The organism is Lignipirellula cremea (assembly GCF_056501455.1).
The window spans coordinates 2,944,874-3,406,246 of the sequence record NZ_CM151415.1; the positions used below are offsets into that span (position 1 = coordinate 2,944,874).

Here is a 461,373-nt window from a genome sequence, read left to right on the forward strand (position 1 = left end):
CGCAGCGCCGCGGAACGTCCTGCCTCGGGATCGCCCCAGATCGGCTGGGCGTCGAGCAGCAGTTGAATCCGCTTGCCGAATCGGGCAGGCGAATCCGAGAGGGCGCCGCGATATGCCGGATCGGCCAGTTCGCTGGCGGCGATCGGCGTCGCGAAGATCCCGCCCGGTTCGGGTCGCAGGGGACCGACCGGGTCGAGCCTCTCCCAGAGCGAGCGACCGATTTCCTTCAGCCCCTCGACGCGAGACTCGCCCTCGCGACCGATCTCCGCACCCTCCCGGAGAAGGAAGATCAGGTCCCAGTCGGAATCCTCCCGCCCTTCCATCCGTCCCAGCGAACCTGAGATCGCGACGGCAGCGAGAGCCGATTCATAAATCCCGTCGATCCGCGACCGGATCGTCTCGATCGCCGCGGTTGATCGCTCCCACGCCTTGCTCGCGGGCGAAGCGAGGTCCGGGAACCACTTCGCCAAGGGAAACGGACGGCGGAAGGGCAGGTCGAGGGGAAAGGAATGCATCGGAGGCAGAAACGCACCTTACGGTTTGCGATCAGCGTCGAAGTTCGCGCCCAGCACGGAGTCGCTTCACGACGCCTCACCCAGTTTCAGCGAACCGCATGCTCTGGGTGGCCCGGATTGCTCGTCAATCCGGGCGGCGCAGCCGCAAGAGGCCGTCAGCGGCGATCGGAATCAAGCTCCGCGGCCTGCCTTGGATCCTCTTGTCGAACTTCGTTCGACCCGGATTGCAAGCAATCCGGGCCACCCAGGCTCGCTCGCGCAAACCCTGAGTTTCGTCTCGTCGAAGGCTGGCGGGCGAATCGCTCTGGACGCTCGAAAGGCGCCCAGCATACCATCCGGACGAATCTTCTCCGCCGCGACCGTCGCCCGGCGGGCCCGCGTCTTTCGCTGGTTACGCGATGCTGCTGAACGCCGCTTACGCAGCGATGCTGCCGATCGCGCTGAACGTCGCCTACGCCGCGACGCTCGTTCTCGCCCTGCCGTGGCTGCTCTATGCGCGGCTGGCGAAGAAGAAGTACCGCGACGGCTACGGCCAAAAGTTCCTCGGTCGCCTGCGTCGCCGCGAGGGCGATCGCCCCTGCGTCTGGCTGCATGCGGTCAGCGTCGGCGAGGTGAATCTGCTGGCCGGGCTGATCGAGCGCCTGCACCGCGAGCGGCCCGACTGCGACGTCTACGTCACCGTCGGCACCGCGACGGGTCTGGAAGTCGCGAAGAAGAAGTACGCGACCTGCCTGGTCGATTACGCCCCTCTCGATTTCTCCTGGGCAGTGCGCGAGGCGTTCGATCGCATCCGCCCCGACGCGCTGCTGCTGGCCGAACTGGAACTCTGGCCCAACCTGATCCTGGAGGCCGACCGGCGCGGGACGCGGCTGATCCTGTTCAACGCCCGCGTGAGCGAGAAGAGCTTCCGCGGCTACCGTCGCATTCGGCCCCTGCTCGCCTCGCTGCTGCAACGCTTCGACCGGATCCTGGTTCAGAACGACACGTACGCCGAACGATTGCTCGCCCTCGGCGCTCCGGCGGAACGGACGGTCGTCACCGGGTCGCTGAAGTTCGATAACGCACGTCCCGAGAAGCACGCCCGGCAGATCGCCGAGTTCCGCCGACTCTTCGCGACGCCGGAAGGGACGCCGGTCTTCGTCGCCGGCAGCACGCAGGAACCGGAAGAGGCTTTAGCGATCGAAACCTTCGCGTCGCTCGCCCTGTCGCATCCTGATCTGCGGCTGATCCTCGCTCCCCGACATCCCGACCGGGCGGACGCGGTCGCCGCGCTGCTCGACCGGCAGCCTTACGCCTGGGCCCGAAGATCGACCGTGAAGGAGCCGGTCGCCGAGGGGACGCGGATCCTGCTCATCGACGGCGTGGGCGAACTGGCCGCATGGTGGGGCCTGGCGACGGTCGCCTTCGTCGGCGGCAGCATGGGCGCCCGCGGGGGGCAGAACATGCTCGAACCGGCCTCGTACGGCGCCGCCGTCTGCTTCGGCCCGAAAACGCGGAACTTCCGCGACGTGGTGGAGGTTCTACTGGAAGCGGACGCGGCCGAGGTCGTCAGCGACGGCGAAGCTCTAGCGAACTTCGTCCGGCGTTCGCTGGAAGATGTCTCCTTTCGCGAGGCGATCGGAGGGAGTGCCGCCGAGACCGTCAGGTGCCATCAGGGCGCCCTCGCCCGGACGTGGGAGATCGTCGCCGCGATCCTGCCGCATTTCGAGTCAAGCGGACGAAAGGCTGCCTGACTTCGTTCGTAAGGAAAGCGATGGAGAAGCCGCACCCTGCCGAGGGGAAGGATTCGGCGCCGATAGCCATCGAACCGCGTCAGCGCCGCTGGCTGGGACGCCTCGCCCTGTTCATCGCGATCTTGGCGATCTGCGGAATGCTTGCCTGCCCGGCGCTGATCGGGGCGTGGGTTTGGTTCTCGCCCGTGAAGAGCGGCGAGAGCCGCACGTCCCCTGACGATCGATACGAGGCGAGCGTCTACAACGTGCACAGCCACGCAGATCACTACGTCGAGATTGAAGTCGTAGAGATCGCGTCCGGCAGGCAGATCTGGTACGTCGTTCAGCGTTACGCGCCCGACGTCAAAACGATCTCCTATGAGGCACGGGACCTTAAGTTCGCAGATTGGGCTGCCGACTCGAAGTCTGTCAGCATTCCCGTCGCAGGCGGACGGATGATGACCTTCGACGTTCCGTAGCGTCCCGCCCTACTCCCGCCCCTTCGACTTCATCGCTCGGTCGATATCCCGGCGGGCTTCGTTCTTTTTGAGCGTTTCGCGTCGATCGTGGGTCTGCTTGCCCTTGCCCAGGCCGAGCAGGACCTTGGCGATGCCGCGCTCGTTGAAGTAGATCTTCATGGGGGAGAGGGTGAAGCCCTTTTCGAGGGACTTCTCGCCGAACTTGCGGAGCTCCTGTTTCTTGAGGAGCAGCTTCCGCGGACGCTTGGGCTCGTGGTTCCAGAGCGTCGCCTGCTTGTACTCCGGGATGTCGACCTGGAAGAGCCAGAGCTCGCTGCCCCGCAGGCCGGCGTAGCCTTCGGCGAGGGAGACCTTCCCCTCGCGGAGGCTCTTCACCTCGCTGCCCATCAGCATGATGCCGCATTCGAGCGTGTCGAGGATCTCGTACTCGTGGCGAGCCTTGCGGTTCTCCGCGACGAGCTTCTCGTTCGACTTCTCGGTTTTCTTGTTGGCCATCGTCGTTCGAGTCTTGTAGGGCAGGGGCCCCGCCTGCCATCGATCTTTCGGTTGATTCGGACGGCAGGCGGGGCGCCTGCCCTACAAGAGCGGCAAGTCGGGCCGCGGTTCGCGGAGGGAGGGTCGCCGACGGTGGCGATCGCCACCGTCGATCTCTATACTGTCGGGCCTGCCGCCCCTCCCGCCTCTACGAAAAGGGTCTCCGATGTCCGCCGGAACCATCTTATCCCGCTATCGCTACTTTGCGCATGCCGCGATCGCGGTTTCGGCCCTCGCTCTCGGCGGCTGGAAGGTCGCCTCGGTCGACGATCCGGCCGCGAGGATGCAGGGCTCGGCGAACGCCTTCCTCGCCAGTCTCGACGACGACCAGACGAAGGTCGCCCACTACGCCTTCGATTCGACTGAACGGACGACTTGGGCCTTCGTGCCGCTGGACACCCGGAAGGGCCTGCAACTGCGGGACATGAACGAGGAGCAGAAGAAGCTCGCGTTCGACCTGCTGGAGGCCTCGGTCTCCAACGCTGGCCACACGAAGGCGGTCCAGATCATGAAGCTGGAAACGCTGCTCAAGCAGATGCAGAAGGGCGACAGTCCGGTCCGCGATCCGCTGCGGTACTACTTCGCGGTTTACGGCGATCCCGAAAAGGACGCCAGGTGGGGCCTCTCGATCGAGGGCCATCATCTGTCGCTGAACTTCGTCGTGGAAGAGGGCAAGCTGACCGCGACGACGCCGACGTTCTACGCCGCGAATCCCGCGGTCGTGCCCGACGATCTGCCTAAGTCGGTCGAATCGCCCCTTCCGCCGAACACCCGCGTGCTGGGACCGGAGGAACTGCTGGCGATCGAGCTTCGCAAGTCGTTCACCGACGAACAGACGAAGGCCGCGGCGCTGGCGGGCGAGTTCCTGAAGGAACTCCGCGGGCCGAACGATATGCAGCCGCCGCAGGAAGCCCCGGCGGGGATCGCCGTCGACAAGCTGAGCGACGAGCAGGTCGGCACGCTGAAGCAACTCATCGAGGTCTACGCCAAAAACGTGCCCGAGGCGGCGGCGAAGGCCCGTCTGGCGGCGATCGAAGAAGCGGGCTGGGACAAGGTCCGCTTCGCCTGGTCCGGCTCGGTCGAGCAGGGCCAGCCGCGGTACTATCGCGTGCAGGGACCGACCTTCCTGATCGAGTTCGTCAACAGCCAGCCCGACGCCGCCGGCAATCCCGCCAACCACATTCACGCCGTCTGGCGCGACATGCGCGGCGACTTCGGCCTGCCGATCGCGGCGAAGTAGGACGAAATTCGCAATTGCGTCTCGTAGGGTGGGTCATTGACCCACCTTTTTTCGTAACTCGAACGCACTCGTCTGGTTCAGGCCGACCGTCGAGGCCGGTGGGTCAATGACCCACCCTACGGCAACGCATGTTCGTCGGTAGTGGGCTAGTTTGAATGTCGCGTTAGGTCACGCTGACCGATCGCAACTTTTCTTGGGGCGAGACCAGCTTTCCGCCCCGCTCTTGTGTCTTACCTGCGGGCAAGAGCGAGACCCCTTGCCGCTCGCTGCGGTCGGGTGTGGATAACTGAACGCCAGTCAGCGGTTAACCACTGCAAGCCACGTACGTGTAGTCAAATACTACGCGAACGAGACTAGGCGTAAGCTTCGAAGGCCAAATGACTTGCGTTGACGTAAGCCATTCGAAAAAAGTGTGCCAGAGGGCCACTTATGCCTTGAACGCAGACGTGCGCGGCGCTCCAATGCCCCTAGACCAATACGAAGAAAGGCCACAAGCGCTTGCGACGCTTGCAGCCTTTGTCGTTTTGGGCCGGTGGTGTGGCGCCATCGTGGATTCTAAATCCATCGATTCCGGGTTCGAAACCCGGCCGGTCCAGTCTGCGCGCCCGAAAGGGTTTTTCGTGCGCGCTCCTGATACTAGCGCGCGGTCGTCGCGTCTGCAAGAGCACGCCGGGAGAAACCATGAAAAAGGCCACGATCCGCTTCAATGGCGTTCCGGTGAAGTTGGAAGCGTCCAGCATCGCCGAACTTGTCGAACTCGTTGCCGCATTCACCGCGAGCGCAGCCGCCAAGCCGTCGGTAGCGGTCATCGAGCATCCCGGTCTTACTTCGCGATTCAAGCGTTCGGCCAAGTCCGCTGCCGCCGCGGCGCTTGATCCAGCTCGGCTCCCCTTGGTCATCGACGGCGTACTGACCCCGACCGGCGCGTGCCATCTGTCGGAGCAGCTTCGCGGACAAATGGCGGGATCGTTCCTTCGGGCTATCGCCGAATCCGAGGATGAGTGGGTTAGCGATACGGAAATTCGCCAGAAGGCTCCCGAAATCACAAACCTTGGAGCGCCTGTCGCCCACGTGTCTCGCCTCTGCCAAAAGCTCGGCGTGGATTTCTCGGACGTTCTTCAAAAGACGGAACAAAGGGCGGGCGACGGCAAGATTCACTATCACTACCGGCTAAAGCAGTCGATCGCCAATGCGATCCGGCATGAAGTTGAGGCGCCGGAAGCAGGGATTCAAATGGAACGCCCGATTCGCCGATCTGATTTGAAAGAGGAGCAACGACAGGCCGCTGTCGATGCCGACAGGGGCGACTTTACCTTTTGAAGGAGCAGGCTCAATGCAGCACGCATTGATGTAGCGTCGCGAAAGAGGCTTTCGACGCCCGAGGGACGACCCAATAGCGAAGCCGCCCCGGCGTGACCGCGTCAACGGTACACGCCAGGGCGGGGATCGTCGCCAAGTGGGATGTGACCACCCACCCGGCTTAGCCGAGCATTTGCCCGACAGGTAGCATCGTTAGGCGACGCTCGGCGAACGAAGTTGGTTAAATCTCCAACCCCGTTTCGCGAGCAGTGCACCATGCATCAGCTTGAGTTCGATTGGGTCGACGTGTGCGAACACGTTCGACGCCCGCCGTATTCGTACGGTAAGGGACCGAAAACGGTTCCGGTGGTGAAGCACCAACGGCGCTGGCCGTCGTCGCGTCACCGCTGATCGTCTGTCTTGATTCTAGTTCGGCGTAGCAAACGACGCTGCGCCAATCACGAGTCGCGGGTAGCGATTCTGCGCCCGCGACTCCCTTTTTTCAAGTGGCCGGCTTCTGCTTCCGAACTGCTGCTTTCAACAGGACGCCTCGCGCCCATGCAGAGAAGTTGCCGTCCGACGCTTCGTCGAGCACTGCCTTCTCTGCCGCGGTAATACGAATCACGGCGCTCACGGTCTTTCGCTCGTCCTCCGCAACGCTGGGGCGCCCGCGTCCGCGCTTCTCGGCTGCTTTCTTCGCCACGATTCGACCCTGGATTGGGAACGGTCAGCCTGCGAGAAGTATTTTTACTGTTATGCGTAAATTGGTCAAGAGTCTCTTGATACCGGCGAATATCTGCATAACAATAAATGCAGTCGGGAATCGCTCGCCGGAGTCGGGAACGTGGCCAATCGCCTGTCGAATGAGAAGCGCCAACTAGTCCTTCGTCTGCTCTGCGAAGGCAACTCCATCCGCGGCACGAGCCGCGTCACTGGTGCCCACAAGAATACGGTCGGCAGCCTGATACTGGAATTCGGCAACGCTTGCCGCGCGATGCTGGACGACACCCTGCGCGACCTGAAGTTCGCGCACGTCGAAGTCGACGAAATGTGGACGTACGTGGGAAAGAAGCAGGCCCGGCTGACCGTCGAAGAAAAGCAGACGCGGCACGACATCGGCGACGTTTACCTTTGGACCGCGATCGATCAGGACTCCAAGCTGATCGCGTCGCACGTCGTCGGGAAGCGCTCCGCCGACAACGCCCGTCGCTTGATGGTCGATCTGGCTTCGCGGCTCGTCTTTCCGGCTGCCGGCTCTGCGGACGATCGCGACTTCATGAAGCGATCGTATCAGCCCATCGTCCAGATCAGCACGGACGGCTTCGCGGCCTATCCCGAGGCGGTCGATCTGGCGTTCGGGCCGTTCGCGGCGTTCGGCACGATCATAAAGGAGTACCGGAACGGACGAATGCTCTACGACCCGTCGGAAATGATCGGGACGAAGCGGCACAACATCCGCGGGATAATGAACACGCGCTCGATCTGCACTTCGCATATCGAGCGGCACAATCTGACCGTGCGGACGTTCATGAAGCGGTTCAACCGCCTCACGCTCGGCTTCTCCAAGTCGCTCCCGCATCTAGAAGCGGCGGTCGGGATGTTTCTCGCCTACTACAACTTCGTCTGGCGTACGCGGAACACCGACAAGAGCGGATCGCCCGGGAAGCTACGCCCGACGGCTGCGATGATGGCCGGGGTTACAGATCGTCTCTGGAAGTTCGACGACCTGTATTCCGAGGCGATAAACTACGGCTGAAGCATTGACGCGGACGTGGGGGCCTTCGAAGATTTATCGAAGGCCCTTTTCGCATGGAGGACGTGATGACCGCAACGACCACGGAACCGACGGAGGCGAGCGCCCCCGCCACAAGGCGCCAACCCGAGCCCCGCCCCTGCGTGGCGCGAGAGATTCGCCTGGAGCTATCTCGCGTCAATACCGCAGTAGACGAGTGCGTCGAACGCGAAGCGGCGGCGTTCGTCACTTGGTGGAACGAAAGGCAGGAGGCGCGCGAGCGGGGTCGCCGCAGCGCAGGGCTAGTCGACTAGCGTCGCGTTCTTGGACTTGATGTCAGCGACCGCAGCAAGTCGCGTATCCCTGTCGCTCCCAGCCTTCATGAAGAGGAGATGCACGCCCGGTCCCCAGTGGCATCGAATGTCGTCCGGCAGGCTCGTTGCCGACACGAGGCCGCTAAGCCCGTCCGATTCGCCAAACCAGATCGGGGACCAGTCGCCAAACTCGTATCTCGCAACCGTAAAGAGAAACGGCAGCGACTCCTTCGCGTCTGATTTCGGCAAAATCGACGTGAACACGTATCGATCGCCGGACGCCCCGAACCAATCCGCTTCAAGGTTCGCCATTCCCCGCTCCCTACCAAAAGAAAGGACGCCGCTGATTGCGGCGCCCCGATGGTAGCGAGCGCTGATCCCCATTCGAATCGGACGATCGGTCAGCGTGACCTAACGCGACATTCAAACTAGCCCACTACCTGTTCGTCGGATTACGGGACGCGGCCCCGCTTTGGCGATACAATCACCCGATTAGTCGTTTCCGCCTGTCGCGTGCCTTTCGCCTGCGCCTCAGTCTGTCGCTGATCCGATCGCTCCATGTCGCGTCTCCCCCGCATCGTCATCGTCGGCCGTCCGAACGTCGGCAAGTCGAGTCTTCTGAACTGGATCGCCGGCAAGCGCCTGGCGATCGTGGACGACTTCGAGGGGGTGACCCGCGACCGGGTCTCGTTCGTCCTGCCGATCCGCGACCGGTACGTCGAGGTCTACGACACGGGCGGGGTCGGCATCGTCGATTCCGATCAGCTTTCCGACCACGTCGAAGAGCAGATCCGCCTGGCCATGGAGCAGGCCGACGTGCTGCTCTTCGCGCTCGACGCCCGCGTCGGCATGCTGCCGCTGGACGAAGAGGTCGCCCGGCGGCTGCATACGCTGAACAAGCCGACGATCCTGGTGGCGACCAAGGTCGACGATCGGAAGTTCGATTCGCAGGCCGAAGAGTTCCGGCGTCTTATGACGGCGCCGGTCGTCGCGACCAGCGCCCATCAGAACCGGGGCAAGGACGATCTGTTCGGAGAGATCGAAAAGCTGCTGCCGCCCCGCGACGCGATCGAGGACGCGACCGCCGCCACGCTGGCCGAGCCGGAGATGAAGCTCGCCATCGTCGGGCGCCGGAACGTCGGCAAGAGCACGTTCGTTAACACGCTGCTCGACGAGAAGCGGATGATCGTCAGCGAAGTCCCGGGCACCACCCGCGACAGCGTCGACGTTCGCTTCCTGTTCGACGGCAAGCCCATCCTGGCGATCGACACGCCGGGCGTGAAGAAGAAGAAATCGGTCTCGAACGACCTGGAGTTCTACAGCGCCCATCGAGCGGAACGGAGCGTTCGGCGATGCGACGTGGCGCTGATGTTCTTCGACGCCGAGCAGACGATCAGCAAGGTCGACAAGCAGTTCTGTTCGTACATCGAGGAGAACTTCAAGCCCTGCATCCTGGTCGTCAACAAGTGGGACCTGCTCTACGGCAAGGTTTCGACGCAGGAGTGGGCCGACTACCTGCGCGAGACATTCCCTTCGCTGGCGTACATGCCGATCGCGTTCATCACCGGCATGACCGGGAAGAACGTGAAGACCCTGCTCGCCCATGCGAGGATGCTGTTCAAGCAGTCGCGAACGCGAGTCACGACCGGCGAACTCAACCGGGCGATCAAGGCGGCGCTGGAGCGCAATCCGCCCCCGCTGTACGGCGTGAAGACGCCCAAGGTGTTCTACGCGACGCAGATCTCGGAGGCTCCGCCGACGATCGTGCTGATGTGCAACGACGACGAGGGCTTCGCGCCGTCGTATCGGCGCTACCTGCTCAACCAGCTTCGCGACGTCCTCCCTTACGGCGAAGTGCCGATCCGGCTCTTCTTCGAGAAGCGAAACTCCCGCTCGAAGTCCTCGGTCGCCGAGGCTGCCGAAGCCGAAATGGCGAAGGAAGCGGCGAAGGCGGAAGCAGCGCTCGACGACGCTCCGGACCTGATCGACGAGGACGAGGAGTTCGTCGAAGAAGCGTTCGTCGACGATCCGGAAGGCGAGCGGGGGACGTAAGTCCCCCGAGTCTTCCGTAGTGATTTGTCTATCGCTGAATCTCATCCTCTCCTCCGGGTGCCACTGGCTCCGCCAGTGCTTTTCCGGAGGCCGGATCGCTCGTGTTGGACGACCATTCAAGCTTCAGCACTGGCGGAGCCAGTGGCACCCGAAGCTCTTCGCTCAGCCTGACAGAAAACGATCTACGGACCACTAGGAAAAGCTCGACCGACAGACTCGGGGGATTTACATCCTCCGTTCGCCGAAGTTCCTACGGCGACGCGGTCAGCGCGTAGGCGATGACGACCGCGACGATCGCCGCGCCCAGCAGCAGCCCCACGCTGATCGATAGCAGGACCGAATAGCTCGGAAACGCGGGGCCCGCATGCGCGTCGCGCGCGGGCACATGCTGGGGAGCGGCCTTCGCCGCGATCGGCTTCGCAGGCGCGGCCTGCCTCGCGGTCGAAGTCTTCGCCGTAGCGGGTCGGGCGGGCGACACTTTCGCGGCGGGACCGGTTCCGCCCGTGAACTTCGGCGCGGGCATCGCGACCGACTGCGACGTCGCCGCCAGAATGGCCGCCCAGTTCTCTCCCGACGCCCCGCCGATCACGCCGTCGACCGTCGCGCCGGAGCCGCTCGTTTCGACGGACGCGAGATCCAGACCCAGCCGCTCTTCGCCGTCGGCCGACGGTCCGTCGGCTATTTGTCCTTCGGCGAGTCGGGCCGCGGTCGCCGCGTCCAACTTTCGGGCGGCACGCTCGGCGTCGGTCTCGATCGACTCGTCGGCCCTGGTTCGATCCGTCGGCACCGGCCGACGCTTTTTGTCGAGGGACCCGCCGCGGATCCGTTCGACCGGCGTCGGCGCTTCGTCGGGATCGCCGGGGAAGACCAGGCGTTCCGGCGGGAACTGCGACAGGTACTTCGCGCAGTCCTCGGCGATCAGGTCCGCGGAGGCGTAGCGATCCTGCGGCTTCTTCCGCGTCATCTTCTTCCAGAGGCTGTAGACCTCCGGCGGGATGTCGGGGCGGAGCTTCTTCAGGCTCGTCGGCTCCTCGAGCTTGTGCTTGAGCAGCCGCTCCATCGGCGTCCCCTCGCGGAAGGGGGCGTGACCGACGAGCAGAAAGTAGAACGTGCAGCCCAGGCCGTAGATATCGGCGCGGCCGTCGACCTTCGAACTGTCGATCGCCTGCTCCGGCGCGACGTAGTCGACCGTGCCGAGCAGCTTCGTGTCGTCGTGGATGGTGAGCGAGCTGTCGTCGTCCTCGATGCGGGCCAGGCCGAAGTCGAGGACCTTGATCACGCCCAGGTGATCCTTCATCAGGTTCGACGGCTTCACGTCGCGATGGATGCAGCCATGCTCGTGGGCGTAGGCGAGGCCGAGCGCCGCCTGCCGCAGGTATTCGACCGCTTCGGGAAAGTCGAGTGGTCCCTTCCGCTGCACCACCCGTTCGAGGGATTCCCCCTTCATCAGCTCCATGACGAGGTAGGCCGCCTCGTCGAGTCCGTCGTAGTCGAACGTCCTCACGATGTTGGGATGCTGCAACTGCGAGGCCACGCGGGCCTCCCGATCGAAGCGGGCCAGCGCGTTCGCCCGCTTCAGCGCCCGCCGGGCGACGACCTTCAGCGCGACGTCGTTTCCGAGGCGGGTATGCCGCGCCTTGTAGACGCTCCCCATGCCGCCCGTGCCGAGCGGTTCGAGGATGAGGTACTTCCCGAGCACGAACCCGCGGACGCGACCTTCGCCGAGCTTCCGGGCCTGCCACGCGGTGAGCAGGCCGGCGTCGATCAGGGCGTCGCGCAGGTCGTCCCCTCGCAGTCCGTCGTGCTCGAGAAGGAACGCTTCGAGCGTCTCTTCGGGCACGATCCGGCTGATTCGCAGACGGTCGAGAAAGCGATCCGCGCTCGTCGTGGTCATAACGCGGCGGTCAGCGCTCCTTTGCGAACGGGCGGAGCCCCCCGAGGGCTTCAGGTCGGTCCCCCCAGGGCTTCGGGGCGAAGCCCCAATCTGCAAAAGAGCACAGCCCTCATGGTGACGGGCCGAGCCAGATGAGCGACCGGAGCCCCGCGGCGATGGCGAACGGAGCGAGGTCCGAAGGTCAGGCCTCGCCCTGCAATATAGTTACGTATCGGTCGACGGCGTACAAGTTCCGCAACCTCTCCTCAGGGCCGGCGAACGGACGTTCACATCGGGGATCGCGAGGGTTCGAGTTCGTCGCTAACGGAGCGCTTCGCGCAGCCGCCGAAGGACTCTTCGCGAGCGTACGCCGCCCGCTGTCGCATCGGCGCGCCGCGATGACTCTCCCATTACGCTGATCGTCAGGTTCAGCCGATCTTTCGGCAGCAGATCGCCGAAACGCTCGCCCCACTCGACGCAGACGACGTCGTCGCCGGCACACATTTCCTCGATCCCAAGTTCGAGGAAGGCGTCGTCGTCCTCCACGCGATAAGCGTCCAGGTGCTGCAACTCGAGCGGAGCGCCGTCGTTCGGCGAGCGACCCGCATGCTGACGGCAAAGGACGAAGGTGGGCGAGACGATTTCCTCTCGCGGAATGCCGAGCGCTTCGCCGAGCGCCTGCATCAGCCGGGTTTTTCCGGCGCCGAGCGACCCGGTCAAACAGATCGTCGTCCCCGGTTCGACCGCAGCGGCGAGCGCCTGACCCAGCGCATCGGTCGCGGCCAGATCCGGAAGTTCGAGCGACAGCGCGTCATCGTCCGCATCGCTCATCGATCGGCTCCTTCGCCCGAACCGCCATGCTCCCAACCGCGTGGCAGGAGCGGAACGAGCATCGGAGCGTCGTGCGAGACGCTCCAGAGCCCCGGCGCGACGACGAACTCTCCGATCTTGCGAATCGGCGTACCGAGGAGGTCGGAGCGCTCTTTCAGGAAGGCTGCTGCCTCTTGCGGCGCGACCGCGAGCAGCAGTTCGAAATCTTCGCCGTCGCTGAGCGCCCGATCGAGGGGCGAGCGTCCGGTCGAATCGCCGGCTGCCGCGCGCTCGGCGTCGGGAGAGATCGGAATGCGGTCGAGATCGAGCACTACGCCGCAGCCGCTTGCGTCCGCCAGTCGAGCGGCGTCGAGCGACAGACCGTCCGACACGTCGATCGCTGCGCGGACGATCGACGCCTCCCGCAGCGCGAGCGCCTCGCGGACTCGCGGCTGAACGTCGAGATGCCGACCGAGCAGACTGCCGCCGAACGCGCCGGTAGCGAGCAGCCAGTCGCCCGGCTTCGCGCCGCTGCGCTTCCACGCCGAACCTGCCGGCACGACGCCGATCGCGGTGACGCTGATCGCCAGCCTGCCTGGCCAGGTGTTGGTATCGCCTCCGGCGATCTGGCAGTCGAAGCGCTCCGCCAGGGGAAGCATGCCCGCATACAGACCTTCGGCCAGTTCGCGGGCGTCGGCTTGCGGCAGGCAGAGCGACACGAACGCGGCGACAGGCTTCGCGCCCATCGCGGCGAGATCGCTCAGGTTCACCGCGAGCGCCTTGTGGCCGATCCGCTCAGGCGAGACTTCGCCGACGACGAAGTCGACCCCGTCCGAGAGCAGGTCAGTCGTGACGATCAGTACTTCGTTCGCACGACACTGAATCGCCGCGGCGTCATCGCCGACGCCGATCGTGACGGGCGGCCTGGCGATCAGTCGACCGCGCAGCGCTTCGAGCCATTCGCGTTCCATGCCGCGGAACCTGCCTGTTTCGCGGAAGGATGTCAGCCCTGAATGAACGACAGCAGGATGCCGATGAACAGGACCAGCAGAAACGAGCAGACGCCGAAGGCGATGGCGTTGGACAGCGTCCGCCGGCGCTCTTTCTGCTCGGGCGTCCATTCGCGCAGGGCGACGCGATCCTCCCCCTCGCCGACGTAGCGCCGGGGCTTGATCAACTCGACCCGTGTTCCGTCCGGCGCGAGGATCTCGAACCGTTCCGGTTCCTCCTGCTCTTCCAGGCTTTCGACGTCCTGCGGGAGCGCCTTTTGTTCCGGCTCCGTCTCCGCAGCGGTTCCGGCGCCGGGCGCAGCTTCCTTGTCGGCGCCAGGCGGAAGATCGACCGGCGACCTGGCGGGAGCGGTCTCCGCGCCGGGCGGAAGTTCGACGCCCGGGGGCAACTCCACGCCAGGCCTCGACGGCGCCGCCGCGCCGGGAGGCAGCAGGTCGGCGCCCGGCGGCAGGAGATCGAGCTCCGCCTTTCCCGACGTCAGCTTCGAGGCAGCGGCGCCCGGAGGAAGCAGATCGTCGGACGCTCCGTCCGCGGCAGCTTTCGCCGGGGGGGCGTTGGCCTTCTTATCTCGGGCGACCGGAGACGCTGCCGGCGGAAGCAGATCCTCGGCTCCGGGAGGCAGCAGATCGTCCAGAGCCGCGGCCTGCTTCGGAGGCTCCGACGTACGAGGAGGCTCCGCCTTCGCAGGCTTCTTCGACGGCGGCGCCGCGGCAGGTTTCGCCGTTGAAGGCGCTGTCGCAGGCGAGGAGGGCGATTCGGTCTTCGCCGGCTGCACCTTCTCCAACGCCTTCGGCGGAGCGGCGCCGGGCGGGAGAAGATCGTCAGGCGCAGCGGTCGCGACCGGTCTCGCCGGCGGGGCCGACTTCGCGGGCGGTTTGGCGGCGCCCGATGGGGATCCTGCCGATGCTCCTGGCGCCGGACCAACCCTCTTCGGCGGCGGCGCCGGCTTCGAAACAGGCGGTTCCGGCTTTCCGGGCGCCGGCGGCGCGGGCGAGCCAGCGCCAGGCGGCAGAAAGTCATCGATCGCGATCGCCGGCGCGGACCGTTGCGGCGGAGCAGCGGGCTTCGACGGAGGAACGGCGCTCTGCGGGGGACGCTTCGCAGGCGGCGCAGCGGTCGGGTCGAGCTTCCGCGGCGGAGCGGTCGCGGAGGACGGCCCGGCTTTGCGAGGCGGAACGGGAGGATCCTCTTTCCCCGCGGTCTTCGCCGGCGGTTTCGATGCGGAGAGCGTGACCGGCTTGCCGCACTTCGGACAGGCGACCGACCCAGCTTCCGTCAGGTTCGCGGCGAACGGCGCCCGACAGTGCGGACACGTGACGGAGGAGGCCATGCGGTCGGAATCGGCGAAGCGTGATGAGGAGACGAGATCGACCGGGATGCCGCGGTCGCGTCAGGAAGGCGGAAGCGGGCCGAGCGCGAACCGAGGGACGGCAAGCGCCGGGGCCGGACGTCTTCGTCGAGGCCAAGTTATGGTAACAAGAACTTTTGCACGCGCCGACTCGCTCCCGCCGATGCCGGGCGCCGGGGCGGCTTCGATCCGCTTCCGCACTCGCTCTATGACGAACGATCCCGATCTTCCGCCGCGACAACGACTTGCCGCCGCAGGAAAGTGGCCCGTCGTCGGGGAAACGGACTGCCTCCCGTACGACGAACCGTGGCGGCTGAGCCTGGCGGTCGAAGGGCAGTTGGTCGGAAACTGGACGCTCGACGAACTTCGGGAGCTGTCCGCGGAGACCCGTACGCTGGATTTTCACTGCGTCACCCGATGGTCGCGAAAGGAAGTCCGCGTTACCGGGATCGCGCTCGAAAGCCTGATCGCGAAGGCCGGAATCGCGAGCGGGACTGGCTACGTCTCCTGGGTCGCGCGAACCGCTCGGCAGCATTCGAGTTCGCTCCCCCTGGCGGAGGCGCTGCGGCTGGGGGCGATGCTGGTCTGGAACGTCGACGGTCAGCCGTTGACGGGCGAACACGGCGGGCCGCTGCGAAGCGTCGTTCCGGGCAAGTACTTCTACAAGAGCGTGAAGTGGGTCGAGCGCATCGACCTGCTTGCGACCGATCGCCTGGGATACTGGGAGGCCGAGGCGGGGTACCACAACGGCGCCGACCCCAGGCGCGAAGAGCGCTACATCGCCGGCGGCCTCACGCGAGAGGATCTTCGGAACCTCCTGTCGACGCGCGACTGGAGCGGACGCGAGGCGCTGAGCCTGATCGCTGACGGTCGCGACCTGGCCGGACTGATCGCGAGAGGGGCCTTGCTGCGAAACGCCGACTTCAGCCGCGCGATTCTTGCCGGCGCAGCTTTTCGCGAAGCCAATCTCTCCAATGCGTCGTTCGCGGGGGCGAACCTCGCGGGCGCCGATTTCCGAAACGCCGACGTCGAAGGGGCGGAGTTCGACGGCGCCGATCTGTCGGGCGCCGATTTCCGCGGTGCGTCGCTGTTCGGGGCCACGTTCACGGGCGCGACCGTCGATGGGGGAACCCGCTTCGAATCGCGGCAACTCGAGGCGCTGGCCGAGGTGGAGCGGCTATTTCTGGCGGAAGCCCTTCAGCGGGCGGGCGTCGCGGACGATGAAGCGAAGAAGGACCGTCCTTCCGCCTGAGTCGCCCGAAGATGCACGCCAGCCCTTTTCGACGTCGACTGCTCAGGAGCGTAACGCTCGCGCTCGCGACGACGCTGACGGTCGGCATCGTCAGCAGCGCCTCGGCGTCGGATCCGTTTCGCGGATGGGCGCCGCTGAAGACGCGTCCGCTGAAACCGAAGTACGCGGTCCGGCCGTCGACGGCGACGTTTCCGCAGCCGCTCGTGACGATCCCGCCGAATCCGACGCCCTATCCCTACGGCTACTTCGGCGCCGTCGGCCCGCACTCGAGCGTCGAGGCAGGACCGGGAAGTTCGCCCGGCACGCGCGCCTGGTCGTACAGCTTTCGCCGCTGAATCGACGAATCGGCCAAGAGCGAGGCTACGATCGCATGACCAGCGGCAGCCAGTCGGCGCCGGGTTCGACGCGTTCGTCGTACGGCTGCCAGCCGTTGGCGAGGTAGAACCCGATCGCGTTCTCGTTCCGCCGATCGCACTTCAGCCAGGCGGGTCTGGCCACCTGGGCCAGCGCGGCGCGGAGCAACTGCCCGCCGATGCCGGACCGCAGACGATCGGGCGCCACGAACAGGTTGTGGACGAAGCTCTCGGGCGGCCACCACGAGACGAATCCGACGACCTGCTCCTCGATCGTCGCGACCAGCACCGGTTCGCCCTCGGTCGCCCGATCGAAATCTTCCAGCGTCCAGTCGTGCTGCGGACGCCACGGAAACGTCGCCCGGCGCGCGTCCAGAAACAGCGTCCGCAGAGCGGCGAGGTCGGCAGGCGTCGATTCCCGAATCGCGATCGGAGCGAGCGTCGAGGCGGCGATGGCGGTTTCTCGCACGAAGCGGACGGCGAAGTGACGGCACGCAGATCAGAGGGCCGCTCGCCCCCCAAGGTTCGCTTGGCCCTGCGGCAGCGCTAAGTCACGATTCGTCGACCGTCTCGGCGAGATGCACGACCTGGGTGGCCCCGATTGCAAAGCAATCGCGGCCACCCGGAAAAGGTTCGCTTGGCCCTGCGGCAGCGCCTTGACCCGGAAGCCGCCCCTTATCCTCGCAGCAGCGACTGCGCTCCGTCGATCCAGATCGGCGTGCCGGTGATGTGCTTGGCGGCGTCGCTGGCGAGAAACAGCACGAGCTCCGCCGTGTCTTCGATCGAGCCGGGCTCTCCGTGCGTCAGCGGAATCTCGCCTTCGGGGAAGTTGGCCGGTACCTGCGCCTCTTCCAGATCGATTCGCTCCGTCTTGTCATGGATCGGCGTTTCGATGGCGCCGGGACAGATCACGTTGACGCGGATCTTGTGCCTCGCCAGTTCGAGCGCGAGCATCTGTGTCAGCGCCACCTGGCCTGCCTTGGAGCTGGCGTAGGCGGTGGCGCCGCTGTTGGAGAACATCCGCGTCCCGTTCACCGAGGAGGTGACGATGACGGAGCCTCCTCCCTGCTTCTTGAGGTGGGGCACCGCATACTTGATCGTATAGAACGTGCCGGTGAGGTTGATGGCGATCGTCGATTCCCAGTCCTTCGGATCGAGTTCGTCGATCGGCGCCCAGGTTCCGTTGATCCCGGCGTTCGCGAAGACGACGTCGATCCGCCCGAAGCGCTTCGCCGCTTCGTCGATGGCGCGATGGATCTCGTCGGCGTTCGAAATGTCAGCGGTGAAGGCCTCCGCTTCGACGCCTTCGTTGCGGACTTCGGCGACCGCCTTGCGGAGTTCCTCGTCGTCGAGTCCGATCGCCGCGATGCTGGCGCCCGCCCTGGCCAGGCGGATGGCGGCGCCCTTGCCGATGCCGGAGTTGGCGCCGGTGATCAATGCAACGCGATCCTTCAGTTCATACATCTCGAGGGCATTCCTAAGACGGACCATTCGCATCCGGGTGAAGCCGGCGGCACGACCGACCGGGCTTCAGCAGTATGGGGAGCTGGCCGGAGTCGCAAAGGGCCGCGCAGGGGAGTGGTCGTTCGGACGGCGCGTCGTAATCAAAGTGATAGCGTCGCTCGCGGGAAGAAGATCCTGCTCGCACGCATCGGAATGACGGGACGATACGATGCAAAACGTTAAATATCTTGGGCTTATGATTTAGGAACTCCTGTCGAAGGAACTCCGTCGTAGCGATACGGCATGGCAATCGCGAAATGATTGAGGCGTGAACCCGGTCGAGTCGCCGCGAACGCAGATCGTTTGCTGCGTCGGCGTTCTGACCGGTCTGGTTCGCGTTCTCAAGGAGTTTCAGCCATGCGCAAGGTTTTGTTGGGTCTCGTCGCCGCCGTCACCTTGGGCGCGGCGTGCTTCGCACCGCTGTCGCAGGCGAGCGCCCAGTGGGGCATCTACATCGGCAACGGCGGCTACTACGGCGGAGGCCCGAGTTACCGCTCGTTCTACGGCGGTCACACCCGCGGCCATTACGACTATCACCCCGGATCGTACGTGCGGCACGGCTACCACTACGACTACGTGCCGGGTCACTACGATTACCACCGCGGCAGCCACGGTCATGGCCATGGCCACGGACTCGGACACGGCGGCTGGTGATCGCCGTTCCCGCCATCGTCGAATGCGGCCGCTGAATCGCAAGGTTTCGGCGGCTGTTTTCGTTTCCGAGGGGGTAGAGTGCGTTTCGCGAAACTGTAGCGGCCTGTGCGCCGATTACACGGCGAGTCAGATCGCCGGGAACGCTACTTGTGAGTGCGACACGCACTATCCGTCCAGGTGCGGTTCGATCGCGTCAGCTCGCGCGTGCGGCAGCAAATGACGCCGCCCGTATTCGCGAACGGCTTCGATGAGCGCCTCGTTCACCAGACGCTGGTGCGTCGGAACGGCATCGTAGGAGGCGACTTCGATCTGGCGTCTCGCCACGTTGCGATCTACTCCGCAAGCGACAAGGTAAAGCCAGACGATCACCGCGGAGCGGTTCCATCCCGCCATGCAGTGTACGTAGACGTTGCCGCGACATACGAAGCGGTGCAGCGTCGCGAGACATTCGATCGCCTGATCGACCGGCACGATCGTGAGATCGGCGATCGGCACATGGGCCATCGACTCGAACGGCCCTTCATCGCGGCGGAGCTGGCTTTCGACGTCGCTCACGTTGAGCACGCAGGCGATTTCAGCCTGACGCAGGCGTTCGAGCAGTTCGCGGGAGGCGAACCCTCCCTGCCAGATGCAGCGGGCGACGCGGAACAAGCGGGGCTCCTTCGAAGGCCTTCCGACCCTGTGCGGAAGAGCCTTCTCCCAGCTTACAGCTTTCCGATGCCGATGTAGAAGCTGAAGATCTGCGTGTCGTCGTAGTCGGCCTTCGCGACGGGGAAGGCGAAGTCGAACGCCAGCGGCGCGGCGCCGAGCGCCGGGACGTTCAGCCGGAAGCCGAAGCCGGGCGCCACGCGAACTTCGTCCCAGTCGATGCCGGGCTTCTCTTCGACCGTACCGGCGTCGCAGAACACGACGCCCTTGATCATGTCGTCCGCCGTGAGCGGGAAGAAGTATTCCACGCTGGTCAGGACTCGCATCTCGCCGCCGACGGTGACGCCGTTGTTGACCGGCGAGGCGCCGCGGAAGTCGAAGCCGCGAAGCGTCGAGAAACCGCCGGCGAAGTAGTTGTCGTAGAGCGGCGTGTCGGGACCCGTGAAGCCGACGCGGGCGCCCGCGGCGATGGTGTGACGACCCGATCCGTCGGCCCGTTCGTGCAGCAGGAAGTAGCGGCGATAGTCGGCCTCGATCCGCGGATACTCGAAGTCGCCGAAGACCTGCTCGTAGGAGAGTTCCAGGAACTGACCTTCCGTCGGGAAGAACGGGATGTCGCGGGTGTCGTAGGTGATGCTCGCCTGGCCGCTGTAGAGGTCGTTCGAACCGATGACCTCGTCCAGTTCCTGCACGCCGGCGACGCGCGGATTGTCGATCGTGATGTTCTCGATCCGGCTGCCGACGCTGAACGAAAGGTCCTGCGTCAGGCGATACCCGAGCGAGAGTCGACCGCCGACGCGTTCTTCGTCGTAGTCGAAGTAATTCCGCGTGAAGTAGAAGGCGCTGAGGTTCGACGTGACGAGCGTCTCGAACAGGTACGGGTCGGACAAGCTCACCATGTAGCGCTGCACGTTCGTGCCCGGGATCGCTTCCAGGCGGAAGCCCTGACCGCGACCGCGGAACGCGCGACCTTCCGCGAAGTCGGTGAAACTCGTCGGGAAGGCCCAGATGTCGAAGTTCCGTTCGTCGACGATGACCTGACCGGTGACGCCCGCTTCGGAGTTGACGCCGGCGCCGATGATCAGGCGGCCAGTGCGGGCCTCCTCGACGAAGGCGTCGATGTCCGCGAAGTTCGGCGGCATGAACGGCTCCTGGCCGACGATCGTCTGATCGGGCGAAGGAAGACCCGCCGGCGGAATCGTCGTGCCGGGCGGAAACGTCTGACCGGGAGCCTGCACGAAGCCGTTCTGGGCGAGCACCGTCGGCCCCGCGCCCGCTCCGGGCGCGGAAGCGTAAGGATCGATGCCGGACCCTGCCGCCGGGGCAGGGGACCCGTCGTTCAGAAAGCCGGCAGGCGTCGACCAGTTGAGCTGGCCTGGGCCGGAAGCCTGGCCGGGAGCCGACGAGTTGAATCCCTGCCCGCCTGCGACAGGCGTCGCCGGAGCGTCATAGATCGCTCGCGAAGCGGGCGCCGGGGCGTAGCCGCCTGACGGAGCGTAGCTGGGAGCGGGAGCGTAGCCCGGAGTCGGCGCGTACGATCCCGATCCGGCAGCGCTTTGCGAGTTACCCGATCCTGGCGGCAGGCCTTGGCCAGCCGGAGGACCGTAATAGGTCGGCGACTGACCCCGAACGGTGACGCCCTTCTTCTCGGCGACTTTCGGAGAGGACTCTTCGCTTTCGCGCGACGGGGGCGCTTCCTTGACGTTCGGCTTCGATCTCGCCTGGGAGAGCCAGTCTTCGGAGGGCGGCGTCGTCGGCGCCGTCGCGCGGGGCGAGAACCCGGGCAGCGAACATCCGCACGTGCCGGCCGTCGCCAGGGCGAACGCGACGGTCGCGACCGGAAGGATTAGGCTGGCGGGCGTTCGACTCACCGGGGCGATATCCTGCGCGAAGGCGTCTCTCAAGGGGCGAAGCGATTCGTCTCTTCGGTCAGTCGTTACCAGTTCGCGGGCATAGTCGTCTGCGTGGGCATCGTCCGCGGCGGCGCCTGCGTCGGAAGAGCCGGCGCCTGGTCGGTCCCTGCGGGCGGCGTCAGTTCAGGTCGCAGTTCGCCGGAGACGCTCACGTCCGCGTAAACCGTTCCCGTCGAATGCATCGGGGCGGGGGACGACTCGAACGCGACCGGCGGCTTGCGAAGCGCCGTCCCGCTGACGTCCTCCGGAAGCTTCACCGTCACTTGCGGACCGACGCCGCGGGCCGGCTCGTCCACGAAGAGCTGGCTGCTGCGGAGGCGCCGCTCGCTTTCGCGAACCTTGCGGATGTCGATCACGTCGCCGGGCTGAAGGTCGATGCGGTTCCGCACCACGTTCAAACGCGTCGCGCTGTTTCCGTCGATGTGGACGTTGACCCGACCGACGCGGTACTGGGCCCCTTCCTGGATCGTGATGACCAGGTCCAGCAGGCCGTACTCTTCCAGGAAGCGGAACTGCGGCTGAATGTCGGCGGCGATGTAGCCCTGGCTGCCGTAGAGATCGCGGAGCTTGTTGGCGTCCAGTTCGAGCTGGTTCTGATTGACGTAGTCGCCCTGCTTCAGTTCCAGCAGCGATTCGAGCTGGTCCACGGTATAGAGCTGGTTCCCCACGATCTCGACGTTGCGAAGCTTGTACCGCGGACCCTCGTCGATGATGAACTTGACGTAACGCCAGTATTCCGAAGAGCCCGCGGTGACTTCGCGACCGACGCGGGCGCGGAAGTAACCCAAGCCGCGGTAATAGTCGACCAGCTTCTGCACGTCCTGATCGAGCTTGTCCTCGTCGACGATGCCGTAGGCGAGGTACATGAAGTACCCCGGCTTCGATTCGATCAGCGTCTGCAGCCGGGCGTCGCTGGCGATCTCGTTCCCTTCGAACGACGTCTCCCAGATTCGCTGCACGGGACCTTCGGTGATCGTGAAGACGATCCCGGCGTCGTCCGGCGAATCGCCTTCGAGCAGGTCGACCTCGGCGTTGGGAAAGCCCTTGCGCTGGTAGAAGTCGGCGATCGTGTTGAGGTCTTCCCGCAGACGGAAGCGGTCGATCGGATCGCCGGCCTTCGACTGCACTTCCTTCGAGAGCGCGCGGTCGGTGACCCAGCGGTTGCCGACGAACTTCACGTAGTCGGCGGAGGGTTGTTCGGCGACTTCGAACGTCACCACGACGCCGTTGGGCGTTTCGCGGAAGTACGTTTTCACCGTTCGGAAGCGTTCGGACCGCATCAGCGTCCGCACGTCGGCTTCGACCTGATCGGGGTCGAAGTGACGGTCTTTGCGCGTCTTGACGAAGCTCAGCACCTTGTCCGCCGAGAGCTTCTTGTTGCCCACGATCAGGACGTCCGCGATGAGCGGGGCGTCGGTCACTTCGATCTGCGGCGTCAGGTCGCGAGCGGGCTTGGCGAACGGATCGCCTCCGCCGCCGCCCGTCGGAACGTCGAACTGCGCAGAAGCGGACGCGGCGAACGCGGAACCCGCGAGCGCGACGAGGGCGAGTGTCCCGCGGAATGCGCGACGCGGCGAGACGAGAGAAAGCTCGACCAGCGGCATGACGTCCCTGTCATTCGTCGGGCGTTCCGCACGTTCCTGCGATCGCTCGAGGAGCGGACGAAGGAGGCGAAACGCCGGAGTACTGCGTACCGAATCAGAGCGCCGGGAAGGAGATCCGTCTCCTGAAGGCGGCTTGCGGCTAGGAATAGCCGAGCGCCCTTCGCCGCGACAAGGCCGATTCCTCCCTGACGTTCAGGGAAGGAACCGCTGCGGCGGGCGAAGGCTCGATTCTGCGGGCGAAAGCCCGGAGCGTGTACGCTCGTTCGGGCCTGAGGGTTCGGCGAAAAAAGCGAAACGCCGAATCGCTTAGGGCGCCGGCGAGGCGATCTCTTCGCTGCCCGGGTCGACGGACCCCCCGGCTTCCGCGACGTTTACCTCATCCGGCCTCTCCGATGCGGGAGCCGTGCCCGCGACCTCGACGACGAAGCGGTCGAGCGCGGTCAGGAACTGATCGTGCGATTCCCAGTGGCCGAGATGACCGCCCGGCTTCAGCAGGACCAGATCGGCCCGGGGCGCCGCCGCGGCGATGCGCTCGCTCGCTTCGGGCTTGGTAACTCGATCGTTCGCTCCTCCGACCGTCAGGACGGGGACGGAAATCGTGGGCAGCGTTCGCTCCTCGTCGAGCTTCAGCATCGCCAGATTCCCGCGGGCCAGCACGCCCGGCCAGGAGAGCGTCGCCAGGCGGGAGGAATAGTCGACCTGAAAGCCCGTCTGTCGGCCCGCGAAACTGGTAAGGCGACTCGTCAGGTGCATCGACCCGTTGAGATAGCTCTGCCAGTTGGCGAGGTAAGCGAGCGGCGCAATGCCGATCATCAGGTAATTCAGCGGCTCGATCAGCGGCTTCTGCAGAGCGGTCAACAAAGGCGCCGCCAGCATCGTCGTCAGCGGGTTTCGATAGGTCGTGTGAACCAGCGCGACTCCGTGGACCCGCTTGCCCAGCATCTCCGGGTGCAGACGGCAGTACGTCTGGATGATCATGCCGCCGATGCTGTGCCCGACGAGAATCGTAGCCCCTTCGCCCGCGGAGCCGATCAGCGCGTGCAGGTCCTCGGCATACTTCTCGAGCGTGCAGTCGCGGTTCGTTGCGACCTTCGACTTTCCGAGTCCCGGCAGATCCCAGACGACGATGCGGTACCGACTGCCGAAGCGGTCGATCAGGTACATCCAGTCCGTCCGGTCGAGGCTCCAGCCATGCGTGCAGATCAGCGTCGGTCCGGTCGCCGGACCGAAGATCTCCGCATGGATCTCCGAGCCGTCCGGCCGCGTGAGCGAAAGCGGACGTCCCGTCTGTTTATTCGGGTCAGGATCATGCGGACCCCGGCGGCTAAGCAAGCGGATCAGCGGATAGGGCCCGACCGTGCTGAGCAGGATCAGGGCGATGCCGCCCACGAGGGCAGGCCATCCACCGATCCGATCGTCGCCCGCGCTCGCCGGGAGGACCGTCGTCCGTTCGATGTCCCGGTCGCCGTCGACGCCGTTCGGGACCTCGGTCGTCACGACCACGGGTCCGCGCGGCTTGTCGACGCCGTTCGCCCATTCGTAGATCAGGTAGATCCCGAGGCCGAGAACGGCCCAGCCGAGTAGCCCGAGAAAGAATGTGCGTAGTACGCTCGTCGGCATCATGGAACCGCCTCCTGCTAGACCGGCTCCTGACGAATCAATCCAGATCGCGGACGCCCGGGGCATCTTAGGCGCCGAATGCATTCCGGTAATCCGCTACGGGCATCGGCTCTTCGTTCGCGGCGTACCGGCGGAAGAAGGGACCGAACGCCGGGGCCGATTGCCGGGGCGCGGGAGATGGGTAAACTGGCGGGCGAATACGGCTCGGGGCTTCCGGTCCTCGAACTCCGACGAACGCAGCGAAGGAACGGCATGGCGAAGAAAACGATCGAAGACGTCGACGTCCAGGGCAAGATCGTCCTCATGCGGGTCGACTTCAACGTCCCGCTCGACGACGAGAGGAAGATCACCGACGACCTCCGTATCCGGATGGCGCTCCCCTCGATTCAGTCGGTCCTGAATCGAGGTGGCAAGGTGATCCTGATGAGCCACCTCGGTCGTCCCGAATCGGGGCAGGACAACTCCGCCTACAGCCTCGCCCCGGTCGCGACGCGGCTCAGCGAACTGCTGGGCAAGCCCGTCGCTTTCGCGATGGACGTCGTCGGAGCGGATGCGCAGACCAAGGCGGAGGAAGTCCGCTCGGCCAAGCGGCCCGAGGAGATCCTGCTGCTCGAGAACGTCCGCTTCGAAAAGGGCGAGAAGAAGGGCGATGCCGACTTCGCCGCCAAGCTGGCCGCGATGGCCGATATCTACTGCAACGACGCGTTCGGGACCTGCCATCGGACCGACGCCTCGATGTACGCGGTGCCCCAGGCGATGGGCGATCGTCCCAAGGTCGCCGGGCTGCTGGTGATCAAGGAGATCCAGTTCCTCCGCGACGCGATCGAGAAGCCGGAGCGTCCCTTCGTCGCCGTGATGGGGGGCAAGAAGGTCTCCGACAAGATTAAGGTGATCGAGCGGATCCTCGGCATCTGCGATCACGTCCTGATCGGCGGCGCCATGGCCTTCGCCTTCTCCAAGGCCAAGGGGGGCAAAATCGGCAAGTCCTACTGCAAGGACGAAGACATTCCGCTCGCGAAGGACCTGATCGCCAAGGGGGGCTCGAAGCTGCTCCTTCCGACCGACACGCACTGCGGCGACGACTTCTCGTCCGACTGCAACAAGGTCGTCGTCCCGGCGGGCGAGATCCCGGACGAGTTCGAAGGTCTCGACATCGGTCCGGAGACGGCGAAGCGCTACGCGGACATCGTCCGGAACGCCAAGACCGTCGTCTGGAACGGACCGATGGGCGTCTTCGAGATGCCCCCGTTCGATCACGGCACCCGGGCGGTGGCCGAGGCGATGGCGGCCAGTTCGGGAACGACCATCATCGGCGGCGGCGACAGCGCGGCGGCGATCGCGGCCTTCGACCTGCAGGACGAGGTCTCCCATGTCAGCACGGGCGGCGGCGCCAGCCTGACCATGCTGGAAGGCGAACCCTTCCCCGCGGTCGATATCCTCGACGAGAAGTGATGCCCGGCCGCGCTGTCGGACGACGAATTCGAAAGGCTCCCGTTCGATGCGGGAGCCTTTTTTCGTTCCGTCACAAGATCAGGGAGCGACCGGCGAATCTGGCGTAGGGCGTGCCGTTCGTCGTACCTGAAATTCCGAGTCTCCGCATGTCCTACGCCGTCAAGCCAGTTCCGGACGCAAAAGGCCAGGCCGTCGAGGGGAACAACCCGCTCGCCATGATCAGCCTGATTCTGGGTCTGGTCGGGATCGTCACGGGCGGGTGTCCGTTCTCGATCGGCGCGACGATCACCGGCTGGATGGGCATGCAGCGGGAGCCCGTCGGAACGGCGAAGCTCGGCTTCTGGCTCGGCGTCTCCGGCATGATCTTCCAGATGTTTCTCGGGATGTTCATTCTCGTGTCGTTCGGGTTGGGTCTCGGGCTCGGCCTGACGTCGGTGGAGACGACTCCCGGTCCGCTTACTGCTCCCATGGTCGTCGAAGGCGCCCCGGCGGTCGCGGAACCTGCCCCGGCTCTCGAGGCGGAGTCGATTCCGCCTTCGCCCGGCGAAGTTCCTGCGACGGCGCCGTAGACTGAATCGCTGCGAACTGCGGACATCTCGTCGAGGATCGTCATGTCTTACGCCGGCAAACCGTATCAACCCCCTGGTCCGCTCGCTCCTCCGCAGGAAGCGACGAATCCGCTGGGCGTCGTGGCGCTCGTGCTCGGCATCCTGAGCGTCTTCATGGGCTGCCCCCTGGCGATCGGGGCGCTCATCACCGGCTGGGTCGGCATGAAGAAGGAGCCGAGCGGCATGGCCCGCGCCGGCTTCTACATCGGCCTGATCATGACGATCTTCCACGTCGTCGCGGGAGTCGCCGTGCTGATGTTCTTCGTGTTCGTCATCGGGATCGCTGCGATCGCCGAATCGCAGGACCGCGCGACGGCGAACTCCTCCAGCTATCCCGGCTCCAGCTACTCGGAATCGAGCTCGTTCGATAGCTCCTACGGCTCGCCCGACATCGCTCCCTTCCCGGTGTCGATGCCCGAGCCGATGGAAATGCCGAAGATGCCGGACCCCTACGTGCCGCCGTCCATGCCGTCCGGCATCGATCCGGCGTCGTTTCCGCGATCGCCTGATTTCGGCGTTCCGCCCAACTTCGGCCCGGGCGGAATGGGCCCGGGCGGCATCGGCCCGCCGAGCGGCATGGGCCCCGGAGGCCCCGGAGCGGGCTTCCCGCCGGGAGCGTTTCCGCCTGGCGCTTTCCCGTCCGGTCCGGGAGCCTACCCCGGCGCGTTTCCGCCGGGACTTGGGCCGCCGACGACGATGGAAACGCTCACGCCGACGCCGGAAGAACCGGAGTCGGGCTTCGACCCGTAGCGATCGCTGATCAGGCCGCGTTGGCCGTCAGCGTGCGGGGCTTTCGGGCGCTCTCGATCCAGCCGCGAACTTCCGCGAGGTCGGGCTTCGATCCCGATCGAAGCGCGCGTTCGCCCTCAGGCGTTTCGAGATACTCGAGCACATCGGCGAGCAGTTCCTCGGCCTTGGAGGCCGCGATTTCGTCCGGCTCCGTATAGCCGGCGCCGACGAGGAACTGGGCGTCGTGACCGCGCAGGCCGGCGATCCGCAGGACCAGCTTCGTCTGCAGTTGGTACTCCCGCAGCCGCGCCGCGGGCAGATGCTCGGCGTCGATCTTCTTCGCCAGTTGATCGGCGTTCGCGCGCAGAAACTCCGCCACCGTTCGCACGCCTGCCTGCTCCATTCGCTTCGCGGTCTTCGGCCCGATCGAGGGGGCGTCCACGATCGGCGCGTCCAACTCCAGGTAGTACCGCCGCTCGGTCGACGCTGACGATCCTTGTGGACGCGCTCCGCCGGAAGCGACCGTCTTCGGGCTTTCGGCGGCCGCCTTGCGATCGGGAGGGCTCATCGCCCGCAGCGGCATGACCCGCGGTTCTTCCTTCGCGGGCGACTTCTCTTCGGTCTTCGCTGACGCGACCGCCGGCTTCGCGGCGCCCGCGTCGTCCCGGCGGGCCTCCGACCGTTGCGAAAGCGACGGTTCCGCCTTGGTCGCGACGTTCGCGACGGGCGCTGCCTGCGTCCGGGAGGCTGCTTCCGCGGACTTGGACGCGAACGGATTCGCTGCCGCGAGCTTGGCCATCAGTCCGCTCGCGACGCTAGGGGCCTTCTCCGCGGCGACCTTGGTCTCTTCTCGAGAGGCGGCGGCCACGGGCGCAGGGGCGGGCGGCGGTTCGACCCGCGGTTTCGTCTCCGCGATCGGTCGCGGAGGGGCGGGCGCCTCGACGCGACGTTCCGCGACCGGCGCTTCCTTCGCCGCCGGTTCGACGCGCGGAGCCGTTCGCTCGAAAGGCGTCGCTGCCGGCTCGACCTGAACTGGCGCGTACCTGCGCTCGGGCTGAGTCTGCGGCGGAATCGGCTGCGGCTGCGGCGTTTTCGGCGCAGCCGGGTGAGCTTGCGCAGGCCTGGGCGCAACGGTCGCCTTCTTCGCGGGCTCGTCCTTCGACTTCTGCAAACGACGTTCGGCGAAGCGGGAGAGCGGCATCGACGCCAGGCGTTCCTGGGCATGCACCATGTCGATCGCGTGGCATTCCTCCGGCAGGTACCGCGTCAGCGTGCCGGTTCGCTGGATCTCGTCATAGATTGCCATGACGGTCCGCTGTTCTTCGGTCTCGACCAGCTTCTTGACGACCCACGCGATCGGCATCTTGAGCGACGCGACGAGCGCCGGCACGGAGAGATTCACGTCCGGAGGGATCGCCCGGGACTCTTCCCACGCCCGGTCGAGAATGGCGGCGAACGTCGCCGTCGCCTGCGCGATGAGCGTCGCGAACGACTTGGAAAGCGTTTCGTCGAGACCCTCTTCCGGAGTCGCCGATCCCCGTTTCAGGTCGAAGCGCTCGAACGGCAGGGAGTAATCCTGATGCGCCCGTTGCGCCCCGGCGAGGATCGTTTCCTCCAGCCAGTCGCGGCCGTGCGAAAGGTCGATCTTCGGATAGCCGCCCGACGTCGCGATGCGATCGCGAAGCGCGGGAAACGACTTCGCGACCGACCATTCCACGGCCCGGTGATAGTGCGTTTCCTTATCCGAGCTGCCCGTGTGGAAGGGCTGGAACGGGTCGGTGACGTAATGGCTCAAGACCCCGGCGGAGAACGCCGCCTGGTCCCAGTTCTCCCGCTTCAGATCCTCGACCGTCCGGTCGAACCACTCGCGGGCCGCCTGCGGAGCTCCGCCCCAGCAGTTCTCATCCACATGCAGAACGTGATTGCGGAAGTCCTTGAATTCATTGTCCGGCGCCTTGGAGCCCTTCAGGTAGGCTTCGTGCCAGAAGTAGCAGACGTTCCGGCGCAGAAAGGCCTCCGGGCCCGCCATCAACGGCAGCGCATCGAGCGCCATCCGATGGTGGGAACTCGTGCAGTAGGCGGCGTCGAGGACGCGATGCAGCAGGTTCATTCAACGGTCTCGCGAAACAGGTTCGGCGGTCGATCCGATGCGAAGTTCGGTTCGACCGGTTCCGCCGGAGGTCATACGAAATCCGGGGATGTCGAGGGAAGGGGAATCGAGAGCCGGGAAGGCCAGGCGAACGCACCTTGCGATTTGCGATCGGCACGAGAGTTCGCGGAACGGATACGGGAATCGCCGGAGGGTGGGTGGCGCTGGTTGACTCAACCAGCGTCCGCACAGCGGATCGGAGGCCTCAAGGGCGCGGCGGAATCCTCGCAGCTGGGTTCCGTCGAAGCATTTTCTTGAAGCAGGGCGGCGACCTTGCGCCGAATGCGCTTCGAGGCCTCCGACGGGCTGCGCCCGCGCCGGTTGAGCAACCGGCGCCACCCTGGAGCGGGCGCAGTCCGCAAACCGCGAGGTGCGCTCAAGGCAGGCGAACTCTGGGAAGAACGGGACGCGAATCGCGACGAATCTCGTCCTTCCAGGCATCGACTACATTGGAAGCTCCCCCTCTCCCTGTCCGGTTTTGCGGTATGCCCCTCGAAGACGATCGCATCCTGGGGCTCCACCGATTGACGTGGCTCGCCGTCGCCATTCAGGGGGGGCTCGCTCTCGTCGCGCTCGGGTGGGCCGTCTTTCTCGGCCTGGACGTGCAGCGCTGGTTCCGGCTCGAAGCCTGGAGCGGCTCGCAGGCGCTGCTCACGCTCGCGACGACGCTCGCCGCCGCGGCTCCCCCCGTCGCGGCGTTCTTCTGGATGCGAAACTCGCGAGCGGAGTCGGTCGTCCGCTTCCGCGAAGACGTGCGGCAACGCCTGATTCCCCTGTTCGGCGAAACGCGTTTCGTCGACTGGGTCGTGATTTCGTTGACCGCGGGGCTGACGGAGGAACTCGCGTTCCGCGGCGCTCTGCTGGATACGTTCCGCGTCGCGCTCCCGCAGCCCTGGAACCTCGTCGCGGCGATCGTCTTGCCGTCGCTGATCTTCGGGGCCCTGCATGCGCTCAATCGGGTCTACTTTCTGGCCACGACGGCGGCGGGAATCTACTTCTCGATCCTCGTGCTCTGGTCGGGCGACCTCTGGGCCGCGGCGCTCGCGCACTTCCTGTACGATCTGATCGTCTTCGTGGCCGAGGGGCCGTCCGCCGGGCGGGACCTCGCGAACGCCTCTGCGATCGAAGCTCCCGGCGACGGGATCGATCCGATCGAACCGGCTCTCGTACGGAAAGAGCCGACCGTCGACTTCCCCGAAGGAGATTCGCCATGAATTCGCGATCCCTCGTCTTCGTCCTCAGTTTGGCGGCGTCGCTCTCGTCGCTCGCGTTCGGTAGAAACCTGCCTGCCCAGGAACCCCTGCGGATCAAGGTCCTGACCTGGAACATCCGTCATAGCGAAGGGCTCGACAAGACGATCGATCTCGACCGGGTCGCGAAGGCGATCGTCGATGCGCAGCCCGACCTCGTCGCGCTGCAGGAGATCGACGTCGGCGTCCAACGCACTGGCAAGGTCGATCAGGCGGCGCTGCTCGCGAAGGCGACGAAGATGAACTTCGTCTTCGGAAAGGCGATCGACTTCGGCGGAGGGCAGTTCGGCAACGCCGTGCTGTCCCGCTGGCCCATCGCCTTTTCGAAGGTCCGACCGATCCCCGGCCCCGACCGCGGAGAGAAGCGGTCGCTGCTCGTGACGGATATCGATCTTCCCGATCGCGACGAAAACCTGACCCTGATCACGACTCAGTTCGATCACGGCGCCCGCGATAAAGTCCGCATCCTCGCGGCGGAGGACGTCGCCGAGTTCACGTCCTTGCTGGCCGAGGATCCGGCCCTGTTCTGCGTCGATCTGCAATCCCAACTCGATAGCGAGCCGGGCGCCAGACTGGAGAATCTCTGGAGCCCGGCCAACGCCGAGTACGTGCCGACCACGCCGGCGAACGAACCGACGAAGCAGTGGCACTTCGTCATGTACCGACCCGCGGAACGCTTCCGCGTCGTCGAGGTCAAGGTCCTCGAAGTCAAGGACGCCTCGCATCATCGTCCGGTCCTGGCCACGCTGGAACTTCTTCCGCCTGCCCCGTAGGACATCGCACATGCGTTCGATTCTGATCCCGGTCCTGCTGGCGACGACGTTCGCGGCGTGGGCCGCTTCGTCCGTTCATGCGGACGAACCGTCGACCGTCCGGGTCCTCAGCTACAACATTCATCACGGCGAAGGGACCGACGGCGTTCTCGATCTGGAGCGCATCGCGCGCGTCATCGAACAGGCGAAGCCCGACCTCGTCGCGCTTCAGGAAGTCGACGTTCTGGCCGAGCGATCGGGCAAGGTCGATCAGGCGAAAGAACTCGCCCGGCTGACGAAGCTGCACGTCGCGTTCGGGTCTTCGATGGACTTTCAGGGGGGGCAGTACGGCAACGCGGTCCTTTCGCGCTGGCCGATCGCTTCGTCGAAGGTCCACCCGCTGCCCCGCTTCGGCGACGGCGAGCCGCGGTCGGTCTTCGTCTGCGAGATCGACCTGCCCGATCGGAAGGAAGGCCTCAGCTTCTTCGCGACGCACTTAGGCTTCTTCGCCGGAACGGAGGAACGCCTCGCCTCGGTCGCGACGATCGAAGAGATCGCGAAGACGGCGCCGTCGCGACTGGCGATCCTCGCCGGCGACCTGAACGACCTGCCGGAGAGCGAGCCGCTCGAAAAGCTGACGGCGACCTGGAAGCTGACGAGCGAGAAGCCTCTGGCGACGGTTCCCGTGGTTCAGCCGAGCAAGCAGATCGACTTCGTCCTCTCTCGACCGGCCGATCGCTGGCGTGTCGTCGAGACCAAGGTCCTCGACGAATCCGTCGCCTCCGACCACCGCCCGATCCTCGCGGAACTGGAACTGATTCCGGCGAAGTAGGTTCGCATCGCTCCTGTAGGGTGGGGCATCGACCCACCATGAGTTGCAAGTCGAGCCAGACTATAAGTGGGTCAATGACCCACCCTGCGAAGAAGGCCCGTCGCCTACGCGATCAGGTCTTCGAGCACGTGGCCGTGCACGTCGGTCAGGCGCCGGTCGATGCCGTTGCGCAGGACGGTCAGCTTCTCGTGATCGATCCCCAGCAGATGGAGGATCGTCGCGTGAATGTCGTAGACCTGCGTCGGGTTCGCCCGGTCGAGCGGCTTGTAGCCCCATTCGTCGCTCTGGCCATGCGTGGCGCCTCCCTGGATGCCGCCGCCGCAGAGCCAGTTGGTGAAGACGAACGGATTGTGGTCGCGGCCCTTGCCCCCCTGCGTGCTGGGCATGCGACCGAACTCCGTCGTCCAGAGGACGATCGTGTCGTCGAGCAGCCCCGTGGAACGCAGGTCCTCGATCAGCGCCGCGGCGCCGATCGCCATGCCGGTCGCCAGCGGACCGTGATCGCGCTCGACGTCTTCGTGCGAGTCCCAGTTGCGACGCGGAAAGCCGTTGTCGTTGCCCGACCAGACCTGCACGAACCGCACGCCCCGCTCCAGCATCCGCCGCGCGACCAGGCAGCGGCGCCCGAACCGGTCGGCCTCTTCGCGCGCGTTGATCTCGTCCGGCCAGGCCGTCCCCGCCGGCGCGATGCCGTAGCGATCGAGCACGTGCTGCGGCTCTCCTGACAGATCGAGCGCCTCAGGCGCCGAAAGCTGCATCCGCGCCGCTAGTTCATAACTGCGGATGCGGGCCTCCAGCCTCGCGTCGTCTTCTCGCGAGTCCGCGTGCCGCGCGTCGAGCTTCGCCAGGAGCGACCGCGTCGCCGCTTCGCTCTCCGCGCTGACGAAGTCCGCCGCGTCGTGCGGATAGAGGTTCTCGATCGGGTTCTTCGCGCCCGGTTTGATCGCCGTCCCGGAGTGCTGCCCCGGCAGGAACGCCGCGTCCCAGTTCTTGGCCCCGTTCGAGGCGAGCCCCCGCTCGTCAGGCAGAACGACGAACGCCGGCAGATCGTCGTTCAAACTCCCCAGTCCGTAGATCACCCACGAACCCGCGCTGGGATAGCCCGGCGTCTGAAAGCCGGTCGTCTGCAGCAGCGTCGCGGCGCTATGAACGCCCGTCTTGCCGACGACGTCATGTACGAATGCCATCTCGTCCGCGACCCGCCCCAGAGCCGCGACGGGCTCCGCGAGCAGGCGACCCGAGTCGCCGTAGGGGCGAAAGTCCCAGATCGGTTTCTTCCACGGACCGAGGCCGTTCTGAAACGCTTCGACCGGCTCGCCGAAGTCGCTCGGCTGACCGTCCCGCTTCGCCAGTTCGGGCTTGGGATCCCACAGGTCGATATGGCTCGCGGCGCCCGCCATGAAAAGCTGCACCACCCGCTTCGCCCGCGGCGGATCGCCGTTCGACCACTTCGCGTCGAGGGGAAGCGTTCGAGCGCCGGCCGTCTCGTTTCCGAGGGCCCCTTCCGCCTGAAGGAGCGCCAGGAGCGCGAGGGCACCGAAGCCGCTGCCCGACATGCGCAGGAAGTCGCGACGCGTCGTGGGGCGAGGCGCCTGGATTGAATGAAAGGGCGAACGAGAGCTAATCATCGGTTCATTCGAGCACGAGGATCGACCTGTGCTCCAATCTTACGGTCGATGACGTTAGCGTTGCGATCGAAACCGAAGATCGGACTACGGTACAGGTATTGAATTATTCTGTTGACGGGCGTGCTGACTACCTTTATCGTGCTGGTTCGATCAGGCGAAGGTTACCTTCTTCGCCTTCAGTAGATCGGCGCGAGCCCGCGTAGCCATTCCCTCTCCGGCTCCGGGCGGCGATGTTCGAGTTCTCGCGAACCACAGGAGAGGGATATGCTCCGTTCGATCGTATCTTGCGATCGTCGCGGTTTCACGCTGGTGGAACTGCTGGTCGTGATCGCCATTATCGGCGTTCTGGTCGCGCTCCTGCTGCCGGCTGTACAGGCCGCTCGCGAAGCCTCCAATCGATCGTCGTGCCAGAACAACCTTAAGCAGGTCGGTCTGGGACTCCATCTCCACCACGATGCCCAGAAGCAATTTCCGATCGGGCATCGCAATAGCGTGGCGACCGGGAACTGGCGGGTGATGCTGTTCCCGTACATGGAGCAAGGACCGCTCTACGACCAGCTTCCGACCAACGCGTCGGACGTCTACAACGCCGCGGCCCTGAATGGGCTCGTTATCCCGACGTGGCGTTGCCCCTCCAGCGCACAGTCGGAGACGCAACCGCAATCGTGGGTCACCTGGTGGACGAACATGAATCACCAGGTTCCCAGTTATCAGGGGATCATGGGCGCCTATGCCGATCCGGGCGGCGGCACGTCGCACTCCGCTTCCAACTACGGCGGCTGGTGGTGCAACAACGGAATGCTGCTCTGGAATCAGAAGACCCGGTTCGCGAGCTGCACGGACGGGACTTCGAACACGATCATCGTCGCGGAACAGTCAGGTCGGGTGAAGAACGTAACCACGCACGCAGGCGATCTGCGAAACGGCTACTACACGCCGTGGGGAGGCGTCACCAACGGCTCGGCGAGCGGGGTCGCGTCCTGCGGTACGGGTGGATGCGGAGACCTTTGGGGTTCCGGACTGACGTGCAACGCGTATGTCATGAATTCGAAAACCGCCGGGGCAGGAGCCAACGTCGTTTACGGCGGCAACACGATTCTCAACTCAGATCATCCGGGAGGTATCGACGTTCTCCTGACTGACGGCTCGGTTCGCTACTTAGGCGACACGATCGACTTCAACACCTTTCAACGAGCATGCGCACGCAACGACGGCGGATCGATCACGCTCCCCTGACGTTCGCGAAGAGCGCCGTTCATGGGGCGGCGACGCACGATCGATGGTTTCGCCAAGACCGAAGCGAACAGGAGAAAGTCATGCCGACGCTTACCTTTGCGATCCTTCGCCCCGCGCTTCGGGGCTGCTCGATCGCTGTGTGCATGGTCTTCGCAGGATGCGAAAGCGAGACCGAAGGCATCGTGTCCGGTCGCGTGACCTATCGTCAGCAGCCGGTCGGCGGGGGTGTCGTGAATTTCTACGCCGAAGAGAAGGGCGCCGCCGCTCAGGCGTCTCTCGACGAGGCAGGAATGTTTACGATCACCGGTCCCGTGCCGGTCGGCGCTTATAAAGTCTCTGTGCTGCCCCCCATTCCAGAGCAGCTTCCCCCAGGGACTCCGATTCCTTCGACGAAGCCGTTTGCCGTGCCTGCGAAATATCAGGATCCTGCCCGCACTCCTATGACGCGCGAAGTGAAAGCGGGCAAGAACGAGTTCGCCATCGACCTGACGGATTGAAGGCGGGCTCCGCCGACAAGCTTCGCGTAAGCGAGAGCGTTCGACGCTTCGATTCGTTCGTCTTAGTCCGCGAACGCGAACTCGTTGAGGTTGAACAGCAGCCTCGCGAGGTTCGGCAGGCCATGCGCCCGGGCGTAATCGATCAGCGCCGCACGCTCTTCGGCCGTCGGTTCGCGTCCGAGAGCCTCGAGCGCGGCGCGATCGACCTGCGACGAAAGATCGCCGCCCGCCGCAGCGAGTCGTGCCGCGAACGCTTCGGCGGCGACCGCCGTCGTGCCGTCGTTCAAAAGCGCGAGCGCCTGCAGGGGCGTGACGCTCTCGTTCCGCGTCGCCGTCTGGATCGACGGATCGGCGCAGTCGAGCGCGGCCATGAAGGGTTCCGGCTGCGACCGGGCGAGGAAGCGATAGATCGACCGCCGACGCCGTTCGGGCGCCGCCGGGTCGGCCAGATCGTACCGATAATGGGGCGAGTGCTCCGGCTTCTCGACGACGAACTCCTCGAACGGCGGACCGCCTCTACGAAGATCGAGCGTTCCCGCGACCGCCAGCATCGCGTCGCGCAGCGCCTCGGCCTCCAGCTTGCGGCGGTTCATCCGCCAGAGGTAACGGTTCTCCGCGTCGATCGCGCCGGCCGCATCGGCGAGCGAAGGCGAAGACTCCTGCAGATAGGTTTCGCTGAGCGCGATCTGCCGCTGGAGATCCTTGATCGACTGGTTCTCGCGAAGCTCGCACGCGAGCCAGTCGAGCAGTTCCGGATGCGTCGGCTGCGATCCGCCATGACCGAAGTCGCTGGGCGTGTCGACCAGCCCGCGACCGAAGCGATAGCCCCAGATGCGGTTCGCCGCGCTCCGCCAGGCGAGACCCTGCTGCGGATCGGAGAGCCACTGCGCGAGCGCGGCGCGGCGAAGCCCTTCGTCGGCGTCGGCCGGTATTTCGAAGCGCGAGGGGAGCGACGATACGGCCTCGACCGCGCCCGGTCCGACAGCTTCGGCAGGCTGACGAACGTCGCCCCGACGCAGGACGTGAATCGGTCGCGGCTTGCCGCCGTCAGGTCCCGTGCCGCGGAAGGCGCCCGATCCATGATGAACGGTCCCGGCGTAAACCGCCCGCTGCGGCGGAAGCGAACTCAGTTCCCGCTCGATCCTGGTCAGTTCAGTCTCGACGGCGGTCGAGCGACGAAGCAGCTCTTCGTTCGAGGCCAGCGCTTCGGCGAGCAGGCTGTCTCGCTTCGCGATCAGGTCCGCCTCGTTCGCTTTCGCGGCCTCGATCGGCTTGATTCCGTCGGTCAGGTTGGCCCTGCTCCAGCGGGGCGGCGCCTCGATCGAATCGAGCGACGTGACGATCGCGCCTGCCGCGACGTTCCTGCCCGACGCGTCCAGCGCCTCGAACTCCGCGAGCGAGAAGATGAAGTCGTTCTGCCGGGGAGCGAGCTTCGTCGCCGTGACGCGAACGTAGCGCGCGGCGACGCCTGCTGCGTCGAAGCGATGAGGTTTCGTGCCTTGGGCCGCAATGTCGGCGGTCGTGCGATCGGCGACGGTCACGACGCCGGCGGCGAAGGTCGGATCGTCGCTCGCTTCGACCTTGAACCGCACCGGGAAGCCGAACCCGGCGCCGATGCCGGCGAAGTCATCGTAGCAGGGGAAAAGGCTGACGCCGGCGAGTTCGACCGGGGCGCCGAGATCGATCTGCACCCACTTCGCGACGTCGTCCCGAGCGGCGATCTGACTGTGCCAGCCGAACTCCGCTCTCGCATTGCCTCCCGTCTGGCCGTTCTTCGCCGCAGCGATCTGCGCGTCGAGATCCTCCAGTCGCGCGGGGCCAGCGATCTGTCGCACCGCGGCAGCGATCTCCTGCCGCTGAGCTACGTGCGTCGACTGCTGCGCGAGAAGGCCCTTCCGTTTCGCCGCCGTTTCGGGAAGCAGGTCATAGCGCTTGTCCGTCCGGTCGATCGCCGCGAAGACGGCCTGCAGGGAGTAGTAATCCTCCTGCGTGATCGGATCGAGCTTGTGATCGTGACACTGGGCGCACTGCACCGTCAGGCTCGCGAAGGACTGCACCGCCGTCGCCACCATGTCGTCGCGATCGAGGTGACGGGCGATCTTTCCGTCGATCTTGTCTTCGGAAACCTCGGCATGGCTGATGAAGTCCCAGGGCCCGGCCGAGAGAAATCCGAGCGCCTCGATGCCGTCCGGCGTGCCGGGATAGAGGACGTCGCCGGCGAGCTGCTCTTCTACGAAGCGCCGCCAGGGCTTGTCCTCGTCGAAGGCGCGCACCACCCAGTCGCGATAGGGCCAGGCGTTCGGGCGGGGCTTGTCCTTGTCGTAGCCGTGCGAGTCGCCGTAGTGCACGACGTCGAGCCAATGCCGCCCCCAGCGTTCGCCGTAGCGCGGCGAAGCCAGCGTTCGATCGACCAGCCGGGTCCACGCTGCGTCTCCGACGCTCTCGCGAGAGCCCGCTTCCGCTTCGCATTCGCGGAGGAAGCGTTCGATCTCCGCCGGCGTCGGGGGAAGACCGAGCAGGTCGAAGCTCAGGCGGCGGATGAGGGTCCGCGGCGTCGCGCGGGGCGACTGCGGCAGGCCCTGCTCCATCAGCTTCGCCGCGACGAACGCGTCGATCGGTCCGGCGATCCGATAGGCCGCCGCGTCGACCATGGGGACCTGAGGACGTTCGAGCGGACGGAAGGCCCACCAGTTCCGCGGGTCTTCCTCCTGAACGCCGACTTGATCGGGCCATTCGGCGCCTTCATCGATCCAGCGCCGGATCAGGGCGATCTCATCCGCCGAGAGGGGATCTCCCTCGGGCGGCATCTCCAGCCCCGGCTCGTCGCCGGCGATGTACGCGATCAGCGGGCTTTCCGCAGCATTGCCCGGGAGGATCGGACGACCGATTTCTCCTTCGCCCAGCGCGGCGATCTTCGAGTCCAGTCGATAGCCGCTGGTCTTCTTCTTCGCGTCGTGGCAGGCGTGGCACGACTTCGCGAAGAGCGGATAGATCTGCTTCTCGAAGTCGACCTTCGCCGGTTCGTCCGCAGCGGCGATCGGCCCGGCGAATGACGCGAGCGCGAAGCAGGCGAGCGCGACGAGGGGAAGGAAAACTCGTCGGGACATGGCGCATCGGATTCGCCGGGAATCGGACGAGCCTGCTCGATGCGAGGACTTCGCCCGACGCCGAACGGCGAACCCGCCGGAGGGGCAGGGCGTTCAGGGGGAGGCCCCATTATCCCTGCGAGGCGCCGACGCCTGCAAGGAAATTCGCCACGCCCGATCTCCCTGCCCGTTCGCCATGCACCTCTCACGCGGTCAGCTCGCGAGCGATCCCACGCGAGCGCCGGAGGTCGCACGCGCCCGGTCGGGACGGCTGCGCGTCCAGATGTGCAACTCGCGAAGCGCGTCGGCGTCGCAGAGCAGGGACCGACGGCGTTCGACCGACAGGCCGGGCGAGCCGAACTCCTTGAACGCCTGCTCGATCAGCGCCAGTTCCTGCGGATCGATCGAGCGATGCGACTCGGTCGCATGCAGGATGCTGACATGCAGGGCGTGAAACACGGGATCTTCCAGCGCGGCGTCGAACAGTTCCGACCGCTCCATCCGGTCCGCGGCGGCCCGTTCGGCGTCGAGCGCCTTCCGTTGATCGAGCAGCAGTTGGGGCGTCGCCGTTTCTTCCGGGATCAGCAGCAGGCCCGCCTTCGCGAGCTTCCTGCCGACCCACGCGCTGTCCAGCGCCAGCGACAGGGGAATCGACAGCGCCAGGCCGGCGATCAGCGGCGTGAACCAGATCAGCGTCGCCGGCGCGAAGTAGTAGACCGCCGCAGCAAGAGCGATCCCGAGCAGCGTGTGCGGCCAATAAACCGCGACCGCATCGGAGAGCGTGCTGCCGCTTTCGTCGCGGTTCTGCGCGTTCCAGGAGACCTTGCGTCCCAGGAAGGTCGCGACGACGAACTGCGTGTGGAAGAGCATCATCAGCGGGGCGACGGCGATCGAGATCAGGATCTCCAGCAGCACGCTGCCGATCGCGCGTCCCCAGCCGCCGAACGACTGCACCAGCGCTTCGTCGCGAACGAGCGCGATGAGGGCATAGAACTTCGGCAGCAGCAGCATCGTCATCGTCACGCCGAAGATGGCGAGCGCGCTTCCGCCCCACTGCGAACTATCGGTTCCGAAGACCGCGTCGACGCCCATCGCGAGGGCGCTGAGAATCATGAACGAAAGCCACAGCGGACTCGACAGATAAGAGAAGACGCCCATCGCCAGGTGCAGCCGGCTCATGGGGCGAAAGTTTTCGCTGAAGACCAGGCGGATGTGCTGCATGTTCCCCTGGCACCACCGCTGATCGCGCTTGGCGTAATCGAGCAGCGTGGTGGGGCACTCTTCGTAGCTGCCCCCCAGGTCCTGGGCGAGCGCGACCTTCCAGCCGGCGCGGGCCATCAGCGCCGCCTCGACGAAGTCGTGGCTCAGAATCTCTCCGCCCAGGGGAGCGGCGCCGGGAAGGACGGGCAAGCTGCAGCAGCTCGTGAAGGGCTCGACGCGGATGATCGCGTTATGCCCCCAGTAGTTGCCGTCGAAGCGGGCCCAACTGGCGAAGCCCTGGATGAAGACCGGACCGTACAGCCGGCTGGCGAACTGCTGCAGCCGGGCGAACAGCGAGACGCGATTGACCGGCGTGGGGGGAACCTGCAGGATGCCGAGTTGCGGGTCGGCCTCCATCCGGCGGACCATCTCCACGATCGTGTTCCCCGACATGACGCTGTCGGCGTCGAGGACGACCATGTACTTGTAGTGCGAGCCCCAGCGCGTGCAGAAGTCGGCGATGTTGCCGGCCTTGCGGCTGGAGTTCTTCGGTCGCCGGCGATAGAAGACCTGGCAAGCCGGTCCGCGCTCGGCGACGAGGCGGGCCCAGGCGCGTTCTTCCTCCAGCCAGACGTCCGGGTTCGTCGTGTCGCTGAGGATGTAGATCTCGAACGCGTTCGCGCGGCCCGTCTCGGCGAGCGACTTCATCATGGCGCGCACGCCCGCGAAGACGCTGGTCGGCGACTCGTTATAGATCGGCATCAGGATGGCCGTCTGCGGCAGCGGCGGCGCATCGTCCGGGATGCGATCCGCTCCTGCCAGGCCCTCCTGAGGACGTGACAGCACCTCGATCAGACCGAGCGTGGCGGTCCAGAACGAGAAGGCGATCCAGCCGAACAGCAGGCCGAAGATCGGAACGAGCAGCGCCTCGACGACGTTCAGACCCCCCGCGGCGATGGTTCGGATGAAGAACCAGACGCCGACGGTCGTCGTCACGACGGTCAGGATGAACAGAATCGTACGAGCGCCGCGAGCGACCGAAGACACGGTCTTGATCCTTCGAAAAAGCGGCGCCGGTCGTGCCCCTTGGCTTAGTAACCGGGAGCTCGAGGCGCCGCGTGAAACGCGAAGTCAGCGAAATCGTTCGCGCCCGGAACGCATGGCGTTCGAACGCGAAGGCAGTCGGTCCGTCTTACAGACGGGACGAAGGAATCAAGGTCTCTCGACGCCGCATCTGCAGACCGCGGAAAACGGCCTTCCAGTAAACGGCGCGGAAGATCCTCGCGGGACGGGTACGAACCGCGGCGCCCATCTCGCGAACATGCGGCTTGGGGACGACCGGCAGGATGGCCTGCTCCAGATCGGCCAGAGCTCGCGCGGTCGGATGATCCCGCCGCACGACCGCTTCCGGGAACGCGTCGAGCAGTTCCGACAGGCCGGGGGAGAGCGTTCCGCCCAGGGCGAACCGACCCGCCGCGCGGGGCGTGATGCCGCGTGCGATGGTGGCCGACCAGGACTCGATCTCCGCGACGGTGCGCCGAATCGCGGCCTGGCAGAAGGCGTCGCGCTCCGCGTCGGTCATGTCGTCGTAGAGCGGGAACTCGTCGAGGGTGGCCTCGACGATTCGCTTCGACTCCGCGGCGACGAGTTCCGGATCCCGGAGTCCCCAGTCGCGCAGATAGTCCGCGACGAGACGCTTGGCGGTCGCCTGCGGCGAGTGACGCATCGCGCGAAACGAACGTTCGTCCCGATGCGACGGATGGGGCTTCAGCACTTCCAGTACGGCGCTCATAACTACTTCCCGTCCTTCCGGACGACCGGTTCTTCGGACGCAGGCTCGGCGGAAACCGATCCGTCCTTCGCTTCGGGGGCGGCCGCCGCCTCCCCGTCAAGTTCCTTCTGGCGCCACGGCGGAAGCGACGTCGGCGGCGTCTCCACCGCACACAGATAACTCCACGTTTCGGAAATCGTCCGGTCGCCGACGCGCAGCGTCGCTTCCAGGCCGATCGCCGGAACGTCCTCAGGTTGAATCTTGAGGGAGAGCGTTCGCTTACCCTCTTCGCGAACGGAGATCGACGACTCGATCAGGCTGGAAGAGATGGTCAGCAGGTCGGCCCGCAGCTCTTCCCCCTCTTTGATCTGGTCCAGTTCGCCGCCCGCGAAGTCGATTTCCACGACGATCGGTTCGCCCTTCTTGCCGCGCAGGATGCGCGTCTCGGTCGCCTTCGCGACGGTCTGGCTCGGCAGGTCGCCGTCGAAGAACGTGACGCGATACTTCAGCTTCAGCGGCTCGCCCGGGACGACGGGCTTCGAGGGGATCCAGTACGCGACGATGTTGTCGATCCCTTCATGAGGGCTCGCCAGTTCGAAGAGTTCGATCGACCCGCCGTCGAAGCCGGAGATCGGCTGCACCCAGACGCTGGGGCGCTGGTGGTAAAGCGCCTCGTCGTCCTTGAAATGGTCGTAATCGGTATCCCGCTGGATCAGGCCGAAGCCGCGAACGCCGGCGGGGTGATCCCAGCGGACGGACGACGGATAGCTCTGACGGCTCAGGGCGCGCCAGAACCACGATCCGTCGGCCTTCTCCACGAGCAGTCCGTCGGAGTCATGCACGCTCGGGCGATGATCGCCGGCAGGAGCCGCGATGCCGTCGCCCCACATCCACATGCTGGTCATCGGAGCCAGGCCGACCTTGTCCGGCGTGCGTCGGAAGTGGAGCGTCGCCTCGACGTCCATCACGCTACGGTCGGCCAGAGGCGTGAACTCGAAGCGGTAGGCGCCCGTGACGGAGGGGCCGTCCATCTCCGCGAGGGTGACGAACTTCTCGTCGCCCGGCTTGGGTTCCACGATCCAGAATTCGCGGAAGAGCGGGAACTCCTCCGGCTTGTTCATCGCGGCGTCGAGGGCGATGCCCCGGACGGACGTGCCGTACGGGCGATCCTTCACGCGAGCGCGGTAGTAGCTCGCCCCGACGAAGACGAGCATCTCGTTCATCTCGTCTTTGCCGGGATACTTCCCGACCACTCGCATGCCCGCGAAGCCCAGGTCCGCCGGCGGACGCATCCCCTTCAGCGGTCCGCGGAATTGAAACATCTCCGGACGGTAGGGAATCGAAACGGTCGCGTCGCCCGCGATCGCGTTGAATTCGACCTTGTCCGTATGGACGTAACCGCGATGGAACGCTTCCAGCCAGAACGGCTTGTCGGTGGCGTGCCAGACCGATCGGTCGTGCTCGAACGCGATCATCCGGTACTGGTCGTATTCCAGCTTCGCAAGATCTTCCGGCAGCGGCGGCGTCGGCTGAAACGGTTCCGCCGCGACCTTGGCGACTCGCGCCTCGAGATCGGCGAAGGTGCATACCTGCGGGTCGGAATTCTGTGCGCTCGCGGCGCCGCATGCTGCGAGGCAGCCGGTGAACAGGGCGGATCGAATCGACGCTGCCAACTTCACTTCATCATTCCTTCGAGAGATCGCGCCTGCTCGCTGAACAGACTCAGGGCGCAGTTCGCGTCGCGGCCCTTGGGGGCTGCGGGTGAATCTGCAAACGCCGTTCCAAGCCTGGAAAGCGTTAGGGCGCCGAATCGCACTTTCCTACGAACGCGTGACCAGGGCGGTTCGCAAGCTTTATGGTCCGGTCAGCCGGTTCCGTTTCCGGAAACCTCGCGATCAGCTTAATCGCGTGAAAAGGAAAATCGACTAGCGTTCGCCAAAGATTCATTCTACCGATGCGCCGCAAAATAAACCCGTTAAACGGTTTAAAGCCCTCTGCCATCGTTCGGGGAAGGCGCGTGGCGATCTTCAGCGGACTCCATGTCGCTGTCGCCTCGACCACCTGGACGGATCGTTAAGATTCGATCACGACCTTAGTAGATTCTCCGGTGGTCAGCGGCTGTCGTGGCCTTGCGTGAATCAACGCCCCCTAGTCGGTCATTGGCGGACCCTTCTGTGTCGCCGACGTTCCGCAAATTTCATGTTCGGTGAATTCGCATACATCGGTCGGGATGGCACGGAAGAAAAGTCGAGGTGGGAGTCCGTCTTGTCGCAGCAGATCCTTACAGGAGCTCACGGATAATTTCCGGGCCCGCTTCCGAACCGATCGGACACGCTACGAAAAAACCCGCCGACAGCAGGGTGGCTGTTCAGCGGGTTTCGGATCGATCGGACCGGTCGCTCAGCGAGCGCTCGGTCCGCTTTTCAATTTGCAGGCAGCGTCGCGGCTACTTGTTCTGCGCCTCGAGGTACGCGGTCAGGTCGAGCAACTCGCTCGGCGAGATCGAGAAGCCGAGGCCTTCCGGCATCGAGCTGACCGTATCGAGGATGCGTTGCTCGATCTCGTCCTTCGGAAGCTCGCGGACCTTTCCGCCCGCTTCGCGGACCGTGAGGACGTCGTCGGTCTCCTTCTCGATGAACCCGGTCACGACGCGACCGTCCGAGGTAATGATCTTGACAGTGCGATACTTCTCCTGAATCTCGGCGTTGGGCTCGATGATCGAGTGCAGGACGAAGCGACGCAGCTCGGCGCCCCGCTTCTTCCGGTCGATCTGGTCGAGCGCGGGGCCGAAGTTCACCCCCTGCGTCCCCATCGTGTGGCAGACCGAACAGACCCGCTGGTAGACGAGGCCGCCGTTGCGAGCGTCCCCTTCCATGCTGACCAGCGATTGAAGCGCCTTCTCGCGGTTCTCCGCGGGGGCGTCAGGGTTGGCCAGGGTCTGCAGGAACGGAATGGCCTTCACGCTGGGGCCGAGCTTTTCGAGGAACTCCGCGAAGCGCTTCGTCTCCGCGTCCGTTGCGCCCGTCAGGAACTCGCCCTTCACGTGGCTCGGCTCCCAGACGGGACGCATCGCAAGCAGCGTGTGGTGGAGCGTGTAGCCGAGCCAGTCGTCCATCGGCATCGAAACGACCGAGAGCGCGATCCGCGCCGCCTCGGGCGTCTTGAAGAAGCTGATGCCGCGGAGAGCTTCCAGCCGCACGCGGGGATGCTCGTCGCGCAGCGACTGTTCCAGCAGCACGAGCGATCCGTCGATCCGCTCCCACTCGTTCGCCACGACATGCGTCGCCGCGGTCCTGGCATGGAAGTCGGGCGACTTCAGAAGTCGCGCCAGCAGGGCCGGGTCGACCTGTCGGAAGCTCTCCTGAATCCAGAGAGCTTCGCACAGGGCGCGCTGGTGATCGTCGGCCTGCGGATCGAGCTTCGCGACCCAGGCGTCGACCGCGGAGAGAACCTCCGCCATGTCGCGATCGCGCAGCTCCCGTCGGGCGCGGTAGCGCGTCCGCGGTTCGTACTCGCGAAGCTGGTCGAGCAGTTCCGGAATCGACTTCTCCGCCTGCGTCGGCAGATCGAGCAGCGGCTTGTTCTCGTTCGTCAACCGATAGATGCGACCGCGGGTTTTGTCGCGGGCGGGATCGCGCTGCGAGTACTGCATGTGCCCGATCAGCGCGTTGCACCAGTCGCCGAACCAGATCGCTCCGTCGGGTCCGATTTTCGGATCGACGGGACGGAAGACCTTGTCCGTCGACGCGAGCAGATCGGCGACCCGCTTGCCGGTCAGGCCCGCGCTCTTCGGATCGTCGCCGACCGTGAAACGGGGCATGCCGTTCATGTTGATCACGCAGGCGTAGATGAACTGCCCCTGCATCTCGTCGGGCAGGTGCCGCGACGTCAGGAAGTCGCTCCCCACCGCGGGCCGCATCCCCTCGTTGTCGAAGATCGGCTCGGTCGTGGCGCGGGTGATCGGATCGGCGCCGGAGAGAGGGCTCCCCCAATGCTGCTTGGCGTTGGTGCCGTCGCCGACGATCTCCTGACCCCATTCATCGAAGACCATGCACCAGGGGTTGCCGTAGCCCGGCGTCTGGAAGCGACGGACCTTCAGCGTGATCGGATCCCAGACGTAGACGCCCGCGGTGTTGCGGTTGCGGAACGGTCCCCAGGGGGTTTCGACCGTCGTGGAGAGCGATACGCCTTCCAGCATGTAAAGCTGTCCGCCGTGCGACCATTCCCAAGCGCCGACGGTGTGGTGCGTGTCGTCGGTCGCGAAGCCGTCGATGACGTGCGTCACCTCGTCCGCGACGTCGTCGCCGTCGGTGTCCTTCAGGAACAGGATGTGCGGCTCGTCGACGACGAGGACGCCGCCGTTCCAGAATTCGAAACCGGTCGGGCAGATGAGCTTGTCGTAGAAGACCTTCACCTCGTCCGCTTTGCCGTCCTTGTCTGTATCCTCGAAGATCAGCAGCCGGTCGTCCGGCCGGGGATCGCCGGGACGCCACTGCGGATAGTTCGGCATGCAGGCCGCCCACAGGCGTCCCTTCGAGTCGAACTCGATCTGGCACGGCTTGGCCAGTTCCGGGAACTCCAGTTCCGACGCGAAGCAGGTGACCTTCATCCCCTCCGGGACGGTCATCATCGCGATCGCCTCTTCGGGCGTCGGATAGTACAGCTCCTTCGGTTCGGCCCGCGGGAAGTGGCGACCGACGCCCGTCTCCGGAACGATCAGCTCGCCCGTGTTCGAGTCGTCCGGAACCTCGGGCACGGTCTTGCCCTGCGCGATGTCCCAGGTGTAGCGATCGCGAACCGCGGCCATCGCGCGGATCTTTTTGTATTCAAGGGGGAACGTCTCCGTGTCGTACGTCCGGCGACCGCCGTAGACGTACCAGCCGTTGAGCATGCGGTAATCGTTCTCGTGGACCCACGACTTTTCGTTGACTGCGGCGCGAAGCTTCTCGTACGCGTCGCTCCCGATCTCGGCGGGGTTCTCTCCCGCGAACAGCGACGAATCGAGAAGCTGCGCGACGAGCAGATCGCCCGCTTCGTTCAGGTGACAGCCGTCGATCGTGAACTGGGCGCCCGCCTCTTCGGCGAAGAGTTGCAGCGTGGGGTTGTAGAGGTCGACGAAGGGCAGGTTCCGTTCGGCAGCGAACTCCGCGATCGCTTCCGTATAGAGGGCCAGGTTCGCGTTCTCCTGCTCGCCGGTCGGCTGCAGACGGTTGCCCGTCGGCTCGAACGCGATCGGCGAGACGAGCACGAACTGCGGCGCTTTCCCCTCACGCTGAAATCGCTTCGACAGGTCGTCGAGGTAGGCGGCGTATCGCTGCGTGAACAGCGGCACGCCCGCTTCGCCCGCGAACGATTCGTTGAAACCGAAGAAGCAAAGGAACGTCTCCGGCCCGTACACGACCAGCGGATCGTCGATCGTGGTGTAGCTGTTCGGACGCTGTTGATTGCCGACCTCGTCCGCGGGCCAGCCGAAGTTGCGGAAGACGATCTCCTGCTCCGGCATCCGCGAATGGAGCAGCGTTTCGAAGTTGCCGAACAGGCTCATCCGCTGCGCCAGCGCGTTGCCGGTCAGCGCGATCCGTTCGTGCTTCTTCACTTGCAGGGCAGGCGCGGCGGAACTCTCGCCGGCCTCTTGCTCGCCCCCGGCTGCCGTCGCGGGAGTCGCGGCCGGCTCGTCGGCGTGAACGGGATTCGTCGCGGGACGGAGAGCGAACGCGGCGACGGTCAGACCGGCCAGGGCCAGGGCGAAACCGGCGGCGCTCAGCGGATACGCTCGGCGCATCGATTACCTCAGGGAAACGGACAGGCGGGGAGGGGCGGGACGTGATCGCTGCCGCGGCAGCGGTCCTGCACGAGAAGCGCCGGCGTGTGCGGAGAAGATCCTTCCCGCAACCGGCGACCGTGGGCGGCTTCCGTCGCCCAGACGCCGCAATTGTACCACGCGACCGCACGAAAAACCCTTTTCGCGCGAGCCGTTTCCCGGACGGGATCCTCGGCCAACCTCGATCGGTCGGGCGAACTACCGCAGCGTTTCGCCGTCGATCGCGATCGTTCCGAGCGTCGCGCGACGGCCATAGCGGTCGAGATCGGAATCCAGCCCGTCGATTGTCAGGTTCAGCGTGCAGCCAGCGGGCTCGAGCCAAAACAGCCCGATCGGTTCCCAGCGACCCTGTTCGGAATCGTAGATCTCGCCCGCCAGACGGATCTTCAGACCTTTGATCGTCACATTGCGCACGCCCGACTTTCCCCCCTGCCAACTGAAGGGGGCCAAGTTGTATCGCCCCTCCGGATCGACTCCCTCGATGGTCAGGTTTTCGATCGACGCGGTAGCCGTATCGTTCTCGCCGCCCCAGCCGAATTGAATCGGGGCGCCGTTGCGTCGATGACGAATCACGACGTTCGCGATCGTCATAGCGTGATAGATCTTGATCCCGTCGTCGGACGTGCTGATCAAGCTGTCGCGAATGGACGATCCGGCCGACCCGATGAAGCCGTCGCTGTTGTTGTTGTCGCCCGGTCGATCGTCGATCAGGTCGCACTCGCTGACGTGCAGGATCGACTTGTTCGCATAGCCGGAGACATTGTACGCCCGCGGATTGAGCGACGTTAGGTTCGACAGATGGACCGTTGCGTCCTGCATTACGCAGACGGCGCCGTACTTCCACTTCTCGTTATCTCCGATCCCTTGTTTCGCGGACCACGCCTGCTCGTCGGTGCCGTAGATCACGGACGTGCGTCGATCCTCGCCCTCGATCCTGAGCAGATTCGTCGGCTCGCGATACGCGATCCGGAAGGCGCCCGTCATGCGCACCTCCTTCGCGACGACGATCTTCTTCACGTCCGCCGGCACGTTCCAGTAGAACCCCTCCTTCGTCTCCGGCATGGACCCCGACGAAACAAAGGTCAGCGTCCCCGACTCCGGTACCCACTTCGTCTCGCCCGAATACGTCAGCCCCGCCTGCGCGTCCGCCGTCGCGACCGCGACGAGGAAGAGAGACGGCACGCCGACCGCGATCCATCGAAAGTTCATCAAAACAGCCTATCCAGCGCGGTATGCAGACGATGCAGGTCGAGTCGATGAACGGCCCTCAGGACCGGCGGGGAGAGGCGGGACGAAATCGCCGCGGCGGCAGCGATCGTGCACGAGAAGCGCCGGCGTGTGCGGAGAGGTTCCTTCCCGCAACCGGCGACCACGGGCGGCTTCCGTCGCCCAGACGCCGCAATTGTACCGCGGGAACCCCCCGGGGAATGACCTTCGCAGTTCGCGTTAACCCGACGCCCGCGAACCGGTTCTGTCGCGGGGTAACTGCCGGAACTTGCGATGAGCCTGAACAGGCGGCGCCTAATCGCCGATCCAGACGATCTCGCAGTCGCTGTTCTCCAGCCGCGAAAGCTTGCTTCGCAGTTCCTCCGCCAGCCCCTCCAACGTCGGGCGGGAGAGGGCTCCTTCGACGGTCAGGCTCACGTCGGACATTCCCTGCACGAAACGGACCACGACTCCGTCGACGACGATTCGCGTCGTGTCGTAGTCGGCGGCCTCCTCGTCGTTCGGTAGCGGTTCGAACGGAATCGCCGGCTCGTACAGGCGTTCGAACAGTTCCAGATCGGGCGGCATCCCGAACTGTTCCTCCAGCGTCGGCAGCTTCCCGAGGAGGTCGAGCGCCGCCTGCAATTCGGGCATCTGCGCCTCGGGCGGCAGCGCGTCGAGGTAGGAGCACCCCGGGCTCATCCGCATCCGCCAGTAGTCGAACAGATGGAGCATTTCTCCGTCGCGGCGGCGGATTCGCGCGCGGGGCCAGCGTCGCTCCGTCAGTCGCGTCCAGCGCCAGTCGTGGAGGTCGAGCTTCCACTCGTCGATGTTCTCGACGAGGCCCTCCTCCCGATCGACCAGTCCGCCGGCGATCGTCAGGCTATGCCCGTCGGAGGAGAGCGTCGCCTCGTGCCGGTCGATCCAGCCGGGGCCGTCGCCGGTCGCGTCGATCCGCTCGATCGCCAGCGTCCGGGTATCGAGCCGCAGGACCTGCGTCTCGCCGCGACGACGGTCGTCGGGATAGCCCAGGTTTCCGACGATCACGATCGCCCGGTCGTCGTCGACGGCGGTCGCGGTATGGAAGTCGGTCGGCGGAAAGTCCGCCTCGGGCCAGCCGAAGATTTCCACGCGATCGTCGGGATGCCGGATCACGACGTCGTTGTAGATGTAGAAGTCGGGGTCGTAGTAGTCCTCGTGCTCGCCGGCGATCCAGAACTCCCGCCCGTCGGAGAGCCCGGTCGTCGTCTGCCCCATGCGGTTGCCCGCCCAGCGAGGCCGCTCGGGGAACGTCGGCCCGGTTCCGAAGCGCTCGTTCGCCTGGTACGGATCGATCTGACCGCGAAAGAGCCAGACCCAGACCGGATTGGTCAGGTTCTCCGCCGGCCTGGTGCCCCGCTTCGCGTCCTGCCAGCGGGCGAAGAGCTCCTTCGTGATCGCAGGATCGGGCGGCAAGTCCCCCGACGCTTCGTCCGTCATGTCTCTGCCCCTTCTCGAAGGATCCTGCTCGCGCGAATCGACTCGCTACTACCAGTGAGTCGACCGTCCGCGACGTTCAGGGTTCGCTTGCAGGACAGATCCTCGACCGACGGGCGTCCCCACGACGCCCCGCTATTTGAAGATCACTTCCGCGTCCGGCGCCGGTTTGTAGCTGATGGAATGGCCCGGCTTCCACTCGCCGTCGATCAGGTACTGGGCCTCGGTCCGCATCTCCCCGGATTCCAGAACCGTCGCGACGGACTTCACCTTCGTGACGCCGTTCGCGCTGCCGGTCACTTCTTCGACGCTCGTCCAGGTATCGCCGTCGATCTCCAGCGTCCCCTTAGTGAAAAACCCGGCAGTGGTGAAGTACCAGCAGACGAGCCGCTCTTCCTTGGCGTCCCACATGATGATCGATTCGCCGCCGTACTGGCCGTCGTTGACCGAGTGGAGCGTGCGGACCGCCTGACCGTTCAGCGCCCGCTCCCATTTGGAGACGTCGAACACCGGCTTCTCGGGCGTCGAGTTCGCGAACTCGCCCTTATACGTCTTGCCCAGCAGCGGCTCGAAGACCTTCAGCTTCTCGTGCAGCGGCGGAGCGCCTTCCTCGCCCCAGGCGAAGGCCTGAACGGAAAGAGCCATGGCGAAGCCGATCGCCAGCGACAGACGGTTCATGCAGGTTCCTCTCAACGACTCACGCCTTCCGAAACGAAACCGCGGCGGAGAGGACCCGCACGCCGTTCGCCCGCCGCCGGCGCCCCGCTCGGCGAACGTCAGGCAGGCGAACTCGATTCTTTTAGTCGGTCGGGAGGCGGTTGTCGAATTTGCTGCGTTCGCGGCGAGTCGGTTCGTCGGTCGATTGCGAAACGGAGGACGCCCGAGCCTGGCGTCGCAGGCGACGAACGTAGAGGGCGGTTAGCGACATGCCGATGACGGGTGGGCCGACCCAAGGCATCAGGGCCAACGCGCCGGGCAACTGATACTCGAATAGCCGATTCACGCCGAACACCAGAAACGCAGTATGAAAGGCGACGCCCGTGCCGCACAGGTTCCCGACGTGCTGGTAGAGCCATTCGCCGCGCCCCGGCGGCGGGCCGAAGACATAGCGGCGCTGGCCTATTGCGACCGCGACGCCGATTCCGCCGACGGCGATCGGCACGAAGTACGCCGCCCAGGGCATGCCGCCGGTCGAGTCCTTCGTCGCCAGCATCCACGCCCCGAACGCCGCGAGCCCCGCCGCACAGATGCCGGTCAGCGCAATCCAGATCGGAAGGGACGTCCTCCGCAGGGCTTCGTGCCGCGCCCGTTCGCGGACCATCTTCGTCCCGAACAGAGCGCCCGTCATGGTCGCCAGCGCCAGGTAGAGCAGAATGGCGAAGATGAACCGATAGATCTCTCGCAGCGTCGCGCCGTTCGCGGCGTCGGGCGCGATCCGCGCGAAGCTGTCGGGATGAGCGAGCGCCCACGCGCAGCTGACGACCGCCGAACTTCCGACGATCCAGACGATTACCGCGAACGCCTTCCCGCATCGGACATGCGTCCGCGATCCCTTCGGCAGCGCGATGATCACCCAAAAGAGCGCGAGCCCCGCCGATCCGCCGACGATGTGGAGAGTTCGGAGGATGGCGTGGAGGGCGGGAAGGAGGTCGGTCATGGCCGAGATTCTAACTTCGCACGCCGTCGATCAGCCCGGCCAATCTGCGACTGCCGCCGGACGGAGACTTCTACGAGGCGACCGCGCCATCGTCCCGCGGAGGATCCTTCAATCCGTTCTGCGAGTCGGGCCGTACGTTCGGCTTCCACCGCCGTCGACCGACGAGATAGAGACCGAGAACGCATGTCACGGCGAACGTGACGCGATACCACCGCAGCCAGGGAAGCTCTCGGGGCGCCGGCCAGGGATCTGGATCGAGCGAGAGCGGATCGAAGATATGCTCCGCATAGACAGGGTCGCTCTCGCGGGCATAGAGGTAGTGCATTCGCCCGCTCTCCGCGAAACCGGCAGGCGTTTCGACGCCGTCCAGAGCGTGACGTTCCGTCAACAGGGGCGAGCCCCCCTCGACGACGTAGCGCTGGACGACGCGGCGAACGTACTTCGTCGGCGTCGTCGCCGGTGCGTACTGCAATGCCTGGACGATCCTCGACTCCTCGGGCGCCCAACCGAGATCCGATCGCAGCACGCAGGTCCACGCTTCGACCCGTGGATCGGCAGTGAAGTAGCGGTCCCAGCCCTCTTCCTTGCCCAGCGGAGCGACGAAGGGCTCGAAGTCGACCCGGTAACGCACGTCGTCGATTCGAGCGACCCGTTTCAGCTTCAACTCCGGCATCGCCGCGATCGCCTGCGTGACGAGCCGAAACGCGTTGAAATCCACCGCCAGATACGGAAAGTCCTCTTCCGGATAGCGACGCATGGTCTCGTCGAGGTGACGGACGGTCATGCCCGTCTCGCGACTCTGTTTCTGCCAGCTTGGAGCGATGTTATCGACGTCGTAACAGACTCCGTCGGAAAGGACGATCGCGCGCTCGGGATTGTATCGCCGTTCGTCGGCGAACGTGAAATGGAATCGGCGATCGGGCTCGACGACGTGGACGTGCGTGCCTGCCGAAAATCCGAACGGCCTACCGCTGACGTCGCGGCCTCGGCAGAAGAGCAGATAACGAGGGGGCGCCGGATCCCGACTCCACGCTTCGCGAATCGCGGACGCGACGCGATCGGCTTCTGCCGCATCGACCGGTTCGCCTTCCGAAAACGGCGCGTCGACCGCGTCGTGTTCGAGCGTCTCCGGCGGCAACTCCGGCAGGGGACGTCCGAGGTAGGCCTCGAAATCGAAGACGACCGGGGAGACGACTATCGGGGAGACGACTGTATTGGAGTTAAGTCGCGAGAACGACGTCAGACGCGGAAGGGCCAGCACGACGTCGCGAGCTTCTCGCGGAACGTCGCTTTCGACGTAGATCCGGTCGATCGGCGGAAGCAGCGGCGCATTCCACGGAATCGCGTCGGGCTCCTCGTCGACAGCGGTCCAGGGAAGGGTGGACACGCTACGACGTACGGTGACCTTTCCGCCGGCCTCGTTCAGCCTCCGGACTGCGTCGCGCTCTTCGACGTACAGGTCGCGGTGAAACTTCCACCAGCCCGCCGCGCTGATGAACAGCAGCATCCCGACCGCCATCCACAGCATGCCGAACCGAGGCACGAACCACCGCGATTTACGAAGCCAGCGAAGCATATGCGTCCAAGGCAAGAGATCCCATCCAATGAGAACGCGGGGGCGAGCGCCGATCCTACGAAGCTGAACCTGGATCGCCGATGCGGCTCCGACGAGACGCTGGGACGGCGTCGTCCTGCGAAATAACGCACCACCGAGAGAAGCTGTTTCCGCGTTCCGTACTTCGTCGGCCTGAGCCTTTCGGATACAAGCCTGCGGGGACATCGCTTCGCCCGACGGTCGCGTTGAACTGCGTGTAGCCTATCGCCGCGATCGCCGACACTGCGTCATGCGATGCGTAACCGCCGACCGCGATCCAGAGAAGCGCCGCCCGCTCAGTCGGCGAGACGCTACCGGCAAAGTCGCCCAAAATGGATAGATGAGTCGAAGGACTGCCGGTCGCCAGCGAGCCCGTGAAGTCGCCGTCGATCCAGATCTTCGACGATCCGGAAGCGACGATCGTCCCGTGAACCGAACCGCCGACGTAGACATGATGAAAGCCGGATGCCTCGATGGTCGAGGACTTCGGAACATCGCCGCAGATGATCGCTTCGTGATGGCCTCCGATCTTTAGGCCAGCATTCAGGTCGCCGTTAACGTGAACGATCCCTCCCTCGGGTGCGGAGATCGTGGCGTCGCTGTCGGCGTCTATCGACAACGCGTCGCCGCCGCCGATCAGAACCGGTTCAGCCTGCGACCGCCGCTCGATCCATCGGAACCGCGAATCACCGTCGTGCCAATACGAAACCGACATTGGAAAGACCATGCCGCCGACGACGTCCAGATGGGCGACTCGGCGCTGAACGCCTGGTGGAATCATTCTGAGTAGGCTCGTTGAGACGTAAGCTCGAATCGCCATCTCCGCTGCATCGCAGATATAGCAAGCTCGTCGAGTCGTGCGAGTATCTCACGAACTCAGAGATCGATACACGAAAAAAGCCGCCCTCTCATCGAGGACGGCTTTCATGGTTTCAGGTTCGACTTCGCGTCGTGGCAGGCGGGGCGCCTGCCCTACGGGAGGAAGAGCTACTTGCTCTTCTTCGCCTTGATCGCGGCCTGGGCGGCGGCGAGGCGGGCGGTGGGGACGCGGAAGGGGGAGCACGAGACGTAGTCGAGGCCGACCGACTCGCAGAAGGCGACCGAGGCGGGATCGCCGCCGTGCTCGCCGCAGATGCCGACCTTGAGGTCCTTCTTGGTTTTGCGACCCTTCTGGACGCCCATCGCGACGAGCTGGCCCACGCCGCTCTGGTCGAGCGAGGCGAACGGATCCTCGTGCAGCAGATCGAGCTTGCGGTAGCTCGGCAGGAAGCTGTTGATGTCGTCGCGGCTGAAGCCGAACGTCATCTGCGTCAGGTCGTTCGTGCCGAAGCTGAAGAAGTCGGCGTCCTTGGCGATCTCGTCGGCGGTGAGGGCCGCGCGGGGCACCTCGATCATCGTGCCGATCTTGATGTCCAGCTTGCCGTCGTACTTCTTCGCCGCCTTGACGGCGTCGATCGTCTCCTGCGTCTTGCCGCGCAGCAGCGTCAGCTCGGCCCGCGTGCCGACGAGCGGGATCATGATCTCGGGCAGCACTTCGATGCCCTTCTTCTGCATGTTGATCGCCGCCTCGACGATCGCCGTGACCTGCATCACGAGGATCTCGGGATAGCTGACCGACAGGCGGCAACCGCGATGACCGAGCATCGGGTTGGACTCGTGCAGTTGCTTGACGCGAGCCGCGATCTGCTGGGCCTTCACGCCGAGCGTCTCGGCCAGTTCTTTCTGGGCCTTGGCGTCGTGCGGGAGGAATTCGTGGAGGGGCGGATCCAGCAGGCGGATGGTGACGGGCTTGCCGGCCATCGCCTTGAAGATGCCTTCGAAGTCCTTTCGCTGATGGGGCAGCAGCTTGGTCAGCGCCTTCTGACGGTCTTCCAGGTTCTCCGCGAGGATCATCTCCCGCATCGAGCTGATGCGGTCTTCCTCGAAGAACATGTGCTCGGTCCGGCAGAGGCCGATGCCCTCGGCGCCGAACTCGACGGCACGCTTGGCGTCTTCCGGCGTGTCGGCGTTGGTGCGAACGCCCAGGCGGCGGTACTCGTTCGACCAGTCCATGATCTGCTTGAAGTCGCCCGACAGCTTCGGCTCCTTGCGGGGAACCTCGCCGAGCATGACTTCGCCCGTGGCGCCGTCGATGCTGATGACGTCCTTGCCGGTGTAGGACTTGCCGCCGACGGTGAACTTGCCGGCCTTCTCGTCGATGGAGATGTCGCCGGCGCCCGCGACGCAGCAGCGACCCCAACCGCGGGCGACGACCGCCGCGTGGCTGGTCATGCCGCCCGTGCTGGTGAGGATGCCTTCGGCGACGTGCATGCCGTCGATATCTTCAGGGCTCGTTTCGGTGCGGACCAGGATGCACTTGCGGGCCTTGTACTTGGTGCCGCCCTGCGCCGCCTCGTCGACCTTCTTCTGTTCGCCGTCGACGAACTTGACCGCTTCGGCCGCGCTGAAGACGGGGAAGCCGACCGCCGCGCCGGGCGAAGCGGGCAGACCCTTGGCGATGGTCGTCGCCTTCTTCTTGTCGGAGGGTTCGAAGCTGGGGAGCATGCACTGGATCAGGTCGCCCGCGGGAACGCGTAGCAGGGCCGTCTCCTTGTCGATCAGCTTCTCGTTGACCATGTCGACGGCGATCTTCACCGCGGCGATGCCGTTCCGCTTGCCGGAACGGGTCTGCAGCATGAAGAGGACGCCCTTCTCGACGGTGAACTCGATGTCCTGCACGTCCTTGTAGTGGGCTTCCAGCTTGTGCTTGATGTCGATCAGCTCGGCATGGCTCTTCTTGTTCCACTTCGCCATCTGGGCGACGGGGATGCCGGTGCGGATGCCCGCGACGACGTCTTCGCCCTGGGCGTTGACCAGGTACTCGCCCCAGAACTCGTTCTTGCCGGTCGACGGATCGCGGGTGAAGGCGACGCCCGTGGCGCTGTCGTCGCCCATGTTGCCGTAGACCATCGACTGGACGTTGACGGCGGTGCCGAGCAGGCCGCGGATCCCTTCGATCTCGCGATAGCGGACGGCCCGGTTCTGCATCCAGCTCTTGAAGACGGCCTCGATGGCCCGTTCGAGCTGAACCATCGGATCCTGCGGGAAGTCTTCGCCCGTGGCGTGCTTGTAGACCTTCTTATAGGCCTCGCAGAGTTCCTTCATCCCTTCGGTCGGGACGTCGGTATCGACTTCGACCTTGTACTTCTTCTTGATCTTGGCGAACTCGGCCTCGTAGTGATGGTGACCGACTTCCATTACGACGTCGCCGAACATGTTGATCAGGCGGCGATACGAGTCGTAGGCGAAGCGCTCGCCCGCTTCGAACAGACCCTTGACCGACTCGTCCGTCAGGCCGAGGTTCAGGATCGTGTTCATCATGCCCGGCATCGAGACGGCGGCGCCGGAGCGGACCGAAACGAGCAGCGGGCTCTTGGAATCGCCGAACTTCTTGCCCAGTTCCTTTTCGAGGGTCGCGATCTGTTCGGCGACCCCTTCCATCATGCCGGCGGGGAGCTTCTTGCCGTTCTTGTAGTAGGCGTCGCAGACCGTCGTCGGGATCGTGAAGCCCGGAGGCACCGGCAGCCCGATCGACGTCATCTCGGCCAGGTTGAGTCCCTTGCCGCCGAGGATGTCCTTGCCGACGGGCTTGCCGTCGGGTCCGTTGCGATCGGTGCGGGTTTTGCCGAAGTAGTAGAGTTCGACCGAGCTTTTCTTCGCCATGAATGAGCCTTCGAGTGCGGTTCGACCGGTCTGCGAGCGAGGGAGCGGGAGCTTCCTCGAAACGTCCGGAACGAGCATCCGGGCGGAAAAAGGGAGCTGCGGGCGCAGACTTTGCGCGACCGGCTCGCCCGGATGAAACCGCGAAGTCTAAAGCGACCCCCCCGTTGCGTCAACCGATCGACGCGGAGGGCGTCGCGACGCCCTGACGTGCGATGGGAAGGCGGGGAATTCGACCAAGGAATTCCCGCAAAGAGCGAAAACTCACGGAGCTTCGCCCAATCTTCCCGACAGGGCCTCTCGCCGAAGCGAAACGAGGTCGAATTCGTGCGGCACGGCAATGCTCCACTCGTCGACGGTAGAATCGGCGATTCTCGTTAACCTGTCGCCGCCACTGATTCTTTGTGCGGAGCGCTTCCGTGAACGGCATCGTCATGGCGAATTCGTCCCTCCTTCTATGCGTCGTCGCGGCGACGTCGATCGCACCGATTCTCGCGTTCGGCGACGATCTGGAGGTAGGCGACGCGGCTTATCGCGAGTCGGACTGGGACGGCGCGATCGCCGCGTATACGAAATATCTTCAGGGACACCCTAACGACGCGAAGACGTTGGCTTCGCGGGCCATAACGTATTCTTATCGTGCAGGCGATGGCGACCTAGAACGAGCGGAAACCGATGCTGAAAAGGCGAAGCTGCTTGATCCGGAGTCTGCTTGGGTCCGGTCTGTCCGAGGAGACGTGCATCGCGCGAAGAAAGAGTACGACGACGCCGTCGGCGAATTTACGGAGTCGATTCGACTGGACCCTCAGAATGCGATGACTTACGGCAATCGAGGCGGAGCCCGACTCGAAAAAGGCGAGTACGACCTGGCCATCGCGGATTTTGAAGAAGCCGTCCGACTGGCTCCTGGAAATCCGGTCGCTTACTCGGGTCGAGCGATGGCGTTTATCCGCAGGGCTACCAAACCCGGAAGCGAAATCGACGGAAAAGCCGAATCCGCCATTCTCGCCGATTGCGACAAGATGCTCGAACTGGATCCGGAATTCCCGCGCGTACCGTTTTTCCGAGCGTACGCGAAGATGCTCCCGTTCTTGCGACTGGATCAGATCGCGAGAGAGAACGGCGTCAGCGGTCCGGCGCTGGTCGAATATGCGATGGGCGATGACGCCGATCGGCGGATCGCCGAAGTTCTCGCCGAACTGGATGCCGCGATTCGTATCGAGGCGGAGAATTCCGACGCGTATTTTCTGCGAGGAATTCTTCGTGCCCTGAACGACGAAGAGGACGCCGCGATCCGTGATCTAACAGCCCGTTGATTTTCGCCCTGCCTGCGCTATCCTCGCGTGATCTCGACGCGGGGGAGGAATCGCGATGGGCTTGGGCAAGCGGAAGCGGGAGACGCAGGGGACGTTCTGGGTTCCGACGGACAAGCTGGGGAGCGGTCCGCGAAACGTCTTCTACGACCGTCTGAACGGGCTGCTGGCCGAGATCGAATTCGACGGACGGCTCGAAGAGGCGGCCGCTCCGTACTACGAAACGACGGGGCGAAAGAGCCTGGCGCCGGGCGTCTACTTCCGGATGCTGTTCATCGGTTACTTCGAGGGGATCGACAGCCAGCGCGGCATCGCCTGGCGCTGCGACGACAGTCGCTCGCTGGCCCGTTTCCTGGGCTTCGGTCCCGGCGAGGAGACGCCGGACCATTCGACGCTCACGCTGACGCGAAACCGGCTGCCGCTGGAGATCCATCAGCTCGCGTTCGACCTGGTTCTCGGCCTCTGCCACGAGAAGGGTCTGCTCAAGGGCAAAACGCTCGGCGTCGACGCCAGCGATCTCGAAGCGAACGCTTCGATGAAGTCGATCGTCCGCCGGGAGAACGGCGACGACTGGCAGGAGTACGTTCGCAAGCTCTACGAAGCCGAAACGGGCGTAAGCGACCCGGACGACGAGGAGCTGCGCCGCTTCGACAGGAAGCGGAAGGACAAGAAGGTCTCCAACGACGAGTGGGTCAATCCGCACGATCCCGACGCTCGGATCGGGAAGATGAAGGACGGTCGCACGCATCTCAAGTACAAGGTCGAACACGCCGTCGATCTGGAGACGGACGTGATCGTCGCGGCGGAAGTCTACGAAGGGACCGCCGGCGACTGCCGGACGATCGAAGATACCGTGAACGCCGCGCGAACGAACCTGCGCGAGGCGGGCACGGGCTGCGACGTGGAAGAGGTCGCGGCGGACAAGGGCTATCACAGCGAAGAGTCGCTCGACCGGCTGCAGCACGAGACGCACGTGCGGACGTATATTCCGCAGCCGAAGCGAGCGAAGTCTCGGAAGCGAAAACGCAAGCCGCCGAGTCGTCAGGCGGCCTATCGTCGCAATCGCCGGAACGCGCGCGGACGTCGCGGTCGCAGGCTGCAGCGTCTACGAAGCGAGAAGGTCGAGCGGACGTTCGCGCACGTGCTCGAAACGGGCGGCGGCAGGAGAACCTGGCTTCGCGGGCTGGCCAAGATCCGCAAGCGCTACCTCGTCGCCGCCGTCGCTTACAACTTGGGACGGATCCTGCGCCAACTCCTCGGCGCCGGTAAGCCGAAACAGTTCGGAGAACTGGGAGCAGCGCTTTCCGCCGCGTTTGGGCTCTCCAGCTTCGCTGATTTCGCCGTCGGATCGCATCGAGCGATCTTAAGCATCTCGGTCGCCGTCCGGCTCCCGCTCCTGATGCCTCGACGCTCAGCGACCTTTTGAACGCTCAGGCTCTCGCGAACAGGGAAATCAACGGACTGCTAACGGAGGCGGTACGACTCGATCCAACGTCGTATCGCGTTCACGAGCGTCTGGCGAAATTGTATGAATCGAAGCGGCGCTATTACGACGCGTTGGGGTGCTATTCCGCGCTCGTCGCCAAATATCCTGAATCGCAGAAGGCGAAGTCGGATCTAGAGCGTTTATCGAAGCTCGTGCGGGAAACTTGGGACGAGCCTGCGATCGAAGTGGTGGACGTAGCCCTCGATACGGAGATGAAGTCCGTCATCGTGAAAAAGAGCCCGTCCATTTTGATGACGCCGGGGACGGAAAAGGTGGTCGAGGACACCGTTCGCGTACGTCACACGACGTCCGTATCCGACGGATGGACGGCCGGCGTCGAGGTCAAAGGAAAGGTGCACGCGTGGTTCGCGGAAATAGGCGCGGCTGTGCAGGCCGGCATCGAGAAGAAGACGGAACGCACGTTCGGAACCGAGACTGAGACGAAACGCAGCGTAACTCTGAAAGCGAGTTCAGGCGGTCCGAAAGTCCGCGTCGTCTGGGTCGATTACTATCGAACTGGCAAGGCGAAGGTCGATATCGACGGCCAGACCTTCGAGCTTCCGTTCGAGTTCAAAGAGGACTTCGACCTGCTAACTGAGGCCGCCGACTGACGCGGACTCTCGCGCGTCGCGGCGGAGCAATCGTCATTCTTCGAGGAGACGAGCAGGGCAGCCCAGTCGCTCGTCAACCTGAGCTGCCCAGTTTTCCAGGTTTCGTATTGCTTGGCCATCGCCTCTGAAATCCATTGTTCTCGAAGCAGATCTCATCAATTCTTCGCGAAGAACTGCTCGACCGTCGGTTCGCCTTCGAGCCAGCCGAGGGAGGCGAGGAACCGATCGGCGGAGGCGAGCGTCGCCAGGAAGTCCTTGCCGCCCGCGTTTCCGTAGTTGAAGAAGCCGTGCTCGCGACCCTCGTAGAGATCGAGTTCGCACCGCACGCCCGCCGCCTTCATCCGCTGGGCGAACTGGCGGTTTCCCTCGATGAGGAAGTCCTTCGTTCCGATCAGGACGATCGTGGGAGGATCCTTCGCGTCGACGTGATTCGCCGGCGAGAGAGCCGTCGGTTCGACGCCCAGGCGCTTCGCGAGACCGGCCGCCCGTTCGCGGTCCGCCTTGGGAAGGCTCGGGTCGAACGAGACCGCAGGGTTGAACAGGACGAGCGCTTCGGGGCGCGAACTGATGGACGCGTCCTCCTCTGCTTCGTCGAAGCCGTCGATCGTGCCCGTGCAGGCCGCGAGGTGCCCGCCTGCCGATCCGCCGCCGGCGGCGATGCGAGTCGGATCGACGCCCAGTTCGGCGGCGTGAGCGCGGACCCATCGCACCGCCGACTTGGCGTCGCGGACGCAGTCGACGGCCTTGACCTTGTGGCGACTGCCGACGCGATAGTCCGCGGTGATCGCCACCATGCCGCGCGAGGCGAGGTAGCGGCACTGCTGTTCGAACTGTTCCGGCGAGCCGCTCGTCCAGCCGCCGCCGAAGAAGAAGACGATCGCTGGTTTCGCGTCGGTCGGCCGATGGCCTTCCGGCGAGTAGATCCAGAGCTTCAGCTTGACGTCGCCGACGGTCTTATAGACGCGTTCCTGCGCACCCTCCAGCTTCGGCGGATACGCCCGCTGTCCGAACGCCGTGCCGACGAAGCTCAGAAAGAGGAGCGTCGCGACGAGTCGCGCAGCAGAATTCTTCGACGATGCGGCGGACATAGTTTCGAACCTTATAAGACTGCGGATGCGAAGACGTGACATGCGATCCGCGGAGAAGCCGTTCGAGGACAGGACCCCGCCTACGCCAGTTTGCCGCCTGCGTCCGAGCTTCTCAGCGACAGGACGGGGCACTCGGCGTTGCGAACGACGTACTCCGCGGTGCTCCCCATGAGCAGACGGGTCCACCCGCTGCGACCATGCGTCGAAATGACGATCAGGTCGGCCCGCTCGTCGCGCGCGACGTCGATGATCGCCGCGCCCGGATCTCCCTCGACGACGAGCCTCCGGACGCGGGGCCTCGGTTCAGGAATCGGGAATTGCTCGAGGCGTCGTTCGAGTAACTGAAGAGCTTCGTGCTCCTCGATCGCGGGATCTCGATCGTTGCCGATCGCCATCGGGACGTCTGCCGCGTGCAGCAGGATCAACTCGGCTTCGCTTTCGCGAGCGAGCGCCGTCGCCATCTCGACCGCGGCGCGGCTGAAATCGGAGAAGTCGGTGGGGCAGAGGATCTTCGTGAACTTCATGATGGGGGCTTCCGGGAGAAAAGCCTTCGGGGCGGTGGGGGGTCGATCCTGCAAGCGTCGCGCGCGGCGCTTCGCTTCGACAGTCCGCGACAGCCTCTTTTCTACTTCAGCGTGAACGTCTGGTGCGGCGTGGCGTAGAAGCCGTCCATTCGTTTGCCGGCGAACATAGCCTCGACTTCGAGAACCTTCTTCGAGCCGATGAGGCCGATGCCCGGCAGAACGGCCTTCAGTTTGCGATGTCCTTTCAAGCAGGCGAACGCCTCGGGCGGAAGCTTGTAACATTCCATCACGATCAGGTCTTCCAGCGCCGGCGCTTTGTCCAGTCCCTCCAGCGTTTCGAGCCCGTTCATCGTCTCCAGATGAACCCGGCGCAGCTTCTTAAGCATTCCGAGACCGGGCAGTCGCGTGACCTGTTTCAGCCCGTCCAGCAACAGGTACTGCAGCGTCGCGATCGAGGCGACCGGACCGAGGTCGGCCAGCCCGCGGACACGCATCAGACTGAGCGCCTTCAGTTTGGGCAGGTCCGCGACGGGCGAGATGTCCGTCGCGCTGCCGAACTGCAGATGAAATCGCTCCAGCTTCTTCATGCCTGCGAGGATCGACAGATCTGGCGACGACTGGCTGCCGAGCCAGAGTCGCTGGAGTCCGACGAGCTTTCCGATCGTCTCGAAGTTCTTTAGATTCCCGATCAGGCCGAGTTCGCGCAGCTCCGTGAACGATTCGAGGAAGGCGAGCGATGCTTTCTTCGATTTCGTCTCGCCCAGACTGAGCCAATTCAGCGACGAGGCGAAGCGCTCGATCGGGTCGTAAGATAAGACGCCCGGAAGCGAAATCGAAAGGCGCTCGATGTCGCGATAGTGCTTCAGAAAATCGAGATCGTAGACGCCCTCCTGCGACCAGGGCTTCGGCCCCAGGTACGACGCCTCGATCCCGCCAACGCCTTCCCGGTGGAGCTTTTGTCCGAGCGCGCGATGCTGCGCATCGTAGAGTCCCGGCGGAAGTCGATAGAGTTCGACTTCCGAATCGCTGAGTAGATTCATCCGATGAACGCCCCGACGGAAGAGCGCGACGCGAGACGTTCGGATCAGACCGCCCAGGTCCGCGCGGGCCGCGTGCGGAGCAAGTTCGCTTCGTCGTCGTTGACGAACTCTTCTTTGACCGGATCGAGCTCTACCTTCCGACGGAGGATCCAGGCGATCGCGGCGGCGTGCGACGCGATGTGGGATCGGCGCATGACGTCCTGATTGGCGTTCGCCATGCTGCGCGAGCGGATGCAGTCGATCCAGTTCCGCGCGTGGGCGCCGACGTCGAGACCGCGGACCTTCGTCGCCGCGTCGGGGATCTCCTTCTGCAACGCCGGCGTCGACGCGAGAACCTCCCCGCTGTCGCCCGTTTCGACCGAGCCCTCGTCGCCGATGAATCGCACGGGGCAGGTGCCCAGCCGCGTGACGTAATGCGGATCGCGGTTGCCGAAGGGCTCGGGCAGGAAGTCGATGATCAGCTTCACGTCGTTCGCGTAAGTGCAGACGATCTTGTCGCTCTGCGGTTCGTACGCGATCGGCATGGTGTCGTCGGCCTGGTTCGCCCACTGGCACAGATCGAGCGTATGGGCCGTCCAGTCGAGCAGCCGGGCGCCCGAGTCGAAGTCCCAGTGACCGCGCCAGCCGCCGTCGACGTACTTCTGATTGAAGGGTCGCCACGCGGCCGGCCCGAGCCAGAGGTTCCAGTCGCAGGCTTCCTTCGCCGGCTGCGGCTGGGCGGGCAGCCACGTGTTATCGAGCACGGGCATGTAAGCCGAAGCGTGCAGCGTATGGAGCTTGCCGAGCTTTCCGCTCTGGGCGAGCTTCACCGCGGTCTCGAAGTTGGGCACGCTGCGTCGCTGGGTACCGGCCTGGAAGACCCGCTTCTCGCGATGCATCGTGTCGGCGAGCGTCTGGCAGTCGCCGATGGTGATGCCGCAGGGCTTCTCGCTGTAGACGTCCTTGCCGACCTCCGCCGCGAGGATCGACGCCGCCGCGTGCCAGCGATCGCCCGTTGCGATCAGCACGGCGTCGATATCCTTCCGGTCGAGGACCTCGCGAAAGTCGCGATAGAGCTTGCAGTCGCTGTCGCCGTATTTCCCGTCGACCAGCTTCTTCCCCGCGTCGCGGCGGCTGGCCTGCACGTCGGCGATCGCGACGCACCGCAGGTCGGCCATCTCCAGCATCGACGTCAGGTCGTACGTGCAGCGCGGCCCGATGCCGATCACGCCCAGGTTGATCCGCTCGCTCGGCGCCGTGGCTCCGTCTTTGCCCAGAGCGCTGGCCGGGATGATGGTGGGCAGAGCGGCGGCCGCGGCAGCGGCGGTCGCCGTCAGAACGAAGTCGCGACGCGACGGGTTGGAACGCAGATTCATGGCGGGATCCTTTGCGCGGCGGAGAGAGGAGAGTTCGCAGCGAACGCCCACGCAGGCGGGTTCATCGAAATAGTCTAACCGAAGCGAAGCCCGGCGCCGAAAACCCCGCCTTCGCGCATCCGACGACGGGCCGAGCGCGTAGACTTGCGATATGACCGACGAAGCGGAAAAACAGGATGGGGACTCGGAAATCGAGAAGGCGACGGCCTATCACGAGGCAGGGCATGCGGTCCTCGCGCTCTACCTGGGGCGTCCCGTCCATCGCGTGAGCGTCCTCCCAAATCAGCTTCGCCTGGGAGCGGTCGAACTGACTCGCGGCATGGCCCGACCGTCGAAGGACTTCGTCGAGGACGAATCGATCTTTCTGCTCGCCGGGATGGTCGCCGAGGCCCGGCACACCGGCGCCTATTCGCATGGCCACGCAGGCGCCGATCTGCGGGCGGTGCGCGAACTGATCGCGACGCGGGCGGCGACCGAACGGCAGGCCGAAAAGCTGGAACGCCGCTTCCTCGACAAGACCGAGTACCTGCTCGACGACCCCGCGCTCTGGATGGCGGTCGAGCTTCTCGTCGCCGAACTGCTGGCTAAGAAGACGGTAAGCGGCCGGGCCGTGAAGCACTTCTACGAACTGGCCGAGCGGAAGGCCGAGAAGCAGGCTTAAGCGGCGTCTTTTCGATTCGGAACTCCATGGCCTTCGATTCGAGCGACCCCGATCCGGAACGACGCGAACTTCGCGAGTCGATCCGCGAGTATGGCCGCGGCACGGCGGGCGGCCTGCTCTTCAGCATGCCGCTGCTCTATACGGAAGAACTCTGGCATACCGGCTTCCTCGCCGACTCGCCGCGGTTGATCGCCTACGTGGCCGTCAGCTTCTGCCTGTTGCTGGGCTACAACCGCTTCGCGGGCATGCGGCGGGACGCCCGATGGTGGGAGGTCGCGGTCGATTCGATCGAGGAGATGGGGATCGGGCTGGTGATCTCGGCGCTCGTGCTGTTTCTGCTGGCGCAGATCGAGTTCGACATGCCGCTGTCCGAGATCGTAGGCAAGATCGTGATCGCCTCGATGACCGTCGCCGTCGGCGTCTCGGTCGGCACGGCCCAACTCGGCGGAGCGAGCGGGGAGGGCGATGACGGCGGCATGAAGGACGATCCTGCCTCCGAATTGAAATCCGATCCGGACCGGCCCGTCTCCGCGTTCGATCGGCTGGGCCACCTGACGCTCGCCTTCTGCGGCGCCGTGCTGTTCGCGTCGAACATCGGAGCGACGCTGGAGATTCCGCGGCTCGGCATGGAGGCGTCGTCTCCCCGGCTGCTCGGCCTGGTCGCGCTGTCGCTGACGATCGGGACGGTGATCCTGTTCTTCAGCGACTTTCGCGGGTCGGGCCGGCTACTGCCGAAGAAAAGCGTCGCAGGAATCGCCGTCGGTCTCGCCGGCAGTTACGGGGCCGCGCTGGCCGCGTCGGCGATGATGCTCTGGTTCTTCGAACGGCTGGAGGGGAACGCTCCCTTCGAAGCCGTTTCGCAGATCGTCGTGCTGGCCTTCCCCTCTACCCTCGGCGCCTGCGCGGGCCGGCTGCTCATTCAGTCGCAGTGAGCAGTCGCACTCAGGAGCGACACAGTAATAGTGTGCGGCGAAGACGAAACAGGCGCATCGATGAAGAGCGACAAGAACTGGCTTGAATGGCTCGTCTTCGGCGTCGGGGCGCTGCTCGTATCGACGACCGTCGGCTACCTCGCGTACGATGCGATCGCGGTGACGCCGAGCCCTCCGTCGCTCGAAGCGCGGCTCGGCGAACCGGCCCCGGCGCCGGGCGGATTCTCCGTCCCCGTCGTCGTGCATAACCGCGGCACGCAAGCCGCGGCGTCGGTCGTCGTGCGGGTGGAAAAGCGTTCGAGCGACGGCGAAACCGAGTCTGCCGAACTGACGATCGACATGCTTCCGGGCGAAGCGTCGCGCGAGGGCACGGTGGTCTTCTCCGGCGATCCCGGCTCCGCTGAGTTGAGCGCGCTGCCCATCAGCTTTCAGCGACCTTAGCGGGCCGTCGATCAGTACTCGTCAGGATGGATTCTGTCTGGTGTGCCATGCCCACATCGCGAAGCAGGGTGGGCATGCAGGGAGCGGTCGGAGAGCTTTCCTGACGTTGAGCGATGGACGCTCACGGATCGGCCTACCTGGAGCAGCGCCGCATATTTCCTGCTCTCCAGAATCGACGAGCGGTTCCGCTCGCGCGTCCTTAAAGGCGAGGCTTCGCCGACGTCGGACCTCTCAGTCCTGCGCCCGCTTCGCGGCGGCCTTGCGGGTCGCGGCTTTCCGCGTCGGACCTTCGAGGCCTGAATCGACGATTCGGGAGAGCGTGTCGCGTCGCTTGGTGATCCGCTCGGCTTCGACGACGCCGCGGACCTCTTCCTGCGCGATCCAGGCGACCTCGTGGTTCTTCGGTCCTTCGGGCGTCTCGTCGATGTCGAAGAAGCGAAACGCTTTCGCCTTCTCGTCATGACGCCAGTCGTCGCTTTCGACGTTGAACGACGAGCCGTCGCGCATCAGCACGACGAACTGCCCTTTTTCGTACTCGGGCACGATCAGATCCTGGAAGCGTGGGAGATCAGCGAACGACTACGTCGATCGTAGCTTCCCGTGCGTCCCTGCGATCTTCAAGTAGGCCTGCCGCGGCACGATGCGACCGAATGCGAAGCGTCCGCTCCCTCCCCATCGCTACAATCGTCGCGACGGGAATGCTGCCTGCGTGCGAAGTCCGGACCTGCTGTGCGTGGACGGAACGTCCGCGATCAGTGACCCTCGAACCGCGAATCGTCGGGTGCCACTGGCTCCGCCAGTGCCCCGACGGAACCCGGCAACCAGTCTTCCACTTCGATTGACGAAATGGAACCTCGAAAGAAGCTCCGTCGTTACCACGAGCCAGGCCACCTGCACGAGCTGACTTTCTCGTGCTTCCGACGTCTGCCGCTGCTCGACTCCGACGATCGTCGAAGAAAGCTCGCCCGTTGCATCGATGCCGCAGGCGAGGAGACGAACGTCCGATTGCTGGCCTTCGTCTTCATGCCGGAGCACGTTCATCTGCTCGTTCAGCCAGACGATGCGAACCCGCGGCTCGACCTCTACCTCGCCCGGATCAAGCAGCCGTTCTCCGAGCAGATGCACAAAGCTCTCTCTACCGAGAACCCGGAACTGCTCGAACGACTGACCGTGCAGGAACGTCCCGGCAAGAAGACCTTCCGCTTCTGGATGCCTGGCGGCGGCTACGACCGCAACCTATTCACCCCGGAGGCCATCGCCGCCAGCCTCGACTACCTGCACGGCAACCCGGTGAAGCGGGGCCTCTGCGAGCGGGCCATCGAATGGAAGTGGTCGTCGGTTCGCTTCTACTTGGATGCCTTAGCCACCCCCGACTTCGACCTGCCCCGACTTACGCCTTTGCCGATGGGCAGTCTTCACTGACGCCGGGGCACTGGCGGAGCCAGTGGCACCCGGCTCTGCGATCCGATTCTTCCAATCGCCTGAGCAATGGCGAGAGGCTCACTTACTTGAACTCACGCAGGATTAGCTTCGCAGTCACAGCCGCGATTGGATTGTCGTATCCGTCAGCCGCCATACGAATGATGCTTTCACGCAGCCACTCGGCGTCATACAGTTCCCATCCCATTAGTTGAAAGTATGACCTGACCGTCTCACGACTCGAAGGCGCGATCCGTCCGGCTGCGAGGCAAAGCTGCACTTTAGGCGCTTTCCTCACAGACTTCGTTGCCGCCAGTTGAGCGATGAGTCGGTTAAACACGACCCTCCTCGTGACGGGCTCATTGAAGAGTTTGAATCGCTTCGCAAAGCGACTGCTATGATCGAATGCCGCGCGGTTGACGCCGCTGGAGTCCAGATATGACTTGCACTCGACCACACGCAATAGGTTATCGCCGGGCCGATATCCGACGACATCGAGTTCCCAACGAGGCGACGTCGCGCGACCTATGTCTCGCTTTTCCTGCGGCGTCAGGCTCACCTTGAGCGACGTCCGAACCCAAAAGCCGTCGCGTTCCAGAATTGCGGCCACGACGGCTTCGAACGCATCCATTGAATAATCAGACAAGTAGGTTCACGTTGAGTCATCACAGGTCGACTTCAATTCGAACCTACTTCGCCTGCTTGCCGTTCTTGATGCTTTCGAGGGCCTGGGCGGCGACGTTGGCGGGGGTGATCTTGAACTGCTCGTAGAGAGCTTTCATCGGGCCGGAGGCGCCGAAGGTTTCCATGCCGACGAAGCGGCCGCGCTCGCCGAGGAGTTGCTCCCAGCCCTGCATCAGGCCGGCTTCGACCGCGACGCGGGCCTGCACGTTCGGGGGCAGGACGGAGTGACGGTAAGCCTCGTCCTGCTTCTTGAAGAGTTCCATGCAGGGCATGCTCACCATGCGGGCCTTCACGCCCTTCTCGGTCAGCAGCTTATAGCCGTCGAGGGCGATCGCGACCTCGCTGCCGGTCGCCATCAGGATCACCTCGGGCGTCCCTTCGCAGTCGGCCAGGATGTAGCCCCCCTTGGCGGACCCCACGGCGGCGCCGTACTTCGTCCGGTCGAGCGTCGGCAGGTTCTGGCGGGAGAGAACCATGCTGACCGGGTGGTCGTTCATCAGCATGGCCGCCTTGTAGCACTCGGCCGTTTCGTTGGCGTCGCCCGGACGCATCACGAACATGCCGGGGATCGCCCGCATCGCGGCGAGATGCTCGATCGGCTGATGCGTCGGGCCGTCTTCGCCCAGGCCGATCGAATCATGCGTCAGGACGAACAGCGTCGGCTGGTGCATGATGCTGGCCAGCCGCATCGACGGACGCATGTAGTCCGTGAAGACGAAGAACGTCGCCCCGTACGCGCGAATGCCGCAGAGCGACATGCCGTTGCAGGCCGCGGCCATGCCGTGCTCGCGGATGCCCCAGTGAAAGTTGCGGCCCGAGTAGTCGTGCGACGAGAAGCTCTTCTCCCCGTCGAGCAGCGTCATCGTCGAACCGGCGAGATCCGCCGAACCGCCGATCAGCCAGGGGATGTTCTTGGCCAGGCCGTTCAGCACCTTGCCCGAGGAGACGCGGCTGGCGAGGCCCTTCTCGTCGGCCGGGAAGTTCGGCACGTCCTTGTCCCAGCCCTGCGGCAGCTCCCGCTTCCAGATCGACTGGAGTTGCTTGGCTTCGGCCGGAAACTTCTTGGCGTAGTCGTCGAACTTGGCGTACCAGGTCTCGGTCGCTTCGCGGCCCCGGGCGCCGACCGTGCGGTCGAAGTGCTCGCGGACGCCGTCCGGCACGAAGAACTTCTCGTTCTCGGGCCAGCCGTAGGCCTTCTTCGTGAGCTTGATCTCGTCGTCGCCGAGCGGGGCGCCGTGCGCGCCGTGGGTGTTCGCCTTATTGGGCGAGCCCCAGCCGATGACCGACTTCAGGACGATCAGCGTCGGCTTGTCCTGGTTTTCCTGGAAGGACTCGAACGCGCCGTGGATCGCTTCCAGATCGTTGGCGTCGTCGACGTGCAGCACGCGCCAGCCGAGGCCTTCGAAGCGCTTGCCGACGTTCTCGCTGAAGGCGAGTTCGGTTTCGCCTTCGATGGTGATGCCGTTGTCGTCGTAGATCCAGCAGAGGTTGCCGAGTTTCAGATGACCGGCGATCGACGCGGCTTCGGCGCAGATGCCTTCCATGATGTCGCCGTCGCTGCACAGGGCGTAGACGTCGAAGCCGAACAGGTCGTAGCCCGGCTTGTCGTACGTCGCGCTCATCCACTTGGCGGCGATCGCCATACCGACGCTGTTGCCGACGCCCTGACCGAGCGGGCCGGTCGTCGTCTCGATGCCGGCGGCGTAGCTGTACTCGGGGTGTCCCGCGCAGGGACTGTCGAGCTGGCGGAACTTCTTGATGTCGTCCAGCGTGATGGAGGGCCGATCCTCGACGGTTCCGTCCTTCGACAGGCCCTTCACCCCGGCCAGATGGAGCGTCGAGTAGAGCAGCATCGACGCGTGGCCGCACGATAGAATGAATCGATCGCGGGCGGGCCAGTTCGGCAGCGCCGGGTCGTACTTCAGCGTGTCCGACCAGAGCGAGTAGGTGACCGGAGCGAGCGCCATCGGCGTACCCGGATGACCGCTGTTGGCCGCCTGCACGGCGTCCATCGACAGCGTCCGGATGGTGTTGATGGCGAGTTGCTCGATGCTCTGGCTCGAAACGGACATGCGAAGACTCGAAATCGGGGAAGACGGTCGGTCGAAAGGTAGCGGCGACTCGAACGCGGAAAGCGCGAGATGCCGCCGTAATCGCAGGGAACGCAGCCCTGCGGGCAATCTGTCGGAGTTCGTCGATCGCTGGCGATCGTAAAGTCTATCGATCGTGCGCGAAAGGCGTCAATCAGCCGTCGGACGGGCCTTCGCCCGGGACGAATCGCAGGTAGCGCGAAGGACGGACAAGCACGTGTCGCCGCGGGACGAGGACGAGGAGATTCTCTTCATTCGGATCGACCGAATGGAGGAGATCGTCGCCCATATGCAGGAACAGTTCGATCGGCTCGAAGAGGCGCAGCGGGAAATGACCCAGGCGCAACTTACCGGCGAGCGCAGGCTCCAGGCCCTGGAGGCTCGCCTGCAACGTCTGGAGCGGCGGCTGAACGACGGCGGCGAAGCGGACGCGTTCGACGGGGTTTGAATCAGGCGGGAAAGGTCGAATCGGGGACAGATGGGCGAAGAACAGATCCTGGAACCTTTCTCTTACGGATCGCCGGCAGCGATCGCGCTGCTCGCGGCGGTTTCCGCGGCCATGCTGTTCATCGTGGTCGGTACGCACCTGGTCAGCAGCTACCTGCGGATCCAGGCCGAGCGGACCTCGCACTATGTCCCCTGCCTGCGCTGCCGGCGACAGATCCCGCCCGAGAGCGAGGCCTGCCCCCTCTGCGGAAGGCTCAAGCCGACCACCCCGCTGCCGAAACCGCCGCAAGCGGTGACGTGAGGTCTTCGTCGTCGGTAGGTCAGGCATTGCCTGACGGCTATCGATTGACGCCTCCCTCAAAAGGGTTTTCGTCCAGCGAAGCTCACGACGGAACGAACCGAAGTAGTCGTCAGGCGATGCCTGACCTACAAAAGAACATGTCCCTCACGCAGGGGCCGGAGCGCCGGCTCGTCTCTCTTCTTCCGGAATCGGCGGAGAGCTGGCGTACAGGCCGACCCAGTAGAGCAGGGCGACGACGAGCATCGCCAAGCTGACGAGCTGCGAGATCGTCAGCGACGTCCCGAAGTAGCCGCCGACGTCATCGCGAATCGATTCCTCGATGAATCGCGTGATCGGATACAGGATCAGCAGCAGGCCGAAGATCTGCCCCTCGCGTCGGCGGAAGGGATACGCGAACCAGAGCAGCGCGCAGAGCAGGGCAGCGTCGATGGTCGCGAAGATCTGCGTCGGATAAAGGGGCAGACTGGCGCGCGGCAGATCGCTCGCGAGCACTTCGACCGTTCCGCGATCAGGCGTGTCGAACTCCAGCACGGTCGTCTCCTTCGCCACGTCCGGATCGACGAAGGCATCGTTCAATCGGCTGCCGAGACTGGCCATCGCCAGTCGATCCCCCTCGCGAACGCCCGCGCGATCGGCGACTCCGCCGGAGACGACCTGGGCCGCCTGAAAACTCTCGTCGTCGCCGGTTCGCTCCAGCGTCAGGCCGACGAGCTCTCCGCGGTGCAACTGTTCCATATAAGGAACGGAGCCCGCGGGAAACTGGAGCGCCATCCAGGGCTTGTCGCAGACGCCGCCGTAGCAGCATCCGTTGAGCAGGCACCCGATCCGTCCGATCGCCAGGCCGATCATCAGGCTGGGGGCGACGATGTCTCCCGTGCGATAGACGGGCAGGTTATTCCACAACAGGTATCCCAGGATGCCGAGCCCGCCGCCGATGAAGCCGCCGTAAACGACGAGTCCCCCCTGAGTGACGTTGGCGATCGACAGCAGCGTCGCCCAGAGGTCGCCGCCGCGATCGAACTGTTCGTTCCAGAACTGAACGACGTAAAAGAGGCGCGCGCCTCCGATGCCGAAGACGAAGGCGAAGAACGTCATCGTGACGATCGCCTCGGTCGGATAGCCGACCTGCCGCGCGCGATGAACGGCGATGAAGACCGCGGCGACCATCGCGAGCAGCAGCATCACGCCGTAGCCGCGAATGGGTAGCCCGGCGCCGTCGCCCGGGATCTTTTCGACCATCCCCGGCAGGATCTTCCAGACGATCCCCCCCGCGATAGCCATGATCGGCAGCGTCCCCAGCCAGTCGACCGGACGCTTCTTGACGACCAGCGTCCAGACCAAGAAGGCCGCGCAGCCGAGAACCCACAGCGCGAGGGCGATGCCGACGCCGAAAACAGGAACTCCCCCGATCGTGTCGGGGATGTAGAAGAGCGTCTGGCGCATCGCGAACCGGGCGGAGAGTCGAGCAACGACGCCCGCGGCGCCGACGGCTCATTTTACGGGACCGCTTGCGAACGAACTATGCCGACGGGGCATGTAGGGCTGGCGTCCTCGCCTGCCACGACGCTGGTAGCCGCTGCAATGGCAGGCGAGGGCGCCAGCCCTACAAAGAGTCGCCAGCTCTACAGGACGGTTCCGAGGCGACTACCGATACGGCTTCCACTCGGGAGGCTTGAGGTTCGCCCTGGGAGGCGCGGCGGGTTCGATCGGCGTTTCGGCGCCGGCAGGCGCGACGCGACTCTTCGGCGCGGTCCAGATCGAATCCGATTCGTCTCGCCGCAGATCGGCGACCGTGGGGACGGACGACGCCGGCGGAAGATCCGCAGCGGACAGGTGGGGCGGCACGGCATGCCGAGGATCGGCTTTCGCGCCCGCCGCATCGGGCGATCGGGGCGTCCAGCGGGTAGAGCTTTTGCCGGAGACCGCCAGCGTGAGCGCCGCCTGGGCTTCGACCTGTCGTCCGTCGGCGGTCTCGTATCGCACGAACAGGAGCAGATCCTCGTGAGACGGAGGGAGCGCGTTCCAGGGCAACTTCAGATGAATGCCCGGCGCGGTCGGTTCGTCGGTCTTGATGCGACGTCGCACTTCGTCCGCAGGAAGATCCCACCGGGCCACGCGAGCGGCGTCCCCTTCCTGCCGCGGATCGAGCAGAACGAGCGACATGTTTCCGGCCAGCGGGACGAAGACGTCGTCCTGGTTCCGCGGCTCGACCACGACGCTCAGGCCGTCGTCGCCCGGCGCGCCGTTGAAGTCGAGCCCGCCGGTCAGTCGCGGGTTGAGCACGATGTGCGTCACGCGAGCCTCGGTCTGCACGTCGAAGGACTCTTCGTACGACTGCTGTTCGATCTCGCCGAACGAGGGGTCGAATTCGCCCATGTCGATGTTCGGCGCCTCCAGCATCATCGGCTGATCCAGCGATCCGCCCACGCTCGATCGCGAGCCCGACGGAGCGGGGCGGGACAGCGTTCCGTTCGACGAGGAACCGGACGAGAGGGGCACGCCCGCGTCGATCGCGGGGGGAAGCAACTCGGCCTCGACCGGCTCGCGGCTCGATCGTTTCGGTTCGAGAATCGACGGCAGGCTGCGCAGCGGATTGGAACTGCTGCCGCGAACGGTCGATCGCTCGCTGACGACGGCGTCGCGGTTCTCGCAGGCTTGCAGCAGGGCGAGATTCTTTTCGTATTCGGACTCGATCGCGAAGATCTCGTCCTCCAGCATCCGGATCTCGGAGTGGAGCGTCTGGACGTAGGCCTGGTCGACCGGATTGCTGCGGCAGCCGAACGAACCGATCGCCAGCAGCGCCGCGAGGAGCGTAACGGTCGCCGTGCCCGCAAGTCGCAATGCCAGCGCAGCCCCGTGACCGGAGGCGACGTGATTTCGCGGCTGGCGCAGCGGGTCGTCCATGAACGCGCGCGATCGGAATCGGAAACTGGCCCCTGCGCCGAATTGCGCAGCCCGAGCCGGCAGATTTCCTAAAGATTCCGCCTCGCACGCGTCAAGGGAAGTTCTGGCGTCGACGGTTATCAGCCGTCGTCGGCGCGGCTCGAATCTTGTGTGCCATGGCTGGCTTGCCCAGCCGTGCTGCCGGCGAAGGTCCGATCCTGCGATTCAAGACAACTGCAACCGCCGACCCGCGCGAGCCCGTCGATTCCGACTCCGAGTCGACACCGGCGCTCGGCACGGCTGGGCAAGCCAGCCATGGCACACGGACAGGAAGCATGTTTCCGTGTCCGCTTCCAAGGTGCGGCGGGCGATTCATTCGAGTTTCGCTGAATTGCGTCTCGTTCGGTGTGTACGAAAAAGGCCGACGTCGGCTGGCGGGGGCGCGCGGTCGTCGTGGGCCTGTCACGAGTCGAGGAGCCTAGGATTTCGACTGCGACGCCTGGGCCGGCGCTGATCCCCGCCAAGTGAACGATAGGGGGTGTCCACCTGAGAAGGCGACACTTTTCTTTACGCCGTCCGCTTCGCGCGTTTGAGGCGAGCGGGGGATGGCAATCCCCCGAGTCCGACGAACGAGCGCAGCGAGATTCGTATCGGGCAACTCGGCGGAATTAACCATTGCCGTATCGAGACGGCTCTGCGTTCTGCGTTCTGCGACTGCGTCGCGAACCGGACTCGGGGGACTCCCGTCCCCCGCTAGCCAAGACGGCAATCGCGCAGTGCCCCTACGAGCGAAGGTTCGCTCACCCGAACGGGTTCTCGTCGCCCGAGGGTCCGTAGAGCGCCGGCACGGGGGCGTCGTTCATCCGCAGGTAGACCGTCAGGATCGCGCGGTGATGGATCATGTGACTCATCACGAAACCGCGCAGAACGTCTCGCTTCGGTTCGGTGAAGATCACGTTTCCCTGGAACAGGAGCGACCAGGGTTCGGCGAAGGTTTCGTCCTGCGCGGACGCCAGCGCCTGACGGGAGGCGGCGACGTTCCTGTCGAACGCGTCGAGAATCTGCTGCGTCGACCCGGGCGGCGGCGCCGGTTCGCTCGGCGGAGCGCCGGGCGGGTGCAGATGCAGCGAAGGCATCGTCAGCGTCGGGACGACCCAGCCGGCGATGTCGGCGAGATGCGCGCCGACCCAGCCCATCGTGTTCGACTTCGGATGGGCCCGCCAGTCGAGCTTGTCGTCGGGGATCCGCTCCAGCGTGCGGCGCGTCCCCTGCATCTCCTGATCGAACTCCGGCAGCCAGCTTTCCGCGATCGACATAAGCTTCTCGAAGCGACGTGTCGGTTAGAGACGATCGGACGGATTGGCGGGTCCGCCCCCTGTCGACGATCGTAACAACCCTGCAATGCCGACAAAGACCCGTCGCGGCGGAATCGCCGCTCCCGCGAGCGCTCCGACGAGAAGCCAGCCGACCGTGATAATCACGAAGAGACGGAAGTCGACCCGGTATAGCCCGGAGTGGATATCCAGGAACCCCGGCGGAGGCGGGATCCGCAGCGCTTCGACCCAGTGCAACATCAGGGCATCAGGATAAGGAAAAGTCTGCGGCGGGTCCGTCCAATCGCCAGCGCGCCACAGTCGGTGCCGGGCCCAGCCGAACCACCCAGCGATCGCAGCTACCGCGATCGCGCCGGCGAACGAGAAGGCGCGTATTGCCAGGAGATATCGAGCGCGTCGTAGAACGAGGTCGAGGATCGCTCCGCAGACGAGCCAGCCGGCCAGGAATGCGACGACCGCAGTCCCGGGCGACGTGATGATCGTCGTCGCGATTTGGTCAAGCGTCTTCCACAACGCCGGCTCTCCGCCGTTCCGCGCCGCGCGGAACGGGTTGCATTCTCGTCGTCAGCTCTCGTCCCCGTTCGACACGTAGACGCACAGCGTATGGTGCGGCAGCGTCAGGCGGAGCGTCGAGGGGGGCTTCGGTCCGTCGTAATCCGGGAAGACGTCGGACGGCGATGCGGCGGACGTATCCAGGAACAGCCGCCAGGGCTGGCCCTTGGCGATCGGCGGGAAGACGAACTCCCGTCCGACCGGCATGGCGTTGACCATGATCAGGACGTGACGACCCTTCGTCTTGCCCGTCGCTTCGTCGCGCGGAGCGGAGAAGATGCAACTCAGGCTCAGTTCGTCGCTGTTCCAGTCGATCGCCGTGCCGAGGTTCGAGTACCAGCCGACGTCCGGCATCTTCTCGCCTTCGAGCGGCGCGCCGGTCAGGAAGAACTCCTGACGGATGGCCTGGTTCTCGCTGCGGAATTTCGTCAGCGCCTGGACGTAGCGGACGACGTCGGCATGCTTGTCGACGAAGTCCCAGTTCATCCAGGAGATGTCGTTGTCCTGGCAATAGGCGTTGTTATTGCCCTTCTGCGTGCGGCGACATTCGTCGCCCATGACGACCATCGGGACGCCCTGCGACAAAAGGAGCGTGCCCAGCATGTTCTTGATCTGCCGGACGCGGAGCTCCTCGATCATCTTGCGACGCGTCGGCCCTTCGACGCCGTAGTTGTCGCTGTGATTGTTGTTGTCGCCGTCGCGATTGCTCTCGCCGTTGGCGAGATTGTGCTTCTCCCGATAGCTGACCAGGTCGTTCATCGTGAAGCCGTCGTGCGACGTCACGAAGTTGATGCTGCAGTAGGGATGGCGCCCGCCGTACTGGTACAGGTCGCTCGACCCGGCGAGCCGCGTCGCGAACGCGCCGCGCAGTCCCCGGTCGCCCTTCCAGAACCGGCGAACGTCGTCGCGATAACGACCGTTCCACTCGGCCCAGCGGAGATCGCCGAAGCAGCCGACCTGATACGCGCCGGCGGCGTCCCACGCTTCCGCGATGATCTTGGTATCCGCGAGGAGCGGGTCTTCGCCGATGCTTTCCAGCAGCGGGGGGCTCGCGACGAGGTTGCCGTTCCGATCGCGGCTCAGGATCGAAGCCAGGTCGAACCGGAAGCCGTCGATGTGGAAGTTGTGAACCCAGTAGCGCAGGCAGTGGAAGATCATCTCCCGGACGATGGGATGATTTCCGTTGACCGTATTTCCGCAGCCAGAATAGTTGCGGTAATACTTGCCCCCGTCCTGGAGCATGTAATAGACCTGGTTCTCCAGGCCCTTGAAGCTCAGCGTGGGGCCGTGCTCGTTCCCTTCGCAGGTGTGGTTGAAGACGACGTCGAGGATCACCTCCAGCCCCGCCTGGTGCAGGGCCTTCACCATCTCCTTGAACTCATTGACCTGCGCGCCGACTTCCTTGCTCCACGCGTAGCCGCGATGGGGCGAGAAGAAGGCCATCGTGTCGTAGCCCCAGTAGTTGGGCCGTTCCTGCTTGTTCCCCCAGAGGTCCATGATCGGGAATTCATGGACCGGCATTAGCTCGACCGCGGTGACGCCGAGCGACTTGAGATAGGGGATCTTCTCGATCAGGCCCAGGTACGTCCCGGGTCGGGAGACGCCGGAGCTGGCATGCTTCGTGAAGCCCCGGACGTGCATCTCGTAGATGATCGTCTCGGACATCGGACGGCGGAGATGCCGATCGCCGGCCCAGTCGAACGCGTCGTCCACGACCACGCACTTCGGCGGGCGGGGGATGCCGTCCGGCGACTTGAGGTAGGTCCCGGCCAGCGCCTTGGCATAGGGATCGATCAGCCGCGCGCGACCGTCGAAGCGCATGCCGTGATCGGGATCCCAGGGGCCGTCGACCTGATAATGGTAGAGTTGCCCCTGACCGATGCCGGGGACGAAGCGGCTCCAGACGTAGCCCCAGCGATCCGTTTCGAGATCGAGCTCGATCGTCTCCGACGGTTCGAGATCGCCGACTTCGTCATAAAGGAGCAGACGCACGGCGGTCGCGGACCTGCTGAACAGTACGAACTGCACGCCGTGATCGTGCAGCAAGGCCCCGTAGGGCATGCTGTAGTTGAGCTGTAAGACCGGATGTTGGGCGGCAGTCACGGAAGCGGGATCGATTTCCTGAGTGGCGCCGCCAGCGGCGGCGGAGGAGGCCTTGATACCCATCGGAAAGCGAATCATGCGTAGCTCCGTCCAGAATCGATCGCGGTCCGTCAGCGTTCGGCCGGAACGGGCTTTCGAGGAGCCCGTCGCCTCCCTGGTCGCACGGCCGTCGCGCTGATTCCTCTATTATCGGTAGCTCCGGCGCCCTTCGCTTCCTATCCCTGCGAGAGGACGGTCTGCGCCGAACGCGCCGGTCGTGGCCCGATTCGCCGCGAATTCGCCCCGACGGAAGGGCGCTTGTGCCGGCTCGCCGGGACAGGAAACGGATTCGCGGACCACGATGACGCCGCTAGAGCGTAACAGATAGGGGGCGGAGGGTGGAGAAGTAGACCTTGCCGCTTTTGCTGGAAGCGCCGGTTGGGCCTCGCTCAGGCAATCGACCGCGATCCGTGCAGCAGATTTCTCCGATTCGAGCGAACTAATTTCGTGCCGGTGCGCACCGACCGGCATGCCGCGAAAGGTCGCCGGCGAGCGTTCGAGGGACGGAAGGCCGTCCCTGCCGACGCGGAGGCGCCCTGTTTGACGCCCGACGGCGGGGCAGGGAAGATGAACCGGCACGGACGTATTTCGCCGTCGCGACGGTTCAGACGCACGAGATCTCCGGGGGAACGCGGTTCCAGCGGAGCGAGGCGAACCGGTCGCAGGGCCTCTTCTGACGAAGCGGCGGCAGCGAAATTTCTCCGGACCTGCGTCGCGTCCGGAACTTGGGGGCCGAACTTTGCGTCGAAACCAACGATGAGCGCCGACGAGTCCGACGACGGTCGCCTGATCCGCGAAACGCTCCGCGGGGACGCCGACGCTTTCGAGAAGCTGGTCCATCGGCATCAGCAGCGGCTCTTTCATGCGCTGACGCACATGTCGGGCTGCGCCGAGGAAGCCGAGGACGTGCTGCAGGAAACGTTCCTGCAGGCCTACCTGAAACTCGATACGTTTCGCGGCGGCAGCCGGTTCTATACCTGGCTTTACCGCATCGCGATCAACCAGTTCGTCAGTCGCCGCCGACGCGTGCGACCGACCATGTCGCTCGATCGCGGGCCCGACGTCGACGGCGTCGATCCTGCCGATCCGGGCGAACGACCCGAGGGACGCATGCTTCGCGAGGAGCGAGTCGGCCAGGTGCATCAGGCGCTGTCGAATCTCTCCGACGAGCACCGCTCGATCCTCGTTTTGCGGGAGATCGACGGTTTCTGCTACGAGGAGATCTCGGAAATGCTGAACCTGCCGGTCGGAACCGTACGAAGCCGTCTCCACCGGGCCCGTTCGCAACTTCGCGATGCGCTCTCGCACGCCGTCCTCGGCGACGCGGCGCCGTAGTCCATTCTGCTGATCGTTCCTTACCTACCGACATCCGAATTCGCAGCGAACAGTCTGCGACCCTCAGCGTCGCCATTCCTCCCGCGGCGACGCGAACGCGAACGACCCCATGGACCGTCCGTCTAACGACGAATTAATCAGCGCCTACTTCGACGACGAAACGACGCCGGAGGAGAGCGTCGTCGTCGAGCGTCTGCTCGCCGATCCGAAACATCGCCAGGCGCTGGAGGAGTATCGCCACCTGCGGGAAGAACTCCGCGCGCTGCCGGCGCCGAAGCTGGATACCGACTGGAGCGCGCGGCTGAAACAGCGACTCGTCACGGCGCAGCCGGATTGGGCCGGGAAGCCTGACGGGGCGACGAAAGCGCCGGTCGCTACGATCCCGTCGGTCCTTCCCGACGCAGAGACGCCCGCGTCGGGCGCTGCCGGCGGTCCGATGCCCGCTTCGCTCGATCGGTCCCGCGGCGACGGCTACTCGCGGTACCGACACCTCTGGCTGACGGCCGGCGTCGGCGTGGCGGCAGGAACGCTCGGCATCGTGATCGGCTGGTCGGCGCAGATTCTTTCGCCGGCGGACGTCGCCTACGAGCCGGCGGACGTCGCCTACGACGTGGGTGATGCGGCGGCGCCTGTGACCACGAGCTCTCCCGCGGCCAGAAGCTCTGCGGTCTTCGCAACGGACGCGACGACTCTGGAAATGCATGCCGACCAAGCGCCGTCTGCGGGCGCGGGGGTCGAGTTCGCCACGGATGAACGTGCCTCGGATAAGGAGCGCTCCGAAGCCGACGACGCGTACGGCGCCGTGCCGGCGTTCGCGAGTCCGCCGCGCGGCAATGCGGATGCGATGCCGGACTTCGCGTCGAGCGGGTCGGGCGGCGTCGGAGGCGAACCGCGCTTCTCTCGAAGCGGCCCTGTTCCGCCGATCCCGGGCCCGCCGCTCACCACCGCAGGCGTGTCGGACGCGGAAAGCCTGCGGCAGAAGAAGTCGGAGAAACAGGCCGAAGCGGCGAGCGGAGTGGCTCCCGATGTTCGCCTGGAAATCGACCCGTCCGCCGATCGAACGGAGGATGAGACGCTCGCGCGGGAAGGTTCGCTCGAAGCGGATAGCGCTCGCTTCGCCACGTACGTCGGGGTCTGGGATTCGACGAGCGATCGACTTTCGACCGACCAGGTTCTCGGCGTCGTGCGGCAGATGAGCGCCTTCGCGGATCGCCCGGGGTTGCAGGCAGACGGCGCTGAATGGCACGCGATGGACGATTCGTTCGCAGCAGGGAGCGCACCCGCCCTCGTGCTGGAAGGCTCGCCGGAGCATGTCGCCGAGGCGCTGGAAGTTCTGTCGCGCGACCGGTCGCGAGGTCTCGTCCGTCTGGTCGAACGGGTCGATGACGCGACCAGCCGTTCCCACTACGAACGGTCGCGTCGACTGAACGAGGTCGAGTCGCGGATGCAGCGAAAGCTCGTGACCGGCGAGGAGCAGCCTCCCCGTCGCAGCGAAGATCGTAAGGACGACGCTGCACGAGACGATCGCAGTGCGGCGGACGACGCATTGCCGGAGGCGCTCGCGTTGGGAGTTGGCGCGTCGCCGATCGACCGGATCGAGGCGTTCTTCTTCGATGACGGCATGGCGCGTGGCTCGCTCGCGGAAGGCGCTCCGTCGAACGGAATGCTGGCCGGCAGCTTCGGCTCAGGCGGAGGCATGGGAGGCCTAGGCGGCGGCTTCGGCGGCGGAATCGGCGGAGAGGCTTCGCCGTATGGTTCAGCGCCGAGTGGCATGCCGTCGGTGAGAGGTCCGTCCGCCGAGGCTCCGCAGGCTGCGGCCATTCAGGCAGCCGCGTCTCAGGCGGGCCAGCTTGCGCCAGGCGAACCGAGTTCGGAAGCGGCTTCGAACGGAGCGCCCCCCGTGACGATGCCTGCCGCCGGGCCGGCGCCGGCGACCGATCTCGCCCGGGCCCTGGGCGGAGCTTCGCTTGCGGAAGGGGCAGCGGCGCCGCAGAGCGGCCCGATCGGCGCGGAAAGCGAATCGGCCGGCGTCGCCCCGCCTGAGCCGCGACCTGCCGCGCCGATGGCCGGCCGGCCCGATCCTCCTGCCCCCTCGCCTTCGCCAGCGCTTGCAGACGAGTCGACGCCTCCGCCGCCGGCGGAAGCCGCCACGGCGCCTCTCGACCCGGCGCCTCTCGACCCAGTTGCCGCCGACCCATCGATCGCGAACGCAAGCGAAGGGGTGGGCAAGGCGAACCGTATGGAAGAGCTGGCAGAGCAGACCTTCGCGAAGGAGAGCCAGCAGATGGGGACGAACTTCGCCGCTCCGGAAGATCGACCCATGCAGCAGGGGAAGTTCGCGCCCGCGCCGCAGCGCGTGCGGGTGATCCTGTTCGCGGCGGAGCGGCCGCTGACGCGATCTTCGGCCACGCCTGAGATCGAAGCGGTTCCCGCCGACGCCGCGCCCGCTCCCTGATCGATAAGCCCTGCCTTCCGGTAAGCCCGACGGTTGTCGCTCCGCAGCGCCATCGCCATACTACGGGCGAGAAATCTAACTCGCTCGATAGAGCGTTTACCGCGAACCGTAACGGCTTGAGCGCCGTTTTCGCGACGATTCAAGTCGCCGGGCACGCTACACGTGAGTGCGACACGCACTGGGGATGACGCGATGGATGGCGTGACGATTCGATTGCGGGATCATGGCCCGCTCGTGGTGGAAGGTCCCTGCCGGATCATCGATGCGGACGGCGCCGAGTACGTGATCTCCAGCGAGAAGAAGGCCGTCGCCCTCTGCCGTTGCGGTCAGTCGAAGCGGCGCCCGTTCTGCGACGGCACGCACAAGGAATGCGGCTGGTCCGCCGTCGATCGGGTCGTCCCGCCGACGCCGTGAGAGCGGCTCTCCTTTCTACGTTCTGCTCTCTCCTCGCTTCGCACCCTTGGCCGTCGCCTCCCTATCCTGGCTGCACGAACTGGCGAGGCTCTTCGGTCCGGAGCAGACGCTGATCGATCCGTCGCTGCTCGTCGTGTACGAGTGCGACGGCTTCACGCTCGAACGGAACCGGCCTGAAGCGGTCGTCTTTCCGGAATCGACCGCCGACGTCGTGCGACTGGTCGATTTCTGCCGGGAGCGGAAGATCGCCCTCGTGCCGCGCGGCGCCGGGACCAGCCTGTCGGGCGGGACGTTGCCGCTCGGCGGCGGCGTGACGGTCTGCTTCACGCGGATGAAGGCGATCGAAGAGATCCGCGTCGAGGATCGCTTCGCCCGTGTGCAGCCCGGCGTCGTGAACGTCCACCTGACCCAGGCGCTGAAGGGGACCGGGTTTCACTACGCGCCGGATCCTTCCAGCCAGGGCGCCTGCACGGTCGGCGGGAACGTCGCCACGAATTCGGGCGGCCCCCACACGCTGAAGTACGGCGTCACCGCCGATCACGTTCTGGCCGTGGAGATGGTGCTTCCCGACGGCCAGGTCGTCATGATCGGCAGTCCGACGGAGGAGGGCCCCGGCATCGACCTGCTCGGTCCGATCGTCGGCAGCGAGGGGACGCTCGGCATCGTGACGAAGATCTGGGTTCGCCTCACGCCCGATCCGGAATCGTTCCGCACGGCGATGGGGATCTTCGACCGGCTCGACGACGCGACCGAGGCCGTGACCGACGTCATCGCCGAAGGGATGCTGCCCGCGGCGCTGGAGATGATGGACCGCGGCATCATTCGCGCAGTCGAGGAGGCCTTTCATCATGGCTTCCCGCTCGACGCGGAGGCGATCCTGTTCGTCGAAGTCGACGGTCCGTCGGCCAGCCTCGACCGGCAGATGGCCCGCATCGAGGAGATCTTCCGTCGCCGGGGCGTGCGCGAGATACGCACCGCGGTCACGCCGACCGAACGGCAGAAACTCTGGAAGTGTCGCAAGCAGGCCTTCGGCGCGATCGGTCGCCTGAGCCCCAGCTTCTGCACGCAGGACGGCGTCGTTCCCCGAACGAAGCTGCCGCACATCCTGCGGTTCATCGGAGAAGCGGCTCAGCGCTTCGACGTGCGGATCGTGAACGTCTTCCACGCAGGCGACGGCAACATTCACCCGATCCTGCTGTTCGACGATCGCGACGAGTCGGCGATCGAACGGGCGCTCGCCGCCAGCGACGCCATCCTGCGGGAGTGCATCGCCTGCGGCGGCTGCGTAACGGGCGAGCACGGCATCGGCGTCGAGAAGCTGAACCTGATCGCGGCCTCCTTCACGCCGGACGACATCGACGTGATGCGTCGCCTGCGCGACGCCTTCAACCCGTACGGCTCGCTCTCGCCCGGGAAGAAACTGCCCGACCCGAACCTGCCCCACGTCGGTCGCATCCACCCCGGCCGCCGGGCAGCGCTGTAGAGCAGGGGTGCATACTGCCTCGGTTCGGCTCTTCTAGCAGTCCGTTGATTTCCCTGTTCGCGAGAGCCTGAGCGTTCAAAAGGTCGCTGAGCGTCGAGGCATCAGGAGCGGGAGCCGGACGGCGACCGAGATGCTTAAGATCGCTCGATGCGATCCGACGGCGAAATCAGCGAAGCTGGAGAGCCCAAACGCGGCGGAAAGCGCTGCTCCCAGTTCTCCGAACTGTTTCGGCTTACCGGCGCCGAGGAGTTGGCGCAGGATCCGTCCCAAGTTGTAAGCGACGGCGGCGACGAGGTAGCGCTTGCGGATCTTGGCCAGCCCGCGAAGCCAGGTTCTCCTGCCGCCGCCCGTTTCGAGCACGTGCGCGAACGTCCGCTCGACCTTCTCGCTTCGTAGACGCTGCAGCCTGCGACCGCGACGTCCGCGCGCGTTCCGGCGATTGCGACGATAGGCCGCCTGACGACTCGGCGGCTTGCGTTTTCGCTTCCGAGACTTCGCTCGCTTCGGCTGCGGAATATACGTCCGCACGTGCGTCTCGTGCTGCAGCCGGTCGAGCGACTCTTCGCTGTGATAGCCCTTGTCCGCCGCGACCTCTTCCACGTCGCAGCCCGTGCCCGCCTCGCGCAGGTTCGTTCGCGCGGCGTTCACGGTATCTTCGATCGTCCGGCAGTCGCCGGCGGTCCCTTCGTAGACTTCCGCCGCGACGATCACGTCCGTCTCCAGATCGACGGCGTGTTCGACCTTGTACTTGAGATGCGTGCGACCGTCCTTCATCTTCCCGATCCGAGCGTCGGGATCGTGCGGATTGACCCACTCGTCGTTGGAGACCTTCTTGTCCTTCCGCTTCCTGTCGAAGCGGCGCAGCTCCTCGTCGTCCGGGTCGCTTACGCCCGTTTCGGCTTCGTAGAGCTTGCGAACGTACTCCTGCCAGTCGTCGCCGTTCTCCCGGCGGACGATCGACTTCATCGAAGCGTTCGCTTCGAGATCGCTGGCGTCGACGCCGAGCGTTTTGCCCTTGAGCAGACCCTTCTCGTGGCAGAGGCCGAGAACCAGGTCGAACGCGAGCTGATGGATCTCCAGCGGCAGCCGGTTTCGCGTCAGCGTGAGCGTCGAATGGTCCGGCGTCTCCTCGCCGGGACCGAAGCCCAGGAAACGGGCCAGCGAGCGACTGTCGTCGCAGCGCCAGGCGATGCCGCGCTGGCTGTCGATCCCCTCGAAGTAACCGATGAACAGCATCCGGAAGTAGACGCCCGGCGCCAGGCTCTTTCGCCCCGTCGTTTCGTAGTACGGAGCGGCCGCCTCTTCGAGCCGTCCGTCGAATTCGATCTCGGCCAGCAGCCCGTTCAGACGGTCGTAGAAGACGTTTCGCGGACCGCTCCCCAGCTTGTCCGTCGGAACCCAGAACGTCCCCTGCGTCTCCCGCTTCCGCTTGCCCAAGCCCATCGCGATTCCTCCCCCGCGTCGAGATCACGCGAGGATAGCGCAGGCAGGGCGAAAATCAACGGGCTGCTAGGGTGGCGCTGACTCTGCCAGTGTGAAGCGAGAACCAGCCATCCATCTCGCTCGGAATGGAACGACACTGGCAGAGCCAGTGCCACCCGAAGGAGAAAGCGGAAGCTCAAGGCGCTGAACCGTCACTTCTTCATCAGCGCCTTCAGAACCTCGTCGGCGTTCGTTCTTCCGCCGTGGCCGTCGCTGATCCTGGCGAAGACGATCTTGCCGTCGGCGTCGATGACGAAGGTGGAGGGATAGGCCGTCTCGTTCGGCGCGTCCCAGCGCAGGCCGTAGGCGGCCACCATCTCGTAATCAGGATCGATCGCGAAACGGAAGTTCGCGGGGAAGGTCGTTCCCTGCACGAACTCCTGCGCATGCTCGTCGAGGTCCGCGGCCGGTCCGGGGTAGACCATCGCGACGGAAGCGCCCGCCTGCTGGAACTGCTTCGCTTTGCCCAGGAACTCGCCGACCTGTCGGGTGCAGAGCGGGCACTGATAGCCGGGCCAGCCGCGGAGCACGATCAGGACGACAGGGCCTTTCTTTCGAAGCGGGTCGAGCGAGACCTGCTCTCCCTTCAGGTTCTCGAGCGAAAACGCCGGCGCCGGATCGCCGACTTTCACGCGGGCGACTTCCTCGGAAACGGGTTCCGCGGCGACGGCCAGGCAACCGACGGAAAACAGGGCCGCGATCGCGCAGGAGGCAAGCTTCGGGAGAAACATGGTCGGATTCCGGAGGCGAACGGAAGCGTCGACCGCCAGGCGGCGGCTGTCGGGGACTCGACGGAGGGGCGGCGGGATCCTTACGCACGGAACGAAAAATCGCCGGAAGCCATGAAGAGGGGGCCAAAATCGGCGGATCGACTTGTTCGCCTCCCTTCGGCGGGGGAAGATAAGAGTGCGTCATTCTTGTCGCTTTTCATTGCGCGGTACGGCCCGGTTATCGCCGGACGACTCTGCGCCCGCGGTTCTTTTCATCCGGAGCGCGTCCTATGCGTCCCCATTCTGCTCGGTTTTCCGGCGGGTCTGCCCGACTCTCCGGCGGTCGACCCCGTACGCTCGCGCGCGGGGGCTTCACGATCACGGAGCTTCTGATCGCGGCGACGATCTCGCTGATCCTGACCTACGCCGTCGTGCAGATGTTCGACTACGTCGCGTCGGAAGCACGCTTCGGCCGAGCGTCGATCGAACTGGCCGGCCAGCTTCGTAACGCCGCCCGGCGGATCAACACCGACCTCGCCTGCGCCACGGCTCCCGTACGACCCTTCGCCGATCGTCACGGTCAGGGGTACTTCGAGTATCTAGAAGGCCCGGGTACCGACAGCATCGCGATGGTGTACGACTCCGGGGCGAACACCTATAACCCCGTCGTGCGCACTTCCGCGATCGACGGCACTTCGACGGTGCCTGTAGAGACTTCGCTGGGCGGGGACATCGACGACGTCCTGATGTTCACTGCCTACAACCCGGACGAACCCTTTCGCGGACGTTATCGTCCGTCGATCTTCGATTCGACCGCCGGGACTTGGTCGCTCGGCGCGCCGCAGGTGATCGAATCGAAGTACGCGGAAATCGCGATCTGGACGGTTCGCCTGCCGAACGGGCGGGTGAACGTCTATCGCCGGGCACTCCTGATCCGGCCCGACCTTACGCACGGGTTCTTCACGTCGCCGCAGTTCCAGTTTCCTAACACAATGACCTATCCCGCGTACGACGCGTTCACGTACCGGCTGCAGACGTTCTATCAACTGAACGATCTGTCGATTCGCTTCGACAGCACGACTGGCTTCGTAGGCAACACGCTCGCGGACCTGTCGCGGCGCGAGAACCGCTTTGCCCATCTCCGAACGAACATCCCGAACCTGTACCCGATCGATGCGGACAATCTGCAGCAACAGAACCCTGCTATCGACCGTGAACGGCTGCCCGCCTTTCCTGGATGGTTGCTGAACAGCGACCCCAACGATGGCCCCACCCCCGGGCCTGTCTGGCTTCCGCCGACCGATCTCCTGGATGAGAGTTATCTCACCGGAAATGACGTGCTGCTTTCGGAGGTTCTGGCGTTTGACGTCAAGGCCTTCGATCCGCTGGCCAGCGTGCGACTTGACGAGAACTCGTTCGCGATGACGCCCTCGGATCCTGGATACCTGGCGAGCGCGGGACCTGGCGGCGGCGCCGCGGTTTCCGTACAGACAGGCGCCTTCGTCGATCTCGGCTATGACATGACGCTGAACGTACCGCTAAGCGGCACGAATTCGACATGGTTTTCCGGGAACGGCCAGACCAAATCGAAGCTGGTAAGTCCGGCCTACTTCGCATCGGGAGCGCCGCGGTATGCCTATCGCACGTATTGCACGTGGAGTCTGTTCTACGAAATGAACGCGCGGGACGTCGACTCCAACGGGACGATCACCGTCGCCGAAGGGGACGAGAACGGCGACGGGATTCCGGACGGCGGAACGAACGGCATCGACGACAACAATAACGGCGTCGTCGATGAACTCGCCGAATGGGATACGGCGCCTCCCTATCCGTTCCCGATGCGCGGCATTCAGGTGACGCTCCGCGTGATGGAGCCGAACTCGCGACAGATCCGACAAATGTCGGTCGTGCAGAACTTCACGGGCGAGTGACGCGTCCCAGGCATGCCGACGAGCCTTCACGTCATCCGGCTCGCCGGCCTGTGGGAAATCGCGCCGCAGGCCGACGAACCGGCGCAGCATCTCGGCGTCGCGGAGAGTCGTTCGTCGCTGGCGACGGTCGCGTGGACGCGCGTGCGACTCGACCGGCTGGAGACGGAGGATCTGCCGTTCGCTCCCGGCGTCTGCCGGCGCTGCTTCAATCGACCGACGAATCTGGCCGTCGCTCAGCCCGTCTATCTTGAATGGACCGGGCTCCGCTACGCGGGAAGGATTTTCGTCAACGGTCGACTCGCGGCTGAAACTGCGGGCGGCGCCGAAACGGTGCGGCTTCGCATCGACGACCTCCTGACCGAGCGGAACGAGGTCCTGCTCCTGCCGCTCCGCCGGGAGGAAGACATCGCGAACGACAGCGCGACGCCCCTCTGGCCGTTTCGGGAATGCCGCCTGCTCATCGAAGAGCGGTGAGGCTGGGGTTACTCTCGTAGGGTGGGTCATTGACCCACCAGCGGATGATCCGTCCGCGCCTCCGATGGGCCGTCGAATCCGAGAAACGGTGGGTCAATGACCCACCCTACGAAGAAGAGGAGAACGCCCCCGTCTCTTTAGAAGTGATCCCGGTTCGCCTGTTCGCGCTCTTCGTCGCGATGCATGCGGATCTTCCAGCCTGGCTCGCGACCGCAGTCCTGGTGCACGAGCGAGACGTGCTCCCAGTCGGCGAAACTGCTTCGTAGCGCCGAAAGGGCTTCGCGGGCGAGCGTCTCGTCGGGGATGCCCGTGATCTCGATGCCGTAGGTTTCGTGCAGCGCTTCCACCGACGAGAAATCGGCGAGCCAGTAGAAGCCGGCGTCGTCGAGGATGGAGAGCGCGTCCTGCCGGCGCTCGAACAGTTCCGGGAAGAAGCGGAAGTCGTCCATGGTTTTCAAGGCTCTCGCACAACCTTCGAGAACTCGCCGACTCGCTCCGAGGCATTCGCTCGTCGAGCAGCGAGGGTCCGTCGCCTCGTCCTGAACCTGCGCGCTGCCGCCGGGGCAACTCGCCGCGATTCCGTTTCGCGTCGTCGCGTCCGCGATCGGCCCTGACCCCGATCCGGCTGGGGCCTTCGCTCGATCGACGAGTTCAGTCTACTCGACCGGAAGCCGATCGCCACCAGAACGCATTCCGCGCGCCGTCAGGAACGTTCTGCATCGGCAGGCGCGTTTTACGAAGGGCTGACGTACCCCGCTCGCCTGGAATGAGCCCTGGCGAGAATCGAAGACGCGCTCATCCGCCGCAGATCCGACAGGCTCGACCCTCGTCGGCGCCGCAATAACGTCCGTCGCCTGCGGGATCGAAGTAGCGACAGTCCGCGTTATGTCGTACGCCCGAGCGCAGGTTGAGCCAGTAAAGCGCCGGTCCGTCAGCCGCTTCGGCCGGCGCTTCGACGACGGCGCCGACGGTCGCGTCGATCGCCGGCTCCTCAAGCATCGATCGGTCGTCGTCCACGTCGGTCGTTTCGCGATCGACTGCGATCTTGTCAGACGGCGCCTCCTCGACGCGCTCGACCGGGATCTCGACGAGGGTCTCGACCGGCGCCGCCCCGCGCTCCAGGCGCCATACGCGATCTGCGGGAGAGTACCAGGGAGGCAGCGATTCCCATCCGAACGCCAGGAACACGAGCAGCCCCAGGCAGGGAGCCAGCCGCGCGGACCAGAGCCAGATCCGTTCGCCTGCCCCTGCGTTCATCGGTCGCTCCCGAACCCCTGTCACGGAGGGCTGACGCCCCCGCTCGCCGAAGAATCATTCGAAGTCGCCGAGTTCCTGCTGCAGAACGAGCCAGCGCTCCTCGGCCTCGGTAAGCTGCGCCGCGAGGGCCGCGGTCTCCGCATGCAGCTTCGTCGCCACGGCGGCGTCGCGGGTTTCGAGGTACTGTGCTTCGAGCTTTTTCCGCTCGCCGTCGAGCCGGGCGATCGTCCGTTCGACGTTCGACATCTCCTTGCGGATCTCGCGTTCGCTGCGGGCGGGAGCCTTCGCGGCGACCGCTTTCGCAGGTCCCTTCCCGGCAGCGGCAGGGACCTTCGCCAGCTTCGCGTCCCGTTCGCGTTCGCCTTCGGCGATTTCCTTCTCGACAGCGTACAGGTAAGCGTCGTAACCGCCCCGATAGTTGATGACGCCGCCGTCGCGGACCTCGATCACGCACGTGGCGATGGTCTTCACGAAGTGCCGGTCGTGGCTGGTGAAGACCACCGTTCCCTTGTATTCCTTCAGCGCTTCGGAAAGCGCTTCGATCGTATCGACGTCGAGATGGTTGCCCGGTTCGTCGAGCACCAGGACCGTGTACTTGCCGAGCAGCAGCCCGGCCAGGCAGAGTCGGGCCCGCTCGCCGCCGGAGAGGACGGCGATCTTCTTTTTCACCGCGTCGCCGCGGAAGAGCAGCGCCCCCGCCATGTCGAGCACGGCCTGATCGGTCGTGCCCCCTTCGGCCTTGTGATGCAGATAGTCGAGGACCGTGCCCGTTTCGGTCAGGCTCGTATAGACGTGCTGGGCGTAGACGCCGAGGCGGGTGGCGTAGCCCCACTTCGCTTCGCCCGCCAGCGCGGGCAAGCTGTCGACGATCGTGCGCAGGAAGGTCGTCTTGCCCTGGCCGTTATCGCCGACGATCGCCGCGCGGGAGCCATGTTCGATCTCCAGATCGACGCCGCTGGCGATCTTCCGGTCGCCGTAGCCGATCGCGAGGTCGATGCACCGCAGGACCGGGCCCTTTCGCGGCTCGACCTGCGGCGGACGGATCTTCGCCGTCGGCTCGTCCGCGGGAATGTCGAGCAGTTCCAGCTTTTCGAGCTGCTTGCTCTTCGACTTCGCCCGCGTGGCGGTGCTGGCGCGGGCCTTGTTCTTGGCGATGAACTCTTCCAGGTCGCGGCGCTTGGCCAGCGTCGTGGCGTTCACGCGGCGATCGTGCTCGATCCGCTCCTGCTGGTATTCGAGGAACGCGTCGATCGGACCGGGGAAGGTCGTGAGCTTGCCTGCGGAGAGGTCGAGCGTCTTCGTGCAGGTCGATTTCAGGAACGCCCGATCGTGCGAAACGACCATGCAGGCGCTGCGATGTTCCTTCAGAAAGTGCTCCAGCAGAATCTGCGTGCGCAGGTCGAGGAAGTTCGTCGGTTCGTCGAGCAGCAGCAGGTTCGGTTCATGCAGCAACAGCGCCGCCAGCTTCAGACGGGTCTGCCAGCCGCCGGAGAGCGACGCGACGGGGCCCTCCAGGTAGGGGCCCTTCAGTTCGAATTGCCCCGCGACTTCGCCGCACTTCCAGTCGGGCTGCCCGCTGTCCCGCATCAGGAATTCGATCGACGTCTCGCCGGGCACGAACGGATCGTGCTGGCGGAGGTAGCCCAATTGCAGGCGGGGATGGCGGACGATCTCCCCCTTATCGAGTTCCTCGTCGCCGAGCAGGATCTTGAGCAGGGTGCTCTTCCCGGCGCCGTTTCGGCCGACGAAGCCGACCTTTTCGTCGTCGGAAATCGTCGCGTCCGCCCCCTCCAGCAGGACCTGCGTCCCGTAGCTCTTGTAGGCGTTTTTGATCTGCAGCAGGACGGCCATACGGAAGAACTCTGGATCGGCGGGCAGGCGAAGCGATCGACGGTTCGGCGCGAAGGGTCGACGGAACGTCGGCGAAGGATCGACGAATCGTCGCTTTTACCTTGCAGCGTCGCATTCGAGCAAGGGCCGGTCGCGAACCGTTAACGAAGCGGGGGCCGCTGGGGAACCTTGGCGTCGGCGCTTTTCGGGTGGCGCCGGTTGTCTCAACCGGCGCGGGCGCAGCCCGTCGGAGGCCATGTAGCGCGGCCGGCACGATCGAGACATTCTCCATTCGATCAGTCCCGATGGAACCCGGCGCCATCGGTTCGACATGCTCCCGAGGCCTCCGATCCGCTTTGCGGACGCTGGTTAAGTCAACCAGCGCCACCCGGAGAGGATGCCGCTTTTTCGCGTGCGGCGGACCTCCGGGCGCGATATGCTCACACGGCCTCGCTGATCCCTCCTCCGGTCTCCTCCGATCGTCGCCCTCGACTTCGCGAAAGGTCGCCTGATGACGTCCCCTCGTCGTGATTCCCGCCGCTCGTTCCTCGGTCAATCCGCAGCCGGCGCCGCGGCGCTCTGGGCGGCGCCTTCGTGGCTTCGAGCCGCTGGGGCGAACGAACGGCTGAACCTGGCCTTCATCGGCGTCGGCGGAAGGGGCGGATCGAACCTGAACGATATCGCCCGGAACGGTCAGGAGAACGTCGTCGCGATCTGCGACGTGAACGAAAGCGCCCTGAACGCCGCGGCGCAGAAGTACCCGAACGCCCGCAAGTACACCGACTTCCGCAAGCTGCTCGACGACTCGAACGACATCGACTCGGTCGTCGTCAGCACGTGCGAACATACGCACGCCTACGCCACGCTTCCGGCGCTGGAACTGGGGAAGCACGTCTACTGCGAGAAGCCGCTGACGCACAACGTGGTCGAGGCCCGCATGGTCCGGCTGGCCGCGGAGAAGAGCAAGGTCGTCACCCAGATGGGGACGCAGATGCACGCCCAGGACAACTTCCGCCGGGTCGCGGAACTGATCCGCTCTGGCGTCATCGGCGGCGTGACCGAGATTCACGTCTGGGTCTCGCGTGCGTGGGGCCTGCAATCGCAGGAAGACGCGAAGCGCTTCGGCGACATCGTCTACGTCAGCGATCGACCGGCGGAGGCGATGACGCCGCCCGCGAATCTGAAGTGGAATCTCTGGCTCGGGCCGGCTCCCGAGCGTCCCTACCACGACGTCTATTTCCCGGGGCCGAAGTGGTACCGCTGGTGGGACTTCGGCAACGGAACGATGTCCGATCTCGGCAGCCACTGGGTCGACTATCCCTACTTCGCCTGCGAACTCGACGCGCCGAAGACGGTCGAAGCGTTCCACGACGCTCCGCCTCACGCGGAGATCGCCCCCGCGTCGCTGAAGGTCGTCTACGAGTACGGCGCCCGCGGCGACAAGCCGGCGTGCAAACTCACCTGGTACCAGGGACAGCCCAAGCCGACGATCTGGACCGACGGCAAGATTCCGCAGTGGGGCGACGGCATCCTGTTCATCGGCGACAAGGGCATGCTGCTCTCGGACTATACGAAGCACGTGCTGCTGCCCGAGGAACAGTTCGACGGCGCCAAGTTGCCCGACCCGTTCCTGCCCCGCGTCGGCGGCCAGCATCACCAGGAGTGGGTCACCGCGATCAAGACCGGCTCTCCCACGGGGAGCCCCTTCAGCTACGCCGGGATGCTGACCGAGGCCAACCACCTCGGCAACGTCGCCTTCCGCGCGGGCCAGAAACTCGAGTGGGACAGCGCCAACCTGAAGATCCCCAACGCTCCCGACGCCGAACGCTTCCTCACCCGCGAACCGCGATCCGGCTGGTCGAAGATCGGGGTGTGAGGCGACGCCTATGGCAGGCGCCCCGCCTGCCATCGCAGCGGCAGTCAGCTTTGACGACCGTTTCGTAGGGTGCGGCTCGCCGAAAGTCAGCTTCTCCTCCGGGTGCCACTGGCTCCGCCAGTGCTTTTCCGGAGGCGGATCGCTTGTGTTGGATGACCGTTCAAGCTTCGGCACTGGCGGAGCCAGTGCAACAAATTGCACGGGCCGTTTTGGATTCGTCTTGTCCGTAAATGCAGCGATCTTCCAGACTTACCTTTTCTCGTCGCCAAACGAAGAAAGGGGCAGGTCATGGAAGATCGCTTGTGGGAAATCGTCGTGCAGTTCGTGCCGGAAGACAAGTCGCCTTCGTCGTACGTCTACTCCTCGCGAGAGATCGTCGCGGTGATCCTCTGGGCCGTGCTGCACGACCGACCGATGTGCTGGGCCTGCCAGGCGGAGAACTGGCCGAGCGAACGCCGGCCCGCACGCATCCCCGACCCCAGCACGATCAGCCGGCGCTCGCGAAAGCCTGAACTCCTCGCGGCTCGCGAAGCGACCCAGGCCGCGATCGCCGAGCGTCTGGGCGAGCCGACTCCGACGGCCGCGATCGACGGGCAGCCCTTCCGCGTCAGCGACTACAGTCGCGACCGCGACGCCAAGAACGGACGGGCGTATCGCCGCTTCGGACGAGGCTACAAGCTGCATGCCGTCGTCGACGGGCGGGGCGTCGTGCTGCGACATGAAGTGCGACCTCTCAACGAACAGGAGCGAGTCGCGGCCAAGCGTCTGCTGCCTCCGCTCGCTCCGCGCGTGCGACGCGTCTTCGCCGACGGGAACTACGACAGCGGTCCGATCCACGACTGCCTGAAAGGGACCGGCATGAAGTTCTACTGTCCGCTCATCAAGAACTACGTCAGCCCCGGCGGTCACCCTCGGCGGAAGGTCGTGCATCGAATCATGAACCACCCGCTCGGCGAACGGATCCGCGTCGCCCGCGAACATATCGAGCGACAATTCGGGAGGATGACCAACCTCGGCTTCGGCCTGAAGGGCCTGCCCAACTGGGCGCGAAGGCTGCATCGAGTCGATCGCTGGATCAGCCATAAGATCTTGCTCCATCACGCTTACCTGCTCCTGCGAGCCGAAACCGCGTGATGCAATATGCTGCAGTGGCACCCGAAACTCTTCGATCAGCCTGACAGAAAGAGATAGACGGACTAGATGGGTGCGGCTCGCCGCACCTGTCGTTCTCACGACGCTCGACGATGATTCGTTCTCGGCGTCGTCGCGACGTCGGATATAGCGTCGGCGTTTCTTCAGGGTTGCGGCTCGAAACCGCTTCTTGGCAGGCGACGCCCCTGCGCCAGCCCTACGAATCACTTCGCCCGAATCACTTCGCCGCTCGCAGTTTCTGGGCGTGGACTCGCGCGACGTCGTACATGTAGCGGTTGATCGTGCGAGTCTCCGCGTGTTCGTCGGCGGCTTCGAGCAGGTACTTCCGCGCGAGGTCGTGCCGCCCCGCGGCCTCGTGGTACAGGCCGACGTAGAGCCGGGCGTAGAAGAGTCGCCCCGCGAGTTCGGCTTCGTCGGGGTCGCCCGCCCGAGCCGCTTTCAGCACGTCGTCCGGCGTCGCGTCGCCCTTGTACAGGCGATAGATCTCCATCATCGGCACGCGGCGGTCGTTCTCGATCGGCAGCAGCGACGCGCGGGCCTTCTCGATCCCTCCGCCCTTCGCCTCCTCGATACGAGCCACGCACAGATAGCGCCAGGCCGCGTTCTCCACGTCGGCGTTATGGTACGTCTGGTACAGGGCGAACTGCTCGGCGCCCCTGGCGTACTCGCCCGCATAGTAGAGCGCGATGCCGCGCTCCCACTGCCGCGACGCGGCCTGCGGCGTCAATTCGACATAGCGATCGAAGTCGGCGACCGAGCCCTGGAACTGCGCCAGTTTGAACCGCTCTCTTCCGCGGAGGTAATAGGCGGAAGCGAGCGACGCATCGAGTTCGATCGCCTTGGTCGCCGCCTTGACCGCCGCTTCGCTCTCGCCGCGATCGGCGGCAGCATGCGCTTCGCCCAGCAGATCGCGAGCCTTCGTCGCCTCGTCGGCGAACGCGGTCGTGGCGACAGCGAAACCCAAGAGCATCGCGAGCGACAGCTTCGTTCGTCTGAACGTCCCGGTCATGGATTCGGTCCTGGCAGAATGCGATTCGGCATCGGCAATGCGATCTCGGCATCGATGGCCTCCAGCAGCGCCTGAATCGCGGCTTTGGCGACTTCGGCGTCCTGTTCGCCCGTCCCGCCCCCGACGCCGACGCCGCCGATCGACTGGCCTTCGACGAGAATCGCGACGCCGCCCTTGAGCGTGGTCGCCTTCCACCCGCTCGCTGCCGCCGCGTTCTGCACGCTCAGGCTGAGGTGGGCGTCGACTTCGCCTCCGCCCGGCGGCAGCGGGCCCGACTCGGGCCGGAAGGTCGCGGCGCTCGCCGCCTTGGTCATCGCGGTGTAGGCGCTGGCCGCGGGCGCGCCGTCCATGCGGGCGAACGCGAGCGGATGGCCCCCGTCGTCGACGACGGCGATGTTGACCTTCACCCCCATCGACTCGGCCTTCGCCTTGGCCGCCGCGACGATCGTCTCGGCGCCGGCGAGGTTCAGTTCGATCCGCTCCCGCGTGATGAGCGGCGCCGGCTCGGCAGCACGAGTTGAGGGACAGAGGCCCGACGAGAGTAACGCGAAGAACGAAGCGGCGAACAGCGAAGCCTGTTTCATGATCTTCAGCGAGAGAGGCTGGAGGGAGAAGATCGGCGCGCCGAACGGCTCGTCAGGTGCGCCGGGATCATTGTGCCTTGCCTGCCGCGGCATTGCACCCGCAGCGACGCACCCGGGTCGTGAGCCGGAGAACACGGAGGGCTTGCGCCCTCCGCTCGCCTGAATCACTTGCCGACCGCTCTGCACGTCCGATTCACCCTCCGACAGTGACGTCGCACAGCGGCACGATCGGGTCGGTCGACTCGATAAGGCTCTTCAGCGTGACGGCGCGGAACGCCGCCTCGGTCGCCGCGTAGGCCTTGTCGATCTCCTTGTGCAGCGGGCAGAGCGACGTGTGGGAGGGCAGGCCGAGCGGGCAACTCCGGATCCGCTCCACCGGCGCGACGGCGTTCACCACGTCCAGGATCGTCACCTCGGCGATGTCCCGCGCCAGTTCGTAGCCGCCGCCGGGACCGGGCCGGGACTGTACCAGTCCCGCCGCCGCCAGATCCTGGAGCACCCGGTTGAGGTACGACCGGGGCGTCTGCGTCTTCTTCGCGAGCACGTCCGCGGAAGCGGGAAGTCGCGGACCCGCGGCGAGGCAGACCATCGCCCGGAGAGCGTATTCCGCCGTTTTAGAGAGCATGGGATCGGTTCAGCCCGCTGCGAATGAAAACTACACCTTGACGTCCAGGATTAATTCTATACATTGAGGTACAGATTTGACGATACTTGTCTCGTCGCGCCTTCCGTCCGTCTGGGGTCCCCTCCATGATCTCCCCCCGTTCGATCGAAATCATCCAGAGCGTCGCCCCCGCGGTCGCGGCGAACTCCGAAACGCTCACCCGTCGATTCTATCAGCGGATGTTCGCGGAGAACCCGGAGGTGCTGGCCTACTTCAATCCCGCGCACCAGCATTCCGGCGGACAGCAGCGGGCGCTGGCCGGCGCGATCGTCGCTTACTTCTCGCACATCGATAACCCGCAGATCCTCGGTCCGGCGATCGAGATCATCGCGCAGAAGCATTGCTCGCTCGGGATTCAGCCGGAGCACTACCCGATCGTCGGGAAGCACCTGCTCGCCGCCGTGAAAGATATCTTCGGCGATGCCGCGACCGACGAGGTGGTCGGCGCGATCGCGGAAGCGTACGGTTTCCTGGCCCAGATCTGCATCGATCGCGAGGCCGAGATTTACCAGCAGCAGCGCGAAGCGCGCGGCGGCTGGAACGGCTATCGACAGTTTCGCGTCGATCGCAAGGTCCGGGAGAGCGACGTCGTTACGTCGATCTATCTGAAGCCGGCCGACGGCGGCGAACTGCCGACGTTCCAGGCGGGACAGTACCTCACCGTGCGAGTCGAACATCCCGCGACGCCGACTTCGCCCCGCAATTACAGCCTTTCAGACGAGCCGGACGTCGGCCATTACCGCATCAGCGTCAAGCGAGAGTCCGGCGTCGTCGAGGGAGGTCCGGGCGGACTGATCTCCAACTACCTGCATGACGTCGCGCAGCCGGGATCGCTGCTGGAGATCGGCCCTCCGTGCGGCGAGTTTACGCTTTCGCCCGAACACCTGGGCAGCGAATCGTCCGAGGGGGGGCAGCCCCTCGTCTTTCTCGCAGGCGGCATCGGCATCACGCCCCTGCTGTCGATGGCCAAGTCGCTGGTCCGTCAGCGTTACGCGGCGCCGGTGTTGTTCGTGCAGGCGGCGAAGAACGCTCGCGTCCAGGCGTTCGCGAGCGAGTTGGAGGCCCTGCAGACGCAGGCGTCGAACTTCCAGACGCACGTCGTCTACGACGATCCGACGGACGACGATCTGGCTCAGGGCCGTTGTCGCAGCGGCGGCCGCATCGACGAGGAGTTCCTGAAGACGCATACGCCCTACGAGACGGCGGCGTACTACTTCTGCGGTCCGCCCGCCTTTATGCGGTGCATCTACGGCAGCCTGAAGAACCTCGGCGTCGACGACGACCGAATCCGTTTCGAGTTCTTCGGCCCCCGTCAGGAAATCGCTCGCCCCGCCGAAGCGGCAGTCGCCTGACGCTCGCTACGCCCCGTTCTTTCCGGCCTCGCGCCGCGAACGCTCCTTCGACCCTGCGACGCCCCTGCGCCGCAGGGTTTTTTTCGTTTTCGGCAGCCGGGCAAGTCCGCGCTTCGATCTCTGCGTCGAGATTCGACGAGGCGATCCGGCGCTCGAGCCTTCTGCGACCTACGTTTGGTCCGTATTGAATTCGTTCCCAAACCAAGGGGCATGGTTATGAGCGAGAAGGTACTGGTCGTCGACGATTCGGGTGTGATGCGGAAAATCATCATCCGTTCGCTGAACGCGGTCGGGTTCGACGACATCGTCGAAGCGGCCGACGGCGTGGAGGGATTGCGACAGTTCCAGGAGAACGCGATCTCCCTGGTGCTCACCGACTGGAACATGCCGAACAAGTCGGGCATCGAACTCACCCGCGATATCCGCGCGACCGGTTCGACCGTTCCCATCTTCATGATCACGACCGAAGGCGAACGCAGCCGGGTCGTCGAAGCCATTCAGGCAGGGGTCAACGACTACCTGCTCAAGCCGTTCACGCCGGAGCAGGTTCGCGAGAAGCTCGACAAGTACGGCACCCCCGTTTGATTCTGCCGGAAGCTTCCGCGGTTCTCGCTACAGGCGTCGTCGAATGCGTGCAGAACATTTCAATCCTTTCATCTCGGCGACGATCGAGGTCTTTCGCACGATGCTCGGCTGCGAACTGACCCGAGGCCGGCTCGGGCTCAAGAGCGACAGTTCGCCGGCGTTCGAAGTCAGCGGCATGATCGGGATCTCGGGCGGCATGCACGGCATGGTCGTCGTGAGCCTGAGTCGCGAAACGGCCATCAGGGCGACCGAAAGGATGCTGGGCGATCGACCCGAGACGCTGAACGGCGACGTGACCGACGCCGTCGGCGAGATCGCCAACATGATCGCCGGCGCCGCCAAGACGAAGTTCGGCAGCAGCGCCCTGTCGATCGGACTTCCTACCGTCGTCTGCGGCGAGAACCACCTCGTGACGTTCCCCTCGCAGTCGACGCCGATGACGCTTCCCTTCGACTCCGACCTCGGAGCGATCAGCGTCGAAATCGGCCTCGCCGAATCGGCCTGCTGAGCCGACTCGAGCGGGCCGACCAGGCCCTGTCGAGCGACGATCAGCCGTTCGCGTCGCCCTTACTGAACGTGCAAATCGCGAAGAGCCGCCGACGGTCGCTGGACCATCGACGGCTCTTCCATTTTCGCGGGACTTCACGGCGCCTCAGGCAGCCGTTTCACGGAGTGGAGGATAGGGGACTTGAACCCCTGACCTCTTGAATGCCATTCAAGCGCTCTCCCAACTGAGCTAATCCCCCGCGTTCCTTCGACTCCGGGCAAGCTGTCCAATGGACGGCTGGCGGCGAAACCGGAAGGTTCTTAAAGTTAGCAAGGCTCGCCGGGAGCGTCAACGGGATCTCTCTCCGCGACGCGAAACCTGTGCGACCGGTCGTCCAGGAGGCAGGTCGACGACCTCGCGACTTTAGAAACCAGACGCCGATCCCCCAGCTTCGGTTCGCGCTTGAAAATCCAGCGACTACGGGCGTGGGCCGTCTTTCTGGCGAAATACGCCGTTTCGTTCGGCCTGCTCGGCTACCTGGCGTGGCAGGCCTGGAGCGATGATAGCCTGCGCGACCTGCAGTCCCGATCGCTGAACTGGGCCGCGCTGCTGGCGGCGTTCACGATCGGTCTCGCCGCGATGACCCTGACGTTCGTCCGCTGGCGGATCCTGGTGACCGCTCTCGGAATCCCGTTTCGCTTGCGCGACGCGATCGCGCTGGGATTCATCGGCCACCTTTTCACGTTCTTCACCGTCGGCGTAGTCGGCGGCGATTTCGTCAAAGCCTTCTACATCGCCCAGCATCGGCCCGATCGGAAAGCCGAGGCGATCGCGACGGTAATCCTCGACCGGATGGCGGGGCTGCTGGCGCTCTTCTACGTCTCGCTGTTCGGCTACGCCTATCTGCTTCTGTTCGAGCCGGTCGACGTCGACTCGCGAGCGTTCAGGATTCTCCACTCGATCGGCCTGACGAGTTTCGTCGTCTGCGTCGTCGCGACGATCGGCATCGTGGCAGCGATCGGGACGCCGCTGCTTTCCCACCGGGCCCTGGATCGGGTCGAGCGAATTCCTCTCCTCGGCAAGACGGCTCTCGATCTTCTCGGGGCCTTGAGGACGTATCGCTCGAAGCCGGGCGTGGCGATCGCTGTGACCGCGCTGAGTCTCGCGACGCACCTCGGTTTCGCGGCGGCGGTCTGGGCGACGGCCATCGGCCTGTCGTTCGGAAACCACACGTTTCTCGAACACGTGATCGTGGTGCCGACCGCGATGCTGGCCAACAGCGTCCCGCTGCCGGCAGGACTGGGAGCGTTCGAGGCGGCGCTCGCCTACCTCTACCAGGCGTTCGGCGGAGCGGGCGTCAGCTCCCGCGAGGGGATCGTCGTCGCGTTCGCCTATCGCATCATGACGATTCTGTACGCGTTCATCGGGGTCTACTTCTATCTCGCTCGTCGCCGGCAGGTCGATAACCTGCTGCATAATGCCGAGGAGAAACGCGAGGATCTCCACCTCGATCCCGACGAGGTGGAAGAGATCGAGCGGCACGCCGCGAACGAAGCTTGAGACCGTTCGCCGGCTGATCCGGAGCGAACGGGGCGTAGAAGGCGTCCGTCCCTAACGCGAGCGACGCTTGCCGATGTTCGGCAAGCGTCGTGCGGTTTCAGGATCTTCGGGGCTCTTCTTCGGTTAGGCGAAGAGTTCCTTGATGACCTTGCCGGAGTTGGCGATCTTCATCGGGCGACCCGAGAGGCTGGTGAAGGTCGTTTCCAGGGAGATGCCGAGGGCATGGCAGACGCTGGCCATCATGTCCTGGCTGGTGTAGGGCTCGGTGACGACGCTGGTGCCGTCGGCATCGGTTTCGCCGACCGCCTGGCCCCCCTTGATGCCGCCGCCGCCGACGACGACCGACCAGGAGCGAGCCCAGTGGTCGCGACCGGCGTTGCCGTTGATGCGGGGGGTCCGTCCGAACTCGCCCATCCACATGACGACCGTGTCTTCGAGCAGACCGCGCTGGGCGAGGTCCTCGACGAGGGCGCTCATGGCCTGGTCGAGCTCGGGGAGCTTGGTGTTCTGGAGCGTGTTATGGATGCCGTTGTGCATGTCCCAGCCGCCGTTTCCGACTTCGACGAAGGGGACGCCCGTCTCGACCAGGCGGCGGGCCATCAGGCAGCCGCGCCCGAAGGCGTTGTCGCCGTAGCGTTCGAGCATGGCGGGGGCTTCCTGGGCGACCTTGAAGGCGTCCATCTGCTTGCTGGTCATGAGGTTGACCGTCTTCTGCAGGATCTTCATGTGGTCGGCGGCGGCCGATCCGCGGTTCTCCGCGATGAAGCCCTTTTCGACGAGTTCCAGGGCGGCCATGCGCTGGCTCAGGCGGTCGTTCTCCATGTTCATCTGGAGATTGCGGACCTGTCCGTTGGAGTTGACGGAGAAGGGGGCCCAGGCCATGCCGAGGAAGCCCGGTCCGACGCCTCCGCCGCCGATGGAGACGAAGGGGGGGATCTCCAGTTCGGGGCGCTGGTCGATGGTTTCGTGCGATACCACCGCGCCGTAGCTGGGATGCTCGATCGAGGGATTGGGAACGTAGCCGGTCTGCATGTAGTAGCGACCGCGGTCGTGGTCGGCTTCGCGGGTGCTCATGGAGCGGACGACGGCCATGTGCTTCATCTGCTGGGCCATCAGCGGCATGTGCTCGCTGATCTGCAGATCGCCGGTGGTGCTGATGGGGCGGAAGGGACCGCCCGTGGGCGCGCCCGGCTTGAGGTCCCAGATGTCGATCGAGGCCGGTCCGCCGCCCATCCACAGCAGGATCGCGCTCTTACGCTTCTTGGAGAGCTCGTTGGCGTTGGCCAGAACGCTCCCCCCCATCGTCAACGCCGGCACCGTCAGAGCCGAAGCCCCCGCCAGGTGCGACATGAAGTGACGACGAGACATCCCGCTAGGCGTAGTGAACATCGATTTAGGGTCCTGTTGGTCGTCTCAAAAACGCGATTCCGGAGCTGCCTGAGTCACTGCTCAGTGGCCCGCGGCTATCTCCAAACGTGCGGGGCGCCGGAAAGTACCTGCGACCCTGAATGATTTTGATCGAAAAGCGTCAATGGTCCAGAACGAACTCGTTGGAGTTCAAAAGGGCCCACCAAAGGTTCTGCAGGCCCTCTTCCGGTCGATCCGGGTTCGCCTGGAACAGGCGAGCGGCAAGCATACGTTCCTGCGGGTTCGGCATGCGTGCGAACGCCGTCAGGAAGAGGTGTTCGATCTTCGCGGCCGGGGGCGCGGCGCTCTTCGCCAGCCGATCGAGGTAGCTCCCCGACTTGGTTGCGAGAGCGTCCCGGGTCAGGTCGCCGTGCATCATTTCGAGGATCATCCCCGCGGTCGGATCGAACGACTCGACCACGTGCGGATCCTCGTCGGAATCGCGAACGGGACGGAACGCCGCCAGCCATTCCCCCTTCCTGGCGAAGGATTCTTCCGGCTTCGACCGGCTGGCCTGGAACGCGTCGGCGGCGACGAGGAGCGAGTCGTAGATCGTTCCCGGTTCGAGCGGGCGGACGTAGTACCGCGAGAAGTAAGGCTCCGTCCCTTCCTCCGGACGATCCGCGTTCTTCGACCGAGGGAGCGTCGAGCCGCGCTTGAACGGCTCTGAAAGGGCCAGCCAGCGCACCAGATCCTGAAGCTTGCCGCCGTGCGCGGAAGTCTCGTCGGAAAGGAGCGTGACCGCGGCGGGGAACCGGTCCTCGCGATGCGGGCCGAGGTCGTCGACGACCGGGGCGAGCCCGTAGCCGAAGAACCGCTTCCAGACGCGATGCACGAGCGCCCGATAGACCTGGGGCGAGGACGCGACGAGTTCCGACAACTCCTCCCGCCGGCGGACCGTCTCGACGTCGCCGTTGGGGTCGATGCGGAAGTCATGGAACACCGGCAGAACGGCCCTGGTGCGACCCGACGGGTCCGCGAAGAGCATTTCCTGATCGGCCAGATCGCGGTCGACGACCCGCGCCCGACCGCTTTCGATTCCTTCGACGCGGGTCTGCTGGAAGAAGGCGGCGAGCTGCCAGAACCGGTCCTGCTTCCAGTCGTTTTCCGGGTGATCGTGGCACTGCACGCACTGGGCCCGTTCGCCCAGGAACGCCCGGGCGGTGCGACTGGCTGCGAGCACGCCTTCGTCCGGAAGCGGACCCTCCGAAGCGGGAGCGCTCCGGACGGTCGACAGCAGGAAGTTCACGGCGGGGTCGAAGTCCTTCGCCTTCGGATCGTTCGACCCTTCCGCGGCGACGAGTTCGGCCACGATGTCGTGGAACGGAACGCCCGCCCGCAGACGGCCTGCCAGGTGGCGAACGAACTGGTAGCGATCGACCGGGCTGTTCTCGAAATCCGTGACGCCGAGCGCCTCGTCCGCGAGCGTCTCCGCCCAGTAATCGTAGAATTCGTCCCGCTCGGTCAGGGAAATGACGAGCCGCTGACGTTCGAAGGTCGTCAACTTGTCCGACGCTTCGCGCAGTTCGGCGACGGTCGGAATGCGACCGAGCACGCGAAGGTAGACGCGGCGGACCCACAGCAGTTGCGGCGCTTCCGGAGCGGGATCGACCTTGGCCTCGGACCAGATCCTTTCGAATTCTGCATCCAGCAGCGCCAGAACGCGGAAGTCATCGACGTGGGGCAGAGTGGCCAAGGCGCCGATCTTGTCTTCGTCGACGTTCGCGAACGCCTCCTCGTCGAACATACCGCCCGACGCCGCGGGCCCGGCAGCGGCGCCTTCGGCTGCGGAGTCGAGGGCCACCTCCGCTCGTTCGAGGTCGAACGGCGAGGGGAGCAGAATCGGATCGGTCGAGCGAGGAACGCGATTCCGATCGCGAGCAGCCGGCGACGGGGAGAATTCGTCAGGGCCGGAAACCGATGTGCGGGGAGATCCGGCGGCGATCGATCGAGCGTCGGGATTCGCCGGATCGTCCGACGAAGCGACGGCAGGTTCGGCGCCTGAATTCGCGTTCGCCCGGTCGTACAGCAGGAGCGCGACGGCCGCGCTCAAAGCGACGGCGGAAAGACACGCCGCGGTAGCGAGTCGCTGCCAGCGGAGATCCCGATCTGCGCGCCCGACGAGCCGCTCCGCCGCCGGGGCAGGGGCGACACAGGGAAGGGACCCGGGAACACTGGGGAGGGAACGAGCGCCCGTGGGAACAGCCCGGCTCGCGGGGAGCGACCTGGTCGCCGCGACGGCTGCGGCGACTTCGCGGACGAACGTCGGTTGATTGGGGCGTCGTTCGACGGAAGCGACGGCCTTTTGCGGCGTCCCTGCGGCGCCCCGGTTCGAGGCGAGCGGCTTCCCCCCGTTCCCGGCGAGACGCTTGCGTTCCGCCAGCGCAGCGAGAATCCGACCCGACAGATCGGGCGGAGTCTCGGCGCCCAGCGCTTCGCCGAGCATCGATTCGAGGAGGAGGTCTTTACCGTCGGTCGTCATGTAACTTTGTTTCGACGCAGTCGCGAAGGAGAGTCTTCGCACGCTGCATCAGGTTTTTCGCGCCATGTTCCGTAATGCCGAGTCCCTCGGCGATTTCCTGCCGCGACGCCTTGTCGCGGAAGCGACGTTCGAGCGCCCAGCGGGCCCGGTCGGTCAGTCGCGTCAGGCAGTCCCGCAGTGCATCGATCGCCTCTTCGCCGCCGTCCTTCGGCATCCATTCTTCCCACGCCCGGTCGAGCTGTTCCACCTGGTCCGTCAGGACGACGCGTTTGGCGCGCCGTTGATAGGAAATCCAGAGGTTACGCGCGACCGTTCGGAGGTAGGAGGAAGTGGCCGCAGGATCGTAGTCCTGAAACGGCTTCTGAAGCACGATCAGGAACGTCTCCTGCGTCAGATCCTCCGCCAGGGAGGCCTCGCAGCCGAGCGAACGCAGGTAGCGCCAGACGCCGTCCTGGTGCGTACGGATCAGTTCGGCAGGATCATATCCGAACTCTTCCGTCATCAGGGCGAAACCGTCGGCGCTATGAGAAAAACGTGCGGGAGAAGACGGGGTACTCAGGAAATCGAGAAGCCCCTGATTTCGCAACGGCGAAGGATTCGCCGTTAGGTCCGATGTTGCGGGAAGAGACGCCGGCGCCAGTCGCGGGGAGCGCGGTAATCTCCGAAATGAGGCGTTTCCGGCTCGACGAAGCGGGGGGAAAAGGCGGCGGCGCCAGATTCCATCATTCCTCGGGCGGCGAGGAAGCGCCAGAGTCCGGGCGGGCAGGGAGAAATGCGATCGCCCGCGTCGCATGTCCGTCGGCGGGAAGAATGGATCGGGAGGGTCGTAGCGGCCCCGTGCGTCCGTCCCTAACGCGAGCGACGCTTGCCGGTGTTCGGCAAGCGTCGTGCGGTTTCAGGATCTTCGGGGCTCTACTTCGGTTAGGCGAAGAGTTCCTTGATGACCTTGCCGGAGTTGGCGATCTTCATCGGGCGGCCCGAGAGGCTGGTGAAGGTCGTTTCCAGGGAGATGCCGAGGGCATGGCAGACGCTGGCCATCATGTCCTGGCTGGTGTAGGGCTCGGTGACGACGCTGGTGCCGTCGGCGTCGGTTTCGCCGACCGCCTGGCCCCCCTTGATGCCGCCGCCGCCGACGACGACCGACCAGGAGCGGGCCCAGTGGTCGCGACCGGCGTTGCCGTTGATGCGGGGGGTCCGTCCGAACTCGCCCATCCACATGACGACCGTGTCTTCGAGCAGACCGCGCTGGGCGAGGTCCTCGACGAGGGCGCTCATGGCCTGGTCGAGCTCGGGGAGCTTGGTGTTCTGGAGCGTGTTATGGATGCCGTTGTGCATGTCCCAGCCGCCGTTTCCGACTTCGACGAAGGGGACGCCCGTCTCGACCAGGCGGCGGGCCATCAGGCAGCCGCGCCCGAAGGCGTTGTCGCCGTAGCGTTCGAGCATGGCGGGGGCTTCCTGGGCGACCTTGAAGGCGTCCATCTGCTTGCTGGTCATGAGGTTGACCGTCTTCTGCAGGATCTTCATGTGGTCGGCGGCGGCCGATCCGCGGTTTTCCGCGATGAAGCCCTTTTCGACCAGTTCCAGAGCGGCCATGCGCTGGGACAGGCGGTCGTTCTCCATGTTCATCTGGAGATTGCGGACCTGTCCGTTGGAGTTGACGGAGAAGGGGGCCCAGGCCATGCCCAGGAAGCCCGGTCCGACGCCTCCGCCGCCGATGGAGACGAAGGGGGGGATCTCCAGTTCGGGGCGCTGGTCGATGGTTTCGTGGGAGACGACGGCGCCGTAGCTGGGATGCTCGATCGAGGGATTGGGGACGTAGCCGGTCTGCATGTAGTAGCGACCGCGGTCGTGGTCGGCTTCGCGGGTGCTCATGGAGCGGACGACGGCCATGTGCTTCATCTGCTGGGCCATCAGCGGCATGTGCTCGCTGATCTGCAGATCGCCGGTGGTGCTGATGGGGCGGAAGGGACCGCCCGTGGGCGCGCCCGGCTTGAGGTCCCAGATGTCGATCGAGGCCGGTCCGCCGCCCATCCACAGCAGGATCGCGCTCTTGCGCTTCTTGGAGAGCTCGTTGGCGTTCGCCAGAACGCTCCCCCCCATCGTCAACGCCGGCACCGTCAGAGCCGATGCCCCCGCCAGGTGCGACATGAAGTGACGACGAGACATCCCGCTAGGCGTAGTGAACATGGCAGTGGTTCCTGAATCGTGAGGCTGGTTCGAAAGGTGACTGTGCGGCCCGAAGCAGGCTGCGTCGCCTGCCTCGCGATCGGTTCGCGATTTAGTGGTTGAAGATGAACTCGTTGGAGTTCAGCAGGGCCCAGAACATGTCCTGCAGCGCTGCCGTTTCGTCGCCCCGGCGAGCCTTGAGCAGCTCGTTGGCGATGGCGAGTTCCTTGTCGCTCGGCTTGCGGGCAAGACCCGAGAGATAGATGTAGTTGATCTTGTCCCGGCTGCTGAGCTTGCTGCTGGAGATCGTCGTCAGGAAGCTGCCCGGCTCGTTGCTGGTGGCGTCCTTGATCAGGTCGCCGTTGAACATCATCAGCACCTGCGGAATCGTGCCGTTGAACGAGGTCGTTTCGCCGCCTGCGTCGGTGCCGAACGCCTGGACGAACTGGCCGAGCCACTGGGCCTTCTGCGCTTCCTGTTCTTCGTAGCTGCCGCGGGTCTTGTGAGCCTGCGTGGCGACGAGCAGCGATTCGTAAAGCTGTTCGGCTTCCATCTGTCGCAGATAGAAGTGGGTGAACCGCGGCTTCTCGCCCAGAAGCGGATCGTCCGACTGGTTGTCGTCGGTGATCCGGCTGGAGAGCGAATAGGCTTCGCTGAGGGCGATCCAGCGGATCAGCTCCTTGGTGTTGAAGCTGTTCTTGCGGAACTGTTCGGCAAGGTAGTCGAGCAGGATCGGGTTCGACGGCGGGTTGTGGGGACCCATGTCGTCGATCGGCTTGGTGAAGCCGTAGCCCAGGAAGTGCGACCACATCCGGTTCGCCATGGTCTTCTCGAGGTAGTTCGAGTTGACCATGAACTTGCCGAGCTCGTTGCGACGAACGACGTCGCTGACGTAACCGCTCTTCGAGATCTCTTCGCCGTCCACGTAGATGGGGTAGGCGACCTTGAGCAGACCGTTACGCAGCTCGTAGTACAGTTCCGCCTCGACGGGGTTGCCCCCTTCGCCGGCGAAGTCCTGATTGACGAGCTCCGCCGAGGAGACCATGTTGCCGCCCGGCGCGAACGTACGCAGCGCCCGCGACTGGCGGAAGAAGGCGTTCATCTCCCAGAACTTCTGCTGCTTCCACTCGTTGAACGGGTGGTTATGGCACTGCGTGCATTGTACCTGCAGGCCCAGGAAGATCCGGGTGGTGTCAGCGGTCGCGAGCGTGGCGTCTTCTTCGTTGACCTTATCGACGAGGAAGTTGACGGCGCCGTTAAAGCCTTCCGAACCGGGCGTCGTGACGCCGGTCGCGGTAACGAGCTCCTCGACCATTTTGTCGTAGGGCTTGTTCCGCGCGAAACTGTCGCGGAGGTACTTCTGCATCCCGGGGCGGGAGATCAGCGAGTTCTGGTCGTTGCCCCCCGTCCGTCCGATCAGAACCGTGGTCCAGACCGTGGTCCAGTTGCGGGCGTAGTCCTCGACGTAGTCGTCGCTCGACAGGAGCGTGTTGACGAGCTTCGCCTTCTTGTCGGACGACGTGTCGGCGAGGAAGGCGCCCAGTTCCTGAACCGAGGGAACGCGACCGAGCACGTCGAGATAGACGCGGCGGCACCACTCCCCGTCCGAAGCGGGGGGCGAAGGCTTCAGGTCGTAGTCGATCCAGGCCGCGCGGATCTCTTCGTTGATCCTGGCGACCTGAGGGATGCCGTAATCGGGCGCCGGCTTGGGGAGCTTCGCCGCGGGAGGAGCCTTCTCCGGCGCCGCATCTGCTGACGTCGTCTCCGCCGAGGTCGCATCCGTGGAAGTCTGCTGAGCCGGGGTCGTCTCAAGCCCGGTCGGTTGAGCGTGCGCTGCGGAAACGGCGAAGGCCGCTCCGCAAAGCATGGCCGACGCGGCGAACGACCCGCTCCCTCGATTCCACCGAATTCGAATCATCGCGCACTCGCTCCTAACCCGTTACGCCGTCGAAAACGCTCGTTCGCCGCAGCCTGCGGACGAACCGTTTCGAGAGCCCCTGCTGCTGTCACATCGTCAGAACGCGGGCGGCAGGGGAATCGTACTCAGGGGATTATGACGAATCGCGACCCTTAGCGAAACTATTTTCGATGGCTGGCACAGAAATGATTGAGAGGCTCGCAATCGAGCATCCGCATGCGTCGAAGGGCGTCGCGGGCTCTCGACATGAACGAGAAGAGATTTCTGCGGAAAGTCTTTCGCTGTCGATGTTTACCGCGTGGGCAGCCGCCGCCGTCCGCCGTCGCCCTGTGGCGAGGCGATCGGAGCGGAACGACCTTTCGATTCTCGGCCGGCGATGACAAACCTTGCGGGCGCCGGGGCCGTACTGTAAGGACACCGTTCGGGGAGCAGGAGGAATCTGCCCCGCGTTCTGCCGATACGTACAAGCGGCGTGAGCCGCGGGTCGCTACCCCGATCTCGCGATCGTTCGGCATCCGCGCTGACGAAAATTTCCCGACGAAGCGCCTGAAGCCTCCCGAATGTCGCGATTCTTCCCTCTTCTGCTGACGCTCTTGGCGACGCTGATCGGCGGCGGAGGGTGCGCAGGAAGTCTCGGCGGCTTCGTCGTGCAGTCGCCCAACGGCGGAACGCCGAATTCAGCCAGGACGCTGGTCGATCCGGCGGTGCGAGCTCAAAACGGCGTCGATCGGTTTTATCTGCTCGACGTCGGGCCGCCTGTCGCGGAACTGGGCGTGTTGCAGAAGGAGCCGCTGGCGATCTACGGCCAGCCCCGCGGCACGATCCTGGTGCTGCATGGCCTGGGCGGCGAGTCGCTCTGGATGATGCATTTCGCCGACAAGTTCGCGGAGGACGGCTATCGCGTCTTCCTCATCGACTCGCGCGGTCATGGGGCGTCGACCGGCAAACACGTCACCTACGGCGCGCTGGAATCGCAGGACGTGAAGCAGGCTCTCGACGCGCTGTACGCCGCGGACCTGGTCGTCGGAAAGGTCGGCGTCTTCGGCTATTCGCTCGGGGCGAGCAGCGCCATCCTGCATGCGTCGAAGGACGATCGCGTCGAAGCGGTCGTCGCCGTGGCGCCCTTTCGTTCGCTGGAGCATGAGGCCCCTGATTACCTGCGGGGAGCCCTGCCCGGCGTCGGAGCGCTCGTGCCGAAGTCGCTGATCGACGCTTACGTAAAGCAGGGGGCGGAAGTGGCCGGCTTCAGTCCCGATCAGGCGACGCCGGAGCAGGCGATCGCGACCGTCGCGGCGCCGACGCTGCTGCTGCACGGCGAGGACGACACGCTCATTCCCGTCGAACACAGCATCGCCATCGATCGGGCTTCCGGCGGAAAGACGACGCTCGTCACGCTGCCCGGTCGGGGGCACCTGTCGATCTGGGTCGATAAGGAACAGGAAACCAGTCGCTACGCGAGGATCTGGTTCGATCGCTATCTGCCGGCACAGCCCGCGTTTCTCGGCGTTCCGCTGCCGGGCGAACCGGCTGCCGGAGCGCCGCAGTTCGCGCCCACGCCCGCGGGATCTCCTCCGCTGACTTCTCAGGCCCCGTCACTCGATCAGGGGGTCGCGCTGCGGCCCGTCGCGGCGCCGGCGCTTTCGGCTGCCCCGGTTCGCTAGCCGGACGATCGCCACCGCGGTCGACAGGATCAGCACTACGACGGTCGGAATCGCGAGCGTCACCAGGCTGAAGACCGCGACGTCGGTCGATCGGCGTTGCCGCTCTCGTTCGGCAGCCTGCGGATCGACGCTTCCGGTCGCCTTCGCGTTCGATACCTCCGGCGAACGGCGCATCGATTTCGCCAGGTAGAACGCCGACGCTCCGACGAAGCTCGTCAGGAACATCAGCAGGATCAGCGATCCGACGGTGAATCGGCGGGGGAACACGGCGCTGCTTTCGCGAGCTGTCGGAGATGCGATCGGCTTCCGCGACCGACGTTGGGAGCCGCTTCCGGCAAGCTGCCTGTGAAGCCGGATAAGGTTTGACGATTATGCCGCCCGGCCCGGTGAAAACGATTCTTCGACAGGCTCGGAAGAGTCCGAATCGGTGCATTCTCGCATCTGGAACGCCGATCTCAAACCACAGCCATCGATCCGAAGACGGTCGAGGAACCGACTCTTCCCGGATGCGGCCGCGCCTGCGATTCGCCGGACCGGAACGAACGAAAAGGAATTCGCCATGACGCGTGCGTTGTCGGCTCTCGGTCTCGTACTCGGACTCGCGCTGATCGGCACGGGGTGCCAGGCGGCTCGCGTCGGTCACGACCTGGCAGCGCCTCCGGGCCTGCTGCGGTACGACACGATCCAGGCTCACTCCAATTGCCAGAACGCGCGTCCGCAAGTGTTCGGACGGCACGGCGGCCTCCACGCTCGTCGTCATGCCGGCGGCGGCGGGATGGGCCATGCCGCCTACGGTCAGGGCGGCGGACAAGGCGGCTACGGACAAGGCGGGTACTGCCCCGACTGTCAGCCGCCTCTCTCCGTGCACGGTCACCAGGGCTTCGGCGTCGCGGGCTTCCACGGCTCGGCTCACCAGCAGCTCTACACCGACCAGCCGCACGCCGGTCCGAACGGACCGCCGACGGGTCAGTACGCCTACCCGTACTACACGACGCGCGGACCTCGGGACTTCCTGCAGAACAACCCGCCCAGCATCGGGCCCGGATCGAGCAACTACTAATCCGGAGTCGGTCGCGTCGCGATCGCCGAATCGAAACGCCTCTCAGCCGCAGGTTCTCTTCCCGAGAGCGTGCGGCTGAGTTCGTTTTCGGCCGTTCGCGAATAGATCGCGTCTCGCGAAACGGTAGCGGCCCGTGCGGCGATTACGCGGCGAGTCAGATCGCCGGGAACGCCACATGTGAGTGCGACACGCACTAGCAGCCTCGCCAGGTTCGGAACAAGTTCCTCACGGCTCGCGAAAGGGTCGTGAACTCCCCTTTCGTCGTCGCGTCCTGCGACGAATCGCAGGCTGTCTGCCTATTGCAGCAGCCTGCTAGGATGTCGAAGCCGGCCGACTAGCGGAGACGACCATGAGCGACGAAGAACGGACCATCGCAGCCGCGCTGACGATGCTGGTCAGCGAAGCGTTCCTGCGGGCGAGCCCGAACGGAGGCTGGTTTCTGAATCCGGGGCAGCAAGGGTTCGTCGGGGAGTTGGCGAACGTTTCCGCGAAGCAGGCGTCGCTTTCCCCGGCGCCTGGCCGGAAGACGATCGCTTCGCACGCGTCGCATATCAACTACCATCTCTCGCTGCTCAACCGCTTCGCGGCTGGGGAGCCGAATCCGTTCGCGACCGCGGACTGGAAGGAAAGCTGGACCGTGACGTCGGTCTCCGAAGCGGCGTGGGACGACCTGCGAGGAGATTTGAAACGGCACGCCGAAGCATGGCTCGACTTCGTGCGGCAGCCCCGCCCCTGGGGCGAGGTCGAGCTGGCCGGAGCGTTCGCCAGCGCCGCACATGCCGCCTATCATCTGGGAGCGGTGCGGCAGATGATTGCGTGGATCGAGTCGCAGCCGAACGCGAACGTCGAATAGCAGCCCGTTGATTTTTTCGACGGACTGCGTTCGCCGCACGGATGCGGCGTCAAAACAGCGGATTTTCCGCTGTTTTGCGAGGCGTGAGAAACTTGTTTCGAACTTGCCGAGCATGATTTTCGCCACGAAGGCGAAAATCAAAGGGCTGATAGCGCGACGATTCCGACGACGGAAGAGCGACCTCATGCGAGAGGCCCGGGACGACGAATGAAGTGGCTCGCGTACGGCCTGGTCGGCTTCTGCTCCGGCGCCTTCGTCGGATGGGGCGCCTACGTCAGCTTCGTCGAGACGCCCCTCTTCGGCGATTCCGGCGGGACCATCTGGCTGGACCTGCTGGCCGCGTTTCTGGGCTCGGGAATCGGAGCCCTCGCGGCGGTCGCTTTCGGCTGGGCGATCCGCAGCCGCCGGTTCTGAAGCTCTGCCCGAACGACGGGACGGAGTCGCAGGGTGGTCATTGACCCACCCTGCGAGAGACGCGAACCCTATCTCCGAAGGCCCGTGCTTCGTCTCAGCCCGCGTAGCGGCGGGCGATCAGGGCGACGTTCTGACCGCCGAAGCCGAAGCTGTTCGAGAGGGCGACGTCGCACTTCGCCTCGCGAGCTTCGTTCGGGATGTAATCCAGATCGCAGTTCGGATCCGGGTTCTCGTAGTTGATCGTCGGCGGCAGCACGTTGTCGCGGATCGCCATCAGGCAGACGATCAACTCGGTCGCCCCCGCTGCGGCGATCAGGTGGCCCATCATGCTTTTCGTGCTGGAGACGGGAACCTGCTTCGCCCGTTCGCCGAAGACCTGCTTGCAGGCCAGCGTTTCGACCTTGTCGTTGACCGTCGTGCTCGTGCCGTGGGCGTTGATGTAGTCGATGTCCTGGGTGGTCAGCGACGCGTCGGCCAGCGCCATCTTCATCGCCGCGATCGCGCCGTGGCCGTCGGGCGGAATGTCCGTGATGCGATAAGCGTCGGCGGTGGTGCCGTAACCGACGATCTCGCCGAAGATCGGCGCGCCGCGCTTGAGCGCGTGTTCCAGCTCTTCGAGGATGACCATGCTGGACCCTTCGCCGATCACGAAGCCGTCGCGGCGGGCGTCGAACGGGCGGGAAGCCTTGGTCGGATCGGCGTTGTTCGTCGAGAGCGCGGTCAACAGGTTGAAGCCCGTCACGCCGAACGGATGGATCATGGAGTGCGTGCCGCCCGAGATCATGATCGTCGCGTCGCCGCGGCGGATCATCTCGGTCGCTTCGCCGATCGCCTGACTGCTGGCCGCGCAGGCGGTGAGGCAGTTGCTGTTGGGTCCCTGCGCGTCGAACAGGGCGGCGACATGGCCCGCCGGCATGTTCGGTTCCTGCTCCAGTTCGATCGTGGGGTTCAGCGTCTTCAGGCCCTGCTGGCAGAACTTGACCAGGTTCAGCTCGTTCCCCTCCAGCGCCGCGGCCATCATGCCGGCGAACGCGAGGAAGTCCTGGTTGCCTTCGCCGCTCCCCAGGTAGACGCCGACCTCGATCGGGTCGATGCCCGAGTTCATGAAGCCGGAGACTTCGACTGCCTGCTTGGCGGCGCCGATGGCGAAGCGAGTGTGGCGCCCGCGGAGTTCCCAGTCCTTGGGGTTCTCGCCGACCAGTTCGACGCCCCAGTTCTTGACCTCGGCGGCGATCTTCGTGGGGAAATTGCTGGCGTCGAAGATCGTGATCCTGGCGACGCCCGATCGGCTCTCCTTCAGCCCCTTCCAGACGGACTCGACGTCATGGCCCATAGGGTTGACCATGCCGATGCCCGTGACCACGACGCGACGTCTCATGAACCGATAGCCTGTGGAATTGCGAGTCGGACGGCGGAGGATCGAAGCAGGGAGGCGTCGCCGGCGATCCGTGTCGCGAGCGGGGCGGACCCTCGAGTCGAGTCTCCGATGTCTTAGGGGCCCGGGCGAACCAGCCTCGAACTTGTCGAATCGCCGACGATTCCGTTCGCGGGTCTAGCTTCGTCCGAGCTACTTAAGAAAGCAGGGGGATTCCGGTCGCGTCAAGTCTAAGGGAATTCGAAGCAGGGCGGGCGAGGTTCGCGACCCCGTTCGCTAAGTCGTCCGCGCCATGACCCTTCGTTCGGCATCGAGCATCCGCTGCGGCGGCTGCAGCGGATTGCCCTGTTCGTCCTTGCCCACGTCGTACAGGCCGAGCAGACGCATCCAGCGCAGCATATCGGACGGTTCGAACTGCTCGACGCCCTGAAAGTTCTGGTCGTCCAGATGGGCGAACATCAATTCGATGGTCGCCTGCTGGCGATCGCCGACATGCACGGTCCCCTGGACGATGGCGCCGTCCGACTGCAGGCGTTGCACTTCGGCGACGTACCGCAGCGTATCGCCCGGGAAGACCGGGAACGCGAACTCCGCCTTGCCGACCTTCGCGAGCACGACGCGTTCTTCGAAACCGCCGAACTCGCCGACGAGCAGGCCGCCCGTCTGGGCCATCCCCTCGATGATCAGCGAATGGGGCATCGCCGGCCAGGAAGTTACTTGCGAGTGCAGGTGTTCTTCGGCGATCGATACGTTCTTGATCGCAACGGCGCGCTTGCCCCGCTCGAATTCGACGAACCGATCGATCCAAAACCAGCGCATGCGTCGTCGCGTCCCGTGAAAGCGATAACTCGGCGGGTATTTTCGAAAAGCGGAACCGCGAGGCTCGAAGGAACTTGTTCGCGGATTCCCAGGCGAAGCGTCCAGTTCGCGTCGAAGCCCGACGAACAGGCTCCGACGACGATCGCGACGGCGGTCTGGCCGCCGCGGCGACTACTTGTTGACCTTCGTCTTGACGTAGTTGCAGAGATCCTGAACCGTCAGCAGGTTAGGGAACTCGGCGACCTGCGGGTTCTTCTCGAACTTCGACAGGTCCGCGAACGGCATGCGGCGCTTCAGTTCGGCGATACCGACGTCGGTGACTCGACCGTCGCTGACGTACTCGCCGCTGGTCAGAATCTCTTCGGGGAAGAGCTCCGAGCGCGGGATCTCGATGCCGAACGAGTTTTCGAGTCGGAACACGATGTCCAGGAAGTCGATCGACTCCGCGCCGAGATCGCCGACGATCGTCGCCTGCGGCGTCACTTCCTCTTCGTCTACCGCCAGCGCTTCGACGAGAGCCGACTGCACCTTCTCGAACACTTCTTGATCCGTAGGCATTCCGTTGAAATCTCCGTGACGTTTCGTTGTGCGTTCCCGCGGGAAGCGACTTCGCTAACCAGAGTACCGGACTGGAGAGTCGTTTGACTCGACGCCGTACGCCCGCAGGCGAGGAACGGCGAATGAATTCGAACTAGGGCGACGGGTGCGTCGTAGGAAATCAGGAGCGGACGATCCGGGGGCGACCTTCCCCCCTGGCACGACGCATCTCGCGGCGAACGACGAACCTCAGGCCGCGGAGGTCGGAACGGAACCGGCGGAGCGCCCGGACGTGCGGTCAAGCAGCGCGAACAGGTCGCGGCTTTCCGCACGCATCCGCGCGTCCAGCGCCTCCAACTCCGGCCGATCGTCCGCGAGGTTCGCTCGCACGATCGTCAGTCGGGCCATCACGGCGACGCGACCTTCGACGGTCGCCTTCGCCTTGAACGTCACTTCGTGGCCAACCTCCTTGATCAGCTCCGAATGGACCGCGAGCGTTTCGCCGGGTTTGACGAAGTCCGCGTATTTAACGTTTCTGGCGTCTTTTAGCCAGACCGTGGAATAACGGAATTCGTCCGTGACCCGGGAGAGCCACGCGCTCGCTTGGAAGAGGGATTCGAGCATCAGGACGCCCGGCATGACCGGAAATCTCGGGAAATGATCCGCGAGATACTCTTCGGCGATGCTAAGGGCTTTCGTAGCCTGAATTTGCTTACCAACTTCGATTTCGACGATCGTGTCGACCAGCGAAAATCGCATCGGCTACTCCGCAAGCGCGAAGCCTCGACAGGGCCTTAACTTCGGTAAATTGAAGCGGTGAGTATAGCGGGCGCGGTCCAGCGTGACAATCGCGGCTGCGCAGGCTCTGCCGCCGTCCGGCGAACGATTCGGAAGTCCGTTCGCGCCGCGATCCGCATCCGATATAATTGCTCTCCTTGATAGCTCGACGCGCGCTGGATAGGCGTTGCTTTGGTTCGGCGAAGCTAATGCGGGTAGATCGACTTTCCTCGTTCTGTCGCCCTCAGGCTGCCGAACCTTAGTCGCAGGTCCCGGCGGATGATCGCCGTTCGCTCGGCGGATACGAGACGAGTTTGGACCTCCTTCGCGGTCGCGGAAAGCTCGGGTAGTTTCGTTGACCATGCGTAAAGGAATCGCCGTCAGCCCCGGCGTCGCCGTGGGGACGGCGTACTGCATCAACCAGGTCTACGTCTCTCCGACCGCCCAGCGGAAGCTCGCCCACACGGAGATCTCGGCCGAGCTCGCTCGTTACGAGACCGCCCGCGATCTGACCGCTGCGGACCTGCGCGCTTTCGAGCGGAAGGTCGCCAGCCAGGTCGGTCCCGAAGAAGCGGCGATCTTCGCCGTCCACGAATCGATTCTGTGGGACGCCTCGTTCACGAAGAAGATCCGGGCGTGGATCGTCGACGAACGACTCACCGCCCCGGCGGCGCTTTCGCGCCTGATGGACGAATACGCGGAACGGTTCTCCGGCGCGAGCGAGGAGTTCCTGAAGGAACGGCTGAACGACGTTCGCGACGTCGTGATGCGGCTCAGCGCCCATCTGTCCGAGGTGCTCAAGCCGGACGGCGAACCGCTCGAAGGCAACGTGATCGTCGTGGCGGAGGAACTGTTGCCTTCCCAGGCGGTCGCGCTCGGCAACGTCGACGTTCACGGCATCGTCACGCAGACGGGAAGCCAGACTAGCCACGCCGCGATCATCGCGCGCAGCCGCGGCATTCCCGCGGTGTCCGGGGTCGCCGGCATCCTGAAGCAGGTGAAGACCGGCGATCCGATCGTCGTCGACGGTCGGACGGGGCACGTCATCGTCGAGCCTGATTCGGAGGTGCTGACCGCCTACCGGAAGCTCGAACGGGAGTTCGTCAATCTCAAGAACCAGCTCGCGGCGAATCGCGACGAACCGGCGCTTCTGAAAGATGGAACGCCGCTGCACCTGCTCGCCAACATCAACAGCGTGCATGACGCTCAGACAGCCACGGCGATGGGCGCGTCAGGCGTCGGGCTGTTTCGTACGGAGTACCTCTACCTCACGCACCCCGACGTGCCCGACGAGGAGGAGCAGTACTGCGCCTACTGCGATATCTTCGACGCGGCGCCGGGTAAGACCGTGACGGTCCGGACGCTCGACATCGGCGGGGACAAGACGATTCCCTACCTGGGCCATCGGCACCAGGAGGCGAATCCGTTCCTCGGCTGGCGCTCGATTCGGCTCAGCTTCGAGCATCCCGAATTCTTCATGACGCAGATCCGCGCGATCCTGCGCGCGCAGGAACACGCATTGCGCCACGGCGGCACGCTGCGGCTCATGTTCCCGATGATCACGACGCTGGAAGAACTGCTTCGCGTCCGGAAGATCGTCCGACGCTGCTGCCAAAAGCTCGAGGAGATGGGCAAACCGTACGCCCGTCCGCCGCTGGGCATCATGATCGAGGTGCCGGCCGCCGCAGTCACGATCCCGACGATGCTGAAGTACTGCGACTTCGTTTCGGTCGGATCGAACGACCTGGTCCAGTACCTGATGGCGGCGGATCGCGACAATCCGAAGGTGAACCACCTCTGCGACTCGCTGGCGCCGGCGGTTCTGCGAACGCTGCATCGCGTGATCCGCTGCTGCAACCGGTCGAACAAACCGATCACGGTCTGCGGCGAGATGGCCGGGAAGATGAGTTCGTTCGTCCTGCTCAGCGGAATGGGCCTGCGCAGCTTCAGCATGAGCCCCGCGTTCGTGCCGACGATCAAGGATCTCGCTTCGCACCTTTCCGTCGAACATGCGGAGGCCATCTTCCAGAAGGCCTCCCGGATGACGACCACCTCGCGGGTGAAGAACTACCTCCACCAGGAACTGGAGCGGATCGCCCCCGAGCTCGGCGCCCTGCAGACGGATTGACGCAGTTCGCGGGAAAGCGAGTCCCGGACGAGCGCTTCCCAGGCGAGCGGAGGGTGTCAGCCCTCCGTGTCTATCGACGTTCGGACGGCAGTTCCGAGGAACGAAGGCCCATGGACGCGTCGAACGATCCCGGCAGACCCGATCCGCAGGAGACCGCCGCGCGGGAGGTCGTCCCGAAGAAGCGTTCGCGCTGGTCGATCAGCCTCGGCGGTCTGCTGATCTTCGCCGCCGGGATGATGGTCGGCTTCGCGCCGATGCGGGCGTGGATCTTCTTTCGGGACGAGCCGGAAATGGTGGAGATGCGGCTTGTGCTTTTCGAGATCGACGCCGATCAACGCGACAAATTCCACGAGTCGCTCGCCGCGGCGCAATCCGATCCCGATGCCGCGGACATCGATCTGAATCCGATCTTGAACGGATGCGGACAGGTCACCGTTCTTTCCCGTCCCTACATTATGACGCTGATGGGTCACACCGCCGAACTTTCCGTCGGAGGCGAACGCTTCCTCCCCGCAGCCGACGGGTCCGGCGATGCTCCGCGGTTTTTCGGAGTCTCCGCGTCGATCACGCCGAAGCTTCGCCCCTCGGGAAAAGTGGAAGTCGACTACCGGATCGAGAATTCGACGATCGTCGATAGCGACGCCGGCGAACCGGCGCAGTTCGACGAGACCGTGATCGAGTCGTCGGCGATGCTGGAAGCCGGCAAATGGCACGCGGTCGATATGAATCAGCCGAACCAGGCGAACATCCAGAACGGGCGGGTCCGGATCCTCGTACTGCAACCGCATTGGTTTTCGCGACCCCGCTAACATTCGACGATCGACGGAACGCCGGCGTCTGGTCGGGATATGCTGAAGGACGCACGTCGTTCCGAAACGAATCCGGGCGACTGACGTTCCCTGCTCGCCTGACACGAACTTCGTCCGCACATGCCGCGCCTTCTGATCGTCGATGACGAGCCCGCGATCTGCTGGGGGCTGGAGCGGCTGGGCGAGTCGATGGGCCTGGAGGTCGATTCGGCGTCGTCGGCGGAAGAGGGACTGCGGAAGGTCGATGAACAGACCTACGACGTCGTCTTCCTCGACGTGCGGCTGCCCGGGATGGACGGGCTGGAGGCGATGCCGCGTCTGCGTCCGCGACTGGGCGAAGCGCCCCTGGTCGTGATGACCGCTTACGGCGACCTCGCCACCGCCGTCGAAGCGACCCGGCGGGGAGCGTTCGAATACCTCATCAAGCCGTTCGATCTCGATCAGGCGGAGCGCGTGATCCGTCATGCGCTCGCCGCGCGGGAAGCTCCGGCGGCGCCGACGACCGCGAACGAACCGGAGACGATCGACGGCTTCGTCGGACGATCGCCGCGAATGCAGGAGGTCTTCAAACGGATCGCGCTCGCCGCGGCGAGCGACGCGCCGGTATTGCTCTCGGGCGAGAGCGGCACGGGGAAGGAACTCGCCGCGCGAGCCATCCACCGCTACAGCGCTCGCTCGAACGGACCGTTCGTCGCGCTCAACGTCGCGGCCCTCAATCCTTCGCTGGCCGAAAGCGAGCTGTTCGGTCACGCCCGGGGCGCCTTCACCGGCGCGGACGCTCCGCGCACGGGGCTGCTGGAACTCGCAGCCGGAGGGACGCTCTTTCTCGACGAGGTCGCCGACATTCCGCCCTCGCTGCAGGTGAAGCTGCTCCGCTGCCTGGAACTTCAGGAGGTCACGCCGGTCGGCTCGAACCAGTCGCGTAAAACGAACTATCGCATCGTGGCGGCGACGCATCGCGATCTCGGCGAACTGATCCGCGCGGGAGACTTTCGGGAGGATCTTTACTTCCGCCTGAGCGCGCTTCGGATCGAGCTTCCGCCGCTGCGGGAGCGGATCGAGGATCTGCCGGCGCTGGCTGAATCGTTTCTGCGACGAGCGGAGCAGGGATCGACCTGGAGCGGCAGTTCGTTCGACGCCGCGGCGCTCGCCGAGTTGCAGCGTCGAAGCTGGCCCGGGAACGTCCGGGAACTTCGCCACGCCGTCGAATCGGCCCGACTGCTCGCACGGGGCGGGCGCATTCTTCCGATGCATCTGGAGCCGAGCGGTCGACCCACGCCGCGCACTGTCGCGAAAGGCGACGAAGAACCGGACGAGGTTCTGCGGCGACTGCTGCGGGAGTATGCCGCCCGGCTGGCGGAAGAACGACCGGAATCAGGCGACTGGTACGAGCGATTCCTGTCGCTGGTCGAACCGCCGTTTCTGGAGGCGACGCTCGCACGCTACCGTCAACAGTGCGCCGCGGCGGCGAGAGCGCTCGGCATCCACCGCACGACGCTGCGAAAGAAGCTCGACCAGTACGGCATCCAGAACGATTGAACCGTCGTCGCCGAACCGCGAGTGCACCTTGCGGTTTGCGCGCGTAAGACTGGGTGGCACGGATTGCTTGCAATCCGGGTCGAACGAAGTTCGACAAGAGGATCCAAGGCCGGCCGCGGAGCTTGATTCCGACCGCCGCTGACGGCCTCTTGCGGCTGCGCCGCCCGGATTGACGAGCAATCCGGGCCACCCAGACCATGCGGTTCGCTGAAACTGGGTGAGGCGTCGTGAAGCGACTCCGTGCTACACGCGAACTCCGATGGCAGGCGCAAACTGCAACGTGCGCTACGAACCGCGCGCTCACACACTCGCCCCTTCGCGGGACTCCGGCGTCGCTGACGTCGCTTCGGCGCGAGCGTTCTCGGCCTGCTTCTCAGCGGCCTGTCGTTCCGCCGCTTCGCGGTCGACGTGTGCCAGTCGACGGATGACCTGATCGAACTTCTCGACGGCCTCCGTCGCCTTGGAGAAGATGACGTCGGCGCCGTCGCGATCGAACAGTTTGCGCGTCGCGTCCGAGTTCGATTCCTGGAACAGACCAACCAGAATCGGCATCCCAGGCCGCCTGGCACGCAGACGGCGGCAGAGATAGCGCGCGGGCTTCATGCCGGCAGGCGGGACGACGGCGATGACGACCGCGTCGTAATTCTCGCGGTCGATTTCTTCGACCTTTTCGACCGTCAGCAGCTTGCTGGAACTCAACTCGACCTGGCTGCAGGGACTCTCTATCAGCGCCGCGAGCAACTCAGCCGCGACTTCGTCTGCGCGATCTTCCGCCGGGATGACGAGGATGCGGAAGACTGGACGATGCTCGCCCGGCTCGTTCTGCGTCTCGCAGGCGACGGCCCGCTGCTCGGGCGTCGGTTCGGCGGCCTGCGAGGTCGACTTCTTCTTCGAGGCGCTCCGCGTGCGGAGTTCTTCGACCAGGTCTTCCAGACCGTCGAAGACCGAACGCGACTGGGCTTCGTTGAGAACCTCCGCACGCTGATCCCGTTCCGCCGCGGAGAGAGCCGGGATCAACAGTCCGTCGTAGGCCTCGGCGAGGGTGCGATCGTCCAGATACTCGTTCGCGATGTCGACCGCCTCCTCGTAGTCGAAGCCGAGCAGTCGCTGGTAGACGCGCTCATGCGGCGGCATCGGTTCCTCTTCGCCCAGCAAGAGCGTGAGGAAGTTGAGGCAGGGGACGTGCGATCCCGCGACGACCAGGCAGACGGTGAGGGGCATCGCGATGAACAACCCGATCGGACCCCACAGCCACGTCCAGAAAACGGCGGCGACGATGATCCCGACGGAGGTGACCCCCATACTGGCGCCGTAGAGCCAGGGTTCGAGGACCGTGTTGCAGAAAAGTTCGCACAGGACGAACATCGCGATGACGCCGACCGGGACGATCCACCCGTCCTTGGTCGCCAGCGCGAGCAGGACCGGAAGCACCGCGGCCAGCCATCCGCCGACGTAGGGGAGAAATCGCAGCGCGCCGGCAAGCAGACCCAGCACGATCGCGCCCGGCAGACCGAACAGGAAGCATCCGATCCCGATCGCGACGCCGTAGCCTCCGTTGATGACGAGCGTCATCCGCAGGTACCGTCCGACGCGATAAGTCGCGTCGTTCACGGCCGCGGTGGTGGTGTGCAGGTTCGAGGAGCCCAGCAGCAGAATGATGCGGTCGCGGAGGTTCTCGCGACTGAGCAGGATGAAGATCGACAGGACGATCACGATGCCGGCCGTGCCGAGCGGTTCGACGATCGGCGTGAGCAGCGCGCGAGCCTGGTCGAACGGCGATTCGCGGACGCTCACGATTTGAACCGGCACGACCTCGGTTTCTTCCCCTCCGACGCCGGACTCGGAAACAAGAGGCACGTCCGACGAAGGTCGGTCGTCGATGACGGCGCTGCCTATTCCTGCTCCGGCGTCGCCTGCCGACCGCCTGTCCTCCCCCTGCCGATCGACCGTGATGGCGATATCGCCGTCAGCATCGGTCGCCACCCCGGCGCTCGCAGCGCCCTTCGGAGCGACCGTTTCCTGGCTGACCGCTTTCGTGAAGTCCTGATACGACTTCGACAGCGATCCCGCGCCTCCGCCGACGAAAGAGCGAACGCTGCGGACTCGCTCGATCACGCCTTCGCGATACGTCGGAAATTGAGTCGCGATATCGCTGAGCTGAAAGAACGCGATCGCCAGAAAGATCAGGATGATGCCGGCGGCGACGCAGTTGGCGAGTACGACGGAGAGCGCCCGCGGAACGTGCCGACGCTCGAACCAGTCGCAGATCGGCGCGAGGACGAAACTGAGAAACCCGGCGAGCGCGATCGGGACGAGAATGTCCCGCGCGAAGTAAGCCACGCCGATCGCGATCGTGAAAGCGACGAGCTGAAACAGTCGCCACTCCGGGCGCGCCGAAGCTCGTGCAAGAGCCTTCGCTCGGCCTTTGGAACGGATCGAGTCGGTCGGGGAGTCCATTCGCCTTTTCCGGAAAAGCCTGACGGATGACCGCCCGACGTACGTACCTCAGCCTTCGGCCCCGCCGCGAACGATCGTCCGGCTCGAACGGCTTCGAAGCCGGCATCCAGTCGTTTCCGTGCCGGTCGCTTTAGCCCCTGCACACCCGGCGCGTCAGCGTCCAGCGCTTCAGCGACCCGCACGCAGAGCGCTCTTCATCCACTCGATATTGCGAGTCAGTTCCTCGCGGGAGGTGCGGAACAGATTGAGCTTCCGCTTCAGGATCATCCAGCCCACGACGCCGACCGTCGCAGCCAGGAGGGCGCCGATTCCGAACGCGGCGAGGTAAGCCCAGGGGGCATAGCCGCCCTGCCACTCCGCCCACTCGATCAGTCCGTTCGCGATGAAGAATAATAGCAGGGGAAGCGACGCGACGACCGTCATGGCGGCGACGAAGAACAAGACGAGCGGTCCGATCAGACCCAGGACGGCCTGCCGAAGCTCGATCTTGAACAGGTCGAACTGCAACTCGCCCAGTTCGATCGTGTCATGGGCGAGGCTGCCGAGATCACGCGCGACGGCGCCGGGCGGAAACTGTCCTCGAACGTTCGAGGCGCCGTTCGGATGCACATTCGGATGGGGCGGGGCGCTGCTCCCGTTGCGGACGCTCATCGTTTGACCCACCATCCCAGGAGTAGGCCGATCGCAAGACCGGCGCCGACGGCGATCTGAGGATTGTCGCCGATCCAGCGCTGCGCTTCGGCGAGAGCGCCGGAGGCCGATCCGGCGTCGGCACGCAGGCGTGCCAGCTCTCGTGCCCGGCGAGCGTCGTCAGGAGCCATCAACTCTCGAGATTCAGCGACGGGCGCCATCACAGTCCTCCCCGAGAGCGGATATCGGCGAACGGATTCTTCGGATTGCCTGCTTCGTCCGACGTGATGCCCTGCAGCGTTTTGCCGAGTTGCTGTCCTGCGTACGCCATGGCGCTACGCAGGACGGCGCTCATGACGAACGTCAGGGCGGTCGTCACCATCGATGACTGACGTCGTCCGACGGGTTCCGCATTGATGTGCAGACGATCTTCCTTGGCGAGCTTCACGACCTGCTTGTCCGACGGCTGCACGTACTGCTTGTGCACCTTCGTCGGGACGAGGAAAAAGCCGATCCCTGCCGCGACGCCGACGCAGACCCAAGGGTAACGCCGAACGTAGGTCTTCCAGTCGGTCATCTCGCGGGTGGAGAGGACGACCTCGCGCACGTCGCGATGCATATCCGTTCGGAGGCTTTGCATGCGTCCGCGGATCCGCTCCAGGCGAGCGGCTTCGTCTTCGGCCATGAGGCTCTCGCGAAACAGGTCAGACGGTCGAACGGAAAACTCGATTGAGGCGCTTGGAACGCCCTGTCCCTAATCGACGCCGCGGCGACCTGATTGGATCGCCGCCGTGTCGTCCTCGCTGGACTGGCCTGAGCCAGTCTAGTTGCGGCGGAGAACGTGCATCACGCTGTCGACCGCATGCTTGGCGGCTTGCTGCGCGATATTCGCCACGTCGTGCGAAACGTGAGAGGCCTGGCCCATGGCGTTCGAAGCGCGGCCCATCGCCTCCCGGCGATAGCGGCGCGGCCAGGGCTCGGGCGGCTGCTCCTGTTCCATCGAGACCAGGATCGTGGCGAGAAGTCCGAGCCCGACGCCCAGACCGAAGACGGTCAGCGCGGCGGGGAGCGGATTTCGCTCGATCGTATGGACCAGTTCGTCAGCCGACTGCTGTACCGCAGGGGGCATCGACATTCGGTTCGTGGATTCGACCATGACAGCGACTCCTTCATGAAAGCTGAGTCAGAACGGCACAGCGATGGGTCGCATCGCACGCCGACGAATGTTTCGAAGACGGCTCCGGTCGCCGTCCGCGGCGATCAGCGGCGAATCATCAGGCCGACGACGACGCCGGTCAGAATGCCGACGCCGAAGCAGGTCAGCATCGATTCCATCGGACGCTGACGGACGAGTTCCTCGGTGTTCTCGTAGCCCTGGCGGGCCGCATCCATCGCGTACTGCGCCTGCTCGCCGGACGTTTCCGAGGCCTGCTGGGCGTACGTGCGGACGTTTTCCATGACCTGCGCGAGCGTGCCCGCGGAGATGCCGGCGGTCTCCTCCATGAACTTCATGATGGCTTCGCGGCCTTCGCCCGTCTTGCGCTGGATCAGACCGACGAGCCGGTCGACGTCGCCCTTCGCCATGCGGAGGTCGTCGTCGGTGATCTGACCCCACTTCTTCTGGACGCCGCCCTTGATCTCGTTCCAATGCCCTTGGAGAGTCTGTTCGTTCATGTGACTTGTGTCCTCGCTGACGGAAGCCTGCCCTCCCGGCTCTCCCGGGGGCGTGACTGCCGCCGACTATAATCAAACGGCGTGCCAATAACGCCAGGATCGCGACGCAACGGCCTCGGTTCCGCGAATATGCGGCGAAAGACGGGGTCGATGCCTGTCGCGACGGTCGAGCGCCCGGCCGCGGCGCCCGCTGATTCTTCCCTCGGTTCCACCAATAGGGGGCGAAGATCGGTCGCGCAGCGATCAGTTCCCTCGCGCGACGATCGCGCCGCGATGCCGGGCCGGTTCGGCGGCGGGAGGACGAAAACGAAAAAAGGGACAGGCGCGAACGCCTGTCCCTTCAGAATGTTTCTTCCGCGATTCGTGGATCAGCCGACGCGGCGGATGCCCGATTCGCCTTCGTCGAGCGAATCGTTCGCATGCAGTGGGAGGGTCGCCGATCGGGGGATCCGGCGCTCCTGCACGAATCCGCGCTTCCCTTCGACCAGGAACGCGTGGAATGCCGCCGCCGGTCCGGAGGAGAACTGCAGCCGCAGCGCCGAAAGAACGTCCGCCCACTTCAGGCCCGAGCGATAGATCACCCGGTAAGCCTGCTTGAGCTGGGCGATTTCGTCCTCGCGGAAGCCGTTCCGCTTCAGGCCGATCGAGTTCAATCCCACTACCAGGGTCGATTGACCGTCGAGCAGCACGTAGGGGGGTACGTCCTTGGTGAGATGGGCTTGTCCGCCCACCATCGCGTACGACCCGATGCGGCAGAACTGATGCACCGCGACGGCGCCCGACAGGTAGGCCTTGCTGCCGACGGTGACGTGACCGGCCAGCAGGGCGTTGTTCGCCATGATGCACTGATCGCCGATCCGGCAGTCGTGCGCGATGTGCACGCCGATCATCAGCATGTTGCCGGAACCGATCACCGTATCGCTGCCCGGGTGGAGGCCGCGGTGGATGGTGACGTATTCCCGGATGACGTTGCCTTCGCCGACGATCGTCAGACCCAGCTCTTCGGGGCAGCGGGCGTGCTGAGGCTTGCCGCCGACGACCGCGCCGTCATGCAGATGATTGCGATTGCCGAGGCGCGTGCCGGAGCAGACGGTGACCCTCGCCTCGAGTCGACAACCGTCGCCGATCGTGACGTCGTCTTCGATGATGCAGAAGGGGCCGATCGACACGTCCTGTCCGATGACGGCCTGCGGACTGACGATCGCGGTCGGATGAATGCGGCTCACAGGACGACTTCCCTGTCGACACGGGCGAGAGACGGCTGTTTCGGACTGTAGCGAAAGGTCCCAGACGCCGCGACGGCAGTTTTTCGAGAGCGGAATGAACGTCAGGCGACGCGTCGTTGCGGGACGCATGGCCCTATCGTCGATGGCTGGACGTTCCCGTATGCTGAACGTCTGATCGATGCTGCCTCTCATCGTCCGCCATTGCCCGCCGCTGGAGTTTTCCCCATGTCCGACGCGATCGAACTTTGCAATGAAGGCGAACGCCTCAAAGACGCAGGAAAACTGGAAGAAGCGGTCAAGTCCTACGAACAGGCGCTGACCGTGGACGAACGGTGCGTGCTGGCGCACCTGGCGCTGGCGGTTCTATGCGGGCGGCTCAAGAACCACGAAGCCGCGGTCGAACATGCCCAGAAGGCGTGCGAACTGGAGCCTTCCGATCCGTTCAACTACACCGCGATGAGCCTGACGATGCAGCGGGCCTTCGCCGGGACGGGCGATCGCAAGTACATCCAGATGGCCGAAGACGCCATGGCCCGCTCGCATCAGTTGCAGGGTCAGTAATCCGCCGATTCTGTCTCCGATGAATTTCGCCGACGACCGCGACTCGCTGTTCGACGCCGCGCCCGACGACGGCGGGTTGTCGCTGGAAGATCTGTCGCAGGCGTTCGCGGATCTGCTCCGCCAGGGCGACGATCCCTACGAAGATGCGGCGGAGGAAGATGTTTCCGACGTCGACCCGGCGGTCGCGGCAAGCGAGGGGGGCGAGGAAGACGACGAAATTCCGCCCGCGGAAGATACGTCCGTCGTTACGCCCAAGAGCATCCTCGAGGCGATGCTCTTCGTCGGTCATCCGGAGAATCGGGCGCTTTCTGCCGAACGGACGGCGGCGTCGATGCGCGGCGTGCGCCCGGACGAGATCGACGCCTGGGTTGCGGAGCTGAACGAAGAGTACGAGAAGCTGAATTGCCCCTACGCGATCGTCGCGTCGGCGGAGGGCTACCGCATGGTCCTCCGTCCCGATCTGGGCGATCTGCGGGAGCGCTTCCACGGGCGGCTGAAGGAAGTTCGCCTGTCGCAGGCGGCGGTCGATATCCTCGCCATCGTCGCTTACCGGCAGCCCATCGATCGCGAGTCGATCGACCGACTGCGCAGCAAGCCGAGCGGCGCCCTGCTGAATCAACTCGTCCGGCGGAATCTGCTGGCGCTCGATCGGGGCGCCGGGGCGAAGCCCGTCTACCGCACGGCGGACCGCTTTCTCGATTTGTTCGGGCTGGAGAGCCTGAGCGACCTGCCGCAGAGCGTCGACTTCGATCGCGAATAGCGGTCGGCCCAGCTTTGTTCGTCAGGCTCGACGGCTCTGTGTGCCATGCCGACCCTGCCGGTCTGTGTGCCATGGCTGGCTTGTCCAGCCGTGCGTGCGACGTTCTCTCCATTCGGCACGGCTGGACAAGCCAGCCATGGCAAACAAGAGAGGGAGCGTCACGCCGCCCGATCGAGGGGCGGGGCGCTCTCCTGGATGGCGGCGAAGCCGGCCGCCGCGAGTCGAAGATCCTCCACGTCGAACGGCCAGATCAGCGTCGCGTCCGCCTTCATAGGGAAACGCTTCGCTGCGGCGGGCGTCGCGTAGACCGCGATCCAGCGGGCATGCGAGGTCGCGCTCCGCACCTGACCCAGATGGACCCGTTCCTCCCGATTCAGGTCGGCGGTGATCCACGCGACCACTACGTCGGGCGAGAACGGCAGCCCGAACGTGCGGGGCGTAATCAGGGTCGCCTCGTTCGCGACGTTCGACGAATCGGAAGCGAAGACCCGCGGGTCGATGCCGCTGCGCTCCCCTGAAGGCTCCCAGATCAGAACGCGCAGCGGGGGCGACGCGATCGGCGTCGACGAGTGCCTGCTCGCCAGCCGATCGAGCCAGCGGCGAACCGCGAAGGGGCCGACGCTCGTCAGAAAGCCTTGACGGTGCAGGACGTCGAAGGGCGCCCTGGCCGCGACCGCCGCGAAGGGACCGAGCGCGACTCGCCAGCGCGACGCGTCGAGCGCTTCGTTTAATCGCGCCAGCCAGCCGGCCGTCTGCGGTTCGAAGTGGTGAACCCCCAGCACGACGCCGTCAGCGGACTGCAGTTCGCCTGCGACCGATACGACGGGCGCGTCGAGCGATCGGGGAATCAATTCGCTCACGCGCGGATCGCGGGCGATCGCCTCCGCCGTCTGGCGGAAGGTCGGCGTTTCTCGGTCGCCGAGCCAGACGATGCGCATGGTTCAGCCGGAAACGGTGAGAGCGGGAGAGATCGATCGTTCGGCGCGGTCAGACTTCGCCGTCGTCGAACTCGCGAAGGAGGTCCGTAAGTTCCGCGTAGCTCGACGCCTCTCGCAGTCGGGTCAGCCGAGCGGCGTCCGCGACCAGGCGGCTCAAGCGAGCGAGGATCTTCAGGTGAGCCGCGTCGTCGAGGGCGAGAATCAGGAAGAAGCAATCCGTGAGGACGCCTCGCGGACCTCCGAACGGGATCCCCTGCGGCGTCCGTCCGAACGCCAGATATGTGTCGCCGAGGATATGCGGCATCGGCCGGCGAGGGTGAAGAAATGCCACGCCGACGTCAAGAGCGGTCGAATGCAACGTCTCCCGTTCGAGCAGGGCCGCGGTCATCACGTCGGGATCCCACAGCCACCCTGTCTGTGCGGCCAGCTTCGCCATCGCGTCGACGACGCTGCGTCGGGTGCGCGCGTCGAGCGGAATCGCGGTCGCAGCCTCGGGAAGCAGCGCGGCGAGCTTCAGTTCCTCGGCCGCCGGGTGTCGACGCTCCAGCACGGCCTCGACGTCGGCGAGGTTTTCAGCGCCGGAGACTCCCAGCCGCTCTTCCAGCCATTCGTGGATCTGATCGTCGGTGAAGCGCCACTCGCCTGACACCTTCCGGCCCGGAAGCTTCCCCCGTTCCGCCAGTCGCAGCGTTTGTGCGGGAGTCAGATGCAGATAGACCGCGACCTGCTCCAGGGTGAACGTTTCCATAAAAATCGTCCTGCGACAGACGCCCTCAAGGTGCGGGAGAAGCGGGAAGTATGGCCGCTTCTCGGGCCGGGGAAGAGCGGTCGAGAATCGGAATATCCTGAACGAGTTCGCAGGAATATCCCTCGGTCGCTGAAGAATAGGGAATTTGAAGCGATCGTAAGGCTTGGCGAGGCCGCGGTTTCACTATGATCTTGGGAGCGCCCAGCCTTCGCGGTCCACGCCAGCGGCGGCTGATCCTCTTCACACCCTGCGACGACTTCAGGAGTATCCCCCCATGCAAGGTTCGCGACGACGGGCAGTTCGGGGAGTCGTAATTCTTGCGGCTGCTCTCTTTTCGGCCCTCGGCACGGCCAACGCTGTCCGCGCGGACGAGCGGCTCTCCGGCGAACTCGCTTCGCTGGGCGCCTGGCTCGACGGAAGTCCGAACGGCGCCGGCTGGAAGGAGTACCTCGGCTACGACACGCTCGTCGAGGCGGCGAAACAACCTGAGGCGGATCCCGCGATCTTCCAGGATGCGGTAGCTCGCCTTCAGGCATCGGTCCCCGGGCTGGAGAACCGGCGCTTCGTCGCGCTCCGGGAGGCTCTCGACCGCAAGCTCGGCGTGCAGGGACCTTCTCCCGCAGCCGCGCAGACCGCGGGGCTGGTCGATGAAATCCAGGCTGCGAAGGAGAACTTCGTTCCGATTCCCCCCACCGCGATCGAACAGGATCGGCAGCGATTGCTTGCGGCCCTGAGTCGGCTGGAATCGCAGCTTTCCCGAACCTCGGCTGACAAGCGTCAGGGATGGGAAAACTTTCTGAACCTGAAAGAGTTCGCCGAGACGCTCCGCTCGCCCGAGCCGGATCTGACGACGCTTCAGGGGACCGACGCGAAGCTCTACGGACCGCAGGCAGGGCTGGAGTGGGATTCGCTCCTCGAACTTCGCGCGTCGCTACGAGAGTACGGCAGCCGGCTCTACTTCACCCGTCTGAACGAAGGCGAGCTGCAGAAGCAGTACGGTCAGCAACTCGATCGCCTGGCCGAAACGTTGCAGACCTTCGACGGCGACGCCGACGATCAGGCCCTGTCGGAGATCGGACAAATCGTCGGCTGGCTCGAGAGCGCCCAGCAGGCGCCGGGCATCGCTCAGCGAGTCCGCCAGCGGTTCGGTCGACCCAACATCTATATTCGCTCGAACGAGGCGGCGGCTTCGCGACTGGGCGGTCAGCCCGTTTACGACGTTCGCCCCGTGCATGAAGTGATCCTCGGCACCGATATCCACGGCACGGCGACGACCGTCGGATACGCCAGCCTGGACCTGAAGCCGAACCTGAACGGCGCGACGATCTGCGTCGTGGTCGACGCGAACACGACCTCGAACAACGTCGGCACGAACCGCGGCGTCGTGATCTGCTCGATCGGGCATTCGGACGTGTACGCGACGCAGCCCCTGTACTTCAGCGACGGCTACTTCACGACCGGCTCTCCGTCGGCTCACGCGCCGACGGTTTCGACCATCACCGGCGTGCAGGCTAAAGGGCCGCTGATCGAAGCGATCGCTCGCCGTCGGATCGCCCAGCAGAAGGGCGAGGCGGACGCGATCGCCTCCCAGCGGGCGGCGCTCCGTGCGCGGCAGCAGATCCAGGAACGCGTCGGCAGCGCCGCGGCCGAGGCGAACGGTCGCTACGGAGCGGAATTCGTCGCGCCGCTCGAACGGGGCGGACTGTTCCCGCAGGCGATCTCGGTCCAGACGACGGAGCACGAGCTCTTCGGAAACGCGGTCGTCGCCGGTCCGACGCAACTCGGCGTGGAAGCGACTCCGCCCGTCATTCCGGTCGACGGCGATCTACAGGTGACCGTTCACGAGTCGGCGATCGGCAACGTCGCCGAACTCCTGCTCGGCGGCAAAACGATCACGAGCGACCAGATGCGGGAGCAGCTCAAGGGCCTGCCCGCAGGCGTGGCGCTCGATACCGAAGGCCTCGACGAAGAGCCCTGGTCGGTCACGCTTCCCCGCACGCGGCCCATCGCCGTCGAGTTCGCGGACGGACGCGTCACGGTCGTCCTTCGCGGTCGCCGATTCACTCGCGGCGATCAGGAAATCCGTCGATCGATCGACGCCCGGGCGACCTACGAACCGGTCAGCGGTCCGAACGGCGTCGTGCTCCGTCGCGTGGGCGAAGTCGAGATCGTCTTCCCCGGCGCCCAGAACCTCAGCACGTCCGATATCGCTTTCAGGGTCTTCCTGCAGAAGCGTCTGGAACGGGCCTTCCCCGCCGAAGTCGGCGCCGACGGCCTGGCGGTGCCGGGCGAGTCGCGACTCGCCGGTCGCGGACGAATCGAGCAGTTCGTCCCGCAGGACGGATGGCTCGCGCTCGGCCTCTCGGTCCGCTGAGCAGGTTCGCTGAATCGCTTCCCTGAAATCGCGAAAGGCTCTCGATCGAATCTGATCGAGAGCCTTTTTTCATGCGCCGGCGCCACGTCCGACCCTACCGCGGCAGCGTCTGCGGCGTCGTCGTGCTGGGAGGAAGCTTGACCAGGATGATCTTTTCCCGCTTGGCCAGTTCCAGCACGGCCATCTTGAAGTACGGGAAGGGATAGGGCTGCTTCACCCGGGCGTAGAGCATGGCCGAGTTCGGGATCTGCACGGGCAGGACCTTCAGCTTGACCTGCAGCACGACGTAGTCGATGAACGCCATCTCTTCGGGCAGTCGCGGACGAATGTAGAGAACGAGCTGTTCCTTGAGGTACTCGTTCGGATCGCCGATCTGGCCGGGAACGCCTGCCTCGGTCGAGAGCGGCGGCGTGACGAGCTGCGCCTGAGCGCGGCTGACGACGTGGGGGAATGCCTGCGCAGCGGCGCCGACGAGTACCAGCGTCGCCAGCGTCAAGGCGGGACGAGTCATGCGAATCGCGATCATGGCGATGCTCCTACAGGCGTACCGGGACGTGCTGCGAGGGGAGTCCGACTCAGCGCTGCGGCCCGCTCGGGGCCGATCCGCCCAGACGCTGGCCGTTCTGCTGCTGGAGCGCCTGAATCAGATCGGGCGCGGGATTTTGGATGGTGAACGTACGCCCCGGATCGTTCGGACGGTTCCGGTCGCGGAGGATGACCGTCGCTTCGAGATTCGGTTGAGCGGGCTGTTCGATCGGCTGCTGATACCCGAGAGACTGGAGCGGGTTGCCGTCGCCCTGGTCATAACCGACCCCTCGAACGCCTGGCGATTGTCCCGGCACGTTGTTGATCAGCGGCTGAATCACGGGGCCCGCGAGCGCCTGGTTCTTGTAGAGTCCTTCCTGGCCGATCTGGGCGAGTTGCCAGTGGATCAGCGGCAGCGCCGCGTAGATCCCTTCGTCGTCCTGTGCATCCATGGCGTTGCAGATGCCGATCAGGCGACCTTCGGCATCGAACAGGCCGCCGCCGCTGCGACCGAGGGTGGGGGCTCCGCTCGCCTGGATGTTCGGCGGACCGACGTAACGATCGATCGAATTCACCTTGCTCTGCATCACCCGGGCGTCGCCCCCCTGGTCGCAACCGACGGAGAAGACGGCCTGCCCCACGGTCGAACGGTACTGATCGGGAGCGACGGGAACCGGCGTCACGTCGAACGGCAGCATGACGTAGATCGCACCGACGTCAGCGTCGTCGGCGACGAACTGCAGCAGCTTGCCCGGGACGGGGCGGTTGTCCTGCCGCGTCGGAAAGTCGACGGTCAGCGCGGCCTTGCCGTTCGAGTCGCGGAACAGATGACCGCACGTCAGGATCAGCGCCTCGGCTCCGTTGCCGGAGCGGTGCACGTCGACGATGACCCCCGTGCCGTAGGAGACGCTTCCGTCGTCCTCGATCTTGATCCGGACGGTGGCGCCGAGAGCCCGGGCGATCGGATCATTCACGTCGCGACCTTGACCCGCCGACATGCGATCGCCCATCGCGTTCGGATCAGGGAGCGGCGCGGCCGGAAAGCCGGGAAGCTGACGCGGAACGGCGGGCGGCGAATTCTGAGCCATCGATGGCGCCGGGACATCGCCCAGAGCGCCGGGTTCGGGACGCCCGAATTGCGGCGACGAAGCAGGCCCGGCACCCATCTTCGCGGAGCCGGCGAAGGCGACCATCGCTTCGTAGGACTTCGACCCCACCAGGCGGTCGACTTCCTGGCCGTTCTCCATCAGGAGGAACGTCGGGTAGCCGTTGACGCCGAGCTGACGAACGGTCGCAAGGTCCTGATCGCCGTGGACCGTCTGGATCCGATAGCCTTGCTGGGCCATCCGAGCCAGAATCGGCTTCATGACGTCGCAGTGCGGACAATGCGTCGAGGTGACGAAGACCAGCGTCGGGTCCTGGGGCGCTCCCAGCAGCGAAAGACAGAGCGCAATCGTGGAGACGGTCTGCACCGCGAACCCTCCCTGGTAGTTCTTCGCGAGACTCGACCGAAGCGGCGAGCCCCTCGGAATTCGATCCCTGAATTCCGCGTCCGCGTTCAGAACGTCGCCTCCTGCGACATTCCTTCGAACGGACGACCCTCATCTTCACAGGGCTGCGGATTCCGGGGCAAGATCAATTCAAGATTCTTCCCGGCACGGTCGACCGCATGAGGACCCTGCCTCGCTTGTGCCTGACTTTCGAGCGGGGAGAATAACGACTCCTGGCGTCGCTTACGTCGTCGAACCTCTCCTCTGAGCCATCCGCATGAAGATCGCCGAACTTTGCGATTACCTGGGCCAGGTCGCCCCTCTCGGACTCGCCGCGGAGTGGGACAACGTCGGGCTCCTCCTGGGGCGTCGAGATCGCGAGGCGACCAAGGCGCTTTGTTGCCTGACGCTCACGGCGGAGGTCGTGAAGGAAGCGATCGACGGTCAGGCGCAGATCGTGATCACGCACCACCCCTTTCCGTTTCGACCCTTCAAAAGGATTGCGGACGACGATGCGGAGGGGCGGATGCTGCTCGACCTGCTGGAGCACGAAATCGCCGTCTACAGCGCTCACACGGCCTACGACGGGACGTTCCAGGGGATCAATCAGCAGATCGCGCGGATGCTGCGGCTGGAGGCTATCGCTCCGCTCGAAGATAGCGCGGGATTCTCGACGTCGTACGAAGGCTCGGCAGGTGTCGGGAGAATGGGAAGCTGCATCCCGGCAGCCACCCTGGAGGACATGCTTTCGCACTTTCGCGAAAAGTTTCCGCAGGGAACGCTGCGGTTCTGCGGCAACCTGGAAACCACCCACCACAAGGTCGGCATCGCCTGCGGCAGCGGAGGCGACCTGCTGGCGCTCGCGGCGGCTCGCGAATGCAGCCTGTTCGTGACAGGGGAAATGACCTTTCACAACGTACTGAAAGCCCGGGCGATGGGGATCGAAACCATCCTGCTGGGGCATTACGAAAGCGAACGGTTCGGCGTCGAAGCGCTTGCCCGGCAGATCTCCGCCGAGTTGCGGGACGTGAAAGCCTGGGCCAGCCGGACCGAATCGAACCCGCTGATGCTTTACGCGTAGAGGACTCGGCTTACGCATAAGCGACGCAGGCCGGACAGGCGATGCAGCCGCTGCGGACGCTGATCGGTTCGCGAAGGAGCTGACGCGAGAATCCTCGATTTTCCCTGCCGCTGCGGCTATCGTCGAGAACCTGCCGATCGGCGCGTCGTTCGCACGTTTCGCCATGTCGAGGCGACATGGCGAGGTGAAGAGGCGCGACGTCGCTCCGGTTCATCCCGTAACCTCGCGTCCGCCATCGACATCGAAGGTCCGCCAAGGGCGGCGCCGGATGATACGGGTCGTCCTCCGGCGATGGCGTCCAGAAACGCGCAAATTTCGAAGCTCTGACGAAACTGAGTCGACGAGCGGAATCGCCGCCGATACGAACGATCCGCGGCGATTCGCCTCGAGGCCAGGAAGGGTTCCCTATGACCTATCGCGTCCTTACGGCCGTTCCGGTCTACAACGAGCAGAAGTACCTCGAAGGGGTGCTCTCCGAGGTCCGCAAGCACTCCCAAGACGTTCTGGCCGTCGATGACGGATCGAAGGACGCGACGCCCGAGATTCTCGCTCGACTGGCTGCCGCTCCGGCGGGAGAGTTGGGCCGTTTATCCGTCGCGACGCACGTTCAGAATCGTGGATACGGTGCGGCCCTGCTGACCGCGTTCGAGCACGCTATCGACGGCGGCTACGACGTCCTGGTGACGATCGACTGCGACGGCCAGCATCAGCCCAAGCGGATCCCGGAACTCGCTCGGGCGGCGATGGGCGACCTGATCGAGGGCCTCTCCGCCGCGAGTTGCCATTTCACGAAGAAGGGTCCCGGCTGGCGCGACGACTACGCGGGCGCGGACATCGTCTCGGGGAGCCGGTATCTCGTCGATCTGCCCGAAGACGACGATGCGCCTGCCGCGCGGCGACGGATCAACGAAACGATCACGGCGGAACTGAATCAACGGCTGGGACTGCGTCTGACCGACGCGTTCTGCGGCTTCAAGGCCTATCGCACCGGGGCTCTGAAAAAGCTCTCGATCAGCGAGTGGGGCTATGCCATGCCGCTGGAATTTTGGGTCAAAGCGGTCGCTGCGGAACTCTCCGTCGTCGAAGCGCCTGTGCCGCGAATCTACCTCGACGAGAATCGCTCCTTCGGGGGCGCTCTCGACGACTCCGACGTGCGGTTGCAGTATTATCGCCTGGTGATGGAACGGACGATCGACGCCACGCGCCTTCCCCGGCCGGACGTTCTGGCTCGCGATTGCGGTCGCCGCTAGGCATCGTTGCGTTTGGCGTCGTCGCCGCTGGGTTCGTTCCAGGCGAGCGGAGGGTGTAGGCCCTCCGTGCCAGATCGATCACGCGGGGCTCAGCAGATCCGGAGCGAGAACGTCGTGAATCCGAGCGTCGCCGCGTCGAATGCCCGGACTCGCGTGACGGTCGACGATCTGCTCCGCGAGTACCCGCCCGATCCGAAGCTCCGTGCTCCGCGTCTTCCGGGACAGGCTCTGTACGTCGCCAATCGCCGCGAACGCGAGGCGACGGCGATCGAGGCGCCGGCGTTCGACGTCTCCGATTCGCCTTACGCCGCGGAACTGCTGCGATGGCGCCGGCAGGCGCGGGAGCGACTGCTGGCAGAGGCCGTCGCGTGGTCGCAGTCGTATCGCGACGATCTGCCGGTCGTGCCGGAGCGGGCGACGCTGCTCCTCTCGGGACACCAGCCGGAGTTCTTTCACCCGGGCGTCTGGTTCAAGAACTTCGTCCTGTCGGAGGAGGCCCGCACGAGCGAGCGCCCGGTCGTGCCGATCAACGTGCTGATCGACTACGACCTGTGTGCGAAGCGGAGCGTCGTTCACCCGGCGATGACGCCGGCCGGCGTGCGTCAGGAGTCGCTCGACGTCGATCGCCCCGCGCTTCCGCTGCCGTTCGAACGAGCCCCGATCGTCGACCGGTCGTACCTCCAGGCATTTCCCGATCGGCTGATCGCGTTTCGTCAGGAGCATTGGCCCGGCCGTGGCGAACCGATCGCGAAGAATCTGTTCGAAGGAGCCGGCGACCTGATCCATTCGGCGGAGAGCTTCGGGCAGTTCGTCGCCCTCGCCCGGCATCGCTACGAGGGTCGGGTCGGCCTTTCGACGCTGGAGATTCCCTTCTCGAAGCTGGCGGAAGAATCGTCCTTTCGCGAGTTCGCGTCGCTGTTGCTGCAGAACGCGGAAGACTTTCGGCAGCTTTACAACGCGTCGCTGCTGGCCGTCCGGCAGGTGCAGCGACTGCGAAGCAGGACGCACCCGGCGCCCGATCTGGTCGAGCGGGACGGCTGGATCGAAGCGCCCTTCTGGATTTGGACGAAGGACGATGCCCGTCGACGGCGCCTGTTCGTTCGCGGGACCGGCGGAGGCGGGATCGAACTCTCCGACCTCGCAGGGGAGCGCCATTCGATCGATCCGTTCGACGATTTGTCGGAGGGGGCGCTGCGTCTGGAGGCGCTCTCGCGCCGCGGCGTCGCGCTTCGACCGCGGGCGCTCGCAGCGACGATCTGGATGCGAATGATCCTGGGCGACGCGTTCCTCCACGGCATCGGCGGCGCCAAGTACGATCAAGCGGCTGACCTGCTGATGGGCGCCTGGTTCGGCGTCCGCCCGCCGGCGTATCTGATCGCGACCGCGACGTTCAATCTGACGGATCGCACGCCGGAAGCCCTGCAGCGAAGTCTGCGCGAGAAGTCCCTGCTGCTTCGCGATCTGACGCAGCATCCCGAGAGCTACGCTGCAGAGGCGACGGATTCGAAAAGCGAACCGACGCTCGATCGCATCGAGGAGACGCTGCTTCGGATCGGCTCGTCCGGAATCGACGCGGAGCTTCATCGACGCCTGTCAGACGCTCGGGAAGAACTTCGCGGCGGGCTGAGCCAGCGCATCGAGCAGACGCGACAGGAGGTCGCGACGCTAGAACGCGAACTGCGGGACGAACGGGTCCTCGATTCGAGGGAGCGGTCGTTCCTGCTGTTCGACGCGGAAACGCTGCCGGCCCGTCTGCGGACTGCGGCCGAGCGAGCGGTGGCCGAACGGAAACGCGGCGACTCACGCGCGGAGAGTCCGGCAGAGCAAGGCTGATCCGCCTGACGCGAGTTTTCGGCCTTGAACGCGTCTCGCGAAACGGTAGCGGCCTGTACGCCGATTCCACGAGGATTCAAATCGCCGGTAACGCCGCATGTGCGTGCGACACGCACCAGTTTTCGGCGACTCTTTCGCCCTGCGCCGTTGAAGGCCCGCCCAAGCCTGCCATAATCGACGTTCTCCCCCGCCGTCGCCGCCGCGTCTCGCGGACTCTGGCCAACATCGATGGACGACTTCTTCTCCGAGAACACGGTCACCGGCAAACCGCTGGAGATTCTCGTCGTCGAGGATGCGTTGACGCATGCGCAGGCGACGCTCGCGGCGCTGGAGCAATTGCCCTTTCGGCAGCGGGTTTCGCTTGTGCGCAACCGCGCTGCGGCGATGCAGTTCCTGCGGCAGGAGGGGATCTACCGCCGGGCCCCGCGGCCCGAGCTGGTGATGCTAGATTCGAGCCAGCTTTCGCCCTCGGGCGAGGGACCGCTCGACGTGCTTCGATCGACGCCCGACCTCGCCGACGTGCAGGTGATCGTCGTCGCCGACGCCGAGGAGGAGGATCTGGTCGAGCTGCCGTCCTGCGTGCGGCACCTGCTCAGAAAGCCGGTGCAAATCGACAGCTTCCTGGCGGTGATGCGAGCGATCCGCGACGAAGTCCAGCATCAGGGCCGCTTCGGCGCGCTCGATCTGGTCGGGTGAATCGCCGTCCCTGCTTCAGCCTCCCTGGCGAGCGGAGGGTGTAAGCCCTCCGAGGACCAAGCCCGTCAATACTCGCCCCAGGTATCGCCTCCGGCGGGACCGTGAGGAAGGTCCTCCGTCTTGATCGGATCGACCAGACCGCGACCGAGCGTGGCCTTCAACCATTCCCGGTTGAGTTCGATGTAAGCGTCCCGCTCGTCGAGATCGGGCGGATCGCCGTGATCGGCCTTGGCCAGTTCGGCCTTGAAGAGCTTCCCTGCGTAGGCGTCGGCGATCATCTGCTGATACCGCACCGGCACCACGTGGTCCTGCAGGCTGCAGATCCACAGGCCCGGCTTGTCGCACTTGGCGGCGTTCTCCAGGCTGTCCAGAGTCTTCGGTACTGCCCGTCCGACGCCCCGCGAGATGAGCCCCGCATTCCACCAGGCGTGCGTTTCGCCGATCAGTTGCCGCAGCGGCGGCGGATTGCGGAACCAGACGCCCGAGACTTCGGGACGCGTTCCGAGATAGAGCGCCATCGTCGTGCCGAGACTGTTGCCCGACGTCAGAATGGGGCGACCGTTCGCCTCTTCCGCGATGATCTCGATCACGGCATCCGCGGCGGCGGCGAAGTGCCGCATCTTCGCCGGCCCGGCGCTGTTCCCGTAGCCGGGCGGGTTGACGCACCAGACTTCGAACCGGACGTCGGTCGCCAGATCGACCGGGTGGATGGAGCTCCGTTCGGCGCGGCCGCCCGTTCCGGAGAACTTCACCAGATAGGCTTCCGGTTCCAGCGTCGCGTCGCGATAGTTCCGCCGGACGAACAGTTCGACGTCGCCGATGGTCCAGCGAACCCTGCGGCTCGTCCCGTCTTCGTACGGGATCGGATCGACGCTCGGGCGAAGGACGGCCGAGTCCGCGATGTATTCGAATAACCGCCAGATCATGTCGTTCCGCTCCCGCGTTCGTCCGCCGCGTCGCCCCGAGGGGCGGACGACGTCAGTGAACGCGCTGTCCTGGCTTCGCTCCGTCGTCGGGCGAGAGGAGGAAGACCTCTTCGCCGCCCGGACCTGAGGCGACGACCATCCCTTCGGAAATTCCGAAGCGCATTTTTCGCGGCGCAAGGTTGGCGACCATCACCACCAGGCGCCCCACCAGCGCTTCGGCATCGTAGGCCTTCTTGATGCCGGCGAACACATTCCGGCGTTCGTCTCCGCCCAGACTGAGCGTCAAACGCAGGAGCTTGTCCGCCTCGGCGACCGGTTCGGCGGCGATCACCCGGGCGATCCGCAGATCGACCTTGCCGAAATCCTCGATCGAACAGGTTTCGGCCAGCGGTTCCGCCTTGAGCGGTCCGTCGTCATCCGACGAGGCCGGCGCCGCAGCGGGCGAAGCGGTCGCTGCCGCCGCCGCGGGCGCGCCGGTCGCAGCCTCTGCCGAGGCGTTCTCTTCCTTGCTTTCTTCGATCATCGCTTCGAAGTCCTTGGCTTCGATCCGCTTCATCATGTGCTCGAAACGTGCAACCGGCGTGCCGGCGAGTGGGCGATAAACGTCCTCCCACGTCGTCGCCGGAACCGTCAGCAGTCGATCGGTTTGCGATTTCAGCTCCGGCAGGACGGGGCCGAGGTAGGTCGCGATCTGGCGGAACAGGTTCAGCGCGACGGTGCAGACGTCCTGCAGGCGCTGCGCCTGAGCCGGATCCTTCTTCAGCGTCCAGGGCGCCGCGCTCTCCACGTATTCGTTGGCCCGATCGGCCAGTTCCATGATCAGCCGCGTCGCGCGGGCGTAGTCGCAGTTCTCGTACGACTCCGCGATCGAGGCCCCCTGGACGGCGCCGTTCGCGAAGAGTCCGCCGTCTTCCGGGTACTCCTTCGAGAGGCCCGTCGCTTCGGCGAACTTGGCCGTGCGACTGGCGAGGTTCACGACCTTCCCGACGAGATCGCCGTTGGTCTTGGCCAGAAACTCGTCGATCGACAGATCGAGGTTATCGAGCCCCGGTCCCAGCCGCGACGCGAAGTAGTACCGCAGGCAGGCGGCCGGGAAGTGCTTCGAATACGTCGCCGCCTTGATGAACGTGCCGTCCCGCTTCGACATCTTCCGACCGTTGACGGTCAGGAAGCCGTGGACGTGAACCTTCGCCGGCAGGGTGAATCCCGCCGTCTTGAGCATGCTGGGCCAGAAGAGCGTGTGGAAGTAGGCGATGTCCTTGCCGATGAAGTGATGGATCTCGACGTCGGGGGAGAGCCACCAGTCGTCGAGCGATTCGCCGTTTCGCTTGCACCACTGGTGCGTCGAGGCGACGTATCCGATCGGCGCGTCGAACCAGACGAACCAGTAGTTCCCCGGCATGTCGGGAATCTCGAAGCCCCAGTAAGGCGCGGGCCGCGAGACGTCCCAGTCCTTCAGTTCCTTGTCGAGGAACTGGCTCTTGAGGTAGTTAGCGACTTCGGGCTGGAGCCGATTTCCGGTCTGCGTCCAGTCGTCGAGAAAGTCGTGCAGCTTCTCGATCCGGACAAGCGCATGCTCGGCGGAGCGCATCACCGGCGTCGCGCCGGAATAGACGCTGACCGGGTCGATCAGCTCGGCGGCGGAATAGGTCGCGCCGCACCGATCGCAGGAGTCGCCGTACTGGTCCGCGGTCTTGCAGTTGGGGCACGTCCCGCGGACGAACCGGTCGGCCAGGAAGATCCCCGCCTCCGGATCGAATAACTGGTCGACCTGCTTCGACTGAATCAGGTCGGCGTCGCGCAGCGCCTTCCAGAACCGTCCGCAAAGTTCGCGGTTCTCGTCGCTGTGGGTGCTGCCGTAGTTATCGAACTCGACGCCGACGGCGGCGAAGTCGCGAACGTGCTCCTCCCGCATCCGGTCGATCCAGGCCTGCTCCGAGATGCCGGCCTTCTTCGCGCTCATCATGATCGCCGTGCCGTGGGTATCGTCGGCACAGAGAAAGATGCAGCGGTGACCGCGCAGCTTCTGAAAACGGACCCAGATGTCGGTCTGGATGTACTCCACCAGATGGCCGACGTGAATCGGGCCGTTGGCGTACGGCAGAGCCGCGGTGACGAGGATCTTGCGCTGCGGCATGAATCGATCGCGCAGGGGTCGAGACGAAAGGGCGCATTCTACGAGATGGCGCCCGACGCCCGTAGAACCCCTCGCTGCGAACCCCTCGTTGCGAACCCCACCCTGCCGGGGGCGACGGTTAAACGGACGAGCGCGTGAAGGACGTAAAAATCCTGAGGGGAAATCCCTTGCTGCGGTTCCGTCGCGGCCTGAGAATCCGCGAAGCCAGTCTGAGTGCGCCGGCGTCACTTCGAGGAAACGTCGTATGTCGTCGCTGCGGGGGATCCTGTTTTCGCTGGCGCTGCTGGCGGCCGCTTCATCCGCGTTCGCTCAGGAGGTCCTGCCGTTTCCGCCGACGCCTTCGGCTTCGACGGCGGGGCTGACTATTCAGGATTCGACCTACAAGCGACGGGTCCAACCGCAGCGTCTGGCGCCCGACGCGCCGAACGTCCTGATCATCCTGATCGACGACGTCGGACCCGCGACGCCGTCGACCTACGGCGGAGAGATCCAGACGCCCACGCTCAGCCGGGTGGCCCGGTCCGGAATCTCGTTCAACCGGTTTCATTCCACGGCGATGTGTTCGCCGACCCGGGCGGCGCTGCTGACGGGGCGGAATCATACTCGCGTCGGCAACGGGCAGATCTGCGAGTTCGCGAACGACTGGGACGGCTTCAGCGGCACGATTCCGAAGTCCGCCGCGCCGGTGGCCGAGACGTTGAAGAACTACGGCTATTCGACCGCCGCCTGGGGGAAGTGGCACAACACGCCCGCGGAGCAGACGACGTCGAAGGGGCCCTTTCACTACTGGCCGTCCGGATACGGGTTCGATTATTTCTACGGGTTTCTGGCCGGCGAGGCGTCGCAGTACGAACCGAATCTCGTTCGCAACACGAGCCCCGTCGAGAGGCCGCACAAAGAAGGCTACCACCTGACGGAGGACATCGCCGAGGACGCGATTCACTGGTTGCGCGAGCAGCAGTCGTTCGCGCCGGACAAGCCCTTCTTCATGTACTGGGCGCCCGGAGCCTCGCACGGGCCGCATCAGATCATGAAGGAATGGGCCGATCGTTACTCCGGCAAGTTCGACGACGGCTGGGACGCCTATCGCGAGCGGGCCTTCGCACGGCAGAAGGAACTGGGCTGGATCCCGCAGGACGCGAAGCTGACGCCGCGCGACGAGTCGCTGGCCGGATGGGATTCCATTCCGGAAGACGAGCGCGAATTCCAGACGCGACTGATGGAGATCTTCGCCGGCTTCACCGAGCACGCCGACCGGAATGCGGGACGCGTCATCGCCGAGATCGAACGTCAGGGGAAACTCGACAACACGCTGATTTTCTACATCTGGGGCGACAACGGATCGTCCGCCGAGGGGCAGAACGGCACGATCAGCGAACTGCTGGCGCAGAACGGCATCCCGACGACGATCCCCCAGCAGATCAAGGCGCTCGACGGGCTCGGCGGTCTGGACGTGCTCGGCTCTCCGAAGACCGACAACATGTACCACGCCGGCTGGGCCTGGGCGGGGAGCACGCCCTATCGATCGACCAAGCTGGTCGCCGCCCACTTCGGCGGAACCCGTCAGCCGATGGCCGTCTCCTGGCCGAAGAAGATCGCGCCCGACGCGAAACCGCGGGCGCAGTTCCACCATGTGATCGACGTCGCGCCGACGATCTACGAGGTCGTAGGAATCACGCCGCCCGCGGAGGTGAACGGCGTTCCGCAGATCCCGTTCGACGGCGTCAGCATGGCCTATTCGTTCGCCGACGCCGCGGCGGAGGATCATCGCAAGACGCAGTTCTTCGACATCATGGGCAGCCGCGGCGTCTACCACGACGGCTGGTACGCCTGCACGTTCGGCCCGCGGACGCCGTGGCTCCCCGGAGCGCCGAAGGGCATCGCCGAATGGTCGCCCGAGAACGACGTCTGGGAGCTTTACGACCTGAACAAGGACTGGAGTCAGGCGGATGATCTCTCGGCGAAGATGCCGGAGAAGCTGGCCGAGATGAAGAACCTGTTCCTGATCGAGTCGGCGAAGAATCTCAACCTGCCGATCGGCGGCGGGCTGTGGACGATGGTCTATCATCCGGAGGACTTACCCTCCACGCCCTACAAGGACTGGACGTTCACGGGCTCCATCGACCGCATGCCCGAGTTCGCGGCGCCGAAGCTAGGCAATCGGAACAATGTCGTCACGATCCAGGCCGAACTGCCGGAGAACGCCGACGGCGTGCTCTATTCGCTCGGGGCGTTCTCAGGCGGCCTGTCGTGCTGGTTGAAGGAGGGGCGGCTGAACTACGAATACAACCTGTTCCTGATGAATCGGACGCGGATCGCGGGCGAGAAGAAGCTCGCGGCGGGCAAGCACGTCATCGAGATCGAATCGAAGCTGCAATCGCCGAAGCCGGCCAGTCCGCTGGAAGTGACGATCAAGGTCGACGGAGAGCCCTACGCCTCGGGCGTCGTCCCCATGACCGCGGCCATCGCGTTCACGGCGAACGATTGCCTCGACTTCGGCAGCGATCTCGGTTCGCCCGTCGCGCTCGACTACTACGACGCCGCGCCGTTCCGCCTGAACGGGAAGCTCGGCACGTCGACCGTGCGGTACACGAAGTAGGCAGCCGGCTATTCTTCTTCGCGCTGCGGCGTGAAGCGATGATTCAGGACCCGGAGGCCGTCGGTCGCCTCCGCCCTGAGCCAGAGTTCCTTCCCGATCAGGTCTTCGCCGTCGGGAAAGACGTACTCCAGCTTGTAGGACCCGGGACCGACCTCGCGCAACTGCAGCCGTTTCCGCTTGCGGTCGGGCGCGTAGAGGTAGAAGTCGAAGCTGAGCGGCGTCTGTCCGAGGTTGACGAACTCCTGCTCGACGAGCAGCGCCCCCATCGCGTCGATGCCGGAACGAAGGTCGATTCGCACGTCCTTCAGCCCGACGTAAACCTTCTCGTAGGTCGAGAACTTGTAGGGTCGATCGGCGGAGACGTCGAAGTCGATGCGGACCGTCTGCAGGCCGCCGTTGGCCTGCGGACCGAGGCTGAACGTCAGTTCGCCCTGCGTCGCTTCGCCCGGCCCGAGACGGAACGTCGGCGACATCGCGGCGCCGGAGAAGAGCCCGGGCGCATCGACCCGCATCGCCCCGCTGACGCCCTGAGCGAAGGCGTTCTCGCCTTCCCAGAGCAGCTTCTGCGGCTTGCTCGGCACGCTTTCCAGGTCGCGCTGCAGCAGGCGGAACTTCGCCCGCCAGGCGGCGATCTCGGGGTGCAGACCGCTCACGAAAATCGGAACCGGACCGATCGGCAGGACATGCTCCTCGCCGACGGCCTCCAGCGGAACGGGGTTCCCCCAGAGATCGACCGCGGACGGCCGATCGCCCAGGTAGAGCGTCTCCTGCGTCGGTTGGTCGCTCCAGGCGATCAGGAGCGCGTCGTGCTCGCGCAGAAAGACATGGTTGACCGCTTCCGAACGAAGCGACAACTGTCCGATACGTCGCGCCGCGCCGAGCTGCGACGCCGCGGTCCGCCAGGGCAGCAGCATCGGCGTCGGTTCGCCGCTCTCCGTGAAGATGCCGCGGGTCGTAGAGAACGGCTCGGGCAGCAGCGCGGCGAGCGTCCCGTGCCGCCGGGTCTGAATCATCCGTTCCAGCAGGTCGCGTGCGCGGGCCTCGTCGGAGTAGGTTCCCGCGTCCAGCAAACGAAGCTGCACGACCGTACCGAAACGGCTTCCCGCGTTGGCTTCGAGGCAGGCGTCCAACTCGTGAGCCGCTAAAGGCGGGTCGGCCTGGAAGGAGATGAACTGCAATTCGTTCGCGACGTCGGGAGGGAGCTCGTGGATCCAGTTCCAGGCGACGCCGATCTGGACCTGACGGTTGTAGCGCACGAGCTCCGCCCGCACGTCGGCGATCGCCCGCTGACGATCGGGAAAACCGATCAGGCTCAGGTCGTCGTCGGCGCCCAGTTGCCAGCGCTGGATCTTGAGCGCCATCCGCGGCAGGATCGGCGAAAGGGCCGGCTGCCAGAGCGCGGGGTCGGAAATCGCCCGGGCGATGGGAATTTCTTCGTCCGTCGCGAAGCCGGTGCAGAACCTCGACGGAGGTCGATCGAGCGCGCCGATGAACTGCACGCTCTGTTCGCTCAGCCGTTCGAGGAAATCGGCCATCTCGTTTTCGGCGACCTGATCCTCGTGGTCGTACCAGACCGGCAGTCGGATCCACTGCACGCCGAGTTCAGGCGCGAGCTGAGCCATCGCCCGCGGGGTCAGGGGCTGTCGGACCGCGCTGAACGACCAGCCGAACGAACCGCCTCGCGCCAGTTCGATCTTCGGCAACGAGACGAAACGGACGCGACGCTGGAACGTGACGTCCCCCTCCGTCGACGGCCGGACGTTCGCCGGATCGCGGTCGCTCGCCCGGCAGCGCACCACCACTTCGTAGTATCCCGGCCCCGGAAGCTCCGGCGTCCAACTCGCGATCGAACGCAGCACCGCCTGCGCGGGAGCGGCGCCTTCCCCTGAGTGATCGTCGTGTGCAACATGCGTGTGCGAATCGCCGTGTTCTACGGATCCATGCTCCGAAGAACCGTGCGCTGAAGCGCCTTCTTCGCCGTCGTGATGGTCGGAAGAGTCCGACTCAGCCCCCGCATGGTCGCCCTGTTCCGGGGCATGGGCGTCGCTCTTCGGAGCCGCTTCGGCCGCGGGCGCGGGGCCGAACGTCGCTTCGCCGGTGAGAGCGACCGTCTGCTCGTCGACCAGCGCGCCGTGTCGGTCGAAAAGCTGAAAGTCCGCCCAGACGATCGCGGGCCGGTCCGCGGAGACGGCGCAGGTCAGCTTCGGTCGCTCGTCCGGACCGTAAAGGGCGGGAATCCGGTCGGCGGCCAGTTTGATCTGCGGAAACTCGACCAGTCGTACTTCGTCGAAGTCGATCGATCCGCCCGCCGCGAAGCGCCCGAGCGAATCGGTCGTCAGATGCACCCGGACGAAGCGAGTCTGCGAGTCCTCGATCTCGACGTCCGGGAGGGTCAGCGTTCGCCATTCCTCGCTCGGCTGCGGATAGAGAATCGATCGCTGGCTGCCGAGCGATCGCCGATTGGCGTCATAGAACGTGAGCGCGGCGGTCACGACCTTGTCGGACGCCGAGGCGCCGCGGACTCGCAGCGACAGTTCGTACGTCTGAAAACGCTGGACCGGGATGTAGGGACTCATGATCGAAGCGTTCGCGCCGTCCAGTTCCATCCGGAGGACGCGATTGCCGGCCGGCGCGGGGTCGCCGATGCGCTGGCGACCCTGCTCGGGCTGAATGCGCGCCGCGACGTAGGAGGGATAGCGGCGGTCGCGAACGCGGGTCCAATCGTCAGGCCAGAGGTCGTAATCGACGTCGGTCTGCGACTCGAATCCACAGTGGTACGCGACGCGGCGGGCGCGGGTTTCGTCGGCCCGAGCTTCGGCGGCGCCGGTCTCCGCGGTCGGGGACTCGCTGCACGTCCCGGTCGACGCCGATAGAATGAGCGCCGCGGCGATCGTCAGTAGGGTCGCCGCTCGCTGTAGCCTTCGCGAAGTCTGGCCGAACTCCGGAACCGCTCGAGCGTTCCGATTTGCGTTCGCGACCAGGCCGCGATGCCCTCTGACTGGGCCCTGCGAAACGCCGTCAGGGCGTTTCGCAGACTCGCCAGGTTCGGAAACAAGTTCCTCACGGCTCGCGAACGGGTCGTAAACTCCCCATTCGTCGCCGCATCCTTGCGGCGAACGCAAGCTTGCTGCCTTCTGCAGCAGCCCACAAGAGAGCGCGACGTGCTTCCGTTCAAGATCGGTCTTCACTTGCCGAACCTGCGACTCCCCATGCGGCAGGCGCTCGCCGCCGCGGCTCAGATGGGAGCCTCGTACGTCGAACTCGACCTGCGTCGCGACCTTCCGGCGGAGGAGCTTTCTCGAACGGGCGTGCGTCAGATTCGCAAATGGCTGGACGATGCGGGCCTGCGCGTCGTGGCGGACTTCTTCACCAAGTCCGGCTACGACGACCCGGATCGGATCGAAGCCCGCGTCGCCGGAACCAAGAAGGCGATGACCCTGGCCTACGACCTGGGATCGTCCGTGGTCGTCAATCATTTCGGCAAGCTGGAGCCGGAAACTTTACTCGATCCGCAGAGTCCTCTTCGCGACGCGCTCACCGACCTCGCCATTCATGGGCAGCGATGCGGCGTAACGCTCGCGGGGACGACGGTCGGTCTCGCGCCGTCGAAAATGAGCGAAGCCCTGGCGCTGATGCCCGAGGTGGGGCTGGGGGTGAACCTCGACCCGGCCGGGCTGCTGTTGAGCGGCGCCTCCGTCGAATCGGCGCTCGATCTGCTCGGACCCAGGATCTTTCACGTCCACGCCCGCGACGCATCCCGCGACAGCGCGACCGGTCGAAGTTATGAAACCGAACTCGGTCGCGGCAGCGTCGATTTCGCCGCGCTGATCGGACGACTGGAAGAGCTCGGCTACGCGGGCCCGCTGACGATCCGCCAGGATTCGGACGGCGACGTCGAAGCGCTGCGCCGCGCGGTCAGATACCTGACCAATCTGACGACGTAGGCGGATGGCGGCTACAATCGGGACGCATCGCGGGGCTCCTCCTCCGGCCCGCCGCGACCTGACGCCTGCCGACCTCCGGAGAAGCGATGGCTTCCGCGCACGACGACGCCTCTGCGATTGCGCCCCGGCGCGGATTCTTCGAGCGATTCGGATTGCTGTTCATCCTGATCGGCATCGGCCTGGGCGTCGCGGTCGGCATCGGATACGGCCAGACGATGTGGCTCGCCTCGGGCGGTCCCGACCGCAAGCTCGCCGAGTTGCAGGAGATGCTCCGCCAGAAATCTCCTGCCGCGAGGCTGGAGGCGGAGGCCGCGGCTCTCGAAGGTCAGGCCGCCTCGGTGACGGGCGAAGTCGATGAGCTCGCCACTGCGTTTCCCCCCGATTCGCGAACGGACGCCGTCGTCGATACGATCGTCGCGCGTCGGGAGCAAGTCGACGATCTGCTGCGGGAAGCGTCGCTGAAGCGGGAACTGGCCCAGGAGCGGCGCCGAACCGCCAGCGACGAAGAACGGGGCAAGGCCCAGCGTCTGCAAGCGGAGATCGACCGGCTCGAGAAACTGTCCGAGCGTTCCCAGGCGATGCAGGCGAACGGCGAGGCGGGCGTTCCCGCGATGGTGTTCGAGTTCGTCGACTTCGCGGGCGACCTGTTCCTGCAGGTCTTGAAGCTGTTGGTCGTGCCCCTGATCGTGACCAGCATGACGGTCGGCATCACCTCGCTGGGCGATATCCGGAACGTCGGACGGATCGGCGCCTACTCGCTGCTGTTCTATCTGCTCACGACGGCGCTGGCGGTGGCCATCGGCGTGATTCTCGTGGTCACCGTTCGTCCGGGCGAAGGCGGGGACGACGCGTTCACCTACGAAACGGCGAAGATCGCGAGCGCGAAGGAGGCGACGCCTGTGTCGACCCTGCTCGATGTCTTTCGCGGTCGCGAGGGCGAACCCGGCAGCGGCATGTTTCCGTCGAACCTGTTCCTCGCCGCGTCGGATACGAACGTTCTGGCCCTGATCATTTTTTCGATCGTGTTCGGCGGGGCGCTCACGACGCTGGGGCGGATCGGCGAGCCGGTGATCAAGTTCTTCAACGGCGCCAACGAGGCCGTGATGAAGATGGTCCACCTGGTGATGATCTTCGCGCCGATCGGAATCTTCGGCCTGGTCGCGGCGAATATCGCGCGGAACGGCGGCGGCGCCGAATTCCTCGGCGAGTTGTCGCGCCTCGGCTGGTACGTGATGGTGGTCGCGGTCGGCCTTCTGGCACATGCCGCACTGCTGATGGTGGTCATGGCATGTTTCGGGCGCAACCCGTTCACGTACACCGCCGGTCTTTCGCGAGCGTTGTTGACCGCCTGCACGACGTCGAGCTCGAACGCCACGCTGCCGGTGACGATGGAATGCGTGATCGAGAACAACCGCGTCACCGAGAAGACGGCCAGCTTCGTTCTGCCGCTGGGAGCGACGGTGAACATGAACGGCACCGCGCTTTACGAAGCGGTAGCGGCGATCTTCATCGCGCAGTCCCTGGGCATCGAACTGTCGCTCGCTGCGTTGCTGATCATCTTCATCACCGCTTCGCTCGCCGCGATCGGCGCCGCCGGCATTCCGGAGGCGGGTCTCGTCACGCTGGTCATGGTGCTGACGGCCGTCGGTCTGCCTGCAAGCGGAATCGGCATGATCCTGGCGGTCGACTGGTTCCTCGATCGTCTCCGAACGACGGTCAACGTCTACGGCGACGCGGTCGGCGCGGGAGTGATCGATCGACTGATTCCCGAGAGCGAGCCGCTTCGTCCGGCGCCCTAGAGCGCGTCTCGCGAAACTGTAGCGGTCTGAACGCCGGTTTCGTGACGATTCAGATCGCCGGGAACGCTACACGTGAGTGCGACACGCACTAGGGTCGATCGCGACTCGTAACTCTCTCTTCTGCCGACATCGACGGGCATGACTTCACTTCCTTCCGCCGACGCGTCCGGCGAAGTCGCCCCGCAAGCGGCAGGCGAAGGCATCGTCCTTGCGCGGCAGCGACAGGCTCTCGTGCTTGTCGCGTGCGCGATCGGGGCGTCGCTCCTGCTGGCCTGCATAAGGCTCTTCTTCGTGTCGAGCCCGTCGGGCGAAACGCCGTTCCAGAGCGCCAACGACCGGAGTCGCTGGACCGCGGTCCGGGCGCTGGTCGATCACGGAACGTTCGAACTCGATCCGGTCCTGGTCAAGGATCCGAGCGCCACCGTCCGGCGGGAGAAGTACGACCTGGAATGGGAGACGATCGACAAGGTTCGCCATAAAGGATGGGACGGTCGCGAGCATTACTATTCCAGCAAGCCCGTGCTTTCCTATCTGCCGCATGCGGTTATTTACGCCGCGCTCAAGGCGACGACGGGGATCCAGTTCGCGGAGTCTCCGTTCACGGTCGCGCGGATCATCCTCCTGCTGACGCAGATCCTGCCGTTCGGACTGGGGCTGTGGCTCTTCTCGCGATACGTGCTGCGTAAGGCGAGTTCGCCCTGGACGGTCGGCCTGCTGGTCCTGTTCGCCGGCGTCGGGACGCTTCTGTCGCCGTTTCTGGTGACGCTGAACAACCATGTCCCTGCGGCGATCGCGGTGGGGCTCGCGCTGACGTTTCTCTTGCGACGGGAGGACGAAACGACGCCTGGCTGGGGAAGCTTCCTGCTGATGGGGCTCTTCGCGGGGTATGCCGCGGCGAACGAGCTGCCGGCGTTGTCGTTCGCTTGCCTGCTGGGCGGCTACCTGCTTCTGAGGTCGCCGGCGAAGACGCTGCTGGCTTACGTGCCGGGCGCGACGCTCGTGGCGGTCGCGGCGTTCGGCGCCAACTACGTCGCGCACGGCCAGCTTCGCCCCCCCTACGCGATGCGGCAGGACGGACCGCTGATCATGCTGTACGCCGCCGATCGCTCCGGCTTCGAGCAGGGTCAGCTACCGAAAGACTTTCGCGACGAAATGAAGGAGCAGGGCTATACGTTTTCCCCGCGCACGACGGTCGAACGCTCCGAACGACCGGGACGATTCGTGCTGTGGGATCCGGCGACGGCGACGCGTCTGGCCCTCATCGAACGGGAGGACGGCCTCGACGTCCGACAGTGGGGGAACTGGTACGACTATCCCGGCAGCTACTGGTACTACGGTCGCAAGAGCAGCGTCGACCTGGGCGAGCCTTCCCGCGCGGCGTACGCCTTTCACGTTCTGATCGGCCACCACGGGGTCCTTTCGCTGACGCCGATGTGGCTGCTGGCGATCCCGGGCGTGTTGCTGCTCCTGCGTCGCGACTGGCGTCGGCCGCGCACCGCGGTCGCGTGGATGACGCTGATCGTCACCATCGTCTGCATCGGCTTTTACATCCTGCGACCGCTGGAGGACCGCAACTACGGCGGCGTCGCCAGCGGATTGCGGTGGGCCTTCTGGCTCGTTCCGTTCTGGCTGATCGCCGTGGTCGAGCCGACGGCGAAGCTGATGCAGCGCCCGACTGGCGTCGCGACGGTTCTGCTGCTGTTCGCCCTTTCCTGCTTCTCCGCGACCGAGCCCTGGGCGACCCCCTGGCGGCATCCGTGGCTCTATCGCGTGTGGCAGGCGAACGTGGCGGCGCCGGATGCCCCGTCTCCGAAGGACGCTTCCTGAAGCGTTGCGCTTCCAGCGGCGTGTGTGCCATGCCCACATCGCGAAGCAGGGTGGGCATGTTAGGTTCGCGCGGCGCTTTGCATGCCCACCCTTCCTTCGGAGATGTGAGCATGGCACACGAGCGACATCGACCTTCGCGGTGCGTTACGCTTCCAGTCGCTCGAACGCGCGGATGCCGATCCGCATGGGAACGACCGTCGCGAGAACGAACAGTCCGACGGCGATCGACATGCCGATGGCGACGGAACGCATCGATCCGAGCCCGATGAAGTCGTTCCAGAACCAGCCGAGCTGCACCTCGGTCAGCGCGTCGCCGGTGACCAGGAAACAGCTCGGGATGGCCACCACCAGGATGATCGCCAGCAGGTAAGCCGCGCTCGCCAGGAGGTTCATCGTGCCGCCGAAGCCGTTGGCGATCTTCGCGGGCGAGGGCTCCTTCAGGTCGGGAAACTTCGCCCCCAGTCCTACGGCCAGCGCGCACAAGCCGACCACCATCATCACGCACGTGACGAACCGCAACGCCACGAGCAGCGGCTGATCGAACGCGCCGAGCGTCGCGTCGTTGATCAGCGACAGCCCGACGGAAACGGGCAGCGTGCCGATGCAGGCGAACGCGAACTTCGACCAGAGCACGCTGCTGCGTTTGATCGGCAGCGTCCCCAGGATCCAGATGCAGCGTCCCTCCAGGCTGAGGAGCGGGAAGACGAACCGGGTCGTGAACGCCGACAGGATGAGCCCGTTCACCGCCAGATTCAGAAAGCCCAGGATGACCCGCCAGCGATCGAAGCTGAGCCCCAGGTCGAACCGGCGGAGCGTGCCGAAATAAATCACCATCAGCACGAAGAACAGCAGCAACTGGGCCCACTGAATCGGATCCCGCTTGAGCAGCGTCAGATCCTTCATCAGCATCGTTTGCAGCGTCGTCGGGAAAAAGCGGAAGATGCCGCGCAGCGGGGAGTCGAACAGCCCCGCGCCCGCGCGGCGTCGCGGCAGCTCCATTCCGTCGAGTCGACTGACGCTCTTGCGGAACCACCGTTCGCCGACGAACCCGGTCAGTTCCCGCGCGACGAGCGCCGTCGTGGTCACGATCGCGGCGTAGCCAAGCACGTCCCACGGCGTCCGGTCGCGATCGAGATGCGCCGCTTCGAGCAGGCCAGCGCTGAGCCACCAACTGGGGAACAGCCGCTGCTCCGCGAACGTCAAGCGCCGGATCAGTTCCTGGAACCACTCCGTGGTGAGCAGGGCATGCGAGATGCCGCCCAGCAGGAACCAGGCTCCGAAGACGAAGAGAGCGAGGACCGCGACGCCGATGCCGACGAACGTCGCCGTCCGCAATCGGGGCAGGAAGGCCACGACCGCCAGGCACGTCAGCGCCCCCAGACAGACCGGAATCGTCGCGTACGCCAGCATGAAGATCGGGAAGACGGCGTAGTAGATCCCGGGCGCTCCGTTGGCGAGCCCGTACGCCAGGAGCAGCGGCGCCGCGAGCACGAAGAAGCCCCAGTTGCTGAAGAAGAGCGTCTCGGTCAGCTTGTGCAGAATGATCCGCCGGACGCTGACCGGCCGCGACAGCAGGAAGCGGACCTCCGCGTTGCGGTAGAGGCTCACGTACGTCATCAGCGCCGACGACATGAGCAGCATCAGGAACAACGTCAGAAAGAAGACGTTGAACATGAGCTGGACGATCATCGTCCTGGACAACTCTTCGTGGATGACCCGCCGCAGGAAGCGGAAGCCTTCGCCGAAGAGCGCGAACAGCAGCAGCCACAAGAAGGCGCCCGACAGCGCGAGCAGCGTCGCCTGCATCCAGTTCCGCCTCAGCGCCGCCGTCAGGGCATGGACGGTCCGCGTGCGCCGCAGCCGGGAGAAGAGATCGGCCTCGGCGGCCCAGGCGAGAAGCTTCGGTTCGGCCACGTCTTCTCCGGAAGGAGCTTCAAGTTCGAGCGCCCCCTTACCGATAGGGCAGGGGCCGATAGGGCACGGGCCGTACGCGTCCGCGAAGAACAGCGAACGATCGACTTCCCGAGGCCGCCGATGTTTCCGCTCGCGATCGACAGTCTGGCGACGACCGCCGTGCAGGGGCTCGCTGCCGCGTTCGCCCCGCTAGCTCAGCTTACCGGCTCCAACGCAGCGTTCGAAGCGACGCTACGCGGAAGCGAGGGCGTCGGAGCGGAAGCAGGTTCCTCCGAAGCCTCGCCCGAGACGCTGGCGGCGCGGCTTCAGGAGTTGGGGGAGTCGATCCGGTCGACGCTCGAACGGAAGCTGGCCGACGCCGGCGTGGCGCTCGATTCGCCGCTGGAACTGGAACGCAACGCCTTCGGCCAGTGGTCGCTCGTCGACGCCGACTCGGCCGATCGGATCGCGGTCGAGCAGGCGCTCTCCGATCTGCCGCCTGACTTTCTCGACAAGCTGACCGAGTTCCGCCGCGCGGTCGCGGAACAGGAAGAAGCGCAAGGCGGCTTCGGCGGAGCGCTGGCCAACCTGATCGATCCGCGAGACGCCGTGCGATTGACCGTGTCGCGAGACGACCTGGCGATTGGTTAGTCTTTAGCGCGTCGTCTATCGACGCGTTGCGGCGGAGGCGTTCCTGTGTGCCACGGCTGGCTTGTCCAGCCGTGCCGAAACCCGCAAAGCGCTATCACGGCTGGGCAAGCCAGCCATGGCACACGGGATGGATGCCGCCACATCACGATGCGTTTCGCACTACCGCTTTATCGTCGCGGAGATGACGCCTGCGATCGCGATCGCAGCGGTCTCCATCCGCAGGATCGTTCGCCCGACGCCGACAGACTGCCAGTCCGCGAGCTTCGCCTGAGCGAATTCGCCTGAGGTGAACCCGCCCTCGGGCCCCACCAGCACGACGACTTTGGGCGGAGCAGCTCCCGAAAGCGAAGCGCCGCGGCAGGCTTCTCCGGCGACCTGACAGGCAGGCGGCCCCTGAGCGTCGGCGATCCAGCGCACGGCGGCCGGATCCTTCGACAGGATCTCCGCGAAGGGCGTCGGCTCGCCGATTTCGAGCAGGCGATTGCGTCCGCACTGCTTGCAGGCGTCGATCGATCGACGGAGCAGTTTCTCGGGCTTCTCGGCCTTGGCCGAACCGGCGGGAGACGAGAGGCTGCGTTCGGTGACGATCGGCGTCAGTCGCGCGACGCCGAGTTCCGTCAGCTTCTCGATCAGGAAGCCGGCTCGATCTCCCTTGGGGAGCGGCATCGCGAACTCGACGTGAATCGGAAGTTCGCGATCGACGTCGAGAACTTCCAGCGTGCGGGTTTCGACGTCGCTGCGGCCGAGAGCGACGATTTCCGCGACGGCCTCGCATCCCGAGCCGTCAAACAGCGTCACGCGCTCGCCCTGGCGAGCGCGGAGAACATGCAGCAGGTGGTGCGCTTCGACGCCGTCGATCCGCGTCACATCGCGAATCGCGGGAACGAAGAACCGCTCGCTCATTCCGCGGCGGCGTCGCCTTCGGCGGCGTCGCCTTCGGCGGCTTCCGCGGGGGCTTCTTCCGCAGCGGCCGCAGCAGGAGCCTGCTCCGACTGGTAGTAGCTCGGCTGCGGAGCGTGCAGGAACGAATGCTCCGGCATCGGCAGGCCGGCGGCTTCCCAGGCCTTATCGAACGCCATCGTCGTCTCGGCGACGATGTTTTCGCGGGTCATGCCGCGGAACTGCGACGAGTGCGGATACGGGGTGACCGGTCCGTCGTAGCCCTTCTCGAGCAGGATCTTCAGAACCTCGACCGCGTCGACGACGCCGTCCGTGCCGGGGAGCAGCCGGGCGCGGAAGTCGATCTTCGACAGATCGACGCCGCCCGGGACGTCCGCCAGGCGAACCGCGACGATGCGATCGCCGTCGAGGTCGCGGATCTGATCCATGTTGCCGCCGCCGACCCACCAGTGCCATGTGTCGAGCATGACGCCGACATTGCGGGCGGGGATCGCCTTGACCAGCGAGATCAGTTCTTCCGTCTTGCTCAGGAAGGGCGAGGAATCCTCGGGCCGCTTGCTGTTATCGGCCTGGAACGCGACGGCGAGCTTCATCTCGGCTTCGCCGAGCTTCTCGCCCACTTCGGTCAGGCGGGTGCGATGACGCTCGAAATTTTCCTGGAACGAGAGCCCATCGTTCACGGTCTGCGCGAAGACCCAGAACCGATCGGCTTCGATCGCGCGAGCGGCGTCCACGACGGGCTGCAGGCGGGACAGATCCAGGCGATATTCGGCCTCGGTGCCGAAAATCCGGACCGGCAGGGCGCCCCCGCCGATGCGAAGCTTGAAGCGACGCTTGGCGCTCACCAGGAAGCGGGCGCTGTGATCCAGGCTGCGAACTTCGACCCGCTTGCCGAAATCGGCCAGGTCGAGGTCCATCCCGTCGTAGCCGTAGGTCAGGGCCAGTTCGATGATTTCGCTGTGGCGCCCTGAGACGCTCAGCGCGGAGTTGCTGAAATTGCGAAACATCGCTTCTCTCGCGTGGCTTCTTGTCTGCTTCGGAGCGCCGGAATTTCGGGCGTCCGCCCCCGTAGGGGAAACCGCGAATTATGCCAGAAACGCCTCGGGGCGCGAAGGGGGAGCTTCCCGAGTCGTTCGGGCGACGAACGACGGACGCCCCATTCAGGAGATCGCCGGCGCCGCTTCCGTCTCGACCGCCGCGGCGACCATGATCCGCTCTTCGGTCGCTTCCTCGCGAGTGAAATGGGCGGTCAGGCGACCCTCCCGGAGGACGTAGATCCGGTCGCACACCGCCAGAAGCTCCGGCAACTCGCTCGACGTCATCAGCACGGCGAGCCCCTGCCGGCAGAGCCGATCCATCAGTCGATAGAGTTCCGCTTTCGCGCCGACGTCGACCCCGCGGGTCGGATCGTCCAGCAGCAGCGCTTTCGGATTCGTCAGCAGCCAGCGCCCGATGATGCACTTCTGCTGGTTGCCGCCGGACAGGCTGTCGATGGCGGCTTCGGGACCGTCCGTCTTGATGAGCAGCGACTGAATGGTCTCGGTCGTCTTGCCCTGTTCGCGCGCGGGATTGATTACGCCCGCGGTCGCGACCTGTTTCAGCGAGGACAACGTGACGTTCTCGCGCACGTTCATCGTTCGGACGAGGCCGAGCCGCTTGCGATCTTCCGTCACGAGCGCGACGCCCGCCTTCACGGCCTCCCGCGGATGGGCGAAGCGGACCGGCTTATCCGCCAGCAGATATTCGCCCTGGAACGGCATGTCGTTCGCGCCGAACAGGCACTCGAACAGTTCGGTACGCCCCGCTCCCATCAGTCCCGCGAAACCGACGATCTCTCCCGCGCGAACGTGGAACGAGACGTCACGCAGCCGCAATCTTCCGGGGCGACCGGCCCAGGGGAGGGAGAGTTTCTCGACGGAGACGACCGTCTCGCCGGGCGACCGGGGCGAATGGTGCGACGCCTGTTCGATCTCCCGCCCGACCATCAGGTGGGCGATCTCGACGGGATCGGTCTCCTTGCGGTTCAGCGTTCGCACGAATTGCCCGTCGCGAAGCACGGTGATCCGATCGGACAGCCGGAAGATCTCCTCCATCTTGTGGGAGATGTACAGGATCGTGACCCCCTTCTTTCGAAGTTGGGCGATCACCCGATCGAGCCGTTCGACCTCCGACTCCGTCAGCGCGCTGGTCGGTTCGTCCATGATCAGGATGCGGGCGTGGAGCGAGATCGCCTTGGCGATTTCAACCAGTTGCTGATCGCCGACCCGGAGCGATCCGGCCGGATCGTCGGGCGAGAAGTCGGCCTCCAGTTCGCCCAGGAACTTTCCTGCTTCGCGTCGCATGGCCGCGTCGTCGCGCAGAAGAAATGCATTCCGCTTCTCGCGACCGAGGAAGATGTTCGCCGCCGCGGAAAGCTGCTCGACGAGGTTCAGTTCCTGATGAATGATGCTGACGCCGGCCGCTTCGGCGTCGCGCGTGCCGCCGAAGCGCACGAGCTCGCCCGCGACGCGAACTTCTCCGTCGTACTCGCCGATCACGCCGGCGAGGATCTTCATCAGCGTGCTTTTGCCGGCGCCGTTCTCTCCGCAGATGGCGTGGAACTCGCCGGGCTCGACGTCGAACGAAACGTGCGACAGGGCCTGCACCCCGCCGAAGCGCTTGCTCACGTCGCGAACGGAGATGATGGGAGTCGCGGCGGACATGACGGTCGAGAAGAAGGAGGAAGTTACGCCGCCCGCGCCGCCTGCAAGCCCTTGAGCGATCCGAGCGCGACGACCGCGAGCGCCGCGACGATCGCTCCTGCGACCAGGCCCTGCGCCACCGCGGCGATCAGCCCGGCGAAGAACACGACGGCGACGATCGCGAAGACGCCGAGCGCCCCGGGGAAATAACTCCGCCGCTGGGCCGACGCGACGCGAAGCTGGCTGAACGCGACGGCGAACACGACGACGACGCCGACGATCAGCCCCTCGTAGACGTCGGAACCGGTCTTGATGATCTTCGCGACGCCGTCGACGACGGTCCGCAGGAAGAGCGCTCCCAGCACGACGCCGACTACGGTTCCGGCGCCTCCCTGCAAGCTGCATCCGCCGACGACGGCCGAGGCGATCGCGTTCAGTTCGTACCCGCGGCCGAGCATCTGCGGATCGGCGCCCGCCTGGTCGCACAAGTAAAAGATGCCGGCGATCGAGGCGGTCATCGTGCCGATGCAGTAGGCGAGCCACTTGACCGACTCGGTCCGGATGCCCGACAGCCGCGCCGCCTGTTCATTTCCGCCGAGCGCGTAGAGATGGCGCCCGACGACCGTGTAGGCGAGCAGCAGCCAGAGCCCCACGGCAAGCGCCAGGAAGACGACCAGCGGGATCCAGATCGACGTCGCCAGGTAACGGAACGACGAATCGAAGATGTAGATCTGCGTCGTCTTGCTGCCGAACTGGGAGGTGACGAACTCGACCAGCGCGCGGGCCAGACTGCGCAGGCCCACCAGCGTGGCGAGCGTCGCGATGAACGGGGGCAAACCGATCGACGTGATCAGCCAGGTATGCAGCGTCCCGACGAGGAATCCGATGAACAGGGTCCCGACGATCGCGAGCGGTCCGACGTACCAGGGAAGCCCCTCGCTCCCCTCCATCGCTTCGGGCGCGAGGATCTTCATCAGGCAGGCGCAGACCGTCGCGGCGAAGGCGATCATCGATCCGCTCGACAGATCGATCCCGCCCGCGATGATCACGACCGCCGCGCCGAGCGCGAAGATGCCGAGGTAGGTGGTCTGTCGGATGATCTCGATCGAACTTGAGCGGGGATCGACGAGGTACGTGCGGTTCTGATCGAGGACGAGCGTCAGTAACGCCACGATCGCGATCGCCCAGATCAGCCCCTCGGCGTTGTGGTAGCGCTTGCCGAGCAATCGCCGCCGGCCCCACCATCCGAGGAACGCCAGGAAGCCCATGCCGTAGGCGAGCAGGATCCCGATCCGCCCGCGGCCCGGCAGCGAAACGGATTCCGCCTGCGTCCAGTCGAGCCAGGTGACGTACGCGATGCAGAGGGCGGCCGCGGCGACGCCGAAAGCGATCAGCCAGCCGCAGAAAACGGCCGCTGAGGGGCGCGAAACTTCGGCGTCGGAAGTCATGAGCAGCGAATCAGGAGAGAAGAATCGCGAGAGAAGCAGTCGCGTCGGGCGTTCGATCAGGTCGCGATGGGGCGAGAGTTTCCTGACCTCGCCCCTGTACAGATCGCGGCGAGGTCAGACGACCTTCTGCCAGCGAGACGCCTGACCGGCGCGACGATCGATCGCTTCGAGCCGCCGGACGATCAGGACTGCTTGAGTCCGTACTCGTCGAGCCAGGCTTTGAATTCGTCGATGGTCTGCACCTGCACGCCCTCGCCGAACTCGCTCTTGCGAACGTAAATCGGCGAATCGGCGTTCGGCACGACCACCTTCAGATCGGTGTAGTAGATGTTTCCGTCTTCGCCGTCGGGATCGGGGAACATTTCCTGCTCGACCGCTCCGTCCTTCTTCGCCATCGCCTGGAGCAGCCGCACGGTCTGGCGACCCATCTCGAACGGGTTCTGCACCACCAGCACGTCGATGTTGCCCTGGCCCATCTGCTCGATCGTGATCGGCTCGGCGTCGAAGGTGACGACGGCGAACTTGTCGCGGACCTTCTTTTCCACCACGACGTCGGCGAGCGCGGGACCGTTGTAGGACCAGATGCCGACCAGCGCGACGGCGTCCGGATGATTGGAGATCGCGTTGCGGACGTTCTCGCGGGCGCGGGTCTTGTCGGCGTCGTCCGCCATCCGGTCGGCTTCGACGATCGGGGCGATCGCTTCCTTCACGCCGTCCATCCGCTTGACCGCGTTATCGGCGCCGGTCCGTCCGACGAAGGCGACATAGCTTCCTGCGTCGACGTTCTTGTCCTCGAGCAGCATCTTGGTCGCCTGCCCCAGGACCTTCCCCGCCTCGAAGTTCTCGGTGCCGATGTAGTAGCTCCGGACCGAGGCGTCGGTGATGTCGTTATCGACGGTGATGACCGGGATGCCCTTGTCCCGCAGTTTCTGCAGTTCGGCGGCTATCGCGGCGTTCCCCGCGTCGATCGGAGAGATCGCGACCGCGGCGACGTCCGACTGCGAACCGAACTGCCGAAGCTTGTCGATCTGGCCCTGCGGCGTGCCGTCGTTAACTTCCATCACCGCGGTGTAGCCGGAGTCCGCGATCTTGAACTCGGCGGCTCCCTTATCCATGCCCGCGCGATAGGCGTCCCAGTAGGGCGAGTTCGTATTGTTCAGAAAGATGATCCGCTTCGTTTGCGGCGCCGTGTCGCATCCGGCGAGCGTGACGACGGCTGCCGCCACAGCGGTCGAGAAAATGCCGGCGAAGAGTCTGCGGTTCATGAGTCGATCCGGGGAGAAGAAGTGGCGTCGCCCATTATGGCGGCGACGAACTTGTTTTTAAATAGTCTTTATAAAGTGAGTCAGGAACTTCGTCCGGAGTATCCGGGGAAGCCCCTGATGCAGGCCTTCCGACCCTCGCGCTCAGCCGCGCTGTCAACTTGCCGCACCCGGCGAACGATGGCGTAAGGGAAGACTGAGGACCGTCAGCGGACGGCTAAAGGGCCGGCTCGAATTCTAGCCGTCACAAAGGGTTAGCTCAAGCGTTTCCCGATTCTGCACGCATCAAATGCTCCGAAGCCCGCGCACGAACATGCCGATAGGAATGGCAGGGATGCGGGGCTCGAATTCGCCTTCGCGCCGCCCGGCCAGATTCTTAGGCTCGGAACGCCTGTCGGTCCGAACCTGGGGACCGGGCGAACCGATCGCGCTGCGATCGTCCTCCGTGAATTGACGAATGAGTCCGACGAACCCGATTCGACGTATCGATCTCGGTCCTCCGCGAGGAGAAGCGTCTCCGCGCTTCGCCGGCTGGCGGACGCTGTACGCGATGCAGTCCTCGTTCCACCACGCGGTCTACCGCGCTGCCCCTGCCGACAGCGACCAGGCGGAGGCCGATTACGTTCTGAAGACCCTGAGCCGCGAAGGAGCGATGCAGCCCGCCCGTCGGGCGGCATTCCATCGCGAAGCCCTGGCCGCCGGGTCGGTGCAGAATCCGCACCTGATTCCGGTCCTCGACGGCGACCTGCAAGGCGATCGACCGTTCCTGGTCTTCCCGTTTCTGGAAGGCTCGACCCTCCGACAGGCGGTCAGCCATCGCATGCCGCTATCGCTGCCGCAGGCGCTCTGGACCATCCGCCAGGCGGCCGAAGCGCTGACGGCGCTGCACAGCGCCGGCTACGTCCATCTCGACGTGAAGCCGGAAAACCTGCACCTGTCGCCGCGCGGCCACGTCACGCTGCTCGATCTGGGAAGCGCTCAGAGAATGGGCGAGCGTCTGCACGATCTCTCGGGCGACGTCGCCTACTCCGCGCCCGAACTCTGGTCGAGCCCGTTCGTCGCCAGCGGGAGCGCGGACGTCTATTCGCTCGGCCTGACGCTGTTCGAGGCGCTTGTCGGGGCGCCTCCCTGCGATGCGACGAACGCCGAGGAGTGGATCGCCTTCCACAAGCTGGGCGACTCGTCGAAGCTGCGGGAGTCTCTGCCCCACCTGCCGATCGAACTCGCGCAGCTCGTCGAGTCGATGCTCCGCAAGACGCCGGGACGTCGCCCCAGCCTGGCGACGATTCGGGAAGAACTCGTGCGGCTGGAGGTCTCCACCTTCCGCGATCGGCGGTCGCTCCTTCGCCCGTTCGATCCGGACCGTCCGTCCGGCGGAGACGGATCGAGCGCACGAAAAAGCCGACCGCTCACGGAACGGTCGGCTTCGACGAATCGCATCAGCAAGGCCGGCTGACGCTATTTCACAGGGCAGGCGCTTCGCCTGCCAAGCTAGTCCTGCTGCGACAGGTCGATGATCTCGACCTCCTTGAAGCGGACCTTCACGTCCTGGTCGGCGTGGACCTGCAGGGCGATCTTGCCAGACTTGCGGCCGGGATCGTTCTGGATCTCCGCCGACTTCTGGCCGTTGACGTGAACGACGACGCGGTCGCCGATCGCGATGACCGTCATCTCGTTCCATTCGCCCGGCTTGAACCACTTCTTGACGTCTTCGGGCTTGGGCTGCACGACCCAGGCGCGTCCGCCCGATTCGTACAGGCCGCCGGCGTCCTTCTCGGCGTCGATCTCCGCCTGGAAACCTTCGACGCCCAGGTCGCCCTTCTCCTCGACGCGGAAGTAGAGGCCGCTGTTGCCCTGCTCCGCCTTGTAGAGGACCCGGGCCGCGAAGTCGGAATACTCGCCGTCGGCGACGAGATGGCCGAACTCCTTGGTGTCCGGGGTCGCCGTGCCGACGATCGCGCCGTCCTCGACCTTCCACTCGCCTCCGCCGATCGTGCGCCAGCCGCCGAGCGTTTCGCCGTCGAACAGGCTGGTCCACTCGGTCTTGCCGAGATCCTTGATCCGGACGTTACGCCAGCGGATCTGACCTTCCTTGCCGCTATGGACCTGGAGCGCGATCAGCCCTTCGAGCGTCATGGCGTCGAGCAGGTCGGCGCACGGGACGCCGTTGACGAAGGTCTTGATGTGCGGACCGCGGCACTCGATGACGTACTCGTTCCAGTCGTCGACCTTGAACGCCGCCTGCGCTTCGGGATGCCCGGTCAGGGGATAGAGCCAGCCCCGGCGGCTCTCGTCGTAGATACCGCCCGCCCACTTGCGATCGGACGGGTCGACCTCCATCTGGTAGCCGAAGACCTTCCCCTTGTCGTTGATCTCGGAGCGGAACTGCACGCCCGAGTTGCCGGGGATGTCGAGCTTCAGTTCGCACTTGAAGATGAAGTCGCCGTACAGCTTGTCGGTGCAGAGGAACGTGTTCGGCCCCGGCCCGACCTTGCCGACGATCTGGTCGCCCTCGATCTCGTAGGTCGCCTCGCCCCCTTCCTTGTGCCAGCCGGAGAAGTCCTTGCCGTTGAAGAGCGGGACGAAGCCTTCTTCGTCGGCGACCGCGGCAGGAACGGACTTCGATTCCGCCGGCTTATCTTCGGCGAACGCGGGAGAGACGAAGGCGAAAGAACAACCGAGCGAAAGAATCGCCGTCGGCGCGAACGCGGCGAGAGCGCGCTTCATCAGGGGGAACTCCGGACGAGACACAGGGAGGGAACGCGGAAGCAGCCGGTCAGTATAGTCGGCGGAGGCTTCGCTTCACGGCGCTCGGGCTGAAGCTTCTCGAAGGGCTGATGCCCATCAGATATCCAGCTCATCCAGACTGTCGATCAGCCGGTCGAGGTCGTCCTTGGGACCGGCGTCGCGGTCGGACTGGCGCTTGGGAATGCCGACGGAAAGGCCGACGGCGTCGCGGCCGGCGAGGAGCAACTGTTCGTCCCGTTCGCGCGCGGCGACGGCGACGGGGTCTTCCGCGGGACCTCCGCCGAAGAGGAGCGACAGGTCGATCTTCAGCCCCGCGGTCTCGCCTTCGGCGCCGGCGATGGCGGGCGACTTGTGCTGCGGGAAGATGATCGCGTTCTCGGGGCAGACCCGACTGCACGCGGGGCAGCCCTTGCGACAGTTGTCGGGCTGCTCGACGAGGATCGTCTCCGCCGTGTCGACGCCGTAGACGCCGAACAGGCAGAAGTCGATGCACTCCATGCAGTTCGTGCAGCGGCTGTAGTCGATCACCGGGTACCACCGCCGACCGCCCGACCCCTCGATGCGGACGAGCGCCGCGGGAGCGAGAGGCTCCGCCGCCTGTCCGTTCGACTCCACGGTCGGAGCGGAAGGAACGATCCCGAGCGCTTCGGCCGGCGAAGCGCCGCGTGCGATCGCCTCCGCGACCGAACCGTTGCCGGAGCCGGTCGCGTGGCCGTTTCCGTTCGTCGCGGGAGCGCCGTTCTTGTGCGAACCGTTCGACGCGGCAGGCGCTGCCCCGTTCGTCGCGCTCTTCCCGTTCGACTGGCCGAGTCCGCCGCCCAAGTCGATCGCTACGAGCGACGCGGTCAGCTCGCGGAAGATCCGTTTGACCTCGTCGACGTAGGCCTGCGGCTGGTCGCTGGCCTTGAAGTCGATGCAGTAGATGCTCCGCGCGGGAATCTCGCGGGCGTCGAGGACTCGCTTCTTCGATTCGGCAGCGGTCGCCTCGTCTTCCAGTTCGTCGTCGTCCTCGTCGTCATCGGAGGCCTGGACGAGTAACGTCGTACCGGCCTTGCCCTGCACGCCGCGACGATCGAGGGCCCACCGCGCGGCCCGTTCGTAGAGCCAACTGATCAGGACGAAATGTCCCTTCACGCCTTCGAGCGCCAGGATGCCCGCGCTGTCGTCGGCCAGGTCGTAGAGATGGGGGACGACGATGACGTCGATGCCGCTCTCCAGCATCAGCCGGACGATGACGTCCTCTTCCAAGTTCCGCTTGGCGGGACTGGCGCTCTGTCCTTGCGAGATGACGACGGCCAGTCGTTTCGCCATAGGTGATTCGTCAGTCGCTGCAGAGGGAAGGGGAATAGAGGAAACCGGACGCATTCCTCTTGTCGACTTCGTTGACCCCGATTGCAAGCAATCGGGGCCGCCCGGAACTCAGGAACGACTCGCTACGCGTTCGCCTGACCTTTGATCGTCCGCTGGGTCACTTCCCAGACGTCGTCGAGGTGGGCGAGGTAAGCGGAAGGTTCCAGGAGTCCGGAGCCGTCGGTCTCGATCTCGAAGAGCCAGCCGGAGCCGTACTTGTCCACGTTGATGCCGCTGGGGTCCTCCAGCAGGCGGTAGTTGAACCGTACGATCCGGCCCGCGGCGGGAGCGTACAGGGCGCTCTCCGCCTTCTTGCTTTCGATCGAACCGATCTCCTGACGATAGACGACGACCGTTCCCGGGTCGACCGTCCATTCGAGGAAATAGACGTCCTGCAGAAGCCGGACGGCGTAGGCGGCGAGGCCGAACCGGAGGACGGGGCCCTCGCCAAGCGCCCACATGTGGTTCTTCGCGTAGCGACGATTCGTAGGAAACGCCGCCGGGAATTCGCCCATCCGGAAGACCAGTTCGTCGCCTCCTGCCGCGGCGGAGTCGGCGTCGGTCATGTGTAGCGGACTCCCTGATGCTGCGGTTCGAAGAAGGGGGGGAGCAGGGCGTCCGCCCGCAACAGTCCGTCGCGCGTCAACTCCGCCCGGTTCTCGTCGAAGGTCAGATAGCCCTCGTCGCGGTGGGATTCCCAGACGGAGCGCCATTCCTCGAAGACGTCGACGCCGAACTTGTTCTGGAAATAAGCGCCGTCGAGCCAGCCCTTCTTCAGTTGCAGGATCAGTTCGCGGATCAGCGCCTCGCGCGGGGTCGGCCGGTACGCCCGCATCAGCGGAAGCTGGCGTTCGTTCAGGGCGTCCTTGTACTTCGCCATGTCGGCGTGGTTCTGGTAATGGACGCCTGACAGGTGCCCGAAGCTGGCGATCCCGGTCGCGAGCAGGTCCGATCCCTTCCAGAGATTGTCGCGATAGCTGAAGTTGACCTTCGTCGGATCCTTCACGACCGTGTAGGCGCTCGAGACCGAATAGCCGTTGGCGAGAAACTCGTCGAAGGCGTAGCTGACCCAGTCGCGCTTCGTCGGCCAGTCGGCGACCGGCGTTTCGATCTGGTTGCCGAGGATGTCCTGCGAATAGACCGTGTTGAACGGCAACTCCATCTGGTAGATCGTCACGCTCTCAGGCGACAACTCCAGCGTGCGACGGATGTTCTCGCGCCAGTTGTCCCACGTCTCGCCGACCATGCCCGAGATCAGGTCGATGTTGACGTTGGGGAAGTTCGCCTCCTCGATCCACTTCCAGGCCTTATAGACCTCGGGCGACTGGTGCGCGCGGCCGTTCGATTCGAGGATTTCGTCGCTGAAGTTCTCGACCCCCAGGCTCAGTCGCGTCACGCCCAGGTCGCGGAGGCACTTCACCTTCGGCTCCGACAGCGTGCCGGGCTCGCACTCGAACGTGACCTCTTCGGCGTGATCCCAGTTGACGTTCGCCCTCAGCCGATCGACGAGCGACGTGAGCTGCTTGACCGACAGGAACGACGGCGTGCCGCCGCCGAAGTAGACGAAGCGGAAGGGCCGACCCCCCATCGCCGGCTGCTGGCTGACCAGTTCGATCTCGGTCGACAGGGCGGAGACGTACTCTTCGATCTCCGCCGCGCGGACGTCGGTGAAGACCTTGAAGTAGCAGAATTTGCACCGCTTCCGGCAGAACGGAATGTGCAGATAGAGCCCCAGCGGCGTGTCGCGGGGGGGGGACGCCAGCGCGGTCTCGATCTCCCCCAGGCTCTCCTTCGTCCATTGCGAGAAGGGGGGGTAGTTCGAGATGAAGTAACTGCCGACTTCGGTCTTCGTCGTTTCGGTCATGAGGCGTTCGGGCCGATCGTTCGTGCCGGAGGCGGGAGCGAGAGTCGATAGGGCGGGGAGGCGTACGGCGGGTTCGGAAGCGGAAACTACTTGGGCGCGGCGAAGCAGTAAACCTTGCCGTCGTCGTCGGCGATGATCAGCCGACCCTCCGCCACCGCGGGGGATGCGACGATCGAGCCGCCCAGTTCATACTCCCAAACCACCTCCCCCTTGTCCAGCGACAGGGCGAGAACCGTCCCCCCCATCGTGCCCAGAAACGCACGGTTTCCGACCACGACGGGCGAGCCCTCGATCGGGTCGGAGGCCGTCAGGCTCCACTTCGGTTCGCCCGTCAGCCGGTCGAGTCCCAGGATGATCCGGCTGCGGCTGGCTACGACGATCACGTCCTCGGTCGCCGCTGCGCTGTTGCGGAACTCCGCCTTCGATTCGGGCGTATGGCGCCAGACCTGTTCGATCTTTTTCCAGTCGATGGCGAAGACGTCGCCGCCGTGCGTTCCGAAATAGACGACGTCCCCGACCGCGGCGGGCGTCGCGCCAGTCGGCGAGTCGATCGGCACTTCGCCCAGCGATTCGCCCTTCTGCACGTCGACCACGTGCAGCTTGCCGTCGCAGCCGGCGAGGAACGTCCGGGAACCGACGATCGTCGGCGTGCAGCGGATCTGGTCGGCGATCTCGAACTTCCACTTCTCCTCGCCCGACATGGCGTCGAGGGCGTACAGGAAATGGTCCTGCGATCCGATCAGGACGACGTCTTCGTAGAAATTGGCGCCGGAGTTGATTTCCGCCCCGGTCTCGAACGTCCAGAGTTCCTTGCCCGTCTTCGCGTCGAAGCAGAAGACCATCCCGTAGACGCCGCCGACGTAGAGGCGCCCGTCGTAGTAGGCCGGCGAGGCGGTGAAGCTGTCGTCGACCTTGACCTGCCAATGCTCTTCGCCGCTGGTCAGATTCAGGGCGACGAGCCGACCGTCCCAGTCCGCGAGGTAGACGACGTCGTTCGCGATAATCGGCGACGCCTCGAAGCCGCCTTTCTCCAGTTCGTATTCCCACGCGACTTCGAGCTTCTCCGGCAGCGTCGCGGCGGAGACGCCGGTCGAAGAACGGTTGCCGCGGAAGAGCGTCCAGTTCTCGGCAGGCGATTTTTCGAGCGTCGCTTCTCCGGCGCTTCCAGAATCGGAACCCGCCGCGGGCGCAGTGACCGGAGTCGCCTCGGAAGTAGGGTCGTCCGTAGGCCGGATAGCTTTTTGCTCTTCGCTGGTCGAATCGGTTGGATTCGGAGAAGGAGAAGTTTCCGATGTCGGATCCGCCGACTCGCCAGCTTCAGGCTCTCCTGCGACCGGAGTCGTATCCCCAGGCGGCGAAACGCTGGGCGCCGATTCTTGCGAAGCGTCGCAGCCGACCGCCGTCAGGGCGACGACCGCGAACGCCGTCAGAAGCGAAGTGAAAGACTTCGAAAGCAGGCTTCCGAAGCGACGAGAGCGATAGAGCATCGCGGAACCTGCTTCGGTAATGGGAGGGCGGAGGAGGGGCGACTGGGGATTGCCCCTGATGCATCATTCACGCTTAACCGGGCGAATGCAAATCGTTCGCAAGTCGCATCCGGCGGTCCCGATCGCAGAAGAGCGCCGAGCGAACGGGCTCACAGCGCTCGTTCGTAGATCGCTCGACAGTCGGCTGCCGTGACCTCCCGGGGATTGAACGACGCGGTCCACTGCTTCGCGGCATCCTCAGACAATGTCTCGAAATCGGAAGGGACCACGCCCAGTTCGCTCAGTTTCGACTTCAGTCCCGAGGCGGCGAGGAACTCCTCGACGCGCGCGGCGAGCGCTTCGCCCTTCGTATGCTTCCCGTTGGAGGCGCCGAACAGCAGCAGGTCGTACCGGTCGCCGAACTTCTCGCCGTTGAAGCGGATCACATGGGGGAGCATGGCCCCGACCGCCTGGCCATGGACGATGCCGTACTTCGCGGTCAGCGGGTTGGCGAGCGCATGGGCGGCGCCGAGCATGGAGTTCTCGATCGCGAGGCCGGCCAGCGCCGCGCCGAGTTGCATCGATCCCCGCGCCTCCAGATCGCCCGGACGTTCGAGGACCGATAGAAAGCTGCCGCTGAGCAGGGTCCAGGCCTGCCGACTGAATTCCAGCGAGACGACGTTCCGCTTTCGCGTGACGAACGTTTCGATCGCATGGGCGATCGCGTCGACGCCGGTCAGCGCCGTCACGACCGGCGGCTGAGTCACCGTCAGCTCCGGATCGAGCAAAGCGATGCGGCAGGCGGCCTTCTTGTCGCCGCAGGCCATCTTCGCGTGCGTGTCGGCGTCCGAGATCAGGGCGAACGACTGCGTCTCGCTACCCGTGCCCGATGTCGTCGGAACGGCGAACATCGGCAGCATGGGGAGCTTCGCCTTGCCGACGCCCCAGTAATCCTGCATCCGACCGCCGTTGGTCAGGACGAAGTTGATCCCCTTCGCGCAGTCGATCGAGCTTCCCCCGCCGAGGCCGACGATCAGGTCCGGCTTGAACTCTTTCGCGAATGCGACGCCCCCTTCGACATGCGCGGTCGTCGGGTTCTCTTCAATGTCGGCGAACAGGCCGACTTCCAGACCGGCGGCCTCCAGGCTCTCCATGCCCCGGTCGGCGTGGCCGACCTTGACGATGCCCGGATCGCTGACCAGGAGCGCCCGCTTCGCGCCCAGTTCGGTCGCCAGTTCGCCCAGCCGCGCAGCGCTCCCCGGCCCGAAGATCAGGCGGGTTCTCGTTTCGAACTCGAAGGGAGTCAGCATAGAGCGCCGAATAAATGCGCGGTCGGAGCCGTCAGTCTTGTAGGGCTGGCGCCCTCGCCTGCCAGAGAACGAAGTACCAGCTTCGTGGCAGGCGAGGGCGCCAGCCCTACGAGGAAATGCGATACGCCCTACGCGACCGGAACGGCGATCTCTTCAGTTTGATAGGCGCGTGAGCGAAAGAGGAAATCGATGATGTTCCCCTCGTGCGGCTGCAGCCAGTTCAGTCGCGTCGTCGGGACGGGTCCGATATTCAGCCGATCGACATGCACGGCGTCCGTCAGTTGACCGATCCACTTCGGGTCGCTCGTCAGCGCCGTGCAGACCAGCGTGTAGCCGATCTCGGAGAGCATCTTCTCCTGCGGACACTCGACGACCGAAACGAACGGGAACATGAACTCCTTCCGCCCGATCGCCTGCTTCGGCGATGTGCAGTGCGCCACGATCGGTCGCAGGTAGGCGCAGCGTTCCTGCTCGATCAGCCGCGGCCCGTAGGGGGCGGTCATGTGCGTGACGCCCTGTTCCTTCAGGTCCTCTTCGATCATCGACCAGACCGCGGCGCCCATGCCCGGCGTCGTGAACGCGGCGAGACCCGCTTCCGGATCCTGCGGCGGCTTGACCTCGATCGGTCCGAGTCGCTCCGCCAGCGCCTGGGCGATTTCCTTCGTATGCCGCGGGGCGTAGATCGCCGACGCGTTGATGCAGCCGCGACCCGAGTTGGCGTAAACGCTTTCGGCCATCAGATCGACGTAGCGTTCCCAATTGTCGACGACGTCGTCGCCGATGAGGATCTTGGAGAAGCCAGGCCCGTGGACCTGGACCTTGGGGTTCCCCTTGAACTGTTCGACGGTCTTCTCGCTGCCGAAGATCATCGAACGCGAGCAGTCTGACATGATCGCGGAGCCCGCGTCATGATCGCCCGGGTAGAGACTGAACGCCTCCTCGGGGATGCCGGCCTTCATGAAGGCGCTGACGATGCGGTAGGGCGTCCAGGGCTCCGACGTGCCGGGCTTCAGCGCCAGGCCGATCTGCAGCGGAATCGCCGGCAGCCAGAGCGTATGCACGCCCGGCGAGTTCGACGGCAGCACGGCGCCCAGGATCGGCGTCTGCGCCTGGTAGCTGACCGTCACGCCGCGGTCTTCCTGACCGTATCCCCGGGCGAGAATGTTCAGGTCCAGCCCGCGGGTCAGGCAGTCGAGGATGCGGTCCATGTTCCGCAGCACGAACGCGTTCTTGCCGATGTTCGCCCGGCAGAGGCGTTCGGGCAGACCCGTGCTGGCCGACTGCTGATGGACGAAATCGTCCGGCGACTGCTGCCCGTCGCCGAGGGGGAGCGTGTCATTTTCGTAGTAATCCGCCGCCTGCTTCACCTTGTCGAGCAGATCGGCGACCGGGATCGAGCGGAGCGCGTCGCGGGCGTTTTGCGCCTTCTTCAGATCGCGCGAAACGATGCCGCCGTTGGCCTTGCTGACCTTGGCGATCGGTTCGCCGGTCGCGAAGTGAATCACCTCGTACTGTTCGAGGGATTCGTACGGCTTGCCCCAGCGAAGAACGGGAATGTGCAGCACGGCGGAATTGTCTCGTTAGAGTCCGATGCTTCGATTCGTCTCGTAGGGCTGGCGCCCTCGCCTGCCATGAAGCTGGTACCCGGTTCCGTGGCAGGCGAGGGCGCCAGCCCTACGAAAAGGCGAGCCATCATTGGATGCAGGATGCCCTTCGCAGGTTACGCGAACTCGTGACCGACTAATAAACCCCCACCGTCGTCGTCTTGGCGAAGACGTGGAACGGTCGCACGCCGCTGACGCCGTCCCAGGGATACGTATCGAAGGGCGCCTCGCGCTCGCCTTCGTCGCGTTCCATGAAGCCGGGGACGAAGAACTCGTCCGTCAGCGTGGTCAGCTTCACGCGACCCGTCTCGCCGTAGCCGACGACCTGGTTGTAGTCGTCGAAGGTGACGACCTCCGTCACGGCGCGGGGTTGCGGGGCGTAGTAGCTGATCTTGTACTTGTCCGCGGCGGTGACCGGCTTGCTGCAGGCCAGACCCATCAGCGTGTTGCCGTAGGTGGGCGTCATGTAAATGCCGCTCTCCTCGGGCGGTCCGCCGAACAGTTCCTCGACGCAGTACCGCGTCCACTGCGGCGTGAACTCCGTTCCGCCCGAGAAGATGCCGGTGATGCCCTTTTCCTTCAGGCTCGTGCCCTGGTTCTCGAGTTCCAGGCAGAGCCCGTCGAGCAGCTTGGGCGTCGCGAACATGCACTTGATGTCGTGACCGGCGTTCAGAATCGTGATCGCCTGGTCGATGCAGTGCTTCTTGTACGCTTCGGCCTGATCGATCTGGCCCTTCTTCAGGACCTTCACGACCCAGCGGGGATCGAGGTCGATGCAGAAGCAGATGCCGCCGCGGTACTGGCACAGATGCTCCACCGCCAGACGCAGCCGACGCGGACCCGAGGGGCCGAGCATCAGCCAGTTGGCGCCTTTGGGGAAATACTGATCCGGCAGCGTGTGGCTGAAGTTCTCGTAGTCGATGCGAAAGTCGTCGACCACCACGCGGCTTTTCGGGATGCCGGTCGTGCCGCCCGTCTCGAAGACGTAGGTGGGCCGGTCGGTCATGTCCTTCATGACCCAGCGGCGGACCGGTCCGCCGCGGAGCCATTCGTCCTCGAACTCCGGAAACTTCTTCAGGTCGTCGTACGTTTTGACGTCCTTCAGCGGGTCGAAGTTGAGTTCCCGCTTCTTCTCCAGCCAGAACGGGCAACCCGTCGACTCGTGGAAGTGCCGCTGCACGATGCGGTAGGCATGCGCGTCGAGGCGATCCTTGGCCGCCTTGATCTTGGCGTCGAGATCCGCGGCGGGAGCTTCAGCGGACATCAGGCGCTTCTCCTGAGAGCGAACGGGCAGAACGAAAGGGCGGGAACGAACGACCGGCTGCGGCACGTTCAAGCGCCCGACGCTGACAGCGGCGGCGAGCCGAAGGAACGCGATAGCGGTCTGAAGGACAGTGCGAACGCGCAAGGCGGGCGAAGCCGATCGACGCAGCGCGAGGCGCGATCGAACGTTCCCTGGCCGAAGCCTGCGAACTGGCGAGCGTCCGGCGGGCGGGAACCCTGCCAGATTACCGCTGGCCGAAGGCGTTCGCAACCGGATGAAACCTGCGACGACGACGCCTCGCCGGACCGAGAGCGAAAGTCGTCCCGATCGGCTCGACCCTGCGGGCGCCGGATAGAATGGACGCTGTTCGAACGCATCGCTTCGCCTGCCTCCCGTCATGCCGCGACACTACTTCGATAACGCCGCGACCAGCTTCCCCAAGCCGCCGGCAGTGTACGAGGCGGTACGACGCGCGATGGTCGATCTGGGCGCCTCTGCCGGTCGCGGAGTCTATGCCGAAGCGATCACGGTCGAACGGGAGATCCTCGCGACCCGTCGCGCTCTGGCGGAACTCTTCGGCGTCGACGATCCGCACCGCTTCGCCTTCTTTCTGAACGGCACCGACGCGCTGAATCAGGCGCTCTTCGGTTCGCTGAAGCCTGGCGATCGGGTCGTCACGTCGACGCTGGAACATAACTCCGTCCTTCGTCCGCTCGCCCGGCTGCGCGACGTGCAGGGCGTTCAGGTCGACTACGTCGCTCCCGAGGGAGACGGCACGCTCTCCTTCGAATCGCTGAGGAAGACGGTTCCGAAGGAGGCGACGCACCTGGTCGTCACCGCCGTTTCGAACGTCACCGGAGCGATTCAGCCGATCGACGCGATCGCCGAACTGGCGAAGGAGCGAGGGCTGTCGCTGATCGTCGACGCGGCCCAGTCGGCAGGGCACCTGCCGATGCATGCGGGGCGATGGGGCAGGGCGCTCGTCGCCTGCTCCGGACATAAAGGACTGCTCGGGCCGCTCGGAACAGGCGTGCTCTGGGTCTCGCCCGAATGGACTGCACCGCTCTCGCCGCTGCGCCTAGGCGGAAGCGGATTTCGATCGGAGGACGAGCTTCCGCCGGACGAACTTCCTCAGCGGCTGGAGGCGGGCAACCTGAACGTGCCGGGGATTCTCGGACTGGGGGCGGGCGTGCGAAGCGTGCTCGAACGGGGCGTCGCGGCGCTGGCTGAGGAGGAGCGCTCGAAACGCGGGCGACTGGAGGCGGAACTTCTGAAACTTCCCGGAGTTCGACTGTTCGGCAGAAACGCTTCCTTCGGTAGAATCGGCGTCACGAGCCTGACCGTCGAAGGCTTCGCGCCGGAAGAGGCCGCGGCGATCCTCGACAGCCAGTTCGGCGTACAGGTCCGGGCAGGCCTGCACTGCGCACCGCGAACGCACCAGGGATTGGGCACGGCCAACTCTGGCGGCACGATCCGGCTCAGTCTGGGGCCGTTCGTAACGGACGACGACCTCGACGCCGCAATCCGCGCCTTCCACGCGCTGGCCGGATGACCCGCTCGCATCAGGCGTCTTCGACAGATGGCTCGGGTAAATCGCTTACCGTCGTTCCCTTGTTGTCGGGCCGGCTCCCAAAACGTTAGATCGCACGGTCGTCAAATCGCGCCGACCGTCAGGAGACTTTCAGCTTGAGCGAACCCTGGTATGCGGAAGGACTTCGATTCGAGTGCACGCAGTGCGGCGGGTGCTGCACGGGCGCTCCCGGCTACGTCTGGGTGAATCAGGAGGAGATCGCCGCGATCGCCGCCTACCTGGGCGAAGACGATCTCGATGCGTTCCGCGAAAAGTACCTGAAAAAGCACGGCGCTCGAATGAGCTTAAAGGACGTGGAGGAAAGAAATTATGACTGTATTCTGCTCCATCCGACCGAGCGGCGCTGTACCATCTATCCCGTTCGCCCCCGGCAGTGCGGAACGTGGCCCTTCTGGGGCTCGAACGTGAAATCGCCCGAGGCGTGGGAGAACACGTGCGAAGCGTGCCCCGGCAGCGGTAAGGGGCGGCTTTACACCCTGGAGCAGATCGAAGAGCAGAAAGAGAAGATCCGCATCTGAAGACGGACGTCCGGCCGCGGCGACCCCTCCGCGATCGCCGACTCCTTCAGATCCGGCTGCTGCGACGACTGCGGAAACTTGACATTAGTTCTTTACACGTTTAAAGTTGCGGCAGTTCGATCGACTCGCGACCCGTCGCGAGTCAGGGGCCGACCCCTTCCGAAAGGACCCTTTAAAGGTGACGAAAAAAGAGATCGTGAAAACGATTTCGGAAGAAATCGGCATGACGCAGTTGGTGACGAAGGAGATCGTCCAAAAGACGTTCGACGCGATCATCGAAACGCTGGTCGCCGAGGGGCGGATCGAACTCCGCAACTTCGGCGTCTTCGAAGTCAAGAAGCGGAAGTCGCGGAAAGCCCGCAATCCGAAGACGGGCGATCCGGTCGAGGTCTCCGAGAAGTTCGTCGTTACGTTCAAGCCCGGCAAGGAGATGGAGGAGAAGGTCCGCCATCACGGCTCGGTTCCTCCCCCCGAGGCGAACGGCGTCCTTAACCATCAGCCGGCGAGTTCGTATCGCTCGCCCGGTTCGGATGCGCCGGTCGATTCGCATCGCGACGGTCACGCATCGTCGCTTCCGCCGGCGACCGCCCCGGAACCGCCGACGCATCGCGAAGGTCTGCCGCATCGCGACGGCACGCTATCCGCGGACGGTTCGAGCGTCGAGCGTCGCCCCGAGTCGCTCTACTCCGCATCCCGCAGCCCGAGCTGAACCCCCGCCGATTCCGCAGGTCGGACTTCGTCGCCTGCCTTCTGCCGCTGCATTCGATCAAGCCGTCGCACCTCGCGACGGCTTTTTTCGTCGGGATTCGACCGGCGAATGGTCGATTGGTTCCCTCGGGAAACGCGGGTGAAACGGGTTACGCGGAAAAAAGGATTGGATCGGGCGGTTCCGAACTGAACTCCGGAAACGATCACGCCGATAAAAACGGGCAGACCGGTAGGTTCCACCCGGGAACAAGGTTCGCCGCTACGCCGTGGGCGCAAGCGATCGAGCCCGTTCTCTGGAACTTCCGCAGCACCGAACAGCCAGGCCGCACGCGGCATCGTCGCAGAGCGAAGGGATTCGCCTGAGATGGTCGCATGCGAAGCAACCGGATTTCGAGCGCTTTCCGCACGAGATCCCGAACAGGGAAGGGTGAAGATGATCCGTCGGCTGATCCTCGCGAGCTTGCTTTGCACGTTCATCGCGACCAGCACGGGCTGCTTCGTGCCGATCTACTCGGGTGATCCCGTGCGACGGACGCGGCAGCTCATCTTCACGTCGGAAGACCTCCGAACGCTCCTCGACGAATGGGAGCGCTTCTGGTTTCTCGATCAGCCGAGCCATATGAAGCCCTACCGTACGCACGGCGGCATCATCTGATTTTCTCGCCGCCGCGCTTTGGCGCGGCGGGCCGGAAACGCTCCTCAAGATGAGGAGCGGCGAAGCGGGGCGCATGGATGCGCCCCTTTTTTTCGTTTCCCGTCGACAGTCGGAAAAGTTGCTGCGGCATGCGGCGGCGCACATAATCGCGCCGTTCTCCCGCCTCGCATTCTCTTCCGAAAGACTGCCGATGCTGCGTCGCCTCTTTCGCCTTCCGGCGCTGCTGTGCGCCGCGATGTGCTTCGCGGTATCGCTCGCTGGATCCGCCTCGGCTGCCGATCGACCGAACTTCGTGTTCTTCCTCGTCGACGATCTGGGACAGCGGGATCTGGGCGTCTACGGCAGCACGTTCTACGAAACGCCGAACGTCGATCGTCTGGCGGCGACAGGACTCCGATTCACCGACGCCTACGCCGCCTGCCCCGTCTGCAGCCCGACACGGGGAAGCATTCTGACGGGACGCTACTCGACGAGGCTCGGCATCACCGATTACATCGGCTCCGGCAATCAGCCGGAGCAATGGAAGCGGAACACGGTCACGCTCCCGGCCCCCTACGCCGATCGTCTGGCGCTGGAGGAGACGACGATCGCGGAGACGCTGAAGCATGCTGGCTACGCGACCTGCTTCGCGGGGAAGTGGCACCTCGGCGGCGAAGGCTACCTGCCCACCGATCAAGGCTTCGAACTCAACTTCGGAGGGCTCGATCGCGGCGGTCCCTACGGCGGCGACAAGTACTTCTCCCCCTACGGCAACCCGTATCTGAAGGACGGCCCGAAGGGCGAGCACCTGCCCGATCGTCTGGCGACGGAGGTTTCGAACTTCATCGAAGCCAACCGCGAACGACCGTTCCTCGCGTACCTGTCGTTCTATTCCGTCCACACGCCGCTGATGAGCCGCGAGGATTTGCGGGAGAAGTACGCCGAAAAGGCGAAACGGGTCGCCCACGAGGGGCCGCGAACGATTCCCGAGGGCTCCCGCGCGGCCCGGCAAGTGCAGGACCACGCCGTGTACGGCGGCATGGTCGAGGCGATGGATCTCGCTGTCGGAAAGGTTCTCGACACGCTGGATCGACTGGGGCTCGCGGGAAATACCGTCGTCATTTTCATGTCGGACAATGGCGGGCTGTCGACCGCGGAAGGCTCGCCCACCAGCAACCTGCCCCTCCGCGGCGGAAAGGGCTGGCTCTACGAAGGGGGCATTCGGGAGCCGATGATCCTCCGTGCTCCGGGGGCGACGGCCCCCGGCAGCGTCTGCGATGAACCGGTCGTCAGCACGGACTTCTTCCCCACAATCCTCGATCTGGCCGGCATGGAGCTGCGTCCCGACCTGCATCTGGACGGCGTCAGTCTGGTTCCGCTGCTGAAGAACCCCGAGGCGGAACTCGATCGCGACGCGATTTACTGGCACTACCCGCATCACTCGAACCAGGGCGGACCGGCCGGCGGCGCCGTGCGCGCGGGCGACTGGAAGCTGATCGAGCATTACGACGACGAAGGCGTCGAACTCTATCGCCTGGGGGACGACCTCGGCGAGCGACGCGACCTCAGCGAAGCGCATCCTGGGATCGTCGATCGCCTGCAGGCGAAGCTCGCCGACTGGCGGAAGGAGACCGGCGCCAGGATGCCGACGCCCAACCCAGGCTACGATCCCGCCAAGCCGAACCCCAACATATGGAGTTCGACGAAGCGTTGACTCGTCGGCGGCGCTCGTCTGAGTTCCGAACGTGCTTCGCAGCGACGGGCGCTTGACGGTTCGGGCCTGGCGAGTGCATCGTTACGCGAACCGTTCGTCCGCTCCGCTCCGCTTCGCTCCCGCTTTCGATGCCCGATCTCTCCGTCTCGATCGGCCGGCTGCGGCTTCCCAATCCGATCCTGGTCGCGTCCGGAACGTTCGGCTACGCACGCGAGATGGCGGGTCTGGTCGATCTGTCGCGACTCGGCGGAATTCTGCCGAAGACGGTCACGATGGCGCCGCGACCTGGCAACGACCCGTGGCGCACGGTCGAAACGTCGGCCGGGATGCTGAACGCGATCGGCCTCGATAACGACGGCATCGAAACGTTCGTCGAGTCGCATCTCCCCTACCTCGCCACGGTGGGGGCTCCGATCGTCGTCAGCATCGCGGGACGGACGACCGAAGAGTTTCGCGACATGGCGGCGATGCTCTCGGGCAGGAGCGAAGTCGCCGCGATCGAGCTCAATATTTCCTGCCCCAACGTCAGTCACGGTTGCGACTTCGGCGCCGAGCCGGCGCTTTGCGAGCAGGTCGTGCGCGGCGCGCGGGAGGCGACCGACCGCCCCGTCCTGGCGAAGCTGACGCCCAACGTGACGAAGATCGCCGACATCGCTCGCGCGGCCGAAGCGGGCGGCGCCGATGGGCTGAGCCTGATCAACACGGTCCTCGGCATGGCGATCGACTGGCGGACGCGACGCCCCCTGCTCGCCAACGTCGTCGGCGGTCTCTCCGGTCCCGCCATCAAGCCGATCGCGCTCCGCTGCGTTCATCAGGTTCGACAGGCGGTCGGCCTGCCCCTGATCGGAATCGGGGGCATTACGACGATCGACGACGCGATGGAGTTCTTCGTCGCCGGCGCGACGGCGGTGCAGATCGGCACGGCGAACTACTTCGACCCGACGATCTCGATGAAGCTGATCGACGCCCTGCCGCACCTCCTCGCGGAGGCCGGGGTCGAGTCGGTCGGCGAACTCGTCGGGACGCTACAATGTCCCCCTCCCAAGGCCCACTAGTTTTCGGTCCGAGAATTCGGCGTCCCGCCTCTCCTCGGACCCATCGACGGTGCAAAAACGGTTTTCGCACCGTCGTGACGGCCTTCCGTGGCCGTTGCGAGGCTATGTGGATAGCCTCGATTTCGCTCGCCCGACGATCGCTCCTTCGCCCATGCGCGTTCTCTCCGGCATTCAGCCCACCGGTCGCTTCCACTGGGGGAACTACTTCGGCGCCATTCGGCAGTACGTTGCGCTCCAGGAGGAGCATGACGGCTTCTACTTCATCGCCGATTTGCATGCGCTGACGACGATCCGCGAGCCGGCGCTCCTGCGGCAGAACGTCCACGACGCCGCGCTCGATCTGCTGGCGCTGGGCCTCGATCCGGAGAAGGCGACGATCTTCATCCAGTCGGAGGTTCCCGAGGTCACGGAGCTGACCTGGATCCTGCTGACCGGCACGCCGATGGGTCTGCTCGAGCGGTGCCATGCCTACAAGGAAAAGAAGGCCCGCGGTCTGACCGCCGACGCCGGCCTGTTCACGTACCCGACGCTGATGGCGGCGGACATCCTGGCGTACGACAGTCAGACCGTCCCCGTGGGCGAGGACCAGATCCAGCACATCGAAGTGACCCGGGATCTGGCGACCAGCTTCAACCATCACTTCAGCGAGACGTTCGTCCTGCCGACGGCGAAGGTGCTCGACGATTCCCGTCGCGTGCCGGGCACCGACGGCGAGAAGATGTCGAAGAGCTACGACAACACGATCATGATCTTCGAGGAGCCTGGCGCTCAGAAGAAAAAGATCATGCGGATCGCGACCGACTCCCGCCCCATGGAAGACCCCAAGGAGCCGGAAGGCGATCACCTGTACCAGCTCTATTCGCTGTTCGTCGACGACGCGAAGCGCCAGGAGATGGCCGCGGTCTATCGCGCCGGGAACTTCGGCTACGGACAGGTGAAGAAGGCGCTCGCCGAAGCGGCGGAGGCCTACTTCGCCCCCGCCCGCGCGCTGCGGGCGAAGTACGAGTCCGACCCCGCGCTCGTCCGCTCGATCCTCGACCGCGGAGCGAAGCGCGCCCGCGAAACCGCCTCCGCGACGCTCGCGAGGGCGAAGAAGCATTGCGGGCTGGTCTGAAGTCGCAACGTCGCTACGCTTTTCTCCTTCGGGTGGCACTGGCTATGCCAGTGCTGGAGCGGGAAACGGTCGTCCCCGATGGTCGAATTGAACGAGGATTCGACACTGGCGGAGCCAGTGCCACCCGAAGGAGCGGGAACACACACGAGGCGGACCGCACTACCGCCGAAACGCGTCCTGCGGCAGCAAAATCCGCTCGGCGCGGATCTGACCGGAGCCGATCGAGAGGCAGAGCGCGACGCAGCGACCGTCGGTGGCTTCGATGAAGAACCGAGGCGGCGTCGCCTCGACCCAGTCGACCGCCCGGCCCTGCAGCAGGTGGTTCGCCTGTTCGTCGTCCGCCTTCAGAACCGGCACGTCGGGCAGACCGAGCCAGGGCGCCTTCAGCGCGGCGGCGAGTTGCTCGGCATCCAGCGACTCGGGCGAGACGCTCTCCTCCGCGCGGAAAGAGCCGACGGCCAGTCGTCGCAGCGCCGTCATCGCCGCGACCGATCCGACGGCTAGCGCGATGTCGCGGCCCAGACTCCTGACGTAGGTGCCGCTGCCGCAGCGAATGAAGAGCGTCACGTCGGGCGGCTCGTAGGCTTCGACGACCAACTCTTCGATCACGATCTCGCGCGGGGCGAGTTCCGGCATCTCTCCGCGACGGGCCATCGCGTAAGCCCGCTCCCCCTGAACCTTCAAGGCGGAGAACGCGGGCGGGCGCTGCATCTGTCGCCCCAGGAAACGGGGCAGCGCCGCGTCGATCGCCTCGCGGGTCGGGATCGGCAGATCGTCGCGGACCGTCAGGGGCGACTCGATATCTTCGGAGACGCTTTCGACGCCGAAGCGAAACGAGCCGCGATAGGTCTTGGTCTGGGCCTGAACCTCGTCGATCAGTCGCGTGGCCGGTCCGATCGCGACGACCAGCACGCCGGTCGCCAGCGGGTCGAGCGTCCCGGCGTGCCCGACCTTGTTCGGTCGCACCAGTCGCTGCACGCGATTGACCGCCTCGCGCGACGACCAGCCGGCAGGTTTGTCCAGCGAAAGAAACCCGCACGCGAACGACATGAAGCCCAGCCGGCGATGAGGACGGAACCGAGCGTCGAAAGTTAGGCCCCGCCGCCCCTTTCCGCAAGGCGTCGTGATCTGCTCACGATCGCATCCAGTCGATCAGCGCTCCGCCGAGAAGGAACGAGCAGAGATTCGCGGCCACGATCGCCGCCGCGTCGCGAAGCTGGCTCCGCACAGGTAGCGCCGGCGCTAGCGGAAAGGCAAGGCGAAAGACCGCGATCTCCGCCGCGGGGGCGAACGTCTCCGCGACGAGCAGGTAAAGCCGGTAGCGCTCTTCCGCGTCCATCAGCAGCGGCAGGACCAGGACCACGATCGGATAGGTGACCGCGGTCAGCAGGAACGCGGCGGCGACCCGCGTCCTGGCGTCGTGGGCGTTCGCGAGCCCGAACCAGAGGACCGGCGCCTCGAACAGAACCGTCAGCGCGTAGCCGAACGGAAGAAAGGCCCACAGCGACGCGACGTTCAAGCGTCGTTTCCTCGCATCACTTCGTGGCGGTCAGGAAGGCGAACTCGGCGAGAACGTGCACGATCGCGACGGTGAAGTAGACGTCCCGCGTCAGGCCGTAGTTCGCGAAGAAGCAGAGCCAGAGCGCCGCGACCGCGAACGCGCCGCCGTAGACGACGATCCGGAGGGAACGCTTCCACGAGAGGCCGCTCTTCGCCAGCGGCGTCCGGTCGACGTTCCACGGAACCTGTCCGCGAACGACGAACGGCGCCGCGACGATCCAGACGCCGTAGTGCAACAGTTCCAGAAACGCGTGCGAAGTGACGAGGAACCTCGGCGAAACGAACGGCAGATACCCGGCGCCGACCTGGGCAGTAAGTCGATCCGTCATGCTGTCCGTTCCAAGCAGAGGCGGCGACCAGAAAGCGACGAAGGCGAAACCCACGATCGCCAGCGGTACGAGCGCCATCGCTCCGCGCCAGATCGGTCGCCAGTCGGGACGATGGCGCCGCAGCAGCCGGTCGAAGAAGAAGAGCGCGACGCAGGGATGCAGGAAGACCAGCGCCAGTTCGCCGTAGCCGGGAAACAGCCACGCGAAGCCCACGCCGACGAAGGCGAGGCCCGCGATCCATGTCGGATCGCCCTTTCGCTCGCGAACGCGCATCGTACCCAGCGTCGCCAGCCACGCGATCAGACCCGTCATCCAGAAAGAGGACGCGATCGACGCGGCGGTCGGCGTCAGCGAAAGCGCTCGCCCCGCGACGGCGATGCCCACGAACGCCAGCGAGAGCGCGAGGCATCCTGCGAGGGCCGTACGGTAGAAGTTCGTCCGGCTCCCCCACCGCGAGGGCATGCGCGACAGGAAGTACCGAAACTCCATCCAGTTGTGCGGGCCGGCGAACAGCAGCACGGCGAAGATCGAAAGCCCGATCGGCGCAAGACCCGCCAGCGCGGCGGCGGCGACGATCGCGACGATGCAGACGGCGCCGAAAGCCGTCGCCGCGCGAGCGCTCGCGAAATCCGGCGCATCGAGCGCTCGCGCTGGTCGCAGGGCGACGTCGGCGGGCTCTGCCGAGGATACGACTGCCGTGCTCATGGAAAGCGACCTCGCCTCAGCGTGCGGCGTTCACGAGCGATCGCGGGAGCGTCAGTTCGATCGTATCTCCTTCGTCGACGATCACGATCTTCACCTGCGGCGAGTCGGAACCCAACCGAACGATGCGGTCCTCTCGATCGGGAATGGGTCCCAGGGGCCGTCCCGGAATGAGATCCGCGAAGACGAAGCCGGCGCCGACGAAGAGTCCGATAGCGGCGACCGTTCCCGCGACGGCGGTCGACGCCCGACTATTCGAGCGTCGAATCAGATAGATCCCCAGCAGCAGCGCTCCGATCGAGAGCGCCCCGCCCCCTGCGACGGTCGCGACGATCGCGATCAGACTCGAATTCGCGGGAGTCGTAGACGCGGCGCCTGCCGCCGCGACCGCACGCTGGGCGAACTGGCGCGGGATGACCAGCGTCGCCTGGGCGCCGGCCTTTTCGACGATCGTGACCTTGAGCGGAGCGGTCGTTTCGACCGGCGCCGGGGCGGGCGGTCGCGGTTCGACCGGGATGTCCGCCAGGATCGTCGACGACAGGAACGCGATGGACGATGCGGCGATCGCGCCGATCAGGGTCCGACGCAAGCGAATCCCGGGCATGGAAGCATCTCCTGAACGGAGGGACGACGAACGACGAGCGTACGAAAAACGGGACGCCCGAGTCTCTCGGACGCCCCGTCGATCGGAAAAGTTCCACCTCGGCTGACGGCCGATTACGGCTTGGCCTTCAGCGTCTTGAGGTACTCCACCAGGTCGACCAGATCGCCGACCTTCATCTGGGCGTGCAGATCGGCGGGCATCAGCGAGACGTCCGACTTCTTCGACGTTTCGATCTCCGACTTGGGAACCGTCCGGGAGATTCCTTCCGACGTTTTCACCACGACCTCCGCAGCCGTGTCGCTGACCGGGATGCCGGTCACGACGCTGCCGTCGGAGAGGACGTAGGTCCACGTTTCGTAATTGTGGCTGATACCGGCGCTGGGGTAGAGGATCGATTCGTAAAGCGCCTGCGGGCTGAGCTTCGAGCCGATCTCCGACAGGTTGGGGCCGACTTCCTTACCCTGGTCGCCGATCACGTGACACTTCGCGCACTGCGACTTCTCGGCCAGGTAGACCTTCTGCCCGGCGTCGACGTTGCCGTTCCGCTTCAGCAGGTCCGTGACGGGCGGAACCTTTTCGCCCGCGACGGGCTGCGGCACGGGAAAGAACTTGGCCGCGGCGTCGCGAATGCCCGCATCGGTCGACGCATAGAGCGCGGCGCCGGCGGCGACCTTTAACTCCGCATCGATCCGGCCCTTATCCGCATGATCCAGCAGACGCTCGGCGCCCTGCTTCGTGCTGGCCGCGGCACGGACCGCCTGCCGACGGACTTCCAGATCGTTTTCCTTGTCGAGAACGATCGGGATCAGGATCTCCAGGGCCTTCGGGTTCTGCGCCATGCCAAGCGCGCGAACCAGCGGAGCGGCCTGCACAGGATCCAGATTCTCCAGTCCCTCGATGAGCGACTGTTGCTGATTCAGGTCGAGCAGCGCCTGCATGGATTCCGCGGCGGCCTGCGAATCCGGCGCGATGATCGCGGCCTCGATCAGGCGGGGATAGAGTTCCGTCAAGCCGAACCGCTTCACGAGCGAGACGTAGCCCGGATCGACGGGCACGTTCGCGAGCGACGCCAGCAGTTCGCCCCGGCGGTCGCCGATCGCGTCCGACGAGAGGCGAGAGAGCGCTTCCTGGTGAATGAACGCGGCGCGCTTCGCGTCGGCGACGGGGGCGAACGAAAGCGCCAGCAGAGCCGGCTGCACGATCGGGCCGCTCTGGAAGTCGAGCGAGCGGATCAGCCGCGGCAACTCTTCCTCCGGAGTCGAAGGATCGAGGATGATCCCGGTCAGCAGCGTCGGCGTGGCGCCCGCTCGCGAACGCCAGATGATGTCGCGAACCTTCTTGTCCCGCAGGTCAGCGCCGGCGGCGTTCAGGTAAGCGCCGAGGAACTCGTCCCAGCGACCCGTCGCTCCGATGCCGAGGGCTTCGAGGTACCAGCGGTCTTCGCCGTCGTACTGCTGCGCGAGCGCGGCCCACATGTCGGGCGAAGCGGCATCGCCCAGCGTACGTAGCGCGATCAGAGCTTCCCGGCGGACCGCGGGGTCGGCATCCTTCGCCGCGACCTCCACGTAGCCGGCGAGCGTCGGAGCATCCGTTCGATAGACCTGTCGCGCCAGCCGCAGCGCCGCGATTCGGACGTTCGCGTCGTCGTCCTGCTGCGCCGCCGCGATCGTCTTCTTCGCGAGAGCATCGGATCCGACGGGAAGCTTACCGAGGGCGAACATGGCCCGGGCGCGCATCCGCGGATCCTGCGACTCGGCGAACGCCTTCTGCAGCGCGGGCTCCGCCTTCTCGCCCATCTTCATCAGCGCCATGAACGCGAGCGCCCGGGCGGCGGCGTTCGGATTCTCCATCGCCTTCACGGCGCCTTCAGCGGTCGAGAAGTCGAACTTCGGCATCTCGTACTTTTCGTGACCCTCCACCGTCAGGCGAAAGACGCGGCCGCGCTCGGCGTCGACGAAGCGGTGACCGCCCACGCCGGCGTCGTACCAGTCGGCGACCATCACCGATCCGTCCGGCGCGACGCTGACGTCTGCGGGACGGAACCACTTGTCCCGCGTTCCCGTCAGCATGGGGAGCATCTCCGCCGTGTAACCGGCGCCGGAGGGTTCCGCCGGATAAGCGCGAACGATGCTGGGACCAGCGTCGCAGTGGAGGATTTCGCCCTGATAGACCTCGGGCAACAGATCGCCTTCGTAGATCGTGATGCCGGTGGGCGAACCGCCGCCCGTCTGGAGCAGGTTCGGCACGACGCCCGGGTCGTTCAGGTGCCAGTGGCGCAGCGGGATCTCCTGTTCGAGATTCGTGCGCGGCGACTGCCAGCCGGCACCGGTGAATTCGTCGCGATAGCCGAAGTTGCCGAACTCCATCACGTAGTTGATGCGGACGCCGCGGTTGCCGTCGTCGTCATTGTCGGACTGCCACAGGGCGCCGAAGGAGTCGATGCAGACTTCCCAGTTGTTGCGGAAGTTCCAGCCCAGCGTCTCGACGTTCGAGCCGTCGAGGTCGCAGCGGAAGACCATCCCTTCCTGGTACGGCTTGCGGCTGTCGTTGATCTCGTTTCCTGCGAGGTCGACGATCCGCTTGCCGTCTTTGTCGCGAATCTGCTTGCCGGCGTTGCCGAAGTTGAAGTAAAGCTTGCCGTCCGGCCCGAAGACGAAGGCGTGAATGCCGTGATCGTGCTGGGCGCCGGAGATGCCGGAGAACAGAACCTCCTGACGGTCGGCCTTCAGGTCGCCGTTATCGTCGAAGAAGGAGATTACCTTGTCGCCGACGGAGACGATCACGCGATCGCCGAGGTAGCAGATGCCGTGCGGCGAATCTATGTCCTTCCCCTGATAGAAGACGGTCGACTTGTCCGACTTGCCGTCGCCGTTCGTATCTTCCAGGACCAGGATCCGGTCTCCCTGCGAATCGGCCGGGATGATGTCCTTGTTCGCGAAGGGGCGATAGTTGACGATCTCGCAGAGCCAGATCCGCCCCAGATGATCGACGTCGATATTCGACGGCGAATGAATCATCGGCTCGTGGCTGAAGAGCTGGCAGACCAGGTCCTCCGCCACGTCGAGCCCTTCGAGCGCCTGTTCCGGCTCGCGACCGCCCGCCTGCGCGCTCGGCTGAATCACCGTCGCCGCGGGACGCGAATCGAAGACCATGAACTGCACCGTCGTGCCGCAGCCCTGATCGGCGCCGCCGTCGTCGACCGCCGCCTTCGCGACGAACCGCTCGTAACCCTCGGGCAGGTCGTACGCGATCAGCGAGTTGGCGTGCGTACCGATGCCGAATTCCGGCTTCTTGCCGTCGATCGAGATCGAACCGCCGTTGGGGTTGGCGTCGACGCGAACCTCGCCGAAGTCAGTGGCCGCGAACTTCCACTTCAGGTCGGTCAGCTTCTTCTCGCCCGCCGGACCGACCAGCTTGGGCTCGACCCAGGCGGCCCAGTCGCATCCGAAGCCGTCGCCGGCGTCGTTGACGACCAGGAAGAGTTCCTTCCGGCCCTTGATGTTGACGTCGACCGCGACGCCGCGGTCCTTCGTCGACGCGGTCACGACCTCGCTCTTGAACAGGGGCTTCGCGTCCGCGCCGCTCTTCGCGTTAGCCGGCGCCATACCGCCTGAGACCTTGTACTTCTTCTTGAGCTCTTCGGTGTTGAGGTTCTCGGGCTTGGGGTAGTCCTGATTCTCGAGCAGGCGATCGAGACCGACCTTGCCCGACTCGACGCCGTTCTTCGGCACTTCGTCCTTGGCACACCAGACGACGGCGTTGAGGACCGTCTTGCGGAAGTCCGGATTGCCCCAGTTCCAGTGCCAGTGGCCGCCGGTGAAGCCGAAGCCGCGACCTCCGTCGGGTCGCTCGGCCGCCCAGGCGACGTGCTGCGGCTGACCCTTCTTCGCACGGACGTGCGGGTTGCCGCTGTGGGGGCCGTCGGGTCGCGACAGGGTGCTCTCGGGCGGAGTCGCCGTCAGGATGGGGGTGACGCCCTCCATCCCTTCGCGAAACCGCATGTGGTAGTACCACTCGTCATCCGCCGTGAAGGGCTTCACGCCCCGGGCGATCGGGTGATCGGGCAGTTCCTTGAACTCGGCTTCCCAGTGCGGGTTGACCGACCAGTCGGTCTCGAAATAGCCGCCGATCCAGTCGAGGAACGCCTGGCCGGAGTCGCCCTTGGGGACTTCGACTCCGTAGTGGAGGCAGACGACGCCCATGCCGCGCTTGGCCTGTTCGTCGACCTCCTTCAGATGCGAGTTGACGGGATGACCGCCGCCGCCGTCGGAGTACATGACCAGCACGTCGGCGTCGTCGAGCCAGCCCTTCTCGGGCCACTTGCTGCGGACGACGTCGACCTCGTAACCCGGCATTCCCTCTTCGAGCGACTTCGCGAGAAGCACGCAGCCGGCGTAGTGCTCGTGCGAGCCGTAGCCGTGGCTGGGAGGGCCGGCGAAGAAGACGATCTTCTTCTTTTCAGCGGCGTGGAGGCCGTTCGCCGAAGCGACCGCGACCAGCGCGACGAAGAGGAACTTCAAGACCAGGCGCGTGGGAATCATGGGCTCGGAAGCTCGACAGGAAGAGGAGAGGCGGGGGGCGACTGCCCGACGATGCTGGGGCGGCCGACGAGGCGGTCCGACGCCGCAGCAGGTGACGATCCGTCAGTCTATCGAGTCGATTGATCGGATGAAAGCGACAGAGCGCCCGCTAAGATCGGTCTTGCGGGGACGAATGCTCCGCTAGCAGTCCGTTGATTTCCCTGTTCGCGAGAGCCTGAGCGTTCAAAAGGTCGCTGAGCGTCGAGGCATCAGGAGCGGGAGCCGGACGGCGACCGAGATGCTTAAGATCGCTCGATGCGATCCGACGGCGAAATCAGCGAAGCTGGAGAGCCCAAACGCGGCGGAAAGCGCTGCTCCCAGTTCTCCGAACTGTTTCGGCTTACCGGCGCCGAGGAGTTGGCGCAGGATCCGTCCCAAGTTGTAAGCGACGGCGGCGACGAGGTAGCGCTTGCGGATCTTGGCCAGCCCGCGAAGCCAGGTTCTCCTGCCGCCGCCCGTTTCGAGCACGTGCGCGAACGTCCGCTCGACCTTCTCGCTTCGTAGACGCTGCAGCCTGCGACCGCGACGTCCGCGCGCGTTCCGGCGATTGCGACGATAGGCCGCCTGACGACTCGGCGGCTTGCGTTTTCGCTTCCGAGACTTCGCTCGCTTCGGCTGCGGAATATACGTCCGCACGTGCGTCTCGTGCTGCAGCCGGTCGAGCGACTCTTCGCTGTGATAGCCCTTGTCCGCCGCGACCTCTTCCACGTCGCAGCCCGTGCCCGCCTCGCGCAGGTTCGTTCGCGCGGCGTTCACGGTATCTTCGATCGTCCGGCAGTCGCCGGCGGTCCCTTCGTAGACTTCCGCCGCGACGATCACGTCCGTCTCCAGATCGACGGCGTGTTCGACCTTGTACTTGAGATGCGTGCGACCGTCCTTCATCTTCCCGATCCGAGCGTCGGGATCGTGCGGATTGACCCACTCGTCGTTGGAGACCTTCTTGTCCTTCCGCTTCCTGTCGAAGCGGCGCAGCTCCTCGTCGTCCGGGTCGCTTACGCCCGTTTCGGCTTCGTAGAGCTTGCGAACGTACTCCTGCCAGTCGTCGCCGTTCTCCCGGCGGACGATCGACTTCATCGAAGCGTTCGCTTCGAGATCGCTGGCGTCGACGCCGAGCGTTTTGCCCTTGAGCAGACCCTTCTCGTGGCAGAGGCCGAGAACCAGGTCGAACGCGAGCTGATGGATCTCCAGCGGCAGCCGGTTTCGCGTCAGCGTGAGCGTCGAATGGTCCGGCGTCTCCTCGCCGGGACCGAAGCCCAGGAAACGGGCCAGCGAGCGACTGTCGTCGCAGCGCCAGGCGATGCCGCGCTGGCTGTCGATCCCCTCGAAGTAACCGATGAACAGCATCCGGAAGTAGACGCCCGGCGCCAGGCTCTTTCGCCCCGTCGTTTCGTAGTACGGAGCGGCCGCCTCTTCGAGCCGTCCGTCGAATTCGATCTCGGCCAGCAGCCCGTTCAGACGGTCGTAGAAGACGTTTCGCGGACCGCTCCCCAGCTTGTCCGTCGGAACCCAGAACGTCCCCTGCGTCTCCCGCTTCCGCTTGCCCAAGCCCATCGCGATTCCTCCCCCGCGTCGAGATCACGCGAGGATAGCGCAGGCAGGGCGAAAATCAACGGGCTGCTAGCTGTCCGCCTCGCGCTTCGGACCCCACTGGGCACACGCACCAGACATCTGCGGCATTCTGATAGGGGCGGGGTCTTAAGACCCTCGCCCAGCACGTGGTGAGCCGCCAATGAGTACGCCCAACCGACTATCGTAGCACTCGACGAATCGCTCCTTCGAACCTGTATTATCCGCGAGGTTCGAGCATCACGTCCTGAAGGCTCACGTCCTGTCGTACGATCTGCCGCGAAAGCCGAAGCGAAAGAATGGCAAGAAGCGAAAGAGTTGAGATGGGCGTAAGAATCGTCGAATACGATCGCTCCTCACCAAGAGTCGGCGATCTTCGCTGTTCGAAATGCGATGAGTTGACGCCCGTATGGCGATCGAGCGGGATGAGCGACTGTTTCCCGCACTTCTTTTGCGATCGTTGCTCCAACGTCCTGCATCGTGATTATGACCAGTATCTGGTCTGGCACGGCGCCACGCAGAAGCTGCTCGACGAAATATCAGCCACGTTGCCGGACTGCCCCTGCGGCGGGCGCTTCGCCCCAGGCGGCGGTCCTAAGTGCAGGGGTTGCGGCACCCAGTTCGAGAATCGGGCGGACCCGATTCAGCGTCTGCTCGACCCGTTCATGCTCGTCACTGACGGAGCGTGCGTCTTCGGCGACGCCGGCGAATTCTATCGGGTGAAGATTCGCGAATGACGATCGCTCGGAGGAGACAACTGAGTATGGAACATCGACGCGAAAGACTTTTGCCTCGCCCGCTGCATCGGTTTCACTCCGGCCCGTAGGAGGACGACGAGCGCGAGGAGCAGACGACGGCCGACGAAGAAAGCCCGCGAGACGTTTCCGTCTCGCGGGCTTCGCTCATCAGTCTCTAAAAGTAGTGGTCGCGATTGACGCCGTCAAAAGCGACCCTTCTTCAGGCAGCAGTTCCTGAAGAGCCGGGCGGATCCGCAGGGGCAGAGGTCGTTGCGGCCCAGCTTCTCCTCGAGTTCCTTATCGCCGTGGACGAAGCGCCGGCCGCGCTTTACCTGCGTCTCAGACGGGAACCCCCGACGCCGTTTGCTCATCGGCTCGAAAGCAGGACGATTCGTCGAACGTCATCTCTTCGTCGCGTCGCATGGGACACCTCCTCTCGTGAAAGGATCTTCTTTCGGAGGAGACTCCAACGCGAAGAAGGTTCGCTTTTTCCGTTCGGCGGTCGAGCGTCGGAAGCAGTTCAAGATTGCGGCGTTTCGCCGGCGGGAACCGGTTCACTCTCAGGCGTCACCGATTCGGCGGCAGGCTCGGCAGGCATCTCGCTCGGCGCGGGAGCCTCCGGCGCCGGCGACTGCGGCGCCGGTTCGGTTGCGTCTGCATCCTTTTCCACGGCTTCGCCTTCTTTCGGAGCTGCCGGATTCGGAACCGGGCGGAGCACCACGCGAACCGGCGTGTTGCGGGGAGGGATGCGGCTCTCGAAGGCCTCGAACAGCAGCGAGTCGTTCGCCTGACTGCTCTGGATCGGCAGGTCGATCATCGCCGTCGGAAAGTTGGAGACGCAGATCGCCTCGCCCCCGTCGGCGTAGTAATACTCGATGCCGTCGGACGGGTCGGTCCAGAAGCCGCTGCCGGCGAAGATGAAGTCGGTCTTCATCTCCTCGTTCGTCTTGGCGTCGCGGATCCACGACTGCGCGCGAACCTGATGCGGCTTGCCCTCGGCGTCCTTCCACAGGACGTAAATCTCGATCACGTCGCCGTGGGCCGGGGCGTAGACCGGATCCCACTTCACGACCGCGCCGGGTCGGGCTCCGACCGCCAGCAGGCCCGCGTGAATCGTCTTCGAATCGGAGAGCAGGGCGACGACCGATTCGTGCTCCTTCGTGCCGGCAGGGCAGGCGAACATTTCAAGCTGCCCCGCACGCAGCGCGATCCGACCGTCGATCACGACCAGCTTCCGCTTGCGATCGATCTTGACCGTCCCCTTGCGATTGAGCGGAACGAGATCGCCCGCGGCAGGCGCCGCCCCCTCGGCCGCCTCAGTCGGTTCGGTCGCTTCGGCAGGCGCCGGAGCCTCGGTCGTTTCTGGCGTCGCGGCAGCTTCCGGAGCGGCGGCAGCGTCAGGCGGATCCTGCGGCTGAACGACGGCGTCAGTCGCGGGAGCGTCTTCCTGGGCGTGCGAAACCGCGGCGAACGGCCCGACGGCCGCCAGAAGCAGAAGGCTTAACCAGAAGCGAGCGAGCATGCGCGAACGATTCATGAAAGAGATCCTTGCGAACAGGTCGCGGGTCGGGACGATCGATTTCGGAAGGCCAGGGACTCCGACGCGAGACCGTCAGGCGAATCGAGGCGCCGCTATTCCCGATAGTTGCCCTGTGCTAAAAGGGGACGCCGCCCGCGACCCGTGCATCTTATCGCCGAGCGGGCCGCCCCGGAATCGCTTTCCCGCTGCCGTCTCTCTCGCAAGTCGTTCATGGGTCTCCGCTCGACGCCGCCGCACAAGTCGAAGTCGCGTTTCCGCCTGAAGAGCTGGCCGGAGTGGTTCGCGTCGGTCGCGAAGCGTCGCAAGTCGTCGCCTGAGACTCCGCCGCTGGCGGCGTACCGCGTCGACCTGCTGCTGTCGGACGACCGCCGCGAACGCTGGCTCGAAGCGTCGCCCCTCGCCCGCTTCGTCGCTGAGCGTCCGAAGGTCCATGCGGAAGCGGTCAAGAGCGAACTAAGCGAGTTGCCGGCTCTGCAGACGCTGGCCGATGCGACGCCCGCGACCGAGGCCCGCCTCCTCGAGTCGCTCTCGGCGCTCCTCACGCTGCTCGCGCTTCCCGCGTTCGACGACGATTCGCGGAACGAGCGGCTGAGCGCGATTCTGGCCGCGGCCCGCCGGCACGATTTCTCGCTCGAACCGGAGAGTCCGCTGGCTGCGGCGCAAGCCGTGCTGCTCGGCATCGAACTGCCCCTGCTCGCGGCAGCGATGTTTCCGGAAGCGTCGCAGGCGAAGGAACTCGGCGAACTGGGGGCCGGGAACGCGGGCACGCTCTTCGACGAGCGGTTCGACGGCGACGGCTTGATCGGCGGGCCGCTCGCGGCCGAGTATCCCGCGATCGCGGCGAGCCTGCTGCGATCCGCGGCCGTCGCCCTTAACTATCCGTCGTCTCGCCCGGAGCGTGGCTGGCTGAATTCGGAGCGTCGCCATCAGCTCGAGATGCTTGCGTGGCATCTCTGGCGAATGGTCAGGGCGGACGGCACGCTCGCGCTGCCCGAACTGTACGGACGCGTCGCCGTCGGGGACGCCATCGACTTTGCGGCGCCCCTGGTGCGGGACAGCGAGGAGGCCGACGCGCTCCACCGGATCGCGACTCGCATCCGCAAGCGCAAGCTCGAAAAGCGCACCGGCTCGCTGATCGTCGACCCGATGAGCTACTCCGGCTGGGCCGAGCAGGGCGTGCTGCGGGCGAGCGAAAAGCTCGCGGCGCCGCGGCTGGTTCTGAACTTCGCGAACAGGCGGTACGTCGCCGAATTGCTCGACCGGGGCGAGCCGATCCTCACCGGCGACGTCGAAACGACGCTCACCATCGACGGCCAGCCGGCGCCGCAGGAAGGCGCCTGGCAGGAGGTCTGCTGGCACTCCGACGACGAGGGCGACTACCTCGAACTCGAAGCCGCGTTCGCGGGCGGCGTTCGCATCCAGCGGCAGGTTTTCCTCGATCGTCAGGAGCAGATCTTTCTCCTCTCCGACTCGCTGCTGCTCGAACGGTCTGCCGAGATCGTGCACGAGATGCGGTGGACCTGCGCTCCGAAGATCCTGGCCCAGGCGACGGCCGAGACGAACGAACTGCTGCTCGACGGTCCGGCGACAGCGACGACTCTCTTTCCGCTCGCAGCGGCCGAGTGGCGCGAGGCGCCGTCGGCCTGTCGCGTCTCCGTCGAAACGCGGGAGGGTCGCGACTCGCTGCGAATGGTTTACCGCGGCACGGGGGAAGGGGCGTTCGTCCCCTGGTGCTTCCACTTCACCGGCTCGAAGCGGGGCATCCCTGTCACCTGGCGCCGACTGACCGTGGCGGAGAATCGCGAGGTCATCCCCGCCGATCAGGCCGCGGGCTACCGCGTGCAGGTCGGCGACGATCAGTGGATCGTCTATCGTTCGCTCGACGGCCCGGCCAACCGCACGTTGCTCGGCCAGAACCTCGTCTCGGAGTTCTACCTCGCGCGGTTCCTGGAAGACGGCTCCGTCGAGAAGATCCTCGAGCTTCAGCCGGACGACGAAGAGGCGTCCGAATAGCGTGCGGCGATCTCGCGAATCGCCAACAGCGCTCCGACCGCCAGGCTGATTCCGTCGCCGGGCGCTTCCGGATCGCGCGGATTGACGCGGATCAGTCGCCCCGCGCGACGCTCGCATTCATACCGAACGGTCGGCACGGCGAGCCCGGCGCCGAACTCCATCGCAACCAGACGCTCCCGGGAAATGCGAGCCAGCCAGCGACCGTACCGCGACGCCTGTTCTTCCGTCCGATCGCCGATCCAGCGATCGTCGTCGAACATCAGAATGTTCGGTCGCGCGACGGCTCCGCAGCGGGGACATCGCGGAAGCTCGCCCGACGCCCGGCAGCGTTCTTCGTCGACCTCCAGTTCGACTTCGTCGGCGGGCCAGATCGCTCTGGTGCAGGGGACGCTGCACTGCAGATGATGGATCGAGCCATGGCATTCGACGACGCGACCAGGATCGAAGCCCGCCCGTTCGAAGTGGCCGTCGACGTTGCTGGTGAACGCGAACGCGCCCGACGGCAGGCGCTCGCCCAAGTCGCGCAGCAGGCCGAAGCCGTCGTGCGGCTCGATCTTCCGGTAGAGCGCCAGCCGATGGCCGTAAAATCCCCAGGCCTGGGCCGGATCGCGATCGAACCAGCTTGGATTGGCCATGTCTTCGAACGATAGTCCGCGATCTAGAAAAGCCGGATAGGCCTTCCAGAAACCGTCGTTCCCGCGAAAGTCCGGCAATCCGGAATCAACGCCCATGCCCGCTCCGGCGCCGATCAGCAGGCCATGTGCGGATCGAATCGCCGCCGCGGCTCGATCGAAATGCGTTTCAGCGGGCGTCATGGCGAACTCGCACCGTCGGGGTCGAAATCAGAAACGGCGATCGAGTTTACGATGATCGCCCCGATGCGAGGTTCGACCGGTGAATAGAATTCGAAGCTATGACGATCGACGATGAACTGCGTAGCGAGCGCCTCCGAAAGAACGCCGCGGTCATCCGCGAGAAGGTCGCCGCCGCCGCACGCCGCTCGGGCCGCGCTGCCGACGCGGTGACCGTCGTCGCGGTCAGCAAGTACTCCGATCTGCAAGAAACGCGGGCGCTGTTCGACGCCGGCTTTCCCGACCTCGGCGAAAGCCGGCCCCAGAAACTCCGGGAGAAGGCCGACCTACTGCTGGACCTTCCAATCCGCTGGCACCTGATCGGCCCGCTCCAGCGGAACAAGATCAGGAAGATCCTCGGGGTCGTCGAACTGGTCCATTCCGGCGATCGACTGGAATTGCTGCAGGACCTCGACGCCGAAGCGAAAGCGCTCGATCAGCCGCTGCGCGTTCTGCTGCAGGTCAACTGCTCGGGCGAATCGCAGAAGGGGGGCTTCGAGCCGGAGGAGCTCGCTCCGGTCCTTCCGCGTATCGCCGAGTTGACCCACCTTCGCGTCGAAGGGCTGATGACGATGGCCGGACTCGAAGGGGGCGTCGATCGTGCGCGGCAGGACTTCGAGAAGCTTCGCGAGCTGCGCGATTCGCTCCTCCCTGACGTGCCGCCCGGCATCTCGCTGGCCGAGCTTTCGATGGGGATGAGCGGCGACTACGAAGCGGCCATAGAAGAGGGCGCCACCATCGTCCGCATCGGCTCGGCGTTCTTCGAGGGGATCGACAAGACCGCGTAGCCGCCTTCTGAGCGGAGGGTGTCAACCCTCCGAGTCCGGATCGCTGGTCGTGCAGAAGACACGGAGGGCTGACACCCTCCGCTCGCCGGGGAACGACTCCGTTCGCCTACTGCTTGATCAGCTCCACCGTCGCTTCGGCGAACTTGCCGCCGAGATCGATATAGCCTGCGCTGTCGTAATGCCAGGGATCGCTGTAGCCGTAGTCGTCGGTCGAGGTCACGAGCGCGGCGTGGCCATCTTCATTCGCGAAGGACGCCTGGGCTTCGCGAACGACGTCGCCGAACTGCCAGACCTTGCCTGACGGGTTGTTGCCTGAGTCGGAAATGCGGCCGACGACGACCGGCAGATCGTCGTAACGGAACGCCGCGCGGATCAGGTTCATCAGTTCGCCGAGGTTCTCGCGATAGGCATTTGCGGAGGCTTCGTTGACGCCGTCGCTTTCGCCCTGCATCCAGAGAATGCCCTTGGGGACGAGCGTGTCGGGTTCGCCGTCGCCGTCGATGTCCCCCGCGGCGTAGGCGTTGCGGACCGCGGCAAGGAAATGATCGTACTGATTGACGCCCTTGCCCGCGCCTTCGCCTCCGACGAACTGCGGATCCCAGCTTCCGAAGACGCCGGCAGCGGCCTCGTCGATCGACGTTCCGCCGCGGGAATACTTCAGCAGGGCGATCTTCTTGTCCGGGAACGCCTCGCGGAGCTTCTGCGCAAAGGTCAACTCCACGCCGAAGCGCTGGCCATAGGTTGCCTGCCCGTTCTGATAGCGGTAGTCCATGCCGTAGCCCGGCTTGAGCTCCGCCCACTCGCCGTTGCCGTCGACGGGCTGGCCGTCGGCGCTGTGGTTGCCGAGGAAGATCCGCACGCCCTCGATCGGCTTCTGCAATTCGGGCGGAAGCTCGCGGTTCTGGCCGTAGCCGTCCATGTTCGACTGGCCCCCCAGGTAGAAGAGCCAGTACTCGGCAGCCGACGCCGAACCGGCGCCGCCGAGGAGCATCGACAGCAGCGCCATCGCGAAAAGACGCATGGAAAAGAACCCTTCCGAGAAGCGGCGGAAAACGAGCGAACGCGTCGCCCCATGGTAGCTCCGCAGCGACCCGGCTTCACGCGGCGCTGGATGGTCGGGAGCCGCTAAACTACCCTGAACGAACGCTCGTTTCGCCTGCGGGCGAGGCGCTTCTCTACGGACTCCCCTTCGCATCCTCCGCACGAAAGGCTTGACGCTCGTGGCCAAGCACGATTTCACGCGTCGCTCGTTCCTGACGACGACCGCGACGACGGGCGCCGCGCTCTTCGCCGCTCCCTACTTCGTTCCGTCGAAGGCGTTCGGCGCCAACGATCGCATCCGCACCGGCCATATCGGCGTCGGCGGTCAGGGGAAGGGCAACCTGAACGCGTTCAAGTCGCACGCCGTGGCGGTCTGCGACGTCGATTCGACCCGCGCCGCCGCTGCGGCGAAGATCGTGGAAGAGGCAGGCAACGACTGCGAGGTCTTCGGCGACTATCGCCAGATGCTCGATCGCAAGGATATCGACGCAGTCGTCATCACCACGCCCGATCACTGGCACGCCCTGCAGACGATCCACGCCTGCCAGGCGGGCAAGCACGTCTACGTAGAGAAGCCGCTGACGCTCTTCATCGACGAAGGTCGCAAGATGGTCGAAGCGGCGCGGAAGTACAACGTCGTCGTGCAGACCGGCTCCCAGCAGCGGAGCGACGACAAGTTCCGCCAGGCCTGCGAACTGGTCCAGTCGGGCGCGCTGGGCAAGATCAAGCAGGTCCGCGTCGGCCTGCCCAAGTCGAACCATCCGGGCAAGCCCGTTCCCGACAGCGCCCCGCCGGCGGAACTCGATTACGCGACGTGGCTCGGGCCGGCTCCGGAGCGGCCCTACAACAAGAACCGGGTCCATTACAACTTCCGGTTCTTCTGGGACTACTCGGGCGGCCAGATGACGAACTTCGGCGCCCACCATATCGACATCGCGCAGTGGGCGCTCGGTCGCGACGAATCGGGTCCGATCGAAACGAAGGTTCTCTACGCCAAGTTCCATCCGGAGATGTGGCACGAGGTGACGGAGTCTTTCCGCCTGGTCCACACCTACGACGACGGCATCGAACTGGTCGTCGGCCAGCAGGAGAAGGACTGCCCCGTCGGCGCCACCTTCGTCGGCGAAAAGGGCGAGATGTTCGTCACCCGCGGCAAGATCACGGCCAATCCGCCGGAGATCCTGGAAGTCGAGCGGACGGTCAAGCTCTACGAGAGCAAGAACCACCACAAGAACTTCCTGGAGTGCATCGTGTCGGGCGAGAAGCCGATCTGCGACGTCGAGATCGGCCACCGGAGCGCGACCGTCTGCCACCTCGGCAACATCGCCGCCCGGTTGGGCAAGACGATCCAGTGGGATCCGAAGACCGAGAAGCTCGCCGGCGACGCCGCCCCCTGGCAGACGCGTCCCTATCGCTCGCCGTGGGAACTGCCGGAGCAGGTTTGATTCGGTCGCCTGACAGTCCACTCTGAGCGGGGGACGAAAGTCCCCCGAGGCGTTGGCGTAAATCTGAGCCCACCAGAGCTTCTCGATAACGAGCTGGACTTGAAGTCCCGCTCCTTCGGGTGGCACTGGCTCTGCCAGTGCGATAACGATTCGCCGGTCCGAAGCGAGTTCGCCCATGGACGACCATAAACGCCTCGTCCGTTACCACGAGCCCGGGCATCTCCACGAGTTCACCTTCTCTTGCTATCGCCAGTTGCCGTTGCTAGACGAAGAATCGCGACGCAGAACCCTTGCCCGCTGCATCGACGCGGCCGGCGATGAGACAGGCATCGTACTAACCGCCTTCGTCTTCATGCCCGAGCACGTTCACTTGCTGGCGTACTCGCCGGAGAAGATCCCCGACCTCAGCCGCTATCTCGCCCGAATCAAGCAGCCGTTCTCGAAGCAAATGAAGGAGGAGATTTCAAGAAGCGATCCGACGCTCGCAGCTCGCCTGACCGTAACCGAACGCCCTGGCAAAAGCTGCTTTCGCTTCTGGCAGGCGGGCGCCGGCTATGATCGGAACCTCTACTCCCCTCAAGCGATCTCCGCTGCGCTCGATTACCTTCACGCTAATCCCGTCAAACGCGGACTCTGCGAACGGGCGATCGACTGGAAGTCGTCGTCGGCTCGATACTATCTGATCGATGATTCGACGATCGACCCTGACCTGCTTCGCGTCGAACCGTTGCCGATGGGAAGTCTGCACTAGCTGTCCGAAACACTGGCGGAGCCAGTGCCACCCGAAGGAGCGCCGCTGACGCGGCATGTCGGTAGTCCCGCGACGAAACGGATTCGGAAGTTTGTCTTCGATAACGATCGTCGGTCTCGAATGGATTTCGCTCCTCCGACGGTCCCGGCGCCTTTGCGATTCGGTTAATGGATATCGTTTTCTTCGTACTTATCGCTGTGGTCACGTCGCTCGTTCCGATCGGAATCTGGATCGCGGCAGAGAGCAGCGGCAAGCCCTGGCAGCGATATGTCGCCGGACTCGGGATGGCGTTATGGTTCGCCGCGTGCGGAGCATTCGTCACGGGCTCACACCTGACGTTAAAGGCGTACGCCGAGGATCTCGAGACGAACTACCGGCTGAACAATGCGTCTCAAGAGATGCTGATCGCCGCGATTCGTCGAATGGAGGCGGGCGAATGCGAAGAGTTGATCGGCGAGTTTCGGTGGATGTGGCATAAGATCGGGCACCCGAAAACGGATCGTCCGATGATCGAAGAACCATTCACGGCCTTCGCTGAAGGAAGGGCAAGCGACTTCCCGTGACGAAACGGATTCTTCACATCATCCCGACGATGGATCGGGGCGGGGCCGAGAAGCAGCTCGTCCTGCTCGCGAAGGGGCTGCCGCGGGAGGAATTCGACGTACACGTCGCGCTCCTCACTCGCGGCGGACCGCGGGAGAAGGAACTGCTCGCCGCGGGCATCCCCGTCCACCGGATCGACAAGAAGCTCAAGATCGATCCGCTCGCTTACCGCCGGCTGAGTCGACTGATCGCGAAGCTTCAGCCCGACGTGGTGCAGACCTGGCTCTTCGCCGCGAACGCTTACGGTCGCGCGGCGGCGTTCGCCAACCGCGTGCCGCACGTCATCGGCAGCGAGCGCTCCGTCGATCCCTGGAAGCGGGGCTACGAACTGGCGATCGACCGCAGTCTCGCCAGGAAGAGCGACTGCATCGTCGTCAACAGCCTCGGCACGCAGGCCTTCTATGAAAAGGCCGGCATCCCGCGGGCGAAGTTCCGCGTGATCCCCAACGGCGTCGAACCCTTCGCCGCCGTCGGCAGCCCGTCGCGGGAAGCGTTTTTGAAGTCGCTCGGACTGCCGCCCGATGCGAGGCTGATCGGCGCGATCGGCAGGCTCTGGCCGCAGAAGCGGGTGAAGGATCTGATCTGGGCGACGGAGCTGCTGAACAACGTTCATAAGAACGCCTACCTGATCGTGATCGGCGACGGCCCGCAGCGGCATTCGCTGGAGCGCTATCGCTTCCTCGTGCGGATCGAGGAGAACGTCCGCTTCCTCGGAGAGCGCAGCGACGTGCCGGCGATCCTGCCGCACCTCGATATGGTCTGCCTCGCCAGTTCGTACGAAGGCCAGTCGAACGCCGTGATGGAAGGCATGTCGGCCGGTCTGCCCGTCGTCGCCAGCGATATCCCCGGCAACCGCGAACTGGTCGTCGAAGGGGTCACCGGGTTTCTCGTCCCGGTCGGCGACCGCGGAGAGTTCGCCCGGCGGATGAACCGCCTGCTCGGCGATCCCGCGCTCGCCCGCAGCTTGGGCGCCGCCGGCTGCGAACGCATGCGCGAGGAATTCTCCGTCGCGAAGATGGTCGAACGGTACGCGACGCTCTACCGCGAAGTCATCGGGCGGTGAACCGAATTCGCAGGGTGGGGCATCGATCCGCCGTCAGTGCATGCCGACGTACAGGGAAAGGTGGGTCAATGACCCACCCTACTACAGCGACTCGCTTAAACGTGTGGGTCGCCGAAGGGGACCGGGTGCCACTGGCTCAGCCAGTGCCGCGTCTGGATCGATCGTCCAACATGTCCGACCGAGTCCTTCGTTCCAGCACTGGCAAAGCCAGTGGCACCCTCTTGAGACTCACGATTTGAAGCGAGTGGCTGTACTACAGAGGAAGCGTTCCATCTCCCCGCTCGCCCGGGAAGAGCGAGCAGAAAGAAAAGTGTCGCCTTCTCAAGTGGACAGCGCCTATCGTTCATCTGGCGGGAATGCGGGGCCCAGGTGGCGCAGTCGGAATTCTAGATACCCGGCTCCGCCTTGCCCACGACGACCCTCAGCGCCCGTCAGGCGACGTCGCCATTTTTCGTACACCCGGAGTTGCGGAATCGAAGAACGACGAGTTTCGTAGGGTGGGCCTTGGCCCACCTTGAGCATCGATCAGCGACAGAGCGAACAGCGCGATTCTTTAAGTCAGGTGGGCCAAGGCCCACCGCTCGAGCGATCCGCTACGATCTGGTCGTCGCCTGATTCACGGCGAAGCCTCTCGTGGAGCGGAGGAATGGACGATCCCTCTTTGATCACGCATTGGTGGGGAAAGGATCGCATCTTTCACTACCCGATGTATCCGTATTCGGTCGAGAACGTAGCCAGATTTCCGAAAGGTCCGGCGTTCTACGTCTACGCCAAGGAAGTGGAAAAAGGCTGGGTTCCGATCTACTACGGGGAAACAGACGATCTCTCGTCGCTTCCGCAGACATGCCCAATGTGGGATCGGGCAATCAACGAGTTTAAGGCGACCTACGTCTTCCAGCATCCAGGCCCGACCGAACGCGAGTATCGCCAGAAGATCGTGGCTGATTTGCGGAAGGGTCGTAAAGCGATTGCTGACGACTAGTCCATCAGCGACAGAGCGAACAGCGGGATCTATTGGATGGCGTTCAAGTCAGGTGGGCCAAGGCCCACCCTACAGAAACTGACGGGACTGCCTGTTACAGCCCCCACTTCTCCAGCCAGAGTTCGAGCACGAGCAGCGCCCACAGGCGATAGTCGTGATCGAACCGGCCGGAGAGGTGTTCTTCCCACAGACGCCGGATCGTTCGCTCCTCGAACCAGCCGCGGGCGACCGCGCGACTGTTCAGCAATTTGCTCTCGGCCAGTCCGCGGAGTTCTTTCCGGAACCACGGACCGATCGGCACGCCGAAGCCCATCTTCGGACGATGCCAGACTTCCTCCGGGATCGCGTCGCGGAAAGCGAGGTACAACAGCCGCTTCTGGCGCTTCCCCTGCATCTTCAGCGACAGGGGGAGCGAGATGGCGAACTCGATCAGCCGGTAATCGAGAAACGGTTGCCGGCACTCGAGGCTGTGCGCCATCGACGCCATATCGACCTTCGTCATCAGGTCGCACGGCAGGTAGGTCATCAGATCGGTCAGCGTCGCCGACGTGACCGGGTCGCGCTTCGTCGTGCGGTTCCATGCCCGCTGCAGAAAGCCGTACGGATCGGAGTCGCCCAGCTTGTCGACGAAGGCGTCGGTGTAAAGCTCCGCGCGCTGACTCTCCTGAAAGATGGAGACCCAGTCGAAGTACCGCCGCGCGGGAGGGCGACCCAGCGACGCGCTGAAGCGCTTGAATTTTCGGACGAGGTCCCGCCGGTTCGACGTCGACGGGATCTTCTGCCAGAAGGGCGCCGCCGCGAAGTCCTTCAGCGGACCCAGCCGATCGAGCCGCCGGCTGAGCTGCAGCGCCCGGTAACGCCGATAGCCTCCGAACAGTTCGTCGCCGCCGTCCCCGGTGAGCGCGACCGTCACCTCTTCCCGCGTCCGCTTGCAGAGATGCCAGGTCGGAATGGCCGAACTGTCCGCGAACGGCTCGTCATAGTGAGCGACCAGTTCGGGCAGGATCTGTAAATCGTCCGGCGTGACGTCGAACGTGCGATGATCGGTCTTGAGGAATGCCGCGGTCCGCTCGGCCTGGTCGCTCTCGTCGTACGCCTTGATCGGAAAGCGAATGCTGAAGGTCTGAGTCGCGCGACCTGAAAGCTGCTGCATCATCGCCACGGTCAGCGACGAATCGATGCCGCCGGAGAGAAACGCCCCCAGCGGCACGTCGCTCTGCATCCGCAGTTCGACCGACGATCGAAAGAGTTCGCGTACGCGATCGATCGCCTCGGCTTCGCTGGTCGGTCGCTCTTCGTTCCAGTCAGGGCTCCAGTACCGCTCGACCGTCAGCCTGCCGTTTTCATAGATGGCCAGGCAGCCGGGCGGGAGCTTCTTGACGTGCTTGAAGATCGTGTTGGGGTAGGGAACGTACTGATACGTCAGGTACTCGTCGACCGCCCGCTCGTCGACCTCCATCGGAACGTTCGGCGCCTGCGCAAGGCTTTTCAGTTCGCTGGCGAAGTAGAGCCGCTCGGAATCTGCGTAGTAATAGAGCGGCTTCTTCCCCATCCGGTCGCGGGCGAGAATCATCCGCCGCTTCGGGGCGTCCCAGGCGCCGATCGCGAACATGCCGTTCATCGATCCGAACGCTGCCGTCCCTTCGTCGAGCAGCAGCCGCACGACGCTCTCGGTGTCGCTGTCGGTCGAGAAGGCGTGGCCCGATCCTTCCAGCCGCCGGCGGATCGATCGGTAGTTGTAGACCTCTCCGTTGAAGACGATGACCATCCGATCGTCGGACGCGGCGAACGGCTGATGCCCGCCTGCCAGATCGATGATCGACAGACGCCGAAAGCCGAGCGCGACGCCGGGCGTGCGCCCGTAGACCGGATCGTCCCTCAGCGGCGACTCGAAATAGCCCTCGTCGTCCGGCCCGCGATGGGCCAGGCAGCGCGTCATGCGCTCCAGCGCATCGCGCGGAAGCGCGTGACGCGGGTCGTTCCAGACGGCTCCGGCGATGCCGCACATGCAGTGGGTCGAGTCCTGTCGAGGCGAAGCGGCCCGCGAAGCGAACGATCGGTTCAGTCCTCGCGGCGCCGGTGGTCGCATTGTACGGTCGAGGAAGCGACGGCGGTCCCCTCGATTGCAATCGGCTGCCGCGGGAAGAACAATTGGCTCCGACTGTCCGCCGAGCGACCTCCGTTCGACCCCTCCTCTCCGCCCGTCCTCCTGCGACGCCGCTTTATGTCTTCGCTTCCCAATCGTCGCGACTGTCTCCTCGGTCTGGCCGCAGGCGCCGGGGTTCTTGCCGCGGGTTCGACCGCCGCGAAATCGACCCGGGCCGCGGAGCAGCCGACCTCGCAGGCGACGCCCGGCGTGCGCTATTGCCTCAACACGAGCACGATTCGCCATGAATCGCTGAAGCTGGTCGACCGGATCGAGATCGCGGCGAAGGCGGGCTACGACGCGATCGAACCCTGGATTCGCGAAATCGACGAGTACACGCAGGGGGGCGGCAAGCTTTCCGATCTCGATAAGCGGCTGAAGGATCTGGGGCTGACCGTCGAAAGCGCGATCGGCTTCGCGGCCTGGATCGTTGATGACGAGGCCGAGCGCAAGGCCGGCCTCGAAACGGCGAAGCGGGACATGGACCTGCTCGCCCAGATCGGCGGCAAGCGGATCGCGGCGCCCCCCGTGAACGCGACGAAGGAACGGATGACGAACTTCGACGCCATTGCCGAACGTTACCGGGCGCTGCTCGAAGTGGGCGACGTAACGGGCGTCACGCCGCAGATCGAAGTCTGGGGCTTTTCCGCCACGCTCTCGAAACTGTCGGAGTGCCTGTACGTCGCCATCGCCGCGAATCATCCCAAGGCGTGCGTGCTGGCCGACGTCTACCACCTCTATAAGGGCGGCAACGACTTCGACGCGGTGCGGTTCATCAGCGGCGCGGCGATGCACAACTTTCACATGAACGACTATCCCGATATCGCGCGGGAGACCATCGGCGACGCCGACCGGGTCTATTGCGGCGACGGCGTCGCGCCCGTGCCGCAGATCCTGGCGACCCTGTTCGCCAACGGCTTCAGCGGCTCGCTCTCGCTGGAACTGTTCAACCCGAACTACTGGAAGCAGGACCCCCTCGCCGTCGCGACGAAGGGCCTGGAGTCGATGAAAGCCTCGGTCGCCGCGGCGAAGCAATTGAAGGCGTAGTCCGCGGTTCGTCGACAGGAGACAGGCAGGAATATGCCCCGCTCGCGCATCCACTGTTCCTGCGGAGCGAGGCTGACCGAGCCGTTGCCGAAGGTCTGTCCCGCGTGCGGGGGCGAGATCGCCCGAGTGCGGAGAAACGTCTGGAGACCCATCCTGTCGCTGCTGTTCATCGGGGCTCTCGCGGCGGCCTGCCTCGCTTACGGCTGGTGGCTGCTCTCGTAGGCGACCGAAAACGAAAGAGGGCGTCGATCGACTGACCGACGCCCTCGCGAGCTTTCAGGATGTAGGGATCTGTTTCAGAAACTCGATCAGTTCTTGAACAGGTCGCCGGGGTTGATCTTCGCGTTCTTGATCGGGAACTTCGGCAGGTCGATGCCCGGACCGGGCTTCGGATCGACCTGCGGCTTGGGGAACTTGATCACCGGGCCCGGCTTGGGCATCGGCTTCGGATCGACCTGCGGCTTGGGGAACTTGATCACCGGGCCCGGCTTCGGGAAGGGGAAGGGCTTCACGACCGGGGGCTCGGGTTGAGGGAGAGGCATCGGCTTGGGCATGGGCTTCGGTCCCGGCAGGCCGATCTTGCCGCCTTGGAACATCAGCTTGGCGCCCGGCTTCTCCGATTCGAGGAAGAACTTCGCCTTCAACTTCGGCTGGGCCATCATGGCGATCCCTTCCTGCGAGTAGGCCATCACTCCGCCCCCGATCGGCTGGAACTCGACCCAGGCGTACATCAGGCCGACCCCGGGACGGAAGAACTCGATCGCCGCGGGCATGTTCGGACCGATCTGGTCCTTCGCCCATTCGATCTCGTCCATCGTCTTGATGCAGTAGACGTCGACGCCGTCGGTCGTCGCCTGGAGCAGCACGTCGTTCGGAAACAGTCGGCCATGGGCAGAGTAGCCGGGGATCGTGCCGGTCACCCGCAGGCCCTGCCAGTTCTCGAAGGCGTAGACGCCCAGGAGCATGCCGGAGGGGTTGTTCGCGTTCGCGACCGAGCCGACGGCGGAAGCGGCGAGCAGCGCCGCGGTGACGAACGAGAAGCGGAGAAGAGTCAGACGAGCGAGCATCTCAGGATTCCTTCGCGTCAGAGTGATGGGCTTCGCAAGCGGCGAAGCGTGGTTGACGCAGAATCGTTAATGCTCGGCTCGTGCCGGAACTAGCTCCGATGGGTGGGTGTAGCGGCCATAAGCTGCTTATGCGAAATAGCTTAAGGTCGATGTAAAACGATTCGGCATGCCCGGCATACGAACGAAAAATGAAGTCATTTCGATGTCTATTTTAGATTCGATCTGACTACGCATCGCGGATGAACCTTGCGGCGTATGACCGAATCTCTTTGCCGTTCAGGACGTGGAAGTAGCGGAGCTGCTCGATCGTCGATCCGCTGAACTTGGCGAGCGGCACGTGGATCAGTCGCTTGCGGTACCGGCGGGCCAGCTTTCTCCAGCCGGCGCCGGGGATGGCGTCGCTGACGACGGCCACGTGCGGCGCCTTGGCGTAGTAGCAGGCCGCGGCGAGGAGGCGTTCCTCTAGCGTCGTGGTGAAGTCGAACGTCCGGTCGGTCCAGATGTCCCGAATCGCGATCGGCGGGAACAGGAACAGCGACCCGCCGTAGAACGCCTGGCAGACTCCGGGTCCGACCGGCTTCTTGCGGAAGTCGGACGCGAAGAAGGCGAGCGTCGATTCCTCGTCGTGCTCGGCGAACCAGGTCGATCGCCAGGGATAGTCCCGCGGATCGGCCGGCACGTCGAACAGCATCACCGCCGCGTCGAGAAAGCCCCGATTCGGCGGCAGGACCTTCACGTAGATCTGATTCTCGTACCAGTGCCTCAGCGTGTCGCGGATGTCGATGCCGTCCATCACGCTGGTCGTGAACTTCTCGGTCCGCGCGAGGTCCAGTCCCGCCGTCTCCAGCGCCCGTTGGAAGACGCTGGCGCGAAACGTTTCGATCCGGTCGTCTTCAGGCGGCCAACTGCACTGGCGAAAAGGATTCCAGCGCTGGGTCCAGCGTTCCTCGTCCTGTTTGTCGGGTCGACGCCGAAGCTGGATCGAGCGCCACTGAGACCCCGAGTGAGGCAATCGCGAATACGTCCGGCGCTTGTCGCCTTCCGGCAGAACGCATGCGTCGGTGCCCCATGCGATCGTCGGCTCGGACGTCTCCCCTGCGTAGGGATAGGTCCGGATCGTTTCGGCGATATGAAGCGCGAAGGAGTCGCCGAAGACTTGCTGCGCTGCGAGCACGATCGTGTACATATCGGGCGCCAGACGCCGGTCGAGCAGCGTCAGGTTCCGGATGTACTTCAGGCACGTTCGCAAGAGCTGCGGCGTGATCTTCCTGGCCCGCTTGCCGAAGTCGGCGTAGTAAGCGCCCCGGGCCGCGATCAGCACTTCCTTCACGCCGTCGACGCCGAGCCGCTCGTCGTCGGTCCATTCCCGACGCGCCCGTTCGTACAGACCGGCGATGAAGGGCATCTCGCCCAGTAGAAAGATGAGCTGCTTCGGATCGACGTGAAAGCGTTCGGCGACGAGCGGTTCCTCGTCGGGCTCGGCAGGCGTCTGATCGAACCAGGCCTTCCGGAGCCAGACCCACTCCGGAAAGGAACAGATCGCCAGGATGCGGGAGTGATCGCGTTCCAGATGCCGCAGTCGCTGCGCCATGTAGGCCAGGCGCCGTCGCTGCGAAGGAAGCACCGGGCGCTCGACCGCCGGAAGAAGCGTCGCGGCCAGCCGCGCGGGCGAGGCCTTCTTCAGCGCGAAGGCGTCGGCGTAGGGCGTCTCGAACGGAACGTAGTCTTCCTGTTCCCGCTCCAGGAAAAGCCGCGGCAGCCGCTCCTGCATGGCCGTCCGCAGGCAGGCGATGACGGGCTGACAGGGATCGATGCCGACGTAGGCGACGAAGGGTTTGCGGCGGGGGCTTCGCTCTTCGTCGGTTTCGTATTCCGAGAAGCCTTCGAAGGCCGGCTCATGATGTCGCTGGATCACCACGCTCGGATGCGGGAGTTCCGCGATCCCTTCTTCGACCAGCCGCTGCATCGACGGGGGCAGCGGCACGGCCAGCGCGTCCCAGTCGCCGTCCAGCAGATACGCCCGCGCCGCGAGCGCGTAATCGCCGCTTCCGTGCAGCACGGGAAAGAGCGTAATGCGGTCGGTCAGACGAAACGGATCGGCAGCGACGGACATGGTTCAGGTTCTTCCGTCGATGATCACCGTCGTGACGGTAGAGGCATGCAGCGAGTCGTTCCCGTAGGGCTGGCGCCCTCGCCTGCCGTCACAGCGGCAATCGGGTTCATGGCAGGCGAGGGCGCCAGCCCTACAGGGGCGTCAGCGATCGTCCGCGTCCGATCGAACGCATTAGCGATCGTCAGATTCATCATCCAGATCGTCGAGCTCGTCGTCAAAGTCGTCATCCAGTTCGTCGTCCAGATCCTCGTCGTCGTCGTGATCGGGATGGAGCGGATGATCGGCGTCGAAGAACAGGTCGCCCAGTCCGAGCGGCGTCGATTCGCCTCCCAGCGCCCGGCGGCGACGTTCCGCCGCGGCCTGCAGATCGAGCGCTTCGTCGCCCAGGCAACGTTCCAGCGCCTCGCGCCAGGCGACGTCGATCGACAGCGGGTGATCGGGATCCTGGCGGATTCGCTTCATCGCGAAGCGCAGCAGGTTGATCCCGTCGCGCGGCGAGTAGTCGAGCTGCATCTGATGCGACTGCTGCAGGAAGTCCAGCGTCAGCGCCAGCAACTCGTTCTCGGCGAAGGGGAGGTGATACTGCAGGATGGCCATCTCGTCGTCGCGCGACGGATAGCCGAGCGGCAATCCCGGCTGCAACCGGCTGAGGATGTAATCCGGAATCTCGAACGTCGAGTCGTCCTGGTTCATCGTGACGCACGCCCGGAAGTCGGGATGCGCGCTGATGGTTACGCCGGCGACGATCGATTCGACGTAGCGCCGGTGATCGAACAGCGGGGCCAGGCTGGCCCACGACTTTTCGTTCATCCGGTTCCCTTCGTCGAGGACGCAGACGCCCCCGCGAAGCATGGCCGTCACGACCGGCGAGGCGTGGTAGGCGATCTTTCCCGACTCGGCCAGCACGGGCGTCACCAGCAGATCTTCCGGACGCGTGTCGGCGGTGCACTGGTAGATGTAGAGCTCCTGCTTGCGGGCCTGCGCGGCTGCGATGGCGAGCGCCGTCTTCCCGATGCCCGGAGCGCCGATCAGGCGGGGCGTCAGGGGGAGATCCTTGACGTCGACCGTCAGCCAGCAGGCGAGCAGCTGCCGCAGGATCTCCCGCTGGCCGATCCATTCCTGCGTCGGAACGTGGGCCGGACTGAGCTTCAGCCGAACGCCGTCGATCTCGACGGAGACGGCGTTCGACGCGCCGGGCGCTGGAGAGTTCATAAGCGGAATCGCGAGGTCGCTATCGAGTTTCGGGCGCGTCCGACACGAGGAGCGAACCCGCGTCGGTCGCCTGCATTGTATCGCAATCAGCCGACCGCCCGTTCGGTCGTGACGATCCTGCGGATGAGAACGATCGAGGTCGACCCGTCGGACCAGGCTGAACGCGACTTCGCGGGAGGCGGTCCGCGAACGAGGGGTAGAGTTGCCGGGCATTCCGCGCGCTGACATTTCGGCGCCGTCGTTTCTTCCGGCCAGACTTCTGCCGATCCGCCATGGCTGCGCCGAGCTTACTCGCCGGACTCTTCGCGCCGTTCCGCACGCTTGCGGCAGAGCGGTCGCCGGAAGCGTCGTCGAAGGACGTCCGCGGCTGGACGGCGATTCGCGCCGGCCTGTTCGTGCTGGTCGTCTGGTGCGGCGCCGCGATGATGTGCCCGCCGCCTGCCGACCCCGATCTGTGGGGCCACGTGCAGTTCGGTCGCGACGCGCTTCGCGATGGACTGGAACGCGAAACGACCTACGCCTACACGGTCGAAAACTTTCCCTGGATCAATCACGAGAACCTGACCGAACTGGCGCTCGCCTCCACGATCGATTCGGTCGGGCCCGTCGGTCTGCTGATCGGCAAGTTCCTGCTGGGCGCCCTCTTGCTGCTCGTGATCGCCCGGGGCTGCTTTCGCGCGGGCGCGGGACTGGTCGTCACGTCGACGATCGTTCTGCTCGTCGCGTGGAACATGGCCCCCTTCTGGAGCCCCCGTCCGCAGCTCGCGACGTTCCTCTGTTTCACCGCCGCGCTCGGCGTGCTGCAGTACGCGTTCGCGGGATGGGAAGGGAAGTGGCATCTCCGCTGGCCTGATCTGCGCAAACGCGAGAGCGTCGGCACGGAAGCCGATCCCCTGACGTACGACTCGCAGCGACTGCGGGCCCTCTGGGCGTTGCCGGTCATCATGGTCGTCTGGACCAATTCGCACGGCGGATGGGTCGCGGGTTGCTGCATTCTGATCGCGTACCTGTCGCTGCGCACGGTCGAGGCTGTCTGTCGCAAGGGGCGTGACGCGGGCGGCCTGGTGCGACGCTTCGCCCTGATGATCGCCGCGGTCGCGGTCGCGACGCTGATCAATCCGTACAGCTACGAACTGCACGGCTGGTTCGTCGGCTGGCTCGGTCGCTCGCGGGGCGAGATCGTCGAGTGGCTTCCGCCGTCGATGTTCGACCGGGACTTTCTGCCGTTCTTTCTGACGCTTCCTGTCTTCGCCACGGCGTTGCTGTTCAGTCGCAAGTCGCGCGACTTCACGCACGTCGTGATCCTGCTGATCATTCTCTGGCAGGCCGTCGAACACCTGCGGCACATTCCGTTCTTCGCGCTCGCGCTGGCGTTCTGGATGCCGGGGCATGTGCAGGACGTGCTCGACCGGGCGACCGCCGGCGCCTTTCGCCTGACGCAGACGCCGACCGTTTCGCGACGCTTCGGCGCGCTCGTCGCGTGCGGCTTTCTGTTCGTCGTCGGCGTGCTGGGGTGGAAGACTTACGAACGCGTCGGTCGGCTCTCTGTGCCGCGATCGCACTATCCGGTCTCCGCATTCGAGTTCATGGAGCGGCACGATCTCGGCGGCAAGCTGATCGTCACCTACAACTGGTCGCAGTACGCCATCGCCGCCTTCTGCGTCCCGCGCGAAGACTTCCCGGAAAGTCGCGTCCAGTTCGACGGACGTCTCTGCACGTGCTATCCGCAGGAAGTGATCGACCTCCATTACGACCTGATCCTCGGTCCGCCTACGCCCGATCGGACGCGCAGCGAAGCGGTGCCCGAATACGCGCCGGATCTCGCGCTCGCCTACCGTTCGCCCGATCTGGTCCTGCTCAACCGGGGCCAGGCCGACTCGGTAAGGAACCTGGAGGCTCGCGCCGACGATTGGGCGCTCCTGTATCAGGACGAACTGGCGCAGCTCTGGGGCCGCCGGACGGTCTTCGACGATCCCGCTTCGCCGCGATATCTCGCGCCCGACCTGCGCTCGGTCACCGACGCGAAGCAGACGGGCAGCGTCGCCTGGCCCGCGCTTCCCAGGAATCTGGCGCAGGACGAGCCGCAGTTCGTCGAGAGCGCCTCCCCCGTCATGACGCCGCCGATCGCGGTCGCGAACCCTCGCTGAATTTCCCGACCATGAACGATCCAGCCGATTCGTCCGATTCGAAACCCCTCGCGTCGATCGTCATGCACGGAGCCGAAGGCGAAGTCGGTCCGCCGTCGCCTCCCTCGCCGCGATCGGTGACGGGGCAGTGGCGCGCCGTAGATTCGACGTTCGATCGGCTGAAGAACGAGCTGGCCGAAGCGCTGGGCCATAACGAACAGGCCGCCGCGGCCGCGCGGTATCCGCAGGGCTTCGTGCTGAGCGTGCTGATCCCGGTCTACAACGAGGAGCGTTCGCTCCCCACGCTGCTCAGCAAGTTGCTGGCGGTGCCCGTGCCGATGGAGATCGTCCTCGTCGACGACGGCAGCACGGATCGTTCGCGGCAGATTCTTTCCCGGCTCGACGGCGTGTCGCCGTTCAAGGTCGTTCTGAAGGAGAAGAACGCGGGCAAGGGCGCCGCGCTTCGCACCGCCTTCGAGCGATCGACCGGCAGCGTCGTGATGATTCAGGACGCCGACCTGGAATACGATCCGTCGGACATTCCGGGGCTGCTCGGTCCGATCCTCGAAGGCTGGGCCGACGTCGTCTACGGTTCGCGGTTTCTCGACGCGAAGCGACCGCAGACGTCGCTGCTCCATCGCTGCGGCAACGGGGCGCTGACGCACCTGTCGAACTTCTTCACCGGCCTGCACCTGACCGACATGGAGACCTGCTACAAGGTCTTCCGCCGGGAGACCCTCGCCGGCGTGAACTGGGAGCAGGATCGCTTCGGCTTCGAGCCGGAGATCACCGCGCGTCTCGCGCGGAAGAAGGCCCGCTTCGCCGAAGCGCCGATCCGCTACTCGCCCCGCTCGTACGCCGAAGGGAAGAAGATCGGCTGGCGCGACCTGCTCGCCACGCTCGGCTGCATCGTGAAGTACCGGTACTTCACGGAGTGAAGCGCATGAAGCTACGCCGGCGCCTTTCGTAGGGTGCGGCGAGCGGCGCCTGACGTTCTCACTGCCCTCGTAATCGCTTAGCGGACGAATCGGCACGGGCGTACGCCGTGTCGACTAAGGCGCGACGGGGGATCATGATCGACTGTCGTGTGCGCGGCTACGTTCTGAACTCCGGAAGTTGAACGGCGTGCTTCACCAGACGTTGCACAGGTTCACTCAAGGCCAGGTGAAGATGCTTGATGTCTCTCGGGAAGATCTGTAGGTGATCGTCGACAATGACGATCTCGTGCTCCCTTTCGCGACCTTCTAGTGGCTTGGTGACACGCCCGCCTGCATGAACGATTGAGTTGCGGATCTCGCGTGCCAAGTAGATCTGAGGCGTGCTCCAGCAGTGCGAGAGAAGGTTTTCGCCGAAGGCCTCCCGAAATCGTTTCGGCCAATCTTGGTTTGTGGCGCGAAGCCTCTCGCCTGGTATTCGAACCTGCGCACACTTCACGAGAAAGTGCTCGTAGGCGTAATACACCGAGGCGTAGGTCAGCCTCTCCGAGGCCCAGACGCTCAACGCAAATTCCCGACCCTCGTCGCACTGATCGTGAATGAACGCGTCCCACATGTCCTCACGAGGGAACGGCACCTCTGCGTCTCGCGAAAGCCATTCGTTGTAGAGGTTGGCGAGTACTTGCTGAAGGTCGGCGGTCGTCTTCGAATCGAGGACGACGTGGTTGCTCAGGTGCGCCATCAGGTACTTGACCAATCGCACCTGCGGTTGACTCTGAAGTCGGGTCTCCTTGAGCGACTTAACGAAAGTTTCGGCGATCAGCACTCCGTAGTAAGGAAGAGACACTACATGCGCGGCGCTGACCCATTCAAGCCAAAGGTCCGAAATGAATCTGGACAAGAGGGGCGACTGAGCGGCGATCTCCTCCGTCTCAATCATTTTGGCCTTGTCGAGGCTTGGCCGATAGCTCTCCAGCCGTGGGTCAATCCGTAGAGTTCGGATGATTTCTGGCTATCCAACTTACTCCTCCTCGTGAACGAGTCACTCGTCGCACTCTTCGACGTCCATTCGCTGACGACTCGACGCAAGCGGACGCCATGTTGGTTCCGGTTCGATAGCGGATCATTATCGACTGTCGTACCAGCGACAGGTGCGGCGAGCCGCACCCTACGGTCGTTTCCGATCGCCGCAGGTCAGCGTCGTTCGCTACGATATTCCCTCCGCCGTCGCGCGTTTCGGCGGGTTCGACGATCCTCCGACGTTCAGGTATTGGTTTGTCCGGTTCCGAAGTCCAGACGCCCAAGTTCACCCGCAACATGACCGATCGCTTCCTTCCCAGTTGGGAGGCGGCCCTGGGGGATCGGACGACGCTGCCGACGAAGGCGATGGAGATCGGCGTCTTCGAGGGTCGCTCGACGCTGGCCTTCATCGAGCGGTTTCTGCAGCATCCGGAATCGACGATGGTCGCCGTCGACCGCTTCGACGACGTCTGGCAGGATCAGTTCTTTCACGCGAACCTCGGGCATCTGATCGCGACGCCGGAACGACCGAACAAGGTTCACGTCCGAAAGGGCGACTCGTTCGACGTCCTGACGGCCCTGTACGTCGAGATGGTCCGCGACGGCTTGGAACCGTTCGACTTCATCTACGTCGACGCCAGCCACTACACGTGGGACGTCTTCTCCGATCTGGCGCTGACGTTCCGGCTGCTGAAGGTCGGTGGCGTGATGATCTGCGACGACTACGATTACGCGCCTTATCCGAAGGCTCCCCGCGTCGAATGGATCGTGCCGAAGCGGGCGATCGACGCGTTCGAGTCGTGCTACGGCCCCAAGGTCGAACGGCTGGAGTCGCACGAACGGCAGCGCATCTTCCGGCGGGTGGAGTAGGCGGCCGCTCCGTTCTGCCTGCGTGCAACGGTCCTTTCGGCTGCCTAGAATAGACTCCGTTCTCGCCCGCCTGAGATTCCCGCCCCTTCGAAAAGGTCTGCACCATGCGCGTCGCGACGCTCGCCGCCTCGTTTCTGTTCGCCGTCAGTTCGACGATCGCCTTCGCCGAAGAGACGAAGCTCAACACGCCGCCTGAGGGATTCACGCTCCTCTTCAACGGCAAGGACCTGACGAACTGGCAGGGGATGCTGCTCGACGGCAATCCCTACAAGATCGCCGAACTCTCGAAGGAAGAACGTGCCAAGCTGCAGGCCGAGGCCGACGAAGCGGCGAAGCAGGACTGGCAGGTCAAGGACGGCATCCTCGTCTTCGACGGATCGGGCAAGAGCCTCGTCACGGCGAAGGACTACGGCGACTTCGAGTTCTACGTCGACTTCAAGATCGAGCCCAAGGGGGACAGCGGCATCTACCTCCGCGGCACGCCGCAGGTGCAGATCTGGGATCCGGCGCTGAATAACATCGGCTCGGGCGGTCTCTACAACAATCAGAAGAACCCCAGCAAGCCGCTCGGCGAGATCGCGGACAACCCCGTCGGCGAGTGGAACACCTTCTACATCAAGATGGTCGGCGACAAGGTGACGGTGAAGCTGAACGGCAAGACCGTCGTCGACGAGACGCCGCTGGAGAACTACTGGAAGCGGGGCGAGCCGCTGCTCGAGAAGGGCACCATCGAACTGCAGAACCACGGCAACACGCTTTACTTCCGCAATATTTACGTGCGGGAGCTTTAGTAGACCGACCAGCGTCGGATGTCATTCGCTCCTTCGGGTGGCGCTGGCTCTGCCAGTGCTGTCCCCGGAGCAGTTCGACTATCGGGGACGGCTGTTTCCCGCTTCACACTGGCGGAGCCAGCGCCACCCGAACGAGCCGGACTTGATGCGGTCCGACTCGTTCATTTTTTCGACCCCAGCATGTCCCCTCTCGCCAGCGAGCGCGATCCTCGCTCCCCTCGCGTCGCGATTCTCGGCGGAGGAATCTCCGGGCTGGCGGCGGCGTTCGAGCTGCATAAGGCGAACGGGCAGGCGTCGGGGGAAGCTGTCGCCTTCGACCTGTTCGACGCCGGCGACGAACTGGGCGGCATCCTGCAGACGGAGCAACGCGACGCGTTCCTGATCGAACGCGCGGCAGACATGTTCTCCGTCCGCGAGCCGTGGGCCCGCGATCTTTGCCGGGATCTGGGGCTCGAGAGCGAACTGGTCGGAACGAACGAACGGTTTCGCCGGGCGTTCGTCGTGCGGGGCGGGAAGCTTTATCCGGTGCCGGAAGGCTTCACGCTGCTGGCGCCGTCGAAGTGGTGGCCGATCGCGAAGTCGCCCCTGCTGAGCATCCCGGGCAAGCTGCGCATGGCGCGGGAGCGCTTCGTCCGGCGACGCGAGTCGGACGACGACGAAAGCCTGGCCTCCTTCACGCGGCGACGCTTCGGAAAGGAAGCCTACGAGCGACTGATTCAGCCCTTGATCGGCGGCATCTACACCGCCGACCCGGAGAAGCTGAGCATGCAGGCGACGCTCCCGCAATTCCTGGAGATGGAGCGGACGCACGGCAGCATCGTCGCCGCGACCCTGGCGAAGCCGAAGCATGCGGCAAGCGGCGCTGGTACGAACGAAAGCGGCGCCCGGTACGGCGGCTTCGTCGCGCCGAAGGGCGGGATGCGGGAGCTGATCTGCCGGATCGCGGCGGCGCTGCCGGCGGAAGCCATGCATCGACGAACCTCCGTCTCCGCCATCGAGCAGGGCGACGACGGAACCTGGTCGATCGAGCTGGCTGACGGACGGCGGGAGACGTACGACGCAGTCGTGATCGCGACCCCTTCGCATGTCGCCGCGAAGCTGCTGGCGGGCGCGAAGCCGAAACTTTCATCCGCGATCAATGAGATCACGCACGCCAGCGCAGCGATCGTCGTCGCGGGCTACAAGAAAGCGCAGATCGCCCGTTCGCTCGACGGATTCGGCCTCGTCGTGCCGCACGTCGAGGGGCGAAAGATCCTGGCCGGAAGCTTCGCCAGCGTGAAGTTCCCGGGCAGGGCGCCGGCAGATTCCGTCCTGACGCGGACGTTCGTCGGCGGAGCGCTTCAGCCCGAACTGCTCGAACGCGACGACGCGGAACTCGCGGAACTGGTCAGGGGGGAGCTGACCCAGCTACTCGGCATCCAGGGCGAGCCGATCTTCGCCGAGGTCGTGCGGTGGAATCGCACGATGCCGCAGTATCACGTCGGCCACCTCGATCGTGTCGCTGCGATCGAGCGGCTGGTCGAAGCGTCGCCCGGTCTCGCGATCGCGGGGAACGCCTACCGCGGCGTCGGCATCCCGTTCTGCATCCGCTCGGGCCAGCAAGCCGCGACGAGAGTTCGCGAGGCGGCGCTAGCTCGGCGAGACGCATCCCGCGCGGATAGGTAGCGCAGAGCGTGCGTCTCCTTCGGGTGGCACTGGCTCTGCCAGTGTTGGCCCCGGTCGAGATCGGCTTCGATGGACAGCGCTAACCCCGTATCGACACTGGCGAAGCCAGTGCCACCCGGAGCGAGCGGAACATCGAGCTTGCCCAGCCGTGCCGAATGGGGAACGTCGCTCGCACGGCTGGACAAGCCAGCCGTGGCACGCGCGTGACGCTCTCGATACGACCGGACGTCAGCGCAAAAAAGGGGCCACGCCGGTCCCGCTCCCTCGGTACGGCGTGGCCATTGCGAGTCAGGAACCTCCTGCTGTCCCTGTCCCGACGGTGTCGCAACCTAGGTATCGGTTCGCCCTCGGACGCCGCTTGATCCGATTCGTCCTGATCGTCCGCGGGGACCAGGGGATCCGGAAGATCCGTGCGAAGCGAAGGTCCTGCCGAGCCGAAGTTTACGAACGGCGATTCACGCTTTCGAACCAACGAAAAAACCTCGCCGCTGATGAGCGACGAGGTTCGTTGGTTTTCGAGTTTCGAACGGAGCGGGCCTGATCAGTCGACCCGATCGATTCAGTTCCCGCAGGAGGAGCAACCCTCTTCCATGACGCCGACGCCGTGATGGCCATGTCCCATGAAGCCGTGACCGACATGGCCGACGCCGACTCCGCCGCCGAAGCAGGCGCGATGAGCACAGCAGCCGCCGGTCCAGTTCAACTGGGGAAGGAAGTTGCGGTGGCCGCAACCATGTCCGCAGGGCTCGCAGCCGCAATCTTCCTGGACGACTTCTTCCGCACAGCCGCATCCGGCGCCGTGGCCGAGATGACCCAGTCCGAGGCCGTGACCGTGGCCTCCGAACAGGCCGTGTCCGCCGATGCCCGCTCCGCAGCAATCGCCGCCGACGCCGACGCCGGCGCCGAAGCAGGCACGGTGAGCGCAGCAGCCGCCGGTCCAGTTCAGTTGCGGCAGCAGGCCGTGGTGACCGCAGCCGTGACCCTTCTGGCACCAGTGACGCTTGGCGCTCCAGTAGCCGTCCCACAGGCCGCCGGCGCAGGGGTCGGTCGGTTCGCAGCAGCCTTCGCCGCCGTAGCCGCCGCCGATATAGCCGGGGGCCGCGCCGTTTGCGTACACGTTCTGTTCGTAGCCGATCGGGCCGGCCGACATCGGCATTCCCGGTTCGCCCGACATGACCGACCGGTCCGCGGCGACCGGTTCCGGCAGAGCGTCTTCCAGCGCCGGCGGGGCCGGCATGGGATCCTGATTCGCGTAGGCGACGCGGTAGGTGTTTCCGAAGGCGGGGCCGTTCCACTGCGCGCAACAGATGGCGCCCGACACGCCGAGCCAGAGGCCGGCGAATTGCATTACGATCCGTTTCATTGTTCCGTCCTTAACGTTGTGCGGCTCGACGCGATGACCCGCGCGACAGCATTCCATGGCGGAGATCCGCGAAGCGGCGGAAGGCGGCGGCGATTCCTCGGCGAGGCCTCGTTCGGCGCGTTTCCGGAACTTCCTGTCGCTTGCAGGAAACGTGCGCTACGTTCCGCGGCGCGGCAAACGCGACTTGTCGAAAAAAAGCCACGTCGGTCAGCCGAAGGTCCCCCGGCGAGGGTCGGGGTCGCCTTGCAGGGCGGGCAAGCCGTTCGGGCTCTGCCGGATCTTCGGAACGAATCGCCTCTGCCGGTCGCGTCGATCGCGACGGTCCTGACGATTCATCGGACGAACCGTCGTCGAGAATGCAGAAGAGTTCGATCGTAACGTCGTGCAGCGGCCCCTGAAGTTCGCCAGTTTGCCCGACCGGACCGGTCGGCGGGGCAAGGAGCGGCTAGCTGCAAGGAGCGTCGCCGCTCCCGTCGATGGGGCGAAAAGGCTACGCCCGCGCGCCTACGGCGCGGCCGTCTTCTGACGCGGGGCGAGCGTCAGGTTGCGAAATTGCATCAGCTCGGGGCCGACGACGTCGAGCGGCTCGATCTTCAGCGTCACCGGTCCCCGTTTTTCGATCTTCAGAAAGAAGACGTCGCGATACGTTCCGTCCGCGTAGGCTCCCGCCCCGACAGTTCGCGTCGACGCGGCCGATCCGGCCGTGATCTTCAAGCGGTTGCCTTCGCTCTCGGGCGTCATTCCGTACTCGAGCGTCGCCTGGTAGATCGCCGCGCTGGGCGATTCGAATTCCCATTCGATCGCGTCGGACGAAGTCCAGTTTTCGATCCGCGGCGGATTCTCCGCGCCGTCCAGCCGAATCGTCGGCCCGATCAACCTGGCGTTCGTCGGCGTCAACACGATGCGGTCGCTGGCGTCGGCGCGAATGAAGGTCGCCTCCGGCGCCTCGTCGATTTCCTCCACGACGCTCGCCGGAGCCGCTTCCACGACCGGCGCGTCGGTCGCCGTCGGAGCGTCGCCGTCCGGTCCGCTCAGCGCCCAGAGAACCCCAAAGCAGATCGCGAACGCGAGGATCGTCGCCGCGGCGAGCGCCCCTCCCAGGACCGGGAGCGACAGCCAGAAGGAGGGCGACGCGTCCTGTTCGTCCTGATCGTCCGGCGCGATCGTCGTCGCGCTGGCCGGCGGCGCCGTCGCGGCTCTCGTCGTGGTTACCTGCTTCGACGGGCCAGGCGTCGCTTTCGCAGGAGTTGCTGCAGCAACCGGAGCCGCGGGAGGGATCGACCGAGCGACCGGTTTCTGAGCAGCGTCTTTCGCCGCGACGGGGTTCGGTCCGCTCGCACGGTGCCGGTCGTATTCTGCCCGGCGATCGGCCGGGAGGAGCCAGCGCTTCGCCTGGAGCAGCAGAGCCCGCTGCCGGGAGAGTTCCGTCAGCGTCAGGCCATGCTTTCCCGAAAGACGCTGCTCGGTCTGCGCGATCCGCTCGCGGACGGCGTCGGGTTCGGCTGTCGGCGGCAGCTTCAGAAACGCGTAGAGATCGTCGGCAGGCGGATTCATACGATCACGCTTCCAGCAGTCGCAGAATGGCTTCGGCGTCTTCGAGCGAGGGAAGGGCCGCATCGGGGCGAAGCTGAGCCAGCTCTTCCAGCGGCGTCGCGCCGGTCGCCACCGCGATGACCCGCGCGCCGATCGCCCGGGCGCAGCGAATGTCGTTCGGCGTGTCGCCGATCACCCAGACGCGATCGGCGCAGTCCGATTCGCCGAACTGTCGGCTGAGGCCGGCATGCGCCGCGCGAGCGACGTCGTCGCGCTCGGGATGCTCGTCGCCGAAGCCGCCCCAGATCTCTGCCTGATGCCGGTCGAAGAAGTGCGTCAGGCCGTAGCGGTCGAGCTTGAGCCGGGCGCCCTGCCGGACGTTTCCCGTGAGGAGCCCCAGCCCGTACCCTTCGCGATCGACCAACTGTTCGAGCAGCGTCGGCACGCCGGCCAGCGCGGTTCCGTCGCACGTCGTCAGGATCGAAGCGAGCTGCGTCAGGTAGGCGTCGCGAAAGCGTTCCCATGCCGGCGCGTCGTCGACCAGACGGTGAGCCTCGAACAGGTCCCGCGCGATGCCGCGATCGGTGCTGCCGTGAATGGGAACGTCGGCGGCTTCCGGAATGTCGAAGGCCTCGCGCATGGCGATCTGGATCGCCCGTCTGCCGGCGCCTCCGGTCAGAAGCAACGTTCCGTCGATGTCGAACAGCAGTACGCGACGCAAGGATGATTCTCCTTCTCGACCCGGTCGTCCCCGGTTCGGCAGGGACGACGTCTGAATCGTTTCTATCGTACGCGCGATCGACGGACAGAAAGCGAAGGCGGATTCGATCGATCCGCTTTTCTCGGCACGCGCCGTCTGTTACCGTGATCCGACCCCGCTGATCGAGGGGATAGGTCGCCATTCGCGCAGTCCGTTTCGCTCGATCCTTCTCGCGTCTCGCCTCTCGTTTCGCCCGCCACGTTTCCGGAGCCCTCCGGTCGATGCATGACTTCCTGCGCACGCTGACGCCGGTCCGAATTCTCGACGGAGCCAAGCTGGCTTTCGCTGGATTCGCGCTCGCGAGTTCCGTCGCCCTCGGCGCCGATCCGGCCAGTCCGGGTCCCGTGATCCCGTCCGTCGAACGTTTCTACGAATCGGCCGAGAATCTCTCGGATGACGCGACCGTCGAGGGGGGCGACCTGCTGGTGCAGGAACTCAACTGCGTCGCCTGCCATAAGGCGGTGGGCGAGTTCGCTGCCGGGCTGAACGTCAGGACGGCGCCGAACCTCGATTCCGTCGGCGCTCGCGTTCGGCCCGAGTGGCTGCGGGAGTATCTCTCCGCGCCGCACGCGGCCAAGCCGGGCGCGGTGATGCCCGACATGTTCGCCGGCGTCGACGAGGCGACGAAGAAGGACGAGGTCGAAGCGCTTACGCACTTCTTGGCCAGCAAGGGGACGCTCGCCCACGGCAGCCCCACGCCTTCCGGCATCGCCCGCGGCGAACAGATCTTCCATCGCGTCGGCTGCGTCGCCTGCCATGACCCGATGAGTGTCGAGCAGGAGCTGGCGCATAGCGTGCCGCTGCCGCAACCGCTTTCCGCCAAGTACACCGTCGCCTCGCTGAACGCGTTCCTGAAGGATCCGCACGGCGCACGTCCCTCGGGTCGGATGCCGAGCCTGAATCTGGATGACGCGGAGGCCTCGGACCTCGCCAGCTACCTGCTGCGGGATATGAAGGTCGCCTCGAACCTGACGGCGGAGATCTTCAAGGGATCGTTCAACTCGCTCGCCGAGCTCCGCGCCGCGAAGTCGGAGGCGACCGTTCCGGCGTTCGGATTTTCGATCGAAATCGCCGGTCAGAAGGACGCCTTCGGCCTGCGGTTCGACGGCCAGATCAAGATCTCGAAGGCCGGCAAATACGAATTCATGCTCGCCTCCGACGACGGATCGGCGCTCTGGATCGATGGCAAGGAGATCGTCAGCATCGACGGGATCCATCCCCGCAGCGAGAAGCGAGCGAGCGTCGACCTGAAGGAAGGACTCCACGCCGTCACCGTCGAATACTTCGAGCAGGCGGGCGAGGAAGCGCTGGAAGTCCGCGTGAAGGGTCCCGGACTCACGGAGACGGGACTCGACGCGCTGCTGTATGTCGAAGAGACGAAGCCAGAGTCGGACGACGACACGCCTGAGTTCGTGCTCGACCCGGCGCTTGCCGCGCGCGGCGCCGAGGTCTTCGCGAAGCGGAACTGCGTCGCCTGCCATGCCGCGAAGGACGCCGCCGGGAAGGATCTCGCGTCGAACGCTTCCATCAAGAAGCTGTTCGACCTGAAGGCCGAGGGGGGATGCCTGGCCGAACAGCCGGCGGCGGGCCTGCCCGATTACGACCTGAGACCCGCGCAGCGAAAATTGCTGTCCGCGGCGCTCAAGACGGCGAAGGCTCGCGCGAACGAGCGACCCCAGGGCGAGGAAGCCATTCATCGCAAGTTCGTCGCGCTCAACTGCTATGCCTGCCACCAGCGCGGCAAGGCGGGAGGCGTCGAGACGGCGCGCCTGGAATGGTTCATCACCGATCAGCCGGAGATGGGCGACGAAGGACGCGTGCCGCCCCTGCTGACCGGCACGGGCGACAAGCTGAAGCCCGAGTGGCTGAAGGAAGTCCTCGAAAAGGGTTCCAAGGAACGGCCCTACATGATGACGCGGATGCCGAAGTTCGGCAGCGCGGCGCTGGGCGATCTGGCGGACCAGCTCACGACCCTCGACGAGCAGAGCCTGCTGACGGAACCGGCGATCGATCTTCAGGCCGGACAGATCACGTCGATCGGGCGCCACCTGGTCGGCGGCAAGGCGCTCTCCTGCATCAAGTGCCACACCTTCGCGGACAAGAAGGCGACCGGCATCCAGGCGATCAGCCTGACGACGATGCACAAGCGTCTCCGCCGCGACTGGTTCGAGCGTTATCTGCTCGACCCGCAGCAGTACCGCCCCGGCACGCGCATGCCGGCGCCCTGGCCGAACGGGCAGAGCTTCTTTCCCGACACGCTCGGCGGCGACACCCGGCAGCAGATCCAGGCCGTCTGGCAGTACCTCTCCTACGGTCCCAGCGCCTCGATCCCGCTGGGCCTGGAGGAAGACGCGATCGAACTGGTCGCCACGAAGCGTCCCGTGATCTATCGCAACTTCATCGAGGGGGCGGGCGTGCGCGCGATCGGCGTCGGCTATCCGGAGCACGCGAATCTCGCCTTCGATGCCGACAGCCTGGGCATCCGTCTGTTGTGGCAGAACGCCTTCATCGACGCGTCGAGGCACTGGACCAACCGCGGCGTCGGCTTTCAGGGCCCGCTCGGCGATTCGATCCTGAAGTTCGAGACCGGCGTTCCCGCGACGACGCTGACCGATCCGAGCATCGCCTGGCCGAAGGAGACCGCGAAGGAACTCGGCTGGTCGTTCCAGGGTTATCGCCTGAACAAGAGCGGTCAGCCGACGTTCCTCTACTCCGGGCCTTCCGTCACGTTCGCCGACTTCCCCGAGCCGGTGAAAGGGGAGCAGTTCCCCTCCTTGAAGCGGACGATCGAAGTCGACAACGCGGGGCAGTCGGCGCTGACCTACCGCGTTCTGAGGGCTCCGAAGATCGAGCCGCAGGCTGACGGGACCTATCGCATCGACGACGCCTGGACGCTGGCGATCGAATCGTCCGACCCGCCGACGGTTCGCGATTCGGAAGGTCAGAAAGAACTGCTGATTCCGCTGGCAGAAGGCAAGTCGAAGGTCCTTCTGCATTATCGCTGGTAAGCAGCCGTTCTTCGCCTGACCGACCGGTACGACACGCACGCAGGACGAGAGCTATCTCGGAGACATATGATGGGTTCGCTTCGCTCGCGTACTTGGGGAATCCCGACGCTTCTGCTCGCCGCCGTCGCGTGCGGCGCGTTCGCTTCGCTCGCGACTGCCGACGAAAACGATTATTACCCCATCACGCGGCTTCCGATCCCGGAAGACGTCGTGCTGGAAGCGGGCGCGATCGAGCTGCTCCCCGGCGGCGAACTGGCCGTGTCGAGCCGTCGCGGGGACATCTATCTCTTCAGCGACCCCTTCGCGAAGAACCCCGACGACATCGACGCCGACCTCTGGGCGAGCGGCCTGCATGAGGTGCTGGGTCTGACTTATCGCGACGGCTGGGTCTACGCGACGCAGCGGGGCGAGCTGACGCGGATCAAGGATTCGGACGACGACGGTCTGGCCGACTTGTTCGAAACCGTCTCGGACGGATGGGGCATCTCGGGCGACTATCACGAGTACGCGTTCGGCTCCCCCTTCGATCGCGACGGCAACATCTGGGTCGTCCTCTGCCTGACCGGGTCGTTCAGCAGCCAGGTGCCGTTCCGCGGCTGGTGCCTGCGGGTGAACGAAGAGGGCGTGACGATCCCCACGTGCAGCGGCATCCGCTCGCCGGGCGGCATCGGCATGAACGCCGAGGGGGAGGTCTTCTACACCGACAACCAGGGACCCTGGAACGGAACGTGCAGCCTGAAGTGGCTTCGCCCCGGCTCGTTTCAGGGGCATCCCGACGGCAACAAGTGGTACGCTGACGCGACGAACCTGGGCGCGGTTCCGCAGACGCCGGAAAGCGGCAGCCGGATCATGACCGAGGCCGCGAAGATCCCGGAATACGAACCCCCCTGCGTGCTGTTCCCCTACGCGAAGATGGGCCAGTCCGCGTCCGGCATCGCCTGCGACGTCTCGGAAGGCAAGTTCGGACCGTTCGCCGGGCAGATGTTCGTCGGCGACCAGACGTTCTCCACGGTGATGCGGGTCTTCCTCGAGAAGATCGACGGCCATTACCAGGGCGCCTGCTTTCCCTTCCGCGAAGGTCTCGGCTCCGGAACCTTGGCGCTCCTGTCGACGAAGGAGGGCCCGATGTTCGTGGGCGGAACGAACCGCGGCTGGGGCTCACGCGGGACGCTGCCGTTCGCGCTGGAACGTCTCGACTGGTCGGGCAAGACGCCGTTCGAGGTCCACGAAATGCGGGCCAAGCCGGACGGCTTCGAACTGACGTTCACGAAACCCGTCGACAAGGCGACGGCAGGCGACCCGGCGTCGTATCGGATGCCGACCTACACCTATATCTTCCAGGCGAGCTACGGCAGCCCCATCGTCGACGAGACCGTCGCGACGATCGAACGGGCCGTGGTGGCAGAGGACGGGATGTCGGTGCGGCTGATCGTGAAGGGGCTGGAAATCGGCCACGTCCACGAGCTTCACCTCGACGGCGTCCGCTCGACGGAGAACGAGCCGCTGCTTCATCGCGAGGCGTACTACACGCTGAACTACCTGCCGAAGGAGTGAGTCGCCCTCGAAAGGGGGGCGTTACGAGGCTTCTCGAAAAGGACCAGGCTCCTATTTTTCCCTGGTAGCCCGATTCTCTTCAAGAACGCCTTTTCGGAAACGAAAACGGCGTCAGGAGACGTTCTTCGTTTCGCGCATCGCGTCGAAGAACGAGCGATCGGGCCTGTCAGATAAACGGGCCTCGTAACGAGGCTCGGGTAGTCGAAGCCTCGCGAAGAGGCTCCGGCGCTTCAGGAGCCTGATCGTGAAAACGTTCTCTTGTCCGAAATGCGGACACAATATGGAGGTTGCGCCGGAAATCGTCGGCGCGCCTGCGACTTGTCCCAATTGCGGCAACGCCGTCACCGTGCGGCTGAACCAGCCGAGCAAAGCCAATCAGACCGGAACCGACGCCGGTCGACCGAACCCGATCGTGTTCCTGGTCGTGGCGGCGGTGATCGTCGTGTTCGCGGCGGTGGGGCTCGCCGCGCTGACGGGAATTTTGCCGTTCGGCGGACCGCCTTCGGAGAATTCGACGACCGACTTGCAGAACGAAACGCCGACGCCTCAGCAGAAGATCGACGCCAACGTTCCCTCGGAGCGAACCGAACCGAATCAGGAGCCGGACGACAATCAGCCGAGCCTCGATCCCCGACCCGACAGCGACGGGTCCGAGTCTGGCGCGGAAGTCGTACCGCCGATAGCGAACTAAGCCCCGCCCGATCGCCCGGGGCATGAAGATAAGGCGGTCGCGTCTCTTCGCGCCACCGCCATGATCGACGTCCGCTGTCCCGCTTGCGGTTTCTCGACGCGAGTCTCTCCGCAATTCGCGGGCAAGACCGCTGGCTGTCAGAACTGCGGCCAGCCGATCCAGATCGGCCTGCCCAAGAGCGATTTTTCGCCCGCTCCGCCCTCTCGCGGCGGCGGAAGCGCCCTCCTGGTGATCCTCGCCTGCGTGCTGGTGACGGTTCTCTGCGTGCTGCCGATCGGCGGCCTGGTGATCGGCCTGCTGGCTTTCCGGACCCAGGTCGTCGTTCCGGCCATGGCCCAGGTCCAGGGCGCCGCGATGCAGGCTCAGTCGGACAATAACCTGCGGCAGATCGGGCTCGCCTTTCACAACTATCACGATACCTACGGCTCGTTTCCGCCGACCTACGCAGCGGACGACAACGGCACGCCCCTTTATAGCTGGCGCGTGTCGCTGCTTCCCTTCCTGGAGCAATCCGCCGCGTACGAGGCCTTCGACAAGGACGCCTCCTGGGACAGTCCGCAGAACGCGGTGATCTCCAGCACGACGATTCCGGCGTACACGCATCCCGACGATATGTCCACGATGACCAGCTACTTCATGCCGACCGGCGTAGGGCTGATCGCGGAGCCGGGGAAGGCGATCAAGCTGGTCGACGTCACCGACGGCACGTCGAACACGGTCCTGCTGGTCGACGCAGGCTATCCCATCGGACCCTGGGCGGCGCCGACCGATTTCGATCTCTCGCCCGGCGCGTACACCATCGGCGTCGGCGGAACGATCCAGCCTCGCAACGGTCAGGTCACCGTGCTCTTCGCGGACGGTTCGACCCAGTCGTACGATGTCGCCTCGTTCCCGCTGATGCAGCTACAATCGATGTTCACCCGCGCCGGCGGCGAGGTCGTGAACCGTTACTGACGCGGGACGTATTTGACCCGCGAATCGGAACGCGCGAACGACCGCCGCATGCATCCCTGCGGCGCGGCCGACCGTTCGCTCGCCTTGTCCATGCTCCCGACTCGTCATCCCGGCGTCCGCGACGCCGTGCCCGTCGAACGTTTTCTCGACTGCATCCACTGCGGTCTCTGCACGTCGTCGTGTCCCACCTATCTGGAGACCGGCGACGAGAACCAGGGGCCGCGCGGTCGCATCTACCTGATGCGGGCCGTGTCGGAGGGGCGGCTCGAACTCGACGACGCGGTCAGGAAGCCCCTCGAAACGTGCCTCGACTGTCGTGCCTGCGAGACGGCCTGTCCGTCAGGCGTCCAGTACGGGCGAATCATCGAACCGTTCCGCGTGGCGATGGAGGAGAGCGCCCACATTCCGTCGCGGTTTCAGGCCGACGAAGGGGCGCCGCTCGCCGCGAAGGCTGAAGCGAACGACTGGTTCCGCCGGTGGATCCTTTTTCGCCTGTTTCCGTACCCGAACCGGCTCGGCTGGAGCCTGTTTCCCGCGCGCCTGCTCAAGCGAGTCGGCCTGTTCGACGTCATGTCGCGTCCGATCGCTGCCGTCGCGCCGCAGCGCGTCCGCCGGCTGATGGAACTGCTTCCGCGCGAACTGCCGAGCGAACCGGCGCTGCCCGAACGCTTGCCGGCGATCGGCCCCCGGCGGGCGAAGGTGGCGCTCTTTCGCGGCTGCGCGGCGGACGCCCTGTTCCGTCAGGTCCACTGGGCGACCGCCCGGGTGTTGCAGGCGAACGGATGCGAGGTCTGGATCCCGCGCGATCAGGCCTGCTGCGGCGCGATTCATTATCACGCCGGAAGCTCCGATCCCGCCCGCGCCTTCGCCGACGCCAACGTCGCCGCGTTCCGTCGAGAGGCCGTCGACGCCGTGGTGGTGAACGTCGCCGGCTGCGGTTCGATGCTGAAGGATTACGGCCATCACTGGGAAGACGAAGGGACGCCGGAGCGCGAAGCCCTGGCGGCGAAGATCCGCGACGTGCAGGAATTTCTCGACGAGCTCGGCCTGATCGCTCCGACCGGACCAGTCGAACTGACGGCGACCTATCACGACGCCTGTCACCTGGCTCATGCGCAGAAGATTCGCGAAGCGCCTCGCAACCTGCTGTCGAAGATTCCGGGCCTGAAGCTCGTGCCGCTGCCCGAGTCGGAAATCTGCTGCGGCGCGGCGGGAACGTACAACCTGACGCAGCCGGAGATGTCCGACCGCCTCGGTCGCCGGAAGCGCGAGAACATCGCGAAGACCGGCGCCGAAGTCGTCGTCAGCGCGAACGCCGGCTGCACGCTGCAGATCGCGAAAAGGCTCTCGCCGACCGACCGTCCGTTGCCGGTCCTGCATCCGATGGAACTGCTCGACCGCAGTTATCGCGCGGGCGGAGCTTACGATCGTTCGAAGGGTTCGCCGAACGGAACGTCCGGCGCCTACGAGGCCGGTTCGTGACGCGGCTGCGCGTGCTGTTCGCGCTCGGATCGCTCGGCGCCGGCGGAAGCGAACGCCAGACGATCCACCTCCTGCGGCATCTCGACCGGGACCGGTTCGATCCCTCGCTCTATCTGCTCCGCCGCGAAGGCGAACTGCTGAGCGAAGTTCCCCCCGACGTGCCGGTCGCGGCGTTCACGGACGAGCATCGCCCGTCGAGAATTCGTCTGCCGGGAAGCGTTCGCCGGGACCAGATTGCCCGCTTAGAAGCGTTCCTGAAAAAAAATCGCCCCGACGTCATTTGCGAGCGGATGCTGGTGACGACGCTGGTGACGGCGCCGGCGGCGAAGCGGACGGGGATCCCGCGCGTCGCGACGTTCGCCGCGGACCCTGACTTCGACCTGGCCGACCAGGCGAAGCGTTTTCGCTGGTTCAAGCAGCGCGTCCTGCGGACGGCCTATCACGATGCAGCTCAGCTTATCGCCGTCTCGTCGGGCGTCGCCCGACGAGCTGCGGAGCTTTACTGCATCGACGCCGATCGCATTCGCGTGATCCTGAATCCGGTCGACCTGGAGCGAATCGATCGGCTGGCCGCGGAGTCGCCGAATCCCTATCCCGCCGACGGCGCCTTTCGCGTCGTGTCGGTCGGGCGACTGATCCCGGAGAAGGGCGTCGACCATCTGATTCGCGCCGTCGCCGCGCTGATCCGCGATCGGAATCTATCTGAGCTCCGCCTGCACATCGTCGGACAGGGGCCGGAAGAACCCGCGCTCCGATCGCTCGCCGGGGAACTGGGCATCGAGTGGCACGTCGTCTTCGAAGGCTACGCCGCGAACCCCTATCCCTTTCTGCGGCACGCGAAGCTGTTCTGTCTTTCTTCGCAGACGGAGGGGATGCCGAACGTGCTGCTCGAGGCGATGGCAAGTCGGGTTCCGGTCGTTTCGACCGACTGCGTCAGCGGCCCGCGGGAGATTCTCGACGGCGGACGCTTCGGCAGACTGGTTCCGCCCCGCGATCCGCAGGCGCTGGCGGCGGCGATCGACGACGCGATTTCCGATTATTCCGCGTGGCAGGAGCGGGTCGAACCGGCTCGTCGGCGGATGGAGACCGATTTCTCCGTCGCTGCGGCGACGCGGGCGTACGAGGAACGTCTCGTCGCTGCCGCGGAATCCGCCGCTCGCGAACGTCGGCGTCGCGGCTTTCCAGCGCCCGGCGCCCGCGTACCGGAAACGCCGGGCGACGGATAGAATCGACGGCGCTTCGCGAAGCGTTCCGCAATCGCCGCGAATCCCGCATTTCCCGCCGACAGCCGGGCCCGAATGAGCAAGTTGACCTACAAGAGCGCCGGCGTCGATCTGGACGTCTACGCCGAGTCGATGTCGCGGATCCCCGCGCTCCTGCATCGGACCTATTCGCCGAGGACGCTGAAGCTCGACGGCGGTTTCGCGGGGCTGTTCCAACTCGACTTTCCGGGAAAGCTCTTTTCGCGGAACTACCGCGACCCGGTGCTCGTCTCGTGCACCGACGGCGTCGGAACGAAGCTCAAGGTCGCCCAGCTTTGTGACAAGCACGACACGGTCGGCATCGACCTGGTCGCGATGAGCGTCAACGACGCCCTCTGCTGCGGGGCCGAGCCGCTCTTTTTCCTCGATTACGTGGCGATGTCCCACGACGATCCCGACCGGCTGGAACAGATCGTTCAGGGGGTCAGCGACGGGTGCGTGCAGGCCGATTGCTCGCTCCTGGGGGGCGAGACGGCGATCATGCCCGATCTGTACGCCCGGGGCGATTACGATCTGGCCGGGTTCTGCGTCGGCGTGGTCGAACGGGACCGGGTCATCGACGGCAAGGCGATCGCGGACGGCGACGTCCTGATCGGCGCCGCGTCGAGCGGGTTTCACTCCAACGGCTACAGCCTGCTGCGAAAGGCCGTCTTCGAAGTGGGCGGCTTCAGCCCGACCGATTACGTCGAGGAACTCGGCAAGACCGTCGGCGACGTCCTGATCGAGCCGACGCGAATCTACGCCCAGCCGGTGCGGAAGATCCTGCGGCACTACGCGGTCAAGCAGCCGGTCCACGGCATCGCCCACATCACGGGGGGCGGCATCGCGGAGAACTTCCACCGTCTGCTGCCGCCCGGCGTGCGGGCCGTGTTTCAGCGGGAAAGCTGGCCCGTGCCGCCTGCGTTCCGCTGGGTGCAGGGTCTGGGCCAGATCGACGAAGACGAGATGGACCGCGTCTTCAACATGGGGATCGGCCTGATCTTCTCGGTCAGCCCCTACTACGCCAACACCGTGCAGGAACTCCTCGCCGGCTGCGAGATCGACTCCTGGAAGATCGGCAAGATCGTCGCCGGCGAGCGCGGCTGCGAATGGACGAACGAGACGCTGTTCCCGGCGAACGCGTAAGCTCGTCGTTCGAGCGTAGCGTGCGTCCCTGGCGAGCGGAGAACGTCAGCCCTCCATGTCCGAAGCTGCCCGATCGCGTGTCCGTGCAGGATGCACGACCGTTCGAAGCATCGTCGCCTTTCACCCGATGCCGAAATCCCGGCGGGAACCGGGCATCAGCAGGCCGCACATGCCGAGGGCGCCGATCGGCAGGAAGAGCGAGGGGAGGTAGAGCCCGAACATGACGAGGCCCGCGAACCAGGCCCACTTGTGCCGCAGGTGCATCCCGATCGTGACGATCTCCGCAACAAGCGCCAGGCCGCCGCACATGGCAGCGAGAATGGCGAAGATCACCGCAGCCGCGGCGGCGTCTTCGTCGGTCGGCGCTTCGGCGGCAGCGAAGACGACGATGATCAGCAGGACCGCCGCGCAGGCCAGGTAGGCGGCCGCCCCCAGATGCCCGCCCAGCAGCGCGAGCCAGACCCAGCTCTTTCCCGGCGGCGGCTGGTATTGATAGTGGTAGGGCGTCGGCGCCGTGGGAGCCGGCTTCGCGACCGACTCGCCGTAAGGATTCTGCAGACCCGGCTGGTACGGCGAGTTCATGGCGGCGAACGTCCCTTCGCGCTGCGTCAGTTTCAGCGAGCCTTTTCGATCGAAGTCATCACGGCGACGGTTTTCGCTTCTTCGGCAGAGTCGGCGGCCTGAGCGACGCCAGCCGATGCGCCCGCCTTCTCGAGTTCGGCGAGAAGCGTCTCCCTCGTGTAGCCGCCCGACAAGACGATCGGGTCGTGGTGCCTTCCGGCAGGATAGATGGCCACAACCGGAATCAGGTCGGAGCCGGTCAGCTTAATCAGCAGTTCCTCGATCTCTTTCGGCTTGGCGGTGTAATCCGCGGAGAGCGCCACGGCGCCCAGCGCCTCGACCATTTCCTTGACCGGCTTCGTGTTGAGAACGAGCGCTTCCTGCGACTTGATGCAAACGCACCAGTCGGCGGTGAAGTTGACGACGACCGTCTTTTCCTGCGAAGCGAGAGCCTGCAATCGAACGTCCGAGAACGGTTGCCAGTCGAGTTCGAACTTCTCCTCCTCGACGACCGCAACCGCTCGATCCGGTGCCGAAGCGCCTGCCTTATCGAGCTCCGCCAGCAGCGTCGCGGTGGTATAGCCGCCGGTCAGTACGATCGGCTCTTGCGGTTTGCCGGCGGGGAAGATGGCCAGGACCGGGATCAGGTCGGAACCGGTCAGTCGCGTCAGCAGTTCGTGGATCTCTTTCGGACGGTCGGTGTAGTCGGCGACCAGCGTGACGACCCCCTGCGAATCGACCTTCTCCCTGATCGGCTTCGTGTTGAGGACCGTGGCCTCCAGCACCTTGCAGTTGGGGCACCAGTCGGCGGTGAAGTCGACGACGACCGTCTTGTTCTGGCCGGCCAGCTCCTGAAGGCGAGCGAACGTGAAGGGCTCCCACGGAAGTTCGAAGCCTTCCTGTCGGACGGCTCCGTTCGCGCCGCGGTCCTGATTCGCGACCTGAGTGACGAGGCCGGAGCCGTCGACCGCCGGGATTCGCGCCTGGGCGATCTTCTCCTCGACGCGGTGGGTCGTGACGCCGTGCACGCCGTAGGAGGAGAAGGCGGCGAAGCCCGCGGCGGCGATGATCAATCCCGAGGCCGCGTAAATGCCGACCATCCGTTCGAAACCGTAGTAGTGATGCTGGGCCGTGCCGACGATCCAGCAGGCGAGCCAGATGCCGAACACGAACACGAGCGACGGCAGGGCCAGCGCCACGTCCAGCGTCGAGACCAGCCAGGCGACCGTCCCCAGGAGCAGGAACGCGAGCGCCTGCTTGAAGACGATCATCCACGCTCCCGGCCTCGGCAGGACCCTGGCGATGATCTGCGGATTAAGGGCAATGATGAAGTAGGGGAACGCCATCCCGATGCCGATGCAGGTGAAGATCAGGTAGACCTCCAGCGGGCTGCGTCCGAAGATCTGCGTCAGGGCCAGCGACATGAGCGGAGCGCCGCAAGGGGTCGCCAGGATCGTCGCGATGACGCCCTTGAAGAAGGCGCCCCAGAGGCTTTCCTTGTCGGCCAGCTTGCCGATCTTCGACGTGCCGGAGAAGCCGGGGATCGGGATCTCCCACAGTCCAAGGAACGACAGCGCCATGGCGAAGACGATGCCGATCATCGCCAGCGTCAGCGTCGCGTTGCCGGCGAACAGCGACACGGTCTGAAACAGAATCGCGACCGTCCCCAGCGCCCAGAAGACGACCAGCAGGCCGAAGATGTACGCGACGTTGTGCCAGAAGACCTTCGCGCGGCTCTCGCCCGCCATCTCGACGAAGGAGTAAACCTTCAGCCCGAGCACGGGCAGTACGCAGGGCATGACGTTTAGAATCAGCCCGCCCAGAAAGGCCCAGCCGAGGGCCATCCAGAGCGAGGAGCCTTCCGCCGGCTTGATGTTATTCAGTTGCAGCGCGCCGGCGTTCGCAGACGCTCCAGACGCAGGGGCGTCCTGCGGCGCGGCAGCGAGCTTCGCGACGGTCGAGTAAGACGTCGCTTCGACCGCGATCGCCTTGGCTGCGGCATCGGCGCCGGCGGATCCGACGGCGAACTGCGTGGAGAACTTCAGGCCCAGCGGCGGCTGGCAGATGTCGTCCATGCAGGTCTGGTAGCCGACGAGCCCGACGATCGGCGTGACGCCCGGATCGGCGTTTTCAGGCACGGTCCAGGTCCAGTTCCACGTCACCTCGTCGTGGTACTTCTGGTCGGGTTGCCCCGCGACCTGGGCTTTTTTGAACGTCGGCTCTTCCGACGCGACCGGGGCGCCAGTCATCCAGGGCTGAGGATTCTCGACGACGATCAGCGTCGGCTTGGGACCCTTCTTGGGATCTTTCGCCTCCAGGGCGTAGACGTGCCAGTCCTTATCGGCGACCGCCTTGACCGAGAGCGTGACCTGTTCGCCCGGCTGGACGACGCGGGGAGAAATCGAAATTTCGATCGCGGCGGACGAACCCTCCGCGCGATAAGGCTTCGCCGTCGTGACGGCATCCTGGGACGCGGCGGGCGCGGGGGAAGCCGTGAACGCGGCGCCTGCGACCGGGGGCGTCTGCGGAGCACGGGTGAGCATGCCCTGGAACGTCGCCTCGATCGGCTCGTCCTTGATCGGCATGCACGTGCCGCCCTCGCCGTTCGCGTCCGCATCCCGGCAGATCTGCCCGTCGTAGGAGAGACGGATCGGCAGGCCGTTCAGTTCGACGCCGTCCGCGACCCGAAACGGGATCGACCACTCGACCTTCTCGGAGTGTTCTTCGACGGGAACCTTGCTCCCGGGCAGGACGACCTCATGGGGCGAAGGGGTCGCGACGAAGCCGCGGGGATCGAGTTCGACGACGTCCTTCGATACTAGCGTCAGCGTCGACTTCATCGCCGGAGCGCCGGGCTTCTGCGTCAGCGAGTAGATGTGGTAGCGCGAAGGGATCTCTGCCGTCACCGTCAGGATGCCGCTGCGTTCATCCGGGGCGAGCCGATAGCCGCCGGAGAGTTCGACCGACGCGGAGGTCGCGCCAGGCGACGCTTCGAAGCCTTGCAAGAAATCCGGGAGCGCCGGCGCCGCAGCATCCGACGAAGGCGTGAAGGCGCTCTCGCCGAAGGCTGACTGGCCGAAGTTCGCTTGACCGTGGGCCGTCGCGCCAACCGAGACGGTCAGGACGAGCAGAGAAACGAAAAAGCGCAGGGGTCGCATCATGTTCGACCTGACGTGTCGCTGAATGCTGTTCGAAAGGAGCGTCCGGCGGAGCCTGCGACGCCTGTCCAAAGAACGCCCCTTCGATCGTCGAAGGAACGCCCGAACTGTCGATCCGTAGTTGCTTTAGGATACCGGCTCGACGCGAGACTCGCCAACACGACTGCCGCGTTCCGGACGAAAGGATCCGGCTGCACGGACCCGGCGAATCCCGCCAGGGGAGTTCGCTGGGGAACGATCTCTCTTGAACGACGGACCGACCGGCTTCTCCTTACGCTTCGCCGATCGAGAAGGGTCGGAGAATCGCAAGATGAAGGGTTTCCCGCAATCTGGAGAAGGCGGCGGGCGGGTCGTCGAACGATCTTTCTTCGACCAGCAGCCACTTCAGCCAGTTGAGCGGCGGGAGCCAGACCTGCGTCGCCAGGATCGGACGAAGCGCGGCAGACTCCCAGGCAGTCCATCGTTCTATCGGCGATTCGGGGTCGAGAAGGGAGACGATCAGGTTCTCCGCCTCGTCCGCCTCCAGACCGAAGGAGGCGGAAAGTCGGGCGAAATCTCCCACCCGCCGGTCGAATCGCAGGGCGTCCCAGTCGAAGAACTCCCGGGCGACCTCGCTTCGGTACGCGATATTGTTTCGATGCGAGTCCCGGAGACAAAGGCACAACCCGGGAGAACTGCCGGGCAGAGAACTTAGGGAAGCCGCGATCCGGCGCTCCTCCGCCGGCAGTCGCGACAGGTAACTTCGGGCCGGCTCGCGGAGGTCGAGCGGTAGCCGGTCCGTCGCCGCCTCGATCGCGGCCGGATTCGTGCTCGCGGCCAGGCGCCATTCCTGTACGTAGCGCTCCGGAAGCGGCGTCGCCGGCTGGAGATACGTCCGATCGCGGTCCGTCAGAACGACCCGGCGAGCGGCTTGGTGATACCGGGCGAGCAGTTCGAACGCCGAGGCGATCAGGGCGTCCGAGTCGCGGCGCGCGGGGGTCACAGTAGGCCGATCGAGAAGGGCAGCGCCTTCGCTCCCCGCGCCCTTATTCTCCAGCCAGTCGCGGGCTTCGACCACGAACGCCTGGGACACCGCCGTAAACGACCCGACCGTCGCTCCGGAAGCGTCGCGTTCGAGACGGGGAAAGAGGGGCTGGATTCGGTCGGCTGCGAGGAGGGCGGCGATCTGTTCGATCACGCGATGTCGGGCGGCGGTCGCTTCCGGCAGGTTTCCTGCTGCCGGCGAAAGTTTCACCGCGAACGACCCGGCCTCGCTCGCCACGCGAAAGAGACTCGCCCCGCTGAAGCCGCCAGCGATCGGGTCGATTTGTCGGAGCGCGCCCCAGCGCGGAAAACGCCGGGGAAGCTCGTCCGCCAGCAGTCGGGCGAGCGTTCGGCTTAGCGTCGTCGCGTGCGAGGCAGGCATGAGGCACGAAATGAAGGAACGTTAGCGCGAAAACGTTGTCGAAACGGATGGCGAATCGATAAGATAGAACTCTCGGCCCTTCGCCCATCCGGGGAACAGAGGCCTTCCTGCCGCGACGCCAGCCTTTCGATCTTCCTGCCCCGTCCGCCCGTCGGACCGTTCGACCGAGGGAAACGAGCTGCCGATGGACGTAAGCGAGGCCCTTCCCGTGCGGCGGTCGCAGCCGGAACTCGATACGCTGCTCCAGCTATTTTACGAGGATTCGGCGCAGCTCGGCGAATTCGCTCCCGCGGCGCTCGGGTCGCTTCCCGCGCCTTACGGTTCGCTGCTCGACCATGACGAGCACATGACCGTGACGGTCGAGCGATTTCACGGCTGTCCTGTCGAGGTCGAGGTGCTGGACCGCCAGGCGACGCCGACGCACTATTCGCGGAAGATTCTCCTCCGCCGATCGACCGACGGCGCCGTCGTGCAGTTCGGCCTGGTCCGGCTGACCAGGAGCGTGCTCTCGCCCGCGGTGCAGGCGGAAATCGAATCGGAACGAACGCCGCTGGGTCGCGTGCTGATCGAGAACGGGGTGCTGCGCAACGTTTTGCTCGTTTCGCTCTGGAAGGTGGAACCAGGCCCAGAACTGCAATCGCTGTTCGGGATCGCTCCGGAAGCGACCTGCTACGGGCGATCGGCATTCATTTACTGCGACGGACTTCCTGGCGTGGAATTGCTGGAAATCGTCGCGCCGGCGCCTGCAGCCGCGTGAATTCGGCGATGGGGCGGACGGCATGCGCGAGCATCCGGGACTCCCCACCTGAAAATCCCGGCGACGCCTTGAGTTTCGCCCGACCTTCGGTAAACTGACCCGCTTCCCCCGAACCGACCCGCTCGACCCTTTTCGAGCTTCGCCCGCCGCACCGACGGACAGGCGTCGGGGATCCCTGCTTCTTTCGCGTCAGCTATGCCCCCGTTCAAGCGCGGCGGAAAAAACGCCAAAAGCAATCGTCAGAAGCGTCGTACGCGAGTCAAGACGAAGACGGTCCGCAAGGATCCGCTCTTCGTCGACGGCGAACGCCCGCGTCCGCTGTTCGTCGATTACAAGGACACCGAGTTTCTGAAGAAGCTCGTCAATCGTCACGGCAAGATCGTGGGCCGTCGCAAGACGGGCTGCACCGCCGCCAGCCAGCACGCGGTCGCCTCGGCCATCAAGCGCGCCCGGTTCATGGCGCTGATGCCGTACGTCGGCGAGTAACTCGTCCAGCCATCGAGATTTCAAGCGGCGGATCGTCCGTACGGTCTGCCGCTTTTTCGTGCGCGGATCGGCGGGTTCGCGCCTTCGTGTGCCACGGCTGGCTTTTCCAGCCGTGCATGCGACGCTCACCATTCGGCACGGCTGGACAAGCCAGCCATGGCACACATACTCCAGGCGAACGAGCGTCAGCCCTCGAACGTCGCGATCAGGCCTGCTGCCGGATCGATCAGCCGAGCGCCCGTTCCGGTCGAGTCGGGAGCGTCCGCTTCCGGAAACGTCGCGATCCCTTTGTCGACGCGGACGCCTTCCGCGGGATCTTCGGCCAGAAGATAGGCGCCGTCGAGGTCGACGTAGTCGAGCCACGGCAAGAGCTGGGCGAGCGCCGAAATTCCGACGCTGCTCTCGGTCATGCAGCCCGCCATGACAGAGAGGCCGCGGGCTCTGGCCCGTTCGATCAGGCGCCGCGCTGGCGTTAGACCGCCGCACTTCACCAGCTTCAGGTTCACGCCTGCGAAACCGGCGTCGGCGCAGCGATCGACGTCGGCCACGACCCGGCAGCTTTCGTCCGCGAACAGGGGCAGGGGAGAGAGCTTCGCCAACTCCGCGATGCGGTCGTCATCCTCGACGGAGAGGGGCTGTTCGATCAGTTCGACGCCGAACCGCGTGAGAGCCTCGACCATTTCGCAGGCCCGGTCGAACGACCAGCCGGCGTTGGCGTCGACGCGGAAGGGAACGTCGGTCTCCGCCCGGAGCGCGGCGAGAATCTCCAGGTCGTCTTCGCGCCCCAGCTTGATCTTGTAGCGGGGCCAGCCGGCGTTCTCGCGCAGGTTCTCCACCATCGCCGGAATCGCGTCGAGAGCGACGGTGTAGTTCGAGACCGGCACGTCGCTCAGGTCGCCGCCCCACCTGCGGTAAAGCGGCTGGCCCTGCAGCTTGCCCCACAGATCGTGCATCGCCTGATCGATGGCACAGAGCGCGAAGCGTCGCTCGCCCGATTCCGACGCGCTGCCGGCGAGCAGAGGTTCGATGGCGTCGAACAATTCTTCGGGCGGACCGGGCGGCCAGGTCTGCAGGATGGGAGCGACCGCCGTCACGGCCGCGACCAGCCCCGTATCGCTGACGCCGTAGTAGTCGTTGGTCGTCGCCTCCCCGTGACCGACGACGTCGCCTGCCGCGAGGCTGACGAGGATCGTTCGCTGCGAGAGGCTCGTCCCGCGCGAGATGCCGAAGGGACGCTTGAGCGGCAGGTCGAACCGGCGGATCTCGATGCGCATCGTGCGCCTTTCGCGTGGCGGTCGTTCAGGGACGAGCCGCCATGATACGCGTTCGCGACCTCGCCGGCGTCCTACTTCTTCCCGCTCGCTTCCTTCGCCGCCGGCAGCTCGGGATCGACTCGGCCGAGAGCGCCTTTGCCGTCCGAGATTCGGCTGTCGACGTCGTCCTGAATGTCGGCGATGCCCGCTTCCCAGTAGCGTTCCTTCGCCGGCGCGTCGGCGGGAGGATTCAGCGGACGGATGATTCGCATTCCGACGCCCAGCGTCGGCGACTCCGTCAGCCACCAGGGCGACTGCGGGTAGTTCGGATCGCTCGTTCTCCACTCATCGTCATCGCTGCCCCAGCGGCTGGCGCTGCGCAGCTGATTCGCCTCCATCGCGTAGGAGCCGCCGCGCAGCGTGCGGGGATACCGCGTCGTGGGCCACTGCAGAACTTCGGCGGCCGTATCGCCCCGCACTTTCGCCTTCGCGTACCCATCTTCGGTATACGCATCGAGCGTCCACTCCGCGACGTTGCCGTAGATGTCGTAGAGTCCCCACGGACTCGGCCGCTTCTGGCCGACCGGGTGGGTCGCGTCTTCCGAGTTCGCTTCGTACCAGGCGTAGTCGCCGAGCTTCGACGTATCGTCGCCGAAGAAGTAGGGATCCTCCGAACCGGCTCGCGCGGCGTATTCCCATTCGGCCTCGCTCGGCAACCGATAGAACTCGCCAGTGAGGAGGCTCAGCCACTTCGTATACTGCCGAGCCGCGAACTGGCTCATCGTCGCTGCCGGGAGATTCGCCTCCTGGCCGTTGACGTAAGTGAAGCTCGGTTCGTAGAGGTTCGACGGCGACGAAATCACGTCCGCCGCCTGCGGATCGTCGACGGGGCGGACCTTCTGAACGGCGAAATCGACGAAGACGTCCGTCATCGCCATGAAGGTCTGGTACTCGGCCCAGGTCACTTCCTTGTCGGCGATCCAGAAGGGTTCGACCTTCACTTCGAACGCAGGGCCCTCGGAGGCGTCGCGACCCGGTTCGTTATCCGGGCTGCCGAAGCGGAACGTGCCGCCGGGGATCGGGACCATCGTGAAGGTAGGCTCGGTCTCGCCTGCTTTCAGCGGCAGCCTCACGGTGTAGGGCACCATGAAGCCGCGGTCGGTCTCGACGAAACGGCCCTCCGTCGGCCGATCCTTCACCAGACCCAGCGTCTCGGCGGGCTCTGGCGTCGAGGCAGGAGGCTCGTCCGCCAGCAGGGCGAACGGCATGAGAAGCAACATCGCGACGGGGCTGAACGCGAACCTCATCAGGCGCTCCTTCTTACGAGGATCAGGCAGCCGTAGCGGGGCGAGAAGCGACCTACTTCTTCTCGACTTCGGCCTTCGCGGCGGGCAGGTTCTGGTCGATCCAGCCGTAGGCGCCGCGGCCTTCGGCGTCGATGCGGTAGTCGACGTCTTCCTGGATCTCCTCGACGTCGGCCTTCCAGAACTTCTCCTTGCCTTCGACGTCGGTCGGCGGATTCAGCGGGCGGATGATCCGCATGCCGACGCCGAGCGCGTCCTCCTGCGTGAACCACCAGGGCGACTTCGGAATGTTCGGATCTTCTTCCCGCCAGTCGTCGTCGCTGCTGGCCCAGCGGCTGGCGCTGCGGAGCTGATTGGCGTTCATCGCGTACGATCCGCCGCGGAGCGTGCGGGGATAGCGGGTCGTCGGCCACTGAATGACGGCGGCGGCCGTATCGCCCTGTTCCTTCGCCTTGGCGTAGCCCTCTTCCGTGTAGGCGTCGAGCGTCCACTCCGCTGCGTTGCCGTAGATGTCGTAGAGTCCCCAGGGATTAGGCTTCTTTTCGCCGACGGGATGCGTGGCGCCGTCGGAGTTGTTCGCGTACCAGGCGTATTCGTCGAGCATCGCGGCGTCGTCGCCGAAGAAGTAGGGACCGTCGGACCCCGCCCGGGCGGCGTACTCCCATTCGGCTTCGCTGGGGAGGCGATAGAACTGGCCCGTCAGCAGGCTGAGCCACTTCGTGTACTGCTTGGCCGCGTACTGGCTCATCGTCACCGCGGGCAGCGTCGGCTCGTCGCCGTTGCCGTAGGTGAAGCTGGGGTCGTACAGGTTCGACGGGGCCGAAACGACGTCGGCGGCATGTTCATCATCGAGCGGGCGGACCTCCGCCACGGCGAACTTCACGAACAGATCGCTCATCGCCATGTAGGCCTGGTACTCGGCCCAGGAGACCTCCTTGTCGGCGATCCAGAAAGGCTCGATCTTCACCTCGAAGGCGGGGCCCTCGACGGCGTCGCGTCCCTGTTCGCTCTCGGGGCTGCCGAAGCGGAACGTGCCGCCCGGAACGGGAACCATGGTGACCGTTCCCTTGTCGCTGCCGATGTGGATCGGCAGATCGAAGGTATAGGGCACCATGAAGCCCTTGTCGGTCTCGACGTACCGACCGTCCGCCGGCTTCTCCTTGACGAGTCCTAAACCAGCGCCTGCCGGTTCGTCGCCGTGCAGGGCGGCGACGGACAGAAAGAGCGCCGCGAGACAGAAACGTGCGAAACGCATCGATCGAACCTTGGGAATCGTGTAACGAATTACGCGAGTCGACCGATCGAGCGGTCGACCCCGGCGCGCAGGGAGGCGGGGGAGAATCGACGCCGCGGGCGTCGCTGCGCGTGGCACCGTCAGTATAACTGACGAAACTTCTGGGGGCAGAAGTTGCCCGGAGCTGCGAGCACCCCGGAACTGCGACGGGGCGAGCGACGCAATCGGAGCTATGTGCCGGCGCTTAACGAACCGCTCTCGCGAACGCATCCTGGCGCGCAGCGCACGCCCCGCCGTGAAAGCAGGGCGGGGGCGACAGGCGACGCCGAAGCAGGCAGTCGCCGCAAAGCGAGCCGCGGTAACTACTTACCGGGCAACGCGTTGGCGCAGGCGCACTTGGGGCAGCGCGTCAGCTTGTTGTTGAGCTTCGCGTTGCACTTGCTGCAGCGACGATTGCGCAGCTTCTTCTTGTAGGCGGTGCGAGGTCGCAGAACCATGACGCGCTCCGGCGCGAGAGCCAGCTAGGGTGACATGCGGGAAAGCTCGCCAACATACCGCCGCTTCCGGCATTCCGTCAAGCGGCGAGGCGTCGTGGTAGTGGGCTAGTTTGGGCATCACGTCTGGCCAGGGTAGGCTGATCGGATGGCCAATCCTTACAAACCGCCGCAAAGCTCGTCTAATTCCTTCGCCTCAATCGATGACAGGCCCCCCTTGAGCGTTGCACTGCGAGCGGTTCTGGTCGTCGTCATTCTGGCGCTTTGTCTAGCGATCGCTTGGCTAACGGCGCTTCTGATCGAGTTCTCGGATCGTATTGGGGCGGACGACGTTCAATCGGGGCCGCCGGACAGTTCAATGCCTCAGCCGTAGTTTGCTGCCCCCCGAGTAGAGATCGTCGAACTTACAGAAACGATCCGTCGCCCTGGCCATCATCGCTGCTGTCGGGCGTAGCTTCCCCGGCGCTCTGCTCTTGTCGGTGTTCCGCGGGTGCCAGACGAAATTGTCGCCCCGACGACCGATATCGGCGCCTAGATTTTTCCGTGGGGAATAGCGACGCTGCCGATGGTCGCCGACCCCGCATCTTCTACACTGTCGCGGCGCCGGGCGAGTCCTCTCTCGCAGGCGCGGCCGTTTCCTTCGACGAACGAACGGGCTCGTGTCCAGGGACGTTCCACTTAGCCTTCACTCGTACGACGATCGCTGGCGTCAGGAATTCGAACAGGCGCGGTCGTTGATCCTCTTCGCTGCCGAGGGAGCGATCGGAGCGGTCGAGCATGTCGGCGCGACGTCCGTGCCGGGGATGAGCTCGCTTCCCTGCATCGATATGATCGCGGCGGTCGACGACGCGGACGAGATCGAGCGGACGCTACCCTATCTCCGCGGCCTCGATTACTGCCCCCAGCCGGCGCCGTTCGACGATCCGGACGGCGCGATCTATCTGCTCAAGCCGAAGGGGCTCATCGCGGCGTTTTCGGTGACGCTGGTCGAACTCGGCGGAGAAGCGTGGTCGCGGCGGCTGCTGATCCGCGACTGGCTCCGCACCCGCGAGGAAGCGGCGGAGAGTTACCTGCGACTGCGTCGTCAGCGACTCTCCGCGGCGCCGGACGATCGCGAAGGGTACGAACGGGCGAAGGCGAGCTTCCTGCAGCATATCGTCGACCAGGCGGACGCCCACTTTCGGGATTCGACCTGAGAGCGGTCAGTCCAGCAGCGCCAGCCGGTCGCAGATCTCTTCGCCGATGCGAAGGGACGCGGTCGCGGCGGGCGAGGGGGCGTTCGCCACGTGCACCATCCGCCCGTGCGCGACGACCAGGAAGTCATCGACCAAGGCTCCCGCGCGGGTCAGCGCCTGCGCTCGCACGCCGGCGTTCGCGGGAACGAGTTGCTCTCCGCGGATCTCGGGCACGAGATTCTGAAGGGCCCGCACGAACGCCGACTTGCTGAGCGAACGCTGCATCTCGCCGAGGCCGGGGCGGAGATTGCCTGCCGCCAGTCGAAGGAAGCCTGGAAAGGTAAGCGACTCGAACAGGTCGCCCAGCCGCACGTTTCGCCAGGCGTACCCTTCGCGAGCGAGGGCGAGCACGGCGTTCGGTCCGCATTCGACGCTGCCGTCGACCCGGCGCGTGAAGTGCACGCCCAGGAAAGGGAAGCGTCCGTCCGGAACGGGATAGATCAGGTTTCGACAGAGCTGCCGCGCGGCGGGGACGAGGTCGTAGTATTCGCCGCGGAAGGGGACGATCCGGGCGTCGACGTCGACGCCGCTGGCCCTCGCGACGCGATCGCTGAACAGGCCCGTGCAGTTGACGATGCGTCGTCCGCGGATCGGCGCCGCATCCGTCTGCACGATCGCGGGATCGAGCGTCGCCTCGACGCGCACGACGCGGGTTCCGAACCGCAGGTCCGCGCCTGCCGCGCGGAGTGACTTCGCCAGTTCCTGGCAGACCGCGGGGTAGTCGACGATCCCCGCTTCAGGAACGTGGATCGCTTCGACCCCACACGCGTGCGGTTCGAGTTCGGCGAGGCGTTCAGGTCCGATCCGCTCGCAGGCGACGCCGTTCGCCCGGCCTCGTTCGAAGATCCGGTCGAGCGCCGGCCGTTCGCTCTCGTCGACCGCGACGATGACCTTGCCGCAGAGTTCGTAGCGGATGCCGCGTTCCTGGCAGAACGCTTCCAACATTCGCTTGCCCGCGCGACAGTCTTCCGCGCGACGGGAGCCCGGCTTGTAGTAGATGCCGGAGTGCAGGACGCCGGAGTTCCGACCCGACTGATGAAGCGCGACGTCACGCTCCTTCTCGACCAGACAGATCGCGTCGCCCGGTCGACGAAGCGACCAGCGCCAGGCGGTCGCCAGGCCGATGATCCCTCCTCCGAGAACGACCAGGTCGTAGGTCATCGCTGTTCATCGAGCCGGCAGGGCTCTTGCGCATGAAAAGAAGGTCGCCGACGACGTCGGCGACCTTCCTAGCATCTGTCAGAGAACGCTGTATCGCCAGAGCGGGTCTACGCGTTCTTGAAGTTCGACAGTTCGGCTTCGACGCTGGAACCGTCCGGCGTCGCGGGATCGTTGATGTCGAACCACTCCGGCTTGAACTCGATGAAGCCGCCCTTCCCCTTCTGACCCTGGGAGACGGCGTACTTCGCGGTCAGCGCGGCGACGGCGTCGGCGGTGGCGACTTCCGGATAGCAGCGGGGACGATTCTCCGGCGAACGATTCCGGATGCACCAGGCCCAGTGCTCGATCTCTTCGCGGTAGCCGCGGCTGACGTCTTCGGGCTGGGCCGCCTGGGCGACCGCGGCGGGAGGTCCGCCGGACGCCTGCGTATCCATCGTCGGTCCGCCGGCGCCGGCCTTCACGCCGATCTTGGTGGCGGTGTCGTTGGTCTTGTAGAGCATGACCTCCTTCTCCTTGTCGAGAACGAGGGTGCCCTTGGTTCCCATCACCGTCTCGCCGTAGCCGCCCCATCCGTTGCCGTTGATGGTCGAGTAGGAGTAGACGATCTTGTGATTCGGGTTCTCCGCGTAGGCCTCGATGCCGTCCTTCGGCGGGTAGTTCGTGACGACGTCCTTGTATCCGACGTCGATCGACGGCTCGTAGTGCGGTCCGGGGAACTCGAACGTGCAATAGACGTGGTCGTCCGCGTCGCGATCGTTCGGGAAGACGTGACGACCGCCGACGGCGTGAACGGACAGCGGATGGACGTGAGCCTCCTCGCCCGTCTCGGCGGAGTGCAGGGCGCTGACGAACAGACTGGCCGCATCGAGCTGATGGCTCCCCAGTTCGGCCATCAGGCCGCCGCCCGTCCGCTCCCAGATGCGCCAGCGAACGAGTTCTTCCATCGCCGACCGGGGCGCGCCGCTGGGATACTTGGCATCCATGTAGCCATACTCTTCCGCCGCGACGTTCTTGTCGCGATCCCAGGCGGCCCACTGGGCGACTTTCTTGCGCAGCAGTTCGGCGGCGGCGGGATCGGACTCTCCCGCGAGTGCGCTTTCGAACCGCTTCAGCTCCTTAGCGATGTCGTCGATGACCTTCTCGGAGCCCCAGATCTTCTCGCCGCCCGGGATGGGCTGAGCCCAGCTATCCTTGCCCGGCAGGTTTCCGCGGTGCCACTGCGCCTGGATAAAGTGAATCTGACCCAGCAGGCCCCACTTCAGCAGGTTCTTGGCGTTTTCGTACAGCACATTGTAGTGCCGCTGGTGGCCGGTCGCGAGCAGCACTTCCTGCTGGTAGCTGATCTGGCTGATCGCCTTGCACTGGGCCACGTTGTGGGCCATCAGCTTTTCGGTCAGGACGTGCAGTCCCTTCTTCATCGCCGCAGCCGCGACCGGGGCGTGCAGATGCAGCGGCAGGCCGATGACGACCCCTTCGATGTCCTTGTGGGCGAGCAGGTCCTGGTAGCGATCGTAGACCGCGACGTGCTTGCGGGCTTCCTCTTCGGTGTTCCAGCCGTAGACCTTCATCAGGCCGGGCCGCGCCGCAAGGGCCGCAGGCGACGCCCAGTCGCCATGGAAGGCGCGGTGAATGCTCGACGGGCGAATGTCGCAGATCGCGACGACCTCGACATAGTCGGGATTGCATGCGCCGAGCAGGACGTTCCCTTCGTCGCCCGTCCCGATGACGCCGATGCGGACCGGATTGGCCGGTTTGTCGTAGTTGAAGTAGAGCGCGCCGAGACCGATGCCGCCGACGGCGCCGAGGCCGATCACGTCCCGCAGGAAGCCGCGGCGCGTCGTTTCTTCGCGTGCGCCGACCGCCTCGAAATAATTGGCGCGTCCGACTTCACGTTCTTCCGGGGTCAGGTTCATCCGTCCGATCCTCGATATTTCAGGCGGGTCTTGGTCGTTCGATGAGCAGGAGGGTCGCGAGCCGACGAAGGCAGGCTCGACGCATGTACGGACTGCCGTTCATTCTACGCTCGGCAGTCCGAATCGTCCCGAATCCTTCGTCGATCCGGGACGAGAGTCGGCGACGCATCAGACCGCGGCCGGCGTCGCGGCGGCGCCTTCGCGCCGGGCGGTCAGCCGCAGGTACAACGATCGCAGCAGCCCGTCGAGGCCGAGAAACTGGCCGGACGGAAAGGCCATCAGGCAGAGCGCGGCCGCGAATTCGACGAACTGGTAATACACGGGAGCGGCGCCCTCGGCCCAGGGCCACTGGCTCAGGACGACCATCGCGAGGAAGCCCGCCGCGAAGAAGGCCGCTCCCCGAGAAAACAGACCCAGGATCAGCAGCGCGCCGATCGCCAGGTCGAAGTAGGGGATGAAGCTGTCGATCCAGGTCGTGTTCGGTCGGGCCAGCCAGGGGCGCTGCAGGCTCAGCGGTCCGCCGGCGGTTTCGATCTGCGAAGGCGAAGCGAGACTGTTGATTTCCGCTTCGTAGTCGTCCCACATCCGATCGACCGACTTCAGCCAGGGGGTCGCCTTCTTCTTGGCGTCGCCGGCGATCTTGTCGACCTGACCGCGCAGCGAATCCGTCCCGGTCCAGGAGGGGTCCTGGCGATAGGCGGCAACGCGATCGAGATCGCGGTAATAGGTCTGAAGGTCTTCCTCGTTGACGAGAATCAGATAGTCGAACTGGTCGCGATAACGAGCGAGGATGCGGTCCGCCTTGCGCCGCTGATCGGCCAGGCGAGCGATCGCGTCGTTCGTGCGGTCGAGTTCGAATCGCAGTTCCGACGCCCGAACGGCGTTCTTCGACTCCTGCGCCTGCTTCAGTTCCGCTTCGAGCGCCGCCTTCCGCGACTTTTCGACCTCGATCCATTTCTTGTCGCCGATGCCGTAAGCGGCGACGGCACGCTGATGGAACGCGGTCCACGAATCCTTCGTCGGCGAAAGGACGTCGCCCTTCTCGTTCTTGGAATAAACGAGACGTTCGCGACCCTCCCGATCGGGCGTCATCGCATGGAACGCCGGCGCGAAGGGTCCGACCGCGGCGCCGAAGAAGCCGGCCGACGTGAAGCCGTCTTCGACTTTCGTCCAGCCTTCGCGAAAAAAGTGAAAACCGACCGCCAGACGCAGGACGAAGACCGCGACCAGCACGTACACCGGATACTTCCAGTACGACGACAACGATTCCGCTCCGTGTGGGCGCGATGGACGAGCGAGGCAGGGCGGGAGCTGCCGAGCGAGGCAGCCGAATTCAGGCGGGAGCGGCGAATAGCAGCTTCGCCGCAAGCCCCTCATTTAACTGCGCAAACTCCCAAAAGACAACGGTCGCGTTTCGGATCGCGCTCACCTCCGATTCGCCCCGACTTCGATTTGCGAAGTGTCCTTCGGGTTAATGCGTCTTCTGCCGACGACTAAGCGCTCGTGGCAGACACGTTCGCGGAGCTTAGTCCCTCAACTCTTACCGCCGGCCAGCGTTCCGACCCTAAGCCACTGCGTAAGATAATTGGGCGTATCCATTTAGGAGCTTTCGATCAGTCGTTTCGCTCTGCGTGCAGATGCTGTATGACAGCTTCGCGGATTCTCGGGATGCGATAGCGCCCCCCGAATTAGCCGCACGGATTGAATCGGAGTTTGCTGATTTAAGGTTGGAGGGGATAAGATGCAGTGCTGGGAATCTCCACGAGAGGGATATCCCTCACTTTTCGCCTGCACGTCCACGTTACACTCATGACCACGTCTGTCGACTCGCTTCGACTCGCTCAGGCGTTCGAACTAGATCCGAACGTCTCGGCGATCCTGTTGGAGGCCGACGGCTCGCTGGTGTACGTCAATCGCGCGGCACGTTCGGTCTACAGCGCTCATGGCGAACCGGAGGTCGACCGGACCGGGCAGAAGCTACAGGACTTCTTGCCGGCGGAGTGGGTCGAAGAACGGCTCGCCTGGTTTCGGAAGGCGCTCGCCTCCGAGCGTCCGATCGCGGTCCAGCACCTTTACCGGGGCCAGTTGCTCTCGGTCACGATCTATCCGCTCTTCGACAAATCTTCCGGCTGGCGGATCCTCGCGATCTCCCGGCGGACGACTGCCGGCGAGTCCGATCCCTCCTCGATCGACTTCGATCGGGAGGAAACGAAGTTCGTGGAACTCGGCGTGTTTGGCGCCCTGACTCCCCGAGAACTTGAGGTGTTCGTGCTTCTGGGGACGGGCATCTCCGCCCCCGAAGCTGCGGCCAGCCTGCACCGTAGTCCCAAGACGATTGAGCGTCATAAATCTGCGATCGGGCGTAAGCTCGGCGCCTCGACCATGGCGAGCATCGCCACGCTCGCCGCGAAGTCCGGGATTCAGGAACGCCACCTGGCGCTCCGCCGCGTCGTCGTTCCCCCGACCGTCGCTGAACCCGCTGCGCCTCCCCAGCGCAGCGTCTCCTCCGACTGATTCTCCCGCCCTTTCCCTTATCGAATTTGATCAGGCGACTCCTACCGAGACGCCTGCGACTATCGGACGAGGCTCGCCTGACGAGCCGACGGCGATCGTTCGCGCCTGTCGCCAGCCCCGTGCGCAAGCCAGCCAAACAGCCAGCCAAAGGACGTTCGATGAGCGATCCGTTCGCCAGTCGAGAATTCCAGGACATATTCCGCGAGCTTCCAGGCATCGCGACGATGATCGTGAGCGCCGACGGTACGTTCGAGTACGTCAACGACGCCGTCAGCGCCATCTACGAGCTTCCCGCGGCGACGACGCTCGTGGGCAAGAGACTCTCCGACCTGCTCAATCCTGAGTTCGTCGCGGAGCGCCTGGAGCTGATGGAGCGGACGCTCGCGACGCGCAAGCCGCTGATCGTCGACCATCTCTATCGCGGTCGCCCCATCACGGCGACGTTCTTCCCGCTCTACGACGACGACGGCGTCGGGCGGGTGATGATCGTCTCCCGGCATCGAAGTCCGCATGACGTCGACCCGGGCTCGTTCGAGCGAATCCGCTCGCGCGTGATGGACCTGGGGGTTCTGTCGAAGCTCTCTCAGCGCGAGCTGGAAGTCTTCGTGCTGCTCGGCCACGGCATGAGCGTTCCCGAAGTCGCCGCGCGGCTAAAACGGAGCCCCAAGACCATCGAGCAGCATAAAGCCGCGATCGGAAGGAAGCTGGGCGATTCGACGCTTAGCGGCATCGCCCGCGCGGTCGCCGAGATCGGCATCGACGAGGAGCACCTCCGCGCTCATGCGATCGACGTCTTCCGCACCGCCAGCGGCGACGCCTGAACGCAGCCGACGCTCGCGGCGGCGGCCCGGCGCTGCATTGCGGAAAAGCGCTGACGCGCGCGGCGCGGTCGCTGGACATTTGGGCTAATCTGAAGCGAGCATGCGCCGGCGACGGCGCCTCTTTTCGCTCTTCAGGTCGCCGCCCGTCGCTATGTCCGCCAACTTGCGCGAAGCCTTCCAGCGCCTGCAGAACGTCACCCGCGCTCTGACGGCGAACGTCGAGCAGGTCGTGCTCGGCAAGCGCCCGCAGATCACCCTCGCGCTGGTCGGCTGGCTGACGGAGGGGCATCTTCTGCTCGAAGACGTCCCGGGCGTCGCGAAGACGATGCTCGCCCGGGCGATGGCGCAGAGCGTCGGCTGCGCATTCAAGCGCATTCAGTGCACGCCCGATCTGCTCCCGACGGACGTAACCGGCGGGTCGATCTACAACCAGAAGAAGGGCGAATTCGAATTTCGCCCCGGCCCGATCTTCTCGCAGATCGTGCTGGCCGACGAAATCAACCGCGCGACGCCCCGCACGCAATCGGCCCTGCTCGAAGCGATGGCCGAGTCCCGCGTGACCATCGACGGCGTGACCCACGATCTGAAGAAGCCCTTCCTGCTGATCGCGACGCAGAACCCGATCGACCATGAGGGAACGTTCCCGCTGCCCGAGGCGCAGCTCGACCGGTTCCTGATGAAGTTCTCGATCGGCTATCCCAGCGCCGAAGAGGAGTTCAATCTGCTGGAGAAGCTGCAGCTTCGGCACCCGATCGAATCGCTCTCGCCGGTCGCCACCGCCGAGGATTTGATCGTCTGCCAGGAGGTGGTGAGGCGCACGTTCGTCGATCCCAAGATCCGCCGGTACATCACGGAGATCGTCCAGCGCACGCGCCGCCACGAAGATCTCGCGCTCGGCGGTTCGCCCCGCGCGTCGCTCGCTCTGTTTCGCGCATCGCAGGCGGTCGCCGCGATCCGGGGGCGCAACTTCGTGCTGCCTGACGACGTCAAGAAGATCGCCCAGCCCGTCCTCGCGCATCGCCTGATCCTCAAGCCCGAGAGCCGGCTGCGCAAAATCACCAGCGCGCAAATCGTCGACCATCTGCTCGAGGAGATCCCGACGCCTCAGATCGCCGTCGCCCAGGGGACGGCTCCATGACCTGGGTTCTGATGCTCCTGGCGACTTGGATCGTCGGGATGCTCTTTCAGCTCGACGCCCTCGTCTACGGCGCTTACGTGCTGGGCGCCGTGCTGCTGATCAACGGCTGGCTCGCCCGCAGCGCGGCGGAGAACCTCGTCGTGCGGCGCTCGGTATCGATCACCGAGGGGAACGTCGGCGACACGGTCACGGTGCTGCTGGAGGTCGAGAACCGGGGCCGCATGCCCGCGCTCTGGTTCCTGCTGGAAGACATGATTCCGCCCGAGGCGACGCAGCCGGGGCAGGCGCTGATCGCCACGGGTCAGCGCCTGCTGCTTGCGGGACTACGGGGCGGAAAGAAGCGGACTGTCTTCTACCAGCTCAAGTGCGAACGTCGCGGCTACTTTCAGATCGGGCCCGCGCTGCTGGAGACGGGCGACCTGTTCGGCCTGTTTCGGAAGTACTCGATCGCGGCGGAACCGAATTACGTCCTGATCCTGCCGCGACCCTTGCCGCTGGAACGTTACGAGATCGCCTCGCGACGACCGATGGGCGAGGTCCGGCTCACGCATCGGCTGTTCGAGGATCCGACGCGGATCGCCGGCCTCCGCGATTATCGCGCGGGCGATCGGCTGAACCAGATCCACTGGATGGCGTCGGCCCGCCTGGGGTCGCTGCAGAGCAAGTACTACGAATCGACGTCGATGGCCGGGGCGACGTTCCTGCTCGACCTGCACGTCGAGCACGCGAACGCGTCGGAGATCGACTATCGCACGGAACTCGCCGTGCTGACGGTCGCTTCCGTCGCGCATCTCGTCTTTCTCGAACGTCAGCAGATCGGCCTGGTCACCAACGGGCGCGACGCCGCCGATCGGGTGCGGACCGAAGGCTTTCGCCTCGTCGGCAGGTCACGCCATGCCATGCATGCGGCGATCGCGAAGCCGTCCGACAACGCCCGGCGTCAACCGATCGTCGTGCCGACGCGCCGGGGAGAGCAGACCTACCAGGAGCTGCTGCTGCAACTCGCCCGGCTGGAGCGCAACGACGGGCTCGACTTCGCGGAACTGGTGACCGAGACGCTCGATCGCATTCCTGCCGACGCGACGGCCATCGCGATCGTCTCCCGATTGTCGGACGACGTGCTCGTGGCGCTCTCGCTGCTGAAGCGGATGGGCCGCGCGGTCGTGGTGTTCGCGAACGTCTACGAGCCGACCGACTTCATCGCCATCGCCGGACCCCTGATGGCCGTCGGAATCGAATCCCGCCACCTTCGCGACGAAGAAGCCCTCCGCACGCTCTGCAATCGGCAGGAGTCGGTGACGCTGATAGCGTGAAGGTAGAGGACTTCGTCACGCGGCGATACGATGCTTACTTCAGGACGGGGCCACTCTCTCATCGGACGACTGCGTATGGAAACGCGAAGCTCGCGATTTGCCGTCGTCGATGTCGAAACGACAGGCTTTGCAGGGACTGACCGGATCGTCGAGATCGCGGTCGTCGAACTGGACGCCGAGGGCGACGTCGTCGATGAGTACGACACGCTCGTCAACCCTATGCGCAGCGTCGGTCCCACCCATGTGCATGGCGTCACGACGGCGATGGTCGCCGCGGCTCCGACGTTCGATGAAATCGCCGCCGCGGTTGCGATGCGTATCGACGGCGCGGCGTTGGTCGCACACAACCTTTCGTTCGACGCGCGCTTCCTTCGCCAGGAGTTCGTCCGCATCGACGCCGAACTCGATCCTGGAGCGGGGCTTTGTACCTATCGACTGACGGGTGCCAAGCTCGCGTTGGCCTGTCGGCAGTTCGGCGTACGATTGGAGAATCACCACCGTGCCCTCGCCGACGCTCGAGCGACAGCATGCCTGTTAAAGAAGGTCCTCCGCCGAACGACGACCCGAGTTCCCGTTGCCATCCGGAAGCTCCGGCATGCGTTCCTTCCGCGCACGCTCCGTCGAGAAGCTGCGGATGACACGAACGTCGTTTGCCGACTGGCGAACAAGATCGTGCGATCGTTCCGCGAATCGGCCGACGCCGACGAGTTGCGCTATCTCGTCGCCGTCGATCGGGCATTCAACGATCGGACGCTGACGATGCAGGAAGCGTCAGAGTTGCGGCTGCTCGCGGCAGAACTCGGTTTCGACGCCGAGCGCGTCGCACAAGCCCACCGTCGCTACCTTGCGATGCTGGTCTCAGCCTCCCTCCGCGATGGAATCGTCACACCGACGGAGCATCGCCTGCTCCGCCGCGCGGCGGACGCCTTCGGCCTTCACGACGCCGCGATTCCAGAGATTACCCGCTAATCTGTCCCGAATGTATCCTTGCGGAGGAACGCCTGTCGAATGCAGCGCCTCGGGTCGCAGGAAAGTAGCATGTAAGCCTGCACTTCGCCTTCCTCCTCCGGGCATCCTTCCGCCATGTCGACGTTTCTTCGTACGACGCTCGCCTTTTCGTTTCTGATCGCCGGGTCTCTGTTGCTCTCAGCGTGCGTCGCTGCCGCGGAGTGGAAGACGATCCCGCTCTGGGAGGGCGACGCTCCCGGCGCCGTCGGCAAGGAGGAGAAGGATCGCCCCAAGATCCACGTCAGCCTGCCGGAAGAGGGCAAGGCGACGGGCGCCGCGGTGCTGGTCTGCCCGGGCGGCGGATACGGCGGACTGGCGATGGGGCATGAAGGGCAGGAGATCGCCGACTGGTTGAACGCGAACGGCATCGCCTCGTTCGTGCTCGACTATCGCCATCGGGGCAAGGGCTACGGCCACCCGGCGCCGCTGACCGACGCGCAGCGCGGCATGCGATGGATTCGTGAGCATGCGGAGGAGTATGGCGTCGATCCGAAACGAATCGGCGTGATGGGCTTCTCCGCGGGCGGGCACCTGGCGTCGACCCTTTCCACGCACTTCGACGCGGGGCAGGAGGGCGCCGCCGACGCGATCGACCGGCAGAGCTGCCGGCCCGACTTCGCGATCCTGTGCTATCCCGTGATTCAGTTCGACGCGGCTTCGACGCATCGCGGCAGCCAGAACAACCTGCTGGGCGAGAACCCCGATCCGGCGCTCGTCGCGAGCCTGTCGAACGAGAAGCAGGTGACCGAAGCGACGCCGCCGACGTTCCTGTTCGCGACCGACGAGGACGTCCCCGTTCCTGCCGAGAACTCCGTCTCTTACTACCTCGCCTGCCGGGCAGCGAAGGTTCCCGCAGAGCTGCACATCTTCAAGACCGGCCAGCATGGCGTGGGCCTGGCGAAGAATATCGAAGGCGTCTCGCAGTGGCCCGACCTCTGCCTCGCTTGGCTGAACCGCCAGAGCCTGCTCGCCGCGAAGGCGAAGTGATGGCGTAAGCGGCTTGCGACCGCGTTCCGATGGGGGTGGCCCAGGTTGCTCGTCAACCTGGGTCGACGAAGTCGACAAGAGAAGCGGCAGCCGGACCGTTCGGCGATATCGAACGACGCGGAGAACGCACCGTCGATACTCTTGCGGCTGACGCCGCCCGGATTGGCAAGCAATCCGGGCCAACCACGCCCAATCTTTTCGTCGCATATTCTGTCGGCCACGTTTCCCTTCCGCCTCCTCGCGATCTCCCGCCATGACTTCCTCGACTGGCCTCCGTGCCACGCTCTTCGCATCATTCGCACTCACCCTTGCGTTCGTCCTCGTACCGTGGGGATCCGCGGAGGAGCCGGCGCCGTTCGCGCTGCAGGAGGGCGATCGCGTCGTCTTCCTAGGCGACAGCAATACGCAGGCAGGCACGTACGTCGTCTATCTGGAGGCGTACGTCCGGACCCACTTCCCAGAGCGGAAGATCGAGCTGATCAATCACGGCCTGAGCAGCGAGACGATCAACGGCATGTCGGAAGACGATCACCCGGGCAGGCGACCGTGGGTGCATGACCGTCTGGAGCGCGACGCCCTGAAGTGGCAGCCGGACGTCCTCTCCGTCTGCTACGGGATGAACGACGGCAACTACTTTCCGATGCACCCGGAGCGGTTCGAGAAGTTCAAGGAAGGCTACTCGCGGTTCTTCGAGATCGTCGATCAGGCGAAGATTTCGCGGGTGACCGTCCTGACGCCGCCGCCGTTCGACGCCTACCGTCGCAAGGCGGGCGACGAGAAGCCGCTCGACTACGGTTACAAGTTTCCCGCGGTCGATTACGACCGGACGCTGGCGGCTTACTCCGAGTGGCTGATTTCGCAGCGCGACGTCTGGGCGAAGAAGTTCGCCGACACGCAGACGACGTACGTCGACCTGCATGGCGCTCTGAACGAACTGCTGCGCCAGCGACGCGAGGGCGACGTCAACTACAGCTTCTCCGGCGACGCGGTCCATCCCGATTCGACCGGGCATCTGCTGATCGCGATGCAGATCCTGAAGGGGTGGAACGGACCCTCGCTCGGCTCCGTTACGGTCGACGTCGACGGCGCCGACGGCAAGTCAGCCAGCGCGACGGCGACGATCCCGCTTCCCATGCCGCGCGACCCGCGGTGGGACGAACGGATGGTCGAACTGTGCGGCTGGACCGACGCGCTGACGACGTTCCGCGTCGTCTCGCCTGCCCGGGAGGGAAAGTGGAAGCTGACGATCTCGGGTCGTCCGGAAGGGGACGCCAGCGAGTCGCAGGCGCTCTTCGCGGGCGAGTTCACCGGCGAGCAGCTCGCGGAGGGCGTGAATCTCAATGCCGACGCGTGGGCGCCGATGCAGGAGCCCAGGGCGAAGGTTCTGGCGAACGTGCAGAAGCGGTGCGACCTGGTCTATCGCGCGTGGCGGAAGGATCTCGAAGCGGGCGGCGACGGCCAGTCCTCGGTCAAGTTGCCGGAACTCGCACAGCTCGATGAGGCGATCGCCCGCGACGCTCGACCGTGGAGCGTCGTCGTGGAGATCGAGCGGCTGGACTAGCTTCGACGCGTGCACGGTCCGTGTGCCATGCCCACATCTCCGAAGGAAGGGTGGGCATGCTGAAGGCCGGCCGATCCTGCCATGCCCACGCTGTTTCGCGACGTGGGCATGGCACACAGAGTCGTCGCCTCGAGCTCAAGCCGTCGCGCTGTTTTTAGTGCGCGTGGTCGTGCGAATCTTTCGCGTGCGACTTCTCGCCGTGCGCGTCCGATCCATGAGGCGTGGAGATGGGTACTCCATGGCCGTCGTGGCTGTCATGTTCCTCGTGACCATGGTCGCCGTGCTCGTCCGCCGCGTCAGGCTCTTCCTTCTCGATCATGCTTTCGAAGCGGGCGGCGCGTTCGTCGGGCGTGCCGACCAGATCCTCGGTCAGCTCCGCCATCAGGACGACTTCGACGCGACCGTTGCGCGCCCGCGCTTCAGGATCGCCCTTGATCGTCAACGGTTCGAAGACGCCTGACTGGGCCAGTCGCATCCGGTTCGGCTCGACGCCCTGTGCCTTGAGGCGTTCCATCACGGCCAGGCAACGTTCGTAAGAGAGCCTCCAACTATCGGAGGCCTGCTCGGCGGATTCGGCGGGACCATGCGCGGCGTGACCCCGGACCTCGATCTTCTGCGGCATGCCGCTCAACTTCGGCGCCAGCCGATCGAGCCGGGCGATGGCTTCCTCGTCCAACGTGGCGTCGTGCCCCTGGAAGAAGACTACCGCTCCGACCGCCGTGACCTCTGCGCCATGCAGCGCGAGAAGCCGCGGGTTCTTGTTCTCCGGATCGTTGGGATCGTCGGAGAAGGTATTGCTGTGGCGCTGCATATCCCCTTTGCCGCGCATCTTCGTCGGCTCAGGGGGCTCGTCCATCGAGCCGATGCGATTCTTCGAGTCGGCGTAGGGATCGGTGAAGTAGCCGGCGATGGCCGCCTTCGTCTCCGGTTTCTGGCCGACCAGCCACATGACCATGAAGAAGGCCATCATCGCCGTCACGAAGTCGGCGTAAGCCACCTTCCAGGCGCCGCCCCCTTTGCCGCCAGCCATGGTTCGCCTTTCGTGCGATCGATTCGCGTCCGATCGTTCGCGATCGGGGAAGCATGCCACGGAGGGCTGACGCCCTCCGCTCGTCTAGTAATCGCTTCGCCTAACGTGCTGCCGTGTCGATCGCCTTGAACATCTCTTCGAGCTGCTCGCGCGAGCACTTCAGGTGACTCGGGAGGCCGCGGCGTCCCTGCTCGATCGCGATCCGCGGAGGAAGGTCCGTCACGTAGCCCATCACGACGACCGCGATGGTGCGGAAGAAGACCATCTCTTCCTGGCCCAGGAATTCGAGCTTCGTCGCCATCGGCGCGAGGAAGCCGTACGACGCCAGAATCCCGAGGAACGTTCCGACGAGCGCGGCGCCGACCTTGTGGCCGATCTCTTCCACGGGGCCGTCGATGTGACCCATCGTGATGACGATGCCGAGCACCGCCGCGACGATTCCGAAGCCGGGGAGCGCGTCCGCCGTCTTGTTCAGCACGCCGAGCGGCCCGTGATGCTCTTCCTCGATCGCCCGGATTTCCGTTTCCAGAAGTTCGGGCAGGCGCTCGGGCTTGATCGTTCCGTCGACGACCGGGGCGAGGGCGCCGACGAGGAAGTCGGTCGCGTGGTGGTTCTTCGAGATCGTCGGATAGCGGTTGAAGATCTCGCTTTCGTGCGGATCGGCGAGATGCGGTTCAAGCGCGAGCAGCCCCTCCTTCCGCGCCAGGCGGAAGAGCTCGTACTGCAACTGGAACAGTTCGTCGTAGGACTTCCTGGTGAAGGGGGAGCCCTTGACCGCCTGGATGCACCCCTTCATCAGGTCGATCAGCTTCTTCTTGGAGGCCATGACGACCATCGCGCCGGCCGCGGCCCCGCCGATCACGAGGATTTCCGACGGGTGAATGAGCGCGCCGACGTGCCCGCCGGCCCACATGAAGCCGCCCAGCACGGAGCCGATGACGACGAGAAATCCTACGATCACCAACATGGGGACGTCCGCGGCGGACCCGCGTCTTTCGAGCCGAACCAGCGCCGGTCGCCCGCCCCGCCGGATAGTCCTGCGGAGGCGGATCGCTCAGCGGCGCGTGACGATCCTCGTCCCGACCGGCCGCTCGAAACTTCGGAAGAGAGTTTCAGCGCGAGCCGGGGCGAGTCACCTTCGAAGATCGGGCGCCGCTGCCGTGCGGGTCGACAGATCCTGAAGATGGACCGGTTAATCGCGTCCTGCCGCGGGATCGAATCGCCCGGGAAGGAACGGACTTTCCGGATCTGACGGGTCGACGGGCCGAGCGACGATTCGGGGGCGAATCCGCGGCGACATTGACCGGCGGAGCCTGCGGGCTTAGGCTGCCATCAGATCGTCGTCATCCGCCCCGCGTTTACGGAGCGGAACGCGACCATCTCCCCGCCTCTGCCTGCCCCGCCCGCCTTCCTCTTGGTCACGATGATCGACGGCTCGTCCCTTCGACGAACCGCTTCGGCGGCTATCGCGTTCCTGGCGCTCGTTAGCCTGTTCTTTGCAGGAAGCGGAGCGAACGCTGCGGACGAAGAGCGCTGGAAGCAGCGCTTCGCCGACGACATCGTGCCGATCCTGAAGAGTCGCTGCGTCGACTGTCACGGGAAGGACGAGCCCGAAGGGGGGCTCGATCTGGTCAAGTTCCTCGAGGGCGCCGATCCGCTATCGGCCATGGACGTGTGGGAACGCGTCGGGCCGCGAATCCGCCAGAACGAGATGCCGCCCGAGGGAAGCCCCGGTCTGAACGACGACCAGAAGGGAAAGTTCAACGGCTGGCTCGATGCGCGGCCGCAGGAGGATAACTGCAACCAGCTCGCCTCCGACGAAACGACGAGCTGGTACCGCGGCTACGTCATGAGCCGGCGCCTGACGCGAACCGAGTTCGGTAACGCCGTACGCGATCTGTTCGGCGTCGATCTGGACGCGGAGGCGGACGTTCCGTCGGACGGCGCGGGAGGCGAAGGCTTCGACACGACCGGCGATGCGCTCTTCACGTCGCCGATTCACCTGGAGAAGTACGTCGCCGCCGCCGACCGGGTCGTTCGGACCGTGCTGCCTGAGAACGCGGAAAGCTTGCCGCCCGAACTAATCGCGGCGCGCGAGCGACTGCTGGTCGCTCAGCCCTCCGATTCGCTTGCTCCGCGCGACGCGGCAAGCCAGGTGATCGCGGCGTATGCGAAGCGGGCCTGGCGACGACCGGTCGAAGCGGAAGAGATCGAGCGGTTGCTGGTCCTGTTTGACAGAGCGACCGAGCGCAGCGAACCGTACGAACAGGCGCTGCGTCAACCGCTGGCGGCGGCGCTCCTTTCGCCTCACTTTCTGTTCGTCGTCGAGACCGAACCGGAAGAGGGGGGCGTGCATCGGCTCTCGCCACATCAACTGGCGATGCGGGTGTCGCTCTTCCTGTGGTCATCGATTCCGGACGATCGCCTGCTGGAGCTCGCGGATACGGGCGCCATTTATGACGAGGCGACGCTGCAGGAAGAGCTTCGCCGGATGGTGGCCGATCCGAAGGCCAAGGCGCTGGGCGAGAACTTCGGCATGCAGTGGCTCGGGCTGACCGCGCTGGGCGAGTCGGCGAAGCCAGACGCGGAGAAGTTTCCGGAGTTCGACGCCGAGCTGGCTGCCGCGATGCGGGAGGAGCCGATCCGGCTGATCCAGCGAGTCTTCGCGGAGAATCGCGACCTGCTCGAACTGATCGACGCGGACTACGTCCCCGCGAACGGACGCCTCGCGCGGCATTATGGAATGGAGCCGCCCGCGGGCGACGACTGGGGCTACGTCAGCGCGTCGGGCGGACGGGGCGGCGTGGTGACCAGCGCCGCGGTCCTGACGTCGACCAGCTATCCATTACGGACGAGCCCCGTTCTGCGCGGTCGCTGGGTCCTGGAAGAGATCCTGGGATCGCGGGTTCCTCCGCCGCCGCCCGGCGTGCCGGCGCTCGAAGCGACGAAGGGCGAAGGGGATAAGCCGCTCTCGCTGCGCGAGCGACTGGAACTCCATCGCAAGAATCCGGACTGCGCCTCGTGTCACGCCAGGATGGACCCGATCGGTTTCGGGCTGGAGAATTACGACGTGCTCGGACGCTGGCGTGCCGACGATGAGGGTCACGCGATCGACGCGTCCGGAAAGCTCCCCTCGGGCGAGACGTTCTCCGGACCGGACGAAATGAAGGCGCTGATCCTGAAGCGGAAGGACGAGTTCCTCAAGCACTTCGTCCGGAAGATGCTCGGCTTCGCGCTGGGTCGGGACCTCAACCGCTTCGACGATTGCGTGGTCGAAGCCGCGCTGAAGCGACTGAACGAAAACGAGCGCCGGGCCCAGGGCCTGCTCGAAGAGATCGTGCTGAGCTATCCGTTCCAGCATCGCTACTTCAAGGCGAAGTGACGAAGCGAAGAGGGTTGTTTCAGGCAGAACGACCGCTGCATCAGGAGAACGCGAACATGACGTCGCCGAATCGATCCTTCGCCATGCGTCGGCGCTTCCTGCAGGGAGCGGGGGCGACGCTCGCGCTGCCGTTCCTTACTTCGCTGGCGCCGAAGCTGGGGCGTGCAAGCGAAGCGAACGAATCGGCGCCGATTCGCGCGGCGTTCGTCTACTTTCCGAACGGCGTCTGGGAGAAGGGCTGGGTCCCGGAGAAGCGGGGCGCCGACTACGAGTTGCCCTTCGCGCTCGAGCCGCTGGCGGAGGTGAAGGCCGACGTCACCGTCCTGTCGGGGCTCGACAAGAAGCACAGTCACGGCGGCGACGGGCATTACGCCAAGACGGCCAACTTCCTGACCGGCATGCCGGTGACGAAGACGACCGGCAAGGATATCTCCTCGGGCGGCATCTCCGTCGATCAGCTCGCGGCCCAGCATCTGGCGGGTCAGACGCCGCTGCCGTCGCTGGAACTGGGGACCGAGCCCGTGATCTCGGGCATCGACAGCAACGTCGGCTACACCCGGCTGTACGGTTCGCACATCTCCTGGCAGTCGCCGACGCGTCCGGTCGCGAAGGAGATCAACCCGCGTCTCGTTTACGAGCGCCTGTTCGGTCGCGGCCTGTCAGCGGCAGAGAACCCCGACGACTACAGCAACCTGCTGGACTATGTTCTCGAAGACGCGAAGCGACTGCGCGGCCGGCTGGGGCGCGACGACCAGTTCAAGATGGACGAGTATCTCGATTCGGTTCGCGCGGTGGAGAAGCGGATCGAGTTCGCGACGCGAAACGCGAGCAGCACGCGAAACGCGGGAGCCGACAGCGACCCGGCGCTCGATCCGGATCAGCTCGCGCAGCGACGCCCCGGCGTTCCGGGCGACTTCCGCGAGCATATCGACGTGATGCTGGATCTGATCGCGCTCGCGTTTCAGACCGACTCGACGCGGATCTGTTCGTTCATGTTCGCCAACGACGTCTCGGGTCGGAACTTCTCGTTCCTCGACGGCGTGCAGGGGGGCCACCACGAACTGTCGCACCACGAGAACAACGAAGAGAAGATCGCCCAGTACCAGCGGATCAACCGCTGGCACGTGGAGCAGTTCGTCCGGCTCACGGCGAAGCTGAAGAGCGTTCGCGAGGGCGAAGGGACGCTGCTCGATAACTGCATGATCCTGATGGGATCGAGCTTCAGCGACGGCAACCGCCACGATCCCGATAACCTGCCGCTGCTCCTGGCCGGGAAGGGGGGCGGGACGATCCAGCCGGGGCGCCACCTCGCTGCGGAGGGACAGGTTCCCCTCTGCAATCTCTACCTGAGCATGCTCCGCGGGCTCGGGATGGAGATCGAATCCTTCGGCGACAGCGAAAGCCCGCTGAAGGGCCTGGCGGGCTAAAGGAGCTGGCTCGTCGCTGGCGAAGAGCCTCATGCAATTCAAATAGAACGAGCGCTGCCGCCGCCCCAGCGACGAACGCGAGACAGCCCCGGGAGTCCGCGGAAACAGATTCCCAGAGACCTGGCTCGCGTCCGTCACATGGTGTGGAGCCGACTTAAGCCGAGAAGCTAAGAACGGAACGCCGCGCCTACGCAATTCAACAGGGAAGGTCGTCGCCTGGAGTACGACGGACTTCGCTGTAGAAACGTCGACTGCTAAACCCGTGTACTCTCCGATTTTTCCTTAGCCCGGAAATTTCTAAAGAGCGTTTCGTTCGGCGAAATCGGCTTCGGTTTAGCGAGGGAATGCCTTCGCGAGCGGGGGGGCGTCGAGGTCCAGTCGGTACATGATCTGGTTGTATTCGTACCGAGGCGTCGCCGGCGAAGAGGTGAAGCTGTTGGTGTAGGTCCCCTCGAAGTAAATCGTCCGCCCGCCGTCGGCGTCGAAGAACGCGTGGTGGCAGGGGTTATAGAACGACTGCTTGTCGTGCGTGACGATCTTCACCGTCGTTTCGAACGGACCCTGCGGCGATGCGGCTTCGCTGTACCACGTCTCTCCTAATAGCGAGGGCGCGTCGCCCGACCGGGCAATCTGACTGGCGATCGCGATCCATTTTTTGCGGAATGGATTCCAGTTCACGGTTCCCGCGTGAAACTCGATCCGCTTGCCGGGATTCGCCGCGTCCGCGGGCAGAAACCGCAGTTCGTCCGCCTGAACGAGACCGTTCTTCAGCCAGCGGGCCTCGATCTCGGGCGTGACCGGCGGACCCGCCTGCCAACGCCAATCGAGCTTTCCTGTCTCGTCCCGCCGCGGAGTCGGCAGTTTTCGGATCGGCGTCCAGGGGCAGGCAGGAGAACGACTCGTAGGATTCCGGGGATAGCGCCGCGGCGAGCGTCGCCTTGGTCCTGGTCGCCGGGAAGCAGAGGCCGCTGCCGGCGTACTCCTCGCCCCCCTCCTTGAAGCGAACCGGATGGGCGCTGAGGTGGCGCCAGGTCTCATCGAGCGGCAGGTCGGTCGCCTTCGTGAAGATCTCGCGTCCGTCGTCATAGACCGACATGCCGTGCTCGTACTGCTCGCCGAGCCCCTCGCGACGCGAGTGGTGGCCGACCAATCGCTCCCGTCCCGATTCGTCCGGCAGAACGCAGACGCCGTCGATCCAAATCACCCCCTTCGGATCAGGAAGCTCCGACATCGCCCGGGCGAAGCCTTCGTCGCTGACGAAGTAGTCGAGCCGAACTCCGTCGTCTGGCGACAGGCCGCTCTCGCCAGGCACTGGCGACGTCGCGCCTGCCATGCGGAAGAGACCCAAGGGATACGACAGCCGGGCCGTGTCGCCCCAGAACCAATAGATCCGGTCTCGGTACGGTACGCCGAACACCGAGTCCTGCCCCGCGACCATGCCCGAACGCGACTCGTCCGGGATCGGCGCTTCATGGCCGAGCAGCAGCGAGTCGCGATAGATGTCCTGGCCCGTGATGCGGTAAAGCCGCTCGGCGACGTTGATCCGCTCGAGTTCGAATTCCTGCTCGCCGCCCGGCTCGACCTTGCAGCGCACGCCTTCGATGCCGAAGCCGTCCTTCGGCGCGCGGTAACCATGGGCCTTGACGCTGAAGAAGATCGTCTCGCCCGCCCGGTCCGGCTCGTCGTAGGCGACGCGGCCCGCGCTATCAGTGACGTAGGGGACGTGGTGGACCGTCTTCAGCTCGACCAGCGGGATGCCCCGCCCGGTCTCCGCATCGACGAAGCGGATCTCGAACGGACGCGTCTCTTCGGCGGCGACCGATCCTGCCGTCAGCGCGCCGCCGAGCAGGATCGTCGCTGCCGCGAATTTGAGTGGTAGAAGCGCCGAAGGCAGCGGTCGAATCACGACGAACTCCGGGAGGAGGAGCGGAGGCAGCGTTCGCAGGCGAGAACTCCTGATTGTCGTCGATCGCCATGGCTGCGGCACCTGCCTTTCCGATTCCGTAGCTTGGGCGAACTGGCGAGCGGGCGACGGCTCGTCAGAATCGAATCGCCCGGGAGGATCCGGACGATCGACATACAAGGGAGCGACGGCTCTGCCGTCGGCGCGCAAGTTCCTGACCCGGCGAGTAGCGATGTTACGCAATCTGCGACGAAATGCGACGGATGCGGTCGGCCTGACGCTCGTCGTCGGTACGGCGCTCGTCGCGTTCGCGTGCCCGTCGCCGACCGCTGCGAAGGCTCAGTCGCCGGAGACCGCCCGCTGGGGCCAGTCGCTCTCCCGGGCGAGCGCCTTCCCGGCATCGAACGCTTCCCCGTATCGAGTCGCCCAGGAGGATCCGTCCCGGCGGCTTCCGCCCGCCGTGACGCTGGAAGAACAGGGGCCCCCTGAGATCGTCTCGCCCTCCGATCGCGGCGTTCCTCAATCGCAGCCGAGAGCTCCTCAGCCGCGGCAAATGACCGCGACGCAATCCGGTCCGGCGTGGTCGCTCGAAACGCTGGAGAGCGTCTCCCTCCAGCGCAATCCGGCGATCGACGAAGCGGCCGCTCGCGTCGAAGCGGCGCGGGGACGCTGGATCCAAGCGGGGCTGCCGCCGAACCTGGTGGCCGGATACGCCGGGACCGAAATCGGTAACGACGGACGAGCCGGCCAGCAGGGAATCTATCTCGCGCAGGAGTTCGTGCGCGGAAATAAACTCGGTCTTGCGCAGCAGGTCGCCGCTCAGGAATATATGCAGGCCCGCTGCGAACTGGAGGCCATGCGGTGGCGCGTGCTGACCGACGTTCGCCGGGCGTTCTATGTCTATCGCATCGCGATCCGCCGCCTGGACGTCGCCCAGCGTCTGATCGACGTCAGCTCCCGGAGCGCCGAACTGACCCAAAGCCTGGTGGACGGGGGCGAGCTTCGCGGCGTCGACGCTCTCCAGACGGAGACCGATCTCGCGCGGGCGGAGGTAACGAAGGCGCGCCTCGACGTGACGGTCGAAACCCGGCTGCGGGAACTGGAAGCCGTACTCGGCGCTCCGCTCGGCGCCGCGGTCGCCGTCGACGGAGAACTGACGCCGCCCCCCGCGATCGAATGGGACGCGACGCTGGCGCGGATCGAACGCGAGAGCCCGCTGATGTCCGCCGCGGCGGCCAACGTCGAACGCGCGGGCTGGACGATTCAGTACGAACAGGCTCAGGTCGTGCCGAACCTCGACGCCCAGGTCCAGGTGCAGCATGACTACGCGACAGGCTTCGACATCGCGAGCGTCCAACTCTCCGGGCCGATCCCGATCTGGAATCAGAATCAGGGGAGCGTCCGCCGGGCCTTCGCGGAGCGCCGCGAAGCACAGCAGGCGATGGAACGGCTGCGGCAGTCGCTGGCCCAGACGCTGGCCGGCGAGTTCCGCCAGTACGAGTCGTCGCGAATACTCGTAGAACGCTACGACCGGGACGTGCTGCCCAAGACCGAGCGGACGATCGACCTCGCCCGACAGGCGCTCGCGGGCGGCGAAGGGAGCTTCCTGGAACTGCTCACCGCCCAGCGAACCTACTTCCAGACGACGCTGGAGTATCTCGACTCGCTGGAAGAGATGTGGATCGCCTATGCGCGGATCGACGGCTTCCTGCTGGACGACAGCCTGACCGCCCAGCGGTAGCTCTCCGTCGGTCGGTCGGGCGAAGCGACGCTACCGCTTCGGATAGTTGTACTCTTCGTTCTCGGCCTTGAAGTCTTCGTCGGTCAGGCCGACGTTGAGCTTCAGGTCGAGGTAGGTGTACTGCTCCAGGATCTGATCTTCGCCCGGCTTCTCGCCCCAGCCGTAGCCGGCGTAGCGGATCGGAATCTGCAGTTCCTCGTCGACGAAGATCTCCGCCAGGGAGAACTCCAGCCCGGGCCGCTGCTCCGGATGCCGCACGCGAATGACCCGGCAGGATCGCCCGTTGAGATCGACGCCGTGCTCTTCGGTCACGATACAGTTGGCGGGATCGGTTTCGCGTTCGCGTTCGCCCCGTTCGATCAGCTTCCCGACCAGGTTCCGCAGGCCGATGTCGTAGATCGGATAGCGGCTGGCGATCATGGCCAGTTCGCCCTTCGGATCGAGGTAGACCTTCATCACGTTCAGCAGGCCCGTCTCGTGCGCGACGAGATTGTCCTTATGCCAGCCGCGGACCCAGATCGCCTCGCGACCCTTGAACCGGGGCGGCCCGTCGTAGCGGAGGTAGATGCTGAAGGGGAGCGTCACGTCGTCAGTCACCTGGCGCTCGTGCCGGATCTTGCAGAAGACCTCCGATTCGGGAAGCAGCTTGCCCCCCACTTTTTCCTGCATGACCACCTTGGCGGTGTAGTCCTGGATCTCGTTATCGATCCGCTCCAGAGCCTCCCGGGCCATCTCCAGCGCCGGGTCGAGCGGATGCTCGGGCGCCGTCGCGGCGGTTGGCTCCGTTTCCTGTTCGGTCGCCGGGGCAGGAACTGCGATCGGCGTTTCGGCGGCTGACGGACCGGGGGAGGGGCGCGACGACGAAATGGCGATCCGCCGGCCAGCTTCCGGGTCGAAGGCATCGGTCCGCGTCGTCCACCAGATCGCGACGGCCAGGCCGATGAAGGCGCCGACGAAGGTCACCAGCCAGCGCGCGATCGTTCGCGAGCCCGACCGCTCGCCCGTCGCCGTTCGCGGGGTCTTCGCTTCCGGCGCCGCAGCGTCGACGGCGTCCGTTCGAGAGTTCTTTTCCGAAATGCCAGGCATAACTATTCCACGACGCCCGAAGGCGGGGCGAGTTCTCGTCTGCGACGAATCGATAATCGACAGCCGCTCATTGTAGGTCGGTCGCGCCAATTCGACCAAGCGTCAGGGTTTTCGCGACCCGCAACGTCCGCCCGTAGAGGGGGGCAACCTTCGAGAAGCCTTTTGTCTCTCAGGTAACGTCGATAAAGGCTGGAGCGCCCAAGGCTTGAATTCGCGCCCCAGCGGGCGGATACTGCCGACCGAACTTCCTTCGGAGCGCCCGCCATGACTTCGCGACCCCTGACTCGTCTCTCGATCCTACTTCGATCCGCTGCCTTCGGTTTCGCCGGACTCTCGCTCGTCGCGCCGGCGTCCGCTCAGGAAGGGGCAGCTGAAGCCCCGACGATTCAGTTTCGGGAGATCGAGTTGCCCGAGCGGCTGACGGTCGGGTATGCGGTCCGGCTGCTCGATATGAACGGCGACGACCGGCTCGATATCGTCGTGCTCGACAGCAAGCGCCTGATCTGGATGGCGAACCCGAACTGGGACGTCCATACGATCTATTCGGCGCCGGAGAAGGCCGACAACGTCACCTTCGCCCCCTGCGATATCGACGGCGACGGACGGCTCGACTTCGCCCTCGGCGCCGACTGGACGCTGAACACGAAGCAGGGCGGGACGATCCAGTGGCTCAGGCAGCCCGAGGATCCGGCTCAGCCCTGGGAGTTGTTCCCGATCGGGACCGAGCCGACGGTTCATCGGATCAACTTCGGCGACCTGGATCATGACGGCAAGCAGGAACTGCTCGTCCTGCCGCTGATGGGGCGGAACTCCACGGCGCCGGAGTTCGCCGAGTCGGGCGTGCGGTTCCTGCGGTACGTGCTGCCGGAGAATCCGACGGACCCGGAGGCGTGGAAGCCGGAGGTTCTCACCGATCAGCTGCACGTTTCGCACAACTTTCAGGTCACCGACCTCGATCACGACGGCGTCGAGGACGTGGTCGTCGTCGCCTTCGAGGGGGTCCACTCGATCCGCCGCGGAGATGAGAACGGTTGGAAGATGACGCGGATCGGCGAAGGGGATCAGCAGAGCAAGCCCCGCCGAGGAGCGAGCGAGATCCGCCGGGGCCTGCTGGGCGATCAGCCGACGGACGACTATCTCGCCACGATCGAGCCCTGGCACGGCGATAAGGTGGTGGTCTACCTGCCGCCTTCTGTCTTCGGCAACGACGGCGAAGCGGGGCGATACAGCAGTCTCTGGAGACGGGTCGTCATCGACGACGAGCTGCAGTGGGGGCACGCGGTGAAGACGGCGGACCTCGACGGCGATCGGCAGCAGGAACTGATCGTCGGCGTGCGCGATTCGCTCTCTGCCGAGCGAACGTTCGGCGTCCGCGTCTATGATCCGAAGGACGCGACCGGCGCCGAGTGGACCCGCACCTTCGTCGACCCGGGCGGCGTCGCCGTCGAAGACCTCGACGTCGGCGACCTCGACAACGACGGCAAGACCGACATCGTCGCCGTCGGTCGCAAGACCGGGAACATCAAGATCTATCTGAACGAGACGGGCGACGACGCGAAGTAAGCGCGGTCGCTTCCTGCCCGGGGCTAGCGGGGGACGGCAGTCCCCCGAGTCCGTCGACCGAGCGTAGCGATGGTCGAGCGAGTCCCGCCTCGCGAACGTCGAACAAGCCCAGCGGCCGCGCGGAAGCCAGCGATCGCAGTCTTCGACCGCGATCCAGACTCGGGGTACTGCCGTCCCCCGCTGGCCGTCGCCGTGATTGAGACGTTCGTCTTTTCGCTACCCCTTCTTCGCCGCTTGCAGCGCGTTATAGCTGCTCATCAGGTTGCGATAGTTCGGCAGGTGGTTCGACAGCAGGGCGCCGAGGCCCTCCATGTCGTTCCGCCAGTCGCGATGGAGTTCGCAGGCGACCGCGAACCAGTTCACGAGCTGGCATCCCGCGGCGGCCATCCGCGCCCAGGCGGCCTGCTGCACGGTCTTGTTGAAAGTGCCCGAGGCATCGGTCACGACGAAAACGTCGTACCCCGCTTCGATGGCCGACAGCGCGACGAACGAGACGCAGACGTCGGTCACCACGCCCGCGACGATCAACTGCTTGCGACCGGTCGCTTTGATCGCGGCGACGAAGTCCTCGTTGTCCCAGGCGTTGATCTGCCCCGGTCGCTGAATGAACGGCGCGTCGGGGAACATCGCGGCCAGTTCGGGCACGATCGGTCCGTTCGGCCCCTGATCGAAGCTGGTCGTCAGGATCGTCGGCAGGTCGAAGAACTTGCCGATGTCGGCCAGCGCCAGGACGCTGTTCTTGAAGTCGTCGGGCGAGAAGTCCTGCACCAGCGAGATCAGCCCCGACTGGTGATCGACCAGCAGCAGCGCCGCGTCGTCCTTCGAGAGCTTCACGTACTTGGCAGCCATGGGCGTTATTTCTCCAAAGTGGTAGCGATTCGCTGTCGTACGCGTGGATAAGGCAGTAGCCAGCGTCGTTCAGCGAAACTCGACGCTCCGTAGGATCGCGTCGAACATCTCTTCGCCGGACGCATCCGGCTCGTCGGTTACCAGCACCAGTTGCAAACAGGTCTCGCCGCGAACGAGATTCGCGTAGAAATGGCGAACGCCGCTTCGCGTCGGGGTGTCGCCGGAGACGACGCACACCGCGGCAGTCTCCGAGTCGATCTCGATCGTTTCGACACGTTCGACGACTTTGTTCGTCAGCGCATTTTGGGCAGCTATGGCCTCCCCGAACTGTTGAAAGTCGATCGTCTTCGCATCGATCCCCGGCGTCGCGCTCGCGAGCACGAGCAGAAGGTCCGGAATTCCGGAGCCCTGAGTCGGACCGACGGCGACTGCAACGGCATTCGGGTCGGCCTTCTTCGCGTCCTGTCCGACATTCACCACCCAGTACTGCGCGGGTTGGTTCAGTACGAGGCCCGTGGACTCATGCACGAACGGCCAAGGGACGGATTTTTCGACCATCGCGAGGCGCATGCCTCCGGCGAGGAACTGAGCCAATACAAGCACGGACGTCAGCAGGAAACAGATGGCCGCGCCGATGCCTCCCTGGAGTCGATCGTTCTTCGCGCTCGGATTGCCGAGACCGAATAGCGCGAGCACGCCGTAAACGACTCCTGCGAACCCGACGGCGCCGCAGACGGCGAGCGCTGCGAGTCCGAAGATGAAGGCAACGTTCGCGTCGATGGCCTCATCACGATTCACGGACCTTACGACCATGCCGGAGACCCAGCCGACCAGCATGAAGATGCCCAGGAGTACGAGCGACGTTTCCCCGAACCTGCCGAAGAAGAGTCGCGTGGGCGAAGCAGCGGGCGCTTGGAACTCTTGGTTCGACGGTTGCGACATTATCACGCAGCGGTTTAAGAACGAAAACGAACGCCGTCAGCTATTCCCCATGACCTCGAACGGCAGATACGGCTTCAGCGCCTCGGGCACCTTCACCGTCTTGTCGGCCTGCTGGTAGTTCTCCAGGACGGAGATCAGCGCGCGGGAGAGGGCGATGGCGGTGCCGTTCAGGGTATGGACGAAGCGGGTCCCCTTTTCGCCTTCCTTCTTGTAGCGGACGTTGAGACGCCGGGCCTGGTAGTCGGTGCAGTTGGACGTGCTGGTCACTTCGCCGTACTCGCCCTCTTCGCCGCGACCCGGCATCCAGGCTTCCAGGTCGTACTTGCGATAAGCCGGCCCGCCCAGGTCGCCCGTCGCCGTGTCGACCACGCGATAGGGAATGCCGAGGGCGTCGAACAGGTCGCACTCGATCTCCAGCAGTTCCTCGTGGATGGCGTCCGACTGCTCGGGCAGCGTGTACGCGAACATCTCCACCTTCGTGAACTGGTGCACGCGGTAGAGCCCGCGCGAGGCGCGACCCGCGGCGCCTGCCTCGGTGCGGTAGCAGTGGCTGATGCCGCACAGCCGCAGGGGAAGCTCGCTCTCTTCGAACGTCTTGCCGGCATAGAGGCCGCCGAGGGTGATCTCCGCCGTGCCGATCAGCGAGAGGTCCATGTTTTCCAGGCTATAGATCTGCGTCGACTCGCCCCTCGGGATGAAGCCGATCCCTTCCAGGATGCTGTCCTTCGCCAGGTCGGGCGTCATCGTCGGGATGAAGCCGCGCTTCACGAGCTGGTTGACCGCGAACTGCTGCAGGGCGAGGTCCAGCAGGACGATCTCCCCCTTCAGAAAGTAGAAGCCGTGCCCCGTCGTCCGGGCGCCCCCCTCGAAGTCGATCCAGTCGTGATGCTCGCCCAGGACGAGGTGATCGAGGGGCTTGAACTCGAACTTCGGAATCGGCGTTTTGCCGTGCCGGATTTCGAGATTCGACTGGTCGTCGTGGCCGATCGGCGCGTCGGGGTGGGCCAGGTTCGGGATGTGGAGCTGGATCGCGAGGATCTCCTTCTCCAGGTCGTCATGCCGGCGCTGGGCGTCGTCCTTGGCGGCGCGAAGCTGGCGTCCCTTCTCGACGATCGCGGCCCGCTCGTCGCCCGTCGCCTTGCCGATGCCCTTGGCCGTGGCGTTGGACTCCGCGTTGAGCCGTTCGACCTCCTGCAGCAGCTCCCGGCGCTCCTTTTCCTTCGCGACGAGGCCGGTCACGTCGGCGGGAACGCCCCGGCGCTGGCAGTTTTCGAGGACTTGGTCAGCGTGGTCGAGAATGTATTTGCGGTCGAGCATCGCAGGCAGCCGGCGCGGGGCAAGGTCATCGAATCCGGGAGGGGCGGGCGAACGCTCACGTTCGCGCTTTCCCGCATCTTCCGGAAACGCATGAAGTTACCGCAGGCGGCGGCAGGGCGGTAGCTAGCCGACGCGGACCGGGACAACGAAGCCTTGTCGCTCCTTCGGGTGGCACTGGCTCCGCCAGTGCGAGCGCTGGTGCGACTCTGCCTTTGGAAGAGCTAAGACCCTGAGGTCTAGCCTGTTCCAGGGACAGCACTGGCAAAGCCAATGCCACCCGAAGGAGTTAGGTCTCCGTCTTTCCCGGAGTCACCTTCGCCAGTTCGCTCCAGAGGGTCGTGCTGGCGCGGATGCCGCGGTAGAAGTCGGCGAGGTGGAATTTCTCGTTGGGGCCGTGGGTGTTGTCGTCGTCGAGGCCCCAGCCGAGGAGAAGCGTGTCCATGCCGAGACGCTGCTTGAAGGCGCCGACGATGGGGATCGAACCCCCTTCGCGGATGAAGACCGCCCGCTTGCCGAAGCCGGTCTCGATCGCGGCCCGCGCGGCGCTCATGTAGGGGCTGTCGATCGGCACGACGCAGCCCGGCGCTCCGTGCATGTCGATCAGTTCCATGCGGATGCCGGGCGGCAAGATCGACCGCAGGAACTGTTCGAGACTGGCCGAGATCTTGTGCGGGTCCTGGTTCGGCACCAGGCGGAAGCTGAACTTGGCGCCTGCCTTCGCAGGCAAGACCGTCTTGGCGCCTTCCTTCTGGTAGCCGCCCCACAGTCCATGCACGTCGCAGCTCGGGCGAGCCCAGCGACGTTCGAGCGTGGTGAAACCTTCCTCGCCCGTCGTCGCTTCGACGTCCAGTTGCTTCCGGAACTTCTCTTCGGAGAAGTCGAGCGAGGCGAACTCCTGCCGCTCCGCGTCCGACAGCGGCAGCACGTCGTCGTAGAAACCGGGGACCATGACGCGGCCCCGCTCGTCCTTCAGCGCGGCCAGCATCTGTGCCAGCGCCAGGCAGGGATTCGTGACCGCTCCGCCGAAGACGCCGGAGTGCAGATCCTGCTTCGGCCCGGTCAGCCGCAATTCGTAGTAGGCGATGCCGCGCAGGCCGTAGGTGACCGCCGGCACGCCCGGCGCGAACTGCGACGAATCGCTGATCACGGCGACGTCGCACTTCATCCATTCGGCGACAGTCATTCCGTCGACGACGCGTTCCGTCGAATCGAGGGCGTGGTAGAGCGACTCGCTGCCGACCTCTTCTTCGCCTTCGATGCAGAACTTTAACTGTACGGGCAGTTGCATGCCCGACTGGAGCCAGGCCTCCGCCGAGAGGAGGTGCGTCAGCATCTGGCCTTTGTCGTCGGTCGCGCCGCGAGCGACGACGTTGCCGTCGCGGATCGCGGGCTCGAACGGCGGCGTGATCCACTCGTCGAGCGGATCGGGAGGCTGCACGTCGTAGTGACCATAGACCAGAACGGTCGGCTTCCCCGGCACGGGCGGCGAGGAGGCGAAGACCAGCGGATGACGCTCGGTCGGAACGACCGTCACCGTCAGGCCCATGCCGCGGAACTTCGCCGCGACCCAGTCCGCCGCCCGGCTAACTTCGGCCTTGTAGTCCGGATCGGCGCTGACGCTGGCGATGCGCAGCAGTTCGAGTAAATCGGCCAGGTGCCGGTCGCGAAGGTCGTCCAGTCGGTTGAGCGCTTCCTGCACGCGGCGATTCCAGTTCGATAGTCAGAGGGATTCGGACGAATCGGCGGATCGGGAGACGCGGGGCCGGCGCAAGAGCGTCGATCGCTCTGTCCGAATCTGGATTTCCCGATCGGATTCGACTCACTGAGCGAATTCGGGAAAAAGTATAATCGATCCGCTCGCGCGGTCGGGCAGATCCGCATCGCGTCCGGGACGCTGTCATTGAATTGGCTATCGCCCGAAGGAAACTCCCTTGCAAGTCATTAAGCGGATCGGCGTCATTTCCCTCGCGAAGATCATGGGCGCGATGGGACTGCTCATCGGATTGCTCGTCGGCGTACAGATGGGTTTGTTCATGTTGCTCATGAGTCTGGTCGGCGGCGCCGCAGCGGTATCCTCCGGCGATGAAGCCGCGACTGGCGGCATGATCGGCGCGGGCGCGGGCGTCGGCATGGCGCTGTTCATGATGGTCGGCGTCCCGCTGACGTACGGCGCGATGAGCTTCCTGTTCGGATTGATCTACGGCCTGATCATCAACCTCGTCTTCAGTATGGCGGGCGGACTCGAGCTCGAAATCGAGAATCAGAAGGCGTACTGATCGCCTCTTCCGCCGCGTCGATGCGCGGCAGATCCCATCTTCTGCGCCGTAGCAGGGTCGGCGACGATGACGGACGAAGAACGAACCGCGGTCCTGGACCGTCCCGAGACGGAGCGTCGCGTCCGGACCGACGCGCGGCCGAAGAAGCAGCCCCGCTACCACGTCGTGCTGTGGGACGACGACGACCATTCGTATCCCTACGTGATCCGCATGATGCGGGACCTGTTCGGGCACTCGTTCGAACGGGGCTACGCGATCGCCAAGGAGGTGGATACGGGGGGCAAGGCCATCGTCCTGACGACGACGCGGGAGCACGCCGAGTTGAAGCGGGATCAGATCAAAGCCTTCGGCGCCGACGCCGCCATCGCATCGTCCGTCGGCTCGATGCGGGCGTCGATCGAAGCCGAGCCGAGTTGAGCATAAGACGAAGTCCGGCAATAGCTTCGTTCGGAAGCGCCGTCGCGAGGCGTCCATGAGCGTACCGCTCTTCCCTCCCCGTTTTGACGCTTTCACGATTCGCCGGTAGAGTAAGCGGCGAACCGCGGACGCCTTGCGGCGGTCGTGTTCTCCGGATGGGTGGCCGAGCGGTTTAAGGCAGCAGTCTTGAAAACTGCCGTACGGGTAACCGTACCGCGGGTTCGAATCCCGCCCCATCCGCTAAGGCCTTACCGCTCAAGGACTTGCGATTTTCGTCAAACGTCGCAACTTGCGGCAGCGGTTCGTGTTTCGCCTTTCGGCTTCGCGTCGTCGGATGTTTCGCTTTTGCCGTGCGCGGCACATTGCGAGGGGTTCCGGACGGTTGCTGCACCGCTTTCTGCACCGCTTTTTCAGCCTGCATATCCGGCGGCTTCGCGATGCCCGCGGCCCGGGCGAAATGGTCGTCGGTGACTTGGCAGTAATGCTTCACCGCGACGTCGACCGAATGCCCCATCCACGCGGCGACGACCGGCAGCGGATACTGCTCGACGAGTTCCGTTTCGCGCGACGATCGCAGGTTGTGAAAGATCCGCGTCCACGGCTCGACGTCAGCGACGGCCAGGATGCGCTTCATCTGCGTCCCGAGATTGATGTTCCGCCAGCCCTGCTTGCCGATCGCCGCCTTCCGGTGTCGCTCGTCGACGACGTACACCGCTTCAGGATCTGCCGCATAGGATTCGTTCAGGTAGGGGAGCAGTTCCGGGAACAGCGGCAGCGCCCGCGACTCTTTCCCCGGATGATGTTCCGTCTTCGGGCTCTGCACCTGGATCACCCGGCGAACCCAGTCGACGTCCTGCCAGCGGAGCGACAGAACCTCGCTCGGGCACCGCAGGCCGCCGTACCGCGCCAGCGCGACGATCAGGCGCCAGTGATGGTCCGGGCACGCGTCGAGAACCTTTTGAATCGTCTCCCGGCTGACGAACGATTTTCGGTCCGACATCGCCGCCTTCACCTGGACGTCGGCGAAGGGATTCTCGGCGATCAACTTCGATCGCACCGCCGCTCGAAAGATCGTCTTCGCGAACTGCAGCCGCTTCCGAATCGTCATCGGGCGAAGCTTCTTCCCGATCAGATGGAGCTTGTAATCGTCAGCGTCCCGCGGCGTGATTTCTCGCATCGGGCGAACGGCGCCGTAGAACTCGACTAGCCCTTTCTCGCCCTGTCGCCAGATTTCTTTCGTCGCCGGCTTCACGTCCACGCGGCCCGCGACGTATTCGGCGATGAACCCGCCGAGCGCCTGCTTGGACCGCGGAACCCGCGAATCAATCAGTCCGACTTCCGCAAGACGCTCCGTCATGTTCGGTTCTAAGCCCGTGAGCCACCCCGCGGTCTCGGCGTCCAGCGGATGACCCGTCAGCTTGTACGCGAGCAGTCGCTCGACGTGCCGACAGAACGTCTCCGCCGCCTTCTGCGGAACCTTGCCGAGCCGGATCTTCGGGCGCTTCCCGTCGCCGCTGACGAACTGAATCGTCCTCCGTCCGTTCGGCTCTCGGATGATGCTCGCCATTAGTTCCCGCCTTTCGTCTGGTTCGTTTGGATCGCCTGGAGCGTCAGCCCGAGCAGTTTGCAGAGCTTGTCGACCGAGTCGAGCGACAGGCCCCGTTCGCCCGCGACGAACTTCGCCAGCGAACTGTCGTCGATCCCCGTCTCGCGAGCGATGCGATACCGCGACAGCGGCGACGCCTCGATCGCTCGGCGGAGCAGATCAGATACTTTCACGCTTCGATTCTTCGCCATCGCCGTTCCTAACGAGTAACGGGCGCTCTGCCCATTATGCACGAATAGCCTTTGCAGGAAAGAAACTCAATCGACAATGCCGCCCGTTCGCGTTGGGACGGCGCCGGCCGAGCCTGCGGAAGGACCCGGGACTCGTTCGTTTCAGTTCTCACTTACCGACCTTTCGCGTCGTCTGTATGTAAAAAACGTGCCACCCCGGCTACGCCGCACTGCACTCATCGCGAGCAAAGGACCCAGGCGTTTGATTCGCTCACGTCGCCCTGCGGCTTTTCGCGATTCGACCTGCGTCGAAATATCGCCAAAAAATGTGAGCGAGAGCTGGCTCGGTCTACGTGGCTCGATCGCCAGATTCTGAGCCCCCTCGCGTACGTCCCGCCGTACCTCGCTGCCGAAAGGCCAGTTCCGCCCGGATGCGCGCCGCCGCTTCCGCCATGCGACGAGAGGCGACCGGAGGATCGCAGTTGGAACAGCGCCAGACTCCCGGCGAGCGTCCGAAGCGGTCGCCCGTGGCGGAAAGCCACTGGTCGAGGGTCCCGCATCCGGGGCAGGGCGTCAGGTCGCCAGGGTCGATGCACTCGACGTCGCCGAAGGTCGGATTCAGAGCGCCGTCGTCCGTCACCTCGTCGCTCAACAGCCGCAAGAGATCCGGCTTGTGCCTTTGCAGGCGATCGAGCAGGTCACGAGTCAGTGCATCCTTGGGAGCGTCCACCGTCAGATTGCCGTCGCCGCCGACCTCGATTCGCACGTCACGCGACCGGCAGTCTTCGAGCAGGAGTTCGATCGAGTTCATAGCGTCACCCTCACTCGCTCGTCGCGGTGAAGAGCGCCCGCGGCGTTCCCAGTATTCCCGCAATCGCCGCTTTGACGGTTTCCCGCCAGGTTTCGGGAATTGTGGGAGCGCGGGTCTGCCGTTCCGAACGCTGTAGGATTCAATTCGTACGACGGCGACGGCGGACGTCCGGGACCCTCCGACTTTTGCACCCGCAGTCGGATGTATCCTCGTCGAACGAGTTCGGCGAGCGGATCGTCCAGGTCATCGGCTCGGGCGAAACGTCGCTTGCCGTGCTGATGGGCGTCTCGCTTCGTGAATTCGCGTAGGTCGTGCCTGCGAATCCACTTCAGCACATATTGAGCATCGGCGTTCTGCGAATCGTCCTTCGCTTGCATCAGTTGCAGCACGGCTTCAGCGTGCGGGATCAGGTAGCGTCCGATCTCGACTGCGGCCTCGATCGTCGACGCCTCGATGGTCCCCGCGTTCCCTCGCTCGACGCAGTGCAGAACGGCCGCGATCCGCACGGTCGCGCCGGCGAGCTTTGCGCCCCAGTCCCGCAACGTCTCCAGATCGCCGCCGTCGTCGAGCATCGACTCGATTTCGGCTTCCCAGCGAATCAGTACGGCAGCAGCTTCCGGCGACAGTCGCAGCGTTCGCTCGTCGACGTTCTCCGCCAGCCTGCGAACGGCGCTGCGATAGGCGGCGATGGTCGAAGCCGGGACCGGGGCGGGGGCGATCGCCCGCTCGCCGATCCAACTGTCGGGCGCTGCGTACAAAAAGCGGCCGAGCAGGCCGCGACCGCGAAAAGCAGGATTCCCGGCGAGTCCTTCGATGACGGTCGGCTGGATCGCGTAGGCGCACGTAATCGCCGGTCGCTCGACCCGAACCGATTTCCGACCGACTCGGTCGGTAATCAACTCGTCTCCGGAATGGCCTTTCAGGTAGACGTCGAACTGCGGCACGCCGCTCTTGGAATACATGCCCGCCATCAGGTCGAACACGCTTCCCTCGGGCGACATGCTGGCGATCCGACCGCCTTGCTCCGCGAGCATCATGCCGAGCTTTTCGCTCGTCGCGTCGTCGACGATCAGGCGCGGCAGAACCGGTTCCGCGGTCGCGGCAATCTCCGTCGCGAGTCTCGCTGCCTCGTCTCTCGCTTCGGCGTCGTCCGATTCGACCGCCCGCTTCTCCAGCCTCCGCAGGGACGCTTCGCGCTGTCTCGCTCTCGACTGCTCCTGCGCGACGAACGGCTCGGCTTCCACGATCATCTCTCGTTCGATCTCCCTCAGCGGTCGCGTCGCGTCAGAGAAAACCGCCGACTTCCTATTGCCGGGACCGAGCAGAACCGCGACGTACAGATTCGACGGCTCGATCCAGCCGGTACGCACTTCTACCGTCACGCGGCGTGCGATCGTCGCCGAGCAGACCGCCAGGGCCAGCGACGCTGCCAGCTCTTTCGGCGTCTGCGTCGCGTGAGACTCCGCCTCGGCCCAGTTCCGGAGGGGCGGCGGCAGGACGTGCGTCGGAAACGCCGGCAGATCCCACGCGTCGAACAATTCAATCTCCGGCCAGGGCTCTGCGTCCGGCGTCCACTCCGGCGCCTGCTCGATCAGTCGACGAAGCGCTTCCTTCGTGCCGCCCGCCTCGATCCAGTCGCTCACGTCGCCTTTCTCCGGCAGATCCGGAAGGTCGACGATGCGGACCGCGCTGGCGACGCCGTGGAGCGTTGCCGCGACCTGCCTTGCGTGGTCGCGTCCCGGCGCGTCGTTATCGACAAGCACGATTACCTGACGACCCTTCAGGAACACGGCGTGCTCGGCAGTCCATTTGCCCGCCCCGCCCGCGTTGCAGGTGGCGATCACGCCGAGCTTCGCGAGGTTGTCGACGTCCTTTTCGCCCTCGACGACGAAGACGATTCGCTTCGGGTTGGCGAGTAGTTCCGGGAGACGGTAGGGCAGGGCAGGAAGGCCTTTGACCTTCCAGATCCATCCGCCTTTCCCGTCCGGTCGGCGCTGCCGAAACGACTTCGGATCGAGTCGCTGCACCTGGAAGACGAGCTCGCCCTGCTCGTCGCGGTAGTCGTACGTCGCCACGACGCGGGCCGCAGCGCCGCTCGCCCCCTTCCTGTCGACCGGCGAAGCGAAGTCATCTCCGCGCGGCATCAATTCCGTCACCTTCATGCCGAGAGCAGCGCAAACGGCGTCGACCTTGCACCCGGCGTGGCAACAAAGAAGCGCCCGTCCGTCGTCGCCTTCGCTGACGCTGAGACTCGGACTACTGTCGTCATGCGCAGGACAACGCGCCGACCATCCGTCGCCCGACGGCGTCGCGCCCGGCAGCTTTTCGAGAACGCGTTCGATCGGCTTGGTCATTCGCCGCTTCCTCCCGCCGCCGCGGCCTTGCGCGACAGCCACTCGCGGAGTTGGGCGACGGGGTAGAGCAGCGTCCCGCCGATTTTCACGTGCGGAACGGTCCCTTCCTTCGTCCAGGCCCACAACGTCCGTTCGGAAACGCCGAGCGCCTTGGCGGCCTCCCTCGGACGGAGCGACAGCGGTTCCGGGCCGACTTCATTCTGCAGTTTCGCGTGGAGCATCTTCCTACCTTGGGGAAACGAAAGCGCCCCCGTGGAGTCGGACCGGCGAAGGTTCTCCACGGGGGCGCCGCGTCACCCTTTCGGGTGGAAGGCTCTTGGATTTAGCCGGTCCGCGCCTTCTACAGACGAGGCGCTACATCCGGCGTCTCAGGCGCTACTTCTCGCGTAGCGCCGCAGTATTTCGCGAATCCGAGACATGCCAGTCGATGGGCTCTCGGGGGTCGTAGCACGGTGCGTAGCCTTGCCGAAGAACAGGTGGCCTTAAATGAGCGGCCAGTTCGGGAAGGTCCTTGGCGATCTCCTTCACCGCGCGGCGGATAGCGATCGTAACTCGCTGTCTCGCTTTCTCGCGCTCGTCGGAGAATCGTCGAAGCGCTCCGCCGTGGATCGCTTTTTCGATCTCCGCACTGATCGTCTCGATCTGCCCGGCCAAGTGGACAACCTCCATATCGTCGCCCTGTTTCTCGGCACGCGCAAGTTCAATACGAAGCTCTTCTCGTGTCTTGGCGTATTCAGCCAAGGCATCGCGGTCAGTCACTTCTCCGCCGGGATTCGAGGGCAACGCAGGAGCGCCGACGTTCACTTCGCGATCCAGGTCTTCGACCGTCATCGCCTGTCCTGGTCGCGTTAGCAAATGGATCAAGTAATCGATTCCGAGCGAGTGCCGGACCAGCAGCGCGGAACCGCCGTTAAATCGCACGATCCAGTGGGTGCCGACGCGGCGGAACAGATTTGTCTCAGCCGCCATTTCCGCGGGAAGCAGCGATGCCGCGTCCGCTGCCGGTTGCGCTGCCGGTGTGGTGTAACTCGCGCAAAGCAGTCCGATCAGCGACGTCGGCTCAAGATTGAGTTTGCGGAAAGCCCGTCCGCTCCCCTCGAATGCACGTTCCACGACGCCGTTGACTTGCTTCGCATGCCGCTTGAAGAGATCGTAGATTTCCATCGCGGCGCGCTCAGCACCGCCGTTCAGATAGGGAAGCGCCCGAGTAACTTCGCCGAACTCAGCGAAGAAGCTTTCGGGGCTCATCTGCTCGATCCGATGCGCCGTGTTCACGTACCCGAGCAGCATCGCTCGCGACTCTTCGCTGTCGCGGGGACCGGTAATAAGATCCACGGCATAGCGCTCCCGCGGATCGTTCGCCTCTTGTCTCGCCGCGAGCGTAGCGAATCGGCGGTCGATGCACTGCGAACAGGTTCCGCAATGCGGGTGTTCGATCGTCGCCTGGATGGTGTGCGCGCAGCTGCGGGTGCCAGCGATCAGATCCGCGCAGCCCGCGTCAGCTATCGACTGAACGACGTCCGTCTTCGTCAGCCGGAAGAACGGAGTCTCGACCGCAAACGGCCTCTCAGCGACGAGCGAGAAGAGTTCCTGAAACCCGTTCAGGACGCGAGGGTGCGTCGTGCGCGTTGCACGCGCGCCGACGACTTGCGGCGAGATCGGCAGATTGAGGCTAACGACGCCGTTTTCATAGAAGCGGATGCGGGGACGCCCTAGAGTCGCGGCGACGGTCGCGGCCAGCGAAGCGAACAAGAAGGATCTAGTTCGCTGGCTGAACTCCCTGCCGAGTTCTTCGTCCTTATTGACCCGGAAAGGGAGATGCACTGGCGGTCGAGCGGCGCGAGCAGACAAGCCCTCGACGAGGGCTTCGCTGATTCCCGACGTCTTGGAAGTCGAGCGATGCCCTACGAGCGCGACTTCCCTTCCGTCGACGACGGCTTCTTTCACGGCGCCGGCGAGCGAGTCCAGCCCGCCGGAGAAGAGCATCACTTCCTCGATCCGCCCGTCGAAGGGCTTTTCGCCGAACTCCAGATAGTGCTGAAGCGTCTTCGGACCGTCGCCGAACGGCTCGAACTCGAAGGAATAGTCGTCGTCGGAAAGGAATCCGAGCGTACCGCATAGAGCAGCCTGGACCGCTGGAGACTGCCAGAGCTCCGGGCTTCTCACCGCGATCCTAAAATGCAGCCGGCGACGCCATCCGTCGCCGATTTGTCCGCGCTTCTTATTACCTCCGTCCGGATCTCCGCCTCTCCTTCGTCTGATCGCTCCGTCTGCCGAGTAGACGTACGTGGCGATGTCGAGGAGGTCTAGCAGTCCGTTGATTTCCCTGTTCGCGAGAGCCTGAGCGTTCAAAAGGTCGCTGAGCGTCGAGGCATCAGGAGCGGGAGCCGGACGGCGACCGAGATGCTTAAGATCGCTCGATGCGATCCGACGGCGAAATCAGCGAAGCTGGAGAGCCCAAACGCGGCGGAAAGCGCTGCTCCCAGTTCTCCGAACTGTTTCGGCTTACCGGCGCCGAGGAGTTGGCGCAGGATCCGTCCCAAGTTGTAAGCGACGGCGGCGACGAGGTAGCGCTTGCGGATCTTGGCCAGCCCGCGAAGCCAGGTTCTCCTGCCGCCGCCCGTTTCGAGCACGTGCGCGAACGTCCGCTCGACCTTCTCGCTTCGTAGACGCTGCAGCCTGCGACCGCGACGTCCGCGCGCGTTCCGGCGATTGCGACGATAGGCCGCCTGACGACTCGGCGGCTTGCGTTTTCGCTTCCGAGACTTCGCTCGCTTCGGCTGCGGAATATACGTCCGCACGTGCGTCTCGTGCTGCAGCCGGTCGAGCGACTCTTCGCTGTGATAGCCCTTGTCCGCCGCGACCTCTTCCACGTCGCAGCCCGTGCCCGCCTCGCGCAGGTTCGTTCGCGCGGCGTTCACGGTATCTTCGATCGTCCGGCAGTCGCCGGCGGTCCCTTCGTAGACTTCCGCCGCGACGATCACGTCCGTCTCCAGATCGACGGCGTGTTCGACCTTGTACTTGAGATGCGTGCGACCGTCCTTCATCTTCCCGATCCGAGCGTCGGGATCGTGCGGATTGACCCACTCGTCGTTGGAGACCTTCTTGTCCTTCCGCTTCCTGTCGAAGCGGCGCAGCTCCTCGTCGTCCGGGTCGCTTACGCCCGTTTCGGCTTCGTAGAGCTTGCGAACGTACTCCTGCCAGTCGTCGCCGTTCTCCCGGCGGACGATCGACTTCATCGAAGCGTTCGCTTCGAGATCGCTGGCGTCGACGCCGAGCGTTTTGCCCTTGAGCAGACCCTTCTCGTGGCAGAGGCCGAGAACCAGGTCGAACGCGAGCTGATGGATCTCCAGCGGCAGCCGGTTTCGCGTCAGCGTGAGCGTCGAATGGTCCGGCGTCTCCTCGCCGGGACCGAAGCCCAGGAAACGGGCCAGCGAGCGACTGTCGTCGCAGCGCCAGGCGATGCCGCGCTGGCTGTCGATCCCCTCGAAGTAACCGATGAACAGCATCCGGAAGTAGACGCCCGGCGCCAGGCTCTTTCGCCCCGTCGTTTCGTAGTACGGAGCGGCCGCCTCTTCGAGCCGTCCGTCGAATTCGATCTCGGCCAGCAGCCCGTTCAGACGGTCGTAGAAGACGTTTCGCGGACCGCTCCCCAGCTTGTCCGTCGGAACCCAGAACGTCCCCTGCGTCTCCCGCTTCCGCTTGCCCAAGCCCATCGCGATTCCTCCCCCGCGTCGAGATCACGCGAGGATAGCGCAGGCAGGGCGAAAATCAACGGGCTGCTAGGAACGCCGGATTGACGTTCTGCTCCATCGACTCCCGAAAGCGCTCGATTCTGAGATTTACGTTCGCGTGGTCGCCCCACATTCGGAGCCGCAACGGCTCGCGAGTTCGGGCTGGAAGCCGTCGATCGCTGACGCCCCCGCATAGAATGACGCGTTCACCGGCCATCGGCGCTCGCCCCCTCTTCCAGCTCGGCGAGCAGCTTCTTCATTCCGTAACCGACGAACCGCTTCGTGTCCTCGCGCGTAATCGCTCCGTCCGTCTCCCAGTTTCGCTTCGATTTCCAGCGACCTGAGTACCGTTCGACGATGGTCGACGCTTCGCGGCAGTGGCGATCCAGTGCGTCGGTGAACGATCGCTGTTGCAGGAGACTCGCGAAGCGCTTCCCTTCGCCGACGTGCTCTGGGAGCGTCTTGCTTAGAAAGTAGCTGAGGGCGCGGTAGAAGAACCGCCCGTAGAACGCCTTCGCAAGCAGGCCGAACTCTTTCACAGTCGAACAGTCGGCGAAGTGCCGCTGGACGTCCTCCGGCGTCGTCCCGAACAGCGACTGCGTTCGGGCGCCCATGTATGCAGTGAGCGTCTCGGCAGCGGCCGCCTGCGCCATCTCGCCGAGAACCGTGCGGCTCCTCGTCTCGATTCGCGTCGTGTCGAGCCGTTCGCTGACCGCTCCGACGATCTCCATCAGCGAAGGCCGTTCGCCGATCCGAAGTTCGCAGTCGCGTAAGGCGCTTGCGAAGTCCTCTTTTCGGGCCGCGAGCGGAATCTGGATCATCAGCCAGAACGCTTCGACGACTCCTGCGTCGTTCGCGGCTTTGGCGAGTCCTTTCTCCGCCGCCCGAATGGTCGCTGCGGCGACCTGTCCCGCCCCTGCGCCGGCGCCGATCAGACCGACGACTTCCTGCCATTTACGCGTCCGCGGCAGCGGACCGAGCAATACGTGTCCCATAGCCTGTCGCTCCCTGATTGTGGGAATTGCGAGAACGGAGAACCGCAGTCCTCAGGCTGGGAACGAGGCGTGACACGGGAGGACAGCGACTGCCGGCACGTAATTCGCCGACGTAATGCAGGGCAGTCTGGAACGGCCATAAAGGCAGGCACGGACGGCGTTTCCTCACCATTTCCTACGCAAAGAGCTTAACGATGGATCGCCCGCTCCGCGCGGTTTTTACCTGCAAAACCGTCGTCCGTACCGATCTCCCCGCGCGCACCTTCAGCCGGTGCGGCGAACGACTTCCGCTGACCGAGTTCCGGCTCCGGGCAGCGAATACGACGATCCGCGACGGTCGCTGTCGCGAATGCTACAACGCCTACATGCGGGAGTACCGTAGCCGCAGGCGAGCGGCGAAGGTGGGGCAGTTCGTCACGACCCTGGATCGGGCGCAGAGCCTCGACCGGGCCGCCGTCGTCTGCAAAGCGATGCTCGACGCCTACGGCGGAGTAGACGGACTAGCTCGCGCGTGGCACGACTACGTCCTGCAGGTCGCGACTGAACGTCCCGGTTCCCCGCGAGCGCTCCAGGCGATGCAGGCGACGCTGAATCTGCTCGCGCTCGCTGAGGGAAAGTCGGTAAGCTAGAGAGGCACAGGCGCTCGGTCGCACAGAAATGGCGACGAACCAATTGTTTTTGGCAGCCTCACGAGACTTCGCCAGGGAGGGCGACGCATGAAAGGCCGCAAAACGCGGGTGGAAGAGTGCTGGGTACTCGCGCCGAAGGACTTCGCCGGCGCTGACGTTGACGCTCTTCCCTCAAATGATTCGCGGCGGATCGCGTTCAGGGCGAAGCATCGGACGCACTTCGTAACTCCCGTGACGCTCGCTTTTCGCTGCCGTCGCGTCGACGCGAAGGCGGGACCGCAGTTCGTGCTGCAGCGGTTCATCGCCTACCCTTCGGCCCGGACCGTGCCGCAGGTGCAAACGGTCGGCATCGCGGAGACGAATCCGCACCTGGGCGGAACGCGAACGTGGCTCGTCTGCGACTGCGGTCGCCGCGTCCAGAAGCTCTATCTGCCGCACGAGGACGAGGCGCGGCAAACGTCGAAGTTCGCCTGCCGGCTCTGCCTCGACCTGTCCTACCGTTCGGCGCAGGAAGCGCACGAGTACGAACGGCGGGAGCGGCGATTCGCCAAGATCCACGAGCAGTACGAGGAACTCGTCCGGAGAGAGCCGCACCTCGCGATCGAGAAGCGCCCGCCGACCGCTTTCGAGCGAGCGATCTCCCAGGTTGCCGTGGCCGCCGGCGAACCGGCGCGACGTCCGTCCTGATGTCCGTGCCGTAGCGGTTACGCCACAAAACGACACGGCATAAAAGAGGCTCAAGGCAATCCTGCGCGTACCTTCCCCTTGCGACGGTAGATATGCTTGGACCCGGCGCCCGGGCAACGTGCGGATCGGGGTGTCGCTGCCGGTCGTTTACCGTTGCTTGGAATAGGTGAGCCGTGACGAAGCAGGGAATGCCGAAGTCGCTCGATTCGATCGTTTCGGAGTTCGGGCGCCAGGCGAAGGCGAAGCTTTCCAACGCCGCCGCGTGCGGCGAACCGGAAGATCAGTTGCGGGCGCCGCTCGAAACGCTTGTCGGCGACGTCGCTGAACTGATCGGCTTCGCATCGGAGCAGGTATCGCTCGTCGGCGAGTCGTCGCTTTCCGACCTGAAGACGCGTCCCGACTACGCCGTAACGCAACGGAACGCGCTCGTCGGCTTTATCGAAGTGAAGGCGCCCGGGAAGGGCGCCGATCCCCGCAAGTTCAAGGGCCACGACCGCGAGCAGTGGGACAAGCTGAAGTCGCTCCCGAACCTGCTCTACACCGACGGGAACGCGTTCAGCGTCTGGCGCGGCGGCGAACTCGTCGAGTCGATCGTCCGCCTGGAGGGCGACGTCGAATCGTCCGGCGACGCACTATCGGCCCCGCCGAGCCTGCTCCGCCTGCTCGACGACTTTCTCCGCTGGCAACCGATCCCGCCCCGCAACGCCAAACAGCTTGCCGAGCAGAGCGCCCGTCTCTGCCGCCTGCTTCGCGACGAAGTGACGGAGCAGCTGGCGCTCGGCAGCGAAGCGCTGACCGGCCTCGCGCATGACTGGCGAAAGCTGCTCTTTCCCGAAGCCAATGATGCCGAGTTCGCGAACGGCTATGCGCAGGCCGTGACGTTCGGTCTGCTTATGGCCCGCGCTCGCGGCATCCGTCTCGCCGACGGCATGGATCGCGTCGCGAAGGAACTCGGCAAGTCGAATTCGCTGATCGGCGCGGCGCTCCGCCTGCTTACTGACGAAGCCGAAAACCAGCGGACGCTGGAGACTTCGCTCGGCACGCTGACGCGAGTTCTCGACGTCGTCGACTGGCAGACGATCAGCAAGGGCGACGCCGACGCGTGGCTCTACTTCTATGAAGACTTTCTGGAGGTTTACGACAGCAAGCTTCGCAAGCTGACTGGATCGTATTACACCCCGCCGGAAGTCGTCGAATCGATGGTTCGGCTTGTCGACGAAGCGATCCAGGACCGCTTCGGACAGCCCGCGGGCCTCGCGTCTCCCGCGGTCACCGTCGCCGATCCCGCCGTCGGAACGGGAACCTTCGTTCTCGGTCTGCTCCGCCGCATCGCGGAACGGGTCGCCGCCGACGAAGGCGAAGGCGCCGTCGCCGGCCAACTCGACGCCGCGGTTCAGCGAATCGTCGCTTTCGAGATGCAGCTCGGGCCGTTCGCCGTCGCGCAGCTACGCATCCTCGCGGAGCTTGTCGACCTATCGGGCCAGACGCCGCAGCATTCCGTCCGGATGTTCGTAACCGATACGCTCGCGGACCCGGACGTAGAAGACGTCTACCTGCCGCAGATGCTCAAAAGCATCGCCGATTCGCGGCTCCAGGCCGCGAGAGTCAAACGCGAGGAACGGATCACCGTCGTCATCGGAAACCCGCCCTATAAGGATAGGGCAGGGGGAAGCGGGGGATGGATCGAAAGCGGACGGCAGGGGGGCGAAGTTCCGCTCGACGCGTGGCAACCGCCGAAGGAATGGGGCGTCGGCGCGCACTCAAGGCATCTGCGGAACCTGTACGTCTACTTCTGGCGCTGGGCGACGTGGAAGGTATTCGACCACCGCACCGCGGGACCGGAAGGCATCGTCTGTTTCATCACCGTCGCCGGCTTTCTGAACGGCCCCGGTTTTCAGCGGATGCGGGACTATCTGCGGCGGACCTGTAGCGACATTTGGGTCATCGACTGCTCGCCGGAGGGCCATCAGCCCGACGTGCCGACGCGGATCTTTCAGGGCGTACAACAGTCCGTCTGCATCGTTCTCGCGGCGAAATCGGCCAAGGCGTCGCCCGACAAACCCGCGACCGTACGATTTCAGGCGCTCCCCAAGGGGAAACGCGAGGCGAAGTTCGCGGCGCTGAAGAAACTCCGGCTGACCGGGAAGAACTGGGAAACCTGTTCCAGCGATTGGCGGGCGCCGTTCTTACCGAAGCGAACAGGCGATTGGGCCTCATTCCCTGCACTTGAGAGCTTGTTTCTCTACAACGGTACCGGCGTAATGGCCGGGCGGACTTGGCCGACCTCCCCGGACCCGGAATCACTCGTCGAACGTTGGAAACAGCTGATTGCCGCTCCAATCGGGCGAAAGGAACTGTTGTTTCATCCGCACCTTCGGGACGGCGAGCCAGGCGATAAACACGCGCACAAAGTTGTATCCACGCCTCTTCCTGGTTTTCCGCCTCGCCCTCAGTCGATTGCGCAGGAGGCTTGTGAATGCTTGCCACCTATCCCTTTCGGATACCGATCGTTCGATCGCCAGTGGATCATTCCAGATGCCCGAGTCATCAACCAAGCAAATCCCGAACTCTGGCGTAGTCGCTCGGACAAGCAGGTCTACCTGACAGCCTTCATACAGCACTCGCCGTCGTCAGGCCCGGCCTGCTCATTCACTGGGTACGTTCCCGACGTCCATCACTACAAAGGATCGTTCGGCGGCCGTGTTTTTCCGCTCTATTCTGACGACGCGTTGTCGCCGAACGTGTCGCCGGCGCTGCTCGCGGAACTTCGCAACGTCGTCGGCAAGATCGCGAACGCCGAAGCGCTGACCGCCTATGTCGCCGCGGTCGCCGCGCATCCGGCTTACACGAAACGATTCGCCGACGATCTTTCGCAACCCGGTCTGCGAATTCCGCTGACGAAGGACGCGCAGTTATTCGCCGAAGCCGTGAAACTCGGCAGCGAAGTCATTTGGCTTCAGACGTTCGGCGAGCGCTTCGTCGATGCGAAGGCAGGCCGTCCGGCGAAGGCGCCCCGCCTGGAGACGCCGCCCCGCATTCCGAAGGACGGGGCCATACCACAGACGCCGGAAGCCTTTCCCGACGTGATGGAATACGACGCGGCGCAGCGTCGCCTGATCGTCGGCTCGGGCTATATCGAGAACGTCCCGCCCGAAGTCTGGAGTTACGACGTCTCGGGTAAGCAGATCCTTCGCCAGTGGTTCAGCTATCGCAAAAAGGACCGGACGCGGCCGATCATGGGCGACCGTCGCCCGCCGTCGCCGCTCGGCGACATTCAGCCCGACCATTGGCTCCCGGAATACACGACGGAGCTTCTGAACGTCATCAACGTTCTCGGGCGACTCGTCGAACTGGAGCCGCGGCAAGCCGACCTGCTTGATCGCATCTGCGCCGGACCGACGATCACCGACGACGAACTCCGCGCCGCCGGCGCCTACGAAAGGCCGAAGCCGACGACGAAGAAACGCGCCGACAAGCGCCAGCCCTCGCTCGGATTCGGCGAAGAGAGCGAATAGTCGGGAAGCACCCCGCGTTTTCCTGACGGCGATCGGGGAGACAGAGGCGCCGTTGTTTCGCAGAACGAAGCTCGCGGGCCACTTGCACTAAACTTCGCAACGCTTCAGCTGCATCGGAGCTGTGCTTATAGACCGGTGCCCCGTCGGAAGGACCCGGCCCGAGTTTCAGTAGGCAGGCTCTCGGCTCTGCAGGTGGCATTAGGGGAGCGTGCTGGTGGGGACCTGCCCCCTTCTTGCTCGAAGTGGTGCCTTCGGAGCGCCATTTGAGCAATCGAAACGGGATGGACTCGATCTGGATAAAGAGAACCCCTTTGCGGCTATCGGCCAGTTTCGCGACCACTAGAATCAGGGCTAACACGAAACTGGCAAAGAGGCCGGACACGATGAACGAGTTCGCAGTATCCGAAGAGCCCACCCATGGCAGCGGCTCGTTAAAACATCCGGCTTCTGACGTAACTTGTCCCGTCTCGTCGATGCTTCCAAGCGCCGAACGATTGAACTTGGACTTGTGCCAGACGCTGGAGGGCGCGGGATGCCCATTGGCCCGGGAAACTCAGCGGCGTCTGGAGTTCGAAACCCTGCTGACGGAACTCTCGACTCGGTTCGTCAACGTTCCGGCGGGCGAGGTCGATTCACAGATCGAAGGGGGCTTGCGACGGATCGTGGAAGTGCTCGGGATCGACCGCTGCGGTTTCGGCGAGGTGTCGGCAGACGGCAAGCAATTCGTAGTGACGCATTCGTACCAACTGCCGACCGTCCCCACCTGTTTGGGCCTCGTTTTGCAGGCGCAGTTTCCCACGTACGCCAGGATGGTCCGCCAAGGGACGGTCGTCCGCTTGCCAGAAGACTTGCCCCCTGGCGCGGTCCTGGAGCGAGAGTACATGGCTCAATCGGGATTGAAATCCAGCCTGACCATTCCCCTCACCGTGATGGGATCTGTCGTCGGCGCGATCGGCCTCGCAAGCTTCCGAACGAAACTGACGTGGCCGGACGAACTGCTGAGCCGTATTCGTCTGGTGGGCGACATCTTCACCAATGCCCTGGCACGAAAACGCGCCGATGAAGCGATATGTGCCAAAGAGGTTTCGCTCCGACAGAGTGAGGAGGGGCTTCGGCAGCTGGCAGCACGGCTCCTGCATGCCCAAGAAGAGGAACGCCGCCGGATCGCCCGAGAGATGCACGATGACTGGACGCAGCGGCTAGCGAGTTTGGGGATCGAAGCAGCCAAACTTGAGCGGCACTTCGATGCTCCAGAGATAGGCTTGACAATACTCCACGGCATTCAGCATCAGTTGATGGCGCTGTCCGAAGACATGCATTCCCTCTCACGTCAGCTGCACCCCTCCATTTTGGATGATCTGGGCCTGGTCGAGGCCCTTCGTTCGGAGTGTGCAGCATTCGCGCGGCGCGAAGAGATTGAGGTCTATTACTGCCCGGACGAACTGCCGACGCCCGTGCCGACTGAAGCGGCTCTATGTCTCTATCGAGTGGCGCAGGAAGCTCTCAGAAATGTAGCGAAGCACGCGGCTGCCGCCGAAGTGATCGTAACGCTGAATGTCGTAGGATCGGACATCGTCTTGCGAATCGAGGATCATGGCGTCGGTTTTGACCCGGAGAATGAGCGCAATCAACCCGGCCTGGGCCTCTCCAGCATGGCGGAACGCGTGGCGTTAGTTCAGGGACACATCTCGGTAGTTTCGGCTGTTGGTCGAGGAACGACAGTCGAGGTGCGCGCGCCCTTGACGGAATGCGTTCGATGAGCCGATCACGCGTCTTGATCGCTGATGACCATCAAATTCTCGCCGAGGGTATCCGCAGCCTTCTCGAACCTGAGTTCGAGGTCGTGGCGGTCGTCTCCGATGGCCGCGAACTGATCGCCGCGGCTAGAGAGCTTCGACCTGAAGTGATCGTGACCGACATCAGCATGGCATCGCTCAACGGCATCGAGGCTGCTGCGCTGGTGCGATCGGCGGGCCTGTCAGCCAAGGTCGTTTTTCTAACCATGCACCGCGACGTCGCATACGCACGTCGTGCCCTCGAAGCCGGGGCAGCAGGTTACGTGCTCAAGCATTCCGTCTCTTCGGAGCTGGTGACCGCCATTCGTGAGGCGCTCCAAGGGAAGACCTATATCACCCCCTTGCTCGCCGGGGAACTGCTGCAGTCCTATCGCGAAGGCGAAGCGCGATCGAGCGATTCGGCGACGCGACTCACGGCGCGTCAGCGCGAAGTGCTGCAGCTCATTGCTGAAGGGCGTTCCGCGAAGGGAATCGCGGCCGCGCTGCAGATTTCCGTCCGGACGGCGGAAGCTCACAAGGCCCGCATCCTGGAGTCGCTGGGCCTGCAGAGCACGGCCGAACTGGTCCAGTTCGCCATTCGCACCGGGATCATCTCGATCGAGTAACCCGCTTCAGACGCGACCTCGTGCACGACGGCGCGTTGCGCAAAGCGCAATGCCCCTGTCGTAGTTTTGCGAATGGCAGTCTCCCTCCGCCATTTCCACAATGGCGGCTTCTGGGCAAACGAGCTGCCCGCCACGGCGCCAACTCTGTCCAGGCGACCGGTCCTGGCTTTGAACAAATCGCCTTCGCCGCGTATTCGTTTCGGCACAAGACGGAGTCATCGAATGCACAAGAAATTGATGGAGATGCACCCGGTGGACGACATCGTCACACAAAACACCCCGGGCCTCAAGATCTGGGAGGAGAACTGGGGCGGCATGCAGTGCGCCTACCACGTCTTTGCCCCGGGTACCGACTTCACAGAAATTCTGAAGGGGAAGGGGTTAGCGCACGATCTGTGCGGAGTCGAACACTGGGCCTACGTTTTGAAGGGCACGCTCGAGGTCATCTACGTCGACGGGACCATCGACGTATGCACCGCTGGGGAATGCTGCTATTGGCCAGCCCCGCACAACTTCAAGTCGAAAGAAGGGGCCGAGATCCTCCAGTTCAGCACCGCCGGCGGGTTGGCTGCTCAAGCCAAGGTGATCCAAGAGCATTTCGCGAAGCAGGCGAAGAAGTAGGTGCCGATGCGGTAGCTGCCCGAAGCCGGCAGATACCACCCCAACCCGCCCGGGCGGCAACACGCCCAAAGAATGGAGAACTCCGATGAAACTCAGAATCGAATTGCACGGCGATCGCCGCACCGCCAAGAACACGCGCGGACGGCCCTTCTGCGGGCTCGGCGCCTTCGTCGGCGTCGGCCCGACCATGCGGGCCCATGTCTACACGGCGGCCAATCTCGACGAGATCACCGTAGATAGCCACAAGAAGATGGACGGGACCCGACTGGCCAAGCAGTTCGAGGTCGACATGTGCATGGTCAACGGTGGCCGCTACTGGCTGATGGACGAGCAGGATGTCCAGGGCGGTGACGTCGTGAACTTCGATGGCGTCAATCTGCTCTACGGCGGCGAGATGACCGGGGCCGAGATGACGGCCCAGATGCAGACGCCGTATGCGCCCAATCTGATCTACCGCAACACCAACTGGGTCTGGCACGCCGGCAAGCCGGTGCACCTGCTTCGCGAGCCGAACGGCACGGTGTGGGTGATGCAGGAGTACACGAAGGACGTCGACCCGAGCCTGACGCTCGAAAACCTGGACCAGGTGGGCAGCAAGCTGAAGGGGCTGCCCAACGGTTGGGTCTTCGAGACCAAGGTGCTGACCAAGGAGCTGTCGCTCAACACGGACCGCTGCGACGGCTGGGCGGCCATCCTCCGCGACGAACTGCATTGCACCTACCAGGGATGCGGCTACGGCAAAGACACCAGCGCCAACTACGTGCCGTAGATAGAGAATCAGTGAGCGAAGGGGGACTCGTGATGTTAAACCTAGCCGGTTGCACCAGAATCTCGACATCGTTCCTCGTAGCCGGGATTCTCATTGCCTCTGCGGCAAGCTCTGTTAGCGCTCAGGTAGATAATCCAGCTGCCGCCGACGGTCCCGTAGGTGCAGTCGATGCCAGCCAGCTTCCGAAGGCAAAGCAGACGACTCTCGGTCTCTATATGACTGCGGCGCAGGCATACGAAATGTGGAAGGCGGCACCTGACAAAATCAAAGTCATCGACGTGCGGACCCCGGAGGAGTTTGCGTTTGTCGGACACCCCGAGATGGCTTGGAACATCCCCATTGCGTTCGTTTCGTATCAGCGAAAGGATCGCAGGTTCGAGTACAAAGCAGAACCCAACAAGGCCTTTGTGGCTCTGGTCAAAGAGGTCGCCGAGCCGACCGATGTTCTGCTGCTTACATGCCGCTCCGGCGGCCGAAGTGCAATGGCCGTGAACCAGCTTGCGGAAGCTGGATTCACGCGGTCCTACAACATTGTCGACGGAGTGGAAGGGGATCTCGTTCAGGATTCCGGGAGCGTCTTTAACGGAAAGCGGATGAAGAACGGCTGGAAGAACTCAGCTCCATGGGTCTACAGCATTGATCCCGAGAAAGTCATCCTCGAAGAAGCCGACTCCGAAAGACCCTAGTGACTGACCAAGACGCGAAAGAAGGTGCGGCGATGAGCACGAAATCTCCTGACCAGATCAGCGAACAAAGTTCCGCCGATTCCCCATCGCCGCAGAAACGAGAAGCGACGACCGCCGCCGGTGACTCACCGACGAAGAGCAAGTCGCTCGCGCCGCCAACTCCCTTCGCCAAAGTGAAGCGGACGCTCACCGCCGAAAATATTTTCAGGACGGTTGCGGAGGTCGTAGCTTCGAGCCCGGTTCTGTTCGAAGCGACGCTTCATCCGAAAATCGCCGGGGCTCTGAGAGAGAAGCTGTTCCTCGCAGTGAGCTCGATCAACGACTGTCGCTACTGCAAATGGGGACATACCCATTGGGCGATGGCTCAGGGAGTGCCGCTGGAGGAGGTCAACCAGATCCTCGGCCACCAGGCCGAGTCATTGGAGGCCAAGAATCCCAGCGAGGCTGCGGCGATCCTGTTTGCACAGCACTACGCGGAGCAGCTTGACCAGTTCGATCCAGAGTCGATCGAGAACCTGCGTCAGCACTATAGCGATGCGGAGGTGGCCGAGATCCTGGCATACGTGCGGTTCATCACGCTGACCAACTTGACTGGCAACACGGTGGATGCGTTCTTGACCGGTGCTACCGGCAAAGGGAAGGACGGCAACTCCGTCGAAGCCGCGGTGGCTGCGGCCGCGTCGCCTCTGGCGCTGCTGCTAACCCAACTGGCCAAGTTCGATTCCAAAGTCGGGATGGAAGAACTACGGTCTGGACCAAAAGCGACTGCCCCGTCGGATTCAGATGCCAAACAAGTACCACGCTAAGGGTTCCGAAGTGAATCGCCATAAGCTCCGTCAACGTTGAGCTGCGGAAGTCCAACGCGGTTCAACCGCAAGTCCAGGTCAGTGTCTAAGAGGAGAGACTAGGTGGCGCTACGTAAGCTAAGGGAAAAACACGATTCTCTGGCGAGCACAAACCTGCCCCCGGAAGAAGTGGCGACGCTACTAGAAAGCGGTGCGCTCTTAGTCGACGTCCGAACGAAGCTGGAGGCGAAGATGGGCATCGCTCCTGGCGCGACGCATATTTCCCTGTTTACGCTTAGGCGACATCTGGATGAACTGCCGCGTGACCGGGTCATCGTCCTTTATTGCGGTACGGGCGCTAGAGCCGGCATGGCCCAGAAGGTTCTGGAGGCTGCAGGCTTCAAAGCAGTCAACGGCGGAGGCTATAACGCGATCCTGAAGATTCTCGAAAGTGAATAGTCATTCGGCTCGATCATGCGTCGACCGCTTGGAAGATTTCCGTCCGCTCCGTGTCGTATGAGCGAGACGCCGAGGTTTGAACGGCTGAGACGGCGCGAGCGATAGGTGAACGATGCGCGCGGGTCTATCGGAAACATGGAAAGACTCAGACGTGACGTCGCTTCACACGTCGACTGACTTCTCCCTTGTGGCCGGCGGACCACTTTACCAACTTGTTCGTCGCGGGCGGCTGTCCGGGGATGCGATGGAGTTGGCTTGGCGGCGCGTGCTCGTGTTGGTCGCGCTGACGTGGACGCCCCTCCTGGCATTGTCCCTTCTCGAAGGACATGCATGGGACAGCAGCCTCGCTTTGCCGTTCCTGAAGGATATTGAAACGAATCTGCGCCTATTGATCGCCGCGCCGCTGCTGATATTTGCGGAGGTCATCGTTCACCGAAAGCTGCCCCCGATTGTGCGCCGATTCGTGGAAAACGGCCTGATACGCGACGAAGGGCGGTCCCAGTTCGAAGCGGCCGTTGATTCGGCTCATCGGCTACGTAATTCCATTGTGGTCGAGGTCGTGCTGATCATATTCGTGTACGGTGTGGGCATTCCGTTCGTCTGGCGCGATCTCATTGCGCTCGACGTGAACAGCTGGTATTCCGTCTCGGCGGACGGAGGCATGCAGCTATCGTACGCTGGCTGGTGGTTTGTCCTCGTGAGCATGCCCTTACTACAGTTTCTAGTGTTGCGATGGTTTTTCAGGTTCTTCATCTGGGCGCGATTCCTGTGGCAAGTGGCGCGCACAGAGCTGAACTTGGAACCGACTCATCCTGACGGCGCTGCTGGACTGCACTTCCTCACGCACTCCAGCCGCGCTTTCGTTTTCGTGTCGCTTGCAGCAGGGACGATGGCTTCCGGGGTGCTCGCCAACAGGCTTTTTTACACCGGGGCGAAGCTGCTCGATTTCAAGGTCGAGATCTTCGGCACCGCGGCGCTGCTGGTGTTTCTTATACTCGGACCCCTGATGGTCTTCTGTCCGCAGCTATGGGCAGCCCGGCGCAAGGGATTAGAGGAATTCAGCGCGCTGGGACAGGTCTATGCAAGCGAGTTCAATCGCAAGTGGATGCGCTGTCCCCGCGTAACCGACGAACCGCTGCTGGGCAGCCCGGACATTCAGTCACTGGCCGACCTGCACAATAGCTTTGAGACTGTCCGGGGTATCCAGTCGGTCCCGTTCACGATGAAGAACGTGGCATTCGTCGCGGTGCCTGCCCTTTTGCCGATCGCGCCGCTTTTGCTGACGACCTTCTCCGTCGACCAACTGATTGAGCGCGTGCTGAAAGTTCTGATATGAAGTCGGCGATCGCGGAAGTTTCGCTATCGAGCGCTTCACGCTCGTAAAGGCGACAGGCTGTTAAAGAATCTGATTCAGATTCCCTTGATTCTCGAGACTTTCCGTTGGAATTGGGCCTCGTTGACGACCGTGGTTTCAGATGCCCCAGGTCGTGCTGCGGCGCTGTGTCCGCCCGCGCAATAGGCGCTGGATGGCGTCAGCATCGTAGTTCTATTCGCGGCGCCGGGCATGCACTGCCCCCTGTCGGGACACTCGGTTTGGCAGCCCTCGTGGGGACGAAGAAAGCCCCCTCCAGGCGTGCGAGCCCCTGAACATGTCGTCCAGACGACCCGGAGCATCCCATGAAAGTCATCATCGTTGGCGGAGTGGCTGGCGGAGCGTCGTGTGCCGCGCGCCTGCGTCGTTTGGATGAACAGGCCGAGATTCTGATGGTGGAACGCGGGCCGTACGTCTCGTATGCAAACTGCGGACTCCCCTACCATGTCGGAGGCGTCATCGAGAAGGAGTCCAGCCTGCTCGTCGCGACCGAGCAGACATTTCGCGACATGTTCGGCGTGATCGTGCGTACTCGCTGCGAAGCGATCGCCATCTCGCCGAAGAATAAGACCGTCGATCTGCGCAACGTCGCGACCGGCGAGGTGTCGACCGAGTCCTACGACAAACTGGTGCTGTCCCCGGGCGCCGCCCCGATCCGCCCGCCGCTCCCCGGCATCGACCTTCCAGGAATTTTTTCGGTCAGGACAGTCCCGGACGCTCGCATCATTCGCGAATGGCTGCAACGAGGTTCCGAGCCACGGACCGGGCTCGACTCGTACACGGGCTTACAAGTCGTGACCAAGCCGAAGCGCGCGGTGGTCGTCGGAGGCGGGTTCATCGGGTTGGAGATGGTGGAAAACCTGTCCCATCTCGGGCTGGAGGTGACACTGATCGAGAAGTTGAAACAGGTGATGCCTCCGCTAGATTCAGAGATGGCGCGGCTTGTCGAGTTCTACCTGATCAAGCACGGCGTCCGACTCGAACTCAATGACGGCGTGGCCGGGTTTCGACAAGTCGCCGATGGATCGCTGGAGGTGCTTACAAGTTCCGGCAAGGCGCATCCTGCGGACGTCGTGATTCTGGCGATCGGCGTGCGGCCGGAGACAGCGCTCGCGAAGCCCGCCGGGATCGAGATTGGCCCGCGTGGGGGAATCCGCGTCGACGAACACATGCGGACCAGCGATCCCGACATCTTCGCCGTGGGCGACGCTGTTGAGGTAAAGGACTACGTCACCGGCGAGTGGACGCTGATCCCCCTCGCCGGCCCAGCTAACCGGCAGGGACGGATCGCGGCGGATGTTATTGCCGGACGCGATTCGCGCTATCGAGGCACGCAGGGGACTTCGATCTGCCAAGTGTTCGAGGCCGCGATCGGCCAGACAGGCGCTAGCGAGAAGACCTTGGTGCAACTCGGAGGCACGGATTTCGAGAAGATCTACCTCTATCCGAACTCGCACGCCGGATACTACCCGGACGCCAAAATGATGGCGATCAAGGTCCTGTTTCGCAAATCCGACGGGCTACTTCTGGGCGCGCAGGCGCTCGCGGAAGACGGCGTCGCCAAACGGATCGATGCCTTCGCCATGGCAATCCAGATGAAGGCGACGATCTACGACCTAGAGGAGGCCGAGTTGTGCTATGCGCCGCCGTTCGGCAGCGCAAAAGACCCCGTCAACTTTGCCGGAATGGTTGCGGCCAATGTGCTCCGCAGTGACATGCCGATTAGCCACTGGAGTTCGCTAGACGGCGCATTCGTGCTCGACGTACGCAATCCTTCGGAACTAGAAGTCGAGTCGGTTCCAGGGGCGCTCAACATCCCCTTGCCGCAGCTTCGCCGCCGTCTCGAAGAGCTCCCCCGCGACCGGGAAATTCACGTCATCTGTCGCTCCGGTGGGCGCGCCTACTACGCGACGCGCATCCTGCTCCAGAACGGGTTCCAAGCCCGGAACATTTCGGGCGGTATGCTCTCGCGGTCTCACGCAATGTCATCACGGTAAGACGGATAACCAATGCGTGGATGATCCCTGCCAAAGCTGTTAGCTTCGGTTCTCATTCGGCACAGCCAGGCGGACGATCGCTTGAATCTCTCGCTTCGCAGCTGGGCACAATCCGGGCCATGCTGAGACGACCGCCCGCAGATCGTCATTGCCTTCTTCAAGCAAGGCTTTCGCATCGACTGCACCGGATTTTGCACCGCGCGAAATAAGGATGTTTCCGCAACATCCGAATCCATCGCCGCTTGCGTCAGTCGCGTCGAATCCCGCCCCATCCGCTGTTCGCTTCGGCGGAATTGACTCGGTCGCGTCGCGAGGGAGCGCGGCTATCCTGCCGCCGGGGTGCGATCGCTGCTTGCGCAGTCTTCCGATGCGATCAGGTCGCTTCCACCGGCCAGCCGATGGCGCGGTGGAGGCGGAACTGGGCGCGGTTGTAGTCGGCGACGGTGCGGGCGTACTGACGCTGAGCGGCGTCGAGCGCCTGAAGCGCCTGCAGGGTCTCTATGGGCAGGCCTTGCGCCTCCTGGATGCGGACGACGTTGCGGTCGTAGGAGGACTTCGCCGCTTCGACGCCGTCCTGGGCGAGTGCCACCTGTTCGACGCGCTCGGTCACTTGTGCGTGGGCTTCGACGATCTCCGACGCGACCTGATCCATCAGTTGGACCTGGCGCCACTTCGCCTGTTCGACGCGCGAGTTCGCTTCGTTCTGAGCCCAGCGTTCGCCGGCTCCGAGGTTGCGGATCTCCCAGAAGGCGGCGGCGTCGAGATCGACGCGGTCGCCGAAGTTGTCGAGGTCGCTCCCCAGTCCGCCCGCGTTGCCGCCGTAACTGGCGCCGAGAAGAACGCTCGGAAGCAGGGGTGCGTACTGTTCGCGACGCAGGATCTCGACCGCCTCGCCGACGAGGTAGCGGTTCTGCGAAAGCTCGGGCCGGTTCGACAGACCGATCGAGACCAGTTCCTGCGGCGACGTTCCCGGCGGCGTCAGATCGAGCGGAACGAGCGTCGGCTCCATCGGCACGAGGGGCGTCGTCGGATCGACGCTGAGCAGCCTGGCGAGGCGGGTCGCGGCGACGCGAGACCCCTCCGCGGTACGACGGGCTTCGATCCGGCGCGCGGCGAGTTCGGCGTCCGCACGGTCGGCGTCGCTGCGCAGACCCTGTCCGACTTCGGCGAAGGATCCCGTCAGTTCGGCCAGGCGCTCCGCATGGCCGAGCGTCTCCTGCGCGACGGCTTCCGTCTGAAGGGCTTCGAGCAGATCGACGTAGGCGACTGCGGCGTTCGTCAGCACGTCGTTCGCCACAGCGCGGCTCTCGAACCGCCGGGCGCACATAGTCTGCTCGGCGATGCGCGGCTGAAAGACGGCGTCGCGGACGGCGACGTTGACGGAGACTCCGGGGACAGCGGGCGAGCCGGCGCCGACCGCCTGGGCGCCGAGACCGCCGTAGACGGAACTGCGGCTGGTCTCGATCATGTTGCCGGCGACGTCCTGAATGCGACCGTCGTGATGATTCCAGTTCGCGCCCGCACGGATCGAGGGAAGCCACATCACTACCGCGCGACGGACGCGGGCATACGCCTCGTTCACCCGTTGCCGCGCGAAGCCTACCTCCGGATTCTGACCTGCCGCGATTTCGAGAGCCGACGCCAGATCGATCGAAACGGGAGCGGCAGCGCTGCCGAACGGAACGTTCTGCAGCGGAGCCGAAAGCCTCGAATCCAGCGAAGGGGCGCCCTGCGGCGTCGCGGCGATGGCCGCCGACGAGGATTCTTCCAGCAGAGGAGGAGCGAGCGGCAGTCGCGCGGAAGCATCCGTCGAGTCGACGCTCGAAGCTGCTCCGCCTGCCCTCGCTTGTTCGGTCGCGACGAAAGCGACCGTTCGCACCGACGTCGCGGTTCCCGGCGCCGAACGGTCAACCGATCCGTCTCCGGCGGTTTCCGCGAGGCGCGTCCCTGCCTCGTGCGCTTGCTCGACCGGCGTCCGGCCCTTGCTGCGCGCGATCATCGCCTTCCAGTCGGCGATCGCGGGATGCTCCGCTTTCGCCGCCGAAGCGGTACCCGTCGAGGCAGGCGGTCGTCCGTCCCAGTCGCGGCGAGGCGTGGCGGAGCAGCCGACCGATGCCGCCGCTGCCAGGAGGCAACTGCGAGAGACGAGTCGGCGGAGGCACTCGATCCGCATCGTACTGGGATTCCGTTCGGTGAAAGCGCTTCGATTCGGAGGAAGATCGAAACTCGCTCGTCGCTGCGCCCCGCCTTTCCTAACCGCTACGTCCGCTCCGGTCTTCCATGCATCTGATCGTCTCCGCGCTCCGGCGGCCCTTTACGGTGATGGTCGCGATCCTCGCGATCGCCGCCGCCAGCTTCCTCGCTATCGGGAAACCGCTCTTCGAGCAGGTCGGCATTCCGTATCCCCAGGGTCTGCCCAAGGGGATGGAAGTCGATATCTTCCCGAGCCTGAACCTGCCGGTGATTTACGTCTGCCAGCCGTACGGCGGCATGGACCCGGCGCAGATGGAAGGCTTCCTCACCAACTACTACGAGTACCACTTCCTCTACATCAGCGGCATCCATCACGTCGAATCCCGCAACGTGCAGGGAACGGCGCTGATGAAGCTCTACTTCCATCCCGGCACCGACATGGCGCAGGCGATGGCGGAGACGATCAACTACGTCAACCGGTCGCAGGCCTTCATGCCCCCCGGGACGGTCTCGCCCTTCGTGATGCGGTTCGACACAGGGAGCGTTCCTGTCGGTTACCTGGTCCTGTCGAGCGACACGCGATCGATCTCGGAGATTCAGGACCTGGCGCTCTTCCGCGTGCGGCCGATGTTCTCGAGCCTGCCGGGCGTGTCGGCGCCGCCCCCCCTTCGGCGGAAGCGCGCGCTCGATCGTCGTGACGGTCGACCCCCAGCGTTTGCAGTCGTACGGCATGTCGCCCGACGAAGTGATCGACGCGCTCGTCAAGGGCAACGCCATCAGCCCCTCGGGCAACGTCCCGGTCGGCGACATGTACCCGATGGTGCCGGTGAACTCGGTCGTTCGCGAGGCGAAGCAGCTTGAAACGATTCCGATCCGCGGCGGCGCGTCGCCGGTTTACATTCGCGACATCGGGTTCGTACAGGACAGCGCCGACGCGCCGGCGGGTTACGCGCTGGTCAACGGTCGCCGGGCCGTTTACATCCTGGCGACGAAGCGCTCCGACGCTTCGACAATGAGCGTCATTCACGAGATCAAGACCGCGCTTCCCAAGATGAAGGAAGCCCTCGGCGCGGAAGGCGAAGGGATCGACGTCCGCTTCGAATTCGACCAGTCGCCCTACGTCACGCGGGCGGTCGAGAGCGTCGTGCTGGAAGGCGCTCTCGGCGCGCTCCTGGTCGGCCTGATGATTCTCGTGTTCCTGCGCGACTGGCGAAGCGCCCTGATCGTGGCGCTGAACATTCCGCTGGCGCTGATGGCGGCTGTGGTCGCGCTCTGGATCACCGACCAGACGATCAACCTGATGACGCTGGGGGGGCTGGCGCTCGCGATCGGCATCCTCGTCGACGAAGCGACGGTCGCGATCGAGAACATTCACGCCCACCTCGATCGCGGCGAGCCGGTCGCGGTCGCGGTGAAAAAGGGCTCGGCGGAGACGGCCGTTCCGCGACTGCTCGCGATGCTCTGCATCTTGGCCGTATTCGTTTCGTCGTTCTTCATGCAGGGAGCGGCGAAAGGGCTGTTCGTGCCGCTCTCGCTGGCAGTCGGCTTCGCCATGATCGCCTCGTACATTCTTTCCAGCACGTTCGTGCCGGTGCTTTCCGTCTGGCTGCTGAAGCGCGGGTCGCATGGTCACGGGGAGGGCCGGCGACCCGGAATGTTCGATCGGATGAGGACAGCTTATGAAGGGACCGTCGCCGGCCTCGTGCGCCTCCGATGGGCGGTCGTGGTCGTTTATCTGGTCGCCAGCGTGGCGATCGTCGTCCTGGTCGGTTCGCAGCTCGGTCGCTCGATCTTCCCGGTCGCCGATGCGGGCCAGTTCCGCCTCCGGATGCGGGCGCCCGACGGCACGCACATCGTTCGGAGCGAGGCCTACGCGAAACAGGCGCTCGACATCATCGGCGACGAACTCGGGCCGGAGAACGTCGAACTGACGCTCGGCTACGTCGGGATGATCCACTCCAACTTTCCGGTCAACGCCGTCTATCAGTGGTCGCGCGGACCGGAGGAAGCGATTCTGTACGTCGATCTCGCTGACGATCTGCACGAGAGCGACGAGGCTCTGAAGGAACGCCTGCGCGAACGCCTGGCGAAGGAACTTCCGAACGTTCGCTTCTCGTTCGAGCCCTCCGACATCGTCAACGAAGTGATGAGCTTCGGATCGCCCACGCCGGTCGAGATCGCGATCAGCGGTCCCGCCTTCGCCGACAACCGTGCCCATGCGGAGAAGATCCGGACCGAGCTGACCGAGATCGATTCGCTCCGCGATCTGCAGGTCGGTCAGTCGCTCGATTACCCGACGATCGAAGTGAACGTCGACCGCGAGAAGGCGGGTATGGCAGGGCTCACGCCGGTCGACGTCTCGCGAGCGCTGGTGACCGCGACGTCGTCCAGCCGCTTCGTCGTGCCGAACTACTGGGCCGATCCGAAGAGCGGAATCGCGTATCAGGTGCAGGTCGAGATCCCGCGCTCGGTCGTACGCAATACGGGAGACTTCGACGCAGTCGACAGCGCGGAGGATCTCGGGCGGATTCCGCTCAGGCGGCTCGACGATCGGCAGCTTCTCCTGCGCGACGTGGCGGACCTGAAAACCGGAACGATGCCGGGACAATACGACCGGTACAACATGCGGCGCCAGATCACGCTCACGGCGAACGTCGCCGGCGCCGACCTCGGAAGCGTGGCGGGCGAGATCCGAGACGCGCTGAAGCGCGCGGGCGATCCGCCCTCCGGCGTGCAGGTGGAACTTCGCGGCCAGGTCCCGCCGATGGTCGAGATGCAGTCGGGGCTGACGATCGGCCTGCTCCTCGCGATCGCGGCGGTCTTCCTGCTGCTGACCGCGAACTTTCAATCGATTCGCCTCGCGCTGGTTGCGACGTCTACGATTCCGGCGGTCGTCGCCGGCGTCGTGCTGATGCTCTGGCTGACCGGAACGACGCTGAACATTCAGTCGTTCATCGGCGCCATCATGGCGGTCGGCGTGGCGATGGCGAACGCGATCCTGCTGGTCACGTTCGCGGAGCAGCGCCGCCGCGAAGGCCTCTCCTCGACCGACGCCGCAGTGACGGGCGCCGGAAGCCGGCTGCGCGCGATCCTGATGACGAGCTGCGCGATGGTGGCCGGCATGCTGCCGATGGCGCTGGCTCTCGGCGAGGCAGGCGCTCAGAACGCGCCGCTCGGACGCGCCGTCATCGGCGGACTGATCGCGGCCACGGCGGCGACGCTGCTGATTCTTCCCTGTGTCTTCGCATCGCTGCAGGGGCGAGCGTCGACTGCCTCCCCCTCGCTCGATCCCGACGATCCGGCGGCCGACGCGGTTCCGGCGACCGAATGAATGACGACGATCTCCCCGACCGTGACTTCGCGACTGACGTGAAAACCATGATCTCTCGATTCTGCAAAGCAGCCTTTTCGCTCGGAGCGTCGGCCTGCCTCGTCGCTTTCATCGGCTGCGAGAACGCCGCCGTCGCCGTCGACGGTAAGGGATCGAACGCCGCGGCGTCTTCGGCGGGCGGTTCGTTGCCTCGCGTCACGGTCGTGCGTGCAGAACGGAAGACGCTGTCGCGCTCGACGGTCCAGCCGGCGAGAATCGAGGCGTACGAAGCGGCGCCGCTGTACGCGAAGCTCCCCGGCTACGTCGGCAGCGTTTCGGTCGACATCGGCGACGTCGTGGCGAAGGGTCAGGCGTTGATCGAACTCGACGTACCCGAACTGGCCGATGACGTCGCTCAGAAGGAAGCGCTGGTCGATCGGGCCGCCGCGGACGTGAATGCGGCCAGCGCCATGATCGTCTCCGCAGAATCGGCGGTGCAGGCGGCCGACGCTCGCGTCGCCGCGGCGAAGGCCGGCATCGATCGGTCGGCGAGCGATCTGGAACGCTGGCGACTCGAAACCGATCGCATCGTGCGACTCGCCCAGTCCGGTTCGGTCACCGAGAAGGTGGCCGACGAGACCCGCAATCAGCTTCGCTCCGCAGAGGCTGCGCAGCAGGAATCGAACGCTGCCGTCGCCGTCGCCGAGGCTGACGGGAGTCAGGCCCGCGCTGCGCTGGAGCAGGCCAAAGCCGACCTCGCCGTCGCGAAGGCGAAAGCACGCGTCGCCCAAGCCGATCTCGCGCGGGCGAAGACCATGCAGGGATACGCTTCGATCAAGTCGCCCTTCGACGGCATCGTGACGACTCGCTCGGTCGATCCGGGCGCCTTCGTCCAGCCGCCGGGCGCCCAGTCGGAGCCCTGCCTGACCGTGGTTCGCAGCGACCGCGTGCGGGTCTATCTGGACGTACCCGAGATGGAGGCTGCGCTGGTGGACGCCGGCGAGAACGGCGATTCGGCGACGATCCGCGTCCAGGCGCTCGGCGATCGTACGTTCGACGGACGGGTCGCTCGAACCTCGTGGGCGCTCGACCGGGCGAACCGGACGCTCCGCGTCGAGATCGAGGCATCGGACGAAGAAAAGCAGCTTCGCCCCGGCGCCTATGCGACCGTGACGATTCTGCTCGATGAGCGAAGCGACGTTCTGGCGCTGCCTGCGACCGCGGTTTTCTACGAAGGGGGCGCCGCTTACTGCGCCGCCGTCGAAGCGGGCAAGATCGTCCGCAAGCCGCTGAAGGTCGGGCTCAAGAGCGGAACCGACGTCGAGATCGCGGAAGGACTTTCCGGATCGGAACAGATCGTCCTCAAGGACGGCGGATCGCTCTCCGCCGGCCAGGCCGTCGAGGCGGTCGCCCTTCCAGCCCCGAAGTGATCATGCCGTCCTGGAGACGCCTCCTCGCGACTCAGGCACCGGCCTCGGTTCTGCTGATCCGGCTGGCGGTCGGTCTGACGTTCCTGTCGGAAGGCGTGCAGAGGTTTCTCTTTCCGGGCGACCGCGGCGCGGGCCGGTTCGAGAAGATCGGACTCCCCGAGCCGGAACTACTCGGCTGGATCGTCGGCTCGTTCGAGACCGTCTGCGGCGCGCTGATCGTGCTGGGTTCGCTGACGCGACTCGCCGTCTTTCCGACGATCACGATCATGCTCGTGGCGATCGCGACGACGAAGATCCCCATCCTGCAGAACGAAGGCATCTGGGAGATGGCTCACGACGCCCGCACGGACTTCGCGATGCTGACCGGCTCGCTCTTCCTGCTGATCGTCGGCGCGGGCAAGCTCTCGATCGACCGAGCGCTCTCGACGATGCCTGGGGAAAGCGACTGACGCAATCGGCGGACGGTAGACGCCGATGCGGAAGCATGTCTATCACGTGCGGGTCGTCGTCAAGCTCCGCAAACCACGAATTTACGCTGACTGCACCGAATTCTGCAAAGCGCCCGCCTCTGCCGACGGCTCCGCGACGAAGTCACCGAACAACTGGCGCTCGGCAGCGAAGCGCTGACCGGCCTCGCGAGGGACTGGCGCAAGCTTCTTTTTCCCGAAGCGAACGATGCCGAGTTCGCCAACGGCTACGCGCCGATCGTGACTTTCGATCACGCCCAATCGGGTTGATTGTGCGAGTCACAGGGGAGGCGCATCTATTCCGGATGAAGCGACGACGCTGCAGGCGAGATTTTCAGGATTACGGCGTTCAGCTTTCGACAATTGGAATAGACTCACCTAGCAGTCCGTCGATTTTCTTGCCGGACTGCCAGGACTCTTCAAGTCAATTCTGCTAGCCCGCGGCGCTCGATTTCCCGCCGCTCGCCCTCCGGCCGATGCTTACTTCCGCCTCCAAGGATCGGTACGACGTTCTTGTCGTCGGAGGCGGCTTTTTCGGCCTCTATATCGCGGCCTACTTCGCCCGCCTGGGCCGCAGCGTCCTGACGGTCGAGGCTGAGCCTGCTGCGATGTCGCGGGCTTCGTTCTCCAATCAGGCTCGCGTACACAATGGCTACCACTATCCGCGCAGCGTTCTTACGGCCCTGCGCGCCAGAACGTCTTTTCCCCGCTTCGTAGCGGAGTTCTCTGACTGCATCGTCGACGACTACGAAAGTCTGTACGCCGTCGGGAGCGTCCTCGGCAATCTGACGGCTAAGCAGTTCAAGCTGTTTTGCGACCGGATCGGAGCCCGTTGCGATCGTGCCAGCGGCGATCTGAAGCGGCATTTCAGCGATCGCCTGATCGAAGAAGTCTTCTCGACGACGGAACATGCTTTCAACGCCGAGAAGCTGCGCGAAAGGATGCTCCACCGGCTAAAGGACGAAGGCGCCCATCTCTGGACGTCCACGTCGGCTCAACGAGTGGAACGTCTTCCAGACGATCGTCTGGAAGTTCGCCTGGAGACGAGCGAGGGTCCTCGGACGGTCATCGCGAACGAGATCTATAACTGTGCTTACGCCGGGATCAATACGCTGCTTCGCCGGTCGGAACTTCCGACGATCCCGCTAAAGCACGAGCTGGCTGAGATGTGCCTAATGCATATTCCTGAGAGCTTGAAATCGATCGGCGTGACCGTGATGTGCGGACCCTTCTTCTCGTTCTTGCCGTTTCCAGCGAGACAGGCGCATACGCTCAGTCACGTACGCTACACGCCCCACTTCGCGTGGCTGGACCGCGGGCCGGAAGGCGTCGACCCGGCGACCGTCCTGCGCTCGCCGCTTCGCCGCTCGAACTGGCGTCGAATGATCAGGGACGCGACTCGCTACATGCCATCGCTGGAGTCCGCGAAGTACGTAGATTCGCTCTGGGAAATCAAAACGGTTCTGCCGGCGAGCGAAGCGAACGACAGCCGTCCGATCCTCCTTCGCCGCGACCAGGGCCTGGCCAACCTGCACTGCGTGCTTGGAGCGAAGATAGACAGCGTCTACGACGTGGTCGAGGCAATCCAAGCGGATCAGCGCTTGCCTAGCGCACCGGGCGTCTAATCAGGTCGGTCCAATGAAGCTATCGGATTGCTTTCTATCGGCGGTGCTGCCCACTCGAGACGAAGGTCACGAGTTCGCCGACTTCGTGCGCGCCCTTTCCGCCATATTGCAGGAGACGTTCGACGATTACGAAATCGTGATCGTCGACGCCTCGATCGGGGAGACGTCCGAGTCGAAGCTGCAGTCGATCGTGGACGAGAATCCTTGCGTCCGCGTCATTGAATTGTTCGAGGCGCCTGATCGCGAACTGCAGTGCGCGGCGGGTCTGGAAAACGCGATAGGCGACGTCGTCGTCGTGATGGATCCTCGCACCGACCCGCCGAGCGTCGTTCCGGAGATCGCGAGGAACGCGCTTCAAGGCAACGATCTGGTCGTCGGAGTCTGCCGATCGTCGCGTAGTCTCGTCTATCTGCCGTTCAGCGTCGGGTTCCGAACGGTCGTTCGAGCGTTCGTGCCCTATCGCGTCCCCAAGCACGCGACCATGCTGAGGGCGATCAGCCGCCGCGGCGTCAATCTTCTGATGTCGCGACGTCGCCGGATCAAGCTGCTCTTCGTCGATATGTCCCGGGCGCTCGCGCGATCCGACGTGCATGTCTACTCGTTCGCGCCGGGAACTCGTCACCGCAAGAGCCTTCTCAAAGGAGCGAGAGAAGCGGCGACGATCGTCGTTCACTACTCGCTCGCGCCGCTTCGCATCGTGGGGCTGACCGGCCTGCTGGCTAGCCTTCTGAGCGTGGCCATTTCCGTTTACGCGCTCGGCCTTCGGCTGTTCAACGACGACGTGATCGAAGGGTGGACCTCGTTGAGCGTGTTCATGTCGTGCCAGTTCACGCTCCTGTTTCTCATCCTGACGGTCTATAGCGAGTACATGGTCAGGATCGCGGAAGACCGCGAGGGCATTCGCGAATACGACGTCGCGCGCGAGTTTCACAGCTCCGTCATGATCGACGAACGGCGCCGAAACGTGACCAGCGAAGCGGAACTTCCGAAGCCGGGAGAGCGATGAGCGAAGGGGAGCACGCCGACCCTCAGCGGAAGGGCCTGCACCCCTTGAACTGACCCGCGCGGCGTGAGGGTTCTGGTCCGATAGAATCGGCGAGAGGACTCTCGATCACGAAGCGACGAGAACTGCATTCCCCGGCGCAGATCGTGGCGAAGCTCCGCGATGCGGAATGCGGACGAAGAACTCGCCGATGTGCCTCAGGGGCTGGAGATCAGCGAAGCGACCTGCTTCCGCTGGCGGAACGGGTACCGACGCGAATATCGTCTCGGCGGCATGAGGTCGGAGGAGGCCAAGCGGCTCAAGCAGTCGGAGATCGAGAAGGCCCGGCTCAAGAAGCTGCTGGCCGAGGCGGAAGTCGACAAGGCGATTCTTAAGGGAGTCGCCTTGGGGAACTTCTGAGCCCCGTCGCCCGCTGGGCGCTCAGCCTGGTCTCGGAAGCGCCAGGCCGTGCGATACGTTCAGGAGAAGGTCCGCGTGTCGCAGCGGCAGGCGTGTCGAGTCCTCGGTCAGCATCGCGCCAGTGGTAACGCGAGCGGCTTCAGGCGCCCTGCAAAGGTCGCTCGGCGGGGGCAGGTTCCGTGATGCCGGCCAGCGCACGGGACGTGGCCTGCAGGTAGGCGGAGCCATGCCGTTGATCCGGCTCAAGGTAGGTTCCCTCGGCCCACTCGTTCCAGGCGTTGATGAAGACCAGCGGGCTTTCGGCGCCGGGACGCTCCCGCACCTGACGCACGACGCCCGCGAGCCAGCGCTCGTAGGTTTCCGGCGTGCAGCCATGCGCGATGTGCGAATCGAGCCCCATACGGGCGGTGTTGTCCCAGCCCAGCATGACCCCGCGGTGGACGAAGGAGTGATCCTCCGTCTCGCCGCGAGCCAGATCGCCCTCGACGACCGTCGCGTAGTCGTAAATCTTCCCGCGGAAGGCGGGATCGAGGCCTTCGATCTCGGGCGTCAGTTCCTTCCACGAGACGCCGAACGGCGGGAAGTTCACGACCGAGTCGAAGCCGGCGTTCCTGCAGTCGGCATCGGGGTAGTGCGGCTTTCGCACGGCGGCCAGATGGACGTCGCGCAGGCCGCGACGCTTGCATGCCTTCCGCCATGTGTCGGTGACGCTGGCGATTTCCGGAATGGAGAGCGCGTCGTAGACCAGCAGGATGGGCTTGCCTTCGAATTGCAGGTAGCGCGGATCTTCGAGGAACGGCAGGATGTCTTCGATGAACCGCGAGGCGAAGCCGGGCTGGTACGTCTGCGGGATCAGGATCTCGCGATCGCCGCCGTTCCAGCGACGGGTCCAGTTCTCGTTCGCCCAGCAGAGGCAGAACGGAAAGTTCGGCGTCCCCGTCTTCAGCATCGCGTCGAGCGGACGGTGGAGCAGACGCTTGCCGTTGAACCAGTAGTAATAGTGGCAGAAGGCGTGAACGCCGTGGTATTCGGCCAGTTCGGCCTGGGCGTCGCGCGTCTCGTCGTTGCGCAGGTCGTAGAAGCCCAGATCCGCCGGAAGCCGGGGCTGTTCATGTCCGGGGAAGTGCGCCGTTCCTTTGATGACGTTGGTCCACTCGGTGAAGCCCTTGCCCCACCACTTGTCGTTCTCGGGGATGGGGTGGAACTGCGGCAGGTGGAACGCGACGAGGCGCACGTCCGCGCCGGGCAGCGGACGCCCTAGTTCCGCCGGCTGGAAGCAGTGCGGCCAGAGTCCGTCCGGGAAGCCCTCGTTGATCAGGAACTGGTAGCCCGCCTTGTAGTCCCGGCTCTCGATGCGCTCGGTCACCTCCGGATGGGCGGCGACGTAGCGCTCTTCGTCGAACAGACCGGGCGGATGCGAGCTGATTCCGAGCGAGCGATAACCCTGCGCCATCGCGGCGCGCGAGAAGAGTCGCTCCATCGCATGGGCGAGCGTGCCGTCAAGCTGGCCCGCTTCTTCGGGGAAGTCCTCGAACTTGAGATCGAGTCGACGGAGCAGCTCGAACGCCGCGGGTCGGAACCAGAACATCGACCCGGCGAAGAAGCGCAGCGAATCCTCTTCGCCCAGATGCAGACGCGTCGCGAGATCGTCGAAGATCTGCCGATTATCGCCCCAGCGGTCTTTACGGCTGAAACACATCGCCGCGGGACCGACCACGCCCAGGTCGTTGATCCGGCGAAACGAGTCGATGACGTAGTCGATGCGGCCGGACGAACCGAGAAGTTCGTCCATCAACATCCGGCGCCAGTCGTCCCCGTCCCAGCGATGCGGGCTCTTCTTCGTATGGATCTTGCAGACGCAGAGGTATCGATCGAGCTTGCCCTGCGTCAGAAAGTGGTTGAAGGGCGCGATGTCGCGTCCGCGGTTTTCCAGCGTCGCGACGTCGGCGTCGGGGTACTTCTCCCGGATGCGACCGAGCACGTTGCCGGCGGTCGACGAGCAGAGCGAGATGTGCAGACCGAACGGCTGCCGGACGTTCGCCAGATAGTCGGCGATCTCGTCCCACATGTCGGGGTAGTACAGGTGGACCACGACGCCGCACTCCGGCGCCGACCGGGGCGCGGTGCGCGGCTTCCAGTCAGCGAACGGGTCGATGAAGCGGCCCGATGCATCGACCTGCACGGGCGGAACGGGCGCGCGGCGCGAGAAGACCCTCTTTACCGAATCGGCGACGCCCTGCAGCATGCCGCTCGACTTCGGTGGGGACGGTCTTCCGTTCTGGGTCATTACGCACTGCCTCTGAATGCAACTCGCCTGGGACGCGCCTCGCGCTTTCGCGGAGGCGGGATAACGCGGGGATCGCGACGCGACGACTGGGAAAAGTATTGCGTCCCCGGACCGTGTACCCACCCTGCGGTTTTAGCCTAGCACGCGGATCGAGGCGTCACTTTCTCTTCGCGAACGTAGTCCGCAATCTTCGGCCTAGATCCCTTCAGCGATCGCAGCGGATCGGACCGGACAAGGAGAAAATGCGTCGCCCGTCCGCCGGATTATTCCTAACGAGGGGAGGATCGGCGTACGTGTCATAACCGGCGGACGCAAGGGGAAAGGACGTACCTCTACGTTAATAGCGAGATCGCGAACCAGCAACCGCGACGTGCCTGATTCAGCCCTGCAATCGTTACCGGGGGAACCGGAAGTCGATCGACGCAACTCCCGCCGGACTCGTCGCTTGACGGGTTCGGATGGGAGGGTAGCATTGCGAGGCTCTGTCGTCTGGCCGGACGGTGGGGCTCTCGCGGGAATCGCGTCGGGAGCGGCCATCCTCCAGGTTCAGCGATGACGACGGCGATAATCCACCTCGGGCTTCCCAAGACGGGCACCACCTCGCTGCAGGTCGCGTGCGCCAAAGGAAGCGAGGCGCTCCTCGAAAAGGGGATCCTCTACCCGCGGGACGAGTACCTCACCTACGGCGCCATCCAGCATCAGGCCCTCGCCGTCGGCGTCGGGTCCGAAAGTATCGACTGGATCGATCAGACCGTTCGCCGGCTGCGTCAAACCGCCGGGGATCATCCGATTCTGCTGATCTCGTCGGAGCGTTTCGCCGCGCTGCTCCACGATCCGAAGACGTTCGACCGGATGCGGGCGTTCCGGGACGCGCTCAACCGGGAGTTCGAGCGGGTCGAGTTCATCTGCACGATTCGTTCCGAGCGCTCCCTGCTGACTTCGACGATCAGGACCAAGCTCGACGGTCACGGGATGCCGCTCGACGGCGCCGCGTTCATTCGGAACGAAGTCGCCGGCTTCTTCGAGATGAACCGGGCGATCGCGGAGATCTTCGCCGGTCAGCTTCGCGTGCTGCGGTTCGAGGACCTGGTCGCGCAGCCGTTTCCGACGAGCCTGCTCAAGGCCTGCACGGGGATCCAGCACGATCTTCCCGACCTGAAGCGGAACACCAGCGAGGATAAGGACGCTCGGCGCTTCCTGATGAGCAACGTGCGGATGCTCCTGTTCAACTACACAGGCGAGCCTTCGCCTCATACGCCGAAGATTCATGAAGCCTATCGGCGGATCTTCGCCGGCATCGATCTCGATCCGGAAATCGACGACGAGATCACGGGCATGCTGACCGAATGGATCGACGTCCAACTGGATGCGGCGCTGCGGGCCCATCCCGGTTCGCTCGATTCGATCTACGGCCTTTCGGCGACGGCGACCTGAGCGAGCGGCGAAAACCAGAACATGCCTACCGCCGTCGTTCACATAGGTCTTCCGAAGACTGGCACGACGTCGTTTCAACTGGCGTGCATGCAGGGTCGCGATGCGCTCGCGAAGCAGGGCGTCCTCTACCCGACCGACGACTGGGCCATGTTCCCCGGCGCCGCATTGCACCAGGCGCTGGCTCTGCGGGTGGCCAGCGGTACGCCGGAATCGATCGACCAGGACGTCGCGCGACTGCGTCTGGCGGCTGACGGCTATCGGACGCTGCTGCTCTCCGCCGAGCGCTTCGCGGTGATGCTGAACAATCCGAAGAACGTCGCGGCGATGCAACTCTTTCGCGACGCGCTCGGACGCCGGTTCGACGGCGTCGAATTCGTTTGCGTCGTGCGTACGGACCGGGCGCTGCTTCGTTCGGCGCTGCGGGAAAAGATCGAAGGTCGGGGCATGCCGCTGGACGGCGCCGATTACGTTCGCAAGCACGTCGAGAACTTCTATCGCATGAATCGCGCGATCGTCGAAGCGCTGACTGGGCGGCTCCGAGCGCTGCGGTTCGAGGACCTGGTCGCCGAACCGTTTCCTGCGAGTCTGCTCAAGGTCTGCACCGGCATCGAGGCGGGACTTCCCGACCTGAAGACCAACGCCAGCGAGCAGAAGGACGCCCGGCGCTTCCTGATGAGCGCCGTGCGGATGGCGGTCTTCAACGTGCTCGGCGAATCGACGCCCTACGCACCGCGGGTGGAAACGGCGTATCAGCGAATCTTCGCGGGGCTGCACCTCGATCGGGCGACGGACGAAGAGATCTCGCGGATGCTCGACGAGTGGATGGATCGCCAGTTGAACGAGACGCTCGCGACGAACGCCGACACGCTCGAGTCGATCTACGGACTGAACTCGCTCTCTTCCTCCGGTTCGGGGATTAGTCGACCATGACCTCAGCGGTCGTTCATATCGGTCTCCCGAAGACTGGCACGACGTCGTTTCAATCCGCCTGTCGCAGTCATGCCGACGCGCTCGCCGATGCGGGCGTGCTCTACCCGCTCGACGACTGGCTGACGTTCGGCGACGCGCTGCAGCATCAGGCGCTGGCGGTGCGCCTGTCACGCGGCACGCCCGAGTCGATCGACGAAGACGTCCGGCAGCTCCGCGAGATGGCGGAAGGCTACGACACGCTGCTGCTCTCGGCGGAACGGATGGCCGCGCTCCTGCACGAGCCGGCGAACGCACCGCGGATGCGGGCGTTTCGCGAATCGCTCAACCGCAACTTCGATCGCGTCGAGTTCGTCGCTGCGATTCGATCCGACCGGTCGATCCTGAAATCGACGTTGAAGACCAAGATCGACGGGCAAGGGATGCGGGCGGACGGCGCGGCCCAGATCCGCCGGGAGATCGCGGGCTTCTATTTCATGAACCGGGCGATCGTCGAAACGTTCGGCGATCAACTGAAGGTTCTGCGATTCGAGGATCTGGTCGCCGATCGATTCCCGCGGAGCCTGTTTCGCGCCTGCGTCGGGTTCGACCTCGATCTGCCCGAAGAGCGGCGGAACTCCAGCGACAAGAAGGACGCCACGCGGTTCCTGCTCAGCAATATTCGATTGCTGCTGGTCCAGGTGCTGGGCGAACCGACGCCCAACACGCCGAAGGTCAACCGCGCGACGCGGGAGTTCGAGCAGGGGATCGCCATCTCGCCCGAGGTTCACTCGCGACTGCGCGAGATGATCGACGGCTGGATCGAGAAGGAAGTCGACGCCGCGCTGCAGGACAACCAGGAATCGCTCGAAGCGATCTACGCTCCGTACCTGACTCCCGCAGCGAAGGGTTAAGCCCGATGCCCTTCGATCAGGCGAACGTTTCTGCGTTCGCGAGCGTCTGGCCGAGCGCGTCCTTCGGCGAGACGAGCGGTTCGGACGTCGGCCATTCGATGCCGAGCGCGGGGTCGTTCCAAATCAGCGTTCGCTCGTGCGGCGGGCTGTACAAGTCCGTGCACTTGTACATCACGACGTTCTCCTCCGCGAGCGTCAGAAAGCCGTGCGCGAAGCCGGGCGGCACGTAAAGCTGCCGGCGATTCTCTTCGCTCAGTTCGAAGCTGTCGAACTCGCCGAACGTGGGCGACGATCGTCGCAGATCGACGACGACGTCGAGCACCGCGCCGCGCAGCACGGTCACGAGCTTTCCCTGCGGCTGCACGATTTGATAGTGCAGGCCGCGCAGGACGTGTCGCTTGGAGACGGAGAAGTTGTCCTGCACGAAGGGCAGGGGGACGCCGATCTCCCGGTAGCGATCCTCGCGATAGAGTTCCATGAAGCGCCCGCGATCGTCCGCGAAGCTTCGCAGTTCGATCTCGACGACCCCTTCCAGACGACTCTGACGAACGCTCATGATCTGGATTGACGCCTTCGGCGAGTAGGAATGCTCGTGACCGGCTTTACGTTACTCGCTCCGTGCGGGCCGGCAATCGCGAGGCATGCAGACCAGCAGCAGGAGCGCGGGAATCAGGGAGCGTCGCGTCGAATGCGCGGAAGTTGCGGGCGTCGCTGCCTAGGACGCCCGTAAGCGACGAACGGGCGACGCCGGTAGTGAGGGCGATCCGGACAGCATTCACCGCTTCCGAATCGCCTGGACGGCGAACGACAGCGACTCGTCTGGTCCGGGCAGATCGAGCCGGACGAAAGATGCTGTCGGGGAAAGCGATGAAACGACGGGACGATAGGCGCGTTCGGCGGCTTCGTCCGCGAACAGGATCAGCTCGTCGCGCGATCCTCGCTCCTGCAGGATCGCCGACAGGGCTTCGGACGACGTCTGCGGATGCAGCTCGATCGAGTCCTCGAAGTCCGCCCGCTCCGTCGCGCCGTCGGATGATCCGTCCGGCGCGACGATCGTCACCCGGCAGCCCGCCTGGATCAGGTCGGAGGCCGCTTCGCGAACGCGTCGACCGGCTTCGCAACCGCTCGGGCACGCGAACTTCGAGACGAAGATCATCGCGCGCGGCCTGTCGCGATCCGGCTGATAGACGGCGCTCGATCGGCAGTCGTACCTCGCCGGGTCGAACTCGACCTGATCCAGTTCCGGATGCTTGGAGCGATAGAACTCGCGATTACGAAAGTAGAGCTTCCACCGCTCTTCGTGCGTGGTCGACGCGTTCTCCATGTGCAGGACGGCGATCGACGGGTCGTACACGACGCGTCGTCCCGCCTTCCAGATGCACGTGCAGAGATCCGTATCTTCGTAATAGGCGGGGGCGTAGGCGTCGTCGAACCCGCCGAGTTTTCGGAACAGGGCCGTGTCGACCGCCAGGAAGACCGCCGAGGCGTAGTCGATCTCTCGCACGTGTCGGTGCCGCGGCGTTTCGATCGGCAGCAGGCGACCGACGCCTTCCGTGCCGGCCTGATCCAGAACCTTGCAACCCGCTTCCTGAAGGGTTCCGTCGAGCAGGTGGATCCGTCCTCCCACGGCGCCGATCGAGTGATCGGAGTCGAGTCGCTTGAGAGCGTTTCCGACCGCGTCGTTCACCAGGGCGCAGTCGTTGTTCATGATGACCAGCGCACGGCCCCGCGCAAGCTGGGCAGCCCGATTGATCGCCGGACCGAAGCCTTCGTTCGTCTCGTTGCGAACGTACCGGATGCCGTCGATTCGCTCCGCCATGAGCGCCGTGCCGTCGTCAGGCGAGTTGTCGATCACGATGACTTCCGTCGGCACGGTCATGGTCGAACGAATCGACTGAAGCGCCGCGAAGGTCAGTTGCTCCCGCTTGTAGGCGGGGATGATGATCGAGACTTCCGGAGCGTCGGGCAGTTCGAAGACCAGTCGGGCGCCCGAGGCGAGGAACGATCGATAGGCGACCGCGTTCGTCCGCTCGTATTCCGTCTTGAAGTCCGGAATGACTTCAACCCAGACGTAGAAGTCGACGCCGAGGACGGACCCGTCGCGCAGCTCGGCTTCCAGGCGGATCTTGTTCACCCCGGGCGGAATCGGCCGTGCGAGCCGGTAGGTTTCCGCGAAGCCGCACCGTTCCGGCGGCTTCTCGTCAGGGCGCAGATCGCGAACGTCAGGGCGCCAGGCGTCGAGCTGGGCGTAGCCGAGCGGGTCGCCGTTCAGCAGAATCCGGACGCGGGAGAGGCGCTCTCCCGGCACGAACGCCCAGCCGTCGATGCTGAGGAGGTAGGGATCGCGGACGATCGTCGTTTCGCCCGGTGCGTCGAGCGCCGCGTGCAGAACGCGGGCGCGGCGGAAGGGCGCGGAGACGAACTGGACGATCCGACCGATCACGAAATCCGCCTGCCGAGGTCGTTCCCCGAAAGATGACGTTCTGAAAAGCTCTGACGGAGCCGCTCAGCGCCGTCAGGAGAGAAACTTGCGACGCAGCGACTGTAAGGTCCGCGTTAGAAACCCGGACTTGGCGCCCGCGTACGAGAGCGCCCGGGCATCGGCCGCGGCTGCTGACGCCGCATGCGTCTGCGCTTCGAGCTTGTCGATCTTCGCCTGCAGCGTTTCGACCTGCTCGTTCAGCGTCATGAACATCCGCATGAAAATCGGCGCTGCCCTGGCGAGATCGACGCCCTCGAACGGCATCCAGGGATCGGTCTCCTTCGGCCACGGCTCGTAGAAGAGCCGTCCGTCCGCTCGTCCCAGATAATCGCGGGCGAGCTTCTGGTTCGACTCTTCCCAGCGTTGCAGGATGTCGATCCGCTGGGCCGGCGACAGCAGGCTGTACGTTTCGAACTCGCGCTTCTTGAACGAATCGTCGAGCAGCGACCCCAGCATGTGGAACACGCCATGATCGTGCCGGCCCGCGCTGAGTCCGCGGCAATGCGTCAGCAGGGCCATCACGTCGCGGCTGAAGCCGACGTTCGACGAGGCGTTGTCCTTGCCCGCAGGCGCCAGCGTATCGACGACGTCGGCGCTGATTCCGACGGCGTCGAAGAAGTCCTTGACCAGACCTCCCTTGAGCTGTTGCTTTTCATAGACGCGGAGCGTGATGTTCTCGCGTCCGAAGTAGGATGCCCAGCGCTCGGTCTGCGCGTACCAGTCGCCGTCCGCTTCGAGCGCGTACTGGGAAATCGTCGGATCCTCAGGCAGCTTGTTGAACCACTGCTTCCAGGCCGATTCGATCCAGTAATCTTGCCGCCGGTGGTACACGAGGATCCGCGTCCGCATGCCGAGTTCCGGCGCGATGGTCCGCATCTCCTCCATCCAGCGAAGATCGCTGAACCGTTCCCAACTGATCAGAACCTTCGTCAGATTCTGCGCGTCGCAGAATTCGCGCAGCTTGACGAAGTACTGGCGGATCTCCGCCGAGTCTTTCCAGACCTCCGGCGAGTGCCAGAAAATGAACTGGTGATTCGGACGGGTGACGCCGAGAAAGTCGGATTCCGTCGCGGGATAGAGGAGCCCGTGCTGCTTGGCCAGAACGCGCCGATTCGCAGCGCACGTCGCCTGGATGACGCTTGTGCCGGTCTTCGGGTAGCCGGGGTGAAGGATTAACTCGATCTCAGCCACGAGTCACCTGACGTAACGTGAAAAGTCGCAGCGGGGCGGGACGTCGGTAAAGTACGAACGAGACGAGGGGGGCGGTCGAAGTTCGATCAAGTCGGGTTCTCATCGCGAACCGTTCGCGAAGCCGCGCGATGGCGCGAAGTCCGCGACTTTCCGGTTCGCAGCTCTTCGAGCGACTGACGGACGGCGGCGAGATCCTCTCTCATCGATTCCAACCGACGCCTAGTCTCCGCTTCGAAGGCTTCCGACGCCGGGACGCTGCCGTGCGAAGTCGGACCGGCAACCTTACCTTGCGAAATCGGCGCGACCGCGTCCTTCGTCGAAGGCTGCCTCGCTTCTAGAGATTCTACTCGCGTGCGATCGATCAGCGCCTGTTTCGCTTCGCGCCGAGCGGCATGCATCTTGGCGCGGAGCAGCGCTTCCCGTTCAGCCGCATCTTCCTGCAGAATCCGCAGATTGCGCTTCGCCGACAGGTCCCCGACTTCCCCTCCGAGCCGCTCGTACAGCCGCTGCGCCGCATGCGCGACGTACGCCGCCCGGTGATGGCGCTCGTGGGGATCGACCACCCGGGCAGCGATCTCGGGAGACCATTCCAGACCGCAAAGCGTCGCCGCCGTCTCCAGATCATCGACGTAGTGCGGCGTGCCGAAGCGCACCAGGGCCGAGTCTCCGGTCCATGCCTGCTGAATGCGGAGCATCTGCCGCAAGTGGGCCGAGCAGGCGGAGAGCGCTCGTTCGTAGGGAATCTCGCCCGCGCTTCGCATGAAGACGCTCATCGCGACTTCGTGAGGCGAACGCACGAGAAACAACGTCACGACCCGCACGTCGGTTCGTTCCGCGATCAGACGCCGCCAGAAGGGCCAGATCAGCGGGACGCGGGGATCCTTGAATCCTGCGACGGCGCCCGAGGCGAGCAGATGATCCAGGAACTCTCTTCCGCGGTCGAGCCAGTCCTTTCGGACGCGGCGTCCGGTCCATCGGCCGCGCGAGCGTTCGAGCCGACGCATCAGGTCGGGCGCGTTGTAGACCTCTTCGTCGGCGTAACCGTGCGCCTCCCGGTGTATCTCCCGGTCGAGGGCGACCAGCGGTTCGGACTCGAAGTGGCCGTACTTGTTGAAGGGCGTCGCGCCGAGCAGGTCGAACGGACCCAGCGACATCCCCAACTCATGCAGCACGTTCGTCGTGACGCTCGAACCGCTGCGGTGCATCGAGAGGATCGCGACCAGCGTCTTTCGCCTGGTCCCGAACGAGGTCGCGGCGCCGCGGACCGTCGAAACGGCTCCCGCCCGCGCGGCTGCGCCCGCGCGCCGCGTTCGACTCGGAACCTTTCGAGCGGCGCCCAGGCAGCGATCGATCGTCAGCAGGCGACGCTGCCGCAGCGGGTGAATGGGTCGGGATCGCGTCATCGGTGCAGCGAACCGGAAGCGCCGGCGCTTAAATACAAAAAGCGACGGCGCGAGCGAGTCTCGCGCCGTCGGCGTATCTCTCGGTGAATCAGGCGTCGGCGCTTACAGGCCGCGCATCGCCGCGGCGTATTGAGCCGCCGGCTTCGACAGCGTCCGGTGGTCGTCGGCGATCTGGCGGATGTAGCGACCGTAGTCGCTCTTGTAGCCTTCGGCCAGTTTGTAGAGCTGGTCGAGGGTGATGAAGTCCATCAGATACGCGACCTCTTCCAGGCACGCGATCTTGAGTCCCTGACGGCTCTCGATCATCTGCACGAAGGTCGAAGCGTCCGCCAGCGAATCGGGCGTGCCCGTGTCGAGCCAGGCGACGCCGCGTCCGAGACGTTCGACGTGCAGGCGACCCCATTCGAGATAGACGCGATTGACGTCGGTGATCTCCAGTTCGCCGCGGGGCGAAGGCTTCAGATCGGCGACGACGTCGACGACGTCCGAGTCGTAGAAGTAAAGCCCTGGAACCGCGAGGTGCGACTTCGGATTCTTCGGCTTCTCGACCAGCGAGATAGGCCGGTCGTCGGCGTCGAGTTCGACGATGCCGTAGCGTTCCGGATCCTGCACCGAGTAGGCGAAGATGGTGGCGCCGTCATCACGCGACGAGGCGCGACGCAGCATGTCGCACATGCCGTGGGCATGAAACAGGTTGTCGCCCAGGATCAGAACCGACGGCGATCGATCGATGAATTCGGCGCCGACGCGGTACGCATCCGCCAGTCCGCGGGGCTGGTCCTGCTGGACGTAGCTCAGGCTGATCCCGAGTTGCGACCCGTCGCCGAGGATCCTCTGGAAGCACTCGAGGTCTTCGGGATTGGTGATGATCAGGATATCCCGCACGCCCGACAGCATCAGCGTCGACAGCGGGTAATAGATCATCGGCTTGTCGTAGACCGGCAGAAGCTGCTTGCAGACGACGCGCGTCAGCGGTTCCAGCCGGGTGCCGCGACCGCCGGCGAGGATGATTCCCTTGCGGTCGAAGCCGGCGCTAGCGGAGCCGTTAAGGTCGGAGGAATGAGACGAAGTCACGAGGCGACCTCCGAATTCTTAGCGAGAATGCCCAGACGCTCGCGACGGTAGGTTCCGTCGAGAACGCGCTGAACCCAGGGTTGATTGTCCACGTACCAGCGAACGGTCTTGCGCAGGCCTTCGTCCAGGTCGTACTTACGACGCCAGCCGAGTTCCTGTTCGATGCGCGTGCAGTCGATCGCGTACCGGCGATCGTGACCCGGGCGATCGGTGACGAAGCGGATCAGGTTCTCCGCGGGCCGCACCGGCAGCGAGGGAACCGCCTCCTCCGCGAGTTTGCAGAGGGTCTTCACCAGATCGAGATTCGTACGCTCCGCGCGACCGCCGACGAGGTAGATCTCGCCCGGCTTGCCCGCCTCGAAAGCCTTGAGGATGGCCCGGCAGTGATCTTCGACGTAAAGCCAGTCGCGGATCTGGGCGCCGTCGCCGTAAACGGGGATCGGCTTCCCTTCCAGAATGTTCTGGATGACCAGCGGAATGAGCTTCTCGGGAAACTGGCTCGGTCCGTAGTTGTTCGAGCAGTTCGTCGTGACCGTCGGCAGGCCGAACGTGTGGTAGTAGGCCCGGACGAAGTGATCCGACGAGGCTTTCGACGCCGAATAGGGCGAGTTCGGCTCGTAACGGGAGTCTTCGCTGAAGAGCCCCTCGGCGCCGAGGCTGCCGAATACTTCGTCGGTCGAGATATGGACGAAGCGGAATCGCTGCTGGTCGTCGGCCTCCAGCGTTCGCCAGTACTGCAGCGAAGCCTGGAGCAGTTCGAACGTGCCGACCACGTTGGTCAGGACGAACTCGCGGGGGCCGTCGATCGATCGGTCGACGTGCGATTCCGCGGCCAAGTGCAGAATGCCGGCGGGCTGGTGCGCCTCGATCAGATCGAGCAGCGGTTCGCGGATACAGCGCTGAACGAACTCGTGCCGCGGGTGCCCCATGACGTCCGCCAGCGACTCCTGATTACCGGCATACGTCAGCTTGTCGATATTGACGACGTGCCAGTCCGTCTCCTGAAGCAGCAGACGCACCAGGTTGGAACCGATGAATCCGGCGCCGCCGGTGACGAGAAGCGTGCGATTCATATCCGATGGGCGGCGGGGTGGACGGGTGCCGGAACGCAAGGTCCCGGGGGCGATGGCGGGAATCGGGAGGAACTTCGCGGCGATTCCTCCCGCGCCGACAGGAACTGACGGTCGCGGAAGAAGCTCCTTCAGGGGCAGCTTCCACAGGCCAACGATAGTTCCGATCCGAGAAGAGAGCAACGATCGAAGGGTCGCTTTCTGGAATTCGGGACGCGAGCTAAGTCGCCGAGGGAGAAGACCTTACCTTTCGAGGGGTGCGGTCGTAGCGCCGATGCGACGTTTGAGGGGTTTAAGGCCGCCTTGCCCGTTCCAATCGATTTTCCCGGCAGCATGAACGACCCAACAGAAAATTCTGTTGTACGCCGCCGTCCGGGACCTCCGTCGCATTGGGACCGGATGCTCGGGAAGCGTTCTCCCGTTTAGAATCATCGCGGATTTACAGACGACGATGTCGGGTCGCTCCGACCGTTCGCATGTTTACCTGTTCGCCTCATCGCTCTCTTCATTGATACGACTTATGACGCGAAAGCTTCGCTGGGGGATCGTCAGCACGGCCAACATCGGGACCATGAAGGTCATCCCCGCCATGCAGCGAGGCGCCCGGACGGAGGTCGTCGCGATCGCGTCGCGGGATCTGGCCAAGGCTCAGGCCGCCGCGTCGCGGCTCGGCATTCCCCGCGCGTACGGGAGCTACGAAGATCTGTTCGCCGACCCTGAGGTCGACGCGATCTACAACCCGCTGCCCAATCACCTCCACGTTCCCGTCTCGATTCAGGCGTTGCAGGCGGGCAAACACGTCCTGTGCGAGAAGCCGATCGGTCTGTCGGCGGAGGAAGGGCGTCGACTGGCTGCCGCGGGGAAGGAGCATCCCCGGCTGAAGCTGATGGAGGCGTTCATGTACCGCCACCATCCGCAGTGGATCGAAGCGAAGCGCCTCTCGACGAACGGGTCGATCGGCGCCCTGAAGACGATCTCGACCCTGTTCTCCTACTTCAACGACGACGGAACCGATATCCGGAATCAGGCCGGCATGGGCGGCGGCGGGCTGATGGATATCGGCTGCTACCCGATCTCGCTCAGTCGCTTCATTTTCGGCGGCGAACCGAAGCGAGTTTTCGGCTGCGTCGAAATCGACCCCCGCTTCGGCGTCGACCGGATCGCCTCGGCGATTTTGGAATTCGAGGGGGGCACGTCGACGTTCACCTGCTCGACGCAACTCGTTCCTTACCAGCGGGTCCACCTGCTGGGCGAGCGCGGCCGGGTCGAGATCGAAATCCCGTTCAACGCGCCGCCCGATAAGCCTTGCCGGCTTTGGCATGAGAGCGACGGGCGGACGAACGAGATTCTTTGTGACGTCGCGGACCAGTACACGATCCAGGGCGACCTGTTCGCCGAGGCCGTCCTCGACGACAAGCCCGTGCCTACCCCCATCGAGGACGCCGTCGCGAATATGGTCGTGATCGAGGCGATCTTCGCCAGCGGTCGCTCAGGACGCTGGGAGTCGATCGAGTCGTGAGACGGTTCCTGGGAGGATCCGGCGACCGCGCGAACTGACGTTCACGCTTCGGGCTCTCTTTGCTAGAACCCGCTCGCCTCTCCCGGCGAAACCTCCGCATTACCGGGCGACGGCATGTCGTCGGACCGATCGATGAATCTGCCTACCCAGCTCTCCGGCCCCGTCGCGGTCATCGGCGACGTGCATGGGCAACTCGAAAAGCTCGATCGGCTGCTGGAGAAACTCTTCCAGACGCCGCTCGCGCTGCGACGAACCATCGCCTTCGCGGGAGACCTGGTCGACCGCGGTCCGGATCCTCGCGGCGTGCTCGAACGGTTCCTGCAGCTTCGTCGGGTGCACCAGAAGACGACCGCCGTGGCGGGAAACCACGACTACGCGATGGCCGCCGCGCTCGACCTCGTGCCGACGCCGTCGGCCTGTGACTGGCGATCTCGCTGGCTGGCGCATTACGACTCGAAAACGACGTTCGCTTCCTACGATGTCGAGTACGGCGACCTGGCCGAACTCGCCTGCGTCGTCCCCCGGACGCACCAGGATCTTCTCGCCAGCTTGCCGTGGATGGCGGAGCACGACGAATTCCTGCTCGTCCACGCGGGACTCTCGAACCGAATGCCGCTGGACACCCAACTCGCGGTTCTGCGCGAACGCGATTTCACGCTACATCGCCCCGAGTGGCTCTGCGAACGCGAACTCGCTTTCGAGGATCCGCCGGAGGATTGCGACCGCGCGGTGATTTCGGGCCACGTGTACGTCGAGCGGGTCGAGTTCCGCGAGCGACGTATTCTGTGCGATACGACCGCCGGCGTCGCAGGCGAATTGAGCGCGGTGCTGCTGCCGGAACGACGCGTCATCACGTCGTCGCCCGAACTCGACTGGGAACAAGAGTGGCACGCCACTGCGCCTCGCGGACGGGGCTTTCTGGGACGCATCCTGGCCGGGAAACGGGGCTGAGCCGTCCCTAGCTCGATCGAAGCGAACGAATGCGGGCCCGATCTCTACCATTATTCAGAATGGATTCCCTCAAATTGGAGAGTTCTGTCCGGAATTGTCTTGCTTCGAACGCCTCTGAATGAAACGATCGAGGACTGTAATTAGCTGTGCGGGTTATCCTCCCTAACCCAGCCGGCTAACGGTTCTAAGGGCGGCCGCTGCGCCGTCGGCATCGTGCACGCAAGTGCGGGGGAGGGGTCTGGAATGGGTCGTCGCAAGGGGTTTACGCTCGTCGAGCTCTTGGTGGTCATCGCCATCATCGGCGTTCTCGTGGCGCTGCTGCTTCCTGCGGTGCAGGCGGCTCGCGAAGCGGCCAACCGCATGTCCTGCGGCAATAATCTGAAGCAGTTGGGCCTGGCGACCCACAACTATCACGACACGTACAAGCGGTTTCCGCTCAATTACGCGTCGGCGACGGCGACCTCCGGCAGTCGCGCTTACAACAGTTGGATGGTCGGCATTCTGCCGTTCATCGAACAGGGCTCGCTGTACGACACGATCAACGTCAACTTCAGCCTGACGAACGATCCGGAGAACGTCGGCGGCACGACCGCGCCGACCGCCGGAAGCAATCCGTTCGTCGCCCAGCAGATCCTGGAAGCCTACTTCTGTCCCAGCGACGGATCGAGCCGGGAACTGTTCACCGATCGGCTGAACCTGACGAGCGTTCCGGTGGCGGGGACGAACTACAAGGGCTGCTCGGGCTCCAACTGGAACCTCGGAACGCACACCACCGCCGCGATCCCGCCGTTCAACACGCCGAACGCGGACGGTCTGGCTCGACCGAACGGCTTCTTCGGTCGCGGGCTGGCGCCGAATCCGGCGGTCTGCACGAAGATGGCCTCCTGCACGGACGGACTCAGCAACACGATTCTGATCGGCGAGACCATTCCGGTGCACAACACGAATTCGGCCTGGTTCTGGTACGACGGAACCTGGGCCACGACGGCCATCCCGCTCAACGCCAAGGCCGTGTGCAGCGGCGTCACCGGCAACAAGGAGCAGGACCGCATCCTCTGCAAGGCCGACTTCAACAACAACAACGGCTTCATGAGTCGCCATTCGGGAGGAGCCCAGGTCACGCTCGGCGACGCCAGCGTGCGCTTCCTCGGCGATACGATCGACCTGGTCGTCTATCGCGGCGGCGGGACCATGAACGGCGGCGAGCAGACGCAGCTTCCGTAAGCGGTTCGACGTCGCTCGTTATTGGATGCGGAAGGGCCTGCCATGTGCAGGCCCTTTTTCGTTGACGCAATCGCCGCGTTTCATGGCAACTCGCTCGCGTCGATCGGAGGCAGGCTCCAGTCGATCGGCGAACGACGCGCTGCGACGAGCGCGGCATTCGCGCGCGAGAAAGGCTTGCTGCCGAAGAATCCGTTCCGCGCAGCGAGCGGCGACGGATGGGCCGAGGCGAGCACGACGTGCGGCTCGCGCTCGACCAGCGCTCGCTTCGTCTGGGCCGGCTTTCCCCAAAGCAGAAAGACGACCCGCTCTTCTTTCGCGGCGACGGCGCGCAGAACAGCGTCGGTGAAGCGTTCCCATCCCCGCTTCGCATGCGACTGCGGCTCTCCCGCACGTACGGTCAGGACGGCATTCGCCAGCAGAACGCCTTGCCTGGCCCAGGAGAGCAGGCAGCCATGATCCGGCGGGTCGATCCCCAGATCGTCTTTCAATTCGCGAAAGATGTTCCTCAGCGACGGCGGCGTCGCGACGCCCGGGGCGACGGAGAAGCAGAGGCCATGCGCCTGGCCTGCGCCGTGATAGGGATCCTGGCCGACGATCGCCACGCGAACGTCCGCCAGCGGCGCCGCTTTCAGCGCTGCGAACATCCGCTCCCGCGGCGGATAGACGTCGCCCGCCGCGTACTCCGCTTCGACGAACGCTTCCAGTTCGGGCGTGATCGGGTCAGGGCAAACTCGTTCCAGCGCAGCGCGCCAGTCATTCGGCAATGCGGCAAGCAGACGGCTCATCCTTCCTCCTGTCGCATTCGGCACCTGCTGCGGCGGAGACTACTGAACCGTCAAGCAAGACGTCGCTGGCAGGCTGCTTGTGCCAGCGCTTCCAGCAGTTCGTGCGTGAGTATCATGCCCGCTGCGCAGCGACGGACGGGGTTCAAGTTCGCCTTCGGCGGAGAGAAACTTCGCTTAACCGAACGATTTCCGAAAGAGTTTTATTGATTGCGTGCTAAGCAAGTCGCTAAACTGACGATGGGAACTGCTGTTTCCCCTCTTATCCTGTTTTTCTCGTTTTTCGCGACGCTCGGCTACCCTCGCTCGGTTCATTCGATCGTCGGCCCTGTATCCGCTCTTATCTCGAAGGGTTCGTTCATGCGCATGCGTTCGGCGTTCACGCTCGTTGAATTGCTGGTAGTCATTGCAATCATCGGCGTGCTGGTGGCTCTGCTCCTGCCGGCCGTTCAGGCTGCTCGCGAAGCGGCCAACCGCATGTCCTGCGGCAACAATCTGAAGCAGCTCGGCATCGGCTGCCACAACTACCACGACACGCACAAGAAGCTGCCGCTGAATTACATGAACGGCGCGTTCGGTTCCTCGACTCCGCAGACCAGTTGGCTGCTGTCGGTCCTGCCGTTCATCGAACAGACGCCGCTTTACGATGTCTACGACTTTCGATACGGAATCAACAACGATCCGCGTAACCCCAATCAACCAAGCAATCTGTGGGTCGCTGGACGACCGCTCTCGCCATTCACGTGTCCCTCTGACGGAACGAACGAGGGATTTCGCACCGATGCGGCCAACCTCGAAGGCCTGACGATCGGCACGACCAATTACAAAGGCGTCTGCGGAGCGAACTGGGATTCGGGCTGGGGAAGCGCGTTCGGGACGAACGGAACTCCTTTCGCGACGCCTAATCCCAATGGCCTGGACGATTCGAACGGTCTGTTCGGTCGCGGATTCGGGAAGGCGAAGTCCGAGAAATTCGCCAAGTGCACGGACGGGCTGAGCAATACGCTCATGATCGGCGAAGCGATTCCGACCCATTGCACGCACACCGCCTGGCCCTGGTTCAACGGCGTCACCGGCACGTGCGCTGTTCCGCTCAACGCTAAGGCCGTCTCCCCCAATACGGGGAACAAGGAAGCGGATCGCGTCGCGGCAGCAGGATCCTGGCCAAACAACTATTCGTTCATGGCGCGCCACCCCGGCGGCGGCCAATTCTGTCTTGGCGACGGAAGCGTTCGCTTCGTGGCCGACCAGATCGACCTTGCCGTCTATCGCGGCGCCGGAACTTGCTACAACGGCGAAGCGACGCAACTGCCATAAGTCGAGCGTCGCTTGAGAATCTTAAATAAGCGCCCGCCGTGCGTCCTTACGCCGGCGGACGGGAGGCTGGGCATGCTGCTGCGCTCCTTCTGGGCGCCCGGATACTTTGGGAGAAGCGATATGTCGTTGCGCAAGGCCTTCACGCTCGTCGAACTTCTGGTCGTCATCGCCATCATCGGGGTGCTCGTCGCTCTGTTGCTTCCGGCGGTCCAGGCGGCTCGCGAGGCGGCGAACCGGATGTCGTGCGGCAACAACCTGAAAAACCTCGGGATCGCCTGCCACAACTATCACGACGTCCATAAGAAGCTGCCGACGAACTTCGCGTTCGGGAGCGCGCCGTTCAACTTCCCGTCGCCTGCAGACGTGAGGATGACGAGTTGGATGACGCAGGCGCTCCCGTTCATGGAGCAGGGGCCGCTCTATGACATGATCGACTTCACCTACACCGACTCGAACGACCCTCGAAACGGCGGCAACTACAACACGCCCAACAATCCCAGCAACGCCTTCGCCGCGCGCACCGTGATCGCGTCCTATCTCTGTCCCAGCTCGGGAACGGAAGAACGAATGAGCGGACGGCACAATCACGGCGGAACCGGGGCGCCGACCGAACTGGCGATGAACAACTACCGCGGCGTCTGCGGATCGAATTGGACGTGGGGGAACTTCCAGACGGTTCAGACTCCCTGGGGAAACAGCGCCTGGGCCACGAACGGCGACGGGCTCAATGCCGGAAACGGCTTCTTCTTTCGCGGTCACGGGCGAGCCTGTTCGACCCGCTTCGCTCAGGCGACCGACGGGCTGAGCAACACTTTTATGGTCGGCGAAGGACTGCCGCAGCACGACAACCATTCGGGCTGGTTCTTCTTCAACTACGTCACCGGCACCTGCGCCGTCCCGCTCAACGCCCGGGCTCAATGTCAGAACACGGGCAACAAGGAATCCGACGCCGTCGCCTGCGCGCACGACTGGCCGAACAACTACTCCTTTCAGAGCCGTCATTCGGGCGGAGGCCAGTTTTGTCTCGGCGACGGACACGTCATCTTCGTGTCGCAGACCATCGCCCTCGACGTCTATCGCAGCCTCGGCACGATGGACCGCGGCGAAACGGCACAGGCGCCGTAGCTCGTCGCGTTCGCGCTGTCGTCACCTTCCGATATTCTCCCTGCCATCGTTTCGCCACCGGAGTGCATTGCTGCATGAATCGTCTCGTCTGCTGTCTGGTCCTGTCGGCGTCGGCCTTGATTCTCGGGTGCGGACCTGCGATGAACGAAGTGACGGGCACCGTCACCTCCGCCGGCAAGCCGGTCCCTGACGTGCAGGTCGTCTTTCTCGGAACCACCGGGGAGACGGCGCTCGCCAAGACGGATGCGAGCGGGGCGTATAAGGTCTCGGCGCTTCCGGGGAAGTACCAGGTTTCCGTGACGCTTCCTCCGGACCCGGCCAACATCCCGGACTCGGCCAACCCGATGGCGATGCCGAAGCTTCCGTTTCCGCAGAAGTACTCTGCCGCCGGCACCTCCGGTCTGACCTACGACGTCAGCGGACCAGGCACCTACGATATCAAGCTGGACTGAGCCCTCGACGAATCGCTCGCACGCCCGCGGCTCAGGTCGCTGCCAGTCGGGCGAGGAACGCTTCGCCGGAGAGCGCTTCTCCGGCGGAAGGTAGAAACACCACGACGCCTTCGGCTCCGCGCGGCGAGAGGGCGTCGAAGATCGTCTGCCAGAGCGCGGCGACGGCAGGACCTCGCACGTCGACGTGATGGACGCGGCTGCCGACGCCGGGCGCGACGAAGTCGTAGACTTCGCCGTCGATGCGGATGTCGGCGGACGCTTCCGCTTCGCTCTCCGCGTGCAGCGAGAACGACCCGTCCGGCTCGACATAGCCCCGCGGCTGCCGCTCGATCGCTTCGAGCGCCTCTTCCAGCGTCGTCTCGAACGGAGCGCCGAGTCGGCGATCCTCGATCGGCGGCGGATCGCCTTCGGAACTGGTTCCCTGCGGCGCCGCGTAAAGGATCGCCAGGATCGTCGGACCGACGGTCATACGTCGCCGTTCATGAAGGGGCTCGCTGCGGCGCCGACTTGTTCATCCACGCCAGGTAGTCGCTCGTGACGTGCGAGATCGGCACGGCCAGGATCTCCGGCGTGCGGTAGGGATGCTTCTCCCGCACGACCGCCGCGGCGTCCTCGAACAGGTCGCCGAAGGTCTTCGCCAGGACGATCCGCTCGCGGGCCATGTCCAGTTTCTCGTTCCACCAGAAGAAGCTCGTGATCGCGGACGAGACCTGCGCGCAGGCCGCGACGTGCCGCTCGACGAGAAGCTGCGCGATCGCGTCCGCCGCCTCTTCCGAGGGAACGGTGACGAATATTTGAATCGGCTGTCGCATCGCGGTTCCAACTCGTGAGGGTCCCGGACGACGACGAAGCTGAGCCGACCGCGGAGAAAGCGCGCAGCCTATAATGCGGCAACGCCCCGGCAGTCGTCAACGGCGTGCCCGAAGCGACCCCAATCGATCGTCGCAGCCGCATCCGCTCGTCCAAGGCGCGTCGGATCGACGGAAACACGGAGGGCTGACGCCTTCCGCTCGCGAGAAATGAACTTGCGACGAGAACGAAAGACGCTCTAGATCCGATGTCGGACACGATCGCCGAACCAGACGCTGACGCTTCGGCGCAGGACGGGATCACGCCCCATGGCGCCGATCCTGTCTCGGCGGACGTCGGGGTAGAAAGCACGGCACAGCGCCGTCGCCAGGCGCTGCGTCGGCTCGACCTGCAATCGCAATGGACGATGTTGATCGCGTCGTCGGTCGTACTGGGCCTGGCCCTGCTGCTCAGCGTTCCCGGAACGGCGCGCGAGGAGGCAGTGATCGTCCCGATCCTGAATCAGCCCCTGCCGCCGCTCTGTTCGTCGAAGATCCTGTTCGACCGCGAGTGTCCCGGCTGCGGTTTGACGCGGTGCTTCATCAGCATGGCGCAGGGCGACCTCGCGCGAGCGTGGCTCTTCAATCCCGCGGGCGTCTACTTTTTCCTGCTCGTCGTCGCTCAAATCCCCTACCGTACCTGGCAGTTATCGCGGATCTACCGCGGCAAGGAAAGCTATCGGAACCATCATCTGTTCGTGTTCCTGTACGTCCTGATGGCGCTGATGCTGGTACAGTTTTTCGCCATGACGTTCTTCGGAAGTTGGGACGTCTAACGTCGCGGTGTTCGCAGATCGAGAGAAGGATCGACGTGCCGAGTTTCGCCGCTGAAGGATTCACGCAGAACTATCGCGACGCGGGGCAGGGCGTCCCGATCGTGGCGGTTCATGCCTTTCCGCTCGACGGAGCGATGTGGCGCTACCAGGTCGAAGGGTTGCACGACGTCGCACGCTGGATCGTGCCCGATCTCCGCGGCTTCGGCGGAAGCCTTTCGATCGAGGAGAATCCGACCGGCGGAGCCCTTCCCCCGGCCAGAACGCCGGCTCTGTTCGCCGATGATCTGGCGAAGTTACTCGATCATGCGGAGGTCGATCGAGCCGTGCTCTGCGGCGCTTCGATGGGCGGGTACGTGGCGTTCGAGTTCGAGCGTCGCCATCGCGACCGCCTGCTCGGTCTGATTCTGTGCGGCACGCGCGCCGACGCAGATTCCGCCGCGAAAGTCGCCGACCGCCGGAAACTGGCGGAGGAGACCATGCAACGCGGATCGCAGGTCGTCGCGGACGCCTTCTCGCCCAAGCTGCTCGCGAAGCAGACCCGCGACGCGCAGTGGAACAAAGAGGCGGAAATCGTGAAGACGCTGCGTCGGCAGGACGCGACGTCGATCGCGGCGACGTCGCTGGGGCTGGGCGAGCGGGCGGATATGACGTCGCGGCTCGCGTCGATCGACGTGCCGACGCTCGTCGTCAGCGGCGAAGAAGATCTGCTGACTCCGCCCGACGTGATGCGCGCGATGGCGAGCGCCATTCCTGGCGCGGAGTTCGTTTCGATACCTGACGCCGGGCATCTGGCGCCGTTCGAGCAGCCCGAGCCCGTCAACGCGGCGATTCGCCTTTTCCTGAGCGATCGCTTTCCCGCGGCGTCGACGCCTCGCCCTCCCTTCGATGCATCGAGCCAGCCATGAGCGTCCCTCCCGACGAACGTTCCTCCGCCGAAAGCGTCCGCACCGGGACCGTGGAGCCCGCGCGCGACGAGGCTTCGCGATCGATGGTCGGAACAGTCGTCGCGGTCGCCTTCGCGGCGCTTTGCGGGGTCTACCTGGCGAACCCGACCCTGGGCGTGTTCGAACTGATTCCCGACAATCTGCCGTTCGTCGGCAATCTCGACGAGGCGACCGCAACGGCGATCCTGATCTCTTGCCTCGGATACCTCGGCATCCGCCTGCCGTTTCTCTCGGCGCGAGGGAAATCGGAGAAGCGATGAACGGTTCGCCGGTTCGCTAGGGCCGTTGATCGTTCCCCCGGCGCGGGGGAAGATAGGCGCTGTGTCGACGACTCTCGGCGAACGAAGTCGGCGGCGTCGGTACGATCTCCCTCCTGATTCTCTCTCTCCGTCATGAACGACGACGTTCTGAAGCGACGCGGCCTGGCGCTCGAAGAAGCCTTTTTCGCTAAACGCGATCAGGAGCTCATCGCCGGCATGTGGGAGCGGGTCGTCCGCGACGATCTCCAGGCGGCGATGCGCGAGTCCGGAGGAGCCGTCGACGAACAGACGCTCGACTACCTCGTCAAAAACGGAATCGGACCGAAAACGCTCGCGGCGCTGAAACTCGTCCCGCTCGTGATCGTCTGCTGGGCCAACGGAGTCGTCGAGCCTGAGGAGCGCGAACTGGTCATGCAGTCCGCGGCGAAGAACGGACTCCAGCCCGGAATGCCGGGTTACGATCTGCTGCAGGGCTGGCTGGAGCATCGGCCCGACCCGGAACTCTTCGAATCCTGGAAGAGCTACGTCCACGCAATGGCTTCCATGGCCGACCCCGCGACGAGGGCTTCGCTGAAGCAGGAAATTCTCGCGACGAGCCGTGCGGTCGCGGAAGCGGCGGGCAAGATCTTCGGTTACTTCCTGGGCACCTCCGCCGAAGAGAAGGCCGTGCTCCACGAGATCGAACAGGCGTTCGATCACGCGGCTTGATCGGGTAAGCGGCGAAGTGCGACCTGCCGTCGAAGCCACAGGCAGACCGGGCGAAGCTGCGGGACATTCGTCTCGCGGCATGGCATAATGCGAACGCTCTTCCCTCCGCAGCGTTCGCCTCTCCTCCGTCCGGCGAGATTCCTCCATGCCTCGCGCGCAGCTTCTGTGGATCCCCGCGTTGTCGCTCGTCACGGCGCTCGGTTGCGGCGGCGAAACGCCCGTCGCCCAGGCTCCGGCGCCATCGGCTCCGCCGACATCGGCTCCGGCTCCGATGCCGATGCCGTCCTCCGATACGGCGGCGATGCCGGCGCCTGATTCGTCGACGGCGAATCCGTCCGTTCCGCCGTCGGAAGGGGCGACCGTTCCTGTGACGTCGGCGGATCCTGGCGCCGCGCAGCCATCCGCTGCGGCTCCTTCCGCACCCGCCGCCCAGACGACGGAGGGGCAGCCGGTCACGCCCGATTACTCGGTTCCGGCTCCCGCCGGCGCGGTCGGCGCGCCGGCGATCCCCGATAACACCGCTCCGCCGTTGGATAACTCGGGCGCAATGCCGCCGCCGGACTATTCGATTCCTCCTTCGGCAGGGATTTCTCCGATGCCCGGAATGCCGGTGGGGGGAGTTCCGAGTCCCGGCCAACCCGGTCCCGGGCAACCTGGATCTGAACTATCCGGTCCCGGACAACCTGGCGTCGCGGCCGCTCCTCCGGAGAAGTCGTTCGAGGACATGACGCTCGCCGAGCGTGCCGAGTCCTGCTTCGCGAAGGGGGAAGAGACCGAGGGCTTCCGCTGGCTTTACGCTCATGCGATCGCCAGCGAGTTGGACCAGGCGGGCGAAACGTTGGACAAGCTTCGCTGGATGCCGGGTCCGAAGCGCCCGTCGCTGGCGACCCGTTTCGGCGTCGCGGTGAAGTTCGACTCTCCCGTTCCGCTGCTGGCCCTCGCGACGGCGATGCCTGCGATCGGCGATCCGGTGCCTGGACTGATCCGAGGCAGAGAAGGGCAGACGCCGGCGGGCGGAGATGTCTCCGGCGCCGCATCGGGGCGACCGAAGGGGATCCCGACCACGGCTCCCGAGACGCTGCGGTTCTTCGCCGGCGATCTCGGTCTGAAGTTCCTCGAACGCTTCGAGACCAGCCGCACCGAAAAGGACTGGGGCGAAGTTCTGAGCGAACTGGAGGGGGGCGGTTCGCTCCTCGCGACCGCAGTCGACACGAATAATCCGTACGGCGCCGAGGGCTTCGCGATGCCGAGTCCCGTGGCGTCGCCGTCGCCGGGGGGGGAATCGAACGCGTCCGATCGCGATCGGAAAAAGATCACCCCGGAGCTCGCCTTGCAGGGCGGAGGTCAGATCTCGCCCGGCATGGTCTGGCTCGGCTTCGAGCCCTCGTCGAGCGCTGCCGTACGCAAGGCGGCGCCGTTGGGGATCGATTGCGTGCTGCTGGTGGACATCGATATCCAGATTGGTCGCAACGCTCCGCCGCGGAACAAGACGAAGGTGGTCGCCACCGACGTCGCGTCGGCGAAGGTGGTCGCGTCCGCCGTGCTCGACCAGTTCGACGTCTACGAAATGCGCGAGTTGCGACCGAACGCTCCGGATCCTGTCGATCAGGCCGTCGAGACCATCTTCGAGAAGCTGGCGCCCGTCTACACGATGCAGGCGATGCCGGAAATCGCAGCCGAGTCGGCGCTCAATCGGGCGCGGCAACTGATCGGCGCTCCGCCTGCCGACCCCCTGACGGCGCTGGCGGAGATGCGCTACTATCTGCACAAGGGCCTGATGGACGACGCGCAGTACGCGATCGCCTGCAAGAACCTGGCCGGCGATCCGCTCGTGGGCGAAAAGCTCGCCTCGGAAAGCGAAGAAGATCGCATCGCCGCCGTAGAGACGCTCGTGAAATCGCTCAGCGGCGACGAAACGGCTTCTACGGAAGGCCCTGAGGCCGCGCCCAAGTCGGACGGCGACGCCTCGAAGGCCGAAGGCGAGGCGGAAGCAGAGACCGAGACCGAAACGCCGGGCGCCGCAGGTTCTCCGGCGGCGTCGATCGGGGGAGCGCCCGTCGTTCCCTGACCCTGTTCGCGAAGAAGCGCCGCGTTCGAACGAGCCGATGGATCCACTTCATTTCTGCGTCGCGATCGCCCCTCTGGCGGCCTACTTGTGCCTCCTGGGCGTGATTCATCTGTCGGTTCGCCCGTTCGTGACGAACGGCGCCCGCGATACTGCGGCGCTCGGCGTGGCGCTGCTCGGTTTCGCCGTGGTCGGTCCGATGGACCTGTTCATGCCGCAGGAACTGGTCTACCGCTGGGGACCGTACGCGTGGGCCCTGCTGCTGATCTTTTACGGCCTCTGCCTGACGCTGGCCGTCCTTATGGGCCGGCCGCGTATCCTGATTTACAACGTCACGTCGGATCAGCTTCGCCCGACGCTGGCGGACGTGGTCAGCGAACTGGACAAGGGAGCCCGCTGGGCCGGAACGAGCCTGGCGTTGCCCGACTTGGGCGTGCAGCTTCATTTCGAGTCGAACGACGCGATGCGCATCGCGCAGCTATCTTCGTCCGGACCGAAACAGAACGCCCTCGGCTGGCGGACGCTCGAGCGGGAACTGCGGAAGGCGCTCGCCCAGACCAGGTCGCAGCCGAACCCCTACGGTCTGGCCCTGCTTTCCGGCGCCGCGATCTGCGTGTTCGCCGCGTCGATCTGGCTCCTGGCGGACGGCGAGAACCTGTCCGATTCGCTGGTCGAGCTGATCTACCGCGTCTGACCGCGCTACACGCGCTGATGCGGCTCGATCACGCGCTGGCCGTTACGTGCAGGCTTCGCAGTGGCCGCGAACGACGACCTGGGTGATGTCGGCCACCGTCTTCGACGGAAACTGGCGGCGATCGATCTTGAACGCCTCGGTCGGCAGGCAAACGATCTTGCCGCAGTCGATGCACAGGAAGTGCGGATGCTCGCTCGCATCCTCCGCGGTCTGCTCCCGCCGCAGCTCGAACCGTTTGACGTCGTCCCCTAGATCGAGCCGGGAAAGCGTTCCCTGCTCGGCCAGTTCGTGCAGCGCGCGATAGATCGTCGACTGGTCGAACCCGTGATCGGCGAGCTGCGTCGTCACCTCCGCGTGGCTGAGCGGCCGCGGAGAATCGGCCACCCGCTGAAGCACGGCGATCCGGGCTGCAGTGCAGCGGAGCGACGCCTGTTTGAGCAGCGCCCGGGCGTTCTCGTCAGAAAAAGGAGCAGGTTCGGACGGCAAGAGCGTAGTCGCAGAAGCGGTGAAGGCGGATCCACGGACGAATCGATGACCGGGTTCGTCATTGTAGGGCGACCCGACGCCTGAAGAAACGGCTTCGCTCAGCCGACGCAGGCCGAAACGCTGATACAAATCGGGGCTCGCCTATGGCGTTCCGGCGTTCAAAGCCTGAAGACGCACCTCGACCTCTCCTCGCTGATCGTCGTCGGTCGCGGCCCGCAGGGCCTGATCCAGGTAGGCCCTGGCGAGCTTACTTTTTCCGGCCCTGAGCGCCGATTCCGCCCGGACCAGAGCCTGCCGGAACCGTTCATTCCCGGCGAGACTATCGCGATTCGCTTCGGCGAGATAGGCCGCCCGCTGCACGGCGACTCCGGCGGCAGCGACTTCCGCCGACGAACGCGACGCGGGAAGCGAAGCCGGCGGCTCGCTCGCGTCGCCCGGTCGCCCGGCGAAACTCGCCTGGCGGAATGCCTGCTCTCGCTCAGGCTTCAGCGGAGTCGGGCGTTCGCCCGCCGGCATAAAGGGGCGTTCGCCTGCTTGCAGGCGGGACATTCGATCCTGAAGCATCGTCGATCCGCCGCCGTAGACGCCTCCATCGGCTCCCACGATCGGAACGAAGCCGGTCACGAAGGGCGTGACCGACCCGCTGAAGATGCTCCCGTACCCGCCGTTGGGGACGGTCACCATCGGCGTCTGCGAGGAGGAGAAGCGGCTGCTTCCCTGCCCGGCGGTGAACCCGAGGTTGAGCCCGCCGGCGCTGAATCCGAAGCGGGCGTCGCCGTTCGGGTCGTAGCCTCCGTAGGGCGGGATCGCCCCGCCCCCGCCCCAGTTGAAGAAGGCGTTGCCGTTCGACCAGGACCCGGAGGCGCCGGAATGCTCGTAGAAGCTGTCGCCGACGTTGTTGAACGGCGTGCCGATCACGACGTTCTGACCCCGCGCGGCGAGCGGACAGGCCGAAACCGTCGCCGTCAGAACGAGCGCGCCGACAAAGTGCGTGAAGCGACGCATGCGACAACCTCCGTGAGCGGGGCCCTGTCCGATGCGGTCGTCGGCAGACTCCCCGCTGAGACGACCCCCTTCGCCCGATTCTAAGGGCGCCGATCGAGGGGCGTCAAACTTCGTGCGTCGTTCGGGGTCGGTAAAGACGCTGTGTGCCATGCCCACATCTCCGAAGGAAGGGTGGGCATGTTCAGGGCCAGCCGAACTTCGCATGCCCACCCTGCTGGCGCGATGTGGGCATGGCACACAGGGCGGCGAAGCGTGGTCCGATTACCGCTCTTGGACCGCTGGTCAGTGCGCTAACGTCCGCCGCCGGCACAGGCGCACGCACACGCGCACCCCGCACAAGCGCAGGCACAACCTCCGCCCCCACCGCCGCTGCCTCCCTTGCCTGAGGCGAGCGCTTCGAAAACGTCGGACGTGACCTTATCGAGCCCCGTAAGATCGACCAGACCGCCACCGCCCTCCGAACCGCCCAGCGAGAGGGGTTCGATCGAGGAGACCAGGCTGCCCGCCTGCTTCTCCATCCAGCCGGTGAAGGAGCCCGCGACGTCGCCCGCGCTGACGTCCGCCGGGGCGGCCGGCGCCGGAGAAGGGCCGCCGGACATCGGGCCCGAGGGAATAATTACCGGACGATACCAGGGGGGATGGTAGCGATACCCGCCGCCCGAGCGTCCCATGCGCCCGATCCAGTCGGTATCCATCGCCATCCACTCGAAGTTCCGGTCGATGGCCTCGCGCTTCTGCTTGAGTTCGCCCAGCGACTCCGCTTCCTTCCACGCCCGGTCGACGATCTTCTGATAGTAGTCCTTCGTCTGATTCAGATCGAAGCCCTTGAGCTGCGCCGCGAGCCCTTCCAGTAGGCGCTTCAGCGGCTCGCGCAGGTCGGCTGAGGGAAGCGGGCCCTCGTGCGTCTGCAGGATGTCGAGGAAGGGCTGTTCGTAGTCGTGCAGGGCGATGCCCTTCTTCGACGCGGCGGAGAGCCGGGCTTTACGCGAGACGCGAAACGGTTCCGTCACGCGCACCGTCGGGGGCTCCGTCGCGGTCAGTTCCAGAACCCCCTTCTTGAGCAGGCCGAACGTCACCAGCGTCGCGACGATTCCGAGCGGCTTCTCCAATACCGCGGCGGCGAGCGGAGCGGGCAAGCCGCGCTTGATCCCGCCCCCTTCGACGGTCGCGATCGCCGGCATGTACGTCCGCTGCGACTTGAGCGTCAGGATGGCCCACTCGTTGAGCGCGCAGAGGCAACCCAGAATCGGGTACATGATCAGGTGCCAGGCGGGACTGGAGATGAATATCCAGATCAGCAGCGCCGTCACGATGACGCCGAGGATCCAGCCGGAGCCCCGCGCGAAACGGAAGTAGATGAACCACCAGAACAGCACGAGAAACGTGCCGGAGATCCACTGGGCCGTACTGCTCGACTTCCACCAGAGCCACGCCAGATCGAGCGCCGACTGCTCGATCACGCGATCGACGGTTCGCTTGGGGAAGGAAACGCCGACCAACGGGTTCGACGGTCCGAGAGAGATCTGCGGATAGTCCCAGTACGCGACCAGGTGGACGTCGTCCCCTTCGCCGGCGAGCAGGACCTGCTGGTAACGCGTCTCTTCGTTCTGGTACTTCAGTTCCTCCTGCTTCACGCCCGGCGGCAGACTGACCGCCAGTTGCAGGTGCGTGGGACCGACGGTCGACTGCGGATCGAACCAGGTCGGTCGGATCCGGAACGACGCGAGCGCGTCCTCCGTCGTGTCTTGGTACACCATGTCCGGCATGGTACAGGAGAACTTGAACGTGCCGCTCTCGCCTGGCTGAATCGGGTTCGAGAGCTGGCACTCGACGCCCGTGTCGATGTAGGTCGACGTCTGGATCGAACCGACCGGTACTCCGTCGCGCGACGCGCTCATCGTCGACAGGTCGTAGTTCCCGTGCGGAAGTCCGACGTCGACGATGTCGATCGGGTGTGCCCCGGGCTGATTCGCGAAGGCGATCGTATAGTCCAGCCGGGCCGAGCCGTCCTTCTGAATCGTCGCCTCGAGATTCAGCGAGTCGACGGAGAAGCGGTAGTCCTGACCGATCGCGGAAGAGGCGCCGACGAAGGCGCTCAGCAGGCACGCGGCCAGCAGGGCAGCGCGGAACGCAAGAACGTCAGCCTGCTTTCGCATTCGGACTCGCCCTTTCCCTCAGGCAGAAGCAGCATTGCGGAAGCGCGCCGAGCGGACGAATCGCTCGCTCGGTCGAATCTACGGCTTCGTCGCGGTCGGCGTCGCGAGCTTTTCGATCGCGGCTTCCGCTTCGGCGATCAGCGGATCGAACTGCGGGATCTCGACCGCGTTGTTCCCCTGCTCATGCTTGCGAAACAGGAACAGGTAGGTCTCGTTCTGCGGACGATGGCGCTGGAAGAAGAGGAAGTTCTTCTGCTGAATCGCCGCCTGCAATTCCTCGATCTGCGCCTTGGAATATCCCAGCGGAACTTCGGCCCCCGACGCCCAGTCGTCGGCCGTCGCCGGGGCGACGGCATCGGCGATTTCGTGACCGAGCGTCCGGTAAGCTTCGCGCGTCAGCTTCTGTCCGTCGATCGTCCAAGACGGCGGATCAGCGGCTGCCGTCGATGCGGCATCGAGCGAAGCTCGCATGGTATCGAGCGACGCGAGCGTGATCTCCAGCACGGGCAACTTGCGACGCTCCGCCAACTCGACGACGGCGATCGCGTACGCAGCGAGATCCATGTTGTACGCGGCGATGCGATCCTTCAGAGCGCCGGTCGGCTCCATCGGCGGCGGAGTGACCAGGACGACCTTGCGTCCCGCTCGCTCCATATCGTCGATCAGACGCTCGTACCGTTCGAGGAAGACCGCCTTGCCCGCGGCGCCGTCGAACGCTTCGTTGGCGCCGTAACCCAGAAGGACGACGTCCGGCGCCGCGATGTCCAGGTCGGACAGCAGCCGCTTGTACCCGTCGTCCGGAGCGCCGAAGACCGCCCGGCTCTCGCCGCGAACGGTATCGCCTCCCCAGCCGAGGTTGCGAAAGGTCGGCTTGGCCGCATGCCAGCGGACGGTCAGGCAGAGTTCCAAGTCGTCATGTTCCTGCATCCGCTCGATCCACGAGCCGCCGACCCACGCGTACGAGGTTCCCGAATCGAGCGGGAACTCGCCGATCAGGCGACAGCGGAGCGGAACGGCCGATACGGCTTCGGCCGGCTCGTTCGCGGCAGGCGGTTCTTTCGCTGCGGAGAGTCCGGGAGCCGAAGTCGCGGCAGTCGCGAACATCAACCAGAGCGCCGCGAGCCACGAGCTTCCGCCGCGACGGCGAACGAGCGATGCGACGGACGAAACGCTGGAAAGGAGCACGGGCGGGAGTCCGGCGAAGCGGTCGAAGCAGGAACGACGAGCGGCGCGGTTTCGACGGTCAGCGCCGCCGACGTTTGTACCCCGCTGCGCGCTCCGCCGCAACGAGCGACGCCTGTATCGCTGCTGCTGGACGACGGCGGGAACTGCATGGCACACGACTCCCTTCGGCCGTCAAGGCTCCGATCGTCGCGGTTGAAACGATCCTTCCGCGCAGCCAGGTCTTCGTCCGCGGTTTTGACGAAGGGGAGAGCGTGACCTACGTTTGCCCGGCGGGTTCTCCGTGCGGAACGAAGCTTTCCCGCCGAATGCGGGCCCTCCTCTTCAACGCTTTCTGCGAACGATGTCCGACGATTCCTCCGATCCCCGCTGCCGTCGTATCCGCGAAGCGCTCGCGGAATGGTCGACGCTCTGCGCGGAGGGAGATCAGTCGGTCGAGCGACTGATCGCTGACGGTCGCGCGGCGATCGCCGAGGCGCCGGTCGGTCAAACGATCATGATCGACCGAAACGCCGACGCCGGCGAATGGTCGAAGATGATCGAAGAGCTGGAATCCCGTCTCGCCGGCTCCGCGGCAGCCGAACGCGCCGCCCGCGAAGAGGCGAAGCGATTCGAGACGGAGATCCAGGAACTTCGCCGGGCGAAGCGCGATCTCGAACGCGACAGCCGCAACGCGCGGCACGAGCTCGAAAACCTGAAGGCTTCGCTCGACGAAGACGCGGAGGAACGCGAGTTCGCGCGGCGGCAACTCGAATCGCGGGTGGCCGAACTCGAGGCCGAGAACCAGCGCCTGCTGTCGGCGCGCTCGACCGCTTCCGAAGTCGCAGTTCCGCCTCTTCCTGCCCAGCCGGCGGTCGAACCCGAGGCGAATGACGACTCGCCAGTCCGCCGTGCGCTCAAGTCGCTCGGCAAGAAGCGCAGCAGCTAATCCGGCGTCAAGCCTTTCGCGCTTCGACCAGGAAGTCGTCCGTCGACGAAAAAAGCGGCGGACTTTCGCCCGCCGCTTCGTGTCCGTCGTTCGGCGTACGGTGGCTTACGCCTGCATCGGCCCTTCGGCGCCGCCCGTGTACTCCTCGCCCTTTTCGTCTGCCGTGTGCAGGTGCTCCTGCTTGTAGCCGCCGGTCGCGGCGAAGTAGAGCAAGAGCAGGAGGTAGCCGCCCGCCATGCAGGCCGGAACGATCGAGGTCCAGCGGAGGGCCACGCGACCGCCATGTTCATCGGCCTTGGAGACGAGGGGCCGATCGCCCGTCGCGTTGGGGGCTCCCGTATCCTGCCACCAGGCGAGCAGCGCCTGGATCGGGTTGCCTTCGAAGTCGTCGACTCGCTTCAGGTTCTCGACGTCGCGTTCGAGCGTCTTGGCGGGCGGGTTGTCGAGGATCACGCCCTTCCTGGCGCCGTCGAGGCCGGTCACGCTGACCAGGCCGTACAGCGAGTTGGGCTGCTCCGCGACGTAACGAGCATGCGTTTCCGTATTGAGTTCGCGAAGCTTCTCGCTGGCGTAAAAGTCCTGCTGGAAGCCGATGATCGGCCCGCCGAGGGCGCCCGCGGAGAGCATACCCAGGCCGCCTGTAATGCCCATCGCGAGCGAGCCACCCTTGGGATAACGCTCGCCGATGACGCCCAGCATGGTCGGCCAGAGGAAGGTCTTGCCGATGCCGTAGACCGTCACCGCCATCCAGATCCACCACCATTGGTCGCCGATGCTGATCAGGTACAGACCGACGCAGCCGCAGATGGCGCTGACCAGCAGCAGACCGATCGGGTTGATCCGTTCGACGATCGGTCCGGCGAAGAACCGCAGGACGAACATGATCGCCGAGGCGTAGATGAACAGGAACAGTCCCTGACCGGCGAGGATCTTGCCCGTGATGCTCGAGATCCAGCTATCGGTTCCGAGTTCGACGTAACCGACCGCCGCATGAAGCACGAACAGGAAGAGCAGGATCGGCGAAGCCAGCGTCAGGAACATCTCGCCGATCGGAACGCCGGCGGCACGCGATTCAGGTTCCGGAAAGCGCTGGGTCACGGTGATGATGCCGTAGATCAGCGTCGGTACGAGGAACAGGCCGAGCAGAATCTCCCACTGCACCATGCCCGAGGCCAGAGCGCACAGAGCGCCGATGATCAATCCGGCAGGCCATCCGGCGTGCAGGATATTGAGGTAGTGCGTCTTTTTGGTGGGATAGAGCGTCGCGACCAGCGGGTTGATCGAGGCTTCGCACAGGCCGTTGCCGATCGCGAAGAGCCACATGCCGGCGGACAGGCAGTAGAACGTCGCGTCCTTGCCGTAGGCGTTGAAGACCGGCGTCGCCGCGAACGTGAGAATCGCCGACAGGATATGGGCGACGAAAGCGGCGAGCAGCAGGGGCTTGTAGCCGATCACGTCGACGAACAGGCAGACGAGGAGGATGATCACGCCGAAGCCGATCAACCCGCCGCCTGTGATGAGCCCGAGTTCTGTCTGCGTGAAGCCGTACTGCTGCCCCCAGACGCCGAGGAGCCCGCCGCGGATCGCGAAGCCCATACCCGCGGCGATGAGCGTCATGAAGCTCGCGAGGAAGATCAGAAATCGATTATTGCCCATGCGTGGTCGGCCTTCGGCAGCGTGGAAGAGGGGAGAAGTCAGCCACGAAAAGGACCGCGGAGCGACCGGACGAACGTCCGTCGTGAGGTAGGCGCAACTTCCGGCCTTTACCGCGGTCGATAGGGCCGGCGACGGACCAGAGTGTAGTCGGCGCAAGCGCCTTTCGCCACGGCGCCTAAACGACGTTTCTCCCCCTTTTTCCGCGCCGCCGATAAGCTGCCGCGGTCGGGAAAACAGCGCCGGCTCTTGAGAGAAGAGAGCGCAGAAAGTCGAAGAGAGCGGCTATTTCGCGTAGCCGGTCGGATGGGCCTGGAACCAGCGCCAGGCCGTTTCGACGATCGCGTCGAGCGAGTCGTACTTCGGCGACCAGCCCAGTTCGCTGCGGAGCTTGTCGCCGCTGGCCCAGAGTTCCGCCGGATCGCCGGCCCGACGGGCGCCGACCTTCGCGGGCAGTGGATGGCCGGTCACGCGGCGGACGGCGTCCAGAACCTCCTGCACCGAATAGCCGCGACCGATCCCGACGTTGAAGACCGCCCCGCCCGGCGTATCGAGCCGCTCGAGCGCCAGCAGATGCGCGTCGATCAGGTCCTCGACGTGAACGTAGTCGCGGATGCAGGTGCCGTCCGGCGTCGGATAGTCCTCGCCGAAGATCGTCATCGCCTCGCGTTGTCCCAGCGCGACCTGCAGGGCGATCGGCACCAGATGGGTCTCCGGCTTGTGGTCCTCGCCGATCGAGCCGTCCGCCGCGCAGCCCGCGACGTTGAAGTAGCGCAGGGCGACGTAGGAAAAGTCCGGATCCGCCTTGGCGACGTCCGCCAGAATCTGCTCGACGAAGAGCTTCGAGCGTCCGTACGGATTGATCGGGTTCTGCTCGGCGATCTCGACGATGGGCGAAGCGACGGCGTCGCCGTAGGTCGCCGCCGTGGAACTGAAGACCAGCTTCCTGACGCCCGCCAGCTTCATCGCCTGGAGCAGACTCACGGCGCCGGCCGTGTTGTTCCAGTAGTATCGCAGCGGATCTTCGACCGATTCCCCCACGGACGTGAGCGCCGCGAAGTGCAGCACGCGGTCGACCTTGTATTCCCGCAGCGCCGCGGCGATAGCGTCGGTCTCGATCAGGTCGAGTTCGAGCAGCGTCGCGTCGGGATGAACCGCCGCCCGATGACCGCGACAGAGATTGTCGAGCACGACGACGCGTTTGCCCGCGCCGACGAGCGCTCGCACGGCGTGCGAACCGATGTAGCCCGCGCCGCCGGTGATGAGGATCGACGATTTCACGATCGGTCCGTTCTGCTGGCGTAAGAGAATCCGCAGCAGCGGGATTCTACTTAGCGCCGATGCGGGAGAGAACCTGATCGAGGGTCTGCTTCAGAACCGAAGCGCTCTGCTTCAGGCCCTGAATCTCCTTCGGCCAGAGTTCGATCTCGTGCCGCGCGAGCACGCCCTTGCGACCTACCTCGGTCGGAACCGAAAAGGCGACGTCGCGAATGCCGTACGCTCCGCCGACCTGAATCGTGGAGACCGGCAGGATCCGCCGCTGGTCGAGGGCGATGCACTCGATGACGTCGCGAATGGCGATGCCGACGGCGAACCCGGCGCCCCCCTTCTTCTTGATGACCTCGGCGCCGGAGCCCTTGGTCCGCGTGAAGATCTGGCTCGCGACGTTCGCGTTCCAGCCGGGCAGCTTGTCCAGCGGCAGACCGGCGACGTTCGCGGTCGACCAGATCGGCACCATCGAGTCGCCATGTTCGCCCAGAATCAGGGCGTTGACCTGCGTCGGCGGGGCGTCGAGGTGGTCCGCGATCAGGGCGCGGAAGCGGATCGTATCGAGCTGCGTCCCCAGACCGATCACCCGCTCGGGCGGCAGCCCCAGTCGCTTCGCCGCGACGTAGGTGAGGATGTCGACCGGGTTCGAGACGACGTGCACGATCGCGCCGTCCTTCAGGCCCGCCTTCTTGATCTCGTCGAGGATGCCGACGAACAGATCGGTGTTGCGGTTGATCAGGTCCAGGCGGCTCTCGTCCGGCTTGCGACGCAGGCCGGCGGTGATGCAGATCACGTCGCTGGACGGGATGTGCTCGTAGCCGCCCGAAACGATCTTCTGATCCGCGACGCTGGGGGCGCCGTGCAGCAGGTCGAGCGCGTGCCCGCCCGCCAGGTCGGCGTTGACGTCGAGGATCGCGATCTCGCGGACGATCTTGCCGGTCTGCAGCGCGAACGCCGCGCAGGAACCGACCAGACCGCCGCCGCCGATGATGCTGACTTTCATGGGTTCGATCTCAGGCGAGCGGGGGACTTAGATCCCCCGAGGTTCGTAGTCTGTAGGTCAGGCATCGCCTGACGGAAAGCTGGAGCGAGCCGGACGGTAGAGACGAGCCGAACCGAAGTAGCCGTCAGGCGATGCCTGACCTACAGGATTCGACGCGAGACCTACTTCGCGTTCGCGAGCGCGGCCATGACGCGGTCGGTGATCATCTTCACCAGGGCGTCCTGATCGACGCCAGCGACCATGTTCGCCGCGGTGGCATTGGCGGCGGCGTTCTCGCCGACGCGAACCGGGCCCGCTTCGACCAGCTTCGCCGCTTCGGCTTCGACCTTTTCGCGGCTCGCGGCGGGCTTCATCGGGGGCGGAGCGTCGAAGGCTCGACGATCCACGCCCGACTGCTTCCAGCTATCGCGGAAGACGTCGTTGGCGCAGATGTCGCAGTTCTTGTATTCCTCGGTCAGGCGCGGGTCGGACCAGCCCCACTTCTGCTTCAGTTCGAGCAGTTCCTGGCTCTTCTCGTGACTGAGATAGTTCACGTGGCCGAGCTGCCGCGCGAGCATCAGCATCCGGCAGTAGGCGTCGAGAATCTCGGTCCACCAGTACGCCCGCTCGACGTTTTCGCCGTAGCTGACCGTCCCGTGGTTCGCCAGGATGATGACGTTGGTCTTGTCGACGAACGGCAGCACCGTCTCGGCGAAGGCCTTGCCGCCCGGCGTTTCGTACATCGTGATCGGCGTATCGCCGAGGAACACTTCGACCTCGGGCAGAACGCACTGCGGGATCGGTTCCCGAGCGATCGCGAAGGCCGTCGCATGAGGCGGATGGCAGTGGACGACGCTCTTCACGTCGGCCCGCTTCTTGTAGATCTCCAGGTGGAGCAGGGCCTCGCTGGAACGCGGCTTCGATCCCGAGATCTGCTTGCCGGTCATGTCGACAGTCGAGATGTCCTCCGGCTTCAGGAAGCCCTTGGAGTGCATCGTCGGCGTGCAGAGGACTTCGTTGTCGCTGATCCGGACGGTGATATTCCCGTCGTTCGCGGCGGCGAAGCCCTTGTTGTAGAGGCGCCTGCCGATCTCGCAGATGTCTTGCTTGATCTTGTGGACGTTGGCCATGGTTCAGATCGCTTCGGGATCAGGGAATGTCGTCGTTTAGTTCTGAGCGAGTTCTTACGAATTCGGATCGATCTCGATCGTGTCGATCAGCGCCGTGACGTAGGCGTCGACCGCTTTCGGTTCGGGGCGGAAGGGTTGCGACGCCTCGGGCCCTTCCGCGAGCGCGACCAGTTGGCCGATCCCGGCGCCGAGATCGTCCCACGCGACGAGGCCTTCGCCTTTCGCTTCGGAGGTCAGGCTCGCCGGGTCGCAGATCTTCAGTTCGTTCCAGTCCAGCGGCACGACGACCTTCAGCCGGCTTCCCTTGAACGAAGGGTGCAGGCGACTGAGCGTCACGGTGCCGACGGTCTTGGCGATACGCATATGCGGAGTCCGGCCTTTCTCGATCAGGCGAGGGCAGGGGAGCAAGTCCAGGCCGCAACGACCTGCCTGACCTGCCAACTGCTGAATCGGGCCGGGGGGAGAATCAACACGTTCGGACGAAGCGCCGCGACGTTGCGGCCCGCCTCTTCAGGATCGTTCGCCCACGTCGCGCGGACATGGGCGTGACGGTTCGCATGACAGACGGCTTCCGCCATCCGGTCGGTAAACCAGAGTCGCAGCGTTCGTCCTGCCGGCTTCGCGGCGAAGAGCTGGCTCAGCGCCGAGAAGCCCTGATCCAGCAGCGACCGCTCGGCGAGGAATTCCTGCTCGACGTCTTTGACCAGGCCGCGAACGTGATGCGGATGGGCCTCGAACGTCTCGCGATCGCAGCCGACCCACAGGACGGTCGCGTCAGCGCCCGACGTGCGAGTCGAGGCCTGCGCTTGTTTCGATGCGCCGGGCCGGACGACTTCCACGCGGATGCGACGTTCCTTGAGCAGGTCGCGAACCAGCGGAGTCACCACGGCGTTCGGGAGCACCTCGATCGTCTTCACGCCGACGAGCCGGTCTTCCAGCGTCCGCCAGGCGATCATCCGCTCGGTCAGTCGCAGCGTTTCGCGCGAGTCGGCTTTCGCGAGCTCGCTCACCCCGCTCAGCGCAGGCGCCGGCAATCGCGCAGCCGTCGGCAACGGCGCAGCCATCGGCATCGAGACGTCGAGAGCGGCGAGCCGCTTGACGACCTCCTGCACGATGCGATCGATGGCTGCGGGATCGAGGTTCATGAATCAGGATCGGTTCGCGGAAGGGTCGACGATGCCGACGACCGACCAGCGAATGGGGTTGTGTTCGATGTTCAGCGCCTGTCGGACCGAGGCGCCGTCGCTGCTGAGGATCACGTCGTCGCCGACGCCCGCCCCGATCAGGTCGATGGTGATGATCGGTTCGCCGTCGATGCGTACGCCGTCCGCCATCAGCGGCTTGACGATCAGCAGCTTCAGGCGGTCGAGCGAGTAGTGCTTGACCGTAGCGGTCGCACGACCGACGACGCGGGCGACTTGCATGCGACTATTCTTTCCCGACGATCCAGAGATCGTCGACCAACGAGCAGCGACGCTCGCGGGTGAACGTGAGCGGCGTGGTGACGCCTTCGCCGGTCGGTCCCGCGATCGAGAAGGAGAGATACCCTTCGCCGCCCAGCCCGAGAGCCGCCATGCAGGGACCGTTCTTGACGAACAGCGTCACGTCCAGGATCCGTCCCATGCGGGTCATGTTCCGGACGTTGTGCGAGTGGATGATCGCCGTATGACGAAAGCCATGTTCGGCCTCTTTCGCCTTGGCGATGGCGTCGTCGACGTTCTTGCAACGGACGAACGGCAGGAACGGCATCATCTGCTCGACGGGGACGAACGGGTTCGATTCGTCCGTTTCGCCGAAGAGGAGTTCGCACTTCGGATCGACCGAGATGCCGGCGCCCTTGGCGAGGACCGCCGCGTCCTTGCCCAGGAAGTCCTTCGACGGAACGTCGTGCTTGTCGTCCCCTTCGCCGACGGAGATGATCGCCGCCTTCGTGAGCTTGTCCACCTGCGACGCGTTCAGACGGACCGCGCCCGCACGCTCCATCGCCTGTATCATGGCGTCGAAGACCTTCTCCACGACGAAGACTTCCTTCTCCGCGATGCAGAGCAGGTTGTTGTCGAACGAGGCGCCCTGGATGATGGCCTTCGCGGCGCGATCGAGATCGGCGGTCTCGTCGACGACGACCGGCGGATTGCCGGGACCGGCAACGACCGCGCGTTTTCCTGCACGCAGAGCGGCTCGCGCGACGGCGGGACCGCCCGTCACGCAGATCATGTTGACGTCGCGGCTCTTGAAGATCGTGTCCGCCGATTCCAGCGTCGGCTCGACGATGACGCAGATCAGATTGTCGATGCCGACTTCGCGACGGATCGCGGCGTTGTAACGCTTGACCCCTTCGGCGGCGACCCGCTTGCCCGACGGATGCGGATTCACGACGAGCGTGTTGCCGCCGGCGATCATGTTGATCGCGTTGCCGCTGATCGTCGGCAGCGAGTGCGTGACCGGCGTGATGGCGCCGATGACGCCGAACGGAGCGTGTTCGATCACGGCCAGGCCATGATCGCCGCTGTAGCATTGGGTCGTCAGGAACTCGGTCCCGGGCGCCAGCGTTCCGAGAACCTTAAGCTTCTCGATCTTGTGTTCCAGGCGACCGACCTTGGTCTCTTCCATCTCCATGCGACCGAGTTCGCCGCAGGAGTCGACCGCGATCCGACGGATGATGTCGATCGCCTGCTTCCGCGCGGCCATCCCCTTGGACGAGAGCTTGTCGAAGGCTTCGCGAGCTGCGGCGATCGCTTCGAGGGGATCCTCGAACAAGCCGAGTCGCCCGTCGTAGGACTTCGGCGCGACGACGCCAGCCTTCGCGCCGTTCGACGACGCGGGCATCGACGGGATGCGACCGACTTCGGCCAGCACCTGGGCTACGACGTTGCGGATGAGATCTTCGCTGAGTTGCATGTGCGGTTACTCGTTCTCGACGGAGAGAGGAATCGTTTCGGCGAACGCTACGCGGTCTGGTCTTCGCGGGAGAAGACGCACGCGCGGTCGATGTGGACCTGGTCCACGATGCCGATGATCACGCAATCGACGGGGAGCTTGAGGGTTTCGGGAGTCATCCGGGCGCTGGAGCCCTGAGTGATGAGGACGTACTCGCCTTCGCCGGCGCCGACCGTGTCGACGGCGACGAACGTGCGGCCCGTCGTGACGAGCGACTTGCGTGCGTCCGCCTCGAGGCGATACGGCTCGACGATGAGCAGCTTATGCCCGACCATCGACGCCGTTTTCTGCGTCGAGACGATCGAGCCGGTGACTTTGGCGACGAACATGTTTCGCTTTCGCCCTTCGACGTCGGACGTCGTGGGGATTCGTTACGCGGCCTGAAGGAGGTCGCGGGTTTGTCGCGCGACGACCAGCTCTTCGTTGGTCGGCACGATCCAGATTTCGGTTCGGCTGTCGGCGGCGTGAATGGCGCCTTCGCCCTTGGCGGCGGCGTTCTTCGCTTCGTCGAGTCGGATGCCCAGTTCGCCGAGGCTCTCGCAGACCGCGCGGCGGATGCCGACGCCGTTCTCGCCGATGCCGCCGGTGAAGACGATGACGTCGATGCCGCCCATCTCCACGAGCATGCCGCCGAGGTTGCGTCGAATCTCCGAGACGTAGACGTCGAGCGCGAGTTGTGCCCGGTCGTTGCCCTCCTTCGCGGCAGCTTCCAGATCGCGGATGTCGCCGCTGACGCCGGAGACGCCGAGCAGCCCTCCCTTCGATCCGAGGTCCGTCAGGATCTGTTCCAGACTCTTGCCCGTTCGCTCCATCAGGATCGGCAGGGCGTACAGGTCGAAGTCGCCGACGCGATTGTTCTGCGGCAGACCCGATTGAGGACTCATCCCCATCGTGGTCATGACGCTCTTCCCGTCCCGAATCGCAGTGAGCGAACTCGACCCGCCGAGGTGGCACGAGACGACGCGTCCCTTGCCCTTCTCGGTCAGTTCGGCGATCCGCTGCGAAATGAAACGGTGACTCGCGCCGTGGAAACCCCAGCGCTCGATCTTGAACTCCTGCGCCCACTCTTCCGGAATGGCGTACCGTCGCAGACGCGGCGGAATCGTCAGATGGAAGCCCGTCTCGAACGCCGCGACCAGCGGAATCTCCGGCAGCTTTTCGCCGAGGAGCTTCATCGCCGCGATGTAGGGCGGGTTGTGCGCGGGCGCCGTGGCGTTCATCTCCGCCATCGCGTCGAGCACGTCAGGCGTGACTCGCTGGACGCCGGAGACGCGACCGCCATGCACGGCCTTGAACCCGATCGCGCTGACCTCGGAAGGATCCGAAAGGCAGCCGAAGCCGGGCTCGCAGAGTCGTTCGAGGGCTTCGCGAACGGCGGCTGCATGGTCAGGCAGGTGCGCAACGGTATCCCGACGCTTGCCGCCGATTTCGACGAAGCAGGCGCTTTCCGACGATCCGATGCGTTCCGCCCCTCCTCGCGCGATCTGCTTCTCGTCGGTCATGTCGAACAACCGATACTTGAAGCTCGTCGAGCCGAGGTTGGCCACCAGCACGTACATCTCGCGATTCCTTTCGAATGACGATCCCTTCCCGACGTCACGACCCCCGCTGGCAGAGCCAGCGGATCGCGACTAGTCGAGGTAAGCGGCCATCACGCCGTCGGCCGGACGGGGGATGATGTGGCTGCCGACGAGCTCGCCGACCTGGGTCGCCGCGGCGGCGCCCGCCTCGACGGCAGCGCGGACCGAGCCGACGTCGCCCGAGACGACGGTCGCGACCAGTCCGCCGCCGATGCTGATGCGCTTCACGATGCGGACGTTGGCGGCCTTGGCCATGGCGTCGGTCGCTTCGACCAGCCCGACCAGACCCTTCGTTTCGATCAAACCGATAGCGGTATTCACAGCAGGATTTCCTTTGAGACGTTGTGCGATATCAGGTACAGCCGGGGCAGGCGACGGGAGCGTCGGCACGGGCTGGGGCTCGGCGTTCGCAGCGGAACTCGACGACGACTTCGCCGCGCGCTTCTTCGGCGCGATCGGACGAACTTCGGCGACGAGGTCTTTCTTGCGAGCCATGACGGTTCTCTTCGGTCAGCGACGCATCGCGCGAACGACGCGCGATCGCAGGTCGGCGATCACTCGGCAGCGGAAGCGACCTTCTTGCCGGCGCTCGGCAGGATCAGGCCGATGTCTTCGTGCGGACGGGGGATGACCTGCACGCTGACGACTTCGCCCAGACGACTCGCGGCGGCGGCGCCGGCGTCGGTGGCGGCTTTGACGGCGGCGACGTCGCCGGTGACGAAGACCGTCACCAGGCCGCTGCCGACCTTGTCCCAGCCGGCGAACTCGACGTTCGCCGCTTTCATCATCGCGTCCGTCGCTTCGACGAGGGCGATGAAGCCCTTCGTCTCGATCATGCCCAGGGCTTCGTTAGGTCTCGCCATGAAAAAACTCTCCGGGGGAAGTGGAATCGGGGCGTTCGCCGGTCCGGCGGACCGGGATCGTGTATCGATCAGTTCGCGACGCGCTCACGCGCAGCGAGCGGGAACTCAGTGCTTGCACTTGCAGTCGGACTTCAGCAGTTCGACCTTCTCGGCGAAGTCGAGCATGCAGGCGTTGCCTTCGTCGGTATCGAGATGGACTTCGATCTTGGCCTTCTCGTCGGCACGCACGAGCAGGTCTTCGAACGTGACCGAGTTCTGCGGCGACTGCACGCGGAGCTTCATCACGTCGCCGTTCTTGACGCCGTAATACTCCGCGTCGCGGAAGTTCATATGAACGTGACGCGCGGCGCGGATGACGCCCTGCTTCAGTTCGACGACGCCTTCCGGACCGACCAGGACGCAGCCGGGCGTCCCTTCGATATTGCCCGAGTGCCGCACCGGCGCCTCGATGCCGAGCGAGATCGCGTCGGTGTAGGCAAGTTCGACCTGGCTGAAGTTGCGGGTCGGGCCCAGCACGCGAACGTTCGGCAGCATCCGGCGCCGCGGGCCGACGACCATCACGGTCTCCGCCGCAGCGTAGAAGCCGTCCTGGTACAGCGGCTTCTCGGGATGCAGAACCTGCCCCTTGCCGAAAAGAATCTCGACATGTTCGTCCGTCAGATGGACGTGACGAGCTGAGATGCTGACCGTCAGCTTCGGAACGTAGCCGCCGGACGAATTCGAACCGTTCGACGCCTGCGCCGGGCTCGAGCGCGCGACGAGCAACTCGCGCACGATCCGCTCGATCGACTGTCTATCGACGCCGGGCGACGTGCTTTCGACGTCGTTCGCGGATCCGCTCGAGGGCGGAGGAGAAGTGATCATGGGGGAGAGGTTCCTGCGCTTGGTGCGCTCAGTGCGATCCGTTCGCCGTTCGTCCGTCAGCCGTGGTAGGCGAAACGTCGTCGGCAGGCTCCGTAGCGGTCGTCGGGGCGATCGCGAGGATGGCCTCGACGCCCGCCGCTTTCAAAGTCTCTTTCCAGTCGTCGCTCAGCCCGTCATCGACGACCAGCCGAGGGATTTCGCCGAGATCGCACAGGTGCGCCAGGCTGCGGCGTCCGAACTTGGTCGAATCAGCGACCACGATCGTTTCAGCCGCGGCCCGCATCATGGCCCGCTCGGTCTCGACGAGCAGTAAGTTGCTGTTGAACCAGCCTCGTTCGTTGGCGCTCGCGACGCTCAGGAAGGCCTTCTGGACCTCCAGCGTCGTGAGCATCTGATTGGCGTAGGGACCGAGGGTGACCCCGGTCCTCGCGTGAACCGTTCCGCCGATCAGAACCAGATCGACTTCGCTGGACGAAGCGAACAGGTTCGCGACGGGTAGTGAGTTGGTGACGATCTGAAGAGGCCTGCCGACGAGTTCCCGGGCCAGTTCGTAGGTCGTGCTGCCGCCGTCGAGCAGGAGGGTCTCTCCGTCCTCGACGAGCTTCGCCGCACGCGTCGCGATCCGACGTTTCCGTTCCCATTCCGTCGACTGCCGCACGTCGAAGTGCGACAGCTTCGGGGAGGGGCCCGTGTAAAAGACGCCGCCGTGCGTTCGCCGCGCGGCGCCGATCTCCTCCAGAGCGTCCAGATCCCGACGGATGGTCGAATCGGAAACGTCGAAGTCGCTGGCCAGGTCGGGCAGGGACGCGAAGCCGCGAAGCCGAATCATTTCGAGCAGCCGCGAGCGTCGTTCTTCCGCCGAAACTGCCACCGGATCGGTTTTCCTGGCCCTACTTCCTCCGCAGACGACCTCAATTATCGCACGAATGCGCAGCTCTGCAAGATTTCTTGCATGAACATGCGCAGAATCTTTCACATATGAGCGGCTAGGCTTCAGTTCTCGCCGCTGGCCCGTATAGTCAGGTCCTTACCGGCGGGAGGACCCCCGTTCATCGCCTGGTGGTCTGGCGAGATTGCGCAGACTTTGCCGGACGCTGCCGAAAGATACCTTGCATAGGACGTCCCGGCGGGACATCGGGCAGAGATTGCCGGAAATGTCGACGAGCCAGCGACAGCCGACGCCTTTCCGAAGCAGATTTCGTGAAATGCGGGCGCACGAGCCGTGACAAGAGTCGGCAGATCGTCGACATTAACCCCGCTCACGAGGGTAGCCTCTCGCGTCGGCGACGGATTCGTCCCTAGCCAGTTCTCCGACCGCCGCTTCGCTATCGGACCGGGACCGCCGGCTCGAATCGCTCATGCCCAGCACGGAAGATTACGAAGAACTGATCGCAAGGATGACGGAGTTTCCGTCAAGTCGCGAAGAGCAGGTTCCGGAGTCGGCGACGCGGCGCTGGAAGGCCGCGGCGGTCGCATGGCTGACGCAGTTCCGCTTCGCGCCGCAAAGCGACGGCGCCCAGCTACTGATTTGGTCCGCGGGCGTCACGCTGGCGAGCGCCGCCATCGGAACCTTCAGCGGCTGGCTGATGGGAGCGCTGATGGGAGGCTTCAACCCCGGCTACTACGTCGCAATCTTCGGAGCTGAGCGAACTCCTGGCTTCGACCCGTACGAGGTCGCGGTCGGCCTCGGGATTACGCAGGGCGCCGGCGCGGGACTGGGCGTCGGACTCGCTCTGGTGGCGATGCATTACGCCTATCGATACTTCGCGCGGCGTCCGACGATGCGGCAGCTCGATGCCGGCTGACCACGGTCGACGACATCAGGAGCCGTCGTTCAACGAGTCAGCCATGGTCGCCAGCGCTTCGTAGTTGGCTCGCATCGTCGAGAGAAAGTCGCCCTCTGCGGGCCGATTGCCGGCAGGACGCACGACGACCCAGCGAACCTCGCGCTCCTCGAGCGCGTTGCGGATCGGCTCGATCGGCTCGTCCTCCCACAGCATCCAATGCGCGGCGGACTTTTCGCGGATCGCGTCGAGCTTGCCCCATTCACGTTCGCCCGGCATCTGGTGCGGCTCCCAGTGGAGGCTTCGCAGGTCCCACTCCGCGGCGTGGGCCAGATAGTCGTACACCGGATGCGAAGCGATCAGCGGCAGGCCGGTGGTCGTCTGCTTCAACGTCTCCAGGCGAGCTTCCAGATCGCTCAGGTCCGTTTGCAGCTCGGCGTAACGGCGGTCGACGGCCTCTTTCTGTTCGGGGAGTAGCTTGGCAACCGCGTCCCGCACTGCCTCCGCCTGCAAGAGTGCGAGCTTCGGATCGAGCCACGTATGGAGCGCGTAGGCGGCGTGCGAGTGCTCTCCCTCGTCGCCATGCGAGTGGACGATCGCGTCTTCCGATTCGACCAGCGACCCGGGCGGAAACCCGGCGGTCGTGTCGACGACTTGCTTCGGCGGCAGCGAGGCTCTGCTCGTCCAGTCGGCGTAGTGCGAGCCGCTCAGCAGAACGAAATCGGCGCTCTGGTACTCGCGCAGGATCTCGTCCGACGGCTTCCAGTGGGCCGGATCGACGTCGGCAGGCGCAGGGAAGACGACCTCTGCGCCGTCGCCCGTCAGGCGATCGGCGAAGTAGGCGAGCGGGTAACTGTCGACGTAGATCGTCGGTTTGCCGGTCGGAGCGTCCGACGCCGGCTTGCACCCGAGAACCAGGAAGGCTGCGGCGCCTAGAGCGACGGTCAGCAAGGATCGGATCGCGAACGCATGCATCAGAAACGATCTCGAACGAAACGGAGGGACTCAGGCTGGATTCAAGCCTAACGCCATCCGTTCGATCAGGGGAGCAGCCAGCCAGTCCGCGGCGAACACGAGCAGAGTCGCCAGAATCAGCGCCAGAACCGTCATCCCCAAGGCCTCGCAGGCGATCTGCATCGCGATCGTTCCGCGCGACGCGCCGATCTCGGTCAGCGTCTCGAACTCCCGCCGGCGCATCCGCAGCGACAGCGCGAACGCGAAACCCATGCAGGCGAGCGCAATCGCCGACAGCGTCGCCGTCATCGCCGTGAGCAGTCCCTGCACGCGGAAGACCGTCGAGACGAGCCGGTCGATCACCTCCCTCGTCCTGATGGCTTGCACGTCCTCGCGACCCTGGTAACGCCCCAGCAGGAGCGTCTCCGCCCGGTCGTCGCGAGGAAAAACCAGCAGGCAGGTGAGCGGTCGATCCCCTTCGTCGCCGTGGAAGTGGAAGGAGTCGACGTTCTCGTCGGTGATCTCGACATAGGACGTGACGTCCGCGCCGACGGCGACGGCGTTTCCTTCGCGCGAAAGGATATCGTCGGGATGGACCTGAGTCGCGTCCTGGTGGCCATGCCCGATGCCGGCGACGATCCAGGCCGTCGACAGATCGACGAAAACGGCCTCGTCGTCGGGTCCGCCGGTCGGCCGCAGCACGCCGACGACGCGCATCGCGAGCGGGTAATCGCCGGCGATATCGAAGCGGTTCTCCGCATCGGAAAGGATCCGTCCGCCGACCGACAGGTTTAGTCGCGCGGCGACTGCCGCCCCGATCACGCAGTCGCCCCAGCGCAGGAAGTCGTCCCCTTCGGCGAACGCCAGGTTCCGCTGCTCGAAGTAGTCGAGCGAAGTCCCGATCAGCGGAGCCCCCCGCGCGGTCGCGACGCCGTAGACCGGTATGACTAGCGCATCGAGGCCCTCGCTCGCGGCGTCTGCCTCGCGAAAGGCGATTATTCGCGAAGGAGCGGCCTGAAAGTAAAGCGCATGCAGGGTGACGTCGAACTCGCTCGCGGAGGGGCCGACGACGACGGGCGTTCGCTCCGCGCGCTCGGTCAGTCGCTCGGCGATCGATCGGGTCTGCAACGCCGTCGTCGCCGGAATCGCGACCGCCAGCGCCAGACATGCCGCCAGGAGCGTCGTTCGCACGCGGTCGTGCGCGAGCTGCCGCACGGCGAGAAGCAGCGGACCTGTCACGACGCCTCCGCTGGCGAAGGGACGTCGATCCGCGCACAGTCCTCGATCTCGACCGTCCGGTCGAACGCGTCGAGCACGTCCCGGTCATGCGTCACGACGAGCAGCGCTCCGCCGTGCGAGCGGACCTCCCGAACGGCCAACGCTATCGCCGTACGCTTCCAGGTCGGATCGAGACTGGCGGTCGGTTCGTCCAGCAGAACCAGCGGCCTGGGCAGCGCGAGCGCCCGGCAGAGCGCCACTCGCTGCCGCTCGCCATGCGAGAGCTTCGCCGGTTTTCGCTTCGCGTAGCGAACGACGCCTAGCTCCTGTAGCAGCCGGCGCCCGTTCTCTCGGAGCGTCGCCCGATCTTCGGAAGGAGCGCCGACGAGCGTCGGCAGCAGCACGTTCTCCTCCACGTCCAGCGCTTCGAGCAGCGTGAACGGCTGCAGCGAGATGCCCAGGCGCTCTCGCCGGAATCGTCTTCGCTCGGCGTCCGACAGCGACGAGACCCGCTCTCCTAAAACCGTCAGTTCGCCCACGGCGTCCAGCAGCCCCGCGATCGCCCGCAGCATCGTCGACTTGCCCGATCCGCTGGGGCCGACGAGGGCGACGCATTCGCCCGCGGCGACGACGAAGCTATCGATCCGCAGGCGAAAATCGCTGCCGGGGTACCCGACGCGAGCGGCAGCGAAGCGAACGGGGTCGAGCGACTGCACGGCAGAACAGATGAAGGAACGGCGACACAGGGTTCATAGGGCTGGTGCCCTCGCCTGCCAGAATCCTCATTTTCGCTTGGATGGCAGACAAAGGGGCGCCAGCCCAACAAAAAGCGATCCCGTGATTCTCTTTCAAGACGTCCGCGTGCGACAGCCGCGAACCGGTTCCGAAGAGAAGTTCGGGCGGCGGGCCGTCGAATTCCTTACAATCGATAAGGTTCGATCGCACATTCCCCGGAACCGCGGAAAACGAGCGATCCTGACGGCATGCGACCGCGAAAGCTAAGCGGCGCGGTACATCGCTAGGGACGGATCGCTGCGCCTGTTTCGCCGTTCCGACCAGTCGATCGCCGTCAAGAAGTTTCCCGCTGCGACGAATTGCTAGTGCGTGTCGCACGGACAGATAGCGTGCGAAACGCTCCGAATCAGAGCGTGTTCGGCGATCGAACGGTTACGGTTGCGCGATACGCGATCTAGGGACGATTCGGCGCTGCGACGCGTTCGCCGGGCGCCGCCGAACCTGCGACGAAAGGGACCTTCGCATGCTGACGCTGTTCACGTTCTTTCTCCTTTGCGCGATCGCCGGCGGCGCCGTGCTGCTCGTGCAATTGCTGGGGACCGTGCTCGGTCTGGGCGGCGATGAGTTCGACGGCGGAGACTTCGACGTCGATGCGGGCGACGACTCCCAGTCGGGCATCCTGTTCGGGCTGATCTCGTTTCGCACGATGATCGCTGCCCTGACGTTTTTCGGTCTGTTCGGACTGCTGGGAAACACGCTCGAACTGCCGCCCATCGTGCAGGTCGGCATGGGTTCGGCGGGCGGAACCGTGGCGCTGCTGATCGTCTGGTGGTTGATGCGGACCCTCCGCCAGTTGGGCCAGGATTCCACGATTCGTCTGGAACGAGCGATCGGCAGCGAAGCGACGGTCTACACGACGATCCCCGCCGCCGGTCGCGGCGCCGGCAAGGTGATGCTGAACTTCCACGGTCGCGTCGAAGAATACGCCGCCATGACGGAATACCCCGAAGCGCTCTCCTCCGGGACGCGCGTTCGCGTAGTGAACGTTCACGCGGGGAGCACGCTCGCGGTCGAGCCGGTCGTCGTCGGCGAGACCGTTCGGGTCGCTACCGCATGACCCGTCGTCGCCGATCGCTCTTCTTCAACGTCTAAGCGCCAATGTCTTTCGTCACGGGATACGGTCTGGCCATGTCTTCGCTTCCGCTCGCTCAACTCGACCAGCTTCAGCAGCTTTCCGGCCCGGCGCTCGTCGTCGGCGCCATCGTGATCGCCTGCGTGGTCGTGATGCTCATCGTCTTCGGCATCGTCTCGAAGTGGTACAAACGGTGCCCTTCGAACCGGGTGCTGGTGATCTTCGGCAAGACCGGCACGGACGGAGCCGCCAAGACGATTCACGGCGGCGCCGCGTTCGTCTGGCCGCTGATCCAGGACTACGCCTATCTCAGTCTGGAACCGATCCAGATCGATATTCCGCTGCGAGGCGCGCTCTCCAGCGAGAACATCCGCGTCAACGTGCCGAGCTGCTTCACGGTCGCCATCGACACCAAGCCGCAGGTCATGCAAAACGCGGCGGTGCGCCTCCTGGGCCTGTCGACGCCGGAGATCCGCAAGCAGGCGGAAGAGTTGATCTTCGGCCAGTTGCGACAGGTCATCGCCTCGATGGGGATCGAGGAGATCAACCGCGACCGCGAGATGTTCCTGGAGCATATCCAGCGCTCGCTGGAACCGGAACTGAACAAGATCGGTCTGCAACTGATCAACGTCAACATCACCGACATCACCGACGAGTCGGGCTACATCGACGCCATCGGTCAGAAGGCGGCGTCCGCCGCGATTCAGAACGCCCGCGGCGACGTGGCCGAGAACGAGCGGATGGGCGAGACCCGTGTCGCCGGCGCCGACCGCGACAAGTCGATCGAAGTGGCGAACGCCCGTCGTGAGATGGCGATCGGTACTCGCACCGCCGAACGCGACCAGACGGTCCGCATCGCTCAGCTTCAGAAGGAACAGACGATCGGCGAAGAGCAGGCCGCGTTCGAACGCCAGGCCGAAGTGAAGGCTGCCGAACGTCAGATGCGTATCCAGGTTTCGGAAGCCGACGCCGCCGCGATCCAAGGCGAAAACCTCGCTCAGGCGACGATCGCCGCGTCGCAGGCGGAACTCGCCGTGAAGCGGGCCGAGGCCTACCAGACGGGCGAAAGCCGCAAGCGTCAGGCCGAAGCCGCCGTTCTGGAGGTTCAGAACCGCGCGATGGCGAAGGCTGCGCTCGCCGAGGCCGAACGCGTCGAAGCCGAACAGCGGGCCAAGCTCGAAGCGACCGCGAAGGCTCAGAAGGCCAAGGCCATCGTCGACGCCGAAGCCTCCGCCGAGCAGGTTCGCATCGCCGCCAAGGCCGAGGCCGACTCGATCTTCCTGCGACTCGAAGCCGAGGCGAACGGTCAGTACGAGATCCTCGCCAAGAAGGGCGCCGGTCTCAAGGCCATCGTCGACGCCTGCGGCGGCAGCAAGGAAGCTTTCCAGATGCTGCTGCTCGAACACCTCGACAATCTCGCCGACAGCTCCGCCAAGGCGATCTCGAACATCAAGTTCGATAAGGTCGTCGTCTGGGAGAACGGCAACGGGAACGGCAAGAGCTCGACCGCGGACTTCCTGTCGGGGATGGCCCGTTCGCTCCCCCCGATGCTTCAAGTGATGAAGGACATCGGCGGCGTCGAGCTGCCCGAGAGCCTGGTGAAGTTCACCGGCTCGGAAACGACGAGCGACGACGCGATGCACGCCAACGGCCGCAAGCCCGCGACCGTCGGCGCCGACGACGGAACGAAGTAGCGACGCGCGATCTCGTATGCGGCGAGCGGGGGGCGTGAGCCCCCCGCGTTCGTTTTCGCTCGTTCGAACCTCGCGGACATGGAGGGCTTACGTCCTGCGCTCGCCTGAAGCGATCAATCCGCGTAGCGATCGCCGCGGTTCTCGGGCGTGAACACGAGGATGTTCATCCCGAGCTGCTCGAACACGCGCTCGTGACGATGGCCTTCGGGAAGCTCGGCTCGAATCCGTGGAATGTCGGGCGAGTCGGTCGCGAGATGCCCCAGATGGACCACGGCGTCGCCCGGTCCGATCGCCGGCAGCGTCGTCATACCGAGCACGATCCCGGCGAAGGGCGCCGTGAGCAGGCTATGTTCCGTGCCCGTGATGCTGGTGTTCGTCGCCAGCGGCTGATCCTTCGCGACGACATCGCCGGGTCGAACGTGGAAGCGCAGGAAGCCGCCCCGCTCGGCACGGATCCATTTCGTCTTCTCGACCAGAACGCGGAACGGCGGAATCTGGGCTTTCCCGTCGATCATGCCCAGTTCGATCATCACGTTCGTGACGCCATGCACGGCGTACTCGACGACCGCCGGCTCGACCTTCCAGACTTCGCCCGCCTCGAACACGATCGTGGGACAGTTGACCGCGCAGGCCTCGCGGCGGAACGAGCCGTCCGGTCCTTTGCCTGACAAAATCGTTTCGCAGCCGAACGCCATCGCCAGCCGGCGGACCTCCGGGATCGAAACGTCCGCCCTGAGATTGGGAAAGTTCGTCCGCTTCACCGCCGCCGTATGCAGGTCGATGCCGCAGTCGCACCGGCTGACGATCTCGTCGAAGACCAGCCGCGCCATCCGTGCCGCGACGCTCCCCTTTCGCGACCCGGGGAAGCAGCGATTCAGATCCCGGCGGTCGGGCAGATAGCGGGAATGCCGATCGAACCCGAGGATGTTGATTACCGGCGCCAGGATGAGCGTTCCCCGCTTCGGCAGCAGGCTCTCCTCCTGAATCATTCTCCGGACTGCGCCGGTGCCGTTGATCTCGTCGCCGTGGATGGCCGCCGTGACGAACAGCGAGGGGCCCGGCTCGAGTCCCCGGCGGACGATGAGCGGGATCGGGATCGTCAGGCTGGAATAGCTCTGCGTCACGGCGAGCGAGACTTCCCGCGTCTCGCCCGGCTGAACTTCGACGTCTCCCCAGATGTGGGCAGGCTTGCGTTCCCGGACCTTCACGATCGGCTGGTTTCTCGCGGCAGAAGTCGAAGCGTTCGGAGGGCTTCGATTCTACGCGAGGAGGCTCGTCCGCGCAGAGACCGATCTGTACCGTCGGCCGCGGCGAGGCGGCGATCGATTAGGTTTTGACTTCGACCGGCGGCGGGGGAGAAGCGGGGACGACGGCCGGCGCCGCGCCCTGGGCATCGCGCAGCGTCTTCACTCGGGGACGCCTGGCGCGGCGGACCGGCCCGGGGACCAGTTCCCGCATGGCGTCAAGCTTTCCGAAGCAGAGCAGCCGGTCGCCCGCTTCCATCACTCGATTCGATTTCGGATTCGGAACGACCGACGTCCCGTGGTAGAGCGTCAGGATGTTGACGTCCTTGTCCCGCAGACCTGATTCGCCGATGGTCAGCCCGGCGTATTCCGATCCTTCGCGAACGAACAACTCGGCGACGCCGTAGCCCCGACTGACGGTCAGACGCTGCCGGACGTCGAGTTCCGGGAAGTTGACGAACGCGGCGGCGTAATCGACGACGGCGCCGGCGACGTCCAGGCCGGTCGCCCCTTCGATCCCTTCCAGCCCGGGAGAGGAATTGACCTCCATCACCAGCGGGCCGTCCGCTCCCTCGAGCATATCGACGCCGGCGACGCGCAGACCCATGATCTGGGCCGCCCGCACGGCGGTTTCGCGGTAGGTATCGTCCAGAAAGACCTGCTCGGTCGTGCCGCCGCGGTGGACGTTGCTGCGGAACTCGGTCCCCTGCGCGGTGCGACGCATCGACGCCACGACCCGGTCGCCCACGACGAATGCCCGGATATCGCGCCCCCGGCTTTCGGCGACGAAGCGCTGCACTAGCACGTTTTGTCGGGCGCTGTGCAGGGTCTCGATGATCGCTTCGGCGACCTTCACGGAATCCGCGAGGATGACGCCGACCCCCTGCGTCCCTTCGAGCAATTTGATCACGACCGGCGCCCCGCCGATCCGTTCGATCGCGGGGAGCACGTCGGCCCGGTCGCGGACGAAGGTCGTTTCCGGAATGCCGATCTGATGCTTGCTCAGGATCTGCAGCGCGCGGAGCTTGTCGCGGGAGTTAACGATCCCGATGGACGAATTCGCGCAGAAGACGTCCATCTGCTCGAACTGGCGCACGACGGCGGTGCCGAAGTAAGTGATCGACGCGCCGATCCGCGGCACGATCGCTTCGTAATTCGTTAGCCGCTTTCCCCGGTAATACAGTTCGGGGTCGCCCGACGAAACGTCGATGGCGAACTTCAGCGTATCGAGCACCTTCACTTCGCAGCCGCGCTGCGTCGCCGCGGCCTTGAGCCGGCGGGTGCTGTAGCAGTTGGGCGAGCAGGAAAGAATCGCCAGTTTCACGTTCACGCTCGCCGGGCCAGGAATCGGGTAGGGAAGTGTAGCCAGCCGAGCGATTCCGGAGAAGAAGCGCCGGACCGCTGTCGAAGATCGTTCGCCGACGCAGCAGCGCTGCCGCAGCGACTACGGGCGCTTCCTTCTTCGGACGATTCGCTTCCCGGATTTACTCGGAGGTCTGCCGCCTCGGAAGGACCGTCCCGGGTCGATGCAGAACCGCCGGCGAAAGGCTTCCCGTCCTAGCAGCATCCGAAATCCCATGTGGCTGCGGTCGGCCAGCGTCAGTTCCACAGGAAAAGCTTGCCCATTGATCGAGAGCGTCGTCACGATCACGGGGCGTCGGCTGAGCAGGCCGTTGGAACTGCGAATCTCGCGATATTCCTGGACCGCAGCTTCGCAGACCACGCTGGCGAGGTCGTTCCGCTGATTGGGGAAGATGCGAAACCGCACGATCTGTACGCCGTCCCGCTCGTCCAGTTCGAGATCGACGGCATGAATCGACGACGATCGGGCGCCGGTGTCGACCTTGGCCTTGATCCACGCGACGCCGAGATCCGGCAGCGCGATCCACTCCCGCCAACCGATAAGCGGGCGCGAGTGGACGCTGCGATCGGGCGGCGGGGAGTCAGGTTGGCCTTCCTGCTTCATGGATCGCGGATTCGAGGCGCCGGACGGAATAGGCTAGGGAAGGTCGTCCGTTCGGCAACTGCGGTCTGTCCTACAACCCCGGCTTCGGCGGTGCGAAGGGCGCCTCGGCGGGGTGAAAGCCCTTGGCCTTGATCTTGCGCGCGTAGACCCCTTCGCCGCAAGTCGCATACAGAATGTCGAAGTCGGGGCCGCCGATGCAGACGTTGGAAAGCCATCCGTCGCCCGGCTTGTCGATGATCAGGTTCACCCGCCCCGGCTGGTCGAGAACCTGCACCCCCATCCGGGTCGTGACGTAGATCCGCCCGTCGCGGTCGACGGACATGCCGTCCGCGCCGCTCTGCGAGGTGGCGTCGGGCGTATGAAGCCAGCCGTAGGTCTGCTTGTGGGCCAGCTTCCCGTCGGGCTGGATCTGGAAGGAATAGGTGAACCGCCCGGTCGTGTCGGCGACGGTGAGCAGAGTTCGGTCCGACGACGCGACGATGCCGTTGGGCCGATCGATGCCTTCGTCGACGACTTCCGTCTGGCCGTCGAACGTGAAGCGATGGACCTTCTTGTTCCCCGGATCGGTGAAGTAACCCGACTCGCCCACCAGGACCAGGTCATTGCTCTCGACCCCTTCGACGACGACCTCCATCTGACCGTCCGTCGTGTAACGCACGATCTGCTTGTCCTTATTGCGGCAGGCGTAGAGCTTGCCGTCTTCGCCGAACATCAGACCGTTCGCCCCGCCCGTGTTCTCGGCGAAGAGTTCGACCGTGCCGTCCTTCGTGACGCGGTGAATCTTGTCGTTCGGGATGTCGGTGAAGTAGAGCTCGCCTGTCTTCGTGACGGCGGGACCTTCGGTAAACTTGTGGCCGTCGGAGAGCAGCTTCCACTCCTCGCCCGGGATCAGCAGGTCGACGCGGCGGTTTGGAGCGACGCCCTTCTCGATCGGCTTGCCGTGGTCGCGCCAGAGCCACTTCATCGCCTGGGGCATGATCTCCGCGGAGTGCTTACTGTCGTGGCCGCCCCCCTCGCCCCAGGCGTGATCGACGTCGTAACCGGCGTACTTCAGCGCCGAGAGCATGTCCTGGTTCGCCATGTACCAGTCGCCGGCGTAAATATCGAGATCCTTCGTCCCGTCCTGCAGGAAGACGCGAAGCGGCTTGTTCTCGCACTTGCGGATCAGCGTCGGATAAGCGTCGCCGCCGCGGAGGCCGACGTACGTTCCGATCGTGCTCAGCACTCGGCGGAACTGGTCGGGCCGTTCCCATGCCGCCGTGAAGGCGCAGATGGCGCCCGAGCTGGCCCCCGCGATCATCCGGTCGTCCGGGGTATCGCTCAGTTTGTAGGTCTTGCCGACCTCCGGCAGGATCTCTTCGATCAGGAACCGCGCGTAGCGATCGCCGACGCCGTCGTATTCGAAGCTGCGATTGAACCGCGGCTGGGCGTTTTCGTGCGGGGCGGGAACGACGCCCGGGTCGATGAAGATGCCGATCGTCACCGGCATCTCCTTTTTGTGAATCAGGTTGTCCATCACCGTCGGCAGGTTCCAGCCCTTCGCCCGTCCCAGGCCGTCCTGCACGATCGCGACGCAAGCGGGTTCGCTGCCGTCGTACTGCTTCGGCACGTAGATCCAGTAGTTGCGAACGGTGCCCGGGAAGATCTCGCTTTTCCACTCGAAAGGGCCCTTAATCTCGCCCTGCGGCACGCCTTCCTGCGGCAGCGAATCGGGCGACAGATTCGGCTGCTGGGCGAGGACGTAATTCACGCCGAGCAGCGTAGACAGCATCGCGATCGAAAGGGCGAACTGGCGCAGAGAAGCGAGGAGAAGCATGAAAAGCGTTCCGACGCGGACGGGAGAAGGAGGGTGGACGCATTGGACCGAAGCGATCACCCCGTCGCAAGCGGCGACCTGGATCGCGTTCAAACCCCGCGTCCTGCTCCGAACCACTCGATGTGCTTCCGCGGACAGAAGACGAACCCTCGCTCGGCGCAGAACGGCTCCAGCCACTCGGCGACGCCCGACAGCGTCGCGAGGTCGGTTCCCTGCGGCATAAAGAGAGTCCGCTCAGGCGCGGCGCCGCCGAGACGCGAAAGGTAGTTCGTCACCTCCTCCGCGTCGCTCGGCTGACCGACGACGAATTTGAGCTGATACGGATAGTCCTGCATCAGCTGCCGGACGACCGCCAGATTCTCGCGGCGTTCGCGGTGCCTTGCCGCCCAAGTACCTGCGCGAGCTTCGACGGGGTCGGAGTTCGATAGTTTGGGGCTGATGGACATCAGGTCGCAGAGAACGGGCTGCGTCCGTGTCCCCGCCGTCTCGATCGTGACGTGCCGGTCGTGCTCCTTCAGCAGTCGGCAGAGCTCAGCAATCTCCGGAAAGATCATCGGTTCGCCGCCGGTGAGGACGACGTGCCGCGGCTCCAGGGCGAGCACCTCCCGCGCGACCTGCTCGACCGGGCGATGGTCGCCTTCCGGCTGCCAGGAGGCGTACGGCGTGTCGCAGAAGACGCACCGCAGGTTGCAGCCCGAAACGCGCACGAAGACGCTCGGCGTTCCGACGAGCAGGCCCTCCCCTTGCAGGGAGGCATAGAGCTCGCTAATCCTGAGCATGAAGCTGATCGGCGCAGGCGCTTCTCGGCGCGACGTCGTTACGAACCATCACCATCGCGGTCGCTCATTATCCGCCGGGCGTCCGCGTCCGACGAGGGGCGCCTGCCTTGGCCGATTCCTTCCGCGACAAGCTCGAAACGTTCGAGAATCAGTTCCCCCAGCGCGACTACCTGATCGAGATCGTCGCGCCGGAGTTCACGTCGGTCTGTCCCAAGACCGGGCACCCCGACTTCGGCACGATCACCCTCACTTACACGCCGCAGGACCGGTGCGTGGAGCTGAAGAGCTTCAAGCTCTACCTCCAGGCCTTCCGGAACGAGGGGATCTTCTACGAGAACGCGACCAACCGCATCTTCGACGATCTGGTCGCGGTCCTCGAGCCGCGGTTCCTGCAGCTCAAGGCGACCTTCACCGCCCGGGGCGGGATCACGACGTCGGTCGCGGTCGAGCACTTCGCCGATCTTCCGGGCGAGTTCGACGAGGAGGACGACGACGACGATTCGGTCGCCGGAGGCGATTATCCCTTCGCGAAGTGATCCGTCGGCGTGCTCGGCGCCGTGACGACCGACCTGCTTCGAACCCGCTGCCGAAAGCGAACAGAGCGTGCGAATCCGAATACTGAAGGACTCGGAAGAACTGGGCGTCGCCGCTGCCGCGGAAGGGGCGAAGGCCATTCGCGAGGCGTTGAAGGAGCGGGGCACGGCGCGGATCATTCTGGCGACCGGCGCTTCGCAGTTCGACATGCTCGGCGCGCTGGTGTCGGAGCGAGGCATCTCCTGGCCGGACGTCGAGTGCTTCCATCTCGACGAGTACGTCGGGATTCCGGCGACGCATCCCGCCTCGTTCCGCAGGTACCTGCTGGAGCGGTTCGTGAACCGGCTTCCCGAAGGGGTGAAGTCGTTCCGCTTCCTCGATACGGAGCGTCCGCTGGACGAACTTCGCCAGGAGGTCGGCGCGGCGGTCGCGGCGGCGCCGATCGACGTCGCCTTCATCGGCATCGGCGAGAACGCGCACCTCGCCTTCAACGATCCGCCGGCGGACTTCGAAACGGAAGAGCCCTACCTCGTCGTCGAACTGGACGAGGCCTGTCGCCGCCAGCAGCAGGGCGAAGGCTGGTTCCCTAAGCTGGAAGACGTCCCGAAGCAGGCGGTTTCGATGTCCGCCCGCCAGATTCTGAAGGCCAGCAAGATCGTCTGCAGCGTCCCTGAGGAGCGCAAGGCTCGCGCGGTCCGCGAAAGCCTGGAGGAAGAGGTCGATCCACGAGTTCCCGCGTCGATCCTGCGCACGCACGGCGACGTGACGCTCTTTCTGGATCGAGAGAGCGCCTCGCAGCTTGCGCGCGAAACGATCGACGCCGCCAAGTAGGGTTCCTGGCGGCGTCTGTCGGGTTTACGAACTCGGCGCAGGCGAATGCGGCGTGCGCGTCACTCGCCGATGGCGGGATTGGCGGAGGACGATTCCTGCCGCATGGTCGCCATCTTCTCGCTGGCCGCGTGCTTGGCCTGGCGCATCAGTTCCTGGCTTCGGCCCGACAGGTCCTGCGTCAGATCGCGCAGGCCGTTTTCGACGCCGTTCATCATCCGCAGGCGCCGGGCGCGGCCATGCTGCGGGTCCAGGAAGTACATCGCGGCGAGGCCCAGGCCCAAACCCTTCAAAAACGAAATCGTCTGCATCTCGTCGCTCCTTTCGCGGGATCACAACGTCCCGGCTGGTTCTTGCCGGCAGTTCGAAGGCGGCGGCATTCGCTCTGGCCGTCGGAGCGTTCTCCGACAGCCGTTCGCCATTCTGACAGCAATCGGCGTACCGAAGCCATCCTTCCGCGGGATTCCTGCGAAACTGTAGGGCCTGGCGGCGGACTTGCACGGCCTGTTCGGCCAGAAGGTCCCGCGCTAGGCAATCGCAGGGGAGCGTGTTAGGCTTCCCGCCGACCCGACCGATCGCGCAGACGGCGAGATCCGTCCCCGCCGCGGTCACGCTTTTCGCACGTTCGAGACGCTGCCATGACTGACGCCCCTGCCGTAATTCTCTCTGGCTTTGCCGACGAGACCTGCTCCGACAAGGATCTGGAGAAGCAGTTCACCGCGTTCGCCGCGCTCGGCCTGGAGTACTACTCCATCCGGTTCGTGAACCTGGGCGACGGCGTCAAAAACGTCATGAAGCTGACCACCGACGAGATCGCCCAGATCCGTCGCATGGAGGCGGAATACGACCTGAACGTCGCCTCGATCGGTTCGCCGATCGGGAAGGTCAAGCTGCTCGACGTCGAGGACGGCACGTCCAACCGTTTCGTGCCGTTCGACAAATACCTGACCGACGAGGTCGAGCACGCCTGCAAGCTGGCCCACCTGTTCGAGACCAAGCTGATTCGCGGCTTCTCTTTCTATCATCCTCGCGGGACCGACCCGGAGGATCACCTCGAACAGACGATCGACCAGCTCGGACGCATCGCCGAGAAGTGCCACCGCGACGACCTGACGTTCGGCCTGGAAGTCGAGGCTAACCTCGTCGGACAGAACGGCCATCTGCTGCGGCGGATCTGGGAAGGGGTCTCCCATCCGGCGATGATGCTGATTTTCGACTCGGCCAACCTCGTCTGTCAGGGCTACTCTTCGGAGGAGGTCTACGACCAGTACGAGGCCATGCGACCCGGTCTCGGGTGGATGCACATCAAGGACTACCGCCGACCCCGGGCCGCCACGCGTGGCGGACACGTCGACGAAGAGTCGCTCAGGAACTTCGTTCCCGCGGATCTCGGCGACGGCGCTCACGAGCGGATCTTGCGCGACTTCAAGACGCGGATTCCCGAACTGTCCCGCGAGCTGAACGACCGGGGCATCCCCGGAGTTTTCCTCGATCTGGAACCGCACGTTCGCGGCGGCGGACAGTTCGGCGGCTTCAGCGGACCCGACGGATTCGGCGTCGCGCTGCGGGGTCTTTGCCGGGTACTGGATTACGTCCAGATCGACTATCGCCTTCGCGATTTCGAGGACCTGCTCGCCTCTCGCGATCGGGTGGCGGACGGCGACTGAACGTCCCGTCGTCTCCTCCGTATCACAGGCCGGGACCATTCGTCTTGTCCGCCCTATAGCGAAGGGCTAAGATCGTTCAATGCCGAAGTTTGCGCAGATCGGTCGATCGTGCGCGGACGGAATCGCGACGCTCTGCCGCGACTCGTACTGACGGTTTTCTCTGAAGCGAAAAGGATGCAGCATGCGGCTCGTGCGCGCTCGCATGGATCGGTTGGGAGCCGCGGCCGGACTCGGCCTGGCCGTCCTCCTCTTCTTCGGAGCCTGCGCTCCGGCCTCTGCGGAGACGCTCTCGGGACCTCGTCCCAGCGACCGCCGGGTGGTGATGTCGGTCGTCGCGCTCCTGCAGAAGGAGCACCTGACCCGCCATCCGCTCGACGATGAAATCTCCGAACGGGGGCTGACGAACTATCTGAAGATGCTCGACCCGATGAAGCTCTACTTCACGCAGGCCGACGTCGCGGAGTTCCTGGAGAAGTACAAGACGCAGATCGACGACGATCTGAAGAAGAGCGACATCTCTGTCGCGTACGCCGTCTTTGAACGGTTCCTGACCCGGATCGACGAACGCCTGGCGTCGATCGAGTCTCTGCTGGAAAAGAACGAGTTCGACTTCACCGCCAACGAGGAGATGCTGATCGACCGCGATCTGCTCCGGTACCCGGTCGACGCCGCCGAGGCGGAAGATCGCTGGCGCAAGCGGCTGAAGTACGACCTGCTGTCGCTCAAGTCGGAAAAGACCGAAGGCAAGGAGGCGATCGAGCGCCTGCAGCGCCGGTATCGCACGTTCGCCAAGCGGATGCACCAGACCGACGGCGACGAACTGCTGGAGATGTTCCTGACCGCGATCATCTCCACGCTCGATCCGCACACGACGTACATGTCCCCGTCGACGCTGGAAAATTTCCGCATCACGATGGGACTGAGCCTGGAAGGGATCGGCGCCTCGCTGCAGTCGGTCGACGGCGTCACGAAGATCATGAACGTCATCCCCGGGGGCGCCGCCGACAAGCACGGCAAGCTCCAGGAAGAGGATCAGATCGTCAGCGTCGGGGAAGGCGAAGGGGGCGAGATGATCGACGTCCGCGACGAAAAGCTGGATGACGTCGTCGGTCGGATTCGCGGGAAGGCCGGAACCATCGTCCGGCTCGGCGTGCTTCGCCCGGGCGAGACGGAGACGATGATCTTCGACATCACCCGCGCGAAAGTCGAACTGGAAGACAGCGCCGCCCGGGCCGAGATCGTCGAGGTCGGCGAAGGCGAGGCGAAGCAGCAGATCGGATTCATCAATCTGCCCAGCTTTTACATGGACATGAAGGCAGCGCAGTCGGGCAACGCGAACTTCCGAAGCACGACCCGCGACGTCCGCAAGATCCTGCTCGACTTCAAGGAAAAGGGCGTCGACGCCGTCGTGCTGGACCTCCGTCGCAACGGCGGCGGAAGCCTGACCGAGGCGATCAACCTCACCGGCCTGTTCATCGAGGAAGGACCCGTCGTCCAGGTGAAGGATCCCAGCGGGCGCATCCAGCACTATGACGACGAAGACCCGGCGATCGTGTGGGACGGCCCGCTGGTCGTGATGACCAGCAAGCTGAGCGCGAGCGCCAGCGAGATCTTCGCCGGCGCCATCCAGGACTATCGCCGCGGCCTGATCGTGGGCGATTTGGCGACGCACGGCAAAGGCACCGTCCAGAGCCTGCTCGACCTGGGATCGGAACTGTTCCAGATCGCCAACCCGCCGAATCTCGGCGCGCTCAAGATCACGATGCAGCAGTTCTATCGTCCCAAGGGCGACAGCACGCAGAAGAAGGGCGTCCTGGCGGACATCACGATCCCGTCGCTCACCACGCACATGGACGTCGGCGAGGCCGACCTCGACTTCGCGGTCGAATTCGACCGGGTGCCGCCGGCGAAGCTCGAAGAATTCGGGCTCGTGAACGCCGAGACGATCTCTAAGCTGCGTCAGGCGTCGGAAGAGCGTCGCGGGGCGAACGAGAAGTTCCAAGAGCTCGCCAAGAACATCGAAACGTTCCGCGAACAGAAGGAACGCAAGTCCGTCTCGCTGAACGAGAAGGTCTTCTTCGAACGCCAGAACGAACTCGACGCCGAAAAGGCCGAAGAGGAAGAAATCCTCGGCACCGAAGAGGATCAGGACAAGAAGGAGATCGTCAAGAAGGACTTCTACTTCGACGAAGTTATCGCGATCACGCAGGATTACCTTGAGGCGCTCGATTCGTCGGAAGGGAAGCTCGGCCTGCGGCAGTAAGCTCCCGCCCGGAACTCTCCAAGCGAGGCAGGCGACTGGCCGGCCTCGGTCCGGAAACAGCGAGCGTCAACGAAGAAGGGCCGGCTGCATTGAGCAGCCGGCCCTTCTTCGTTATTCGCGTGATCGAGTCGCCGCAACTCAGTCCCAGAGGACGGTAGCGTCGTCGCCGAAGTCTTCCTCGATGTTGTACGGGTAGAACATTCGGGAGATCTTGCCGGCGGTGAACGTGAGGAACTTCAGCTCGAACCGGGCCGGCGTCGTTTCGCTGACGTGCTGGCCGCTGTTCTTGGGATACGAGAAGTCCATCATTTCCTGATGGAACACCTCGTCCTTCGACTCGACGTCCCAGACGAAAACGTCGATGTTGGCAGTTCCCTTGAACAGGGTCGGATCCTCGTTCAGGGCGTAGCTTGAGATTTCTACGACCAGCACCTTGTCGGCGCCGACGGCCTGGCCGATGTCGACGTACTCCTGCGTGCCGTCGCCCCGTTCGATCCAGGATTCGATCTCGGACCGACGGACGAACTCGATGCCGTCGACCTCTTTCTTGAGGAATAGGGTCAGCCGGTCAGCCAGCAGATCGCATTCGGGAGCGGCGCCCGACATGGCGTCCAGCGAACGCACGACGAGCGCGACCTTCTGGTCCTCGAGCCCGTCGTACTTGGCCGGCAGCTTATGGCCGCCGTTGACCATGTACATGAATTGCGCGAGCGCGCCGACGCAGCCGGTCTGTCCGACTGGAAGCGACGCCGCGAGGCACGCCAGGGCGATTCGCAGGATCGCCCCTCGCCAGGATCGTACGCGCATGGATTCCGTTCCGTTTCCGAGGTTCCGGTCGCAGCCGAGACTGAAGTCGGATTCGACCGGAGCTCTATTGCCCGGCCGACGCTGAATCGACGAGGCGATCGCCTGCGATCCGAACGACGACGCGAGGTTCGAACTTTCCTTGAAGACCGCGATCCTTCGCGGTCCATGGGACGACTAACGCAGCAGGACGCGGAAGGTCCAGTCGATCAGCGTCGTCCCCAGGACGGTCGCGCCGACGAACAGAACCGCCCACTCGTTGGGCCGGCGCCAGATCCACCTTCCGGTCAATCCGCTCCCCAGGAAATAGGGGGCGAGGAAGATGGAATAGATGCCGAACAACGCGCCTCCCGAGTTCATGGCGAACGCCTGGAAAACCCGCCCTTTGGTCAGGCAGGCCCAGGACGTCGTCATCCCGCAGGAGGGGCAACGCATGCCGATCGTCTGCACGAGCGTGCAGGGCGGAAGGCCGAGTTGCCGATGGGTTCCGAATCCTCTCTCTGCCGGATCGAGCGTGAACGCCGTGAACAGCAGCGTTGCGAGGATCGCCCCGCCGGTCACGAGAAAACCTCGCAACCACCAGGGAATCGCGCGCGGGTCGCCGTACGCGGAGGGCGCTCCTTCCGGATCGGGCGGAACCGTAGCGAACGGGGGCGGAGCCGACAAGATCGATTCGATGGATGCGTAGGAGCGGATAGATCGGGCGGGCCGATCAGCCATGCCGATCGACCGGGCAGCCGAAGCTGGCGCCGCGTCACTTCTCGAGGCGGACCATGATCCGTTCGAGCGAGAGCGCCTTCCCCGTTTCAGGCGACGCCTCCACGATCGTACCGCACAGCCGAACGTCGTCGCAAGCGACCGGAAAGGGCCGCGGCGTCTGCGTGATCGCGAACTGCACCACCGGTTCGACCCGCCGGCCCAGCACGCTTTCGAACGGCCCCGTCATGCCGACGTCGCATTGAAATCCCGTTCCGCCGGGAAGGATCTGCTCGTCGGCCGTCGCGACGTGCGTATGCGTCCCGAGGACAGCCGTCGCCCTTCCGTCCAGGTACCGGGCGAGCGCCTGTTTCTCGCCCGTCGCTTCCGCGTGGTAGTCGAAGAAGATCAGCTTCGCCCGGGGACTCAACTCGGCGAGAATCGCGTCGGCCGCGCGAAGGGGACAATCGACCGGCTTCATGTAGAGCCTGCCGAGAAGCGATCCGACGCCGATCGGGATTCCCCCTGCGCTTTCGAGCAGCGTCCATCCGCGCCCGGGCGAATCGGGGGAGAGGTTCGCGGGCTTGAGGATCCGGTCGCTCCGCTGGAGGAACGGGATCACGTCCGCCCGGCGGAAGACGTGGTCCCCCAGCGTAATGCAGTCGACGCCCGCCTTGAGCATCTCCCTGGCGATCGCCGTCGAAATGCCCGAGCCGCCGTCGGCGTTCTCGCCGTTGGCGATGACGAAGTCGATGCGGCGCTCTTCCCGGATCTTCGGCACCAGGACGCGTATCGCTTCGCAGCCCGGCTTGCCGACGACGTCGCCGATCATCAGTACCCGCATGCGAACTCCGTGCTCACGTATCGCTCTTCGTGTGGCACGGCTGGCTCGTCCAGCCGTGCTTGCTGCACGCACCGTTCGCCACGGCTGGGCAAGCCAGCCGCGGCACAGAGGAAACCCTCGCCGAGCCTACCGGGCGACTTCCGTGAACCGGGACTCGCGAACGACGGTGACCTTGATCTCGCCCGGGTAGGTGAGCTGTTCCTCGAAAGCCTTCGCGATGTCGCGGGAGAGCTTCGCCGCCGAGCTGTCGTCGACCTGCGACGAGTTCACCAGCACGCGCAGTTCCCGGCCCGCCTGGATCGCGAACGCCTGGGAGACGCCGCGGAATGCGGTCGCGATCGATTCCAGCTCTTCCATCCGCTTGATGTAACGCTCCAGCGATTCCCGCCGGGCGCCGGGTCGCGACGCGCTGCAGGCGTCGGCGGATCCGACGATCATCGTGTACGGCTTGTCCGTGACGAGCTCGTCGTGGTGACCGAGCGCGGCGTGCACGATCTCTGCCTTTTCGCCGTGCCGCTTGAGCAGATCGGCGCCGATCTTGGGATGGCCCCCTTCCAGTTCGTGGTCCGCCGCCTTGCCGATGTCGTGCAGCAGACCGCAGCGCCGGGCGAGGCGACCGTCCATGCCGATCATCTCGGCGATCATGCCGGAGAGGAACGCCACCTCGACGCTGTGCCGCAGGACGTTCTGGCTGTAGCTCGTGCGGAAGTGCAGGCGCCCCAGCATGTAGATCACGCGCTCGTGCAGGCCCTGCACGTCGACTTCTTGAGCCGCTTCTTCGCCCTTCCGGCGGATCAGCGCCTCGATCTCCTTTTCGGTTTCGCGGACGATGTCCTCGATGCGCGTCGTGTGGATACGTCCGTCGGCGATCAGCTTGGCCAGCGACAGCTTCGCGATCTCCCGGCGAACCGGGTCGAAGCAACTGACGATCACCACGCCCGGCGTGTCGTCGATGATGACGTCGACGCCGGTTTCCTTCTCGAAGGTGCGGATATTGCGCCCTTCGCGGCCGATGATGCGGCCCTTCATGTCGTCGCTGGGGATGGCGACCGTGCTGGTCGTCGATTCGGCCGTGTGCGAAGCGCCATAGCGGCACATCGCCGTGAGCAGCACTTCGCGCGACTTCGCCTGGGCGAGCTCGTTCATCGCCTTTTCGTGCTTGATGATCCGGGCGCCCGCTTCGTGCGCGAGTTCCTGATCGAGCCGATCGAGCAGCGCCTGCCGGGCCTCCTCCTCGCGCAGGCCGGAGATTTCCATCAGCCGCTTCCGCTGCTCGGCCAGATTCTGCGCCAGCTCTTCCCGCTGACGATTGATCTCGTCGATGCGCTCGGCGAAGCGACGCTGGTTCTGTTCGACGAGTTCTTCCTGGCGGCGAAGCTGTTCGTCGCGAAGCTGCTGCGTCTCCTGGCGCTTGTCGAGGGACTGCTCCCTGCGCCGGTGCTCTTCGCGGATCTTGGCGACTTCATCGTCGGCGGCGACTTTCCGCTTCAGCGCCGCCTCTTTCGCTTCCAGGTCCGCCGATTTGATGCGATCGGCGGCCTCGCGCTCGGCGCGGGCCAGGATCTCCTTAGCCTGCGACTCGGCTCCGCCGGTCCGGGCGCGGTTCAACATCCAGGTAATCGCGACCGCGGCGACTCCGACGACGATCGCTGTAACGATCGCCGTAATCACGTATTCCATCGCCGCCCCTGATCCTTTCAACGGGCGTCAGACGAACGTGCGAGCTGCGACCCGTCGCTCGGCAAGCTTCGATCTGGAACCCCGGCGTCCTACCGCAGCGCGGTCCGACGAACGTTCGAGGAATCAGCCGGCCTGCGCGAAGGCGATCGCAAAACCTCCGACGGAGTCGGTCCCGAAAGCGGACCGAACGTCGTAAGGAGAGCGGGGAAAGGAGAGGCGAACGAAGAGCGGTGCGAGGCGTCGGTGTCGAACCAGGTCGATCGTGACGCCGCCGAATCGAGAACATCGAGTCGACGGCCACGTTCCAGCGAAAGTTCGGAGGGGCGTCTCTCGCGCGCCTGTCGCCCGCGGCGGCGAACCGCCCTCGACGAACCCGCCTCGGCAGGAAACGCCTTGCGGCGCCTGCACGATTCGGCTCTCCGCGTTCGGACGAACGACCTCGCGGATCCGTTCGACGATCCGGGGCAGGGCCCCGTCAGTCGCGACGGAAACGCAGAGGGCGACGCATCGCCGAAGGAGAAGAGAGATCGCGAAGAAGAGACTGATCATGCCGGCGCCTGAATCGCCCTCGAAAGTTCGAGTCGAAACGTCTCGTCGGTCGGAACGTGCAATCGGTTCCGCCCGTCGATGGCGTTTTGACGGAGCTTAAGAGCGACTCGCCGAGAAGGCCGCAGCTTTTCGTCCGCCAGACCGAATCCGCCGACGGCTCGCCGTCTTCGTTTTCGCTGACGCGAATGCTCGGAAACTGCTCCCGCTCGTCGCGGGATGCAGGGGTCAATGTAGCCGATCGATACGCGCCTTCAAGACGACATGCCGCCTGCGGCGACTGCGCTTGAGGCTGTTCCCTCGCTCGCACGCCGAGCGAACGGCGACCATCCGTTCGAGCAATGTGATGAAATGATTAAGGGATGCATCGCATGCATTCCAGTCGCGTACGTTAATTTTGTGCGCATTTAGTTGCCGTTGGCAATCGCTGCGTTATAACCCGGGGGCGTCATCTCGACGAAGCTTCTACCTTCCGTATCGCGATGCAGCGCGACATGGACTTCGTGAAGGGAACGACCCCATGCTTAGATTCCGCCGCTCCCGTTCGAGAGCCTTCACGCTCGTCGAACTCCTCGTCGTGATCGCGATTATCGGCGTCCTGGTCGCCTTGCTGCTTCCGGCGGTCCAGGCCGCTCGCGCTGCCGCTCGTCGCATCGAAAGCAGCAACAAACTGAAGCAGATGTCGCTGGCGACGCACAACTTTCACGACACGCAGCGGCGTCTGCCGACGGCTCTGCAGGACTGGGATTCCAACTGGGATCCGAAACACTACAACTTCGCCGGCTCGACCCATTACTACATTCTGCCGTACATCGAACAGCAGGCGCTCGCCGACAAGACCCCGCAGTATTTCTGGACCGTCTACACGAACAATGCGGTCAGCGCGTTCGTGAATCCCGACGATCCGTCGGACGAAGTCGGAGGGCTTTTCAACGACTCCGGCTGGGGGAATTACGGCGTCACCGGCTACGCGGCCAACTTCCAGGCTCTGGGAAGCGTCATCAGCGACAAGCCTTCTTTCAAAAAGATGGCTTCGATCACCGACGGAACGTCGAACACGATCTTCTTCGCGGAAAAGACCGCGGTTTGCCAGCGTACGACGGCCGTTCCGGGCAACGCAGGCGGCCCCTACTACAACATCTGGGCGTACGCGCGCACGGCGTGGAAGGGCTGGAATCCGGTTTTCGCGTACGAGGTGACCGGCCCGGGGTCGAAGTTCCAGGCGAGCCCGACGTTCCAGGGCTCGACTGCGACTTGCGATCCCCGCCTGGCGAGCGCTCCTCGGTCGTCCGGAATTCTCGTTGGCCTCGGCGACGGAAGCGTCCGCCTCGTGACCGCGACGGTCGCTCCCGACACCTGGTGGGCCGCCTGCACGCCCAACGGGGGCGAAATCCTGGGGACGGACTGGTAAGGCCTGCGATTCGACGATTTTCGATCTTCGCGGCGACGAACAGGCCGTCGCCGACGCATCGGATACCGCCGCCGAACGAACGGGGTCTTCCGCGCCTTCGCGGACGAACCCACGGGATCGGACGAATCGGCGGGATTGCCAGTTTTTCAGTGCGGGGAGATGCGATGCGGCGAGCGGCGATGTCGGCGATTCTGGTCTGGGCGGTCCTCGTGGCCGGCTGCATGGACTTCCCCCGCGGCGACGTCCGCGGCAAGGTGACCTATCAGGGCGAGCCGATCAGTCTCGCGACGCTGATGTTCGTCACGGTCGACAATCAGGTCTACCGCGCTGACCTCAGCGAAGACGGCTCCTACGCCATCCCCGGCGTTCCGCTCGGCAAGGTTCGCGTCGCCGTTCAGCAAGCCCTGCCGATGGTGAAGCCCCGACCCGACCCCGTCGGACCTGGAGTTGCCGCGGGGCCCGGCGGTCAGGAGTTCATTCCAGGCAACTTGTCTACGGACATGGTTCCGCTGCCCGAGAAGTACGGACATCCCGATCAGTCGGGGCTTGAATTCGAACTGACCCTGACGGAGCAGGAATGGTCCGTCGATTTGCAATGAGGAATCGATCGATGTCCCTGTCCAGACGCGACCTGTTCGCCGTCGGCGCCGCAGGCGCCGCCGGTCTGATGGCTTCCGGCCCGCTCGGCGCCGCGCGGGCGAACGAACGCGAACCGGCGATCCGGGCAGCGCATATCACCGACGTCCATATCACGGACGGCCGCGACGCTCCCGGCGGCGTCGCGAAAATGTTCGAACACATGCTCGGGCAAGCCGACTGGCGACCTGAGCTCGTGTTGAACTCCGGCGACACCGTCATGGCGGTCGACGGCAGAACTTCGGGCGCCAGGGCCGCTGAGCAGATCGCCTTGTGGAAAGCGGCCGTGAAGGCATGTCCGGCGCCGATCTGGTCGTGCCTCGGCAATCACGACGTATGGAACGGCGACGAACCGACCCATTCCGTGCCGATCGAAAAGAAGGGGTTCGGCCTGCTGACGGAAGCGCTGGGAATGCCGGCGCCGTACTACAGTTTCGATCAGGGAGGCTGGCACTTCGTCAGTCTCAACAGTATGTGCAACTGGCCGAAGTACGCCTCGCTCAGCGAAGAGCACTTCGACTGGCTGAAGGACGACCTGGCTAAGAACAATCTGCCGACCGTCGTCTTCAGTCACGTCCCCATTTTGAGCGTCACGTCGCAGGTCTACGGCGATGAGATCCGCAGAGGGAACGACAACGTCGTCCCCGGAACGTGGCATCACGCGGACTGCTGGGCGATCAGCGAGGTCTTCCGCAGTTATCCGGAGGTGAAGCTCTGCCTCAGCGGACACATGCATACGCAGGACCGCTGCGAATATCGCGGGGTGACCTACATCTGCGGCGGAGCCGCCAGCGGCGCCTGGTGGGGGGGCAGCGAGTACGGTTTCCCCCCCTGCTACGGCCGGATCGACCTGTTCGACGACGGCACGTTCGCGTACGAGTTCGTCGACTACGGCTGGTCTGCCAGGGCGTGGAGCGGCAAGCAACTGCCGGTCTAGCCAGACCGTCGTCGACGTTCATCTTTCAGGCGAGCGGGGGAGTGTGTACCTCCCGAGTACAGTTCGCGACCGCTGAATGCGTCGGGGCGAGTTCGAACTGTCGACGCTCGCCGGTCGGTCGATGAACGGCAAGTCGCGGTCGACGAAGTCACCAGATGACTTCGCCGTCCTTCGCCAGATGCATCGTCGGACGTACCTCCACCGTCCAGCGTTCCGCCGCCGGAATCCGCGCGGCGATCTGTAGCGCCTCGGACAAGTCCTTCGCCTCGATCAGAAAGAATCCGCCGACGACTTCCTTCGTTTCCGCGAAGGGTCCGTCTACCATGGCCGCGCGACCGTCGCGGACGCGGACGCATGCGGAATGCGTGGACGGTGACAGCGGCTCCGCTTCGATCAGATGGCCGCTCGCTTGAAGCTCCCGAGCGACGGCGACGTGCTGCTCATTCAGTACGCCGAGTTCCGCCTCAGGCAGCGCTGCGAGTTCCGCTTCGTTCAGATGAATCAGGCAGAGGAATCTCACGGCCCGCTACTCCTCCGAACGGACGATTTACATCGATCGCGCGGGCGCCATGCCCACGCTGCTAACGCGGCGTGGGCACGGACATGGACAATCAAGTTCGAAAAGCGATCACGGCGCCAGCAGCAGACGCCCGGGCGCTTCCAGGAAGCCGATCACGTCGTTCAGGAACCGGGCCGCCTTTCCGCCGTCGACCAGACGATGGTCGTACGAGATGCTCAGCGGCATCATCAGCCGGGCGGCAATCGAGTCGTCCTTCATCACGACGGGCAGCTTTCGCGACCGACCGATGAGCAGGATCGCGACTTCGGGAACGTTCACGATCGGCGTCGAGTAGGTGCCGCCGATCGCGCCCAGGTTGCTGATGGTGAACGTGCTGCCGCGGAGGTCTTCGGTCGAGAAGGCGTTCGTCCGCGCGGCGTCCGCGATTCCCGAGAGCTTCCTCGCGATTTCCGGAATCGAGAGCTGATCGGCGAAGCGGAGCGACGGCACGACCAGACCCCGGTCGGTGTCGACGGCGATGCCGATGCTGACGTATTCCTTGTAGACGACCTGGTCGTTCGCGCCGTCGATCGAAGCGTTGATCGCCGGATGGTTCCTCAGCGCCATCGCGACGGCCTTGATCACGAACGGCATCGTCGTGAGCTTGATCCCCTTCGCGGCGTAGTCGTCCTTGCTGCTCTGCCGAATCTTTTCGAGTTCGGTGATGTCGGCGTCGTCGAAGTTCGTGACCCGCGGGACGGTCGACCACGAATCGTGCATCCGCGCGGCGATCGTCTTGCGGATGCGCGACATCTTCTCGACACGGACGGGGCCGTAAGCATCCTGCGACAGCTCGCCAGGAACTTCGACCGTGCGCTCGGGCGCGGGGGAGGAGCCGCGCTGCGGCGACTTGGCCGCCGGCGCGGACGCCTGGCTCGCCTGACGGAGCGACGCGATCACGTCCTCCCGGCTGATCCGTCCGCCCTGACCGGTCCCTTTGACGTTTTTCAGTTCAACGCCCAATTCGCGGGCGAAACGACGGACGCCAGGACCGGCAGGGATCTGAGCTCCGTCCTGGCCTTGTTCGTCCTCTTCGATCGGGAACGGCTGATCGCCGATCTCGAGGCCCGAATCTTCGGGGTCGGTCTCATCCGACGTGCGAGGAGCGGTCGACGTCGCCCGCGTGGGCGGCTCTTCCTTCTTCGGGGCAGGCTTCGATTCGGCCTTCGCCGGCGCCTTCTTTTCGGGAGCGGCCTTCGGCTCCTCTTTCTTGGATTCTTCCTTCTTGGCGGGCGCTTTCTTGGTTTCCGCCTTCGCTTCGCCGCCGCCCGCTTCGGGCTCGAGCGTGACGAGCACGCCGCCGACCGGAACCGTGTCGCCCTTGGAGACGTGGATTTTCACGACCTTCCCGGCGTGCGAACTCGGCACGTTCATCGTCGCCTTGTCGGTCTCCATCTCGACGATGTCCTGGTCCTTCTTGATGACGTCCCCTTCGCTGACCAGGATGTCGAGCACGTCGCCGGACTCGATGTCGGGGCCGATTTCGGGAAGCTTCACCTCGATAGCCATATCGATTCCGATACCTGAGCGAACGTCTCGGGGAACGCGAAGAGGACGAGCGACCGCCTGCAGGGCGGCGCGAACTTCCGGACCCGCCGACTGGCGAGAATCGGAACATTGTAAACGCGACCGCTCGACATGGGGACATGCCCAGCGCCGGAGCGATCGGGGCCGTGCGCCCGACGAACGGCGCCGTACGGCCAATCAAAAAGGGATGACGGCCGGGCCGCCATCCCTTCGGAATTCCAGCGACTCGCGACTAGCAGCCCGTCGATTTTCTCGACGGGCTGCTAGTCGCGGCAGGATGCCGCGACGAAAACGCGGAAAATCCGCGGTTTCGCGAGCCGCGAAGAACTTGTTCTGAGTTTGGCGAGCTTGATTTTCGCCAGGATGGCGAAAATCAACGGGCAGCTACGCGAAGTAGGGGTCGATCTTGTTCGGATCGATGCCCAGGTCCTTCACCGCGGCGGCGGCCTTCTCGACGGGGAATTCGCCCCGGCGGCTGAGCCGGTAGAGCGTCGCGAGAACGATCGATTCGGCATCGACCTCGAAGTGCCGGCGAAGAACCTTGCGGCTCTCGCTGCGACCCATTCCGTCGGTCCCGAGGACGTAGTAATCGCCCGGCACGAACGGCTTGATCTGCTCGCCCAGCGCCCGGACGTAGTCCGACGCCGAGACGAACAGGCGACCCGCGTCGGCCTCGAAGCATTCCTCGACGTAGCTCTTCCTCGGCGTCTCGGCCGGGTGGAGCATGTTCCAGCGCTCCGCCTGGTGAGCGTCGCGGCGAAGCTCGGTGTAGCTCGGCACGCTCCAGACGTCGCTGGAGATGCCGTACGTCTCGGCGAGCATGCTCTGCGCCTTGAGGACGCAGTTCATGATCGCTCCGCTGCCGAGCAGGACGACCTTGGTCGCCTTCTTGCCGGCTTCGACCGTTCGGAACTTGTAGAGCCCGCGGACGATCCCTTCCTCGATGCCCTGCGGCATCTCGAATTGTTCGTACGGCTCGTTGCCGACCATCAGGTAGTAGATGGCCGTCTCGCCTTCGGCGTACAGCTTCTTGAGACCGTCCATGATGATGACGGTCGTCTCGTAGTTGAACGCCGGGTCGTACGCACGAACCGTCGGGAAGGCGATCGCGTTCAGCAGGCTGTGGCCGTCCTGATGCTGGAGACCTTCGCCGTTAAGCGTCGTCCGCCCCGCGGTTCCGCCCAGCAGGAAGCCCTTCGCCCGAGCGTCGGCGGCGGCCCAGATCAGGTCGCCGACGCGCTGGAAGCCGAACATCGAGTAGTAGATATAGAACGGAATCATGTTCACGCCGTGGGCGCTATATGCGGTGCCCGCGGCGATGAACGAGGCCATCGAACCGGCCTCGTTGATCCCTTCTTCCAGTATCTGACCGTCCTGCGCTTCCTTGTAGTATTGAAGCTGATCCGCGTCGACCGGCTCGTAGAGCTGCCCCGCGTGGGCGTAGATGCCGATCTCGCGGAACATGCCCTCCATACCGAAGGTGCGCGACTCGTCGGGCACGATCGGCACGACGTTCTTGCCGATCTTCTTGTCCTTGACGAGCTTGCGCAGCAGCTCGACGAAGCCGAAGGTCGTCGAGACTTCGCGTCCCTTGCTGCCGGCCAGGTAGCGGGAGTACTCCGCCAGAGTCGGCACGTCGGTCTTCGGCGATTCGGTCGGACGCGTCGGAACGTATCCGCCCAGCGCCTCGCGACGGGAGCGGAGATACTTCATCTCCGGGCTCGACTCGGGCGGCTTATACAGCGCCGGAAGAGACGCCTGTTCGTCGCTTAGCGGAATGCCGAAGCGGTTCCGCATCGCGATCAGGTCTTCCTTCTCCAGCTTCTTCTTGTTGTGGGCGACGTTCTGACCTTCGGCCGAATCGCCCAGGCCGTAGCCCTTGATCGTCTTCGCGAGGATGACGGTCGGACGTCCGTTCGAGCGCGCGGCGCGCTCGAACGCGGCGTAGACCTTCTGAGGATCGTGACCGCCCCGGCGGAGGCGTTCGATGTCCTCGTCGGTGTAATCCTTCACCAGTTCGAGGAGTTCCGGATACTTCCCGAAGAAGTGCTCCCGGATGTAGGACCCCGGCATCAGCGTGTACTTCTGGTACTCGCCGTCGACGACTTCGCCCATCCGCTTCAGCAGCAGGCCGGACTTGTCGCGCTCGAGCAGTTCGTCCCAAGACGAGCCCCAGACGCACTTGATCACGTTCCAGCCGGCGCCGCGGAAGAGAGATTCCAGTTCCTGGATGATCTTGCCGTTGCCGCGAACCGGACCGTCGAGCCGCTGCAAATTGCAGTTAATGACGAAAATCAGGTTCTCCAGGCGCTCTCGCGAAGCGAGCGTGATGGCGCCGAGCGTTTCCGGCTCGTCGCATTCGCCGTCGCCGAGGAAGGCCCAGACCTTCTGCTTGGCCGTATCCTTGATTCCCCGGTCGCGAAGGTATTCGTTGAACCGGGCCTGGTAGATCGCCATGATCGGCGCAAGGCCCATCGAGACGCTGGGGTACTCCCAGAAGTAGGGCATCAGCCAGGGATGCGGATAGGACGACAGGCCCGGATGGTCCTGCAGTTCCCGCCGGAAATTGAACAGGTGATCGTTCGAGAGCCGTCCTTCGATGAACGCCCGCGCGTAGATGCCGGGGGAGGCGTGCCCCTGGTAATAGATCTGATCGCCGTCGTAGCCCGACTCGCCGCGTCCGCGGAAGAAGTGGTTGAAGCAGATTTCGTACAGCGTCGCCGACGAAGCGAACGTCGAGAGATGCCCGCCGACGCCGTCGCCCCGGTTGTTGCCGGCGACGACCATCGCCATGGCGTTCCAGCGGACGATGCTCTTGATCCGGCGCTCCATCTCCCGGTCGCCCGGGAACTGCGGCTCTTCGTCCGGCGCGATCGTGTTCTTGTAGAGCGAGGTATTCGTGAAGGCGAAATCGACGCCGCGCTTCTTGGCGTGATGCTGCAGCGCTTCGAGCAGCAACTGGGCCCGTTCATCGCCCTTGCTGGCGAGCACCCAGTCGAGTGCGTCGAGCCATTCGGCGGTTTCGGCAGGATCCTGGTCGGGTCGGATCGCCGGTACGAACGGATCGTCGGGTAGCTCCGCCGAGTCCGGTCGCTCGGTGACGTTCGACATGAAACTTCCTTCGCGTGGGTAACGAGGAGCGAGCGAAAGTCAGTCGTTCCAGGCGGTCGGCCCGGCAGCGACGTAATCGCCTGCGATATAGTGAGTTCGCGTTGTATTTCGCAGAGAAATCCTACTCTTCGGGGCCCTCTCGTGGAATAGGATGGCCCCCGCACGCCTGCCGCAACCGGCAAAAGTTCGCGCAGCAAGGCGAGCATCGTCCGGAACGGGCCGAACCTGAAGCGAAAGCCCTCCGCGCCGGCGAACGTGGGTCGTAAGTCATTGTCCGGGTAGGCCTTGCGGAACGCATTGCGACTCCGTCTCCGCCGCGGTTCAGCGGCGATCGGCAGCCTTTCGCCGCGCTGACGCCTCCGTCCAGCGCTCGTATGCGGCGGTCGTCATCGCGTCGAGCGCCGGCATCTGGCCGACCGCGACCCGCGGAAAAAAGTCGAGGCAGTGGCTCCAATCGTTGGAGCGCGGATCGGGGACGATCCAGCAGCGGTAGCCGCGCGCTTTCCAGTCGAGAGCGGGGTCGGCGTTGACGAATCGCAGCAGCGCCTCGCCAACCGCTTCGCCCCAGGCGGTCGCCTCGGCTTCGTCGAACGCCTCGACGAAAAGGCCCGTGCTGCTCTCGTAATCCTCGATCGATCCTTCCAGCCAGAACTGGTGCGGAACCGGTTCGTGATAGAGGATTCCGACGAGGAACGTAGGCACTTGCGACCTGCTGGCGGCGATCAGTCGCTTTCGCGATCTTCGCGAGCGGGCGCGGGTCGAGCCGGATCCTCCGCTTCCGACTCCGGTCGTGCATGCGGCGGGCGGAGCGGTTCGGCCTCCCGCTGCAACGAGGCGCCCTTGGGAAAGGGAGGATGCCCCGTGTCCTGGCGCGGCTCCGCTTCACCGAATTCGTAGTCGTAGTCGTGATCGTCGTACCGGGAGACGTAGCCCGGCAGCTTGGCCCGTTCCTTCTCCGACTGGAACTCGACGATGACGGCGGACTGAATCATCTCGCGGCACTCGACGTTGATCGGGTGAGCGATGTCGGCGTACATCCGCTGGCGACCGTCGGGATCCCGTGCCACCTTCGCGGGCGGGAGCCGCTTGCCGCACAGGTTGCAGTACGACGCCCTCAGATGATTCTTGCAGCCGCAGCCCGGGCACTTCGCCGTCAATTTGCGGCTGGGCATGGCGACGAACGGGCCGGACGATCCTTCGATGATCTTCAGGTCGCGAATGACGAAGGCGTTGTCGAACGTAATCGAGCAGAAGGCCTGCAAGCGATCGTCGCCCTCTTCCATGAGCTTGATGCGGACCTCGGTGATCTGCATGCTTGCCCTCCCTAGGTGGCCCCTGTCCCCGATCCGTCCTCGTCGCGCTCCGTCAGCGCCCGTTTCACGCCACTCGCGCGGGTCATGCGGCGCTGACGTATCCCGGCGACCAGGGACGTGCGAGCGCCGTCCAGCCGCCGAAGATCTGTCGCAATCGCCGATGATGCCGCCGCGCGGTCGCAGCCTCCCCGTACATCGCGAAGCGTGCGCTGCCGCTTCCCGTTAACGCATGAATCGACGCGCCCTCCTGTCGAAACCGCTCCGCCGTCGCCTCGATCGCCGGAACGAGACGGCGTGCGGCGTCGTCCAGACGATTGAACGCCGACCGAGCCATTTCGTCGCGATTTCCCTGTCGCAAGGCCCGCCGAAACTCTTCGACGGAGCGTGGCGAGACGGGTAGATCGCAGGCCGCGAAGGCGTCACGCGTCGAAACGCCTTCGGGCGGTTTGGCAGTCAGAAACGTCATCCGGGACAGCATATGTCGCTCGCCGGAATCGACAGCCTCCAAACGTTCGCCCCGACCCCGGGCGATCGCCGGAACGCAGTCGATGAAAAAAGGAACGTCGGACCCCAACTCCGCTGCGAGCAACAGCATTTCCTCTCGATCGACCCGGCGATCGAACAGCGCGGCCATCCCCAGCAGCGTCGCCGCCGCGTCGCTCGACCCGCCCCCCATCCCTGCCTGCATGGGGATCCGCTTGCGGAGATCCAGATGGACTCCGCGCGAGATCCCGAACCGCTCGCGAAACAGTTCCGCCCCCCGGAAGCAAAGATTCTTCTCCGCACGAGGGAACCCGCCGTCCCGCTGATCGGTAACTCCCGCTCGCTGCGCGTCGACCGGATCGACCCAGTCGCAGGCGAGCGTCACGCGTTCGTCGTCTCGCAGCGTCAGTCGCAACTCGTCCCGAATCGCGATCGGGACCATCAGCGTTTCCAGGTCGTGATATCCGTCGGCCCGTTTCCCGAGAACCTCGAGAAACAGATTCAGCTTCGCCGGCGTCTCGACCTCGACGCAGCCTTCGCGACGACGGATCCTCATTCGACTCAATCCCTCCTGAGGCGCCAGCAGCGGCGTCAGCCGTCGCGACTGCACGCTGGATTCTATAGAACGCCGGTAGCGGGTCAAACGAATACGCTCCCGCCCGCGGAACGGGGTCCGATGCCTCGCAGCTCCCCTAACCGTTCGCTTCGCCCGTTCGCGTCTGGCGCTCCTCACGACTTCAAGTCATCCCGGCGTCCCGTTCGCCCGAGCGTTCAGCGGCGAAAGAAAAGTGTCGCCTTCTGCGTTCGTCCGCGCGTATCGTTCTCTTGGCGGGAATGCCGGCCCCAGGTGGCGCAGTCGAATCCTAGGCTCTCGACTCCGTCTTGCCCACGACGAGCGAACTAGGCGCCCGCCAGGCGACGTCGCCATTTTTCGTACACCTTCGGAGCGAGACCTCCAAGCAGTAGTTGGCGAGCGGAGGGTGTGAGCCCTCCGTGTTTTCGACGCTGGCGACCGATGCAGAGACACGGAGGGCTCACACCCTCCGCTCGCCGTGAAGACTGCCGCCCAGCGAGTCCGCGACCTTCGATTCGCCTTGACCCGCTTCGACGCCGTTTCCGACAATGGCGGCCATCGAATCTGCCGGTGGGATGCGAAAGCGTTCCCGGCAGACAAAAGCCCCCGTTCGCGAATGGAGTCGCCGTGGCGCTTCGTATTTCAGATCTACGACCCTGGTCGATCGCTTCGTCTCTCGGCATCGCGACGGCGGTCGGTTCGTTGTCGCTCGTTCCCGCCGCTTCGGCCCAGGGGCCGACGGTCGCGCAGGCTTTCGGGCTCAAGCCATTGCAGGCGGACGTCCGCTACGACGTTCCTACCGAAGAGGAAATCGCCGGCTGCAACATCGAATCGGCCAAGCTCAAACGCGGCAGCGAATGGGTCGTTCGCGACGCGGCCGGTCGCGTCTGGCGCCGGTTCCAGGACACGAACGCCGATAATCGCCTGGACCAGTGGTGCTATTTCAAGGACGGCATCGAGGTCTATCGCGATATCGATTCGGACTTCGACGGCAACGTCGACCGCTATCGCTGGGCCGGAGCCGAAGGGATCCGCCTCGGGATGGACGCCGACGAAGACGGCCTGATCGACCGCTGGGAACGGATCAGCATCGAAGAGTCGGCGTATGAACTGGTCGAGGCCATTCGCACGAAAGACGCCGCTCGCATCGACGCGCTTCTTCCCACGGAAGAGGAGGTCAAGTCGCTAGGCCTCGACGCGGGGAAGACGAACGAACTGCTGGCGCGCGTCGCCGAAGCGCGATCGACCTTCAAAGAAGTCGCCGAGGCGCAGACCCTGCTGAAGGAAACGACCAAGTTCGTGCAGTTCGGCGCCAGTCGCCCGAACCTGATTCCGGCCGAAACCGCCGGCTTCCAGAAGGACGTCTACGTCTACGACCAGGCGACCGCCATCGTCGAAAACGAAGGGCGTCATAACCAGGTGATGCTCGGCGCAATGGCGCTCTTCGGCGAAGCCTGGAAGCCGATGGATCTGCCGCAGAACCTTGTCGAAGGCGCGACCGCCACGTCGTCGGCCAGCCTGATGTTCGAGCTCGCCTTCACGGGCAACGCTGTCGCGGGCGCCGATCAGGCGAACATCGGCGAGGATCTGCAGAAGCTCATCGCTCAGCTCGACGCGCTCGACAAGAAGCTCGAAGCCGCTCCCTCTCCTGAAGCGATGGGCGCCATCCACCGCGACCGGGCGAAGATCCTGGTCGATATCATCGAGAAAACGCCGGTCCCCGCGGATCGCGAGAACTGGGTCAAGCAGTACGCGGAGAGCATCGCCGCCGCGACGCAGACGGCGGGCTTCGCCGATGGACCGTCGCTGCTCGCGCAGCTCGAAAACCGACTGGTCACCGATTCTGCGCCCGCGGGGTGGGTCGCCTTCGTGCAGTACCGCCGCCTGCAGGCGCAGTACCACCTCGACGTGCAGAAGCCGGACGCCGACTTCCCGAAGATTCAGGAAGCCTGGCTCGCGAATCTGGCGACCTTCGTGGAGGAGTTTCCGCAGTCGACCGACGCGGCCGACGCCATGCTGAACCTGGCGATTTCCGAGGAACTCGCCGACAAGACCGACGAAGCGCTCGGCTGGTACCGGAAGATCGTCGAGGCCTTCCCCAGCGAACCGATCAGCCGGAAGGCTCAGGGCGCCGTGCGGCGTCTCGATTCGGAAGGCAAGCCGATGGTCTTCGCCGGCAAGACGACGGACGGTCGCGAATTCCGCAGCGACGCGCTCCGCGGCAAGGTCGTCCTCGTCCACTACTGGGCGACGTGGTGCAAGCCCTGCCTGGAAGACATGAAGGCGATCCGCGACCTGCAGGCCAAGTACGGTCAGTACGGCTTCGTGCCGGTGGGGATCAATCTGGATTCGGAACCCGAGACGCTGGCCGCGTTCCTGAAGGAAAATCGTCTCCCGTGGACGCAGATCTACGAACCGGGCGGAACCGAGGGTCGGCTCGCGATCGAACTGGGCGTGTCCAGTCTGCCGACGATGGTGATGATCGACGCCCAGGGCAACATGCTCGGTCGCGGCGTCAGCATCGGCACGGTCGACGAAACGCTTCGCAAGAACCTGCGGGCGGACGCGTCTCCGGGAACCTCGGCGGCTCCCGCGCCGACGGCGTCGCTGCCTCGCGCAGGCGCGGTCGGTCCCGCGGCAGCCGGACCGGTTCCCCGCGGCGGCACGGCCGCTCCGCGTCCCGGCGCTCCTCGACCTGGCGCCGCAGCGCCTCGCGTCGGCGGTCGATGATTTCCGGCTGAACGCATCCGTGTGGCCTCCTACATGCCCACTCTTCGTTCGGAGAGTGGGCATGGCTCACGTAACGAGCCGTACGGCGTGCGACTTCCGCAGCAGAGCTACGCGATCTCCAGGCCGCGCATCGTGGTCGTACCGGTGGCGAACCGGTCGACCTCCATCCCGAGCGACTGCATCAGGCTGACGTAGAGATTGGGCAGGGCGTAGTTGTTCTTGGCGTCGAAGGCCAGGTGCTGACCGTGGCGGAACGATCCGCCTCCCAGCACTACCGGCAGGTTGCGATTGTCGTGCGACGACGCGTTGCCGAGATTGCTGGTCAGCAGGACCGCCGTCGAGTCGAGCAGGCTGCGACCTGATTCGTCGACTTCCGCGAGCGACCTGAGGAAGTCTCCCCAGGCGCCGACGATGGCTTCCTCGACCAGGGCGAGCTGATCGAGCTTCTCGTCGTCCCGTCCGTGGTGGCTGAGCGAGTGATACCCTTCGTCGACTCCCTCCAGCGGCACGACGCTGCCTGATCCGCCGAGCTGGTAGGCGACGAAGCGCGTCGAGTCGGTCTGCAGCGCGAGCTTGATCATGTGCGACATCAGGCGCTGCTTGCCGATGAAGTCGGCTGCGTCGGCGACGTCGACAGGCTTCGTCACGTCGACCTTCGGCTTGGGTCGCAGCGCCCAGGCCTGCGACTCCGCTAGGCGAAGTTCCAATTCGCGAACGCTGCCGTAGTATTCGTCCAGCTTGCGTCGGTCGCCCGGGCCGACCTGTCGCGACAGGCGCTTCGCGTCGTCATGCACCAGGTCCATGATGCTCCGGCCATGCCGGAGGCGGTCCGCGTGGCGCTCGCGCTCGGTTGGCGAATCGTCGACGAACAGCCGCTCGAAGAGCTTCGACGGACTATCCTCGGCCGGGATCATCGAACCCGATTCGGTGTAGCAGGGGCTGGCCGATCCCTCGCGGGCGAGCACGAGCGACGGGAACCGCGTCTCGCCTCCCAGGTGTTTCGCCATGTACTGGTCGAGCGAGATGGTGTTCTTCGCGCGACCGCTGCTGCCTGCCGGGTTGCAGGTGAGGATCGCCGCCTCGGCGCTATGTCCGCCGGCGACGCCCGGATGCGAACTTCCGCTGACGAGCGTCAGCTTGCTGCGCAGGTCGTCGAGCGACTTGAGATACCGGCTCGGCGACCAGTCGCGGCCCGCTTCCTTCGGATAGAGATTCTCTCCCAGCAGCCCCAGCCCCAGCGTCATCGCGACGAACCGCTTCGGCGCCTGCTTTCCGCCGCCTGCTGTTTCATTTCCGCGAGCGAAGGCGGGCTCCATCGCCCCGAGCAGCGGCAGCGCCATCGAGACGCCCGCGCCGCGCAGGAACGTCCGGCGGTCGAGTCGGCGAAGGGTCAGTCCGCGAAGCATGGCTCAGTCCTTTCGAGGGATCGCCCGGCGCTCCGGCCGATCGGTCACGTTCATTTGCGGCGGAAGATCGGGCTCTGCACGACTTCGTGCAACAGCGTGCGAAATCCGTAATCCGAGGCGGCGGCGTTCTCGACGAGGCGGTCGAATTCGTCCCGATCGGAGAAGGCGACCGGCCCGCCCGTGCCGTAGGCGATCAGGTGCGAAGCGAGGTTGCGGGCGAGGGCGTCCTGCTTCGACGACGCGATCTTCTGGAACTCCGCGACGTCGTCGAACGGTTCCCCCTCAGGCGTCTCGAAGCTGGCGTCGATCGGCAGCCCCTTCTCGCGATTGCCGTTCTTCGCGTAGCGATCGCGCCAGCGACCGCCCGGGTCGAAGTTCTCCAGCGCGAAGCCGGGCGGGTCGACCTTCACGTGGCAACTGGCGCAGTTCGCGTCGGACTTGTGCAGTTCGAGCTGCTCGCGAATGGTCGTCGCGCCGCGGACGTCGGGCTCGACCGCCGGCACATTCTGCGGCGGGGGCGGGACGTGGATCCCTAACAGCCGTTCCGACACCCACACGCCGCGAAGCACGGGCGAAGTCGTCGTGCCGTTGGCCGTCACCTTCAGGATCGCCCCCTGCGTGAGCAGCCCGCCGCGGGGCGAATCCGCAGCGAGCGGAACGCGCTGCAACGCATCGCCTTTCACGCCTTCGATGCCGTAGTAATCGGCCAGGCGTTCGTTCAGAAAGCAGAAGTCGGAGTCGATTACGTGCGAAACGCTCAGGTCTTCGTCCAGCATCGTCTGCAGATACGCGCGCGTCTCGGCCAGCATCGACTGCTGCACGATCAGATCGAAACCCGGGACCAGTTTGCGATCGGGCTGCGTGAAGTCGATCTGGCTCAGGTCGAGCCACTGCCGTGCGAAGTCGGCGACGAAGCGCTGGCCCCGCTCGTCCTGCAGCATCCGCTCCACTTGCGTCTGCAGCGCTTCCGACTGGCGAAGCTCGCCCGCGTCCGCGAGTTTCCGAAGCGCTTCGTCGGGCGGGGCGTTCCAGAGGAAGTAGCTCAGCCGGGCCGCCAGCGCGTGGTCGTCCAGTTCGCCCGGCTCTTCCTGCAGGTAGACGAATCGGGGCGCACACAGAAGCGAACGATAACCCTCGCACAGCGTCGTGAGCAGGGAATCCGGATCGCTCTCATCAAGTTGCGACTGGGCCAGATCGACGTAGCGCTGGATCTCTTCCTTCGTGACCGGTCGGCGGAAGGCGCTCGACGCGAAGCGTCGCATCAGTCGGGCCAGGTCGCCGCGCGGGTCGTCAGAGAGAAGCGTCGCCTTCGTCGCGCCCTTCTTGCCTTGTTCGATCTTCAGCGTCAGATCGCCGAACAGCAGTTCGCGCACGCCGTCGTCCTCCGGACCGCGATGAATCCGGGCGAGCGTCGCCGAGTGCAGGCCCATCCCGGGCACGTTCTGCGGCTGCATCTCACCGGCGCCGACCTGACCGCCCGGCGTCTGACCCCGTTTGAGCCTCGCGTCGTAGGGGCGGATCTCGAACATCTGTCCCGGTTCTAGCCACGCTTCGACGGTGACCGTCTTCGGTTCGTCCGTCGCCAGGAAGGTCGCGATCTCCGTCATCAGCGGCGCCGACGACTTGCAGTAGCCGGTGCGAACGGTGCACCAGGCTCCATCCTCGGCCTTGAGCGACGAGACCTGAAACGTCAGACGATACCACCCGGGCTGCTTGGCGGTCGTTTCGGAGACGCGTCCGTAGAAGGCGAGTCCGGCCGACCAGATGACGGCCATCCCTTCGTGGAACTCCGGATCCCGGCAGCGTTGCTTCGGGTTGTCGCGGCAGAGTTCGTGGGCGGTGAGGTCGCGCGACCATTCGTCCGGCTGGGTCGTCGCCCGGCGGAACGCTTCCTCGAGCGCGGCGTCGACCACGATCAGATGATTCTCCAGGTCGAAGTGCGAGAACGACTGATCCCGCGCCAGCGTATCGAATCCGCCGTTCCGCGGCGGCTCCGGCACCAGTCGCGCGAGCGGAACGTCGACGCCCAGCAGATCGTGCAGCGATCGTTCGAGTTGGACTGCCGTCAGCCGGCGTGCGGGAACGCGACCCTCCCGGGCGACTCGCGCTTCCGAAAACTCGTTCAGCCACGCGCCCGCCTGGGCCACGAAGCGATCCCGTTCCTCCGGCTCGACCGTCGACGCATCGGGCGGAGGCATCTCGCCGTCCGCGACGCGGTCGAACAGGTAGGCCCAATCGTCGAAGACCGCGTCGTCGTTCAGATCGTCCGAGAAAGAGGTCAGATCGAGGCCTCCCTCCGCGGTCGACTCCGAATGACAGTCGGTGCAATGCCTTTCGACGAAGGCCTTCGCCCCTTCCGGCAGCGCAGCGTGCAACGAACACGCCGCGAACAGCGAAAGCGCAAGGAGAACCGGCGAGAGAAACGCTCGCATCGTGATCCGTCGAACTTGCAGGCGGGACCGGAACGCGAAGGGTCGCGCGACCGGCGAAGTCGGAGAGAGTGCGGGCGGGAGCCCCGGGGTTCTGAATTAGAACCCGGCGAGAGGCACGAATCAAACCGCTCGATTGCGGCAGATCGAGCCTGGCGCCTGGGGATCGTCGTACGCGTACGACGATGCGCGAGACGGGAAGGTTATTGACCCGTACGAGCTTTTTTTCTTCGCGATAACACCGCGACGTTTCGCTAGCCGCGCCGGACGGCTCCGTTTGACCGGCAGGCGCTCAGTCGGGACAATCGGGACCGACGCTCTCGCAGGGTCTGTATACCTCGCGAGTCGGCCCGCTCCCGCCTCTTCTCGATCGGACTCATGAAGCCTCTCGCCCTGCTTCTCTTCATCGCAGCCGCCTCGCTCGGATCCGTTTCGCTCTGCCAGGCGGAGGACGCCGCGCAACCGAAGAAGCCCCGCAACGTCGTCTTCATTCTGGCGGACGATCATCGCTACGACGCGATGGGCTTTCTGGGACATCCGTTCCTGAAGACCCCCCATCTGGATCGGATGGCCAAGAGCGGCGTTCATATGAAGAACGCCTTCGTCACGACGTCGCTCTGCTCGCCCAGCCGGGCTTCGATCCTGACCGGCCAGTACATGCACAATCACCGGGTCATGGACAACAACAACCCAGCGCCGGAAGGCACGACCTACTTTCCGCAGTACCTGCAAGAGGCCGGCTACCGCACCGCCTTCATCGGCAAGTGGCACATGGGGGGCGAAGGCGACGATCCGCAGCCCGGCTTCGATCGCTGGGTCTCGTTCCGCGGCCAGGGGAACTATCTCTCGCCCGGGCCGAAGTACACGCTGAACGTCGATGGCGAACGCGTGCCGCAGAAGGGCTACATCACCGACGAACTGACCGACTACGCCATCGACTGGCTCGACGGCCTGGGCGGGGAGGAGCCCTTCTTCCTGTACCTGTCGCACAAGGCCGTGCATGCGGAGTTCGTGCCGGCGGATCGTCACAAGGCTCTCTACGCCGACGCGGAGATCCAGCTGCCGGAAGCGGCGACGGCGGAGATCACGGACCCGAACGTGCCGCTGTGGGTGAAGAACCAGCGGAACAGCTGGCACGGCGTCGACTTTCCGTACCACAGCGAACTCGACGTGGCGGAGTACTATCGCGATTACTGCCGCGCGCTGGCCGGCGTCGACGACAGCGTCGGGCGCGTGCTCGACTGGCTGGAAGCGAAGGGCCTCGCCGATGAGACGCTCGTCATCTACATGGGCGACAACGGCTTTCTCTTCGGCGAGCATGGCCTGATCGACAAGCGGAACGCGTACGAGGAATCGATGCGGGTTCCGATGCTGGTCCGCTGCCCGGAGCTCATCGGCAAGAGTAGGACCAGCGAGGCCGTCGTCGCCAACATCGACATCGCCGCCACGGTCCTCGAAGCCGCAGGCGTCGAGTCGCCCGAGCATTTCGACGGCGAGAGCTTCCTCGGCCTGCTTTCCGGGACGCGCGATCCGCAGACCTGGCGGAAGGGCCTGCTCTACGAGTACTACTGGGAGTGGAATTTCCCGCACACGCCGACGGTCCTGGCCTTCCGCGGCGAACGTTACAAGTTCATCCAGTACCTCGGCGTCTGGGACACCGACGAACTGTACGACCTGCAGACCGACCCGACCGAGTCGCGGAACCTGATCCGCGATCCGGAGCAGAAGGAGCGCGTCGTGCAGATGCGGAACGCCCTCTGGAAGGCGCTCGAAGAGACGGGCGGCATGCAGATTCCGCTCAGCCCCAAGCGCGGCGACGGCGCCAACCTCCGCAGCGCCGACGGCAGCGAAGCCGCGGAGTTCCCGGAGTATCTGCTGCGGAAGGCGAAGTAGCGATTGCGCAGTTGCCCGCGCGTCTTGTGTGCCATGCCCACATCGCCGAAGGCAGGGTGGGCATGCAAAGCGCCGGCCGAACCTAACATGCCCACGCTGCTATCGCGACGTGGGCATGGCACACAGGATTGGTCCTCGATCCCTGCCAAGGAGGATCGTTACGCCGTCGCCGAACGTGCCAGCGCCAGCCCCGCGATCGCCGGGACGCCGATCAGCTTCCCTTCTTCCATCTGCTCGTCGAACCAGCCTTCGGCGTCGTCGAGCGGGATGAGATGCACGGCGATCTTCTCGTCGCCGTGGCCGCCGCCGTTCGTCACCCGGGTCAGGCCGGTCGCGAGCAGGAAGATCATCAGTTCGTCCGTCAGACCGGGCGTCGGCGGCGAGGCGATGAGCGTCTTCCAATGCTTCGCTTCGTAGCCCGTCTCTTCCAGCAGCTCCCGCTTTGCGCCTTCCAGCGGCGACTCGTCCCGGCTCTCGGGCTGATCGCCCACGAGGCCCGCGGGCAACTCGATGACGAGCTTGCCGACCGGGGGGCGGAACTGCTCGACGAAGACCAGCTTCCGGTCGTCGGTCACCGCCGCGATCATCACCACCGCGGACGAGTTGGGCCGCGTCGCGAACTCCCATCCGTCGCGGTCGACCAGGTGAAGATGTCGACCCGCGAAGAGCGTGCGGAGGGAATCTTCAGCCATGTCAGGTCCGGAGGAGTCGGGCGGACGTCGGGTTTCACGGGCGCCGCATCATGCGCCGCGGCCTCGACAGGGTCAATCGGACTCTCGCATCTCGCGATTCGCGACTGGGGCTGCGTTTCGTCCCGGGACCGCTTTCGCTTGGCAGTCGGGCGGTCGTGCGTGTTAGAATCCTCTTGCTTCGGCTGCCCCGCGACGTCGATCTGCCTGGCTGCCGAAGACCGTTCCCCTCCTGCCTGATCTCCCGCCCGATCCATCGAGCTGAAGTCGTCGTCTGACGACGCGGTTCGTACCCTCGAAAGGACGCGTGCATGCGCTCCGTTCGACGTTCGACGCGACGCTCCTTCGCGCGGCAAGCCGCGGTAGCGATCGCCTCCCTGTTCGCGGCGCTCTCGCTGGCGACCGTCTCGTTCGCCGAGGATCCGGCCGCCGCTCCCGTGGAACTCGATGCAGCATCCGTCGAGTTCTTCGAGAAGCAGGTCCGCCCGATCCTGGTCGCACGCTGCTACGAATGCCACTCGGCGGAGGATCCCAACGGGGGACTGGCTCTCGATTCGAAAGCCGGCGTCGCCGCAGGGGGCGACACAGGCGCCTCGATCGTACCGGGCGATCCGGAGAAGAGCCGGCTGGTCGAGGCCATTCGTTACGCGAATCGCGACCTGCAGATGCCGCCGCAGAACAAGCTTCCTGACGCGGAGATCGCGACGCTGGAACAGTGGATCGCGAAGGGGGCGCCCGATCCGCGAGAGGGCGCTCCCGTCGCTGCCGAAGCGAAGTCGACGGCGATGACCGTCGCGGAGGGACGTTCCTTTCGTTCGTTCGTCCCGCCGGTCGAGCCCCCGCTGCCGAGCGTGCAGAATATCGAATGGGCCCGAACGCCGATCGACCGGTATATTCTCTCGAAGCTGGAAGAGCAGGGGCTGACCCCGGGGCCGGAAGCCGACCGACAGACGCTGATTCGCCGGCTGACCTACGATCTGACCGGTCTGCCGCCGACGTCGGAGGAAGTCGAGCGGTTCGTCGCCGACGATTCGCCCGACGCGTACGAACGTCTGGTCGATCGTCTGCTGGCTTCGCCGCGATACGGCGTGCGATGGGGGCGTAAGTGGCTCGACGTCGCGCGGTACGCCGACTCGAACGGTCTCGACGAGAACCTCGCCTTCGGCAACGCCTGGCGCTATCGCGACTACGTCGTCGATTCGTTCAACGACGACAAGCCGTACGACGAATTCCTGGTCGAACAGCTCGCCGGCGACTTGCTGCCCGAGCCGGATCACGAGGCGCTGATCGCCACGGGCTTCCTCGTGCTCGGCGCCAAGGTGCTGGCGGAGCCCGATCGGGCGAAGCTGGAGATGGACGTCATCGACGAGCAGATCGACACGGTCGGCAAAGCGTTCCTCGGCCTGACGCTCGGCTGCGCCCGCTGCCACGACCATAAGTTCGACCCCGTCCTCCAGTCCGACTACTACTCCCTCGCGGCGATCTTCAAGAGCACGAAGTCGTTCGGCGACGGCAACACCGGCGCGATCAAGCACTGGTTCGAGCGGTCGTTCGCTTCCGAAGAAGAACTCGCCGCGATCAAGGAAGTCGACGCCCGCATCGCGGAGAAGAAAGCCGCGGCTGCGTCGTTCAAGAGCGCCGCCGTCGCGAAGCTGCGCACCGACGCGCGAGCGAAGGCGGCGGAATATCTCGCCGCGGCCGCGCGGTTCGAGCCGAGCGCGTCGCTGACGGAGATCGCCCTGATCGCGGAACCGCAGGACCTGCATCCGCGGATCCTGCATCACTGCCGGCTGCATCTGGAATACGGTCGCGACGATCCGCTGTTTCGGACCTGGCATGAGTTGAAGAACGTCGGCGACGAAGCGGCCGCTGCCGCCGCGTTAGCGGACCATTACCGCCGGCTCTTCGCCGAGATCGAACCGGCGCTCGCTGTCGCGAAGCAGAAGGACCCGGCGGCGACGACCGTTCCCGACGAACGCCTGGAACGGGCGCGCCTGGCGCTGAACGACGCGGCGGGCTTTCTGGCCGTGCCTGACGCTCCGGAGTCGGCGTTCGATGCCGCGACGCTCGCGGAGTATCACCGTCTGCTGGAAGAAGCCCGCCTGGTCGAAAGCGCCGCGCCCGACGTTTCTGCCGCGATGGGCGTCGCGGAGGGAACGGTCGCGGCGGAGATTCCGATCCACATCCGCGGCAGCCACCTGAATCTCGGCGAGCCGGTTCCGCGCGGCTTTCCCGTCGTTCTGCGAAAGGAAGGCGAATCGGTCGAACTCCCGACAGGCGCCAGCGGCAGGCTGGAACTCGCACGCTGGATGGCGGGCGACGAACATCCGCTGACGTACCGCGTATTCATCAACCGCGTCTGGCGGGGACACTTCGGCGTCGGCCTGGTCGCGTCGACGGAGAACTTCGGCGCGCTGGGGGACGTTCCTTCGCATCCGGAACTGCTCGACTGGCTCGCGATCCGCTCCGTGCAGTCGGGCAAGTCGACGAAGGAACTCCACCGGCTGATCGTCACGTCGAACGTCTACCGTACGGCCTCGATTCGGCCGAACGACGACGCGGGCTTCGCGGTCGATCCGGAGAACCGCCTGCTGCGAAAGTTCCCGATGCAGCGCCTGGAAGCGGAGCAGATCCGCGACGCGATCCTGGCCGTGTCGGAGCGCCTGGACGAATCGCTCGGCGGCAAGACGATCCCGCTGAGAAACATGCAGTTCGTCTTCGATCACACGTCGATCGACCATACGAAGTACGACAGCGTCCGGCGGTCGATCTATCTGCCGATCGTGCGGAACAATGTCTACTCGCTGTTCGAGCAGTTCGACTTCCCGGACCCGGCGACGCCGACCGGTAGTCGCAACTCGACGGTCGTCGCCCCGCAGGCGCTGCTGCTGATGAACTCCGATCTTGCGATGGAGTCCGCCCAGGCGATGGCGACGCAACTGCTATCGGAGCCGGGCGACGACGCCGCGCGCATCGATCGGGCCTACCGCATCGCCTTCGCGCGAGCCGCGACCGAGCGTGAGCAAGAGCGGGCCCAGGCATTCCTCGCCGAAGCGGTTGCGATCGGGGGAGAACCAGACGCCGACGCGGAAGAGACGACGCGTCGCGCCTGGGCGCTCTTCTGCCAGAGCCTGTTCGCGGCGAACGAATTTATCTACGTGAGGTGACCATGCTGCTTCCTTCGCGAAGGGAATCTCGTCGGGACGTCCTGAAAACCGCGGCGGTCGGGTTCGGGCATCTCGCGTTCGCTTCGCTGCTGGGGCGAACGTCTGCCGCGGCGGCGACGGCTGGCGGTCCGCTCGCGGCGAAAGAACCTCATCTGGCGCCCCGTGCGAAGCGGATCGTCTTCCTGTTCATGAAGGGGGGGCCGTCGCATGTCGACACGTTCGATCCCAAGCCCCTGCTCGACAAGGAACATGGCAAGCCGTTTCCGCTCGGACTGCCGCGGGTGACGTTCGCCGCGCAGGGGAACCTGCTCAAGTCGCCTTGGAAGTTCAAGCAGTACGGCGAGAGCGGCCTGCCGGTCAGCGAGCTCTTTCCGCACGTCGCGCAGCATGTCGACCGGCTTTGCGTGCTGCGGTCGGTGCATGGCACCAACCCGGCGCATGGCGGAGCCCTGCTGAAGATGCATACGGGCAGCGACCAGTTCGTTCGCCCTAGCCTCGGCTCCTGGGTGACGTACGGCTTGGGGACGGAGAACGAGGATCTGCCCGCGTTCGTGACGATCTGCCCCACGCTCGCGCACGGCGGGGTCAACAACTGGGGCTCCGCGTTCTTGCCCGCGCATTGCCAGGGGACGCCGATCGGCAACGCCAGTCAGAAGGCGGCGAGCGCCCGGGTGCGGCACATCGAGAACCCGCACCTCGACGCGGCGACGCAGCGGCGGCAGCTCGACCTGCTCGCCGAGATGAACCGAGAGCATCTGGTCGGCGACGAAACGGACGCGGCTCTGGAAGGACGCTTGAACTCGTTCGAACTCGCCTTCCGGATGCAGAGTTCGCTTCCGGAGATTCAGGATCTGTCGCGCGAGACCGCGGACTGCCGGTCGCTCTACGGCATCGACGATCCCGTGACGGAAAATTTCGGACGCCAGTGCCTGCTCGCCCGGCGATTTCTCGAACGGGGCGTGCGGTTCGTGCAGGTGACCCACAGCGACGGCGAAGTGCAGTGGGACCAGCACGGCGATCTCTATCGCGGCCATACGAAGAACGCCGCCGAGGTCGACAAGCCGATCGCTGGCTTCCTGACGGATCTGGCCCAGCGGGGCCTTCTCGAAGATACGCTCGTCCTGTGGGGCGGAGAGTTCGGTCGCACCCCGACGGCCCAGGGAACCGACGGTCGCGACCATAATCCGCACGGCTTCACCATGTGGATGGCAGGGGGCGGCGTGAACGGGGGCTTCGCCTACGGCGCCACCGACGATTTCGGCTACTACGCCGCCGAGAACAAGATGCACGTGCACGATCTGCACGCGACGATCCTGCATCTGCTGGGACTCGATCACGAACGCCTGACGTATCGCTATGCCGGTCGCGACTTCCGCCTGACCGACGTCGCCGGCGTCGTGGCGAAGGATATTCTCGCGTAGACGCAGCGACTCAGATCGCCTCGCCGTCATGCACGAAGATGCGGGCGGACTTGGGTCGGACGTAGACGCTGTCGTTCGTACGCAGGCCCAGATCCCGCAGACGGTCGAGCGTCAGTTCCACCTGAAGCTCGTGACCGTCGGCGGTGACGGTGGAGATCTTCGCGGTCGAGCCGGCTTCATGGATGCGGGTGATCGTCGCTTCCAGCGACGGGACGCCGTTCTTGTCGCGTTCGATCTCCAGTTCGTGCGGACGCATGTAGATCGCGGCCCTCGCCTCTTCGCCGGCGTATTCGGGATAAGCCAGCGACAGGTTCGCCGCGACCGCTTCGCCCCGGCGGACGCGGCCGTGGAAGACGTTGGTCTGGCCCAGGAACTTCATGACGAATTCGCTGGCAGGCGAATGGAACACCTCCGACGGCGTACCGACCTGTTCGATCTTCGCCCGGTTCATCACGACGACACGGTCGGCGACTTCCAGCGCCTCTTCCTGGTCGTGCGTGACGAGCACCGTGGTCAAGTGAATCTCTTCGTGCAGGCGTCGCAGCCAGTCGCGAAGTCCCTTACGCACTTGGGCGTCGAGCGCGCCGAAGGGTTCGTCCAGCAGCAGAACTTTCGGCTGCACCGCCAGCGCGCGAGCGAGCGCGACGCGCTGCCGCTGACCGCCGGAGAGCTGTGACGGGAAGCGATCGCCGAAAGCGTCGAGCTGAATCAGCCGGAGCAGTTCCATCACCCGATCGTGGATCTCGGCGTTCGATGGACGGTCGCGACGAGGTCGGACGCGCAGTCCGAACGCGACGTTCTCGAAGACCGACATGTGCCGGAACAGGGCGTAGTGCTGGAACACGAATCCGACGCGGCGCTTGCCGACGGGGCTGCCCGCGACGTCGGCGTCATGCAGGCGGATCTCCGTCCTGGGATCGGGATCGGAAACCTCGAGCCCCGCGATGATCCGCAGCAGGGTCGTCTTGCCCGAACCCGACGGGCCGAGCAACGCGACCAGTTCGCCGTCTTCGATCTTCAGACTCACGTCCTCCAGAGCCCGATAGGAACCGAAGGATCGCGAGACGTGTTTGACTTCGATGCTCATGACGTTCGCCTTCTATTGTCTAGCGTCGACTGACGCTTCGTCGTTTCGTTATTCGCGAGCCAGATCGCCGGGCATGTTCAGCGGCGTCTTGCCGGGTTCGACGACGTCGTCGTCCGGCGTGTCGTTCAGCGCCTTGCGTTCCGCCCGCAGGCGATACTCGGCGACCGTCTTGAGAACCAGGGTGATCAGTCCGACGAGCGTGAGCAGCGACGCGATCGCGAAGGCCGCGGCGAACTTGCCCTCGTTGTAGAGCAGCTCCACGTAGAGCGGCATCGTGTTGGTGCGACCGCGGTTGCCCGCGACGACGGCGACGGCGCCGAACTCGCCCATCGCCCGGGCGGTGCAGAGCACGGTGCCGTAGACGAGGGCCCAGCGGATGTTGGGGAGCGTCACGCGGAAGAACGTCTGCCAGCCGCTGGCGCCGAGAACGATCGCAGCCTCTTCCTCTTCGCTTCCCTGCTCCTGCATCAGCGGGATCAGCTCCCGCGCGACGAACGGGAACGTCACGAACAGCGTCGCCAGGATCACGCCCGGCATGGCGAAGATGACGTCGAAGCCGACGGCGCTGAGCGACTCGCCGAACCAGCCGCGAACGCCGAAGACCAGCACGAACACGAGGCCGGCGATGACCGGCGAGACCGCGAACGGCAGGTCGATCAGCGTGATGAGGAAGCTCTTGCCGCGGAATTCGAACTTGGCGATCGCCCAGGCGGCGCACAGGCCGAACGCGACGTTGGTCGGTACGCAGATAGCGGTCGCGATCAGCGTCATCCGCATCGCGGCCAGCGCCTCGGGATGGACGAGACTCGCGAAGTAAACGCCCGCCCCGCGGCGGAACGCCTCGAAGAAGATGGCGCCGAGCGGCAGAAACAGGAACAGACCGAGAAACGTCAGCGTTCCCAGGACCAGCGCGATCTTCGCGATCAGCGGATCATCCGTCGCGGAGCGCACGGGCGCGACGCGGCGGACCTTCGGAGCGGGAAGCAGCGGCGAATCGGAGGCGACGGCGCTCATGCGATGCCTCGCTGCCGGGCGCCGAAGCGCCACTGCAAGGCGTTGACGAACAGGAGAATGGCGAACGACGCCAGCAGCGTCACCAGCGCGATCGCTGTTGCGCCCGCGGTGTCGTACTCGTCGAGCTTCATGACGATCAGGTTGGAGACCACTTCCGTTCGCATCGGAATGTTGGCGGAGATGAAGACGATCGAACCGTACTCGCCGATGGCCCGCGCGAAGGAGAGCGAGAAGCCGGTCAGGATCGCCGGGATCAGAGCCGGTACGATGACCTTGCGAAACGCGGCCAGTCGCGTCGCGCCGAGGCTGGCGGCGGCTTCTTCGCTCTCGCGTTCAAGCTCTTCGATCGCCGGCTGCAGCGTCCGGATCACGAACGGCAACCCGATGAAGACCAGCGCGATCGTGACGCCGAGCTGCGAGTACGCCGACTCGATGCCGAGCGGATAGAGAAACTGACCGATGACGCCGTTCTGCGAGTAGACCGTGGCGAGCGCGATGCCCGAGACGGCGGTCGGAATCGCGAAGGGGAGGTCGATCGCGGCGTCGAAGAACGTGCTCCCCCAGAATCGGTAGCGGACCAGCGTCCAGGCGACGATCAGGCCGAAGACCGTGTTCACGATCGCCGCGATCAGCGACGCGCCGAACGTCAGGCGATAGGCTGCCGCGGCGCGAGGGCTGCTGACGATGGCCCAGAATTCGGAGAAGTTCAGCTCCGCGCTTTTGACCGCCAGGGCGGACAGCGGTATCAGGACCAGCAGCGCCAGGTAGACCAGCGTGAACCCGAGGGTCACGCCGAATCCTGGCAGGATGGTGTTTTTCTTCATGACGACGTTCCTTTCGCTTCGCGATCCGAAGCCTGGCGTTCAGCTACGGGACGCGAACAGCGAGTCGAACACGCCACCTTCGTCGAAGTGCTTCTTCTGGGCTTCCTGCCAGCCGCCGAAGAGCTCGTCGATCGTGAAGAGTTCGACCTCCGGGAAGCGGGCGAGGTCGGCTTCGTCTGCATGTTCAGGCGAGACGGGGCGGAAGTAGTGCTTCGCGATGATCCGCTGCCCCTCGGGCGTGTAGAGATGTTCGAGGTAAGCCTGCGAGACTTCGAGCGTCCCGTGCTTCTCAGCGTTTTTGGTGACGACCGTGACGGGAGGTTGAGCCAGGATGCTTCGGGGCGGCACGACGATTTCGAGCCCTTCGCCGCCGAGTTCTTCGATCGCGAGGAAAGCCTCGTTCTCCCACGTGAGAAGGACGTCGCCGATGCCGCGCTGCACGAAGGTCGTCGTCGATCCCCGGGCGCCCGTGTCGAGCACCGGCACGTTCGCGATCATCTTGCCGACGAACTCCTTCGCCGCGATTTCGTCGCCTCCCTTCTTCAGCACGTCGCCCCATGCGGCGAGGTAGATCCAGCGGGCGCCGCCTGAGGACTTCGGATTGGGCATGATGACCTCGACGTCATCGCGAACGAGGTCATTCCAATCCTTGACGTTCTCCGGATTCCCTTTCCGCACGAGAAAGACGATCGTCGAGGTGTAAGGCGAGCTGTCGTGAGGCAGCTTGCTCTGCCAGTCCGACTCGATGAGGCCCGTCTTCTCGCCGATGGCGTCGATGTCGTACGACAGGGCAAGCGTCACGACGTCCGCTTCCAGTCCGTCGATGACCGCCCGGGCCTGCTTGCCCGCTCCGCCGTGCGACTGTTCGATCTCGACGTCCAGCCCCGTCTTCGCCTTCCAGGCCGCGCGGAAGGACTCGTTGAAGTCGTCGTACAGTTCGCGCGTCGGATCGTAGGAGACGTTCAGGATCTGAACCGAACCCTCTCCGCCCGAACCGTCGCATCCGACCAGGACGAGCGAGGCGACGAGAAGGAAGGAAACGACTGCGAAACGTGCGACCATGGCCTCTGCCGTTCTCGATTCTGCGACTGCGAGCGGGGTCAGACGCAGAAGGAGCGTCGGAGCGACTCGATGGCGAGCACCGTCCTTCGCTAACGACGTGCCGGTCGAGAATTTCCGCTGATTCCGAACTGAGAGCCGCGAATTTCCGTCCTTCCGCCGCTGCCGGCCATCAGGAAGTGTTCGATAATCACGGGATGCCGTGATATAGTACGGTTTCCTGTGTGGTGTTCTGGCCGGGTTTCCACGTGGCGGTCCGTCATGGCTATCCAGGTTCGCAAAAACGTCTGCCTCGTTCACGAACGCACACGCGTTTCCCTCTCGTTGCAGGATGTGGCACGCCGTTTGACTGGGGACGACGCTGGCAGCGCTGGACGCGGACTCTCCGCGAAGGATGGCGCTGACCCGAGCGTTCGGAGCGGATGGCCGTGCTTTCTTCCAGCGATCCCCGTGAATCTGTCCGCCCCCACGCGAAATCGCATATGGACCCGCAGCGCTCTCGGCAGGCCCTCTTAAGCGTCTGGCGAGAGGCGTGCCGGCATATCGAGATCGCCGAGGCGTCGGAAACGATCGCCGGCATGCTCGCGGACTTCCTCCCGCTCGAGCGATTGTTCGTCCGCGCGTTCGACGCTGAGCATGGAGATCTCCTTACCGTCGCCGTCGCGCCGGCGGAAACGGATCGAGCGCTGGGCGAGGAGCGCCGGCATTTCGAAGGCGAAGACCTGCGGCAGACGCGGCGATGGTGCGTGAGCGATCGCCTGCTTCGACGGGGTAAGCGACTGACGGGGACGCTCGGGCTGCTGCTGCCGCATGAACTGGAGAACGACCTGATCGCGGTGCCCCTGTCCGTGCGGGACGAACCGCTCGGCGCGCTGATCCTGGTCGCCGGTCGCGGTCGCGAGTTCGACGATGATCACGCCGAAATGGCGGCTGCGCTACGGGAACCCTTCTCCGTCGCGCTCGACAACGATCGGCGCCTGCACGAGGTGACGCGGCTGCGCGAAGCGGCGGTCGCCGAAAGCAAAGCCCTCCTGCGCCGCTTGGGGCGGACCGACGTCAGCGACGTCGTCGTCGGCGAACAGTCGGGTCTGCGGCACGTGATGGAACGAGTCAATCTCGTCACCAGTTCCGACGTGCCGGTGCTGATCCTCGGCGAGACAGGCACCGGCAAGGAAGTCGTCGCGCGAGCGATTCACAACCGCGGGCCTCGCCGGGAAGGACCCTTCATTCGCGTGAACTGCGGCGCCATTCCTTCCGAACTGATCGACTCGCAACTCTTCGGACACGAGAAAGGAAGCTTCACCGGCGCCGACGCCGCCCGGGAAGGCTGGTTCGAACGAGCGCACGGCGGAACGCTGTTTCTGGACGAGATCGGCGAGTTGCCGCTCGACGCGCAGGTTCGCTTTCTCCGCGTGCTGCAGGACGGCTTCGTGGAACGCGTCGGCGGAGTCAAGCCGATCCATGTCGATGTCCGCATCGTCGCCGCCACCCATCGCGACCTGGCGACGATGGTGCGGGAAAGGACGTTCCGCGAAGACCTGTGGTATCGCGTCGCGGTTTTTCCCGTGCTGCTTCCTCCGCTTCGCGAGCGGAAGGACGATATCGACGAGTTCGCGCGGCATCTGGCCGAGCGGGCCGCCGTGCGATTCGGACTGCCCCACGTTCCGCCGACGTCTGCGGATATTCACGTCCTGCGATCGTACGACTGGCCCGGCAACATTCGCGAACTGGGCGCGGTCATCGACCGGGCGGCGATTCTGGGGAACGGCATGAGCCTGGAGGTCGCCAAGGCGCTCGGCATCGGCGACGACCACCGTCTGGACGCCAGTCGCCGTCCGACTCCCGAGGCCGCCCCTGCGATGGCTTCGTCGCCCACGGATCGTTCGACCTTTCCGACCCTCGACGAAGCGATGCGGCGACATATCGAATCGGCGCTCGCGCTCACGCGAGGCAAGATCGAAGGGCGTCGCGGCGCGGCCGATCTGCTTAAGATCAATCCGCATACGCTGCGGGCCAGGATGCGGCGCCTGAAGATCGACTGGGGCGTCTACCGCGAGATGTAGACCGCACCGGTCCTGCAACTAACGAGATCTCCGCCTGCTCTGCCCGCCCCTGCGCCCCACTCGCAGGGGCGGTTTCGTTTCGTCTTCAGCGTTCGCGGAGGTCACGGGATCGTTCCCCTGCCGATCCGCTGGCCGAAAGGTCGTATCGGCTACCGTCTTGCGCGTTTTTCCGCGCAGCGGCGCAGGGCTTGTAAGTATGCAGCCGGGATTCCTGAAGCATGGCAAAGTCCGACTAAGCGGACCGTCTTACTAGAAGGCCAGCACATAGCACAGCTCTCAATCTCATGTCATGGCCGGTAAGGAAGGAAAAGAGAGTGCGGTCTGCGGAATCGGCCCGAGGCGAAAAATAAAAGAATTCATAATTGTATGCGGGATATAGAGTTACGCGATTTTTCGCATCGAAAATCACCTGGCCGATGCAGATCCGGCGCCGCCGCTGCTTTAGTGGGTGCCAGACGACCGCCGAGGGTTCCGGCGGAGTCTCAGTCCCACCTCCCGAGGCATCGCATGGTCGCGCTTCCTGAAAGCGTCGTTCGCTCGATCCGTCGTTCCGTACACCTTGCGGCGTTCGGAGGCGCGGCCCTAGCGGGCGCTCTGTTCGTCGGATGCGACTCGGGATTCGTCGCTCCCGTCGAGACGTTCAAGACCGCCGGCAAGGCGACGTTCAAGGGCCAGCCGATCGAGGGAGCGACCCTGATCCTGCACCGCCAGGGCGAGCCGCTGGTCGACGTTCCCGCCCCTTCGGCACGGGTCAACGCGGACGGCTCATTCGCGACGACCACGTTCGCGGCGGAAGACGGCGCCCCGGCAGGCGAGTACGTCGCCACCGTCGAGTGGCGCAAGCAGGTGCAGATCCGAGGCGACTGGTCGCACGGGCCGAACCTGCTGCCGGCGGCTTACGCCGATCCGGGCAAGTCGCCTCTGAAGATCACGATCGCGGAAGGGGAGAACGTCCTGCCGCCGATCGAGATCCGCTGAACCTCCGGCCCCCCGAACGCTTCCTCTCGCATCGTCATCGACGGACGAGCGAGTCCCGCATAACTGTCCGTACTATCCGCATTCGTCCGAAGGGAAATCGCATGTCCATCCGTTACGTTCGCAGACCTGGTTTCACGCTGGTGGAACTGCTCGTGGTGATCGCCATCATTGGCGTCCTGGTGGCGCTCCTTCTGCCTGCGGTGCAGGCCGCTCGCGAAGCGGCGAATCGGTCGAGCTGCTCGAACAACCTGAAGCAGCTCGCGCTCGGCGCCCACAACTTCAACGACACGTACAAGAAACTTCCCTCCAGCGTTCGCCCCGCCGGCGTGACGCCGCTGCCGCGCATCGCAGGCCTGACGTTCATCCTTCCGTTCATCGAGCAGGGTCCGTCGTACGACCGATACGACCAGACGGTGAACTGGAGCCATGCCAACAACCTGCCGGTGACGAGCAAGCGGATCGCTCCGTATCAGTGCCCTTCGTCGCCGGAGCCGTCGCGTCTCGACGGCGACCCGCAGCCCCCTTCGACCTGGTCGCCGATCGTCGCGGTTTCTGACTACGCGGCGACCGTGGGCGTCTCTCCCTACGAGATCGCCGCCGGAACGCCCGGACCGTCCGTCGATCTGAAGGCGCTGGGTCTGATTGACGAAGCGGGCCTCGGCGCCCTGCCGAAGTTCGGCGATCCGCGGCTGGCGGACATCACCGACGGTCTGTCGAACACGATCCTCTACACCGAATCGGCGGGGCGCCCGAACGTCTATCGCGTCGGCAAGAAGCTGACCACGCCGACGGGCGCCCGGACGAACGCCGGCGGCTGGTCGCGTCCGGCGAGCGACATCAGCATCGAAGGTTCGACCGTCGACGGCGTCTCGACCCCCGGGCCGTGCGCGATCAACTGCACCAACGGCGTCGAGATCAGCGGATCGAGCTTCCCCTATCCGGTCTACGGCTCGGAAGGGACTTCCGAGCCCTACGCCTTCCATCCGGGCGTCGCGAACTTCGCGCTGGCCGACGGATCGGTCCGCTCGCTCTCCAAGACGATCAACATTCGGGAATTCGCCCGGCTGGTGACCCGCAGCGGCGGCGAAGTTTCGCCCGGTCCGTGATCTTTTTCGAGGCCGGCGGAAGGACGCTTTCGCTACCTTCACGCGCCGTCGCGAGTCGATCTCGCGGCGGCGCTTTCGTTGCGGCGTAGTGGCCGATCAGCGCTACCGCGCGGTCCAGCCGCCGTCGACGACGAGCATGCTGCCGGTGGTGTAGCTCGACGCTTCGCTGGCGAGGTAGAGGGCGGATCCCTGGATCTCGCGAAGTTCGCCCCAGCGTCCGAGCGCGGTGGCGCCGACGATGAACTTCTTTCCTTCTTCCGTCTCGGCGATGGGCGTGTTCATGTCGGTCAGGAAGGGGCCGGGGCAGATGGCGTTGACCGTGATGCCGGTTCCGGCGAGTTCGAGCGCCAGCGCCCGCGTCATCTGCACGACGGCGCCCTTGCTCGAAGCGTAGGGCGTGCGGTTGGCGAGTCCGACGAGGCCGAGCGCGCTGGCGAGGTTGACGATGCGACCCCACCCGTGACGCTTCATCAGCGGAACGGCGGCCCGACTGCAGAGCCACGAGCCGGTGACGTTGATCGCCATCACCTTTTCGAAATCCGCCAGCGAAAGATCGCCGATCGCGCCGCGGATATTGATGCCCGCGCTGTTGAGCAGAATGTCGGTCCGACCGAACTCGCCGTCGATCGCCTCGAACAGCGTGGCGACCTGGGCCTCGTTCGCGACGTCCGCCGCGAAGCCGCGAGCACGCACGCCGAATTCGGCGGCGATGGCGCCGGCAGCGGCGGACGCCTCTTCCAGGTTGCGACTGACCAGCAGCACGTCGGCGCCGGCGGACGCGAGACCCTCAGCCATCGTGCGGCCGAGCCCCTTGGAACCGCCTGTCACGACGGCGACGCGTCCGTCGAGCCGGAACTGATCGAGTACGTTCGCCATACGGAACCTTCGCCGGAAGAGCGCGAGAAGAGGAAAGGGCCAGTCTACCGGACACGCTGCGGAAGGGCTCTTCAGCAGCGGTATCGCCAGATCCACGAAAAACGGGCGGCAGCCGATGTCGACTGCCGCCCCTGTTCAAAACTCATCGTCGGTCGGACGATCGGACTCAGTCGTCCAGGTCAGCCTGGCCGTAGTACTCCGCCGCAGCGGCATGGTAGTAGCCGTCGCTGGCGCCGCTGCCGAGGTAGGCGTACACCGCGGCGTTGGAGCTGAAGTAGACCTGGTAGTTCCGCAGCGACAGGTAGACGCCCGTCTGCGAGCCGAGCTTGCCGTCGCGATAACGGACCTGATTCGCGGCCTGATCGTAGACCTTCGCGTACTCGGCGAAAGCTGCCGCGTAGACGAGCGCGTCGCTCGACGGGTTCTGCGTGGCGTAGGCACCGAGCGTCGAGACGCTGGCGTCGACGTACGGAGTCACGTACCCGCTGAACGGTCGCGTGTCAGCGACGAGCTTCTGATCGAACGAGACGATCACGGTCACAGTGTCCGTCGACTTGGCGCCGACTTCGTCCGTCACGACCACGCGGGCAACCGTCCTGCCGACCGGGAACTTCCCGATCGGACGAACCGACGTCCGATTGCTGAAGTTGACGCCGTTCGCGGTCCACGAGAAGGTCAGCTTATGGCCGTCCTCGTCGAACGAATCGCGACCGTCCAGACGGACGCGGGCGCCCGACTTCGAGGTGGCGTCGACGCGGATGAGCGACCCTGCGTCAGCCTCCGGAGCGACGTTCTTCACCAGAACGACCTGCGTTCGCACGGCGAAGTTGCCTGCCGCATCGGTAGCGGTCCAGTTGACCTGCGTGCTTCCGACCGGGAAGCGCCGGGGCGCGTCGTTCGTCAGGGATACGACTTCGACGTTGTCGGTGACGGTCGGTTCGTCGAGTTCAAACTTCGCGAAGACGCTGCCCTGATCGACCGAGGTGACGATCCTCGGCGTGGCGCCGATTTGGGGCGATTCGCGATCTTCGACGGTCACCGTCTGGGTCGCCGTCGTGACGTTGCCCGAGGCGTCGGTCGCGGTCCAGGTGACGATCGTGTTACCGAGAGGGAACTGGGCCGGCGCGTCGTTGGCGAGCGTCGAATCGCCGTCGAAGGCGTCGACGACCGTCGGTTCGGTCAGGACCACGCCGGTGGCGAAGTCCTGGCCGGGGTCGGTCGGAACGACGACGTTCGCCGCGACGACGACGACCGGTCCGACCGCGTCGCTGACGCTGACGGTGGTGTTCGCGCTGACGGTGTTCGAAGGATCGCTCACCTCGACCGAGACGTCGCTGGAACCGAGCGGGAAGTCGAACGTGAATTCGACGTTGCTGCCCGTGGTGACGCCGGCGACGGACTGTTCGACGACGCCGTCGACCTTCCATTCGACCAGCAGCGGATCGGAATCCGGATCCTGGACGATCGTGAACAGGGTGACGCGGTTGAAGCCTTGGCCCGGTTCGACCGTCTTGACGCCGATCGGATCGACGGTCGGCAGGCCCGAACTATCGTCCGTGACGTCGACGCGAATCTTGACTTCGAGCGATTCGGCCTGGAACGTCGTCGGGACGAGCGTGAGCGTCAGGAAGTAATCCTTCTCCAGATTGAAGTCGAACGGCGTGGCCGGGTCCTGACCGAAAACCGGGTTCTGCGACGTCTGGAAGAGGACGGCGCCCGGTCCGCCGACCGGGAAGTTCTCTTCGAGCTTCCGCGGCACGGGCTGCCCGAAGAGCGGGTTGCCGATGTCGGTGTCGAAGATCAGGTCGTAATCGTCGAGCGTCTTGCCTTCATAAACGCCGGTCGCGTTGCGGAGGTCGGCATGGATCTCGTAGTTCCACGAGGCCCGGTTCGTCGCGACCGGGATGTTCTGATCGAAGCCGACGTCCGCAAGGTAAACGCCGATTTCGCTGTCGCGATAGGTCGGCGTCGCATTCGGAACCGAGCGCCGCTTCGACGCGCGAAGACCGATCTGCACGCCGCTCTTCTGCTCGACCACGAAGTTGCCGTTGACCTGTCCGCCGCCCAAGATCGGGTAGATACCGTTGGCGGGATCAGCCGCCGTGGACGAGTTCCATTCGGAGACGTCGACGAAGTAGCCTTTGAAATCGGGCTGCGGAGCGTTCTGCTTGCGGGACTCGTCGAAGAAGAGCTTGTCGCCGAAGCCGTTCTGAGCGAACCAACCGTAGCGGTTTCCGCCGACGGTGACGCCGATAACGTCGGTAGGTTGGCTGAGCGTCCACGAGGCGACTTCCGCGCCGAGAGAGTCCATGATCGCCAGGCGGACCGTCAGGACGTCAGCGTCCGTTTTGCGGAACTCGTGCTTGAACGTGTACCAGCCAGCCGCCGAAATCGCGATCGGGTTTTGAGCAGGATTTCGCGGGTTCACGAACGCGTTGTTGCTGGCGGTCACAATGAAGCGATTCGTGTTCGCTCCCGGTCCGTCGGCGTCGTTGTAGAAGCCGATATTGAATACGAAGTCCCTGCGAAACATGTTCTGCGGCGTGTTGACCGCAACGGTGTAATCCAGTTCCGCCTCGTTGGCGAAGCCCGCGCTCGGATTCAGGTAGACGTCGACCGAGGTGTCGAAGCCGTGACTCGGGAAGGCGGCGTTGTAGCCTCCGAGCCGAGTAAAGGTCATCGGGGCGCCGGGGGTCGGCGTGCCGTAGAACGCGCCCGCGGAGGCGGCGACGCCGTTCGTGCCCGTGGCGACGCGATCGGCGCCGACCCAAGTCGTCGGGTCCTCTTCGAACCCGTCGAAATAGGTCTGTGCGGACGCGGTCGACGCGGTGGCGGCGATCGCGAACGCAGCGCAGGCCAAAGCCTTCTGCGCGAACTTCTCAAACAACTTCATTCAATCACTCCGAAACCGAGGGGGAATGGACGGCGGGCGTCGTCGAGGCGGGGCCGTACAGGAAGGCAGGCCGTACACAAAGCTTGTGCGGCAGAGTTCGCCTTCGCGGCAAAAGCGACCCGAGTGGCACAAAGTACCTATAAAGCCTTTCGTCTACAAGATTTTTATGCCTGATCCGTTCCTTGCAATGCGTCTTAAGTGCATTTAAGCAAACACGTTATGGACATTGAGAATATATGTACAAAATAGTGAACGTCGATGTAATTGGTCGTCGCCTATGTATCGAAATATTCATATTCCTATGAAAGACGAAATCGTTGACCCCCCATAGGTGGCTAATTCGTCGCTGATTGCTCCCGACGGCTGCCTCCGCTAATCTTTTCGCTCGTCGCAGAGGCGTGAAAGCGTGAGCTCGGCGACGTTTAGGGCGAGCGTATGCAGAGTTCGACCGGTCGAGGATCCAACGGGGGCGGAGCAGCGAATGACGGAACCGGTGAAGTTGCGGCTGGGCGTCAAAACCGACCCGATCGAGTACCGCTATTCGCACGAATGGCTCTTCCGACTGATGGCGGAAGAGGGCGTTCATTACGTCCAGCTCGGGACGCATTTCGAGCTCTACCAGTTCCCTGACGAGTTCTTCCTGGAATTGCGTCAACAGGCCGCCGACGCCGGCGTCACGATCGACAGCACGTTCACGGCACACCGCGAGTTGGGAGGCTTCTTCCGCGAAGAGCCGGGCTACGAATCGGTCGCGCGCAAGAACTTCGAGCGCTACATCCAGATCGGCGGGCTGCTCGGCGCGAAGAGCGTCGGCAGCAACCCGGGCGCGGTCCTCCGCGATCGCATGGGCTACAAGGCGGCGGGGACGGCCTGCTACGTCCGGCACATGAAGGAGCTGCTGCACTGGGCGAAGGAGTGCGGCGTCGACTGGCTTACCATCGAGCCGATGTCCTGCCTGGCCGAGCCGCCGACGTTGCCCGAAGAGATCCAGGCGATGGCGGACGAGCTGACGGACTACGTCGATTCGCAGGCCGGCGTCGCGGCGAGGATCGGATTCTGCACCGATATCGCGCATGGGTACCTCGACCGGCAGGAACACGTGATCCACGATCACTTCGCCCTGTTCGACGCGACGATCCCGTGGCTGTACGAGGTGCATCTCAAGAACACCGACGCCAAGTACAACTCCACGTTCGGCTTCACCGACGCGGAACGTTCCCGCGGCATCATCGACGTCGGCGCCTTCCGTCAGCGGATCCTCAAGGCGTCCGATCGCCTGCCGGTGAAGGAGCTCGCCGGCTACCTGGAGATCGGCGGCCCGAAGCTGGGCCGGGACTACAGCGACGGGAAGCTGGAAGATTCGCTCCGCGAGTCCCTGCGGTATCTGAAGAGGGCCTTCCTCGAAGCGAACGACGACGCGGCGGAAGAGGATGCCTCGGCGCCCTCGGTCGTATCGTTCCGCGAGGCGAGCGAGGCCGTTCAGCGCGAAAAGGACGAGATCTCGCACCACACCGTGCTGGTGTCGCCGTCGATGATGTGCGTCGACCCGCTGAACTTCGAAGCCGCGCTGCGGCGAGTCGAAGCGGCGGGCGTCGACATGCTCCACCTGGACGTGATGGACGGGCACTTCGTCCCGAACATGCCGATGGGGCTCGGCGTGGTCGAGGCGCTGCGAGCGAAGACGTCGCTGCCGCTCGACGTCCACCTGATGGTCGAGGACAACGACTTCTATATCGAGCTGCTATCGAAGATGGGTGTCGATCGGATCTCCGTACATGTCGAATCGTGCGTTCATCTCGATCGGACGCTCGCCCGGATTCGCGAGATCGGCGCCCAGGCCGGCGCGGCGCTCAATCCGGGAACGTCGCTCGAGTCGATCGAGTACGTGCTGGAACGCCTCGACTACGTCCTGGTGATGACGGTGAACCCGGGCTACGCGGGGCAGAAGATGACGCCCGCGTCGATCCGCAAGATCGCGGACTGCCGGGAGTTTCTCGCGATGGGGGGCTACTCCTCGCTGCCGATCCAGGTCGACGGCAACGTCAGCTTCGAGACGATCCCCGACATGGTCGCCGCGGGAGCGACGAACCTGGTCGCCGGCACGAGCTCCATCTTCCGCCGGGGCGGGTCCGTCGCGGAGAATATGACCCAGGTTCGCGCCGCGATCGACCGCGGACTGGCCCTCGTCTGAAAAGCTCTGGACCATGCCTGCTGAAACGATGGAAGCGATCGTCCTCCACGCCGTGGGCGATCTGCGCTACGAACGAATCCCCGCCCCGCCCATCGAAGCGGGCAAGGCCCGCGTCCGGATCGGGTTCTGCGGCGTCTGCGGATCCGACATTCCGCGATGTTTCAGCAAGGGGACGTACAGCTTTCCGACCGTCTGCGGGCATGAGTTCGCCGGAACGATCGAGGCGGTGGGCGAAGGGGTGAGCAAGTTCGCCGTCGGCGATCGAGTCGCCGTTTTCCCGCTCCTGTGGAACGACGATCACCCCGCCTGCGAAGAGGGGAAGTACGCCCAGTCGGAAGGGTACGACTATCTTGGTTCGCGCAGCGACGGCGCCTTCTCGGAGTACGTTCTCGCGCCGGAGCGGAACCTGATCCGCGTACCGGACAACGTCTCGCTGGAAGAGGCGGCGATGACCGAGCCGGCCGCCGTCGCGCTGCATGCAGTGCGCCGCGCGCGTCTGCGGCTGGGCGATACGGTCGCGATCTTCGGCCTCGGCCCCATCGGTCTGATGGTCGCGCAGTGGGCCCGCTCGATGGGCGGGTCGAAGGTCGCCCTCTTCGACGTGCTGCCGGCGAAGCTCGACCTGGCGAGGTCGCTGGGGTTCACCGACGTGTTCGATTCATCGAAGGTCGACCCGGTGCAGGCCACGAACGATCTGACCGGCGGGCGAGGCGTCCATGTCTCGATCGAAGCTGCAGGCGTGCCTCCGACGATGACGGCCGCTCTTCAGGTCGCACGTCGGGCGGGGCGCGTCGTGCTGCTGGGAAACCCGGCGAAGGACGTCACGCTCTCGGCGACGCTCCTCTCGCAGTGCATGCGGCGGGAGATCGACATCCTCGGCACGTGGAATTCGGACTACAGCGTCCACGGCGATGACGACGACTGGCGGACGGTTCTCGCCGCGATGGCGAGCGGCGCGCTCGATCTCAAACCGCTCATCACGCACCGCGTTCCGCTTTCCGAAGGGATCACGGCGCTGGAGATGATGCGCGATCAGTCGGCGTTCTACGAAAAAGTTCTTCTCCACCCTAGCGACGCTCGCCCTTCCGCCTCATGAACAGCGCCGTTTATTACCTCGACAAGCCGGGCGGAACGTTTTCGCCGGTCAACGAATCGATCGGCGCTCCCGGCCCGGGCGAGATCCGCATCAAGACCAGCCGCACGTCGGTCTGCCAGTCGGACGTCGTGATCTACAAGGTCGGTCTGCCGCGGATCAAGCGCTGGCCGGCGATCGTGCTGCACGAGGTCGCCGCCTACGTCGACGCGGTCGGCGACGGCGTGGAGAAGTTTCAGGTCGGCGACCTGGTCGGCATCGGCTGCGACATCCCGTGCGGCGACGAAGCCTGCATTTACTGCGGCGAGCACGGGACCGGCGACTGGACCAGTTGCCCGAAGACGCATGCGACGGGGCATGAGTTTCCCGGCTTCGCGCGGGAGTTCGCCATCCTGCCCGACTGGTTCGTGAAGTACGGACCGATCGTCAAGTTCGCGCCGGGCTTCGATCCGGATCAGGCCTGCCAACTCGAACCGCTGGCGTGTTGCCTGGAAGGCATGACGCGAGTCAACAACTGCATCGAGAACCGCGTCGTCGTGCTGATCGGCGCCGGTTCGCAGAGCACGTACGCATTGCAGTGCGCCCAGGGCATGGGAGCGCGGAAAATCATCGTGGTCAATCGCGGAATGGAGCGACTCGAGCGGGTGCTGCGCGATTTCGGCGACGAACGGACCGTCGGCGTGCGGTGGGACGAGCGCGTCGTCGAGAACGTGCTCGCCCATTGTCGACCGTTCAACGAGCCGCACTTCGTGATGGTCAACGCGCCCGTGCGCGAGGCCTACGAGCTGGCGCCGAAGCTGATGGGCTACGGCACGGTCCTCGACGGGCACGCCGGCGTGAAGGGAGCCGGGGGCAAGCCGCGAATCCCGCTCGAGGTCGACCTCAACAACGACATCCACTACCGGCTGCAGTGCTACCAGGCGACGCACGGTTCGAGCATGCACGGCATCAACCTCGCCCACCGCATGCTTAGCGAGGGCCGCCTTCCCAAGATCGGCCTGATGACCAACGACACCGAACGCTTCCGCCCCGACCGGATGCTCGACGCCATCAGCCGGGCTGGCGATTCGGACAGTCTGAAGGTGATCGTGGATTGGGATTAGCAGCCCGTTGATTTTCGCCCTGCCTGCGCTATCCTCGCGTGATCTCGACGCGGGGGAGGAATCGCGATGGGCTTGGGCAAGCGGAAGCGGGAGACGCAGGGGACGTTCTGGGTTCCGACGGACAAGCTGGGGAGCGGTCCGCGAAACGTCTTCTACGACCGTCTGAACGGGCTGCTGGCCGAGATCGAATTCGACGGACGGCTCGAAGAGGCGGCCGCTCCGTACTACGAAACGACGGGGCGAAAGAGCCTGGCGCCGGGCGTCTACTTCCGGATGCTGTTCATCGGTTACTTCGAGGGGATCGACAGCCAGCGCGGCATCGCCTGGCGCTGCGACGACAGTCGCTCGCTGGCCCGTTTCCTGGGCTTCGGTCCCGGCGAGGAGACGCCGGACCATTCGACGCTCACGCTGACGCGAAACCGGCTGCCGCTGGAGATCCATCAGCTCGCGTTCGACCTGGTTCTCGGCCTCTGCCACGAGAAGGGTCTGCTCAAGGGCAAAACGCTCGGCGTCGACGCCAGCGATCTCGAAGCGAACGCTTCGATGAAGTCGATCGTCCGCCGGGAGAACGGCGACGACTGGCAGGAGTACGTTCGCAAGCTCTACGAAGCCGAAACGGGCGTAAGCGACCCGGACGACGAGGAGCTGCGCCGCTTCGACAGGAAGCGGAAGGACAAGAAGGTCTCCAACGACGAGTGGGTCAATCCGCACGATCCCGACGCTCGGATCGGGAAGATGAAGGACGGTCGCACGCATCTCAAGTACAAGGTCGAACACGCCGTCGATCTGGAGACGGACGTGATCGTCGCGGCGGAAGTCTACGAAGGGACCGCCGGCGACTGCCGGACGATCGAAGATACCGTGAACGCCGCGCGAACGAACCTGCGCGAGGCGGGCACGGGCTGCGACGTGGAAGAGGTCGCGGCGGACAAGGGCTATCACAGCGAAGAGTCGCTCGACCGGCTGCAGCACGAGACGCACGTGCGGACGTATATTCCGCAGCCGAAGCGAGCGAAGTCTCGGAAGCGAAAACGCAAGCCGCCGAGTCGTCAGGCGGCCTATCGTCGCAATCGCCGGAACGCGCGCGGACGTCGCGGTCGCAGGCTGCAGCGTCTACGAAGCGAGAAGGTCGAGCGGACGTTCGCGCACGTGCTCGAAACGGGCGGCGGCAGGAGAACCTGGCTTCGCGGGCTGGCCAAGATCCGCAAGCGCTACCTCGTCGCCGCCGTCGCTTACAACTTGGGACGGATCCTGCGCCAACTCCTCGGCGCCGGTAAGCCGAAACAGTTCGGAGAACTGGGAGCAGCGCTTTCCGCCGCGTTTGGGCTCTCCAGCTTCGCTGATTTCGCCGTCGGATCGCATCGAGCGATCTTAAGCATCTCGGTCGCCGTCCGGCTCCCGCTCCTGATGCCTCGACGCTCAGCGACCTTTTGAACGCTCAGGCTCTCGCGAACAGGGAAATCAACGGACTGTTAGGGTGCGGATCGTCTCGCGTCCCATTCGAAGGACATCAGACGTCGGCATGTCATTGAACCTGAACGAATACGATTGCGAGCTCGTCGCCTACCCTCATTTGAAGTTCGAGTCGGTCTGGCAGACTTTCCGACAGGAGGATCTCGCGACGACATACTTCGTGTTTTCCGATCGCGCGTTCAGAGACAACGGCCTCTGGTTGCAGGAGGTCATCGAGATCCCGCCGAATGCGACGCGATTATCGTTCCGCGAGGACTACGCGAATCACGACTTCGATCATCCGCCCGATCGATTCCAAGGGGAGTCAATCGCGCACCTCGCGACAGGCGATTGCGGGGATGATTTCTTCGTCTTCTTGAACGGCGGTCATCTTATTCAATTGGGAGTCTACGCCTACTTCGGTTGCGCAGACTTCGAGGATCCGCTCGATGGCATGTATTCGGTTACACGATTCATGGACGACGCCGAACGCTGCGACTGGCCGACCGAATTCACACTTGCCGACTTGCAGCCGGCGTTGATTCGGTTCCTGAGCGATTCGGTCTGAAGCGATGCGGAAACTGACGTGGCGGCGAGTTCTTGAAATGGCCACCCCGCCTGTCCCGAAGAATGCGAACTCGCGCCGTGATCGTCCGCTTCGGGCTGATTGCGGGTCTGTCGGGGGGCCGCGTATAATCCGCCCTTCCGCTGACCGCGGAGGGAGCATCCCGCCGGAGCCGCCATGAAGATTCACGAGTACCAGGGGAAGCAACTCTTTCGTCAGGCTGGCGTTAGCGTCCTGGAAGGACATCTCGCCCGCACGCCCGACGAGGCGGCGGAAGCCTACCGCAAGCTCGGCGGCGCCATCGCCGTCGTCAAGGCGCAGATCCACGCCGGCGGACGCGGCAAGGGTACGATCAAGGACCTTCCCGATCAGCGGGGCGTGCAGCTCGTCAAGACTGCCGAGGATGCCAAGACCGTCGCCGGTCGCCTGCTCGGTCACGAGTTGATCACGATCCAGACCGGGCCCGAGGGCCAGCGAATCGGCCAGGTGCTGGTCGAGGCAGGCTGCGACATCGATCGCGAACTCTACGCGGCGATCGTGCTTGACCGGGCGATCGCGAAGCCGGTGATCATGGTGTCGCCCGCGGGCGGCATGGACATCGAAAAGGTCGCCGAAGAGACGCCGGAGAAGCTCTTTCACGAGCCCTTCTCGCCGTCGCTCGGCCTGATGGGTTACCAGGTTCGCAAACTGTGCGACTTCCTCGGTCTGTCGGGGACGTCCGCCAAACAGGCGGACAAGTTCTTCAAGGCGCTCTGCAAGCTCTTCGTCGAGAAGGATTGCAGCATGGTCGAGGTCAACCCGCTGGTAGTGACCAAGTCGGGCGAACTGATCGCGCTCGACGCGAAGCTGACCTTCGACGACAACGCCCTGTTCCGCCATCCCGACGTCAAGGCGATGGAGGATCTGGCCGAAGAAGAACCGCTCGAAGTCCAGGCGACGGCCAAGGGGCTGAATTACGTCAAGCTCGACGGCGAAATCGCCTGCCTGGTGAACGGCGCCGGGCTGGCCATGGCCACCATGGACATCATCAAGCACCACGGCGGATCGCCGGCCAACTTCCTCGACGTCGGCGGCGGCGCCAACGAAGAGCAGGTGACCGAAGCGTTCCGGATCATCTTGTCGGATCCCAACGTCAAGGCCGTGCTGGTCAACATCTTCGGCGGCATCATGCGGTGCACGACGATCGCCGCCGCCCTGATCGCCGCGTACAAGACCGTCGGTTTCAACGTTCCGCTGGTCGTGCGACTGGAAGGGACTGAGGTCGAAGCCGGCAAGAAGATGCTCGCCGAAAGCGGCATCAAGGTCATCGTCGGCGACGATCTGGCCGACGCTGCGAAGAAGGTCGTCGCGTCCCTGAAGAAGTAATCGAAGAAGCGCCTGTCGCGAGCGGGAATCGACTCGCTCGCGGCGTCCGTCTCGCCTGTTCGCCTCCTGACTCGTCCGTTCGGCAGCCCATCGATGAGCATCCTGGTCGACAAGAACACGAAGGTCATCTGCCAGGGAATCACCGGCAAGTCCGGCGCGCTGCATACGAAGGGGTGCCTGGAATACGGCACGAAGATGGTCGGCGGCGTCACGCCCGGGAAGGGCGGCACGACAGCGGAGGGTCTGCCCGTCTTCGATACGGTGCAGCAGGCGGTGCGCGAAACCGGCGCGAACGCGACGATGATCTTCGTCCCCGCGCCCTTCACAGCTGACGCCATCTTCGAGGCGCTCGACGCCGGCATCGAAGTCATCGTCGCCATCACCGAGGGCGTGCCCGTCCTGGACATGGTGCCGGTGTACGAAGCGGTGCGGCGCAGCTCGTCGGTCCTGATCGGCCCCAACTGTCCGGGCATCATCACCGCCGGCGAGTGCAAGATCGGCATCATGCCGGGCTACATTCACCAGCCGGGCAAGGTCGGCATCGTCAGCCGCTCGGGAACGCTCACCTACGAAGCGGTCTGGCAGACCTCGAACGTCAAGCTGGGCCAGACGACCTGCGTCGGCATCGGCGGCGATCCGATCGTGGGCACGAACTTCATCGACGTGCTTCGGCGCTTCCAGGACGACGACCAGACCGAGGCGATCCTGATGATCGGCGAAATCGGCGGATCGGCGGAAGAGGAGGCCGCCGCCTTCGTCAAGGAATACGTGAAGAAGCCGGTCGCCGCGTTCATCGCGGGACGGACCGCCCCTCCCGGCAAGCGCATGGGCCACGCAGGCGCCATCATCTCGGGCGGCAAGGGAACGGCGACGGAGAAGGTCGCGGCGCTGAAGGACGCCGGCATCGTGGTCGCGGACTCTCCCGCCGACATGGGCGACGCCGTCAAGCGAGCCATCGCCGCGTGGAAGGGCTGAGCGGAATTCCGCAGCCGGGATCGCTCGTTCGCCGCGGACTCTGCCGCCGAAGTTTCAGGTCCGCCCCTCGTGCGACCTGATTTTTCGTCAGGATCGGTCGTTTCCCGCAGAAGGCACGCTGCTCGCATCGGCGGCGAGGGCGCCTTTCATCCTTGGTCTTTCGAGACGTGGGGGGAATAATGTAGGGCCGACGCGACCTTCCGGGGTTTCGCCGGCAGCCGACTCCCTCCGACGGGGCTGGCCCCGACTCGCGACTGGCGAAGTCCGGGGCGCCGTTCGTCCGCCCGAGACCGCCGAATGCCCGACTTCGAGGATCTCTTCGCCGTACCGGCGCAGTTCTCCGGCTACGCCCGCCTGTTTCCCGTTCCGAATCTCGTAATGTTCCCCGCGGTACTGCAACCGCTGAACGTTTTCGAGCTCCGTTATCGGGAAATGGTGAAGGAGGCGCTGGAAACGGACATGTTGATCGCGATGGCGAATCTGAAGGACGGGTGGGAGAACGATTACGAGGGACGCCCGCCGGTCCATTCGATCGCCTGCCTGGGCAAGATCGTGATGCATACGCGGTTGCCCGACGGTCGGTACAACCTGCTGCTGCAAGGTCTCCGGCGAATCAAGATCGTGCGGGAGACGCCGCCGATCCGCCCGTTCCGCATCGCGGAAGTCGAAATTCTCGACGACGAATTCGACGCCGCCGCCGACTCCAGCCGAGCGGAGATGCATCGTGAACTGCTCGATCTGTTCGGGATCTGGGCCGGCCGGTCGGATTTCTCGCCCGAGCAGTTCCGGCAGATCTTCTCGATGAGCATGCCGCTCGGCGCGCTGGCAGACATCGTGGGCTACACGATTCCGTTCAGCGACGCGACGCGGCGAAAACTGCTGGCCGAAACGTGCGTCGACCGCCGCGCCGCGATGCTGCTCAAGCGACTCCGCAAGCGACTGGAGTCGAGCGAGTCGCTCGAAGAAGAGGAAGGGACGCTCGAGCCGGCGATCGCTTCCGTGCTGTTCCCGCCGCCGTTCAGCGTGAACTGAGACGCTCCTGAATCAGCCGTTCGATCTGCGGAAAGATCGACGGCAGATCCGCGACCGAATCGATGAGGAAGTCGGGCCGCGACTTCTGCAGCGTCGCGTGAGCCGCGTCGCGACGCGTCGCGAGTTCCGTCGGCGAGAGCGCCTGATATTCCTCGAGTCCCAGGCCCAGCGCGTTGCCGGAGAGAGCGACCCCGACGGCGACGGCGCCCGCGTGCTTCGCCGCTTCGATGCCGACGCATGTGTCGTCCACCGCCACGACGCCGGCGATCGGAAAGGCGTTCAGCCGTTCCGCGCTTCGCAGCAGCATCCACGGCGCAGGGCGCCCCTCCGGGACGTCGTCGATGCAAATGACGTGATCGACTTCCAGGCCGTTCTCCCGCGCTGACGGGATGAGTACGTCCATGAGCGCCCGCGTGTACCCGGTCGTCGAACCGATCGCGATTCCGCGGCCCTTCAGAAACTCGATCGTTTCCAGAACGCCGGGCACCAGGTCGGCGTGCCGCGCGAGAACCGCCATCTGAATCGGCAGGAAGGCGTCGTACATCGTCTGCACGTCGACGTCGTTCGGCGCGGTTCCGTGTCGCTGCATCCAGGCTGCGGCGACGCGCGGCATACGCGTGATCGTCGCGATGTGATCGAACTTGCCGCGACCCATCGGCTCGCGGGCTTCGGCCTCGGTGATCTCGACCCCAGAGCCGCGAAAGATCTCCAGAAAGGCGGTGACCGGACCCCGGCTGCCGAAATCGACCATCGTTCCGGCCCAGTCGAACGCCACCGCGCGAACGGCGTTCGAATCTACTTCACGCATGCGCCAATCCTTCATTCAGTCGGTCAGTCCAGAAACGCTCGGCGAGCCCGAGCGATAACGTCATGCCGGCGCCGCCCAGTCCGGTCAGAATGTCCACGCCCGGCGCCGGCTGCGCATGGAAGTACGCGTCGGTCGAAGGCTTGACGTAGATGCCGTCCCAACGCTCCGCGACGGTCCAGTCAGGAAGCGTCGCGATCTTCCGCAGCTCCCGCAGGATCAGGTCGTCGATCTCCGCCTTGCCGAACGGATCGATCTCGTCGCCGTATTCATGCGAGTCGCCGAGGATCGCCTCGCCCGTCTGATTCTGGGAGATCATGACGTGGATGCCGAAGCGATCGAGTTCGGGCGTCTCTTCCGCGACCCGTCGTTTCAGCGCCTCGATCCCGGGACAGTCTGCGAAGCTGCGATAGTGTCGCAGCGTCAGCCCGCTCGCCAGGTGCGGGCCCAGTCTCCATCCGCCGGGCTGCGGGACGGTTTTCAGCATCTGCAGCTTGCAGCGTCGTAATCCGGAGGCGGCGAGCGTCTCGGGAAAGAGCGCCGCGACCTCCGCGCCGCTCGCGACGACGATGCGATCGAAGCGCGAGCGCTCGCCGGTCGCGGTCTGGACCGTCTGATCTTCGAGCGCGACGACCGGCGCGTTCCAGCGAAACTGCACCTGGAAACGCTCGGCAAGATACGCGGCGACGCGGGCCGGAACCTTCCGCGGATCGACGGCCAGTTCGGTCGGGCTCCAGAGTCCGCCGCGCAGTCCCGTCGGATTCGCCGCAGGCATCTTCGCGAGCGTTTCGTCAGCGGAAAGCAGGTCGCAGTCGACGCCGCTACGCACGGCCAGATCGCGGAACTCGTGCAGGACTTGCCATTCATCGTCGCGATGCGCGAGATGGACGGAGCCGCACTCGGCGAGCCAGAACTTCGCTTCGCGGGCCAGTTCGACCCACAGATCGCGGCTGCGTCGCGCGAGATCGTACGGCGGTCCGAACGGCTGACCGATCGGCCAGATCATGCCGAAGTTGCGGACGGTCGCTTCCTCGGTCCGCGATCGGCGCTCGAAGACCGTCACGCGGCGCCCCGATCGGACGGCCATCCACGCCACCGCCAGGCCGACGATGCCCGCGCCGACGACGGCTACCGACTCCGCGGATCCCGGCTGATCTTCGCTGTTCAAGAATCCTGACCTCTACGGCAGTAGACCCGAAACGTTCAGTAGACCGACCGCAGAAGCTCGACCAGCTCTTCCTGGTCGATCCGCCGCGGGTTGTTCGCCAGTCGTTCGACGTTGACGTCGTCCGCCAGCGACGAAAGATCGTCGGGCGTGACGCCGATCTCGCGCAGTCGCGTCGGCGCTCCGAGTCGTCGCAGGAACTCCTCCCACAACCGGCAGGCCTCGTCGATCGAATCGGCGCCCAGATGCGACTTGATCGACGCGATGCGCTGCCGGACATTCTCGGCGCCGCGCGGGTCGGTGCAATCGCTTTCGCTCGTCGCGCCGTTCCACTTCAGGAAGGGACCCAGCGTCAGCGCCACGGCCAGCCCGTGAGGCGTTCCGTACCGGCTCGTCAGCGAGTAACTGCACGCATGCGGCGCGGTCGTTTTCGTCACGTCGATCGCGCGACCCGACAGATGGGCGGCGCGAAGCATCGCGCTGCGGCTGATTGGATCGGGATCGCTCGCCGCGGCGGGCAGATGACGAAGCGCCAGTTCAAGGGCGACGTACGCGTGCTCCAGCGATCGCTCGGTCGCGCCGACCGACCAGATCGATTCGATCGCCTGGCACGCGGCGTCCAGACCCGACGCGACGGTCGCCCCTCTCGGCAGGCTATACGTCAACGTCGGATCGAGCACGGCATAAGCCGGTCGCATCAGCGGATGCGCAAGCGAATGTTTCTTGCCGTCGACGTAGACGACCGCGAAGTGCGTCGCCTCGCTGCCCGTCCCGGCAGTGGTCGGAATGGCGATCGTCAGGGGAGGAGCGTTCGCGATCGGCGCGATTCCCAAGGCGACGTCGAGCGGTGAAGCGTCCTGAACCCCGCAGGCGCCGATCAGCTTCGCCATGTCGATCGCCGAGCCCCCGCCGACGGCCACGATCGCGTCCGGACGGCGTTCCTGGAACGTTACGACCCCGCGCTCGACGTCTTCCAGCTTCGGATTGAGCTCGAATTCGTCGAAGGTCGTCGCCTCGAACTGACGCCGAACGTCGCTAAACGCCGCTTCGGCGCCCGACGCTCGGTAGGCTCCCCGGTCCGTGACGAACAGGATCTTTCGGCTGCCCAGGTCCGACAGAATCTTTGCGACGATGCCCGCCGCATCGGCGTCTTCGCAGATGACCTGCTTCGGCGGGGACTGATTCTCGGGGGAGGACATCGCAGCGCACATGGGAACGGTCGGACGAACTGACTTGGACCGGCGATTCAGGACGGCAGGCGCGTCGCTACGGTGCCGAACTCGGAAGGGGCTCCGCGCGGGTGACGCCTTCGTTGCGAAAGTACCAGGCGCAGCAGAGCAGCCCGACGAGAGAGATCGTCGAAACGGCGATGCAGAGCCCGGCGAACGCGCTGAGCAGGTTTCCCTTCACGATCGGCAGACCTTCGACGAGCATCGCCAGAACGAACGCCGCGTATCCGCAGGCGTCGGCGACGTACATCAGAAAGCCGACGTTCCCGCGCTGGCGGGTCATCGCGATCAGACGCTCGAAGACGGTCGTGTGCACCGCCACATACGGAAGGTACAGACCGAGTCCGATCGACACCATCAGGGGGAAGGCGCCGATCGAACCGCGCGCGAACAGGGCCCAGGCGATCAGGACGAGCGCGAACCCGGTGCCGCAGATCGCCAGCGAGGCGAAGAACGCCTTGCGATTGTCCCGGATCAGGAACGCAGCCCCATTCACCGCCACCACGCCGGCGGCGACCCAGAGTTCGGACGTGGTGAAGATGCTCGGCGTCGCGGCGAAGCTCAGGCTCTTCCAGATCTCCGGCGCCAGGTCCGCGCGAATGCCGCGAAGCACCGTGAGCAGGACGTAGACGAACACGATCGCGGAGAGTCCGAACGCGAATCGCGAGAGGAACGCCCGGCGTTCGGCAGCCGTCATCGCGGGGCGTTCGCTGCGCAGTTTCTCGTCCAGTTCGCTGGGAGGGGCGATGCGGCTCAGCATCCAGGCGAACGCGAGCGTCGGCGGAAGGAACGCCGCTCCCGCGACGGCGGGCATCCACGTCGCCGAAATGCCGGAGTCGAGCAACGCCGTGCCGAGGGACTTCATCGCGCCGTCCGCGACGATGAAGCTGGCGCAGAGCCCGGCGATTAACGCTTCGCTGACGCGGCGACCTTCCAGAAATCCCAGCACCAGGCCGAACACCATCCCCAACGACAGGCCGTTGAGAAACATCAACGGAAAATTCCAGGGCGCCGGGGTGAGCGCGAGCAGAACGAGCGTCGACTCCGCGGCGAGGATCAGCGTCACGACGCCGATCGCGCGTCGCGACCTGGGCAACTCGGAGACGACCTTGATGCCGATGAACTTCGACGTCAGGTATCCCAGCGTCTGGGCGACGATCAGCAGGTTCTTGTAGTCGATGCCGCCGAGCGACAGTTCGCCGAAGTCGAGAGCCGTCGCCGCCGTGTACGGCTTGCGAAAGGCGTACATGCAGAAGTACGCACCGAACGCGGCAGCGACAGCCCAGAAGGCAGTCGCCCACAGCCGCGCGTTGCCGTCGCCGTGGCCTCCTATGCCGCCGTCGACGCGTTTAGTAGCGGCGCTCTCCATCGATCGGCGTCATCGCTCGCCAGGGTTCGGATTCGCCTGGACGAGCGCTTGCAGGAAGCGACGATTCGGCACGAAGCCCGAGTCTAACGGGGCCTTCGCGCTCGTCGATTCGACTTCCCGAAATCTTCACGGTCGAAGCGGAAGTTCGGCATCGGTCAACGCTCGAAACCCTTCGTCGACGTCTCGATCCGGCAGAGGTAGTCGTCGACCGTCATGTAGAGGGTCGTGCCGTTCGGGCCGCCGAAGGTGCAGTTGCTCGTCCGTTCGCCGGTGAAGATGCGACCGAGCGGCTTGCCCGCGGGATCGAAGATCCACACGCCGCCCGGGCCCGTGGCCCAGACGTTCCCCTTGGCGTCGACCGCCATACCGTCGGGCAGGCCCGGGTTCTCCGCGTTGACCTTATCGGTGGAGTCGAACATCAGTTCGCCTTCGCCGAGCGTGCCGTCGTCTTTCACGGGAAAGCGCTTCCAGATGGCCGCCGCGGGGTCGGACTGTGCGACGTAGAGCGTCTTGAAATCGGGCGAGAAGGCGATGCCGTTGGGCCGCGTCATCTCCTTCGTGAGGAGGGTCAGCTTGCCGTCGGCGCCGAGGCGATAGACGCCGCAGAAGTCGAGCTCACGGCCCGGATCTTCCCAGCCCTTGGGCATGCCGTAGGGCGGATCGGTGAAGTAAAGTTCGCCCGCCTGATTGAAGTCGAGATCGTTCGGGCTGTTGAGACGCTTTCCTTCATACTCGCTGACCAGCGTCTCAAGCGAGCCGTCGGCGTTCAGCCGCTTCACGCACCGGTCGCCGTGGCAGCACATCGTCAGGCGACCCTGCGGATCGAGCATCAGGCCGTTCGTGCCCGGTTCCTCGCCCAGGAACGGTTCCTTGCCGGTGTAGCCGGCCTCCTTCTTGAAGACGCTGACCGGCTGACCCTCCTGCCACTTGAAGATCACGTTCCGCGGAATGTCGGAGAAGATCAGCGCCTTCTCCTGGGGCAGCCATTCGGGACCCTCAGTCCAGACGAAACCGCCCGCCAAAACCTCCGTCTTGGCGTCCGCGGGAAGCAGGGCGTCCAGCGCCGGATCGAGCCGCTCGATCTTGCCGAGCGTCGCGGGCAGACCGTCCGCGGTCGGATCGGCATCCTGGGCGAAGACGGTCGTCGCGGAGACACCGAAAACCGTCGCGGTCAGCACGAAGGAGAAAAGCGCTTTCATCGATTAGTCTCGTGGGGAGGGAAGCGGAGGAGCCGGTGTCGCCGAAGCGAGCCGAACCTATCGTAAGTCCGCGTGTGGGCGGTCTCAACGCGGCGGGACGCTCTCGCGAGGGAAAAGCCGGCGCACGAAAAAAGCCGGCGTCGGGGGACGTCGGCTTTCGCGTTCGAATCGCAGAACCTTCCGCAGAAGGTCGCTTACTCCAGGATCATGTCGTCCGCGGTCTGGCCCGACGGGATCATCGGGAGGACGTGTTCGACGTAAGGGACCTGCACGTCGAGGACGTAGGGCCCCTTGTACGAGAGCATTTCCTTCATCGCGGGAAGCAGATCGGCCTTCTTGACGATCGTCGCGGCGCCGCAGCCGTAGCCCTTGGCGATCTGGACGAAGTCAGGGTAGCGATCGCCGACGAAGGCGTGCTTCTCCACCGAGCCCTTGCCGCGAGCTTCTTCGTGATGGACCGGGCCGAGGTAAGTATGGGCCCGGTTGCTCTGCATGAAGCGGTCTTCCCACTGCACGACCATGCCGAGGTGCTGGTTATTGAGCAGCAGCACCTTCACCGGCAGATCTTCGCAGTAGCAGGTGGCGAGTTCCTGGATGTTCATCTGGAAACTGCCGTCGCCGTCGATGTCGATGACCAGAGCGTCCGGATGAGCCGCCTGGACTCCCATGGCCGACGGCAGACCGAAGCCCATCGTCCCCAGGCCCGAGCTGGAGAGCCACGTGCGGGGACGCTTGAACTGGACGAACTGGGCCGCCCACATCTGGTGCTGACCGACGCCGACGGTGACGTAGGCGTCGCGCTCCTGAATCAGCTCCGACAGGGTGCGGATCGCGTGCTGCTGCAGGATGCCGTCGTACTTGTCGTCGTAGCGGAACGGATACTTCTTCTTCAGGTCGGCGCAGTTCTTGACCCACTCGCTGATGTCGGTCGGCTTCTCGACGATCTTGTTCAGTTCCTGCAGGGCGAACTTGACGTCGGAGACGACGGGGAAGTGGGCTTCCTTGTTCTTGTTGATCTCCGACGGATCGACGTCGATGTGGACGATCTTGGCGTGCTTGGCGAACTCGGCGAGCTTGCCCGTCACGCGGTCGTCGAATCGCACGCCGAGCGCGATCAACAGGTCGCAGTCGCGCACGGCATAGTTCGCGTACGCGCTGCCGTGCATGCCGAGCATGTCCAGGCTGAGCGGTTCGGCGTTCGGATAAGCGCCGAGGCCCATGACGGTCATCGTCGTCGGGATGCCCGTCTTCTTGATCAGCTCGCGCAGCTCTTCGGAAGCGCCTGCGGCGATGATGCCGCCGCCGACGTAGAGAATCGGACGCTTGGCGAGCTTGATCGCAGCCGCGATCTGGCGGATCTGCTCGGGGCGGGCCCGACGATGATCGACGCGATACCCGGGCAGGTTCATCGCCGGGTCCGGATCGTACGCGCAGGTATCTTCCTGGATGTCCTTCGGAAGGTCGACCAGCACCGGGCCAGGGCGTCCGGTCGTGGCGATGTGGAAGGCCTCCTTCATCACCCGCGCGACGTCGCGGACGTCGGTCACCAGGTAGTGATGCTTGGTGATGCCGCGACAGACCTCGACGATCGGCGTCTCCTGGAAGGCGTCGCTGCCGATGACGGGGGTCTTCACCTGGCCGGTGAGGACGATCAGCGGAATGCTGTCGAGCTTGGCGTCGGCGATCGCGGTGACGAGATTCGTCGCCCCCGGACCGCTGGTCGCCATCACGACGCCCGGTCGGCCCGTGCTGCGGGCGTAGCCCTGGGCGGCGAACGCGCCCCCCTGCTCATGGCGGGGAAGGATCGTGCGAAGTTGGTCCTCGAACCGCGTGAGCGACTGGTGCAGGGGCATGCTCGCCCCGCCCGGGTAGGCGAAGATTACCTCGACCCCGTGATCCACCAGCGATTTGACGACGATGTCGGATCCGGTCATCACCTGCGTGGATGGGGTCGTAGCCGTAGACACTAGGGAACCTCCGCGAGCGCTGAGATAGCGGCGAGCGAGAAAACGAACAACGTTAACCGCCGTCAGCCTCAAGGCTTAACTGCGGCATCGACGTTGTGGGAACCATGCGTTTTCGGAATCGGCCCCGAAAGGACCGGCACCCCGAAAACGCCGTCGAAACCGACGCTCCGGCGTCGTTCGAAGACCGTTCATCCTACGCGTGCAGGCCCGAAAACGCAAAGGGTTCGCTCCCTTGCGGAGAGCCTGGGAAGGCGTCGCACGACGGTCCGGACGTCTGGACCGACCGGGGCAGGGCGGCGTTCGCGCGATTCGCCCGATCTTGCCTCAGAACCGGTCCGCTGCCGGCGAAATCGGTCGAAACGGTCGTGCGGGACCGGGACTTTTTAGAAGCGGGGAAAGCTGTGCCGCCCGACGCGGGAATGCGAGCTACGTTTCCCCTAACGGCTCGCTCCCGCCCTTGTTCGGCCAGCCGCGCTTTCCCCATCGGCGCAGGTTGCGCTTTCGGAAACGGACAGTCTCATGACCGGACTCCTGCGACTGCTCCCGCCACGACTCCTCGGTCAGCGATCGGAGCCGACCGGCTCCCTGGTCGTCCGCTGGTTGGGCGGGGAATCGGACCATGAAGGCCTGCCTGCCCGGACGTTGGCCCTCGGCGAAACGAACGCCACGATCGAGGTCGCCTCCGACGAGGAATTGCCGGAAGCGGGCGCTTTGGAACTCGCCTGCGGCTCGCCGTCGATGCTCGTTCGCATTCCCGCTCGCGTGCGGCATCAGCACGTCAGCTCCGAGCCGGGACGTCGTGAGGCGACGATCGAGTTCGTCCGGCGGGTCGGTCCCGATCTGCTGCAAAAGCTGGCCGTCGCGGGTCTGATCGACCGGCGGTCGTATCCGCGGTCGCCGATCTCGATTGCCTGCGAGGCGCGACCGGCGGAAGGGCCCGAGCGTCCGGTCAGCGTGCGGATACTCGACTATTCGGCCAGCGGCGTTCGCGCGATGAGCCCCCTGCCGCTGGAGATCGGAACGCAGCTCTTCGTCTGCCCGGGCGGAGCCTGTCCGCTGGGGGTCGGCGCGATCACGCTCCGCGTCGTGCGTCGCCAGTCGCAGAACGAGGAGCATCTCCTCGGGTGCGTCTTCGAGAATCGGACCGGCTTCTTCCGGTTCAAGAATCTCGTCGACGAGGAGAACTCTCCGCCGACCGTCGACCGCGGTCGCGACTGGTCCCGCTTCATGGGCCGCGGCTGACCGATTGTGCGATCAGCGACCCGACGGAACGTTCGCCCGCTTCCACTCGCGAAGCTCGCGCAGCTCCCGCTCGTAGCCGCCCGATAGGATCGGGAAGCGGCACCACGTCTTGGGATCGAGATTCTCGTCGTCGAGATGAAACGACGGGGCGTACCGCTCCCGCTTCCACTGGTTCTGGCACCACTTGCGGAAGAACCGCTCGATCCAGAGGAGCAGGTCGTCCGCCGTGTACTGCGGATACTCTTCCAGCAGGCGCTCGTACGCCTCGACCGGGATCAGCTTGTCCCGAATCGCCAGGCGCTCGATGCGGTCGAGGAGGTCGTAGGGCATCAGATCGCCCTCGTCGGTCTGATGCCGATCGAGAGGTCGCAGCTCCGCGGTCGGCTGCTGCACGTTGATCAGCCGCAGCGCCGTCATCGGGGCGTAACCCGGCGGGCCGTTCGCCTCCAGCCAGCGCAGCCAGCGACGTAGGAATGCCTTGTCGATGCCGGCGATCGGGGAGAGCCCGCCCGCGCAGTCGCCGTCCATGGTGGTGTAGCCGACGGCGGCCTCGCTGCGGTTGCTCGTAGCGAGGAGCAGCGCGCTGCGCAGGTTCGCCAGCATCCAGAGACCGGGCACGCGAACGCGGGCCTGGATGTTCTGCAGCGCGACGTCGTCCCGTTCCCAGGTCAGTTCGCGATCGATCGCCTGCTCGACGACCGCACGATAGTTCTCGACCGCCGCGTCGACGTCGAAAACCAGATGGTCGGCGCCGATCGCCTCCGCTGTCGCCTCTGCCGCGTTTCGCGTGACGTCAGAACTGTTCCGCGTCGCCTGATAGACCGTCTGCAGAATGACCGGCCCCCACGCGCCCAGACGCGCGGCGATCTCCGTTTCCGAATTCTCGCCCGCTCGTTCGCCCGGCTTCGCGCCTTGCAATTCCTTCCAATAGGCCAGCTTCCGAAGCGTCTCCTTCGTTCCTAACTCATCGAGCGCGTAGGCGACGGAGAGCGACGAGAGCGTCGCGCAGGCTGCCGAGTCGGCGCCGCCCGAGAGCGAGACGACGAAGCCCTTCGAGCGGCTCTTTCTCGCATAGTCGAACAGGGCGAGCGAGACGGCCCGCGTGAACTCGACCTCCTTGCGACCGTCGGACGCTTCCCACGGCGCCGCTTCCTGATCCCGGGTCGGTTCGGGCCTCCCGGGGAATTCGAAGGGGCCGCGAACGACAGCGCCGGTTTCGGATCCCAGCGCGGGACGGAAGCTGCTCGATCGCGAGCGACCCAGGCGGTTCTCGTCGATGTCGACGATCGCGTCGAGCACGCTGACGTCGCGATAGGAAAACCGTTTGCCGTTGGCGAGCAGCCGTCCGCCCGAGGCGATCATGGCGTCGCCGTCGAAGATCGCGCGACCCGACTCGTTGCCGACGAGGTTGGCGTAAACGTACGCGGCCTGAAACGCCCGGGAACCCTCCAGCACGAACCGACGACGGATGTCGTACTTATCGAACGCGAAGTGACTGGCGCTGGGGTTCAGGATCACGTCGACGCCGCGGGTGGCGAGCTTCGCGCCGGGACGCTGTCCGACCCAGGCGTCCTCGCAGACTTCGAAGCCGATTCGGATGCCGCCGACGTCGAAGATCAGATCGCCGACCGGCACGTCAGCGCCCTGAAACGGCAGCGTCGTCGCGACCCCTTCGGGCCACGGTTTGAACCACCGCGGCTCGTAGTGAATGCCGTCGCCGGCGAGATTCTGCTTGCCGGCCATCCCCAGCAGGACGCCGTCGGCAGCCAGGCAGGCGAAGTTGAAGATGCCGCCCGAGCGATAGGCCGGCACGCCGAGCGAGACGACGATCCCCTTCGTATGCGGCAGGATCTCGCCGAGCGATTCGAGCGCCGTTTCCACGACGCCCGGCGAGTGAAACATGTCCTCGCAGCCGTAACCGGTGACGCAGAGTTCCGGCAGGCAAAGGATCGAGGCGCCCCGCTCGCGGGCCAGACCGATCGCCTCCACGATGCGGTCGCGGTTGCCGTCCCAGTCGAGCGGCGTCTGATTCAGCACGCCGGCGGCGACCTTGATCCGCTTCATAGAACGACTGGATCGTTTTGCATGGGCGTAGCGTACTCAGTTCCACGGAGGGCTTACGCCCTCCGCTCGCCGGGGACTGACGCTACGTGCGAATCGAATAGCCTTACGCCAGATCCCGGTTCTCGAACGACGTCAGGGCGAGGAGCATGGCGATCGTCGCGTAGATCACCATGTAGACGCCCGAGATGGCCAGGTAATCCCAGCCGATCACGACGTCCTTCATGATGGCGCCGTCGATCTTGAAGTGATCGAGCGCGGGGAAGATGGTCGCGATCAGGCGTCCGAAGAAGGCCACGATCTCGAACCGTCCGACCGACGACTGCACGATCAGCGGCGTCAGGTGCCCGAGAACGTAGATGGCGCCGCAGATAGTGAAGTTCGCGAGGAACGGCAGCCGGGTCGAAATGGCGACCGAGATGCTCGCCATGACGATCGTTTCCATGAAGGCCAGGAAGATGCCGGGCGCGACCTGCGCCATTTCCTGCCAGGCGACGAGCGCCGACGCTTCGACCGCCGCGTTCTCGCCGCTCTCGTGGATCGGCTTGTAAGCGACCACCGCCAGGAAGACGAGCCCCAGGCAGAGGAACAGCAGGCCGGTCGTCCAGACGATCCCCGAGAGCTTGCCCACGATGAACGACGCGCGACTGATGGGCTTCGACAGCACGGTGAGCGCGGTCTTGCCGTCGACTTCTTCGGCGACGGACTGGCTCGCCGACCAGAGCGCCTGCAGGATGCCGAGCACCATGATCAGCGTCAGGCCGCACTCCTTCAGCATCTTGATGTCGTAGCCGAACGTGTAGAACGGCATGTACAGGAACGTCACGAGCCCCACGCTTCCCAGGCCGATCAGCAGCCAGAAGAAGGCAGTCGACGTTTCGCTCTTGAACGTGGCGAGCGCTACGGCGCTCAGCTTCGGGAAGAGCAAAGCCTGCAGGAAGTAGATCGCGTAGATCGCCAGCACGAAGAGCGCCGTGACCGGAATCGAGGTCGCTTCCGGATGGGCCAGTCGCGTCTGAAACGTCAGCGCCAGCGTGCCGTCGCGGGTGCCGAGGTTCTTGACGTACAGCGTCTCGACGCGGGCCTCGTCGAACAGCGGCGCCTGGCCGATGACGTCCGAGTTCTTGCCCCAGACCTTTTCTTCGTTGGCGCGAACGCGCATCGCGGCGGGCGAGCCGAGCGGCAGTTCGGGCGTCGCGGCGAGGTCGATCTCGGTCGAACTCTCCGCCCGCATCGAGACGATCTCGGCGCGTCGGACGTCGATCGCGACCGGCTGATCCTGCGGAGCCTGATCCAGCGGGGTCGCGGCGATCTCGAACGTGACGGTCTCCGTCCCGACGGCATTCAGCCGGCGAAGCGAGTCGACGACCGCGTCAGGGTTCTCGACGAAGCCCAGGCCGACATAACTGAAGATGGCGAACGCTCCGAAAATGATCGAGGCGTAAAAGAGGGGGCCCTGGAACAGCGAATCGACCAGCATCTCCCGCCGGCGCTCGAACTTTGGCGAGACGCGGGCCAGGCCGGTCAAAATCAGGTAGAGCAGTCCGAACAGCAGCCCGGCCAGGAGCAGTCCCAGCAGCATGCCGACGGCCAACACCCAGAGCGGCGTGAGCCACGTGATCCGGGTCGGATCCGTGTCCTCGAACAGCCGAATCGTACGCAGGATTTCCATGCCGAAACGCGTGCGGAAGATGTCGAAGAGACGGTGCGAGCAGGTTGCCGCCCCCGGGCAGTCAACCGATCCGCAGAAACAGCCAGAAGAGCAGACTAAATCAAGACTTTCGCCCGAACCAGCGCCGGTCGCCCGCAATTCACGGAAGGGGCGAACAATGAAGTGAATGATACGGATTGCGCGGGCAAAAGGCCCGTCGATTATTCGCCACTGCTATTCGCGACCGTGTCGAAGATCGACGTCGCCAGGCTAAGTACGAACTCCTCGCGGCTGGCGAACACGCGGGGAAAGGCGTTTTCGCTGCGGCAGGGTCCCGCGTCCGCCTGCCCTCGCACGATCGACCTCGATGAAGAAGCCACCTCAGCGGGTTGCAATCGCGGGACGATTAGTAAGACTCGATAGCTGCCCATCGAACGGTCACGATATTCGAACCGCGGGAGATCGAGCGGATGGATGAGGCGACAGAAACGCCCGCCGACGCCTTGATCGGCGACGATGGCGATGCCGGTCCCGTCGCGGCCGAGCGACTGCTGCCGGTCGTCTATGACGAACTACGACGGTTGGCCGCCTTCCATCTCGCGGTCGAAGGTTCGGGACAGACGCTCCAGCCGACGGCGCTCGTTCATGAAGTTTACCTGCGGCTGGCGCGGGGCGATTCCTCCGACTGGAACGGGCGCGGACACTTTTTCGGCGCGGCGTCACTCGCCATTCAGCGCATTCTCGTCGAGCATGCCCGACGGCGAAAATCGCTGAAGCGGGGCGGAGCGTTCGTTCGGCAGGAGTTCGACGAAAACGAAATCGCGATGCCGCAGCCCCGCGAGGATCTGATCTCCCTCGCGGAGGCGCTCGAAAAGCTCGATGCGCTGCACCCGCAGCACGCGGAACTCGTTCGCCTGCGCTATTTTTCCGGTCGCACGCACGCCGAAGCGGCGGAAGATCTCGGCGTTTCGAGCAGCACGGCGACCCGCATGTGGAAGTACGCGAAGGCGTGGCTGTACGCCGAGATGACGAGCGAGGAGGAATACTCCGAAAATTCATGACGAGAATCCTGCGCGGTTTTCGCACGGAAGGATGTGGGGCGCTTCCGCGCCAAGGACATCCGCACCGGCGACGTCATGAACGAGCAGGAAGTTTTCTTCGCCGCCCTGGACCTTGAGGGCGCCGCCGAGCGCGAGACCTACCTGGACTCGGCATGTCTCGGGGATTCGGCGATGCGCCGCCGGGTCGAGCGACTGATCCGATCGCACGAGCGAAGCGAAGCGTTCCTGGAAACTCCGGTCCTGGAACAGATCGCCGCGGACGAAACCGTGGGACCGGGAGCCGCGCTTCGGGCTCTTGCCACGGCGCCTGCTTCGCCGGACGGGTCCGTCATGGCCCTGCTGCAACGTTCGGACCGGGTCGCATCGCTGGGGCGACTGGAACGCTACGAAGTCGAGGCCGTGATCGGCCGCGGGAGTTGCGGCGTCGTCCTGCTGGCCGACGACGAAAAGCTCAAGCGTCGCGTCGCGATCAAGACGATGACGCCTGAACTCGCGTCGGTCGCTCCGGCTCGCCTGCGGTTTCTGCGCGAGGCGAGCGCCGCGGCGCCGATCCAGCACGAGAACGTCGCGAGAGTCTTCGACGTTCAGGAATGGCCCATTCCGTACTTCGTCATGGAGTACGTCGACGGAGAAACGCTTCAGGCCTACGTCGATCGGGAAGGCCCGCTGGAGCCTGCGGAGGTCCTGCGGATCGGCATGCAGATCGCCGCCGGGCTGGCAGCCGCGCACGACCAGGGGCTGGTCCATCGCGACGTGAAGCCCTGCAACATCCTGCTTTCGCGGGACGCAGGAACCGCCAAGCTCGTCGACTTCGGCATCGCGAGAATCGTCGACGACGCAAGTCTGACCTATCCCGGGATGGTCGCCGGTACGCCTCGCTACATGTCGCCGGAGCAGGTCCAGGGCCAGTCGGTCGACGCACGTTCCGACCTCTTCAGCCTCGGCAGCGTGCTGTACTTCATGCGTACGGGGGCGCCTCCGTTCGACGCCTCGTCGTCGCTAGCCGCGATGCGGTCGGTCGTCGAGACCGTTCCTCCGCACCTGCGGTCGATCGATCGTACGACGCCCGCCTGCCTGTCGGCGATCGTGGCGAAGTTGCTGGAGAAGAATCCCGACGCGCGCTTCCGCTCGGCAGAGCAGGTTCGCGAGGCGCTCGTCGACTGTCTGTCCCGCGTACAGCGGGGCGAAGACGATCCGACGCCGATGCGTGCGCTGCGTCCCGCAACGCGGATCGTCGTCGTCGGACTCTTCATTGCGCTGGCGACGTTCGGCCTGACGGAATCGCTCGGGGTGACGGGCCTGTTCGCGACGGCGCTGCGAATCGCTTCGCCGCACGGCACGTTGATCGTCGAGACGGACGATCCGGATATCGGCATTCGCATCGACGGCGAGGAACTGGTCCTGACCGGGACCGGCGTCGCGGAGATCCGTCTGAAGCCGGGAGCCCACGAATTCGTCGCCGCGAAGGACGACGAGATCCTGAAGCGGGAACTCATCTCCGTCGAACGGGACGGCAGGCGAACGGTTCGCGTCAGCGCCGAACCGCGACCTGCCGCTCAGGCGGAGGTCGCGCCCGCGGTGAAGCCTCCCGCAGCGAAGCCTCCCGCAGCGAAGCCTCCGGCTGACGATCCGCCCGCCGACGAAGCCTCCGGCGACGAATCTCTTCCCGATGCGATTCCTGCCGACGATGCCGCTGCCGCGCGGGTCGCGGCGATGTTCGACTCGCCCGGAGTATGGAAGGGGACGCGAACGTATCGCCGGGGATTGTTCGCGGGCATCACCGTTCCGTACTCCGTCCATTTCCGCAAGCGGACGGGAACGACGCTGGCCGGCGACAAGTTCGACAACGGGCCGCAACGGAACTTCGCCGTCGTGACCGGCGAACTGAACGGCGCCGAGTTGACCTGGCATGAGCAGGCGCCGCGGGGCGACTCCTTCGACGTGAAGGGCGAACTGATCGGCGACGAGATCCGCTTGACGTTTAGCGGTACCTATCCCAACGGAGCGCCGACCGAGGGGGACGGAGTCCTGAAACGCGCAGCGCCTCCGCCCCGTTGAGTTCCGGTCGCGCGGCACGCCGGTCGACGGCCCGACCCGCTGCAGCCCTCGAGATTTCTGCCTGAACGGCTCCCATCTGACTCCTTCCCGATCCCGAACGCGAGGTGAACGACATGCTACTGACGAGAATTCTCAGCGCCCTTTTAGCGGCGGCGCTCGGCGCCCTCTGCTTCGGCCCCGAAGTTCATGGAGCCGAACGGTTCGTCGTCGTAGAAGCCGATCTCGACTTGACCTGTATCGCAGCGGGAACCGGCGACGTCGTCTTCGGCACATTCGAACAGGCCGGAATCGTGAAGTCCGCGCGGTGGAGCGAGGCCGACGGCTTGACCGTCATCGCCGACGGGGCGAACGACACGCACGTCGTCGCCTGCAGCGCCGACGGATCGGTCGCCGTGGGTTACCTGGTTCGATTGGGCAAGAACCGTCCCTTCCGCTGGACCGAGCCGAATGACATCGTGGAATTCACTTTTGCGGGGGCCGACGGCGGCGAAGCGCGAGGGTGCAGCGCCGACGGATCGTCCGTCGTCGGGTATTTCGACATGACCGGCGGCTACGTCCTGGCCAAACGCGCGTTTCAATGGACGCAATCGGCAAACGTGACCCTGATCCCGACGATCGTGAAACCGACCGAAACATATAACGCAGCGACTTCGTGTTCAGACGCGGGCGTAGCCTTTGGCTGGAGCGGCGGCAACGGGGGCGGCGAGCCGTTTAGGTATTCGACGATCGCGGGACTTTCGATTCTCGCCGCGACTGGAGACATGCCAAGAGCCCCGGTCACGAACGTGATCGCTTCGTCCGACGGGACGGCCGCCGCCGTGAACGAGTCGTTCTTTATCGCCGCGGGATCGAAGACCGCAGTCTGGCGACAAGGCGTCGGATACAAGAACCTGCCGTTGCTATCGACGGACTATAGCGCGCAGACCATCGCACTGTGCATCAGCGCCGACGGAAGCGTCGTCGCTGGTGAAGCGAGCGTTCCCCTGACCGCGTCGATGCATGCGTTCCGGTGGTCGCCGACGACTGGAGTCGTGGACATGGGTACGCTCGGCGGCCCTTCGTCCCGCGCGACCGCCGTGACGGGCGACGGAGAATACCTCTTCGGAACGGCGGACTCGCTCGAAGGAAACGAAGCGTTCGTCTGGGAAAGGACCGGCGGCATGCGGTCGTTGAAGTCGTATGCGCAAGGCCGCCTGCCTGCCGAGACCGAGATCGCGAACTGGCGCTTCGGCGAGATGGTCGTCTCCCGCGACGGTCGCCGGATGTTCGTCGAAGGGACGCGAACGGATAACCAGACGCGAGTTCTGTTTCTGGATCTCGAGCCGCCGGTCAATACGCCGCCGTCGATCGATCCGATCGCGCCGGTCGTGCTCGAGATCGTCGACCGGCAGCGCGTCGTCAGCCTGAACTCCCTGGTCGACGACGTCGACGGTCAGGCGATGACCGTCCGCTGGAAGGTCAACGGCGTCGTGCGAAAGACGACTTCGAACGTCGCCCCGGGAAGCCCGATCGAGTTCACCTTCAGCTACGGATACGGCACGCACGACGTCGTCGTCGAAGCGACGGACGGCTTCGACACGACGACGGCGGGTACGATAGTCTCCGTGGAGGATACGGTTTCCCCCACGATCGTCGTCGCCGCCGACATGGTCGTGCCGACCGATCCGGGCAAGGCGTTCGCGACCGGAGTGACCCTCACGCCGCCTACTGCGCAGGATGCGTCCGGCCATACCGTCACGTTGACCAACGACGCTCCGACGGTCTATTGGCTGGGGTATACGATCGTTACCTGGACCGGCCGGGACATCGGCGGCAACACGGTGACCGGGACGCAGAAAGTGACGGTCCAGGATCGCGAAGCGCCGACGATCGCAGCTCCTGCGAACCTGACGAGGTTCTGCGATCCGGGCAAGCTCTTTGCGACCGTCCCGATTCCCGTTCCCCCGGCGACGGACAACGTCAGCGTCGGCGTTCAGGTGACAGGCGATCCGCGGGGCAGCTATCCGATCGGCACGACGCGCGTGACGTGGACCGCCGTCGACGCGGCGGGAAATATGGCCAGGCAGACGACGGACGTCGTCGTGGTCAATCGCGCTCCCCGCGCGAACGCGGGCAAGAACATCGTCGTCACGACGAAGAGCGAAAAGGGCGCCCGCGTGCGGCTCGACGGACGGAAGTCTTCCGACCCGGACAAGCATGCTCTCAAGTACCGCTGGATCGCTCCTCGCGTGAAGCTCGCAGGACGTTCGGCGAGAAGGGCTTCCGGCTTGTTTCCCGTCGGAACCACGAACGTGAAGCTCTTCGTGACCGACGCCGCCGGCGCCCGGCACGTCGATACGGTTCGCGTTACGGTCAAGCGGAAGAACTCCCGGCGCCGACCGCGCGGGACGCAGGCGAACGACGCGTTCGCCCGTGCCGCGAACTCGTCCGAAGGCGTCGTCGCCCGGGCTGATCGTCCGGCGAAGGCGTTCGCCGCTTACGAGTACGCTCGAACCGCGCAGGGATTGGGCGTCGCGGCGGGAGACCTGATCGCGTGGAACGAAGGTCAGTCGCCGCAAGACGCCGCGTTCGCATACGCCGAGCTGCGACAGTTGCAGCGACGGTACGGCGAACGCGCGGTTCGCGAATTCGTTGCCGCGTATGCCGAGTCAGGCGACGAGCAAGCGCTGGCCGCGGCGATCGACGCCTGGCTCGGAACGCTCTATGCCGGCGCTGATCTGAGCGAAGAGTGAGTTCGCTCCCGGCGCCTGTTCGACCGGCCGTCGGAAGCGACGACGGCCGGTCATGAAGGCAGAACGTCGAAATCGTTCAGGGAATCGTCGGAAGTCGCTGGCTGGCGATCTTCGTGCCGAATCTTTCCTTCGTAGCGCGCCGCCAGATCGGCCAGAAACGTGGTGACGACGCTCGCGGCGCCCTGCACGAACAGTTCGACCGACCCGTCCGGCAGGTTCCGGACGTTGCCGGTCAGGCCGTACTCCTTCGCGAACTCCCGGGCGGTCGCACGAAAGAAGACTCCCTGCACCTGGCCGGAGTAGCGGACGCGGTAGGCGATCATGGGTGGCGCCTCGTGAGGCTGGTCGTAGGGAAAAAGCGGGTCGTCAGGGCGGACAGGGCCGCGTTCCTCCGAAAGAAATCGACGTTCGACGTCGGGGGCAACGAATTGTCGCCGGAAGGGCGGGCAGCGAAAGCTATCTTTGCGCCGAACCGTCGTTCCGATCGACACTTCCCGCGGTCCCATGACGCCGATCGAGACATTTCGATACCTGCTGGTAATGATGGTGGTCGCGAACTGGCTTTGCGGCTTCGCGGCGTCGTGCGCGATCGGAATCGGACCTGACTGGGAATCGACCAGGCAACTCGGAAGACTCGGTCCGGCGCTCTGGGAACGGTTGCTGGAAGCTTGCGAACTGGGAGCGCGTCGCGCTGCCCGGCTCGTGCGTCGCGGCTCGCTCTGGTTCGAGTCCTTCCGACGACGATGCAAGCCTTCCCTGCGCGGAATGGAACATTCTCCCGCGAAGGCCAAGGGGGCGCTGGAGGCTCTTGCGGAGCCGGCTCCCGACCGGCGGTCGTCCGAGGCCGGCATTCTGCTGGGCGAACTGCTTGCCGCGAATAAGGTCTGGAACGCGTGGTCCGCCCGTCGCCGCAGTACGGCTGTGGAACTCGATCGCCTGGCGGTCGAGTCGGAAGTCGACCTGAAGTCGCTGCGTCGCAGCGCGGAACGTCTCCGCGGCACGATGGGCGAATCGGACGTCGAGTGGAACTCGATCTTCGATCGCCTGAAGTCGTTCGGCGACGTCGAGGATCGGCGACCGCTGCGCGACGTGCTCGGTACCTATCGCCGCGACGCGAAACTCCTCGGCGCGGCCGTCTGGGCGTCTGCCGCGGGCATGGACGCGACGCGGATCGATAAAGGACGAAGGAAGATCCGCGAGGCGCTCAGCCAGGAAGCGGCGACGCTCGATCGCATCTGCCGGGCGACCTTCCTCGAGACGGCGAAGCTGCTCGAACCGGTGAAGGCCCGGGATGTGGGTCGTTCGCTCGAAGCGGCAGACCCGTCCAAGTCAGCCGTCGAAGCCTGCATCTGGACGAGTCAGAACCTGGGGCCGACGTACTCCGTCGCGATCCTGGAACCGTTGAACGAAAGCGAACCTCCGACGGCGCTTCATCGCGTCGAGCGATCGGAGCGCCTGCGGGCCGAGCTTCGCGACGCGCTGGGCGTGGACGAGATCCTCGTCAAGGGAACCGAACCTTTCGTCGTCCTGCTCTCGCCCGCGAACGCCGGACGCGCTCTGGCGACGCGACTGGAGACGCTTCGGGCATCGTGGACCGCGCGACTGGCGACCGGTTCGGCGGCCATTCAGGACGAAGCGTTCGTCGGCTCGGTCCACGCTACGGTCACCTCGCCCCTTCCGGACGAGGACGTCTTCGCCCTGTTCGCGCGGCTGGTCGCCTCGCACGAGCGGACGTCGAAAGAACAGGCGGGCCGCGTCGTGCTTTCCGAGAACGGACTGCTGACCGTTCTCGAACAGCGGACGCATCCAGCCGTGGCAAGCGAAGTCGACCCTCCGGCGCCGCGTGAGATTTCTCGCGACGAAGTCGACGCTGGCCTCGCGGTGGCCGTCGGTTCGTGAACGACGCGGGACTTCGACGCTCCTGAGCGAGACCCGTCGTGTGCCATGGCTGGCTTGTCCAGCCGTACGACTTGCGTATCGACGATCCAATCAGAGGCGTTCTCCTCGCCTCAGCACGGCTGGACAAGCCAGCCATGGCACACGGGGCCGTTCGCGAATCCTCTGCTTCTGAGAGCTTCGACCCGACGTTCACGCCGCCTGACGGAGCGGGCCTTTCGGCGTTCGCAGGTTGAACAGGCCGAAGAGGTCGTCGGCGGAGAGCATCGACTTCGCGCTCGGATCGTCGCTTTCGAAGATCGTGGCGAAGAGCGCCCGCTTCTCTTCGAGCACGTCGTGGATCCGCTCCTCGATCGTGCCCAGAGCGTTCATCCGCGTGACGGTCACCGAGCCTGCCGCGCCGATGCGATGAGCCCGGTTGATCGCCTGATCCTCGATCGCCGGGTTCCACCATCGGTCGAACAGGAACACGTACCGGCAGAACTGCAGGTTGAGCCCCACGGCGCCGGCGCCGTAGCTCATCAGGATGACGCTCTTCGACGGGTCCTCCTTGAAGCGCTGAATCACGCCGTCGCGTTTCGCGCTGGGGACGCGTCCGTGAAATTCGAGCGGTCCGAAGCGTTCGAGGTGGGGGCGCATCTTCGTCAGCGTCTCGACCCACTGGCTGAAGACGATCGCCTTCTGTCCGCTGGCGTGAACCTCTTCCATGTCCGCGACCAGGCGTTCCAGCTTGCAACTGGCGCCGGTCAGCGGATCGAAGTTGCAGATCTGCTTCAGACGCAGGACCAGTTCGAAGACGTGCTGCACGGTCAGCTTGTCGCCCATCTCGTTGAGATGGATGACCCCTTCCGATTCGGCCATTTCGTAAGTCGCCTGCTGCTCGGGAGCGAGCGCTAGCGTCTCGTCGCGGAACAGCTTGGGCGGCATGTCGGTCATGACCATTTCCTTCGTCCTGCGCATGACGAAGTCGCTGACCTGCGCGCCGATCTCCCGCGGCGAGAGCCCCTGCCGGAGATAGCCGGGGGCGAGATATTCGAAGATGCCCACCAGGTCGTCGGGGCTGTTCTCGACGGGGGTTCCCGTCAGCGCCCAGCGCCGGGGCGCGGGGATGGAGCAGACCAGCTTGCTCGTGGCGTTCGCCCGGTTCTTGATTCGCTGCGCTTCGTCGAGCACGACCAGATCGAACTTCAGGTTCTCCTCCTCGATTCGCGGAGCAACGTCGCGGGGGAGAATCTCGTAGTTGGCGATCTTGACCGGCGAATCCTGGTCCCACTGAAAATTGCGGCGGGCCTGATCGCCTTCGATGATGGCGATCGGAATCTCCGGCGCCCAGAGCGCGAACTCCCGCTTCCAGTTGCTGACCAGCGGCTTGGGGCAGATCAGCAGCACGCTGCGCACTTCGCCCGCGTTCAGCAGCAGGCGGATCGTGCTGATCGCCTGCATGGTCTTCCCCAGCCCCATCTCGTCGGCCAGGATCGCTTCGCGTCGCGGGTAGAGAAAGCCGATCCCTTCGAGCTGATAGGGGAACGGTTCGAACGGCAGCTCCAATTCCTCGACCTGAACGATCTGCTCCAACGACGGCTGAAGCAAGTAATACAGTCGGTCCTCTAGCTTCACGCAGTCGCGAGGCGGCTTGAGGCGCGTCCGCTTCTTCGGCTTCGGCGGTTCGGCGTCCGCATCGTCAGGCGCAGCCGTCTGCCCGGCGACGGCCTGCTCCGTCGAAGCTGCGGAAGGTCCGACCGCCAGCTTCGCCATGAAGGCCGGTCGAAACCCCGGCGAATCAGGGAACGCGAAGCCGACCACGCGAACGCTCGGATCCTTCACCGGTCCGCCGACGATGCGAACTTCCGTTCGCGGCAGCGTCCAGGTATCGATCTCGGGCCCTGCGCTCCCGAGTCCGTCGCCGAACCGGATACGCTCGATCGCGGCGGGCGGAAGGGCCAGCGCCTTCGCATCGACTGACGAGGCCATCGTCATCGAAGGCGGCGTCGCGTTCCCTGCGACGGCTGGTTGTTCGGCGATCGCATCCATTCGATCGACTTTCTACGGAACGTGAGAAGGAAGGCTCTCAGGCCGCGCGGGCGCCGCGGTGGGCTTCCTCCAGAGCTTCGCGAATCCGCTGGAACGGTTCGGACAGTTCCCACGACGGACTCAGGCGCTGCCAGATCGACTCGACTGCAGAGCGATGATGCGCGGCAGCGGCGTCGAGATACGCCTCCTGCTTGCGGAACGCGACGCCGATCAGATCGTCGGGCCGGCGGACGTCCTCCTCGGACTCTTCCGGCACGTAAAGGACCGGCGGGTCGATCAGCGCTCCCAGCGAGAGCGCGGCCGGACGATTCACCAGGATCAGCGAGGGTCGCAGCGATCCCTTGAGGTTCTCGACGAGCCGCTTTCCGATCTGCTCGGCGACCAGATAGCTTTCCAGCGTCGGCCCGTACAGGATTTCCTGCGTGCGGGAGGCCTTCAGCGGCGCGGAGCAGTGAAACTCCAGCGGCCGTCCCAGGAGATTGAGCGCGAGGTAACCTCCGTACCACCCACGCTCCGGATGTCGGAACGAGGCATAGAAGCCCAGCGCCAGCGAACTCTCCGCGCCGCCCGCCGCCATAGAAATCCTCGCCGAGGGTAGATCGTCAGCCGCTCGCGAGCGTTCGTCCCTGAACGTCGCGACCCACCGGAAGGATCGGGCGCCGGGGCGGTCCGGCTTGATCAGCTCTGTTAAAACCGATTCAACGCGTCGCAAGCCGCCGGAATCGAGCCGAAATCCGCAACTTCGGCAGAACTTTTCGCCCCTCCGGATCGCCGGGCCGTTCGGCTACGATGCGTTTCTGCTGGCATGCCGCCGCCTGCTCCCGCCTTCGCCGTCCACCCTCTCGATCTTTCGAATGCTCGTCGATCTCGTTCGTACGACGTCGCCCGACGGTTTGCGGCTGGACGGCGCTCTGCTGGAACCAGGGAAGCCGGGGGAGGGCGCCGGCGCTGGTACGGCGGTCCTCTGCCTGCATGGCGTCGGGAGCTCCTTCTACGGGTCGAACCTGTTCGAGGCCGTCTCGCCCGCTCTAACGCAGCGGGGCTTCGCCGTTCTCTGGGCGAACACCCGCGGGCATGACGGTCTGATCACGTCGATCACGACCGGCAAGCGTCGACATTTCGGCGCCGCGGCGGAGATCGTCGACGAATGCCGGCTCGACATCGCGGCCTGGACGTCGTTCCTTCGCGAGAGGGGCTACGAGCGCATCGCCCTGCTGGGTCATAGCCTCGGCGCGGTGAAGGCCCTATACGCGGTCGCGAACGACGCTCCGGCGGAGTTCGTCATCGCGGCCTCGCCCCCTTCGCTGTCGTATCGCCGGCTACTGGCGGGCAAAGACGGCGAATCGTTCCGCCGCTGGATCGACGAGGCGAAGCACCTGATCGACTCCGGCGCCGGCGATCGACTGTTCGAGCCGAACGTGCCGTTTCCGCTCGTGATTTCTGCCCGCACGTACTGGGACAAGTACGGAGCCGAGGAACGCTACGAATTTCTCAAGCTTCTGGGCCAGATCGACCGACCGACGCTCTTCACGTACGGAGAGTTGGAGCTTCGTGGCGATGGGACGCCTTTTACAGGGCTGCCCGAGCGGATTCGGGAACTCGCCGGCGAGGGAAGCCGCATCGCGGTGCAGACGATCTCCGGCGCCGATCACTCCTACCGCGGCGTCGCCGAGGTCTGGTCCGCGGCAGTCGCGAAGTGGATCGACGAATTGCCGCGGAGCTGATCGGCCGAACGAAAACGGGCGAAGCCAATAGACTTCGCCCGTCCGAGTTTCGTGTGAGCAGCGAATCGATCGATCAGTTGCTCGAATCGCCGCCGCTGGCCGAGACGGCGATGGCGGTACCCGCCGTAGCGCCGACGATCCCGACGCCGACCAGATTATCGGCCAGGAAATTCCCGATGCCGCCCGGCCCCTGGCTGCGAACGACCTGGCCTTCCGCGAGGACGAGTCCTTCCGCCGCCGCTTCCGGCGCCGCATCGGCGGTCCACAGGCGGACGATTTCCTGCTTGCCGTCGGACTGGACGACGTGCGTGCCGCCGCGGAGCCCCTTCACGGCGAAGACGCCGTCGTGGTTCGTCGTCGCTTCGGCGATCGTCTGACCCTGGAAGGAGACCGCGACCTTGACGTTTTCGCGGGCCGCGCCCTGGCTCGTCACGGCCCGACCGACGAGCAGTCCCTGCTCCTGCAGGCGGACGTCCTGCACGGCGATCGCGGGCTTCGGCGCCGATTCCGCGGCGAACGCGGGAATGACCAGACCGCAACCGACGCCGCAGAACGCGAGGTTGAACAGGATCCGCTTCATAACTCGCTAATCCGTCCGTGGGATTCGCTGCAGGGGCGCAATGTTCCGACGACGTCGCCCTAGGCGTCGCTTGTCTGACCTAGAAATCGGCCGTTCCCGCCATCCAATCAAGGAAAACTGCGGAAAGCGGGGGCCCCCGCACGTGCAGGCGCTCGGATCGGAAGCGCTGTTCGGGTCAGGCAAGACCGACAGGCCGCCGGTCGAGACTCTTTCCCTTGCTTCCGGGCCCAGCCTTCGGGCCCTGCTTCCGGGGAGCGATCTCTGGTCAGGCGGAAGGACTTACTACAATGCCGCCGCGCGGAACAAGAGCTGTATCGTTCCACGTCGCCCTCGATCAGGAGTTTCGCCTCGCGTGTCCGCGTTCGCTTCTCTCGCGATTCTGCACTTTCATCTCCAGCCGGGCGGCGTCACGCAGGTCGTCCGGAATCACCTGCTGGCGTGGAACGCGGCGTGGAAGGACGATCGCCCGTTGCCGGTCGTCGTTCTGCATGGTGGGCGATCAGGCGGATGGGACGAGAGTCTTTCGACGAAGCTGGCGAGGCTGAACGTGCGGCTCGTCGCGGTGCCGGAGCTGGAATACGACGACCTCCGCGACGATCGTCCCGGCGACGGCGAACGACTCGCGGAGGCCATCGAACGGGCGCTCTCGCGGTCAGACTTCGCTTCGGAGGCGACGCTGCTCCATTGGCACAACCATTCCATCGGGAAGAACGCCGCGGCTCCCCCCGCGATCGCGCGGCTGGCGGAGCGTGGCTTCCGGCAACTGCTTCAGATCCACGACTTCGCGGAGGACGCTCGACCCGCGAATTACGCCCACCTTCGTGCGTCGCTAATTGTCGGAACAGAGGAGGCCGAATCGCTCCCGCTTTATCCCCTGGCCGAGTCGATTCGCTACGCCACGCTGACGGGACGAGATCGGGCGTTCCTGATCGACGCGGGAATGCCGTCCGTTGCGGTCTCGGTTCTGCCGAATCCCGTGCATGCCGTCAGCGCCGCGCCCGATGCCGCCGCTGCGAGGGCGAAGGTTCTCGCTTCGATCGGACGACCGGACCTTCGCCGGTGGGGGCTCTATCCCGTTCGCGGCATTCGGCGGAAGAACCTCGGCGAGCTGCTCCTCTGGGCCGCGTTCGCCCCGTCCGACGTCGCCTACGGCATCACGCTCCGCCCGGAGACGCCCGCAGAAGCGGTCTCCTATGTCGCGTGGAAGCGAATCGCCGAAGAGTTGCATTTGAGCGTCGCGTTCGACGTCGGAGCGCTTCCGGGCGTCGACTTCGCGACGAACGTCGCCGCCGCCGACGGACTGTTCACGACCAGCGTCGCGGAAGGCTTCGGCATGGCGTTTCTGGAAACGGCGCTCGCGAAGAAGCCCCTGCTGGGACGCGACCTGCCCGAGATCACGGCCGACTTCCGCAAACAGGGGGTCGAGTTTTCGGGGCTGGTCAGCTCGATCGACGTGCCGATTCCCTGGATCGGCGACGCGGGTCTGGCGCGTTTGCGAGCCGCCTATCTCGACCAGTGCGCGACCTACGCGCTGGACGAGGATTTCGGCGACGCATGGGCCCGGTATGCGTCGTCGCTCCGCCAGCAGGGCTCGATCGACTTCGGGGCGATCCTTCCCGATCAGCAGCGCGTCGTGCTGACGAAAGTCGTCCGCGAGGCGTCGGCGCGGAAGGAACTCGATCGAGCCAATCCGCAGTGGGCGAGCCTTCGCGAAGCGTGGGAGCGGGGCGAGGGCGACGCCGTCGCGGCGGAGTCGGCTGAGCTACCTCCGGGGCTCGACTCGTATTCGATCGAACGGCTGGGCGACCGATTGCGCGAGACGGCGCAGTCGCTCTTCGATTGGGCCTCGTTCGACGGCTTCCTGCCGGGCGCCGATTCGAAGAAGCTGGCGCGGAAGTTTCTCGCGCCGGAACGCTTCCGACCGGTTCGTTACGTCGAATTCGATGGTTCCTGACGAGCGGTCGAACGGCGGTTCCCGGTCGGGAGGAGCGTGCTATGATGCCTCCCGATTCAGTTTTCAGCCCCCCGGCGCCGATTCGCCGGCAGAGTCGACCTCGCGTCGCTCCGCCTGGAGCGACGGTCTCTTGCGGGGCGGGAGTCGCAACGTGAGCAGCGCCATGGAGGAGCGGCTGGAAGACCTCGTTCGGAAGCGTCTTCGTCCGCTCGCCCCTCGACCGACCGCAGAAGCGCTGCGCCTTCCTGCGCTTCCAGGGATTCGCGCCTTCGTCTTCGACGTCTACGGCACGCTGGTCATCAGCGCGAGCGGCGACGTCGGTCTGCAGCCGGACGACGTGCCGGCGCCGGCTCTCGCGTTTCGCGAAGCCGCGGAGTCGATCGGACTGTCGGTCCCCGACCCCGAATTTGCGATTCGCGAATACCGCGAGGCGATCGACCGATCGCACGCGAAGTCCAGAGCGTCCGGCGTGGCCTATCCTGAAGTCGATGCGCTCGCGATCTGGCGCGAGACGTTCGATCGACTGGGCGCGGCAGCCGCTGTGCAGGAGAAAGCCGCGCTCCGGCGGTTCTCGCTGGAATACGAACTCCGGGCCAATCCGATCTGGCCCATGCCGCACTGCCGCGAGACGCTCGCGGCGATCCGCAATGCGGGGTTGCCGCTCGGCATCGTCAGCAACGCTCAGTTCTACACGCCGATTACGCTGGCGGCCGTTCTCGATGCGAGCCTGTCGGACGTGGGCTTCGAGGAAGGGCTCTGCTTTTACTCGTTTGAACATGGCCAGGCGAAGCCGGGAACGTACCTGTACGAACTCGCTGCGCAGGCGTTCGAGAGACGCGGCATCGCTCCGGCCGAGATCCTGTACGTCGGGAACGATCTGCTGAAGGATGCCTGGCCGGCATCGCAGGTCGGCTTCCGCACGGCCCTGTTCGCTGGCGACGCCCGAAGTTTGCGCAAGCGCGAAGGCGACGAACGCGTGCGCGATTTTCAGGCCGACGTCGTGGTCACCGATCTGTCGCAGTTGCTGACGTACCTTCCTGTCTCGGAACGCTAGTGCATCATCGGCGTCGAGAATATGGGTTCCGCGCTATCATCGATGCACTCGTTGCACCTTGCCGCCGAATCACTTCGTGATCGGGTGACGTTCCGCGTCACCCGACGAAGTCGGGTTTGACGCTCCACCAAGGCTCTCGAAGATATGCCTGCCCGGATCGGATTCGTATCGACGCGCTTCGCCGGCACCGACGGCGTCTCCCTGGAGGCGACGAAGTGGGCGCAGGTTCTGTCCCAGCGTCAGCATCTGAGCTACTGGTTCGCGGGCAAGAACGATCGCTCGCCCGCGATCTGCACCACCGTTCCCGAGGCCTACTTCGGCCATCCGGACATCGAGTGGGTCAACGAGCGGGTCTTCGGCGTTTCGCACCGGAGCGCCGAAGCGACGCGCGTGATCTACCAGTTGGCGGAGAAGCTTAAGCATGAGCTTTACGAGTTCGTTCGCAAGTTCGAAATCGATCTGATGATCGTGCAGAACGCGTCGGCGATTCCCATGAACGTGCCGCTGGGAATCGCGATCGCTCACTTCATCGCGGAGACAGGCTTTCCGACGATCGCCCATCATCACGACTTTTACTGGGAACGGGACCGGTTCACGATCAACGGCATCGCCGACATCCTCGGCATGGCCTTCCCGCCCGCGCTTCCGACGATCCAGCACGCGACGATCAACACCCCGGCGCAAAGCGCGCTGGCGCGCCGAACCGGGGTGTCGTCGACGCTGATTCCGAACGTCCTCGACTTCGCGAACGCACCTCCGTCGCTGGACGATTATTCGAGCGACTTCCGCCAGTCGATCGGGCTCGAAGCGGACGACATCCTCTTTCTGCAGCCGACGCGCGTCGTCCCCCGGAAGGGCATCGAACACGCGATTCAACTCGTCGCCGCGGTCAAGAACCCGCGATGCAAGCTGGTGATCTCGCACGAGTCGGGCGACGAGGGGCATGCCTATCTATCAGCGCTGTACGAGATGGCGGCGCAGCAGGGCGTCGACATGCGCGTCATCGCGACGAAGGTGAGCGACAATCGCGCGACCGACGATTCAGGATCCAAGATCTATACCCTGGCGGACGCCTATTCCCACGCGGACTTCATCACCTATCCCAGCCTGTACGAGGGCTTCGGCAACGCTCTGCTCGAAGCGTTCTATTTCAAGAAGCCCGTGCTGGTGAACCGCTACTCGATCTACATCTCCGACATCGAGCCCAAGGGATTCGACGTCATTTCGATGAGCGGTTACATCACGAAGGACACCGTCGAGCACGTTCGCAAAGTCATCCGCGACGACGATTACCGCCAGCGGATGGTCGAACACAATTACGAGGTAGCGAAGAAGTTCTTCAGCTACGAGGTCCTTCGCCGGAAGCTTCAGGCGCTGATCGCGAACCTGACCGGTAGCGATCTCTGGTAACTGCGGCGGACTGCCGTTCCTCCTGTCGCCGCGAGTCCCTGATGAACGAGTCGAAGCGAACTTACTCGCCCTCTGCCGCTCTGGAACGGCTGCGCCTCGTTCTGGCAGAACGATTGACGGCGATCTACGCGGACGAGCCGGTCGATCGCGAGCGTCTGCTGGAACGGCTGGTCGAACGAACGGCGAAGACGGCCGAAAGCCTCGCCTCTTCGACTTCCGGCGAACAAGCCGAATCCGGCGGCCTCTGGAGCGAACGGGACGTCCTGCTCATCACGTACGGGGACCAGGTGCAGGCGCCGGATCGCCCCGCGATGGCGGCGCTGGCTGAGTTTCTCGAGCGTTACGACCTGCAGGAAGTTCTGAGGTACGTCCACCTGCTGCCGTTTTATCCCTACTCGTCGGACGACGGCTTTTCGGTCATCGACTACCGACAGGTCGAACCGACGATGGGGGACTGGCCCGACGTCGAGCGGCTGGGGGAGAACTTTCGCCTGACGTTCGATCTGGTCCTGAATCACTGCTCCGCGAAGAGCGACTGGTTCCGCAGGTTCCTGGCGAGCGAGTCGCCTTACGACGATTACTTCGTGACCGCCGACCCGGCCAGCGATCTGTCGCAGGTCGTTCGCCCGCGTAGCCTGCCGCTGCTGACGGAGTTCGAGACCGCGAAGGGTCCGCGGCACGTCTGGACGACATTCAGCGCCGATCAGGTCGACCTCAATTTCCGGTCGCCCGACGTGCTGCTGGAGATGGTCGACATCCTGCTCGGCTACGTCGAGCGCGGCGCCCGGATGATTCGCCTCGACGCGATCGCCTACCTCTGGAAGGAGGTCGGTACGAGCTGCATCCATCTTCCTCAGACGCACGCGGTCGTGAAGCTGCTTCGCGACGTCGTGGACGCGCTGCCGGTCAACGTGCTGCTGCTGTCGGAGACGAACGTTCCGCATCGCGAGAACCTGTCCTACTTCGGCGCGGGCGACGAAGCGCATATCGTCTACCAGTTCAGTCTGCCGCCGCTGTTGCTCGACGCGTCGCTGAGCGAGGACGCGACGTTCCTGTACGCCTGGCTGCACGGCCTGGGGCAGGCGCCGGAGAACGCGACCTTCCTGAACTTCACCGCCTCGCATGACGGCATCGGCGTGCGTCCGCTCGAAGGCCTCGTCCCCGACGAACGCATCGACCGGCTGGGTCAGGCCGTCCTCGCGCGAGGCGGGCGCATCAATACGCGCCGGCGACCCGACGGCCGCGATACGCCCTACGAACTGAACATCACCTATTTCGACGCGCTGAACGCGGAACCCTCGCTGCCGCCGGAACTGCATGTGCGAAGGTTTCTGACGACGCAGGCGATCATGCTGGCGCTCAAGGGTTTGCCTGCGGTCTACTTTCAGAGCCTGATCGGCGGAAGGAACGACTACGAAGGTCTCGAGCGGAGCGGTCACAATCGGCGGATCAACCGCCGGAAGTTCGACTACGGCGAACTTTGCGAAACGCTCGACGACGCGACGTCCATGCAGCGGGCCGTCTTTTCGCAGTACCGACAGATGCTCGCCCGGCGAAAGACGCTCGCACCGCTGCATCCCGACGGCGCTCAGCGTCCGATCGAACTCGGTTCGCCGAAGCTCCTGGGCGTGGAACGAACGAGCGTCGAGGGAACCTCCCGGCTGCTCCTGCTGGCGAACTTCGCGGGCGAACCGATCGAGGCGACGCTTCCGCTCGACCTGCGAGACGGCGGCTGGCAGGACGCTCTGGACGGAACGACGCACGGGCGATCGCAAGGCGTTCCGCTGGAACCGTTCGGATTTCGCTGGCTGATCGAAAAATGACGCCCTGACTTGCCGCCAGTTCGCGAGATCCAAGAATGCGGCGACCGAATCTTGCCCCGTTTGCCGCTCGCCCTTCTGACTGGGACCTCGTATGCCCGATTTCGTTCAGCACGGTCAGGTCACGACCCTTCACGATCTGGGCACGACCGACGCCGAGCATCTGGAGAACGTGCTGACGAAGGCGACGCGGCGATTCAAGATCGGCCTGGTGCTGCCCGTCACGGAAGGCGATATGCGGGCCGACCCGTTCCGCAATATCGTCACGAAATTGAAGGGCGTCCCCTTCATCGATACGGTCTGCGTCGTCCTCAACCGGGCTCCCGAGGTGGACGCCTACCGCGAAGCGCGCGAGATGGTCGCGCAGATCGGTCCTCGGGCGGAGGTGGTCTGGGGCGACGGTCCGCGGGTGACGGCGCTTTACCAGCAACTCATCGATGCGGGGCTCGCCTGCGGCGCGCCTGGCAAGGGACGCGCCGTCTGGACGGCGTTCGGCTACCTGATGGCCGACCCGGCGATCAAGGCCTTCGCGCTGCACGACTGCGACATCGTGAATTATGAGCGCTCGATCCTGGCCCGGCTCTGTCTGCCGATGGCGCACCCCGCGCTCGACTTCGAATTCAGCAAGGCCTTCTACGCCCGCGTCACCGACCGCATGCACGGGCGCGTCGTGCGGCTGCTCGTCGCGCCGCTGGTGCGGGCTCTGATGGCGGTGTTCGGGTACGACCCGTTTCTGACGTTTCTGGACGGCTTTCGTTATCCGCTGTCGGGCGAATTCGCGATCACCGAACGGCTCGCCCGGTCGAACCGCATTCCGAGCGACTGGGGTCTGGAAGTCGGCACGCTGGCGGAAGTGTTTCGCAACACGTCGGTGAAGCGGGTCTGTCAGGTCGACCTGGGCATTCCGTACGAGCACAAACACCAGACCCTGTCGCTGAACGATCCGCAGCAGGGGTTGCTGAAGATGGCGACCGATATCCTGACCAGCATCTTTCGGACGCTGTCGAGCCGCGGAACGGTGATCAGCCCGGCCCACGTGCTGACGATTCGATCCGCCTACGTGCGTGCCGCGCAGGACGCGATCCGGCAATACCACGCCGACGCGGTCTTCAACGGCCTCGCCTACGATCGGCATTCCGAAGAGCAGGCCGTCGAAGGCTTCGCGGACCAGGTCACCGCCGCGGGCGAAGCGATTCAGAAGGATCCCGCCGGCGCGGAAGCCATTCCGACCTGGAGCCGCGTCCTGGCGGCAGCGCCGGAGTTTCCCGCGCTGCTGCGCGACGCCGCCCGGGACGACGCTCGGGAATATTGCGGCGCAGAGTCGGCGCTGTAGCAGATCTCGACATGAACGGCTGCGAGCCTCGCTCGGGTGGCATGCCCACGTCGCGATAGCAGCGTGGGCATGTCAGGTTCGGCCGGCCCTCAGCATGCCCACCCTTCCTGCGGAGATGTGGGCATGGCACACGAGCGAACCGTCCGACCTGACAAGGGCGCTGGTCCGGAAGGGCGTGAGCGGATTCAATGTCGGCTCGACCGCATGCTTCCGTTCGCTCAAGGATCCCGACGATGTCGTTCGACGCCCGCCTCGCCGAACTCGGCCTGTCGCTGCCGCCGCTCCCCAAGCCCGCCGGAGTCTACAAGCCGGCCGTCACCGTCGACCGCTGCGTCTATCTTTCCGGGCATGGCCCGCTGCTCGACGACGGCACCCTGATCAAGGGTCGCCTCGGCGCCGATCTGGACGTCGATGCCGGCAAGAACGCCGCGCGGCAGACGGGTCTGGCGATGCTGGCCACGCTCAAGGCCCATCTCGGCAGCCTCGACCGGGTCGACCGCGTCGTGAAGGTCCTGGGCATGGTGCAGTGCACGCCCGAGTTCGGTCAGCAGCCCGCCGTGATCAACGGCTGCAGCGAGCTCTTCCGCGAAGTCTTCGGCGAAGAGCTCGGCGTCGGCGCCCGCAGCGCCGTCGGCTTCAGCGCTCTTCCAGGCGGCATGGCGATCGAGATCGAAGCCATCTTCTCGCTGAAGAGCTGAATCCGGTTCGATGCATCGCCCTTTCGTGTGCCACGGCTGGCTTGGCCGGCTGTGCCGAAATGGCGTACGTCGCAAGCACGGCTGGCCAAGCCAGCCGTGGCACACAACCTTGTGAGCTTAGGCGTCGCGAGACGTGCAGCGAAAAGCAATCACGCGATCTCGACCGACCGGTTCTCTCGCACCGAAACGGTCTGTGCTTCGCAGAGTTTCACCGCGTCGCGGGCGAGGTCGCCGTCGAGGATGGGCGAAGCGTCCGCTGCGGCGAGCGCCCGTTCGACTTCGCGAATCTCGGCCTCGAACGAGCTGACTTCGTCGCCTCCGCCGAAGCTCGGCCGTTCGACCGAGCCGTCGGCGTGGAGGACCTTCATCCCCATCGTCTCGTTTTCGTCGACCAGCGCGGCGAACTCGAAGTGGAGCGTCGCCTTTTCGAAGTGGATCTCGTATCCGTGCGTGAAGGGGCGCCCCTGCTGGTCGATGACGCCGCTCGCCGCCTGCACGACGGGTCCGCCGGCGCCGTAGTCGAAGAACGTCTGGCAGTAGCTCACGACTTCTCCGCGAATCCGGCCTTTGCTGAGCACGCTCTCCGGCATGCCGAACAGCAGGCGGATGAAGTGGGCGTCATGCACGTGCAAGTCGATCAGCGGTCCGCCGGCGCCCTGAGGATCGTAGAAGTCCTTCAGCCAGAGCGGGTCGGAGATGACTCGCTTGAACGATCCGCCCAGCAGCTTCCCGAAGCGTCCGTCGCGTGCGGCGGCGAGAGCGTAGGCGTACTCCGGAAAGAACGGCAGAACGTGCCCGACGAAGAGCCGCTTGCCTGAGGCGTTCGCCGCGTCGACCAGCGTTTCGCAGTCGGCGGCCGTGAGCGCGAGCGGCTTCTCGCAGAAGACATGCTTTCCCGCCTTCAGCGCGGCCAGCGTCGACGCCACGTGCAGATTCGGCGGCAGGCACAGATCGACCAGATCGATCTCGGGATCGGCCAGAGCTTCGTCGAGCGTGGCGTAGGCCTTCACCCCGGTCAGATCGACCTGCCGGCCCGGCGGTCCGAAGTTCCCCTGGATGCCGGTCCAGTCGCCCGAGCGCTTCTTCGCGTCCCGCGTGACGATGGCGGCCAGCTTGCAGGACGACGACAGGCGTTCGTAGGCCAGGTAGTGAATCCAGCCCATGAAGCCGACGCCGACCAATCCGATCCTGAGCATGAAGGCGATCTCGCTGCGGTTCTGCGGAGGGCGATGGAGGAGGCGTAAGTTTACGACGGATGAACGCGGACGTGCTCGGACCGCCGAACGTCAGGAGCCAAGTCTTTCAGACCGCGACCCAGTCGAAGAAGCCGAGACGTTCCAGGTCGCCGCGAAGCTGAAGCTGCCGCTCGGGCGAAAGGCTCGCATTCGGCAGACGGGGCGAGCCGACGTCGACGCCGAGGAAGCCCATCGTCGCCTTCGCCGCGGCCATGTAGCCGTAGCGTGCCAGCGTTTCGATGAGTTGAACCGATCGAAACTGTTCCTGCCGCGCGGTCGCCAGGTCGCCCCGTTCGAACGCCGCGATAATGCGATTCGAGATCGGCGCCGCGACGTTGTAGCTGCTCCCGACGGCGCCGGTCGCGCCCAGCGCGAGCGCGGCCAGCAGCATCTCGTCCATGCCGAACGGCATGTCGAAGCGTCCCCCCTCCGCGTGCAGGCAACGCTGATACGCGGCCAGGTCGGCGTTCGTGAACTTGATCCCTGCCAGCGTCGGGATCTTCGGCCCGGCGGCTTCGAGGAACGCCGGAGAGGTGAGCGTCACGCCGGTCATCGACGGAATGTCGTAGTAATAGAACGGCAGACCGGGCGCCGCAGACGCGATCTCGGCGTTGCACGCGACGAGCGCGTCCATCGAAGCGGGCTTGAAGTAGCTGGGGCAGACGGCAGCGATCGCCGAGGCGCCGAGCGACTGTCCCTGCGAGGCGAGCGTCTTCGCGTCGGCGATGGAGTTCGCCCCGACGTGAACGACGACCTGCAGCGGCGCCTGCGTCGCGATCTCGGTCCAGCGTTGTGCCAGGGCGAGGCGCTCTTCGACGGAGAGCGAGCTGCTCTCGCCCGTCGTTCCGCCGATGAAGACGGTCGAGACGCCCGTTCGCAGCAGATGCTCCGCCTGTCTCTCGACCGCGGCGAGGTTCAGGCTGCCGTCCGCATGGAAGGGGGTGTGCGTGGCGGCGACGAGACCTGTCAGCTTCATGCTCATGCGGAGGGTTTCTCGGTCGCGAGTTCGGGGCGAGGACGAATCAGCAGCACGGTCACGATCGAAAGCAGCGCGACGCAGGCGAAGATGCCGAACGAGACGTTCAACGGCGTCTTCAGGTCTTCCAGGCGTCCGAAGCCCCAGTCGGCGAGGCCGCCGCAACTGATGCTGACGAAGTTCATGATCCCGTAGCCGGTCGCCCGCAGATTGGGACGCACGATCTGGGAGAGGATCGGCATGTTGTTGCAGTCGAAAAAGCCCCAGCCGAGCCCGAACAGGATCAGGAACAGCACGGCGACCCACAGCATACCGGAGTTGCCGACGCCGAAGATGGCAGGCGCGATCAGGCCGACCCCGATCGCGCTAACGTAGATCCGTGCGCGAGAATTCGTGCGGCTCCAGCGGTCGGCTAGGTAGCCTCCGGCCGCGGCGCCTCCGATCGCGGCGAGTTGCCAGGGGAGCGTCGCCGCGACGCCCGCGAAGCCTTCGCCCAACTCGAACCGCTTCCGCAGAATGGCCGGCATCCAGTCGCGCACGATCCATGCCGCCATCGCCGGCAGCGTGAAGTACAACACGAGCAGCAGGAACGACGGGTTCGTCAGCAGCGCCCGGAGGCTGGCGAGGGGCGAGCCGGGCCGCTCCTTCAGGCCTGCCGTCGAGGACCGATCGTCGCGGAGAAACGCGACCAGCGGGATCGCGTAGAGCATTCCGAAGATGCCGCACGCGACGAACGCGGAGCGCCATCCGAGGTAAGGCGAGGCCGCGACGTACCCGCCGAACCCGCCCGCGATGACGCCCAGATAGATGGCCGTCTGGTGCAGGCCCACGGCGAAGGATCGCGTCCCCTGCGTGTGCCGGTCCGCAATCAGCGCGAGCGCCGCGGGAATATAGAACGCCTCGGAGAGACCCATCAGCGACCGGGCCCAGATCAGTTCGTCGTAAGTGGTGACCTGGCCCGTCCACCACGTCACGCCCGACCAGACGAACAGGCTGCCGCAGATGGTCAGGCGCCGGCTGAAGCGGTCCGCGACGTACCCGCCGATCAGGCTGAAGACGGCGTAGACCCACTTGAACTGGCCGAGCATGAAGCCCCACAGTTCCTGGGAGTTCTCCGCCTGGCCCAGCGTGGAAATGTCGGCCATGACCGAGGCCTGCATCGACGCCAGCATCTGCCGGTCGAGATAGTTGAGCAGCGCCACGGGCATCAGCAGGCCGACGGCGATCCAGGCAGACGCGGGGACCGAATGGCGATCTTCCAGCATCGCCTTCATCGGTCACTCTCCGTCGTGAACGACCAGACCTCGGGCGAGCGAACGCCGGGATGCATCTCGCCGCTGGGGACGATCCAGCCACCGAAGCCGAAGACGGAGGGAACGGTCACGCGCGGCGCGGGGATCTCGCCCGCAGCCGTCCAGGAATCGTCGCTTGCGTCGTATCGCAGGATCCTCTTGCTGAAGCCTGCATGGGCAGCGGGAGCGACGCCGATCTGCGAACCGTCATCGCCGCCGAGCACGTAAAAGCCTCGTACATCCGCGGGAGCGGGCGACGGCGCCGCGACGGAAGGGGAAGGCAAATCGGCAACTCGCGTCCAGCCGGCTCCGGGATCGTAGCGCCAGGCATCGGACAGATAGCGTCGAGCGACCGAGCCGTCGTTTCCTTCCGCCAGCGCGGCGCCGCCCGCGATCCAGAAAGCTCCGTTGGAACTCGCTGCGACGGCGAGCATCCGCCCATCGCCCGGTAGATCGTCGAGCCGCTTCCAGACGAGCGGCTCGGCAGGCAGATCGAGCGACCAGAGCGTCTTGAGCGCGACGCGCGAGTCAGGGCGTTCCTGTCCGCCGGCGACGTAGAGCGTCTCGCCGACCAGTGCGCCGCACGCGTTGGCGACCCTCGTCGGCAGGGAGGGAAGGTCGGTCGTGACGAGCTTCCCTTCCGACCAGTCGAGTCGAAACGCGTCCGCGTAATGCTGCGTCGCGTCGCTCCCTCCGACGCAGACGACGCCCCCTGCGTGGGTGACGCTTACGCCGTAACCGAGCGGTCGCGGAAGCTTCCCGGCGAGTCGCCATTCTGCCTGCGGCCCGTCGAGGATGAAGACCTGGTCGTACCAGACCTTCGTTCCGCCCTCCCACGGCTTTTTGCCGGGGAAGTTGGCGCCCCCCGCGACGATCAGCGCTCCGCCGCTCATGCCGGCGAAGGACCCGGCGAAGCCTTCGTCATCGGGGAGCGCTGGAAGCCGCTTCCACTCGTCGCCGCACGCGACCGCGCCGAAGCCAAGCGCCAGGAACGTCGTCAGACAGCGGAAGACTCGGGCAGCGAGGCGAACGTCGCTTCTCATCGCGCCTCCTCCGCTTCGACCCGTCGATTGTTTCAGCGAACGCCCATCGCCAGCAGCGCCTCGAATCGCCCGTAGGCCTGGTCCCAGGGATCGGAGGGGCCGGGCAGGTATTCTTTGACGTCGAAGCTGCGACGAATGACCTCGCGAGCCTCGGCGATCGAGCCGAACGAACCGTCGGCGATCGCCTGTACCATCACGACGCCCAGGGCCGTCGCTTCTACGGGACCGGCCAGCACGCGGCGGCCGCAGGCGTCTGCGGTCATTTGACACAGAGCCTCGTTCAGGCAGCCTCCGCCGACGATGTGGATCGTCTCCAGTCGCTTGCCGACGAGCGATTCGAGCATCGTCAGCACCATGCGGTAACGCAGCGCCAGGCTTTCCAGGATGCAGCGAATCATCTCGCCGCGGTGCTCAGGCGGCGCCTGATTCGTCTGGCGACAGTAGGACTGGATCTCCTCCGGCATGTTCCAGGGCGCCGTGAATCGCGGCGCGTCGGGATCGACGAAGCTGCGCAGCGGCGGCGACTCCATCGCCCGGGCGACCAGTTCGTCCCAGGAGAGGTCGATGCCGGCGTTGCTCCAGATACGGCGGCATTCCTGCACGAGCCACAGCCCGCCGATGTTCTTGAGCAGCCGGGTCGTGCCGCCGACGCCCGCTTCGTTGGTGAAGTTGAGCTTCAGGCACTCCTCGTTGACGACCGGATGAGGCATCTCGACCCCCATCAGCGACCAGGTGCCGGAGCTGAGGAAGGCCCAGTTCGGAATCTCGCCCGGCGAACTGGCGGCAGGCGCCGCGAGGACGGCGCTGGCCGTATCATGCGATCCGGGAATGACGACCGTCGCGTTCTTCAGGCCCGTTTCGGTCGCGACCGATGCACGCAGCTTTCCGAGCTTGGCGCCCGGCTGAGCCAGCTCGCACAGGATGTCGCCCGGCAGGTCGAACGCCTGAAGGAGTTCCGCGGACCAGCTTTGAGTCAGCGGGTTGTAGAGCTGCGTGGTCGAGGCGTCGGTGACTTCGTTGACCTTCTCGCCCGTCATCCAGAAGTGGAACAGGTCGGGCATCATCAGGAACGTGCGGGCCGACTCCAGTTGCACGGAGTTCGCCCGCTTCATCGCGAAGAGCTGGTAGAGCGTGTTGAACTCCATGAACTGGAGCCCCGTCTCGGCGAAAATCTCTTCCCGGGACCGGATCGCGAAGGCGTCGGGCAGGATGCCTTTCGTCCGGGCGTCGCGGTAGTGAAAGGGTTCGCCCAGCATGTCGCCGTCGCGATCGAGCAGCGCGAAGTCGACGCCCCAGGTATCGACGCCCAGGCTGATTACGCGTTCGCCGTACGTGCGATGGGCGAGCCGCATCCCCTCCAGAATGTTGCTCCAGAGCGTCAGCGCTCCCCAGTGCAGACGCTCGTTCGCGAGAATGCCGCCGTTGAAGAAGCGGTGGACTTCCTCGAACCGCACGCGCGTCCCATCGAACAGGCCGGCCGTGACGCGTCCGCTGGAAGCTCCCAGATCGATCGCGAGGTAGACCTTCTCGGCAGAGCCGGACATGCGGGAACTTTCGGCAGAAAAGCGATGAGCGGGGGAGGGAAGCGGCGCCAGGCAGTCGGCTGCAGGACGCAGCCAGCCTGCGGCAGCCGTTTCGCGAGTCCGCCGCATGGTGACCCGTCCCCCCCGGTGCGTCAAGTCGCCGACCGGAACGGGCGTTCCTGATCTGTCGGCATCCCCGAAATAGGCAGGTTTCGGCGCCGGGGGTTGTCGCGGCTTCGAAGACCGGCAAGATGGTCGGGAACGGGAGCGAAACAATGTCGTCGCTCCTGCCCCGTACCGATCGCGTCCGAGGAAGAGTCATGCCGCCCGAACCGCGCCTGCGCGTCACCGTCTGGAACGAGTACCGGCACGAGAAGGAGAACGCGCGGGTATCCGACGTTTATCCCGACGGCATCCACGCGGTCATCGCGGACGGCCTGTGCGAGAAGCTCCGCGAAGGCGTGCAGGTGCGGACCGCCACGCTCGACGAGCCCGAGCATGGATTGACGGACGAAGCGCTCGCCCAGACGGACGTGCTCTTCTGGTGGGGGCACAAGGCCCATGACCAGGTGCAGGACGCGATCGTCGAAAAGGTCCGGCAGCGGGTGCTGGAGGGGATGGGTCTCGTCGTCCTCCACAGTGGGCATTACTCGAAGATCTTCCGTCGACTGATGGGGACCGAGTGCATGCTCCGCTGGAGAGAGGCGGGCGAGAAAGAACGCCTCTGGATCACGTCGCCGGGGCATCCGATCCTGCAGGGGATCGACGGCGAATACTTCGAGCTCGAGCATACCGAGATGTACGGCGAGTTCTTCGACGTCCCGCAACCCGACGAACTGCTGCTGATCAGTTGGTTTCAGGGGGGCGAGGTTTTCCGCAGCGGCATGACCTGGCGGCGCGGGCAGGGAAAGGTCTTTTACTTCCGCCCCGGACACGAGACGTACCCGATTTACTACGACCGGAACGTGAAGACCGTTCTCGCCAATGCGGCGAAGTGGGCGGCGCCGACGCCGGGATCGTACAGCTTCACGGCCCGCCACGTCGATCAGCCGATCGAACCGCTTCCGAAATACGAGGGGTAATCTCTCGTAGGGTGGGTCATTGACCCACCTGTATTCGGTGAGGCGGTTGACGACGGGTCACGCCCTGGCGGCATATCTCGGACCGTTCAGCACGGCTTCGGGAGACGGTGGGTCAATGACCCAACCTACGGAAGAGCAAGCGGGGCGCCTGCCCTACGGGAAGCGGCGTGCTATAAGAACTTCCATCGCTCCCTCCTGCTTTCTTTGCCGGCCCGTTCATGTCTGACGCTCCTGTCCATGTGGTGTGGCATCGTCGTACGGTCGAGCGGCCGCGCGGCAGGGTTCTATGGTTCACCGGACTCTCCGGCAGCGGCAAGAGCACGGTCGCGAACGAGGTCGAGAAGCGCCTCGCCGAACGGGGCGTGCTGACCTATCTGCTCGACGGGGACAACCTGCGGCACGGCATCAACGCCAGCCCGGCGCTGTTGCGAGAGGAGTTCGGCGAAGAGCACGCCCAGCGCTTCGGCCTGGGCTTCGGCGAGACCGACCGCAGGGAAAATATCCGTCGGGGAGGCGAGGTGGCGGAACTCTTCTGCGCCGCGGGCTTTACCGTCCTGGCGGCGTTCGTGAGCCCCTATCGCCGCGACCGCGACGCCGTCCGCCGACGCATCGAAGGGCAGGGCGCCGCGGGCGACTTCGTGGAGATATTCGTCGACGCGTCGCTCGCCACGTGCGAGTCCCGCGATCCGAAGGGCCTGTATAAGAAGGCGCGAGCAGGCGAGATCTCCGGCTTCACCGGCATCGACGCACCGTACGAAGCGCCCGAGCGGGCGGAGATTCGCCTCGCCGCATCGGATCAAGCGCCTGGAACGCTGGCGGAAGAAGTGCTCCGCTATCTGGATGAGGCGAGCCCGTCGCGCTGAGGCAGATCGTCAGCGCGGCGGAACAGCGGCGGAAACCGACGGCTTCTCCGAGGCAGGTTCGGAGGCCGCGTCGCCGACGATGGAAGCCTTCGTTCCGATGGGTTCCCGCCCGAACTTCCCGTCCGGCGGAATCATGAACCAGCAGACGCCCGCGACGAGAATCGTTCCGGCCAGATTCAGCCACAGTCCGGGCCGGGCCATCTGAGCGGTCGTCAGCCGCTCGGCCCCGAAGACGATCGCGTTCGGCGGCGTCGCGATCGGCAGCATGAAGGCGCAGCTCGCCGAGATCGCAGCAGGCAACATCAGCATCGCCGGGTCGACGCCGGCTCCGATCGCTGCCGCGGCGAGCGCCGGCATCAGCAGCGATGTGGTCGCGGTGTTCGAGGTGAACTCCGTCAGGAAGGTGACCGTCAGCCCGACGACGGCGATCAGGACGATCGGCGGCACGCCCTGCAGGCGACCCAGTTCGCTGCCGACGATCGACGAGAGTCCGGTCTCCTTGAACGCCGCCGCGATGGCCAGCCCGCCTCCGAAGAGCAGCAGCACGCCCCAGGGAATGCGCACAGCCGTCGGCCAGTCGAGCAGTCGGGTCGCTCGGCCTTCCTTGTCGCGTTCTCCGCTGGGGATGAGGAACATAACGATCACTGCGGCGAGACCGACCGTGGCGTCATGCACGTTCGGCAGATCGAGCCACTCCGACCAGCCGCCGAACGGAGCGCTGCGCGTGATCCAGAGCAGGGCCGTCGTCGCGAAGACGAGGAAGACCAGCGTTTGCCCTGTGGTCCAGGGTTCGGTCGAGTCGAACGCCGCCTTCGCAGGTCCCGAGAGTCTCCAGGTCAGGACGACCGCGGTAACGACGAAGAGCCCCGCCGCGACCGGCGCACCGACGGTGAACCAGGAGACGAAGTCCACGCCGCGTCCCGTCGCCTCGGCATACGCCGCGGCGAAGATGCCGTTGGGGGGCGAACCGATCAGCGTGACGATCCCGCCCACCGAGGATCCGTAGGCGACCGAGAGCAGCAGCGGAGCGTCGAGCCGACGGTCGCCCTGGCGCTCCAGCACCGCGATCGCGACGGGAAGCAGAATCAGCGCCGTGGCCGTGTTCGAGATCCACATGCTGCAGAATGCGGACGCCGCCAGAAAGCCCAGGACGATACGACGCATCGAACCGTCGCCGACCAGGCGCATCATTCCGCGCGCGACCTGCAGATGCGTCCGCGACTTCTCCGCCGCTTTCGAGAGCATGAAGCCCGCGAGAAAGAGCAGCACGAAAGGATCGCCGTAGGCGGCCGCGAGGTGCGACTGCGTGAGCACGCCGCCGATCGGGAAGACG

The 461,373-nt window shown here is 65.0% G+C and carries 380 protein-coding genes, 2 tRNA genes and 2 pseudogenes (2 of these 384 only partly in view); 179 read left to right on the top strand and 205 right to left on the bottom strand.

The annotated features are described in order from the left end of the window. Positions 1-515 carry the 5' portion of a hypothetical protein gene (locus tag SH602x_RS11540; protein ID WP_479476932.1) on the bottom strand. It extends 505 nt beyond the left edge of the window, so 515 of the gene's 1,020 nt are visible here — the first part of the coding sequence; its start codon is at positions 513-515; its stop codon lies beyond the left edge, outside the window. A 398-nt stretch (positions 516-913) separates the two neighbouring features. Here SH602x_RS11540 and SH602x_RS11545 point away from each other — a divergent pair, with 398 nt between their 5' ends. Together SH602x_RS11545 and SH602x_RS11550 are read left to right on the top strand one after the other, a co-directional pair. After that, positions 914-2,248, top strand: coding sequence for a 3-deoxy-D-manno-octulosonic acid transferase (locus SH602x_RS11545; protein ID WP_479476933.1), 1,335 nt, complete (start codon positions 914-916; stop codon positions 2,246-2,248). Between the two features lie 20 nt (positions 2,249-2,268). Then, positions 2,269-2,706 carry a hypothetical protein gene (locus tag SH602x_RS11550; RefSeq protein WP_479476934.1) on the top strand — a complete coding sequence of 146 codons (438 nt, stop codon included), beginning with the start codon at positions 2,269-2,271 and terminating at the stop codon, positions 2,704-2,706. A gap of 9 nt (positions 2,707-2,715) precedes the next feature. Here SH602x_RS11550 and smpB read toward each other — a convergent pair whose 3' ends face one another. After that, entirely contained in the window at positions 2,716-3,201 is a 486-nt protein-coding gene (gene smpB / locus SH602x_RS11555; protein ID WP_479468291.1) for an SsrA-binding protein SmpB, read from the bottom strand. Positions 3,202-3,406: 205 nt separating this feature from the next. On the opposite strand from smpB, the gene SH602x_RS11560 reads away from it, so the two are divergent. The 3 genes from SH602x_RS11560 to SH602x_RS11570 all read left to right on the top strand — a co-directional run bounded on the left by SH602x_RS11560 (position 3,407) and on the right by SH602x_RS11570 (position 7,535). Further along, on the top strand, positions 3,407-4,480 hold the full coding sequence (locus SH602x_RS11560) for a DUF3500 domain-containing protein (protein ID WP_479476935.1): 1,074 nt from the start codon (positions 3,407-3,409) through the stop codon (positions 4,478-4,480). Positions 4,481-5,161: 681 nt separating this feature from the next. Next, positions 5,162-5,800, top strand: coding sequence for a hypothetical protein (locus SH602x_RS11565; RefSeq protein ID WP_479476936.1), 639 nt, complete (start codon positions 5,162-5,164; stop codon positions 5,798-5,800). 823 nt (positions 5,801-6,623) lie between these two features. After that, the gene (locus SH602x_RS11570) at positions 6,624-7,535 is read left to right on the top strand and encodes an IS1 family transposase (protein WP_479476937.1); all 912 of its coding nucleotides are present in this window, start codon (positions 6,624-6,626) and stop codon (positions 7,533-7,535) included. Between the two features lie 278 nt (positions 7,536-7,813). Here SH602x_RS11570 and SH602x_RS11575 read toward each other — a convergent pair whose 3' ends face one another. Beyond that, positions 7,814-8,137 carry a hypothetical protein gene (locus SH602x_RS11575; RefSeq protein WP_479476938.1) on the bottom strand — a complete coding sequence of 108 codons (324 nt, stop codon included), beginning with the start codon at positions 8,135-8,137 and terminating at the stop codon, positions 7,814-7,816. Positions 8,138-8,383: 246 nt separating this feature from the next. On the opposite strand from SH602x_RS11575, the gene der reads away from it, so the two are divergent. Beyond that, the gene (gene der, locus SH602x_RS11580) at positions 8,384-9,877 is read left to right on the top strand and encodes a ribosome biogenesis GTPase Der (protein ID WP_479476939.1); all 1,494 of its coding nucleotides are present in this window, start codon (positions 8,384-8,386) and stop codon (positions 9,875-9,877) included. Between the two features lie 250 nt (positions 9,878-10,127). Here the strand turns inward: der and SH602x_RS11585 are convergent, their stop codons facing one another. The 4 genes from SH602x_RS11585 to SH602x_RS11600 all read right to left on the bottom strand — a co-directional run bounded on the left by SH602x_RS11585 (position 10,128) and on the right by SH602x_RS11600 (position 14,901). Further along, positions 10,128-11,771: a serine/threonine-protein kinase gene (locus SH602x_RS11585; protein WP_479476940.1), complete on the bottom strand. Its 1,644-nt coding sequence runs from the start codon at positions 11,769-11,771 to the stop codon at positions 10,128-10,130. 300 nt (positions 11,772-12,071) lie between these two features. Further along, positions 12,072-12,581, bottom strand: a complete 510-nt coding sequence (tsaE, locus tag SH602x_RS11590) for a tRNA (adenosine(37)-N6)-threonylcarbamoyltransferase complex ATPase subunit type 1 TsaE (RefSeq protein WP_479476941.1) — start codon at positions 12,579-12,581, stop codon at positions 12,072-12,074. Next, a complete protein-coding gene (locus tag SH602x_RS11595; protein WP_479476942.1) occupies positions 12,578-13,531 on the bottom strand; it encodes a thiamine-phosphate kinase in 954 nt (317 codons plus the stop codon). Before SH602x_RS11595 ends, tsaE begins: the two co-directional genes overlap by 4 nt. 32 nt (positions 13,532-13,563) lie before the next feature. Further along, positions 13,564-14,901, bottom strand: coding sequence for a hypothetical protein (locus tag SH602x_RS11600; RefSeq protein ID WP_479476943.1), 1,338 nt, complete (start codon positions 14,899-14,901; stop codon positions 13,564-13,566). 226 nt (positions 14,902-15,127) lie between these two features. Here SH602x_RS11600 and SH602x_RS11605 point away from each other — a divergent pair, with 226 nt between their 5' ends. Next, positions 15,128-16,171, top strand: a complete 1,044-nt coding sequence (locus SH602x_RS11605) for a molybdopterin-dependent oxidoreductase (RefSeq protein WP_479476944.1) — start codon at positions 15,128-15,130, stop codon at positions 16,169-16,171. 11 nt (positions 16,172-16,182) lie between these two features. Next, the gene (locus tag SH602x_RS11610) at positions 16,183-16,506 is read left to right on the top strand and encodes a hypothetical protein (protein WP_479476945.1); all 324 of its coding nucleotides are present in this window, start codon (positions 16,183-16,185) and stop codon (positions 16,504-16,506) included. Positions 16,507-16,531: 25 nt separating this feature from the next. Here the strand turns inward: SH602x_RS11610 and SH602x_RS11615 are convergent, their stop codons facing one another. Beyond that, positions 16,532-16,993, bottom strand: a complete 462-nt coding sequence (locus tag SH602x_RS11615; protein WP_479476946.1) for a GNAT family N-acetyltransferase — start codon at positions 16,991-16,993, stop codon at positions 16,532-16,534. Positions 16,994-17,199: 206 nt separating this feature from the next. Next, the gene (locus SH602x_RS11620; protein ID WP_479476947.1) at positions 17,200-17,988 is read right to left on the bottom strand and encodes an SDR family oxidoreductase; all 789 of its coding nucleotides are present in this window, start codon (positions 17,986-17,988) and stop codon (positions 17,200-17,202) included. Between the two features lie 396 nt (positions 17,989-18,384). On the opposite strand from SH602x_RS11620, the gene SH602x_RS11625 reads away from it, so the two are divergent. Further along, positions 18,385-18,681: a hypothetical protein gene (locus SH602x_RS11625; protein WP_479476948.1), complete on the top strand. Its 297-nt coding sequence runs from the start codon at positions 18,385-18,387 to the stop codon at positions 18,679-18,681. A 165-nt stretch (positions 18,682-18,846) separates the two neighbouring features. Here SH602x_RS11625 and SH602x_RS11630 read toward each other — a convergent pair whose 3' ends face one another. From SH602x_RS11630 to SH602x_RS11645, 4 genes are all read right to left on the bottom strand, one after another. Further along, positions 18,847-19,332, bottom strand: a complete 486-nt coding sequence (locus SH602x_RS11630; RefSeq protein WP_479476949.1) for a protein-tyrosine phosphatase family protein — start codon at positions 19,330-19,332, stop codon at positions 18,847-18,849. A gap of 53 nt (positions 19,333-19,385) precedes the next feature. After that, positions 19,386-21,200, bottom strand: a complete 1,815-nt coding sequence (locus tag SH602x_RS11635; RefSeq protein ID WP_479476950.1) for a BamA/OMP85 family outer membrane protein — start codon at positions 21,198-21,200, stop codon at positions 19,386-19,388. Positions 21,201-21,265: 65 nt separating this feature from the next. After that, positions 21,266-22,846 carry a BamA/OMP85 family outer membrane protein gene (locus SH602x_RS11640; RefSeq protein WP_479476951.1) on the bottom strand — a complete coding sequence of 527 codons (1,581 nt, stop codon included), beginning with the start codon at positions 22,844-22,846 and terminating at the stop codon, positions 21,266-21,268. A 306-nt stretch (positions 22,847-23,152) separates the two neighbouring features. Beyond that, positions 23,153-24,469, bottom strand: coding sequence for an alpha/beta fold hydrolase (locus SH602x_RS11645; RefSeq protein WP_479476952.1), 1,317 nt, complete (start codon positions 24,467-24,469; stop codon positions 23,153-23,155). Between the two features lie 249 nt (positions 24,470-24,718). Here SH602x_RS11645 and SH602x_RS11650 point away from each other — a divergent pair, with 249 nt between their 5' ends. From SH602x_RS11650 to SH602x_RS11660, 3 genes are all read left to right on the top strand, one after another. Continuing rightward, the gene (locus tag SH602x_RS11650; protein WP_479476953.1) at positions 24,719-25,918 is read left to right on the top strand and encodes a phosphoglycerate kinase; all 1,200 of its coding nucleotides are present in this window, start codon (positions 24,719-24,721) and stop codon (positions 25,916-25,918) included. A gap of 146 nt (positions 25,919-26,064) precedes the next feature. Next, positions 26,065-26,487, top strand: coding sequence for a hypothetical protein (locus SH602x_RS11655; RefSeq protein WP_479476954.1), 423 nt, complete (start codon positions 26,065-26,067; stop codon positions 26,485-26,487). 42 nt (positions 26,488-26,529) lie between these two features. Next, on the top strand, positions 26,530-27,276 hold the full coding sequence (locus tag SH602x_RS11660) for a DUF4190 domain-containing protein (protein ID WP_479476955.1): 747 nt from the start codon (positions 26,530-26,532) through the stop codon (positions 27,274-27,276). Between the two features lie 10 nt (positions 27,277-27,286). On the opposite strand, the gene SH602x_RS11665 is transcribed toward SH602x_RS11660, so the two are convergent. Then, on the bottom strand, positions 27,287-29,365 hold the full coding sequence (locus SH602x_RS11665) for a DUF4332 domain-containing protein (RefSeq protein WP_479476956.1): 2,079 nt from the start codon (positions 29,363-29,365) through the stop codon (positions 27,287-27,289). A gap of 524 nt (positions 29,366-29,889) precedes the next feature. On the opposite strand from SH602x_RS11665, the gene SH602x_RS11670 reads away from it, so the two are divergent. From SH602x_RS11670 to SH602x_RS11680, 3 genes are read left to right on the top strand one after another with little or no spacing between them, the layout of a single operon-like run. After that, positions 29,890-30,618, top strand: a complete 729-nt coding sequence (locus SH602x_RS11670) for a CPBP family intramembrane glutamic endopeptidase (RefSeq protein ID WP_479476957.1) — start codon at positions 29,890-29,892, stop codon at positions 30,616-30,618. Next, complete coding sequence (locus SH602x_RS11675; RefSeq protein WP_479476958.1) at positions 30,615-31,427, top strand: endonuclease/exonuclease/phosphatase family protein; 813 nt, start codon at positions 30,615-30,617, stop codon at positions 31,425-31,427. Before SH602x_RS11670 ends, SH602x_RS11675 begins: the two co-directional genes overlap by 4 nt. A 10-nt stretch (positions 31,428-31,437) precedes the next feature. Next, complete coding sequence (locus SH602x_RS11680) at positions 31,438-32,238, top strand: endonuclease/exonuclease/phosphatase family protein (protein ID WP_479476959.1); 801 nt, start codon at positions 31,438-31,440, stop codon at positions 32,236-32,238. Positions 32,239-32,342: 104 nt separating this feature from the next. Here the strand turns inward: SH602x_RS11680 and SH602x_RS11685 are convergent, their stop codons facing one another. Beyond that, positions 32,343-33,866: a DUF1501 domain-containing protein gene (locus tag SH602x_RS11685; RefSeq protein WP_479476960.1), complete on the bottom strand. Its 1,524-nt coding sequence runs from the start codon at positions 33,864-33,866 to the stop codon at positions 32,343-32,345. Between the two features lie 264 nt (positions 33,867-34,130). Between SH602x_RS11685 and SH602x_RS11690 the strand changes: the two genes are divergently transcribed. Continuing rightward, a complete protein-coding gene (locus SH602x_RS11690) occupies positions 34,131-35,102 on the top strand; it encodes a DUF1559 family PulG-like putative transporter (protein ID WP_479476961.1) in 972 nt (323 codons plus the stop codon). Positions 35,103-35,182: 80 nt separating this feature from the next. Further along, positions 35,183-35,599 (top strand): carboxypeptidase-like regulatory domain-containing protein, encoded by a 417-nt coding sequence (locus tag SH602x_RS11695; protein ID WP_479476962.1) that lies wholly within the window; start codon positions 35,183-35,185, stop codon positions 35,597-35,599. A gap of 62 nt (positions 35,600-35,661) precedes the next feature. Here the strand turns inward: SH602x_RS11695 and SH602x_RS11700 are convergent, their stop codons facing one another. The 10 genes from SH602x_RS11700 to SH602x_RS11745 all read right to left on the bottom strand — a co-directional run bounded on the left by SH602x_RS11700 (position 35,662) and on the right by SH602x_RS11745 (position 53,392). Beyond that, positions 35,662-38,706, bottom strand: a complete 3,045-nt coding sequence (locus SH602x_RS11700) for a DUF1549 domain-containing protein (protein ID WP_479476963.1) — start codon at positions 38,704-38,706, stop codon at positions 35,662-35,664. 192 nt (positions 38,707-38,898) lie between these two features. Next, a complete protein-coding gene (gene mdoH / locus SH602x_RS11705; protein ID WP_479476964.1) occupies positions 38,899-40,932 on the bottom strand; it encodes a glucans biosynthesis glucosyltransferase MdoH in 2,034 nt (677 codons plus the stop codon). Positions 40,933-41,077: 145 nt separating this feature from the next. Beyond that, on the bottom strand, positions 41,078-41,677 hold the full coding sequence (locus SH602x_RS11710) for a hypothetical protein (RefSeq protein WP_479468264.1): 600 nt from the start codon (positions 41,675-41,677) through the stop codon (positions 41,078-41,080). Positions 41,678-41,679: 2 nt separating this feature from the next. Then, a complete protein-coding gene (locus SH602x_RS11715; protein ID WP_479476965.1) occupies positions 41,680-43,335 on the bottom strand; it encodes a glucan biosynthesis protein in 1,656 nt (551 codons plus the stop codon). A gap of 767 nt (positions 43,336-44,102) precedes the next feature. Beyond that, positions 44,103-47,438 carry a PVC-type heme-binding CxxCH protein gene (locus SH602x_RS11720; RefSeq protein ID WP_479476966.1) on the bottom strand — a complete coding sequence of 1,112 codons (3,336 nt, stop codon included), beginning with the start codon at positions 47,436-47,438 and terminating at the stop codon, positions 44,103-44,105. 237 nt (positions 47,439-47,675) lie between these two features. Further along, positions 47,676-48,686: a polysaccharide lyase domain-containing protein gene (locus tag SH602x_RS11725; protein WP_479476967.1), complete on the bottom strand. Its 1,011-nt coding sequence runs from the start codon at positions 48,684-48,686 to the stop codon at positions 47,676-47,678. Positions 48,687-48,998: 312 nt separating this feature from the next. Next, entirely contained in the window at positions 48,999-50,162 is a 1,164-nt protein-coding gene (locus SH602x_RS11730; protein ID WP_479476968.1) for a hypothetical protein, read from the bottom strand. 132 nt (positions 50,163-50,294) lie between these two features. Then, entirely contained in the window at positions 50,295-50,837 is a 543-nt protein-coding gene (locus SH602x_RS11735; protein ID WP_479476969.1) for a hypothetical protein, read from the bottom strand. Positions 50,838-50,958: 121 nt separating this feature from the next. Next, the gene (locus SH602x_RS11740; RefSeq protein ID WP_479476970.1) at positions 50,959-51,816 is read right to left on the bottom strand and encodes a hypothetical protein; all 858 of its coding nucleotides are present in this window, start codon (positions 51,814-51,816) and stop codon (positions 50,959-50,961) included. A 70-nt stretch (positions 51,817-51,886) separates the two neighbouring features. Beyond that, the gene (locus tag SH602x_RS11745) at positions 51,887-53,392 is read right to left on the bottom strand and encodes a hypothetical protein (RefSeq protein WP_479476971.1); all 1,506 of its coding nucleotides are present in this window, start codon (positions 53,390-53,392) and stop codon (positions 51,887-51,889) included. A gap of 577 nt (positions 53,393-53,969) precedes the next feature. Between SH602x_RS11745 and SH602x_RS11750 the strand changes: the two genes are divergently transcribed. Continuing rightward, positions 53,970-54,200, top strand: a complete 231-nt coding sequence (locus tag SH602x_RS11750) for a hypothetical protein (protein ID WP_479468258.1) — start codon at positions 53,970-53,972, stop codon at positions 54,198-54,200. Between the two features lie 197 nt (positions 54,201-54,397). Here SH602x_RS11750 and ppdK read toward each other — a convergent pair whose 3' ends face one another. Continuing rightward, complete coding sequence (ppdK, locus tag SH602x_RS11755; protein WP_479476972.1) at positions 54,398-57,112, bottom strand: pyruvate, phosphate dikinase; 2,715 nt, start codon at positions 57,110-57,112, stop codon at positions 54,398-54,400. 431 nt (positions 57,113-57,543) lie between these two features. On the opposite strand from ppdK, the gene SH602x_RS11760 reads away from it, so the two are divergent. The 3 genes from SH602x_RS11760 to SH602x_RS11770 all read left to right on the top strand — a co-directional run bounded on the left by SH602x_RS11760 (position 57,544) and on the right by SH602x_RS11770 (position 60,519). Beyond that, positions 57,544-58,425 carry a tetratricopeptide repeat protein gene (locus tag SH602x_RS11760; RefSeq protein WP_479477105.1) on the top strand — a complete coding sequence of 294 codons (882 nt, stop codon included), beginning with the start codon at positions 57,544-57,546 and terminating at the stop codon, positions 58,423-58,425. Between the two features lie 55 nt (positions 58,426-58,480). Beyond that, positions 58,481-59,848 (top strand): transposase, encoded by a 1,368-nt coding sequence (locus tag SH602x_RS11765; protein WP_479472661.1) that lies wholly within the window; start codon positions 58,481-58,483, stop codon positions 59,846-59,848. A gap of 98 nt (positions 59,849-59,946) precedes the next feature. Beyond that, positions 59,947-60,519, top strand: coding sequence for a hypothetical protein (locus SH602x_RS11770; protein WP_479476973.1), 573 nt, complete (start codon positions 59,947-59,949; stop codon positions 60,517-60,519). A gap of 155 nt (positions 60,520-60,674) precedes the next feature. Here the strand turns inward: SH602x_RS11770 and SH602x_RS11775 are convergent, their stop codons facing one another. From SH602x_RS11775 to SH602x_RS11790, 4 genes are all read right to left on the bottom strand, one after another. Beyond that, positions 60,675-61,607 (bottom strand): alpha/beta hydrolase, encoded by a 933-nt coding sequence (locus SH602x_RS11775; protein WP_479476974.1) that lies wholly within the window; start codon positions 61,605-61,607, stop codon positions 60,675-60,677. A gap of 80 nt (positions 61,608-61,687) precedes the next feature. Then, a complete protein-coding gene (locus tag SH602x_RS11780) occupies positions 61,688-62,131 on the bottom strand; it encodes a universal stress protein (protein ID WP_479476975.1) in 444 nt (147 codons plus the stop codon). A gap of 101 nt (positions 62,132-62,232) precedes the next feature. After that, positions 62,233-63,171 carry a leucine-rich repeat domain-containing protein gene (locus SH602x_RS11785; RefSeq protein ID WP_479476976.1) on the bottom strand — a complete coding sequence of 313 codons (939 nt, stop codon included), beginning with the start codon at positions 63,169-63,171 and terminating at the stop codon, positions 62,233-62,235. A gap of 44 nt (positions 63,172-63,215) precedes the next feature. After that, positions 63,216-64,526: a Gfo/Idh/MocA family protein gene (locus SH602x_RS11790; protein ID WP_479476977.1), complete on the bottom strand. Its 1,311-nt coding sequence runs from the start codon at positions 64,524-64,526 to the stop codon at positions 63,216-63,218. 151 nt (positions 64,527-64,677) lie between these two features. Here SH602x_RS11790 and SH602x_RS11795 point away from each other — a divergent pair, with 151 nt between their 5' ends. The 3 genes from SH602x_RS11795 to SH602x_RS11805 are packed head-to-tail and all read left to right on the top strand — an operon-like array spanning position 64,678 to position 66,560. Continuing rightward, on the top strand, positions 64,678-65,187 hold the full coding sequence (locus SH602x_RS11795) for a hypothetical protein (protein WP_479476978.1): 510 nt from the start codon (positions 64,678-64,680) through the stop codon (positions 65,185-65,187). Between the two features lie 26 nt (positions 65,188-65,213). Continuing rightward, on the top strand, positions 65,214-66,119 hold the full coding sequence (locus tag SH602x_RS11800) for a TIGR02587 family membrane protein (RefSeq protein ID WP_479476979.1): 906 nt from the start codon (positions 65,214-65,216) through the stop codon (positions 66,117-66,119). A gap of 60 nt (positions 66,120-66,179) precedes the next feature. Then, a complete protein-coding gene (locus tag SH602x_RS11805) occupies positions 66,180-66,560 on the top strand; it encodes a hypothetical protein (protein WP_479476980.1) in 381 nt (126 codons plus the stop codon). Positions 66,561-66,791: 231 nt separating this feature from the next. Here the strand turns inward: SH602x_RS11805 and SH602x_RS11810 are convergent, their stop codons facing one another. Then, the gene (locus SH602x_RS11810) at positions 66,792-67,103 is read right to left on the bottom strand and encodes a hypothetical protein (protein ID WP_479468249.1); all 312 of its coding nucleotides are present in this window, start codon (positions 67,101-67,103) and stop codon (positions 66,792-66,794) included. A gap of 303 nt (positions 67,104-67,406) precedes the next feature. On the opposite strand from SH602x_RS11810, the gene SH602x_RS11815 reads away from it, so the two are divergent. Next, entirely contained in the window at positions 67,407-67,982 is a 576-nt protein-coding gene (locus tag SH602x_RS11815) for an REP-associated tyrosine transposase (RefSeq protein ID WP_479476981.1), read from the top strand. Positions 67,983-68,064: 82 nt separating this feature from the next. Here the strand turns inward: SH602x_RS11815 and SH602x_RS11820 are convergent, their stop codons facing one another. Next, positions 68,065-68,625: a hypothetical protein gene (locus SH602x_RS11820; protein ID WP_479476982.1), complete on the bottom strand. Its 561-nt coding sequence runs from the start codon at positions 68,623-68,625 to the stop codon at positions 68,065-68,067. 43 nt (positions 68,626-68,668) lie between these two features. Next, on the bottom strand, positions 68,669-70,735 hold the full coding sequence (gene tkt, locus SH602x_RS11825) for a transketolase (RefSeq protein ID WP_479476983.1): 2,067 nt from the start codon (positions 70,733-70,735) through the stop codon (positions 68,669-68,671). Positions 70,736-70,970: 235 nt separating this feature from the next. On the opposite strand from tkt, the gene SH602x_RS11830 reads away from it, so the two are divergent. Together SH602x_RS11830 and SH602x_RS11835 are read left to right on the top strand one after the other, a co-directional pair. Then, positions 70,971-71,201: a hypothetical protein gene (locus SH602x_RS11830; protein WP_479476984.1), complete on the top strand. Its 231-nt coding sequence runs from the start codon at positions 70,971-70,973 to the stop codon at positions 71,199-71,201. Positions 71,202-71,231: 30 nt separating this feature from the next. After that, positions 71,232-71,501 (top strand): hypothetical protein, encoded by a 270-nt coding sequence (locus SH602x_RS11835; RefSeq protein ID WP_479476985.1) that lies wholly within the window; start codon positions 71,232-71,234, stop codon positions 71,499-71,501. 144 nt (positions 71,502-71,645) lie between these two features. Here SH602x_RS11835 and SH602x_RS11840 read toward each other — a convergent pair whose 3' ends face one another. The 4 genes from SH602x_RS11840 to glgX all read right to left on the bottom strand — a co-directional run bounded on the left by SH602x_RS11840 (position 71,646) and on the right by glgX (position 78,331). Further along, positions 71,646-72,944, bottom strand: coding sequence for a prolipoprotein diacylglyceryl transferase (locus SH602x_RS11840; RefSeq protein WP_479476986.1), 1,299 nt, complete (start codon positions 72,942-72,944; stop codon positions 71,646-71,648). Positions 72,945-73,145: 201 nt separating this feature from the next. Next, positions 73,146-74,405 (bottom strand): hypothetical protein, encoded by a 1,260-nt coding sequence (locus SH602x_RS11845; RefSeq protein WP_479476987.1) that lies wholly within the window; start codon positions 74,403-74,405, stop codon positions 73,146-73,148. A 779-nt stretch (positions 74,406-75,184) separates the two neighbouring features. Beyond that, positions 75,185-75,700 carry a DinB family protein gene (locus tag SH602x_RS11850; RefSeq protein ID WP_479476988.1) on the bottom strand — a complete coding sequence of 172 codons (516 nt, stop codon included), beginning with the start codon at positions 75,698-75,700 and terminating at the stop codon, positions 75,185-75,187. Between the two features lie 582 nt (positions 75,701-76,282). Then, the gene (gene glgX / locus SH602x_RS11855) at positions 76,283-78,331 is read right to left on the bottom strand and encodes a glycogen debranching protein GlgX (RefSeq protein WP_479477106.1); all 2,049 of its coding nucleotides are present in this window, start codon (positions 78,329-78,331) and stop codon (positions 76,283-76,285) included. Positions 78,332-79,168: 837 nt separating this feature from the next. On the opposite strand from glgX, the gene SH602x_RS11860 reads away from it, so the two are divergent. From SH602x_RS11860 to SH602x_RS11875, 4 genes are all read left to right on the top strand, one after another. Further along, positions 79,169-79,747, top strand: coding sequence for a sigma-70 family RNA polymerase sigma factor (locus SH602x_RS11860; protein ID WP_479468240.1), 579 nt, complete (start codon positions 79,169-79,171; stop codon positions 79,745-79,747). A gap of 109 nt (positions 79,748-79,856) precedes the next feature. Continuing rightward, complete coding sequence (locus SH602x_RS11865) at positions 79,857-82,202, top strand: RseA family anti-sigma factor (RefSeq protein WP_479476989.1); 2,346 nt, start codon at positions 79,857-79,859, stop codon at positions 82,200-82,202. A gap of 192 nt (positions 82,203-82,394) precedes the next feature. Next, positions 82,395-82,616 (top strand): CDGSH iron-sulfur domain-containing protein, encoded by a 222-nt coding sequence (locus SH602x_RS11870; RefSeq protein WP_479468238.1) that lies wholly within the window; start codon positions 82,395-82,397, stop codon positions 82,614-82,616. Positions 82,617-82,662: 46 nt separating this feature from the next. Continuing rightward, the gene (locus SH602x_RS11875) at positions 82,663-84,099 is read left to right on the top strand and encodes an FAD-binding oxidoreductase (protein ID WP_479476990.1); all 1,437 of its coding nucleotides are present in this window, start codon (positions 82,663-82,665) and stop codon (positions 84,097-84,099) included. 75 nt (positions 84,100-84,174) lie between these two features. On the opposite strand, the gene SH602x_RS11880 is transcribed toward SH602x_RS11875, so the two are convergent. Then, the gene (locus SH602x_RS11880) at positions 84,175-85,542 is read right to left on the bottom strand and encodes a transposase (RefSeq protein ID WP_479472661.1); all 1,368 of its coding nucleotides are present in this window, start codon (positions 85,540-85,542) and stop codon (positions 84,175-84,177) included. 191 nt (positions 85,543-85,733) lie between these two features. Further along, positions 85,734-86,312 (bottom strand): peroxiredoxin family protein, encoded by a 579-nt coding sequence (locus SH602x_RS11885; RefSeq protein WP_479476991.1) that lies wholly within the window; start codon positions 86,310-86,312, stop codon positions 85,734-85,736. Positions 86,313-86,581: 269 nt separating this feature from the next. Here SH602x_RS11885 and SH602x_RS11890 point away from each other — a divergent pair, with 269 nt between their 5' ends. Together SH602x_RS11890 and SH602x_RS11895 are read left to right on the top strand one after the other, a co-directional pair. Then, on the top strand, positions 86,582-88,222 hold the full coding sequence (locus tag SH602x_RS11890) for a PulJ/GspJ family protein (RefSeq protein WP_479476992.1): 1,641 nt from the start codon (positions 86,582-86,584) through the stop codon (positions 88,220-88,222). A 12-nt stretch (positions 88,223-88,234) separates the two neighbouring features. Beyond that, complete coding sequence (locus tag SH602x_RS11895; RefSeq protein ID WP_479476993.1) at positions 88,235-88,696, top strand: hypothetical protein; 462 nt, start codon at positions 88,235-88,237, stop codon at positions 88,694-88,696. 137 nt (positions 88,697-88,833) lie between these two features. Here SH602x_RS11895 and SH602x_RS11900 read toward each other — a convergent pair whose 3' ends face one another. From SH602x_RS11900 to SH602x_RS11910, 3 genes are all read right to left on the bottom strand, one after another. Then, a complete protein-coding gene (locus SH602x_RS11900; protein WP_479476994.1) occupies positions 88,834-89,145 on the bottom strand; it encodes a hypothetical protein in 312 nt (103 codons plus the stop codon). 346 nt (positions 89,146-89,491) lie between these two features. Further along, the gene (locus SH602x_RS11905) at positions 89,492-89,953 is read right to left on the bottom strand and encodes a hypothetical protein (RefSeq protein ID WP_479476995.1); all 462 of its coding nucleotides are present in this window, start codon (positions 89,951-89,953) and stop codon (positions 89,492-89,494) included. 54 nt (positions 89,954-90,007) lie between these two features. Beyond that, on the bottom strand, positions 90,008-91,804 hold the full coding sequence (locus SH602x_RS11910) for an ABC-F family ATP-binding cassette domain-containing protein (RefSeq protein WP_479476996.1): 1,797 nt from the start codon (positions 91,802-91,804) through the stop codon (positions 90,008-90,010). Positions 91,805-92,294: 490 nt separating this feature from the next. Between SH602x_RS11910 and SH602x_RS11915 the strand changes: the two genes are divergently transcribed. Beyond that, entirely contained in the window at positions 92,295-93,659 is a 1,365-nt protein-coding gene (locus SH602x_RS11915; protein ID WP_479476997.1) for a Gfo/Idh/MocA family protein, read from the top strand. A gap of 288 nt (positions 93,660-93,947) precedes the next feature. Next, the gene (locus SH602x_RS11920) at positions 93,948-94,793 is read left to right on the top strand and encodes a transposase (protein ID WP_479474298.1); all 846 of its coding nucleotides are present in this window, start codon (positions 93,948-93,950) and stop codon (positions 94,791-94,793) included. A 235-nt stretch (positions 94,794-95,028) separates the two neighbouring features. Here SH602x_RS11920 and SH602x_RS11925 read toward each other — a convergent pair whose 3' ends face one another. The 3 genes from SH602x_RS11925 to SH602x_RS11935 all read right to left on the bottom strand — a co-directional run bounded on the left by SH602x_RS11925 (position 95,029) and on the right by SH602x_RS11935 (position 97,029). Then, a complete protein-coding gene (locus SH602x_RS11925) occupies positions 95,029-95,820 on the bottom strand; it encodes a tetratricopeptide repeat protein (RefSeq protein ID WP_479476998.1) in 792 nt (263 codons plus the stop codon). Beyond that, positions 95,817-96,404: a GlcG/HbpS family heme-binding protein gene (locus tag SH602x_RS11930; RefSeq protein WP_479476999.1), complete on the bottom strand. Its 588-nt coding sequence runs from the start codon at positions 96,402-96,404 to the stop codon at positions 95,817-95,819. Before SH602x_RS11930 ends, SH602x_RS11925 begins: the two co-directional genes overlap by 4 nt. A 193-nt stretch (positions 96,405-96,597) precedes the next feature. Beyond that, a complete protein-coding gene (locus SH602x_RS11935; RefSeq protein WP_479477000.1) occupies positions 96,598-97,029 on the bottom strand; it encodes an RrF2 family transcriptional regulator in 432 nt (143 codons plus the stop codon). Positions 97,030-97,154: 125 nt separating this feature from the next. On the opposite strand from SH602x_RS11935, the gene hmpA reads away from it, so the two are divergent. From hmpA to SH602x_RS11950, 3 genes are all read left to right on the top strand, one after another. Continuing rightward, the gene (hmpA, locus tag SH602x_RS11940; protein WP_479477001.1) at positions 97,155-98,420 is read left to right on the top strand and encodes an NO-inducible flavohemoprotein; all 1,266 of its coding nucleotides are present in this window, start codon (positions 97,155-97,157) and stop codon (positions 98,418-98,420) included. Between the two features lie 216 nt (positions 98,421-98,636). Then, the gene (locus SH602x_RS11945) at positions 98,637-99,005 is read left to right on the top strand and encodes a response regulator (protein WP_479477002.1); all 369 of its coding nucleotides are present in this window, start codon (positions 98,637-98,639) and stop codon (positions 99,003-99,005) included. 43 nt (positions 99,006-99,048) lie between these two features. After that, positions 99,049-99,513, top strand: a complete 465-nt coding sequence (locus tag SH602x_RS11950; RefSeq protein WP_479477003.1) for a chemotaxis protein CheX — start codon at positions 99,049-99,051, stop codon at positions 99,511-99,513. 165 nt (positions 99,514-99,678) lie between these two features. On the opposite strand, the gene SH602x_RS11955 is transcribed toward SH602x_RS11950, so the two are convergent. Continuing rightward, positions 99,679-99,751 (bottom strand) — tRNA-Ala (locus tag SH602x_RS11955). Positions 99,752-99,954: 203 nt separating this feature from the next. Here SH602x_RS11955 and SH602x_RS11960 point away from each other — a divergent pair. Further along, positions 99,955-101,052, top strand: coding sequence for a lysylphosphatidylglycerol synthase transmembrane domain-containing protein (locus SH602x_RS11960; protein ID WP_479477004.1), 1,098 nt, complete (start codon positions 99,955-99,957; stop codon positions 101,050-101,052). A gap of 123 nt (positions 101,053-101,175) precedes the next feature. On the opposite strand, the gene SH602x_RS11965 is transcribed toward SH602x_RS11960, so the two are convergent. From SH602x_RS11965 to SH602x_RS11985, 5 genes are all read right to left on the bottom strand, one after another. Then, positions 101,176-102,420, bottom strand: coding sequence for a DUF1501 domain-containing protein (locus SH602x_RS11965; RefSeq protein ID WP_479477005.1), 1,245 nt, complete (start codon positions 102,418-102,420; stop codon positions 101,176-101,178). A 160-nt stretch (positions 102,421-102,580) separates the two neighbouring features. After that, positions 102,581-104,941, bottom strand: coding sequence for a DUF1549 domain-containing protein (locus SH602x_RS11970; protein ID WP_479477006.1), 2,361 nt, complete (start codon positions 104,939-104,941; stop codon positions 102,581-102,583). After that, a complete protein-coding gene (locus tag SH602x_RS11975) occupies positions 104,925-105,443 on the bottom strand; it encodes an RNA polymerase sigma factor (protein WP_479468217.1) in 519 nt (172 codons plus the stop codon). The genes SH602x_RS11970 and SH602x_RS11975 overlap by 17 nt, the downstream gene beginning before the upstream one ends. A gap of 419 nt (positions 105,444-105,862) precedes the next feature. Then, positions 105,863-107,128, bottom strand: a complete 1,266-nt coding sequence (locus SH602x_RS11980) for a DUF1501 domain-containing protein (RefSeq protein ID WP_479477007.1) — start codon at positions 107,126-107,128, stop codon at positions 105,863-105,865. Positions 107,129-107,219: 91 nt separating this feature from the next. After that, positions 107,220-109,025, bottom strand: a complete 1,806-nt coding sequence (locus tag SH602x_RS11985) for a DUF1549 domain-containing protein (protein WP_479477008.1) — start codon at positions 109,023-109,025, stop codon at positions 107,220-107,222. Between the two features lie 560 nt (positions 109,026-109,585). Here SH602x_RS11985 and SH602x_RS11990 point away from each other — a divergent pair. Continuing rightward, positions 109,586-110,686: an alpha/beta hydrolase gene (locus SH602x_RS11990; RefSeq protein WP_479477009.1), complete on the top strand. Its 1,101-nt coding sequence runs from the start codon at positions 109,586-109,588 to the stop codon at positions 110,684-110,686. Here SH602x_RS11990 and SH602x_RS11995 read toward each other — a convergent pair. Further along, positions 110,618-110,953 (bottom strand): hypothetical protein, encoded by a 336-nt coding sequence (locus tag SH602x_RS11995; RefSeq protein WP_479468213.1) that lies wholly within the window; start codon positions 110,951-110,953, stop codon positions 110,618-110,620. The genes SH602x_RS11990 and SH602x_RS11995 overlap by 69 nt on opposite strands. A gap of 292 nt (positions 110,954-111,245) precedes the next feature. Here SH602x_RS11995 and SH602x_RS12000 point away from each other — a divergent pair, with 292 nt between their 5' ends. The 3 genes from SH602x_RS12000 to SH602x_RS12010 all read left to right on the top strand — a co-directional run bounded on the left by SH602x_RS12000 (position 111,246) and on the right by SH602x_RS12010 (position 113,013). Next, positions 111,246-111,746 carry a hypothetical protein gene (locus tag SH602x_RS12000; RefSeq protein ID WP_479477010.1) on the top strand — a complete coding sequence of 167 codons (501 nt, stop codon included), beginning with the start codon at positions 111,246-111,248 and terminating at the stop codon, positions 111,744-111,746. A gap of 349 nt (positions 111,747-112,095) precedes the next feature. After that, on the top strand, positions 112,096-112,599 hold the full coding sequence (locus tag SH602x_RS12005) for a DinB family protein (RefSeq protein WP_479477011.1): 504 nt from the start codon (positions 112,096-112,098) through the stop codon (positions 112,597-112,599). 207 nt (positions 112,600-112,806) lie between these two features. Then, positions 112,807-113,013, top strand: a complete 207-nt coding sequence (locus SH602x_RS12010; protein WP_479468210.1) for a hypothetical protein — start codon at positions 112,807-112,809, stop codon at positions 113,011-113,013. 94 nt (positions 113,014-113,107) lie between these two features. On the opposite strand, the gene fabF is transcribed toward SH602x_RS12010, so the two are convergent. From fabF to SH602x_RS12030, 4 genes are all read right to left on the bottom strand, one after another. Further along, the gene (gene fabF, locus SH602x_RS12015; protein WP_479468209.1) at positions 113,108-114,391 is read right to left on the bottom strand and encodes a beta-ketoacyl-ACP synthase II; all 1,284 of its coding nucleotides are present in this window, start codon (positions 114,389-114,391) and stop codon (positions 113,108-113,110) included. A gap of 273 nt (positions 114,392-114,664) precedes the next feature. Beyond that, positions 114,665-115,207: a 3-hydroxyacyl-ACP dehydratase FabZ family protein gene (locus tag SH602x_RS12020; protein WP_479477012.1), complete on the bottom strand. Its 543-nt coding sequence runs from the start codon at positions 115,205-115,207 to the stop codon at positions 114,665-114,667. Between the two features lie 171 nt (positions 115,208-115,378). Next, on the bottom strand, positions 115,379-115,765 hold the full coding sequence (locus tag SH602x_RS12025) for an acyl carrier protein (protein ID WP_479477013.1): 387 nt from the start codon (positions 115,763-115,765) through the stop codon (positions 115,379-115,381). Positions 115,766-115,993: 228 nt separating this feature from the next. Beyond that, positions 115,994-116,503 carry a 3-hydroxyacyl-ACP dehydratase FabZ family protein gene (locus tag SH602x_RS12030; RefSeq protein WP_479477014.1) on the bottom strand — a complete coding sequence of 170 codons (510 nt, stop codon included), beginning with the start codon at positions 116,501-116,503 and terminating at the stop codon, positions 115,994-115,996. 379 nt (positions 116,504-116,882) lie between these two features. On the opposite strand from SH602x_RS12030, the gene ptsP reads away from it, so the two are divergent. The 3 genes from ptsP to SH602x_RS12045 all read left to right on the top strand — a co-directional run bounded on the left by ptsP (position 116,883) and on the right by SH602x_RS12045 (position 120,997). Beyond that, a complete protein-coding gene (gene ptsP, locus SH602x_RS12035; RefSeq protein WP_479477015.1) occupies positions 116,883-118,649 on the top strand; it encodes a phosphoenolpyruvate--protein phosphotransferase in 1,767 nt (588 codons plus the stop codon). 110 nt (positions 118,650-118,759) lie between these two features. Then, positions 118,760-119,458 (top strand): hypothetical protein, encoded by a 699-nt coding sequence (locus SH602x_RS12040; protein WP_479477016.1) that lies wholly within the window; start codon positions 118,760-118,762, stop codon positions 119,456-119,458. Between the two features lie 120 nt (positions 119,459-119,578). After that, on the top strand, positions 119,579-120,997 hold the full coding sequence (locus SH602x_RS12045; RefSeq protein ID WP_479477017.1) for a sigma-54-dependent transcriptional regulator: 1,419 nt from the start codon (positions 119,579-119,581) through the stop codon (positions 120,995-120,997). A gap of 300 nt (positions 120,998-121,297) precedes the next feature. Here SH602x_RS12045 and SH602x_RS12050 read toward each other — a convergent pair whose 3' ends face one another. The 7 genes from SH602x_RS12050 to lpxA form a co-directional block, all read right to left on the bottom strand. Further along, positions 121,298-123,454 (bottom strand): AI-2E family transporter, encoded by a 2,157-nt coding sequence (locus SH602x_RS12050; protein ID WP_479477018.1) that lies wholly within the window; start codon positions 123,452-123,454, stop codon positions 121,298-121,300. A 168-nt stretch (positions 123,455-123,622) separates the two neighbouring features. Further along, positions 123,623-124,105, bottom strand: a complete 483-nt coding sequence (locus tag SH602x_RS12055; protein ID WP_479477019.1) for a phage holin family protein — start codon at positions 124,103-124,105, stop codon at positions 123,623-123,625. Next, a complete protein-coding gene (locus SH602x_RS12060; RefSeq protein WP_479477020.1) occupies positions 124,102-124,305 on the bottom strand; it encodes a hypothetical protein in 204 nt (67 codons plus the stop codon). The genes SH602x_RS12055 and SH602x_RS12060 overlap by 4 nt, the downstream gene beginning before the upstream one ends. Beyond that, positions 124,305-124,769, bottom strand: a complete 465-nt coding sequence (locus SH602x_RS12065) for a hypothetical protein (protein ID WP_479477021.1) — start codon at positions 124,767-124,769, stop codon at positions 124,305-124,307. The genes SH602x_RS12060 and SH602x_RS12065 overlap by 1 nt, the downstream gene beginning before the upstream one ends. Before the next feature lie 138 nt (positions 124,770-124,907). Further along, on the bottom strand, positions 124,908-125,240 hold the full coding sequence (locus SH602x_RS12070; protein ID WP_479477022.1) for a hypothetical protein: 333 nt from the start codon (positions 125,238-125,240) through the stop codon (positions 124,908-124,910). Between the two features lie 104 nt (positions 125,241-125,344). Beyond that, positions 125,345-125,758, bottom strand: a complete 414-nt coding sequence (locus SH602x_RS12075; RefSeq protein WP_479477023.1) for a CsbD family protein — start codon at positions 125,756-125,758, stop codon at positions 125,345-125,347. 368 nt (positions 125,759-126,126) lie between these two features. Beyond that, positions 126,127-126,984, bottom strand: a complete 858-nt coding sequence (gene lpxA / locus SH602x_RS12080) for an acyl-ACP--UDP-N-acetylglucosamine O-acyltransferase (protein WP_479477024.1) — start codon at positions 126,982-126,984, stop codon at positions 126,127-126,129. Between the two features lie 225 nt (positions 126,985-127,209). Between lpxA and SH602x_RS12085 the strand changes: the two genes are divergently transcribed. Together SH602x_RS12085 and scpB are read left to right on the top strand one after the other, a co-directional pair. After that, positions 127,210-127,545 (top strand): tetratricopeptide repeat protein, encoded by a 336-nt coding sequence (locus SH602x_RS12085; RefSeq protein WP_479477025.1) that lies wholly within the window; start codon positions 127,210-127,212, stop codon positions 127,543-127,545. 19 nt (positions 127,546-127,564) lie between these two features. Further along, positions 127,565-128,305 carry an SMC-Scp complex subunit ScpB gene (scpB, locus tag SH602x_RS12090; RefSeq protein WP_479477026.1) on the top strand — a complete coding sequence of 247 codons (741 nt, stop codon included), beginning with the start codon at positions 127,565-127,567 and terminating at the stop codon, positions 128,303-128,305. Positions 128,306-128,463: 158 nt separating this feature from the next. Here scpB and SH602x_RS12095 read toward each other — a convergent pair whose 3' ends face one another. Together SH602x_RS12095 and SH602x_RS12100 are read right to left on the bottom strand one after the other, a co-directional pair. Further along, positions 128,464-129,243 carry a hypothetical protein gene (locus tag SH602x_RS12095; protein WP_479477027.1) on the bottom strand — a complete coding sequence of 260 codons (780 nt, stop codon included), beginning with the start codon at positions 129,241-129,243 and terminating at the stop codon, positions 128,464-128,466. A gap of 49 nt (positions 129,244-129,292) precedes the next feature. Beyond that, positions 129,293-129,991 carry a PTS sugar transporter subunit IIA gene (locus tag SH602x_RS12100; protein WP_479477028.1) on the bottom strand — a complete coding sequence of 233 codons (699 nt, stop codon included), beginning with the start codon at positions 129,989-129,991 and terminating at the stop codon, positions 129,293-129,295. 274 nt (positions 129,992-130,265) lie between these two features. Between SH602x_RS12100 and SH602x_RS12105 the strand changes: the two genes are divergently transcribed. Then, the gene (locus SH602x_RS12105; RefSeq protein ID WP_479477029.1) at positions 130,266-132,365 is read left to right on the top strand and encodes a hypothetical protein; all 2,100 of its coding nucleotides are present in this window, start codon (positions 130,266-130,268) and stop codon (positions 132,363-132,365) included. Between the two features lie 94 nt (positions 132,366-132,459). On the opposite strand, the gene SH602x_RS12110 is transcribed toward SH602x_RS12105, so the two are convergent. Together SH602x_RS12110 and SH602x_RS12115 are read right to left on the bottom strand one after the other, a co-directional pair. Continuing rightward, positions 132,460-132,891: a hypothetical protein gene (locus SH602x_RS12110; protein ID WP_479477030.1), complete on the bottom strand. Its 432-nt coding sequence runs from the start codon at positions 132,889-132,891 to the stop codon at positions 132,460-132,462. Between the two features lie 49 nt (positions 132,892-132,940). Beyond that, complete coding sequence (locus tag SH602x_RS12115) at positions 132,941-134,362, bottom strand: trypsin-like peptidase domain-containing protein (RefSeq protein WP_479477031.1); 1,422 nt, start codon at positions 134,360-134,362, stop codon at positions 132,941-132,943. A gap of 295 nt (positions 134,363-134,657) precedes the next feature. On the opposite strand from SH602x_RS12115, the gene SH602x_RS12120 reads away from it, so the two are divergent. The 4 genes from SH602x_RS12120 (at position 134,658) to SH602x_RS12135 (ending at position 139,240) form a co-directional block, all read left to right on the top strand. Continuing rightward, positions 134,658-135,461 (top strand): Nif3-like dinuclear metal center hexameric protein, encoded by an 804-nt coding sequence (locus SH602x_RS12120; RefSeq protein ID WP_479477032.1) that lies wholly within the window; start codon positions 134,658-134,660, stop codon positions 135,459-135,461. Positions 135,462-135,868: 407 nt separating this feature from the next. Further along, complete coding sequence (locus SH602x_RS12125) at positions 135,869-136,711, top strand: glycosyltransferase family 2 protein (RefSeq protein ID WP_479477033.1); 843 nt, start codon at positions 135,869-135,871, stop codon at positions 136,709-136,711. A gap of 114 nt (positions 136,712-136,825) precedes the next feature. After that, positions 136,826-138,544 (top strand): hypothetical protein, encoded by a 1,719-nt coding sequence (locus SH602x_RS12130; RefSeq protein WP_479477034.1) that lies wholly within the window; start codon positions 136,826-136,828, stop codon positions 138,542-138,544. Between the two features lie 228 nt (positions 138,545-138,772). Further along, positions 138,773-139,240 carry a response regulator gene (locus SH602x_RS12135; RefSeq protein WP_479477035.1) on the top strand — a complete coding sequence of 156 codons (468 nt, stop codon included), beginning with the start codon at positions 138,773-138,775 and terminating at the stop codon, positions 139,238-139,240. A gap of 65 nt (positions 139,241-139,305) precedes the next feature. On the opposite strand, the gene SH602x_RS12140 is transcribed toward SH602x_RS12135, so the two are convergent. Together SH602x_RS12140 and metG are read right to left on the bottom strand one after the other, a co-directional pair. Beyond that, positions 139,306-140,166 carry an alpha/beta fold hydrolase gene (locus tag SH602x_RS12140; RefSeq protein WP_479477036.1) on the bottom strand — a complete coding sequence of 287 codons (861 nt, stop codon included), beginning with the start codon at positions 140,164-140,166 and terminating at the stop codon, positions 139,306-139,308. A 52-nt stretch (positions 140,167-140,218) separates the two neighbouring features. Beyond that, positions 140,219-142,303, bottom strand: a complete 2,085-nt coding sequence (gene metG / locus SH602x_RS12145; protein WP_479477037.1) for a methionine--tRNA ligase — start codon at positions 142,301-142,303, stop codon at positions 140,219-140,221. Between the two features lie 244 nt (positions 142,304-142,547). Between metG and SH602x_RS12150 the strand changes: the two genes are divergently transcribed. Further along, on the top strand, positions 142,548-144,902 hold the full coding sequence (locus SH602x_RS12150) for an arylsulfatase (RefSeq protein WP_479477038.1): 2,355 nt from the start codon (positions 142,548-142,550) through the stop codon (positions 144,900-144,902). A gap of 8 nt (positions 144,903-144,910) precedes the next feature. Here SH602x_RS12150 and SH602x_RS12155 read toward each other — a convergent pair whose 3' ends face one another. After that, a complete protein-coding gene (locus tag SH602x_RS12155; RefSeq protein ID WP_479477039.1) occupies positions 144,911-148,024 on the bottom strand; it encodes a hypothetical protein in 3,114 nt (1,037 codons plus the stop codon). A gap of 39 nt (positions 148,025-148,063) precedes the next feature. On the opposite strand from SH602x_RS12155, the gene SH602x_RS12160 reads away from it, so the two are divergent. The 3 genes from SH602x_RS12160 to SH602x_RS12170 all read left to right on the top strand — a co-directional run bounded on the left by SH602x_RS12160 (position 148,064) and on the right by SH602x_RS12170 (position 152,472). Continuing rightward, entirely contained in the window at positions 148,064-148,846 is a 783-nt protein-coding gene (locus tag SH602x_RS12160; protein ID WP_479477040.1) for a sugar phosphate isomerase/epimerase family protein, read from the top strand. Between the two features lie 86 nt (positions 148,847-148,932). Next, a complete protein-coding gene (locus tag SH602x_RS12165) occupies positions 148,933-150,645 on the top strand; it encodes a cation:dicarboxylate symporter family transporter (protein WP_479477041.1) in 1,713 nt (570 codons plus the stop codon). A 138-nt stretch (positions 150,646-150,783) separates the two neighbouring features. Further along, complete coding sequence (locus tag SH602x_RS12170; RefSeq protein ID WP_479477042.1) at positions 150,784-152,472, top strand: hypothetical protein; 1,689 nt, start codon at positions 150,784-150,786, stop codon at positions 152,470-152,472. 144 nt (positions 152,473-152,616) lie between these two features. Here the strand turns inward: SH602x_RS12170 and SH602x_RS12175 are convergent, their stop codons facing one another. Then, a complete protein-coding gene (locus SH602x_RS12175; protein WP_479477043.1) occupies positions 152,617-154,386 on the bottom strand; it encodes a putative ABC transporter permease subunit in 1,770 nt (589 codons plus the stop codon). A 120-nt stretch (positions 154,387-154,506) separates the two neighbouring features. On the opposite strand from SH602x_RS12175, the gene SH602x_RS12180 reads away from it, so the two are divergent. Next, positions 154,507-155,016 (top strand): hypothetical protein, encoded by a 510-nt coding sequence (locus SH602x_RS12180; RefSeq protein ID WP_479477044.1) that lies wholly within the window; start codon positions 154,507-154,509, stop codon positions 155,014-155,016. A 159-nt stretch (positions 155,017-155,175) separates the two neighbouring features. On the opposite strand, the gene SH602x_RS12185 is transcribed toward SH602x_RS12180, so the two are convergent. The 5 genes from SH602x_RS12185 to SH602x_RS12205 all read right to left on the bottom strand — a co-directional run bounded on the left by SH602x_RS12185 (position 155,176) and on the right by SH602x_RS12205 (position 161,310). After that, complete coding sequence (locus tag SH602x_RS12185; RefSeq protein WP_479477045.1) at positions 155,176-155,919, bottom strand: RsmE family RNA methyltransferase; 744 nt, start codon at positions 155,917-155,919, stop codon at positions 155,176-155,178. Further along, positions 155,916-156,923 (bottom strand): sugar phosphate isomerase/epimerase family protein, encoded by a 1,008-nt coding sequence (locus SH602x_RS12190; protein ID WP_479477046.1) that lies wholly within the window; start codon positions 156,921-156,923, stop codon positions 155,916-155,918. The genes SH602x_RS12185 and SH602x_RS12190 overlap by 4 nt, the downstream gene beginning before the upstream one ends. Before the next feature lie 153 nt (positions 156,924-157,076). After that, positions 157,077-158,618, bottom strand: coding sequence for a sugar ABC transporter ATP-binding protein (locus SH602x_RS12195; protein WP_479477047.1), 1,542 nt, complete (start codon positions 158,616-158,618; stop codon positions 157,077-157,079). Positions 158,619-158,641: 23 nt separating this feature from the next. Continuing rightward, positions 158,642-160,045, bottom strand: a complete 1,404-nt coding sequence (locus tag SH602x_RS12200) for an ABC transporter permease (protein ID WP_479477048.1) — start codon at positions 160,043-160,045, stop codon at positions 158,642-158,644. Between the two features lie 182 nt (positions 160,046-160,227). Next, positions 160,228-161,310 (bottom strand): substrate-binding domain-containing protein, encoded by a 1,083-nt coding sequence (locus SH602x_RS12205; protein ID WP_479477049.1) that lies wholly within the window; start codon positions 161,308-161,310, stop codon positions 160,228-160,230. A gap of 454 nt (positions 161,311-161,764) precedes the next feature. Here SH602x_RS12205 and SH602x_RS12210 point away from each other — a divergent pair, with 454 nt between their 5' ends. Next, positions 161,765-162,763, top strand: a complete 999-nt coding sequence (locus tag SH602x_RS12210; RefSeq protein ID WP_479477050.1) for a serine/threonine-protein kinase — start codon at positions 161,765-161,767, stop codon at positions 162,761-162,763. 35 nt (positions 162,764-162,798) lie between these two features. Here SH602x_RS12210 and SH602x_RS12215 read toward each other — a convergent pair whose 3' ends face one another. The 8 genes from SH602x_RS12215 to SH602x_RS12250 all read right to left on the bottom strand — a co-directional run bounded on the left by SH602x_RS12215 (position 162,799) and on the right by SH602x_RS12250 (position 172,913). Continuing rightward, a complete protein-coding gene (locus tag SH602x_RS12215; RefSeq protein WP_479477051.1) occupies positions 162,799-164,034 on the bottom strand; it encodes a 3-keto-disaccharide hydrolase in 1,236 nt (411 codons plus the stop codon). 117 nt (positions 164,035-164,151) lie between these two features. Next, positions 164,152-165,366, bottom strand: a complete 1,215-nt coding sequence (locus tag SH602x_RS12220; protein ID WP_479477052.1) for an ATP-binding protein — start codon at positions 165,364-165,366, stop codon at positions 164,152-164,154. A 122-nt stretch (positions 165,367-165,488) separates the two neighbouring features. Then, a complete protein-coding gene (locus tag SH602x_RS12225; RefSeq protein WP_479477053.1) occupies positions 165,489-165,971 on the bottom strand; it encodes a glycine cleavage system protein H in 483 nt (160 codons plus the stop codon). Beyond that, positions 165,968-167,269 carry a coproporphyrinogen-III oxidase family protein gene (locus SH602x_RS12230; protein ID WP_479477054.1) on the bottom strand — a complete coding sequence of 434 codons (1,302 nt, stop codon included), beginning with the start codon at positions 167,267-167,269 and terminating at the stop codon, positions 165,968-165,970. The genes SH602x_RS12225 and SH602x_RS12230 overlap by 4 nt, the downstream gene beginning before the upstream one ends. Before the next feature lie 86 nt (positions 167,270-167,355). Next, positions 167,356-168,756 (bottom strand): outer membrane protein assembly factor BamB family protein, encoded by a 1,401-nt coding sequence (locus SH602x_RS12235; RefSeq protein ID WP_479477055.1) that lies wholly within the window; start codon positions 168,754-168,756, stop codon positions 167,356-167,358. Between the two features lie 149 nt (positions 168,757-168,905). Further along, on the bottom strand, positions 168,906-170,045 hold the full coding sequence (locus SH602x_RS12240) for an iron-containing alcohol dehydrogenase (RefSeq protein ID WP_479477056.1): 1,140 nt from the start codon (positions 170,043-170,045) through the stop codon (positions 168,906-168,908). 128 nt (positions 170,046-170,173) lie between these two features. Beyond that, positions 170,174-171,610, bottom strand: coding sequence for an aldehyde dehydrogenase family protein (locus SH602x_RS12245; RefSeq protein ID WP_479477057.1), 1,437 nt, complete (start codon positions 171,608-171,610; stop codon positions 170,174-170,176). Between the two features lie 175 nt (positions 171,611-171,785). Further along, entirely contained in the window at positions 171,786-172,913 is a 1,128-nt protein-coding gene (locus tag SH602x_RS12250) for a phenylacetate--CoA ligase family protein (protein ID WP_479468162.1), read from the bottom strand. A 397-nt stretch (positions 172,914-173,310) separates the two neighbouring features. On the opposite strand from SH602x_RS12250, the gene SH602x_RS12255 reads away from it, so the two are divergent. From SH602x_RS12255 to trpS, 7 genes are all read left to right on the top strand, one after another. Next, entirely contained in the window at positions 173,311-174,465 is a 1,155-nt protein-coding gene (locus SH602x_RS12255) for an aminotransferase class V-fold PLP-dependent enzyme (RefSeq protein ID WP_479477058.1), read from the top strand. A 134-nt stretch (positions 174,466-174,599) separates the two neighbouring features. Next, positions 174,600-175,022 carry a YkgJ family cysteine cluster protein gene (locus SH602x_RS12260; protein ID WP_479468160.1) on the top strand — a complete coding sequence of 141 codons (423 nt, stop codon included), beginning with the start codon at positions 174,600-174,602 and terminating at the stop codon, positions 175,020-175,022. Positions 175,023-175,218: 196 nt separating this feature from the next. Further along, complete coding sequence (locus SH602x_RS12265) at positions 175,219-175,731, top strand: HU family DNA-binding protein (protein WP_479468159.1); 513 nt, start codon at positions 175,219-175,221, stop codon at positions 175,729-175,731. 432 nt (positions 175,732-176,163) lie between these two features. After that, positions 176,164-176,385 carry a hypothetical protein gene (locus SH602x_RS12270; protein ID WP_479468158.1) on the top strand — a complete coding sequence of 74 codons (222 nt, stop codon included), beginning with the start codon at positions 176,164-176,166 and terminating at the stop codon, positions 176,383-176,385. Between the two features lie 190 nt (positions 176,386-176,575). Further along, positions 176,576-178,078, top strand: coding sequence for a sulfatase (locus tag SH602x_RS12275; protein WP_479477059.1), 1,503 nt, complete (start codon positions 176,576-176,578; stop codon positions 178,076-178,078). A 128-nt stretch (positions 178,079-178,206) separates the two neighbouring features. Continuing rightward, positions 178,207-179,133 carry a dihydroorotate dehydrogenase gene (locus tag SH602x_RS12280; protein ID WP_479477060.1) on the top strand — a complete coding sequence of 309 codons (927 nt, stop codon included), beginning with the start codon at positions 178,207-178,209 and terminating at the stop codon, positions 179,131-179,133. Between the two features lie 151 nt (positions 179,134-179,284). After that, the gene (trpS, locus tag SH602x_RS12285; RefSeq protein ID WP_479477061.1) at positions 179,285-180,247 is read left to right on the top strand and encodes a tryptophan--tRNA ligase; all 963 of its coding nucleotides are present in this window, start codon (positions 179,285-179,287) and stop codon (positions 180,245-180,247) included. A 159-nt stretch (positions 180,248-180,406) separates the two neighbouring features. Here the strand turns inward: trpS and truB are convergent, their stop codons facing one another. The 6 genes from truB to SH602x_RS12315 all read right to left on the bottom strand — a co-directional run bounded on the left by truB (position 180,407) and on the right by SH602x_RS12315 (position 189,573). Next, a complete protein-coding gene (gene truB / locus SH602x_RS12290; protein WP_479477062.1) occupies positions 180,407-181,297 on the bottom strand; it encodes a tRNA pseudouridine(55) synthase TruB in 891 nt (296 codons plus the stop codon). Between the two features lie 82 nt (positions 181,298-181,379). Next, positions 181,380-181,766: a hypothetical protein gene (locus SH602x_RS12295; protein WP_479477063.1), complete on the bottom strand. Its 387-nt coding sequence runs from the start codon at positions 181,764-181,766 to the stop codon at positions 181,380-181,382. A 16-nt stretch (positions 181,767-181,782) separates the two neighbouring features. Further along, the gene (locus tag SH602x_RS12300) at positions 181,783-182,841 is read right to left on the bottom strand and encodes a hypothetical protein (RefSeq protein WP_479477064.1); all 1,059 of its coding nucleotides are present in this window, start codon (positions 182,839-182,841) and stop codon (positions 181,783-181,785) included. Positions 182,842-182,857: 16 nt separating this feature from the next. After that, entirely contained in the window at positions 182,858-183,442 is a 585-nt protein-coding gene (locus SH602x_RS12305) for a hypothetical protein (protein ID WP_479477065.1), read from the bottom strand. Between the two features lie 113 nt (positions 183,443-183,555). Beyond that, the gene (locus tag SH602x_RS12310) at positions 183,556-187,983 is read right to left on the bottom strand and encodes a PVC-type heme-binding CxxCH protein (RefSeq protein WP_479477066.1); all 4,428 of its coding nucleotides are present in this window, start codon (positions 187,981-187,983) and stop codon (positions 183,556-183,558) included. A gap of 222 nt (positions 187,984-188,205) precedes the next feature. Then, complete coding sequence (locus tag SH602x_RS12315; RefSeq protein WP_479472661.1) at positions 188,206-189,573, bottom strand: transposase; 1,368 nt, start codon at positions 189,571-189,573, stop codon at positions 188,206-188,208. Positions 189,574-190,013: 440 nt separating this feature from the next. Here SH602x_RS12315 and SH602x_RS12320 point away from each other — a divergent pair, with 440 nt between their 5' ends. After that, positions 190,014-190,325, top strand: coding sequence for a hypothetical protein (locus tag SH602x_RS12320; protein WP_479477067.1), 312 nt, complete (start codon positions 190,014-190,016; stop codon positions 190,323-190,325). Between the two features lie 203 nt (positions 190,326-190,528). Here SH602x_RS12320 and SH602x_RS12325 read toward each other — a convergent pair whose 3' ends face one another. After that, a complete protein-coding gene (locus SH602x_RS12325) occupies positions 190,529-190,696 on the bottom strand; it encodes an SEC-C metal-binding domain-containing protein (RefSeq protein ID WP_479477068.1) in 168 nt (55 codons plus the stop codon). Positions 190,697-190,845: 149 nt separating this feature from the next. Next, positions 190,846-191,862 (bottom strand): YdjY domain-containing protein, encoded by a 1,017-nt coding sequence (locus SH602x_RS12330; RefSeq protein ID WP_479477069.1) that lies wholly within the window; start codon positions 191,860-191,862, stop codon positions 190,846-190,848. Positions 191,863-192,075: 213 nt separating this feature from the next. Between SH602x_RS12330 and SH602x_RS12335 the strand changes: the two genes are divergently transcribed. Continuing rightward, positions 192,076-193,878, top strand: coding sequence for a hypothetical protein (locus SH602x_RS12335; RefSeq protein WP_479477070.1), 1,803 nt, complete (start codon positions 192,076-192,078; stop codon positions 193,876-193,878). Here the strand turns inward: SH602x_RS12335 and SH602x_RS12340 are convergent. Continuing rightward, entirely contained in the window at positions 193,848-194,693 is an 846-nt protein-coding gene (locus SH602x_RS12340) for an SIR2 family NAD-dependent protein deacylase (protein ID WP_479477071.1), read from the bottom strand. The two genes, SH602x_RS12335 and SH602x_RS12340, sit on opposite strands and share 31 nt — an antisense overlap. A 98-nt stretch (positions 194,694-194,791) precedes the next feature. Between SH602x_RS12340 and SH602x_RS12345 the strand changes: the two genes are divergently transcribed. Next, on the top strand, positions 194,792-195,517 hold the full coding sequence (locus tag SH602x_RS12345; protein WP_479477072.1) for a YggS family pyridoxal phosphate-dependent enzyme: 726 nt from the start codon (positions 194,792-194,794) through the stop codon (positions 195,515-195,517). A 106-nt stretch (positions 195,518-195,623) separates the two neighbouring features. Here the strand turns inward: SH602x_RS12345 and SH602x_RS12350 are convergent, their stop codons facing one another. After that, positions 195,624-196,538 carry a sialate O-acetylesterase gene (locus tag SH602x_RS12350; protein ID WP_479477073.1) on the bottom strand — a complete coding sequence of 305 codons (915 nt, stop codon included), beginning with the start codon at positions 196,536-196,538 and terminating at the stop codon, positions 195,624-195,626. Positions 196,539-196,737: 199 nt separating this feature from the next. Between SH602x_RS12350 and SH602x_RS12355 the strand changes: the two genes are divergently transcribed. From SH602x_RS12355 to SH602x_RS12375, 5 genes are all read left to right on the top strand, one after another. Continuing rightward, positions 196,738-198,003: a Gfo/Idh/MocA family protein gene (locus SH602x_RS12355; protein ID WP_479477074.1), complete on the top strand. Its 1,266-nt coding sequence runs from the start codon at positions 196,738-196,740 to the stop codon at positions 198,001-198,003. A gap of 175 nt (positions 198,004-198,178) precedes the next feature. Continuing rightward, positions 198,179-198,754, top strand: coding sequence for an REP-associated tyrosine transposase (locus tag SH602x_RS12360; protein ID WP_479477075.1), 576 nt, complete (start codon positions 198,179-198,181; stop codon positions 198,752-198,754). Positions 198,755-198,921: 167 nt separating this feature from the next. Then, positions 198,922-199,317, top strand: coding sequence for a hypothetical protein (locus tag SH602x_RS12365; RefSeq protein WP_479477076.1), 396 nt, complete (start codon positions 198,922-198,924; stop codon positions 199,315-199,317). Then, entirely contained in the window at positions 199,314-200,420 is a 1,107-nt protein-coding gene (locus SH602x_RS12370) for a glycosyltransferase (protein ID WP_479477077.1), read from the top strand. Before SH602x_RS12365 ends, SH602x_RS12370 begins: the two co-directional genes overlap by 4 nt. Before the next feature lie 646 nt (positions 200,421-201,066). Beyond that, complete coding sequence (locus SH602x_RS12375; protein ID WP_479477078.1) at positions 201,067-201,402, top strand: hypothetical protein; 336 nt, start codon at positions 201,067-201,069, stop codon at positions 201,400-201,402. A 94-nt stretch (positions 201,403-201,496) separates the two neighbouring features. Here SH602x_RS12375 and asnB read toward each other — a convergent pair whose 3' ends face one another. Continuing rightward, entirely contained in the window at positions 201,497-203,410 is a 1,914-nt protein-coding gene (gene asnB / locus SH602x_RS12380; RefSeq protein WP_479477079.1) for an asparagine synthase (glutamine-hydrolyzing), read from the bottom strand. A 216-nt stretch (positions 203,411-203,626) separates the two neighbouring features. Between asnB and SH602x_RS12385 the strand changes: the two genes are divergently transcribed. Next, a complete protein-coding gene (locus SH602x_RS12385; RefSeq protein WP_479477080.1) occupies positions 203,627-204,595 on the top strand; it encodes a sugar phosphate isomerase/epimerase family protein in 969 nt (322 codons plus the stop codon). Between the two features lie 33 nt (positions 204,596-204,628). Further along, entirely contained in the window at positions 204,629-204,817 is a 189-nt protein-coding gene (locus tag SH602x_RS12390) for an FmdB family zinc ribbon protein (RefSeq protein ID WP_479477081.1), read from the top strand. A gap of 86 nt (positions 204,818-204,903) precedes the next feature. On the opposite strand, the gene SH602x_RS12395 is transcribed toward SH602x_RS12390, so the two are convergent. The 3 genes from SH602x_RS12395 to SH602x_RS12405 form a co-directional block, all read right to left on the bottom strand. Further along, on the bottom strand, positions 204,904-205,662 hold the full coding sequence (locus SH602x_RS12395) for a hypothetical protein (protein WP_479477082.1): 759 nt from the start codon (positions 205,660-205,662) through the stop codon (positions 204,904-204,906). 226 nt (positions 205,663-205,888) lie between these two features. Then, positions 205,889-207,775, bottom strand: coding sequence for a hypothetical protein (locus SH602x_RS12400; protein WP_479477083.1), 1,887 nt, complete (start codon positions 207,773-207,775; stop codon positions 205,889-205,891). 171 nt (positions 207,776-207,946) lie between these two features. Further along, positions 207,947-208,987 (bottom strand): AAA family ATPase, encoded by a 1,041-nt coding sequence (locus SH602x_RS12405; RefSeq protein WP_479477084.1) that lies wholly within the window; start codon positions 208,985-208,987, stop codon positions 207,947-207,949. A gap of 272 nt (positions 208,988-209,259) precedes the next feature. Between SH602x_RS12405 and SH602x_RS12410 the strand changes: the two genes are divergently transcribed. Then, complete coding sequence (locus SH602x_RS12410; RefSeq protein WP_479472608.1) at positions 209,260-211,134, top strand: hypothetical protein; 1,875 nt, start codon at positions 209,260-209,262, stop codon at positions 211,132-211,134. An 11-nt stretch (positions 211,135-211,145) separates the two neighbouring features. Then, positions 211,146-212,051: a glycosyltransferase family 2 protein gene (locus SH602x_RS12415; RefSeq protein WP_479472609.1), complete on the top strand. Its 906-nt coding sequence runs from the start codon at positions 211,146-211,148 to the stop codon at positions 212,049-212,051. A gap of 157 nt (positions 212,052-212,208) precedes the next feature. On the opposite strand, the gene SH602x_RS12420 is transcribed toward SH602x_RS12415, so the two are convergent. Beyond that, positions 212,209-212,988 carry a hypothetical protein gene (locus SH602x_RS12420; protein WP_479472610.1) on the bottom strand — a complete coding sequence of 260 codons (780 nt, stop codon included), beginning with the start codon at positions 212,986-212,988 and terminating at the stop codon, positions 212,209-212,211. Positions 212,989-213,323: 335 nt separating this feature from the next. On the opposite strand from SH602x_RS12420, the gene SH602x_RS12425 reads away from it, so the two are divergent. From SH602x_RS12425 to hemG, 3 genes are all read left to right on the top strand, one after another. Then, positions 213,324-213,938 (top strand): class I SAM-dependent methyltransferase, encoded by a 615-nt coding sequence (locus tag SH602x_RS12425; RefSeq protein WP_479472611.1) that lies wholly within the window; start codon positions 213,324-213,326, stop codon positions 213,936-213,938. 104 nt (positions 213,939-214,042) lie between these two features. Further along, positions 214,043-214,729: a 3-keto-disaccharide hydrolase gene (locus SH602x_RS12430; RefSeq protein ID WP_479472612.1), complete on the top strand. Its 687-nt coding sequence runs from the start codon at positions 214,043-214,045 to the stop codon at positions 214,727-214,729. A 180-nt stretch (positions 214,730-214,909) separates the two neighbouring features. Next, positions 214,910-216,394 carry a protoporphyrinogen oxidase gene (hemG, locus tag SH602x_RS12435; RefSeq protein WP_479472613.1) on the top strand — a complete coding sequence of 495 codons (1,485 nt, stop codon included), beginning with the start codon at positions 214,910-214,912 and terminating at the stop codon, positions 216,392-216,394. Between the two features lie 559 nt (positions 216,395-216,953). Here the strand turns inward: hemG and SH602x_RS12440 are convergent. From SH602x_RS12440 to SH602x_RS12450, 3 genes are all read right to left on the bottom strand, one after another. After that, positions 216,954-217,757, bottom strand: coding sequence for a hypothetical protein (locus SH602x_RS12440; RefSeq protein WP_479472614.1), 804 nt, complete (start codon positions 217,755-217,757; stop codon positions 216,954-216,956). Between the two features lie 504 nt (positions 217,758-218,261). Further along, entirely contained in the window at positions 218,262-219,311 is a 1,050-nt protein-coding gene (locus SH602x_RS12445; protein ID WP_479472615.1) for a hypothetical protein, read from the bottom strand. A gap of 4 nt (positions 219,312-219,315) precedes the next feature. Next, positions 219,316-220,011 carry an HAD family hydrolase gene (locus tag SH602x_RS12450; RefSeq protein ID WP_479472616.1) on the bottom strand — a complete coding sequence of 232 codons (696 nt, stop codon included), beginning with the start codon at positions 220,009-220,011 and terminating at the stop codon, positions 219,316-219,318. A gap of 260 nt (positions 220,012-220,271) precedes the next feature. Here SH602x_RS12450 and SH602x_RS12455 point away from each other — a divergent pair, with 260 nt between their 5' ends. The 7 genes from SH602x_RS12455 to purM all read left to right on the top strand — a co-directional run bounded on the left by SH602x_RS12455 (position 220,272) and on the right by purM (position 230,126). Then, positions 220,272-223,058, top strand: a complete 2,787-nt coding sequence (locus tag SH602x_RS12455; protein ID WP_479472617.1) for a c-type cytochrome — start codon at positions 220,272-220,274, stop codon at positions 223,056-223,058. Between the two features lie 69 nt (positions 223,059-223,127). After that, on the top strand, positions 223,128-224,612 hold the full coding sequence (locus SH602x_RS12460; RefSeq protein ID WP_479472618.1) for a PQQ-dependent sugar dehydrogenase family protein: 1,485 nt from the start codon (positions 223,128-223,130) through the stop codon (positions 224,610-224,612). Positions 224,613-224,856: 244 nt separating this feature from the next. Next, positions 224,857-225,303: a TFIIB-type zinc ribbon-containing protein gene (locus SH602x_RS12465; RefSeq protein ID WP_479472619.1), complete on the top strand. Its 447-nt coding sequence runs from the start codon at positions 224,857-224,859 to the stop codon at positions 225,301-225,303. Between the two features lie 60 nt (positions 225,304-225,363). Further along, positions 225,364-226,257 carry a DUF1559 family PulG-like putative transporter gene (locus tag SH602x_RS12470; protein WP_479472620.1) on the top strand — a complete coding sequence of 298 codons (894 nt, stop codon included), beginning with the start codon at positions 225,364-225,366 and terminating at the stop codon, positions 226,255-226,257. Positions 226,258-226,347: 90 nt separating this feature from the next. Beyond that, positions 226,348-227,739, top strand: coding sequence for a (Fe-S)-binding protein (locus SH602x_RS12475; RefSeq protein ID WP_479472621.1), 1,392 nt, complete (start codon positions 226,348-226,350; stop codon positions 227,737-227,739). Next, a complete protein-coding gene (locus SH602x_RS12480; RefSeq protein ID WP_479472622.1) occupies positions 227,736-228,965 on the top strand; it encodes a glycosyltransferase in 1,230 nt (409 codons plus the stop codon). The genes SH602x_RS12475 and SH602x_RS12480 overlap by 4 nt, the downstream gene beginning before the upstream one ends. Before the next feature lie 72 nt (positions 228,966-229,037). Then, entirely contained in the window at positions 229,038-230,126 is a 1,089-nt protein-coding gene (gene purM, locus SH602x_RS12485) for a phosphoribosylformylglycinamidine cyclo-ligase (protein ID WP_479472623.1), read from the top strand. 120 nt (positions 230,127-230,246) lie between these two features. On the opposite strand, the gene SH602x_RS12490 is transcribed toward purM, so the two are convergent. From SH602x_RS12490 to SH602x_RS12500, 3 genes are all read right to left on the bottom strand, one after another. Continuing rightward, complete coding sequence (locus SH602x_RS12490; RefSeq protein WP_479472624.1) at positions 230,247-230,708, bottom strand: hypothetical protein; 462 nt, start codon at positions 230,706-230,708, stop codon at positions 230,247-230,249. Positions 230,709-230,740: 32 nt separating this feature from the next. After that, positions 230,741-233,848: a thioredoxin family protein gene (locus SH602x_RS12495; protein ID WP_479472625.1), complete on the bottom strand. Its 3,108-nt coding sequence runs from the start codon at positions 233,846-233,848 to the stop codon at positions 230,741-230,743. 268 nt (positions 233,849-234,116) lie between these two features. Continuing rightward, a complete protein-coding gene (locus tag SH602x_RS12500; protein ID WP_479472626.1) occupies positions 234,117-235,250 on the bottom strand; it encodes a hypothetical protein in 1,134 nt (377 codons plus the stop codon). A 184-nt stretch (positions 235,251-235,434) separates the two neighbouring features. Here SH602x_RS12500 and SH602x_RS12505 point away from each other — a divergent pair, with 184 nt between their 5' ends. Next, positions 235,435-236,007, top strand: a complete 573-nt coding sequence (locus tag SH602x_RS12505; RefSeq protein ID WP_479472627.1) for a hypothetical protein — start codon at positions 235,435-235,437, stop codon at positions 236,005-236,007. 195 nt (positions 236,008-236,202) lie between these two features. Further along, positions 236,203-236,493, top strand: coding sequence for a 30S ribosomal protein S18 (gene rpsR / locus SH602x_RS12510; protein ID WP_479468112.1), 291 nt, complete (start codon positions 236,203-236,205; stop codon positions 236,491-236,493). Positions 236,494-236,678: 185 nt separating this feature from the next. Here rpsR and SH602x_RS12515 read toward each other — a convergent pair whose 3' ends face one another. From SH602x_RS12515 to SH602x_RS12530, 4 genes are all read right to left on the bottom strand, one after another. Next, entirely contained in the window at positions 236,679-237,767 is a 1,089-nt protein-coding gene (locus tag SH602x_RS12515) for a dipeptide epimerase (RefSeq protein WP_479472628.1), read from the bottom strand. Between the two features lie 71 nt (positions 237,768-237,838). Beyond that, a complete protein-coding gene (locus SH602x_RS12520; protein ID WP_479472629.1) occupies positions 237,839-239,053 on the bottom strand; it encodes a formylglycine-generating enzyme family protein in 1,215 nt (404 codons plus the stop codon). A 52-nt stretch (positions 239,054-239,105) separates the two neighbouring features. Then, the gene (locus SH602x_RS12525) at positions 239,106-240,305 is read right to left on the bottom strand and encodes a formylglycine-generating enzyme family protein (RefSeq protein WP_479472630.1); all 1,200 of its coding nucleotides are present in this window, start codon (positions 240,303-240,305) and stop codon (positions 239,106-239,108) included. Between the two features lie 341 nt (positions 240,306-240,646). Beyond that, complete coding sequence (locus SH602x_RS12530) at positions 240,647-240,781, bottom strand: hypothetical protein (protein WP_479468109.1); 135 nt, start codon at positions 240,779-240,781, stop codon at positions 240,647-240,649. A gap of 656 nt (positions 240,782-241,437) precedes the next feature. Here SH602x_RS12530 and SH602x_RS12535 point away from each other — a divergent pair. Beyond that, a complete protein-coding gene (locus SH602x_RS12535) occupies positions 241,438-241,974 on the top strand; it encodes a GrpB family protein (protein WP_479472631.1) in 537 nt (178 codons plus the stop codon). 6 nt (positions 241,975-241,980) lie between these two features. Here the strand turns inward: SH602x_RS12535 and lhgO are convergent, their stop codons facing one another. The 3 genes from lhgO to SH602x_RS12550 form a co-directional block, all read right to left on the bottom strand. Next, entirely contained in the window at positions 241,981-243,174 is a 1,194-nt protein-coding gene (lhgO, locus tag SH602x_RS12540; protein ID WP_479472632.1) for an L-2-hydroxyglutarate oxidase, read from the bottom strand. Positions 243,175-243,281: 107 nt separating this feature from the next. Then, a complete protein-coding gene (locus SH602x_RS12545) occupies positions 243,282-245,087 on the bottom strand; it encodes a Gfo/Idh/MocA family protein (protein ID WP_479472633.1) in 1,806 nt (601 codons plus the stop codon). A gap of 168 nt (positions 245,088-245,255) precedes the next feature. Further along, positions 245,256-246,350: a hypothetical protein gene (locus SH602x_RS12550; protein ID WP_479472634.1), complete on the bottom strand. Its 1,095-nt coding sequence runs from the start codon at positions 246,348-246,350 to the stop codon at positions 245,256-245,258. A 546-nt stretch (positions 246,351-246,896) separates the two neighbouring features. Here SH602x_RS12550 and SH602x_RS12555 point away from each other — a divergent pair. The 7 genes from SH602x_RS12555 (at position 246,897) to SH602x_RS12585 (ending at position 254,429) form a co-directional block, all read left to right on the top strand. Further along, complete coding sequence (locus SH602x_RS12555; protein ID WP_479472635.1) at positions 246,897-247,601, top strand: helix-turn-helix transcriptional regulator; 705 nt, start codon at positions 246,897-246,899, stop codon at positions 247,599-247,601. A gap of 158 nt (positions 247,602-247,759) precedes the next feature. Continuing rightward, positions 247,760-248,422: a helix-turn-helix transcriptional regulator gene (locus SH602x_RS12560; protein WP_479472636.1), complete on the top strand. Its 663-nt coding sequence runs from the start codon at positions 247,760-247,762 to the stop codon at positions 248,420-248,422. Between the two features lie 151 nt (positions 248,423-248,573). Continuing rightward, a complete protein-coding gene (locus SH602x_RS12565) occupies positions 248,574-249,560 on the top strand; it encodes an AAA family ATPase (RefSeq protein WP_479468102.1) in 987 nt (328 codons plus the stop codon). Continuing rightward, positions 249,557-250,873 (top strand): DUF58 domain-containing protein, encoded by a 1,317-nt coding sequence (locus SH602x_RS12570; protein ID WP_479472637.1) that lies wholly within the window; start codon positions 249,557-249,559, stop codon positions 250,871-250,873. The genes SH602x_RS12565 and SH602x_RS12570 overlap by 4 nt, the downstream gene beginning before the upstream one ends. Positions 250,874-250,948: 75 nt before the next feature. Beyond that, the gene (locus tag SH602x_RS12575; RefSeq protein WP_479472638.1) at positions 250,949-251,842 is read left to right on the top strand and encodes a 3'-5' exonuclease; all 894 of its coding nucleotides are present in this window, start codon (positions 250,949-250,951) and stop codon (positions 251,840-251,842) included. Positions 251,843-251,956: 114 nt separating this feature from the next. Further along, entirely contained in the window at positions 251,957-252,868 is a 912-nt protein-coding gene (locus SH602x_RS12580; protein ID WP_479472639.1) for an alpha/beta hydrolase, read from the top strand. Between the two features lie 253 nt (positions 252,869-253,121). Beyond that, positions 253,122-254,429 (top strand): SGNH/GDSL hydrolase family protein, encoded by a 1,308-nt coding sequence (locus tag SH602x_RS12585; RefSeq protein WP_479472640.1) that lies wholly within the window; start codon positions 253,122-253,124, stop codon positions 254,427-254,429. 154 nt (positions 254,430-254,583) lie between these two features. On the opposite strand, the gene SH602x_RS12590 is transcribed toward SH602x_RS12585, so the two are convergent. Next, complete coding sequence (locus SH602x_RS12590) at positions 254,584-255,459, bottom strand: OmpA/MotB family protein (protein WP_479472641.1); 876 nt, start codon at positions 255,457-255,459, stop codon at positions 254,584-254,586. Positions 255,460-255,559: 100 nt separating this feature from the next. Then, positions 255,560-256,426: a flagellar motor stator protein MotA gene (gene motA, locus SH602x_RS12595; protein ID WP_479472642.1), complete on the bottom strand. Its 867-nt coding sequence runs from the start codon at positions 256,424-256,426 to the stop codon at positions 255,560-255,562. Between the two features lie 456 nt (positions 256,427-256,882). Here motA and SH602x_RS12600 point away from each other — a divergent pair, with 456 nt between their 5' ends. Together SH602x_RS12600 and SH602x_RS12605 are read left to right on the top strand one after the other, a co-directional pair. Further along, entirely contained in the window at positions 256,883-258,841 is a 1,959-nt protein-coding gene (locus SH602x_RS12600; RefSeq protein WP_479472643.1) for a DUF1592 domain-containing protein, read from the top strand. 56 nt (positions 258,842-258,897) lie between these two features. Continuing rightward, a complete protein-coding gene (locus tag SH602x_RS12605; protein WP_479472644.1) occupies positions 258,898-260,268 on the top strand; it encodes a DUF1552 domain-containing protein in 1,371 nt (456 codons plus the stop codon). A 333-nt stretch (positions 260,269-260,601) separates the two neighbouring features. On the opposite strand, the gene SH602x_RS12610 is transcribed toward SH602x_RS12605, so the two are convergent. After that, entirely contained in the window at positions 260,602-260,811 is a 210-nt protein-coding gene (locus tag SH602x_RS12610; protein ID WP_479472645.1) for a hypothetical protein, read from the bottom strand. Beyond that, positions 260,774-262,174, bottom strand: a complete 1,401-nt coding sequence (locus SH602x_RS12615) for a hypothetical protein (RefSeq protein ID WP_479472646.1) — start codon at positions 262,172-262,174, stop codon at positions 260,774-260,776. Before SH602x_RS12615 ends, SH602x_RS12610 begins: the two co-directional genes overlap by 38 nt. Before the next feature lie 229 nt (positions 262,175-262,403). Between SH602x_RS12615 and SH602x_RS12620 the strand changes: the two genes are divergently transcribed. Continuing rightward, a complete protein-coding gene (locus SH602x_RS12620; protein ID WP_479472647.1) occupies positions 262,404-263,912 on the top strand; it encodes a TolC family protein in 1,509 nt (502 codons plus the stop codon). 30 nt (positions 263,913-263,942) lie between these two features. Here the strand turns inward: SH602x_RS12620 and SH602x_RS12625 are convergent, their stop codons facing one another. After that, positions 263,943-264,998, bottom strand: a complete 1,056-nt coding sequence (locus SH602x_RS12625; protein ID WP_479472648.1) for a DUF1571 domain-containing protein — start codon at positions 264,996-264,998, stop codon at positions 263,943-263,945. A 264-nt stretch (positions 264,999-265,262) separates the two neighbouring features. On the opposite strand from SH602x_RS12625, the gene SH602x_RS12630 reads away from it, so the two are divergent. Beyond that, a complete protein-coding gene (locus SH602x_RS12630; protein ID WP_479472649.1) occupies positions 265,263-266,561 on the top strand; it encodes an FG-GAP repeat domain-containing protein in 1,299 nt (432 codons plus the stop codon). A 216-nt stretch (positions 266,562-266,777) separates the two neighbouring features. Here SH602x_RS12630 and ycaC read toward each other — a convergent pair whose 3' ends face one another. The 4 genes from ycaC to SH602x_RS12650 all read right to left on the bottom strand — a co-directional run bounded on the left by ycaC (position 266,778) and on the right by SH602x_RS12650 (position 271,368). Then, positions 266,778-267,410, bottom strand: a complete 633-nt coding sequence (ycaC, locus tag SH602x_RS12635) for an isochorismate family cysteine hydrolase YcaC (RefSeq protein ID WP_479472650.1) — start codon at positions 267,408-267,410, stop codon at positions 266,778-266,780. Between the two features lie 69 nt (positions 267,411-267,479). Beyond that, positions 267,480-268,352: a hypothetical protein gene (locus tag SH602x_RS12640; RefSeq protein WP_479472651.1), complete on the bottom strand. Its 873-nt coding sequence runs from the start codon at positions 268,350-268,352 to the stop codon at positions 267,480-267,482. Between the two features lie 36 nt (positions 268,353-268,388). Further along, positions 268,389-269,669, bottom strand: a complete 1,281-nt coding sequence (gene serS / locus SH602x_RS12645; protein ID WP_479472652.1) for a serine--tRNA ligase — start codon at positions 269,667-269,669, stop codon at positions 268,389-268,391. Positions 269,670-269,955: 286 nt separating this feature from the next. Beyond that, the gene (locus tag SH602x_RS12650) at positions 269,956-271,368 is read right to left on the bottom strand and encodes a dipeptidase (protein WP_479472653.1); all 1,413 of its coding nucleotides are present in this window, start codon (positions 271,366-271,368) and stop codon (positions 269,956-269,958) included. A gap of 232 nt (positions 271,369-271,600) precedes the next feature. Between SH602x_RS12650 and SH602x_RS12655 the strand changes: the two genes are divergently transcribed. The 3 genes from SH602x_RS12655 to SH602x_RS12665 all read left to right on the top strand — a co-directional run bounded on the left by SH602x_RS12655 (position 271,601) and on the right by SH602x_RS12665 (position 272,602). Next, positions 271,601-271,945 carry a hypothetical protein gene (locus tag SH602x_RS12655; protein ID WP_479472654.1) on the top strand — a complete coding sequence of 115 codons (345 nt, stop codon included), beginning with the start codon at positions 271,601-271,603 and terminating at the stop codon, positions 271,943-271,945. A 66-nt stretch (positions 271,946-272,011) separates the two neighbouring features. Then, on the top strand, positions 272,012-272,362 hold the full coding sequence (locus SH602x_RS12660) for an ATP-dependent Clp protease adaptor ClpS (protein ID WP_479472655.1): 351 nt from the start codon (positions 272,012-272,014) through the stop codon (positions 272,360-272,362). A gap of 153 nt (positions 272,363-272,515) precedes the next feature. Then, a tRNA-Ser gene (locus SH602x_RS12665) sits at positions 272,516-272,602 on the top strand. A 232-nt stretch (positions 272,603-272,834) separates the two neighbouring features. Here SH602x_RS12665 and SH602x_RS12670 read toward each other — a convergent pair. The 8 genes and pseudogenes from SH602x_RS12670 to SH602x_RS12705 form a co-directional block, all read right to left on the bottom strand. Beyond that, positions 272,835-273,929: pseudogene (locus tag SH602x_RS12670) on the bottom strand (tyrosine-type recombinase/integrase); the annotation flags it as partial. Beyond that, positions 273,929-274,141 (bottom strand): helix-turn-helix domain-containing protein, encoded by a 213-nt coding sequence (locus SH602x_RS12675; protein WP_479472656.1) that lies wholly within the window; start codon positions 274,139-274,141, stop codon positions 273,929-273,931. The pseudogene SH602x_RS12670 and the gene SH602x_RS12675, both read right to left, overlap by 1 nt. A 346-nt stretch (positions 274,142-274,487) precedes the next feature. Next, entirely contained in the window at positions 274,488-274,949 is a 462-nt protein-coding gene (locus SH602x_RS12680; protein WP_479472657.1) for a TubC N-terminal docking domain-related protein, read from the bottom strand. After that, positions 274,946-277,303 (bottom strand): YfjI family protein, encoded by a 2,358-nt coding sequence (locus SH602x_RS12685; protein WP_479472658.1) that lies wholly within the window; start codon positions 277,301-277,303, stop codon positions 274,946-274,948. The genes SH602x_RS12680 and SH602x_RS12685 overlap by 4 nt, the downstream gene beginning before the upstream one ends. Further along, entirely contained in the window at positions 277,300-277,524 is a 225-nt protein-coding gene (locus SH602x_RS12690; RefSeq protein ID WP_479472659.1) for a helix-turn-helix domain-containing protein, read from the bottom strand. Before SH602x_RS12690 ends, SH602x_RS12685 begins: the two co-directional genes overlap by 4 nt. A 154-nt stretch (positions 277,525-277,678) precedes the next feature. Then, a complete protein-coding gene (locus SH602x_RS12695; protein WP_479472660.1) occupies positions 277,679-279,655 on the bottom strand; it encodes a 7-cyano-7-deazaguanine synthase in 1,977 nt (658 codons plus the stop codon). Continuing rightward, a complete protein-coding gene (locus SH602x_RS12700) occupies positions 279,652-281,019 on the bottom strand; it encodes a transposase (RefSeq protein ID WP_479472661.1) in 1,368 nt (455 codons plus the stop codon). The genes SH602x_RS12695 and SH602x_RS12700 overlap by 4 nt, the downstream gene beginning before the upstream one ends. A 224-nt stretch (positions 281,020-281,243) precedes the next feature. Continuing rightward, entirely contained in the window at positions 281,244-282,032 is a 789-nt protein-coding gene (locus SH602x_RS12705; protein ID WP_479472662.1) for an RNA-binding protein, read from the bottom strand. 194 nt (positions 282,033-282,226) lie between these two features. Here SH602x_RS12705 and SH602x_RS12710 point away from each other — a divergent pair, with 194 nt between their 5' ends. From SH602x_RS12710 to SH602x_RS12765, 12 genes are all read left to right on the top strand, one after another. After that, positions 282,227-282,661 (top strand): hypothetical protein, encoded by a 435-nt coding sequence (locus SH602x_RS12710; protein WP_479472663.1) that lies wholly within the window; start codon positions 282,227-282,229, stop codon positions 282,659-282,661. A gap of 87 nt (positions 282,662-282,748) precedes the next feature. Next, positions 282,749-283,348, top strand: a complete 600-nt coding sequence (locus SH602x_RS12715; protein WP_479472664.1) for a hypothetical protein — start codon at positions 282,749-282,751, stop codon at positions 283,346-283,348. A gap of 188 nt (positions 283,349-283,536) precedes the next feature. Further along, on the top strand, positions 283,537-286,863 hold the full coding sequence (locus SH602x_RS12720; RefSeq protein WP_479472665.1) for a type ISP restriction/modification enzyme: 3,327 nt from the start codon (positions 283,537-283,539) through the stop codon (positions 286,861-286,863). A gap of 383 nt (positions 286,864-287,246) precedes the next feature. Continuing rightward, a complete protein-coding gene (locus SH602x_RS12725; RefSeq protein ID WP_479472666.1) occupies positions 287,247-288,623 on the top strand; it encodes a GAF domain-containing sensor histidine kinase in 1,377 nt (458 codons plus the stop codon). Next, positions 288,620-289,264 carry a response regulator gene (locus SH602x_RS12730; RefSeq protein ID WP_479472667.1) on the top strand — a complete coding sequence of 215 codons (645 nt, stop codon included), beginning with the start codon at positions 288,620-288,622 and terminating at the stop codon, positions 289,262-289,264. The genes SH602x_RS12725 and SH602x_RS12730 overlap by 4 nt, the downstream gene beginning before the upstream one ends. A gap of 222 nt (positions 289,265-289,486) precedes the next feature. Then, positions 289,487-289,885, top strand: coding sequence for a cupin domain-containing protein (locus tag SH602x_RS12735; protein ID WP_479472668.1), 399 nt, complete (start codon positions 289,487-289,489; stop codon positions 289,883-289,885). An 85-nt stretch (positions 289,886-289,970) separates the two neighbouring features. Continuing rightward, positions 289,971-290,654: a hypothetical protein gene (locus tag SH602x_RS12740; protein ID WP_479472669.1), complete on the top strand. Its 684-nt coding sequence runs from the start codon at positions 289,971-289,973 to the stop codon at positions 290,652-290,654. 32 nt (positions 290,655-290,686) lie between these two features. Then, positions 290,687-291,340 carry a rhodanese-like domain-containing protein gene (locus SH602x_RS12745; protein ID WP_479472670.1) on the top strand — a complete coding sequence of 218 codons (654 nt, stop codon included), beginning with the start codon at positions 290,687-290,689 and terminating at the stop codon, positions 291,338-291,340. After that, a complete protein-coding gene (locus SH602x_RS12750; protein ID WP_479472671.1) occupies positions 291,340-292,146 on the top strand; it encodes a carboxymuconolactone decarboxylase family protein in 807 nt (268 codons plus the stop codon). Before SH602x_RS12745 ends, SH602x_RS12750 begins: the two co-directional genes overlap by 1 nt. 102 nt (positions 292,147-292,248) lie before the next feature. Then, positions 292,249-292,584 (top strand): rhodanese-like domain-containing protein, encoded by a 336-nt coding sequence (locus tag SH602x_RS12755; protein ID WP_479472672.1) that lies wholly within the window; start codon positions 292,249-292,251, stop codon positions 292,582-292,584. A gap of 151 nt (positions 292,585-292,735) precedes the next feature. Continuing rightward, complete coding sequence (locus tag SH602x_RS12760; protein ID WP_479472673.1) at positions 292,736-293,920, top strand: hypothetical protein; 1,185 nt, start codon at positions 292,736-292,738, stop codon at positions 293,918-293,920. A 341-nt stretch (positions 293,921-294,261) separates the two neighbouring features. Then, positions 294,262-295,953 (top strand): FAD-dependent oxidoreductase, encoded by a 1,692-nt coding sequence (locus SH602x_RS12765; protein ID WP_479472674.1) that lies wholly within the window; start codon positions 294,262-294,264, stop codon positions 295,951-295,953. Positions 295,954-296,326: 373 nt separating this feature from the next. On the opposite strand, the gene SH602x_RS12770 is transcribed toward SH602x_RS12765, so the two are convergent. Continuing rightward, the gene (locus tag SH602x_RS12770) at positions 296,327-298,126 is read right to left on the bottom strand and encodes a TolC family protein (RefSeq protein WP_479472675.1); all 1,800 of its coding nucleotides are present in this window, start codon (positions 298,124-298,126) and stop codon (positions 296,327-296,329) included. Positions 298,127-298,377: 251 nt separating this feature from the next. Here SH602x_RS12770 and SH602x_RS12775 point away from each other — a divergent pair. From SH602x_RS12775 to SH602x_RS12790, 4 genes and pseudogenes are all read left to right on the top strand, one after another. Continuing rightward, positions 298,378-298,740 (top strand): annotated as a pseudogene (locus SH602x_RS12775) (efflux RND transporter permease subunit); the annotation flags it as partial. 100 nt (positions 298,741-298,840) lie between these two features. Beyond that, positions 298,841-301,477 (top strand): efflux RND transporter permease subunit, encoded by a 2,637-nt coding sequence (locus SH602x_RS12780; RefSeq protein ID WP_479472676.1) that lies wholly within the window; start codon positions 298,841-298,843, stop codon positions 301,475-301,477. 47 nt (positions 301,478-301,524) lie between these two features. Next, positions 301,525-302,886, top strand: coding sequence for an efflux RND transporter periplasmic adaptor subunit (locus tag SH602x_RS12785; protein ID WP_479472677.1), 1,362 nt, complete (start codon positions 301,525-301,527; stop codon positions 302,884-302,886). A 2-nt stretch (positions 302,887-302,888) separates the two neighbouring features. Then, positions 302,889-303,335, top strand: a complete 447-nt coding sequence (locus SH602x_RS12790; RefSeq protein ID WP_479472678.1) for a DoxX family protein — start codon at positions 302,889-302,891, stop codon at positions 303,333-303,335. An 81-nt stretch (positions 303,336-303,416) separates the two neighbouring features. Here the strand turns inward: SH602x_RS12790 and SH602x_RS12795 are convergent, their stop codons facing one another. Further along, positions 303,417-303,614, bottom strand: coding sequence for a hypothetical protein (locus SH602x_RS12795; RefSeq protein ID WP_479472679.1), 198 nt, complete (start codon positions 303,612-303,614; stop codon positions 303,417-303,419). A gap of 215 nt (positions 303,615-303,829) precedes the next feature. On the opposite strand from SH602x_RS12795, the gene SH602x_RS12800 reads away from it, so the two are divergent. The 3 genes from SH602x_RS12800 to SH602x_RS12810 all read left to right on the top strand — a co-directional run bounded on the left by SH602x_RS12800 (position 303,830) and on the right by SH602x_RS12810 (position 306,380). Further along, positions 303,830-304,978, top strand: coding sequence for an NAD(P)/FAD-dependent oxidoreductase (locus SH602x_RS12800; RefSeq protein WP_479472680.1), 1,149 nt, complete (start codon positions 303,830-303,832; stop codon positions 304,976-304,978). A gap of 13 nt (positions 304,979-304,991) precedes the next feature. After that, positions 304,992-305,984, top strand: coding sequence for a glycosyltransferase (locus SH602x_RS12805; RefSeq protein ID WP_479472681.1), 993 nt, complete (start codon positions 304,992-304,994; stop codon positions 305,982-305,984). Positions 305,985-306,143: 159 nt separating this feature from the next. Then, positions 306,144-306,380: a transposase gene (locus SH602x_RS12810; protein WP_479472682.1), complete on the top strand. Its 237-nt coding sequence runs from the start codon at positions 306,144-306,146 to the stop codon at positions 306,378-306,380. Positions 306,381-306,519: 139 nt separating this feature from the next. On the opposite strand, the gene SH602x_RS12815 is transcribed toward SH602x_RS12810, so the two are convergent. Beyond that, a complete protein-coding gene (locus SH602x_RS12815; protein ID WP_479472683.1) occupies positions 306,520-308,625 on the bottom strand; it encodes a glycoside hydrolase family 99-like domain-containing protein in 2,106 nt (701 codons plus the stop codon). A 594-nt stretch (positions 308,626-309,219) separates the two neighbouring features. Between SH602x_RS12815 and SH602x_RS12820 the strand changes: the two genes are divergently transcribed. From SH602x_RS12820 to SH602x_RS12830, 3 genes are read left to right on the top strand one after another with little or no spacing between them, the layout of a single operon-like run. Then, positions 309,220-310,101, top strand: a complete 882-nt coding sequence (locus tag SH602x_RS12820) for a hypothetical protein (protein ID WP_479472684.1) — start codon at positions 309,220-309,222, stop codon at positions 310,099-310,101. A gap of 21 nt (positions 310,102-310,122) precedes the next feature. Further along, the gene (locus tag SH602x_RS12825) at positions 310,123-311,031 is read left to right on the top strand and encodes a hypothetical protein (protein WP_479472685.1); all 909 of its coding nucleotides are present in this window, start codon (positions 310,123-310,125) and stop codon (positions 311,029-311,031) included. Continuing rightward, positions 311,028-311,921: a hypothetical protein gene (locus SH602x_RS12830; RefSeq protein ID WP_479472686.1), complete on the top strand. Its 894-nt coding sequence runs from the start codon at positions 311,028-311,030 to the stop codon at positions 311,919-311,921. The genes SH602x_RS12825 and SH602x_RS12830 overlap by 4 nt, the downstream gene beginning before the upstream one ends. Positions 311,922-311,937: 16 nt before the next feature. Here the strand turns inward: SH602x_RS12830 and rfbC are convergent, their stop codons facing one another. From rfbC to rfbB, 6 genes are all read right to left on the bottom strand, one after another. Continuing rightward, positions 311,938-312,477, bottom strand: coding sequence for a dTDP-4-dehydrorhamnose 3,5-epimerase (gene rfbC, locus SH602x_RS12835; RefSeq protein ID WP_479472687.1), 540 nt, complete (start codon positions 312,475-312,477; stop codon positions 311,938-311,940). Positions 312,478-312,696: 219 nt separating this feature from the next. Beyond that, on the bottom strand, positions 312,697-314,364 hold the full coding sequence (locus SH602x_RS12840) for a glycosyltransferase family 2 protein (protein WP_479472688.1): 1,668 nt from the start codon (positions 314,362-314,364) through the stop codon (positions 312,697-312,699). A 72-nt stretch (positions 314,365-314,436) separates the two neighbouring features. Next, positions 314,437-315,594, bottom strand: coding sequence for a hypothetical protein (locus SH602x_RS12845; RefSeq protein ID WP_479472689.1), 1,158 nt, complete (start codon positions 315,592-315,594; stop codon positions 314,437-314,439). 86 nt (positions 315,595-315,680) lie between these two features. Then, positions 315,681-316,997 (bottom strand): hypothetical protein, encoded by a 1,317-nt coding sequence (locus SH602x_RS12850; protein ID WP_479472690.1) that lies wholly within the window; start codon positions 316,995-316,997, stop codon positions 315,681-315,683. Positions 316,998-317,099: 102 nt separating this feature from the next. Beyond that, complete coding sequence (rfbA, locus tag SH602x_RS12855) at positions 317,100-318,071, bottom strand: glucose-1-phosphate thymidylyltransferase RfbA (RefSeq protein WP_479472691.1); 972 nt, start codon at positions 318,069-318,071, stop codon at positions 317,100-317,102. After that, entirely contained in the window at positions 318,068-319,144 is a 1,077-nt protein-coding gene (rfbB, locus tag SH602x_RS12860; protein ID WP_479472692.1) for a dTDP-glucose 4,6-dehydratase, read from the bottom strand. The genes rfbA and rfbB overlap by 4 nt, the downstream gene beginning before the upstream one ends. Before the next feature lie 517 nt (positions 319,145-319,661). On the opposite strand from rfbB, the gene SH602x_RS12865 reads away from it, so the two are divergent. The 3 genes from SH602x_RS12865 to SH602x_RS12875 all read left to right on the top strand — a co-directional run bounded on the left by SH602x_RS12865 (position 319,662) and on the right by SH602x_RS12875 (position 322,835). Beyond that, positions 319,662-320,660 carry a Gfo/Idh/MocA family protein gene (locus SH602x_RS12865; protein ID WP_479472693.1) on the top strand — a complete coding sequence of 333 codons (999 nt, stop codon included), beginning with the start codon at positions 319,662-319,664 and terminating at the stop codon, positions 320,658-320,660. A gap of 132 nt (positions 320,661-320,792) precedes the next feature. Then, positions 320,793-321,611, top strand: coding sequence for a metallophosphoesterase (locus tag SH602x_RS12870; protein WP_479472694.1), 819 nt, complete (start codon positions 320,793-320,795; stop codon positions 321,609-321,611). A gap of 243 nt (positions 321,612-321,854) precedes the next feature. Next, positions 321,855-322,835 (top strand): DUF1559 family PulG-like putative transporter, encoded by a 981-nt coding sequence (locus SH602x_RS12875; protein WP_479472695.1) that lies wholly within the window; start codon positions 321,855-321,857, stop codon positions 322,833-322,835. Positions 322,836-322,915: 80 nt separating this feature from the next. Here the strand turns inward: SH602x_RS12875 and ung are convergent, their stop codons facing one another. After that, entirely contained in the window at positions 322,916-323,620 is a 705-nt protein-coding gene (gene ung / locus SH602x_RS12880) for a uracil-DNA glycosylase (RefSeq protein WP_479472696.1), read from the bottom strand. 357 nt (positions 323,621-323,977) lie between these two features. On the opposite strand from ung, the gene SH602x_RS12885 reads away from it, so the two are divergent. From SH602x_RS12885 to SH602x_RS12895, 3 genes are all read left to right on the top strand, one after another. Beyond that, on the top strand, positions 323,978-324,934 hold the full coding sequence (locus SH602x_RS12885; protein ID WP_479472697.1) for a DUF1559 family PulG-like putative transporter: 957 nt from the start codon (positions 323,978-323,980) through the stop codon (positions 324,932-324,934). 120 nt (positions 324,935-325,054) lie between these two features. Beyond that, the gene (locus tag SH602x_RS12890; protein ID WP_479472698.1) at positions 325,055-326,059 is read left to right on the top strand and encodes a DUF1559 family PulG-like putative transporter; all 1,005 of its coding nucleotides are present in this window, start codon (positions 325,055-325,057) and stop codon (positions 326,057-326,059) included. Between the two features lie 74 nt (positions 326,060-326,133). Then, a complete protein-coding gene (locus SH602x_RS12895; RefSeq protein WP_479472699.1) occupies positions 326,134-326,511 on the top strand; it encodes a carboxypeptidase-like regulatory domain-containing protein in 378 nt (125 codons plus the stop codon). 31 nt (positions 326,512-326,542) lie between these two features. Here the strand turns inward: SH602x_RS12895 and SH602x_RS12900 are convergent, their stop codons facing one another. Together SH602x_RS12900 and cutA are read right to left on the bottom strand one after the other, a co-directional pair. Then, the gene (locus SH602x_RS12900; protein WP_479472700.1) at positions 326,543-326,980 is read right to left on the bottom strand and encodes a hypothetical protein; all 438 of its coding nucleotides are present in this window, start codon (positions 326,978-326,980) and stop codon (positions 326,543-326,545) included. Positions 326,981-326,990: 10 nt separating this feature from the next. Continuing rightward, positions 326,991-327,323, bottom strand: a complete 333-nt coding sequence (gene cutA, locus SH602x_RS12905) for a divalent-cation tolerance protein CutA (protein WP_479472701.1) — start codon at positions 327,321-327,323, stop codon at positions 326,991-326,993. Positions 327,324-327,568: 245 nt separating this feature from the next. Here cutA and SH602x_RS12910 point away from each other — a divergent pair, with 245 nt between their 5' ends. From SH602x_RS12910 to SH602x_RS12935, 6 genes are all read left to right on the top strand, one after another. Beyond that, on the top strand, positions 327,569-328,135 hold the full coding sequence (locus tag SH602x_RS12910) for a DUF2752 domain-containing protein (protein WP_479472702.1): 567 nt from the start codon (positions 327,569-327,571) through the stop codon (positions 328,133-328,135). Positions 328,136-328,170: 35 nt separating this feature from the next. Further along, positions 328,171-329,040 (top strand): alpha/beta fold hydrolase, encoded by an 870-nt coding sequence (locus SH602x_RS12915; protein ID WP_479472703.1) that lies wholly within the window; start codon positions 328,171-328,173, stop codon positions 329,038-329,040. Then, the gene (locus SH602x_RS12920; protein WP_479472704.1) at positions 329,037-329,339 is read left to right on the top strand and encodes a hypothetical protein; all 303 of its coding nucleotides are present in this window, start codon (positions 329,037-329,039) and stop codon (positions 329,337-329,339) included. The genes SH602x_RS12915 and SH602x_RS12920 overlap by 4 nt, the downstream gene beginning before the upstream one ends. Before the next feature lie 132 nt (positions 329,340-329,471). Next, on the top strand, positions 329,472-330,047 hold the full coding sequence (locus SH602x_RS12925) for a hypothetical protein (RefSeq protein WP_479472705.1): 576 nt from the start codon (positions 329,472-329,474) through the stop codon (positions 330,045-330,047). Between the two features lie 145 nt (positions 330,048-330,192). Continuing rightward, complete coding sequence (locus SH602x_RS12930) at positions 330,193-332,115, top strand: hypothetical protein (protein ID WP_479472706.1); 1,923 nt, start codon at positions 330,193-330,195, stop codon at positions 332,113-332,115. A gap of 37 nt (positions 332,116-332,152) precedes the next feature. Then, a complete protein-coding gene (locus tag SH602x_RS12935; RefSeq protein WP_479472707.1) occupies positions 332,153-332,806 on the top strand; it encodes a hypothetical protein in 654 nt (217 codons plus the stop codon). A gap of 42 nt (positions 332,807-332,848) precedes the next feature. Here the strand turns inward: SH602x_RS12935 and SH602x_RS12940 are convergent, their stop codons facing one another. The 4 genes from SH602x_RS12940 to SH602x_RS12955 all read right to left on the bottom strand — a co-directional run bounded on the left by SH602x_RS12940 (position 332,849) and on the right by SH602x_RS12955 (position 337,638). Next, the gene (locus SH602x_RS12940) at positions 332,849-333,292 is read right to left on the bottom strand and encodes a Fur family transcriptional regulator (protein ID WP_479472708.1); all 444 of its coding nucleotides are present in this window, start codon (positions 333,290-333,292) and stop codon (positions 332,849-332,851) included. 141 nt (positions 333,293-333,433) lie between these two features. Next, positions 333,434-334,297, bottom strand: coding sequence for a hypothetical protein (locus tag SH602x_RS12945; RefSeq protein ID WP_479472709.1), 864 nt, complete (start codon positions 334,295-334,297; stop codon positions 333,434-333,436). 290 nt (positions 334,298-334,587) lie between these two features. Beyond that, positions 334,588-336,453, bottom strand: a complete 1,866-nt coding sequence (locus tag SH602x_RS12950; protein WP_479472710.1) for a hypothetical protein — start codon at positions 336,451-336,453, stop codon at positions 334,588-334,590. 78 nt (positions 336,454-336,531) lie between these two features. Beyond that, complete coding sequence (locus SH602x_RS12955; protein ID WP_479472711.1) at positions 336,532-337,638, bottom strand: GDSL-type esterase/lipase family protein; 1,107 nt, start codon at positions 337,636-337,638, stop codon at positions 336,532-336,534. A 340-nt stretch (positions 337,639-337,978) separates the two neighbouring features. Here SH602x_RS12955 and SH602x_RS12960 point away from each other — a divergent pair, with 340 nt between their 5' ends. Beyond that, entirely contained in the window at positions 337,979-338,563 is a 585-nt protein-coding gene (locus SH602x_RS12960; RefSeq protein WP_479472712.1) for an SH3 domain-containing protein, read from the top strand. Between the two features lie 105 nt (positions 338,564-338,668). On the opposite strand, the gene SH602x_RS12965 is transcribed toward SH602x_RS12960, so the two are convergent. The 14 genes from SH602x_RS12965 to SH602x_RS13030 form a co-directional block, all read right to left on the bottom strand. Continuing rightward, positions 338,669-340,219: an MFS transporter gene (locus SH602x_RS12965; protein WP_479472713.1), complete on the bottom strand. Its 1,551-nt coding sequence runs from the start codon at positions 340,217-340,219 to the stop codon at positions 338,669-338,671. 282 nt (positions 340,220-340,501) lie between these two features. After that, the gene (gene galE, locus SH602x_RS12970) at positions 340,502-341,497 is read right to left on the bottom strand and encodes a UDP-glucose 4-epimerase GalE (RefSeq protein ID WP_479472714.1); all 996 of its coding nucleotides are present in this window, start codon (positions 341,495-341,497) and stop codon (positions 340,502-340,504) included. A 46-nt stretch (positions 341,498-341,543) separates the two neighbouring features. Continuing rightward, the gene (locus SH602x_RS12975) at positions 341,544-342,488 is read right to left on the bottom strand and encodes a lactate/malate dehydrogenase family protein (protein WP_479472715.1); all 945 of its coding nucleotides are present in this window, start codon (positions 342,486-342,488) and stop codon (positions 341,544-341,546) included. A 161-nt stretch (positions 342,489-342,649) separates the two neighbouring features. After that, positions 342,650-343,597 carry a class II aldolase/adducin family protein gene (locus tag SH602x_RS12980; RefSeq protein WP_479472716.1) on the bottom strand — a complete coding sequence of 316 codons (948 nt, stop codon included), beginning with the start codon at positions 343,595-343,597 and terminating at the stop codon, positions 342,650-342,652. Positions 343,598-343,651: 54 nt separating this feature from the next. Next, entirely contained in the window at positions 343,652-343,960 is a 309-nt protein-coding gene (locus SH602x_RS12985) for a EutN/CcmL family microcompartment protein (RefSeq protein WP_479472717.1), read from the bottom strand. A 23-nt stretch (positions 343,961-343,983) separates the two neighbouring features. Continuing rightward, positions 343,984-344,742 (bottom strand): hypothetical protein, encoded by a 759-nt coding sequence (locus SH602x_RS12990; protein WP_479472718.1) that lies wholly within the window; start codon positions 344,740-344,742, stop codon positions 343,984-343,986. Between the two features lie 3 nt (positions 344,743-344,745). Continuing rightward, positions 344,746-345,021 carry a EutN/CcmL family microcompartment protein gene (locus tag SH602x_RS12995; protein ID WP_479472719.1) on the bottom strand — a complete coding sequence of 92 codons (276 nt, stop codon included), beginning with the start codon at positions 345,019-345,021 and terminating at the stop codon, positions 344,746-344,748. A 4-nt stretch (positions 345,022-345,025) separates the two neighbouring features. Then, positions 345,026-346,495, bottom strand: coding sequence for an aldehyde dehydrogenase family protein (locus SH602x_RS13000; RefSeq protein ID WP_479472720.1), 1,470 nt, complete (start codon positions 346,493-346,495; stop codon positions 345,026-345,028). A 47-nt stretch (positions 346,496-346,542) separates the two neighbouring features. Continuing rightward, the gene (locus SH602x_RS13005) at positions 346,543-346,863 is read right to left on the bottom strand and encodes a EutN/CcmL family microcompartment protein (protein ID WP_479468041.1); all 321 of its coding nucleotides are present in this window, start codon (positions 346,861-346,863) and stop codon (positions 346,543-346,545) included. A gap of 42 nt (positions 346,864-346,905) precedes the next feature. After that, entirely contained in the window at positions 346,906-348,093 is a 1,188-nt protein-coding gene (locus SH602x_RS13010; protein WP_479472721.1) for an acetate/propionate family kinase, read from the bottom strand. A gap of 72 nt (positions 348,094-348,165) precedes the next feature. After that, positions 348,166-348,435, bottom strand: coding sequence for a BMC domain-containing protein (locus tag SH602x_RS13015; RefSeq protein ID WP_479472722.1), 270 nt, complete (start codon positions 348,433-348,435; stop codon positions 348,166-348,168). 233 nt (positions 348,436-348,668) lie between these two features. Then, positions 348,669-348,977 carry a BMC domain-containing protein gene (locus SH602x_RS13020; RefSeq protein ID WP_479468038.1) on the bottom strand — a complete coding sequence of 103 codons (309 nt, stop codon included), beginning with the start codon at positions 348,975-348,977 and terminating at the stop codon, positions 348,669-348,671. 105 nt (positions 348,978-349,082) lie between these two features. Further along, positions 349,083-349,841, bottom strand: coding sequence for a phosphate propanoyltransferase (locus SH602x_RS13025; protein WP_479472723.1), 759 nt, complete (start codon positions 349,839-349,841; stop codon positions 349,083-349,085). Positions 349,842-349,869: 28 nt separating this feature from the next. Next, the gene (locus SH602x_RS13030) at positions 349,870-350,670 is read right to left on the bottom strand and encodes a DeoR/GlpR family DNA-binding transcription regulator (RefSeq protein ID WP_479472724.1); all 801 of its coding nucleotides are present in this window, start codon (positions 350,668-350,670) and stop codon (positions 349,870-349,872) included. A gap of 529 nt (positions 350,671-351,199) precedes the next feature. On the opposite strand from SH602x_RS13030, the gene SH602x_RS13035 reads away from it, so the two are divergent. Then, on the top strand, positions 351,200-351,646 hold the full coding sequence (locus SH602x_RS13035; RefSeq protein ID WP_479472725.1) for a hypothetical protein: 447 nt from the start codon (positions 351,200-351,202) through the stop codon (positions 351,644-351,646). Positions 351,647-351,661: 15 nt separating this feature from the next. Here the strand turns inward: SH602x_RS13035 and SH602x_RS13040 are convergent, their stop codons facing one another. From SH602x_RS13040 to SH602x_RS13050, 3 genes are read right to left on the bottom strand one after another with little or no spacing between them, the layout of a single operon-like run. Further along, positions 351,662-352,600 (bottom strand): metal ABC transporter substrate-binding protein, encoded by a 939-nt coding sequence (locus SH602x_RS13040; RefSeq protein WP_479472726.1) that lies wholly within the window; start codon positions 352,598-352,600, stop codon positions 351,662-351,664. Between the two features lie 30 nt (positions 352,601-352,630). Beyond that, positions 352,631-353,818: an ABC transporter permease gene (locus tag SH602x_RS13045; RefSeq protein WP_479472727.1), complete on the bottom strand. Its 1,188-nt coding sequence runs from the start codon at positions 353,816-353,818 to the stop codon at positions 352,631-352,633. Continuing rightward, on the bottom strand, positions 353,815-354,513 hold the full coding sequence (locus tag SH602x_RS13050) for an ABC transporter ATP-binding protein (protein ID WP_479472728.1): 699 nt from the start codon (positions 354,511-354,513) through the stop codon (positions 353,815-353,817). Before SH602x_RS13050 ends, SH602x_RS13045 begins: the two co-directional genes overlap by 4 nt. 542 nt (positions 354,514-355,055) lie before the next feature. Between SH602x_RS13050 and SH602x_RS13055 the strand changes: the two genes are divergently transcribed. Both SH602x_RS13055 and SH602x_RS13060 read left to right on the top strand, forming a co-directional pair. After that, positions 355,056-355,649, top strand: a complete 594-nt coding sequence (locus SH602x_RS13055; RefSeq protein ID WP_479468032.1) for an NfeD family protein — start codon at positions 355,056-355,058, stop codon at positions 355,647-355,649. Positions 355,650-355,720: 71 nt separating this feature from the next. Further along, the gene (locus SH602x_RS13060) at positions 355,721-357,358 is read left to right on the top strand and encodes a flotillin family protein (protein ID WP_479468031.1); all 1,638 of its coding nucleotides are present in this window, start codon (positions 355,721-355,723) and stop codon (positions 357,356-357,358) included. A gap of 113 nt (positions 357,359-357,471) precedes the next feature. Here SH602x_RS13060 and SH602x_RS13065 read toward each other — a convergent pair whose 3' ends face one another. The 5 genes from SH602x_RS13065 to SH602x_RS13085 all read right to left on the bottom strand — a co-directional run bounded on the left by SH602x_RS13065 (position 357,472) and on the right by SH602x_RS13085 (position 363,163). Further along, positions 357,472-358,566: a succinylglutamate desuccinylase/aspartoacylase family protein gene (locus tag SH602x_RS13065; protein ID WP_479468030.1), complete on the bottom strand. Its 1,095-nt coding sequence runs from the start codon at positions 358,564-358,566 to the stop codon at positions 357,472-357,474. A gap of 118 nt (positions 358,567-358,684) precedes the next feature. After that, positions 358,685-359,926 (bottom strand): RimK family alpha-L-glutamate ligase, encoded by a 1,242-nt coding sequence (locus SH602x_RS13070; RefSeq protein WP_479472729.1) that lies wholly within the window; start codon positions 359,924-359,926, stop codon positions 358,685-358,687. Positions 359,927-360,046: 120 nt separating this feature from the next. Beyond that, a complete protein-coding gene (locus tag SH602x_RS13075) occupies positions 360,047-360,568 on the bottom strand; it encodes an ATP-dependent zinc protease family protein (RefSeq protein WP_479472730.1) in 522 nt (173 codons plus the stop codon). Between the two features lie 70 nt (positions 360,569-360,638). Beyond that, on the bottom strand, positions 360,639-362,384 hold the full coding sequence (locus SH602x_RS13080) for an SMP-30/gluconolactonase/LRE family protein (RefSeq protein ID WP_479472731.1): 1,746 nt from the start codon (positions 362,382-362,384) through the stop codon (positions 360,639-360,641). An 89-nt stretch (positions 362,385-362,473) separates the two neighbouring features. Next, positions 362,474-363,163: a 7-carboxy-7-deazaguanine synthase QueE gene (locus tag SH602x_RS13085; protein WP_479472732.1), complete on the bottom strand. Its 690-nt coding sequence runs from the start codon at positions 363,161-363,163 to the stop codon at positions 362,474-362,476. A gap of 107 nt (positions 363,164-363,270) precedes the next feature. Here SH602x_RS13085 and queF point away from each other — a divergent pair, with 107 nt between their 5' ends. Next, entirely contained in the window at positions 363,271-363,699 is a 429-nt protein-coding gene (gene queF / locus SH602x_RS13090; RefSeq protein WP_479472733.1) for a preQ(1) synthase, read from the top strand. Between the two features lie 67 nt (positions 363,700-363,766). Next, entirely contained in the window at positions 363,767-364,528 is a 762-nt protein-coding gene (locus SH602x_RS13095) for a glucosamine-6-phosphate deaminase (protein WP_479472734.1), read from the top strand. 59 nt (positions 364,529-364,587) lie between these two features. Here SH602x_RS13095 and SH602x_RS13100 read toward each other — a convergent pair whose 3' ends face one another. After that, the gene (locus SH602x_RS13100) at positions 364,588-364,836 is read right to left on the bottom strand and encodes a hypothetical protein (protein ID WP_479468023.1); all 249 of its coding nucleotides are present in this window, start codon (positions 364,834-364,836) and stop codon (positions 364,588-364,590) included. A 327-nt stretch (positions 364,837-365,163) separates the two neighbouring features. Between SH602x_RS13100 and SH602x_RS13105 the strand changes: the two genes are divergently transcribed. Beyond that, positions 365,164-366,192 carry a sugar phosphate isomerase/epimerase family protein gene (locus SH602x_RS13105; protein ID WP_479472735.1) on the top strand — a complete coding sequence of 343 codons (1,029 nt, stop codon included), beginning with the start codon at positions 365,164-365,166 and terminating at the stop codon, positions 366,190-366,192. A gap of 181 nt (positions 366,193-366,373) precedes the next feature. Continuing rightward, positions 366,374-368,455 (top strand): carboxy terminal-processing peptidase, encoded by a 2,082-nt coding sequence (locus SH602x_RS13110; RefSeq protein WP_479472736.1) that lies wholly within the window; start codon positions 366,374-366,376, stop codon positions 368,453-368,455. Positions 368,456-368,593: 138 nt separating this feature from the next. On the opposite strand, the gene SH602x_RS13115 is transcribed toward SH602x_RS13110, so the two are convergent. From SH602x_RS13115 to rny, 4 genes are all read right to left on the bottom strand, one after another. After that, positions 368,594-369,262, bottom strand: coding sequence for a hypothetical protein (locus SH602x_RS13115; RefSeq protein WP_479472737.1), 669 nt, complete (start codon positions 369,260-369,262; stop codon positions 368,594-368,596). A 174-nt stretch (positions 369,263-369,436) separates the two neighbouring features. Next, positions 369,437-369,925, bottom strand: coding sequence for a DUF2752 domain-containing protein (locus SH602x_RS13120; protein ID WP_479472738.1), 489 nt, complete (start codon positions 369,923-369,925; stop codon positions 369,437-369,439). Positions 369,926-370,013: 88 nt separating this feature from the next. Then, the gene (locus tag SH602x_RS13125) at positions 370,014-370,799 is read right to left on the bottom strand and encodes a TIGR00282 family metallophosphoesterase (RefSeq protein WP_479472739.1); all 786 of its coding nucleotides are present in this window, start codon (positions 370,797-370,799) and stop codon (positions 370,014-370,016) included. A 126-nt stretch (positions 370,800-370,925) separates the two neighbouring features. Beyond that, positions 370,926-372,479, bottom strand: coding sequence for a ribonuclease Y (gene rny, locus SH602x_RS13130; RefSeq protein WP_479472740.1), 1,554 nt, complete (start codon positions 372,477-372,479; stop codon positions 370,926-370,928). 1,066 nt (positions 372,480-373,545) lie between these two features. On the opposite strand from rny, the gene SH602x_RS13135 reads away from it, so the two are divergent. The 3 genes from SH602x_RS13135 to SH602x_RS13145 all read left to right on the top strand — a co-directional run bounded on the left by SH602x_RS13135 (position 373,546) and on the right by SH602x_RS13145 (position 376,009). Then, positions 373,546-374,436, top strand: a complete 891-nt coding sequence (locus SH602x_RS13135; RefSeq protein ID WP_479472741.1) for a DUF1559 family PulG-like putative transporter — start codon at positions 373,546-373,548, stop codon at positions 374,434-374,436. A gap of 179 nt (positions 374,437-374,615) precedes the next feature. After that, positions 374,616-375,035, top strand: coding sequence for a carboxypeptidase-like regulatory domain-containing protein (locus SH602x_RS13140; protein ID WP_479472742.1), 420 nt, complete (start codon positions 374,616-374,618; stop codon positions 375,033-375,035). 11 nt (positions 375,036-375,046) lie between these two features. Next, positions 375,047-376,009 (top strand): metallophosphoesterase family protein, encoded by a 963-nt coding sequence (locus SH602x_RS13145; protein WP_479472743.1) that lies wholly within the window; start codon positions 375,047-375,049, stop codon positions 376,007-376,009. Between the two features lie 148 nt (positions 376,010-376,157). On the opposite strand, the gene SH602x_RS13150 is transcribed toward SH602x_RS13145, so the two are convergent. The 6 genes from SH602x_RS13150 to ispE all read right to left on the bottom strand — a co-directional run bounded on the left by SH602x_RS13150 (position 376,158) and on the right by ispE (position 383,645). Further along, positions 376,158-376,529 carry a YciI family protein gene (locus SH602x_RS13150; RefSeq protein WP_479472744.1) on the bottom strand — a complete coding sequence of 124 codons (372 nt, stop codon included), beginning with the start codon at positions 376,527-376,529 and terminating at the stop codon, positions 376,158-376,160. 108 nt (positions 376,530-376,637) lie between these two features. Then, the gene (locus tag SH602x_RS13155) at positions 376,638-378,077 is read right to left on the bottom strand and encodes a 2-oxo acid dehydrogenase subunit E2 (RefSeq protein WP_479472745.1); all 1,440 of its coding nucleotides are present in this window, start codon (positions 378,075-378,077) and stop codon (positions 376,638-376,640) included. Between the two features lie 402 nt (positions 378,078-378,479). Beyond that, entirely contained in the window at positions 378,480-381,206 is a 2,727-nt protein-coding gene (gene aceE / locus SH602x_RS13160) for a pyruvate dehydrogenase (acetyl-transferring), homodimeric type (protein ID WP_479472746.1), read from the bottom strand. A gap of 321 nt (positions 381,207-381,527) precedes the next feature. Then, a complete protein-coding gene (locus SH602x_RS13165) occupies positions 381,528-381,908 on the bottom strand; it encodes a hypothetical protein (protein ID WP_479472747.1) in 381 nt (126 codons plus the stop codon). A 20-nt stretch (positions 381,909-381,928) separates the two neighbouring features. Then, positions 381,929-382,519 carry a septation protein SpoVG family protein gene (locus tag SH602x_RS13170; protein WP_479472748.1) on the bottom strand — a complete coding sequence of 197 codons (591 nt, stop codon included), beginning with the start codon at positions 382,517-382,519 and terminating at the stop codon, positions 381,929-381,931. Between the two features lie 82 nt (positions 382,520-382,601). Next, positions 382,602-383,645, bottom strand: a complete 1,044-nt coding sequence (ispE, locus tag SH602x_RS13175) for a 4-(cytidine 5'-diphospho)-2-C-methyl-D-erythritol kinase (protein WP_479472749.1) — start codon at positions 383,643-383,645, stop codon at positions 382,602-382,604. A 558-nt stretch (positions 383,646-384,203) separates the two neighbouring features. Here ispE and SH602x_RS13180 point away from each other — a divergent pair. Then, a complete protein-coding gene (locus SH602x_RS13180; RefSeq protein ID WP_479472750.1) occupies positions 384,204-386,306 on the top strand; it encodes a redoxin domain-containing protein in 2,103 nt (700 codons plus the stop codon). Positions 386,307-386,413: 107 nt separating this feature from the next. Here the strand turns inward: SH602x_RS13180 and SH602x_RS13185 are convergent, their stop codons facing one another. Together SH602x_RS13185 and SH602x_RS13190 are read right to left on the bottom strand one after the other, a co-directional pair. Next, positions 386,414-387,712 (bottom strand): DUF1552 domain-containing protein, encoded by a 1,299-nt coding sequence (locus SH602x_RS13185; RefSeq protein ID WP_479472751.1) that lies wholly within the window; start codon positions 387,710-387,712, stop codon positions 386,414-386,416. 50 nt (positions 387,713-387,762) lie between these two features. Next, positions 387,763-390,144 (bottom strand): DUF1592 domain-containing protein, encoded by a 2,382-nt coding sequence (locus SH602x_RS13190; protein ID WP_479472752.1) that lies wholly within the window; start codon positions 390,142-390,144, stop codon positions 387,763-387,765. A gap of 375 nt (positions 390,145-390,519) precedes the next feature. Between SH602x_RS13190 and SH602x_RS13195 the strand changes: the two genes are divergently transcribed. Further along, a complete protein-coding gene (locus SH602x_RS13195; protein ID WP_479472753.1) occupies positions 390,520-392,034 on the top strand; it encodes a sulfatase family protein in 1,515 nt (504 codons plus the stop codon). A 158-nt stretch (positions 392,035-392,192) separates the two neighbouring features. Here SH602x_RS13195 and SH602x_RS13200 read toward each other — a convergent pair whose 3' ends face one another. Next, the gene (locus SH602x_RS13200; protein WP_479472754.1) at positions 392,193-392,726 is read right to left on the bottom strand and encodes an NUDIX hydrolase; all 534 of its coding nucleotides are present in this window, start codon (positions 392,724-392,726) and stop codon (positions 392,193-392,195) included. A gap of 308 nt (positions 392,727-393,034) precedes the next feature. Between SH602x_RS13200 and SH602x_RS13205 the strand changes: the two genes are divergently transcribed. Further along, positions 393,035-395,890 (top strand): PSD1 and planctomycete cytochrome C domain-containing protein, encoded by a 2,856-nt coding sequence (locus tag SH602x_RS13205; RefSeq protein WP_479472755.1) that lies wholly within the window; start codon positions 393,035-393,037, stop codon positions 395,888-395,890. A 2-nt stretch (positions 395,891-395,892) separates the two neighbouring features. Beyond that, positions 395,893-397,311, top strand: a complete 1,419-nt coding sequence (locus SH602x_RS13210; RefSeq protein ID WP_479472756.1) for a DUF1501 domain-containing protein — start codon at positions 395,893-395,895, stop codon at positions 397,309-397,311. A gap of 10 nt (positions 397,312-397,321) precedes the next feature. Here the strand turns inward: SH602x_RS13210 and SH602x_RS13215 are convergent, their stop codons facing one another. From SH602x_RS13215 to SH602x_RS13230, 4 genes are read right to left on the bottom strand one after another with little or no spacing between them, the layout of a single operon-like run. Further along, on the bottom strand, positions 397,322-398,398 hold the full coding sequence (locus tag SH602x_RS13215; protein ID WP_479472757.1) for a sulfate/molybdate ABC transporter ATP-binding protein: 1,077 nt from the start codon (positions 398,396-398,398) through the stop codon (positions 397,322-397,324). 48 nt (positions 398,399-398,446) lie between these two features. Further along, positions 398,447-399,412 carry a sulfate ABC transporter permease subunit CysW gene (cysW, locus tag SH602x_RS13220; RefSeq protein ID WP_479472758.1) on the bottom strand — a complete coding sequence of 322 codons (966 nt, stop codon included), beginning with the start codon at positions 399,410-399,412 and terminating at the stop codon, positions 398,447-398,449. Further along, positions 399,409-400,236: a sulfate ABC transporter permease subunit CysT gene (cysT, locus tag SH602x_RS13225; RefSeq protein ID WP_479472759.1), complete on the bottom strand. Its 828-nt coding sequence runs from the start codon at positions 400,234-400,236 to the stop codon at positions 399,409-399,411. Before cysT ends, cysW begins: the two co-directional genes overlap by 4 nt. A 39-nt stretch (positions 400,237-400,275) precedes the next feature. Next, positions 400,276-401,298, bottom strand: a complete 1,023-nt coding sequence (locus SH602x_RS13230) for a sulfate ABC transporter substrate-binding protein (protein WP_479472760.1) — start codon at positions 401,296-401,298, stop codon at positions 400,276-400,278. Between the two features lie 479 nt (positions 401,299-401,777). On the opposite strand from SH602x_RS13230, the gene SH602x_RS13235 reads away from it, so the two are divergent. The 3 genes from SH602x_RS13235 (at position 401,778) to SH602x_RS13245 (ending at position 405,442) form a co-directional block, all read left to right on the top strand. After that, on the top strand, positions 401,778-403,358 hold the full coding sequence (locus tag SH602x_RS13235; protein WP_479472761.1) for a sigma-54 interaction domain-containing protein: 1,581 nt from the start codon (positions 401,778-401,780) through the stop codon (positions 403,356-403,358). Positions 403,359-403,865: 507 nt separating this feature from the next. Next, positions 403,866-404,336, top strand: coding sequence for a hypothetical protein (locus tag SH602x_RS13240; RefSeq protein WP_479472762.1), 471 nt, complete (start codon positions 403,866-403,868; stop codon positions 404,334-404,336). A 101-nt stretch (positions 404,337-404,437) separates the two neighbouring features. Further along, positions 404,438-405,442, top strand: coding sequence for a DUF1559 family PulG-like putative transporter (locus SH602x_RS13245; RefSeq protein WP_479472763.1), 1,005 nt, complete (start codon positions 404,438-404,440; stop codon positions 405,440-405,442). A gap of 102 nt (positions 405,443-405,544) precedes the next feature. Here the strand turns inward: SH602x_RS13245 and SH602x_RS13250 are convergent, their stop codons facing one another. Together SH602x_RS13250 and SH602x_RS13255 are read right to left on the bottom strand one after the other, a co-directional pair. Further along, complete coding sequence (locus SH602x_RS13250) at positions 405,545-406,318, bottom strand: SDR family NAD(P)-dependent oxidoreductase (RefSeq protein ID WP_479472764.1); 774 nt, start codon at positions 406,316-406,318, stop codon at positions 405,545-405,547. Between the two features lie 166 nt (positions 406,319-406,484). Next, positions 406,485-409,211, bottom strand: a complete 2,727-nt coding sequence (locus SH602x_RS13255; RefSeq protein WP_479472765.1) for an HYR domain-containing protein — start codon at positions 409,209-409,211, stop codon at positions 406,485-406,487. 481 nt (positions 409,212-409,692) lie between these two features. On the opposite strand from SH602x_RS13255, the gene rpe reads away from it, so the two are divergent. The 8 genes from rpe (at position 409,693) to SH602x_RS13295 (ending at position 418,987) form a co-directional block, all read left to right on the top strand. After that, positions 409,693-411,402, top strand: a complete 1,710-nt coding sequence (gene rpe / locus SH602x_RS13260) for a ribulose-phosphate 3-epimerase (RefSeq protein WP_479472766.1) — start codon at positions 409,693-409,695, stop codon at positions 411,400-411,402. 13 nt (positions 411,403-411,415) lie between these two features. After that, a complete protein-coding gene (locus SH602x_RS13265) occupies positions 411,416-412,498 on the top strand; it encodes a galactitol-1-phosphate 5-dehydrogenase (protein ID WP_479472767.1) in 1,083 nt (360 codons plus the stop codon). Further along, positions 412,495-413,598, top strand: a complete 1,104-nt coding sequence (locus SH602x_RS13270; RefSeq protein WP_479472768.1) for an alcohol dehydrogenase catalytic domain-containing protein — start codon at positions 412,495-412,497, stop codon at positions 413,596-413,598. Before SH602x_RS13265 ends, SH602x_RS13270 begins: the two co-directional genes overlap by 4 nt. A 66-nt stretch (positions 413,599-413,664) precedes the next feature. Beyond that, entirely contained in the window at positions 413,665-415,032 is a 1,368-nt protein-coding gene (locus SH602x_RS13275; protein ID WP_479472661.1) for a transposase, read from the top strand. A 199-nt stretch (positions 415,033-415,231) separates the two neighbouring features. Then, a complete protein-coding gene (locus SH602x_RS13280; RefSeq protein ID WP_479472769.1) occupies positions 415,232-415,618 on the top strand; it encodes a hypothetical protein in 387 nt (128 codons plus the stop codon). A 174-nt stretch (positions 415,619-415,792) separates the two neighbouring features. Continuing rightward, complete coding sequence (sucC, locus tag SH602x_RS13285) at positions 415,793-416,980, top strand: ADP-forming succinate--CoA ligase subunit beta (protein WP_479467987.1); 1,188 nt, start codon at positions 415,793-415,795, stop codon at positions 416,978-416,980. A gap of 93 nt (positions 416,981-417,073) precedes the next feature. Next, on the top strand, positions 417,074-417,955 hold the full coding sequence (gene sucD / locus SH602x_RS13290; protein ID WP_479467986.1) for a succinate--CoA ligase subunit alpha: 882 nt from the start codon (positions 417,074-417,076) through the stop codon (positions 417,953-417,955). A gap of 297 nt (positions 417,956-418,252) precedes the next feature. Continuing rightward, on the top strand, positions 418,253-418,987 hold the full coding sequence (locus tag SH602x_RS13295) for an LON peptidase substrate-binding domain-containing protein (protein ID WP_479472770.1): 735 nt from the start codon (positions 418,253-418,255) through the stop codon (positions 418,985-418,987). Here the strand turns inward: SH602x_RS13295 and phnX are convergent. The 6 genes from phnX to ilvB form a co-directional block, all read right to left on the bottom strand. Next, a complete protein-coding gene (gene phnX, locus SH602x_RS13300; RefSeq protein ID WP_479472771.1) occupies positions 418,974-419,795 on the bottom strand; it encodes a phosphonoacetaldehyde hydrolase in 822 nt (273 codons plus the stop codon). The genes SH602x_RS13295 and phnX overlap by 14 nt on opposite strands. Beyond that, positions 419,788-420,960 (bottom strand): TIGR03364 family FAD-dependent oxidoreductase, encoded by a 1,173-nt coding sequence (locus SH602x_RS13305; protein ID WP_479472772.1) that lies wholly within the window; start codon positions 420,958-420,960, stop codon positions 419,788-419,790. The genes phnX and SH602x_RS13305 overlap by 8 nt, the downstream gene beginning before the upstream one ends. 35 nt (positions 420,961-420,995) lie before the next feature. Next, positions 420,996-422,156, bottom strand: a complete 1,161-nt coding sequence (locus SH602x_RS13310) for a phosphonoacetaldehyde reductase (protein ID WP_479472773.1) — start codon at positions 422,154-422,156, stop codon at positions 420,996-420,998. Positions 422,157-422,223: 67 nt separating this feature from the next. After that, positions 422,224-423,555 carry a DUF5690 family protein gene (locus SH602x_RS13315; RefSeq protein ID WP_479472774.1) on the bottom strand — a complete coding sequence of 444 codons (1,332 nt, stop codon included), beginning with the start codon at positions 423,553-423,555 and terminating at the stop codon, positions 422,224-422,226. Between the two features lie 155 nt (positions 423,556-423,710). Further along, a complete protein-coding gene (locus SH602x_RS13320; RefSeq protein ID WP_479472775.1) occupies positions 423,711-424,754 on the bottom strand; it encodes an SMP-30/gluconolactonase/LRE family protein in 1,044 nt (347 codons plus the stop codon). Between the two features lie 194 nt (positions 424,755-424,948). After that, entirely contained in the window at positions 424,949-426,688 is a 1,740-nt protein-coding gene (gene ilvB / locus SH602x_RS13325) for a biosynthetic-type acetolactate synthase large subunit (RefSeq protein WP_479472334.1), read from the bottom strand. 552 nt (positions 426,689-427,240) lie between these two features. On the opposite strand from ilvB, the gene SH602x_RS13330 reads away from it, so the two are divergent. Further along, positions 427,241-427,963 (top strand): PilZ domain-containing protein, encoded by a 723-nt coding sequence (locus tag SH602x_RS13330; RefSeq protein ID WP_479472776.1) that lies wholly within the window; start codon positions 427,241-427,243, stop codon positions 427,961-427,963. 12 nt (positions 427,964-427,975) lie between these two features. Here the strand turns inward: SH602x_RS13330 and nadE are convergent, their stop codons facing one another. After that, a complete protein-coding gene (nadE, locus tag SH602x_RS13335) occupies positions 427,976-430,027 on the bottom strand; it encodes an NAD(+) synthase (protein ID WP_479472777.1) in 2,052 nt (683 codons plus the stop codon). Positions 430,028-430,130: 103 nt separating this feature from the next. Then, the gene (locus tag SH602x_RS13340; protein ID WP_479472778.1) at positions 430,131-431,696 is read right to left on the bottom strand and encodes a hypothetical protein; all 1,566 of its coding nucleotides are present in this window, start codon (positions 431,694-431,696) and stop codon (positions 430,131-430,133) included. Between the two features lie 449 nt (positions 431,697-432,145). Here SH602x_RS13340 and SH602x_RS13345 point away from each other — a divergent pair, with 449 nt between their 5' ends. The 3 genes from SH602x_RS13345 (at position 432,146) to SH602x_RS13355 (ending at position 437,526) form a co-directional block, all read left to right on the top strand. Beyond that, positions 432,146-432,736, top strand: a complete 591-nt coding sequence (locus SH602x_RS13345) for an ECF-type sigma factor (RefSeq protein ID WP_479472779.1) — start codon at positions 432,146-432,148, stop codon at positions 432,734-432,736. Between the two features lie 33 nt (positions 432,737-432,769). Then, positions 432,770-434,794 (top strand): serine/threonine-protein kinase, encoded by a 2,025-nt coding sequence (locus SH602x_RS13350; RefSeq protein WP_479472780.1) that lies wholly within the window; start codon positions 432,770-432,772, stop codon positions 434,792-434,794. Between the two features lie 113 nt (positions 434,795-434,907). Beyond that, a complete protein-coding gene (locus SH602x_RS13355; RefSeq protein WP_479472781.1) occupies positions 434,908-437,526 on the top strand; it encodes an HYR domain-containing protein in 2,619 nt (872 codons plus the stop codon). Between the two features lie 50 nt (positions 437,527-437,576). Here SH602x_RS13355 and SH602x_RS13360 read toward each other — a convergent pair whose 3' ends face one another. Further along, entirely contained in the window at positions 437,577-437,849 is a 273-nt protein-coding gene (locus SH602x_RS13360; protein WP_479472782.1) for an acylphosphatase, read from the bottom strand. 181 nt (positions 437,850-438,030) lie between these two features. Here SH602x_RS13360 and SH602x_RS13365 point away from each other — a divergent pair, with 181 nt between their 5' ends. Then, positions 438,031-439,425: a hypothetical protein gene (locus tag SH602x_RS13365; protein WP_479472783.1), complete on the top strand. Its 1,395-nt coding sequence runs from the start codon at positions 438,031-438,033 to the stop codon at positions 439,423-439,425. A 189-nt stretch (positions 439,426-439,614) separates the two neighbouring features. On the opposite strand, the gene SH602x_RS13370 is transcribed toward SH602x_RS13365, so the two are convergent. Both SH602x_RS13370 and SH602x_RS13375 read right to left on the bottom strand, forming a co-directional pair. Further along, entirely contained in the window at positions 439,615-441,393 is a 1,779-nt protein-coding gene (locus SH602x_RS13370) for a DEAD/DEAH box helicase (protein WP_479472784.1), read from the bottom strand. A 97-nt stretch (positions 441,394-441,490) separates the two neighbouring features. After that, entirely contained in the window at positions 441,491-442,030 is a 540-nt protein-coding gene (locus tag SH602x_RS13375; RefSeq protein ID WP_479467973.1) for a hypothetical protein, read from the bottom strand. A gap of 277 nt (positions 442,031-442,307) precedes the next feature. Here SH602x_RS13375 and SH602x_RS13380 point away from each other — a divergent pair, with 277 nt between their 5' ends. Then, entirely contained in the window at positions 442,308-443,177 is an 870-nt protein-coding gene (locus SH602x_RS13380; RefSeq protein ID WP_479472785.1) for an alpha/beta hydrolase, read from the top strand. A 73-nt stretch (positions 443,178-443,250) separates the two neighbouring features. Here the strand turns inward: SH602x_RS13380 and SH602x_RS13385 are convergent, their stop codons facing one another. Continuing rightward, positions 443,251-443,757, bottom strand: coding sequence for a hypothetical protein (locus SH602x_RS13385; RefSeq protein WP_479472786.1), 507 nt, complete (start codon positions 443,755-443,757; stop codon positions 443,251-443,253). 352 nt (positions 443,758-444,109) lie between these two features. On the opposite strand from SH602x_RS13385, the gene SH602x_RS13390 reads away from it, so the two are divergent. The 6 genes from SH602x_RS13390 (at position 444,110) to SH602x_RS13415 (ending at position 452,026) form a co-directional block, all read left to right on the top strand. After that, positions 444,110-445,711 (top strand): glycosyltransferase family protein, encoded by a 1,602-nt coding sequence (locus SH602x_RS13390; RefSeq protein WP_479472787.1) that lies wholly within the window; start codon positions 444,110-444,112, stop codon positions 445,709-445,711. Between the two features lie 151 nt (positions 445,712-445,862). Beyond that, a complete protein-coding gene (locus SH602x_RS13395; protein ID WP_479472788.1) occupies positions 445,863-446,765 on the top strand; it encodes an HAD family hydrolase in 903 nt (300 codons plus the stop codon). Between the two features lie 144 nt (positions 446,766-446,909). After that, positions 446,910-448,175, top strand: a complete 1,266-nt coding sequence (locus SH602x_RS13400) for a glycosyltransferase (protein WP_479472789.1) — start codon at positions 446,910-446,912, stop codon at positions 448,173-448,175. A 41-nt stretch (positions 448,176-448,216) separates the two neighbouring features. Continuing rightward, positions 448,217-449,998, top strand: coding sequence for an alpha-amylase family glycosyl hydrolase (locus tag SH602x_RS13405; RefSeq protein ID WP_479472790.1), 1,782 nt, complete (start codon positions 448,217-448,219; stop codon positions 449,996-449,998). A gap of 91 nt (positions 449,999-450,089) precedes the next feature. Next, positions 450,090-451,328 (top strand): glycosyltransferase family protein, encoded by a 1,239-nt coding sequence (locus tag SH602x_RS13410; RefSeq protein ID WP_479472791.1) that lies wholly within the window; start codon positions 450,090-450,092, stop codon positions 451,326-451,328. Positions 451,329-451,561: 233 nt separating this feature from the next. Then, entirely contained in the window at positions 451,562-452,026 is a 465-nt protein-coding gene (locus SH602x_RS13415) for a RidA family protein (protein WP_479467965.1), read from the top strand. Positions 452,027-452,175: 149 nt separating this feature from the next. Here SH602x_RS13415 and SH602x_RS13420 read toward each other — a convergent pair whose 3' ends face one another. The 5 genes from SH602x_RS13420 to SH602x_RS13440 all read right to left on the bottom strand — a co-directional run bounded on the left by SH602x_RS13420 (position 452,176) and on the right by SH602x_RS13440 (position 458,116). Next, on the bottom strand, positions 452,176-453,222 hold the full coding sequence (locus SH602x_RS13420; RefSeq protein WP_479472792.1) for a Gfo/Idh/MocA family protein: 1,047 nt from the start codon (positions 453,220-453,222) through the stop codon (positions 452,176-452,178). 106 nt (positions 453,223-453,328) lie between these two features. Continuing rightward, on the bottom strand, positions 453,329-454,243 hold the full coding sequence (locus SH602x_RS13425) for a dihydrodipicolinate synthase family protein (protein ID WP_479472793.1): 915 nt from the start codon (positions 454,241-454,243) through the stop codon (positions 453,329-453,331). Continuing rightward, a complete protein-coding gene (locus SH602x_RS13430) occupies positions 454,240-455,511 on the bottom strand; it encodes an MFS transporter (protein WP_479472794.1) in 1,272 nt (423 codons plus the stop codon). The genes SH602x_RS13425 and SH602x_RS13430 overlap by 4 nt, the downstream gene beginning before the upstream one ends. Continuing rightward, positions 455,508-456,572 carry a hypothetical protein gene (locus SH602x_RS13435; protein WP_479472795.1) on the bottom strand — a complete coding sequence of 355 codons (1,065 nt, stop codon included), beginning with the start codon at positions 456,570-456,572 and terminating at the stop codon, positions 455,508-455,510. Before SH602x_RS13435 ends, SH602x_RS13430 begins: the two co-directional genes overlap by 4 nt. Before the next feature lie 32 nt (positions 456,573-456,604). Beyond that, on the bottom strand, positions 456,605-458,116 hold the full coding sequence (locus SH602x_RS13440; protein WP_479472796.1) for a rhamnulokinase: 1,512 nt from the start codon (positions 458,114-458,116) through the stop codon (positions 456,605-456,607). 299 nt (positions 458,117-458,415) lie between these two features. Here SH602x_RS13440 and SH602x_RS13445 point away from each other — a divergent pair, with 299 nt between their 5' ends. Continuing rightward, the gene (locus SH602x_RS13445) at positions 458,416-459,177 is read left to right on the top strand and encodes a ThuA domain-containing protein (RefSeq protein WP_479472797.1); all 762 of its coding nucleotides are present in this window, start codon (positions 458,416-458,418) and stop codon (positions 459,175-459,177) included. 218 nt (positions 459,178-459,395) lie between these two features. Further along, complete coding sequence (cysC, locus tag SH602x_RS13450; RefSeq protein ID WP_479472798.1) at positions 459,396-460,040, top strand: adenylyl-sulfate kinase; 645 nt, start codon at positions 459,396-459,398, stop codon at positions 460,038-460,040. A gap of 9 nt (positions 460,041-460,049) precedes the next feature. On the opposite strand, the gene SH602x_RS13455 is transcribed toward cysC, so the two are convergent. Beyond that, on the bottom strand, positions 460,050-461,373 hold the 3' portion of the coding sequence (locus tag SH602x_RS13455) for an SLC13 family permease (RefSeq protein ID WP_479472799.1). It continues 188 nt past the right edge of the window; 1,324 of the gene's 1,512 nt are visible here — the last part of the coding sequence; the start codon falls outside the window, past its right edge — the gene reads right to left on this strand; its stop codon occupies positions 460,050-460,052.

What these genes read in the sequence shown, in the direction of transcription:
- rfbC (WP_479472687.1), bottom strand. Translation starts at nt 312,477, where the DNA reads ATGAGCGTTCGTCAGAGTCGTCTGGAAGGGGTCGTCGAGATCGAACTG.
- cysC (WP_479472798.1), top strand. Translation starts at nt 459,396, where the DNA reads ATGTCTGACGCTCCTGTCCATGTGGTGTGGCATCGTCGTACGGTCGAG.
- SH602x_RS11670 (WP_479476957.1), top strand. Translation starts at nt 29,890, where the DNA reads ATGCCCCTCGAAGACGATCGCATCCTGGGGCTCCACCGATTGACGTGG.
- SH602x_RS12965 (WP_479472713.1), bottom strand. Translation starts at nt 340,219, where the DNA reads ATGGGCAATAATCGATTTCTGATCTTCCTCGCGAGCTTCATGACGCTC.
- SH602x_RS13380 (WP_479472785.1), top strand. Translation starts at nt 442,308, where the DNA reads ATGCTCGTCGATCTCGTTCGTACGACGTCGCCCGACGGTTTGCGGCTG.
- SH602x_RS12630 (WP_479472649.1), top strand. Translation starts at nt 265,263, where the DNA reads ATGACTTCGCGACCCCTGACTCGTCTCTCGATCCTACTTCGATCCGCT.
- SH602x_RS11600 (WP_479476943.1), bottom strand. Translation starts at nt 14,901, where the DNA reads ATGGCCTCCTCCGTCACGTGTCCGCACTGTCGGGCGCCGTTCGCCGCG.
- SH602x_RS13200 (WP_479472754.1), bottom strand. Translation starts at nt 392,726, where the DNA reads ATGGCTGAAGATTCCCTCCGCACGCTCTTCGCGGGTCGACATCTTCAC.
- cysT (WP_479472759.1), bottom strand. Translation starts at nt 400,236, where the DNA reads ATGAAGAAAAACACCATCCTGCCAGGATTCGGCGTGACCCTCGGGTTC.
- SH602x_RS11725 (WP_479476967.1), bottom strand. Translation starts at nt 48,686, where the DNA reads ATGAACTTTCGATGGATCGCGGTCGGCGTGCCGTCTCTCTTCCTCGTC.
- SH602x_RS12235 (WP_479477055.1), bottom strand. Translation starts at nt 168,756, where the DNA reads ATGCTCTATCGCTCTCGTCGCTTCGGAAGCCTGCTTTCGAAGTCTTTC.
- SH602x_RS12395 (WP_479477082.1), bottom strand. Translation starts at nt 205,662, where the DNA reads ATGCTCGCTCGTCTGACTCTTCTCCGCTTCTCGTTCGTCACCGCGGCG.
- SH602x_RS12605 (WP_479472644.1), top strand. Translation starts at nt 258,898, where the DNA reads ATGACGTCGCCGAATCGATCCTTCGCCATGCGTCGGCGCTTCCTGCAG.
- SH602x_RS11545 (WP_479476933.1), top strand. Translation starts at nt 914, where the DNA reads ATGCTGCTGAACGCCGCTTACGCAGCGATGCTGCCGATCGCGCTGAAC.
- SH602x_RS12935 (WP_479472707.1), top strand. Translation starts at nt 332,153, where the DNA reads ATGGATCCACTTCATTTCTGCGTCGCGATCGCCCCTCTGGCGGCCTAC.
- SH602x_RS13055 (WP_479468032.1), top strand. Translation starts at nt 355,056, where the DNA reads ATGCTGACGCTGTTCACGTTCTTTCTCCTTTGCGCGATCGCCGGCGGC.
- motA (WP_479472642.1), bottom strand. Translation starts at nt 256,426, where the DNA reads ATGTTGGTGATCGTAGGATTTCTCGTCGTCATCGGCTCCGTGCTGGGC.
- SH602x_RS13320 (WP_479472775.1), bottom strand. Translation starts at nt 424,754, where the DNA reads ATGAAAGCGCTTTTCTCCTTCGTGCTGACCGCGACGGTTTTCGGTGTC.
- sucC (WP_479467987.1), top strand. Translation starts at nt 415,793, where the DNA reads ATGAAGATTCACGAGTACCAGGGGAAGCAACTCTTTCGTCAGGCTGGC.
- SH602x_RS11920 (WP_479474298.1), top strand. Translation starts at nt 93,948, where the DNA reads ATGGAAGATCGCTTGTGGGAAATCGTCGTGCAGTTCGTGCCGGAAGAC.
- SH602x_RS12875 (WP_479472695.1), top strand. Translation starts at nt 321,855, where the DNA reads ATGGGTCGTCGCAAGGGGTTTACGCTCGTCGAGCTCTTGGTGGTCATC.
- SH602x_RS12910 (WP_479472702.1), top strand. Translation starts at nt 327,569, where the DNA reads ATGTCGGACACGATCGCCGAACCAGACGCTGACGCTTCGGCGCAGGAC.
- SH602x_RS12190 (WP_479477046.1), bottom strand. Translation starts at nt 156,923, where the DNA reads ATGTTTCGCAATTTCAGCAACTCCGCGCTGAGCGTCTCAGGGCGCCAC.
- SH602x_RS13370 (WP_479472784.1), bottom strand. Translation starts at nt 441,393, where the DNA reads ATGGCCTCGTCAGTCGATGCGAAGGCGCTGGCCCTTCCGCCCGCCGCG.
- SH602x_RS13135 (WP_479472741.1), top strand. Translation starts at nt 373,546, where the DNA reads ATGCTTAGATTCCGCCGCTCCCGTTCGAGAGCCTTCACGCTCGTCGAA.
- SH602x_RS11650 (WP_479476953.1), top strand. Translation starts at nt 24,719, where the DNA reads ATGGCGAAGAAAACGATCGAAGACGTCGACGTCCAGGGCAAGATCGTC.
- SH602x_RS11935 (WP_479477000.1), bottom strand. Translation starts at nt 97,029, where the DNA reads ATGCTCTCTAAAACGGCGGAATACGCTCTCCGGGCGATGGTCTGCCTC.
- SH602x_RS12205 (WP_479477049.1), bottom strand. Translation starts at nt 161,310, where the DNA reads ATGAACCGCAGACTCTTCGCCGGCATTTTCTCGACCGCTGTGGCGGCA.
- SH602x_RS13340 (WP_479472778.1), bottom strand. Translation starts at nt 431,696, where the DNA reads ATGGAAATCCTGCGTACGATTCGGCTGTTCGAGGACACGGATCCGACC.
- SH602x_RS13075 (WP_479472730.1), bottom strand. Translation starts at nt 360,568, where the DNA reads ATGAAGCAGGAAGGCCAACCTGACTCCCCGCCGCCCGATCGCAGCGTC.
- SH602x_RS13190 (WP_479472752.1), bottom strand. Translation starts at nt 390,144, where the DNA reads ATGCGAGCGTTTCTCTCGCCGGTTCTCCTTGCGCTTTCGCTGTTCGCG.
- SH602x_RS13410 (WP_479472791.1), top strand. Translation starts at nt 450,090, where the DNA reads ATGCCCGATTTCGTTCAGCACGGTCAGGTCACGACCCTTCACGATCTG.
- SH602x_RS11800 (WP_479476979.1), top strand. Translation starts at nt 65,214, where the DNA reads ATGGCCTTCGATTCGAGCGACCCCGATCCGGAACGACGCGAACTTCGC.
- SH602x_RS12040 (WP_479477016.1), top strand. Translation starts at nt 118,760, where the DNA reads ATGGACGCGTCGAACGATCCCGGCAGACCCGATCCGCAGGAGACCGCC.
- SH602x_RS12250 (WP_479468162.1), bottom strand. Translation starts at nt 172,913, where the DNA reads ATGTCCGCTGAAGCTCCCGCCGCGGATCTCGACGCCAAGATCAAGGCG.
- SH602x_RS13365 (WP_479472783.1), top strand. Translation starts at nt 438,031, where the DNA reads ATGACGCCGATCGAGACATTTCGATACCTGCTGGTAATGATGGTGGTC.
- SH602x_RS12660 (WP_479472655.1), top strand. Translation starts at nt 272,012, where the DNA reads ATGACGGACGAAGAACGAACCGCGGTCCTGGACCGTCCCGAGACGGAG.
- SH602x_RS12360 (WP_479477075.1), top strand. Translation starts at nt 198,179, where the DNA reads ATGGACGACCATAAACGCCTCGTCCGTTACCACGAGCCCGGGCATCTC.
- SH602x_RS11795 (WP_479476978.1), top strand. Translation starts at nt 64,678, where the DNA reads ATGACCGACGAAGCGGAAAAACAGGATGGGGACTCGGAAATCGAGAAG.
- SH602x_RS11765 (WP_479472661.1), top strand. Translation starts at nt 58,481, where the DNA reads ATGGGCTTGGGCAAGCGGAAGCGGGAGACGCAGGGGACGTTCTGGGTT.
- SH602x_RS12385 (WP_479477080.1), top strand. Translation starts at nt 203,627, where the DNA reads ATGTCTTCGCTTCCCAATCGTCGCGACTGTCTCCTCGGTCTGGCCGCA.
- SH602x_RS13420 (WP_479472792.1), bottom strand. Translation starts at nt 453,222, where the DNA reads ATGCTCAGGATCGGATTGGTCGGCGTCGGCTTCATGGGCTGGATTCAC.
- SH602x_RS12770 (WP_479472675.1), bottom strand. Translation starts at nt 298,126, where the DNA reads ATGCGGATCGAGTGCCTCCGCCGACTCGTCTCTCGCAGTTGCCTCCTG.
- SH602x_RS11745 (WP_479476971.1), bottom strand. Translation starts at nt 53,392, where the DNA reads ATGCTTCGCTGGCTTCGTAAATCGCGGTGGTTCGTGCCTCGGTTCGGC.
- SH602x_RS13245 (WP_479472763.1), top strand. Translation starts at nt 404,438, where the DNA reads ATGTCCATCCGTTACGTTCGCAGACCTGGTTTCACGCTGGTGGAACTG.
- SH602x_RS11690 (WP_479476961.1), top strand. Translation starts at nt 34,131, where the DNA reads ATGCTCCGTTCGATCGTATCTTGCGATCGTCGCGGTTTCACGCTGGTG.
- SH602x_RS12345 (WP_479477072.1), top strand. Translation starts at nt 194,792, where the DNA reads ATGACGATCGACGATGAACTGCGTAGCGAGCGCCTCCGAAAGAACGCC.
- SH602x_RS11700 (WP_479476963.1), bottom strand. Translation starts at nt 38,706, where the DNA reads ATGTCCCGACGAGTTTTCCTTCCCCTCGTCGCGCTCGCCTGCTTCGCG.
- SH602x_RS12960 (WP_479472712.1), top strand. Translation starts at nt 337,979, where the DNA reads ATGTCCGACGATTCCTCCGATCCCCGCTGCCGTCGTATCCGCGAAGCG.
- SH602x_RS12810 (WP_479472682.1), top strand. Translation starts at nt 306,144, where the DNA reads ATGCGGAATGCGGACGAAGAACTCGCCGATGTGCCTCAGGGGCTGGAG.
- SH602x_RS11780 (WP_479476975.1), bottom strand. Translation starts at nt 62,131, where the DNA reads ATGAAGTTCACGAAGATCCTCTGCCCCACCGACTTCTCCGATTTCAGC.
- SH602x_RS12490 (WP_479472624.1), bottom strand. Translation starts at nt 230,708, where the DNA reads ATGAACTCGCCGTACCAGCCGGGTCTGCAGAATCCTTACGGCGAGTCG.
- SH602x_RS12575 (WP_479472638.1), top strand. Translation starts at nt 250,949, where the DNA reads ATGGAAACGCGAAGCTCGCGATTTGCCGTCGTCGATGTCGAAACGACA.
- SH602x_RS12715 (WP_479472664.1), top strand. Translation starts at nt 282,749, where the DNA reads ATGAAAGGCCGCAAAACGCGGGTGGAAGAGTGCTGGGTACTCGCGCCG.
- SH602x_RS13210 (WP_479472756.1), top strand. Translation starts at nt 395,893, where the DNA reads ATGCTGCTTCCTTCGCGAAGGGAATCTCGTCGGGACGTCCTGAAAACC.
- ilvB (WP_479472334.1), bottom strand. Translation starts at nt 426,688, where the DNA reads ATGACCGGATCCGACATCGTCGTCAAATCGCTGGTGGATCACGGGGTC.
- SH602x_RS13085 (WP_479472732.1), bottom strand. Translation starts at nt 363,163, where the DNA reads ATGCTCAGGATTAGCGAGCTCTATGCCTCCCTGCAAGGGGAGGGCCTG.
- SH602x_RS12640 (WP_479472651.1), bottom strand. Translation starts at nt 268,352, where the DNA reads ATGTCGCAACCGTCGAACCAAGAGTTCCAAGCGCCCGCTGCTTCGCCC.
- SH602x_RS12220 (WP_479477052.1), bottom strand. Translation starts at nt 165,366, where the DNA reads ATGGCGAAACGACTGGCCGTCGTCATCTCGCAAGGACAGAGCGCCAGT.
- SH602x_RS11675 (WP_479476958.1), top strand. Translation starts at nt 30,615, where the DNA reads ATGAATTCGCGATCCCTCGTCTTCGTCCTCAGTTTGGCGGCGTCGCTC.
- SH602x_RS12920 (WP_479472704.1), top strand. Translation starts at nt 329,037, where the DNA reads ATGAGCGTCCCTCCCGACGAACGTTCCTCCGCCGAAAGCGTCCGCACC.
- SH602x_RS11565 (WP_479476936.1), top strand. Translation starts at nt 5,162, where the DNA reads ATGAAAAAGGCCACGATCCGCTTCAATGGCGTTCCGGTGAAGTTGGAA.
- SH602x_RS13255 (WP_479472765.1), bottom strand. Translation starts at nt 409,211, where the DNA reads ATGAAGTTGTTTGAGAAGTTCGCGCAGAAGGCTTTGGCCTGCGCTGCG.
- SH602x_RS12000 (WP_479477010.1), top strand. Translation starts at nt 111,246, where the DNA reads ATGACGCGTGCGTTGTCGGCTCTCGGTCTCGTACTCGGACTCGCGCTG.
- SH602x_RS12850 (WP_479472690.1), bottom strand. Translation starts at nt 316,997, where the DNA reads ATGACGCGATCCCGACCCATTCACCCGCTGCGGCAGCGTCGCCTGCTG.
- SH602x_RS13110 (WP_479472736.1), top strand. Translation starts at nt 366,374, where the DNA reads ATGCGGCTCGTGCGCGCTCGCATGGATCGGTTGGGAGCCGCGGCCGGA.
- SH602x_RS12150 (WP_479477038.1), top strand. Translation starts at nt 142,548, where the DNA reads ATGTCGTCGCTGCGGGGGATCCTGTTTTCGCTGGCGCTGCTGGCGGCC.
- tsaE (WP_479476941.1), bottom strand. Translation starts at nt 12,581, where the DNA reads ATGAGCGATGCGGACGATGACGCGCTGTCGCTCGAACTTCCGGATCTG.
- SH602x_RS12410 (WP_479472608.1), top strand. Translation starts at nt 209,260, where the DNA reads ATGGCTGCGCCGAGCTTACTCGCCGGACTCTTCGCGCCGTTCCGCACG.
- SH602x_RS12990 (WP_479472718.1), bottom strand. Translation starts at nt 344,742, where the DNA reads ATGAACCTCGATCCCGCAGCCATCGATCGCATCGTGCAGGAGGTCGTC.
- SH602x_RS13010 (WP_479472721.1), bottom strand. Translation starts at nt 348,093, where the DNA reads ATGTACGTGCTGGTGGCCAACCTCGGCTCGACGAGCTTCAAGTATCGG.
- SH602x_RS11710 (WP_479468264.1), bottom strand. Translation starts at nt 41,677, where the DNA reads ATGAGCGCCGTACTGGAAGTGCTGAAGCCCCATCCGTCGCATCGGGAC.
- nadE (WP_479472777.1), bottom strand. Translation starts at nt 430,027, where the DNA reads ATGAAGCGGATCAAGGTCGCCGCCGGCGTGCTGAATCAGACGCCGCTC.
- SH602x_RS12390 (WP_479477081.1), top strand. Translation starts at nt 204,629, where the DNA reads ATGCCCCGCTCGCGCATCCACTGTTCCTGCGGAGCGAGGCTGACCGAG.
- SH602x_RS11595 (WP_479476942.1), bottom strand. Translation starts at nt 13,531, where the DNA reads ATGGAACGCGAATGGCTCGAAGCGCTGCGCGGTCGACTGATCGCCAGG.
- SH602x_RS12445 (WP_479472615.1), bottom strand. Translation starts at nt 219,311, where the DNA reads ATGAATCCGCCTGCCGACGATCTCTACGCGTTTCTGAAGCTGCCGCCG.
- SH602x_RS12735 (WP_479472668.1), top strand. Translation starts at nt 289,487, where the DNA reads ATGCACAAGAAATTGATGGAGATGCACCCGGTGGACGACATCGTCACA.
- SH602x_RS12240 (WP_479477056.1), bottom strand. Translation starts at nt 170,045, where the DNA reads ATGCTGACTCCCTTCGAGTTCGAAACGAGAACCCGCCTGATCTTCGGG.
- rpe (WP_479472766.1), top strand. Translation starts at nt 409,693, where the DNA reads ATGACGGAACCGGTGAAGTTGCGGCTGGGCGTCAAAACCGACCCGATC.
- SH602x_RS11620 (WP_479476947.1), bottom strand. Translation starts at nt 17,988, where the DNA reads ATGTATGAACTGAAGGATCGCGTTGCATTGATCACCGGCGCCAACTCC.
- SH602x_RS13425 (WP_479472793.1), bottom strand. Translation starts at nt 454,243, where the DNA reads ATGAGCATGAAGCTGACAGGTCTCGTCGCCGCCACGCACACCCCCTTC.
- SH602x_RS13265 (WP_479472767.1), top strand. Translation starts at nt 411,416, where the DNA reads ATGCCTGCTGAAACGATGGAAGCGATCGTCCTCCACGCCGTGGGCGAT.
- ppdK (WP_479476972.1), bottom strand. Translation starts at nt 57,112, where the DNA reads ATGGCGAAGAAAAGCTCGGTCGAACTCTACTACTTCGGCAAAACCCGC.
- SH602x_RS11735 (WP_479476969.1), bottom strand. Translation starts at nt 50,837, where the DNA reads ATGAACCGTCTGTCGCTGGCGATCGGCTTCGCCATGGCTCTTTCCGTT.
- SH602x_RS13310 (WP_479472773.1), bottom strand. Translation starts at nt 422,156, where the DNA reads ATGTCCTCCCCCGAGAATCAGTCCCCGCCGAAGCAGGTCATCTGCGAA.
- SH602x_RS12255 (WP_479477058.1), top strand. Translation starts at nt 173,311, where the DNA reads ATGCCGCGACACTACTTCGATAACGCCGCGACCAGCTTCCCCAAGCCG.
- SH602x_RS12180 (WP_479477044.1), top strand. Translation starts at nt 154,507, where the DNA reads ATGTTTCCGCTCGCGATCGACAGTCTGGCGACGACCGCCGTGCAGGGG.
- SH602x_RS12930 (WP_479472706.1), top strand. Translation starts at nt 330,193, where the DNA reads ATGCCTCGCGCGCAGCTTCTGTGGATCCCCGCGTTGTCGCTCGTCACG.
- SH602x_RS12500 (WP_479472626.1), bottom strand. Translation starts at nt 235,250, where the DNA reads ATGCCTGCCTCGCACGCGACGACGCTAAGCCGAACGCTCGCCCGACTG.
- smpB (WP_479468291.1), bottom strand. Translation starts at nt 3,201, where the DNA reads ATGGCCAACAAGAAAACCGAGAAGTCGAACGAGAAGCTCGTCGCGGAG.
- SH602x_RS13445 (WP_479472797.1), top strand. Translation starts at nt 458,416, where the DNA reads ATGCCGCCCGAACCGCGCCTGCGCGTCACCGTCTGGAACGAGTACCGG.
- SH602x_RS13145 (WP_479472743.1), top strand. Translation starts at nt 375,047, where the DNA reads ATGTCCCTGTCCAGACGCGACCTGTTCGCCGTCGGCGCCGCAGGCGCC.
- SH602x_RS12110 (WP_479477030.1), bottom strand. Translation starts at nt 132,891, where the DNA reads ATGATCGCGATTCGCATGACTCGTCCCGCCTTGACGCTGGCGACGCTG.
- SH602x_RS12100 (WP_479477028.1), bottom strand. Translation starts at nt 129,991, where the DNA reads ATGGAAACGTTCACCCTGGAGCAGGTCGCGGTCTATCTGCATCTGACT.
- rpsR (WP_479468112.1), top strand. Translation starts at nt 236,203, where the DNA reads ATGCCCCCGTTCAAGCGCGGCGGAAAAAACGCCAAAAGCAATCGTCAG.
- SH602x_RS12140 (WP_479477036.1), bottom strand. Translation starts at nt 140,166, where the DNA reads ATGATCTGGCGGTTATTCGAATACATCGCGGACTCGGCCGTCCTTCGC.
- ycaC (WP_479472650.1), bottom strand. Translation starts at nt 267,410, where the DNA reads ATGGCTGCCAAGTACGTGAAGCTCTCGAAGGACGACGCGGCGCTGCTG.
- SH602x_RS13295 (WP_479472770.1), top strand. Translation starts at nt 418,253, where the DNA reads ATGCCCGACTTCGAGGATCTCTTCGCCGTACCGGCGCAGTTCTCCGGC.
- SH602x_RS12315 (WP_479472661.1), bottom strand. Translation starts at nt 189,573, where the DNA reads ATGGGCTTGGGCAAGCGGAAGCGGGAGACGCAGGGGACGTTCTGGGTT.
- fabF (WP_479468209.1), bottom strand. Translation starts at nt 114,391, where the DNA reads ATGAGACGTCGCGTCGTGGTCACGGGCATCGGCATGGTCAACCCTATG.
- SH602x_RS13270 (WP_479472768.1), top strand. Translation starts at nt 412,495, where the DNA reads ATGAACAGCGCCGTTTATTACCTCGACAAGCCGGGCGGAACGTTTTCG.
- SH602x_RS13355 (WP_479472781.1), top strand. Translation starts at nt 434,908, where the DNA reads ATGCTACTGACGAGAATTCTCAGCGCCCTTTTAGCGGCGGCGCTCGGC.
- SH602x_RS12705 (WP_479472662.1), bottom strand. Translation starts at nt 282,032, where the DNA reads ATGGGACACGTATTGCTCGGTCCGCTGCCGCGGACGCGTAAATGGCAG.
- SH602x_RS11640 (WP_479476951.1), bottom strand. Translation starts at nt 22,846, where the DNA reads ATGCCGCTGGTCGAGCTTTCTCTCGTCTCGCCGCGTCGCGCATTCCGC.
- SH602x_RS12870 (WP_479472694.1), top strand. Translation starts at nt 320,793, where the DNA reads ATGAATCTGCCTACCCAGCTCTCCGGCCCCGTCGCGGTCATCGGCGAC.
- SH602x_RS13100 (WP_479468023.1), bottom strand. Translation starts at nt 364,836, where the DNA reads ATGCAGACGATTTCGTTTTTGAAGGGTTTGGGCCTGGGCCTCGCCGCG.
- SH602x_RS13155 (WP_479472745.1), bottom strand. Translation starts at nt 378,077, where the DNA reads ATGGCTATCGAGGTGAAGCTTCCCGAAATCGGCCCCGACATCGAGTCC.
- SH602x_RS13035 (WP_479472725.1), top strand. Translation starts at nt 351,200, where the DNA reads ATGCCCAGCACGGAAGATTACGAAGAACTGATCGCAAGGATGACGGAG.
- SH602x_RS12890 (WP_479472698.1), top strand. Translation starts at nt 325,055, where the DNA reads ATGTCGTTGCGCAAGGCCTTCACGCTCGTCGAACTTCTGGTCGTCATC.
- SH602x_RS12985 (WP_479472717.1), bottom strand. Translation starts at nt 343,960, where the DNA reads ATGCGTATCGCCAAGACCGTCGGCACCGTGACGCTCAGTCGCCTGCAC.
- SH602x_RS12710 (WP_479472663.1), top strand. Translation starts at nt 282,227, where the DNA reads ATGGATCGCCCGCTCCGCGCGGTTTTTACCTGCAAAACCGTCGTCCGT.
- SH602x_RS12085 (WP_479477025.1), top strand. Translation starts at nt 127,210, where the DNA reads ATGTCCGACGCGATCGAACTTTGCAATGAAGGCGAACGCCTCAAAGAC.
- SH602x_RS11965 (WP_479477005.1), bottom strand. Translation starts at nt 102,420, where the DNA reads ATGTCTCGTCGTCACTTCATGTCGCACCTGGCGGGGGCTTCGGCTCTG.
- SH602x_RS13005 (WP_479468041.1), bottom strand. Translation starts at nt 346,863, where the DNA reads ATGTTCGTCGCCAAAGTCACCGGCTCGATCGTCTCGACGCAGAAAACG.
- SH602x_RS12135 (WP_479477035.1), top strand. Translation starts at nt 138,773, where the DNA reads ATGGACGACTTCTTCTCCGAGAACACGGTCACCGGCAAACCGCTGGAG.
- SH602x_RS12745 (WP_479472670.1), top strand. Translation starts at nt 290,687, where the DNA reads ATGTTAAACCTAGCCGGTTGCACCAGAATCTCGACATCGTTCCTCGTA.
- SH602x_RS13275 (WP_479472661.1), top strand. Translation starts at nt 413,665, where the DNA reads ATGGGCTTGGGCAAGCGGAAGCGGGAGACGCAGGGGACGTTCTGGGTT.
- SH602x_RS13235 (WP_479472761.1), top strand. Translation starts at nt 401,778, where the DNA reads ATGGACCCGCAGCGCTCTCGGCAGGCCCTCTTAAGCGTCTGGCGAGAG.
- SH602x_RS12625 (WP_479472648.1), bottom strand. Translation starts at nt 264,998, where the DNA reads ATGCCTGGCATTTCGGAAAAGAACTCTCGAACGGACGCCGTCGACGCT.
- SH602x_RS13315 (WP_479472774.1), bottom strand. Translation starts at nt 423,555, where the DNA reads ATGGAGAGCGCCGCTACTAAACGCGTCGACGGCGGCATAGGAGGCCAC.
- SH602x_RS12570 (WP_479472637.1), top strand. Translation starts at nt 249,557, where the DNA reads ATGACCTGGGTTCTGATGCTCCTGGCGACTTGGATCGTCGGGATGCTC.
- SH602x_RS12350 (WP_479477073.1), bottom strand. Translation starts at nt 196,538, where the DNA reads ATGCGTCTTTTCGCGATGGCGCTGCTGTCGATGCTCCTCGGCGGCGCC.
- SH602x_RS12065 (WP_479477021.1), bottom strand. Translation starts at nt 124,769, where the DNA reads ATGGCCGAAGACGAAGCCGCTCGCCTGGAGCGGATCCGCGGACGCATG.
- SH602x_RS12195 (WP_479477047.1), bottom strand. Translation starts at nt 158,618, where the DNA reads ATGTCCGCCGCGACTCCCATCATCTCCGTTCGCGACGTGAGCAAGCGC.
- SH602x_RS12585 (WP_479472640.1), top strand. Translation starts at nt 253,122, where the DNA reads ATGACTTCCTCGACTGGCCTCCGTGCCACGCTCTTCGCATCATTCGCA.
- SH602x_RS12375 (WP_479477078.1), top strand. Translation starts at nt 201,067, where the DNA reads ATGGACGATCCCTCTTTGATCACGCATTGGTGGGGAAAGGATCGCATC.
- SH602x_RS13415 (WP_479467965.1), top strand. Translation starts at nt 451,562, where the DNA reads ATGTCGTTCGACGCCCGCCTCGCCGAACTCGGCCTGTCGCTGCCGCCG.
- SH602x_RS13330 (WP_479472776.1), top strand. Translation starts at nt 427,241, where the DNA reads ATGACCGGACTCCTGCGACTGCTCCCGCCACGACTCCTCGGTCAGCGA.
- SH602x_RS12125 (WP_479477033.1), top strand. Translation starts at nt 135,869, where the DNA reads ATGACCTATCGCGTCCTTACGGCCGTTCCGGTCTACAACGAGCAGAAG.
- SH602x_RS12815 (WP_479472683.1), bottom strand. Translation starts at nt 308,625, where the DNA reads ATGCTGCAGGGCGTCGCCGATTCGGTAAAGAGGGTCTTCTCGCGCCGC.
- SH602x_RS11950 (WP_479477003.1), top strand. Translation starts at nt 99,049, where the DNA reads ATGCGTGCAGAACATTTCAATCCTTTCATCTCGGCGACGATCGAGGTC.
- SH602x_RS11665 (WP_479476956.1), bottom strand. Translation starts at nt 29,365, where the DNA reads ATGAACCTGCTGCATCGCGTCCTCGACGCCGCCTACTGCACGAGTTCC.
- SH602x_RS12600 (WP_479472643.1), top strand. Translation starts at nt 256,883, where the DNA reads ATGATCGACGGCTCGTCCCTTCGACGAACCGCTTCGGCGGCTATCGCG.
- SH602x_RS12075 (WP_479477023.1), bottom strand. Translation starts at nt 125,758, where the DNA reads ATGAACGAACAGACTCTCCAAGGGCATTGGAACGAGATCAAGGGCGGC.
- SH602x_RS12275 (WP_479477059.1), top strand. Translation starts at nt 176,576, where the DNA reads ATGCTGCGTCGCCTCTTTCGCCTTCCGGCGCTGCTGTGCGCCGCGATG.
- SH602x_RS12980 (WP_479472716.1), bottom strand. Translation starts at nt 343,597, where the DNA reads ATGGCCAACGTCCACAAGATCAAGCAAGACATCTGCGAGATCGGCAGG.
- SH602x_RS13360 (WP_479472782.1), bottom strand. Translation starts at nt 437,849, where the DNA reads ATGATCGCCTACCGCGTCCGCTACTCCGGCCAGGTGCAGGGAGTCTTC.
- SH602x_RS12400 (WP_479477083.1), bottom strand. Translation starts at nt 207,775, where the DNA reads ATGTCCGTCGCTGCCGATCCGTTTCGTCTGACCGACCGCATTACGCTC.
- SH602x_RS12095 (WP_479477027.1), bottom strand. Translation starts at nt 129,243, where the DNA reads ATGCGCATCGTCTGGCTCGGCGACCGAGAAACGCCGACCTTCCGCCAG.
- sucD (WP_479467986.1), top strand. Translation starts at nt 417,074, where the DNA reads ATGAGCATCCTGGTCGACAAGAACACGAAGGTCATCTGCCAGGGAATC.
- SH602x_RS13400 (WP_479472789.1), top strand. Translation starts at nt 446,910, where the DNA reads ATGCCTGCCCGGATCGGATTCGTATCGACGCGCTTCGCCGGCACCGAC.
- SH602x_RS12685 (WP_479472658.1), bottom strand. Translation starts at nt 277,303, where the DNA reads ATGACCAAGCCGATCGAACGCGTTCTCGAAAAGCTGCCGGGCGCGACG.
- SH602x_RS12900 (WP_479472700.1), bottom strand. Translation starts at nt 326,980, where the DNA reads ATGACCGTCGGTCCGACGATCCTGGCGATCCTTTACGCGGCGCCGCAG.
- SH602x_RS11880 (WP_479472661.1), bottom strand. Translation starts at nt 85,542, where the DNA reads ATGGGCTTGGGCAAGCGGAAGCGGGAGACGCAGGGGACGTTCTGGGTT.
- SH602x_RS12045 (WP_479477017.1), top strand. Translation starts at nt 119,579, where the DNA reads ATGCCGCGCCTTCTGATCGTCGATGACGAGCCCGCGATCTGCTGGGGG.
- SH602x_RS11645 (WP_479476952.1), bottom strand. Translation starts at nt 24,469, where the DNA reads ATGATGCCGACGAGCGTACTACGCACATTCTTTCTCGGGCTACTCGGC.
- SH602x_RS13040 (WP_479472726.1), bottom strand. Translation starts at nt 352,600, where the DNA reads ATGCATGCGTTCGCGATCCGATCCTTGCTGACCGTCGCTCTAGGCGCC.
- SH602x_RS12730 (WP_479472667.1), top strand. Translation starts at nt 288,620, where the DNA reads ATGAGCCGATCACGCGTCTTGATCGCTGATGACCATCAAATTCTCGCC.
- SH602x_RS12420 (WP_479472610.1), bottom strand. Translation starts at nt 212,988, where the DNA reads ATGATTGAGACGGAGGAGATCGCCGCTCAGTCGCCCCTCTTGTCCAGA.
- SH602x_RS11990 (WP_479477009.1), top strand. Translation starts at nt 109,586, where the DNA reads ATGTCGCGATTCTTCCCTCTTCTGCTGACGCTCTTGGCGACGCTGATC.
- SH602x_RS11835 (WP_479476985.1), top strand. Translation starts at nt 71,232, where the DNA reads ATGGGCGAAGAACAGATCCTGGAACCTTTCTCTTACGGATCGCCGGCA.
- trpS (WP_479477061.1), top strand. Translation starts at nt 179,285, where the DNA reads ATGCGCGTTCTCTCCGGCATTCAGCCCACCGGTCGCTTCCACTGGGGG.
- SH602x_RS12545 (WP_479472633.1), bottom strand. Translation starts at nt 245,087, where the DNA reads ATGAACCTGACCCCGGAAGAACGTGAAGTCGGACGCGCCAATTATTTC.
- SH602x_RS12185 (WP_479477045.1), bottom strand. Translation starts at nt 155,919, where the DNA reads ATGAGCGAGCGGTTCTTCGTTCCCGCGATTCGCGATGTGACGCGGATC.
- SH602x_RS11760 (WP_479477105.1), top strand. Translation starts at nt 57,544, where the DNA reads ATGGCGAATTCGTCCCTCCTTCTATGCGTCGTCGCGGCGACGTCGATC.
- SH602x_RS11910 (WP_479476996.1), bottom strand. Translation starts at nt 91,804, where the DNA reads ATGGCCGTCCTGCTGCAGATCAAAAACGCCTACAAGAGCTACGGGACG.
- SH602x_RS12440 (WP_479472614.1), bottom strand. Translation starts at nt 217,757, where the DNA reads ATGAAACGGATCGTAATGCAATTCGCCGGCCTCTGGCTCGGCGTGTCG.
- SH602x_RS12725 (WP_479472666.1), top strand. Translation starts at nt 287,247, where the DNA reads ATGAACGAGTTCGCAGTATCCGAAGAGCCCACCCATGGCAGCGGCTCG.
- SH602x_RS11850 (WP_479476988.1), bottom strand. Translation starts at nt 75,700, where the DNA reads ATGTCGATCGCGGAAAGCTGGCTGCCGGAGTTCGATCAGGAGATGCAG.
- SH602x_RS13435 (WP_479472795.1), bottom strand. Translation starts at nt 456,572, where the DNA reads ATGAGAAGCGACGTTCGCCTCGCTGCCCGAGTCTTCCGCTGTCTGACG.
- SH602x_RS11895 (WP_479476993.1), top strand. Translation starts at nt 88,235, where the DNA reads ATGCCGACGAGCCTTCACGTCATCCGGCTCGCCGGCCTGTGGGAAATC.
- SH602x_RS12330 (WP_479477069.1), bottom strand. Translation starts at nt 191,862, where the DNA reads ATGAATCGTTCGCGCATGCTCGCTCGCTTCTGGTTAAGCCTTCTGCTT.
- SH602x_RS12975 (WP_479472715.1), bottom strand. Translation starts at nt 342,488, where the DNA reads ATGAAAGTCAGCATCATCGGCGGCGGCGGTCTGGTCGGTTCCTGCGCG.
- SH602x_RS13230 (WP_479472760.1), bottom strand. Translation starts at nt 401,298, where the DNA reads ATGGTCGCACGTTTCGCAGTCGTTTCCTTCCTTCTCGTCGCCTCGCTC.
- SH602x_RS12995 (WP_479472719.1), bottom strand. Translation starts at nt 345,021, where the DNA reads ATGCAAGTCGCCCGCGTCGTCGGTCGTGCGACCGCTACGGTCAAGCAC.
- SH602x_RS12405 (WP_479477084.1), bottom strand. Translation starts at nt 208,987, where the DNA reads ATGAACTCTCCAGCGCCCGGCGCGTCGAACGCCGTCTCCGTCGAGATC.
- SH602x_RS12470 (WP_479472620.1), top strand. Translation starts at nt 225,364, where the DNA reads ATGATCGACGTCCGCTGTCCCGCTTGCGGTTTCTCGACGCGAGTCTCT.
- rfbB (WP_479472692.1), bottom strand. Translation starts at nt 319,144, where the DNA reads ATGAATCGCACGCTTCTCGTCACCGGCGGCGCCGGATTCATCGGTTCC.
- SH602x_RS12430 (WP_479472612.1), top strand. Translation starts at nt 214,043, where the DNA reads ATGCGCGTCGCGACGCTCGCCGCCTCGTTTCTGTTCGCCGTCAGTTCG.
- hemG (WP_479472613.1), top strand. Translation starts at nt 214,910, where the DNA reads ATGTCCCCTCTCGCCAGCGAGCGCGATCCTCGCTCCCCTCGCGTCGCG.
- SH602x_RS12365 (WP_479477076.1), top strand. Translation starts at nt 198,922, where the DNA reads ATGGATATCGTTTTCTTCGTACTTATCGCTGTGGTCACGTCGCTCGTT.
- SH602x_RS11905 (WP_479476995.1), bottom strand. Translation starts at nt 89,953, where the DNA reads ATGAACGCAGGGGCAGGCGAACGGATCTGGCTCTGGTCCGCGCGGCTG.
- SH602x_RS11945 (WP_479477002.1), top strand. Translation starts at nt 98,637, where the DNA reads ATGAGCGAGAAGGTACTGGTCGTCGACGATTCGGGTGTGATGCGGAAA.
- SH602x_RS13405 (WP_479472790.1), top strand. Translation starts at nt 448,217, where the DNA reads ATGAACGAGTCGAAGCGAACTTACTCGCCCTCTGCCGCTCTGGAACGG.
- SH602x_RS11730 (WP_479476968.1), bottom strand. Translation starts at nt 50,162, where the DNA reads ATGACGGACGAAGCGTCGGGGGACTTGCCGCCCGATCCTGCGATCACG.
- SH602x_RS12170 (WP_479477042.1), top strand. Translation starts at nt 150,784, where the DNA reads ATGACTTCACTTCCTTCCGCCGACGCGTCCGGCGAAGTCGCCCCGCAA.
- SH602x_RS12475 (WP_479472621.1), top strand. Translation starts at nt 226,348, where the DNA reads ATGCTCCCGACTCGTCATCCCGGCGTCCGCGACGCCGTGCCCGTCGAA.
- SH602x_RS13020 (WP_479468038.1), bottom strand. Translation starts at nt 348,977, where the DNA reads ATGGCGAGACCTAACGAAGCCCTGGGCATGATCGAGACGAAGGGCTTC.
- SH602x_RS11775 (WP_479476974.1), bottom strand. Translation starts at nt 61,607, where the DNA reads ATGTCCGCCGCATCGTCGAAGAATTCTGCTGCGCGACTCGTCGCGACG.
- SH602x_RS12060 (WP_479477020.1), bottom strand. Translation starts at nt 124,305, where the DNA reads ATGGCGCCCGTCGCTGAATCTCGAGAGTTGATGGCTCCTGACGACGCT.
- SH602x_RS12505 (WP_479472627.1), top strand. Translation starts at nt 235,435, where the DNA reads ATGGACGTAAGCGAGGCCCTTCCCGTGCGGCGGTCGCAGCCGGAACTC.
- lhgO (WP_479472632.1), bottom strand. Translation starts at nt 243,174, where the DNA reads ATGACCTACGACCTGGTCGTTCTCGGAGGAGGGATCATCGGCCTGGCG.
- SH602x_RS13430 (WP_479472794.1), bottom strand. Translation starts at nt 455,511, where the DNA reads ATGAAGGCGATGCTGGAAGATCGCCATTCGGTCCCCGCGTCTGCCTGG.
- SH602x_RS13125 (WP_479472739.1), bottom strand. Translation starts at nt 370,799, where the DNA reads ATGCGGGTACTGATGATCGGCGACGTCGTCGGCAAGCCGGGCTGCGAA.
- SH602x_RS11925 (WP_479476998.1), bottom strand. Translation starts at nt 95,820, where the DNA reads ATGACCGGGACGTTCAGACGAACGAAGCTGTCGCTCGCGATGCTCTTG.
- SH602x_RS13105 (WP_479472735.1), top strand. Translation starts at nt 365,164, where the DNA reads ATGACTGACGCCCCTGCCGTAATTCTCTCTGGCTTTGCCGACGAGACC.
- SH602x_RS12525 (WP_479472630.1), bottom strand. Translation starts at nt 240,305, where the DNA reads ATGCGTTTCGCACGTTTCTGTCTCGCGGCGCTCTTTCTGTCCGTCGCC.
- ung (WP_479472696.1), bottom strand. Translation starts at nt 323,620, where the DNA reads ATGAGCCGTCTGCTTGCCGCATTGCCGAATGACTGGCGCGCTGCGCTG.
- SH602x_RS12805 (WP_479472681.1), top strand. Translation starts at nt 304,992, where the DNA reads ATGAAGCTATCGGATTGCTTTCTATCGGCGGTGCTGCCCACTCGAGAC.
- SH602x_RS11845 (WP_479476987.1), bottom strand. Translation starts at nt 74,405, where the DNA reads ATGGACGACCCGCTGCGCCAGCCGCGAAATCACGTCGCCTCCGGTCAC.
- SH602x_RS11680 (WP_479476959.1), top strand. Translation starts at nt 31,438, where the DNA reads ATGCGTTCGATTCTGATCCCGGTCCTGCTGGCGACGACGTTCGCGGCG.
- SH602x_RS12925 (WP_479472705.1), top strand. Translation starts at nt 329,472, where the DNA reads ATGAACGACGACGTTCTGAAGCGACGCGGCCTGGCGCTCGAAGAAGCC.
- der (WP_479476939.1), top strand. Translation starts at nt 8,384, where the DNA reads ATGTCGCGTCTCCCCCGCATCGTCATCGTCGGCCGTCCGAACGTCGGC.
- SH602x_RS13030 (WP_479472724.1), bottom strand. Translation starts at nt 350,670, where the DNA reads ATGATTCGGCTTCGCGGCTTCGCGTCCCTGCCCGACCTGGCCAGCGAC.
- SH602x_RS12325 (WP_479477068.1), bottom strand. Translation starts at nt 190,696, where the DNA reads ATGAGCAAACGGCGTCGGGGGTTCCCGTCTGAGACGCAGGTAAAGCGC.
- SH602x_RS12790 (WP_479472678.1), top strand. Translation starts at nt 302,889, where the DNA reads ATGCCGTCCTGGAGACGCCTCCTCGCGACTCAGGCACCGGCCTCGGTT.
- SH602x_RS12270 (WP_479468158.1), top strand. Translation starts at nt 176,164, where the DNA reads ATGATCCGTCGGCTGATCCTCGCGAGCTTGCTTTGCACGTTCATCGCG.
- SH602x_RS11970 (WP_479477006.1), bottom strand. Translation starts at nt 104,941, where the DNA reads ATGACGACCGACGGTAAAGACCTCCTCCTCGAATCGATGCTCGGCGAA.
- SH602x_RS13205 (WP_479472755.1), top strand. Translation starts at nt 393,035, where the DNA reads ATGCGCTCCGTTCGACGTTCGACGCGACGCTCCTTCGCGCGGCAAGCC.
- SH602x_RS13185 (WP_479472751.1), bottom strand. Translation starts at nt 387,712, where the DNA reads ATGCTTCGCGGACTGACCCTTCGCCGACTCGACCGCCGGACGTTCCTG.
- SH602x_RS11575 (WP_479476938.1), bottom strand. Translation starts at nt 8,137, where the DNA reads ATGGCGAACCTTGAAGCGGATTGGTTCGGGGCGTCCGGCGATCGATAC.
- SH602x_RS12820 (WP_479472684.1), top strand. Translation starts at nt 309,220, where the DNA reads ATGACGACGGCGATAATCCACCTCGGGCTTCCCAAGACGGGCACCACC.
- SH602x_RS12865 (WP_479472693.1), top strand. Translation starts at nt 319,662, where the DNA reads ATGACGCGAAAGCTTCGCTGGGGGATCGTCAGCACGGCCAACATCGGG.
- SH602x_RS12885 (WP_479472697.1), top strand. Translation starts at nt 323,978, where the DNA reads ATGCGCATGCGTTCGGCGTTCACGCTCGTTGAATTGCTGGTAGTCATT.
- SH602x_RS12555 (WP_479472635.1), top strand. Translation starts at nt 246,897, where the DNA reads ATGACCACGTCTGTCGACTCGCTTCGACTCGCTCAGGCGTTCGAACTA.
- SH602x_RS12020 (WP_479477012.1), bottom strand. Translation starts at nt 115,207, where the DNA reads ATGCGCTGGTTTTGGATCGATCGGTTCGTCGAATTCGAGCGGGGCAAG.
- SH602x_RS13250 (WP_479472764.1), bottom strand. Translation starts at nt 406,318, where the DNA reads ATGGCGAACGTACTCGATCAGTTCCGGCTCGACGGACGCGTCGCCGTC.
- SH602x_RS12590 (WP_479472641.1), bottom strand. Translation starts at nt 255,459, where the DNA reads ATGGCTGGCGGCAAAGGGGGCGGCGCCTGGAAGGTGGCTTACGCCGAC.
- SH602x_RS11785 (WP_479476976.1), bottom strand. Translation starts at nt 63,171, where the DNA reads ATGAATCTACTCAGCGATTCGGAAGTCGAACTCTATCGACTTCCGCCG.
- SH602x_RS12680 (WP_479472657.1), bottom strand. Translation starts at nt 274,949, where the DNA reads ATGAACTCGATCGAACTCCTGCTCGAAGACTGCCGGTCGCGTGACGTG.
- SH602x_RS11685 (WP_479476960.1), bottom strand. Translation starts at nt 33,866, where the DNA reads ATGATTAGCTCTCGTTCGCCCTTTCATTCAATCCAGGCGCCTCGCCCC.
- rny (WP_479472740.1), bottom strand. Translation starts at nt 372,479, where the DNA reads ATGGAATACGTGATTACGGCGATCGTTACAGCGATCGTCGTCGGAGTC.
- SH602x_RS12005 (WP_479477011.1), top strand. Translation starts at nt 112,096, where the DNA reads ATGAGCGACGAAGAACGGACCATCGCAGCCGCGCTGACGATGCTGGTC.
- cysW (WP_479472758.1), bottom strand. Translation starts at nt 399,412, where the DNA reads ATGAGCGCCGTCGCCTCCGATTCGCCGCTGCTTCCCGCTCCGAAGGTC.
- SH602x_RS12895 (WP_479472699.1), top strand. Translation starts at nt 326,134, where the DNA reads ATGAATCGTCTCGTCTGCTGTCTGGTCCTGTCGGCGTCGGCCTTGATT.
- SH602x_RS11900 (WP_479476994.1), bottom strand. Translation starts at nt 89,145, where the DNA reads ATGGACGACTTCCGCTTCTTCCCGGAACTGTTCGAGCGCCGGCAGGAC.
- SH602x_RS12165 (WP_479477041.1), top strand. Translation starts at nt 148,933, where the DNA reads ATGGCTTCCGCGCACGACGACGCCTCTGCGATTGCGCCCCGGCGCGGA.
- SH602x_RS11695 (WP_479476962.1), top strand. Translation starts at nt 35,183, where the DNA reads ATGCCGACGCTTACCTTTGCGATCCTTCGCCCCGCGCTTCGGGGCTGC.
- SH602x_RS12950 (WP_479472710.1), bottom strand. Translation starts at nt 336,453, where the DNA reads ATGCGAAAGCAGGCTGACGTTCTTGCGTTCCGCGCTGCCCTGCTGGCC.
- SH602x_RS12310 (WP_479477066.1), bottom strand. Translation starts at nt 187,983, where the DNA reads ATGATTCCCACGCGCCTGGTCTTGAAGTTCCTCTTCGTCGCGCTGGTC.
- SH602x_RS12520 (WP_479472629.1), bottom strand. Translation starts at nt 239,053, where the DNA reads ATGAGGTTCGCGTTCAGCCCCGTCGCGATGTTGCTTCTCATGCCGTTC.
- SH602x_RS11550 (WP_479476934.1), top strand. Translation starts at nt 2,269, where the DNA reads ATGGAGAAGCCGCACCCTGCCGAGGGGAAGGATTCGGCGCCGATAGCC.
- SH602x_RS12335 (WP_479477070.1), top strand. Translation starts at nt 192,076, where the DNA reads ATGGGTCTCCGCTCGACGCCGCCGCACAAGTCGAAGTCGCGTTTCCGC.
- SH602x_RS11930 (WP_479476999.1), bottom strand. Translation starts at nt 96,404, where the DNA reads ATGAAACAGGCTTCGCTGTTCGCCGCTTCGTTCTTCGCGTTACTCTCG.
- SH602x_RS11840 (WP_479476986.1), bottom strand. Translation starts at nt 72,944, where the DNA reads ATGCGCCAGACGCTCTTCTACATCCCCGACACGATCGGGGGAGTTCCT.
- SH602x_RS12030 (WP_479477014.1), bottom strand. Translation starts at nt 116,503, where the DNA reads ATGCGATTTTCGCTGGTCGACACGATCGTCGAAATCGAAGTTGGTAAG.
- SH602x_RS13170 (WP_479472748.1), bottom strand. Translation starts at nt 382,519, where the DNA reads ATGCAGATCACCGAGGTCCGCATCAAGCTCATGGAAGAGGGCGACGAT.
- SH602x_RS13345 (WP_479472779.1), top strand. Translation starts at nt 432,146, where the DNA reads ATGGATGAGGCGACAGAAACGCCCGCCGACGCCTTGATCGGCGACGAT.
- SH602x_RS12010 (WP_479468210.1), top strand. Translation starts at nt 112,807, where the DNA reads ATGAAGTGGCTCGCGTACGGCCTGGTCGGCTTCTGCTCCGGCGCCTTC.
- SH602x_RS12620 (WP_479472647.1), top strand. Translation starts at nt 262,404, where the DNA reads ATGTTACGCAATCTGCGACGAAATGCGACGGATGCGGTCGGCCTGACG.
- SH602x_RS12530 (WP_479468109.1), bottom strand. Translation starts at nt 240,781, where the DNA reads ATGGTTCTGCGACCTCGCACCGCCTACAAGAAGAAGCTGCGCAATCGT.
- SH602x_RS12120 (WP_479477032.1), top strand. Translation starts at nt 134,658, where the DNA reads ATGAAGATCGCCGAACTTTGCGATTACCTGGGCCAGGTCGCCCCTCTC.
- SH602x_RS12690 (WP_479472659.1), bottom strand. Translation starts at nt 277,524, where the DNA reads ATGCTCCACGCGAAACTGCAGAATGAAGTCGGCCCGGAACCGCTGTCG.
- SH602x_RS11975 (WP_479468217.1), bottom strand. Translation starts at nt 105,443, where the DNA reads ATGACGGAAGAGTTCGGATATGATCCTGCCGAACTGATCCGTACGCAC.
- truB (WP_479477062.1), bottom strand. Translation starts at nt 181,297, where the DNA reads ATGTCGTTCGCGTGCGGGTTTCTTTCGCTGGACAAACCTGCCGGCTGG.
- SH602x_RS11890 (WP_479476992.1), top strand. Translation starts at nt 86,582, where the DNA reads ATGCGTCCCCATTCTGCTCGGTTTTCCGGCGGGTCTGCCCGACTCTCC.
- SH602x_RS11625 (WP_479476948.1), top strand. Translation starts at nt 18,385, where the DNA reads ATGCGCAAGGTTTTGTTGGGTCTCGTCGCCGCCGTCACCTTGGGCGCG.
- SH602x_RS13375 (WP_479467973.1), bottom strand. Translation starts at nt 442,030, where the DNA reads ATGGCGGCGGGCGGCGCGGAGAGTTCGCTGGCGCTGGGCTTCTATGCC.
- SH602x_RS11560 (WP_479476935.1), top strand. Translation starts at nt 3,407, where the DNA reads ATGTCCGCCGGAACCATCTTATCCCGCTATCGCTACTTTGCGCATGCC.
- SH602x_RS12830 (WP_479472686.1), top strand. Translation starts at nt 311,028, where the DNA reads ATGACCTCAGCGGTCGTTCATATCGGTCTCCCGAAGACTGGCACGACG.
- ptsP (WP_479477015.1), top strand. Translation starts at nt 116,883, where the DNA reads ATGCGTAAAGGAATCGCCGTCAGCCCCGGCGTCGCCGTGGGGACGGCG.
- SH602x_RS13140 (WP_479472742.1), top strand. Translation starts at nt 374,616, where the DNA reads ATGTCGGCGATTCTGGTCTGGGCGGTCCTCGTGGCCGGCTGCATGGAC.
- SH602x_RS11605 (WP_479476944.1), top strand. Translation starts at nt 15,128, where the DNA reads ATGACGAACGATCCCGATCTTCCGCCGCGACAACGACTTGCCGCCGCA.
- SH602x_RS12300 (WP_479477064.1), bottom strand. Translation starts at nt 182,841, where the DNA reads ATGAGCACGGCAGTCGTATCCTCGGCAGAGCCCGCCGACGTCGCCCTG.
- SH602x_RS13215 (WP_479472757.1), bottom strand. Translation starts at nt 398,398, where the DNA reads ATGAGCATCGAAGTCAAACACGTCTCGCGATCCTTCGGTTCCTATCGG.
- SH602x_RS13025 (WP_479472723.1), bottom strand. Translation starts at nt 349,841, where the DNA reads ATGATCACTTCTCCTCCGCCCTCGAGCGGATCCGCGAACGACGTCGAA.
- cutA (WP_479472701.1), bottom strand. Translation starts at nt 327,323, where the DNA reads ATGCGACAGCCGATTCAAATATTCGTCACCGTTCCCTCGGAAGAGGCG.
- SH602x_RS12785 (WP_479472677.1), top strand. Translation starts at nt 301,525, where the DNA reads ATGATCTCTCGATTCTGCAAAGCAGCCTTTTCGCTCGGAGCGTCGGCC.
- SH602x_RS12200 (WP_479477048.1), bottom strand. Translation starts at nt 160,045, where the DNA reads ATGACTTCCGACGCCGAAGTTTCGCGCCCCTCAGCGGCCGTTTTCTGC.
- SH602x_RS13000 (WP_479472720.1), bottom strand. Translation starts at nt 346,495, where the DNA reads ATGCAACTCAGCGAAGATCTCATCCGCAACGTCGTAGCCCAGGTGCTG.
- SH602x_RS12825 (WP_479472685.1), top strand. Translation starts at nt 310,123, where the DNA reads ATGCCTACCGCCGTCGTTCACATAGGTCTTCCGAAGACTGGCACGACG.
- SH602x_RS11860 (WP_479468240.1), top strand. Translation starts at nt 79,169, where the DNA reads ATGAGCGCCGACGAGTCCGACGACGGTCGCCTGATCCGCGAAACGCTC.
- aceE (WP_479472746.1), bottom strand. Translation starts at nt 381,206, where the DNA reads ATGTCGAACGTCACCGAGCGACCGGACTCGGCGGAGCTACCCGACGAT.
- SH602x_RS12945 (WP_479472709.1), bottom strand. Translation starts at nt 334,297, where the DNA reads ATGCGTCGCTTCACGCACTTTGTCGGCGCGCTCGTTCTGACGGCGACG.
- tkt (WP_479476983.1), bottom strand. Translation starts at nt 70,735, where the DNA reads ATGTCCGTTTCGAGCCAGAGCATCGAGCAACTCGCCATCAACACCATC.
- hmpA (WP_479477001.1), top strand. Translation starts at nt 97,155, where the DNA reads ATGATCTCCCCCCGTTCGATCGAAATCATCCAGAGCGTCGCCCCCGCG.
- SH602x_RS12225 (WP_479477053.1), bottom strand. Translation starts at nt 165,971, where the DNA reads ATGACCGACGCCGACTCCGCCGCGGCAGGAGGCGACGAACTGGTCTTC.
- SH602x_RS11655 (WP_479476954.1), top strand. Translation starts at nt 26,065, where the DNA reads ATGTCCTACGCCGTCAAGCCAGTTCCGGACGCAAAAGGCCAGGCCGTC.
- SH602x_RS12210 (WP_479477050.1), top strand. Translation starts at nt 161,765, where the DNA reads ATGAGTCCGACGAACCCGATTCGACGTATCGATCTCGGTCCTCCGCGA.
- SH602x_RS11980 (WP_479477007.1), bottom strand. Translation starts at nt 107,128, where the DNA reads ATGTTCACTACGCCTAGCGGGATGTCTCGTCGTCACTTCATGTCGCAC.
- SH602x_RS12495 (WP_479472625.1), bottom strand. Translation starts at nt 233,848, where the DNA reads ATGATGCGACCCCTGCGCTTTTTCGTTTCTCTGCTCGTCCTGACCGTC.
- SH602x_RS12280 (WP_479477060.1), top strand. Translation starts at nt 178,207, where the DNA reads ATGCCCGATCTCTCCGTCTCGATCGGCCGGCTGCGGCTTCCCAATCCG.
- SH602x_RS12455 (WP_479472617.1), top strand. Translation starts at nt 220,272, where the DNA reads ATGCATGACTTCCTGCGCACGCTGACGCCGGTCCGAATTCTCGACGGA.
- SH602x_RS12700 (WP_479472661.1), bottom strand. Translation starts at nt 281,019, where the DNA reads ATGGGCTTGGGCAAGCGGAAGCGGGAGACGCAGGGGACGTTCTGGGTT.
- SH602x_RS11985 (WP_479477008.1), bottom strand. Translation starts at nt 109,025, where the DNA reads ATGATTCGAATTCGGTGGAATCGAGGGAGCGGGTCGTTCGCCGCGTCG.
- SH602x_RS12055 (WP_479477019.1), bottom strand. Translation starts at nt 124,105, where the DNA reads ATGAGCGTCCGCAACGGGAGCAGCGCCCCGCCCCATCCGAATGTGCAT.
- SH602x_RS13080 (WP_479472731.1), bottom strand. Translation starts at nt 362,384, where the DNA reads ATGCTTCTCCTCGCTTCTCTGCGCCAGTTCGCCCTTTCGATCGCGATG.
- scpB (WP_479477026.1), top strand. Translation starts at nt 127,565, where the DNA reads ATGAATTTCGCCGACGACCGCGACTCGCTGTTCGACGCCGCGCCCGAC.
- phnX (WP_479472771.1), bottom strand. Translation starts at nt 419,795, where the DNA reads ATGCGTGAAGTAGATTCGAACGCCGTTCGCGCGGTGGCGTTCGACTGG.
- SH602x_RS11805 (WP_479476980.1), top strand. Translation starts at nt 66,180, where the DNA reads ATGAAGAGCGACAAGAACTGGCTTGAATGGCTCGTCTTCGGCGTCGGG.
- SH602x_RS12050 (WP_479477018.1), bottom strand. Translation starts at nt 123,454, where the DNA reads ATGGACTCCCCGACCGACTCGATCCGTTCCAAAGGCCGAGCGAAGGCT.
- SH602x_RS11870 (WP_479468238.1), top strand. Translation starts at nt 82,395, where the DNA reads ATGGATGGCGTGACGATTCGATTGCGGGATCATGGCCCGCTCGTGGTG.
- SH602x_RS11740 (WP_479476970.1), bottom strand. Translation starts at nt 51,816, where the DNA reads ATGACCGACCTCCTTCCCGCCCTCCACGCCATCCTCCGAACTCTCCAC.
- SH602x_RS12415 (WP_479472609.1), top strand. Translation starts at nt 211,146, where the DNA reads ATGAACGATCCAGCCGATTCGTCCGATTCGAAACCCCTCGCGTCGATC.
- metG (WP_479477037.1), bottom strand. Translation starts at nt 142,303, where the DNA reads ATGCCGCAGCGCAAGATCCTCGTCACCGCGGCTCTGCCGTACGCCAAC.
- SH602x_RS12565 (WP_479468102.1), top strand. Translation starts at nt 248,574, where the DNA reads ATGTCCGCCAACTTGCGCGAAGCCTTCCAGCGCCTGCAGAACGTCACC.
- SH602x_RS12765 (WP_479472674.1), top strand. Translation starts at nt 294,262, where the DNA reads ATGAAAGTCATCATCGTTGGCGGAGTGGCTGGCGGAGCGTCGTGTGCC.
- purM (WP_479472623.1), top strand. Translation starts at nt 229,038, where the DNA reads ATGAGCAAGTTGACCTACAAGAGCGCCGGCGTCGATCTGGACGTCTAC.
- SH602x_RS12230 (WP_479477054.1), bottom strand. Translation starts at nt 167,269, where the DNA reads ATGACCGAAACGACGAAGACCGAAGTCGGCAGTTACTTCATCTCGAAC.
- serS (WP_479472652.1), bottom strand. Translation starts at nt 269,669, where the DNA reads ATGCTCGACCGCAAATACATTCTCGACCACGCTGACCAAGTCCTCGAA.
- SH602x_RS12025 (WP_479477013.1), bottom strand. Translation starts at nt 115,765, where the DNA reads ATGCCTACGGATCAAGAAGTGTTCGAGAAGGTGCAGTCGGCTCTCGTC.
- SH602x_RS12560 (WP_479472636.1), top strand. Translation starts at nt 247,760, where the DNA reads ATGAGCGATCCGTTCGCCAGTCGAGAATTCCAGGACATATTCCGCGAG.
- SH602x_RS12740 (WP_479472669.1), top strand. Translation starts at nt 289,971, where the DNA reads ATGAAACTCAGAATCGAATTGCACGGCGATCGCCGCACCGCCAAGAAC.
- SH602x_RS12800 (WP_479472680.1), top strand. Translation starts at nt 303,830, where the DNA reads ATGCTTACTTCCGCCTCCAAGGATCGGTACGACGTTCTTGTCGTCGGA.
- SH602x_RS13240 (WP_479472762.1), top strand. Translation starts at nt 403,866, where the DNA reads ATGGTCGCGCTTCCTGAAAGCGTCGTTCGCTCGATCCGTCGTTCCGTA.
- SH602x_RS11885 (WP_479476991.1), bottom strand. Translation starts at nt 86,312, where the DNA reads ATGTTTCTCCCGAAGCTTGCCTCCTGCGCGATCGCGGCCCTGTTTTCC.
- SH602x_RS12105 (WP_479477029.1), top strand. Translation starts at nt 130,266, where the DNA reads ATGCAAGGTTCGCGACGACGGGCAGTTCGGGGAGTCGTAATTCTTGCG.
- SH602x_RS12070 (WP_479477022.1), bottom strand. Translation starts at nt 125,240, where the DNA reads ATGGTCGAATCCACGAACCGAATGTCGATGCCCCCTGCGGTACAGCAG.
- SH602x_RS12215 (WP_479477051.1), bottom strand. Translation starts at nt 164,034, where the DNA reads ATGAAGCGCGCTCTCGCCGCGTTCGCGCCGACGGCGATTCTTTCGCTC.
- SH602x_RS11660 (WP_479476955.1), top strand. Translation starts at nt 26,530, where the DNA reads ATGTCTTACGCCGGCAAACCGTATCAACCCCCTGGTCCGCTCGCTCCT.
- SH602x_RS13060 (WP_479468031.1), top strand. Translation starts at nt 355,721, where the DNA reads ATGTCTTCGCTTCCGCTCGCTCAACTCGACCAGCTTCAGCAGCTTTCC.
- SH602x_RS13440 (WP_479472796.1), bottom strand. Translation starts at nt 458,116, where the DNA reads ATGTCCGGCTCTGCCGAGAAGGTCTACCTCGCGATCGATCTGGGAGCT.
- SH602x_RS11915 (WP_479476997.1), top strand. Translation starts at nt 92,295, where the DNA reads ATGACGTCCCCTCGTCGTGATTCCCGCCGCTCGTTCCTCGGTCAATCC.
- SH602x_RS11610 (WP_479476945.1), top strand. Translation starts at nt 16,183, where the DNA reads ATGCACGCCAGCCCTTTTCGACGTCGACTGCTCAGGAGCGTAACGCTC.
- SH602x_RS12515 (WP_479472628.1), bottom strand. Translation starts at nt 237,767, where the DNA reads ATGCGCATCGAGATCCGCCGGTTCGACCTGCCGCTCAAGCGTCCCTTC.
- SH602x_RS11790 (WP_479476977.1), bottom strand. Translation starts at nt 64,526, where the DNA reads ATGAATCTGCGTTCCAACCCGTCGCGTCGCGACTTCGTTCTGACGGCG.
- SH602x_RS12720 (WP_479472665.1), top strand. Translation starts at nt 283,537, where the DNA reads ATGCCGAAGTCGCTCGATTCGATCGTTTCGGAGTTCGGGCGCCAGGCG.
- asnB (WP_479477079.1), bottom strand. Translation starts at nt 203,410, where the DNA reads ATGTGCGGCATCGCCGGAGCCGTCTGGAACGACCCGCGTCACGCGCTT.
- SH602x_RS12340 (WP_479477071.1), bottom strand. Translation starts at nt 194,693, where the DNA reads ATGACGCCCGCTGAAACGCATTTCGATCGAGCCGCGGCGGCGATTCGA.
- SH602x_RS11585 (WP_479476940.1), bottom strand. Translation starts at nt 11,771, where the DNA reads ATGACCACGACGAGCGCGGATCGCTTTCTCGACCGTCTGCGAATCAGC.
- SH602x_RS11865 (WP_479476989.1), top strand. Translation starts at nt 79,857, where the DNA reads ATGGACCGTCCGTCTAACGACGAATTAATCAGCGCCTACTTCGACGAC.
- SH602x_RS12305 (WP_479477065.1), bottom strand. Translation starts at nt 183,442, where the DNA reads ATGCCCGGGATTCGCTTGCGTCGGACCCTGATCGGCGCGATCGCCGCA.
- SH602x_RS12580 (WP_479472639.1), top strand. Translation starts at nt 251,957, where the DNA reads ATGTCGACGTTTCTTCGTACGACGCTCGCCTTTTCGTTTCTGATCGCC.
- SH602x_RS11815 (WP_479476981.1), top strand. Translation starts at nt 67,407, where the DNA reads ATGGAACCTCGAAAGAAGCTCCGTCGTTACCACGAGCCAGGCCACCTG.
- glgX (WP_479477106.1), bottom strand. Translation starts at nt 78,331, where the DNA reads ATGCCCTACGGGGCCTTGCTGCACGATCACGGCGTGCAGTTCGTACTG.
- SH602x_RS12460 (WP_479472618.1), top strand. Translation starts at nt 223,128, where the DNA reads ATGGGTTCGCTTCGCTCGCGTACTTGGGGAATCCCGACGCTTCTGCTC.
- SH602x_RS12320 (WP_479477067.1), top strand. Translation starts at nt 190,014, where the DNA reads ATGAGCGACTGTTTCCCGCACTTCTTTTGCGATCGTTGCTCCAACGTC.
- SH602x_RS13115 (WP_479472737.1), bottom strand. Translation starts at nt 369,262, where the DNA reads ATGCGCGTACGATCCTGGCGAGGGGCGATCCTGCGAATCGCCCTGGCG.
- SH602x_RS13195 (WP_479472753.1), top strand. Translation starts at nt 390,520, where the DNA reads ATGAAGCCTCTCGCCCTGCTTCTCTTCATCGCAGCCGCCTCGCTCGGA.
- SH602x_RS13385 (WP_479472786.1), bottom strand. Translation starts at nt 443,757, where the DNA reads ATGAAGCGGATCCTGTTCAACCTCGCGTTCTGCGGCGTCGGTTGCGGT.
- SH602x_RS11720 (WP_479476966.1), bottom strand. Translation starts at nt 47,438, where the DNA reads ATGCGCCGAGCGTATCCGCTGAGCGCCGCCGGTTTCGCCCTGGCCCTG.